This window comes from Streptomyces sp. WAC07094, from assembly GCF_036320405.1.
Taxonomy (GTDB): domain Bacteria; phylum Actinomycetota; class Actinomycetes; order Streptomycetales; family Streptomycetaceae; genus Streptomyces; species Streptomyces lannensis.
Genome location: NZ_JAVMJZ010000001.1, coordinates 3,950,363 through 4,411,735, shown reverse-complemented (window position 1 = coordinate 4,411,735; position 461,373 = coordinate 3,950,363). Strand labels below are relative to the sequence as shown.

The 461,373-nt window shown below is 70.5% G+C and carries 393 protein-coding genes, 14 tRNA genes, 1 other RNA gene, 3 pseudogenes and 1 riboswitch (2 of these 412 only partly in view); of the genes and pseudogenes, 221 read left to right on the top strand and 190 right to left on the bottom strand.

Annotated features, from left to right (window positions below; all coding sequences use genetic code 11):
• Window positions 1-152: the beginning of a tyrosine-type recombinase/integrase gene (locus RCR19_RS19450; RefSeq protein ID WP_331266301.1), read on the bottom strand. The gene continues 202 nt to the left of window position 1, outside the view; 152 of the gene's 354 nt are visible here — the first part of the coding sequence; it begins with the start codon at window positions 150-152; its stop codon lies beyond the left edge, outside the window.
• A gap of 212 nt (window positions 153-364) precedes the next feature.
• Between RCR19_RS19450 and RCR19_RS19445 the strand changes: the two genes are divergently transcribed.
• The 4 genes from RCR19_RS19445 (at window position 365) to RCR19_RS19430 (ending at window position 4,966) form a co-directional block, all read left to right on the top strand.
• On the top strand, window positions 365-2,401 hold the full coding sequence (locus RCR19_RS19445) for a PA14 domain-containing protein (RefSeq protein ID WP_331266300.1): 2,037 nt from the start codon (window positions 365-367) through the stop codon (window positions 2,399-2,401).
• Between the two features lie 790 nt (window positions 2,402-3,191).
• Window positions 3,192-3,779: a hypothetical protein gene (locus tag RCR19_RS19440; RefSeq protein WP_331266299.1), complete on the top strand. Its 588-nt coding sequence runs from the start codon at window positions 3,192-3,194 to the stop codon at window positions 3,777-3,779.
• Window positions 3,780-3,850: 71 nt separating this feature from the next.
• Window positions 3,851-4,369, top strand: coding sequence for a signal peptidase I (locus RCR19_RS19435; protein WP_331266298.1), 519 nt, complete (start codon window positions 3,851-3,853; stop codon window positions 4,367-4,369).
• A 348-nt stretch (window positions 4,370-4,717) separates the two neighbouring features.
• Entirely contained in the window at window positions 4,718-4,966 is a 249-nt protein-coding gene (locus RCR19_RS19430; protein WP_331266297.1) for a hypothetical protein, read from the top strand.
• 339 nt (window positions 4,967-5,305) lie between these two features.
• On the opposite strand, the gene RCR19_RS19425 is transcribed toward RCR19_RS19430, so the two are convergent.
• Entirely contained in the window at window positions 5,306-5,746 is a 441-nt protein-coding gene (locus RCR19_RS19425) for a hypothetical protein (protein ID WP_331266296.1), read from the bottom strand.
• A gap of 633 nt (window positions 5,747-6,379) precedes the next feature.
• Here RCR19_RS19425 and RCR19_RS19420 point away from each other — a divergent pair.
• A pseudogene (locus RCR19_RS19420) lies at window positions 6,380-6,601 on the top strand (chaplin); the annotation flags it as partial.
• A 436-nt stretch (window positions 6,602-7,037) separates the two neighbouring features.
• On the opposite strand, the gene RCR19_RS19415 reads toward RCR19_RS19420, so the two are convergent.
• The 3 genes from RCR19_RS19415 to RCR19_RS19405 form a co-directional block, all read right to left on the bottom strand.
• The gene (locus RCR19_RS19415; RefSeq protein WP_331266295.1) at window positions 7,038-7,697 is read right to left on the bottom strand and encodes an NAD(P)H-dependent oxidoreductase; all 660 of its coding nucleotides are present in this window, start codon (window positions 7,695-7,697) and stop codon (window positions 7,038-7,040) included.
• A 300-nt stretch (window positions 7,698-7,997) separates the two neighbouring features.
• The gene (locus RCR19_RS19410) at window positions 7,998-9,302 is read right to left on the bottom strand and encodes an MFS transporter (RefSeq protein WP_331266294.1); all 1,305 of its coding nucleotides are present in this window, start codon (window positions 9,300-9,302) and stop codon (window positions 7,998-8,000) included.
• On the bottom strand, window positions 9,303-10,076 hold the full coding sequence (locus RCR19_RS19405) for a FadR/GntR family transcriptional regulator (RefSeq protein WP_331266293.1): 774 nt from the start codon (window positions 10,074-10,076) through the stop codon (window positions 9,303-9,305).
• A 346-nt stretch (window positions 10,077-10,422) separates the two neighbouring features.
• Between RCR19_RS19405 and RCR19_RS19400 the strand changes: the two genes are divergently transcribed.
• The 5 genes from RCR19_RS19400 (at window position 10,423) to RCR19_RS19380 (ending at window position 16,635) form a co-directional block, all read left to right on the top strand.
• Complete coding sequence (locus tag RCR19_RS19400; protein ID WP_331266292.1) at window positions 10,423-11,031, top strand: DJ-1/PfpI family protein; 609 nt, start codon at window positions 10,423-10,425, stop codon at window positions 11,029-11,031.
• Window positions 11,032-11,371: 340 nt separating this feature from the next.
• A complete protein-coding gene (locus RCR19_RS19395) occupies window positions 11,372-11,683 on the top strand; it encodes a hypothetical protein (protein WP_331266291.1) in 312 nt (103 codons plus the stop codon).
• A gap of 145 nt (window positions 11,684-11,828) precedes the next feature.
• Complete coding sequence (hrpA, locus tag RCR19_RS19390) at window positions 11,829-15,806, top strand: ATP-dependent RNA helicase HrpA (protein WP_331266290.1); 3,978 nt, start codon at window positions 11,829-11,831, stop codon at window positions 15,804-15,806.
• Between the two features lie 119 nt (window positions 15,807-15,925).
• Window positions 15,926-16,000: transfer RNA gene (locus tag RCR19_RS19385), tRNA-Asp, on the top strand.
• 443 nt (window positions 16,001-16,443) lie between these two features.
• Entirely contained in the window at window positions 16,444-16,635 is a 192-nt protein-coding gene (locus tag RCR19_RS19380; protein WP_331266289.1) for a DUF6274 family protein, read from the top strand.
• 522 nt (window positions 16,636-17,157) lie between these two features.
• Here the strand turns inward: RCR19_RS19380 and bldC are convergent.
• Together bldC and RCR19_RS19370 are read right to left on the bottom strand one after the other, a co-directional pair.
• Window positions 17,158-17,364 carry a developmental transcriptional regulator BldC gene (bldC, locus tag RCR19_RS19375; RefSeq protein WP_003949541.1) on the bottom strand — a complete coding sequence of 69 codons (207 nt, stop codon included), beginning with the start codon at window positions 17,362-17,364 and terminating at the stop codon, window positions 17,158-17,160.
• 558 nt (window positions 17,365-17,922) lie between these two features.
• A complete protein-coding gene (locus tag RCR19_RS19370; RefSeq protein WP_331266288.1) occupies window positions 17,923-18,765 on the bottom strand; it encodes a hypothetical protein in 843 nt (280 codons plus the stop codon).
• A gap of 233 nt (window positions 18,766-18,998) precedes the next feature.
• On the opposite strand from RCR19_RS19370, the gene RCR19_RS19365 reads away from it, so the two are divergent.
• Entirely contained in the window at window positions 18,999-20,108 is a 1,110-nt protein-coding gene (locus RCR19_RS19365; RefSeq protein WP_331266287.1) for a Glu/Leu/Phe/Val dehydrogenase dimerization domain-containing protein, read from the top strand.
• A 274-nt stretch (window positions 20,109-20,382) separates the two neighbouring features.
• Window positions 20,383-20,631 (top strand): DUF3073 domain-containing protein, encoded by a 249-nt coding sequence (locus tag RCR19_RS19360; protein WP_059130121.1) that lies wholly within the window; start codon window positions 20,383-20,385, stop codon window positions 20,629-20,631.
• Window positions 20,632-20,700: 69 nt separating this feature from the next.
• Here RCR19_RS19360 and purM read toward each other — a convergent pair whose 3' ends face one another.
• From purM to RCR19_RS19335, 5 genes are all read right to left on the bottom strand, one after another.
• Window positions 20,701-21,801 carry a phosphoribosylformylglycinamidine cyclo-ligase gene (gene purM, locus RCR19_RS19355; RefSeq protein WP_331266286.1) on the bottom strand — a complete coding sequence of 367 codons (1,101 nt, stop codon included), beginning with the start codon at window positions 21,799-21,801 and terminating at the stop codon, window positions 20,701-20,703.
• Window positions 21,802-21,833: 32 nt separating this feature from the next.
• On the bottom strand, window positions 21,834-23,360 hold the full coding sequence (gene purF, locus RCR19_RS19350) for an amidophosphoribosyltransferase (protein WP_059130119.1): 1,527 nt from the start codon (window positions 23,358-23,360) through the stop codon (window positions 21,834-21,836).
• Window positions 23,361-23,445: 85 nt separating this feature from the next.
• The gene (locus RCR19_RS19345) at window positions 23,446-24,288 is read right to left on the bottom strand and encodes an META domain-containing protein (RefSeq protein ID WP_331266285.1); all 843 of its coding nucleotides are present in this window, start codon (window positions 24,286-24,288) and stop codon (window positions 23,446-23,448) included.
• A gap of 54 nt (window positions 24,289-24,342) precedes the next feature.
• A complete protein-coding gene (locus RCR19_RS19340; protein WP_331266284.1) occupies window positions 24,343-25,140 on the bottom strand; it encodes a sterol carrier family protein in 798 nt (265 codons plus the stop codon).
• Between the two features lie 10 nt (window positions 25,141-25,150).
• Complete coding sequence (locus tag RCR19_RS19335; RefSeq protein WP_331266283.1) at window positions 25,151-25,792, bottom strand: TetR/AcrR family transcriptional regulator; 642 nt, start codon at window positions 25,790-25,792, stop codon at window positions 25,151-25,153.
• A gap of 95 nt (window positions 25,793-25,887) precedes the next feature.
• Here RCR19_RS19335 and RCR19_RS19330 point away from each other — a divergent pair, with 95 nt between their 5' ends.
• The gene (locus tag RCR19_RS19330; protein WP_331266282.1) at window positions 25,888-27,348 is read left to right on the top strand and encodes an MFS transporter; all 1,461 of its coding nucleotides are present in this window, start codon (window positions 25,888-25,890) and stop codon (window positions 27,346-27,348) included.
• A gap of 62 nt (window positions 27,349-27,410) precedes the next feature.
• On the opposite strand, the gene purL is transcribed toward RCR19_RS19330, so the two are convergent.
• The 3 genes from purL to purS are packed head-to-tail and all read right to left on the bottom strand — an operon-like array spanning window position 27,411 to window position 30,606.
• Window positions 27,411-29,669 carry a phosphoribosylformylglycinamidine synthase subunit PurL gene (gene purL / locus RCR19_RS19325; protein WP_331266281.1) on the bottom strand — a complete coding sequence of 753 codons (2,259 nt, stop codon included), beginning with the start codon at window positions 29,667-29,669 and terminating at the stop codon, window positions 27,411-27,413.
• Window positions 29,666-30,346 carry a phosphoribosylformylglycinamidine synthase subunit PurQ gene (gene purQ / locus RCR19_RS19320; RefSeq protein WP_331266280.1) on the bottom strand — a complete coding sequence of 227 codons (681 nt, stop codon included), beginning with the start codon at window positions 30,344-30,346 and terminating at the stop codon, window positions 29,666-29,668. The genes purL and purQ overlap by 4 nt, the downstream gene beginning before the upstream one ends.
• Window positions 30,343-30,606: a phosphoribosylformylglycinamidine synthase subunit PurS gene (gene purS / locus RCR19_RS19315; RefSeq protein WP_059130114.1), complete on the bottom strand. Its 264-nt coding sequence runs from the start codon at window positions 30,604-30,606 to the stop codon at window positions 30,343-30,345. The genes purQ and purS overlap by 4 nt, the downstream gene beginning before the upstream one ends.
• 361 nt (window positions 30,607-30,967) lie before the next feature.
• Between purS and RCR19_RS19310 the strand changes: the two genes are divergently transcribed.
• The 4 genes from RCR19_RS19310 to RCR19_RS19295 all read left to right on the top strand — a co-directional run bounded on the left by RCR19_RS19310 (window position 30,968) and on the right by RCR19_RS19295 (window position 32,597).
• A complete protein-coding gene (locus RCR19_RS19310) occupies window positions 30,968-31,285 on the top strand; it encodes an Lsr2 family protein (RefSeq protein WP_059130113.1) in 318 nt (105 codons plus the stop codon).
• Between the two features lie 242 nt (window positions 31,286-31,527).
• Window positions 31,528-31,602, top strand: a tRNA-Gly gene (locus RCR19_RS19305).
• 114 nt (window positions 31,603-31,716) lie between these two features.
• Window positions 31,717-31,792, top strand: a tRNA-Gly gene (locus RCR19_RS19300).
• Between the two features lie 732 nt (window positions 31,793-32,524).
• Window positions 32,525-32,597, top strand: a tRNA-Gly gene (locus tag RCR19_RS19295).
• A 92-nt stretch (window positions 32,598-32,689) separates the two neighbouring features.
• Here RCR19_RS19295 and RCR19_RS19290 read toward each other — a convergent pair.
• From RCR19_RS19290 to ffs, 6 genes are all read right to left on the bottom strand, one after another.
• On the bottom strand, window positions 32,690-33,589 hold the full coding sequence (locus RCR19_RS19290) for a phosphoribosylaminoimidazolesuccinocarboxamide synthase (RefSeq protein ID WP_331266279.1): 900 nt from the start codon (window positions 33,587-33,589) through the stop codon (window positions 32,690-32,692).
• A gap of 85 nt (window positions 33,590-33,674) precedes the next feature.
• Complete coding sequence (locus RCR19_RS19285) at window positions 33,675-35,174, bottom strand: N,N-dimethylformamidase beta subunit family domain-containing protein (RefSeq protein WP_331266278.1); 1,500 nt, start codon at window positions 35,172-35,174, stop codon at window positions 33,675-33,677.
• 312 nt (window positions 35,175-35,486) lie between these two features.
• Window positions 35,487-37,484: a hypothetical protein gene (locus RCR19_RS19280; RefSeq protein WP_331266277.1), complete on the bottom strand. Its 1,998-nt coding sequence runs from the start codon at window positions 37,482-37,484 to the stop codon at window positions 35,487-35,489.
• A gap of 398 nt (window positions 37,485-37,882) precedes the next feature.
• Window positions 37,883-39,142, bottom strand: a complete 1,260-nt coding sequence (gene purD / locus RCR19_RS19275; protein ID WP_331266276.1) for a phosphoribosylamine--glycine ligase — start codon at window positions 39,140-39,142, stop codon at window positions 37,883-37,885.
• 120 nt (window positions 39,143-39,262) lie between these two features.
• Window positions 39,263-41,518 carry a DNA polymerase III subunit gamma and tau gene (locus tag RCR19_RS19270; protein WP_331266275.1) on the bottom strand — a complete coding sequence of 752 codons (2,256 nt, stop codon included), beginning with the start codon at window positions 41,516-41,518 and terminating at the stop codon, window positions 39,263-39,265.
• An 87-nt stretch (window positions 41,519-41,605) separates the two neighbouring features.
• Window positions 41,606-41,702, bottom strand: an RNA gene (gene ffs / locus RCR19_RS19265) — signal recognition particle sRNA small type.
• Window positions 41,703-41,775: 73 nt separating this feature from the next.
• Between ffs and RCR19_RS19260 the strand changes: the two genes are divergently transcribed.
• Window positions 41,776-41,863 (top strand) — tRNA-Ser (locus RCR19_RS19260).
• An 86-nt stretch (window positions 41,864-41,949) separates the two neighbouring features.
• On the opposite strand, the pseudogene RCR19_RS19255 reads toward RCR19_RS19260, so the two are convergent.
• A pseudogene (locus RCR19_RS19255) lies at window positions 41,950-42,084 on the bottom strand (site-specific integrase); the annotation flags it as partial.
• A gap of 83 nt (window positions 42,085-42,167) precedes the next feature.
• A complete protein-coding gene (locus RCR19_RS19250) occupies window positions 42,168-44,399 on the bottom strand; it encodes a VCBS repeat-containing protein (RefSeq protein WP_331266274.1) in 2,232 nt (743 codons plus the stop codon).
• A 281-nt stretch (window positions 44,400-44,680) separates the two neighbouring features.
• Here RCR19_RS19250 and RCR19_RS19245 point away from each other — a divergent pair, with 281 nt between their 5' ends.
• Window positions 44,681-45,298: a GNAT family N-acetyltransferase gene (locus RCR19_RS19245; RefSeq protein WP_331266273.1), complete on the top strand. Its 618-nt coding sequence runs from the start codon at window positions 44,681-44,683 to the stop codon at window positions 45,296-45,298.
• 156 nt (window positions 45,299-45,454) lie between these two features.
• Window positions 45,455-48,853, top strand: a complete 3,399-nt coding sequence (locus RCR19_RS19240; protein WP_331266272.1) for a BTAD domain-containing putative transcriptional regulator — start codon at window positions 45,455-45,457, stop codon at window positions 48,851-48,853.
• A gap of 112 nt (window positions 48,854-48,965) precedes the next feature.
• Here RCR19_RS19240 and RCR19_RS19235 read toward each other — a convergent pair whose 3' ends face one another.
• Window positions 48,966-49,625, bottom strand: coding sequence for a class I SAM-dependent methyltransferase (locus RCR19_RS19235; protein ID WP_331266271.1), 660 nt, complete (start codon window positions 49,623-49,625; stop codon window positions 48,966-48,968).
• A gap of 802 nt (window positions 49,626-50,427) precedes the next feature.
• Between RCR19_RS19235 and RCR19_RS19230 the strand changes: the two genes are divergently transcribed.
• Entirely contained in the window at window positions 50,428-53,877 is a 3,450-nt protein-coding gene (locus RCR19_RS19230) for a phosphodiester glycosidase family protein (RefSeq protein WP_331266270.1), read from the top strand.
• A 280-nt stretch (window positions 53,878-54,157) separates the two neighbouring features.
• Here the strand turns inward: RCR19_RS19230 and RCR19_RS19225 are convergent, their stop codons facing one another.
• The 8 genes from RCR19_RS19225 to RCR19_RS19190 all read right to left on the bottom strand — a co-directional run bounded on the left by RCR19_RS19225 (window position 54,158) and on the right by RCR19_RS19190 (window position 65,067).
• Complete coding sequence (locus tag RCR19_RS19225) at window positions 54,158-55,249, bottom strand: hypothetical protein (RefSeq protein ID WP_331266269.1); 1,092 nt, start codon at window positions 55,247-55,249, stop codon at window positions 54,158-54,160.
• Window positions 55,250-55,455: 206 nt separating this feature from the next.
• Complete coding sequence (locus RCR19_RS19220) at window positions 55,456-56,352, bottom strand: carbohydrate ABC transporter permease (RefSeq protein WP_331266268.1); 897 nt, start codon at window positions 56,350-56,352, stop codon at window positions 55,456-55,458.
• The gene (locus tag RCR19_RS19215; protein ID WP_331266267.1) at window positions 56,349-57,329 is read right to left on the bottom strand and encodes a sugar ABC transporter permease; all 981 of its coding nucleotides are present in this window, start codon (window positions 57,327-57,329) and stop codon (window positions 56,349-56,351) included. Before RCR19_RS19215 ends, RCR19_RS19220 begins: the two co-directional genes overlap by 4 nt.
• A complete protein-coding gene (locus RCR19_RS19210; RefSeq protein WP_331266266.1) occupies window positions 57,326-58,639 on the bottom strand; it encodes an ABC transporter substrate-binding protein in 1,314 nt (437 codons plus the stop codon). Before RCR19_RS19210 ends, RCR19_RS19215 begins: the two co-directional genes overlap by 4 nt.
• Before the next feature lie 413 nt (window positions 58,640-59,052).
• Window positions 59,053-60,936, bottom strand: a complete 1,884-nt coding sequence (locus RCR19_RS19205) for a copper resistance protein CopC (protein WP_331269489.1) — start codon at window positions 60,934-60,936, stop codon at window positions 59,053-59,055.
• Between the two features lie 192 nt (window positions 60,937-61,128).
• Window positions 61,129-61,893 carry a glucose 1-dehydrogenase gene (locus tag RCR19_RS19200; protein ID WP_331266265.1) on the bottom strand — a complete coding sequence of 255 codons (765 nt, stop codon included), beginning with the start codon at window positions 61,891-61,893 and terminating at the stop codon, window positions 61,129-61,131.
• Window positions 61,890-62,369: a cupin domain-containing protein gene (locus RCR19_RS19195; protein ID WP_331266264.1), complete on the bottom strand. Its 480-nt coding sequence runs from the start codon at window positions 62,367-62,369 to the stop codon at window positions 61,890-61,892. Before RCR19_RS19195 ends, RCR19_RS19200 begins: the two co-directional genes overlap by 4 nt.
• Window positions 62,370-62,379: 10 nt before the next feature.
• Window positions 62,380-65,067, bottom strand: coding sequence for a GNAT family N-acetyltransferase (locus RCR19_RS19190; RefSeq protein ID WP_331266263.1), 2,688 nt, complete (start codon window positions 65,065-65,067; stop codon window positions 62,380-62,382).
• 75 nt (window positions 65,068-65,142) lie between these two features.
• Between RCR19_RS19190 and RCR19_RS19185 the strand changes: the two genes are divergently transcribed.
• The 7 genes from RCR19_RS19185 to RCR19_RS19155 all read left to right on the top strand — a co-directional run bounded on the left by RCR19_RS19185 (window position 65,143) and on the right by RCR19_RS19155 (window position 69,336).
• Complete coding sequence (locus RCR19_RS19185) at window positions 65,143-65,871, top strand: siderophore-interacting protein (protein WP_331266262.1); 729 nt, start codon at window positions 65,143-65,145, stop codon at window positions 65,869-65,871.
• A 24-nt stretch (window positions 65,872-65,895) separates the two neighbouring features.
• Window positions 65,896-66,489, top strand: a complete 594-nt coding sequence (locus RCR19_RS19180) for an HhH-GPD-type base excision DNA repair protein (RefSeq protein ID WP_331266261.1) — start codon at window positions 65,896-65,898, stop codon at window positions 66,487-66,489.
• Window positions 66,490-66,548: 59 nt separating this feature from the next.
• Window positions 66,549-67,226 (top strand): HdeD family acid-resistance protein, encoded by a 678-nt coding sequence (locus RCR19_RS19175; RefSeq protein ID WP_331266260.1) that lies wholly within the window; start codon window positions 66,549-66,551, stop codon window positions 67,224-67,226.
• Between the two features lie 94 nt (window positions 67,227-67,320).
• Complete coding sequence (locus tag RCR19_RS19170) at window positions 67,321-67,662, top strand: hypothetical protein (protein ID WP_331266259.1); 342 nt, start codon at window positions 67,321-67,323, stop codon at window positions 67,660-67,662.
• A 53-nt stretch (window positions 67,663-67,715) separates the two neighbouring features.
• The gene (locus RCR19_RS19165; protein ID WP_199839210.1) at window positions 67,716-67,865 is read left to right on the top strand and encodes a hypothetical protein; all 150 of its coding nucleotides are present in this window, start codon (window positions 67,716-67,718) and stop codon (window positions 67,863-67,865) included.
• A 363-nt stretch (window positions 67,866-68,228) separates the two neighbouring features.
• Complete coding sequence (locus tag RCR19_RS19160; protein WP_004943146.1) at window positions 68,229-68,525, top strand: type II toxin-antitoxin system VapB family antitoxin; 297 nt, start codon at window positions 68,229-68,231, stop codon at window positions 68,523-68,525.
• A 169-nt stretch (window positions 68,526-68,694) separates the two neighbouring features.
• Entirely contained in the window at window positions 68,695-69,336 is a 642-nt protein-coding gene (locus RCR19_RS19155; RefSeq protein WP_331266258.1) for a LytR C-terminal domain-containing protein, read from the top strand.
• A 105-nt stretch (window positions 69,337-69,441) separates the two neighbouring features.
• Here the strand turns inward: RCR19_RS19155 and upp are convergent, their stop codons facing one another.
• Window positions 69,442-70,077 (bottom strand): uracil phosphoribosyltransferase, encoded by a 636-nt coding sequence (gene upp / locus RCR19_RS19150; protein WP_059130091.1) that lies wholly within the window; start codon window positions 70,075-70,077, stop codon window positions 69,442-69,444.
• A 156-nt stretch (window positions 70,078-70,233) separates the two neighbouring features.
• On the opposite strand from upp, the gene RCR19_RS19145 reads away from it, so the two are divergent.
• The 4 genes from RCR19_RS19145 (at window position 70,234) to RCR19_RS19130 (ending at window position 71,872) form a co-directional block, all read left to right on the top strand.
• Window positions 70,234-70,419 carry a hypothetical protein gene (locus RCR19_RS19145; protein WP_059130090.1) on the top strand — a complete coding sequence of 62 codons (186 nt, stop codon included), beginning with the start codon at window positions 70,234-70,236 and terminating at the stop codon, window positions 70,417-70,419.
• A gap of 273 nt (window positions 70,420-70,692) precedes the next feature.
• Window positions 70,693-71,226: a hypothetical protein gene (locus tag RCR19_RS19140; protein ID WP_331269488.1), complete on the top strand. Its 534-nt coding sequence runs from the start codon at window positions 70,693-70,695 to the stop codon at window positions 71,224-71,226.
• Between the two features lie 66 nt (window positions 71,227-71,292).
• The gene (gene tadA, locus RCR19_RS19135; RefSeq protein ID WP_331269487.1) at window positions 71,293-71,721 is read left to right on the top strand and encodes a tRNA adenosine(34) deaminase TadA; all 429 of its coding nucleotides are present in this window, start codon (window positions 71,293-71,295) and stop codon (window positions 71,719-71,721) included.
• 66 nt (window positions 71,722-71,787) lie between these two features.
• Window positions 71,788-71,872, top strand: a tRNA-Ser gene (locus RCR19_RS19130).
• A gap of 126 nt (window positions 71,873-71,998) precedes the next feature.
• Here the strand turns inward: RCR19_RS19130 and RCR19_RS19125 are convergent.
• Window positions 71,999-72,106, bottom strand: a pseudogene (locus RCR19_RS19125) (site-specific integrase); the annotation flags it as partial.
• Window positions 72,107-72,470: 364 nt separating this feature from the next.
• Between RCR19_RS19125 and RCR19_RS19120 the strand changes: the two are divergent.
• Window positions 72,471-73,280 carry a ferritin family protein gene (locus RCR19_RS19120; protein WP_331266257.1) on the top strand — a complete coding sequence of 270 codons (810 nt, stop codon included), beginning with the start codon at window positions 72,471-72,473 and terminating at the stop codon, window positions 73,278-73,280.
• A gap of 139 nt (window positions 73,281-73,419) precedes the next feature.
• Here the strand turns inward: RCR19_RS19120 and RCR19_RS19115 are convergent, their stop codons facing one another.
• Window positions 73,420-74,031, bottom strand: a complete 612-nt coding sequence (locus RCR19_RS19115) for a hypothetical protein (protein WP_331266256.1) — start codon at window positions 74,029-74,031, stop codon at window positions 73,420-73,422.
• A gap of 544 nt (window positions 74,032-74,575) precedes the next feature.
• Here RCR19_RS19115 and RCR19_RS19110 point away from each other — a divergent pair.
• From RCR19_RS19110 to RCR19_RS19085, 6 genes are all read left to right on the top strand, one after another.
• Complete coding sequence (locus tag RCR19_RS19110; RefSeq protein ID WP_331266255.1) at window positions 74,576-74,968, top strand: ANTAR domain-containing protein; 393 nt, start codon at window positions 74,576-74,578, stop codon at window positions 74,966-74,968.
• A 153-nt stretch (window positions 74,969-75,121) separates the two neighbouring features.
• The gene (locus tag RCR19_RS19105) at window positions 75,122-75,298 is read left to right on the top strand and encodes a hypothetical protein (RefSeq protein ID WP_331266254.1); all 177 of its coding nucleotides are present in this window, start codon (window positions 75,122-75,124) and stop codon (window positions 75,296-75,298) included.
• 46 nt (window positions 75,299-75,344) lie between these two features.
• Entirely contained in the window at window positions 75,345-75,638 is a 294-nt protein-coding gene (locus tag RCR19_RS19100) for a Dabb family protein (RefSeq protein ID WP_331266253.1), read from the top strand.
• Window positions 75,639-75,820: 182 nt separating this feature from the next.
• Window positions 75,821-76,735, top strand: a complete 915-nt coding sequence (locus tag RCR19_RS19095; protein ID WP_220293502.1) for an RNA polymerase sigma factor SigF — start codon at window positions 75,821-75,823, stop codon at window positions 76,733-76,735.
• A 247-nt stretch (window positions 76,736-76,982) separates the two neighbouring features.
• Window positions 76,983-77,897, top strand: a complete 915-nt coding sequence (locus tag RCR19_RS19090; protein ID WP_331266252.1) for an RNA polymerase sigma factor SigF — start codon at window positions 76,983-76,985, stop codon at window positions 77,895-77,897.
• Window positions 77,898-77,983: 86 nt separating this feature from the next.
• A complete protein-coding gene (locus tag RCR19_RS19085; RefSeq protein ID WP_331266251.1) occupies window positions 77,984-78,706 on the top strand; it encodes a hypothetical protein in 723 nt (240 codons plus the stop codon).
• A 35-nt stretch (window positions 78,707-78,741) separates the two neighbouring features.
• Here RCR19_RS19085 and RCR19_RS19080 read toward each other — a convergent pair whose 3' ends face one another.
• Window positions 78,742-78,936 (bottom strand): hypothetical protein, encoded by a 195-nt coding sequence (locus RCR19_RS19080; RefSeq protein ID WP_059130083.1) that lies wholly within the window; start codon window positions 78,934-78,936, stop codon window positions 78,742-78,744.
• Window positions 78,937-79,191: 255 nt separating this feature from the next.
• Here RCR19_RS19080 and RCR19_RS19075 point away from each other — a divergent pair, with 255 nt between their 5' ends.
• The 4 genes from RCR19_RS19075 to RCR19_RS19060 all read left to right on the top strand — a co-directional run bounded on the left by RCR19_RS19075 (window position 79,192) and on the right by RCR19_RS19060 (window position 83,693).
• Window positions 79,192-79,695, top strand: a complete 504-nt coding sequence (locus RCR19_RS19075; RefSeq protein WP_331266250.1) for a MarR family transcriptional regulator — start codon at window positions 79,192-79,194, stop codon at window positions 79,693-79,695.
• Window positions 79,696-79,717: 22 nt separating this feature from the next.
• Window positions 79,718-82,240 (top strand): MFS transporter, encoded by a 2,523-nt coding sequence (locus RCR19_RS19070; RefSeq protein WP_331266249.1) that lies wholly within the window; start codon window positions 79,718-79,720, stop codon window positions 82,238-82,240.
• Between the two features lie 108 nt (window positions 82,241-82,348).
• The gene (locus RCR19_RS19065; RefSeq protein WP_331266248.1) at window positions 82,349-83,170 is read left to right on the top strand and encodes a YceI family protein; all 822 of its coding nucleotides are present in this window, start codon (window positions 82,349-82,351) and stop codon (window positions 83,168-83,170) included.
• A 49-nt stretch (window positions 83,171-83,219) separates the two neighbouring features.
• Window positions 83,220-83,693, top strand: coding sequence for a PPOX class F420-dependent oxidoreductase (locus RCR19_RS19060; RefSeq protein ID WP_331266247.1), 474 nt, complete (start codon window positions 83,220-83,222; stop codon window positions 83,691-83,693).
• A 24-nt stretch (window positions 83,694-83,717) separates the two neighbouring features.
• Here RCR19_RS19060 and RCR19_RS19055 read toward each other — a convergent pair whose 3' ends face one another.
• From RCR19_RS19055 to RCR19_RS19020, 8 genes are all read right to left on the bottom strand, one after another.
• Window positions 83,718-84,488 carry a TetR/AcrR family transcriptional regulator gene (locus RCR19_RS19055; RefSeq protein ID WP_331266246.1) on the bottom strand — a complete coding sequence of 257 codons (771 nt, stop codon included), beginning with the start codon at window positions 84,486-84,488 and terminating at the stop codon, window positions 83,718-83,720.
• Between the two features lie 246 nt (window positions 84,489-84,734).
• Window positions 84,735-86,960: a glycosyltransferase family 39 protein gene (locus RCR19_RS19050; RefSeq protein WP_331266245.1), complete on the bottom strand. Its 2,226-nt coding sequence runs from the start codon at window positions 86,958-86,960 to the stop codon at window positions 84,735-84,737.
• On the bottom strand, window positions 86,957-88,453 hold the full coding sequence (locus RCR19_RS19045) for a bifunctional glycosyltransferase family 2/GtrA family protein (protein ID WP_331266244.1): 1,497 nt from the start codon (window positions 88,451-88,453) through the stop codon (window positions 86,957-86,959). The genes RCR19_RS19050 and RCR19_RS19045 overlap by 4 nt, the downstream gene beginning before the upstream one ends.
• A gap of 14 nt (window positions 88,454-88,467) precedes the next feature.
• A complete protein-coding gene (locus RCR19_RS19040) occupies window positions 88,468-90,123 on the bottom strand; it encodes a HAMP domain-containing sensor histidine kinase (RefSeq protein WP_331266243.1) in 1,656 nt (551 codons plus the stop codon).
• A complete protein-coding gene (locus RCR19_RS19035) occupies window positions 90,120-90,860 on the bottom strand; it encodes a response regulator transcription factor (protein ID WP_331266242.1) in 741 nt (246 codons plus the stop codon). The genes RCR19_RS19040 and RCR19_RS19035 overlap by 4 nt, the downstream gene beginning before the upstream one ends.
• A gap of 241 nt (window positions 90,861-91,101) precedes the next feature.
• The gene (locus RCR19_RS19030) at window positions 91,102-91,452 is read right to left on the bottom strand and encodes an antibiotic biosynthesis monooxygenase (RefSeq protein ID WP_331266241.1); all 351 of its coding nucleotides are present in this window, start codon (window positions 91,450-91,452) and stop codon (window positions 91,102-91,104) included.
• A gap of 109 nt (window positions 91,453-91,561) precedes the next feature.
• Window positions 91,562-92,428, bottom strand: a complete 867-nt coding sequence (locus RCR19_RS19025; RefSeq protein WP_331266240.1) for a DUF2797 domain-containing protein — start codon at window positions 92,426-92,428, stop codon at window positions 91,562-91,564.
• A 63-nt stretch (window positions 92,429-92,491) separates the two neighbouring features.
• The gene (locus RCR19_RS19020) at window positions 92,492-93,247 is read right to left on the bottom strand and encodes a hypothetical protein (RefSeq protein ID WP_331266239.1); all 756 of its coding nucleotides are present in this window, start codon (window positions 93,245-93,247) and stop codon (window positions 92,492-92,494) included.
• 183 nt (window positions 93,248-93,430) lie between these two features.
• Here RCR19_RS19020 and RCR19_RS19015 point away from each other — a divergent pair, with 183 nt between their 5' ends.
• Window positions 93,431-93,868 carry a hypothetical protein gene (locus tag RCR19_RS19015; protein ID WP_331266238.1) on the top strand — a complete coding sequence of 146 codons (438 nt, stop codon included), beginning with the start codon at window positions 93,431-93,433 and terminating at the stop codon, window positions 93,866-93,868.
• A gap of 1,067 nt (window positions 93,869-94,935) precedes the next feature.
• On the opposite strand, the gene RCR19_RS19010 is transcribed toward RCR19_RS19015, so the two are convergent.
• A tRNA-Arg gene (locus tag RCR19_RS19010) sits at window positions 94,936-95,008 on the bottom strand.
• A 219-nt stretch (window positions 95,009-95,227) separates the two neighbouring features.
• Window positions 95,228-95,318: transfer RNA gene (locus RCR19_RS19005), tRNA-Ser, on the bottom strand.
• Between the two features lie 300 nt (window positions 95,319-95,618).
• On the opposite strand from RCR19_RS19005, the gene RCR19_RS19000 reads away from it, so the two are divergent.
• Window positions 95,619-96,098 (top strand): SSI family serine proteinase inhibitor, encoded by a 480-nt coding sequence (locus RCR19_RS19000; protein WP_331266237.1) that lies wholly within the window; start codon window positions 95,619-95,621, stop codon window positions 96,096-96,098.
• Window positions 96,099-96,285: 187 nt separating this feature from the next.
• Window positions 96,286-100,296: a PAS domain-containing protein gene (locus RCR19_RS18995; RefSeq protein ID WP_331266236.1), complete on the top strand. Its 4,011-nt coding sequence runs from the start codon at window positions 96,286-96,288 to the stop codon at window positions 100,294-100,296.
• A gap of 87 nt (window positions 100,297-100,383) precedes the next feature.
• Here the strand turns inward: RCR19_RS18995 and RCR19_RS18990 are convergent, their stop codons facing one another.
• The 6 genes from RCR19_RS18990 to RCR19_RS18965 form a co-directional block, all read right to left on the bottom strand.
• A complete protein-coding gene (locus tag RCR19_RS18990) occupies window positions 100,384-102,027 on the bottom strand; it encodes a long-chain fatty acid--CoA ligase (protein ID WP_331269486.1) in 1,644 nt (547 codons plus the stop codon).
• 121 nt (window positions 102,028-102,148) lie between these two features.
• Complete coding sequence (locus RCR19_RS18985; RefSeq protein ID WP_059127318.1) at window positions 102,149-102,703, bottom strand: SigE family RNA polymerase sigma factor; 555 nt, start codon at window positions 102,701-102,703, stop codon at window positions 102,149-102,151.
• A 167-nt stretch (window positions 102,704-102,870) separates the two neighbouring features.
• On the bottom strand, window positions 102,871-104,037 hold the full coding sequence (locus RCR19_RS18980; RefSeq protein ID WP_331266235.1) for a lipid-transfer protein: 1,167 nt from the start codon (window positions 104,035-104,037) through the stop codon (window positions 102,871-102,873).
• Window positions 104,034-104,429 carry a MaoC family dehydratase gene (locus RCR19_RS18975; protein WP_331269485.1) on the bottom strand — a complete coding sequence of 132 codons (396 nt, stop codon included), beginning with the start codon at window positions 104,427-104,429 and terminating at the stop codon, window positions 104,034-104,036. Before RCR19_RS18975 ends, RCR19_RS18980 begins: the two co-directional genes overlap by 4 nt.
• A 26-nt stretch (window positions 104,430-104,455) precedes the next feature.
• The gene (locus RCR19_RS18970) at window positions 104,456-105,442 is read right to left on the bottom strand and encodes a bifunctional MaoC family dehydratase N-terminal/OB-fold nucleic acid binding domain-containing protein (protein ID WP_331266234.1); all 987 of its coding nucleotides are present in this window, start codon (window positions 105,440-105,442) and stop codon (window positions 104,456-104,458) included.
• A gap of 228 nt (window positions 105,443-105,670) precedes the next feature.
• Window positions 105,671-105,982, bottom strand: a complete 312-nt coding sequence (locus RCR19_RS18965; protein ID WP_059127321.1) for a hypothetical protein — start codon at window positions 105,980-105,982, stop codon at window positions 105,671-105,673.
• A 270-nt stretch (window positions 105,983-106,252) separates the two neighbouring features.
• Between RCR19_RS18965 and RCR19_RS18960 the strand changes: the two genes are divergently transcribed.
• Window positions 106,253-107,122, top strand: coding sequence for a bifunctional DNA primase/polymerase (locus RCR19_RS18960; RefSeq protein ID WP_331266233.1), 870 nt, complete (start codon window positions 106,253-106,255; stop codon window positions 107,120-107,122).
• A 96-nt stretch (window positions 107,123-107,218) separates the two neighbouring features.
• On the opposite strand, the gene RCR19_RS18955 is transcribed toward RCR19_RS18960, so the two are convergent.
• A complete protein-coding gene (locus tag RCR19_RS18955) occupies window positions 107,219-109,219 on the bottom strand; it encodes a SpoIIE family protein phosphatase (protein WP_331266232.1) in 2,001 nt (666 codons plus the stop codon).
• Window positions 109,220-109,816: 597 nt separating this feature from the next.
• On the opposite strand from RCR19_RS18955, the gene RCR19_RS18950 reads away from it, so the two are divergent.
• Window positions 109,817-110,806: a helix-turn-helix domain-containing protein gene (locus RCR19_RS18950; protein ID WP_331266231.1), complete on the top strand. Its 990-nt coding sequence runs from the start codon at window positions 109,817-109,819 to the stop codon at window positions 110,804-110,806.
• Window positions 110,807-110,929: 123 nt separating this feature from the next.
• Here RCR19_RS18950 and RCR19_RS18945 read toward each other — a convergent pair whose 3' ends face one another.
• Both RCR19_RS18945 and RCR19_RS18940 read right to left on the bottom strand, forming a co-directional pair.
• Entirely contained in the window at window positions 110,930-112,387 is a 1,458-nt protein-coding gene (locus RCR19_RS18945) for a multicopper oxidase family protein (protein ID WP_331266230.1), read from the bottom strand.
• 188 nt (window positions 112,388-112,575) lie between these two features.
• On the bottom strand, window positions 112,576-113,076 hold the full coding sequence (locus tag RCR19_RS18940; RefSeq protein ID WP_059127326.1) for a DNA starvation/stationary phase protection protein: 501 nt from the start codon (window positions 113,074-113,076) through the stop codon (window positions 112,576-112,578).
• A gap of 244 nt (window positions 113,077-113,320) precedes the next feature.
• On the opposite strand from RCR19_RS18940, the gene RCR19_RS18935 reads away from it, so the two are divergent.
• On the top strand, window positions 113,321-113,689 hold the full coding sequence (locus RCR19_RS18935) for a hypothetical protein (protein ID WP_331266229.1): 369 nt from the start codon (window positions 113,321-113,323) through the stop codon (window positions 113,687-113,689).
• 155 nt (window positions 113,690-113,844) lie between these two features.
• Here the strand turns inward: RCR19_RS18935 and RCR19_RS18930 are convergent, their stop codons facing one another.
• The 4 genes from RCR19_RS18930 to RCR19_RS18915 all read right to left on the bottom strand — a co-directional run bounded on the left by RCR19_RS18930 (window position 113,845) and on the right by RCR19_RS18915 (window position 117,147).
• Window positions 113,845-114,627: an ABC transporter permease gene (locus tag RCR19_RS18930; protein WP_331266228.1), complete on the bottom strand. Its 783-nt coding sequence runs from the start codon at window positions 114,625-114,627 to the stop codon at window positions 113,845-113,847.
• Window positions 114,624-115,628, bottom strand: a complete 1,005-nt coding sequence (locus RCR19_RS18925) for an ATP-binding cassette domain-containing protein (RefSeq protein WP_331269484.1) — start codon at window positions 115,626-115,628, stop codon at window positions 114,624-114,626. The genes RCR19_RS18930 and RCR19_RS18925 overlap by 4 nt, the downstream gene beginning before the upstream one ends.
• A gap of 77 nt (window positions 115,629-115,705) precedes the next feature.
• Complete coding sequence (locus RCR19_RS18920) at window positions 115,706-116,548, bottom strand: DUF4097 family beta strand repeat-containing protein (RefSeq protein ID WP_331266227.1); 843 nt, start codon at window positions 116,546-116,548, stop codon at window positions 115,706-115,708.
• An 80-nt stretch (window positions 116,549-116,628) separates the two neighbouring features.
• A complete protein-coding gene (locus RCR19_RS18915) occupies window positions 116,629-117,147 on the bottom strand; it encodes a toxin-antitoxin system HicB family antitoxin (RefSeq protein ID WP_331266226.1) in 519 nt (172 codons plus the stop codon).
• Window positions 117,148-117,564: 417 nt separating this feature from the next.
• On the opposite strand from RCR19_RS18915, the gene RCR19_RS18910 reads away from it, so the two are divergent.
• Window positions 117,565-118,185 (top strand): hypothetical protein, encoded by a 621-nt coding sequence (locus RCR19_RS18910; protein WP_331266225.1) that lies wholly within the window; start codon window positions 117,565-117,567, stop codon window positions 118,183-118,185.
• A 221-nt stretch (window positions 118,186-118,406) separates the two neighbouring features.
• Here RCR19_RS18910 and RCR19_RS18905 read toward each other — a convergent pair whose 3' ends face one another.
• Together RCR19_RS18905 and RCR19_RS18900 are read right to left on the bottom strand one after the other, a co-directional pair.
• Window positions 118,407-118,595, bottom strand: coding sequence for a hypothetical protein (locus RCR19_RS18905; RefSeq protein WP_331266224.1), 189 nt, complete (start codon window positions 118,593-118,595; stop codon window positions 118,407-118,409).
• An 86-nt stretch (window positions 118,596-118,681) separates the two neighbouring features.
• Complete coding sequence (locus tag RCR19_RS18900) at window positions 118,682-119,536, bottom strand: NAD(P)H-binding protein (RefSeq protein ID WP_331266223.1); 855 nt, start codon at window positions 119,534-119,536, stop codon at window positions 118,682-118,684.
• A 135-nt stretch (window positions 119,537-119,671) separates the two neighbouring features.
• Here RCR19_RS18900 and RCR19_RS18895 point away from each other — a divergent pair, with 135 nt between their 5' ends.
• The 4 genes from RCR19_RS18895 to RCR19_RS18880 all read left to right on the top strand — a co-directional run bounded on the left by RCR19_RS18895 (window position 119,672) and on the right by RCR19_RS18880 (window position 124,863).
• Window positions 119,672-120,520 carry a helix-turn-helix transcriptional regulator gene (locus RCR19_RS18895; protein WP_331266222.1) on the top strand — a complete coding sequence of 283 codons (849 nt, stop codon included), beginning with the start codon at window positions 119,672-119,674 and terminating at the stop codon, window positions 120,518-120,520.
• 597 nt (window positions 120,521-121,117) lie between these two features.
• Window positions 121,118-121,972 (top strand): hypothetical protein, encoded by an 855-nt coding sequence (locus RCR19_RS18890; protein ID WP_331266221.1) that lies wholly within the window; start codon window positions 121,118-121,120, stop codon window positions 121,970-121,972.
• Window positions 121,973-122,404: 432 nt separating this feature from the next.
• Window positions 122,405-123,754, top strand: coding sequence for a hypothetical protein (locus tag RCR19_RS18885; RefSeq protein ID WP_331266220.1), 1,350 nt, complete (start codon window positions 122,405-122,407; stop codon window positions 123,752-123,754).
• 896 nt (window positions 123,755-124,650) lie between these two features.
• The gene (locus RCR19_RS18880) at window positions 124,651-124,863 is read left to right on the top strand and encodes a hypothetical protein (protein WP_331266219.1); all 213 of its coding nucleotides are present in this window, start codon (window positions 124,651-124,653) and stop codon (window positions 124,861-124,863) included.
• 137 nt (window positions 124,864-125,000) lie between these two features.
• Here the strand turns inward: RCR19_RS18880 and RCR19_RS18875 are convergent.
• The 3 genes from RCR19_RS18875 to RCR19_RS18865 form a co-directional block, all read right to left on the bottom strand.
• Window positions 125,001-125,085, bottom strand: a tRNA-Ser gene (locus RCR19_RS18875).
• Between the two features lie 214 nt (window positions 125,086-125,299).
• Entirely contained in the window at window positions 125,300-126,592 is a 1,293-nt protein-coding gene (locus RCR19_RS18870; RefSeq protein ID WP_331266218.1) for an alkaline phosphatase, read from the bottom strand.
• A gap of 458 nt (window positions 126,593-127,050) precedes the next feature.
• Window positions 127,051-128,529 (bottom strand): trypsin-like peptidase domain-containing protein, encoded by a 1,479-nt coding sequence (locus tag RCR19_RS18865; protein WP_331266217.1) that lies wholly within the window; start codon window positions 128,527-128,529, stop codon window positions 127,051-127,053.
• Window positions 128,530-128,810: 281 nt separating this feature from the next.
• Here RCR19_RS18865 and RCR19_RS18860 point away from each other — a divergent pair, with 281 nt between their 5' ends.
• The 3 genes from RCR19_RS18860 to RCR19_RS18850 all read left to right on the top strand — a co-directional run bounded on the left by RCR19_RS18860 (window position 128,811) and on the right by RCR19_RS18850 (window position 131,703).
• Window positions 128,811-129,620, top strand: coding sequence for a glycerophosphodiester phosphodiesterase (locus RCR19_RS18860; protein ID WP_331266216.1), 810 nt, complete (start codon window positions 128,811-128,813; stop codon window positions 129,618-129,620).
• Between the two features lie 104 nt (window positions 129,621-129,724).
• Complete coding sequence (locus RCR19_RS18855; protein WP_059127339.1) at window positions 129,725-130,357, top strand: ATP-binding protein; 633 nt, start codon at window positions 129,725-129,727, stop codon at window positions 130,355-130,357.
• Between the two features lie 380 nt (window positions 130,358-130,737).
• On the top strand, window positions 130,738-131,703 hold the full coding sequence (locus RCR19_RS18850) for a DUF5926 family protein (protein ID WP_331266215.1): 966 nt from the start codon (window positions 130,738-130,740) through the stop codon (window positions 131,701-131,703).
• A gap of 254 nt (window positions 131,704-131,957) precedes the next feature.
• Here the strand turns inward: RCR19_RS18850 and RCR19_RS18845 are convergent, their stop codons facing one another.
• Entirely contained in the window at window positions 131,958-132,455 is a 498-nt protein-coding gene (locus tag RCR19_RS18845; RefSeq protein WP_331269483.1) for a hypothetical protein, read from the bottom strand.
• 154 nt (window positions 132,456-132,609) lie between these two features.
• Window positions 132,610-133,275, bottom strand: a complete 666-nt coding sequence (locus RCR19_RS18840; RefSeq protein ID WP_331266214.1) for a bifunctional DNA primase/polymerase — start codon at window positions 133,273-133,275, stop codon at window positions 132,610-132,612.
• Window positions 133,276-133,755: 480 nt separating this feature from the next.
• Here RCR19_RS18840 and RCR19_RS18835 point away from each other — a divergent pair, with 480 nt between their 5' ends.
• From RCR19_RS18835 to RCR19_RS18825, 3 genes are all read left to right on the top strand, one after another.
• On the top strand, window positions 133,756-135,273 hold the full coding sequence (locus RCR19_RS18835) for a PP2C family protein-serine/threonine phosphatase (protein WP_331266213.1): 1,518 nt from the start codon (window positions 133,756-133,758) through the stop codon (window positions 135,271-135,273).
• Window positions 135,274-135,373: 100 nt separating this feature from the next.
• Window positions 135,374-136,831 (top strand): aminopeptidase P family protein, encoded by a 1,458-nt coding sequence (locus RCR19_RS18830; protein WP_331266212.1) that lies wholly within the window; start codon window positions 135,374-135,376, stop codon window positions 136,829-136,831.
• 70 nt (window positions 136,832-136,901) lie between these two features.
• On the top strand, window positions 136,902-138,290 hold the full coding sequence (locus tag RCR19_RS18825; protein WP_331266211.1) for a PLP-dependent aminotransferase family protein: 1,389 nt from the start codon (window positions 136,902-136,904) through the stop codon (window positions 138,288-138,290).
• Window positions 138,291-138,420: 130 nt separating this feature from the next.
• Here RCR19_RS18825 and RCR19_RS18820 read toward each other — a convergent pair whose 3' ends face one another.
• Window positions 138,421-138,867 (bottom strand): ATP-binding protein, encoded by a 447-nt coding sequence (locus RCR19_RS18820; protein ID WP_331266210.1) that lies wholly within the window; start codon window positions 138,865-138,867, stop codon window positions 138,421-138,423.
• Between the two features lie 254 nt (window positions 138,868-139,121).
• Between RCR19_RS18820 and RCR19_RS18815 the strand changes: the two genes are divergently transcribed.
• The 9 genes from RCR19_RS18815 (at window position 139,122) to RCR19_RS18775 (ending at window position 149,141) form a co-directional block, all read left to right on the top strand.
• Window positions 139,122-139,943, top strand: a complete 822-nt coding sequence (locus tag RCR19_RS18815) for a hypothetical protein (RefSeq protein ID WP_331266209.1) — start codon at window positions 139,122-139,124, stop codon at window positions 139,941-139,943.
• Window positions 139,944-140,094: 151 nt separating this feature from the next.
• Window positions 140,095-140,844 (top strand): YcnI family protein, encoded by a 750-nt coding sequence (locus tag RCR19_RS18810; protein WP_331266208.1) that lies wholly within the window; start codon window positions 140,095-140,097, stop codon window positions 140,842-140,844.
• A gap of 105 nt (window positions 140,845-140,949) precedes the next feature.
• On the top strand, window positions 140,950-141,621 hold the full coding sequence (locus tag RCR19_RS18805; RefSeq protein ID WP_331266207.1) for an SCO family protein: 672 nt from the start codon (window positions 140,950-140,952) through the stop codon (window positions 141,619-141,621).
• Window positions 141,618-142,076, top strand: coding sequence for a copper chaperone PCu(A)C (locus RCR19_RS18800; protein ID WP_331266206.1), 459 nt, complete (start codon window positions 141,618-141,620; stop codon window positions 142,074-142,076). The genes RCR19_RS18805 and RCR19_RS18800 overlap by 4 nt, the downstream gene beginning before the upstream one ends.
• 106 nt (window positions 142,077-142,182) lie before the next feature.
• Window positions 142,183-144,129 (top strand): copper resistance protein CopC, encoded by a 1,947-nt coding sequence (locus RCR19_RS18795; protein ID WP_331269482.1) that lies wholly within the window; start codon window positions 142,183-142,185, stop codon window positions 144,127-144,129.
• 8 nt (window positions 144,130-144,137) lie between these two features.
• Window positions 144,138-145,508, top strand: a complete 1,371-nt coding sequence (gene efeB / locus RCR19_RS18790) for an iron uptake transporter deferrochelatase/peroxidase subunit (RefSeq protein ID WP_331266205.1) — start codon at window positions 144,138-144,140, stop codon at window positions 145,506-145,508.
• 73 nt (window positions 145,509-145,581) lie between these two features.
• On the top strand, window positions 145,582-146,514 hold the full coding sequence (gene pheA / locus RCR19_RS18785) for a prephenate dehydratase (RefSeq protein WP_331266204.1): 933 nt from the start codon (window positions 145,582-145,584) through the stop codon (window positions 146,512-146,514).
• Window positions 146,515-147,048: 534 nt separating this feature from the next.
• Window positions 147,049-148,326: a serine--tRNA ligase gene (gene serS / locus RCR19_RS18780; RefSeq protein WP_331266203.1), complete on the top strand. Its 1,278-nt coding sequence runs from the start codon at window positions 147,049-147,051 to the stop codon at window positions 148,324-148,326.
• Window positions 148,323-149,141, top strand: a complete 819-nt coding sequence (locus tag RCR19_RS18775) for a Cof-type HAD-IIB family hydrolase (protein WP_331266202.1) — start codon at window positions 148,323-148,325, stop codon at window positions 149,139-149,141. The genes serS and RCR19_RS18775 overlap by 4 nt, the downstream gene beginning before the upstream one ends.
• A 55-nt stretch (window positions 149,142-149,196) precedes the next feature.
• Here RCR19_RS18775 and RCR19_RS18770 read toward each other — a convergent pair.
• The 6 genes from RCR19_RS18770 to RCR19_RS18745 form a co-directional block, all read right to left on the bottom strand.
• Window positions 149,197-149,284, bottom strand: a tRNA-Ser gene (locus RCR19_RS18770).
• 297 nt (window positions 149,285-149,581) lie between these two features.
• Window positions 149,582-149,821 (bottom strand): hypothetical protein, encoded by a 240-nt coding sequence (locus RCR19_RS18765; RefSeq protein WP_331266201.1) that lies wholly within the window; start codon window positions 149,819-149,821, stop codon window positions 149,582-149,584.
• A 181-nt stretch (window positions 149,822-150,002) separates the two neighbouring features.
• Window positions 150,003-150,722 carry an ABC transporter permease gene (locus tag RCR19_RS18760; RefSeq protein WP_331266200.1) on the bottom strand — a complete coding sequence of 240 codons (720 nt, stop codon included), beginning with the start codon at window positions 150,720-150,722 and terminating at the stop codon, window positions 150,003-150,005.
• 10 nt (window positions 150,723-150,732) lie between these two features.
• Complete coding sequence (locus RCR19_RS18755) at window positions 150,733-151,644, bottom strand: ABC transporter ATP-binding protein (RefSeq protein WP_331266199.1); 912 nt, start codon at window positions 151,642-151,644, stop codon at window positions 150,733-150,735.
• Window positions 151,645-151,693: 49 nt separating this feature from the next.
• Window positions 151,694-152,602 (bottom strand): ABC transporter permease, encoded by a 909-nt coding sequence (locus RCR19_RS18750; RefSeq protein ID WP_059127356.1) that lies wholly within the window; start codon window positions 152,600-152,602, stop codon window positions 151,694-151,696.
• Window positions 152,592-153,554 (bottom strand): ABC transporter ATP-binding protein, encoded by a 963-nt coding sequence (locus RCR19_RS18745; protein ID WP_331269481.1) that lies wholly within the window; start codon window positions 153,552-153,554, stop codon window positions 152,592-152,594. Before RCR19_RS18745 ends, RCR19_RS18750 begins: the two co-directional genes overlap by 11 nt.
• A 371-nt stretch (window positions 153,555-153,925) precedes the next feature.
• On the opposite strand from RCR19_RS18745, the gene RCR19_RS18740 reads away from it, so the two are divergent.
• The 4 genes from RCR19_RS18740 (at window position 153,926) to RCR19_RS18725 (ending at window position 158,708) form a co-directional block, all read left to right on the top strand.
• Window positions 153,926-155,680 carry an SDR family oxidoreductase gene (locus RCR19_RS18740; RefSeq protein WP_331266198.1) on the top strand — a complete coding sequence of 585 codons (1,755 nt, stop codon included), beginning with the start codon at window positions 153,926-153,928 and terminating at the stop codon, window positions 155,678-155,680.
• Between the two features lie 526 nt (window positions 155,681-156,206).
• Entirely contained in the window at window positions 156,207-156,767 is a 561-nt protein-coding gene (locus tag RCR19_RS18735) for an RNA 2'-phosphotransferase (RefSeq protein WP_331266197.1), read from the top strand.
• Window positions 156,768-156,845: 78 nt separating this feature from the next.
• Window positions 156,846-157,748 carry an LLM class flavin-dependent oxidoreductase gene (locus RCR19_RS18730; RefSeq protein ID WP_331266196.1) on the top strand — a complete coding sequence of 301 codons (903 nt, stop codon included), beginning with the start codon at window positions 156,846-156,848 and terminating at the stop codon, window positions 157,746-157,748.
• 90 nt (window positions 157,749-157,838) lie between these two features.
• The gene (locus RCR19_RS18725) at window positions 157,839-158,708 is read left to right on the top strand and encodes a Cof-type HAD-IIB family hydrolase (protein WP_331266195.1); all 870 of its coding nucleotides are present in this window, start codon (window positions 157,839-157,841) and stop codon (window positions 158,706-158,708) included.
• Window positions 158,709-158,724: 16 nt separating this feature from the next.
• Here the strand turns inward: RCR19_RS18725 and RCR19_RS18720 are convergent, their stop codons facing one another.
• From RCR19_RS18720 to hisC, 5 genes are all read right to left on the bottom strand, one after another.
• Window positions 158,725-159,774 carry a M23 family metallopeptidase gene (locus tag RCR19_RS18720; protein ID WP_331266194.1) on the bottom strand — a complete coding sequence of 350 codons (1,050 nt, stop codon included), beginning with the start codon at window positions 159,772-159,774 and terminating at the stop codon, window positions 158,725-158,727.
• 132 nt (window positions 159,775-159,906) lie between these two features.
• The gene (cydD, locus tag RCR19_RS18715) at window positions 159,907-163,455 is read right to left on the bottom strand and encodes a thiol reductant ABC exporter subunit CydD (RefSeq protein WP_331266193.1); all 3,549 of its coding nucleotides are present in this window, start codon (window positions 163,453-163,455) and stop codon (window positions 159,907-159,909) included.
• Window positions 163,456-163,510: 55 nt separating this feature from the next.
• Window positions 163,511-164,524, bottom strand: coding sequence for a cytochrome d ubiquinol oxidase subunit II (gene cydB / locus RCR19_RS18710; protein ID WP_331266192.1), 1,014 nt, complete (start codon window positions 164,522-164,524; stop codon window positions 163,511-163,513).
• Window positions 164,525-164,544: 20 nt separating this feature from the next.
• Window positions 164,545-166,053: a cytochrome ubiquinol oxidase subunit I gene (locus RCR19_RS18705; protein WP_331266191.1), complete on the bottom strand. Its 1,509-nt coding sequence runs from the start codon at window positions 166,051-166,053 to the stop codon at window positions 164,545-164,547.
• Window positions 166,054-166,372: 319 nt separating this feature from the next.
• A complete protein-coding gene (gene hisC / locus RCR19_RS18700) occupies window positions 166,373-167,452 on the bottom strand; it encodes a histidinol-phosphate transaminase (protein WP_331266190.1) in 1,080 nt (359 codons plus the stop codon).
• 455 nt (window positions 167,453-167,907) lie between these two features.
• On the opposite strand from hisC, the gene RCR19_RS18695 reads away from it, so the two are divergent.
• The 3 genes from RCR19_RS18695 to RCR19_RS18685 all read left to right on the top strand — a co-directional run bounded on the left by RCR19_RS18695 (window position 167,908) and on the right by RCR19_RS18685 (window position 171,418).
• Window positions 167,908-169,020 (top strand): LacI family DNA-binding transcriptional regulator, encoded by a 1,113-nt coding sequence (locus tag RCR19_RS18695; protein WP_331266189.1) that lies wholly within the window; start codon window positions 167,908-167,910, stop codon window positions 169,018-169,020.
• 244 nt (window positions 169,021-169,264) lie between these two features.
• Window positions 169,265-170,359 (top strand): metallophosphoesterase, encoded by a 1,095-nt coding sequence (locus tag RCR19_RS18690; protein WP_331266188.1) that lies wholly within the window; start codon window positions 169,265-169,267, stop codon window positions 170,357-170,359.
• 192 nt (window positions 170,360-170,551) lie between these two features.
• Window positions 170,552-171,418 (top strand): hypothetical protein, encoded by an 867-nt coding sequence (locus RCR19_RS18685; RefSeq protein ID WP_331266187.1) that lies wholly within the window; start codon window positions 170,552-170,554, stop codon window positions 171,416-171,418.
• 277 nt (window positions 171,419-171,695) lie between these two features.
• On the opposite strand, the gene RCR19_RS18680 is transcribed toward RCR19_RS18685, so the two are convergent.
• Window positions 171,696-172,325 carry a pyridoxamine 5'-phosphate oxidase family protein gene (locus RCR19_RS18680; protein WP_331266186.1) on the bottom strand — a complete coding sequence of 210 codons (630 nt, stop codon included), beginning with the start codon at window positions 172,323-172,325 and terminating at the stop codon, window positions 171,696-171,698.
• Window positions 172,326-172,546: 221 nt separating this feature from the next.
• Entirely contained in the window at window positions 172,547-174,349 is a 1,803-nt protein-coding gene (gene thiC / locus RCR19_RS18675; RefSeq protein WP_331266185.1) for a phosphomethylpyrimidine synthase ThiC, read from the bottom strand.
• Window positions 174,342-174,498: riboswitch (TPP riboswitch) on the bottom strand. It overlaps the preceding gene by 8 nt.
• A gap of 71 nt (window positions 174,499-174,569) precedes the next feature.
• Between thiC and RCR19_RS18670 the strand changes: the two genes are divergently transcribed.
• Window positions 174,570-176,024 carry a YibE/F family protein gene (locus RCR19_RS18670; protein ID WP_331266184.1) on the top strand — a complete coding sequence of 485 codons (1,455 nt, stop codon included), beginning with the start codon at window positions 174,570-174,572 and terminating at the stop codon, window positions 176,022-176,024.
• Window positions 176,025-176,282: 258 nt separating this feature from the next.
• Here RCR19_RS18670 and RCR19_RS18665 read toward each other — a convergent pair whose 3' ends face one another.
• From RCR19_RS18665 to RCR19_RS18650, 4 genes are all read right to left on the bottom strand, one after another.
• On the bottom strand, window positions 176,283-176,720 hold the full coding sequence (locus RCR19_RS18665; RefSeq protein ID WP_059127372.1) for an SsgA family sporulation/cell division regulator: 438 nt from the start codon (window positions 176,718-176,720) through the stop codon (window positions 176,283-176,285).
• Between the two features lie 99 nt (window positions 176,721-176,819).
• On the bottom strand, window positions 176,820-177,662 hold the full coding sequence (locus RCR19_RS18660) for an IclR family transcriptional regulator C-terminal domain-containing protein (RefSeq protein WP_331266183.1): 843 nt from the start codon (window positions 177,660-177,662) through the stop codon (window positions 176,820-176,822).
• A 243-nt stretch (window positions 177,663-177,905) separates the two neighbouring features.
• A complete protein-coding gene (locus RCR19_RS18655) occupies window positions 177,906-178,118 on the bottom strand; it encodes a DUF5326 family protein (RefSeq protein ID WP_115975772.1) in 213 nt (70 codons plus the stop codon).
• Between the two features lie 164 nt (window positions 178,119-178,282).
• Window positions 178,283-178,600, bottom strand: a complete 318-nt coding sequence (locus RCR19_RS18650; RefSeq protein WP_059127375.1) for a cupin domain-containing protein — start codon at window positions 178,598-178,600, stop codon at window positions 178,283-178,285.
• Between the two features lie 59 nt (window positions 178,601-178,659).
• On the opposite strand from RCR19_RS18650, the gene RCR19_RS18645 reads away from it, so the two are divergent.
• From RCR19_RS18645 to RCR19_RS18625, 5 genes are all read left to right on the top strand, one after another.
• On the top strand, window positions 178,660-179,037 hold the full coding sequence (locus tag RCR19_RS18645; protein WP_059127376.1) for a phage holin family protein: 378 nt from the start codon (window positions 178,660-178,662) through the stop codon (window positions 179,035-179,037).
• Window positions 179,038-179,046: 9 nt separating this feature from the next.
• Entirely contained in the window at window positions 179,047-179,538 is a 492-nt protein-coding gene (locus RCR19_RS18640) for a low molecular weight protein-tyrosine-phosphatase (RefSeq protein ID WP_331266182.1), read from the top strand.
• Window positions 179,535-180,686 (top strand): cystathionine gamma-lyase, encoded by a 1,152-nt coding sequence (locus tag RCR19_RS18635; protein WP_331266181.1) that lies wholly within the window; start codon window positions 179,535-179,537, stop codon window positions 180,684-180,686. The genes RCR19_RS18640 and RCR19_RS18635 overlap by 4 nt, the downstream gene beginning before the upstream one ends.
• A 258-nt stretch (window positions 180,687-180,944) precedes the next feature.
• Entirely contained in the window at window positions 180,945-181,853 is a 909-nt protein-coding gene (locus RCR19_RS18630) for a LysR family transcriptional regulator (protein ID WP_331266180.1), read from the top strand.
• Window positions 181,854-182,005: 152 nt separating this feature from the next.
• Window positions 182,006-182,488 (top strand): NUDIX hydrolase, encoded by a 483-nt coding sequence (locus tag RCR19_RS18625; RefSeq protein ID WP_331266179.1) that lies wholly within the window; start codon window positions 182,006-182,008, stop codon window positions 182,486-182,488.
• A 22-nt stretch (window positions 182,489-182,510) separates the two neighbouring features.
• Here RCR19_RS18625 and RCR19_RS18620 read toward each other — a convergent pair whose 3' ends face one another.
• Both RCR19_RS18620 and RCR19_RS18615 read right to left on the bottom strand, forming a co-directional pair.
• A complete protein-coding gene (locus RCR19_RS18620) occupies window positions 182,511-183,935 on the bottom strand; it encodes a globin domain-containing protein (RefSeq protein WP_331266178.1) in 1,425 nt (474 codons plus the stop codon).
• A 416-nt stretch (window positions 183,936-184,351) separates the two neighbouring features.
• A complete protein-coding gene (locus tag RCR19_RS18615) occupies window positions 184,352-184,984 on the bottom strand; it encodes an HAD-IB family phosphatase (RefSeq protein ID WP_331266177.1) in 633 nt (210 codons plus the stop codon).
• Between the two features lie 230 nt (window positions 184,985-185,214).
• Here RCR19_RS18615 and RCR19_RS18610 point away from each other — a divergent pair, with 230 nt between their 5' ends.
• Window positions 185,215-186,087, top strand: a complete 873-nt coding sequence (locus RCR19_RS18610; RefSeq protein ID WP_331266176.1) for a GNAT family N-acetyltransferase — start codon at window positions 185,215-185,217, stop codon at window positions 186,085-186,087.
• Between the two features lie 68 nt (window positions 186,088-186,155).
• Here RCR19_RS18610 and RCR19_RS18605 read toward each other — a convergent pair whose 3' ends face one another.
• Complete coding sequence (locus RCR19_RS18605) at window positions 186,156-187,364, bottom strand: MFS transporter (protein WP_331266175.1); 1,209 nt, start codon at window positions 187,362-187,364, stop codon at window positions 186,156-186,158.
• 139 nt (window positions 187,365-187,503) lie between these two features.
• Here RCR19_RS18605 and RCR19_RS18600 point away from each other — a divergent pair, with 139 nt between their 5' ends.
• Complete coding sequence (locus RCR19_RS18600) at window positions 187,504-187,962, top strand: MarR family transcriptional regulator (RefSeq protein WP_331266174.1); 459 nt, start codon at window positions 187,504-187,506, stop codon at window positions 187,960-187,962.
• Window positions 187,963-188,015: 53 nt separating this feature from the next.
• A complete protein-coding gene (locus RCR19_RS18595) occupies window positions 188,016-188,468 on the top strand; it encodes a GNAT family N-acetyltransferase (RefSeq protein ID WP_331266173.1) in 453 nt (150 codons plus the stop codon).
• 76 nt (window positions 188,469-188,544) lie between these two features.
• Here RCR19_RS18595 and RCR19_RS18590 read toward each other — a convergent pair whose 3' ends face one another.
• The gene (locus tag RCR19_RS18590) at window positions 188,545-189,930 is read right to left on the bottom strand and encodes a serine hydrolase domain-containing protein (protein WP_331266172.1); all 1,386 of its coding nucleotides are present in this window, start codon (window positions 189,928-189,930) and stop codon (window positions 188,545-188,547) included.
• Between the two features lie 142 nt (window positions 189,931-190,072).
• Window positions 190,073-190,777 carry a TetR/AcrR family transcriptional regulator C-terminal domain-containing protein gene (locus RCR19_RS18585; protein ID WP_331266171.1) on the bottom strand — a complete coding sequence of 235 codons (705 nt, stop codon included), beginning with the start codon at window positions 190,775-190,777 and terminating at the stop codon, window positions 190,073-190,075.
• Window positions 190,778-190,847: 70 nt separating this feature from the next.
• On the opposite strand from RCR19_RS18585, the gene RCR19_RS18580 reads away from it, so the two are divergent.
• A complete protein-coding gene (locus RCR19_RS18580) occupies window positions 190,848-191,957 on the top strand; it encodes an FAD-dependent monooxygenase (protein WP_331269480.1) in 1,110 nt (369 codons plus the stop codon).
• Window positions 191,958-192,143: 186 nt separating this feature from the next.
• Here the strand turns inward: RCR19_RS18580 and dnaB are convergent, their stop codons facing one another.
• On the bottom strand, window positions 192,144-193,619 hold the full coding sequence (gene dnaB, locus RCR19_RS18575; protein WP_059127386.1) for a replicative DNA helicase: 1,476 nt from the start codon (window positions 193,617-193,619) through the stop codon (window positions 192,144-192,146).
• Window positions 193,620-194,079: 460 nt separating this feature from the next.
• Between dnaB and RCR19_RS18570 the strand changes: the two genes are divergently transcribed.
• On the top strand, window positions 194,080-195,417 hold the full coding sequence (locus RCR19_RS18570; protein WP_331266170.1) for an MATE family efflux transporter: 1,338 nt from the start codon (window positions 194,080-194,082) through the stop codon (window positions 195,415-195,417).
• 158 nt (window positions 195,418-195,575) lie between these two features.
• On the opposite strand, the gene rplI is transcribed toward RCR19_RS18570, so the two are convergent.
• The 4 genes from rplI to rpsF form a co-directional block, all read right to left on the bottom strand.
• The gene (rplI, locus tag RCR19_RS18565) at window positions 195,576-196,022 is read right to left on the bottom strand and encodes a 50S ribosomal protein L9 (RefSeq protein WP_331266169.1); all 447 of its coding nucleotides are present in this window, start codon (window positions 196,020-196,022) and stop codon (window positions 195,576-195,578) included.
• Between the two features lie 18 nt (window positions 196,023-196,040).
• Window positions 196,041-196,277, bottom strand: coding sequence for a 30S ribosomal protein S18 (rpsR, locus tag RCR19_RS18560; RefSeq protein WP_003949403.1), 237 nt, complete (start codon window positions 196,275-196,277; stop codon window positions 196,041-196,043).
• A gap of 81 nt (window positions 196,278-196,358) precedes the next feature.
• Entirely contained in the window at window positions 196,359-196,949 is a 591-nt protein-coding gene (locus RCR19_RS18555; protein ID WP_331266168.1) for a single-stranded DNA-binding protein, read from the bottom strand.
• Window positions 196,950-197,023: 74 nt separating this feature from the next.
• Complete coding sequence (gene rpsF / locus RCR19_RS18550) at window positions 197,024-197,314, bottom strand: 30S ribosomal protein S6 (RefSeq protein ID WP_059127390.1); 291 nt, start codon at window positions 197,312-197,314, stop codon at window positions 197,024-197,026.
• Window positions 197,315-197,578: 264 nt separating this feature from the next.
• Between rpsF and RCR19_RS18545 the strand changes: the two genes are divergently transcribed.
• The 3 genes from RCR19_RS18545 (at window position 197,579) to RCR19_RS18535 (ending at window position 200,347) form a co-directional block, all read left to right on the top strand.
• Window positions 197,579-197,896 (top strand): hypothetical protein, encoded by a 318-nt coding sequence (locus RCR19_RS18545; RefSeq protein ID WP_059127391.1) that lies wholly within the window; start codon window positions 197,579-197,581, stop codon window positions 197,894-197,896.
• 158 nt (window positions 197,897-198,054) lie between these two features.
• Window positions 198,055-199,173, top strand: coding sequence for a peptidoglycan bridge formation glycyltransferase FemX (gene femX / locus RCR19_RS18540; RefSeq protein WP_331266167.1), 1,119 nt, complete (start codon window positions 198,055-198,057; stop codon window positions 199,171-199,173).
• Window positions 199,174-199,315: 142 nt separating this feature from the next.
• Window positions 199,316-200,347, top strand: a complete 1,032-nt coding sequence (locus tag RCR19_RS18535) for an alanine racemase (RefSeq protein ID WP_115975775.1) — start codon at window positions 199,316-199,318, stop codon at window positions 200,345-200,347.
• Window positions 200,348-200,435: 88 nt separating this feature from the next.
• Here the strand turns inward: RCR19_RS18535 and RCR19_RS18530 are convergent, their stop codons facing one another.
• Together RCR19_RS18530 and RCR19_RS18525 are read right to left on the bottom strand one after the other, a co-directional pair.
• Window positions 200,436-201,944: a glycosyltransferase 87 family protein gene (locus RCR19_RS18530; protein ID WP_331266166.1), complete on the bottom strand. Its 1,509-nt coding sequence runs from the start codon at window positions 201,942-201,944 to the stop codon at window positions 200,436-200,438.
• Between the two features lie 129 nt (window positions 201,945-202,073).
• A complete protein-coding gene (locus RCR19_RS18525; protein ID WP_331266165.1) occupies window positions 202,074-204,764 on the bottom strand; it encodes a transglycosylase domain-containing protein in 2,691 nt (896 codons plus the stop codon).
• A gap of 373 nt (window positions 204,765-205,137) precedes the next feature.
• Between RCR19_RS18525 and RCR19_RS18520 the strand changes: the two genes are divergently transcribed.
• The 4 genes from RCR19_RS18520 (at window position 205,138) to RCR19_RS18505 (ending at window position 208,998) form a co-directional block, all read left to right on the top strand.
• Complete coding sequence (locus tag RCR19_RS18520) at window positions 205,138-205,818, top strand: PadR family transcriptional regulator (protein WP_331266164.1); 681 nt, start codon at window positions 205,138-205,140, stop codon at window positions 205,816-205,818.
• 44 nt (window positions 205,819-205,862) lie between these two features.
• Entirely contained in the window at window positions 205,863-206,945 is a 1,083-nt protein-coding gene (locus tag RCR19_RS18515) for an inositol-3-phosphate synthase (RefSeq protein WP_331266163.1), read from the top strand.
• 90 nt (window positions 206,946-207,035) lie between these two features.
• Entirely contained in the window at window positions 207,036-208,328 is a 1,293-nt protein-coding gene (locus tag RCR19_RS18510; RefSeq protein ID WP_331266162.1) for an MFS transporter, read from the top strand.
• 85 nt (window positions 208,329-208,413) lie between these two features.
• The gene (locus RCR19_RS18505) at window positions 208,414-208,998 is read left to right on the top strand and encodes a hypothetical protein (protein ID WP_331266161.1); all 585 of its coding nucleotides are present in this window, start codon (window positions 208,414-208,416) and stop codon (window positions 208,996-208,998) included.
• Between the two features lie 123 nt (window positions 208,999-209,121).
• Here the strand turns inward: RCR19_RS18505 and RCR19_RS18500 are convergent, their stop codons facing one another.
• A complete protein-coding gene (locus tag RCR19_RS18500; protein WP_331266160.1) occupies window positions 209,122-210,588 on the bottom strand; it encodes a CCA tRNA nucleotidyltransferase in 1,467 nt (488 codons plus the stop codon).
• Window positions 210,589-210,831: 243 nt separating this feature from the next.
• Here RCR19_RS18500 and RCR19_RS18495 point away from each other — a divergent pair, with 243 nt between their 5' ends.
• From RCR19_RS18495 to trxA, 7 genes are all read left to right on the top strand, one after another.
• A complete protein-coding gene (locus RCR19_RS18495; protein ID WP_331266159.1) occupies window positions 210,832-213,270 on the top strand; it encodes a DUF6049 family protein in 2,439 nt (812 codons plus the stop codon).
• A 46-nt stretch (window positions 213,271-213,316) separates the two neighbouring features.
• Window positions 213,317-215,638, top strand: a complete 2,322-nt coding sequence (gene murJ / locus RCR19_RS18490) for a murein biosynthesis integral membrane protein MurJ (protein ID WP_331266158.1) — start codon at window positions 213,317-213,319, stop codon at window positions 215,636-215,638.
• Window positions 215,639-215,756: 118 nt separating this feature from the next.
• Window positions 215,757-217,475, top strand: a complete 1,719-nt coding sequence (locus RCR19_RS18485) for a serine/threonine protein kinase (protein ID WP_331266157.1) — start codon at window positions 215,757-215,759, stop codon at window positions 217,473-217,475.
• A gap of 28 nt (window positions 217,476-217,503) precedes the next feature.
• Complete coding sequence (sigM, locus tag RCR19_RS18480; protein WP_331266156.1) at window positions 217,504-218,211, top strand: RNA polymerase sigma factor SigM; 708 nt, start codon at window positions 217,504-217,506, stop codon at window positions 218,209-218,211.
• Entirely contained in the window at window positions 218,208-219,134 is a 927-nt protein-coding gene (locus tag RCR19_RS18475; RefSeq protein WP_331266155.1) for a hypothetical protein, read from the top strand. Before sigM ends, RCR19_RS18475 begins: the two co-directional genes overlap by 4 nt.
• A gap of 180 nt (window positions 219,135-219,314) precedes the next feature.
• Window positions 219,315-220,286, top strand: a complete 972-nt coding sequence (gene trxB / locus RCR19_RS18470; protein ID WP_331266154.1) for a thioredoxin-disulfide reductase — start codon at window positions 219,315-219,317, stop codon at window positions 220,284-220,286.
• Window positions 220,287-220,326: 40 nt separating this feature from the next.
• Complete coding sequence (gene trxA, locus RCR19_RS18465; protein ID WP_331266153.1) at window positions 220,327-220,659, top strand: thioredoxin; 333 nt, start codon at window positions 220,327-220,329, stop codon at window positions 220,657-220,659.
• A 119-nt stretch (window positions 220,660-220,778) separates the two neighbouring features.
• Here trxA and RCR19_RS18460 read toward each other — a convergent pair whose 3' ends face one another.
• The 9 genes from RCR19_RS18460 to rpmH form a co-directional block, all read right to left on the bottom strand.
• Window positions 220,779-221,396, bottom strand: coding sequence for a GNAT family N-acetyltransferase (locus RCR19_RS18460; RefSeq protein WP_331266152.1), 618 nt, complete (start codon window positions 221,394-221,396; stop codon window positions 220,779-220,781).
• A gap of 327 nt (window positions 221,397-221,723) precedes the next feature.
• Entirely contained in the window at window positions 221,724-222,827 is a 1,104-nt protein-coding gene (locus tag RCR19_RS18455) for a ParB/RepB/Spo0J family partition protein (RefSeq protein WP_331266151.1), read from the bottom strand.
• A complete protein-coding gene (locus RCR19_RS18450; RefSeq protein ID WP_079050291.1) occupies window positions 222,824-223,897 on the bottom strand; it encodes a ParA family protein in 1,074 nt (357 codons plus the stop codon). The genes RCR19_RS18455 and RCR19_RS18450 overlap by 4 nt, the downstream gene beginning before the upstream one ends.
• Window positions 223,898-224,232: 335 nt before the next feature.
• Window positions 224,233-224,949 carry a 16S rRNA (guanine(527)-N(7))-methyltransferase RsmG gene (gene rsmG / locus RCR19_RS18445; RefSeq protein ID WP_331266150.1) on the bottom strand — a complete coding sequence of 239 codons (717 nt, stop codon included), beginning with the start codon at window positions 224,947-224,949 and terminating at the stop codon, window positions 224,233-224,235.
• A gap of 160 nt (window positions 224,950-225,109) precedes the next feature.
• Window positions 225,110-225,622 (bottom strand): R3H domain-containing nucleic acid-binding protein, encoded by a 513-nt coding sequence (locus RCR19_RS18440; protein WP_331266149.1) that lies wholly within the window; start codon window positions 225,620-225,622, stop codon window positions 225,110-225,112.
• Window positions 225,623-225,637: 15 nt separating this feature from the next.
• Window positions 225,638-226,933, bottom strand: a complete 1,296-nt coding sequence (gene yidC, locus RCR19_RS18435) for a membrane protein insertase YidC (protein ID WP_331266148.1) — start codon at window positions 226,931-226,933, stop codon at window positions 225,638-225,640.
• 3 nt (window positions 226,934-226,936) lie between these two features.
• Window positions 226,937-227,293 carry a membrane protein insertion efficiency factor YidD gene (gene yidD, locus RCR19_RS18430; protein ID WP_059127414.1) on the bottom strand — a complete coding sequence of 119 codons (357 nt, stop codon included), beginning with the start codon at window positions 227,291-227,293 and terminating at the stop codon, window positions 226,937-226,939.
• The gene (rnpA, locus tag RCR19_RS18425; protein WP_331266147.1) at window positions 227,290-227,664 is read right to left on the bottom strand and encodes a ribonuclease P protein component; all 375 of its coding nucleotides are present in this window, start codon (window positions 227,662-227,664) and stop codon (window positions 227,290-227,292) included. Before rnpA ends, yidD begins: the two co-directional genes overlap by 4 nt.
• A 21-nt stretch (window positions 227,665-227,685) precedes the next feature.
• On the bottom strand, window positions 227,686-227,823 hold the full coding sequence (rpmH, locus tag RCR19_RS18420) for a 50S ribosomal protein L34 (RefSeq protein ID WP_003956500.1): 138 nt from the start codon (window positions 227,821-227,823) through the stop codon (window positions 227,686-227,688).
• A 399-nt stretch (window positions 227,824-228,222) separates the two neighbouring features.
• Here rpmH and dnaA point away from each other — a divergent pair, with 399 nt between their 5' ends.
• The 11 genes from dnaA to RCR19_RS18365 all read left to right on the top strand — a co-directional run bounded on the left by dnaA (window position 228,223) and on the right by RCR19_RS18365 (window position 243,061).
• Window positions 228,223-230,073, top strand: coding sequence for a chromosomal replication initiator protein DnaA (dnaA, locus tag RCR19_RS18415; RefSeq protein ID WP_331266146.1), 1,851 nt, complete (start codon window positions 228,223-228,225; stop codon window positions 230,071-230,073).
• A 1,136-nt stretch (window positions 230,074-231,209) separates the two neighbouring features.
• Window positions 231,210-232,340: a DNA polymerase III subunit beta gene (gene dnaN, locus RCR19_RS18410; protein ID WP_059127416.1), complete on the top strand. Its 1,131-nt coding sequence runs from the start codon at window positions 231,210-231,212 to the stop codon at window positions 232,338-232,340.
• Window positions 232,341-232,532: 192 nt separating this feature from the next.
• The gene (gene gnd, locus RCR19_RS18405) at window positions 232,533-233,408 is read left to right on the top strand and encodes a phosphogluconate dehydrogenase (NAD(+)-dependent, decarboxylating) (protein WP_331266145.1); all 876 of its coding nucleotides are present in this window, start codon (window positions 232,533-232,535) and stop codon (window positions 233,406-233,408) included.
• Window positions 233,409-233,461: 53 nt separating this feature from the next.
• On the top strand, window positions 233,462-234,583 hold the full coding sequence (recF, locus tag RCR19_RS18400) for a DNA replication/repair protein RecF (protein ID WP_331266144.1): 1,122 nt from the start codon (window positions 233,462-233,464) through the stop codon (window positions 234,581-234,583).
• A complete protein-coding gene (locus RCR19_RS18395) occupies window positions 234,580-235,113 on the top strand; it encodes a DciA family protein (RefSeq protein ID WP_115975787.1) in 534 nt (177 codons plus the stop codon). Before recF ends, RCR19_RS18395 begins: the two co-directional genes overlap by 4 nt.
• 387 nt (window positions 235,114-235,500) lie before the next feature.
• A complete protein-coding gene (gene gyrB / locus RCR19_RS18390) occupies window positions 235,501-237,561 on the top strand; it encodes a DNA topoisomerase (ATP-hydrolyzing) subunit B (protein WP_331266143.1) in 2,061 nt (686 codons plus the stop codon).
• 42 nt (window positions 237,562-237,603) lie between these two features.
• The gene (gene gyrA / locus RCR19_RS18385; RefSeq protein ID WP_331266142.1) at window positions 237,604-240,195 is read left to right on the top strand and encodes a DNA gyrase subunit A; all 2,592 of its coding nucleotides are present in this window, start codon (window positions 237,604-237,606) and stop codon (window positions 240,193-240,195) included.
• Window positions 240,196-240,213: 18 nt separating this feature from the next.
• Window positions 240,214-240,963, top strand: coding sequence for a DUF3566 domain-containing protein (locus RCR19_RS18380; protein ID WP_331266141.1), 750 nt, complete (start codon window positions 240,214-240,216; stop codon window positions 240,961-240,963).
• Window positions 240,964-241,140: 177 nt separating this feature from the next.
• A tRNA-Ile gene (locus RCR19_RS18375) sits at window positions 241,141-241,214 on the top strand.
• A 449-nt stretch (window positions 241,215-241,663) separates the two neighbouring features.
• Entirely contained in the window at window positions 241,664-242,416 is a 753-nt protein-coding gene (locus RCR19_RS18370; RefSeq protein ID WP_331266140.1) for a hypothetical protein, read from the top strand.
• A 291-nt stretch (window positions 242,417-242,707) separates the two neighbouring features.
• Window positions 242,708-243,061, top strand: coding sequence for a VOC family protein (locus RCR19_RS18365; protein ID WP_331266139.1), 354 nt, complete (start codon window positions 242,708-242,710; stop codon window positions 243,059-243,061).
• Between the two features lie 242 nt (window positions 243,062-243,303).
• Here the strand turns inward: RCR19_RS18365 and RCR19_RS18360 are convergent, their stop codons facing one another.
• Window positions 243,304-243,723: a DUF6344 domain-containing protein gene (locus tag RCR19_RS18360; RefSeq protein WP_331266138.1), complete on the bottom strand. Its 420-nt coding sequence runs from the start codon at window positions 243,721-243,723 to the stop codon at window positions 243,304-243,306.
• A 338-nt stretch (window positions 243,724-244,061) separates the two neighbouring features.
• Here RCR19_RS18360 and RCR19_RS18355 point away from each other — a divergent pair, with 338 nt between their 5' ends.
• Window positions 244,062-244,190, top strand: a complete 129-nt coding sequence (locus RCR19_RS18355) for a DLW-39 family protein (RefSeq protein ID WP_003999697.1) — start codon at window positions 244,062-244,064, stop codon at window positions 244,188-244,190.
• 183 nt (window positions 244,191-244,373) lie between these two features.
• Entirely contained in the window at window positions 244,374-245,810 is a 1,437-nt protein-coding gene (locus RCR19_RS18350; protein ID WP_331266137.1) for a hypothetical protein, read from the top strand.
• A gap of 6 nt (window positions 245,811-245,816) precedes the next feature.
• On the opposite strand, the gene RCR19_RS18345 is transcribed toward RCR19_RS18350, so the two are convergent.
• Both RCR19_RS18345 and RCR19_RS18340 read right to left on the bottom strand, forming a co-directional pair.
• Window positions 245,817-247,430 (bottom strand): protein kinase, encoded by a 1,614-nt coding sequence (locus RCR19_RS18345; protein ID WP_331266136.1) that lies wholly within the window; start codon window positions 247,428-247,430, stop codon window positions 245,817-245,819.
• Between the two features lie 87 nt (window positions 247,431-247,517).
• Complete coding sequence (locus RCR19_RS18340; RefSeq protein ID WP_331266135.1) at window positions 247,518-248,069, bottom strand: DNA-binding protein; 552 nt, start codon at window positions 248,067-248,069, stop codon at window positions 247,518-247,520.
• Between the two features lie 180 nt (window positions 248,070-248,249).
• On the opposite strand from RCR19_RS18340, the gene RCR19_RS18335 reads away from it, so the two are divergent.
• A tRNA-Ala gene (locus tag RCR19_RS18335) sits at window positions 248,250-248,322 on the top strand.
• A gap of 531 nt (window positions 248,323-248,853) precedes the next feature.
• Here the strand turns inward: RCR19_RS18335 and RCR19_RS18330 are convergent.
• A complete protein-coding gene (locus tag RCR19_RS18330; protein WP_331266134.1) occupies window positions 248,854-249,558 on the bottom strand; it encodes a DUF5324 family protein in 705 nt (234 codons plus the stop codon).
• A gap of 448 nt (window positions 249,559-250,006) precedes the next feature.
• Here RCR19_RS18330 and RCR19_RS18325 point away from each other — a divergent pair, with 448 nt between their 5' ends.
• Both RCR19_RS18325 and RCR19_RS18320 read left to right on the top strand, forming a co-directional pair.
• Window positions 250,007-250,540, top strand: coding sequence for a peptidylprolyl isomerase (locus RCR19_RS18325; protein WP_059132308.1), 534 nt, complete (start codon window positions 250,007-250,009; stop codon window positions 250,538-250,540).
• 97 nt (window positions 250,541-250,637) lie between these two features.
• Complete coding sequence (locus tag RCR19_RS18320; RefSeq protein WP_331266133.1) at window positions 250,638-251,552, top strand: rhomboid family intramembrane serine protease; 915 nt, start codon at window positions 250,638-250,640, stop codon at window positions 251,550-251,552.
• 302 nt (window positions 251,553-251,854) lie between these two features.
• On the opposite strand, the gene crgA is transcribed toward RCR19_RS18320, so the two are convergent.
• Complete coding sequence (gene crgA, locus RCR19_RS18315) at window positions 251,855-252,109, bottom strand: cell division protein CrgA (RefSeq protein ID WP_059132294.1); 255 nt, start codon at window positions 252,107-252,109, stop codon at window positions 251,855-251,857.
• A gap of 142 nt (window positions 252,110-252,251) precedes the next feature.
• On the opposite strand from crgA, the gene RCR19_RS18310 reads away from it, so the two are divergent.
• Genes RCR19_RS18310 through RCR19_RS18285 form a run of 6 tightly spaced genes read left to right on the top strand, consistent with a single transcriptional unit; the run spans window position 252,252 to window position 256,697 of the window.
• Window positions 252,252-253,055 carry a DUF881 domain-containing protein gene (locus RCR19_RS18310; RefSeq protein ID WP_331266132.1) on the top strand — a complete coding sequence of 268 codons (804 nt, stop codon included), beginning with the start codon at window positions 252,252-252,254 and terminating at the stop codon, window positions 253,053-253,055.
• A gap of 36 nt (window positions 253,056-253,091) precedes the next feature.
• A complete protein-coding gene (locus RCR19_RS18305) occupies window positions 253,092-253,778 on the top strand; it encodes a class E sortase (RefSeq protein ID WP_331266131.1) in 687 nt (228 codons plus the stop codon).
• Window positions 253,779-253,830: 52 nt separating this feature from the next.
• On the top strand, window positions 253,831-253,992 hold the full coding sequence (locus RCR19_RS18300; RefSeq protein WP_181923105.1) for a hypothetical protein: 162 nt from the start codon (window positions 253,831-253,833) through the stop codon (window positions 253,990-253,992).
• Window positions 253,989-254,627, top strand: a complete 639-nt coding sequence (locus RCR19_RS18295; RefSeq protein WP_331266130.1) for an aminodeoxychorismate/anthranilate synthase component II — start codon at window positions 253,989-253,991, stop codon at window positions 254,625-254,627. Before RCR19_RS18300 ends, RCR19_RS18295 begins: the two co-directional genes overlap by 4 nt.
• Window positions 254,624-255,883, top strand: a complete 1,260-nt coding sequence (locus RCR19_RS18290; protein ID WP_331266129.1) for a class E sortase — start codon at window positions 254,624-254,626, stop codon at window positions 255,881-255,883. The genes RCR19_RS18295 and RCR19_RS18290 overlap by 4 nt, the downstream gene beginning before the upstream one ends.
• Before the next feature lie 52 nt (window positions 255,884-255,935).
• Window positions 255,936-256,697 carry a class E sortase gene (locus tag RCR19_RS18285; RefSeq protein ID WP_331266128.1) on the top strand — a complete coding sequence of 254 codons (762 nt, stop codon included), beginning with the start codon at window positions 255,936-255,938 and terminating at the stop codon, window positions 256,695-256,697.
• An 82-nt stretch (window positions 256,698-256,779) separates the two neighbouring features.
• Here the strand turns inward: RCR19_RS18285 and pknB are convergent, their stop codons facing one another.
• The 6 genes from pknB to RCR19_RS18255 all read right to left on the bottom strand — a co-directional run bounded on the left by pknB (window position 256,780) and on the right by RCR19_RS18255 (window position 264,896).
• Window positions 256,780-258,783 (bottom strand): Stk1 family PASTA domain-containing Ser/Thr kinase, encoded by a 2,004-nt coding sequence (gene pknB, locus RCR19_RS18280; protein ID WP_331266127.1) that lies wholly within the window; start codon window positions 258,781-258,783, stop codon window positions 256,780-256,782.
• A gap of 170 nt (window positions 258,784-258,953) precedes the next feature.
• Window positions 258,954-260,441: a penicillin-binding protein 2 gene (locus tag RCR19_RS18275; protein WP_331266126.1), complete on the bottom strand. Its 1,488-nt coding sequence runs from the start codon at window positions 260,439-260,441 to the stop codon at window positions 258,954-258,956.
• The gene (locus tag RCR19_RS18270; protein ID WP_331266125.1) at window positions 260,438-261,874 is read right to left on the bottom strand and encodes an FtsW/RodA/SpoVE family cell cycle protein; all 1,437 of its coding nucleotides are present in this window, start codon (window positions 261,872-261,874) and stop codon (window positions 260,438-260,440) included. The genes RCR19_RS18275 and RCR19_RS18270 overlap by 4 nt, the downstream gene beginning before the upstream one ends.
• A 27-nt stretch (window positions 261,875-261,901) precedes the next feature.
• A complete protein-coding gene (locus RCR19_RS18265; protein WP_331269479.1) occupies window positions 261,902-263,446 on the bottom strand; it encodes a Stp1/IreP family PP2C-type Ser/Thr phosphatase in 1,545 nt (514 codons plus the stop codon).
• Window positions 263,447-263,536: 90 nt separating this feature from the next.
• Window positions 263,537-264,049 (bottom strand): FHA domain-containing protein, encoded by a 513-nt coding sequence (locus tag RCR19_RS18260; protein ID WP_331266124.1) that lies wholly within the window; start codon window positions 264,047-264,049, stop codon window positions 263,537-263,539.
• A 10-nt stretch (window positions 264,050-264,059) separates the two neighbouring features.
• The gene (locus RCR19_RS18255) at window positions 264,060-264,896 is read right to left on the bottom strand and encodes a DUF3662 and FHA domain-containing protein (protein ID WP_059132304.1); all 837 of its coding nucleotides are present in this window, start codon (window positions 264,894-264,896) and stop codon (window positions 264,060-264,062) included.
• A gap of 678 nt (window positions 264,897-265,574) precedes the next feature.
• Between RCR19_RS18255 and RCR19_RS18250 the strand changes: the two genes are divergently transcribed.
• From RCR19_RS18250 to RCR19_RS18235, 4 genes are all read left to right on the top strand, one after another.
• Window positions 265,575-265,661 (top strand) — tRNA-Leu (locus RCR19_RS18250).
• A 706-nt stretch (window positions 265,662-266,367) separates the two neighbouring features.
• A complete protein-coding gene (locus tag RCR19_RS18245; RefSeq protein ID WP_331266123.1) occupies window positions 266,368-267,798 on the top strand; it encodes a DUF2252 domain-containing protein in 1,431 nt (476 codons plus the stop codon).
• A 138-nt stretch (window positions 267,799-267,936) separates the two neighbouring features.
• Window positions 267,937-268,830 (top strand): hypothetical protein, encoded by an 894-nt coding sequence (locus RCR19_RS18240; RefSeq protein WP_331266122.1) that lies wholly within the window; start codon window positions 267,937-267,939, stop codon window positions 268,828-268,830.
• 142 nt (window positions 268,831-268,972) lie between these two features.
• Window positions 268,973-269,302, top strand: coding sequence for a rhodanese-like domain-containing protein (locus tag RCR19_RS18235; RefSeq protein WP_331269478.1), 330 nt, complete (start codon window positions 268,973-268,975; stop codon window positions 269,300-269,302).
• A gap of 36 nt (window positions 269,303-269,338) precedes the next feature.
• On the opposite strand, the gene RCR19_RS18230 is transcribed toward RCR19_RS18235, so the two are convergent.
• The 6 genes from RCR19_RS18230 to paaA form a co-directional block, all read right to left on the bottom strand.
• The gene (locus RCR19_RS18230) at window positions 269,339-270,478 is read right to left on the bottom strand and encodes an acyl-CoA dehydrogenase family protein (protein WP_331266121.1); all 1,140 of its coding nucleotides are present in this window, start codon (window positions 270,476-270,478) and stop codon (window positions 269,339-269,341) included.
• Between the two features lie 136 nt (window positions 270,479-270,614).
• Window positions 270,615-271,679, bottom strand: a complete 1,065-nt coding sequence (locus tag RCR19_RS18225; protein ID WP_331266120.1) for a 2Fe-2S iron-sulfur cluster-binding protein — start codon at window positions 271,677-271,679, stop codon at window positions 270,615-270,617.
• Window positions 271,679-272,221 (bottom strand): 1,2-phenylacetyl-CoA epoxidase subunit PaaD, encoded by a 543-nt coding sequence (paaD, locus tag RCR19_RS18220; protein WP_331266119.1) that lies wholly within the window; start codon window positions 272,219-272,221, stop codon window positions 271,679-271,681. The genes RCR19_RS18225 and paaD overlap by 1 nt, the downstream gene beginning before the upstream one ends.
• Window positions 272,215-272,934 (bottom strand): 1,2-phenylacetyl-CoA epoxidase subunit PaaC, encoded by a 720-nt coding sequence (gene paaC / locus RCR19_RS18215; protein WP_331266118.1) that lies wholly within the window; start codon window positions 272,932-272,934, stop codon window positions 272,215-272,217. Before paaC ends, paaD begins: the two co-directional genes overlap by 7 nt.
• Entirely contained in the window at window positions 272,931-273,218 is a 288-nt protein-coding gene (paaB, locus tag RCR19_RS18210) for a 1,2-phenylacetyl-CoA epoxidase subunit PaaB (protein WP_331266117.1), read from the bottom strand. Before paaB ends, paaC begins: the two co-directional genes overlap by 4 nt.
• Entirely contained in the window at window positions 273,215-274,216 is a 1,002-nt protein-coding gene (gene paaA, locus RCR19_RS18205; protein WP_059130451.1) for a 1,2-phenylacetyl-CoA epoxidase subunit PaaA, read from the bottom strand. Before paaA ends, paaB begins: the two co-directional genes overlap by 4 nt.
• 291 nt (window positions 274,217-274,507) lie before the next feature.
• Between paaA and RCR19_RS18200 the strand changes: the two genes are divergently transcribed.
• From RCR19_RS18200 to RCR19_RS18190, 3 genes are all read left to right on the top strand, one after another.
• A complete protein-coding gene (locus RCR19_RS18200) occupies window positions 274,508-275,530 on the top strand; it encodes a DUF5819 family protein (RefSeq protein ID WP_331266116.1) in 1,023 nt (340 codons plus the stop codon).
• Window positions 275,530-276,759 (top strand): HTTM domain-containing protein, encoded by a 1,230-nt coding sequence (locus RCR19_RS18195; protein ID WP_331266115.1) that lies wholly within the window; start codon window positions 275,530-275,532, stop codon window positions 276,757-276,759. The genes RCR19_RS18200 and RCR19_RS18195 overlap by 1 nt, the downstream gene beginning before the upstream one ends.
• 313 nt (window positions 276,760-277,072) lie before the next feature.
• On the top strand, window positions 277,073-277,843 hold the full coding sequence (locus RCR19_RS18190; RefSeq protein ID WP_331266114.1) for a TrmH family RNA methyltransferase: 771 nt from the start codon (window positions 277,073-277,075) through the stop codon (window positions 277,841-277,843).
• Between the two features lie 6 nt (window positions 277,844-277,849).
• Here the strand turns inward: RCR19_RS18190 and paaN are convergent, their stop codons facing one another.
• Window positions 277,850-279,541, bottom strand: coding sequence for a phenylacetic acid degradation protein PaaN (paaN, locus tag RCR19_RS18185; protein ID WP_331266113.1), 1,692 nt, complete (start codon window positions 279,539-279,541; stop codon window positions 277,850-277,852).
• 148 nt (window positions 279,542-279,689) lie between these two features.
• Here paaN and RCR19_RS18180 point away from each other — a divergent pair, with 148 nt between their 5' ends.
• Window positions 279,690-281,204 (top strand): 3-hydroxyacyl-CoA dehydrogenase, encoded by a 1,515-nt coding sequence (locus RCR19_RS18180; protein ID WP_331266112.1) that lies wholly within the window; start codon window positions 279,690-279,692, stop codon window positions 281,202-281,204.
• A complete protein-coding gene (locus RCR19_RS18175) occupies window positions 281,201-281,791 on the top strand; it encodes a TetR/AcrR family transcriptional regulator (protein ID WP_331266111.1) in 591 nt (196 codons plus the stop codon). Before RCR19_RS18180 ends, RCR19_RS18175 begins: the two co-directional genes overlap by 4 nt.
• A 28-nt stretch (window positions 281,792-281,819) precedes the next feature.
• Here RCR19_RS18175 and RCR19_RS18170 read toward each other — a convergent pair whose 3' ends face one another.
• Entirely contained in the window at window positions 281,820-282,305 is a 486-nt protein-coding gene (locus tag RCR19_RS18170) for an Lrp/AsnC family transcriptional regulator (RefSeq protein WP_059130361.1), read from the bottom strand.
• A 187-nt stretch (window positions 282,306-282,492) separates the two neighbouring features.
• Here RCR19_RS18170 and pdhA (RCR19_RS18165) point away from each other — a divergent pair, with 187 nt between their 5' ends.
• The 6 genes from pdhA (RCR19_RS18165) to RCR19_RS18140 all read left to right on the top strand — a co-directional run bounded on the left by pdhA (RCR19_RS18165) (window position 282,493) and on the right by RCR19_RS18140 (window position 289,886).
• Complete coding sequence (gene pdhA, locus RCR19_RS18165) at window positions 282,493-283,638, top strand: pyruvate dehydrogenase (acetyl-transferring) E1 component subunit alpha (RefSeq protein WP_331266110.1); 1,146 nt, start codon at window positions 282,493-282,495, stop codon at window positions 283,636-283,638.
• Window positions 283,635-284,639, top strand: a complete 1,005-nt coding sequence (locus RCR19_RS18160) for an alpha-ketoacid dehydrogenase subunit beta (RefSeq protein WP_331266109.1) — start codon at window positions 283,635-283,637, stop codon at window positions 284,637-284,639. The genes pdhA (RCR19_RS18165) and RCR19_RS18160 overlap by 4 nt, the downstream gene beginning before the upstream one ends.
• Window positions 284,639-286,066, top strand: coding sequence for a dihydrolipoamide acetyltransferase family protein (locus RCR19_RS18155; RefSeq protein ID WP_331266108.1), 1,428 nt, complete (start codon window positions 284,639-284,641; stop codon window positions 286,064-286,066). Before RCR19_RS18160 ends, RCR19_RS18155 begins: the two co-directional genes overlap by 1 nt.
• Before the next feature lie 103 nt (window positions 286,067-286,169).
• Complete coding sequence (locus RCR19_RS18150) at window positions 286,170-287,057, top strand: NTP transferase domain-containing protein (RefSeq protein WP_331266107.1); 888 nt, start codon at window positions 286,170-286,172, stop codon at window positions 287,055-287,057.
• Between the two features lie 146 nt (window positions 287,058-287,203).
• The gene (locus RCR19_RS18145; RefSeq protein WP_331269477.1) at window positions 287,204-288,622 is read left to right on the top strand and encodes a molybdopterin molybdotransferase MoeA; all 1,419 of its coding nucleotides are present in this window, start codon (window positions 287,204-287,206) and stop codon (window positions 288,620-288,622) included.
• Between the two features lie 283 nt (window positions 288,623-288,905).
• Entirely contained in the window at window positions 288,906-289,886 is a 981-nt protein-coding gene (locus RCR19_RS18140; RefSeq protein WP_331266106.1) for an NAD(P)H-quinone oxidoreductase, read from the top strand.
• A gap of 13 nt (window positions 289,887-289,899) precedes the next feature.
• On the opposite strand, the gene RCR19_RS18135 is transcribed toward RCR19_RS18140, so the two are convergent.
• Entirely contained in the window at window positions 289,900-290,379 is a 480-nt protein-coding gene (locus tag RCR19_RS18135; RefSeq protein ID WP_331266105.1) for a hypothetical protein, read from the bottom strand.
• Window positions 290,380-291,355: 976 nt separating this feature from the next.
• Between RCR19_RS18135 and RCR19_RS18130 the strand changes: the two genes are divergently transcribed.
• Window positions 291,356-291,901, top strand: a complete 546-nt coding sequence (locus tag RCR19_RS18130; protein ID WP_331266104.1) for a bacterial proteasome activator family protein — start codon at window positions 291,356-291,358, stop codon at window positions 291,899-291,901.
• A gap of 87 nt (window positions 291,902-291,988) precedes the next feature.
• On the opposite strand, the gene RCR19_RS18125 is transcribed toward RCR19_RS18130, so the two are convergent.
• Entirely contained in the window at window positions 291,989-293,614 is a 1,626-nt protein-coding gene (locus RCR19_RS18125; RefSeq protein WP_331266103.1) for a protein kinase, read from the bottom strand.
• A 378-nt stretch (window positions 293,615-293,992) separates the two neighbouring features.
• Here RCR19_RS18125 and RCR19_RS18120 point away from each other — a divergent pair, with 378 nt between their 5' ends.
• The gene (locus RCR19_RS18120; RefSeq protein ID WP_331266102.1) at window positions 293,993-295,555 is read left to right on the top strand and encodes a protein kinase; all 1,563 of its coding nucleotides are present in this window, start codon (window positions 293,993-293,995) and stop codon (window positions 295,553-295,555) included.
• A gap of 65 nt (window positions 295,556-295,620) precedes the next feature.
• On the opposite strand, the gene RCR19_RS18115 is transcribed toward RCR19_RS18120, so the two are convergent.
• The gene (locus RCR19_RS18115) at window positions 295,621-296,616 is read right to left on the bottom strand and encodes a phosphotransferase (RefSeq protein WP_331266101.1); all 996 of its coding nucleotides are present in this window, start codon (window positions 296,614-296,616) and stop codon (window positions 295,621-295,623) included.
• Between the two features lie 513 nt (window positions 296,617-297,129).
• On the opposite strand from RCR19_RS18115, the gene pdhA (RCR19_RS18110) reads away from it, so the two are divergent.
• The 3 genes from pdhA (RCR19_RS18110) to RCR19_RS18100 are packed head-to-tail and all read left to right on the top strand — an operon-like array spanning window position 297,130 to window position 300,689.
• Window positions 297,130-298,320, top strand: coding sequence for a pyruvate dehydrogenase (acetyl-transferring) E1 component subunit alpha (pdhA, locus tag RCR19_RS18110; RefSeq protein WP_331266100.1), 1,191 nt, complete (start codon window positions 297,130-297,132; stop codon window positions 298,318-298,320).
• Between the two features lies 1 nt (window position 298,321).
• Window positions 298,322-299,299, top strand: coding sequence for an alpha-ketoacid dehydrogenase subunit beta (locus RCR19_RS18105; protein ID WP_331266099.1), 978 nt, complete (start codon window positions 298,322-298,324; stop codon window positions 299,297-299,299).
• A gap of 10 nt (window positions 299,300-299,309) precedes the next feature.
• Window positions 299,310-300,689, top strand: a complete 1,380-nt coding sequence (locus RCR19_RS18100) for a dihydrolipoamide acetyltransferase family protein (RefSeq protein ID WP_331266098.1) — start codon at window positions 299,310-299,312, stop codon at window positions 300,687-300,689.
• 156 nt (window positions 300,690-300,845) lie between these two features.
• On the opposite strand, the gene RCR19_RS18095 is transcribed toward RCR19_RS18100, so the two are convergent.
• Entirely contained in the window at window positions 300,846-301,739 is an 894-nt protein-coding gene (locus RCR19_RS18095) for a D-alanyl-D-alanine carboxypeptidase (RefSeq protein WP_331266097.1), read from the bottom strand.
• A 206-nt stretch (window positions 301,740-301,945) separates the two neighbouring features.
• On the opposite strand from RCR19_RS18095, the gene RCR19_RS18090 reads away from it, so the two are divergent.
• Window positions 301,946-302,629, top strand: coding sequence for a GntR family transcriptional regulator (locus RCR19_RS18090; protein ID WP_331266096.1), 684 nt, complete (start codon window positions 301,946-301,948; stop codon window positions 302,627-302,629).
• On the top strand, window positions 302,626-303,942 hold the full coding sequence (locus RCR19_RS18085; protein ID WP_331266095.1) for an MFS transporter: 1,317 nt from the start codon (window positions 302,626-302,628) through the stop codon (window positions 303,940-303,942). The genes RCR19_RS18090 and RCR19_RS18085 overlap by 4 nt, the downstream gene beginning before the upstream one ends.
• 55 nt (window positions 303,943-303,997) lie before the next feature.
• On the opposite strand, the gene RCR19_RS18080 is transcribed toward RCR19_RS18085, so the two are convergent.
• Window positions 303,998-304,810 carry a carbon-nitrogen family hydrolase gene (locus RCR19_RS18080; RefSeq protein WP_331266094.1) on the bottom strand — a complete coding sequence of 271 codons (813 nt, stop codon included), beginning with the start codon at window positions 304,808-304,810 and terminating at the stop codon, window positions 303,998-304,000.
• Window positions 304,811-304,989: 179 nt separating this feature from the next.
• Between RCR19_RS18080 and RCR19_RS18075 the strand changes: the two genes are divergently transcribed.
• Window positions 304,990-305,811, top strand: coding sequence for a maleylpyruvate isomerase family mycothiol-dependent enzyme (locus RCR19_RS18075; RefSeq protein WP_331266093.1), 822 nt, complete (start codon window positions 304,990-304,992; stop codon window positions 305,809-305,811).
• Window positions 305,812-305,912: 101 nt separating this feature from the next.
• Here RCR19_RS18075 and RCR19_RS18070 read toward each other — a convergent pair whose 3' ends face one another.
• Together RCR19_RS18070 and RCR19_RS18065 are read right to left on the bottom strand one after the other, a co-directional pair.
• Window positions 305,913-306,407, bottom strand: coding sequence for an LURP-one-related family protein (locus RCR19_RS18070; protein ID WP_059130378.1), 495 nt, complete (start codon window positions 306,405-306,407; stop codon window positions 305,913-305,915).
• Window positions 306,404-307,402 carry a helix-turn-helix domain-containing protein gene (locus RCR19_RS18065; RefSeq protein ID WP_331266092.1) on the bottom strand — a complete coding sequence of 333 codons (999 nt, stop codon included), beginning with the start codon at window positions 307,400-307,402 and terminating at the stop codon, window positions 306,404-306,406. The genes RCR19_RS18070 and RCR19_RS18065 overlap by 4 nt, the downstream gene beginning before the upstream one ends.
• Before the next feature lie 51 nt (window positions 307,403-307,453).
• Between RCR19_RS18065 and RCR19_RS18060 the strand changes: the two genes are divergently transcribed.
• Window positions 307,454-307,849 (top strand): cupin domain-containing protein, encoded by a 396-nt coding sequence (locus RCR19_RS18060; RefSeq protein ID WP_331266091.1) that lies wholly within the window; start codon window positions 307,454-307,456, stop codon window positions 307,847-307,849.
• A gap of 109 nt (window positions 307,850-307,958) precedes the next feature.
• Here RCR19_RS18060 and RCR19_RS18055 read toward each other — a convergent pair whose 3' ends face one another.
• Entirely contained in the window at window positions 307,959-308,168 is a 210-nt protein-coding gene (locus tag RCR19_RS18055) for a hypothetical protein (protein ID WP_331266090.1), read from the bottom strand.
• Between the two features lie 150 nt (window positions 308,169-308,318).
• Between RCR19_RS18055 and RCR19_RS18050 the strand changes: the two genes are divergently transcribed.
• The gene (locus RCR19_RS18050; RefSeq protein WP_331266089.1) at window positions 308,319-310,145 is read left to right on the top strand and encodes an NHL domain-containing thioredoxin family protein; all 1,827 of its coding nucleotides are present in this window, start codon (window positions 308,319-308,321) and stop codon (window positions 310,143-310,145) included.
• A 27-nt stretch (window positions 310,146-310,172) separates the two neighbouring features.
• Here RCR19_RS18050 and RCR19_RS18045 read toward each other — a convergent pair whose 3' ends face one another.
• From RCR19_RS18045 to RCR19_RS18035, 3 genes are all read right to left on the bottom strand, one after another.
• Window positions 310,173-310,403, bottom strand: coding sequence for a DUF6458 family protein (locus RCR19_RS18045; RefSeq protein WP_059130383.1), 231 nt, complete (start codon window positions 310,401-310,403; stop codon window positions 310,173-310,175).
• A 97-nt stretch (window positions 310,404-310,500) separates the two neighbouring features.
• Window positions 310,501-311,799 (bottom strand): M18 family aminopeptidase, encoded by a 1,299-nt coding sequence (locus RCR19_RS18040; RefSeq protein ID WP_331266088.1) that lies wholly within the window; start codon window positions 311,797-311,799, stop codon window positions 310,501-310,503.
• Window positions 311,800-311,949: 150 nt separating this feature from the next.
• Window positions 311,950-313,776 carry an acyl-CoA dehydrogenase gene (locus RCR19_RS18035; RefSeq protein WP_331269476.1) on the bottom strand — a complete coding sequence of 609 codons (1,827 nt, stop codon included), beginning with the start codon at window positions 313,774-313,776 and terminating at the stop codon, window positions 311,950-311,952.
• Window positions 313,777-313,919: 143 nt separating this feature from the next.
• On the opposite strand from RCR19_RS18035, the gene RCR19_RS18030 reads away from it, so the two are divergent.
• The 3 genes from RCR19_RS18030 to RCR19_RS18020 all read left to right on the top strand — a co-directional run bounded on the left by RCR19_RS18030 (window position 313,920) and on the right by RCR19_RS18020 (window position 317,328).
• Window positions 313,920-314,411, top strand: a complete 492-nt coding sequence (locus RCR19_RS18030; protein WP_059130386.1) for an SseB family protein — start codon at window positions 313,920-313,922, stop codon at window positions 314,409-314,411.
• Window positions 314,412-315,179: 768 nt separating this feature from the next.
• Window positions 315,180-316,160 (top strand): pirin family protein, encoded by a 981-nt coding sequence (locus tag RCR19_RS18025; protein WP_331266087.1) that lies wholly within the window; start codon window positions 315,180-315,182, stop codon window positions 316,158-316,160.
• Between the two features lie 94 nt (window positions 316,161-316,254).
• Window positions 316,255-317,328: an AI-2E family transporter gene (locus tag RCR19_RS18020; protein ID WP_331266086.1), complete on the top strand. Its 1,074-nt coding sequence runs from the start codon at window positions 316,255-316,257 to the stop codon at window positions 317,326-317,328.
• Window positions 317,329-317,362: 34 nt separating this feature from the next.
• Here the strand turns inward: RCR19_RS18020 and RCR19_RS18015 are convergent, their stop codons facing one another.
• On the bottom strand, window positions 317,363-319,528 hold the full coding sequence (locus tag RCR19_RS18015) for a SpoIIE family protein phosphatase (protein WP_331266085.1): 2,166 nt from the start codon (window positions 319,526-319,528) through the stop codon (window positions 317,363-317,365).
• A 254-nt stretch (window positions 319,529-319,782) separates the two neighbouring features.
• Here RCR19_RS18015 and aspS point away from each other — a divergent pair, with 254 nt between their 5' ends.
• A complete protein-coding gene (gene aspS, locus RCR19_RS18010; RefSeq protein WP_331266084.1) occupies window positions 319,783-321,546 on the top strand; it encodes an aspartate--tRNA ligase in 1,764 nt (587 codons plus the stop codon).
• Window positions 321,547-321,735: 189 nt separating this feature from the next.
• On the opposite strand, the gene metG is transcribed toward aspS, so the two are convergent.
• On the bottom strand, window positions 321,736-323,451 hold the full coding sequence (gene metG / locus RCR19_RS18005) for a methionine--tRNA ligase (protein WP_331266083.1): 1,716 nt from the start codon (window positions 323,449-323,451) through the stop codon (window positions 321,736-321,738).
• A gap of 167 nt (window positions 323,452-323,618) precedes the next feature.
• Entirely contained in the window at window positions 323,619-325,355 is a 1,737-nt protein-coding gene (locus tag RCR19_RS18000; protein ID WP_331266082.1) for a VWA domain-containing protein, read from the bottom strand.
• 323 nt (window positions 325,356-325,678) lie between these two features.
• Here RCR19_RS18000 and RCR19_RS17995 point away from each other — a divergent pair, with 323 nt between their 5' ends.
• Complete coding sequence (locus RCR19_RS17995) at window positions 325,679-327,745, top strand: PhoX family protein (RefSeq protein WP_331266081.1); 2,067 nt, start codon at window positions 325,679-325,681, stop codon at window positions 327,743-327,745.
• Between the two features lie 136 nt (window positions 327,746-327,881).
• Here RCR19_RS17995 and RCR19_RS17990 read toward each other — a convergent pair whose 3' ends face one another.
• The 3 genes from RCR19_RS17990 to RCR19_RS17980 all read right to left on the bottom strand — a co-directional run bounded on the left by RCR19_RS17990 (window position 327,882) and on the right by RCR19_RS17980 (window position 330,316).
• Window positions 327,882-328,892: an endonuclease/exonuclease/phosphatase family protein gene (locus tag RCR19_RS17990; RefSeq protein ID WP_331266080.1), complete on the bottom strand. Its 1,011-nt coding sequence runs from the start codon at window positions 328,890-328,892 to the stop codon at window positions 327,882-327,884.
• A 122-nt stretch (window positions 328,893-329,014) separates the two neighbouring features.
• On the bottom strand, window positions 329,015-329,434 hold the full coding sequence (locus RCR19_RS17985; RefSeq protein WP_331266079.1) for a hypothetical protein: 420 nt from the start codon (window positions 329,432-329,434) through the stop codon (window positions 329,015-329,017).
• Window positions 329,435-329,536: 102 nt separating this feature from the next.
• Window positions 329,537-330,316 carry an alpha/beta hydrolase gene (locus RCR19_RS17980; protein ID WP_331266078.1) on the bottom strand — a complete coding sequence of 260 codons (780 nt, stop codon included), beginning with the start codon at window positions 330,314-330,316 and terminating at the stop codon, window positions 329,537-329,539.
• Window positions 330,317-330,389: 73 nt separating this feature from the next.
• On the opposite strand from RCR19_RS17980, the gene RCR19_RS17975 reads away from it, so the two are divergent.
• Window positions 330,390-331,730, top strand: coding sequence for a PLP-dependent aminotransferase family protein (locus RCR19_RS17975; RefSeq protein WP_331266077.1), 1,341 nt, complete (start codon window positions 330,390-330,392; stop codon window positions 331,728-331,730).
• Here the strand turns inward: RCR19_RS17975 and RCR19_RS17970 are convergent.
• Window positions 331,645-332,544, bottom strand: a complete 900-nt coding sequence (locus tag RCR19_RS17970) for a hypothetical protein (protein WP_331266076.1) — start codon at window positions 332,542-332,544, stop codon at window positions 331,645-331,647. The genes RCR19_RS17975 and RCR19_RS17970 overlap by 86 nt on opposite strands.
• Window positions 332,545-332,856: 312 nt before the next feature.
• The gene (locus RCR19_RS17965; RefSeq protein WP_331266075.1) at window positions 332,857-333,333 is read right to left on the bottom strand and encodes a hypothetical protein; all 477 of its coding nucleotides are present in this window, start codon (window positions 333,331-333,333) and stop codon (window positions 332,857-332,859) included.
• Window positions 333,334-333,437: 104 nt separating this feature from the next.
• On the opposite strand from RCR19_RS17965, the gene RCR19_RS17960 reads away from it, so the two are divergent.
• From RCR19_RS17960 to RCR19_RS17950, 3 genes are all read left to right on the top strand, one after another.
• Window positions 333,438-334,073: an NAD(P)H-binding protein gene (locus RCR19_RS17960; protein WP_331266074.1), complete on the top strand. Its 636-nt coding sequence runs from the start codon at window positions 333,438-333,440 to the stop codon at window positions 334,071-334,073.
• Between the two features lie 302 nt (window positions 334,074-334,375).
• Entirely contained in the window at window positions 334,376-335,473 is a 1,098-nt protein-coding gene (locus tag RCR19_RS17955) for a PP2C family protein-serine/threonine phosphatase (RefSeq protein ID WP_331269475.1), read from the top strand.
• 143 nt (window positions 335,474-335,616) lie between these two features.
• Window positions 335,617-336,750 carry a hypothetical protein gene (locus RCR19_RS17950; RefSeq protein ID WP_331269474.1) on the top strand — a complete coding sequence of 378 codons (1,134 nt, stop codon included), beginning with the start codon at window positions 335,617-335,619 and terminating at the stop codon, window positions 336,748-336,750.
• Between the two features lie 51 nt (window positions 336,751-336,801).
• On the opposite strand, the gene RCR19_RS17945 is transcribed toward RCR19_RS17950, so the two are convergent.
• Window positions 336,802-338,043 carry an amidohydrolase gene (locus RCR19_RS17945; RefSeq protein ID WP_331266073.1) on the bottom strand — a complete coding sequence of 414 codons (1,242 nt, stop codon included), beginning with the start codon at window positions 338,041-338,043 and terminating at the stop codon, window positions 336,802-336,804.
• Between the two features lie 498 nt (window positions 338,044-338,541).
• Here RCR19_RS17945 and RCR19_RS17940 point away from each other — a divergent pair, with 498 nt between their 5' ends.
• Complete coding sequence (locus tag RCR19_RS17940) at window positions 338,542-339,885, top strand: helix-turn-helix domain-containing protein (RefSeq protein ID WP_331266072.1); 1,344 nt, start codon at window positions 338,542-338,544, stop codon at window positions 339,883-339,885.
• Between the two features lie 53 nt (window positions 339,886-339,938).
• Here the strand turns inward: RCR19_RS17940 and RCR19_RS17935 are convergent, their stop codons facing one another.
• Entirely contained in the window at window positions 339,939-341,783 is a 1,845-nt protein-coding gene (locus RCR19_RS17935; RefSeq protein WP_331266071.1) for an alkyl sulfatase dimerization domain-containing protein, read from the bottom strand.
• Window positions 341,784-342,064: 281 nt separating this feature from the next.
• On the opposite strand from RCR19_RS17935, the gene RCR19_RS17930 reads away from it, so the two are divergent.
• The gene (locus RCR19_RS17930) at window positions 342,065-342,568 is read left to right on the top strand and encodes a SigE family RNA polymerase sigma factor (RefSeq protein WP_331266070.1); all 504 of its coding nucleotides are present in this window, start codon (window positions 342,065-342,067) and stop codon (window positions 342,566-342,568) included.
• Window positions 342,558-343,298: a L,D-transpeptidase gene (locus RCR19_RS17925; RefSeq protein WP_331266069.1), complete on the top strand. Its 741-nt coding sequence runs from the start codon at window positions 342,558-342,560 to the stop codon at window positions 343,296-343,298. The genes RCR19_RS17930 and RCR19_RS17925 overlap by 11 nt, the downstream gene beginning before the upstream one ends.
• Window positions 343,299-343,449: 151 nt before the next feature.
• On the opposite strand, the gene RCR19_RS17920 is transcribed toward RCR19_RS17925, so the two are convergent.
• On the bottom strand, window positions 343,450-344,427 hold the full coding sequence (locus RCR19_RS17920) for a sporulation protein (RefSeq protein WP_331266068.1): 978 nt from the start codon (window positions 344,425-344,427) through the stop codon (window positions 343,450-343,452).
• A 302-nt stretch (window positions 344,428-344,729) separates the two neighbouring features.
• On the opposite strand from RCR19_RS17920, the gene RCR19_RS17915 reads away from it, so the two are divergent.
• Complete coding sequence (locus RCR19_RS17915) at window positions 344,730-345,734, top strand: FkbM family methyltransferase (protein WP_331266067.1); 1,005 nt, start codon at window positions 344,730-344,732, stop codon at window positions 345,732-345,734.
• 310 nt (window positions 345,735-346,044) lie between these two features.
• Window positions 346,045-346,983 (top strand): LAETG motif-containing sortase-dependent surface protein, encoded by a 939-nt coding sequence (locus tag RCR19_RS17910; protein WP_331266066.1) that lies wholly within the window; start codon window positions 346,045-346,047, stop codon window positions 346,981-346,983.
• A gap of 94 nt (window positions 346,984-347,077) precedes the next feature.
• Here RCR19_RS17910 and RCR19_RS17905 read toward each other — a convergent pair whose 3' ends face one another.
• Complete coding sequence (locus RCR19_RS17905; protein WP_331266065.1) at window positions 347,078-347,821, bottom strand: DUF4142 domain-containing protein; 744 nt, start codon at window positions 347,819-347,821, stop codon at window positions 347,078-347,080.
• Window positions 347,822-348,036: 215 nt separating this feature from the next.
• On the opposite strand from RCR19_RS17905, the gene RCR19_RS17900 reads away from it, so the two are divergent.
• Window positions 348,037-349,071, top strand: coding sequence for a permease (locus RCR19_RS17900; protein ID WP_331266064.1), 1,035 nt, complete (start codon window positions 348,037-348,039; stop codon window positions 349,069-349,071).
• Window positions 349,068-349,871, top strand: a complete 804-nt coding sequence (locus RCR19_RS17895) for a TIGR03943 family protein (RefSeq protein ID WP_331266063.1) — start codon at window positions 349,068-349,070, stop codon at window positions 349,869-349,871. The genes RCR19_RS17900 and RCR19_RS17895 overlap by 4 nt, the downstream gene beginning before the upstream one ends.
• Window positions 349,872-349,929: 58 nt before the next feature.
• On the opposite strand, the gene RCR19_RS17890 is transcribed toward RCR19_RS17895, so the two are convergent.
• The 3 genes from RCR19_RS17890 to RCR19_RS17880 form a co-directional block, all read right to left on the bottom strand.
• Window positions 349,930-350,610: a DUF6445 family protein gene (locus RCR19_RS17890; protein WP_331266062.1), complete on the bottom strand. Its 681-nt coding sequence runs from the start codon at window positions 350,608-350,610 to the stop codon at window positions 349,930-349,932.
• 127 nt (window positions 350,611-350,737) lie between these two features.
• A complete protein-coding gene (locus tag RCR19_RS17885) occupies window positions 350,738-352,015 on the bottom strand; it encodes a protein kinase (RefSeq protein WP_331269473.1) in 1,278 nt (425 codons plus the stop codon).
• Window positions 352,016-352,622: 607 nt separating this feature from the next.
• Window positions 352,623-353,468, bottom strand: coding sequence for a hypothetical protein (locus RCR19_RS17880; protein ID WP_331266061.1), 846 nt, complete (start codon window positions 353,466-353,468; stop codon window positions 352,623-352,625).
• 358 nt (window positions 353,469-353,826) lie between these two features.
• Here RCR19_RS17880 and RCR19_RS17875 point away from each other — a divergent pair, with 358 nt between their 5' ends.
• Entirely contained in the window at window positions 353,827-354,462 is a 636-nt protein-coding gene (locus RCR19_RS17875) for a hypothetical protein (RefSeq protein WP_331266060.1), read from the top strand.
• 680 nt (window positions 354,463-355,142) lie between these two features.
• Here the strand turns inward: RCR19_RS17875 and RCR19_RS17870 are convergent.
• Window positions 355,143-355,733 carry a helix-turn-helix domain-containing protein gene (locus RCR19_RS17870; protein WP_331266059.1) on the bottom strand — a complete coding sequence of 197 codons (591 nt, stop codon included), beginning with the start codon at window positions 355,731-355,733 and terminating at the stop codon, window positions 355,143-355,145.
• 173 nt (window positions 355,734-355,906) lie between these two features.
• Here RCR19_RS17870 and RCR19_RS17865 point away from each other — a divergent pair, with 173 nt between their 5' ends.
• Together RCR19_RS17865 and RCR19_RS17860 are read left to right on the top strand one after the other, a co-directional pair.
• Window positions 355,907-356,926 carry an aldo/keto reductase gene (locus RCR19_RS17865; protein WP_331266058.1) on the top strand — a complete coding sequence of 340 codons (1,020 nt, stop codon included), beginning with the start codon at window positions 355,907-355,909 and terminating at the stop codon, window positions 356,924-356,926.
• Window positions 356,927-356,957: 31 nt separating this feature from the next.
• Window positions 356,958-357,833, top strand: a complete 876-nt coding sequence (locus RCR19_RS17860) for an LLM class flavin-dependent oxidoreductase (protein WP_331266057.1) — start codon at window positions 356,958-356,960, stop codon at window positions 357,831-357,833.
• 93 nt (window positions 357,834-357,926) lie between these two features.
• On the opposite strand, the gene RCR19_RS17855 is transcribed toward RCR19_RS17860, so the two are convergent.
• From RCR19_RS17855 to RCR19_RS17840, 4 genes are all read right to left on the bottom strand, one after another.
• On the bottom strand, window positions 357,927-359,054 hold the full coding sequence (locus RCR19_RS17855; RefSeq protein WP_331266056.1) for a PP2C family protein-serine/threonine phosphatase: 1,128 nt from the start codon (window positions 359,052-359,054) through the stop codon (window positions 357,927-357,929).
• Window positions 359,055-359,425: 371 nt separating this feature from the next.
• A complete protein-coding gene (locus RCR19_RS17850) occupies window positions 359,426-359,692 on the bottom strand; it encodes a hypothetical protein (protein WP_331266055.1) in 267 nt (88 codons plus the stop codon).
• Window positions 359,693-359,854: 162 nt separating this feature from the next.
• Window positions 359,855-360,232, bottom strand: a complete 378-nt coding sequence (locus RCR19_RS17845; protein WP_331266054.1) for an STAS domain-containing protein — start codon at window positions 360,230-360,232, stop codon at window positions 359,855-359,857.
• A 175-nt stretch (window positions 360,233-360,407) separates the two neighbouring features.
• Window positions 360,408-360,752 (bottom strand): hypothetical protein, encoded by a 345-nt coding sequence (locus tag RCR19_RS17840; protein ID WP_331266053.1) that lies wholly within the window; start codon window positions 360,750-360,752, stop codon window positions 360,408-360,410.
• A gap of 399 nt (window positions 360,753-361,151) precedes the next feature.
• Between RCR19_RS17840 and RCR19_RS17835 the strand changes: the two genes are divergently transcribed.
• Window positions 361,152-361,355, top strand: a complete 204-nt coding sequence (locus tag RCR19_RS17835) for a DUF5994 family protein (protein WP_331266052.1) — start codon at window positions 361,152-361,154, stop codon at window positions 361,353-361,355.
• 357 nt (window positions 361,356-361,712) lie between these two features.
• On the opposite strand, the gene RCR19_RS17830 is transcribed toward RCR19_RS17835, so the two are convergent.
• From RCR19_RS17830 to RCR19_RS17805, 6 genes are all read right to left on the bottom strand, one after another.
• Window positions 361,713-362,000: an SCO5918 family protein gene (locus tag RCR19_RS17830; protein WP_331266051.1), complete on the bottom strand. Its 288-nt coding sequence runs from the start codon at window positions 361,998-362,000 to the stop codon at window positions 361,713-361,715.
• A 68-nt stretch (window positions 362,001-362,068) separates the two neighbouring features.
• Complete coding sequence (locus tag RCR19_RS17825) at window positions 362,069-362,404, bottom strand: CBS domain-containing protein (RefSeq protein ID WP_331269472.1); 336 nt, start codon at window positions 362,402-362,404, stop codon at window positions 362,069-362,071.
• 59 nt (window positions 362,405-362,463) lie between these two features.
• Window positions 362,464-364,074: a DEAD/DEAH box helicase gene (locus RCR19_RS17820; protein WP_331266050.1), complete on the bottom strand. Its 1,611-nt coding sequence runs from the start codon at window positions 364,072-364,074 to the stop codon at window positions 362,464-362,466.
• A 244-nt stretch (window positions 364,075-364,318) separates the two neighbouring features.
• Window positions 364,319-364,522 carry a cold-shock protein gene (locus tag RCR19_RS17815; RefSeq protein WP_331266049.1) on the bottom strand — a complete coding sequence of 68 codons (204 nt, stop codon included), beginning with the start codon at window positions 364,520-364,522 and terminating at the stop codon, window positions 364,319-364,321.
• A 228-nt stretch (window positions 364,523-364,750) separates the two neighbouring features.
• Window positions 364,751-365,089, bottom strand: coding sequence for a MerR family transcriptional regulator (locus tag RCR19_RS17810; RefSeq protein WP_331266048.1), 339 nt, complete (start codon window positions 365,087-365,089; stop codon window positions 364,751-364,753).
• A gap of 744 nt (window positions 365,090-365,833) precedes the next feature.
• Window positions 365,834-365,904, bottom strand: a tRNA-Gly gene (locus tag RCR19_RS17805).
• Between the two features lie 271 nt (window positions 365,905-366,175).
• Here RCR19_RS17805 and RCR19_RS17800 point away from each other — a divergent pair.
• The 4 genes from RCR19_RS17800 to RCR19_RS17785 all read left to right on the top strand — a co-directional run bounded on the left by RCR19_RS17800 (window position 366,176) and on the right by RCR19_RS17785 (window position 368,264).
• On the top strand, window positions 366,176-366,334 hold the full coding sequence (locus RCR19_RS17800) for a hypothetical protein (protein ID WP_181923112.1): 159 nt from the start codon (window positions 366,176-366,178) through the stop codon (window positions 366,332-366,334).
• 73 nt (window positions 366,335-366,407) lie between these two features.
• Window positions 366,408-366,983 carry a dCTP deaminase gene (dcd, locus tag RCR19_RS17795; protein WP_331266047.1) on the top strand — a complete coding sequence of 192 codons (576 nt, stop codon included), beginning with the start codon at window positions 366,408-366,410 and terminating at the stop codon, window positions 366,981-366,983.
• Between the two features lie 7 nt (window positions 366,984-366,990).
• Complete coding sequence (locus RCR19_RS17790) at window positions 366,991-367,500, top strand: phosphoribosyltransferase (protein WP_331266046.1); 510 nt, start codon at window positions 366,991-366,993, stop codon at window positions 367,498-367,500.
• Between the two features lie 224 nt (window positions 367,501-367,724).
• Window positions 367,725-368,264, top strand: coding sequence for an AAA family ATPase (locus tag RCR19_RS17785; protein ID WP_331266045.1), 540 nt, complete (start codon window positions 367,725-367,727; stop codon window positions 368,262-368,264).
• 199 nt (window positions 368,265-368,463) lie between these two features.
• On the opposite strand, the gene RCR19_RS17780 is transcribed toward RCR19_RS17785, so the two are convergent.
• Both RCR19_RS17780 and RCR19_RS17775 read right to left on the bottom strand, forming a co-directional pair.
• On the bottom strand, window positions 368,464-369,252 hold the full coding sequence (locus RCR19_RS17780; protein ID WP_331266044.1) for a hypothetical protein: 789 nt from the start codon (window positions 369,250-369,252) through the stop codon (window positions 368,464-368,466).
• A 299-nt stretch (window positions 369,253-369,551) separates the two neighbouring features.
• Window positions 369,552-370,523 carry a YIP1 family protein gene (locus RCR19_RS17775; RefSeq protein ID WP_331266043.1) on the bottom strand — a complete coding sequence of 324 codons (972 nt, stop codon included), beginning with the start codon at window positions 370,521-370,523 and terminating at the stop codon, window positions 369,552-369,554.
• Between the two features lie 564 nt (window positions 370,524-371,087).
• Here RCR19_RS17775 and RCR19_RS17770 point away from each other — a divergent pair.
• From RCR19_RS17770 to RCR19_RS17755, 4 genes are all read left to right on the top strand, one after another.
• On the top strand, window positions 371,088-372,947 hold the full coding sequence (locus RCR19_RS17770; RefSeq protein WP_331266042.1) for a DUF4012 domain-containing protein: 1,860 nt from the start codon (window positions 371,088-371,090) through the stop codon (window positions 372,945-372,947).
• A gap of 176 nt (window positions 372,948-373,123) precedes the next feature.
• Window positions 373,124-375,043 (top strand): asparagine synthase (glutamine-hydrolyzing), encoded by a 1,920-nt coding sequence (gene asnB, locus RCR19_RS17765; RefSeq protein WP_331266041.1) that lies wholly within the window; start codon window positions 373,124-373,126, stop codon window positions 375,041-375,043.
• Between the two features lie 158 nt (window positions 375,044-375,201).
• Window positions 375,202-376,449: an O-antigen ligase family protein gene (locus tag RCR19_RS17760; RefSeq protein ID WP_331266040.1), complete on the top strand. Its 1,248-nt coding sequence runs from the start codon at window positions 375,202-375,204 to the stop codon at window positions 376,447-376,449.
• Entirely contained in the window at window positions 376,449-377,273 is an 825-nt protein-coding gene (locus RCR19_RS17755; protein ID WP_331266039.1) for a class I SAM-dependent methyltransferase, read from the top strand. Before RCR19_RS17760 ends, RCR19_RS17755 begins: the two co-directional genes overlap by 1 nt.
• Window positions 377,274-377,320: 47 nt before the next feature.
• Here RCR19_RS17755 and RCR19_RS17750 read toward each other — a convergent pair whose 3' ends face one another.
• A complete protein-coding gene (locus tag RCR19_RS17750) occupies window positions 377,321-378,625 on the bottom strand; it encodes an oligosaccharide flippase family protein (RefSeq protein ID WP_331266038.1) in 1,305 nt (434 codons plus the stop codon).
• A gap of 102 nt (window positions 378,626-378,727) precedes the next feature.
• A complete protein-coding gene (locus RCR19_RS17745) occupies window positions 378,728-379,906 on the bottom strand; it encodes a glycosyltransferase (protein ID WP_331266037.1) in 1,179 nt (392 codons plus the stop codon).
• A gap of 170 nt (window positions 379,907-380,076) precedes the next feature.
• On the opposite strand from RCR19_RS17745, the gene RCR19_RS17740 reads away from it, so the two are divergent.
• Window positions 380,077-380,595 carry an acyltransferase gene (locus RCR19_RS17740; RefSeq protein WP_331266036.1) on the top strand — a complete coding sequence of 173 codons (519 nt, stop codon included), beginning with the start codon at window positions 380,077-380,079 and terminating at the stop codon, window positions 380,593-380,595.
• Window positions 380,596-381,032: 437 nt separating this feature from the next.
• On the opposite strand, the gene RCR19_RS17735 is transcribed toward RCR19_RS17740, so the two are convergent.
• On the bottom strand, window positions 381,033-382,217 hold the full coding sequence (locus RCR19_RS17735) for an MraY family glycosyltransferase (protein ID WP_331266035.1): 1,185 nt from the start codon (window positions 382,215-382,217) through the stop codon (window positions 381,033-381,035).
• Window positions 382,218-382,222: 5 nt separating this feature from the next.
• A complete protein-coding gene (locus RCR19_RS17730; protein ID WP_331266034.1) occupies window positions 382,223-383,290 on the bottom strand; it encodes an NAD-dependent epimerase/dehydratase family protein in 1,068 nt (355 codons plus the stop codon).
• 257 nt (window positions 383,291-383,547) lie between these two features.
• Here RCR19_RS17730 and RCR19_RS17725 point away from each other — a divergent pair, with 257 nt between their 5' ends.
• A complete protein-coding gene (locus RCR19_RS17725) occupies window positions 383,548-384,837 on the top strand; it encodes a nucleotide sugar dehydrogenase (protein WP_331266033.1) in 1,290 nt (429 codons plus the stop codon).
• A gap of 207 nt (window positions 384,838-385,044) precedes the next feature.
• On the opposite strand, the gene RCR19_RS17720 is transcribed toward RCR19_RS17725, so the two are convergent.
• From RCR19_RS17720 to RCR19_RS17700, 5 genes are all read right to left on the bottom strand, one after another.
• Window positions 385,045-385,983, bottom strand: a complete 939-nt coding sequence (locus RCR19_RS17720) for an NAD-dependent epimerase/dehydratase family protein (RefSeq protein ID WP_331266032.1) — start codon at window positions 385,981-385,983, stop codon at window positions 385,045-385,047.
• Window positions 385,980-387,188 carry a glycosyltransferase gene (locus tag RCR19_RS17715; RefSeq protein WP_331266031.1) on the bottom strand — a complete coding sequence of 403 codons (1,209 nt, stop codon included), beginning with the start codon at window positions 387,186-387,188 and terminating at the stop codon, window positions 385,980-385,982. The genes RCR19_RS17720 and RCR19_RS17715 overlap by 4 nt, the downstream gene beginning before the upstream one ends.
• Window positions 387,189-387,430: 242 nt before the next feature.
• Window positions 387,431-389,698 carry a (Fe-S)-binding protein gene (locus RCR19_RS17710; RefSeq protein ID WP_331266030.1) on the bottom strand — a complete coding sequence of 756 codons (2,268 nt, stop codon included), beginning with the start codon at window positions 389,696-389,698 and terminating at the stop codon, window positions 387,431-387,433.
• Window positions 389,699-389,862: 164 nt separating this feature from the next.
• Window positions 389,863-390,708 (bottom strand): glutaminyl-peptide cyclotransferase, encoded by an 846-nt coding sequence (locus RCR19_RS17705; protein WP_331266029.1) that lies wholly within the window; start codon window positions 390,706-390,708, stop codon window positions 389,863-389,865.
• A 164-nt stretch (window positions 390,709-390,872) separates the two neighbouring features.
• Window positions 390,873-391,460, bottom strand: a complete 588-nt coding sequence (locus RCR19_RS17700; RefSeq protein ID WP_331266028.1) for an LPXTG cell wall anchor domain-containing protein — start codon at window positions 391,458-391,460, stop codon at window positions 390,873-390,875.
• 337 nt (window positions 391,461-391,797) lie between these two features.
• On the opposite strand from RCR19_RS17700, the gene RCR19_RS17695 reads away from it, so the two are divergent.
• The 8 genes from RCR19_RS17695 (at window position 391,798) to RCR19_RS17660 (ending at window position 401,871) form a co-directional block, all read left to right on the top strand.
• On the top strand, window positions 391,798-393,249 hold the full coding sequence (locus RCR19_RS17695; protein ID WP_331266027.1) for a polysaccharide biosynthesis tyrosine autokinase: 1,452 nt from the start codon (window positions 391,798-391,800) through the stop codon (window positions 393,247-393,249).
• On the top strand, window positions 393,246-393,971 hold the full coding sequence (locus RCR19_RS17690) for a low molecular weight phosphatase family protein (RefSeq protein WP_331266026.1): 726 nt from the start codon (window positions 393,246-393,248) through the stop codon (window positions 393,969-393,971). Before RCR19_RS17695 ends, RCR19_RS17690 begins: the two co-directional genes overlap by 4 nt.
• Before the next feature lie 154 nt (window positions 393,972-394,125).
• The gene (gene dnaK, locus RCR19_RS17685) at window positions 394,126-395,973 is read left to right on the top strand and encodes a molecular chaperone DnaK (protein ID WP_331266025.1); all 1,848 of its coding nucleotides are present in this window, start codon (window positions 394,126-394,128) and stop codon (window positions 395,971-395,973) included.
• On the top strand, window positions 395,970-396,629 hold the full coding sequence (grpE, locus tag RCR19_RS17680) for a nucleotide exchange factor GrpE (RefSeq protein WP_331266024.1): 660 nt from the start codon (window positions 395,970-395,972) through the stop codon (window positions 396,627-396,629). The genes dnaK and grpE overlap by 4 nt, the downstream gene beginning before the upstream one ends.
• Window positions 396,630-396,701: 72 nt before the next feature.
• Window positions 396,702-397,871 carry a molecular chaperone DnaJ gene (gene dnaJ, locus RCR19_RS17675; protein ID WP_331266023.1) on the top strand — a complete coding sequence of 390 codons (1,170 nt, stop codon included), beginning with the start codon at window positions 396,702-396,704 and terminating at the stop codon, window positions 397,869-397,871.
• Window positions 397,872-397,875: 4 nt separating this feature from the next.
• Window positions 397,876-398,328: a helix-turn-helix domain-containing protein gene (locus RCR19_RS17670; protein WP_059133518.1), complete on the top strand. Its 453-nt coding sequence runs from the start codon at window positions 397,876-397,878 to the stop codon at window positions 398,326-398,328.
• A gap of 745 nt (window positions 398,329-399,073) precedes the next feature.
• Entirely contained in the window at window positions 399,074-400,186 is a 1,113-nt protein-coding gene (locus RCR19_RS17665; RefSeq protein ID WP_331266022.1) for a substrate-binding domain-containing protein, read from the top strand.
• A 647-nt stretch (window positions 400,187-400,833) separates the two neighbouring features.
• A complete protein-coding gene (locus RCR19_RS17660) occupies window positions 400,834-401,871 on the top strand; it encodes a helix-turn-helix transcriptional regulator (RefSeq protein WP_331266021.1) in 1,038 nt (345 codons plus the stop codon).
• A gap of 247 nt (window positions 401,872-402,118) precedes the next feature.
• On the opposite strand, the gene RCR19_RS17655 is transcribed toward RCR19_RS17660, so the two are convergent.
• Complete coding sequence (locus tag RCR19_RS17655; protein ID WP_331266020.1) at window positions 402,119-403,105, bottom strand: helix-turn-helix transcriptional regulator; 987 nt, start codon at window positions 403,103-403,105, stop codon at window positions 402,119-402,121.
• Between the two features lie 154 nt (window positions 403,106-403,259).
• On the opposite strand from RCR19_RS17655, the gene RCR19_RS17650 reads away from it, so the two are divergent.
• A complete protein-coding gene (locus tag RCR19_RS17650) occupies window positions 403,260-403,610 on the top strand; it encodes a hypothetical protein (RefSeq protein ID WP_331266019.1) in 351 nt (116 codons plus the stop codon).
• Window positions 403,607-403,939, top strand: a complete 333-nt coding sequence (locus tag RCR19_RS17645; RefSeq protein WP_331266018.1) for a hypothetical protein — start codon at window positions 403,607-403,609, stop codon at window positions 403,937-403,939. The genes RCR19_RS17650 and RCR19_RS17645 overlap by 4 nt, the downstream gene beginning before the upstream one ends.
• 134 nt (window positions 403,940-404,073) lie before the next feature.
• Here RCR19_RS17645 and RCR19_RS17640 read toward each other — a convergent pair whose 3' ends face one another.
• Window positions 404,074-404,487 carry a TIGR03618 family F420-dependent PPOX class oxidoreductase gene (locus tag RCR19_RS17640; RefSeq protein WP_331266017.1) on the bottom strand — a complete coding sequence of 138 codons (414 nt, stop codon included), beginning with the start codon at window positions 404,485-404,487 and terminating at the stop codon, window positions 404,074-404,076.
• A 133-nt stretch (window positions 404,488-404,620) separates the two neighbouring features.
• Here RCR19_RS17640 and clpB point away from each other — a divergent pair, with 133 nt between their 5' ends.
• Window positions 404,621-407,218, top strand: coding sequence for an ATP-dependent chaperone ClpB (gene clpB, locus RCR19_RS17635; RefSeq protein ID WP_331266016.1), 2,598 nt, complete (start codon window positions 404,621-404,623; stop codon window positions 407,216-407,218).
• 86 nt (window positions 407,219-407,304) lie between these two features.
• Here the strand turns inward: clpB and RCR19_RS17630 are convergent, their stop codons facing one another.
• Window positions 407,305-407,451, bottom strand: a complete 147-nt coding sequence (locus RCR19_RS17630; protein ID WP_331266015.1) for a hypothetical protein — start codon at window positions 407,449-407,451, stop codon at window positions 407,305-407,307.
• 508 nt (window positions 407,452-407,959) lie between these two features.
• Between RCR19_RS17630 and RCR19_RS17625 the strand changes: the two genes are divergently transcribed.
• The gene (locus RCR19_RS17625; RefSeq protein ID WP_331266014.1) at window positions 407,960-408,484 is read left to right on the top strand and encodes a YbjN domain-containing protein; all 525 of its coding nucleotides are present in this window, start codon (window positions 407,960-407,962) and stop codon (window positions 408,482-408,484) included.
• 6 nt (window positions 408,485-408,490) lie between these two features.
• On the opposite strand, the gene RCR19_RS17620 is transcribed toward RCR19_RS17625, so the two are convergent.
• Together RCR19_RS17620 and RCR19_RS17615 are read right to left on the bottom strand one after the other, a co-directional pair.
• A complete protein-coding gene (locus RCR19_RS17620) occupies window positions 408,491-409,639 on the bottom strand; it encodes a mannosyltransferase family protein (RefSeq protein WP_331269471.1) in 1,149 nt (382 codons plus the stop codon).
• A gap of 180 nt (window positions 409,640-409,819) precedes the next feature.
• The gene (locus RCR19_RS17615; protein ID WP_331266013.1) at window positions 409,820-411,019 is read right to left on the bottom strand and encodes a pyridoxal phosphate-dependent aminotransferase; all 1,200 of its coding nucleotides are present in this window, start codon (window positions 411,017-411,019) and stop codon (window positions 409,820-409,822) included.
• Window positions 411,020-411,354: 335 nt separating this feature from the next.
• On the opposite strand from RCR19_RS17615, the gene RCR19_RS17610 reads away from it, so the two are divergent.
• The 19 genes from RCR19_RS17610 to RCR19_RS17520 all read left to right on the top strand — a co-directional run bounded on the left by RCR19_RS17610 (window position 411,355) and on the right by RCR19_RS17520 (window position 432,164).
• Window positions 411,355-411,675 carry a hypothetical protein gene (locus RCR19_RS17610; RefSeq protein WP_331269470.1) on the top strand — a complete coding sequence of 107 codons (321 nt, stop codon included), beginning with the start codon at window positions 411,355-411,357 and terminating at the stop codon, window positions 411,673-411,675.
• Between the two features lie 966 nt (window positions 411,676-412,641).
• Window positions 412,642-413,181, top strand: coding sequence for a DUF2617 family protein (locus tag RCR19_RS17605; RefSeq protein WP_331266012.1), 540 nt, complete (start codon window positions 412,642-412,644; stop codon window positions 413,179-413,181).
• 145 nt (window positions 413,182-413,326) lie between these two features.
• Complete coding sequence (locus RCR19_RS17600; protein ID WP_331266011.1) at window positions 413,327-414,973, top strand: polyamine aminopropyltransferase; 1,647 nt, start codon at window positions 413,327-413,329, stop codon at window positions 414,971-414,973.
• Window positions 414,974-415,050: 77 nt separating this feature from the next.
• On the top strand, window positions 415,051-415,956 hold the full coding sequence (locus RCR19_RS17595; protein ID WP_331266010.1) for an SRPBCC family protein: 906 nt from the start codon (window positions 415,051-415,053) through the stop codon (window positions 415,954-415,956).
• Window positions 415,957-416,024: 68 nt separating this feature from the next.
• Window positions 416,025-416,813, top strand: coding sequence for an aldose 1-epimerase (locus tag RCR19_RS17590; RefSeq protein WP_331266009.1), 789 nt, complete (start codon window positions 416,025-416,027; stop codon window positions 416,811-416,813).
• A gap of 24 nt (window positions 416,814-416,837) precedes the next feature.
• On the top strand, window positions 416,838-417,386 hold the full coding sequence (pyrE, locus tag RCR19_RS17585; RefSeq protein WP_059133531.1) for an orotate phosphoribosyltransferase: 549 nt from the start codon (window positions 416,838-416,840) through the stop codon (window positions 417,384-417,386).
• Window positions 417,387-417,526: 140 nt separating this feature from the next.
• Entirely contained in the window at window positions 417,527-418,558 is a 1,032-nt protein-coding gene (gene fbaA / locus RCR19_RS17580; protein WP_331266008.1) for a class II fructose-bisphosphate aldolase, read from the top strand.
• Window positions 418,559-418,683: 125 nt separating this feature from the next.
• Window positions 418,684-420,213 (top strand): MFS transporter, encoded by a 1,530-nt coding sequence (locus tag RCR19_RS17575; protein WP_331269469.1) that lies wholly within the window; start codon window positions 418,684-418,686, stop codon window positions 420,211-420,213.
• Window positions 420,214-420,351: 138 nt separating this feature from the next.
• A complete protein-coding gene (locus tag RCR19_RS17570) occupies window positions 420,352-420,765 on the top strand; it encodes a DUF3151 domain-containing protein (protein ID WP_059133534.1) in 414 nt (137 codons plus the stop codon).
• A gap of 146 nt (window positions 420,766-420,911) precedes the next feature.
• Window positions 420,912-421,760: a tryptophan 2,3-dioxygenase family protein gene (locus RCR19_RS17565; protein WP_331266007.1), complete on the top strand. Its 849-nt coding sequence runs from the start codon at window positions 420,912-420,914 to the stop codon at window positions 421,758-421,760.
• Window positions 421,753-422,937: a kynureninase gene (gene kynU, locus RCR19_RS17560; protein WP_331266006.1), complete on the top strand. Its 1,185-nt coding sequence runs from the start codon at window positions 421,753-421,755 to the stop codon at window positions 422,935-422,937. Before RCR19_RS17565 ends, kynU begins: the two co-directional genes overlap by 8 nt.
• Window positions 422,938-423,236: 299 nt before the next feature.
• On the top strand, window positions 423,237-424,151 hold the full coding sequence (locus RCR19_RS17555) for an alpha/beta hydrolase (protein WP_059133537.1): 915 nt from the start codon (window positions 423,237-423,239) through the stop codon (window positions 424,149-424,151).
• Between the two features lie 195 nt (window positions 424,152-424,346).
• On the top strand, window positions 424,347-425,429 hold the full coding sequence (locus RCR19_RS17550; RefSeq protein WP_331266005.1) for an alpha/beta hydrolase: 1,083 nt from the start codon (window positions 424,347-424,349) through the stop codon (window positions 425,427-425,429).
• Window positions 425,422-426,636 carry an acyltransferase gene (locus RCR19_RS17545; RefSeq protein WP_331266004.1) on the top strand — a complete coding sequence of 405 codons (1,215 nt, stop codon included), beginning with the start codon at window positions 425,422-425,424 and terminating at the stop codon, window positions 426,634-426,636. The genes RCR19_RS17550 and RCR19_RS17545 overlap by 8 nt, the downstream gene beginning before the upstream one ends.
• A 118-nt stretch (window positions 426,637-426,754) precedes the next feature.
• On the top strand, window positions 426,755-428,101 hold the full coding sequence (locus RCR19_RS17540; protein WP_331269468.1) for a sensor histidine kinase: 1,347 nt from the start codon (window positions 426,755-426,757) through the stop codon (window positions 428,099-428,101).
• Window positions 428,098-428,772: a response regulator transcription factor gene (locus tag RCR19_RS17535; RefSeq protein ID WP_331266003.1), complete on the top strand. Its 675-nt coding sequence runs from the start codon at window positions 428,098-428,100 to the stop codon at window positions 428,770-428,772. The genes RCR19_RS17540 and RCR19_RS17535 overlap by 4 nt, the downstream gene beginning before the upstream one ends.
• A gap of 90 nt (window positions 428,773-428,862) precedes the next feature.
• Window positions 428,863-430,203, top strand: coding sequence for a histidine kinase (locus tag RCR19_RS17530; RefSeq protein ID WP_331266002.1), 1,341 nt, complete (start codon window positions 428,863-428,865; stop codon window positions 430,201-430,203).
• The gene (locus RCR19_RS17525) at window positions 430,200-430,871 is read left to right on the top strand and encodes a response regulator transcription factor (protein WP_331266001.1); all 672 of its coding nucleotides are present in this window, start codon (window positions 430,200-430,202) and stop codon (window positions 430,869-430,871) included. Before RCR19_RS17530 ends, RCR19_RS17525 begins: the two co-directional genes overlap by 4 nt.
• 72 nt (window positions 430,872-430,943) lie before the next feature.
• On the top strand, window positions 430,944-432,164 hold the full coding sequence (locus RCR19_RS17520; RefSeq protein ID WP_331266000.1) for a cytochrome P450: 1,221 nt from the start codon (window positions 430,944-430,946) through the stop codon (window positions 432,162-432,164).
• A gap of 143 nt (window positions 432,165-432,307) precedes the next feature.
• Here RCR19_RS17520 and RCR19_RS17515 read toward each other — a convergent pair whose 3' ends face one another.
• Window positions 432,308-433,918 carry an ABC transporter permease gene (locus tag RCR19_RS17515; protein WP_331265999.1) on the bottom strand — a complete coding sequence of 537 codons (1,611 nt, stop codon included), beginning with the start codon at window positions 433,916-433,918 and terminating at the stop codon, window positions 432,308-432,310.
• On the bottom strand, window positions 433,915-434,820 hold the full coding sequence (locus RCR19_RS17510; protein ID WP_331265998.1) for an ABC transporter ATP-binding protein: 906 nt from the start codon (window positions 434,818-434,820) through the stop codon (window positions 433,915-433,917). Before RCR19_RS17510 ends, RCR19_RS17515 begins: the two co-directional genes overlap by 4 nt.
• A 103-nt stretch (window positions 434,821-434,923) precedes the next feature.
• Here RCR19_RS17510 and RCR19_RS17505 point away from each other — a divergent pair, with 103 nt between their 5' ends.
• Window positions 434,924-435,439, top strand: a complete 516-nt coding sequence (locus tag RCR19_RS17505) for a MarR family transcriptional regulator (RefSeq protein WP_331265997.1) — start codon at window positions 434,924-434,926, stop codon at window positions 435,437-435,439.
• A 33-nt stretch (window positions 435,440-435,472) separates the two neighbouring features.
• Here the strand turns inward: RCR19_RS17505 and RCR19_RS17500 are convergent, their stop codons facing one another.
• Window positions 435,473-436,318: a diacylglycerol kinase family protein gene (locus RCR19_RS17500; RefSeq protein ID WP_331265996.1), complete on the bottom strand. Its 846-nt coding sequence runs from the start codon at window positions 436,316-436,318 to the stop codon at window positions 435,473-435,475.
• A 194-nt stretch (window positions 436,319-436,512) separates the two neighbouring features.
• On the opposite strand from RCR19_RS17500, the gene RCR19_RS17495 reads away from it, so the two are divergent.
• Complete coding sequence (locus RCR19_RS17495; protein WP_059133545.1) at window positions 436,513-437,796, top strand: adenylosuccinate synthase; 1,284 nt, start codon at window positions 436,513-436,515, stop codon at window positions 437,794-437,796.
• Window positions 437,797-437,903: 107 nt separating this feature from the next.
• Here the strand turns inward: RCR19_RS17495 and RCR19_RS17490 are convergent, their stop codons facing one another.
• The 4 genes from RCR19_RS17490 to RCR19_RS17475 all read right to left on the bottom strand — a co-directional run bounded on the left by RCR19_RS17490 (window position 437,904) and on the right by RCR19_RS17475 (window position 443,251).
• A complete protein-coding gene (locus RCR19_RS17490) occupies window positions 437,904-438,554 on the bottom strand; it encodes a hypothetical protein (protein ID WP_331265995.1) in 651 nt (216 codons plus the stop codon).
• Window positions 438,555-438,617: 63 nt separating this feature from the next.
• Window positions 438,618-441,074 (bottom strand): dolichyl-phosphate beta-glucosyltransferase, encoded by a 2,457-nt coding sequence (locus tag RCR19_RS17485; protein WP_331265994.1) that lies wholly within the window; start codon window positions 441,072-441,074, stop codon window positions 438,618-438,620.
• Window positions 441,071-441,760: a GntR family transcriptional regulator gene (locus RCR19_RS17480; protein WP_059133680.1), complete on the bottom strand. Its 690-nt coding sequence runs from the start codon at window positions 441,758-441,760 to the stop codon at window positions 441,071-441,073. Before RCR19_RS17480 ends, RCR19_RS17485 begins: the two co-directional genes overlap by 4 nt.
• Before the next feature lie 135 nt (window positions 441,761-441,895).
• A complete protein-coding gene (locus tag RCR19_RS17475; RefSeq protein WP_331265993.1) occupies window positions 441,896-443,251 on the bottom strand; it encodes an aspartate aminotransferase family protein in 1,356 nt (451 codons plus the stop codon).
• A gap of 191 nt (window positions 443,252-443,442) precedes the next feature.
• Here RCR19_RS17475 and RCR19_RS17470 point away from each other — a divergent pair, with 191 nt between their 5' ends.
• Both RCR19_RS17470 and RCR19_RS17465 read left to right on the top strand, forming a co-directional pair.
• Window positions 443,443-445,539 carry a protein kinase gene (locus RCR19_RS17470; RefSeq protein ID WP_331265992.1) on the top strand — a complete coding sequence of 699 codons (2,097 nt, stop codon included), beginning with the start codon at window positions 443,443-443,445 and terminating at the stop codon, window positions 445,537-445,539.
• A gap of 123 nt (window positions 445,540-445,662) precedes the next feature.
• The gene (locus tag RCR19_RS17465) at window positions 445,663-447,219 is read left to right on the top strand and encodes a substrate-binding domain-containing protein (protein ID WP_331265991.1); all 1,557 of its coding nucleotides are present in this window, start codon (window positions 445,663-445,665) and stop codon (window positions 447,217-447,219) included.
• A gap of 31 nt (window positions 447,220-447,250) precedes the next feature.
• On the opposite strand, the gene RCR19_RS17460 is transcribed toward RCR19_RS17465, so the two are convergent.
• Window positions 447,251-447,991 (bottom strand): SLATT domain-containing protein, encoded by a 741-nt coding sequence (locus RCR19_RS17460; protein WP_331265990.1) that lies wholly within the window; start codon window positions 447,989-447,991, stop codon window positions 447,251-447,253.
• 364 nt (window positions 447,992-448,355) lie between these two features.
• Here RCR19_RS17460 and RCR19_RS17455 point away from each other — a divergent pair, with 364 nt between their 5' ends.
• From RCR19_RS17455 to RCR19_RS17445, 3 genes are all read left to right on the top strand, one after another.
• Window positions 448,356-448,694 carry a YbaB/EbfC family nucleoid-associated protein gene (locus tag RCR19_RS17455; protein ID WP_059133552.1) on the top strand — a complete coding sequence of 113 codons (339 nt, stop codon included), beginning with the start codon at window positions 448,356-448,358 and terminating at the stop codon, window positions 448,692-448,694.
• A 108-nt stretch (window positions 448,695-448,802) separates the two neighbouring features.
• Complete coding sequence (gene recR, locus RCR19_RS17450; RefSeq protein WP_059133553.1) at window positions 448,803-449,402, top strand: recombination mediator RecR; 600 nt, start codon at window positions 448,803-448,805, stop codon at window positions 449,400-449,402.
• Window positions 449,395-450,054 (top strand): DUF5063 domain-containing protein, encoded by a 660-nt coding sequence (locus RCR19_RS17445; RefSeq protein ID WP_059133554.1) that lies wholly within the window; start codon window positions 449,395-449,397, stop codon window positions 450,052-450,054. The genes recR and RCR19_RS17445 overlap by 8 nt, the downstream gene beginning before the upstream one ends.
• On the opposite strand, the gene RCR19_RS17440 is transcribed toward RCR19_RS17445, so the two are convergent.
• A complete protein-coding gene (locus RCR19_RS17440; RefSeq protein ID WP_331265989.1) occupies window positions 450,047-450,781 on the bottom strand; it encodes a sulfite exporter TauE/SafE family protein in 735 nt (244 codons plus the stop codon). The genes RCR19_RS17445 and RCR19_RS17440 overlap by 8 nt on opposite strands.
• Window positions 450,782-451,161: 380 nt before the next feature.
• On the opposite strand from RCR19_RS17440, the gene RCR19_RS17435 reads away from it, so the two are divergent.
• The 4 genes from RCR19_RS17435 (at window position 451,162) to RCR19_RS17420 (ending at window position 456,298) form a co-directional block, all read left to right on the top strand.
• A complete protein-coding gene (locus tag RCR19_RS17435; protein WP_331265988.1) occupies window positions 451,162-452,439 on the top strand; it encodes an aspartate kinase in 1,278 nt (425 codons plus the stop codon).
• Between the two features lie 106 nt (window positions 452,440-452,545).
• Window positions 452,546-453,613 (top strand): aspartate-semialdehyde dehydrogenase, encoded by a 1,068-nt coding sequence (locus RCR19_RS17430; RefSeq protein WP_331265987.1) that lies wholly within the window; start codon window positions 452,546-452,548, stop codon window positions 453,611-453,613.
• A gap of 625 nt (window positions 453,614-454,238) precedes the next feature.
• Window positions 454,239-454,832, top strand: coding sequence for a SigE family RNA polymerase sigma factor (locus RCR19_RS17425; protein WP_107116865.1), 594 nt, complete (start codon window positions 454,239-454,241; stop codon window positions 454,830-454,832).
• Window positions 454,829-456,298, top strand: coding sequence for a hypothetical protein (locus RCR19_RS17420; protein ID WP_331265986.1), 1,470 nt, complete (start codon window positions 454,829-454,831; stop codon window positions 456,296-456,298). The genes RCR19_RS17425 and RCR19_RS17420 overlap by 4 nt, the downstream gene beginning before the upstream one ends.
• A gap of 355 nt (window positions 456,299-456,653) precedes the next feature.
• On the opposite strand, the gene RCR19_RS17415 is transcribed toward RCR19_RS17420, so the two are convergent.
• Together RCR19_RS17415 and RCR19_RS17410 are read right to left on the bottom strand one after the other, a co-directional pair.
• Entirely contained in the window at window positions 456,654-457,649 is a 996-nt protein-coding gene (locus RCR19_RS17415; RefSeq protein WP_331265985.1) for an SURF1 family protein, read from the bottom strand.
• A 223-nt stretch (window positions 457,650-457,872) separates the two neighbouring features.
• Window positions 457,873-459,732, bottom strand: coding sequence for a prolyl oligopeptidase family serine peptidase (locus RCR19_RS17410; RefSeq protein ID WP_331265984.1), 1,860 nt, complete (start codon window positions 459,730-459,732; stop codon window positions 457,873-457,875).
• Between the two features lie 509 nt (window positions 459,733-460,241).
• Between RCR19_RS17410 and RCR19_RS17405 the strand changes: the two genes are divergently transcribed.
• A complete protein-coding gene (locus RCR19_RS17405) occupies window positions 460,242-460,616 on the top strand; it encodes a nuclear transport factor 2 family protein (RefSeq protein ID WP_331269467.1) in 375 nt (124 codons plus the stop codon).
• A gap of 104 nt (window positions 460,617-460,720) precedes the next feature.
• On the opposite strand, the gene RCR19_RS17400 is transcribed toward RCR19_RS17405, so the two are convergent.
• Window positions 460,721-461,373, bottom strand: partial view of an NAD-binding protein gene (locus tag RCR19_RS17400; RefSeq protein ID WP_331269466.1) — the 3' portion only. The gene runs 1,300 nt beyond the window's last position; 653 of the gene's 1,953 nt are visible here — the last part of the coding sequence; the start codon falls outside the window, past its right edge; it ends in the stop codon at window positions 460,721-460,723.

Below are 461,373 nucleotides of genomic sequence, written 5' to 3'. Positions count from 1 at the left end.
CGGACGGGGCCCCAGCTCCGCCAGAGGTCGTCCGGCTCGTAGGGCGTGCCAAGGCGTGAGGTGAAGACCAGCCCGCTTTCCCTCCACTCCGTGCCGGCCGCCACGCGTTCCTGGGCCTGGCGTTCCTGGTGCTCCCGAAGGTCGGTTGCCACCGTGCGCGGACCCCTGATCCGACCCGTTGAATCCCTTCGAACCACCGCGAACGGCCACGCGAACGGTTGGAAAGCGGGTGGGGCAACCCCTCACGAGTTGGAAGGGCGCCCGATGGTGAGAGGCACCTCGGAACGCCTACATCAGCTGCCATGTGAAGCGGTTTCGCGGACTGCCGATCATGTGCGATCCTCCCCTCTCTGGGGAGGGGATCATGAAGGACACATTCACAGGAAGCCGCCGCATGCGGAGCCGCCGTGGCACCCGCAGAGCGGTCGGCACTGCCCTCGTGGGGGCAGTCGCATGCCTCGCGCTACCCGCCTCCGGCGCTCAGGCGGCAACCACCTGCGCCGCCGGAGTGTGGAAAGCGTCGTACTACGCGAACACCACGTTCGCCGGGACGCCGAAGCGGGCCGTGTGCGACACAGCGATCAGCGAGAGCTACGGCACCGGAGACCCTGCAGGCGTCACTCTCCCACGCGACAATTTCGGGGTCCGCTGGACGATGACGCGCAACTTCGGTTCCGGCGGGCCCTTCACCTTCAGCGTGGCCGTCCAGGACGCCATCCGTGTCTACCTCGACGGCACCCGCAAGATCAACCTGTGGTCCAACGTCTCGTCGACCCGCAGCAAGACGGTCAACGTCACCGTCCCCAGGGGCACGCACAACATTCGCGTCGACTTCGCCGCCTTCACCGGAAGCGCGAACGTCAAGTTCGGCTACGCGCCCAAAACCTCGGCCACAGTCGACAAGACCGCCCCGCTCGCCCCGACCGGCGCGAGGGTCTCGTACGACCAGGCCACCAGCAAGGCCACGTTCACCTGGTCCAAGAACAAGGAGATGGATCTCGCCGGGTACAAGGTGTACCTGCGCAGACCGGGCACCAGCACCCTGGTGGTGCGGACGACCGCCACGTCCTACACGACGACGCTGCCCGCCACGGGTGCGGTCTACCGATTCGGCGTCGACGCCGTGGACAGGGCGGGGAACACGTCGTCCTCCGGCATCGATCTGCCCGTCACGACCGCTGACCGGACGGCTCCGCGGGCACCCACCGGACTGACGGCGGCCGACAGCCAGTGGGACGTCACCCTGAGCTGGACGGCGAGCGAAGCGGGCTCCACCTTCAGGGTGTACCGGGCCAACTCGACCACCGGGCCGTACTCCCTCGTCGGTACGACGAAGTCGACGTGGCTGACCCTCACCGACGTCCCTTACAGCACGCCCCGCCACTACAAGGTGACTGCCACCGACGTCTCGGGCAACACGTCGGCGGCGTCCGCCGTGCTGTCCTACACCCGGCCCACGGCCGTCCCCTGGCTCTACCACGCCGAGAACAACGAGGCGGACACCGGTATCCGTCTGCTCTGGGAAGCGCGCCTGAACGCCGGCACGACGGGGTTCCGCGTCTACCGCGCCGAACCCGGCTCAGCCGACCCCTCCTGGCATGCCGTCACGTGCGAGGACTTCGGGCGGGGCGGCTCGACCCCATACGTACAGGTCCACTACTGCACCGACCGGACGGCGGTCGCCAGGACCGGGTACCAGTACGCGGTGACCTCCGTCGACGGCGAGGGGCGGGAGTCGGAGCGATCCGCCCCGTATTCGATCACGCGCGTGGACAGGACGCCCCCGCCCGCGGTCACCGGGGTGACGGTCAAGGCCACGCCTTACGGTGTGGTGCTGGACTGGGACCCCAGCACGGCGCCCGACATCGCCAAGTTCATCATTCGCAGGGAGCCGGAAGAGAAGCTTCCCTGCTGGTGCAATCTGGCCGAAGTCGACGCCGACACCACCCACTTCGTGGACGCGGAGCTGCCGGACGGCGAGACCCTGACCTACTCCGTGGATGCCGTGGACACCTCGGGGAACTCCCTCTACACCCTGTACCTGAACCCGGAAGGCGAGGGCATGACGTTCGCCGACGTGACGGAGCTGGATCTGACTCCGTCCGTCGACACGCCGGCGGGCGCGCCACTCGATCTCACTGCCACGGCCGCCGATTCGGGCCACGCGGTGGAGCTGCGCTGGGACGCGATCAGGGAAGCGACCGGTTACCGCGTCCACCGCTGGAACCCCGACGCCGCAGCGTACGAGCCGCTGACGGCGGAGCCGGTCACCGATCTCTCCTACACGGACACCACAGCCGCCACGGGCACCACCCACTTCTACTGGGTAACTGCCGTGTACGCCGACGGGACCGAGTCGGCCCCGGGGGCCGCCTGGACGATCCTGCAGCCCGGGAGCTGACGCCGCCACCGCCACCGGAGCCGCGAAAGGGCCGGACCACGAGATGGTCCGGCCCTTTCGCATGCGCGGTTGCAGCCTCGGTTGCACCAGCCGCCTGGACAGGCGAAACGACGGGGCCCCGCTGAGGACAGCGGGGGACAGCCATAGCTACAGGCCAGAGCCATGGCGGAGTACGCCGACGGCAGCGCACAAGCACGGTTGACGACGTCCCTTCCCACCTCCCGCGATCAGGCCCGGATCCGCCAGAACACGGCCCGAAAAGCGGAAGGTCGCCGGTTCGACCCCGGCCCCAGCCACCGCAGCTGAACAGCGAAAACGCCCCCGTCGAGATCATCGGCGGGGGCGTTGCGTTGTCGTACTGACAGCGGCACGACGGCAGTGCGGTTACTCGAACAGCTCGCTGAACTGGGCCAACGCCTTGCTCTTCCCCTCCGTGGAGGAGCGGGCGTACACCCCGAGGGTGATCTGAAGATCACCGTGCACGGCAATCTCCCGGACGATGTGCGGCCCTACTCCAAGATCCAGCGGTAGCGAGACGAACGAGTGCCGAAGATCATGGAACGGTACTCATGCAGGCCGACCCGTTTCCGCGTGGCATGCCAGTGGCGATTCAGGTTCCTCGGGCCGATCGGCGAGCCCGCAGCCGCCGTAAAGACATGGCCGGACTCCGGTCACTCGGCACCACAGGCACCCTGCCCCTCTGCCTGCCACGGTCACCGGAGCGGCACCGACATAGATGAGACAGAATGCACAAAGATGTCGCGAATGTCGCAATTGAATGGAGTGGTCGATGGGGCGTCCCTGGCTGCACGTGCTGGCACAGGTGGTCCCCGTTCCGCTCGGGTTGCTGCTCAGCGGTGCACTGGTCTGGGGTGCCACCAACGCCGACTGGAGTGGGACCACCAGCAACAGCGGCAACACGTGGGAGTCCGGTTCGCTGGGGCTGGCCAACAACAGCAAGGTGCCCATGTTCCGCGTCGACAACATGCGACCCGGCGACACAGGCTCCAACTGCATCAGAATCGAGTCGAACGCCGACTTCCCCACCGCGCTCAAGCTCTACAGCAGCTCACCGAACTGGCCCAGCAACTACCAATCCTTCATCGACCTCAAAATCGAGGTAGGCAGCGGCGGCACCTTCGGTAACTGCAAGGGCTTCACTCCGCAGAGGACCGCGTTCAACGGCACCCTGGACCAGTTCGTCGCCCTGTACACAGACTTCCGCAACGGCGTGGGCCCCTGGACCCTGCCCGGCAAGCCACCCAACTCGCTGAGCTTCCGCTTCGCGTGGAAGTTCAGCCGGAGCGCACCCAACAGCGCGCAAAGCGTGGTCACCAACGAGGTGACCTTCACCTGGGAAGCACGAGAACACAAGTGACTCCCTCAAGTGGCCCGGCCGCCACCGCGCCCTGCCAACCCACGGCCAGAGGTGCCCGGCACCCGATCCGCGTGGTCACCTCGGTCACCGCACGTACCGTGCTCGGCTCGCTGATTGGGCTGCTCGTGTGGGCGCAATTGCCCGTGGTGGCGCTGGGCTGGACGGCGTGCGTGGTGCAGTCCGGCTCCATGCGTCCCGCCCTCGTGCCGGGCGACGTGGTTCTCTATCAGCCACCACCGCGCGACCGCACACCGGCGGTTGGCCACATCGTGCTGGTGCAGGACCCCACCCGTCCCGGCCATCTGCTCACCCATCGGGTCTACCAGGTACTCCCCGACAACGACCTGGTCACCAAAGGCGACGCCAACTCCGCACCGGACTCCACCCCGATCCGATCCACGGCACTCGAAGGCGTAGCACGGTTACGCGTGCCCTCGATCGGACTGCCAGTCCAGCTCTGGCGCGCCAAGCAGCCCGTGCCCGAGGCGATCCTGCTGCTTGGACTTGCCACTCTGCTTGCGCTTGCCGCTCTGCCACTGCACAGACGCAACCGACCCGATCAGGGCCCGGGCAACGGCCCGTCACGGTGAGGGCGCGGGTGCGGGACCTGATCGCGAGACGCGGCCGTGCAGGTGGTGCGACGCACCGGTGCAGCAGCCGCGGAGTCGTTGGCGTCGACGGCGGTTCTGCGGCGGGGAACATCGCCGGCGGTAGGTGGTTCCTTCAGCGGTCGTGCGGTTCCTGGACGGCCTTTGGTCGGCCAGGTCATGCACCGGCCGGGGTCGCGGCCGCGGTCCCATGCGTCGAACGGGCGGGTGTCCACGCCGTCCCGGCTCAGGCGACGGGTGCGGGGCGGCGCCATGGTTGTTTCCTTCAAGGGGAGTTGTCGGGTGCGGGCGGGCGGAGCGGCGGTCTGGGGGACCGTTAAGGTCGCGCGCATGGGTGGGGAGATCCAGGCGCAGGGCGCCACCGAAGCCGGAAGCCGCACGTGCCTGAGATGCGACAACACTCTGCCGGCACGGCGAATACCGCGCTTGTTCTGCTCGCCGCGGCACGCAGCGCAGGCAGCGTTCGCGGCGTTGCTCTTCGTCTTCGCGGTCGAGCGGATCGGCTTGCGTTTCGCCTGGCGCCTCATGCACACAGTCCTGGGCATCACAAACGTGCTGTCGTGGTTCGGATGGGGCTGAGCCGTATTTCCCCCCGCTGCATCACCAAATGACCGGATTCGGAAAAGGCAAGGGCGGCGGTGCATACGACACACCGTCGCCCTTCCGCGGCCGCCCCTCGGCTTCGCCGGCCTTGACGACCGTGCCGTCCGGTCCGCCGGCCGCGGCCGTTCGCATTTCGTCACCACGGCCGCGCCGATTCTCCGGTCCCGTCCGTGACACGGAACCGGCACTCGGGTAAGCCGAGTTGGCGGGCGGCGCCCGCTCTCCGCCGTCGCCGTCGCAGCTCGGTCCTGGGGCCGGGTGCACGGTGCATTCGCCGACCAAGCCGCACGGCAGAATGCGCCGGTCGGTGACCTCTCAGGCGGCGACGGCGATGCGGGAGGCGAGGTCCCTGCCCGCGGCCTTGTACGCGGGAGGGAAGGTGAGCTTCAGACCCTGTTCCTGGCCCTGAACGGTGAGCACGGTCTGCAGTCCGAGACCGAGCAGCGCCTTCTTCACAGGTGCCGCGGACATCAGCTGGCGCGGCAGGGACATCAGCAGCTTGCCGGGGCGTCCCGACATCGTCGAGGCGTCGAAGAACATCAGCCGCCGGTCCGTGAGCGCCCAGTACATCGGACGCGGCTGGACGGTGGCGATCACCGTCCCGGCGGTGAGGGCGCCGACCAGCGCGGTGGTGAGCACCCGGCGCCTGGCGGAGACGGATCCGACCTTGGCGACGGAAGTGATTTCGACCTGCTCTCCCTCGGTGAGCAGGGGGGCGACGGACTGAAGCAGCTGCTGTCTGCGCCGGTTGTTCATGATTGTCCTTGCGGTGTTCCGAAGGCACGCGTGCGCGCCGTGCCGGTGCGCGTGGGGGGATGCAGGAGAGCGTACGGACGGGACTTCGGCATCCGATCAAGATCGGGCCATGAGTCCGCAAAGGCACCGGACGATCGGACAGCCGGAGGGGGCGCCCGCACGCACAGCGGGCGTGTGCCGGTCCGCCACCGGTGGCCCTTGCCCCGGCCGGCGGTGTGGAGTTGGGCCATCGGTGCCCTGCGCCCGGGCTCTCAGGGGCGACCCCGACCCGGGACGCGGCATCTGCTCGGCTCCGCCCGGATCGACGGCAGACCGTGGCTCACCCGAACAGCGCGTCTTGCCCCCGCCCCGATCCTCTTCGTCGAGCCGAGCCGAGCCGAGAGGGGACGAAAAGTAGGGACCGGCGCTCCGAATGGTCGACCCGGTCACCAGGATTTCGCCGCCCGTGATGCCCCGTCGGCGGCCCGGCGAATCCTCTCCGAATGAGCCATCCGAGTGCATATATCGAAAACTGCCCCGTGTGTAGTGGCCTTATTGGTGCTGTTGTCGTTTCCATGCTGTTGCTCGGGATCAAGAGTGCTCAGAAGCACTCAGTCTTGCGGCACGTCGACATGATTGCAGGGAGAGGAACGCATGAAGCTCAGGAAAATGGCGGCTGTGGCCGCAGGTATGGTCGTTGCTCTCGGGGCGGCTGCTCCGGCCATGGCTGACTCCGGTGCCCAGGGCAGCGCCACGGGCTCCCCGGGCATCCTGAGCGGCAACGTCATCCAGGTGCCCATCGACATCCCGGTGAACGTCTGCGGCAACACCGTGAACGTGATCGGGCTGCTGAACCCGGCGGCCGGCAACACCTGCGCCAACGGTGCCGACATCACGCCGACCGAGACCGCGGCCACCACCCCGGCCGCCACCGAAGACGACACCGTGGGCACCGTCGCCCCGGAGGACGACGCCAGCAGCATCGATGACAGCATCGCGGACTGCCTCTGCCGTGAGATGGCCACGAGCTGAATCCCGTCTTCTGACGGAACCTGCCTGATGCAGGAATGACGCGAGGAAGGCCGCCACTTCACAGGAAGTGGCGGCCTTCTCGTCTTTTCATATCCGATGGAAATGCCGCAGGGATCCTCGAGCCGCTGAAGCAGTTGTCGAAAGTGTGATGGCCGGGCGCAGCAGGATGGCGAGGAAAACCCGCCGCGCGCCGTTCCCCGAATCGCCGTACCGCCGGAGAGCGGGCGCGGCAGGGCCCGGACCGCCCTTCGGTACGAAGTCCGTACGTGTCACCCGGCTATCACGCCTCGGCCCGTTGGGTGATGGCCGCGTCGGTGCGGTCCCCCAGGAACTCGTACCACCGGCGTTCCAGGCAGACGTAACGCACGTCCGCCTCGACGAGGCTGAGGAAACCCGCCACGGTCTCGGTGAGACGCTGCTGCAGCCCCGAGTCGGCCAGCGCTCCGTCCTCGGCGAAGGCCTGGTAGCTGTCGGCCACGCTGAACATGTCCGGGTAGACCCGGGTGCCCAGGTGCTCCAGGGGCACCCTCAGGGCCCACAGTCCGCGGTTGCCGCCGACCAGTGACGGCGAGGCGGAGACGAGCATCGCGTGCTTGGTCTTGAACGGCTGCGGCCGGACACGGGAGACCCAGTCGATCGCGTTCTTCAGCACACCCGGAACGGAGGCGTTGTACTCCGGCGAGGCGATGACGAAGGCGTCACTCCGATCGAGTCGGTCCCGCAGGGCGAGGGCGCCGGGGGGCAGCCCCTCCGCGGCCTCCATGTCGCCGTCGTACAAGGGCATGTCGAAGTCGCGCATGGAGGCGAGGTCGACCGCCGCACCGGTGTCGGAGATGAGCCGGGCGACGAGGGCGGCCAGGCGGGCGTTGGCCGAATCGGCACGCAGTGCCCCGCCGAAGACCAGCACCCGAAGCGGGCCGGGAGATGTGTCCGTGGGCATGGCTCGGTCCTTCCGCCGTGAGCACGCGCCCCGGCCGGGGCGCCCCTGTGACCAGTGTGGTTCCGGGAGGGTCGCCGTGCGACAGGGCGGGCGACCGGCAGGGCGGCGCCGGCGGGGTCTCTCGTTGGGGCCCGCCTTGGGGCCGAAGATGCTCACGCCTTCGTGCCCACGGGCTCGGCGGCCCGTGGGCGTCGGGCCGTTCGGGTGGGGAGCCGGACCGTCGGGCTCTCGCCGGCGAACGGCCGGCCCGTCCGTACGGTGACGACGCCGCGACCTCGGCTGCGGCACCGGTCCCCTGGATCAGGAGACCACTCCGCGCCCCTCGTCCGTCGACCGGCGTGGTGCGGCGTGCCGGTCGACGGATGCGCCCAGGCCGAGTGCCGCCTGGGGGACGAGCAGCACGATCAGGATGATCAGGGGGACGGTCCAGCCGCCGGTCGACTGGTGGACAGCGCCCAGCGCCAGGGGCCCCGCCGCCGCCAGCAGATAGCCGACGAACTGCGCCATGCTCGACAGCTGTGCGGTGTGCCGGGCGTCGGGGGAGCGCAGCACGACGAAGAGCATGGCCAACGAGATCGCGGCGCCCTGCCCGAGGCCGAGAAGGACCATCCACAGATAGGGGAGGCCCGTGGGGGCCGCGGCCAGGCCCGCGAATCCGGCGCCCGTGACCACCGTGCCGGTGACGGCCAGCAGTCCGGGGCGGACGTGCCGGGCGAGCACAGGGGAGGCGAAGGCGCCGGCGACACCGACGAGGCTGCTGAAGGACAGCATCCAGCCGGCGGTTCCCGCGCTCATGCCGGCGTTGGTGAGCATGCTGGGCAGATAGGCGGCCGCCGCGTAGTACGACAGCGACTGCATGCCCATGTAGCCGGTGACCAGCCATGCGATCGGATGGCTCCACATCCCGCGAACGGGGTGTTGCGCGGCTGCGGCCTGTGCGGCGGAAGGGCGCGAGCGCCGACGGGACTGCGGGGCCCACAGCACCAGCGCCACCAGCGCCGGCAGTCCCCACATGGCCAGCTCGGGCCGCCAGTGCAGGCCCAGCGCCGTGCCGATCGGCACGGTCAGGCCGGCGGCCAGGGCCGCACCGGCGTAGAGGGACATCGAGTACAGGCCGGTCATCAGGCCGATGCGGTCGGGGAAGTCGCGTTTGATGACCCCGGGCAGCAGCACATTGGCCACGGCCACCCCCGCGCCGACCACGACCGTGCCGGCCATCAGCGCCACCGTCGACGGGGTCAGCCTCAGTGCGCTGCCGCAGCAGACGGCCGCCATCGTCCACAGCAGCGCCGGCTCCATCCCCAGCCGGCGGCCCAGCCCGGGCGCGAGCGGCGCGATGAGCCCGAAGCACAGCAGCGGCAGCGTCGTCAGGAGGCCGGCCGCCGTGGCGGTCATACCGGTGTCCTGCCGGATGGTGTCCAGGATCGGCGAGGCGGCGACGATCGCGGGGCGCAGGTTCAGCGCCAGGGCGATGACGCCCGCGCCCAGCAGGAACCCTGTCCGCAGTCCCGCTCTCCCTCGCACGGCCGGGGTCTCCTCCGGCCGGGTGCCGGCATCGACATCGTCCGAGCCGACGGCGCGGTCGGGGCGGAAGGCGGGACCCACCTACTCGTCTCCCGTCAGGGTGCCGGTCACGGGCGGTGGAGCCGCTGCCGACGGGGGCGCCGCCGAGGGGAGCGGGTCCGCGTCCTGCAGGAGGCGCAGCGCGCTGGTGCCGTCGTCGATGTACCGGGCCACCGCGCGGCCCGCCGCATAGGGATCGGAGGCCTCGATCGCGGCGAGGAGGTCGGCGTGCGATTCGAAGTGCGTGCGGTCGCGGTCCGGGAGCGAGGAGTCGGTCATGGAGGAGATGAGGGCGTACAGGCCGTCGGTGAGATGGCTGTAGATGTCGGAGAGCATGCCGTTGTACGCGGCGGCGACCACCGCACGGTGGAAGGCCACGTCCGCCTGCACGAACGCCTCTACGTCCCCCGCCTCCCACGCCGTCGTCCGGCCCGCCAGCGCCGAGCGCAGCACCTCGAGATCCGCGTCGGTGCGCCGCCGGGCGGCGAGCCGCGCCGCGTCGCGTTCGAGGGCGGATCTGACCTCCTGAGTCTCCATCAGCCCCGCCCGGTGCAGCCGTCGTCGAAGTGCCGCGCCGAGGGAGTCGGAGGCCCGGACGTAGGTCCCGTCACCCTGCCGCGTCTGGAGCATGCCGGTGTGCACAAGCGCGCGCACCGCCTCCCGCACGGTGTTCCGGCCCACCCCCAGCGTCTCGGTCAGGACCGGCTCGGCGGGGACCCTCGTCCCCAGGGGCCACTCGCCCGACTCGATCAGGTTCTGCAACTGCCCGATGACCTGCGCCACCAGGCTCGCCCGCTCCGTAGGCTGGATAGGCATCCCACACCTCCTAACATCCCATGTTTCGGCCAGGCTAACATCCCATGTTTCACGGCGCGCACCCGATGGGAGCCGTCGACATCACCCGTGGGCCGGAGGGCGGTGGCGTGACGGGCGGACGGCGGCAAGTGGCCCGCGGCCCACGGCAGTTCATCGGCTCCCCGGCGTACGGACGCGGGACCGGGCCGGACGACGGCAGCACGCGGGGCTTCGACGGACACGGCACTCGGGCGCCGAACCCCACGCGACCTGGGTGTGTGCATGCCACCAACCCCGGATTGGCTGTCGTCCCGGAACGGCGTGCCGGGTGATACTGCCCGTTCGACGCCGTACTGAAGGAGTTGTGATGCAGGTCGCCGTGGTCACCTTCGACGGGTTCAACGAGCTCGACAGCTTCATCGCCTCCGCCCTGATCAACCGGTGCCGCAAGGACGGCCTGGAGGCCTTCATCACGACGCCGACGCCGGTGGTCACGTCGATGAACGGCGTCGAGGTGACCGGACAGCGTCCGATGGAGTTCGTGACCGAGGCCGAGGTCGTGCTGATCGGCAGCGGTGTGAAGGCCCGCGACGTGGTCGAGGACGACCGGTTGATCGCCAGGCTCCGACTCGACCCTTCGCGCCAGCTGATCGGTGCCCAGTGCTCCGGTGCGCTGGTGCTCGCCCGGCTGGGCCTGCTGGCGGACATGCCCGCGTGCACGGACGTGAAGACGCGGCCCTTCGTCGAGGCCCGCGGTGTCACCGTGCTGGACACCCCGTTCCACGCCGAGGGGAACATCGCCACGGCGGGCGGTTGCCTGGCGTCCCAGTACCTGGCCACGTGGGTGATGACCCGCACACTCGGGGAGGACGCCGCGCGCGGCGTCCTCGACTACGTGGCTCCCGTCGGTGAGAACCGGGAGACGGTCGAGCGCGCCCTGAGCGCCGTGCGCTCGGGCGAGTCCGTACTGCGCTGACGCCCCGTATCCGTCCGACGTCCCCGCGCAGGGCCGACGGCGCACGTCGTCGGCCCTGCGCACGTCGTCGCGGAGTCCACCGGCTGCCACGACCCTCGACCCGGAGCGGATCCTCGAACGGCACGCGTGGCGGATCCGGCGGGAGGATCGCCGGGCCCGGCGCTCACGCCGAGCCCGCCGGTGCGCACGGGATCGCGGCGAGCGCGCCGACCGCCAGGCGGAAGGCCCCGCCGCAGACGGACGGGGCCTTTGTCCCCCACGGGGCCGACCCGGCTTGGCATGCCCTCGCGCGAACGCTAGGTTCTGGCGGGTCGAGGTCAATCGTGCGGGCGGGGCGATCATGGGCGTGGGCGGGGCGAAGGCCATGGGGGACGTCGAGCTGGAGCGGGACCGGGCCCGCTACGGACTCCTCGCGGTGATCATCAGCAATCTCGCGATCGCCGGTGTCGCGATCTTCGGAGTGTGGCGCCTGGACGGCGACCGGTCCGTGATGGTGGGCGTGCTCACCGCGGCCTTCACCTCCGTGAGCAGCATGACCACCGCGTACCTGGGCATCAAGGCCGTCTCCAACACGGCGAAGTCGATGGCCCGGGAGCGGGTCGCCGCCGCCAAGCCCGCCGCTTCGGTGCCCCCGCAGCCGACCGATCACTGAGCAGTGGTCACCGGGCGCTGATCAGCGATCGCCGGGCAGCGGCGCGGCCCGTAGCGCCCGCGTGGTCCACACGTGGCATCACGCCAACCCGCCGGAGACAAATCGTTAGCCACGAATTTCTCCGAGGTGAGATCCTGGACCGCGTATGTCTACGCATCCTGCCCCCGCCCTCGGCGCTCTCGCCCCCCGCCTGACCGAGCTGTCCCTGCGCGACGCCCACCGGCTCGGCCGCAGGCTCGAAGGCGCGCGCAAGATCCGCAAGCCCGAGGCCCGGGCCGCCGTACTCGCCGAGATCGAGGCGGAGGTCGCCAAGGCCGAGGCCAGGATCGCCGAGCGCGGCGCCCGCGTCCCCGCCGTCACGTATCCCGAAGAGCTGCCGGTCAGCCAGAAGAGGGACGCGATCGCCGACGCCATACGTGAGCACCAGGTCGTGATCGTGGCCGGCGAGACCGGCTCCGGCAAGACCACCCAGATCCCCAAGATCTGCCTCGAACTCGGCCGTGGGGTACGGGGCATGATCGGCCACACCCAGCCGCGCCGTATCGCCGCCCGGACCGTCGCGGAGCGGGTCGCCGACGAGCTCCGCACCCCGCTCGGCGAGGGCGTCGGCTGGAAGGTGCGGTTCACCGACCAGGTGAACCCGGACGGCACCTTCGTCAAGCTGATGACGGACGGCATCCTGCTCGCCGAGATCCAGACGGACCGCGAGCTGCGCGGCTACGACACGATCATCATCGACGAGGCCCACGAGCGGTCCCTCAACATCGACTTCCTGCTCGGCTACCTCGCCCAGCTCCTGCCGAGGCGGCCGGACCTCAAGGTCGTCATCACCTCCGCCACGATCGACCCCGAGCGGTTCTCACGGCACTTCGGCGACGCCCCGATCGTCGAGGTCAGCGGACGCACGTATCCCGTCGAGGTGCGCTACCGGCCGCTCCTCGAGGAGGACTCCGAGGACGCGGACCGCGACCAGATCACGGCGATCACGGACGCCGTCGAGGAGCTGATGACCGAGGGCCAGGGCGACATCCTGGTCTTCCTCTCCGGTGAACGCGAGATCCGTGACACCGCGGACGCGCTGACCAGGAAGCAGTACCGGTTCACCGAGATCCTGCCGCTGTACGCCCGGCTCTCGCACGCCGAGCAGCACCGCGTCTTCCAGCCGCACACGGGCCGCAGGATCGTCCTGGCCACCAACGTCGCCGAGACGTCCCTCACCGTCCCCGGCATCAAGTACGTCATCGATCCCGGCTTCGCGCGCATCTCGCGCTACAGCCACCGCACCAAGGTCCAGCGCCTGCCCATCGAGCCGGTCTCGCAGGCGAGCGCCAACCAGCGCAAGGGCCGCTGCGGCCGTACATCGGACGGCATCTGCATCCGTCTGTACAGCGAAGAGGACTTCCTTGCCCGGCCCGAGTTCACCGACGCCGAGATCCTGCGTACGAACCTCGCCTCCGTCATCCTCCAGATGACCGCCGCCGGCCTCGGTGACATCGAGAAGTTCCCCTTCATCGATCCGCCGGACCACCGCAACATCCGCGACGGCGTCCAGCTGCTGCAGGAACTGAGCGCGCTGGACCCCGCGCAGAAGGACCCGCGCAAGCGCCTGACCGAAACCGGCCGCAAGCTCGCCCAGCTCCCGGTCGACCCGCGGCTGGCGCGGATGGTCCTGGAGGCGGACAAGAACGGCTGCGTGCGCGAGGTCATGGTGATCGCCGCCGCCCTGTCCATCCAGGACCCGCGGGAGCGGCCCGCCGACAAGCAGACCCAGGCCGACCAGCAGCACGCCCGGTTCCGGGACGAGACGAGCGACTTCCTCGCCTACCTCAACCTCTGGCGGTACATCCGTGAGCAGCAGAAGGAACGGGGCTCGTCGTCGTTCCGCCGGATGTGCAAACAGGAGTACCTGAACTTCCTGCGCATCCGCGAATGGCAGGACATCTACACACAGCTGCGCACGGTCGCCAAGCAGATGGACATCCATCTCGACGAGCAGGACGCCCCGGCCGACCGCATTCACGTCTCGCTGCTCGCCGGCCTCCTCTCGCACATCGGGCTCAAGGACGTGAAGGAGTCCAAGGACTCCGGCCCCGGCGCCCGCCGGGACGGCGGGCGCAACGAGTACATCGGCGCCCGCAACGCCAAGTTCGCGATCTTCCCGGGCTCGTCCCTGTTCAAGAAGCCCCCGCGCTTCGTGATGTCCGCCGAGCTCGTGGAGACCTCCCGGCTCTGGGCGCGCGTCAACGCCAAGATCGAGCCGGAGTGGGTCGAGCCGCTCGCCGAGCACCTCCTGAAGCGGACGTACGGCGAACCGCACTGGGAGAAGGACCAGGCCGCGGTGATGGCCTACGAGACGGTCACGCTGTACGGCGTCCCGATCGTCGCCCAGCGGAAGGTGAACTACGGGCGGATCGACCCGGAGGCGAGCCGCGAGCTGTTCATCCGCAACGCCCTGGTCGAGGGCGACTGGCGCACCCACCACAAGTTCTTCGCCGACAACCGCAAGCTGCTCACCGAGGTCGAGGAGCTGGAGCACCGCGCCCGCCGCAGGGACATCCTGGTCGATGACGAGACGCTGTTCGACTTCTACGACCAGCGGGTGCCCGAACACGTGGTCTCGGGGGCCCACTTCGACTCCTGGTGGAAGCACAAGCGGCACGAGCAGCCCGACTTCCTCGACTTCGAGCGCGAGATGCTCATCAACGAGAAGGCGGGCGCGGTCACCAAGGACGACTACCCCGACTCCTGGCGCCAGGGCCCGCTGAAGTTCAGGGTCACCTACCAGTTCGAGCCGGGCGCGGACGCCGACGGTGTGACGGTGCACATCCCGCTCCAGGTCCTCAACCAGGTCACCGACGAGGGCTTCGACTGGCAGATCCCGGGGCTGCGGGAGGACGTGGTCACGGAGCTGATCCGGTCCCTGCCCAAGCCGATCCGCCGCAACTACGTGCCCGCACCGAATTACGCGACGGCGTTCCTCGACCGCGCGGTCCCGCTGCAGGAACCGCTGACCGTGACGATGGCGCGCGAGCTGAAACGCATGGTCGGGGTGCCCTTCGAGGCCGACGACTTCGACTGGGCCAAGGTTCCCGACCATCTCAAGATCACCTTCCGGATCGTCGACGAGCGGCGCCGCAAGCTCGCCGAGGACAAGGACCTCGAGACCCTGAAGCTCCGGCTGAAGCCGAAGGCCCGCAAGGCCCTCTCCCAGGCCGCGGCGGCCACCGCCGAGCGGGAGGGCGGGGAGTCCCTGGAGCGCTCCGGCCTCACGGACTGGACGATCGGCGCGCTCACCCGGGTCTTCGAGACCCGCCGCGCGGGCCAGCCGGTGAAGGCCTACCCGGCGCTGGTGGACGACGGCGACACGGTTTCGGTACGCCTCTTCGACACCGAGGAGGAGCAGGCCGAGGCCATGTGGAAGGGCACCCGCCGCCTGATCGTGCGGAACATCCCCGTGAGCCCGGCGAAGTTCGCGTCCGAGCAGCTGACGAACGCGCAGAAGCTCGGACTGTCCGCGAACCCGCACGGCTCCGTCCAGGCGCTGTTCGACGACTGCGCGACGGCGGCGGCGGACAAGCTGATCGGGGACTTCGGGGGACCGGCGTGGGACGAGGAGTCGTACCGGAAGCTGTTCGACAGGGTGCGCGCCGAGATCGTCGACACCACGGTCCGTACCGTCGGGCAGGTGCAGCAGGTACTCGCCGCCTGGCAGGCCTGCGAGCGCCGGCTGAAGGCGGTGCGCAGCCCCGCGCTGCTGCCGAACCTGACGGACGTCAGGACCCAGCTGGACGCCCTCGTGAAACCCGGCTTCGTCACGGAGGTGGGCATACGGCGGCTGCCTGACCTGATGCGCTACCTGGTCGCCGCCGACCGCCGGTTGCAGCAGATGCCGACCAACGTCCAGCGGGACACGACGCGCATGGCCAAGGTCCACGAGATGCGGGACGAGTACGCATGGCTGCTCGAGCAGCTGCCGCAGGGCCGCCCCGTCCCGTCCTCGGTACGCGACATCCGCTGGATGCTCGAGGAGCTGCGCGTGAGTTACTTCGCGCACGCGTTGGGCACCGCCTATCCGGTCTCGGACAAGCGCATCGTGAAGGCGATCGACGCCGCGGCGCCGTGACGGCCCCTTCACGGTGGGTGAGTTCGACCAAGGGCTCACCCTCCTGTACAGTCTCTTCTCGCAGCGCACCGCACACGGAGCCGGAGATCCGGTCCGGCCGAGCGAGTGCTGCGAAACCTGGTCCTGTGGAGCAGTTTGGAGTGCTCGCCACCCTGTCAAGGTGGAGGCCGCGGGTTCAAATCCCGTCAGGACCGCACCAGGAAGAGCCCCGTATCCCTCGAGATGCGGGGCTTCTTCGTGCCCCTGTGCGCTACGGCCGCCCTCCGCGGCGCGGTCCGTGCCACCGTCGCCCGGCCGGTCCGCGGCACCCGCCGGGAGCCCGGGGCTCACGCCGCACGGCCCTGTCCGACCGAGGCCCCCTCGACCGGCGGCGACGACCCTCACCGGACCGCAGACCGGGCACCGCCGCACCAACCGCGCAGGGGGCCCTCCGCGGCCTCCGCGACCGTGTGAGCCTCCGTCAGGAGCGCCGGCGGCCCGGCAGGCCGTCCGGCCTTCTCCGGACGCCTCTGCGCCCCGCGTCCGAAGTGGCGGGCCCACCTCCCATGCGTTCCGGTGCCTCTTGACGGCGTCACTTTCCACCGGTACCCCGGACAGCAGGGACCCCGACGATTCGGGCCCTCGGGGGAGGTGGCGTATGGCGGCGTCCGCTCGGCACGAGACCCGTGCGCTGCTTCGCGCCCATCTGTCGGCCGCTTCCGGGTATCGCCATCTGACGCACCACTGCCCGGTCTGCCATCGCCTCCTGCGCCTGGCCATGGAGCCGGCCCAGCAGGTCGAGGAGGGCCCGGAGACGGCAGCCGAGGACGACAGCCCCTCCAGGGCGTGAGCGAACCGGCGGGCGCGACGGACGTGCGGGCCCGCACCGCCCGCCGATCCGGAGGTTGGGACCCTCTCCGCGTGGGCACTTCTGGACGTGCGGTCCGCCCAACACCCGTCCCGCGCGGGCGTGTTCCTCTAGCAAGGACACCATGACCGCGACAAGGACTCTGGCATGTGACGGGAGTCACCGTATGAGTTTTGGGAGATGAGGAATTTACCCCTCTCCTACATAGGGTCAATTTAATATGTGCAATTGCACTACTCCCGGAGGTCCTGTCCGGCAGATCCGACACCCCTCCCCAGAGTCCGACAAGGTCGCTCACGGGCGGGCCCGGCAGACCACGGTCCGGACACAAAAAAGATCGCGCCGGACTCGGCGGAGTCCAGCGCGATCGACGACGCACCCTTGTCGTGCCTCTATGACCTTGGGACAGGGTCCTGTTGGGGCAGAACCCGCGTCGCTTGGAGCTGTCCGTCGGACACGGTGACAGATGGGGGAACCTGCCCGTATGTCCGGCTATATGCGGCGTCAGGCCTCGCTGCGCTGCTGCGGGATGCCCGCGAGCAGAGCGCGGACCTCGGCCTCGCGGTAGCGGCGGTGCCCGCCGAGCGTGCGGATGGATGTGAGCTTGCCGGCCTTGGCCCACCGCGTGACCGTCTTGGGGTCGACACGGAACATGGTGGCGACCTCAGCCGGGGTCAGCAGCGGCTCGGCATCAGGGGTGCGAGCGGTCATGAGCGGCCTCCTCGGGAGAACCGAACCTTCTCGGTTCTTTCCTCTAAATTCTGCACCTTGACCCGCGTTGCCCGAAATGGCGGACGCGAGTCGAGTCGGTTATAGGACGAACGGCTTGTCCTCGGCACTACAACTACACCATCTGTCCAGCCGCGTCGGCCAAACCGATGGAATTGCCCTCCCAGGTGTTCATCAGCGACGGAAGCCGATGGACCATGCCATAGCGGACAGTCACGCCACTGTGACGATCAGTCACAGGGCGATCAGGAGGCACCAGACCCCCCAAAGCGTGCAATGCAGAGCTTCCGCCCAAAATCGGGCAGATGGAGCCTCCCCCGGGCTCCTTGTCCTATTTTGGCATGAGGAGGGCCGTAAGATGCAAGGTCCGCGTAAGTGCGCTCCGTCACGCTTGACGCGATAAGCCCGGATCGGCGCCTACGTCCCGTGTGTCGAACTGCGGTACGTCAACCATGGGCCAATGGTTGCCACTTCACCATGTCTCGCGGGTCACAATTCGAGCATCGGTTCGCTGGAGCCCCGCGGGGGTCGGACGGACCCTCAGTTCGCCGAGCGCCGCTCCCGTACGCCACGCCACCGCTCCACCAGCCGCCCGTACGCCTCTCCGGCGGCGGCCCCGTCGCCCACACGCAGGGCCTCGATGCCCTCGGCGACGTCCGCGGCCGAGTGATCTCCGTCCAGCTCCGCGGCCGGCAGGACGTGGACGAGTCCGCCGTAGTCCAGTTCGACCAGGGACCGCGGGTGGAACTCCTCCAGCCATCGCCCCACGTCCACCAGGCCGTCGATGAGCGGTCCCTCGTCGATCGTCTCCTTGAGGGTCCGCAGCGCCCGCGCGGTGCGGCGCCTGGCCTGCACCATGGGGGTGCGGTAGCGCAGCATCGGAGGCACCTCGCCGGACCCCTTCTCGTACCTGCGCTCCTCGTCCGAGACCAGTACGAACCAGTTCAGCGGCACCTGCCAGGTCGCGGTGCGGATCCACGGCCGGGCGTCGGGGTTGCGCTCGCGCCAGCGCTCGTAGTCCCGGGCGGCCTGATCACGCACGACGCGCGGCAGCACCGCGTCCAGGACCGGGGCGGGCAGCTCCTCGGCCAGGTCCTCCAGCGCCTGCCAGCCGCGCAGCCGGGTGCGCCACGGGCAGACGCACAGTGCCTCGTCGACCAGGGTCACGAAGGCGTCGGCGCTCTCGTGCACCGGCACCGGGACGGGCGGGGTGGGCAGCAAGTCGGCCAGGGAGCGGCGCAGTTCGTCCTGGTACGAGGGGCGGCCGGAACGCCGGGCGTAGCGCTCCCAGTGGCTGCGCTCCGGCTCCGGGAAGGCGGCCAGCGGCTCGTACACACGCAAGTAGCACGCGTACGGGACGATCACCGAGGACACCTTGGGCACGCCTGCTCCCTCCCCATCGGTCATGACCCGAAACCCGGCCGGTCAATACCCGGCCGGGGTGGAAAACCATTGCAAATCGTCCCACGAACCCGTCCCGGAGTACTCCGGGGGAGGGTGATCCCGGGCACTGGGCGGTTCAGGGCCGCCCGGACGCTCTACGCTCATGCCCACGGGCCCCGCCACCCGCACGGGACCCTCCCTCAACCGGCGCTACTCAATCGGGAGTCACCACCGTGACCGACGTAACCGACGGCGTCCTGCACACCCTGTTCCGGTCGGATCAAGGGGGGCACGAGCAGGTCGTGCTCTGTCAGGACCGGGCCACGGGCCTCAAGGCCGTCATCGCGATCCACTCCACCGCCCTGGGCCCCGCCCTCGGCGGCACCCGCTTCTACCCGTACGCGAGCGAGGAGGCGGCCGTCGCCGACGCGCTGAACCTCGCACGCGGCATGTCGTACAAGAACGCCATGGCCGGCCTCGACCACGGCGGCGGCAAGGCCGTGATCATCGGTGACCCCGAGCGGATCAAGACCGAGGAGCTGCTGCTTGCGTACGGCCGCTTCGTGGCCTCGCTCGGCGGGCGTTACGTCACCGCCTGCGACGTCGGAACCTACGTCGCCGACATGGACGTCGTCGCCCGGGCGTGCCCCTGGACCACCGGGCGCTCCCCGGAGAACGGCGGCGCCGGCGACTCCTCGGTCCTGACCGCCTACGGCGTGTTCCAGGGCATGCGGGCCTCCGCCCAGCACCTGTGGGGCGACCCCACCCTGCGCGGCCGCAAGGTCGGCGTCGCGGGGGTCGGCAAGGTCGGGCACTACCTGGTCGGTCACCTGCTCGAAGACGGTGCCGACGTCGTGATCACCGATGTGCGGCCGGACGCCGTGCGCCGGGTCACCGACGAGCACCCCGAGGTCACCGTGGCCGCCGACACCGACGCCCTCATCCGCACCGAGGGTCTCGACATCTACGCACCCTGCGCCCTGGGCGGGGCGCTGAACGACCGGTCCGTGCCGGTACTGACGGCAACGGTGGTGTGCGGCGCCGCCAACAACCAGCTCGCGCACCCGGGTGTGGAGAAGGACCTCGCCGACCGCGGGATCCACTACGCGCCGGACTACGTCGTCAACGCCGGCGGTGTCATCCAGGTCGCCGACGAACTCCACGGCTTCGACTTCGACCGCTGCAAGGCGAAGGCGTCGAAGATCTTCGACACCACACTGGCGATATTCGCACGTGCGAAGGACGACGGCATTCCGCCCGCGGCCGCCGCCGACCGGATCGCCGAGCAGCGCATGGCGGAGGCCCGCACGCCGGCCCTCCCGGGGGAGGCCTCGCAGCTGTGAGCGGTACCCGCCGATGGGAGGTTGGAGAGAACTCTCACTCTTATCGGCGGGTCGTCCGCCAATAAGTGGTTAAAATCGGCCGTGACCAGCGAGGACAGGGCGCCTCGCAGGTCCTGGGCACACGCCCGTCCTGCGGGCGACGTACCGTATGGGCGTGGGCTCAGGTACCGTGGAAGCCCTACGGACCGGTCTCTCCACGGAGAGCCCGTTCCGGATCATGAACGCGTGTCAAGACTCTGGGGCCGTCGAGCCCCGTCGTTGAGGGGGTCGAGCCATGGGGCGCGGCCGGGCCAAGGCCAAGCAGACGAAGGTCGCCCGCCAGCTGAAGTACAACAGCGGTGGGACGGATCTCTCACGCCTGGCCGAGGAGCTGGGCGCATCGACGTCGAATACGTCGCCTAACGGCGACCGGTTCGAGGACGATGAGCAAGACGACGACGTGTACGCACGGTACGCCGATCTCTACTCGGAGGATGACGACGACGAGGACGGCGATTCCTCGCAGCATCGTCGCGGCGCTTGACCTTGCACTGAGCTCTCACCCGGTCCGTGGCACCAGCCACGGACCGGGTGCTGTGCTGTCCGCCGGGTTTCAGCCCGCGTAGTCGCCCACCAGGGCCGCGCCCGTCTCGTGGCCGGTCCGGTCGGTGATCTCGCCGGCGACCCATGCCTCCACACCGCGGTCGGCCAGGGCGGCGAGCGCGACGTCCACCGAGTGCTCGGGGACGATCGCGATCATGCCGACGCCCATGTTCAGGGTCTTCTCCAGCTCCAGGCGTTCGACGTCGCCGGTCTTCCCGACGAGATCGAACACCGGTGCAGGCGTCCAGGTGGAGCGGTCGACCACGGCGTGCAGACCGTCCGGGATCACACGGGCCAGGTTGGCCGCGAGTCCACCGCCGGTGACGTGGCTGAACGCGTGCACCTCGGCGGTGCGGATCAGCGCCAGGCAGTCCAGCGAGTAGATCTTGGTGGGCTCGAGCAGCTCCTCGCCGAGGGTGCGCCCGAGTTCGTCGATGTGCCGGTCGAGGCCGAGCTTCGCCCGGTCGAGGAGAACATGCCGGACAAGGGAGTACCCGTTGGAGTGAAGTCCGGAGGCGGCCAGGGCGATCACCGCGTCGCCCTCCTGGATGCGTTCGGCACCGAGCAGCCGGTCGGCCTCCACAACGCCCGTACCGGCGCCCGCGACATCGAAGTCGTCCGGACCGAGCAGACCCGGGTGTTCGGCCGTCTCGCCGCCCACCAGGGCGCAACCGGCCAGCACGCAGCCCTCGGCGATGCCCTTCACCATCGCGGCGACGCGCTCCGGGTGGACCTTGCCGACGCAGATGTAGTCGGTCATGAACAGCGGCTCGGCACCGCACACCACGATGTCGTCCATGACCATCGCCACGAGGTCGTGGCCGATGGTGTCGTAGACGCCCATCCGGCGCGCGATGTCGACCTTGGTGCCGACGCCGTCGGTGGCGGAGGCGAGCAGCGGACGCTCGTAGTGCTTGAGGGCGGAGGCGTCGAAGAGGCCGGCGAACCCGCCGAGGCCGCCGAGAACCTCGGGGCGCTGCGTCTTCTTCACCCACTTCTTCATGAGCTCGACGGCGCGGTCACCCGCCTCGATGTCGACGCCCGCGGCCGCGTAGGAAGCGCCCTCGGGATTGCCCGTCGACGAAGTCGACTGATCGAACACAGCAGACATTGCCTGGGATCTTTCGGGGTTGATGGTGCGGCTCAGGGACGACGGATGGCGTCGGCCGCGGCCGTGGCGGCGGGACCGGCCGCCAGCTCGGTCTCCAGCAGCTGCTTGCCCAGCAGCTCCGGGTCGGGCAGCTCCATCGGATACTCGCCGTCGAAGCAGGCGCGACACAGATTGGGCTTGGCGATGGTGGTCGCCTCGATCATGGCGTCGATGGAGATGTACGACAGGGAGTCCGCGCCGAGGGAGCGCCCGATCTCGTCCACCGACATGCCGTTGGCGATCAGCTCGGCGCGGGTGGCGAAGTCGATGCCGAAGAAACAGGGCCACTTCACCGGCGGCGAGGAGATGCGGATGTGCACCTCGGCGGCACCCGCCTCACGGAGCATCCGCACCAGCGCGCGCTGGGTGTTGCCGCGCACGATCGAGTCGTCGACGACGACCAGGCGCTTGCCCCTGATGACTTCCTTGAGGGGGTTCAGCTTCAGCCGGATGCCCAGCTGGCGGATCGTCTGCGACGGCTGGATGAAGGTGCGGCCCACATAGGCGTTCTTCACGAGACCCGCACCGAACGGGATGCCGGAGGCCTCCGCGTAACCGATCGCGGCGGGCGTGCCGGACTCCGGCGTCGCTATCACCAGATCGGCCTCGACGGGCGCCTCCTTGGCAAGGCGGCGGCCCATCTCGACCCGGGAGAGGTACACGTTCCGGCCGGCGATATCGGTGTCCGGACGGGCCAGGTACACATACTCGAAGACACAGCCGCGAGGCTTCGCTTCCGCGAATCGAGAGGTGCGCAGGCCGTTCTCGTCTATCGCGACGAACTCGCCCGGCTCGATCTCGCGGATGAAGGTGGCGCCGGTGATGTCGAGCGCTGCGGTCTCGGAGGCGACCACCCAGCCGCGCTCCAGACGGCCGAGGACCAGCGGGCGGATGCCCTGCGGGTCACGGGCCGCGTACAGGGTCTGCTCGTCCATGAAGACCAGCGAGAAGGCGCCCTTGACCCGGGGCAGGACCTTGGCGGCCGCGTCCTCGAGGGTCAGCGGCTTGCCGTCGTCGTCGACCTGTCCGGCCAGCAGGGCCGTGACCAGGTCGGTGTCGTTGGTCGCGGCCACCTGGGTGGCGCGGCCGTTCTCCTTGGGGAGCGCGGCGACCATCTCGGCCAGCTGAGCCGTGTTGACCAGGTTGCCGTTGTGGCCGAGGGCGATGGAGCCGTTGGCCGTGGCCCGGAACGTCGGCTGGGCGTTCTCCCAGACGGAGGCACCCGTGGTCGAGTAGCGGGCGTGTCCGACCGCGATGTGACCTTGGAGCGAACCGAGCGAGGTCTCGTCGAAGACCTGGGACACCAGGCCCATGTCCTTGAAGACGAGGATCTGGGAACCATTGCTGACCGCGATACCCGCGGATTCCTGGCCCCGATGCTGGAGGGCGTACAGCCCGAAGTACGTGAGCTTTGCGACCTCTTCCCCAGGAGCCCAGACACCGAAGACGCCACACGCGTCCTGAGGGCCCTTCTCACCGGGAAGCAGGTCGTGATTGAGTCGACCGTCACCACGTGGCACGGCTCCGAGTGTAGGCGAGATCGTGCACTGGTCCGAATCCGGGCATCCGCGCCGCCGGACGCGCCCCCTCCCGGGGCAAGGGGGGTCAGGGCTTGGCGGTCGCGGTGAGACCCTTGCCGTTCTCGCTGGTCAGCGTGATGTCGCGATGATCGATGCGGTAGCCGAGCGACCCGTCGAGGAGGGTGCTCAGCGCCCGTTCGGTCGTCATGAGTGAGCCGTCGCACATCATGCGCGTGGCCCTGGGAGCACCCAGGGTGACCCGGCCGTCGCTCACGGTCGCCTTGGCGGTGAACCGGTTGCAGCCGAGGCTTCCGGACACCGTGCCTGCCGTCCTGTCGAACGTGAACCAGGCTTTGCCGGTGGCCGCCTCGGGCAGCGAGGAGGCGACGTCGCCGTTCACCATGGACGTGACCTGCCACTTCGTGCCGTACAGGGACGCGTCGTCCTCCTTGGTGAGGTGGATGCGGTCGCCTTCCTCGCCGGTGAGCGTCAGCCGGTTCCGGTCGACGGCCGCGGTGAGCGGCCCGTGCGCGAGCATGCGGGAGAAGGACGCCTCGAACGCCATCGGGTCCTTCGCGCAGGCCATGTCGGTGGACCGGGCGGGTCCGAGGTCGACACGGTCGCCCCGGACGGTGGCGGACGCGCCGAAGCCGTTGCAGCCGTAGTTGCCCTCGGCCCGGCCGTCTTCGATCAGGAGGTAGGCACCGGCCGGGGCACTCCGTGTGGTGCCGTTCGTCGTGAGGCTGTCCACGCGCCAGTGCACACCCGTGACCTGCGAGCCGCCGCCGGTTCCGACGGAACTGCTGCCGCTGCCCGAACCTGTGTCGGTGCCGCACGCCACCGCGAGCGGGAGCAGGGTCAGGACGGTGAGGGTCAGTCGGTGCTTGTCCATGGAGGTGGGACGGGTGGGGCGGGGGGCCGGTTCCACGGCCGGCGTCCTTCGGTCACGCGGTTCCCGGACGGACCCGGAGCCCCCGCGGCCTCAGGCCATGAGGGGCAGCAGGCCGCCGAGGTCGGCTCGTTCGCCGCTGGCGCTCACCTTGGCGTCGGCGAGAGCGGCGGCCCACCGCACCCGGCCCGTCGCCAGCCGGATCCAGGTCAGCGGATCGGTCTCGACGACGTTCGGCGGGGTGCCCCGGGTGTGGCGGGGGCCCTCGACGCACTGCACCACGGCGAACGGCGGGATGCGCACCTCGGTCGAGGCGCCGGGCGCCTTCACCGCGAGCGCGTCGGCGAGCAGCCGGGTCGCGGCGGCGAGAGCCTGGCGGTCGTACGGGATGTCGAGCCCCGGAACGGCGGCGTTCAGATCGTCGCTGTGGACGACGAGTTCCACCGCGCGGGTGACGAGATAGTCGGCCAGCGGCAGCGGGCCGATGCCGGTGGCGAGCAGTCGTGTGCCGGGGTGGCGAGCCAGGTCTTCGGTGAAGCGGCGCTCGATGTCGCCGAGATGGGCGTCGAGGTCCGGATTCCGCTCGGCGAGCCGACGGCCCACGTCCGCGATCGTGTCCGCGTCGACGGCGGTCGCGAAGGGCCAGTCGAGGAGCGTGACGTCCTTCCCGGCGGGTTCCGGCAGGTCGACGAACCGGCTGACCGCGCCGAGCGCCGTCCCGGTGTGCGCCACGAGATCCCGCACCGTCCAGCCGCCGAGCCGCGTCGGCAGCGCCAGCTGCTCGGGGGTGAGGGTGCGCACGGCCTCCCGCACGTTCCCGAACTGCGCGTGCACCGCTGCACGGACTTTGGCGGAGTCGTACGTCCGTGCGCGTTTCCTGGCCGGGGGCATGGCGGTGAGCCTATGCCTTCACCGCGTACCCGTTCAGGCCGGCTGCGATCAGGTCGAAGGCGCGGTGGGCGCGCTCGGCCGCGTCGGCCGCGACCTCGTCGACGGCCTCGCCGCCGTCGAGGCGGCGGTGGTGCTCCTCGACGAGGGCGTTACGGGCGGCTGTCAGGGTGGCGGCGGCGATCAGGGCGAGCGTGGCGTCGCCGGTCTCCTGCGCGAGCTGGTCCGCCAGTTGGCGCGCGCCCTTCTCCGACTCGACGTAGGCGCGTTCCATCAGCTCCGGCGTCTTCATGATGACCTCCCGGATCCGGCGGGCGAACGGCTCGCCGTGCAGACCGACCGACGGGTCGCGCCCTTCGACCATCTCCAGGAACTGCCGGCGAACGGCGTCCACCGCCGACTCGCCGCAGGCGCGGTCGCGCACGGCACGCGCCGCGTCCGAGAAGTGCTCGACCATCGGCTTGAAGACCAAGTCCTCTTTGGAGCCGAAGTAGTTGAACACGGTCATCTTGGAGACCTCGGCGTCGTCGGCGATCTCCTGTACGGAGACGGCGTCGAAGCCCTTCTCGGCGAACAGGGCGATCGCGGTGCGATAGATCCGCAGCGCCGTCTGCCGCTTCTTGCGCTCACGCAGCCCCATCGCCTCAGCAGCCATGACGCCACTGTACCAAGATGAAATTTGATTCTGGCAGAAATTTACTCCGAGATAAAACATTGACTCAGTACATAAATGTCGGCATGGTGATGCCCATGACCGAGACCCAGCGCAAGATCGCCTTCCTCGTCTGCCTCGTCACGATCGTCCTGGCCGTCCTGGACATGCAGATCGTGTCCGCGGCCACCGTCCCGATCGTGCGCGACCTCGACCCGGATCACGGCATCGACAAGATCCCCTGGCTGGTCAGCGCCTTTTCGCTGGCGTCGGCCGCGGTGCTCCCGCTGTACGGGAAGCTGTGCGACGTCCTGGGCGCCAAGCGGGTGTTCCTGGGGGCGGTGGGCACGTTCCTCCTCGGCTCGGCGCTGTGCGGAGCGGCCCGGTCGATCGGGCAGCTCGTCGCAGCGCGGGCCGTTCAGGGCGTCGGGGCCGGCGGGCTGATGAGCGTCACGATGGTCGTGATCGCCCAGTTGAGGGGCCCCGGCGAACGGGACTCCAAGGGCGCGGGCATGGGCGGGATCGTCTCCGGCGGCGGCATGGCGCTCGGCCCCTGGATCGGCGGTCTCCTGTCCGACCATGCGAGCTGGCGCTGGATCTTCTACATCAATCTGCCGCTCGGCCTCGCGGTCCTGGTCCTCGCCGCCTGTGTCCTGAAGCTCCCCCGCCACACCGCCGACCGCTCGATCGACTTCCTCGGCGCCGGTCTCGCCGCCGCCTTCTCCACGGCACTGCTGCTGGTCACCGAGTGGGGCGGCAAGGAGTACGCCTGGTCCTCACCGCAGATCGTCTTTCTGGCTCTGGCCTCGGTGGCCGCCCTCGGTCTCTTCCTGTGGCGCCAGCTCACGGCCGCCGAACCGATTCTGCCGTTGTCCATGTTCCGTGTCCGGGAACTGCGATGGGGCTTCGCCATCCAGGGTCTGGTGGGCGCGGCCCTGGTGGGCGCGTTGTACTACGTCATGGTCTACCTGCAGGTCGCCCGTGGGGTGGCCAGTTCGTCGGCGGGGCTGTACCTCGTCTTCATGGCCGTCGGCATGACCGCCGCCGGGGTCGTCACCGGAAAACTCGCGGAACGCGGCCTGCCCGAGCGGGCGTTCGCCATCAGCGGGTCCGCGGTCACCGCGGTGGCCTTTCTGCTGCTTGCCACCACCGGCAGCGACACCTCCCTGTGGTGGCTCCGCGCCGAACTCCTTCTCGTCGGCGTCGGGTTCGGCCAGCTCATCGGTCAGCTGATCCAACTGGTCCAGGAGGCGGCCCCCCGCCATCAACTCGGGGTGGCGACGACCGGCATCCGCCTCTTCCAGACCCTGGGCACGGCCCTGGGCGCCGCCCTCTTCGGCACTCTCGTCTCCCGGTTGTACGACGGGCCCGGTCCCCTCGCCTCCGTGCCGGGCACGGCGCGCACGGCGGAGGTGCACGCCTACGTCGACGCGCTGGACGGCGTGTTCCTCTGCGGGGCCGCGCTGATGGCGGTTTGTCTGGTGGTGGCGACACGGCTGCCCGGGTCCCGTCCCGTGCAGAGCGCCGGGGAACCGGCGAGCGAGCCCGCCACGGTCTGACGCCGGCACACGAAGGCCCCGCCCGGCGAACCGGGCGGGGCCTTCGCCGTCATACGGACCGTTTACGCGAGCAGCGCCGGAATGGTCTCCTCGTGGGCCTTCCGCAGCTCCTCCAGGGACAGCGCGAACTCGCCCTGGAGCTCGATCGCGTCACCGTCCACGACACCGATGCGGGCGACGGGCAGACCGCGCGCCCCGCACATGTCGTTGAAGCGGACCTCCTCCGAGCGCGGCACGGCGACGAGCGCGCGCCCCGCCGACTCGGAGAAGAGGAAGGTGAACGCGTCGAACCCGTCCGGTACGACCAGCCGCGCGCCCTTTCCGCCCAGCAGGGAGGACTCCACGACCGCCTGGATCAGGCCGCCGTCGGACAGGTCGTGCGCGGAGTCGATCATGCCGTCGCGGGAGGCCGAGATGAGGATCTCGCCGAGCAGCCGCTCGCGCTCGAGGTCGACCTGCGGGGGCAGACCGCCGAGATGGTCGTGGACGACCTGCGACCAGGCCGAGCCGCCGAACTCCTCACGGGTGTCGCCGAGGAGGTAGAGCAGCTGGCCCTCCTCCTGGAAGGCGACGGGTGTGCGGCGGGCGACGTCGTCGATGACACCCAGCACCGCCACCACCGGGGTGGGGTGGATGGCCGCCTCACCCGTCTGGTTGTAGAGGGAGACGTTGCCACCGGTCACCGGGGTGCCCAGCTGCAGGCAGGCGTCCGCGAGTCCGCGGACGGCCTCCGCGAACTGCCACATGACGGCCGGGTCCTCGGGCGAGCCGAAGTTCAGGCAGTCGGAGACGGCCAGCGGCTTGGCGCCGGTGGTCGCCACGTTGCGGTACGCCTCGGCGAGGGCGAGCTGCGCGCCCGCGTACGGGTCGAGCTTCGCGTACCGGCCGTTGCCGTCGGTCGCGATGGCGACGCCGAGCCCGGACTCCTCGTCGACACGGATCATGCCGGAGTCCTCGGGCTGGGCGAGGACCGTGTTGCCCTGCACGAAGTGGTCGTACTGGGAGGTGATCCACTTCTTGGAGGCCTGGTTGGGCGAGGACACCAGCTTCAGGACCTGGTCCTTCAGCTCCTCGGAGGTCTCCGGCCGCGGCAGCTTGTTCGCGTCGTCCGCCTGCAGGGCGTCCTGCCACTCCGGACGGGCGTACGGGCGTTCGTACACCGGTCCCTCGTGTGCGACGGTCCGCGGGTCGACGTCGACGATCTTCCCGCCGTGCCAGTAGATCTCCAGGCGGTCGCCGTCGGTCACCTCACCGATGACGGTGGCGATGACGTCCCACTTCTCGCAGATCTCCAGGAAGCGGTCGACCTTCTCCGGCTCGACCACCGCGCACATGCGTTCCTGCGACTCGCTCATGAGGATCTCCTCGGGCGAGAGCGTCGAGTCGCGCAGCGGTACGTCGTCCAGCGTCACGCGCATGCCGCCGGAGCCGTTGGAGGCCAGCTCGGAGGTGGCGCAGGACAGACCGGCCGCACCGAGGTCCTGGATACCGACGACCAGCTTCTCCTTGAAGGCCTCCAGGGTGCACTCGATGAGGAGCTTCTCCTGGAAGGGGTCACCGACCTGGACGGCCGGGCGCTTCGACGGCTTGGCGTCGTCGAAGGTCTCGGAGGCGAGGATCGAGGCGCCGCCGATGCCGTCACCACCCGTACGGGCGCCGTACAGGACGACCTTGTTCCCCGCGCCGGACGCCTTCGCCAGATGGATGTCCTCGTGCCGCATGACGCCGATGGCACCGGCGTTGACCAGGGGGTTGCCCTGGTAACACGCGTCGAAGACGACCTCTCCGCCGATGTTGGGCAGTCCGAGGCAGTTGCCGTAGCCGCCGATGCCGGCCACGACACCGGGCAGCACTCGCTTGGTGTCCGGGTGGTCGGCCGCGCCGAATCGCAGCGGGTCCACGACGGCGACCGGCCGCGCGCCCATCGCGATGATGTCGCGCACGATGCCGCCGACGCCGGTCGCCGCGCCCTGGTACGGCTCGACGTACGAGGGGTGGTTGTGCGACTCGACCTTGAAGGTGACCGCGTAGCCCTGGCCGACGTCGACGACACCGGCGTTCTCACCGATGCCCACGAGCAGCGCGTCCGACCGGGGGGCCTTCTCGCCGAACTGGCGCAGGTGCACCTTGCTGCTCTTGTACGAGCAGTGCTCGGACCACATGACCGAGTACATGGCGAGCTCGGCGCCGGTGGGGCGACGGCCCAGGATCTCGACGATCCGCTCGTACTCGTCCTTCTTCAGGCCGAGTTCGGCCCAGGGCAGCTCGACGTCGGGGGTCGCGGTCGCATGTTCGACCGTGTCCAGAGGCGTCCGGCTCATGCGCCCACCAGCTTCTTGAGGATCGACGTGAAGAACGGGAGACCGTCGGTGCGACCGGAACCGATCAGCGGTTCGACGGCGTGCTCGGGGTGCGGCATCAGGCCCACCACGTTGCCCGCCTCATTGGTGATGCCGGCGATGTCGCGGAGCGAGCCGTTGGGGTTGAAGTCCACGTAGCGGAACGCCACGCGGCCTTCGGCCTCCAGCTTGTCGAGCGTGTACTCGTCGGCGACGTACCGGCCGTCCATGTTCTTCAGCGGGATGTGGATCTCCTGGCCCGCGGTGTAGTCACCGGTCCAGGAGGTCTCCGCGTTCTCCACCCGCAACTTCTGGTCGCGGCAGATGAAGTGGAGATGGTCGTTGCCCAGCATCGCGCCCGGAAGGAGATGGGCCTCGGTCAGGACCTGGAAACCGTTGCAGATGCCGAGGACCGGAAGACCGGACTTCGCCTGCTCGATGACCGTCCCCATCACCGGCGAGAAACGGGAGATGGCACCGGCGCGCAGATAGTCGCCGTACGAGAAACCGCCGGGGAGCACCACGGCGTCGACCTGCTTCAGGTCCTTGTCCTTGTGCCAGAGAGCGACCGGCTCGGCGCCCGCGAGGCGGATCGCGCGCTGCGTGTCCCGGTCGTCGAGGCTGCCCGGGAAAGTGACGACGCCGATACGAGCGGTCACTTCGCGGCCTCCGCGACTTCCTCGACCTTGACGGTGAAGTCCTCGATCACGGTGTTCGCGAGGAAGGATTCCGCAAGATCGTGGATGCGGGCGAGCGCGGCCTCGTCGACCGGACCGTCCACTTCGAGTTCGAATCGCTTTCCCTGACGTACATCGGAGATGCCCTCGAAACCGAGCCGCGGCAGTGCGCGATGGACCGCCTGGCCCTGGGGGTCGAGGATCTCCGGCTTGAGCATGACGTCGACTACGACGCGTGCCACTGGCACTCCCGGTGTGTGGTGCTGAGCAGGTTCCTTCAGACTACCCGCACAGAATTTCTACCCGCGTAGATTCGTAGCATCCTACGTGACGGCCGTCACGGCACACCGGTGGCGACGGCCCGTCCACGGAAAATCCTGGGAAAAATCACAGAAGAGCGATGGCAGGTCATTGCAGGCGGACACGCGGAGGTATTCAGTCGGTCTTCACAATGCAATGCCGGGCACTGTACAAAGGAAATGGCAATAGCCGATACTTTGCCCAATAACAGCCGGACAGTCGACATCTCCCCGACATCCGCCGGACGTCTGCGCACGTCATGGTGTCTGATCGCAGAGGTGCCGCACGAAGGGACCGATATTCGTGGCGCAGCGTGTCGTGGTCACTCTCTTTGACGACATCGACGGCTCAGAAGCGGCGGAAACGATCGCCTTCGGACTGGACGGCAAGTCGTACGAGATCGACCTCAATCAAGCCAATGCCAAGAAACTGCGTAAGGTGCTGGCACCCTACGTCGAGGCCGGCCGCAAGAAGGCGAAGTCGGGCAAGGCGTACACGCACACGGCGTTGACGCCGGACCCGGCTGCCGTACGGGCCTGGGCACGCTCCAACAAGATGGACGTACCGCCGCGGGGCCGCATCCCGAAGAAGGTGTACGAGGCGTTCGCCGAGGCGAACTGACACGACCCGCTCGCCGGGGCCGGCATCCGGCCCCGGCGAGCCCGGTTCCCCTCCACGCGTCGCCTCCCCCGTCCGGTGGACGCCGCGCGTTCCCCCGTTGCCGGGAGCCGGGTGGTCCGCCCGCCCTGTGGCGGCCCCATCGGACGCTGCGGGCAACCGACTTGCACTGCCCCCCTGGTGATCAGCTAAAGTCTGGAGCACGCCGAGGGGCGAGGGCGGAATGCCGAAACCCCGAGAGCCGTGCGGGTGTAGTTCAGTAGCAGAACACCCCCTTTCCAAGGGGGAGGCGCAGTGTGCAATCCCTGTCACCCGCTCCAAGGCATCGGTTCCGCCGATCCAGGAAGCACCTCTGCTCGAGCTTGTCGAGAGCAGGGGTGAGGATCAGGTAGGCTGGTGCCCGCACCGATCGGTGAGAGCCGGTCGGGAGCAATGCGGACGTAGCTCAGTTGGTAGAGCGCAACCTTGCCAAGGTTGAGGTCGCGAGTTCGAGCCTCGTCGTCCGCTCCAAAGAGGAAGGCCCCGGTCGATCGACCGGGGCCTTTGTCTTACCCGAAACCCGCGCGGACGGATTGCGTGCTTCGGCCGGGGCGTGGCTTCGATCAGGCGGACGCCTGCCCGATGGCTGGGATTCCCGTCTGCCCGGCATCCAATGGACCCGTGCAACCTCCGGTCGACCACCACCGGAGCCCTGGATTCGGACGGGACATGGTCGGTGTGGTGGAAGTGACCGGTGGTGCCGACGTGCCCGCCGTGATGGACGAGCCGCACATGCCCCGCCCGGTGGTCCCGGCAGGCACCGGGCCCGGGACACGCCGGTGTGAGGGTCGCCACATCTCCGAGCCTTCGAACTGCCGCGGCCCCGGGTGGCGATCGGGAACGGGCCTGATGCCGGGCATCCGAAGCGGGCGCCCACGGCGGGAGTGTGCGGATGCGCCGCCCCGGGCCGACGGCACGTCGCGGTCGTCCGGACCGTCCGTACGGAAAACCGGCACGTGGAGCACGAGTTGGGCGATGTCGTCGGCGCCACCGTGCACGCGCCGCCAGCGGCCCGGGAGACCGGGGTGGGAGGGCGCCCGCGTCGACGCCGGAAATCCCCGGGCGGGCCGCGCCGGAGAAGGAGAGGGTGCGGATCCCATTCCCGAGGGCCGCTCTCGAACTCATGGCCGTGCACCGTGATGGGGCGGTACGTCTCCCACACGAGCGACGTTGGGTATAGTTGCTCTCGCGCAACAGCGCAGTGCGGACGTAGCTCAGTTGGTAGAGCGCAACCTTGCCAAGGTTGAGGTCGCGAGTTCGAGCCTCGTCGTCCGCTCCGCGGAAAAGCCCCCCGGTCCAGGCCGGGGGGCTTTTTGCTGTGCGCGAGGTGGAAGCCGTGGCCCGACGGGATCGCCGGGCCCATGGCCGCTACGACCAGCGCACGCCGGTCAGTCGCTCGTACGCCTCCACATACTTCGCCCGGGTCGCCTCCACGATCTCCGGGGGCAGCGGAGGCGGAGGCTGCTCGCTCGCACGGTCCCAGCCGGAAGCGGGGGACACGAGCCAGTCCCGCACGAACTGCTTGTCGAAGGACTGCTGGGAGCGGCCCGGCTCCCACCGGTCGGCCGGCCAGAAGCGGGACGAGTCCGGGGTGAGCACCTCGTCGGCGAGGACGAGGGTGTCGCCCTCGTGGCCGAACTCGAACTTGGTGTCGGCCAGGATGATCCCGCGATCACGGGCGATGTCCCGGGCACGGCCGTAGACGGCGAGGGTCGCCTGACGCAGCTGGGCCGCGGTCTCCGCACCGACCTGGCGGGCGACCTCCTCGTACGAGACGTTCTCGTCGTGCTCGCCGACCGCGGCCTTGGTGGCGGGGGTGAAGATCGGCGCGGGCAGTTCCGAGCCGTCCACCAGGCCCTCGGGCAGTGCGAGGCCGCAGACGGTACGGGACTCGTTGTACTCGAGGAGGCCCGAGCCGGTGAGGTAACCGCGCGCCACGCACTCCACCGGAACCATCCGCAGGGACTTGCAGACGAGAGTGCGGCCGGCCCAGTCGGCCGGGGCCCCGGCCGGCAGCTCCGTGCTCAGGACGTGGCTCGGGACCAGATCGGCGAGCTGGTCGAACCACCAGAGCGACAACTGCGTGAGAATCCGGCCCTTGTCCGGGATCTCGGTCGGCAGCACCCAGTCGAACGCGGACGTGCGGTCGCTGGCGACCATCACGAGGTCGCCCGCCTCGTTCTGGTACAGCTCCCGCACCTTTCCGGTGTGCAGATGCACCAGACCCGGTACCTCGACGGGCTCGGGCTTTTCGACGAATCCGGACACGGTTCCTCCCCGTGGTTCTCTCCAATTGGCTCGATTCTCCCGTATGCCAGGAGCGGGCCGGTCCGCGGGGCGGGTCGGAACGGATTCAGTCCCGTTTGCAGATGCGGTCCAGGAGGTTCGCTGTCGCCTGCTGGATACGGGCGTCCACATGGCCGGGGCGGTCCAGCGCGGGCGACCATGCGAAGGTCCCGGACGCGAAGACCAGGGCGCCCGACGGGGCCCGGTACAGGGATGTCTCCTGGTGCCGCAGCACTCCCTCGCTGTCCCGGTAGGGAGAGTGAGCCAGGAGGATGCGGCCCTGATGCTCGGGCAGTGGCGCGCGCGGGAAGTAACGGTCCGCCTCGCCGGCGACCATCCCGGCCAGTTCGTCGCGCTCCTCGGCGCCGGTCGCCTCCCACAGCCAGTGGTCGGCGTTGCGGACGACGAGGGGGTGGGGTTCGGGCACCCGGCCCGCGTACTGGATGCCGATCGTCTCCTGCTCGGGACGGTCGATCTCCCGCCACAGCGTGGCCTTTCCCGGGCCGCGGCGCTTGCGGCAGGTGAGCAGGCGGTCGGGGACACCGGACGGGGACGGCCCCAACTCCACCTGCCAGTACATGGTGTTGGCGGAGAGGAAGACGAGCGAGGTGCCGTTCTCCCGGGCGAGTTCCACGGTGCGGCGCATCTGGGGCGACCAGTACTCGTCATGGCCCGGGAAGACCAGACCGCGGTAGCGGGTGGGGTCGATGCGGCCGGCGTGCAGATCGCGGGCATCGGCGTAGGCGAGGTCGTAGTGGTAGCGCTCGGCCCAGCGGATGAAGTCGTAGGCGTGGCCCACGTGCAGCGGGAGACCCGCGCCCGCGTACGGGCGGTCGAAGGAGACCGTGGTGGCGGCGTCCGCCTCGCCGAGCAGCCGGCCGTTCTCGTCCCAGGCGTGGTAGAGGCTGGCGCCGGTGTGGCCGTCCTCCGGATAGAGGTTGTACGCCTGCCACGTGATGTCCGGGAGCAGCAGGAGGAGGTCGGCCGGGCGGCTGTCGCGGACGGTGAAGGGGACATGGGAGCGGTAGCCGTCGGCGGTGGTGAGGACGGCCACATACGCGCCGATGCTCCAGTAGGACGGGATCTGCAGCCGCCAGGACAGCCACCAGTGATGGCAGGAGACCGTGCGGTCCGCCGTCAGCGGAGGCGGCTGCACGATGCCGGAGAGGCGGGGGCTCGTGGTGATCTTGGAAGCCCCGTCGCCGCCGTAGTGGCCGATCCGGTAGACGTCGACGGCGAATTCCTGCGGCGGGTCCACGGTGATCCGGAAGTCGATGGCCTCGCCCGGCGCGACCCCGCCGGTGGAGGTGAAGCCCTTGATCTGGCGGTGGACGTCGTCGGCGGAGCGCGGACCGCCGGTGCGGGGCGCCGGGATCCGCGCTCCCTTGTGGCCCTGGGACGGGACGTGGGCCGGGGCCGGATCCACGTACCAGGGGACCACTTGGCCCGTGTCGTCGAAGTAGGTCTCACTGCCCCGGAGCCAGGGAACCGGGCCCTGGCCGAAAGGATCCGTCACAGCGTGTGCGAGAGCGCCCGACTCCCAGCGGCGGATGTGCTCCGACCCCATGCGATGTCCCCTCCCTCGACCCCGTGAGCCGTCGTAGCCATTGCGTCGTACCCGAACGGTCCCAGCACATCACATTACGCACGCACTCCGTCACCGTTCGTCGTGAATTGACGTGGACGGAATGGGATTCTCCGGCCATGGGTCGCGGCCCCGACACCGGCCGAAGCGGCGTATCCGCAGATGGGACGGGGCGGGAGCACAACCGGGTGCGGTGGTCGCGATCCTCGGGGTGACGGCCGCCCCGTGGGGCGGGAGAGTCCCCCGTGAGGAGCGGGGAGGGGGTGACGGAACGGCTCGGCCGGCCGAAAGTCGTCAGACCAACCGGACCGGCTTCTCGGCGCGTATGCCGAGATGGAGGAGCCAGGCGCGGAGCGGTTCCGGATCGCCGTCCTCGACGAGCGTGAGCACCCGGGGGGTCAGATCGGTCGCACGTTCGTCCCGGACCAGCAGGGACGGACCGTCCAGCCAGTCGAGGCCGGGTACCGCTCCGGCCGTGTCCATCGCGGCGCAGCACACCATCGCGGCGACATGGTCGACGAGCAGTTCGCGACCGCTGCGGGGCGGCTGGAGCGGGAACAGTGGGAGCAACACGTCGTCCCACACCGTGCGGTCCGGCCCCGACGGCCGGCCGGCGCTCCCGCCCGGTACCGCCGCGAGGGCCGACTCCTCCCAGGCGACTTCGGCACTGAGTCCGGCGACCAGGGCGGCGGTCCGCACACCGGCGACCGCACCGTCCTCGTCGGAGGCAGGAACGGCACCGGCGGCAAGCATGTCGGCGGCGGATGGACCGACGGCCTCGGTGTGCGCCGTCCCCGCGCCGGGATCCCCTTCCGCGTCGGGGGCTTCGGGGACGGCGGCCCGGTCCGGTGCATGCGGCGCGCTCCCGCCGTCGCCCGTACCTTCGGCGCCGTGCTCGCGGAGGTGCGGGCCGGGCAGGCCGTCGTGCCGAGGGGTGGACGCGCCGGGGCGCTCGCTCCCGGCCACCGCGTCCCCCTCGTCGGTGTCCGCCCGGACCGTCAGGTATTTCAGGACCCGGTCCAGCGTCGGCCCACCCGCGTCGGACGTGCCCGTACGGGTGGTGTGGTGGACGCCCAGGGCGTCGAGGGCCCGGTGGAGCCGGGCGGCGTCCGACCGCCACTTACGGTCCACGACCTCGTCCGGATAGTCCTGCCAGTTGACCGGTGCCCAGTTCGGGCCGGGCGCCGCCGGACCGCCGTGGAAGAGACGCGCCGCCAGCAGCGACGCGGCCTCGTCCACCGCTCCGGGCTCCTCCAGCAGGTCGCAGGCCGGCCGCTCACCCAGACGGGAGGCGAATCCCTCGGCCAGACGGTCCCGGCGGGAGAGCTCCGTGAGGGCCGCGACCACTCCGGCGTCCAGGCGCGACGGCCAGCGACCCATCCGCCAGGCGGGCAGCGCGACCCGGGTCAGCAGCCGGTCCCAGCCGGCGTACGCCAGACCCACCTGTTCCTGCGCGACGATCCGCAGACCGTAGTCCACAGCCTGTGCACGCTCGGCCGCGGCGGCCGCCACCCCTCGTTCCATCTCTTCCGCATGAACCCGGCAGCTCCGCAGCAGCAGCCGCGCCACCCGGCCGACACCGCCCAGCACCGCACGGATCAGGACTCCGCGCCCGGGTGCCGCACTCACCGCCACGGCGGCGTCCAGTCCTCGGACGAAGCGTCGTGCCGCTGCTATGTCGGGGTGCGCGGACGGCCCCGTACCGGCGACGACCGGGGCGAGCACCGCACGCAGTTCGCCCACCCGCATCCACCACAGGAACGGGGAGCCGATCACGAGCACGGGCGCCGTCGGGGCCCGGTGCTGCCGGGAGGACTGCAGGCCGCGTATGCCCCGCGGGCCGGATATCTCGTCCAGCGACCGCAGCGGCGGGCCATGGGCGGGATGGGTGCGGTCCTCCAGCCAGCTGTCGCAGTCCGGGGTGAGCGCTATGGCGGACGGGGCGGGGACATCGAGGCGATCGGCCAGGTCCCGGACCATCCGGTACAGATCGGGGGCCGCGTCCTCCGCGATCGGGACCGTCGGGCTGACGGCCGGACGGGCGCCTGCGACCACGAGGGCGATACCGGCGGCGGCGAGCAGGACGGCCACGGCGACGCAGCTCACGACCCAGCGCGCGACCACTCCCCAGTGCCCACCACTGATATGACCGGTGGAGCGGCCGACGAGGAGCACGACCGCAACGGCGGCAGGCAGCAGAGCCACAGCCAGCGCCCTGCTGCGGATCCGCAGCACGGCAAGAGCCCGGGAACGCGCGGCCTGCGCGCCGACCTCCACACCGATTCCGGTCACGACCGGACGTCACCCCCTCTGATCCGCCTCTGTCCCACGCGACCTGTGTCGTGACGGTCCCCGTCACAGAGGTCGTCGTCGGACGTCCGTGCGTTGCTCACTCCCCCACTGTGGCAGCCGCCACCGACATCGCAATGCCGGTGGGCCAAGTGCCGGAACGCTTGCGCCGCACCCTAGTTGGGGCCCCCGCCCTCGTCAGCCGGATGGGTCACCGCTCACTCGATGGAATGGCTTTGGGGAAAGGTGGATGACGTAGGGCGACGGCCAGGCCCGGGATCGCCCACAGAAACGCGTTCGACGGAGACCCGGATTTTGGGCCCCTTCTCACGACGCGGGCCCCGGATCCTGAGACGGATCCGGGGCCCGAGGGGTTCATCGCCGGGCGGCGCCAAGGCTGCTCAGGCGCCGTCGACCCCGGCGGCCCGCGCAGCGATGTCCGTACGGTGCTGGGAGCCCTCGAGCCCGATACGGCCCACCGCCGTGTACGCCCGCCGGCGCGCCTCGGCGAGGTCGGCTCCGGTAGCCGTGACGGACAGCACACGGCCGCCCGCGCTCACCACGGCGTCGCCCTCCTGCCGGGTGCCCGCGTGCAGGACGTAGGCGTGCGGGGCGTCCTCGGCCGCGACCTCGGCGAGACCGGTGATCGGGTCGCCGGTGCGCGGGGTGCTCGGGTAGTTGTGCGAGGCCACGACCACCGTGACCGCCGCGTCCTCGCTCCAGCGCAGGGGCTCCAGATCGGCGAGGGTGCCGTTCGCCGCGGCCAGCAGGACGCCTCCGAGCGGTGTCCTCAACCGGGCGAGGACGACCTGCGTCTCGGGATCACCGAACCGGGCGTTGAACTCGATGACCCGGACACCGCGCGAGGTGATCGCCAGGCCCGCGTACAGCAGACCGGAGAAGGGGGTGCCGCGGCGGCGCATCTCGTCGACTGTCGGCTTGAGAACGCTCTCCAGGACGTCCTCGACCAGCTTCGGCCGGGCCCACGGTAGCGGCGAGTACGCCCCCATGCCGCCGGTGTTCGGCCCCTCGTCGCCGTCCAGCGCGCGCTTGAAGTCCTGTGCCGGCTGGAGCGGCAGGACCGTCTCGCCGTCGGTGACGGCGAACAGGGAGACCTCGGGTCCGTCGAGGTACTCCTCGATGACCACGCGCTCGCAGTCGGCGGCGTGCGCCTTCGCGGCCTCCAGGTCATCGGTGACGACGACGCCCTTGCCCGCGGCGAGACCGTCGTCCTTCACCACGTAGGGGGCACCGAAGGCGTCGAGCGCCTCCTCCACCTCGTCGGCGGTCGTACAGACGTACGAACGTGCGGTGGGAACGCCCGCGGCCGCCATCACATCCTTGGCGAAGGCCTTGGAACCCTCCAGCTGGGCGGCCTCCCCGGATGGTCCGAAGACGGGGATCCCCGCCTCGCGCACCACATCGGCGACGCCCGCGACGAGCGGCGCCTCCGGGCCCACGACGACCAGCCCGACGCCGAGCTCGGTGGCCAGCGCGGCCACGGCCTTTCCGTCGAGGGCGTCGATCCGGTGCAACTGGGCCACCTCTGCCACACCCGCGTTTCCGGGGGCGCAGTGCAGTTCGGTGACATCGGGGTCGAGGGAGAGGGAACGGCACAGGGCGTGTTCGCGGGCGCCGCTACCGATGACGAGGACCTTCACGGGGTCAGCCTAACCGCCGGGGCGGAACGGCCTTGTGGGGGCCGCCGAACGGGGCTGGGGCGGGCGTTTGTGGCTTCCTCCCAAAACAAGGGGTGCCGCCTGGTGACCCTGCGCGCCCGCCTACTCGTTCGTGAACTCCTCCACGACCGTGGCGCCGAGCTCCCGGACGATCAGGTCGTGGCCGGACAGGGCCGACTCGTCCAGGTCGGGGTCGTCGTCCTCCGGCATGTCGTCCTCGGGAGCGACCACGTGCCGTTCGGCGGGAGGCGCCGCCGGAGTAGGGGTTTGGGGCGCCGGAGCAGGGGACGCCGACGTGGCCGGACGCGCCGATGAGGCCGGCTGCTCGGCGGGGACGGGACGGGGCGCGGGCGAGGCACCACCGCCTCCTCCCGGCTGGAAGCCGCCACCGAATCCCGACCCCCCGGTGGCCGGCGGTGCCGAGCCACCCGACGGGTCGACGATGGCCTCCACCTTCCACTGCACATTGAACTGTTCGGCCAGCGCCTGCCGCAGCACGTCCTCGCTGCCGCTGCTGAGGAAGTTGTCGCGGGCGCCCGCGTTCACGAAGCCGATCTGCAGCGTGGTGCCGTCGAAGCCCACCACCTGCGCGTTCTGGCTCAGCAGGATCCAGGTGAAGCGGCGGCGGTTCTTCACCGCCTCGAGAACGTTCGGCCAGAGCGTGCGGGGGTCCAGACCGCCGGAGCCCGGCGTGGACGCCGCGGGTGCCGGAGTTGTCGGGGCGGCCGGAGAGGTCGGTGCGGTCGGCCGGCCCTGGGCGGCGGGTGCCCGGCCACCGCCGGCGGGCGCCGCGGTGGGCCAGCCGCCCGGACGGCGGCCGCCCCCCGCGGAGGCGGCGGCGGGCCATGCACCGGGCGCGCCGGCAGCCGGGGCCTGCGGTTGAGCCGGTGCGGGGGCGGTCGGTGGCGGGGTGGTCGGTGCGGGGGCGGCCGGGGCGGGGGCGGCCGGGGCGGCCTCCTGTGCAGGCGACGGTGCGGACACCGGGGGCGCGGCGATCTCGTGGGCAGCGGGGGCGGACGGGGCAGCGGGGGTCCCGGCCGGTCCGGCACCACCGTTGCGCACGGCGGCACGAGCGGCCGCCGCGCCTCCACCTGACGGCACGGGTGCCGCATCCTGCGGAGGCGGTCCCCCGGTCATACCGCCGTGCACCTCGGGACCCGGCACGTACCCCATCGCGGGAGCGCCGCCCCCGGAAAGGCTGACGCCCCGCTCCAGACGGTCCAGGCGGGCCATGACCGACCGCTCGTCCCCGTACGCCGCGGGCAACAGCACCCGGGCGCAGATCAACTCCAGCTGCAGCCGGGGCGAGGTGGCCCCGCGCATCTCGGTGAGCCCCTCGTTGACCAGGTCGGCGGCACGGCTGAGCTCGGCCGGGCCGAAGACGCCCGCCTGCGCCTGCATGCGCTCGAGTACGTCTGCCGGGGCGTCGATGAGCCCCTTCTCGACCGCGTCGGGCACGGCGGCGACGATCACCAGATCACGCAGCCGCTCCAGCAGATCGGCGACGAACCGCCGCGGGTCGTTGCCCCCTTCGATGACCCGGTCCACTACCCCGAAGGCGGCGGCCCCGTCCCCGGACGCGAAGGCCTCGACGACGGAGTCGAGGAGCGACCCGTCCGTGTAGCCGAGCAGCGAGGTGGCCATGGCGTACGTCACACCGTCAGCACCCGCGCCCGCCAGCAACTGGTCCATGACGGACATGGAGTCACGCACGGATCCGGCACCGGCGCGCACGACGAGCGGCAGGACCCCGTCCTCGACGGGGTTGTTCTCCTTTTGGCACACCTCGGCGAGGTAGTCCCGAAGGGTGCCCGGCGGCACGAGCCGGAAGGGGTAGTGATGGGTGCGCGACCGGATGGTCCCGATGACCTTCTCCGGTTCGGTGGTCGCGAAGATGAACTTGAGGTGCTCGGGCGGCTCCTCGACCACCTTCAGCAGCGCGTTGAATCCCGCCGACGTGACCATGTGGGCCTCGTCGATGATGTAGATCTTGTACCGGCTGCTCGCGGGCCCGAAGAAGGCCTTTTCCCGCAGGTCACGGGCATCGTCGACACCACCGTGCGACGCGGCGTCGATCTCGATGACGTCGATGGACCCCGGCCCGTTCCTGGCGAGGTCCCGGCAGGACTGGCACTCGCCGCACGGCGTCGGGGTCGGGCCCTTCTCGCAGTTCAGGCAACGGGCCAGGATGCGCGCGCTGGTCGTCTTGCCGCAGCCTCGGGGCCCGCTGAACAGGTACGCGTGATTGACCCGGTTGTTCCGCAGCGCCTGCTGCAGCGGGTCGGTGACATGCTCCTGCCCGATGACCTCGGCGAACGACTCCGGGCGATAGCGGCGGTACAGCGCGAGAGACGACACGCATACGAGGTTATAGGCGTCCACTGACAAAGCGACCGGCCCGAGGCCCACTCCCGGGCCCCTGCCCCCGCGACCCTCACCTGCGACGCAGAAGACCCCTCACGCACCCGCCAGAGCCAACCTACCCTTGCTGCCTTCCGGCCCTGGGGGAGTTCAGTCAGATAGCGCCGCGTGAGGGGCTGGACCCCAGCGTACCTGATCGCAGGGGGCCCGAACGAGTTCGCTAGCACTCCCCGGCGTCATGTAATGTTTCCGGCGGAGGATTCGCCTAGAGGCCTAGGGCGCACGCTTGGAAAGCGTGTTGGGGGCAACCCCTCACGAGTTCGAATCTCGTATCCTCCGCCATTGCTCTCACCGGGCAATACGTCGAAGGGCCCCACCTCGCGGTGGGGCCCTTCGACGTTGTCCTCGGACTTCGTTGTCCCGGCCGGGTTTTTGTCCACAGCGGGTGTTTCCGGGGTTTCCCAGATGGCGTCGGCGATCTTCCGGGCGACGTCCTCGAGCATGGCGTCGGGCACGTTGAGGTACCGCGCCCGCACGCTTGCGGAGGTGCCCGGCTCCCACCCCGTGGCTCCCGCATCACCACAAAGCGCTTCTGGCCCCGCCGCTCACGCGGCGGGGCCAGAAGCCCAGCATCATCAGGGGCCTTCTAGGCGATGCTGTTGAACTTGGTGCCTTCGCCCGCGTAGAGGGTGGTCGTCAGCCGGCTGAACGGAGCCGTCGTCGAACCGGTCGAGCGGTAGACGTACGTGCCGTTCCGGCCGTAGGCGATCAGGTCGGGGCGGCCGTCGGCGGTGACGTCACCGGCGCCGGCGAGGTGGGAGAAGGCGTTCCAGCCGGACCCGATCCTGACGCGGGTGCTGAAGTTGCCTTTGCCGTTGCCCTGGTAGAGCCAGAGGACGCCCGAGGTGTCGCGGGCGACGAGGTCGCCGGCCGTGCTGCCCGCGATGTTGCCGACGGCGGTGATCTGGTTGTAGATCTTCCAGCCGCTGCCGACCCGGGCGCGGCCGGCGAAGGGGGCGGACGAGCTGCCGGTGCCCTTGTACAGCCACAGGACGCCGGAGGCATCAGTGGCAAGGAGGTCGGGCCGGCCGTCTCCGGTGAGGTCGCTGCCGGCGGTGATCTTCTTGTAGATCTGCCAGCCGGTGCCGACCTTGACGCGGGGCGCGAAGGTGCCGTCGCCCTTGCCCAGGTACATCCAGAGGACGCCCGAGGCGTCGCGGGCGACGAGGTCGCCCGTCGAGGTGCCGGCGAGGTTCCCCGCGGCCACGATCTGGTTGTAGACCTGCCATCCGGTACCGATCCTCGTCCGCTTGGCCGTGGTCACCTTGCTGCCCGACGGCCAGTCGAAGAGGTCGTCCCGCCACAGCGCACCCGAGGCGTCCCGCGCGAGGACGTCCGTCGAGCCGTTGTTGCCGAAGTCGTGCGGGTTGGCCTGGCGCGAGACCTGGAAGCTCCCGTGGGCGGTCGCCGGGCCGCCGACGCCGTCGGTCGGCGTGGCGGTGATCTGCCAGGTGTAGGCGCCGTTCGGGGCGCTGATGCCCTCCAGGACGCCGTCCCAGACGAAGGCGAAGCGGCCGTCGGAGACCTGCTGGGGCAGACGCTTGGTGAGCTTCCTGCCGGTGGCCGTGTGCGTGAGCGTGAGGTCCACGGTGGCGTTCGGGCGGGACAGGGTCCACTCCATCGGGACCGTGGTGCCCGGCTTCTCCAGGCTCACGGTGGTGGGGGCCTTCGACCCGGTCACCTTGACGGCCAGGACCCGGCCCGTGTCCGCCACGAGCGTGGCGCTCGGCAGGCCGTCGTTCCCCTCCCAGATCCGGAACAGCCCGTCGGCTTCGGCCGTGGCGCCGCGCACGAGCAGGCCGCCGTCCGGCGCGTGGGCCACGCTGGAGAAGTGCTCCAGGAGTTTGTACGGCGCAGCCGTGGAGTTCTTGACACTCCGGGCGTACAGCGGGCTCAGCTTCTCGTCGGCCGCCTTGCCCGGGACCCCGTGGAGCAGCGTGTCCCTGGTGACGCCGGCGATGACGGCACCGCTCATGGAGCTGTCCATGGCGAACCTCTGGTGTACGCCCGTCCCGTCCACGACGAGTTCGGTGACGCCTCCCCGGTACTCGACCGACGCCTCGTAGTCGGCGGTGTAGGCGCCCGTCGAGGTCTGGGTCCAGGGGGCGGTGTTCCCTCCGCTGCCCCACTCGATCGGCGCGTCGCTGTTGACGGTCGTGCGCGTCTTCCAGTACTCGGTCCGGAAGGTCGCCGGGCTCGGGAAGACCCGGTTGCTGCTCAGGACGAGCATGACGTTGCTCGTGGCGGCGACGACCTTGAAGTCGATGCTGTAGGGGTTGGACGAGCGCTTCGTCTTCTTGGCGACCCCGTCCACCCGGGCGAGCTGCCACAGCTCGTGGTAGTCCCCGCTGCCTGTCGGAACCTTCACGAAAAGGTTGTCGCCGACCACGCCGACGAGCTTCGCGCCGGGCTTGAACTCGGACGCGAGGTCGTAGGACGCGGACCAGCCGGCGCCTTCCGTCATGTCCCGCAGGAAGACCGTGCTGCCGCCGTCGCTGGTCACGACGATGTCGGAGTTGCTGTCGTAGCCCGTCGTGCCCGTGATCGGCAGCACCGAGCCGTCTGCGTACCCGTGCCACTCCACGACCTTGCCACCGGAGTCGTCCGACCGGGATGTGAGGTATCCGGTGTCACCGGTGCTGACGATCTCGGCATCGAGGGGCAGCTTCGCCTCGCCGATGGTGGCGGAGGCGGCGGTCATGGCAGCGGGAGCGGCAACGGCCCCGGGCGAGACCAGCACGCCGGCACCGATCGTCACGGCGAGAACGGTGGCGACGGAGGCGCCGAGACGGCGTCGGGTGGTGCGTATGGAAGCCAAGGAAGTCCTTCCTGTTGAGCCGGGCTGTACGCACATCCGTGCGTGCCGACCGGTCGGACCTGCGAAGAGGGCGGGCGGTTGTACGAGCGGCTCTTGTTTTTCCGGGACGACGAGCGGACCGGGAGCGCGGGGCGAGCCTCATGGGCATGCGCAGGTCCATCGGCACCATGTCGACCGGTCCGGCGGCGGCCGTCATCACCTCGGCCCCGTCGGTCGCGAACGCGCCGACGCCCGGCCGCCGGCATTGTGGGAGCGCTCCCGCGCCAGGCAGCATGGCCCGCATGAAGACGTCTCGAGCGCTCATCCGGCCCTACCTCCCCACCGATCGCGACGCACTCTTCGACATCTGCGTGCGCACGGCGGAGAACGGCGGTGACTCCCGGCAGATCTATCCCGACCCGGAGCTGCTGCCCAACATATTCGCCGCCCCCTACGCGGAGCTGGAACCGGAGCTGGCGTTCGTCGTGGACGACGGCGACCGGGCGGTGGGATACATCGTCGGCACCGCGGACACCTCTGCCTTCGTGCGGCGCTTCCGGGAGGAGTGGCTGCCCGGGCTGGTCGACCGCTACCCCGCCCCCACCGGCGAGCCGAGCACCCCGACCGGCGTGATGCTGCACCTGATGCACACCCCCGAGCGGATGCTCGTGCCCGAGATCGCCGACCACCCGGCCCACCTGCACATCGACCTGCTCCCGAGCCACCAGCGGCTCGGCCACGGCCGCGCGTTGATGGACACCTTCCTGGGCGCGCTGACCGCGCAGGGGGTCGAGCGGGTCCACCTCGGCATGGTCACCGCCAACACCGCCGCCCGCGCCTTCTACGACCGCCTCGGATTCTCCGTCCTGCCGGTACGGTCCCCCGGGCCGCTCACCTACCTCGGGCGCACAACGCGCTGAGCCACGTCTCCCGCGGCGCGGGCACCCCGGCGACGGACGCGATGCGGACGGCCGTCCGGCGAAGCCGCAGGACCCCAGGTTGTGGGGGTTGTGCGATGTCGTCGTCCCCGCGGGGGCCGGGGGTGCTGCAATGCAGTCGATTTACCGGTGATGCACATGAACGGAGGCTTCGCGGTGGACGGGGGAGATCCTCAGCTGCTTCGGATCGAGGTGCTCGGGCCGTTACGGGCCTGGCGGGGCGGAACACCCTTGGATCCCGGGCCCGTCAAGCGGCAGGCCGTGCTGGCCGGGCTGCTGCTCCGACGGGGAATCGTGGTGAGCCACGAGCACCTTCTCGACGGGGTGTGGGGTGCGGAACCACCCCTCTCCGGAAGCAAGGTGCTGGCCAGTCACATCAATCCCCTGCGCAGGACGCTGGATCCAGCGGGCACCCCGCACACGGCGTCGGTGATTCGCAGCGGCAAGGGCTGGTACCGCTTCGTCGTCGACGGCGTGCGGCTCGATCTGTCGGATCTGTCCGAGCGCGGCGACAAGGCGCTGCGCACCAAGGCGTCCGGCGACCTGGCCACCGCCGCGGAAGAGTTGTCCGCAGCGCTCGCCCTGTTCCGGGGCGAGCCGCTGGCCAACCTGCCGGGGCCGTTCGCGCAGGCCGAGCGGGAACGGTTGCTGGAGCGGCGTCGGACGATCCGGCTGGAACGGCTCGACTGCCTGATTCTGCTCGGCCGGTTCGGCGACGCCCTGGACGACCTGGCGGTTCTGTCCACGTTCGAGCGCTACGACGAATCGCTGCTGGCGTTGCGCATGCGCGCCCTGTACGGCTGCGAGCGTCAGGCGGAGGCGCTGAACGCCTATCAGGACATGCGTGTGCGCCTGCGTGACGAGCTCGGGGTCGATCCCGGGGAGGACCTCCGCCGGGTGCACGAGGCGGTGCTGCGCCAGGACGACGCCTGCCTGCTCGCACCGGCGGCTTCCGCGACGCCACCGTCGTCGGCCCGGTCCGTCGTCCGCGCCGCCCCGCAGGCAGGGCCGCCGGAGCGGCCGGCTCGCCCACCGCGCGACAGCGCTGCACACGCACCCGCACCCGCACCCGCACCCGCCGAACTTCCGCACGACGCGGCGGGGTTCGCCGGCCGGGCCGAGGAACTCGCCAGGCTCCACGCGCTGCTTCCGACGGAGCGGGACCAGGGTTCGGCGAACACCGTGGTCATCTCCGCCATCGGGGGAGCCGCCGGCATCGGCAAGACCGCTCTGGCGGTGCACTGGGCGCACCAGGTGCGGGATCGTTTCCCCGACGGCCAGCTGTATGTGAACCTGCATGGATTCGACCGCGACCGCGAGCCGCTCGAGGCCGGCGAGGCCCTGGGGCTCCTGCTGCGCAGCCTGGGGCTGGCCGCGTCGGAGATCCCTGCGGACGAGGAGGAGCAGTCGCGCCTGTACCGGACGGTGCTCGCCGGCCGGCGCCTGCTGGTGCTGCTGGACAACGCGGCCTCGGCGGAGCAGGTCCGTCCGCTGCTTCCGGGCAGCCCGTCCTGCTGTGTCGTCGTCACCAGCCGCAATCGGCTCGGTGACCTGGTGGCCCGCGACGGCGCGCACGCCCTGCCGCTGGACCTCCTGCTGCCGGACGAGGCCCGCGCGCTGCTGGGCGAGGCACTCGGTGCGGAGCGGCTCCTCGCCGAACCGCAGGCCGTCGACGAGCTGATCCGGCTGTGCGGCAGCCTTCCGCTGGCACTGCGGGTGGCCGCCGCCCGGCTGGCGGGCGATCCGGGCCTGCGCCTGGCCGACCTGGTCGCCGAGATGTCCGAGGGCAATCGGCTGGAGGCCCTGGAGCCCGACGGCGACGAGAACTCCCCCTTGCGGGCGGCCTTTTCCGTCTCGTACCGGGTGCTCGTACCCGCGGCGCGCCGGCTGTTCCGATCGCTCAGCCTGTTTCCCGGGCCGGAGTTCACCGCCGAGGTCGCGGCCGCCCTCCTGGACGCGCCGCTGCCCCAGGCCCGGCGTCTGCTCGGCGCGTTGACCGCCGCCCATCTGGTCGAACCGGTGACGGCCGGTCGATACCGGTTCCACGATCTGCTTCGCGAGTACGGCCAGGAGCGTGCACGGGCGGAGGATCCGGCAGCTGATCGCGACACCGCGTTGCGACGCGTGGTGATCTGGTACCTGCACGCCGCACGCGAGGCCGCGGGGACCTGGCTGTTCCCGGAGCTGCCCGCCGACCTCGACCCCGGCGAGCAGCAGGGCCTGCCTACGGCTGCCGAAGCCGGACGCTGGCTGCACGCGGAGCGGGCGAATCTGCTCGCGGTGGTCCATCACACGGGCCGCCACGGTCCCCGGCCCGTCGCCTGGCATCTGAACTCCGTGCTGTTCGGTCATTTCTGGCTCCATCTGCCACGGACGACATGGCAGGCCGGCGCACAGACGGCGCTGCGTGCGGCGGAGGCCGAGGGAGACCGGTTCGGCCAGGCGGCCATGCACGTGAGCCTTGGAGTGATCGAGTGGGACTGGGGGCATCCCCGGGAGGCGACGCGTCATCACACGCGCGTACTGGACATCAGCCGGGAGCTCGGCTGGCCGCTGGGAGAGGCTGCGGCTCTCGGCGTCGGCGGTTGCGTGGAATGGAGTCTCGCGCGCCTCGACAGTGCGCTCGAGCGCCTCACCGCCGGCATGCGGATCGTCCAGGAAACCGGAAACCGGTATCTCGGGACGTTCGGGCTGCTCGGCCTCGGTATGACCTGCCGGGATCTGGGCCGGCTCCGGGAGGCTGCGGAGCATCTCGAACTGGTCATCGGCCGTAATGCGGACATGAGTTGGTGGGACGACAGCCTGGCACTGCAGATACTGGGCGGGGTCTACTGGGAGCTCGGACGTCTGACCGACGGCCTGGACGTCCTCGGTCCCAAGGTGGCCGCCGACGACAGGGGCGGATACCGCAACGGCCGCGCCATGATGCTCGACGCCGTCGCCAAGATCAATATCGAGCTGGGTCACCACCAGGAGGCCCTGACTCAGGCCGAGCGAGCATTCTCCATGGTCAGGGCCCCGGGACGCGCCTGGATACAGTCCGGCATCCTCAACACGCTCGCGGCCGCCGACCGGCATCTGGGCCGCTTCGAGCGATCCCTGCGGACCGACGCAGAAGCTCTCGCTCTGGCCCGGAAGGCCAGATTCAAACGACCGGAGGCGGACAGCATCCTGGGCCTCTCCCTCACCCACCAGCAGCTCGGCCGACACGATGGCGCCCGTCGCCATGCCGAGGAGGCGCTGCGCATGGCACGCGGGTACGGCTTCCGAGTGGTGGAGGGACAGGCGCTGACCGTTCTGTGCCGCGCCGCGGAGGCCGAGTCGGCGCACGCAGCGGCCGTCGCCCTGGGTCGCGAGGCGCTGGCCGTTCATCGCCGGACCGGTCATCGGCTGGGCGAGGCCCGCGCCCTCCTCGCACTGGCCCGTGCCCTTCGCGGGACGGACGGCGACGCCGCCGAACTCGCGCGCCGGCAGGCACTGGAGGTCTTCTCGGCGGTGGGGGTGCCGCCGGAGGGATTCGGAGATCTCGACCGGTGACGCGGTCCGGACGAGGGTGCCCTGCCGCCTGTGGAGGGACGAGTGACAGGGTGCCGGTTCGTATTGGACACCGCGGGTCGGACGGGTGCAGACGGGGCAACCGACGGTCAGCTCATGGGTGTTCGGGCTTTCGGGCCAGGAAGGTGGCGATCGATCTCCTCACTTCTCCGGCGGGTTCCTGCAACAGCCGTGCGGTGAGGACGAATCCTGCCTCGCCCAGCAACGAGGCGAGCCGGTCCGGCGGTTGCAGATGGGACTCGTAGGAGACGGGATGGCCTCCATAGGCCTGTGCCGGACGCAGACGCACGTCGTCTCCCACGTACCCGGCCATCATCAGGTGGCCGCCGGGTGCGAGCGTGCGATGGAACTCGGCGAACACGACGGGCAGCAGCTCGGGTGGCGTGTGATGGGTGGAGTAGTAGGCCAGGATGCCGCCGAGTTCGCCGTCCGGGAGCGCCAGCCCGGTCATGGAACCCACCGTGAACCGCAGCGCCGGATGGGCCTGCCTGGCCAGCTCGATCATCTTCGGGGACAGATCGACGCCGAAGGCGGACACCCCCAGCGCCGCCAGATGCGCCGTGACCTTGCCGGGCCCGCAGCCCAGGTCCGCGACCGGCCCGTGGTCGGCCGTCCGCACCACCTCGGCGAACGCGGCCAGCATCGCCCGGGACAGCGGGTCCAACTCCGCCGGCGACTTGACGCGCTCCGCATAGGCGGCGGCAACGGCGTCGTACGACTCCCGGACCGCGGCAAGGTAGTCGGGCTCGATCATGTCGGCGACTCTAGGGGAGAGCACTGACACAGGACGGGTCCCCGGACCGTGCCGGTCGCAACAGCACACCGAACGCCCTTTGCTCGAGCCGACGTTGAGTCGCGGCAGCCCCTGTGCCGGGTGTGGGGCTTCGGGGCCGGCCGCGACACGGCCGGGATCGATCCCGCCGCACGACCGGTTCACCTCCCGTTCCCGCCCGGGTGCACACCGACGCGGTGCGCACCCCGCACGACCGGATGGCCGTGACCGTGACCGGGCCGATCGCGGTGGCGGCATCTCCGTCCGAGCACACCCGGCCGAGCGGTGGTCCATGGGGATCGGCCGGGGCGCGCCGGGTCACGAAGAACCACCCCGGGGCGACGCCTTCCGGCACCGTCCGCACCACACCGCGTCCGCGCCGCGGCCGTGGGGCCCCTGGTCATCAAGGCCGCCCGGATTTTCCGCACAAGCGGCTTCCCAGCTCCCCGTACGAACGGAATATGCCCTCAGATCGGAACCTGCCCGATGTGACCGATCCGATCGGGGTTGGGCGGATGAGCCCACCCGGCACCGGAATTGAAGCGCCCAACGAAGGACACCGTGGCCACCGCGCCCCGGTCCGGGTCCGACGCCGCACCCGACAAGGGCGAGCGCGGACCCAATCAAGTCGGAGGTTAACTCCACTTGACTCAATGTAGTGAGCAAGTATTCCGGAAAGTCATCTGCGTCACCTCGCGCCGATACCTGTGATCCGCCGGGCCGGTGTGCGGTGGTCGGTGCGCCCCGGTGACCACCGGAGCGCACGTCCTGAAGGAAATACGCAATGACAATTCGCGCAAAGAGACCCGCGGGGGCCGGCACACGCCGTACCGCGGTCGCGGTCGCGGTGGCGCTGGCATTCGCCGGCTCTGTGACGGGAGCGGGAACCGCCTTCGGTTCCGCCGAAGCCACGGCCGCGGACAGCCAGGCCGTGAACGGGAACTGGCTCCCGGACACGCCCGAGAACTGGCCGCTGGTGGTGGACTACACCCGCACGCCGGCGGAGACCGTCACCCAGGGTCTGCAGCACTACAGCGAGACCTACGACACAGTCGGCGGCCGCCAGCACATCCAGGTGCTCTCGGCCGACCTCGACGACCCGAACCTCCAGGTGGGCATGGTCGAGGCCGGTGACACCATCACCAACCCGGCCGACGAGACGCCCTCTTCGATGGCCCACCGCACGCACGCGGTGGCCGGCGTCAACGCCGACTACTTCGAGATCCACGCCAGCGGACGCCCGCTCGGCGGCATCATGACCGACGGTCGGCTGCTGAAGAGCCCCGAGCCGGGCTTCGCCTCCCAGCTGGGCGTCAAGCCCGACGGCACCATGGTGATGGGTCCGGAGACCTTCTCCGGCACGATCACGGCCGGTTCCGCGAACCACGCGCTCACCTCGGTGAACACCGTGAACGACGTGGCTTCCGGCGGCATCACGGAGGTCACCCCCGACCTCGGCGAGACCCCGGGCCTGTCCAAGGCGTCCACCCTGGTGCTCGGCCACAGCACTGACGGCGGCTTCGTCGTCGACGAGGTGCAGTCCGGCGTCACCACCGTGCCGCGGCTCTCCGCCGGCCGGCTCGGTCTGCTCGGCGCCGGCGACGGCGGGCAGTGGCTGTCCGACAACCTGCACAGCGGCGACACGGTGGGCATCACGACCCGGTTGTCGCCCGACAACGATGTCACCCAGCTGATCAGCGGTGTCGACACACTGGTGAAGGACGGCAAGGTCTACAAGGACCCGACCGGCACCCCGCCGAGCGGCGCCAACCCGGAGACCGCCGTCGGCATCACCAAGGACGGCAAGCACGCCGTCGTCGTCGCCATCGACGGCCACGGCGGCGCCTCCACGGCCTTCGGTGTGACGGCCGACCAGGCCGCCGGCTACATGGTGGCCCACGGCGCCTACACCGCGATGCTGTTCGACGGCGGCGGCTCCACCGGCATGGTGAGCCGCGCGCCCGGAGCCGACCAGGCCGAGGTCGTCAACACGCCTTCCGACCTGCCCGGCAACACCGAGCGCCCGGTCGCCAACGGCATCTTCTTCTACTCCACCGCCAAGGAGGCCGGACCGGCCGTCAAGGTAGTGGTGAACGGCGGCAAGACGGTCACCACCGTCGCCGGCGGTTCCATCCCGCTCCCGGTGCACTCCGTCGACCGGTTCGCCAATCCGGCGGCCGGCCAGGACCACGTTCGGATCGTGCCGTCGAGCCTCGCCACGTACGAGGACGGCAAGCTCACCCCGCGCCGATCCGGTACCGGCCGCATCATCGCCTTCAACGGCAAGGCCTTCACCTCCGAGAAGCTCGAGGTCGTCAGCAAGCTCGAGTCCCTCACGGTCTCGCCCGACAAGTCCGACCTCGACAACGGCGCCACCCAGCAGCTCGCCCTCTCCGGCACCGTCAAGGGCGGCGGCGAGGTGCAGATCCCCGCTGAGGCGGCGGACTGGAAGGTCACCCCGGACAACCTGGGCACCGTCGACACCCACGGTCTGTTCACGGCGGACGCCGACAACGGCGGCCTCGCCGAGGTGAGCGCCGAGGTCGCGGGCGCCACCGGCACCACGTCCATCGCCGTGGGCAGCGTCAGCAAGGTCATCGACCCGATGACGAGCCTCGACGTCTGGCGGCTCAGCAACAACACCACCGGCAAGCCCGCCACCCTGGCCACCGACCCGGGTGTCGTCCCGCCGGGTTCCACCGAGTCCGGGTCGCTGCGGCTCGACTACTCGATGCCGGCCGGCGCCGGCGTCAAGCAGCTCGTGCTCTCGCCGCGCACCACCCTGAAGACCGACACCAACAACGGCCAGGTCCCCACGGGCATCGGCGTGTGGATCAAGGGCGACGGCAACGGCATCGAGCTCGCCGAGAAGTACATCGGCGTCAACGGCACCTCCACGACGCTCTACCCGACGTACGTGACGTGGAAGGACTGGCACCTGGCGGTCGCGCAGCTGCCGGCGGGCATGCAGTTCCCGCTGACCATCAGCTTCATCGACTTCCTGGCCATCAGCCCGAGCACCGCCTACAGCGGCTCGCTCAACGTCGCGGGCCTGCAGGCGCTGTACTCGCCGCGCCCGGTCACGGTCCCCGAGTACCACGCGATCCCGCAGAACCCCAAGTGGCTGTCCTTCGAGGAGGACTCGGCCGACTTCGCCAAGCGCGGCACCACGGTCCTCACCGGTGACGACGCGCACATGCTCGCGAGCGACCCGGGCTCCGTCAGCAGCAACGTGATGGACTCCATCGCCAAGCGGCTGCCCACCCTCACGCCGCAGGCACGGCCGGACTCCGCCCAGTTCCTCGGCGACATGTCCGACGACGGCAAACTGGCGGACCTGCAGTACGCCAAGTCCAAGATGGACGCCCTCGGCGTCCCCGAGCGCGACATCGTGGGCAACCACGAGATCACCCAGGGCGCGGACTCCGAGGACGGCAACTACAGCGACACCTTCGGCGACACCCACTACGCCTACAGCCAGGGCGCGGCGCGGATGATCGTCACCGACAACTCGCACGGCAGCCTGCAGTCCTCGGACCCGTTCCAGAACCCCGAGGGCGTGCAGTACCCGTGGCTGGTCCAGCAGCTGACGGACACCACCGCCAAGGACGTGCTGGTCATCACCCACATGCCCGCGTACGACCCGCACCCGGCCGCGAACAGCCAGTTCACGGACCGCTGGGAGGCGCGGATGTACCTGCGGCTGGTGCAGCGCTACCAGGAGACGCACCCGAAGCAGCACGTGATCATGATGTACGGTCACGCCCGCGGTTTCGCGGAGCAGATCCTCAACCCCGAGGGCCAGAGCGTCAGCACGGAGGACGGCGGCATCCCGCAGTTCACCTTCGCGGACCTCGGCATGCCGGCGTACGCGCCGGCCGACCAGGGTGGCATCTACCACTTCGGTCTGGTCCGCATCGGTGACGACGGCGACCTGCAGTACACCGTCGAGCCGGCGCTCGCCACGATCAAGGTCACGGGCCCCAAGGACCCGATCGCCCGCGGCGACCGCGTCACCCTGACCGCGACCGGCGACCAGATCGCCGGTGACAACATCGCACCGCTCACGATCCCGATCGCGGACCCCGCGTCCCACGTCTGGACCTCGAGCAACCCCAAGGTCGCCTCGGTGGACCCGTCCACCGGCGCCCTGACCGCCCATCGCTCCGGCACCGTCACCGTCTCGGTGACCTCCGGCGGCGTCACGGGCAGCGCCCAGGTCGTCGTCCAGTGATCTGACGCCTGATCCACGGCGGGGTGCCCGAGCGGTCTCGGGCACCCCGTCGGCGTTCACAGGCCCGGCGAGCGGGGTCACGTGCACAGGGCGACACCCGGTGGTCCGCCGTGGCCCCTCGCCCGCGGATTCCCGTCCTCGGGACGGTGGGGAGCGCCGAGGAGGGTCGTCGCCCTGCGGTCGCCCTTCCGTCCCGCCCGAAGGGGGGCTCCCCCGTCGGGCCGGGAATCGCGCTCTCACCCGGCCCCGGCGGCCCCTCCCCGCCGAGGCCGGCGACGGTTCAGTTCAGCACCACGACGACCAGCAGCAGCAGGAGCACGGCCACGGCGACCGCGGTCGAGGCGATCGCCGAGAAGCGGACGACGCGCTGCTTCGAGGGGCGTTCGACGACCTTGATGCCGGTGGAGGACGGGAAGGCGAAGTAGACGCGGTCCGGGTCGGCGTGGACCGTGACGCGCGCGAGGGGGAGATACCGGATGGTCACACGCCGGCCCACCTCGTTCTTCGCGAGGGCCAAGTGGCCCTCGATCAGCGTCCGGTGGACCGGCTCCAGGTCGTCCGGAAGCTTGTCCGTCACGCCTGTCAGCACCGACCTGCGCCAGGCGCCCGCGCCGTCCGTCGCCGAGCGGATGTGCAGCGGCGCCGCCTCCTCCACCTTCCGCTGGTCGGCAGTGCGACTGATCACCGCGCCGGTCCAGGTCGTGAACAGGCCCGTGCCCGCGCACTCCGTATGTTTCACCCGGCCCTCACCACGGCAGGCCGAGCACTCCACGAAACCGCTCGCCCGGCACGCCGGACAGTCCACGCGGCCCTTGCCGAGGCACTTCGGGCACGCGGCGTCCGGGCGGTGGCAGCGGGAGCAGCGGGCGCGTTGCGGGCCGTCGACGGGACGGGATCCGGTCAGGTTGCCGCGGCGCCGGGGACGGCCGGTGCCGTCACATTCCCAGCATGCGTCGATGCCGCCTCCGCATCCGTCGCACGACACGAACTTCTCGCAGGCGAGGCGGCCGTTGCCCGTGCAGCGCCCGCAGGTCCTGCGGCCCCCCTCACAGCCCTCGCACGAAACCTCCCCGAGCGAGCCCTCGCGCACCAGCTCCAGCCTCAGTGGGGTCACCGGGTCGGCGGGCGTCTCGACCGGATGGGAGGCCAGGTCGGTGTAGGCGGGGCGATCGGCGATGTCACGGCGCCGGCCCGTGGTCCTCATCTCGCGCTCGCTGCGCTCCTCGACGCTGCGGACGATCCGGCAGTCGAGCAACGACTGCCAGGACAGGTGCGCGGCGCCGGGAGAGGTGAGCAGCACGCTGATTCCGTGCCGGGCCACATGCTCCCCGACGGCCTGGAGCAGTTCCTCCGCGGACGGTTCCCTCGCCATCGCCGCCCCCTCGTCGACAGATGCCGGAAGGGTAAGAGCCGTCCTGCCGGTCATCAAGAGGGCCGACACGGCGAGCGGTGAACGGATCCCGCGACCGGGCACGGCCGGCCGTCCCTCGTGGACGCGCGCGGTGCGCAGGTCCACGAGGGAGAAGTCCGCCGTGCGGAACGGGTGGTGGCCGGGGTTCTCCGTCGAGCGGAGCCCGGTCAGCCCTTGTTGGAGCCGAGGGTCAGGCCGCTGACGAACTGGCGCTGGAGCACGAAGTACACGACCAGGGTGGGGATCGCCGTGAGCAGGGCGCCCGCGGCGACCAGGTTGGGGTCCGTGAAGTACTGGCCGGAGAGGTTGTTCAGTGCCGAGGTGATCGGCATGTTCTCGCCGGTCGAGATCAGTACGAGGGCCCAGAAGAAGTCGTTGTAGATCCAGATCGAGAGCAGGGTCGCCAGGGCCGCCATCGCCGGCTTGCACAGCGGCAGGGTGATCTGCCAGTACATGCGCCACACCGAGGCGCCGTCGACGAGCGCGGCCTCGGTCAGTTCGTGCGGCAGCGAGCGCATGTAGTTGCTCAGCACGAAGGCGCAGAAGCCGGACTGGAACGCCACGTGGATGAGGACCAGGCCGAGCGCGGAGTCGTACAGCTTGCCGCTCGCCGTGATCCCGGGCAGGTTCGTGAGCAGGTACAACCGGTAGAGCGGGGTGATGATGACCTGCTGCGGGAGCAGGTTGCCCGCCGTGAAGACCAGCAGCAACGCGAGGTTGACGCGGAAGTCGAAGCGGCTGACGTAGAAGGCGACCATCGACGACAGGAACAGCGTGAGCAGCACGGCCGGCACCGCGATCAGCAGCGTGTTGCCGAAGTAGTGCATCATGTCCGACTGCTCGAACGCGTTCGTGAAGTTGTCCAGGCTGAGCTTGTCCGGCCAGGAGACATACCCCTTGGTGCTGGTCTCGCTGTAGGGGCGCAGGGCGGAGAAGACCGCCCACAGCAGCGGCGCGAGCCACGCCAGTGCCGTCCCGGCGAGGAAGACATGCAGCAGGACGCGGGCGGGGCGGAGGGGCGCGCGTTTCTTGAGCGCGCCGGCCGCGAGGGTGGGGGCGCTCACGATCGCCGCTCCTTCCGGAAGGTGGCCACCAGGTAGGGGATGATCACGGCGAGTGAGATGACCAGCAGGACGACCGCGATGGCCGACCCGTAGCCGATGCGGCTGGACTCACCGATGATGTTGTTGGTCACCAGGATCGACAGCAGCTCGGTGCCCTGGGCCCCCTTGTTGAAGACGAACACCAGGTCGAAGGCGCGCAGGGCCTCGATGATGGTGACGACCAGCACGACCGTGTTGGTGGGCCGCAGCGTCGGGAAGATGACGCTCTTGAACGTCTGCCACTCGTTCGCGCCGTCCAGGGCCGAGGCCTCGCGCAGGGACGGGTCCACACTCTTCAGACCGGCCAGGTAGAGGATCATCATGTAGCCGGTGTGCCGCCAGGAGGCGGCCACGAGCACGGCCCAGAGGTTGAGCTTCGGGTCGCCGATCCAGTCGATGTAGTGGCCGGGCTTGTTGGCGCCGATCAGGCTGTTGATCAGGCCCGTGTCCGGGTTGTAGACGAGCTGCCAGACGAACCCGATGCACGCCATCGAGATCACGACCGGCAGGAAGAACGCCGTCTGGTAGACGCGGCTGAAGCGGATCCTCTTGTCCAGCTGGACGGCGAGGAAGAGACCGAGCGGCGTCGGAACGAGGATGAGCACCACGAACCAGATGACGTTGTGCTCGACGGCGGGCCAGAACTGCGGGTTGTCGGAGAAGAGCTGCTTGAAGTTCTCCAGGCCGACCCACTTGATCGAGTCGAAGCCGATGCCGTCCCAGGTGGTGAAGGCGAGTGCGATGGAGGCGAGGGCGGTGACCCAGACGAGGGCCACGTGCAGGATCGTCGGCACGCCCGCCATGACGGCGAGCGTGATCCGGTCACGGCGGGTCAGCAGGCGCCGATGGCCCTGCGTGACCCGCTTCTTCGCGGGTGCGGGGCCCGGAGGCGGCACGGAGGCCGCCTCCGGATTCTTCGTCGTCGTGTCCATGGTCATGCGGAGGCGAAGATCGTCTTCTTCTGGCGCTCGATCGAGGACAGCAGACTGTCGACGCCCTTGGGGTTCTGGACGAACTTCTGCAGCGAGGGCTGCATCACCGTGGAGGTGAAGTCGGGGCGGCTGTCACGGTCCATGAACTGGGTGAGGTTCTTGGCGCCGCTGATCATCGTGAACGCCTTCTTCTGCAGGGCGCTGTACGAGGACGTGTCCGCCTTGCTGGAGGCGGCCACCACGCTGGGGTCGGTCTTGAGGTAGGTCTCCTCCGCCCCCGGGCTGCCCAGGTACTCCAGCAGCTTCACGACGCCGTCGTGGTTCTTCGGGGCCTTGCTGACCATGAATCCGTCGGTCGGCGCCTCGACGGTGTCCTGGCCGTACGCGGAGTTGATCTCCGGGAAGGGGAAGAAGTCGAGGTCGTCCAGATCGGCCTTGTTGGTGAACTGCTGCGCCACGAAGCTGCCCAGGAGGTACATGCCGGCCTTCTTCGCCACCAGCGACTGCGCGGCGTCCTGCCAGGTGCGGCCCAGGGCTCCGTCCTGGTGGTAGGGCAGGAGCTCGGTCCAGTGGTCGAAGACCGCCTTGACCTTGGCGTCGGTCCAGGACGCCTTGCCCGCCATCAGCTCCACGTGGAAGTCATAGCCGTTGAGGCGGAAGTTGATCTGGTCGAAGGTGCCCATCGCCGGCCACTGGTCCTTGTCGCCGAACGCGATCGGGACCAGGCCGTCCTTCTTCATCTGCTTGCAGAGGGCGACGAGCTGGTCCCAGGTGGTGGGGACCTGGTAGCCGTGCTGCTGGAACACGCTCTTGCGGTAGAAGACCGCCCACGGGTACGTGGTCAGCGGGACGAAGTAGTACTTGCCGTCCTCGCCCTTGCTGAGCTTCTTCATCGCGTCGGGGAAGTTGTCCCCGATCTTCTGCCACACGTCGTCGATCGGGGACGCGAGCTTCTTGGCGGCGAAGAACTGCATCCGGAAGCCGGCGAACCAGTTGAAGACGTCGTCCGGTGTGCCCTGGAGGTAGGAGTTGATCTGCTCCTGGAAGGTGTTGTGGTCCTTCGTGTTCACATCGACCGCGATGCCGGACTGCTTCTTGAAGGCCGCGTAGACCTCTTCGAACGCCTTCTTCGGCACCGCGTCCGAGGCGTTGGAGCCGAGGCTCACGGTCTTCGGGTCGGATGCCGCGCCGCTGCCGCCGCAGGCGCTCAGCAGGGGTATGCCGGCACCGGCGAGAACGGCTGCGCCGCCGACGCCACGCAGCAGTGAACGACGGCTCGGGCCGGGGACGGTGAGGCCGGACGGGGTGTGATGCATGACGGCTCCTGGGGGCAGGGTCGGTCACGGGCGGATCTCTGAGGACTTGGGTCAGAATCCACCAGAAACCAACTCGACCGAACATCGTGGCCGTCATAAGACTCGCATGTCCGGTCATACGTCAAGAGCTGTCGTGGCCCGTTTTTGAAACGTAATCGACATCACCTTGATCGACTCCGTTGACGAACGAACAGTGGAGAGCGCTTCCCAAGACCGTTTGCACACAGCGTGTTTGACCGCCTCGGCGCGGGACGCCGGCGAGCGTGCGATCCCGAGGCGGTATACGGGCGCGGCGGCCACGACCGGCGGATCACCCGTCGGCCGCGTCTCCACCAGATGTGCACAACCGGAACCATGTCACCACCGCACCGTTCCGAAACCCGTTGCGAGCGGACGTGGTTCGCGCGTGCCGGCTAGCCGATCCGGACGGTCTTCGACACGGTCACCTGATCGATGTCGCTCGTACGGACCGTCACCTTCATCGTCCAGGTGCCGGGCAGCGGGAGGTTGAGCGCGTCGGCGGCCCAATAGCCGCCCCGGTTCTCGACCTTGGCGTCCAGCGGACCGATCTTCCGTCCGTCGAGCGTGAAACTCAGCCGCAGTTCGGGCACGGTCGCGATGCCGCCGTCGGGTCCGTAGATCACCATCTGGACCTGGTTCTCACCCACCCGACTCGGCGTCAGTTCGACCTGCACCTTGCCCCGCCCGCCCGGCGTCCCCACGTCGAAGGGGATCAACGTGGTGGAGCCGAGGGTCTGTTCGGACGCGGTCCGGGCCGCCTGCTCCTCGGACACCGCCCGGCCCGGCTGCGCGCCCGTCAGCAGGGTCGTGATCACGAGCACCACGACCCCGACGGTGATCTCCGCGAGCACCGAGCGGCGCAACGCACTCCGGTACGGAGACGGGTCCTCGCCGCTCGGCCCTCCCGGTCCGGGGTCCGCGCCGGCGTTCACGTTGCGGCCGTCGGGGCCCTCGACCGTGCGCGTCTCCTCGACGAGCCCGGCCCGCGCGGCGCTCTCCGCGCGCCCCGCCGCCCCCACCACCTCGGGCACCCGCAACGGCGCCGCCACCGCGGCCGGCATCGCGAGCCGTGCGGTCCAGCGGCGCGAGTACGCGGCCGCCGAGAGCAGCAGCACGACCGCCACCAGTTTCGCGGCCAGCAGCCTGCCGTACTGGGTGGAGGTGAGCGCGTCGAGGGAACCGAGGCCGCGCCAGGACTGGTAGACGCCGGTGGCCACCAGCACGGCGACGCTCGCGAGGGCCAGGCGCGAGAAGCGGGCCACCGCGGCCGCGGGAAGCTCGTCGGGCGTCCGGTACAGCGCCGTGAGCAGCGCGGCCAGGCCTCCGAGCCATACCGCCATCGCCAGCAGATGCAGCACCGCAGAGGTCATCGCCAGCGGGACCTGGATGCCCGCGGAGGCGTGCTCGGCCACCGCCCAGGTGAGCGCCAGCGCGAGCGACAGCAGGGTCACGACCGCGAACCGCAGCCGTGCGCCGACGGCCGGACCACCCACCGTCGCCACCGCGCCCGCGGCCCGCTCGCCGTCGCTGTCCGGCCCCCGGCCGTGCGCCCGCGGCAGCCCCGCGCGCCCCGCGAGCGCGGCCGCGACACCGAGGAGCACGAGCCGCACGAGCAGCGCGATCCCCGGCCGGCTCGTCGCCGTCTCGCGCAGCACCCGAAGTTCGAAGACCGTCGTGGGGCCGCTGCCGCGCTCGTACGGTCCCCGGAGCAGCAGCAGTGCCACCGTGGCCGCCAGCAGGGTCCACCAACCGCCCACGAGCAGACCCCGGGCCACTCCCGCACCGGTCGCCATCGCGAACACAAGGACGCCGAGCAGCAGGGCCAGGCCGCCGTAGGCGACGTAGCGGGCGATGTCGTAGAGCGTCGTGGTGGCGGCGTCCTGGGCCTCGTCGGACGGCAGCACCGCGGTCGTCGCGGAGGGCTTGCCGACGGAGAACGTGAGCGCCCCGGACACCGGATGGCTGTCCGCCGACACCACGCGCCAGGCCACGATGTAACTGCCCTGCGGCAGTCGGGGGAGCGTGACGCGCGCGGTGTCCGCGCGGCCGTCCGCGTGCTCCTGTTCGCCCGTGTGGACCCGGCGGTTGCCCGGGTCGAACACGCGTATGGAGTCATCCAACAGTCCGACGGATTCGGAGAAGGTGAGGGTGACCGCCTCGGGCGACGTCTTCAGCACACTGCCGTCCACCGGGTCGACGTCCTTCAGGACGGCGTGCGCGGAAGCGGAACCACCCCCCGCGAGGAGCAGCAGGGGAACGACGAGCAGCACGAACACGAGGTGCCACGGCCGTCGCCCGCCCGCCACCGCCACCGATCTCCCGTCGCCCACGCGTCCTGCGCCCACGTCTTGTCTCCCGTATCCGCCGTCCCGGGTCCCGGTTACGTACGGACGGTGCGTCCGCTGCGCTCAGCGCGGCGGCGATCCCCCACCCGTACATGCGTCAGGTCATCATGGCCGCAGGTCCCGTCACCACGTGGGCCGGGCCGACACACCGCCGTCCACCACCAGGTCGTGACCGGTGATCCAGGAGGCGAGCGGCGAGGCCAGGAACACACAGGCGTCCCCGACGTCCTCGGGGCGCCCCAGCCGGCCGGTGGGCACGGCACCGCGCCAGCGGCGCACCCCCTCGGGCCAGTCCTCCGCCAGCCCTTCGCGGTCGATGAGTCCGGGCGAGACCGTGTTGACGCGGATCCCGTGGGGGCCGTACTCGAGCGCGGCCGACCTCGCGTGCATGACCACGGCCGCCTTGGACGCGCAGTAATGGGCGTGCAGGGGCGCCGGATGCGTGGCCTCGACGGAGGCGATGTGCGTGACGCTCCCGCCGCCCGTCGCGCGCATCACCTCCACCGCCGCCTGCGTGCAGGCGAACACGCTCGAGAGGTTGGCGTCGACCACGGCCCGCCAGTCGGCGGCCGTCATCCCGGACAGGTCCTGCGTGGGCTGCACGCCCGCGTTGTTGACCAGTGCCGTCAGCCTTCCGCCGCCCCAGTCGGCCGCGTCGCGGACCAGCCACGCGCAGGCGTCCTCGACGGTGAGATCGGCCTGGAGGACGACGGCACGGGAGCCCATGTCACGGATGCGCCCGGCCACGTCGTGCGCCCCGGAAACCGATGTGCGGCAGTGGACCGCGACGGCGGCGCCCTCCTCGGCGAACCGCAGCGCGATCCCGCGTCCGACGCCTGCGCCCGCGCCGGTCACCAGGGCAACCTGTCCCCTCAGCAATCCGCTCATGACCGGCACAGTCCCGCGATCCGGGCCGCCGCGGCCGGATAGCGCGCCGTCAGCGCGGCCGCGTCACCGTGTTCGTAGCCCTCGTAGGTGAAGCCCGGCGCCATGGTGCACCCGAAGAGCGTCCACGACCCGCCCGCGGCGACCCGCCCGCCCATCCAGGTGCCCGCCGGCACGGTGAACTGGACCCTCTGGCCCCCGAGGACGTCCGGTCCGAGGACAACCGTCCGCACGCTCGCGTCGGCGCCGAGGAGCAGCAGCTCCAGTGGATCGCCGAGGTAGAAGTGCCAGACCTCGTCCGCCGGAAGGCGGTGCAGCGCCGAGTAGTCGTCCGGCTGGGCGGTCAGCAGGGCGACGATGGCGGTGCCCGCCGGGCGTCCGTCGGGCAGCGGGGGTCCCGCCCAGGTGCGCCGGAACCTCCCGCCCTCACGCGGGATCGGTTCCAGGCCGTAGTGGGCGACGAGGTCGTCAGGGGTCACGGCACGCAGGCTAGGGCCTCACCGGACGGGTGAGGAACGCGAGCCGCGCCCGCTTCTCGGGGAGGTACACGTCCGGCAGGTCGACCTCGGGCAGGACGACGGCCGGGCCGGGGACGAAGCCCTGACGCAGGAAGCGGGCTATCGCCTTCTCGTTGCGCTCGTCGGGGTCGACCACCACCCGCCGCCGGCCGAGGCCGTCCAGGATGTACGAGGTGAAGGCGGTCAGCAGGGCCGAAGTCCAGCCCGCCCGCGCGCCGGTGGAGCCGGGGGGCGCGAGGAGGAGGTGGGCACCGATGTCGCCCGGTTCGACCGCGTAGCACGCGCCGACCCGGTCGGCCTCCGGCTCGTAGGTCTGCAGGAGCGCGACCGGCGCGCCGTCCTTGACGGCGAGGAAGGCGTGATGGGTGTCCAGCGTGGCCATATGGCCGTAGATCTCGCCCACCTGCTCCTTCGTCAGCCCGTTCATGCCCCAGAAGGAGGCGCGTTCCTCGCTCACCCAGCCATGGACGAGGTCCAGGTCGGCCCGGGGGTCCAGAGGCACGATGCGGACCGCGCCGAAGCCCTCGACCAGCTCCTCGTGGACGGCCCCGCGGTGGGCGGCGTACGGCTCGGCGGCCGTCGGCGCCTCCTTCGTCAGACGGTCCCAGTCGGTGACGACCGGGACCAGCTCCCCCTCGAGCCACAGGGGCAGTTGGTCGCGGTGATGGGGCGAGCCCGGGACGCCCAGGGCGCCGAGGGGGACCACCCAGAGGCTGTCGTCGCGGCGGGCGAGGTCCCAGACATAGCGGGCGGCCGGGCCGCGTGCACTCAGATCGGTCAGGCCGGGCACGCAGGACGTGCACAGGACGCAGTCGTGGTCCCCGGACAGACCCGGTTCCTCGTACGGCGTCCCGGGCGTCGCCCGCCAGAGGGCGAGCCGGTGGGTGTCGCCCCAGGTTCCCCGCGGTGGGTTCGCGGCGACCTCCTCCAGTGCCTCGCGCACGATCGCGGCGCGGTCGACGCCGTAGAGGTCCTCGGCGGCCAGCAGGTGTTCGAGGGCGAAGCCGATCCGGGGCAGAAGGGCGAGCCAGGGCAGGAAGACCTCCGGATACGCGGACGGCGCGGCGGCCAGTCCGGCGAAGGCGGGGTGCGCGGCGAGCCGCCGTACGACCGCACCGCGCACCGCCGCGTACACCGCCGCGGCACCGCTGTCCGCGTCCATGTGCCGGTCCCAGGCCAGCAGGACGTCGCGCAGCGCACCCGCCCCGGGAGTGAGGCTGTCGAGGGTGCGGAGGCGGTCGAGCAGCGGAGCGGCGGACGCGAGACGGGTGTCCATGTGGACGGCCGGTATCTCCCCCGCGGACCACCGCGGCTTCCGCTCCAGCAGCTCGCGGATGCGGTCGGCCCGGTGATCGGGGGCGAACTCGACGCCGAGGGGGGCGGCCGGTCCACGCTGGTTGGCCATCACGGCGATGCCGTTCTCGACGTCCCCCCGCGGCATGTCGTGCCACCCCCGCCACTCGTGCCCGGGCTCCCAGGCGGGAACGAGCCGCGACCGGCCCTTCCCACCGCGCCAGGGCACCACTCCGGCCACCCGGTGGAGCACACCGCCGTCGACGTCCGCCGCCAGCACGACGTTGACGGGCTCGGCCCACAGATCGAGCGCGCGGTCCACATCGGCGACGCGCCGGGCGCGCAGCAGGGGGAGCAGGGCGCCGAAACCGAGGCGCTCGGTGACCCGGGGCGGATGGCGCAGGGAGACGGCGGCCTGCGGGCGCGTGCCGGTGCCCGCGGACTCCGGGCCGCCGACGACGACCGGGCCCCGCCCGGTCTCGATCACCTCGACCTCGACCGGATCGCCTCCGCCCACCTCGACCGTCTCCACCAGCCTGACCGCGGCACGCCATGTGCCGTCCGGGTCAAGCGCCTCCACTCCGCCGTCCGCCGTGCGCCGCAGACGCTCGCGGTAGAGGTCCTGGTAGTCGGCCATCGCGTTGGTGATCGCCCAGGCGACGGGGCCCGTGTGACCGAAGTGCGCGATGCCGGGGATGCCGGGGACGGCGAGGCCGACGACGTCGAACTCGGGGCAGGCGAGGTGGATCTGCTGGTAGACGCCGGGGTCCTCGATGAAGCGGTGGGGGTCTCCGGCGACGATGGCCCGCCCGGTGACCGTGCGCTCGCCGGTCACGAGCCAGCCGTTGCTGCCCGACGTGCCCGGCCCGTCGGTGGCGAAGAGGCCGATCGCCTCCTCGCCGAGGCACCGCGCGGCCTCCTCGCGCCAGAGCTTGGCCGGGAAACCGGCGAACAGGATGTGGGTGGCGAGCCACACGCCGAGGGGATGCCAGGGCTCCCACCGCCCGGGGACAAGTCCCGTCGTGCCGAACTCGGGGGTGCGACGCGCCCCTTCGGCCAGCCCCTCGTTCACTCCGTCGGTGTACGCGCGCACCCATCGCGCGGTCTCGGGGTCGTGCCGCTCCAGCGCGGCGAAGCAGCGTCTGGCCGTGTCGTCGAGCCGGGCGCGTCTGGCGAGCGTGTCCCAGGCCAGGGCGGATGTGCCGAGGAAGGAGGCGGAGGTGCCCTGCGCCCGGTGCCGCTCGACCTCCAGCTGCCAGGCCCGGTCCAGGGCCGTGACCCTGCCCTGGAGCCGGGCGAGGGCCGTTGTGTCGTCGGCGCGCAGATGCGGGATGCCCCAGGCATCGCGGTAGATCTCGGTGGGCACCTGTGACCCTCAATTCTTTAGGTTAGGCTTACCTAAGTTACTGGGACGGAATCGTAAACGACGAGTGGGGGCGCGATGGGTCAGGGGCAGGGGCGCGGTTGGGAGGGCACGGTCCTCAGGCTGCTGCGTGCGAAGGACTTCGTGTTCACCGTGACCGACACGGAGGACGTCACACCGCACTACCGGCGGCTGCGCCTGACCGACGGCGGAATGCTCGGGGCGACCGGCGTGCATCCCACGATGTGGGTGCGGCTGTGGTTCCCGGGCCCGGGCCGTCCGCACCAACGGGCCTACACCCTGGTCGACCCGGACCCGGCTTCCGGCACCCTGACCCTGGAGTTCGCCCTCCACGACGGGCGAGCCGCCGACTGGGCACGGGCCGCGAAGCCCGGCGACACCGTGGAGGCCACGGTCCAGGGCACCGCCTTCCACCGACCCGAACCGGAGCCCTCGCACGTCTTCGCGATGGCCGACCCTGCCTCGCTGCCCGCGCTCAACTCCCTCCTCTCGGCGCTGGCCCCCACCCCGGCGACGGTGTGGTTCGAGGGGGCGCCGGACGGTCTCCCGCTGCGCATCGATCCCGCTCGCCACGAGCTGCGCGCCGTCCCCCGCGGGGACGACGGCGCCCAACTGGTCGCCGAGGTGGGATCGGCCCTGCCGGGCCTGCTGGAGGCCGCCCCTCAGCCCTATGTGTGGATCGCCTGCGACACGGTGACGACACGCATGCTGAGCGCGTACGCGCGCAAGGAACTGGGCGTCCCGGCACGGCGGCTGCACGCTCTGGGGTACTGGCGCGCGACCTGAGCCGGCACGCGGGATCATCGGGGCATGGACGTCACCCTGCATCTCGCCCAGGATCCCGAAGCCGACGCGCTCCTCGGACGCAATCCGCTCGCCGCGCTGATCGGGATGCTGCTGGACCAGCAGGTTCCGATGGAGTGGGCGTTCAAGGGGCCGTGGACCATCGCACAGCGGCTCGGCACGGACGAACTCGACGCGCACGAGATCGCGGCACGGGACCCGGAGGCCTTCGCCGCCCTGTTGTCGCAGAAGCCGGCGGTGCACCGCTACCCCGGCTCCATGGCCAAGCGCGTCCAGCAGTTGTGCCAGTACCTCGTCGAGCACTACGACGGGGACCCCGAGGCCGTCTGGAAAGGCGTCGGCAGCGGACGGGAGTTGCTGAAACGACTCGAGGAGCTGCCCGGTTACGGAAAGCAGAAGGCGCAGATCTTCCTCGCCCTGCTCGGCAAGCAGCTGGGCGTGCGGCCGGAGGGGTGGCGGGAGGCCGCGGGGCCCTACGGCGAGGACAAGTCGTTCCGTTCCGTCGCCGACATCACCGGTCCCTCGTCACTGGCGAAGGTCCGCGCGTACAAACAGGAACTGAAGGCGGCGGCGAAGGCCGCCAGGACGGCGGGCCGCTAGCGTCAGCCGGTTGGCCCACCCGGCTGGCGGAGTGTTCGAGCCCGGTCCCAGCATGGACCATGACCGAGGCACCGAGCGGCTCCCCCCGGGAATCCGAATACGACGACCGCCGCGTCCACGCCACGCGTGACCCGCACACACCGAGGCCCGCGTCGCAGGATGTCGAACCCCCCTTCGAGGGAGTCCTGCACTACTTGTCCCGCACGGCCTGGCAGGTCGTCCTGGCCACCGGCGTCGCGTCCCTGATCCTGGGGATCCTGGTCCTGGTCTGGCCGGGACCGTCCCTGCTCGCCGCGGGAGTTCTCTTCGGCCTCTACCTGATCATCAGCGGTGTGCTCCAACTGGCGTCCGCCTTCGGCACGCACAAGGCCACCTCGCTGCGTGTCCTGGCCTTCATCAGCGGTGCGCTGTCGATCCTGCTGGGCCTGTTCTGCTTCCGCGGCCCCATGGAATCGGTTCTGCTGCTCGCGCTGTGGATCGGCATCAGCTGGCTGATCCGCGGGATCACGCAGACCATGGCGGCCGCACACGACCCCGCGGTGCCGGCGCGCGGCTGGCAGATCTTCCTCGGCGTCGTGACCTTCGTCGCCGGGATCGTTCTGATCGTCTCGCCGTTCGCCTCGATCGCCGTGCTCACTCTGGTGGCGGGCTGGTGGCTGCTCGTGGTCGGTGTCGTCGAGATCGTCACGGCGATCCGGATCCGGAGCCGCGCGAAGCAGATTCCTCGTACCGTCTGATTGGCGTCAACACCACGCCCGGAACGTACGCCGAGCGGGCGGTTTCGAGGACGACACGATGAACGATGCTCGCCAAGCGGGCAGATGACCTCTCGTGAGCCGCACCCCGTATGCCCCGCGCACCGCCCGCCGGTACGCCTGGCTGCGGGCGCTCGTGGTGCTGGTCGCGCTGCTGACGGCCGGCGCGCACACCGGGGCGGTGACGGCCGACTCACTCCCGACGTCCACGGCTCAGACCTGCGACGCGGAGTACGAGCAGCTCGCCGCGACCCCGACGCCGGCCAGCCCCCAGGGCCACCGCGCCCTCGCCTCCTCGCGGCCGGGTCCGCCGGGCGGCGCCAGGCCGTCCGGCCCCGAGGGCTCGGTGCCCCTCCTCCCCGGGGCGGCGCACTCACCCACGCTGCACGCCCTGCGCACGGTCGTCCTGCGCTGCTGACAGGTCCCGCCCTCCGGAACCGTCATACCTGCAAGCAACGCAAGGACACCGACATGCTCATCGACCCGTACGCGGTCCTGCACGCCCTGCTGCGTGCCGAGGCGGCGCGCAGCACGAAACCCCGGACCACGACCGAACCGGAAGCCGAGACCGGGGAGCAGCCGCCCCCGGCCACCACCCCGCCCGAGAAGGACCGCGAGTAGCACGCACGGCGGCCGCCCCAGGGCCGGGCGGCCGCTCCCCCTCCCCACCGGGCCCCGGCCGGCGGCCGGAGCTCGGGAGCCCGCTGTACATGAGGGCGATCACCACCGGCGGGAGCCGCGCGACGGATGCGGCCGAAGCCGCCCCGTGGCCCCCCACCAGCCGTGACCCCAGGACCGCACACGTCGCACCCGGGAGCCCGGAAGGACTCACCCGCCCCGTGGAAGCGGTGGCTCCCAGGCAGGCTCCGGCCATGGCTCCCCCTCACCTCACTCCCGTTTTGCCCCTGTTTACCGTGTCTTTTCCTGTGCCGTACTCCGTCGCCATGGCTGCGCCCGGAACGTCTCGACCGGTAGGCTTTCCGTGTGATCTTCAAGCGCATCGGAAACGGCCGGCCGTACCCCGACCACGGCCGGGAAAGCACCCGGCAGTGGGCGGACGTCGCGCCGCGCCCGGTCCGCCTCGATCAGCTCGTGACGACGAAGCAGCAGCTCGACCTGGAGACCCTCCTCGCCGAGGACTCGACGTTCTACGGCGACCTCTTCGCGCACGTCGTGAAGTGGCAGGGCGACCTGTACCTGGAGGACGGCCTGCACCGCGCGGTCCGCGCGGCGTTGCAGCAGCGCCAGGTCCTGCATGCGAGAGTGCTCGAACTCGACTGACGTCCCGTCGTCCTCGCCTCGTCCGTGCACCGCCGGCCGTTGTGAGACCCGCTCGTCTCCGCGGCGTCCGGCCGTCCGTGTGTTCCCTTTGACCCTTTCGGGTTGGAGTGCACGGCGTTGAATGATCATCTAGTAGGCATTGCCGCCCGGGCGCACTACGCTGCGCCTCATGAGCATGCTGACTCCCCCTGGCATGGGCGGCCAGTACCGGATCACGGGGGACAAGTACCCGCGGATGCGCCGTCCCCGGCGCCGCGGCAGGATCGTGTTCACCGTCGTCGCCTCCGTGGCCGCCGTCGGGCTGATCGGCTGGGGGACCCTGCAGCTCATCAACGTCTTCAGCGGCAACGGCGGCAATGCGTCGGCGTCCGGCGCGAGGGCGCACTGCGCGAAGGCGGATGCCACGCCCGCGGCCCTCAAGGCCCTCCCCGCGCCCGCCCAGATCACGGTGAACGTCCTCAACGCCACACCCCGCAGCGGCCTCGCCAAGCAGACCGCGGACGAGTTGAAGAAGCGCGGCTTCCACATCGGGGACGTGGGCAACGCCACCGAGGAGTTCGACAAGAAGGTCAAGGGCGTCGCGCTGCTGCTCGGCCCCAAGACGGCCGTCGACACCTCGCTGACCGTCCTCGGCGTGCAACTCCCGGCCGCCGAACGCCGCGCGGACGCGTCCCGCACCGGCCCCGCCGTCGATCTGATCCTGGGCGACGGGTTCAAGGCGCTGACGAGCAAGCCGGACGCGGACAAGGCGCTGACCGCGCTCACCAGTCCGACGGCGTCGCCCACGGGCGGCACCAAGAAGGGCTGCTGAAGCTTCCCGCACCCGCACGGCGGGGAACGCTCAGGCGGCCGTGCGGCCGCCGTACCGGGCCGTCGGCGGCTTCCGCACGGAAATCGCCACCGGCCCGAACGCCGTCTACTCGGCCGCCCCGTAGAGGCGGTCTCCCGCGTCGCCCAGCCCCGGCACGATGTAACCGAGCTCGTTGAGCCGCTCGTCGACCGCGGCCGTCACCACCGTCACCGGCGTGCCCGCCAGTTCGCGCTCCATGACGGCGACGCCCTCCGGGGCGGCGAGCAGCACCACGGCCGTCACGTCGTCCGCGCCGCGCTTGATCAGCTCCTGGATCGCCGCCACGAGCGTGCCACCGGTGGCCAGCATCGGGTCCAGGACGTACACCTGACGCCCCGACAGGTCCTCCGGCATGCGTGAGGCGTACGTGGAGGCCTGGAGCGTCTCCTCGTTCCGGATCATGCCCAGGAAGCCCACCTCGGCGGTCGGCAGCAGCCGCACCATGCCGTCGAGCATGCCGAGGCCGGCGCGCAGGATCGGCACGACAAGCGGGCGCGGACGGGCGAGCTTGACACCCGTGGTCCGGGCGACCGGGGTCTCGATGTCGACCTGTTCGGTACGCACGTCACGGGTCGCCTCGTAGGCGAGCAGGGTGACGAGCTCGTCGGCGAGCCGACGGAAGGTCGCGGAGTCGGTGCGCTGGTCGCGCAGCGTGGTGAGCTTGTGGGCGACCAAGGGGTGGTCGACGACGTGGAGACGCATGTCCCCAACAGTAACCGGGCCTCCCACCCCCACCGCGCCCCTGTCCGACGCCGTTGGCGGCGGACCGCTCACCTCGGATCCTTCCCCCCTTCCGCGCCGGCATCGAACCCGCCATCGGAGGGAAAGTGAGAGGGACACAACTGGGGTGGTGTGTTCATGTCCGACCGGAAGTCCGAAGAAGTGCGCGAAGCGCGGCGGACGGATGCCGAACGTATGCGGCGCCGCGCCCGGTTCCTGCGAGAACTCGCCGAGGCACGCGAGCTGCGCGACCGCGTCCAGCCCCGCCGCGCCAAGGTCGCGCGCCTGCGTCACGCCGTGCGTATGCGCACCTTCCGCTGGTAGTGACGCGGCCGCCACGGGGGTGGCCGTGCGACCACACGGCCCCGAGCCGCGTACGATCCGCAGGTGGCGGCAATGAGTGCGCTGGTGAGTGGACTGCTTGCAACAAGCGCTCCGCGATCAAAACGGCCAGACACAGGGAGCCGAAGACGTCCCCTGAGCGCCTTGTTTCTGCCACGATTCCGAGTGGGCGGGGCTCGGAGCAGCACTCCCCGCCCGCAACCTCCGCCGGGGGGAACCCCAACCGGCACGCCTATGACCAGTGGGAGAGTCACGGTGTACTTCGCCGCACTGCTCGCGCGCACCGAAGACGGGTGGGAAGCGAGCGACACAGAGCTCGACGATGTGGAAACCCTGTCGGATCTGACCGACCTGGCCCGCGAAGCCTCGGTCGACGAGGACACGGTGCTCGTACTCATCGAGCAGGAGGACGCGTGGTTCGGCGTAGTCCGCGTGGACGGCGAGGACGACCCTCGTATCTACGTTTCGGACGCCGCGGCCGCGGCCCGCAGCTCGTACGGCGAGATCCTGCTCACCGACGAGCTGCTCGGAAGGGAGCCCGGTGACGATGTCGCCGACCTGGACTCCCTCGATCTCGACGGTACGGAGGACGGTGAGCCCGAGGACGCCGACGACGAGGAACCGGCGGTCGCGGACCTCGCTGTGCCGCACGGTCCCGTGGGTGACAGCGCGATCCTCGACGACCTCGGCGTCGACGAGAAGGAGCTGCGCATCCTGGACGCCGAGGACGCGCTGAGCTCGATCGCCGACGCCCTGGGCGCCTCGGACGTCCTGGAGACCGTCCGCTAGGCGCACCGAGTGACCGAGGACGGGACGCCGGCCCCCGATCCGGTGCGCGACCGCTGGCGGGCCGCGATGCGGCTCGCCCTGGACGAGGCCGGCCTGGCCGTCGCGGGCGGTGACGTGCCGGTCGGCGCCGTCGTGCTGTCCGCGGACGGCTCGGTGATCGCCCGCGGCCACAACGAGCGCGAGGCGACGGGCGATCCGTCGGCTCACGCGGAGATACTCGCGCTCCGCCGGGCCGCCGCGGCGCTCGGCGAGTGGCGGCTGCCCGGCTGCACGCTGGTCGTGACGCTGGAGCCCTGCACGATGTGCGCGGGCGCGGTGCAGCAGTCCCGGGTGGACCGCCTGGTCTACGGCGCACGCGACGAGAAGGCGGGCGCCGCCGGGTCGCTGTGGGACCTGGTGCGCGACCGGCGTCTCAATCACCGCCCCGAGGTCATCGACGGCGTGCTCGCTGACGAGTGCGCCCGCATGCTCACGGACTTCTTCAGGAGCCGCTGAGTCCCGCGCCGGATGCCCCGGATATGGATTTCTGACCACAGCCCACCTTGGGGTAGGGTCTCCCTCGGTAGCGTGTCCGAGCGGCCGAAGGAGCTCGCCTCGAAAGCGAGTGTGGCGCAAGTCACCGAGGGTTCAAATCCCTCCGCTACCGCAGGTAGAACGGGCGTCCGATCTTATGGATCGGACGCCCGTTCGGCTTCCGTCTCAGTTGCCCAATCCGTCTTGGCCTGCTCATGGCGGATACGTTGGCCCACTACATCGGCCTGCGAGACCCCAGCGTTGCGGCCGTGTGCCGGGCGTCGTGCAACCGTCCGCCACGGACTTTCGCTTCATCAAGGAACTCCTTCCAGTCGTCGTAGTCGGTCCGGGGCGATGTGCCTCGCCCACGTCTCCCAGCGCGGGACGACTTTCTCTGCTCTATCAAGCGCCGGCTGCGCTCCGCTCAATCGGGCGCGCATCCAGGCTCCGCTGCGCGCTGTGATTACCGTTCGCATTCACCCAAAAGGGTCACCTGAAAGGGCAACGGTGTACGTATGCGGGTCGCATGGGACGGGGCGTCCGCGCAGAGGAGTGCCCCGGAAGGAGGCATCATGTTCCGCCACTCGATACGTACGCTTGTGGTCGGTCTGTGCACACTGACTGCCGCGTCCCAGGCTGCCACGGCTGTGGCACTTGCCGTGCCGGGTGATCACCACTAGGCCACGTACGCCACCACCCGGACTCTCCACTCACAGACCCTCGACGACCTGATGACCGCCATGAAAGGGGAGGCGTTCGCCCACGCCGTCTACAACCTCTTCAGCACTCAAGCCGACAGCCAGGCCTACCCGGCCGTCGGCGAGCTCTTCCGCAATACGGCGCAGACCGAGCTGAACGAGCATCTGCCCGAAGCGGCCACGCTGGCGGGTGCGGTCGGTTCGAACGCGGACAATCTGCGCGAGGCTATCAACGGCGAGACCTACGAGCACCAGGTGATGTACCGCGGTTTCGCCGACCAGGCCCGCAAGGACGGGGACATCGAGGCCGCCGATCTGTTCGCGGAAATCGCCACGGACGAGGGACGCCACCGTGACGCCTACCGCGCCGCACTGGCTGTCGTGACCACCGGCCAGGGCGCCATCCCGGCGCCGCCGAAAGCCGACATGGTGTCGGTGCCTGCCGGACTGCCGAAGGTGAAGGCCGCCCGCACAAAGGCCAACCTCGACACCGCCATGCACGGCGAGGCGCTTGCACACGCCAAGTACATGCTCTTCGCCGCCCGCGCCCAGCAGACCGGCAACCCTGCGCTGGCCCGGCTGTTCGAAGGGACCGGCAGGGTTGAGCTGCATGAACACTTCGCCGGCGAGGCGGTCCTGGCCGGCCTGGTCAGCACGACGAAGGACAACCTGAGCAAGGCCATCGCTGGGGAGCACAACGAAGCGACCATCTTGTACCCAGGGTTCGCCGAGCGAGCCGTCGCTGTCGGCGACACCGCCGCCGCGGGCTACTTCCGCGACACCGCCGCCGACGAGGCCAAACACGCAGCCGCCTTCGAGCAGGCCCTCAACCAGCTGCACTGATTCTTGGCCGAGCCGCGAGACCGGTCGGACGCCGGCAAGAACGTCCGGCCGGTCACGCATCGCATGGCCAGTCGGGGCCGCCGCTCATGGCGTATCCCCGCGACCGTCCAGTGTCTTTGTGTAGATCCGCGGCCCGGTGTCAGCGGAGCCAGGGATGGTTGCGGACCACCGGCAGGGACGCCCAGGCACGGCCCAGGCCCCAGGTGTTTCCGGCGCCCACCGCGGCGAGCACGATCAGGAGCACCGCCTCCACGACGTGATAGTCCACCCAAGGATTGGTGGACATGCTCGGAGATCCGTCGGAGAGGTGTTTTGCGGGCGGCCACTCCGCAGCCCACATCAAGGCAAGCATGATCGTGCCGCAAACCGCGGTGATCCTGAGCGCGATGCCCGCCAGCAGGGCGAGCCCGATCCCCAGCAGTCCCAGCATGAACAGCCAGTCGGCCCAGGCTGCCCCCGCCCAGCCGCGGAACGTCGACTCCAGGGGACCGACTTTGACGCCCTTGAGGAAGCCCATCGTGGGTGAGCCACCGTTGATCCATGCTCTGGCCGGCGGCGTGAGATAGCCGAAGCCGAAGGTCTTGTCCAAGAAGGCCCACAGGAACAAGAAGCTCATGATCAGCCGGGCCCCCGCCACCACCCTGGCCGCAGCAAGCGTGAGCCCGCCGCTCCGGGAGAGATCGCGGGGCTGGTCGGCCACAGGGGCAGCCTGGTTCCGGTACCGAAGCCAGTGCGCGTGATGAACAGCCATGACGTCCCCTCCTCCGATTTGCGGGGGTGGAAGCAGCTGTCATCACCCACCGTGTCGAAGAAGCTTGCAAGCCGGTACAGGTCGAAGGTCCCTCGGCGGGGGACGAACGACCCAACCTCTCCCCATGCTTCGGCTTCCTCCCGCTGACAGGCGCGGCGAACATCACCACGACGAGGAAGGCGTCAGCACACCTCGAAAGCGAGTGTGGCGCAAGTCACCGAGGGTTCAAATCCCTCCGCTACCGCAGATGGCCGAAGGGTCCGGCTCGACGAGCCGGACCCTTCGCGCATCCCCGGCCCCGGTATCCGTCCCGGCCGGCCGATCGAGCGCTCCATCATCACGGCAGCCCCGTGCTGCCCGCCCGGCCGACTCAGGTCTTCTTCGCCGCATCACCGCAGGGCCGCCCTCCTCATCGAGCCCGGCTGCCGGCCCCTTCCACATGAGCCCGCCGACGACCCCACAGTGAACGTTGTCTCATGACAACTATTTCCATGCGGGGCGGGTAGCAGTAGGAAGACCTTGCCCCCGTCGACCAGGTGATCCCATGGCGTTCTTCGCGGTCTCCAGGCACCGCCCTCTGGAGCTGCTGTCCGTCACCGACCTCGCCATGGAGCACGAACGGCTCCAGGCGGAGAACGAGCAGCTCCAGCGTGCCCTGTCCTCGCGTGCCGTCATCGACCAGGCCATCGGCGCCCTGGTGGTCCTGGGGCAGCTCCCTCCCGAGGAGGCGTGGCGCGCCCTGCGGGACGTCTCGCAGCGCACCAACACGAAACTGCGCGTCGTCGCGGAGGACGTGTTGAAGTTCGCCCAGGGCGGCACCCTGCCGGACGCCGAACTGAACGAGTTGCGGCGCGCACTGGCCCGCTACCAGTCCTGTTCGTCGGCGCACCGGACTCCCGGGATCACGGCGGCCGACGACGGACCGCCCGCCACCTGAGACCGGCGACCGCGCCGTGGAGCACCCGGCGGGGAGGAACCGCGTGAGGACCTGATGGATGCGTGATCTTTTGCGAGACCCGAACACCTGGCCGCGTTAGACTCGCCGCCGGCGAACGGGCCCCGCGGGGCGGAGGAGACGGGGGAGGCCTCGGTGGCGGTACCGGGAAAGAAGATCGGGTTGTACGCGGTCGTGGTCTTCGTGCTCTACGTGATCATCACCAATCCGGCCAGGGCCGCCGACTACGTCCAGATAGGGTTCGAGGGCATTTCGAATGCCGCCAAGGCCATCGGCCACTTCATGACATGGATCGCCAACGGGGCCCAGTGAGGCTTCCGGGGCCCGGGCGGCCACCGTCGTCACCCTGGGAGCACCCGTGATCCGGCATCTGGTCCTCTTCAAGCTCAACGAAGGCGTCCGGCGTGACGACCCGCGTGTCGTGGAGGGCGTACGCGCCTTCGAAAGGCTCGGCGACGTGATCGACGAGCTGCGCTTCTGGGAGTGCGCCTGGAACATCACCGACCGGCCCATCGCCTACGACTTCGCGATCAACTCGGCGGTCGACGACGCGGACGCGCTGCGCCGCTACCTGGAGCACCCCGCACACCAGGAGGGCGTCGCGCTCTGGCGCGAGTTCGCCACTTGGGTGATGGCCGACTACGAAATCTGAGCGATACCGCCCACTGATTCAGGGCGACACCACCGCAGAGCCCCCCACCGGAAACGGCGGGGGGCTTTTCTGCGTGATGTGCCCCAACTCTCCCTCAACACGGAGTTATGCGGTGCTTGCACACAGTGTCCATTTCTTGTGATGCTATGACCGCTTTTGACGGCGAATTGACGGATGCGTGGATGGATGAAGAGGTGGCGTTGACCGTGTCGGCCAGTACCGCGCCGCCCCAGGACGAGGCTCCGGCCCCCGCTGCCGGCCCGCCCCAGGAATCCACCACGACCGACGACACCACACCGGAGGAATCCACACCGCCCGCCACGGACCAGAAGCGCCGCGGGGCCGACACCCGGGCCCTCACCCAGATGCTCTTCGCCGAGCTCAAGGACCTGGAACCGGGCACGCCGGAACACCATCGTGTGCGTGGGGCGCTCATCGAGGCGAACCTCCCTCTCGTGCGCTACGCCGCCGCGCGCTTCCGCTCCCGCAACGAGCCGATGGAGGACGTGGTCCAGGTCGGCACCATCGGCCTGATCAACGCCATCGACCGCTTCGACCCCGAGCGGGGCGTGCAGTTCCCGACCTTCGCGATGCCCACCGTCGTGGGCGAGATCAAGCGCTACTTCCGCGACAACGTCCGCACGGTCCACGTCCCGCGCCGGCTGCACGAGCTGTGGGTGCAGGTCAACAGTGCGACCGAGGACCTGACGACGACGTTCGGACGCTCCCCCACCACCGCGGAGATCGCCGAGCGGCTGCGCATCACGGAGGAGGAGGTGACGTCCTGCATCGAGGCGGGACGCTCGTACCACGCGACCTCGCTGGAGGCCGCCCAGGAGGGTGACGGGCTGCCGGGGCTCCTCGACCGGCTCGGCTACGAGGACCCCGCTCTCGACGGGGTCGAGCATCGCGACCTCGTCCGGCATCTGCTCGTACAGCTGCCCGAGCGGGAGCAGCGGATCCTGCTGCTGCGCTACTACAGCAATCTGACCCAGTCACAGATCAGCGCGGAGCTGGGGGTCTCCCAGATGCATGTGTCAAGACTCCTCGCCAGGAGTTTTGCACGACTCAGATCCGCAAACAGGATCGATGCCTGACCCGCGAGAGCGAATCCGTCCGCAGGCCCCCTTCCCTGCCGATCCCCGCTGAAAAGCCATCAGAAGACCTTCAACCAGGGCGCTTTCGCAACTTGCATGTCGACATGTCACTACAGCGCGTTGCCGACATGTGACATTCTTCCCCAAGCGCGTTTGCCGCAGCCTCGTGGCCGGTATTCAGGTGGAGGCTGCGTTCCCGACGACGGGAGCGTCCGCCGCGACCGTCCCGCGACCCAAAGGGGGTGGCATGTCCGCAGACCAGGGCAGCTCGAAGGTGCTCACGCTCATGCAGAGCGACTCCGCGCCCGATGTGCTTCAGGACCTTCAGGCCCCTCAGGACCTCCCGAGCGCCGAGACCGTTCCGGTCCCCGAGGCCCAGGACGTCCCCTCCGCCCACGACGCCATCGACACCCGCACCCTGTCCCGCTCCCTCTTCCTGCGGCTCGCCACCCTCGGCGAGCACAGCCCGGAGCGCGCCTACGTCCGGGACACGCTCATCGAGCTGAACCTCCCGCTCGTGCGGTACGCGGCCGCCCGCTTCCGCAGCCGCAACGAGCCGATGGAGGACATCGTCCAGGTCGGCACGATCGGGCTGATCAAGGCGATCGACCGCTTCGACTGCGAGCGCGGCGTGGAGTTCCCGACCTTCGCGATGCCGACGGTCGTGGGCGAGATCAAGCGCTTCTTCCGGGACACGTCCTGGTCGGTGCGTGTGCCGCGCCGCCTCCAGGAGCTGCGCCTGGCCCTCACCAAGGCCAGCGACGAGCTCTCGCAGAAGCTGGACCGGTCCCCGACGGTCACCGAACTCGCCGCCGTGCTGGGCGTGTCGGAGGAGGACGTGGTCGACGGCCTCGCCGTGGGCAACGCCTACACGGCGTCCTCGCTGGACTCCCCGGCCCCCGAGGACGACGGCGGCGAGGGCTCCCTCGCGGACCGCCTCGGCTACGAGGACTCGGCCCTGGAGGGCGTGGAGTACCGCGAGTCCCTCAAGCCGCTGCTGGCCAAGCTTCCGCCCCGTGAACGGCGGATCATCATGCTGCGTTTCTTCGCGAACATGACGCAGTCGCAGATCGGCGAGGAGGTCGGGATCTCGCAGATGCACGTCTCGCGGCTGCTGACCCGCACGCTCGCGCAGCTGCGGGAGGGCCTCATCTCGGACTGAGCCGCCGGGAGCCCCGGGCCGGTGCCCGGGGACGGCCCGTCCGCCCGAGGGTTCCTAATTGACGGGCCGTCAGACACACTGGCGCGATGCTTCGAGCGACGTGGTGGCGGGGTCGCCGAGGGGCCCTGATCGGTGCCTCGGCGACCGCCGTGTGTCTGGTGGGCATTCCGGCCGCGTGCGCGGGCGGCCCGGGCGACGACGGATTCGTCGCGGTCGGGCCCGCGGGCGGTACCCCGGTCGTCTCCGGTGCCGCGGTGGCGCCGACGGGGGATGTCGCGCTGGTGCCGCTGAAGGCGGCGGAGAGCCGCCGGGAGAGGGGACGGCGGCAGCCGCCCGCCGAGGCCGGCGCCTCGGTCGCGCCACAACCGCCTCCCGCGGCCACCCGCGCTCCGGAGGGCACCTCCGACAGCACCGCACCTGCGTCCCGCACCCCCGACTCCCCACCCCCGCAGGCGGGTTCGCCGACACCGACGGCAACCGCCCCGCCCGCTGAGCCGGGTGGACCGGCGGCACTGAGCGTGGGCACACCCGTACGGGAGCCCACGGACCGTCGCTGGTGCGAGAAGGTCACCCTCTCGCTGCGCAACACCGGGGGCAGCGCGGTGCGTTCGGGCACGGTCGCCTTCGGCACGCACATCGTCGGCGCGCTCGGGATCGACTGGGCGACGGTGGAGTCCACGGGCACGCTGCCGTCGCCGATCGCCGCCGGTGCGTCGACGAAGAAGACCTGGACGGTGTGTGTCGACGCGTGGCGTGTGCCGCCGGGCATGCACATCGACACGCGGGACGTGTCCGTCCAGTGGAAGTGAAGGTGGGAGCGGAGCAGGGCTCCGCCCTGCTCGTGCTACTTCAGCGCCAGCCAGGCGACCGCGGCGACGATCACCACGACGGCGATGACGCCCACGATCAGACCGACGCGCGGCCCTGACGAGACGGCGGCCTGGTGCCGGTCCTGCGGGGCCTCGTCGACGAACGCACGGAACATCTGCGTGTTGCCGGAGGGGTCGTAGTTGCCCTGGGGGCCCTGGGTGTTAGCCATGGCCCGAGACCCTAGCGAAAACGCGGAGGCTGCCCAAGTGCGGGTGCCCTTCTGCCACCCGTCGGCCCGGTGAGGGGACTGTGACCTCACTGTGCGACCACTGTCAGGGCCGGCCGGGCCCACGCGGTCCACCTGGGGGTTTACGATCGCCAATACTTGCCTTTGCCAAGTTTTTAGCCCAGGACCCCCGATTTAGTTTGCCTGCGGCAACCAACCGATTTATGGTTGCCCTAAGCAACGATACTGGGAGGGGTGATGGCCGAGCGAGCGCAATACGAAGAGCTGGCGCGTCAGCTCGGCGCCATCGGTGCCGTGACGCGGGACATGGGGCGGATCCTGCCGCCCGACTGCCCGGGCGGCTCCGCCGCCGTACTGACCCTGCTCGGCCGCTACGGGGACATGCGCATGAGCAAGCTCGCGGAGTTGCTCGCCGTCGACATCTCCGTCACGAGCCGCCATGTCGCGCAGGTCGCGGACCGCGGCTGGATCGAGCGCTCCCCCGATCCCGCGGACAAACGCTCCCGCATCCTGCGCCTGACCGTTTCCGGCCGGATCCAGCTCGACGAGTTGTCCCGGCGGACCACCGAACTGCTCGCCGAACGGCTGAGCGACTGGTCGCAGGACGACGTCGACCTGCTCATCCAGCTGATGGCGCGGCTGCGGGCCAGCTTCGGCGACTGCCGCTCAGCCCCCCGGCTGGTGCAGCTCGCGCCGGCGACGCAATCGGTTGCAGACCAGACCACCCGTACACCCGCATAAAGAACGGAAGAAAAGGAAGCCCATGGCAACGACCACACCAGCCGGTGTGCGGGCTCACGCCAAGCACGGGGGAGGCCTCCCGGACGGCACTCCGATGACGCACCGGCAGATCATGGAGGCCCTGTCCGGGCTGCTGCTCGGCATGTTCGTGGCGATCCTGTCGTCCACGATCGTCTCCAACGCGCTGCCGCACATCATCGGCGACCTCGGCGGAGGCCAGTCGGCCTACACCTGGGTCATCACGGCCTCCCTGCTGGCCATGACCGCGACCACCCCGCTGTGGGGCAAGCTCGCGGACCTGTTCAGCAAGAAGGCGCTCGTCCAGATAGCCCTGATCATCTACGTACTCGGCTCGATGGCCGCGGGTCTGTCGCAGAACCCCGGCATGCTCATCGCCTGCCGAGTCGTCCAGGGCGTCGGCGTCGGCGGTCTGTCCGCACTGGCCCAGATCGTCATGGCCGCGATGATCTCCCCGCGCGAACGCGGTCGTTACTCCGGCTACCTCGGCGCGACCTTCGCCGTCGCGACCGTCGGCGGCCCGCTGATCGGCGGTGTCATCACCGACACCTCGTGGCTCGGCTGGCGCTGGTGCTTCTACGTCGGCGTCCCCTTCGCGGTCATCGCACTGATCGTGCTCCAGAAGACCCTTCATCTGCCCGTGGTCAAGCGGGACGTCAAGGTCGACTGGGCCGGCGCGTTCTTCATCTCCGCCGCCGTCTGCCTGCTGCTGGTCTGGGTCACCTTCGCCGGTGACAAGTACGACTGGGTGTCGTGGCAGACCTACACCATGGTGGCCGGCGCGATCGTCCTCGGACTGATCTTCATCCTCGTCGAGTCCCGGGCCGCGGAGCCGATCATTCCGCTGCGCCTGTTCCGCAACCGCACCATCACCCTGTCGTCGCTCGCCTCGCTCTTCGTCGGCGTCGCGATGTTCACCGGAACGGTGTTCTTCGCCCAGTACTTCCAGCTGGCACGGGACAAGTCCCCGACCATGTCCGGCGTGCTCACCATCCCGATGATCGGCGGCCTGTTCGTCTCCTCCACCGTCTCCGGCCAGGTCATCACCAAGACGGGCAAGTGGAAGGCCTGGCTGGTCAGCGGTGGTGTGCTCGTGACGGCCGGCCTCGGTCTGCTGGGCACCATCCGCTACGACACGGCGTACTGGAAGATGGCCGTGTTCATGGCGCTGATGGGCCTCGGCATCGGCATGATGATGCAGAACCTGGTGCTGTCCACCCAGAACCAGGTGGAGCCCCAGGACCTCGGTTCGGCCAGTTCCACGGTCACCTTCTTCCGCTCCCTCGGCGGTGCGATGGGCGTCTCCGCACTCGGCGCGATCATGGCCCACCGGATCACCGACTACGTCCGGGACGGCCTGGACGACCTGAGCCCCAAGTACGCACGACTCGCTGCCAAGGCGGGTTCCGACGGCGCCATCCCGGACCTGGGGAAGCTGCCCAAGCCGCTGCGCACGGTCATCGAGAGCGCGTACGGCCACGCCATCGCCGATGTCTTCCTGATCGCCGCCTGCCTGGCGTTCCTCGCCCTTGTGATCACCCTGTTCATCAAGGAGGTCCCGCTGCGGACCAGGGGCGGTCTGGCGCAGGCGGCGGCCGCCGAGGCCGAGGCCGAGGCGGAAGAGGCCCCCGCGGCCGCGGCTGCCGCGCCCGTCGAGGAGGCGGTCCCGAGCTGGGCGGTGTCGAGCACCGAGGCCGCTCCCGATGGCGCACAGAGGCTGTCCGCGGTCGCCACGCTGGCCCCGCCCACGTCCGCCGGCGAGGGCGGTGGCGTACCGGTCCGCGGCTTCGTCCGCGGAGCCGAGAGCGCCCCGGTCGCGCGGGCCGCCGTCACGCTGATCTCCCTCGGGGGCCGGCAGCTCGGCCGGTCGGTCGCAGGTGCCGACGGTTCCTACGCCGTGGACGCGCCGGGCTCCGGCAGCTACGTCCTGATCGCCTCCGCCGACGGCTTCCAGCCGCAGGCCTCGACGGTCGTCGTGCACGAGGAGCCGGTGTCGTTCGACATCCTGCTCAGCGGTACCAGCGGCCTGAGCGGTGTCGTGCGGGCCGCCGAGACCGGGCTCCCGGTCAAGGACGCGATGGTCATCGTCACGGACGTCCGCGGTGACCTGCTGGCCACCGCCGCCACCGGCGAACAGGGCGAGTTCTCCCTGGCCGAACTCGTGCCCGGCTCCGTGACCCTCGCGGTGAACGCCGCGGGGCACCGGCCGCGGGCACTGCCCGTGGAGGTCGGCGCGACCGGGGTCACCAGGATCGAGATCGACCTCGACTCCGGCGCCCAGGTGCAGGGTGTCGTACGGGCCCCGCACGGACCCCTCGCCGACGCCCGAGTGACGCTGGTGGACGCGGCGGGCAACGTGGTGGGCACGGCCATGACCGGCACGGACGGGGCGTACGCCTTCACCGACCTGAACAGCGGCGAGTACACCGTCATCGCGACGGGCTACCCGCCGCAGGCGACGGCGGTCACGGTGCAGGGCCGCGGCGTCGACGACCACGACATCGAACTGGCCCACCCGGGCGAGTAGTCGGCACCGGCTCGTGGGGCGCACCGTGAGCACGAGGTGCGCCCCCACGAGCCGGATTTTTTTGAGCGTTCTACGGGGATATTCAAGGATTTAGAGGGAGACCACACGATGGGACTGACCGCACGGATCCGTACGCGGGACGGATGGGCCGTCTCGCACGCGGTCGTCACCGTGACCGACATGACCGGTACCCAGGTCGTGCGCGCCGAGGCGGACCAGGACGGGGTCGTACGGGACGCGACCGCGCTGGCCCCCGGTGCCTACACGGTGATCGTCACCGCGGTCGGGTACGCGCCCGCGGCGTCCAGCGCGATCGTCACGGCCGGCGGCCGGGCCGCGGTCGGCACGGTGACGCTGGCCCGTCAGGGCGGCACCGAGCTGCCGCCGCCGGGACCGTGGACCATCGACCCGGCGCACTCCTCCGTGGCCGCGGTCGCCCAGCACCTGGGGATCTCCAGCGTGCACGGCCGCTTCACCGAGTTCGCCGGGCGCATCGAGATCGCCCCGGACGACGTGGCGAAGTCCCGGGTCGAGGCGGTCATCCGCGCCGCGTCCATCACCACCGGCAACGGCATGCGCGACGCCCACCTGCGGTCGGACGACTTCCTCGGCACCGATACGTACCCGGAGATCGTGTATCGCTCGACCGGCCTGACCGACGCGGGCTCCGACCGCTGGACGGTGCACGGCGAGCTGGCCCTGCGCGGCGTCGTACGCCCGGTCGACCTGGACCTGGTCTACCTCAGCACCGGCTCCGACCCGTGGGGCGGGACCCGAGCGGCCTTCCGCGCGACGACGGAACTGCGCCGGGAGGACTTCGCGATGAACTTCAACCAGGTGGTCCAGGCGGGCGTCGCCCTGGTCGGTACGACACTCAAGGTCGAACTGGACATCCAGGCGGTGCGGGGCGACTCGCTGCCGCAGGCGTAGGCACAGCAGGATCACCCTGATCCGGCAGGTCTGCCCCTAGGCTGCCCCCATGGCACCGAACATCGCGACGAACACCGGCGTGACCCTGGACGAGCTGCTGGACTTCGTACGGCCCCGCCACCGCGCCATCCTGCTGACGCGGCGCGCCGACGGCAGCCCCCAGGGCTCGCCGCTGACCTGCGGGGTCGACGACTCCGGGCGGATCGTGGTCTCCACGTACCCGGAGCGAGCCAAGACCCGCAACGCCAAGCGGGACGAGCGCGTCAGCCTCATCGTGCTCAGTGACGACTGGAACGGGCCGTGGGTCCAGATCGACGGCACGGCCGAGGTCATCGACACGCCGGACTCCGTCGAACCGCTCGTCGAGTACTACCGCAACATCGCGGGCGAGCACCCGAACTGGGACGAGTACCGCGAGGCCATGGTCAAGCAGGGCAAGTCGATCATCCGGGTCACCCCGGTGCGCTGGGGTCCGGTGGCGACGGGCGGCTTCCCGGCGCGCCTGGTGCCGTCGGAGGACTGACCGCTCCCGGGCGCCCGGCGGGGCTCAGCCTCGTACGATCATCGCCTCGATCCCCGCGATCAGCGTCTCCAGCGCGAACGTGAAGTCCCGTTCGCGCATCTCCTCCACCGTGTCGCCGCCGCGGGCCTCGATGAGGTCCGCGGCGTGGTGCACGACCTCGGTCAGGTCGGGGCTCTGCGTCACCGCGCTCATGGCGTGGCGGAAGTAGTCGTCCTGACTCAGCCCGGCCACCGCGCAGCGTTCGATGAAGCGGCCCTCGATCGTGCCGAAGCCGTACACGAACTGGAAGACGGCCGCGATCGCGCCCATCTGACCGTGTGCGGGCAGCCCGGTCAGCCGGATCACCCGCTGCACGGCCAGCGAGAAGGCGACCGCGTGCGGGCCGATGTTGAGGAAGGTGCCGGCCAGCGGCGACAGCCAGGGGTGGCGCACCAGCAGCGCCCGGTACTCGGCGGCGAGCGCCCGCAGTTGGTCGCGCCAGTCCTCGCCCGAGTCGCCCGCGGGCAGCCGCATCTCGCCGTAGGCCGCGTCCAGGGCCAGCTCCAGCAGGTCGTCCTTGGTGTCCACGTACCAGTAGACCGACATGGCCGTCACGTTCAGTTCGGCGGCCAGACGGCGCATGGAGAACTTCGGCAGCCCCTCGGCGTCCAGCAGGCGTACGGTCACCTCCGTGATCCGGTCGCGGTCCAGGCCCGAGGGCTGACCGCCGCGCGAGCCTCCGCCCCGCGGCGCCTTGCCCTCCAGCCAGACGCTGGTACGCGCCGGACGCTCCGCCCGCTGGGCTGCCTTCACCATGGCGTACCTTTCTCGACACTTCGACCTGCTCACGATGCTAGGCGCCCGGCGGCCGCGCGGGACCATGACACCTCGCCGCTGCCCGTCCCGGGGCCGGGATCCCGGGCAGCCACCGCAAGCCATCCCGTCGCGGCCCACGCGACAACTCCCGTGCCAGCGGCGCCCGATCGGCACGGGTGGTGTGCCCGCACACAGGAACGGTGGCCCGGGCACGCATGCCCGGGCCACCGCTCTGGGACGCCTCCGTCAGCCGGCGGACTTCCGGGTGAGGTCGTAGAAGGTTGACGAACCCACCGTCACCTTCTTGAAGTTCTTCTCCACCCATGAGCTGATCTGCGTGCCGGCGTCGGACCCGCCGGTCCGGTCACCGCCGCCGAAGCCGCCGCCGAACCCCCCGCCGGCGATGAAGTAGTGGATCCTGCCCTGGGCCACGTACTTCTGGAACTGGGCCAAAGTCGGAGCCGGGTCACTGCCGTTGAAGCCGCCGATCGCCATCACAGCATGACCGGTGGCGAGCTGGTAGCTCGCGGCGTTCTGGGAGCCGATGGACGCGGCCACCCAGGTGTAGTTCCCGGCATCCTTCTCCAGCAGCTTCTTCGCCTCGGAACCGACGTTCGCCCCGTCGAGCAGACCGCCGGGACCGCGCCCGCCGCGCATACCGCCCTCGCCCGTGCCACCGCCGGGGAAGCCGCCCTGCTGATTGCCCTGCGGGGTCGTGCCGTTCTGGCCGTTCCCGCCCGGCATGCCTCCGCCGGGGAACCCGCCGAAGCCGCCGCCCTGCCCGAAGCCGCGCCCGCCGTTCTCGCCCTGGGCCTCGCCGTTGCCGTTCTGCCGGCCCTGGCCGGGGAATCCGCCGAAGCCACCGCGCATACCGCCACCGCCCGGGCCGCCCATCATGCTCGCGCCGGCCGGACCGGCCGTGACGATCGAACCGCTGTGGCCCTGGTTCACCGTGCTGAGGGTGTACGCCGTCGGCCCCGCGATCGAGGTCACGAAGCTCAGGCCCACGGCCGCGAGGGCGAGTTGCCGCCCGAGCCGGGTCACGAAGATCAGACCGAGGGCGCCGGTCAGACCGCCGACGAGGACGAACCACTTCAGCCACGGCAGGTAGTCGGGTGTGCGGTCGAGGAGCACATACCCCCAGGCGGCGGTGGCGGTGGCGGCCGCGGCGAGTGTGAGCGACGCCCATGTCCTCGACCGCTCCTCCCACAGGACCGTGACGCCCATGCCCACGAGAGCGGCCACATAGGGAGCCAGTGCCACGGTGTAGTACTGGTGGAAGATGCCGGCCATGTAGCTGAAGACGACCACCGTCATGAGCAGCGAGCCGCCCCAGGCCAGGAACGAACCGCGGGCCGGGTCCGTCCGCCCCGCCTTCCTGGTGAGCACCAGGCCCGCGACGAAGAGGATCAGCGCGGCCGGCAGCAGCCAGGAGATCTGGCCGCCGATCTCGGAGTTGAACATCCTGTCCCAGCCCGTGGTCCCCCACTGCCCGCCACCGCCGCCACCCATGCCCCCGACACTGCCGGTCTCGTCCCCGTTGATGCGGCCGAACCCGTTGTAGCCGAAGGTCAGCTCCAGGAAGGAGTTGTTCTGCGAGCCGCCGATGTACGGGCGCGAGGCCGCCGGCCACAGCTCGACGATCGCGACCCACCAACCGCCCGAGACGACCAGCGCGACGGTCGCGAGAGCCAGCTGCACGAGTCGTTTCCTCAGCCGCACGGGTGCGCAGACGCCGTACACGAGGGCCAGCGCGGGCAGGATCAGGAAGGCCTGCAGGGTCTTCGTCAGGAAGGCGAAGCCGACCGCCACGCCCGCCCACACCAGCCACTTGGTGCGGCCGTCCTCCAGAGCGCGGAGGACGAAGTGGACCGTCAGCGCCATCAGCAGTGCGAGCAGCGCGTCCGGGTTGTTGAAGCGGAACATCAGCGCCGCGACGGGGGTGAGCGCGAGCACGGCGCCCGAGATCAGCCCGGCCGCAGGGCTGAACCTGCGCCGGACGGCCGCGTACACGACGGCCACGGTCAGGACGCCCATGACGACCTCGGGAGCGAGGATCGTCCACGAGTGGAGGCCGAAGATCCGCACCGACAGGGCCATCGGCCACAGCGCCGCCGGAGGCTTGTCGACGGTGATCGCGTTGCCCGCGTCCAACGAGCCGAAGAAGAACGCCTTCCAGGACGTGCTGCCTGCCTGGGCCGCCGCCGAGTAGAAGGAGTTGGCGTAGCCCGAGGCGCTCAGGTTGTACAGGTACAGCAGCGCGGTGGCGAGCAGCAGGCCGAGGAGCGCGGGGCGGGCCCAGCGCGGGTCCTCGGGCCGGCCGCGCCAGAGCCTGCGGACCAGGGGCCCCTTCGGCTCGCCGGCCCCGGAGCCGGGAGCGGGCGCGTCCGTCGGGCCGGGCGCGGCCGGCGGCCCCCACGCGACGGGCCCGGCGCTCCCCGGGTGACGGGGGCGGTCGTAGTCAGTGGTCATCGTGAGTTCCTCGGATCGGTGTGCTGCGGGGGCACGGTGGCGTCGCTCCAGGGGAGGTGGTCCGCGTCGGCGCGGGACCGGGTCGTGTCGTACGGCGCCGGCGGCTGGGGCCGCGGCGGCTGCTCATCCGGCCGGTGGCGGTGGTGCCGCTCGTACGGCTGCTGCTGCTCGTCGTGGGCGGTCCCCGTCGTGGAGGAGCCGGGCGAGGAGGGCCCGTGGGCGGCGACGGGCGGCGCGTTCCTGCGCGAATCGCCGTGCCGGTCCACGAACACCCAGGCCCGGAAGAGCAGAAAGCGCAGCATCGTCGCCGCGAGGTTGGCGGCGATCAGCACGGCGAGTTCCGTGGAGTGCGGGGGGCTGTCGGTCGCCGCGTTCAGCGCGGCGAGAGAACCGCTGGTGAGGCAGAGGCCGATGGCGAAGACGACCAGGCCCTGTGCCTGGTGCCGGACGGCGCCGCCTCGGCCGCGCACCCCGAAGGTGAGCCGGCGGTTGGCCGCCGTGTTGGCGATCGCCGAGACCAGCAGGGCGAGCGCATTGGCGGTCTGCGAGCCCGAGACCTGCCGGAAGAGGCTGTAGAGCACCAGGTAGAAGAGGGTGGACAGAGCACCGACCGCGCAGAAGCCGACGAGCTGGCGGGCCAGGCCCCGCGGCACGTCCGCGATCTCCCGGTCCCTCGGATCGTCGCCGAAGGGCCGCGCGAGCCGGTCGAGCGGAAGCGAACCGCCGGCCAGCGCCCTGCCGATCCGCCACACGCCCTTGAGGTCCTCGGTCGCGGTCCTCACGATGTGCACCGTGGAGTCGGGATCGTCGACCCAGTCGACCGGCACCTCGTGGATGCGCAGACCCGCGCGCTCGGCGAGCACCAGCATCTCGGTGTCGAAGAACCATCCGGTGTCCTCCACCAGCGGCAGCAGCGCCTGGGCCACGTCACGGCGGATCGCCTTGAAGCCGCACTGCGCGTCCGAGAAGCGAGCCTGAAGCGAACCGCGCAGGACGAGGTTGTAGGCGCGGCTGATGAACTCACGCTTGGGACCGCGCACGACGCGGGAGGTCCGGGCGAGCCGGGAACCGATCGCCAGATCGGAGTGGCCCGAGATCAGCGGAGCCACCAGCGGCAGCAGCGCGTTGAGGTCGGTGGACAGGTCCACGTCCATGTAGGCGAGGATCGGGGCGTCGGAGGCGGACCAGACGGTGCGCAGGGCAAGCCCGCGGCCCTTCTGCTCCAGCCGGAAGGACCCCACCTCCGCGATCTCCGCCGCCAGCCGCGCGGCCACCCGGGGGGTGCTGTCCGTGGACGCGTTGTCCGCGATCGTGATGCGGAACGCGTACGGGAACGTGCGCCGCAGGTGCTCGTACAGTCCGACCACGCACGGCCGGAGGTCCTTCTCCTCGTTGTAGACGGGGATCACTACATCCAGGACCGGCGTACCGGCGTCGCCGGCCGGGAGGTGTTCCCGCGTCGGCAGGGCGCCGGGAGAAAAGTCGGTTCGCATGACACCGACTCTTCTCAAGCGCCCTGTCGCACCCATGTGGTGGTGCTGTGGTGCGCCTGTGAGTGCTGTTGCGCCTTCGTTTCGTGATCGGGCGCCGGCCTGCGCGGGGTGAACGCCGGTACGTGCATGGTGAACACGGTTCGTCCCGGGACGCTGTCGACCGTGACGGCACCGCCGTGCGCGGTGGCGACGGCCTGCACGATGGCGAGGCCGAGCCCCGTCGAGCCGGTGGTCCGGGCGCGCGCCGAGTCGCCGCGGGCGAACCGCTCGAAGACGTGCGGCAGCAGCTCCGCGGGAATGCCCCGGCCGTCGTCGTGCACGTCCACGCACAGCCACGGCCCGCGCCGTTGCACACGTATGGTGACCGTCGTGCCGGGCGGGGTGTGCGTACGGGCGTTGGCGAGCAGATTGACGAGCACCTGCTGCAGCCGTGCGGCGTCGGCCGACACGAGCGCCGGCTCGTCGGGCAGTTCCAGCCGCCAGTTGTGATCGCGTCCGGCCGCGCGTGCGTCGCTGACGGTGTCCACGACGAGCGGCACCAGATCGGTCTGCTCGAACCGGAGGGGCCGTCCCGCGTCGAGCCGGGCGAGCAGCAGCAGGTCCTCGACGAGCAGGGTCATCCGATCGGCCTCGGACTCGATCCTGGCGAGCGCGCGCCGGGTGTCGGGGCCGGTCTGCTCCCGCCCGCGCCTGGTCAGCTCGGCGTACCCGCGGATGGAGGCGAGCGGGGTGCGCAGTTCGTGGCTGGCGTCCGCGACGAACTGCCGCACACGCATCTCGCTCTGCTGCCGCGCGTGCAGGGCGCCGTGGACATGGTCGAGCATGCGGTTGAGCGCGGCCCCCACCCGGCCGACCTCGGTGTGCGGATCGGTCTCCGACTCCGGTACCCGCTCGTCGAGGGTCACCTCGCCGCTGTGGAGCGGCAGTTCGGAGACCCGGGTGGCGGTGGCGGCGACCTTGCGCAGAGGACGGGTGGCGATGCCGACGAGGACGTATCCGGCGATACCGGCGGCCACGAGGCCGGCGGCCGTGACGCTCACCTCGACCACGATGAGGGTGTTGACGGTGCTGGTGACGTCGGCGGTGGACAACCCGATGTAGAAGTTGCCCCGGGTTCCCTCCACATAGGTGACCCGGTACTCGCCGAGGCCCGGGATGTCGACGGTGTGGATGCCGCTCTTCGGCACGGAGGAGAGCGCGGCGGCCTGGGACGCGTTCAGCCCCTTGGCGACCATGCCCTTGAAGCCGCCGCTGCTGTCGTTGCGCGACTCGGCCACGGCCGCCTTGACGATCCTGCCGCTCGGGTCGACGACGGCGGCGACGGACCCGGGCTGCGCCCCTCCCCGGGTCACTATGAAGTCCAGCTTGTCGTCCGTCGACTCGCCCGTTCCGGTGGAGTCGACCACGGGCGGGACGGCCGACCCAACGGGAGCGGGCGGCCCCCCGTCGTCGAGTGCGCCCCTGGGCAGCCCCGCGGCACGTCGACCGGCGTCGGTGACCTGGGCGTTCTTCTGCTGGTCGAGATGCCGGCCCAGCGCGATCGTGGTGACCGTGCCGATCACCGCGCACACCACGGCGATCAACGTCACCGCAGAGACGACGAGCCGTGTCCGCAGCGTGCGCGGCTGTCGTACCCGCCGCTGCGTCCGCGGCCGTCGCCGGGTGCTCATGACGCGGCGGGCTTGATCAGATAACCGGCACCGCGCCGCGTGTGGATCATCGGCTCACGCCCGGCGTCGATCTTCCGCCGCAGGTACGAGATGTAGAGCTCGACGACGTTGGCCTGCCCGCCGAAGTCGTACGACCACACCCGGTCCAGGATCTGCGCCTTGCTGAGCACCCGTCGCGGGTTGCGCATCAGGAAGCGGAGCAGTTCGAACTCGGTGGCGGTCAGGTGAATGCCCTGGCCGGCCCGCGACACCTCGTGGCTGTCCTCGTCGAGGGTGAGGTCACCGACGACGAGCACGGAGCCGGAGCGGCGGTCGGCGGCACCGGACCGCCGGATCAGACCACGCAGCCGGGCCACGACCTCTTCGAGGCTGAACGGCTTGGTGACGTAGTCGTCGCCGCCCGCGGTCAGCCCCGCGATCCGGTCCTCGACGGCGTCCTTGGCTGTGAGGAAGAGCACCGGCACGTCCGGCAGTTCGCGCCGCAGCCGGCCCAGGACGGTGAGCCCGTCCATGTCCGGGAGCATCATGTCCAGGACGACGGCGTCGGGCCGGAACTCACGGGCGCTCTGCAGGGCGCCCTGTCCGTCACCCGCGCTGCGGATCTGCCAGCCTTCGTAGCGAAGGGCCATGGACAGCAGTTCGGTGATGGACAGCTCGTCGTCCACCACCAGCACACGGACGGGGCTCCCGTCCGGCCTCAGCAGTTCGGTGCGCCCCTGGGGCGAGGTCATGGTCATGGTGGACACCTTGTCGAGGTGCTCTGAGAGAGCCCTTTCGTCAATCTGTAATTTCCCTGAGAAACGCACAGGTGCCTCTCAGACAACTCCTGGGAAGGTCCGTGGAACGACCTCGCCTCCGGGGCCGCAACCTCGCCGCGAGGGCGAACCCGGGCCGGGGCGCACGGGCCCGCCTGCCCGGGAACCTGTGCGTGGACCGGGAGATGACGGTGCCTCGGAGGAGGGCCCGCGGTGGACCGGCTCAGTCCCGCGGTCGCCGGAACGCATTGCTGCGCTCGACTCTGGCGACGTGCAGCGTGTACGCCTCGTACCACTGCGCGCGTCCCTGCTTCTGTGCCGTACGGTGCTCCGGATCGCTCCGCCACGCCTCGACGGCGGCCAGGTCCCGGAAGTACCCGACGGTGATCGAGAGCCCGCCCGGGGTGTGGGCGTGGTCCATGCCCAGATACCCGGGGACGTCCCTGACCAGTTCCTCCATCCGCTCGGCGGTCTCTGCGTATCCCTTGTCCTCCTCGGTGTACACGGAGGTGAACACAACGGCGTAGTACGGCGGTTCATGGGCGGCGACAGGCGCAACGGGGTGATCGCTCATGTCATCACGATCAGTCGTGTCCGTGCCGGCCGTCCAGCCTCTTGCCGTACGGGGTCCGAAAGGTGTCCGCCTTTTGACCGTCCCACGGCGGCCGGCCGGTCCGGGACGGTCAGAACAACCCGTCCTGCACGTCCGTCTCCACCGACCTGCGTACGGGTACGGTCACCTCGTGGCGTGCGGCGGCCGTGAGCTCCCACCCGGGCATCAACCGCGTGTCCAGGACCAGAAGCCCCCGCGCCGTCGCCAGATGGAGATCGGGCCCGGCGACGGCCCGCACCTCCCCGCTCACCGTGCCGCCGGCGGCGAGCTCGGTCACCACGCCGTCCATGCGGGGCAGCCCGTCGAGCCCGAACACACCGCTGTGGTCGACGGCGCGGAACGGCGCCCGTTCCAGCGACTCCGGCCACCCGTCGAGGGCCACGGCCCGTTTGTGCAGCTCGGCCAGTTCGGCGACCCGCTCCCCGAGGGGCGGCAACCCGGCCCGCACCGCACGCTTGTCGGCGTAGGGAATCCGGTCCGGTACCCGGAGTGCGGCCCGCAGCAGCTCCTCCGCACGCCTCGCCGCCATCAGCGGCCCGCACGCCAGCCGGCTGAAGCAGACGGCACCCTGTTCGAGGAGCCGCGCGGGGCCGCGCTCGGCCGCGGTGATCCCGACCTTGATCATGCCGGGCCCGAACCACGCGAGATACACGCGATACGGCCGCGGGTCGTCGGCGACGGTATCGGCGGCGACGGAGTGCGCGCGGTCGAGACGAGCGCACTCCTCGCATCGCGCACCGGTACTCCGCCCGGACACCTCGGCCAGGACGGGACAGGCGTTCCCACGAGCCCCCACACATGTGCGCACACCGGTCGGCAGAACGGCGAAGGCCACCCGCTTGCCCCGTTCGAGACCACTGCGGCGCCCGCCCTCCCACGCCAGCTCGGGCCCGCCTTCACCCCACCGCAGCCCCGTACATCTCCACGCCTGAGTCATCGCCCCCGAGCCTAGGCTCCGCCACCGACAGCGGCGGGTCCCGGCGGACGCGGGCGCCGCCGTTCAGCGAGCGGACCGGCCCTGATCCGCGAGCGCGGAGTCCGCCGCGGCAGTGCCGGGACGCGTCTCCCGCCGCTCCGCACGCAGACGCAGCCAGGCGAGCACACATCCGACCCCGGCCAGCAACGCGGGAACGGCCGACGCCATCAACAGCGACGCGACCCATTCGGGGTTCATCCTTCGCGTCAAGCCGCTCGTGTACTGGCAGGTGGCCTGCGGTGGGAAGAAGCTGTACGCCAGAGTCCGCGGCGCATTGGCCCCCCAGTCCGCTCCCGCGGAGCAGACCGACGCCGGACCCGTGAACAGCCTCCACCCGGCCAACGCGTAGAACATGAGGAAGACGGAGCCGGTGACGAAGAAGGCGGTCCCCGTGCGCCGCAGCTTCCGGCCCCTCGTCGTCGGCACCACCAGATCGCTGCCGAGACGCGGTTCGAACCACTCAGCGACCAGCGCCACGACCAGGCAGACGACAAGGGCCACCATGCCGAGCCAGAGCAATGCGCCGAGCACTCCCGTCCCCCCGGCGGAGGAGACGTCTCCACGCTCGAACTCGCAGACGGTGGCGGGGGGAAACGCCTGCTCCCGCACCCGCAGCAGCCGGCCCGGTCCCCGGATCAGCCCGTGATTGCACCGCTCGTCGAATTCGAGCATGCCGAGCAGGGCCACTCCGCAACCGACCACGAGGGCACCGAACGAGATCCCGGCCCCGGCCCACAGCCCGCCTGTCCGGTAGCTGCCATGCGTGCGTACGTTCGGCATTCGCGCACATTAACCGACCGCTTCGGTGGACGGCCCGAAAACAGGACCTGAGCGAGCCGGAGGACTCGCCCCCGTGCAGACGACGGCGACCGTACGGGTCGCCGCGGGCGCACTCGCCGAGGAGGTCCGCGGTCTCCAATTCTTCGTCATTTACACTCACGCCGTGACACAGCGTGAGGGGGCATGGTGAGAAGTGTAATCGAAGCGCTGCGCGGCCCGCGGCGCCACTTTGTGCTCGGCGCATCGCTGATCGTCGCGCTCGTCGCGCAGTCGGCCGCACTCGTGGCCCAGCATGTGCAGATCGACGACCTGCAGGCACAGCACATCGACCTCCAGGCGCATTCCGTCGAGTCCTGCCCCTCCGGTCCACCCGGCCCCACGGGCCCCACCGGTCCGATCGGCCCGCCGGGCAAGGACGGCAGGGACGGAAGGGACGGGAGGGAAGGACAGAACGGGCAGGACGGGCAGGACGGCCGGGACGGCCGGGACGGACACGACGGCAAGGACGGGAAGGACGGGGAGAACGCCGCCACCGGGGCGACCTCGAGCGAGACCGGGAGCGACAGCGAAGACGACGACGACGACCGGGCCCTCCCGGCCGGCCCGTCCGCAACGCCCTGAAACGTACTCAACCCGTGCGTGACCGCACGGGGATCACTCCGGTCGCGCACAGCAACCCCCGACGAAGCGCGACACCAGGAGGAGCATCACCCGAACCGGTGACCAGTGGGCCGTCCCACGTCGGGAACACGGCCCCGTGAACTCGCTACGGAGTGTAATGGGTTGGGTGAGTAGCGTAAAAGAAGCGCTGCGGAGGCCGCGGCGTGACCTTGTGCTCGGCGCATCACTGATCGTCGCGCTCGTCGCGCAGACAACTGCGATCGTCGCCCATCAAATGCAGATCGACGATCTGCGGGGACAGCACATCGACCTCCAGGGACATTATGTCGACTCCGTCTCTCCCGGTCCCCCCGGCCCCTCCGGCCCTCCTGGCCCGACCGGTCCCACCGGCCTGCCGGGCAAGGACGGCAAGCCCGGTCGGGACGGGAGACGTGGTCACGAGGGCGACAGGGGTCATACGGGAAGGAGGGGGAAGGACGGCGCGAGCGGGCAGAACGGCCTCACCGGGTCGCTGATCGAGACCCACCGGAAGAGGTCCGACCGTTGCAGGACCGGACGGGGACACCAGCAGTCGCCCACGGCACACCCGAAGAACTGCGGCCCCGGCGCGAGTGCCGGCCGATCCGGTGGCCAGTCGGCCTCGCCCCGTGCCGGGATCCGGGCCGAGGAGCCGAAGTCGACGCCGCGACCCGTTCCCGAGGCCGACGGAGGGACTTCGGGGCCCTGGCTTCACCGATCCCGGACTCCCCACGGCGATGAACCCGGCGGAACTCCCACAACGGGCTCGGCCACGGCATGGCAGCAACCGGCCCTCCCTCGGCCCGTGTACGGGTCGCTCGGTCCGCTCGCGCTGCCGCATACGTGACGGTGGCGGTACGGCGCTCGGCTCGCGGCCGGCCTCTTCGCCCGTCGACGTCCCCTGATCCGGACGCACTGAAGGTGCACGCCGCGATCGGCAGGCCGTCCGAAGCCATGGGCGGTACCGGCCAACGCCGTTGCCGTACTTCGCTGCCGCACGGCCCCGAAATGCCAGAAGCCCCGGATCACTCCGGGGCCTCTGATCTGTGTGCACTCGGCAGGATTCGAACCTGCAACCTTCTGATCCGTAGTCAGATGCTCTATCCGTTAAGCTACGAGTGCTTGTTCTTCTGTTTTTTTCTCCGCCACTCCCGGCCCTTGCGGCCCGCTCTCGGCGACAGGAAGAACATTACATGACTGCCGCCGCCATGTGAAATCCATTTGGCGAACCCCTTGTGACCTGCGAAAATGCCATATCTGGCGGATGCGCCCGACCCCTCTTGACAGCCCCGGGAACGCCGAAGCCCCGGCCGTACGGACCGGGGCTTCGGTGATCGAACGCGGAGGCGGAGGGATTTGAACCCTCGATGGGCTTTAAGGCCCAAACCGCATTAGCAGTGCGGCGCCATAGACCGGACTAGGCGACGCCTCCAGCACAACCGCTCCCGCGCGAGCGCGAGTGGTGCGTGCAGATGATGACACAGCCGAGCGGGGTGTCACCAATCGACCCCCACGGTACTAGGCGGAAAGGCCGCAGGGCAAAGCACTGGGCCGCGAACCGCACCGCGGATCCGCAGGCGGCGTCCCGGGGCCCGGCTCCCGACGCATCCGCCCGGCCGCCTCCCGCCCGGTGCCCCCGCCGGGACCCCTCGCCGGCCCCGCGAGTGGGCCGGGAGGACCACGGCCGGCGCAGGGAGCGCAACCGTCCTCCGCCACCGCCGTTAGTCCCGGCATGGTCCAGTTCATCTCACGCGGCATGGTCCTCGGTGCCGTCCTCCTTCTCTCCGCGGCCGCGGCACCCGTCACCGCGCATGCCCACGGCCGCGGACCCGCCCCCCGCGGCGACCGGCTCGTGGTCACCGTGCGCCACGCGGGACAGGCCGACGGGACGTACGTACTGCGCTGTCATCCCGACCTCGGCAGCCACCCGGACCCCGTCCGCGCCTGCCGCACGCTCGACAAGAGGACCGTCTGGGGCCGGGACCCCTTCGCTCCGGTACCGCCGCGCAGTCTGTGCACGATGCAGTACGGCGGCCCGGCGACCGCCCACGTCACCGGGGTCTGGGCCGGGCGGCCGGTCGACGCCCGCTACAGCCGCGGCGACGGCTGTCAGATGTCCCGCTGGGACGATCTGGTGCCCCTACTGCCGGACGTTCGTTCGCAGAATCCGCCCCGGCGGATCCTCGCCGGCCCGGGACGACGTCACGGGTGATACGCGGGTTCCGCCCGTCGACCTGCGCGGTCACAGGTTCTGCGAGACTTCCGCGTGCGACCTCCCTCTCATCCGGCGCCGCAGGCTGGGTCTCTGCCCGTAGAATCCCTCCCGTGACACGCTGCGGGCCGATTGGCAAGATGGCCTCCGCGGTCGGCAAGGTGCGGTAACAGGGAGGAAGCGTCTCGTGAGCAGCAGGCCATCCCGAGGCGCTGCTCGCCTCGCTGCCATACTGGATGCGCTTCCGGACGCACTGGTGCTGGTCAACGCCAACGGAACGGTCGTCAACGCCAACACCATCGCCCTCGAGGCCTTCGAGACGCCCGGGACCGCTCTGGTCGGGCGCGGACTGCTCGACCTGCTGCCCCACTTCGACTCGCGGCTGATCCCCGGGTCCATGCGGCAGCCCGATTCCCTCGATGCCAACGGCCGGACCAAGCCGACACGGATGATCGCTCGCCGCACGGACGGCAGCGAGTTCCCCGTCGAGGTCACCAGCGCCAACCTCGAGGACGGCCGGCAGGCGTACGACGGCCACGGCTACACCGGCGACGAGCTGCTGATGCTCGTGGTCCGCGATCTGTCCGGCACCGTCGACACCGAGGCCGAACTCGCCCGCTCGCAGCGGCAGACCGAGATGATCCTGCGCGCCGCGGCCGAGGGTGTGGTGGGCACGGACACCGACGGCCGGGTCGTGCTCGTCAACCCGGCCGCGGCCCAGATCCTCGGTTACCGCGCCAGTGATCTGGGCGGCAAGGAGCTGCACACCCTCGTACTGCACTCGCGCGAGGACGGCTCCCCCTTCCCGTACGGCGAGTCGCCGCTGCACGACACCCTGCGCTCCGGGCGCAAGCACCGGGTGCGCGGGCAGGTGCTGTGGTCCAAGAGCGGGGACAGGGTCCCGGTCGACCTGACGACCGCGCCCGTGCGCGACGGCGACCAGCTCGTCGGCGCCGTCATGACGTTCACCGACCGGCGCCCGTTCGACGCGCTCACGGCGGAGAAGGAGGAGTCCCTCAAGCAGCACGAGCAGGAGCTCGAGCGACTCGCCAAGGAGCACGAGGAAGAGCTGCGGCGGCTGCGCGAGGAGCACGCCGCCGAGCTCGCCGAGCTGCACGAACGGCACGCGGAGGAGATCGCGGCCGGCGACGAGCGCTACGCGGCGCTCGGCGAGCGTGAAAAGGACCGCTACGAGGCTCTGACCGTCCGGCACGATCAACTGCTGTCCCTGCTGGGGCAGTCGTTGCGCGGCCCCATCGACGAACTGCGCGGCGGCCTGTCCAAGCTCGCCGCGGACGACGCCGGCCAGCTGTGGCCCGAGGCCAACCAGGTGCTCCACCACCTCGCGGCCGGCTACTCGCGCATCACCACACTCGTCGACAACGTCCTCGGCTACCAGCGCCTGGACGCCGGCGAGGTCCCGCTCGTCCGCACCGCCGTCATGCTCGACGCGGTGGTCGCCGCCGGTGTCGACGGCGCCGTCGAGCTGATCGGGCCCGGCCGCGTGCAGTTCGCCGTCCATGCCCCGCCCATCGAGGCCGAGGTCGACCCGCAGCGGCTCGCACAGGCGCTCGCGCACCTCGTGGCGGACGTGGCGGGCGTCGACGCCACGGGCAACGCGCCCGTCTCGGCGGGCGGTTACATGGACAACACCGTCGTCGTCGCGGCCGCCCAGCGCGGCGAGGTCGTCCGCATCGAGGTGCGCGGCCCGTACGCCGGGGGAGACCCGGTCCACCAGCCGATCGTCAGCGGCATCGTGCGCGCGCACGGCGGTGTGCTGCAGACGCACGAGGTGCCGGGGATGAGCGGCAACGCGTTTGTGCTCGAGGTGCCGATCGGCGGCGGTGCCGGGGCGATGACGCCGCCCCCGGCCGTGACACCCGCGGAGGAGCCCGCGACCGGGCAGACGCCCGAGGAGCAGGCGGCACCGCAGGGCGGCGGACGGCGGCGGGCCCGCCGGTCGTCCGTGGACGCCTTCCTGGAGAGCGAGTCGGACACTCCCGTCGCCGCCGACCCGGCCGCCGCGCCCACCGGCCGACGCAGGCGGCGCGCGGCTGAGGAGAAGGCCGCCGGTACGCCGGCGCCGACCGCCGCGACGGACGAGAGCGGTGCCGAGACCTCGGCCTCCGGCGGTACGGGACGACGACGCGGACGCCCGAGCCCGGTCGACAAGGGTGCCGAGGGGGTGTCCGAGGGTTCGGTGACGACCGCCGCCGAACACGCCGCCGGCAGCCCCGCCTCGGCCAACGGGCTGGGGCAGGCCGTGTCGCCACGGGGCGTACCCGCGGGCCAGGGCTCCCGCGGCGAGCTCGCGCCGCAGGCGCTGCCCCCCGCACTGCCCGCGGTGGCCACCCCGGCGTCCGACGAGGCCGACCCGGCGCCGACCGGGCGCCGCCGACGCGCCCTGGCCGCCGCGAACGAGCGTGCCGCCGCGGCCGATTCCGCTCCCCGGACGGTGTTCGCGCTGCCGCCGGCGGAGGCGGACCGCACACCGGAGCGGGACGCTCCCGACCCCGGCCGGGCCGCGGACGGCCGCCACGACCAGGTGTCGCACGACCAGGCCCAGGACCACACGCCCCCTCAGCCCCATCCCGTGTCCGCGCCCACGGGCCGCCGCCGGGCCCGTCCGGCTTCCGGTCAGGCTCCCGCCGCGACGGTGCCCGCTCAAAGCGTGCCCGCGCAGCCGACGCCCGGCCAGGGTGTCCCCGCACAAGGTGCCCCCGCGCCCGCGGTCGCCAAAGCGGCCGTTCCCCCGCAGGGGACCGCGCCGCAGAGCCCGATGGACGGCCGGCAGGCGGCGGGGCGGTCCGCCCCCGCTCCATCGGCGCCTGCCGCGCTCGCACCGGCTCCGTCGGTGCCCGCGCAGACGGCCCCCGCGGGCGGTGTCCCCCAGAGGGGCACACGCACCCCCGCGACCGCGCAGTCCTGGCCGGCCTCCGGTGACACCACGGGCGCCGGAACGCCCGTGCCCGCGCAGCAGACGCCCGCGGCGGGCACCGCACCGGCCCCGGAGCGCACCGCCCGGCCGCGCACCGCCCAGCCCCTGCCCGCCGAGGCCGCCGCGCCCGTCGACCCCAACTCGACGCAGGGCCGGGCGATCAGTGTGCGCACGCTCGGGCAAGGTGTGCCCTTCGCCCGTCAGGGGGCACAGCCGCAGGCCCAGCCCCGGTCCCAGTCGCCGACACCTGCGCCGCATCAGCCCGCCGGCTCGGCACGACGCCGCAAGCTCGGCACGCCGCCCGACCCGGCGGGCGAGAGCCCGGAGACGGCGGCCCGCCAGCATCCGCAGGGCTCCTCGGCCCAGTCGTCGTCGGCCGGGCAGTCCCGTCTCGCAGGCGCCAGCGAGGGCGCCGGGCGGTCGTACGCCATAGGAGCCCCGGACAAGAACGCCGACGAAGGACCCGAGCCGCTCGACGGGCCCGGCGGTGCCGTCGAGGTCGCCGATCAGCCCCAGACGCGGCCGCTGGACGACGAGCTGCCCCCCGAGCCGCTGGACAACCCGCGCCGGCTGCTCGTGTGGCCCGCCCCGGACGTGACGACCCAGCAGGCCCTCAGCGACCGCGGCTACCGGCCCGTCATCGTCAACTCCCGTGAGGAGGTCGACGCGCAGATCGCCGCCTTCCCGGCCGCGCTCTTCGTCGACCCGCTCACCGGTCCGATCACCCGCAAGGCGCTCCAGTCGCTGCGCCAGGCGGCGGTCGCCGCCGAGGTGCCCGTACTGGTCACGGCGGGACTCGGCCAGGCGACACGCGAGGCCGCGTACGGCGCCGACCCGGCGGTGCTCCTGAAGGCCCTGGCGCCACGCGACTCCGAGCAGCACCCTCCGCGCGTCCTGCTCGTCGAGGAGCACGCGGAGATCGCACTGGCTCTCACGGCGACGCTGGAACGACGCGGAATGCAGGTCGCACGGGCCGCCTCGGACACGGACGCGGTCACGCTGGCCGCTCAGATGCGGCCGAACCTGGTGGTGATGGACCTGATGCAGGTCCACCGCCGGCAGGCCGGGGTCGTCGACTGGCTGCGGGCGAACAACCTGCTCAACCGCACCCCGCTCGTCGTCTACACCGCCGCCGTCGACCAGGCCGATCTGCCCCGGCTGGTCTCCGGCGAGACGGTGCTGTTCCTCGCGGAGCGTTCGACGACCCCCGAGGTGCAGGACCGGATCGTGGACCTGCTGGCCCGGGTCGGCACGAACTGACCTGGCCACGAAGCCCGTCGCGCACGCACGGGGGAGCCGGTGCGGCGTGCGTCGTGGAACACCGCCCCGGGTCCCCTGTCGTGCGGGTCAGATCTGCGTGATCTCCAGTTCACCCGCCGCGTACTGCCTGCGCAGCACCTTCTTGTCGAACTTGCCGACACTCGTCTTGGGCACCGCGGCGACGATCGTCCAGCGCTCGGGAAGCTGCCACCTGGCGATCTTGGCTTCTTCTGCGAGGAACAGCCGGAGTGCGCCGAAGTCCGCGGTGGCCCCCTCCTTCAGCACCACGGTGGCGAGCGGGCGCTCCCCCCACCTGTCGTCCGGGACGGCGACGACGGCGGCCTCGGCGACGTCCGGGTGGGACATCAGGGCGTTCTCCAGGTCTACGGACGAGATCCACTCGCCGCCGGACTTGATGACGTCCTTGGCACGGTCGGTGAGGGTCAGGAAGCCGTCCGGGCTTATCGTCCCGACGTCCCCGGTCTTGAGCCAGCCGTCCTCGCTGAACTTGTCGGCGGGGCGCAGCGGATCGGCGTCGGGACCGTTGTAGTAGGCCCCGGCGATCCACGGGCCGCGCACCTCCAGTTCGCCCGCCGACTCGCCGTCCCAGGGCAGCCGCTCGCCGCCGGGGCCGGTGAGCCGGGCCTCGACTCCGGCCGGGAAGCGCCCCTGGGTCAGCCGGTACGCGAACTCCTCGTCGGTGCCCACTGCATGGGCCGGCGGCCTAGCCACCGTGCCGAGCGGGGAGGTCTCGGTCATGCCCCAGGCGTGGCAGACCCGCATGCCGAGCTTGTCGAAGGCTTCCATGAGCGAGGGCGGGCAGGCCGAGCCGCCGATGGTGACCTGGGTGAGGGACGACACCTCACGCGGCCGGGCCGTCAGCTCGGCGAGCAGGCCCTGCCAGATGGTGGGGACCGCCGCGGCGTGCGTGGGCCGCTCGTTCTCGATCATCTCGGCGAGCGGCGCGGGCTGCAGGAAGCGGTCCGGCATGAGGAGGTTGACGCCCGTCATGAAGGTGGCGTGCGGCAGACCCCAGGCGTTGACATGGAACTGCGGAACCACGACGAGCGAGGTGTCCTCGTCGGTGAGACCCATGGACTGGGTCATGTTGACCTGCATCGAGTGCAGATAGACGGAACGGTGGGAGTAGACCACGCCCTTGGGGTCGCCGGTCGTGCCGGAGGTGTAGCACATGGCGGCGGCCTGGAGTTCGTCCAGCTCCGGCCAGTCGTAGTCGACCGGCTTCCCGGCGATCAGGTCCTCGTACTCGTGCACCTGGGCGCCTGCCTCGGAGAGCAGCGAACGGTCACCGGGGCCCGACACGACCACGTGCTCGACCGACTTGAGGTGCGGCAGGAGGGGAGCGATCAGCGGCAGGAGGGAGCCGTTGACGACGACCACCCGGTCGGCGGCGTGGTTGACGATCCAGGTCAACTGCTCCACCGGCAGTCGCAGGTTGAGCGTGTGCAGTACGGCGCCCATGCAGGGGATCGCGAAGTAGGCCTCGACGTGCTCGGCGTTGTTCCACATCAGGGTGGCGACGCGGTCGTCGGCCCGGACGCCGAGGTCCTCGTGCAGAGCGTGCGCCAACTGGGCCGCGCGGGCGCCGACCTGGGCGTACGAGCGGCGCTGCGGCTCGCCCTCACCGGTCCAGGTGGTCACCTGAGACGATCCGTGGACCGTGGATCCGTGGGTCAGGATCCTCGAGATCAGCAGCGGTACGTCCTGCATCGTGCTCTGCACGGCGTCCTCCCGGGGCGACGTTGCCTACGCGGTGGTAGGGGGGTAGCGCATTCTGCGCACATACCGTTCGGTATGTCACTAGCCCTCGGGATGATCGATCAGGGTTCGCTCAGGATGCCTGGCGCACGGGCTCCAGCTCGGGGTCCTCGCGGAGCTTGCCGAGCGCACGGGACACCGCCGACTTGACCGTGCCGATGGACACACCGAGCACCTCGGCCGTCTGGGCCTCGCTCAGGTCCTCGTAGTAGCGCAGGACCACCATCGCGCGCTGGCGTGCGGGCAGCTTCATGACGGCCCGCCACATGGCGTCGTGCAGCGCCTGCTCCTCGGCGGGATCCGCGCCCGGCGTCCCCTCCGGCTCGGGCAGCTCGTCGCAGACGAACTCGTCGACCTTGCGCTTGCGCCACTGCGAGGTCCGGGTGTTCAGCAGGGCCCTGCGGACGTACCCGTCGAGCGCACGGTGGTCCTCGATCCGCTCCCAGGCGACGTACGTCTTCGCCAGAGCGGTCTGCAGCAGGTCCTCGGCGTCGCTCGGATTGGCGGTCAGCGACCGGGCGGTGCGCAGCAGCACCGGCTGGCGGGCCTTCACGTACGACGAGAACGACGGGTACGGGAGGGTCCGCGTCATGGCGTTCGAAGCGCTGGTGCAGACGGGTGTGGTCATGGCTCAACGCTAGGTTCGCCCCGTGTTGCGGCGGATCGGCCGGAGGTCCCGAAGCGGTGTCCCCCTCAGGTTGTAGGCGGGGGGCCGGCCCCACCTCCTGAAGGTGGACGAGCCTGTACGCCCCCTGAGGGTTCATCCCTGAGAGCCGGGCACCGGGGCATCGGTCATCAGCCGTCCGCCGTCAGGATCAGACCCGAGGTGGGAACGCCGGTTCCCGCGGTGACCAGCGTGCGGGCGGCACCGGATATCCCGTTCACCGCCGTGCCGCGCAGTTGCCGTACGGCCTCGGCGATGCCGTTCATCCCGTGCAGATACGCCTCCCCGAGCTGCCCTCCGTGGGTGTTCAGCGGCAGGGTCCGCGAGGCCACGAAGCCGGCCGCCGCGCCGGGCTCGCAGAACCCGAACTCCTCCAGCTGCATCAGCACGAACGGCGTGAAGTGGTCGTAGAGGACGGCCACATCGATGTCCGCGGGCCCCATCCCCGACGTCCGCCACAGCTGGCGGGCCACCACGCCCATCTCGGGCAGTCCGCTCAGGTCGTCCCGGTAGAAGCTGGTCATCTGCTCCTGTGCGCGTCCTGCGCCCTGGGCGGCGGCCGCGACCACGGCCGGGACGTGCGGCAGGTCGCGCGCCCGCTCCACGGAGGTGACCACCAGGGCCTGGCCGCCGTCCGTCTCCTGGCAGCAGTCGAGCAGCCGCAGCGGCTCCACGATCCAGCGGGAGGCCGCGTGGTCGGCGAGCGTGATCGGCCGGCCGTGGAAGTACGCCGCGGGGTTCGTGGCCGCGTAGGCGCGGTCCACGACGGCCACCTGGCCGAACGCGTCCGGCGTCAGCCCATGGGTGTACAGATACCGCCGGGCGGCCATCGCCACCCAGGAGGCGGGGGTGAGCAGCCCGGACGGCAGGGACCAGCCGAGGGCCACGCCCTCGGCCGACGCCTCGCGGTGCTGTACGCCGGAGCCGAAGCGGCGGCCCGAGCGCTCGTTGAACGCGCGATAGCACACCACGACCTCGGCCACCCCCGCCGCCACGGCGAGCGCGGCCTGCTGGACCGTCGCACAGGCGGCGCCGCCGCCGTAGTGGATGCGGGAGAAGAAGGACAGCTCGCCGATGCCGGCCGCCTGGGCCACGGTGATCTCGGGACTGGTGTCCATCGTGAAGGTGACCATGCCGTCCACGTCCGCCGGGTACAGCCCGGCGTCGTCCAGCGCGGCACGCACCGCCTCCACCGCAAGCCTCAGCTCACTGCGCCCCGAGTCCTTGGAGAACTCGGTGGCCCCGATCCCCACGACCGCCGCCCGTCCGCCCAGCCTGTCCTTCGCCCGTACGCTCATCCTGCACCCCCGCCCGGAAGGGTGAGGGTGACCGTGCCCGTGACGTGCCGGCCGATGCCGTTCGAGCCGACCACGCCCACGGTGACCGTGTCCCCGTCGGCCTCCTCGACCGTCCCGGTCAGCACCATCGTGTCGCCGGGGCGGTTGGGCGCGCCGAGCCGGACGGCCACCTTGCGCAGGACCGCGTTCGGGCCGAAGTGGTCCGTGACGTACCGCCCGACCAGGCCGTTGGTCGTCAGGATGTTCATGAAGATGTCGGGGGACCCCTTCCGGCGGGCCGACTCCGGGTCGTGGTGCCCGTCCTGGTAGTCGCGGGAGGCGATCGCCCCGGCCACGATCAGCGTGCGCGTGATCTCGATCTCCAGCGGCGGCAGCCGCGTCCCCACCCGCACCGCACCGGCCCGTGGCCCACCGCCCCTCATCCCGGCTCCTCCCCGAGGCCCATCGGCTCCCCCGGTCGCCCGTCCCCGTCGAGGGGCCGGAAGACCGGGAGTTGCAGCTCCTCGTCGTACCGGTGGAACTCCAGGCGAACGGGCATGCCGATGCGCACCTTGTCGTACGGCACCCCGACCACGTCGGCGACGATCCGCACGCCCTCCGCCAGCGCGACCAGGCCGACCGCGTAGGGAGGGTCGAAGGCGGGGAAGGGCGGGTGGTGCACGACGACGTAGGAGTAGACCATCCCCTCGCCGCCGGCCTCGACCGTGTCCCAGTCCGGCGAGCCGCACGCACCGCACCCCGGCAGCCAGGGGAAGCGCGGTGTGCCGCAGCCGGAGCACCGCTGGATCAGCAGCCGGTGCCGCGCGACACCCTCCCAGAACCCGGCGTTGTCCCGGTTGATCACCGGCCGGGGCCTTCGGGCGCCGGTACCGACGGGGGCGGGGGCGTACTTGAGGATCCGGAACCGGTGGGTGCCCACCGGCGCACCCGCCACCCGTACGTCCATCCGCGTCGTGACGAAGTACCCGGTGCCGAGCTTCGTCCGCTTCCGGTCCGAGACCGACTCGATCACCGCGTCGAACGTGACCTCGTCCCCGGGCCGCAGCGGACGCAGGTACTCCTGTTCGCAGTCGGTGGCGACGACCGAGGTGCAGCCGGCCTCGTCGAGCAGTCCGAGCAGCTCGTCGAACGCCTCCGTGCGCCCCGCGTGGCCGGAGAGGCCGCCCATCGTCCACACCTGGAGCATGGTGGGCGGGGCGATCGCGTCCGGACCGGTGTAGGCGGGGTTGGTGTCGCCCAGCACCTCGCACCAGTGCCGGATCATCGGCGCGTTGACCGGGTCCCTGCCGACGCCCGCGACGGCGGCGGGGCGCCCCGCGTACGTCCTGAGACGCGCGGCCGGCCCCTGCTCCGCCGTGGTGGAGCGTGCCGAGACGTCCTCCTCGCCGCTGTTCGGCATGACCATCGGGCCTCCCGGACCTCGTTGCGGAGACGGGGTTGTTCCTCACGACGATACCTGACTGTCCGTCAGATACAGTGGCCTGTCAAGGTCGCGGTACCCCCTGGGGACACCCACGGACATGGGAAAACGTCCGCGCGACGACACCGAAGTGCCGCCGCGCGGACGTGTGATGACCCTGGAAAGCACACACCATGGGAGTTCAGGGCCGGCGGGCGCGCACCGGCCCCTTGCTCACCACAGCTTGGTGAAGTTGATGGCCACTGTCTCGTTCCTCTGGTCGATGGCCGTGAACGCCGAACCGTTCACCTGGGCGGTGTTGCTCCGGTTCGAGGCACCGAAGCCGACCGCCTGCTGCTGCGTGGTGGACGAGTTTCCCCTGTTGTCGCGTCCGACTCCACTGCCGGTGATGCTCGCGGCTGCCGCGTTCGATCCGTCGTCCGCGAACGCGCCGTTGTCCGCCGAGGCGACGCCCGCGAAGAGAGTGGCGGCGAGCGGCAGGGCAGCGACGACGGCGAGGACACGAGCGGTACGGATGATTGCCATGTGTTTCCTCCAGAACTCCGTACGATCCGGCCTGGTCACCGGGTTGTACGTGAAGTAGGGCTGCTTCCGGGGCAGTTGGCCGACCGCCTCGGACGAGGTACGACGTCGCGACTTCAGAGTTGCCCACCGATTCCCCGGCAAATCGCCCATTGCCCGGCGATCCCTCTCAAGCGTGAGAAAGTGTCGATAAACCCTTTTCGCCACATTCCCACATCGTGAACCCCGCCGGACCCTCTTCCTTTTTTCGAACGTACGTACGAACATGGAGGCATGGCCACCATCGATCGGAAGGCCACCACGCTGGCCCTGGCCCATGCCCTGTCCGCCGCGGAACGCGGACTGGCGGTGATCCCGCTGTCCCGGACGAAGCTGCCCGCCCTGCGCTCCCCCCATCGCGACGACCCCGATCCGACCGCCCCCACCTGTCACGGCGAGTGCGGCCGTTTCGGGCACGGGGTCTACGACGCCTCCACCGACCCCCGCCGCATCCGGGAGCTGTTCGCCGCCGCGCCCTGGGCCACCGGCTACGGCATCGCCTGCGGCCTGCGGCCCCACCATCTGATCGGCGTCGACCTCGACACCAAGTCCGGAACCGACTCCTCGGCCGCACTGCGCGAACTCGCACTGCGCCATCTGTTCACCATCCCGGAGACGGTGGTCGTACTGACACCGAGCGGCGGCCGCCATCTGTGGCTGAGCGGCCCGCCGGACGTCGTCGTACCGAACTCGGCGGGCCGACTCGCCCCCGGCATCGACATCCGCGGTGCCGGCGGCTATCTGGTCGGCCCCGGCTCGCGCACCGAGCGCGGGGTGTACGGCACGGCCCCGGGCACCGCCCAGCTGACACCCGCGCCCTGCCCTCCCGCCCTGCTGCGACTGCTCCTGCCTCCGCCACGCGTCGCCGGCCGCCATGCCCTGCCCCCGTCGGCCGACAGGCACGGGCAGGGCCTGGTCCAGTTCGTCCTCGCCGCGCACGAGGGCCAGCGCAACACCCGCCTCTTCTGGGCCGCCTGCCGGGCGTACGAGAACGGGATCGGCCCGGAACTCGCCCCCGCACTGGTCGACGCGGCGGTCCGCACCGGCCTCACCGAACGCGAGGCCCGCTCGACCGTCGCATCGGCGGCACGGATGACGGCGTGAGGGTGCCGGAACCCGGGGGCCCGGCGACACGGCGCCGGGCGGGGGCCGGGGTCCGCACGGCCGCCCGGCGGCCCGCGCCGTGCGGTACGCGAGGTCTCAGTTGGCCGGCAGCACCTGCTGGCACCAGATCGTCTTCCCCTTGGCGTTGTGCCGGGTTCCCCACTTCTGGCTGAGCTGGGCGACCAGGAGGAGGCCCCGGCCGCCCTCGTCGTAGGTGCGGGCACGACGCAGATGAGGAGCGGTGCCGCTGGCGTCGGAGACCTCGCAGATCAGCGCGCCGTCGCGGATCAGTCTGAGCTCGATCGGGGGCTCGCCGTAGCGGATGGCGTTGGTGACCAGCTCGCTGACGAGCAGCTCGGTGATGCAGGTCGCCTCGCACAGCCCCCAGGCGTCCAGTTGCTCGACGGCCTGCTTCCGTACCCTCGCCACCAGGGCCGGGACAGCGGGTATGTCCCAGCTGGCGACCCGGTCCGAGGTGAGCACACGGGTGCGGGCGAGCAGCAGCGTCACATCGTCCCCGGGGCGGTCGGTGACGAGGGTGTGGATGATGGAGTCGCACGTGGCCTCGAGCGAGGCCGCGGGCGCCGCCAGCAGTTCACGCAGTTCGCTCACGCCGTCGTCCAGGGCGCGCTCCCGGGTCTCGACCAGGCCGTCGGAGTAGAGGGCGAGCACGCTGCCCGCGGACAGGTCGAGCTCGGTGGTCTCGAAGGGCAGACCGCCCAGGCCGAGCGGCGGTCCCACGAATCCGGCGACAAGGTCCACGGCGCCGTCCGGGGTGAGCAGGACGGGCAGCGGATGGCCGGCCGAGGCCAGCGCACAACGGCACGAGACCGGGTCGTAGACGGCGTACAGACAGGTCGCCCCGACGTCGCCGGCCGCTCCCACATCGCAGGGCCCCGCCCCGTCGTTCCGGGCGGCGCCGGGGCGGTCGTCCTCGGCGAAGTGGAGGACGAGGTCGTCCAGGTGGGTGATGAGCTCGTCGGGCGGCAGGTCGAGGTCCGCGAGGGTGCGCACGGCGGTGCGCAGCCGTCCCATGGTGGCGGACGCGTTGATGCCGTGGCCGACGACGTCCCCCACGACGAACGCGACCCGGTGGCCGGAGAGCGGAATCACGTCGAACCAGTCGCCGCCCACCCCGGCCTGCGCACCCGCGGGCAGATAACGGAAGGCCACGTCCGCCGCCGTCTGTCCGGGCAGTTGCTGCGGCAGCAGACTGTGCTGCAGAGCCAGCGCGGTCGACCGTTCACGGGTGTACCGACGCGCGTTGTCGATGGCCACGGCGGCCTTCGCGGCCAGTTCCTCGGCGACCTCCGGATCGCCGGCGCCGAAGGGCCGACTGTCCCGCGTACGCCAGAAGTTGACCGTCCCCAGCAACATGCCCCGCGCCCGCAGCGGCGCCGTGACCAGCGAGCCGAGTCCGAAGTCCAGCACGGTCTCACCCCGCTCCGGGCTCGGTGACCGCCATGCGGTCGACGCGAGCAGATCGGGCTCGCTCCATGTGACCGCGCCCGGGAGCCCGCAGGCCGCGGGAGTCGGGGCGACGGGCCCGGTCGACATGTCCGAGGGATGGAACGGATGGTCCTCGCCGACGCCTCCGACGGCCACGCGCAGCAGTTCGGCGGAGCCGTTCTCGGGCTCCTCGCCGGCCAGGACCGACGCCGCCAGGTCGACGGTGACGAAGTCGGCGAACCCCGGCACGGCCACCTGCACCAGCTCCTCCGCGGTACGCTCCACGTCGAGACCGGTGCCGATGGACCTGCTGGCCCGGCAGAGCAGGTCGAGGTGACCATGAGCGGCCTGCGCCCGTCTGCGCTGGGCCCGGCCGCGAACCGCCAGCTCCGAGACGGCGACTCCGATGACCAGCAGCAGCAGAACCGTCCAGGCGTTCTCGGCACTTGCCAATGACAAGTCGTTCCACGGCGGGACCAGGAAGTAGTCGAACCAGACGGTGGCCGACACCGCCGCGAGGGCGCCCGCGAGTCGATGGCCCTGGGCGGCCACGGCCACCACCACCGCCACCAGGACGAGGGCGGCGTCCACGCCGGGGAACATGGTCCGGAACGGCACCAGCACCAGGCAGACGAGGAGTGGCGCCACCAGGGCACACACCATGGCCGCCGGGCCACCCCTGATAAACCGCACAAATTCACCATACCCACTGATAATCGTTCACCGGATCGGGAAGCCGCGGGGCGGTGTCACGGCCGCCGCCGTGACGGCCGGCGGGTTGCGTCCCCGGTGGATCCGCCGAAGCCGCAGAGCCCCGCACGCCGGAGCCGTCCTCCCCCGTACTGGACAGGCGGCCAGGCCTGCCGTTGATCACGGCACTGGCGGCGGGGGCCCTGCGACCCACCCGTCAGGGCCTTCAAGAGGCTCCGACGGGGGCTTTCGCGCCCCTCGGTTCGATGCGCACGGCGTTTTCGATGGGCACGGCGTCTTGGTGATCACGGTCGAGTTCTCGTGCCGTCCGGAATGCCCCTGCGCCGAGAAGGGGCCCGCGACGGGCAACCCGGCGGGGTCGGGCCGGCGATCGCCGCCCGTCCGTCGGGGTGCGGCATCAGCCTGCCGTCCGATCCCGGCCGCGTCATGAGCGGTCCGCGCACTCGACTTGGCTCACAACGCACTTCCGTTGTCCCGGACCCCCGAGGACGCTCGTACGCACTGCGCAGCGAACGGCACGTACGAGGGAAGGTCATGCTGACCACAGTGCTGGACACCACCCATCTGCCACCCACGGATCGGGCGGCAGCCTGGATGGAGACCACGGGGGAGGCCCTGATGGCCACCCGCATCAGGTTCGCCGTCGAGCCGGAACGGATCGAAGCCCTGATCAAGACCATGGACCTCGGACCGGCGCAGCTGTCGCTGATGTCCTACACCCCTCTGCTGTCCCAGCGCACTCCCCGGCTCATCCGCCGGTCCGATCCCGAGATGTTCCAGATCGCGCTGACCCTCTCGGGCCGGCAGAGCATCGAACAGGCCAGGTCCCAGGCCTCGGTCGGCCCCGGGGACCTGCTGCTGTACGACAGCTCCCGGCCGTTCACCGCCATCGCCGGCCCGGACCCGTCCGGGGCACGGGCGATGCTGTTGCAGTTCCCGCGGCGGCTCCTGCCCCTGCCGGAGCAGGTCGTGGCACCGCTGTGCGGAACGGCGCTTCCCGGGCGGGAGGGGGTCGGACGGCTCCTGCACGTGATGCTGACCTCCCTCGCCGACACGCACGCGGAACTGACCCCGGCCGACCGCGCCCGGGTGGGCACCACCGCCCTCGATCTCACGGCGGCCCTGCTCGCCCACCACTGCGACCGGGACACCCTGCTTCCCGCAGGGTCACGGCAGCGTGCGCTGTTCGAGCGGATCAGCGCCTACATCGGCGCGCACCTGCACGACCCCGCACTCACACCGGGCTCGCTGGCCGCGGCGCACTACATCTCCACGCGCTATCTGCACCGTGTCTTCCAGCTGCACGGCACCACGGTCGGCGACGTCGTCCGGCAGCAGCGCATCGCCCGCTGCCGACGTGACCTGGCCGACCCCTCCCAGCGCACCGTCCCCGTCAGCACGATCGCCCTGCGCTGGGGATATCCACGACCGTCCGACTTCACCCGCGCCTTCCGCGCGGCGGTCGGCATGACCCCCGGCGAGTTCCGCGCCTTCGCCCAGGACCCGGACGGCACGCGCGGCTAGCGACGCCGGTGCGTCGGGGATGCCCCGGTCTCGCTGCTCCGCCTTCCGCCGTTGCCGCAGCGGCGCGCCTCCACACCGCCGGGACCGCCGCACGCCGTACGGCCCGTGGCCGCCGTTCCCGTCCTATCTGCGGATGTCCAGGACGGACATCATGCCCATGTCCTCGTGGTTGAGGAGATGGCAGTGCAGCACGGTCCGTCCGGTGAAGTGGTCGAAGCGGATCCGCAGGACGAGCTTCTGGCCGCGCGGCACGTTGACCGTCTCGTGCCAGGCGCGGGCGGGGTCCACCGCCTTCCCGTTCAGGGACATCACCTGGAACTGGTTGGTGTGGACGTGGAAGGTGTGGTCCTCCTGCGTGTCGTTGCGCACCGTCCACTCCTCGACGGTGTTGAGCCGGGAGACGAAGTCGATGCGCTTCGGGTCGTAGTACTTGCCGTTGATGTAGAACCGCGTGCCCGCCTTGTTCTCGGTGTAGATCATCGCCTTGCGGCCGGCGATCCTGGCGCGGGTGAGATCGGCGAGAGGGCCGAAGAGGGACGGGATACGGGCCCGGACCATGGGGGGACCTCCGGTGACGACCGTCGCCAGGTTCGCCTGCGGGAAGCTGTTGCCCGCCGGTCCGGTGTAGAACGGCTGCGTCTCCAACTGGGCGGTGCCGGCCGGACCCCCCTGCACCAGCACGTCGTACCGGGCGGCGGCCGGGACGATCAGCGTGTCCACGGAGTAGATCCGGTGGACGGGCCTGCCGTCCTGGGCGACCACATGGAAGATGGCGCCCTTCAGACGCAGTTTGTAATAGATGTTGGCGCCGATGTTGGCGACCCGCCACAGCTGGGTCTCGCCCGGGCGGATGCGGATCAACGGATTCTGCTGGCCGTTGACCGTGCGGTTGGTCTTCGCCCCGATCGACAACGGATGGATCTTGATCTCGTTGCCCTTGATCTGGTTGTCCTTCAGGGCGATCACGCGCTCGGTGATGTTGCGCAGGTGCCTCGGCAGATAGGTGCGCAGGCCGTCGACGACGATGAGGCCCGACTCGCCACCGGCCACCTGGGCGGCCGAGTGCATGTCGATGTGCGAGTGGTACCAGTACGTGCCCGGTGTGATGCTCCGCGGCATCCGGTAGGTGTAGTCGTAGGTCGCGCCGGGCCTGATGGAGATGAAGATGTCGTCGGCGGGCCGGCGCGGTGAGACGTTCAGCCCGTGCGCGTGGAGATTGGTGTTCGCCGTGACACCCTGCCACTCGGCGCCGACGCGGTTCACCAGCGTCAACTCGATGCGGTCGCCCGGCCGTACGCGGAGTGTGGGCGGCATGTAGCGGCCGTTGTAGGTCAGCGCCCACAGCCGGCGGTCGCCCACCCATACCCTGCGCCGCTCCACCACGAGGGTGGTCCGCAGCACCCCGTGACGGCTCGCCACCTCCGGGGGGTCGAGAAGATCGGCACCTCTGAGCCGTGCCCCGGACGGCGTCGCACCCAGCGCCGCCGGCTTGGACGGCGGCGCCGCGTCACAGCCGGACAGCCAGGACAGGGCGAGCGCCAGGCAGGCGAGGGTCCCGGTCGTCTTGGACCATGAGCGCATGACAGTCTCTCCGGGGGTGGCGTGCCGTGCTCGGGTAGTCCGAAGCCGGATGAGCCGGACATGACGCGGGTCATGCGGGTTCATACGAGGTCGGGGCGGGACCGCCGCAGGTGCTTCGGACCGCCATCCGGGGAGAATAGTGGGAATGGTCCATTTTTGTGATGTGACGCGCCACGACAGAAACGGTGTCAGGCGGACCGGTTCTCCGCGCTGACCATCCAGGCGTACTTCTCCAGCGAGTCGATGATGCCGTGCAGCAGGTCGGCCGTGGAGGGGTCCTCGCTGTCGACCTGGTCGTGATGCGTGCGCACCGTGTCGACCGTGGCGCGCAGCCGCGCGGTGACGAGATCGACCACCGCACTCACGCTCCGCGCCCCCTCCGGGAACGCGGGCAGTGTCGTGCTCGCCGCCACGGTGTCGGAGCGGCCGTCCGGCCAGGCCTCGAGAGCGCGCATGCGTTCGGCGATCGTGTCGGCGAACTCCCGTGCCTCGTCGACGATTTCGTCGAGCTGCAGATGGAGGTCCCGGAAGTTGTGGCCGACGACGTTCCAATGGGCCTGCTTGCCCTGGAGGTGCAGTTCGACAAGATCCACGAGGATCTGCTGCAACGCTCGGGCGAACTGCGGCGAGGCGGTGAATCCGGCGACCTCGGCCTCCGGACGTCGGGAACCCCCGGGCGATGCGGTCATGGCGTGCCTCCTCGGAAAGGACCGAACAGCAGCCCCCGGAAGAGGAGGCCCGTTGACCTACACGATCAAGCCTAGGGAGGCTCCTCTCCGCCGCCACTGCGCCTGATCCGCTCGGGCGACACCGGGAACCCGGACGAGAGAGTCCGGAAGGCCGCAGGTCGGCGACGGACGGGCACCGCCGTCCGAGGGGTCCGTGGGCGGCCCGGCTGCGCGTATCCGTGGCGGCCGGCGAGCGTGCTCAGTGGTGACCGCGGCATCTCGTGCGCACAACCGCTGCGGGCCCGCGGGCGGCTCGTACGCGGACACCGAGGCCGAACTTCCTGCTCGGCGGGGCCTGCTGGGCCGTGGTCGGGGCAACAGTGGCTACGCTCTCGCCGTCGACAACGGGGAGGGGAAGATCGTCATGGCCATGGGAGCATCGCTGCCCGGCAGAGAGTGGATGATCAAGGACGCCAAGGGCCGGAAGTACAGCTACGACTCGGAGGAAGAAGCGTTCCGGGAGCTCTCCGACTTCGGGGAGGGCGCCACGGTGTGGACCCGTGATGTCTATCGGGTCCTTTTCTTCACCAGGTCGATGGAGGGCTGGAAGCAGGTCCCGCACCCGCGCGGATAGCGTGCCCTCGCCCGGCCGGGCGTCAGGACGCGCCCCGGGCCCGTGCCGGCCGGCCGACCGTGCTGACGACAAAGGGCCCTTGACCAGTGTGCCCGGTCAAGGGCCCGGTGTCCCGGGTCGGTGTGCGACGTCGGTGGCCGGTGACCCGTGGGAGCTCAGCGCTTGGTGGTGCCGTTGAACAGCGAGCGCGACCAGACATAACCGACCAGGGCGATGCCGGCGCACCAGGCGAGCGAGATCCAGCCGTTGTCGCCGATCTCCGAGCCGGAGAGCAGGCCGCGCAGTGTCTCGGTCATCGGCGTGAACGGCTGGTACTCGGCGAACCAGCGCAGGCCCGGCGACATCGAGTCTGCCGGTACGAACGCCGAGCCGAGGAACGGCAGGAACTGGATCAGCAGCGGCTTGTTGCTCGCGGACTCGACGGTCTTGGAGATCAGCCCGAGCGCCACCGACAGCCAGGTCACCGCGAAGGCGATCGCCGTGAGGAGGCCGGCCGCGGCCAGCCACTCGAGCGGGGTCGCCCCGGACCGGAACCCGACGGCGAGCGCGACGCCCACGACCGGGACCATGCACACCATGGTCTGGATGACGCTGCCGATGACATGCCCCGTCATGAACGACGAGCGCGTGATGTCCATCGTGCGGAAGCGGTTGATGATGCCCTCGGTCATGTCGGAGCAGACCGCGATGGAGGTCGACATCGAACCGGCGGCCACCCCCATGATGATGATGCCGGGCGTCAGGTAGTTCACGTACGTGCCCCGGCCGCCGCCCATGCCGGCGCCGATCGAGTCACCGAAGGCGTACACGAACAGCAGCAGCATCAGGATCGGTGTCAGGGCGCTGCCGAGCCCCACGGACGGATAGCGGATCGCGTGCTTGAGGTTGCGCCGCAGCATCGTCGTCGAGTCGTGCACGGCGTGGGTGAGGGTGCTCATTGCAGGGTCTCCTTGGCGTGGAGCGGGGTGCTGGTGCCGGTTTCGGCGGTGCCGCGGCCGGTCAGGGCGAGGAACACGTCGTCGAGGTCGGGGGTGTGCACGGAGAAGTCGGCCGCCGGGATCCCGGCGGCGTCGAGCCGGTCGATCAGTCCGCGCAACGCGTCGAGGCCGCCGTCGCCGGCCACGCGCAGGGCGAGGTTCTCGTCGTCCCGGGCCGCGCCGGGGAACACGGCCGCCGCGCGCTCGTACTCGTCGGAGTCGGTGAACCGCAGCCGCACATGACTGCCGGGGATCCGCGCCTTGAGCTCGTCGGCGCTGCCCTCGGCGACGATCCGGCCGCCGTCGAGCACGGCGATCCGGTCGGCCAACTGGTCCGCCTCGTCCAGGTATTGGGTGGTGAGGAGGACCGTGGTGCCGCCCGCGACCAGCGAGCGCACCGTGTCCCACATGGTGCGGCGGCTGCGCGGGTCGAGACCGGTCGTCGGCTCGTCCAGGAAGATCACCCGGGGGTCACCGACCAGCGTCATGGCGAGGTCGAGCCGGCGCCGCATACCGCCGGAGAAGGTGGCGGCCCGCTTGTGAGCGACGTCGGCGATACCGAACCGCTCCAGCAACTCCGCCGCCCGCAGGCGCCCTTCACGTTTGCCGAGGCGCAGCAGGTCGGCCATGAGGAGCAGGTTCTCCTCGGCGGTGAGCAGGTCGTCGAGCGCGGCGAACTGTCCGGTGACGCCGATCGCGGCGCGCACCCTGTCCGGTGCCGTGGCGACGTCGTGCCCGGCGACCTGGGCCTGTCCGCCGTCGGCGGCGATGAGCGTGGACAGAATCTGCACGGTGGTGGTCTTGCCGGCGCCGTTCGGCCCGAGCAGCGCGAACACGGATCCGGCCGGGATACGCAGATCGATTCCGTCGAGCACGGTCTTGTCGCCGTACGACTTGCGCAGACCGATGGTGGAGACGGCGGCGGGCGGCTGCGAACCGTCGCCCCGCCTGGACGTGGGCATGACAGATGAAGGCATGGAGCCCTCCCGTTCGAGGGTGAAGTGACCAGAAGGAGTGGGTGAGTTCGCGGTGCGGGCGCTCAGGCCCGGGCGCGGCGCACGTCGATGTTTCCCCAGCGGGTCCGGGCGCGGACCTCGACGGTGTCCTCGGTCTCCGCCGGGGCCTCGGAGGCGGCGAGCGTGTTGCGCACCTGCCCCCGCTCGGAGCTGACGTCGAGCCACGCGGCGGTGCCCTCGCGGACGCCGACCTCGATGGCGCCGTAGGACGTCTCCAACTGGACGACTCCGCGGGCGACCTCGTCCACGCGCAGGGTGCCGTGGGCGGTCGTGGCGGTGACCGAGCCCTCGGCGCGCGTGATGTCGATGTTGCCGTGGGCACCGCTCACCCGCAGGTCGCCGATCGCGGCCCCGACGGTCGTGGTGCCGTGCGAGTTCTTCAGGACGGCGGGGCCGTCGACGGTGCCGACGCGCAGGCTGCCGAAACTGGTGACGACCTCGGCCAGACCCTCGACCCGGTCGACGGTGATCGAGCCGTGGGAGACCGTCAGTTGGAGCGGCCCGGTCGAGTCCAGGCGGACGTCACCGCCCGAGGCCTTCACCCGGACCTCGCCGAGCCGGCCCTCGCCGAGCACCTGGGTCCAGGAGCCGTCCATGTCGACGCGCGAGCCCGTGGGCAGCTCCACCGTCACGTCGACCGCGCCGCTGGGCCCGATGAGTCGGCGCTCCTTCGTCCTGACGGTCAGGACGCCGCTCACGTATGCGACCTCGGTCTGCTCGGCGGCCCGCACGTCCTTGTCCCTCTTCGCGTTGAGGGGCCGGACCTCGACGACCGTGTCGGGGCGGTCGCTCGCGGTGAACCGGATGGAACCGGCGCCCACGTGGGCGGTGACAGAAATCGGTTCGGGAGTGTCGAAAGAAGGCATGGCTGTACCGTCCTATTGAGTCCTTGGGGCGTCCCCGCTGGTGGGACGTGGTGTGGGTGAAGTGGGGCGGGCGGGCGCGGCTAGCGCACCCAGCCCGTGAAGTTCTGTCCGATGCTGCGGGTCTTCTCCGGCGTACGCGGCCGTGTGCCGCCGTCGACCGCGGCCGACACCGCCCGCACCAGCCATGCGTTGACCGACAGGCCCTCGCGGCTCGCGGCCTCCTCGGCACGCGCCTTGAGGTGGGCCGGCAGACGCAGATTGACGCGGGCGGTGCCGCCCTCGTCGGCCTCTGCGGGCGCTTGCACGTTGAGTGGTTCGACGGGCGCCGCCGCCGCTTCCGTGGAGCCGCCGTAGGCGGGCGGCGGTGTCACCACGAAGTCGGGGTCGAGCCCGCGCAGCCGTACGTCGACCGAGCCGGGGGCGAGCTCGCGGGTGATCTCGTCCATCGCGGCGGAGAGCACATTGAGCATGGTCAGGCGGGTCGCCGACTCCAGAGGAGCGGTGAGCCGCTCGGCCAGTTCGCGGGCGTCTTCGCCGCCGGCTTCGGCGGCCACCGCAAGTTCGCGGCGGAGGGTGTCGACATACGGCGTGAGGTCCATGACGTCATCATGGCACCACTATGGCGCCACATGCAAGTCCAAGTGGCACCGCGCATGGGTCATGCTTGAAGAATGGCGATCTGACCTGCGAAACGGTCAGCCGTCCGAGCTGTGCCACAGTGGCGGAATGCGTGCCGATGCGCCACCAGGAGCGCCGATCTGGCACCGTCTGGCGCCACCTGGCACTACTGGACGCCACGCGGTGCCACTCGGTGCCACGCGGTGCCATGCGATGTCCAGGCAGGAATGCGCCGGGGCGAACCCGACACCGGCCGGGCGGGGCCTCGCCCCATGGCGACGGCGCCCGGCTCCGGGTCCCGGCCGATCGGGCGGGCCTACGGGCCGGTCCGGCATGGCGCCCTGCCGAGACGCACCGTGCCCGGATGCTGATGGCCTCCGACCCCAGCGGGAGGGATCATGGACGACCGACCCACACTCAGAGAAGCCCGGCGACCGACGTCCGCCGGTGCGAGCCATGACGCTTCCGGTCAGCCGGGGGTCATCGGCATTGCACTCGCCGCCGTGCTGACGGCCGCACTCGCGCAGGGTTCATGGCAGTGGTTCTCCAGCTACATCGGACTGACCCTCCTCGCGGTGGTCTTCTCCTTCTACCGGCTGCCGACCTGGACGCCCGGCCCCGGATCCGCGTACATGCGGAATCTGACCGCGTTCTCCCTGGTGGTCGGCCTGTGCGTGGCGATCACCCTGGCACCCGCTCTTCAGCGCTGGGCCTGGTTGTTTCCGATGCCGGGCACTCGACGCGTATGTCCTGAGACGGGCAGGTACGCGGGCCTCCAGACAGAAGCGGCACTCGCCGGCCTGGCCGGTCGCGACGGAGCCGCCTTGGCCCACGTACGGGAGACCAAGATCCATGAGGCGGTCGCCGACTGCCTGTCGGCCACCACTACGTTGTGGCTGCCGGTGTACGGGTTCGGTGCGGCCGCACTTGTGGCTCTGGGGGCTTGGTGCCTCGACCGGGCCCGGGCGAGGAGGAACCCGGCCGTGGCCGCCGGTGCGAATCCTCCCCGCGCGGACTGAGCGGATGCGGGCACGCGGCTTTCGATCGCAGGTTCTCCGTGCCGAAGGGACGAGGGGCGGGGCCCTGCGCGCCTGACCGAACAAAGGACCACGCGGGACACCGGGCGACCACGGTACGGGGACATGCCCAAGGCCCCCGACCGATCCACCGGGTCGGGGGCCGTTCGGCTGCGCGGTGGGGGTGGGGTTCGAACCCACGGTGACTCGCGCCGCGACGGCTTTCAGGTCTGCGAGTGGCACGCGGTACCGCGACGCGACCCCCACGCCCCGAATCGGCCGCTCACGAAGATGCCCACGCCGGTGGACAGCGCGATCAAGAGAATCGACGGCAGGCGTTCGAGGGTCACGTGGCGGCCTCCGGCTCCCAACGACACCAGGAAAACAATCGCCGTGAGGGTCACGCCGGCCACGCTCGGCCCACCACATCGCCCGCGTCGGCCGAGTCGTCATGGCGATGTTGTACATCAGAGGATGGACTCACCTCGCGCAGTGACCGTCACAGGGCTCCGGCGTCCCGGGCCGTCCAGACGCTCGGATAGATCGGCCGGAAGCCGAGCTCCCGGCGGATGCGCTGGTTGGACATGATCCCGAACCACGGGTCGGGGTCCGTGAGCTCGTGGAGCCCGGCGGGCACCTCGACGCCGTTGAGCTGGTACAGCTCGACCGTCGTGACAGGGGCGTCATCGGCGATGTTGTAGATGCGGCCGACGATGCTCGGCGCGTACAGCAGACGCATCAGACCCTGGGCGACGTCCGCGTGGTGGGCCATCTGCAGGCGCTGGTGCGGCGCCCAACCGGCGGCCCAATGCAAGGAGTTGGCGAGGTGCGGGTCGCCCTCGCCGTAGACGAAGGGGAGCCGCGCGATGCGCACGTCCAGGCTCTTGAGCGCGAGCAGTTCACGCTCGGCCTCGGCCTTGGACTCGGGGTAGGCGCCCCACATCTCGCCGCCCGGTCGGCTCTCGTCCTCCTCGGTCAGCGGGCGGCCCCGTCCGACGCCGTACACATTGCCTGTACTGACCTGCACGAACCGCGCCACGCCGGAGGCCTGCGCGGCGCGGCCCAGGGCCACCGCGGCGTCCCGGTTGACGGCCCACGCCTCCTCGTCCGGCACCCCGCGGAAGGAGGCGGCGACGTTCACGACGGCGTCCACGCCGACGAGCGCCTCGCCGAGTGTCTCCTCGTCGCGCATGTCTCCTACGGCGACCTGGGCGCCCAGCTCAGCGAAGCGCTCGCCGCGGGTTGCGTCCCGTACCAGGACCCGCACCTGCTCGCCCGGCTGCCGCTGGGCCAGCAGCCTCGGCACGAAGCGGCGTCCGACCTGTCCCGTCGTACCGGTCACCAAAGTCAGCATGATGTGCTCCTCACGCACTGTGTCGCCTGTCGTTGTGACCAGCCTCGGCGGATGCGGGAACGATCGGGAGAGACCTCTTCATCGGGGGACCGGGAGTCCCTGGATAAGCCGGCCGGCCTCCCGCACCCTGGAGAGGTGAACCGAAGCGAACTCGCCGACTTCCTGCGCCGCGCTCGCGCCCGTCTGGACCCCTCCGACGTGGGCCTCACGGCCGGCGCCCGCCGCCGTACGCCGGGGCTGCGCCGCGAGGAGGTGGCCCAGCTGGCCGGCATGTCCGTGGACTACTACACGCGGATGGAACAGTCCCGGGGCCCGAGCCCGTCCCGCCAGATGCTCACCGCGCTGGCCCGCGCCCTGCGCCTGACGGAGGACGAACGCGACCACCTCTTCCACCTCGCCGGCGAACAGCCGCCGCGCCGGGAGGCGACCGGCACGCACGTGCGCCCGGGCCTGCTCCTGGTGCTGGACCGGCTGCACGACACCCCGGCGATGGTGGTGACCGACTGCGGCGAGGTCCTGGCCCAGAACGCGCTGTCACGGGCGCTGAGCGGAGACGTCCTCGCCCGCCCGCCCCAAGGACGCAACATGATCCGCCGCTTCTTCCTGGACCCGGCGGCCCAGGAGCTGTTCCCGCCCGAGGACCGCCCCGAGCGCGCCCGCGAGCGGGTCGCCGGCCTGCGAGCAGTGGCCTCGGCCCGCCCCACGGACCCCGACCCCTCCTCCCTCGTCGCCGAACTGCGCGCCGCGAGCGAGGAGTTCGCCCGCCTCTGGGACGAACACGAGGTCGCCGTACGCCGCGCCGCCACGAAACGCTTTCGGCACCCCGCGATCGGCATCCTCGAACTCGACTGCGAGGTCCTCGTCAACTCCGACCACAACCAGCAGCTCGTCATCCACACGGCCCGCCCGGGCACGGAGTCGTACCTGCGCTTGCAGTTGCTGCGGGTGGTGGGCTTGCAGGACCTGACACCGACGAGCTCCTGAACGCCTGCGCGCCTTTCGAGTTCACTCCGTCCCAACTCGCCGGCAAGCGGACGGGACGGAGCATCGGGAGAAGTTCGCCACCAGGAATCTCGCGGACGCCCGCCGCGCGGAGCCGCTGACCGCGACGCGAAAGGGCGAGCCGTCCGATACCGAGACCGGACCTCCGGTGTCCGAGGTGCACGAGCGAAACCGAACTGGCTGGTACGCCCATGCCCGCGCGCACGCGGCGCGGAAGTGGCCCACTGCGGCGGCAAGGCACCGCGCGAGCATTGCGGAGAGACTCCGGCCCAGGCGGCACCGCCACCACGTGGTCCCTGGCCCCTTGTGTGCCCGACCGGTCGTGAGATCACGGACCGATGCCATGGATGTGGCGAACGGGACTTGTGAGGCCCCTGTGACGTTTGCCGAAGCTCCAGCGCTCCCCTAATGAGGCTTGACGGCCTCTCAAAAAAGCAAGTTTTCGCCCGACTTGAGCCTCAACGGCGCATGCGTTGCGCGCCTGATGGTCAAGATCGAAAACTCCCTCGAGGGGAAACCTTGACGAGAAGTACCACGCCGAGACGCATACCGGCCCGGGCAGTGGGCGTCGTCGCGGCAATGACCGTCGCGCTCACGGCTGCACCGCTGGTGGACACTGCGCAGGCCTACAGCGCGGAGTCAGGATCGCTGAGCTTCGGCGGCGAACCGGGCGAGCCCATTTCAGGCGGTCAGTCGTATGGGTACGAGGCTGGAGCGGTCCAGCTGTTCGACGTCCAGGGCAGCAGGGACGAGAACAGCCTTGCCGTCGCGATAGATGCGAACCAGGGCACGCTCTGGCGTCTCATCGTCGCCGCCCCCGATGGTCAGAAACTGACGGAAGGCACCACGTACACCGGGGCGAAGCAATGGCCCTACGCGCAGCCGGGGGATCCGGAGCTGACGTTCAGCGGGACCGACAAATGGTGCAATACCAACTCCGGCTCCTTCACCATCGAGCACATTGCCTTCGGCCCCTACGGCTACGTCCACGAACTTGACGCCACCTTCGAGCAGTACTGCAACGGATCGACCGTGCCTCTGCGCGGTGCGGTTCACGCGGTCATGCCCGAACCTCCGGTTGAACTCGCCATGGGGATGAACACCGACCCCAATGCCACGGTGAACGTCCCGGACGGTCGGATCACCGTCGGTGGCACCGTGACGTGCAACAAGCCTGCGAGCGTCACGGTCACCGGACAGGTCTTCCAGATCCAGAGGCACGAGACGCCGGGTGCCTCCTATGAGACATACGTGGCCTGTGCTCCGGGCGCGCCCGTCCCTTGGTCCGTCACGCTGACCAGCCAGGAACCCGGCACCTCGTTCCGGCCCGGCACCGCGACGATGCGCGGCAGGGCCCGGGCAGACGACCGGGACTACCCGGTGGCTGTCGACACAGGACAGCAGGAGTCGGAGGTCACGCTTTCCAAGGGCTGACCCCAGGTGGCCGCCCGCGCCACGACGGTTTTTTCAAGACCGCCGCGCCACCGCTCCTCCGACCATGGCTGGACTCCAGCGGAGCCTGCTGGACCGACTCGGATTGAAGTCCTATTGAGACCGCAGCTGAGACCCCTGGGAGAAGATCTTCTCCCAGATTTCTCCCAACAGTCGCAACGGCTGCCTCCCGTTCGGCCGACGTCGCCTACTGGTAGGGGGCCGCTCGGGTACCAGTGGGGGGCGGACGCGAGGCGTACGGGCGATACGTTGACCACACGCCTCGCCGCCCCCTACCCGACTGATCAAGAAGACGGTAAGAACCACGCACCACTTGCGCCCCTCCCTACAACTTTCCGTCTCGACAGGTCGTCCAATTCGCGCCTGGTGCTGATCACTGTGCCGGGGTCTCTTCTGTCCCATCTGGGGGATGTCATGAGTTCTGTCTCCGTCGGGCGTGTGCTGCGTCGCGGAGCCTGCGCCGGAGCCGTGGGGGCGTTGGTCGCAGCCGGTCTCGGGAGTGGGGTCGCCCTCGCCGACGACCAGCCGCAGAGCGATCAGCTGTGGATCCAGGCGCCGTACGAGCAGTCGGTCACCGTCGCTCCGGACGGCGGTGCGGCGCAGTTCCGGTCGCTGGCGCTCGGTCTGTACCACGACAACGACAACTTCACCGTGACCGACGGGCGGCTGACCGTCGACGTCTCCGGCCTCGCCGGCGTCGCGGACGTGTCCTGGCCCGACAACTGCACTCCGAACGACGCCGGCACCGTCGCGGTGTGCGACACCGGGGACGTTCCGACCCGCTGGAGCGCGCAGGTGCAGCTGAAGGTGCAGGCCGCGGCTGGCGCCGTCGTGGGAGCGCAGGGTTCGATCGAGTACTCCGCCGAAGCCACCGGCGGACCCGACGGCACGCTCGTCGCCCCGCAGGACTCCGCGGAGACCTTCGTCACCGTCGGCTCCGGCCCGGACCTCGGCATCAGCGCCCCGCAGGACACCACCGACGTCGCGCCCGGCACCAGCCTCACCGTGCCGTTCTCCGTCACCAACACCGGCAACGAGACCGCCCACGGCTTCAACGTGAAGATGTGGGCGACATACGGCCTCGACGTCGTCACCCGCTACCCGCAGTGCACCTACTCCGGGCCGGACAACGGCGGCGAGTACACGCCCATGACGTACGTGACCTGCTCCTTCGACACCGACATAGCGCCCGGCGCCAGCGTCGGCCTCCCGGAGCCGCTACACCTCGCCGTCACCGACCACGCCCTGTACGAACGGTTCGACTACGAGGTCCAGCCCGGCGGCGACGCCACCGACCTCGACGGCTCGGACAACGGCCGCTCCTGGCACATCACCGCCGACAACACCGCCGACTTCGCCGTGCGCGGCACCGAGGTGAGCGGCGCGGCCGGCGACACCGTCACCGCCGCCTTCCGCTTCGTCAACCGCGGCCCGGCCTGGGTCGGCAACGTCAGCTCCGGCGACCCGGTCGCCGTGATCGACTACTACCTCCCGGAGGGCACCACCGCCACGTCCGTGCCCGACACCTGCCGCAACGCCTGGACGTCCGGCGACGACCCGGCCATCGGCCACTACGCCTGCACCCTGCCGTTGTGGGCCAAGCCGGACCTGAAGGTCAGCTTTCCGTTCCAGCTGCGCATCGACCGCGTCGTCCCCGACGCGACGGGCCGCGTCGTCGTCCACCCCCACTCCGACACGTCCTCCACCTTCGACCCGAACAGCAAGAACAACTCGGCCAAGGTGGTCGTCAACCCGTCCGCCTGACAGCGGTGAGGGGGGCGAGCCCGCGGCTCGCCCACGTAACCGGTAGCTCTAGCTTGACGCTTGGTCAGTTAGCCCTGCGCAGCTTCTCCTGGAACGCCCCGGACAACAAATCAGGCCCGGTGCTGATCTCAGCACCGGGCCTGATTTGTCATCTCTCTGTCGGGGTGGCGGGTTTGAACCCACGACCTCTTCGTCCCGAATTAGGCCCTGGGGGATCGTCGACCTGCGGCTCACGTCAAAGGTGCAGATCAGGGCGTTGCTGTGCGTTGGCGTGCATCGGTACTTCGAGGCCTCAAGGGCGGGATCATCTCCAGGATTTCTCCGGAGGTGGCGAGAGTGAGGCTATGCCGTTGGCTTCCCGCGTGGAGGCGCTCTTCGTCTTTGATCCAGGCCCTGCGGTCACGTGGGATCGGCCCCAAACGTCTTCCGCAGCAGTGCGCGGTCGCACCGTAGTGTGTGCCGCCGGCCGCGGGCATTCGTGACGGCCGGTCTGATGGTCAGTCGATCGGGTCGTATGCGGTGTGCGCCCAACCGCTCAGCCTGGCACATCGGTTGCGGGGTGCTGGCCGCCCTGTCCACAACAAGCTACATAGAGTGACGCGCGGTCACATGCCTTGTGTGGCTGCGGTGCACTGTCGGCGCCCATGGTATGTCCGGTCGCTGCCGCCCTTCCTGACGAAGCGAGGCGTTCGTGATCCCATATGCGGGCAAGCAGTCCGGGCCGCGGGGCGGTCCGGTACCGGACCGGAGCAGGCCCGGGCCAGACCCGGGCATCTTGCGGCTGGTCATGGGGGCCCTGGCCATGCTGGTCGTGCTGGCGGGACTGTCCCTGCCGGCCGTGGCTGCGGCTCCGGCGCGGGTGGCCACCCCTACCCCGAACGCCTACGTCGTCAATCATGGCCGCCATCCCGTACGACCTGCGGCACGCCTGCGTGTCCTTCTGGCTCCGGTCCGGGGTCAGCCTCGCTGAGACGGCTCGCCGCGCGGGACAGAGCGTCGCGGTTCTCCAGCGCTACTGCGCCAAGGTGCCCGACGGGGAAGAGGCGAGGATGAACGCGCTGATCGAACAGGGGTTGGCAGAGCACGAGAGCGACGCCGAGGGGCCGTGAATCCTGGCCGCAGGTTGGCCGCACGTGCTGGTCAGAGGTGGGAAACCGGCGAATCAGGCTGAGACACGGTCACGCAGATGGGGTGCCGCTCCGGAAAGTGGCACCCCATCTGACCTGCAAGCTTCTGACCTGCAACGCGGTGGGTGTGGGATTTGAACCCACGGTGACTCGCGCCACGACGGTTTTCAAGACCGTTCCCTTAGGCCGCTCGGGCAACCCACCCCGCGCTCGCCCACCAGGGGCGGAGCAGGTACAGCCTAGCGCCTGACGACCTTGGGCACGGGGACCGGCCGAAGGACGGCCCCGGACGACGGCCGGGCACCGGGCGGACCGCCCGGTGCCCTACTCCCGCCGAGGCGGAGTCCGTTCTGCGTCCGCTCGTCTTCGTCCCGGAACAGCACGCCGCTCCGGGACGAAGACCTGCCGGTCGAGCAGATCAGTGGCGGGGAGCCAGGATCTGGGACAGGACGTCGTGGACGTAGGTGTTGGCGTGCTTGCCGGTGAACTGGTTCGCGAGCGGGCCCGCGGCCGTCACGGGGACGTCGACGCTGGTGTGGCCGGACGTCGTCCAGTCGATCGTGAAGGTGCGGTCGCTGCCGTGGATCGTGAACGGACCGTCCTCGACGGAGATGCCGCTGCCGGACTCGTCGGCCGCGTCGTTCTCCTCGACCGACAGACCGCCGGTCTCGTGGTCACCGGTGACGACGATGAGGGTGTCCGGGTGCGTCGCCTGGTAGGAGCGGGCGACGGCGACGGCCTTCTCCAGCTGCTGCATCGACTGCAGGACACGCGCGCCGTTGTTGCTGTGCGCGAACTCGTCGGTGCCCTCCTCCTCGACCATGAGGAAGAAGCCCTTCTTGTTCTTGTCCAGCGTGTTCAGCGCCTTGCTGGTCATCGTGGCGAGGTCGACGACCGGGCTGTACACGTCGCCCTGGCCCTCGGGGCGCTGCTGGAACATCTCCTCGTTGCTGAAGAGGCCGAGCAGCTTGCCGCCCTTGGCCTTGTCCAGCCCATTGGCGCTGTTGACGTACGTGTAGCCGGAGCGCTGGGCCTTGGCGATCAGGTTGCCCTTGGTGCCGCGGCTGCCCTCGCTGGTGTCCTCGGCCGGCTTGTCGGGGTAGGCGCCCGCGTTGTCGGCCGGCAGCCACCAGTCCTCGCCGCCGCCCAGGATCACGTCCGGCTTGCTGACCTCGAGGTACTGACGCGCGATCTCGTCCTGCTTGCCGCGGTCGGCGGTGTTGGAGAAGAAGGCCGCAGGCGACGCGTCGGTGACCTGAGCCGTGGTCACGAGGCCGGTGGCCTTGCCCGCGGCCTTGGCCTGCGCCCCGAGCGTGGGAAGCGGGTTGCCGTCGGGGTCGACGCTGATGGCGCCGTTGTAGGTCTTCTCGCCCGTGGCCCACGCGGTGGCGGCGGCCGCGGAGTCCGTGACGATGGCCTTGGGGTCGTCCGGCGTCGTCGTCAGCTGGCCGGAGACGGGAAGACGATCCATCGTCAGCTGGCCCTGCAGGCCGGCGAGGTGCAGTCGCGCCGCCTCACGGAAGGCCGCACCCATGCCGTCACCATTGATGAAAATGACGTTCTTCGCGGCGGGGGCCTTCGCCTTCGCCGTGCTCTGCGGAGCACTGGCGGACGCACCCAGCGTGGGGTTGAGCACCATGGTCACCACCACCGCGGCCGATGCCGCTGCGGCGGGCGCCCCCCAACGCATACCGCGCACGTTCTTGCTCACAAAACCCTCCCATGGACGTGGCAAAACACTCCTTTTGCAATCTAGGGAGCAACAATCGGTTTATGCCTAACCGCAAGTGACGCCTGGGCGAACAGTGCACGCGTGGGGTAATCGATCTCTCAGGGGAGACCCACGCCGAGGTCCGGTACGGCATTGCCGCAGGGGAGGGCTGTGGGCAGCGGCGCGCTCGCGTCCACAACGGCCCGTGCAATGAGGCGAATCGACGTCGGGTGATCGGGCGTCGGTACGTGCGGGGAGGATTCGCGCCCTTCCGCATGTCGTCCTGCGGGCATACGGAGGCGGGGCCGACGGCCGCCGCGGCGCCGGGCAGAGTTCGCCCGTCCAAGACGCCCGGACCAGCACAGAGGGGCCGCCGAACGCATCGGCGGCCCCTCTTGTCTGCTCTCTGTTCACACCCCGCGGGCCGTGCACGACCGGTCCCACGCGGCCCGTCGGGATCAGCTGTCGCCGGCCCGGGAGCCCAGGGTGAGTTCCACCGTGTGGGGCTTGCCGCCCCGCTGGTAGGTGATCGTGACCTTGTCCCCGGGCTTGTGGGTCCAGATCTCGCCGATCAGCGTGGGACCGCTGTCGATCACCCTGTCGTCGAGCTTCGTGATCACATCACCGGGCTGGAGGCCCGCCTTGGCCGCGGGACCGCCCGACTCGACCGCGGAGGAACCGCCCGCACCCTGGTCGGTGATCTTCGCCCCGCCCGTGGCCTCGTCCAGCGACACCGTGGCACCGATCTTCGCGTAGACCGGCTTGCCCGTCTTGATCAGCTGCTGGGCGACGTACTTCGCCTGGTTGATCGGGATCGCGAAGCCCAGACCGATCGAACCGGACTGCCCGCCGCTGCCGAGACCGCCACCGCTCGACGACTGGATCGCGGAGTTGATTCCGATGACCGCGCCCTGGGAGTCCAGGAGAGGGCCACCGGAGTTGCCGGGGTTGATCGAGGCGTCCGTCTGCAGGGCGCTCATGTACGACGACTTGCTGGAGGAGCTCCCGTCGCTGGAGGCCACCGGACGGTTCGTCGCGCTGATGATGCCCGTGGTCACGGTGTTCGAAAGACCGAACGGTGCACCGATCGCGATCGTCGAGTCCCCGACCGCCACCTTGTCCGAATCGCCGAGCGCGAGCGGCTTGAGGTCCGACGGGGCGTTCTTGAGCTTGATGACGGCGACGTCGTAGCCCTGTGCGTGCCCGATGATCTCCGCGTCGTACTTCTTGCCGTTCGGGAACGTCGCCGTGAGCTTGCCGCCGTCGACCGCGTCGGCGACGACGTGGTTGTTGGTGACGATGTGGCCCTGGGTGTCGAAGACGAAGCCCGTGCCCGTGCCGCCCTGGCCGTTGCTGCTCTCGGCCTCGATGGTCACCGTGCTCGGCAGTGCCTTGGCGGCCACGCTCGCGACCGAGCCGTTGTCGCGCTTGACGTCGCCGCCACTGGTGGCCGCGGAGACGGTGGTGGAGCCGCCGGAGTCGCCGTTCCTCGCGAGTTGGTAGCCGATGCCGCCGCCGACACCGCCCGCGACCAGCGCGGCCACGAGGACCGCGGCGATCAGACCGCCGCGGCCGTTCTTCGGCTTCGGGGCGGGCTGCTGGTACGAGGCGCCCCAGACGTCGCCCGCACCGCCGCCACCCGCGTACGCCGGGGTGACCGGCGGAGGCGGCGGCCATCCCGCCGCTGCGGCCGACGGCGCTCCGGGCTGCCCCGGAGGCACCGGCGGAAGCTGAGTGGTGGGCGCGCCCTCGTGCTGCGGCGGTCCGTATGCCGGGCCCCCGGCGGGCGGGATGCTCCCCGCGTCCGGTGCCGGGCCGCCCGCGATCGGCGGGTGTCCTTCGTGGGCCCCTCCCGACGCGGAAGCGGGAGCATCCACCGGCACAGGGGGTGCAGACGGGGCCGGGGGGACCGCAGTGCCCTCGTTCTCGGTGCTCACAGCTCTTCTCCTCGTTCCACGGCTGTCCTTCTCGGTCGCACTCGGCCACGCTCGCTCACCCTGCGCGGCGCCGGGCGCGTTTCAGCTGTGCCTGTCCTGTTGTACGCCGTCAAGCTTTTCCCACCGGGCGTCAGGGCACCATAAACCGTGGCTGTGGGTCCGCGACCTCTCTTTATACCGGGACCTGTCCGAACAAAAATCTGCATACCCGACACCTCGCCGACGCCGTCACGTCGCCTTCCGACCACACACGCTCCTCGCGACGGTGACACCATGACGCGGTGACCCACGCACGACAGCACCTGGTCCAGGTCGTCGCCCACCGAGGAGCCTCCGAAGAGGCCCCCGAGCACACCCTGGCCGCGTACAAGAAGGCGATCGAGGACGGCGCGGACGCCCTCGAGTGCGACGTCCGGATGACCGCCGACGGCCACCTGGTCTGCGTTCACGACCGCCGTGTCAACCGTACGTCCAACGGCCGCGGCGCGGTCTCCGCACTGGAGCTCTCCGACCTCGCCGCCCTGGACTTCGGCTCCTGGAAGAGCAGGGACGAAGAGCCCGACTGGGAGCGACGGCCGCAGGACCCGGGCGACACCTCCGTCCTCACCCTGGAGCGTCTGCTCGAGCTCGTCGCCGACGCCGGGCGCCCCATAGACCTGGCGATCGAGACGAAGCATCCGACGCGCTGGGCGGGCCAGGTCGAGGAGCGGCTGCTACAACTCCTGAAGCGGTTCGGTCTGGACGCCCCGCAGTCGCCGGCCGAGTCGAGGGTGCGGGTCATGAGCTTCTCCGCGCGCTCGCTGCACCGGGTGCGGTCCGCCTCCCCCACGCTGCCGACGGTCTACCTTCTGCAGTTCCTGTCCCTGCGGCTGCGCGACGGACGACTGCCGGTGGGTGTCCGGATCGCGGGCCCCTCGATGCGGATCGTGCGCAGCCACCCCGCGTACATCCAGCGTCTGAAGCAGGCCGGGCACCAGGTGCACGTGTGGACCGTGAACGAGCCCGAGGACGTCGATCTCTGCCTCGAGCTGGGCGTGGACGCCATCATCACCAACCGCCCGCGCGCCGTGCTGCAACAGCTGGGCCGCTGAGCGGCGCCTTTCAGGCCACGATCGACGGCACTTTCGCAAGGGGCGGGATCCAGCCACGCGCATACGGGGAGTGCACCGGCGCGTTCGGACTGTGTTCGACCGTTATGAGTGCGTCAGCACACATACACGGCCGGTTTCCGGTCCGGCCCGTCGGGGCATCCACTCGGTGGCGTGGGGCGAAGGAGGTCTCGGGGGTGGCGTTGGTGGTGGCACAGGAGGTGCCCACGTCGTCGAGCATGGCCGTACCCCATGGTCCTGCGGGCGTGGGGGAGGCGAGGCACCGTATGCGGGATCATCTGCGTACCGGCGGTGTCTCGGAAACGGTCATCGACGATGCCGTACTTATCCTTTCGGAATTGCTCAGCAATGCCTGTCGGCACGGCAGGCCGCTCGGCGGCAGCCTGGCAGGGGACGGGGACGTGCGCGTCGCATGGCGCGTCGACGCCTCGGGACGCCTCACCGTCGAGGTGACGGACGGCGGGGGTCCGACCCGTCCGGTTCCCGCGACTCCGTCGGTCACCGCGCACGGCGGCCGCGGACTGAACATCATCACTGCACTGGCCAAGGACTGGGGCGTCCGGGACGACGTCCGCGGCGAGGTCACGGTCTGGGTCGTGGTCCAGGACGACGTCTGCTCGGCCCGTCGGCGCGAGGACTTCGCTACGCGCGTCACCGCGCCCTCCGTGTCGCAGATACCCGGGCTGGACTTCGCGGACGCGTTCGACGAACTGGACTGAGACCCGGCCACCGGGACGAGGCGGCCGGCCGATCGGGGGCGCCGGGCCGCGACCGGAACGATCCGGGCCGCCCCGCACGCGACACGCGGACCGACGTCCGAGCGGAGATCCACCGCGGGACGCGCCGGACGCGGCGGCCGTCCCCCAACGCTCCCTTCCCGGACCAAGGCTCAACGCTCCCTTCCCGGACCAGGGCTCTTGGCGTCGCGCGGACCTCATGGGCCGACGCCGTGAGGGCGCGTTCGCACACTCCCCGTCCTGCCCGGCACACCCCCCTTCGGGGACGACTCGGTGCGTTGTCCACAGGATCCCGTCGCCCGTGGTCGGAGGGGCTAGGCTCGCGCCCGTACGAAACGAGCCGTAACCGGGAGACATCCACGATGGCCAAGAAGCGACCCCAGACCAAGGCCGAGCGCCCGGAGCTCACGGATGCCGAGATCGCGGTCGTCGGCGCCCGCGAGCCCTGTCCCTGCGGGAGCGGCCGCCGCTACAAGGCCTGCCACGGCCGGGCCGCCGCGCACGCGGTGACCGAGCTGGTGCACCGTCCGTTCGAGGGACTTGCCGGCGAGTGCGACTGGATCGCGCTGCGCGAGCTGGTGCCCGCGGCGACCGTCGAGCTCCATCTCAGGGAGGGTCTGCCCGAGGACGTCCCGTCCGTCGTGCTCGCCACGGTCCTTCCGATGGCCTGGCCGGCGCTGCGCCGGGACGACGGCACGGTCCTGCTCGGCCTGCAGAACGACACGGCGTCGGGCGACATCAGCCGGGACCTCGCGGACACCCTCGAGCGCGCCCTGGTGGCCGAGCCCGGCACCCCGGTGCAGGGGCGTCGCCCGTCGGCCGGCGGACCGCGGCTGCAGGACCTGCTGGACCCGGAGGGCCCCTTCGAGCCCGTCGTGCACAGCGGCTTCGAGTTCTGGGTCCCGGACGCGCAGAACACGACGCCCGAGGTGGCCGCCTCCCTGGAGCGGGCCAACGAGGCCGCCATCCCCACCGTGAAGCTCGCCGGCGTGGACGCCGCGTACTGGTGCGAGACCCCCGACAAGAACCACCTCCGGTGGGTCATGCCGCACGCCGAGGAGCAGCTTCTGGACGCTCTCGCGCGGCTGCACGCGGCCGGGCAGTCGAGCCTCGGCGAGGGCACGCGCCTGGTCGGCTCCTTCCGCGCGCACGGGCTCACGGTGCCGGTCTGGGACCTGCCGACCGCGATGGGCGCCGAGGACATCGAGAAGCCCGCCGCCGAGTTCGCCGAGCGACTCGCGGCCGCCCTCTCCTCCAAGGAACCGCTCACCGCCGACGAGCGCCGGGCACGCGGCGGGCTGACCAATCGACAGGTGACGCTCAGCTGAGGCGAGGCGTTCGCCACATCGAACGGTCGGCCCGTCCGGACCTCGCTGCGGGTGACCCCTGTCACAAGTCCCCACGGCGACAGGCAAATCCGTGTCCGAATAGCCGAGATCGAATTTGCGAACAGCCGATCTCTTGTTACCGTTCCAGTAGCCCGGTTGCTGGTGCATCCCCCGTCGCCAGCAACCGGGTCTTTCCATGTCCGGATCCGGGACGCCGCCGACATCGGCCTCAACTGCCGTACGGAACCGCCGAGTTACAGACCGTGCGCGCCGACGTCACTGCCGGAGCGCAGCAGCAGCGGTCCCTCTCCGTCGCCCGCGGCGAACTCCGCGACCGCCGAGTACGCCACCGCTTCGCCGGCCAGGGGCCGCCGCGGTGTCTCGCAGCTCTCCGGGTCGTCGCCCGCCGCCACCACGCAGTGCATCTGGACACTGCGGCCGTCCGGCCCCATGAAGCTGAGGACGGAACTCAGTTCCTCGCCCGTGGCATTGCGGTAGTACGTGCGCGCCCAGGCCTCCCGGCCCTGTGTCATGACACAGGTCTGCGCCTCGATCCCGTCCACGGAGGAGAGTTGGGGACCGCAGCGGGCGGCGGTGGTGAGACCGAGGCCCGGCTGCGGGGATTGGACGGACGCCGGACGCTTCTCCTCCTCGTGTCCGGGGATGCGGATCGCGCCGCGATCCCCCTCGCCGACCGACCCCGCTGACGCCACGGCGAGCGGAAGCGCGACCACGACCGCGACCGCGCCCATGAGGGCGAGCAACCGGACCCTGCCGGCGTCGGACCGCTCACGGACCCACGAGCCCGTCCCCCGTGCCCGCCTCCCGTGTCCACCAGGGCGAATCAGCATGGGCCGAAGATATCGACGGATCATGGGCGCCCGGTCCGCCGCGCGCCCGACACCCCTACAACTCGGGCGCGCTCACACCCGTACGAGTGAGGGCTTCCACAACGGTGTCCACGACCGCCTCCACGTCCGGGACCCAGGGCGAGGCGGAGCCGGGCAGCGGCGCCCGCTCCCAGCGGATCTCCCCGTGACCGGTCTCGGAGGGGGGCAGCGCCAGATAGCCGCCCTCACCGTGGAAGCGCAGCGATCCGGGGACGAAGTCCTGTGCGTAGAGCAGCTCGCCCAGCTGCTCCATGGAGTAGGGCGCCACCAGGATCGCCCAGCGGTGCGGCGCCGCGACGACCGGGCCGAGGCGGATGCCCTTCCGGTCGAGCGCGGCGAGGGCACGCGAGGCCGCGAGGGCGGGCAGGCTCACGGCGCAGGGCGCCCGGCCGCCGGTGGCCAGCACAATGGGTGCGGAGGGCCGGTTGCCCCACCACCAGCGCACCATGCGCTCGTCGGTGGTGGCCGCGAGCAGCCCGGGGTCGAAGGGGTGCGCTCCTGGCACTGTGCACTCGGGGTCCGGGCATCCGCAGCGGGCCCGCCCCTGCGGGTCCGGTGCCACACCCGGGAGAACCGGCCACTGCCATTCGGTCGCGAAGGTCAGGGCCGCGCTGATCGGCTCAGGCCTGCCGTCGTTCCGCCTGGACAGGAGCCTGCGTCGCCTTCCGAGGATCTCGCGCATGAGCGCTCGTTCCTTTCCGTTGCACGCCTGGCAACACCGAGGTCCACATCACACCATGTGTCGATCACTTCACTGTGCGTACCTACTGGCGCATCACTCCCTTGCCCTGGACAAGGGGAGCCCCTATGGGCCGAGCCCTGGCTGCGTCCGCGTCCCACCGTGCCCGTCACAAGGATGGGTATGGCGCGGGGTGGCGGCACCTGGCGATTTGCCGTCCCGCTCTTACTCGCCGCCTCCGCCAGGGGAGGATGGGGCTTGGTCGTCGGTGGCTAAGACGCCCGGGTCCGGCGCCAGGTTCCGGGCGGCCCCCAACCACCCCTGGCCTTCACCGAGTACGTACCCATCACGACCGCTGTGACGCTCTGTCGAACAAGGCCAGTCGACCGCAATAACGGGATACCCGAGGCAGTTTTGAGCCAACTTTATTGTTCCTCAACAGAGTAGGAAGGCCTCGCGGACACCAGGAATCCCAGCAGGACAATGCTGGACATCTACTCACAAGTGCGTGTACATGTGGAGACACCGCTAGCGGCGCAGATTGACATGGGGGTTTGCGATGCTATCGAGCAATTTGCACCGGTTCGAAAGCCGGTCACCATGAACGCACCTCACCCTGCGAAAGTGGCCGGAATCGATTCAACGGTTCCGGCCCCCGCACACACTGTCGCGCAGCCGTCGGCCACCGTGGGCGTCCCACCGGACACCCCGGACGTCCCCGTCGACACGGGTGCCGTCCTCCAGGACCGCCTCGCCGGCTGGGTGTCCGATCTCACGACGCTGCACGAACTCACCGAGCGCCTGGCCCGCACCAACACGCTCGCCGACGCGCTGCAGGAGCTGCTGCGGGCCGGAGCCGCGCTGGTGGGCGCCCGGCGCGGTCTCGTCGTGCTGGAGCCGCGCGACGGCCTGGGACCGGACACCACCATCGGCCTGGGCCTGGCCCGTGCCGACCTCGGGCACATCGAGACCGTGCCGCGCAGCTCCATGTCGTACGGCAGGATCCTGGACGGACTGCCGGGCGGCGAGCGTGAGATCGCGCAGCCGGACCTGTTCTCCGAGGACGGGCTCGACCCCCGTCATCGCGAGGTGGCCGCCCGGCTCGGGTACGCCGCCAGCTATGCGCTCCCCCTGTCCGGCGAGGCGGCCGGCCGGCTCGGCGCCGCGGTCTGGTTCTACGACGAGCCGGCCGAGCCGGTGGAGCGCCAGCGCCACCTCGTCGGCCTCTACGTCCGCTACGCCGCCGAACACCTGGCACGGATGGTCGAGATCGAGCGCACACGCGTGTGCACGGCGACGATCGTCGACGAACTGCTCCCCGCACGGCTGCCGCGGGTCGCCGGCGTCCAGCTCGCCGCCCGGCGCCACACCGGTCCGCGCGGGGGCGGCGACTGGTACGACGCGCTGGTGCTGCCCGAGGCGGCGCTCGGTCTCGCGGTCGGCTCGGTCACCGGTTCGGGACCGAGCGCGGTGGCCGCGTCGGGCCGGCTGCGCGCCTCACTGCGCGCGTACGCGGTGATGGAGGGCGAGGATCCGGTGGCGGTCCTGTCGGACCTCGAACTGCTGCTGAGACTCACCGAGCCCGCCCGCTCGGCCACCGCCCTGTTCGCGTACTGCGAACCCGCGCTGCGCAAGCTCACCCTCGCCGGGGCCGGGCACAGCCCGCCCCTGGTGGTCGGACCGCGCCGCACGGAGTTCGTGGAGACCTCGCTGTCGGCGCCCCTCGGGATGCTGGCCTGCTGGGAGGCGCCGAGCATCGAGGTGACGGCCGAGCCGGGCGAGACCGTGCTGCTCTACACCGACGGACTGCTGCACCGCACCGGCGACCCCATGGACCGTGCCTTCGCCCGGCTGCACGCGGCGGCCGCGAGCGTGCCGCGGCCGGTGCGGACGGACCCGGGGGCGATCGCCGACCACGTCCTGCGGTCGGTGCTCCCGGACGGCCTCGACCAGGCGGACAGCGCGGAGGACGTGGTGCTGCTGGCCGCGCGCTTCGAGTGAGAACACGGCTGCCTTCGGTAACAGGCCTTCCCGCCCGGTGCCCCCTTCAGTGCGACCGTACGATGGATGAGGCCCAGTGCCGTATCCAAGGAGGATGACCGTGGCGGACGAGCTCACCCCGGAGACCCCGGAAGAGACCGAAGAGCCGATCAAGCAGCGCAAGAACGGCCTGTACCCGGGCGTGTCCGACGAGCTCGCCGAGAGCATGAAGTCCGGCTGGGCCGACACCGAGCTGCACGACCTGCGGCCGATCGCCCAGGCCGCCGAGACGGCCGCCCGCCGTGCCGCGCTCTCCGCACGTTTCCCGGGCGAGCGCCTGGTGATCCCCGCGGGCAATCTGAAGACCCGCTCGAACGACACGGACTACGCCTTCCGCGCCTCCGTCGAGTACGCGTACCTCAGCGGCAACCAGACCGAGGACGGCGTCCTCGTCCTGGAGCCGACCGCCGACGGCCACACCGCGACGCTCTATCTGCTCCCCCGCTCCGACCGAGAGAACGGCGAGTTCTGGCTGTCCGGCCAGGGCGAGCTCTGGGTCGGCCGCCGCCACTCCCTCGCCGAGGCCGAGCAGCTCCACGGCATCCCGGCGTCGGACGTGCGGAAGCTGCCGGAGAAGCTGAAGGACGCGACCGGCCCGGTCCGGCTGGTCCGCGGCTTCGACGCCGGCATCGAGTCCGCGCTGCACGACAAGGTGACCGCCGAGCGCGACGAGGAGCTGCGCGTCTTCCTCTCGGAGATGCGGCTGGTCAAGGACGACTTCGAGATCGGCGAACTGCAGAAGGCCGTCGACTCGACCACGCGGGGCTTCGAGGACGTCGTGAAGGTCCTCGACAAGGCGGAGGCCACCTCCGAGCGCTACATCGAGGGCACGTTCTTCCTCCGCGCCAGGGTGGAGGGCAACGACATCGGCTACGGCTCCATCTGCGCGGCGGGCCCGCACGCCTGCACGCTGCACTGGGTGCGCAACGACGGCCCGGTCCGCTCCGGCGACCTGCTCCTGCTGGACGCGGGCGTGGAGACGCACACCTACTACACCGCCGACGTGACCCGCACGCTGCCGGTGAACGGCACGTACAGCGAGATCCAGAAGAAGATCTACGACGCCGTGTACGAGGCCCAGGAGGCCGGCATCGCGGCGGTGAAGCCGGGCGCCAAGTACCGCGACTTCCACGACGCCGCGCAGCGGGTGCTGACCGAGAAGCTGGTCGAGTGGGGTCTCGTCGAGGGCCCGGTGGAGCGTGTCCTGGAACTCGGTCTGCAGCGCCGCTGGACCCTGCACGGCACGGGCCACATGCTCGGCATGGACGTCCACGACTGCGCCGCCGCGCGTGTGGAGACGTATGTGGACGGCACGCTGGAGGCCGGCATGGTGCTCACGGTCGAGCCCGGCCTGTACTTCCAGGCGGACGACCTGACCGTCCCGCAGGAGTACCGGGGCATCGGAGTCCGCATCGAGGACGACATCCTCGTCACCCGGGACGGCAACCGGAACCTCTCGGCGGGCCTGCCCCGGCGCTCCGACGAGGTCGAGGCGTGGATGGCCGCGCTGAAGGGCTGATACGGCAGCCGATGGCCGGGTACCGAAGGGAGGTACCCGGCCATCCGCATGACGTACGAGGGGATTTCCGTTGGTCCGAGCACCTGCGTCCGCGGACGCGTTCTGGTCCGGCGTCGACCTGCACCTCGAACCGGACGCGGCGGACGGTCGCCGCGCCGGTCTGGAGCGGGCGCTTCGGGACGCCGTGCGGGACGGCCGGCTCGCACCCGGATCGCGGCTCCCGGCGACCCGGAAGCTCGCCGCCGAACTGGGTGTCTCCCGGGGCACCGCGAAGGCGGCGTACGACCAGCTGGTCGCCGAGGGGTACCTGACGGCGCAGCAGGGCTCGGGCACCCGGGTCGCCTCGCTTCCCGCGCAGGCGCCCGCGCGGGACGAGGGCGCCCCGCACACGCGTGCCCCGCGTTTCGACCTGCGGCCCGGCAGTCCGGACGTCGGAGCCTTCCCCGCAGCGGCCTGGTTGCGGGCACTGCGCCGCGCGATCGCGACCGCGCCGTCCCTCGCCTACGACTACGGCGATCCGCGCGGCCGTATCGAACTGCGCACGGCGCTCTCCGGCTATCTGGGCCGGGCGCGCGGGGTGCCGGCGCCTCCCGAGCGGATCGTGATCACCTCCGGCTATGTGCAGGGGCTCGCCCTCCTCACGCGTGTGCTGGACGGCGCGTCGATCGCCATGGAGGATCCCGGCCTGCCGTTCCACCGGGACGTGGTGCGGCACAACGGCGGCGGCGTGGTCCCGCTGCGGGTCGACGAACGGGGTGCTCGCACCGGGGACTTGACCGACGAGGCGGCCGTGGTGGTGACTCCCGCGCATCAGTACCCGACCGGGGTCACGCTGCACCCGGAGCGGCGCCGGGCGCTGACGGAGTGGGCACGCGCGCGGGGCGGACTGGTCGTCGAGGACGACTACGACGGGGAGTTCCGCTACGACCGGCAGCCCGTCGGCGCGCTCCAGGGGATGGCGCCCGACCATGTGGTCTATCTGGGCACCGCCTCCAAGACACTCGGTCCCGCACTGCGCCTGGGCTGGATGGTGCTGCCGCCGCACCTGGTGGACGCGGTGGCCGACGCCAAGCTGCACAGCGACCACCACACCGAGACCATCGGCCAGTTGGCCCTCGCGGAACTGGTCGAAAGTCATGCCTACGACCGGCACATCCGCGCCTGCCGGCTGCGCTACCGGCGCCGACGCGACCAGCTCGTCGACCGGCTGGGCACCCGTCGCCGCGTCCGGGGGATCGCGGCCGGTCTGCACGCACTGGTCGACGTCCCCGACGAGGAGGCGGCGGTGGCGCGGGCCGAGGCGGCGGGGCTTGCGGTGGGGCGGCTCGGCGACCACTGGCACTCGTCGGGCGGGGGACGGCCGCAGGGGCTGGTGGTCGGGTACGGAACGCCGCGGGAGCGGGCGTATCCCGAGGCACTGGACGTCCTGGGACGGGTACTGGACCACCTGGACGGCTGACGAGGGGCGTCCGGGGGCCGGACGGGGCCCGTCCGTCGAAGATCACGTCCCCGCCGTCGCCGAGCTGCGTGGCCGCTGCGATCGGCGGGGCAGGACGTCCTCCCGGCTGCGCACGCCACCGGGCGGCGCGCTAGACGGCCACCAGCGGCGCGTCCTTCTTCCACTTGAGGATCTTGTCGAAGCTGACCACCGCACCGCCACGGTCCGGCTTGTTGCCGATGTGGACGTGATCGGCGAGCTGCTCGATCAGGCAGAGCCCACGGCCGTGCTCGGCGTCGGTGCGGGCCGGCCGGATCGCCGGACGGACCCTGCCCGTGGGAAAGCCGGGGCCCGAGTCGGTGACCTCGATGCGGCACGTCTCCCCGTCGAGATACGCCGTGACCCGGTACGCCTCGCCGTGGGCGGCGCCGCCGCCGTGCTCGACCGCGTTGGCGCAGGCTTCACTGAGCGCGACGGAGAGGTCGTAGGAGATGTCGGGGTCGACGCCTGCGGTCTCCATGGTGCCCATGAGGAGCCGTCGGGCGAGCGGCACGCTCGCAGCCTCGCGCCGCAGATGGAGTGACCACCAGATGCTCATGCTCCAGCCTCCTGGCCGCGGCTCGACATACCGTTACGTATTGCCACGACTGCCCGCGTGCAATCGCCCGTTGGACGAGATCCCGCTCGATCGGCGGATGCGCCCGGGCCGTGCGCGGGTGTAAGGAGTGGGCGCGGACAGCAGGAACACGGCAGAAGGCGATCTTCCGGATCACTCTTCCGATAACCGCATGGATGCCACCTTGCGGACCTGCCGTACGGAGCCCACGGGGCCAGTGGGATGATGAGCCCGCCATGAGTGCCCCTCGTCAGCGCACGGCGCGCACCGGACACGATCTCCGGGTCCTGCGGGCCGCGGTGTTCGCCGCGGTCTGCGTCGTGCTGGCCGCGGCGGGGCATGCGCTCGCCTCCTGCGCCACGGTTCCGCTGTGGACGCTGGGCGCCGGATTCCTCGGCGTGTTCGCCGTCGCCGTCACGCTCGCCGGACGGGAGCGCTCGCTGCCCGGTATCGCCGCGGTCCTCGCGGTGGGCCAGGCCGTGCTGCACACCCTGTTCGGGCTGGGGCAGCACGCCGGTGTCATGTCGATGACCCCGAGCGCGATGTCCGCGCCCGACGCCACGCTCGTGGCGCGGGCCGCACACATCATGTGCGGCGCCACGGCGGCGACGATCTCCCCGGCACAGGCCCAGCGGATCCTCGCCGATGCGCGGCTCGGCACGGGGTCGGGCATGGCCGCCATGCACGACCCGGCGGACGCCCTGTCGACCACCGCCGGCTCGTGGTGGTCGATGCTGCCGTCCGTGCCGATGCTGCTCGGGCACGTACTCGCCGCGGTCGCCGCGGGCTGGGTTCTGCGCCACGGTGACATCGCACTGCTGCGGCTCATGCGGCTGTCCGCGCACGGAGTCGCGGAGGGGGCGCTCGTCCGGTCCCTGCGATCGGCGTTCGCGCTTGTGCGCGCCCTGCTGGCCGGGCTCCCCGAGGCGCCCGACGAGAGGACGCGCGCCCCACGCGCCTCCTTCCTCGTGCCGCCGAAGCAGCGGACGAGCGCACTGCAGCACACGGTGATCCGGCGCGGACCGCCGTCCTCCACTCCTCACGTCCTCGCTGCCTGAACACGACGCGCCTCTCCACTCGTTCCTCCGGGAGGGCTGCCGTCGTGCAGCACGCGTGCGCGCCCGCCCCGTGCCACACCCGTGGTCACGCCTGCACCCGCGCACCGTTCTTCCCAACGGACTCACACTCGAAGTGGAGTGCTCCAACGCCATGAAGGCCATCAAGGGTTCCCTGAAGGCTTCGCGCCTCGCCGTCGCAGGCACCGCCGCCGCCTCGGCCGTTCTCGTCCTGTCCTCGCCCGCCTTCGCGCACGTCACCGTGCAGCCCGAGGGCGAGGCCGCCAAGGGCGGCTACGCAGTCGTCGACTTCAAGGTCCCGAACGAGCGCGACGACGCCTCGACCACCAAGCTCGAGGTCAACCTCCCCGCCGACCATCCGCTGGCCTCCGTGATGCCGCAGCCGGTCGACGGCTGGACGGTGCAGGTCACCAGGTCCAAGCTCGACAAGCCGCTCACTCTGCACGGTGAGCAGATCGACGAGGCCGTCACCAAGGTCACCTGGACAGCCACCGGCAAGGGCATCGAACCGGGCTACTTCCAGAAGTTCCCGCTCTCGGTCGGCCGGCTGCCCGAGGACGCCGACCAGCTCGTCTTCAAGGCCCTGCAGACGTACTCCGACAAGGACGTCGTCCGCTGGATCGAGGTGCAGAAGGACGGCCAGGAGGAGCCCGACAACCCGGCCCCGGTGCTCGAGCTGGCCTCGGCCTCCGAGGGGGGCCACAACGGCAGCCGGGCCGAGGACGCCTCCGCCGCCTCGGCCTCCGGGGAAACCGCCGCGGTGAGCTCCACCGGCGGCAGTGACACCACCGCCCGCGTCCTCGGCGTCGTGGGCATCGTCGTCGGCGCGGCCGGTGTCGCGTACGGCGTCATGGCCGGCCGTCGGCGCAGCACCGAGGCCTGAGGTACCACTCGCCTCCGGGCACGCGCGGGGATCGTGCGCCATCGCCGTGGCGCGCGGCGCACGGTCCCCGTGCACACCGGAGCACTCACATCTGGGACGTTCTCCATGCGCAAGAAGACGCTCGCCGCGGCAGCCCTCCTGGCCGCCGCCGCGTTCACCCTCTCCGCCTGCGGCTCCGGCGACGGCGGGGACAAGCCGATCGCCGTGGTCTCCGCGGAATCCGGATCGGACAAGGCCGCGACCGTGCTCGACCAGCCGTTCGAAAAGCCGGATCTGGTCCTCACCGACACGCACGGCAAGAAGTACGACCTGCGTGCGCAGACCAAGGGCAGGCCGACCCTCATCTACTTCGGCTACACCCACTGCCCCGACGTCTGCCCGCTGACGATGAACAACCTCGCGGTCGCCAAGAAGCAGGTGGAACAGGACAAGCAGCTGACCCCGGCGCAGAAGGAGTCGCTGCGGATCGTGTTCGTCACCACCGACCCGGACCGCGACACACCGTCCGCGCTCGGCGCGTGGCTCAAGGGCATCGACCCCGATGTCGTCGGGCTGACCGGCGACTTCGCCACGGTCCAGGCAGGAGCCCGCACCGTCGGCATCAGCATCGAGCCACCGAAGAAGGAGAAGGACGGCAAGATCGTCTCCTTCCACGGCACCCAGGTCATCGCGTTCTCGCCGAAGACCGACGCGGGTTATGTGGTGTACGGCGAGGACGCCACCGTCGACGACTACACCAAGGACCTCCCCAAGATCATCAAGGGGGAGAACCCGTGAACCACCGCCCCGTCCACCTCGCCGTACTGACAGCGGCGGGACTGGTGCTCGCGGGCTGCGGCACGGGTTCCTCGGCGTCCTCCGAGCCCGAGCTGAAGGTCACCGGGGCCTACATGCCCGCCCCGCCCACCGGTGATCTCGCGGCCGGATTCTTCGTCGTCTCCAACTCCGGTGGCGCCGACACCCTCACCTCCGTCACCAGCCGGCTCGCCGGCGACGTCACGCTGCACTCCACCAAGGACGGCGTCATGGAGGAGGAGAAGTCCTTCACCGTGCCCCCGGACGGCCGGCTGGACTTCGAGACCGGTGGCAACCACCTCATGTTCGAGAAGCTCACCCACAAGCCCGAACAGGGCGAGAAGGTGTCCGTGCAGCTGCACTTCGCAAAGTCCGGAACGGTCACGGTCGAGATGCCGGTGAAGTCGCCGACGTACACCCCCGAGACCGGGCACTGAGAGAGGGATCACCGTGACGCAGGCCACCGCTCCCACCGGACACGTCCAGGGCGGCATCGGCGCAAAGTCCCCCCGCACACCGCGGATCCGGGGCGTCCTGGCGCTGATGGCGCTGCTGCTCGCCGTGGCGGGCACGCTGTTCGGCGGGGCCGCACCCGCCTCCGCGCACGCCGCGCTGCTCGGCAGCGACCCCGCGCAGGGATCGGTGGTCGACAAGGCGCCCACACAGATCACGCTCAACTTCTCCGAGAAGGTGGCCCTGTCGGACGGGTCGTTCAAGGTCCTCGACCCCAAGGGACAGCGGGTCGACACCGGCAAGCCGGCCGAGCTGACCGGGACGATGTACGGCGTGAAGGTGCAGCCGGGTCTGCCCCGCGGCACCTACACGGTCACCTACCAGGTGGTGTCCGCGGACAGCCATCCCGTCTCGGGCGCCTTCACCTTCTCCGTCGGGGCCCCGTCCGCGACCACGGTCTCCGCCTCGGGCCAGACCGTGGGCGGCGGGGTCGTCGGCGGACTCTACGGGTTCGCGCGCTACGTCTCGTACGCCGGCTTCATCGTCCTGATCGGCGGCGCCGCCTTCGTCCTGGCCTGCTGGCAGCGGGGGGCCGCGGAGCGGGCGGTGCAGCGGCTCGTGGTCTCCGGATGGGTGGCCCTCACCTCCGCCACGCTCGCGCTGCTGCTTCTGCGCGGCTCGTACACCGGCTCGGGGAAGTTCGCCGACGTCTTCGACCTCTCCCTGGTCGGGCAGGTGCTCCAGACCAAGGCCGGTGCCGCCCTCGTCTCCCGGCTGCTGCTGCTCGCGGCGGCGGCCTTGTTCGTCGCGGTGCTCTTCGGGGCGTACGCGAAACGGGACGCGGACGGCGAGGAGAGGGCCGGCGCGGCGAACGGGTCCGGGGCCCGGAAGGCCGCGTCGGGCGGCGACGGCCCCGATGCGGAGCGGGCGGCCACCAAGCAGGACCTCACCTTCGGACTCGCCGTCGGCGGCTTTGTCGTCGCGGCCGGTCTCGCGGCCACCTGGGCGATGGCCGAACACGCCTCGACCGGCATCCAGACCGGCCTCGCGATGCCCGTCGACATCCTCCATCTGCTGGCGGTCGCCGTCTGGCTCGGTGGTCTCACGACGATGCTGGTCGCCCTGTACCGCGTGCCGTCGATCGGGAAGCCGGCCGTCCAGCGCTTCTCGCGCGTGGCCTTCGCGAGCGTCGTGACCCTGGTCGCGACCGGTGTCTACCAGTCCTGGCGCCAGCTCGGCTCGTGGTCGGCGCTGACCGGTACGGCGTACGGACAGCTGCTCCTCGTCAAGGTCGCGCTGGTCGCCGTCCTGGTCGGTGTCGCCTGGATCTCACGGCGCTGGACGGCCCGGCTCACGGACGTGCCCGCGGCGAAGGCGCAGCGCACGGCGCAGAAGAAGCGGGTGACGGCGAAGGCGTCGGCCAAGGGCGGCGGCTCGAACGCCTCCCGGAAGGGGGCTTCGGACGCCTCCGAGCGCACCGCCCAGCTGGCCAGGCAGCGCGCCGCCATGGCCGCCGCGCGGGCCAAGCGGCTCCGTGACGCCGATCCCGCCCGTTCCGGGCTGCGCCGCTCGGTGCTCACGGAGACGGCCGTCGCCGTCGTCGTGCTGGCCGTCACCACCGCGCTGACGGCCACCGAGCCGGGGCGCACGGAAGAAGTGGCCAAGGCCGCCACCTCCACCGCGGCCCAGCGGTCCGGAACCCTGTCGCTGAAGATCCCCTTCGACACGGGCGGCCAGGACGGCAAGGGCACCGTCGAGGTCACCCTCGACCCGGCCCGTGTCGGCGCCAACGAGATGCACCTCTATGTGGTGCGCCCGAACGGCAGGGCCTTCGACGTCCCCGAGGTGAAGGTCGCCTTCACCCTCGAGGCCAAGAGCATCGGCCCGCTGCCCGTCGTGCCCGACCGCATCGCCACCGGGCACTGGTCGGCGAGCGGGGTGCAGATCCCCATGGCGGGCGACTGGAAGATCGCCATCACCGTGCGGACGTCCGACATCGACCAGACAAGCGTGAGCAAGAACGCGAAGATCGGCTGAACGACACCATGGCTGAGCAGTCCACACCCGAGGCGTCCCCCGAGGGCATCCCTTCCCAGAACACCAAGCGGGGCCCCGCCACGAAGGCCGCCCCCACGCGGCGCCCGTCCGGACGGAGCGCTCCGGACGGCACCGTCGCGGACGGCGCCGCCTCCACGGGGGCGATCTCCCGGCGCCGGCTGCTGGGCACCGCCGGTGCCACCGGGCTCGCGCTGGGCGCGGTGGGCGCCGCCGCCGGATACACCGCGGCGCCCGCGGAGCCGGAGAAAACCGCGCCCCTCACCTCGCTGGGAGCGGCCCGGGTGTCGTTCCGGGGGCGGCATCAGCCCGGCATCGTCGACGCGGCCCAGGCCCGGGGTCATCTCCTCGCCTTCGACCTGGCGCCGGGCGCGGGCCGCACGCAGGCCGCCGCCCTGCTGCGCCGCTGGTCGGCCACCGCCGAGCGGCTGATGGCGGGCGAGGCGGCCGGGCACGACGACACCGGCGTCGCCCGGGACGCGGGACCGTCCTCCCTGACGATCACCTTCGGCTTCGGCCACAGCTTCTTCTCCCGCACGGGGCTGGACGCCGGGCGGCCCGCCGCCCTGGACCCGCTGCCCGACTTCTCCTCCGACCGTCTCGACGCCTCGCGCAGCAACGGCGATCTGTGGGTGCAGATCGGCGCCAACGACGCGCTGGTCGCCTTCCACGCGCTACGGACGATCCAGCAGGACGCCGGTGGTGCGGCCCGGCTGCGCTGGCAGATGAACGGCTTCAACCGCTCGCCGGGCGCGACCGCCCGCCCGTCGACGGCCCGCAACCTGATGGGGCAGATCGACGGCACACGCAACCCCAAGCCGGCCGAGACCGACTTCGAGCAGCGCGTCTTCGTCCCCGGGTCCGGTGATCCGGACTGGATGGCGCACGGCTCCTACGCCGTCGTTCGCCGCATCCGCATGCTGCTCGACGACTGGGAGAAGCTCTCGCTCAAGGCCCAGGAGGATGTCATCGGCCGCCGCAAGTCGGACGGGGCGCCGCTCAGCGGCGGCACCGAGACCACCACGATGGACCTGGAGAAGACGACCGCCGACGGCTCGCTCGTGGTGCCCCTGACCGCGCACGCGCGCATCACCCGCCCCGACCAGAACGGCGGCGCGGCGATGTTGCGCCGCCCCTTCTCCTTCCACGACGGCTTCGACGCCGACGGAACGCCCGACGCGGGCCTGCTGTTCGTCTGCTGGCAGGCGGACCCGGTGCGCGGCTTCGTGCCGGTGCAGCGCAGGCTCGACCGGGGCGACGCGCTGTCGGAGTACATCCGCCACGAGGCGAGCGGACTGTTCGCCGTGCCGGGGGGCGCCGCGCCGGGCGAGTACGTGGGACAGCGGCTGCTGGAGGGCTGACCGCCGGCAACACCGCCCCGCACGCCCGGATGAGAACCGCGTCCGGGCGTGCGGCGCCCATTAGGGTGAGGACATGCTGGCGAGCTACACGTATCTCGGTCCCGAGGGCACCTTCACCGAGGTCGCCCTGCGCACGCTGCCCGAGACCGCGACCCGGGAACTTGTTCCCATGGTGTCGGTCCCCGCGGCGCTCGACGCCGTGCGCAACGGCGAGGCGGAGGCCGCGTTCGTACCGATCGAGAACTCGGTGGAGGGCGGCATCACCACCACGCTGGACGAGCTGGTGGCGGGCGAACCGCTGATGATCTACCGCGAGGTGCTTCTCTCGATCACCTTCGCGCTCCTGGTCAGGCCGGGCACCACGCTCTCCGGGATCAAGACGGTCACCGCGCACCCGGCCGCGCAGCCGCAGGTGCGCAACTGGCTCAAGGCCCATCTGCCGAACGCCGTCTGGGAGTCCGCCGCCTCGAACGCGGACGGCGCCCGACTGGTCCAGGAGGGCCGCTACGACGCCGCGTTCGCGGGTGAGTTCGCCGCCGCGCGCTACGGCCTGCAGGCACTGGAGACGGGCATCCACGACGCGGAGAACGCGCAGACGCGGTTCGTACTGGTCGGCAGGCCCGCCCGCCCGGCGGCGCCGTCGGGCGCGGACAAGACGTCCATCGTGCTGTGGCAGCGCGACGACCACCCCGGTGGGCTGCGCGATCTGCTGGGCGAGTTCGCCGCGCGGGGGGTGAACCTGATGCTGCTCCAGTCCCGCCCCACCGGCGCCGGTATCGGCAACTACTGCTTCTGCATCGACGCCGAGGGCCATATCTCGGACCGCCGGGTGGCCGAGGCGCTGATGGGGCTGAAGAGGATCTGCCTTCAGGTCCGTTTCCTCGGCTCCTATCCGCGCGCGGGGGGCGGGCCGGAGGACGTCCGTAGCCCGTTGCCGGGAACATCGGACGACGAGTTCATGTCTGCGGCCGACTGGGTGGCACGTTGCCAGGACGGCCGGTTCTAGACTGGCGGGGCCACGACATCCGGTCTTACCTGCAGATTTTCGCTGTCCACAGAAGTTATCCACAGGTTGGCTTCTCGACCTGGGGACAAGTCGACAACATGACATCAGAGGGTCGGCAAATCTCTCCAAAGGCTCCCATCCGTCCACCGCCGCGTCTGCAACAGTTGTCCACGTGTTTCTTTTGATCACCCCTTTCGAGTGACCCATTTACCCCCGAAGATGCAGCTAGTTCGGTTTTGTACAGGGAATTCGTCCCTGTGGGCGCGGCTTTCGAAACGATCATTGCCGGAGTTCACAGATCTTCCGCACAGGCTGTGGATAACTCCGGGACGGCTGTGGATACCTGTGGACAAGCGCATCCCAAATCCCGTTCCCCTCGGGGAAGTCGGGTCAATGGACAACTGCCGCAGTACACCCTTCCGAGGGGCGGTGACCGTTACCTTGGCACGCAGAGTAATTCCCCCATAACGGTCCAAGTGCCGCGAGTGCGAAACACAGTCGTGAGACGGATCTCGGCACCGGTAGCCTTGAGGGGTGATTGACCTTCGCCTGCTCCGTGAGGACCCCGACCGTGTTCGCGCCTCCCAGCGCGCCCGTGGTGAGGATGTCGCGCTCGTCGACGCCCTTCTCTCCGCCGACGAGCGGCGCAGGTCGTCCGGCGTCCGCTTCGACGAACTCCGTTCCGAGCAGAAGACGCTCGGCAAGCTGATCCCGAAGGCCTCCGGCGACGAGAAGGCCGGACTGCTCGAGAAGGCGGGCCGACTCGCCGCGGACGTCAAGACGGCGGATGCCGAGCAGCACGAGGCCGACGAGGAGACCAAGCGGCTCCTGCTCCAGCTTGGCAACCTGGTGCACCCCGACGTCCCGGTCGGCGGCGAGGAGGACTTCGTCGTCCTGGAGACGCACGGCACCGTCCGCGACTTCGGTGCCGAGGGCTTCGAGCCCAAGGACCACCTGGAGCTCGGCGAGGGGCTCGGCGCGATCGACGTCGAGCGCGGCGCGAAGGTGTCCGGCTCGCGCTTCTACTACCTGACGGGCGTCGGCGCCCTGCTGGAGCTGGCACTCGTCAACGCCGCGATGGCGAGGGCGACGGAGGCCGGGCTCACCCCGATGCTGACGCCGGCGCTGGTCCGGCCGCGTGCCATGGAGGGCACCGGCTTCCTCGGTCAGGCCGCCGAGAACGTGTACCACCTGGAGAAGGACGACTTCTATCTGGTCGGCACCTCCGAGGTCCCGCTCGCCGCGTACCACATGGACGAGATCATCGACGCGGAGAAGCTTCCGCTGCGCTACGCGGGCTTCTCCCCCTGCTTCCGCCGCGAGGCCGGTACGTACGGCAAGGACACCCGGGGCATCTTCCGTGTGCACCAGTTCGACAAGGTCGAGATGTTCTCGTTCGTCGACCCCGAGGACGCGGAGAACGAGCACAAGCGGCTCCTCGAGTGGGAGAAGGACTGGCTGAACGCCCTCGAGCTGCCGTTCCAGGTCATCGATGTGGCGTCGGGCGACCTGGGCGCGTCCGCCTCGCGCAAGTACGACTGCGAGGCCTGGATCCCCACCCAGGGCAAGTACCGCGAGCTGACCTCGGCCTCCAACTGCGACAGCTTCCAGGCCCGCCGCCTGTCGGTCCGCATGCGGGACGGCAAGAAGGTGCAGCCGCTGGCGACGCTGAACGGCACGCTGTGCGCCGTTCCGCGCACGATCGTGGCGATCCTGGAGAACCACCAGCTGGCCGACGGCTCGGTGCGGGTGCCGGAAGTCCTGCGCCCCTACCTGGGCGGCCGGGAACTGCTGGAGCCCGTCGCCAAGTGAGCGAGGCCGACCCCGCCGGAATCCCGTACAGGCTGATCGCGACCGACCTGGACGGGACGCTGCTGCGACCCGACGGAACGGTCTCGCATCGCACGCGCGAGGCGCTCGCCTCGGTCACCGCGGCGGGCGCGGCACACATCGTCGTCACCGGACGCGCCGTCCCCTGGACCCGCCACGTCCTCGACGATCTCGGCTACCGGGGTCTCGCGGTGTGCGGCCAGGGTGCGCAGGTGTACCACGCGGGGGAGCACCGGCTGCTGACGTCGCTGACGCTGGACCGGCAGATAGCCGGTCTCGCCCTGGCCAAGATCGAGGCCGAGGTGGGCCCGCTGCTGCTGGCCGCGAGCAGGGACGGACTCGACGGAGAGGTACTCGTCGGTCCCGGCTACCGGGCCCATGAGGGCCCGCTCCCTTACCAGCCGATACACGACGCGGCGGACCTGTGGTCCGCGCCCCTGAACAAGGTGTACATCCAGCACCCGACGTTGGGCGACGACGAGCTGGCCGAGGCGGCCGAGCAGGCGGCCGGCGGCCTGGTCGGCGTGACGATGGCGGGCGAGGGAATAGTCGAGATCCTTCCCCTGGGCCTGAACAAGGCGACGGGGCTGTCTCTGGCGGCGCGGCGGCTCGGGGTGAAGGGCGCCGACACGATCGCCTTCGGCGACATGCCGAACGACATCCCGATGTTCGCGTGGGCGGCGCACGGCGTCGCCATGGCCAACGCCCACGCGGACCTCAAGGCGGTCGCGGACGAGGTGACGCTGTCCAACGAGGAGGACGGCATCGCGGTCGTGCTGGAGCGACTGCTCGCCTAGGCGGTCGCATGTGTCGTTGCACCGGGTCGGTCGTGTCGCCGATGGTGTCCTCGTGCGGAGGATGCGCGGATCGAACGCGCGCGGGCCGTCAGGACCCGATCACGGCTTAGCAAGCCGGTGCCTTACCACTCGGCCAATCCTCCGGGTGGGCGGCCCGCGCGAATCCACTCGCGCGCTCGAAGCGGCCGCCCCGGGCAGCTCTGTACGCGGTCGGGGCTCGACGGAGGGCTAACTGCTCCGGAGTCCGCCGCGGCTGCCCTGCAGGGAGCAGGACGGACTGTCGTGCATGGACATCGCCCGGCTCCTCTCCCAGAACGTGGCGCCGGTCACCGGCGTCGTGGACACCACTACTGTGCCGGGCAACCTGATCGGGCGCCACCGAAATAAATCGCGCCCGCCGTATGCCTGATCGCGCCGGGCGTGCGGCGCGGGCGCAGTCGCTACCGGCGCCGCCACCTGCGGCGGCGCGCCTTGCTGAAGAACCAGCCGGCGGGCGGCTCGTCGGAGCGCCACGGCTGGGGGTCGGGCGCCTGGTTGCGCCAGCGGGCCGCCAGCATCCGGGCACGCGCGGACTGCTCCGTCGTGGGCGCGGACCGTATGAAGTCCTCGTCGAACACGACGCCGTCAAAGCCGTCCCCTGCCTCGCCCGCTCCATCTCCTTCAGGTGCCTGCGCGGCCATCCCCGTTCCTTTCCACTGCACATCCCCTTTGCCCAAGTGTGCATGGGTAGGGGTGAAGCCGCCGTCAAGAATGCGTTCGAAATGGCGGGACCGACGATACGGAGGCGGAACGCGTCGGGGGGCACGGCCGCAGTGCGGGCCGCACCCCCCTGGGGAGCCGGGCCCGGGCCCGGCGATCCGCCTACTCCTCGCCCGCCAGCGTCAGCGTCCGCAGCTTCCGTCCCGCGTACCAGGTGGCGGCCACGGTCACCACGACCAGCAGCACCGTCGCGGTGGGCAGCTTCACGTCGGAGGTGACGAGGGAGCTGTCGGAGACCTTGTGCGCGACGGCGAGCGCCCACTGCTGGACGCTGAGCGTGCGCGCCCCGGAGACCAGCGAGCCGAAGAGCGCCTCCCAGACCAGTGCGTACACCAGGCCGAAGACCACTGCGTGCCGGCTCACGGTGCCGAGCAGCAGGAACAGCGCCGCGTACGCGATCGAGGCGACCAGCGCGGCCACCGTGTACGCGACGGCGATCTGCTGGCCGTTGCCGTTGAGGATCATTCCCGCGACGAACGTCGGCAGCGCCGAGAACGCCATGGTGACCGCGATCGCGACGATCAGCTTGGTGAAGATGATCGTGGGCCGCTTCACGGGCTTGGCCAGCAGGTACACCACCGAACCGTCATCGATCTCCGGCCCGATGGCGCCGGTGCCGGCGATGACACCGATGATCGGCACCATCGTGGCCAGGGCGAAACCGCCGAGGACGTCGTGGGCCACCTGGTCGTCGGCACCGGTCAGCGCCCGGACGACGGCGGAGATCACGATCAGCAGCACGGGCAGTGCGCCGAGAACGAGGGCACGGCGGCGGCCGAGCAGGCCCCGGTAGGTGAGCCGGGCGACTGTGGGGTCGTACATCTTCGGCCTCCTACGCCGCGACGAGATACGAGAAGACGGACTCGAGGGACTCGTCGGACGGCGAGACCGTGAGCAGCCGGATGCCGTGCTCGCGCGCGACCTTGGGCAGCAGGGCCGTGAACCGGCCGAAGTCCACCGCCTGGATGCGCAGCGCACCCTCGGCGAGGTCGACCTCGATACCGGCCGTCGACGGGTCGGCGATCAGCGCGGCCGCGAGCGTCCGGTCGTCGCTGGAGCGCACGAGGTAACGGTGCGGGCGGTCGGTCATCAGACGGCGGATCCTGCGGAAGTCGCCGCTCGCCGCATGCCGTCCGGCCACGATCACCTCGATGTGCGAGGCGAGTTGCTCGACCTCCTCGAGGATGTGCGACGAGAAGAGCACGGTGCGCCCCTCGGCGCCCATCCGCCTCAGCAGGTCCATGAGCTGCATGCGCTGACGCGGGTCCATGCCGTTGAACGGCTCGTCGAGGAGCAGCAGGGACGGGTCGTGCACGAGCGCGGACGCCATTTTCACGCGCTGGCGCATGCCCTTGGAGTACGTGGAGATCTTCCGGTCCTGCGCGTACTCCATCTCGACCGTGGCGAGGGCGCGCGCGGCGGCCTTCGCGCCGAGACCGTGCAGTTCGGCGTTGGCGACGACGAATTCGCGTCCGGTCAGGAAGTCGTACATCGCCTCCCGCTCGGGGACGATGCCGATCTGCTTGTAGATCTGCTCGTTGCGCCACACCGGCTGCCCGTCCAGGGTGACGGTGCCGGTGGAGGGGGCGAGGAAGCCACCCATCATGTTGATGAGCGTGGACTTCCCGGCGCCGTTGGGGCCCAGCAGACCGGTGACGCCGGGGCCGATGGTCATGGTGACGTCGTTGACTGCGACCACATTGCCGAACCAGCGCGAGACGTGGTCGATGGAAAGAGTGCTCATGGGCGCAGCCCATTCCTCGGGAGGGTGGTGGTGGGCGACGGGCGGGAGATCACAGTCCGACCTTTCGGTAGCGGCGCATCAGCAGTCCGTAGCTGCCCGCGACCAGTCCCAGGACGACGAGGAGATGGACGATGCCCTGTGCGGCGGAGGGGCCGTGTCCTCCGGGATAGGAGGACGTCGCACCCAGGAAGGCCGTCTGCACACCGTCGATGAGCGTGACGGGCGAGAACAGCCCCATCCAGACGATGGCGTTGGAGTCGCCCGACTGCGCGTCGGCGATGGCCTGGATGGTGGAGACCGCTCCGTAGGAGATGGTCAGGACGGCGATGACCGCCGCGATCCCGAATCCGCGCCGAGGCGTCGCCGCCGCGATGACCAGGCTGATCCCGGCGAACAGCAGGGAGAGCAGGGCCACGGAGACCAGCGCCTGGGCGAATCCCTTGGTCTGGTGCTCGAAGTCCAGCTTCGCCAGCAGCGCGCCCACGTAGAGGACCAGCAGCGGTGCGGCCGTGAGGATGAACATCGCCGAGGCCAGCGCCGCGTACTTGGCGCGGACGTAGTCGGCGGTCTCGATGGGCCGCGAGAAGTACAGCGGGACGGTCTTGAAGCGCAGGTCGCGGGAGACCGACTGGGGCGCCTGCGAGGCGACGTACAGGCCGATGATGGCCTGCATGATGATCGCATACCGGGTGTACTCGACGGGCAGGTCCTTCGCCTTGGTGGCGACCGCGACCGCCACCATGATCAGCGCGGGCGCGCACATGACCACGAACAGCAGCATCGGCAGCACCTTGGACTTCACCGACCGTCCGAGGCCGTAGGCGCCGCGCAGGGACTGCGAGTACAGCGAGCGGCGCGCGTAGGCGCGGCCGAGTCGCGGGCCGTCGTAGTTGCGATAGCCGATGTTGTGGATCCGGGTCTGCTCGGCGCCACGGGCCGTGGACTGCTCAACCGCCATGGCCGATCGCCTCCTTCCGCTGCTCGTCGCTGTCCTTGAAGACCTCTGCGATCTGGTGCCTGCGCTGCTCCATGCGGACCAGGCCGAGGCCCAGCTCGGCGACGACGTCCCGGACGAGGTCGTACGTCTGCTCACGCTCCGCGGTCAGCAGCAGGATGTGGCCGGCGCCCGGCAGACCGCTGCTGTCGTGGGTGGTCACCCCGCGCGCCAGGAGCGCTTCGCGGACCGCGCCGGTGCCGTCCGGGTGCTCGTCGGTGTCGGTGACCTCGATCGCGAGGGTCGTGGTGGTCTGGGTGAAGTCCCGGGTGGAACTGGAGCGCAGGAGCTTGCCGCCGTCGATGACGACGACGTGGTCGCAGGTGCGTTCCAGCTCGCCGAGCAGATGGGAGGTCACCAGGACCGAGATGCCGAAGTCGGTGTGGACGCGGCGGATCAGGCCCAGCATCTCGTCGCGGCCGACCGGGTCGAGGCCGTTGGTCGGCTCGTCCAGGAAGACCAGTTGGGGATCGTGCACCAGGGCCTGGGCGAGCTTGACGCGCTGCTTCATGCCGGTCGAGTAACCGCCGATGGGGCGGTAGCGCTCCTCGTACAGGCCGACATGGCGCAGGGTGTCCGCGGTGCGCTCACGGGCGGCGGCCGGGGGCAGTCCGGACATGCGCGCCATGTGGACCACGAACTCGGTGGCCGACACGTCGGGCGGCAGGCAGTCGTGCTCCGGCATGTACCCGACGCGCTCACGGATGGCGCCGCCCTTGGTGGCGACGTCGAGTCCGAGCACTTCGGCTCGGCCCTCGGTGGCGGGGGACAGACCCAGCAGGATCTTGATCAATGTGGACTTGCCGGCTCCGTTGGCACCGACGAGTCCCGTCACACCGGGCCCGACGTCCACGGAGAGCCGGTCAAGCGCGGTCACCCTGGGGAACCGCTTGCTCAGGCTTTCGGTCGCGATCACAGTCACATCCCCGAAGGTAGTGACACAGCCCATGCCGGTCGTCAGACCCCAGAGCCGTCTTGACATCAGACTCCAGTCGTACGGGTCCTTAGGGGTCCCCCTCAGGTCGAACCCGCCGGCGGCCCCGCACCGGCGGAATGCCGCTATTGACGAAATCTCTAACAACTGCGAGATTCGCCGATGTCACGTTACGGGCACGTAGCGCAATCGCGGGGCGCCCGGAGCGTGGCGGGGGAACGGCGGTGCCGCGTGAACTCCCGGCGGGGTTCGAGGCGGAACCGCGGCGTGCGCGGAGGCGGCCGCAGCACACCACTCGATCGTGGCGGACCGCGGACACCGACTGCGGGCGCCGGACAGAGGACGGAGGACGGGTGACTCTCACAGGGGCGCGCGAGCGCCGGGTGCGGACAGGTGGAATCGAACTGTGCGTCGCCGAGATGGGAGACCCCGCGCGGCCCACGGTGGTGCTCGTGCACGGCTATCCCGACAGCAAGGAAGTGTGGTCGGAGGTGGCCGAACGTCTCGCCGGCCGTTTCCACGTGGTGCTGTACGACGTCCGCGGGCACGGCCGGTCGACCGCGCCGACGCCGCTGCGCGGCGGATTCACACTGGAGAAGCTGACGGACGACTTCCTCGCGGTCCTGGACGCGGTCAGCCCCGGCCGACCGGTGCACCTGGTGGGACACGACTGGGGATCGGTGCAGTCCTGGGAGTTCGTCACCGTCGAGCGCACCGAGGGCCGGATCGCGTCCTTCACCTCGATGTCCGGACCGTCCCTGGATCACTTCGGGCACTGGATCAAGCAGCGCGTACGGCGTCCGACCCCCCGCCGGGTGGGCCAACTGCTCGGCCAGGGTGCGAAGTCCTGGTACGTGTACCTGTTGCACACGCCCGCCCTGCCGGAGCTCGCCTGGCGAGGCCCGCTCGGCAGCCGGTGGCCCAAGGTCCTGCGACGGATCGAGAAGGTGCCCGACGGTGACTATCCGACCCCGTCCCTGCGCACGGACGCCGCTCACGGCGCATGGCTGTACCGCGACAATGTGCGGTCCCGGCTGAGCCGTCCACGCACCGACGCCCGCGCACATGCTCCCGTCCAGCTGATCACGCCGCTCGGAGACGCGTTCCTCTCCGAGCGGCTCTACGACGAACTGGAGCGGTGGGCACCGCGGTTGACCCGTCACACGCTCCCCGCCAAACACTGGATCCCGCGCACCCGGCCGGACCAGGTGGCCACCTGGATCTCGGAGTTCGTGACCGCTGTCGAGAGCGGAGATCCGGCACCGGCGGCGAACGGCCGGTACGCGCAGCGGTTCGCGGGACAGCTCGTGCTGGTCACCGGCGCCGGCAGCGGCATCGGGCGGGCCACGGCGCTCGCCTTCGCCGAGGCCGGAGCGCGTGTGGTGGTCGTCGACCGGGACGCGGAGGGGGCCGCCCGCACCGCGGAGCAGGCCCGGTCCGGCGGCGCCCGGTCGGCATGGGCCGAGACGGTCGACGTCTCCGACGAGCGGGCCATGGAGAAGCTCGCCGAGAAGGTCGCCGGCGAGTACGGCGTTGTGGACGTACTGGTGAACAACGCCGGTATCGGCCTGTCCGGTTCGTTCTTCGACACGACCACCGACGACTGGCGCAGGGTCCTCGACGTCAACTTGTGGGGGGTGATCCACGGTTGCCGTCTCTTCGGTAGGCGGATGGCCGAGCGGGGACAGGGCGGCCACATCGTCAACGTCGCCTCTGCGGCGGCGTATCAGCCCTCCAAGGCACTGCCTGCCTACAGCACCTCCAAGGCGGCGGTCCTGATGCTCAGCGAGTGCCTGCGTGCGGAGTTGGCCGGACGGGACATCGGAGTGTCGGCCGTCTGCCCCGGCTTCGTCCACACGAACATCACGTCGACCGCGCGGTTCACGGGCGTGGACGCGGCGGAGGAGAAGCGGCGGCAGGAGAGGACGGCGCGCTTGTACGGCCTGCGCGGATACCCGCCGGAGAAGGTCGCCGACGCGATCCTGCGGGCCGTCGTACGCAACCAGGCGGTCGTACCGGTCACCCCCGAGGCGCGGGGTGCGCACCTGATGTCCCGCTTGGCTCCGAAGGCGCTGCGGGCCATCGCCCGGCTCGATCCACCACTGTGACGGCCGAGTTGGGGATCGGTCACGACACCTCGCATCATCTCGTCCGGCTCCACGGGGATGTTCAGGCGTTCAGAGGCCACCGTGCTTTCCCCTGGCCGTAGTTCGCTCCGCGTCGGCGTCGGTCGACGTGCGCCGAATCCCGTCCCGTACGACGGGCGTCGAGGCACAACCGGCCGTGCTTCAACTCGTTTCCACACGCGGGACGTTCAGGTTGAGCCGAACCTGCAGTGGGCGATCACTCGTCGATCGAAGGAACGGACAACTCATCCTTCGCTACTGCGTGTTCCTACAGGAGTCTCACCATTCGCATCATGATGCGCGCGCAACTCGAGCCACAGGAAGCCCGTTTGACTCCGTTCGACACAGAAGACCTTCGAACAACCTCAGTTGGCGAACCAGCCCGCTCCGCTTACAAGTTGTCCACAGAACTGCCAAGTAGCCTGTGGATAACCGCACTTGGCTGTGGACCAAACATCGACGACGAAATCGGATGCGTGATCCACGTCTCGTCCCTCACGCTGTGCACATGAAGGACGAGAACGACGACAGACGCACCGTGAAGGTGTCGAAGTACCTCTCGAAGCATCTGCGGCACCAGCCGGAACGGATCGGGCTCACGCTCGACGAGGCCGGCTGGGTGGAGATCGACACGCTGCTCGCCGCAGCCGCCGCGCACGGCTTCCGGATCACACGTGCCGAACTGGACCACGTGGTCGCCGGCAATGACAAGAAGCGTTTCGCCGTCGAGGGCGGCCGCATCCGCGCCAGCCAGGGGCACAGCGTCGACGTCGACCTGGGGCTGCCTCCGGCCACCCCGCCCGCCTACCTCTACCACGGGACCGTCGCGCGCCATCTGGACGCGATCCAGGCCGAGGGCCTGCGGCCGATGAACCGCCACGACGTCCACCTCTCGCCGGACCGCGAGACCGCCACCCGCGTCGGCGCCCGCCGCGGCCGGCCGGTCGTCCTCGGCGTGGACGCCGAGGCCATGCACCGCGACGGCCATGTCTTCCATGTCAGCGCCAACGGTGTGTGGCTCACCCGGTCCGTGCCGCCGCGCTATCTGCGTTTCCCCGGCCCGCACTGACCCGTCGCCCGCACCGTGCGGGGCCCCCTGTTCAGGCCCGTGATCCGGCCGCCACCTGCGCCCCCGTAGGCTCGATGCATGAGTCTGCGTCTGAGCACCGTGATCCTGCCGTACCTCCGCTGGCACAAGGGCGGGCGTGCCGCCTGGCAGCGTGCGGAGCAGCTCGGTTTCCACACCGCGTTCACCTACGACCACCTCTCGTGGCGGTCCTTCCGCGACGGCCCCTGGTTCGGTGCGATCCCCACCCTGACGGCCGCTGCCTCGGTGACGCAGGGTATGCGCCTGGGCACGCTGGTGACCTCGCCGAACTTCCGGCACCCGGTCACCCTCGCCAAGGAACTGATCTCCCTCGACGACATCTCCGGTGGCCGGATCACGCTCGGCATCGGTGCGGGGGGTACCGGCTTCGACGCCACCGCGCTCGGCCAGGAACCCTGGACCCCGCGTGAGCGCGCCGACCGGTTCGGGGAGTTCCTCCCGCTGCTCGACCGCCTGCTCACCGAGGACTCCGTCTCGTACGAGGGCCGGCACTACTCGGCGGACGAGGCGCGCAACATCCCCGGCTGCGTCCAGCGGCCCCGGCTGCCGTTCGCGGTCGCCGCGACGGGACCGCGCGGTCTGCTGCTCGCCGCGCGACACGGTCAGGCCTGGGTGACCACCGGCGACCCGAACCTGTACGAGACCGGCACCCCCGAGCAGTCGGTCCAGGCGCTGCGCACGCAGACCGAGAGGCTGGCCGAGGCGTGTGGCACGATCGGCCGCGACGCCACGGAGCTCGACAAGGTCCTGCTCACCGGCTTCACCCCGGACCGAGGCCGTCCGCTGGAGTCCCTCGACGCGTTTGTCGACTTCGCCGGCCGGCACCAGGAGCTGGGCTTCACCGACCTCGTGGTCCACTGGCCCATCCCCGACTCCGACTTCGCGGCGGACGAGAAGGTCTTCGAACGGATCGCCCTGGAGGCACCCGCGCAGCTGGGCTGACCGTGACGGAGGGTGACACCGGGGAGTGGTATCACTCACCTGTGCGGACTTTCGCACGATCGTGCGGGCATATGCGCGAGAATGAGGCCCGTGACCTCAGCGACCCGACAGCCCGAGACCCCCGCCTCCATCGTTCCGCCCCGTCTGATCGCGACAGATCTCGACGGCACCCTTCTGCGCGACGACAAGTCGGTCTCCGGGCGCACGGTCGCCGCGCTGGCCGCCGCCGAGGAGGCCGGTATCGAGGTGTTCTTCGTCACGGGCCGCCCGGCCCGCTGGATGGACGTCGTCAGCGACCATGTGCACGGACATGGACTGGCGATCTGCGGCAACGGCGCCGCCGTGGTCGATCTGCACGGCGGCCCGGGCACCCACCGCTTCGTCAAGGTCCGGGAACTGCCCCGGGACAACGCGGTGGACGCCGTACGCCTGCTGCGGGACGCCGCACCCGGCACGGTCTATGCCATCGAGCAGACGTACGGCTTCTACCAGGAACCGGACTACCCCAAGCTGCACATGGAGAGCCCGGATCTCCGCGCACCCGCCGAGGAGCTGCTCGCACGGGACGCCCCGGGCACCCAGCAGCCGGTGCTCAAGATCCTCGCCTACCACCCGGACCTGGACCCGGACGCCTTCCTCACCCTCGCCCGCCTCGCCGTCGGCAACCGGGCGTCCATCACCCGGTCCAGCCCCAGCGCACTGCTGGAGATCAGCGGTCCCGGCGTCTCCAAGGCGAGCACGCTGGCGCTGTGCTGCGCCGAACGCGGCATCTCGCACGAGGAGGTCGTCGCCTTCGGTGACATGCCGAACGACGTGGAGATGCTGTCCTGGGCGGGGCAGTCGTACGCCATGGGCAATGCGCACCCGGACGTGATCGAGGCGGCGTCAGGGCGGACCGTGGCCAACAACGAGGACGGCGTGGCCGTCGTGATCGAACGGATCCTCGCGGAACGGCTGTAGTCGCCGGCGAGGCACATCACACCTTCACGCCCCGGGCCGCCAGCCAGGGCACGGGGTTGACGCCCGACCCGAACGCGGGTGTGGACCGGACCTCGAAGTGCAGATGGGGACCGGTCGAGTTGCCCGTCGTTCCCGACTGGGCGATCCACTGCCCGGCCTTCACCCGGTCACCCTGGTCGACGGTGACGGCGGCGAGATGGGCGTACTGGGTGCAGAAGCCGCCCGCATGCTTGATCACGACCTCCATGCCGAACGCGCCCCCGCACGTCACGCGCACCACCTGCCCGGCCCCCACGGCCCGCACCGGCGACCCGATGGGCACCGCGAAGTCCTGGCCGGTGTGCCCGCGCGCCCAGTGGCTGCCTCCGCTGCCGAAGCCCGCGGACAGCCGGTACCCCTCCACCGGTGTCACCCATGGGTGCCCGATTCTCCGGCGCGGCTGCTGGAGATGGACGGCGCCCCGGCAGGTCCTCGTGGCCGCGGCGGCGTCGGCCTGGCGCTGCAACACCGCGCGCGCCACGTCCAGCTTCGTCTGAACGGTCCGGTTCCGGGTGGCCAGGACCCCGTACTGCTTCTGGAGCGCCCTCCATCGTGCCGAGGCGCGTGTCCGTTCCCTGGTGAGGCGGGTCTCCGCCTGACGGCTTCTGGCCACCGCGTATGCGACCGCGAGGTCCACACGGGCGAGCACGTCATGAGTCTGCATCAGTTCGCGGGTGCTGTCCGGGAGCAGCGAGGTGTAGGACACCCCTCCGCTCTGGCGGTACTGCGCGCGGGCTATTCGTCCGAGGTCCTTGTGCAGGGCCGTCGTCACCGTGCGCGCACGGACGAGGAGCTTCTCGTCCCTACTGGCTATGGAACGCTGCGTCTCGGACTCGTGGCGCAGCTTCTCGTACTGCCGCGCCACCACGGCGGCGTCGTCGTTGAGCCGCGCCACCAGAACGCTGGCGCCGGCGGCCGCGTCGAGACCCGACGCCCCGTCGGCGGCCGCGGCGGGCCGTCCCGGGAACAGCGCGACGGTGCCCAGCAGCAGGGAAACAACCAGGGGACAACAGTGAGGTGATCGCATGTCAATGATCGTGGCCCGTGTCGCGGCCGCGGTCCTGTCGACGTCCTACGCACGGGGGACGGGACGACCACATATGGCCCAGTGGCTTCCCTCGTGGGAGGGTCGGCCACTGCTCCGTCCGCCGCATGCCGCCTACTGGACTTCGGCGAGTTCCCGAACCGCCGGCACGGCCCGCACCGCCCGGTCGCCCAAGAGGTCCCCGCGGGCCTCCCGTTCCAGCATCTCCCGCAACGGTCCGTCCGTCGCAACGAGTTCGGCGTAGGGACCGCGCTGGACCACATGGCCCTCCACGAGCACGATCACCTCGTCGACTGCCTCGAGTCCGGCCAGCCGATGAGTGATCAGCAGCGTCGTACGGCCCTCCGTGGCGGCCAGCAGATCCGCCGTGAGAGCGTCCGCCGTCGGCAGGTCGAGGTGTTCCGCGGGCTCGTCCAGGACCAGGACGGGGAAGTCGGCGAGCAGGGCCCGGGCCAGTGCGAGCCGCTGCCGCTGACCGCCGGAGAGGCGTGCGCCGTGCTCGCCGACCAAGGTGCCGAGGCCGTCGGGGAGTCCGTCCGCCCAGTCGAGCAGACGGGCACGCGCGAGCGCGTCGCGCAGCTCCGCCTCATCGGCGTTCCTCCGCGCGAGCAGCAGGTTCTCCCGCACGGAACTGTCGAAGAGATGCGCGTCCTGTGCGCACAGCCCGACCATGCGTCGCACATCGTCCCCGTCGAGGGCGTACGCATCGGTGCCACCCAGCGTGTAGGAGCCGCCGTCCGCATCGAGGAACCGCAGCAGAACCTGCGCGAGTGTCGTCTTGCCCGCGCCCGACGGGCCCACCACGGCGATCCTGCGGCCCTGTTCCAGGGTGAGGTCGAATCCGCCGAGGGCGTCCCGCTCCCGTCCGTCGTGACGGGCGGTCAGCCCCGCCAGAACGAGCGGGAAGGGTGACGGGGGCGCCTGCCGCGGCAGGTCCGGTTCACGCACCGGTTCCGGGGCGTCCAGCACCTCGTACACGCGCTCCGCGCTCCGGCGCACCCGCTGCCGATACTGCACGGCGAGCGGCAGCCCCGTCACCGCCTCGAACGCGGCCAGCGGGGTCAGCACCACGACGGCCATCGCCACCCCTCCGAGCCGGCCGTCGGCCACGGCGCGGGCCCCGACGAGGGCGGCGGCCGCAACTGTCAGCCCGGTGACGAGCGCGGTGAGCCCGTCACCGAGCGCTGTAGCGGTGGCGGTGCGGGAGGCGATGCGGGTGAGTACCCCGTCCGCCCGCCGTGTACCGGCCGTCCGTTCGGGCAGCGCACCCGCGACCGTCAATTCGGCGGTCCCGGTGAGCAGGTCCGTCACCCGGGTCGCCAACTCGCCGCGGGCGGGCGCCAGTCTCCGTTCCGCACGGTGTGCCACGGCGCCGGTCAGCAGGAGTACGCCGACACCGGCCGCCAGCAGCCCGACCGCCAGGACGGCACCGGCCTCGGGCAGCAGCCAGGCGGTGAAGCCGACGGAGCCGGCCGACACGACGAGTGCTGCACCCACGGGCAGCAGCCAGCGCAGCCAGTAGTCCGACAGTGTGTCCACATCGGCGACGAGGCGCGTCAGCAGATCGCCGCGCCGGGTCGTCCGCAGTCCGGCCGGGGCGAGTCGTTCCAGTCGGCGGTAGACGGCCACCCGGGTGTCGGCCAGCATCCGCAGCACTGCGTCGTGCGACACAAGCCGCTCCGCGTACCGGAACACCGCCCGTCCGATACCGAACGCCCGCGTCGCCGTCACGGCGACCATCAGATAGAGCACGGGGGGCTGCTGGGAGGCTCGCGAGATGAGCCAGCCGGACGTGGCCATCAGCCCGACGGCGCTCGCCGGTGCGAGGCTGCCGAACAGCAGCGCAAGGGTGAGCCGTCCGCGCCGAGGGCCCGCCATGGCCCGGACGCGGGCGAACAGGCCGGCTGGCCGCAACGGGGCGGTGACGGGCGCCCGCTCGTCGTGTGCCGCTGCTCCCGGCGGTGTCCCCTGGCGGGATGACGGTACGGATCCGGCCCGCGTGGGACCGCTCGTGCGGGCCTGCTCCTGTGCATCGAGCCGCACCACCCGGTCCGCCAACGCCAGCAGCGCCGGCCGGTGCACGACGAGCAGCACCGTACGGCCGGCTGCCAGCGTGCGCACCGCCTCCACGATGTCCGCCTCGGTCGCTCCGTCCAGCGACGCCGTCGGCTCGTCGAGCAGCAGCACCGGCCGGTCGGCGAGGAACGCCCGTGCCAGTGCGAGTCGTTGCCGCTGCCCCGCGGACAGTCCGGCACCGTCCTCGCCGAGCACCGTGTCGGCACCGGCGGGCAGGACGTCGACGAACTCCAGCGCCCCGGCATCGGCCAGCGCCCTCCGTACCGCGGCGTCGTCCGCGTCCGGCCGGGCCAGCCGTACGTTCTCGGTGACGGTGCCCGCGTACAGATGCGGTCGCTGCGGCACCCATGCGATCCGCGAGCGCCACTCGTCGAGGTCGGCCGTGGTGAGGTCGGCTCCTCCGACGCACACCCGCCCCTGGCCGGGCTCGACGAATCCGAGCAGTACGTTCAGCAGCGTGGTCTTGCCGGCGCCGCTCGGTCCGACAAGGGCGACCGTCTCACCTGCCCCGATTGACAAGGACACCGCCGACACGGCATCGGAAGACCGTCCGGGGTACCGCACGCTCACGCCCTCGAAGGTGATCTCCCCCTCCGGAAGCCTCCGGGTCCCGCGGGCGGGCACGGGGGTCTCCAGCACCGCGAAGATCTCCTCCGCCGCGGACAGGCCTTCCGCCGCCGCGTGGTACTGCGCGCCCACCTGCCGCAGCGGCAGATACGCCTCCGGCGCGAGGACGAGGATGACGAGCCCGATGTACAGATCCATGTCGCCGTGCACAAGCCGCATGCCGATGGTCACCGCGACGAGCGCGACCGAGATCGTGGCGAGCAGCTCCAGCGCGAAGGACGACAGGAACGCGATCCGCAGTGTCCGCATCGTCGCCCGCCGGTACTCACCGGTGATCCGCTTGATGGACTCCGCCTGTGCCTTGGCCCTGCCGAACACCTTGAGCGTCGGCAGCCCGGCGACCACGTCGAGGAAATGCCCGGACAGCCGGGACAGCAGCCGCCACTGGCGGTCCATCTGCGACTGGGTGGCCCAGCCGATCAGCATCATGAAGAGCGGGATGAGCGGCAGCGTCGCGACGATGATCGCCGCCGAAACCCAGTCCTCGGTGACGATCCGTGCGAGCACCGCCACCGGCACGACCACCGCCAGACCCAACTGCGGCAGATAGCGGGAGAAGTAGTCGTCGAGGGCGTCGACACCTCGGGTGGCCAGAGCGACCAGTGATCCCGTCCGCTGACCGGCGAGCCACCCGGGGCCGAGGGCCCCGGCCCGCTCCAGCAGCCGTCGGCGCAGCTCGGACTTCACGGCCGCGCTCGCCCGGTGGGCGGCGAGTTCGGTGAGCCAGGAGACCACGGCCCGGCCGGCCGCGACCGCAACCAGGAGCAGCAGGGGCGTGCGCAGTTCGGCGGCCGAGTGGTGGTGCTGGAAGGCGCCGACCACCACCTCGGAGATCAGCATGGCCTGGGCGATCACCAGTGCAGCTCCGACGGCGCCCAGCCCGACGACCGCCACAAGGAAGAGCCGGGTGGCCCGCGCGTAGCGGAGGAGCCGCGGATCGATCGGTTTCACGTGAAACATGCCTTTCCGGACAGGGGACGGGCGTTTCACGGGCAACGCCCGTCCCGACCAGAACTCAGTGCGTGGCTCCTGCGGCGTCGGCGATGTGCTGCGTGCCGATGCGCTTGCGGAACACCCAGTACGTCCATCCCTGGTAGAGCAGGACGAGCGGTGTGGCGATACCGGCGCACCACGTCATGATCTTCAGGGTGTAGGGGCTCGATGAGGCGTTGCTCACCGTCAGGCTCCAGTCCGCGTCGAGCGTGGACGGCATGACGTTCGGAAACAGCGTCAGGAAGAGCATCGCGACCGCGGCCACGACGGTGACGCCGGAGAGCGCGAACGCCCATCCCTCCCGCCCGGCCTGGTTCGCCACGAGGGCCACGACCAGTGCGGCCACCGCCACGATCAGCGCGATCAGGCTCTTGCCGTCGCCCTGGTCGATCTGTGCCCGGACGAGGAAGAGCAGGGCCAGGGCGGCCGTCAGCAGACCGACCCAGCGGGCCAGCCTCCGGGCCCGTTCCCGGATGTCCCCGACGGTCTTGAGCGCCGTGAACACCGTGCCGTGGAAGGTGAACAGAGTCAGCGTCACCAGGCCGCCGAGGAGCGCGAAGGGGTTCAGCAGATCCCCGACGCCGCCCACGTACTCGAGGTTCCGGTCGATCTTGACGCCCCGCACGATGTTGGCGAAGGCCACACCCCACAGGAATGCGGGGATCAGCGAGGTCCAGAAGATCGCGGTCTCCCAGTTGCGCTGCCACCTCTCCTCGGGTCGCTTGGCCCGGTACTCGAAGGCGACACCGCGCACGATCAGGCAGACCAGGATGACCAGCAACGGCAGATAGAACCCGGAGAAGAGCGTGGCGTACCACTCGGGGAACGCGGCGAAGGTAGCGCCGCCCGCGGTGAGCAGCCACACCTCGTTGCCGTCCCAGACGGGCCCGATCGTGTTGATCAGCACCCGCCGCTCCGGCCGGTTGCGGGCCAGCAGCTTGGTGAGGATGCCGACCCCGAAGTCGAAGCCCTCCAGGAAGAAGTAGCCGATCCAGAGAACCGCTATGAGGACGAACCAGACGTCGTGAAGTTGCATGATCTGAGCGCTCCCTCGGCCTAGTACGAGAAGGCCATCGGCTTGTCGGCGTCCGTGGAGTCGCCGCCGATCCTTGTGGGCGGATGGAGATCGGACTCGCTGAGCTCCGGCGGTCCCGCCTTGACGTACTTGACGAGCAGCTTGACCTCGATGACCGCGAGAATCGCGTACAGCAGGGTGAACACGGTCATGGACGTGAGGACCTCGCCCTGGGACACACTGGGGGAGACCGCGTCACGGGTGCGCAGCACGCCATAGACGACCCACGGCTGACGGCCCATCTCGGTGAATATCCAGCCCCAGGAGTTGGCGATGAGCGGGAAGCCCAGGGTCAGGACGGCTATGCGCCAGTACCAGGTGGTGAGCCTCGGGCCGAGCGGCTTCTTCCGGAGGAGGACCAGATGCGGCACCTCGTCCTCACCCACCCGCAGATGGGCGGGGAGCAGGAACTTCTTGCGGGTGAGCCAGAGCCCGGCGAGCCCGATGGTGAAGGACGCCATGCCGAAGCCGATCATCCAGCGGAATCCCCAGAAGGTGACGGGGATGATCGGACGGTAGTCACCGGGGCCGTACTTCTGCTGCTCCGCCTTGTTGGTGTCGTTGATGCCGGGGACGTAGGAGCTGAAGTCGTCGTTGGCCAGGAAGGACAGAAGGCCCGGGACGGACAGCTCGACGCTGTTGTGCCCCTTGCTGACGTCTCCGTAGGCGAAGATCGAGAAAGGTGCGGGGCTCTCGCCGTCCCACAGGGCCTCGGCGGCGGCCATTTTCATCGGCTGCTGCTTGAACATGACCTTGCCGAGGAGGTCACCGCTGACGGCAGTCAGCAGGCCGGCGATGACGACGGTGACCAGACCGAGCCGCAGCGAGCTCTTCATCACGGGGATGTGCTTCTTGCGCAGCAGGTGGTAGGAGGCGATGCCGACCATGAACGCGCCGCCCGTGAGGAAGGCCGCGGACAGGGTGTGGAAGACCTGGGTGAGCGTGGTGTTCTGGGTCAGGACCTGCCAGAAGTCGGTGAGTTCGGCGCGGCCCTTCTCCTTGTTGATCCGGTAGCCGACCGGGTGCTGCATCCAGGAGTTGGCCGCGAGGATGAAGTACGCCGACAGGATCGTGCCGATGGACACCATCCATATGCACGCGAGGTGGATCTTCTTCGGCAGCTTGTCCCAGCCGAAGATCCACAGACCGATGAAGGTGGACTCGAAGAAGAAGGCTATGAGTGCCTCGAAGGCGAGCGGGGCACCGAAGATGTCACCGACGAAGCGCGAGTAGGCGGACCAGTTCATGCCGAACTGGAACTCCTGGACGATGCCGGTGACGACACCCATCGCAATGTTGATCAAGAAGAGCTTGCCCCAGAACTTCGTGGCCCGGAGGTACTTCTCCTTCTCCGACCGCACCCAGGCTGTCTGCAGACCGGCCGTCAGCGCGGCCAGCGAGATCGTCAGCGGAACGAACAGGAAGTGGTAGACGGTGGTGATACCGAACTGCCATCGCGCCAGAGTCTCCGGTGCCAATGCCATGTCCACGTCGTGTTCTCCTTACGTCGCCGTGGTCACAAGCGGTGGCTCGCCCCTTTTGTCCCAGACATCACTGGATCAATCGGGACGCGTTTGTGAACGCGTTCACATTCACAAGCAATTATGGCGCATAGGGGTTCGAGTCCGGATGGGTGGGGGGTCCCTTAAGCCGACGGACCATCGGACCCGGGCCGGGACCGGCCGGCCCATGGCGCGACCCGGCCACTTCCGCCAGGCCGCCGAGACCCGCGGGCCCGAACGCACTCGGCGTGCCCCCACCGCCACGGGGACGGTGGGGGCACGCCGGTACACGCCTGCGCGAAGACCGCTAGCCCTCCTTGGGGTAGCCCTCCGCGACCTTCATGAAGATGTCGTTCCCCTCGACCTCGCCGATCGTCACGCGCACCCCTTCACCCGGGAAGGGCCGCACGACCACGCCCGCCTGCTCGCAGACGGCCGCGAAGTCCATGGTCCGCTCCCCCAGCCGCAGCCACACGAAGTTCGCCTGCGTCTCGGGCACCGTCCAGCCCTGGGCGCGCAGGGCGTCCATGACCCGGGAGCGCTCGCCCACCAACGAGCCGACGCGGCCCAGTAGTTCGTCCTCCGCCCGCAGCGAGGCGATCGCCGCCTCCTGTGCCAGCTGGCTCACACCGAACGGCACCGCCGTCTTGCGCAGCGCCGCGGCCACCGGCTCATGGGCGATCGCGAAGCCGACGCGCAGTCCCGCGAGGCCGTAGGCCTTGGAGAAGGTGCGCAGCACGCAGACGTTCGGCCGCCGGCGGTACAGCTCGACACCGTCCGGCACCCGGACATCGCGGATGAACTCCCGGTAGGCCTCGTCGAGCACCACCAGCACATCGTCGGGCACCCGGTCCAGGAAGCGCTCCAGCTCCTCCCTGTGCACCACCGTGCCGGTCGGGTTGTTGGGGTTGCAGACGAAGATCAGCCGGGTGCGGTCGGTGATCGCGTCCGCCATCGCGTCCAGGTCGTGGACGTCGCCCGGGGTGAGCGGCACCTGCACCGGGGTCGCACCGCTGATCCGCGTGATGATCGGGTACGCCTCGAAGGAGCGCCAGGCGTAGATCACCTCGTCACCCGGGCCGCTCGTCGCCTGCAGCAACTGCTGGGCGACCCCGACCGAGCCCGTCCCGGTCGCGAGGTGGTCCCGGGGCACCCCGAAGCGCTCCGACAACTCGTCCATCAGGCCCGTGCACGCCATGTCCGGGTAGCGGTTGAAGGAACAGGCCGCCGCGGTCACGCTCTCCAGCACGCCCGGAAGCGGGGGGTAGGGGTTCTCGTTCGAGGACAGCTTGTAGCCCGCCGGACCGCCCGTCCCGGCAGGCTTCCCGGGCTTGTAGGTGGGGATGTCCTCCAGCACGGCACGCAGCCTCGGGCTCGTCTCGCTCACCGCAGTCCTCCTCGCGCACACCACCGGCCGTGGCCCGCCACCGGCGTCCAATGCTTCTCACCTTATGAGGATTCGGCGCCGCTGCGAATGGGCTGTGGACAACCGTGTGCGCCTGCGTTCCCGTCCCGGCGAAAACGGCGGCGCATCAGCGTACGAACCGGGGCGCATCACCGTCCGAAGGCGTGTGGGTCCGGGGGGCGCGTCGCCGACTTTCGTGCGCGCCCGTGGCTCACGCCCTGGCGCGCATCCCTCGTGAAGGTGAGTTGAGACCTCTTCGAAATATGGCGACCTTGGCAGGCCCATACGTGCCGACAAGTCATGTACTGATGCTGGATCGTTCAAGTCTCTTGGGTTCCAAGGCATTTGACGGAAATTGACCATGCAGAAACGTGCCTGTCAACGGGTGCATATGCGTCCGCACTACCCCACCGCATGAGCCCTACTATCGGCTCGCCATGACAGCAGCAGGGAAGCACCAGGTGGGCCGGGCGGAGACCTCCCGCCGAGGAAGCCGACAGGGACGGGCGGGCATCAGAGACGTGGCCGCCGCCGCCGGGGTCTCCATCACGACCGTCTCCGACGCCCTCAACGGCAAGGGCCGGCTGCCGGACGCCACCCGACGCCACGTTCGCGAGGTCGCCGAACGGCTGGGGTATCGCCCCTCGGCCGCGGCCCGCACCCTCCGTACCGGCAAGTCGGGCCTCATCGGCCTGACCGTGACGACGTACGGGGATGAACCTTTCACCTTCACCGAATTCGCGTACTTCGCGGAGATGGCCAGAGCCGCCACCTCGGCCGCGCTCGCCCGGGGCTACGCACTGGTGATCCTGCCGGCGACCTCGCGCCACGACGTGTGGTCGAACGTCGCCCTGGACGGCACGGTCGTCATCGACCCGTCGGACCAGGACCCGGTGGTCAGCGAGCTGGTCCGGCAGGGCTTACCGGTCGTCTCCGACGGCCGCCCGGCCGGTTCGCTCCCGGTCACCGCCTGGGTCGACAACGACCACGAGGCGGCGGTCCTGGGCATCCTCGACCACCTGGCGGAGGCGGGTGCCCGCCGGATCGGACTGCTGACCGGCACCACCACGGACACCTACACCCACCTGTCCACGACCGCGTACCTGAACTGGTGCGAGCGCGTCGGGCAGGACCCCGTCTACGAGGCCTATCCGGCCCACGACCCGTGCGCGGGCGCCGTCGCCGCCGACCGTCTGCTGGCCCGTCCCGACCGTCCCGACGCGGTCTACGGGCTCTTCGACCCGAACGGCACCGACCTGCTGGCGGCCGCCCGCCGGTACGGACTGCGCGTACCCGACGATCTGCTGCTCGTGTGCTGCAGCGAGTCCGCCGTGTACGCCAACACCGAGCCTCCGGTCACGACGCTCTCGCTGAAGCCCCGCCGGATCGGCACGGCGGTGGTCCAGCTCCTCATCGACGCCATCGAGGGGGTGCAGTCGGAGCGGCCCGTCGAGCAGGTGATACCGACGGAACTGATCGTCCGTACGTCGTCCGAGCGACGCCCGCCGCGTACGACCGTCAGTCCGCCCCGGTCCCCCGAGCAGGGGTAGCCGCCGGTGACCCGCGGGCGACGCACGGATGGCCCGCGGGCGGCCGAAGGGCCGGCCGTCGACAGGGGAAAGCCCCGCCCATTTAGGGCGAAAGCCTCGGGGATCCGGGGCCCTTCCCCGATTCACCACCCCTGGGTCATCACATGGCGCGATCCGCATTCCTATGATGGGCCCACGACACCGCGGGCCGCTGCGACCAGGCAGTCCGAAGCGGTGCAGATGCGGCGCAATGGTGGAGGGGTCGATGACTCAGGGGGCCGGTCAGGGACCCGAGGCGGAACAGACGGGGCCGGTGCGTGACTTCAGGGTGCCCGGATACGTCCACGAGACCGGTCCGTACGCCCAGAACATGCCCCCCGGCGAGGTCGCCCCGACCGCCGCACCGCCGGCGGCCTACCCCGACGGGTACTCCGCCGACTACACGCCCACCGAGCGTGACCTCCCCGTCGTCAACCGCGGCGACACCCTCCAGACCACCGTCGACCCCGCGTCCGTCCCGGCCCAGCAGCCCGGCGAGGGACCGGGGCCGCTGTTCGTGGTCGGGGACGTCCACGGCTTCCTCGACCAGCTCGTGGCGGCCCTCCAGGACAAGGGCCTCATCGACGCCGCAGGCAACTGGTCCGCCGGCACGGCGCGGCTGTGGTTCCTGGGGGACTTCACCGACCGCGGTCCCGACGGCATCGGTGTCATCGATCTCGTGATGCGGCTGTCGGCCGAGGCCGCCGCGTCAGGTGGCTACTGCAAGGCGCTCATGGGCAACCACGAGCTGCTCCTCCTCGGCGCCAAGCGGTTCGGCGACACCCCCGTCAGCTCCGGCGCGGGAACGGCCACCTTCCAGGCGGCCTGGCTGCTCAACGGCGGCCAGAAGACGGACATGGACCGCCTGCAGGATCATCACCTCCAGTGGATGGCCCGTCTGGACGCGGTGGAGGAGGTCGACGGACATCTTCTGGTCCACTCGGACACGACCGCGTACCTCGACTACGGCGACTCGATCGAAGCGGTCAACGACACCATCCGCGAAACGCTCACCCGCAACGACGCGGACGAGGTGTGGGACCTGTTCCGGAAGTTCACCAAGCGCTTCTCCTTCCGCGACGAGGGCGGTGCCGACGCCGCGCGGTCCCTGCTGGAGATGTACGGCGGCAGGCGCGTCGTCCATGGCCACAGCCCCATTCCCTACCTGCTGGGCCAGGTCGGCTCGGAGGAGGGCGAGGACAGCACCGGACCGGTGGTCGAGGGTCCGCACGTGTACGCGGACGGGCTGGCGATCGCGATGGACGGCGGTGTGACCATGGCCGGGAAGCTGCTCGTCCAGCAACTCCCCTTGGAGCGCTAGAAGTTCACGAGGCACGTGACCCCGGCACAGTACCGCCGCTGACCCGGCGGTCGGGCGTGCAATTTCCTGAAACCCCCTGTCACCGGGTGCCGTCGCCGCTCTACCATCGGCTTATCCGTAGCAGGCTCCCCTCCGTTTCTGCCCGACGGCTCGTCAGCATGCCGAGCCACAAGCCCTACGGAGCATCGGGGGATGCACATGAACAGCGTTCCGCAGCACCTGCTGAGCGAGGACCGCCAGGATTACGAGCGGATCCTCGATGAGGCGCTGCGCTCCGCACCACACCGCCCGGAACTGGCCGCTGTGGGACAGCGGCTCAACCCCGAACAACTGCGCACCATGGCGCTGAACGCCACCGCTCTCATCACGGCGGCGGCAGCGGCCGAGTACCACCACTACGTGAAGGTCCGCGAGGAACTGCGCCGGCCGACGCAGTCCACCCCGCCCGTCCACGACAGCACCTCCCGCTCCCTGGAACAGGAGATGGACGGCCTGGGGCTCGCCGCCACCATGGGAGAGGCCGCCGCGAGTGCCGGAGCAGGTGCCGTCGTCGCGGTGCTCGCTCCCTTCCTCGCCGGTGCCGCCGCGGTGATCTTCCTGCTCGTCGGCTACATCCTCAAGATGGTCGATCCCGACCAGGCCTTCGCCCGTACCCTCCTGACCACCGGGTGGGTCTTCGGCGCGATGACGGCGGCGACGATCCTGATCGCCGCGATAGGGCTGCTGATCACCGCCCTGCGCAACAGCTCCGCCGAGGACGAACCAGGCCCCCAGGGCGAGTTGGCCCTGGAGGTGACCCGGGCCAGGGAATCCTGGCGAGAGGCCCTGCTGGAGCGCGGAATCCTGCCGTTCCTCCGCGAGGCGCTCGCCGACCCGGGTACGGCCGCGATGAGCCGGAAGACTCCGGAAACGACCCCCAGCCGCATCCCGCACCTCGGGTACGACCGGCCGGGGTTCAGCAGCCCCGACAGCGGCGCCTCCGCGGGATCGCGGCCCAGCTTCACCAGCCCGGACTTCACCAGTCCGGACTTCGGCGGGCCGGACCACCGACCGGAGTGAGGCGGTGCCGGCCGACCGTGCCGGTGCCACCGGCGCCGACGGCACCGAGGGTGCCGCCGGGTGCCGGTGTCCCGGGTCGAGGACCCCGGCACGACGTCCACGGGCTCACGCCGCTTCGACGGCCGGGGAGGAGCCATCGTCTCGCCGAGACCCGTGGAAACCTTTGGAGACCGCGCAGAGCACCGGAGAGTCCGCTGCCGACGAGCGCCGCCGGGAATCTGCTTCGGACGGCGCTCACCGGGTTCCGGCGGCCGTGTCACCGAACCGGTGACGGAGATCAGCCGTACAGGCGCTGGCCGTACTGCGGGCCGTAGTGCCGTTCGAGTTCCTCCAGGCTCTCCGGACGGCGCTCCAGGGTCTTGGCGATCAGAGAGCGCGGCGGGGCCGCGTCCGGGTTCCAGCTGTCCGCCTTCCAGAGCCCGGCCCGCAACACGGCCTTCGGGCAGTGGTAGAAGACCTCGTCGACCTCGATCAGCAGGGCCAGCTTCGGGCGATTCCCCTTCACGACCATCTGCTCGAAGAACGGGGCGTCCTGGAGGATGCGCGCCCGTCCGTTGATGCGCAGGGTGTCACTGCGGCCGGGGACCAGGTACAGCAACCCGACCTGCGGATTGGTCAGTATGTTGCGGAACCCGTCGCCGCGCCGGTTGCCGGGCCTGTCGGGTATGGCGATCGTCGTGTCGTCGACAACCAGGGTGAAACCGGCGGGATCGCCCTTCGGCGACGTGTCGCAACTGCCGTCGGCGGCGGAGGTCGACACCAGGCAGAACGGCGACGCCGCCAACCACTGCTTGTCGAGCTCGTGCAGACTGCTCCGCACCTTGTCCGCCGCCGCCGGCGTCGGTTCTCCGAGCAGCGCGCCCAACTGCTCGAGCGACGTCACCTCGACGAGATCCTTGGAGACCACGACCCACCCCCTCCGTCCGGCACGTGATCGCGTGGCAGAGAGTAGAGGAGTTCGCCTCGAACGGGCAGTTCCCGCTCACCCCGAACTCCTCGGACTTCTGCGGAATCCTCCCCGAGGCGTCGCGAGGTGCGAGACGCCCGGGTCGTAGGGGAATCGGGAGCAGCGGGCGCGACGGGCGGTGCCCGTGATCAACCGACGACCACGAGCACCGGCCGGGAACATCAGTCCGCGATCGGCAGATACACCCGGTTCCCGCTCTCCGCGAACTCCTTCGACTTCTGGAGCATCCCCTCGGCGATCTCCTCGGCGGAGGCCCCCTCGGACGCGGCGCCGCCGAACCGCTCCGTGATGCTCTGGCTGATCTTCATCGAGCAGAACTTCGGTCCGCACATCGAGCAGAAGTGGGCGGTCTTGGCCGGTTCCGCCGGGAGGGTCTCGTCGTGGAAGGCGCGGGCCGTGTCCGGATCGAGGGCCAGATTGAACTGGTCCTCCCAGCGGAACTCGAAGCGCGCGTCGGACAGCGCGTCGTCCCATGTCCGGGCGCCCGGATGTCCCTTGGCGAGATCGGCCGCATGAGCGGCGATCTTGTAGGTGATGACACCGGTCTTGACGTCGTCACGGTTGGGCAGACCCAGATGCTCCTTGGGCGTGACGTAGCAGAGCATGGCCGTGCCCCACCAGGCGATCATCGCCGCACCGATGCCGGAGGTGATGTGGTCGTACGCGGGCGCGATGTCCGTCGTCAGGGGCCCCAGCGTGTAGAACGGGGCCTCGTCGCAGACCTCCTGCTGCAGATCGATGTTCTCCTTGATCTTGTGCATCGGGACATGTCCCGGGCCCTCGATCATGGTCTGCACATGGAAGCGCCGGGCGATCCGGTTGAGTTCCCCGAGGGTGCGCAACTCCGCGAACTGCGCCTCGTCGTTGGCGTCGGCGATCGAACCCGGTCGCAGTCCGTCGCCCAACGAGTAGGTGACGTCGTGCGCCGCGAGGATCTCGCAGAGTTCCTCGAAGTTCTCGTAGAGAAACGACTCCTTGTGGTGCGCGAGGCACCATGCCGCCATGATCGAACCGCCTCGGGAGACGATTCCGGTCTTCCGGTTCGCGGTCAGCGGCACATACGGCAGTCGCACCCCCGCGTGTACCGTCATGTAGTCCACGCCTTGTTCGGCCTGCTCGATGACCGTGTCCTTGTAGATCTCCCAGGTCAGCTCCTCGGCCTTCCCGTCGACCTTCTCAAGGGCCTGGTACAGCGGCACCGTGCCGATCGGCACGGGGGAGTTGCGCAGCACCCACTCGCGTGTGGTGTGGATGTTGCGGCCGGTGGACAGATCCATGACCGTGTCGGCGCCCCAACGGGTCGCCCAGGTCATCTTCTCGACCTCCTCCTCGATGGAGGACGTCACCGCCGAGTTGCCGATGTTGGCGTTCACCTTCACCAGGAACCGCTTGCCGATGATCATCGGCTCGGTCTCCGGGTGATTGACGTTGGCGGGGAGAACCGCGCGACCCGCCGCGATCTCCTCCCGTACGACCTCGGGCGCCATGTTCTCCCGGATCGCCACGAACTCCATCTCGGGGGTGATCTCGCCCCGCTGCGCATAGGCGAGCTGTGTGACCGCCTGGCCGGTACGACCCCGGCGCGGTTGGCGCGGCCGGCCCGGGAAGACCGCGTCGAGGTTGCGCAGGCCCCCACGCGGCGATGTGTGCTTGATTCCGTCGTCCTCGGGACGGACGGGCCGCCCCGCGTACTCCTCCGTGTCCCCGCGAGCGACGATCCAGTTCTCTCGCAGCGGCGTCAGACCCCTGCGGACGTCCGTCTCCACAAGCGGATCGGTGTACGGGCCGGAGGTGTCGTACAGCGTGACCGACTGCCCGTTGGTGAGATGCACCTGACGGACCGGCACCCGCAGATCGGGGCGCGAACCCTCGACGAACGCCTTGTGCCATCCGATGGACGTTCCGGCCTCCGAGGACATGTGCTGCTGATCGGAGGCAGGCGTGTGCGCATCCTTGTTGGTCATGAGACCTACTCCCTACGCCGGCATTACCCGGTAACAGGTTCAGCGGTCGACGCAGCGGTTTCCGCTCGACGATGTTCCACGTGAAACATCGCGTCCACGGAGGTCAGCGCCCTCTCAGCCCGGTGCTCCGAGCTCCCGCGTGTGCAAAGGTCCTCTCACGCTAGCGTCTAATTCCGCGGCCTGCACAGTAGGCCTCGCGCCATCTTGCAATGATCGGTCGGTGACCTCGATGCAGCACCCGCCCCCCTATCCGCCCTCCGAGCCGCCTCGCGGTCGCGGTCCGGGCGACCGGCACGACCATGGCCATGGAGGCGGTCATGGGCCCGGGGACGGTCACGGAGGCGGCCATGGAGGCGGGCCTGGGGACGGCAACGGGTCCGGCGGCGGGCACGGCCACTCCCACAGCCATGGGCCGGCCGCCCCCGTCTCACGTCATCTGCGCAGAGTCATCGCGGCGATCCTCATTCCCTTCACCGCGGCGGTCGTGGTCGGTCTCGTGGTGCTGTGGCCCGGCGGCGTTCCGGACCACAAGCGGACCGGTGTCGGCTTCGACCGGCAGACCCAGCAGGCCACGGTCACCACGGTCGTAGCGGTGGACTGCAAGTCCGTGAACGCCTCGGGCGAGACCCCGACCGGCGACACCTCCACCGCCGAGGGTTCCTCGGCACAGCAAGAGGCGGGAGGTACCTGCAAGAAGGCGACGATCCGGGTCGACACCGGCAACGACAAGGGCCGTACGTTCACGGAGATCGTCCAGCCCGACCAGTCCCGGCAGTTGCACCAGGGCGAGAAGGTCGTGGTCGCCTATGAGCCCTCCGCGCCCAAGGACCTGCAGTACTCGGTCACCGATGTGAACCGCAAGTTCCCCATGGCCCTGCTCGCCGGCATCTTCGCGGTCGCCGTGGTGGTCGTGGGACGGTTGCGCGGCGTCATGGCGCTCGTCGCGCTGGCCGTGAGTTTCCTGGTGCTGAGTCTCTTCATCCTGCCGGCGATTCTGCAAGGCTCGAATCCGCTGCTCGTGGCGGTGGTCGGATCGAGCGCCATCATGCTGATCGCCCTCTACATGTGCCACGGTCTTTCGGCCCGCACCTCGGTGGCGGTGCTCGGCACCCTCATCTCGCTGTCGCTGATCGGTCTGCTGGGCTCGGAGTTCATCGACTGGGCCGCGCTGACCGGGAACACGGACGACAACACCGGTCTGATCCATGGCCTGTACCCGCACATCGACATGAGCGGTCTGCTGCTCGCCGGCGTCATCATCGGTTCGCTGGGCGTTCTCGACGATGTGACGGTGACCCAGACGTCGGCGGTCTGGGAGCTCCACGAGGCGAACCCCTCAGTGGGGTGGCGCGGCCTCTACCGCGCGGGCATTCGCATCGGACGCGACCACATCGCATCGGTCGTGAACACCCTCGTTCTGGCTTACGCGGGTGCCGCGTTGCCCCTGCTGCTGCTCTTCTCGATCGCGCAGAGCGGTGTGGTGACGGTCGCCAACAGCGAGTTGGTCGCCGAGGAGATCGTGCGGACGCTCGTGGGATCGATCGGGCTGGTGGCCTCGGTGCCGGTCACCACGGCCCTGGCCGCCCTCATGGTCTCGGCCGACCGTCCGCAGACGGCAATGGCCGCGGACGTGGCCCCGGCACGCGGGGGACGGGGACGCCGCAGGAGGCGGTGATCCACTGGAGCGGTCATCCGCCTGGAACCGCGGTCGGCCTGGAACGGCGGTCCGCCACAACGGTGATCCGCCCCGAACCGTGGAGGCAGCTGCACAGACGCGCCAAGTCCGTCTGCCGCCGCCGACTTCACTGTCCGGTCGACGCGCCCACTCATGGCCCTGTCACGCCTGAGGAACCGTTACAGCGCCCTCAAACGCCGCGGCGCCTCCAGGTACGCACAGCACCCGCGAGGAGCCGTTACAGCGCCGTAGAGAGCCTCAGCCGGCGCTCTGCTCCTCCGCCAGGATCCGGTCCAGCGCCTCGTCCAGATGCGCGTCGAAGTCGGCGAGCGAGCCCTCCTGCCCGAGCGGCACCAGCTTGTCCGTGCGGTCGAGAAACGCCACGAGCGGCACCGCACCCGATCGGAACAGTGCCCGATCGGCGCCCACCTGGAGCCGGATCAGCACATCGCCGAAGGTGTCCGGCTCGGCCGGCGCGATGTGCACGTCGCCGTCACCACACGGCCGCCCTACCCCGTCGACCAGCAGCTCGCGTCCGAAGGCCCAGGTCACGGGCGCATCACCGGGCAAGTGGAAGGTCAGCCGTACGGCATAGGGATCGCAGGTCTCGTAACACAGCTCCACCGGAATGCGGAACGAGAGCTCCTCCGAGACGAGAAAACTCATCATGACCTCTGCCTGTACCGACTCGCGCATCGCCTACCCCGTCAGTAGCCGTCGACTGGCCAGGAATGATCCCCCTGACACGTTCAGAAGTTTGCTGAACGTAGATGGCAGATCACAAGGAGTGAGTTTTCAGATGTTGATAGAGACGGCGAGTGTCCCTACTAGCCTTCCGACCTCCGCCTGCAACCGATATGCCGCGGACAGCAGCCGGTCGGCCTGGTGGGCGGGCAGTGAGATGGCCACCGTCGCAGCCGTCGCACCAGCGGTGATGGGCACCGCGGCACAGACGGTACCCAGTGCGTACTCCTGACGCTCGAGGACGGGTTCCATCCGTCCGATGCGGTCGAGCCGCCGCAGAAGAATGTGCTCGTCGCGCACCGTGTAGGGGGTGATCGATCGCACAGGATAGCGATCGATGTGGTCCCGCCGGGCCTCCTCGTCGAGCTGCGACAGGAGGCATTGACCGATCGCGTGTGCGTGCCCGGTCTCCCGGAAGTCGGCCCATTCCGCGACCGCCGGAGTGCCCGGGCTGTCGGCCACGCTGAGGACCTGGATCTCGCCCTCGCGATAGACCGCGTAGTAAACAGGGGCACCGATCGAATCACGCCATTGTGCGAGTGCGTCGTCCATGACGCTGCGACGTTTCTGCTGGACTGCACCGCTGCTCAGTCGCTCGGCGGCGTCACCGAGGAAGAACAGCCCCTTCTCCCGGCGCAGATAGCCTTCGTGGGTCAGGGTGCGCAGCAGGTGGTACGCCGTGGGCAGCGCGAGACCGACCTCGCGCGCCAGCTGCTTGGCCGGGGCGCCGTACTCACGGTCGGCGACGGCTTCGAGCAACCGCATCGCCCGCTGCACGGACCCGATGAGGGTGGATTGCGGTTGCCCGGGCGGAAGTCGCTCCTCCACCGGTGAGGCGCGCCGCTGGACGGGTGGGGCGGGTGAGTCTGCGCGTGCGGTGCCAACCGTGGCCAAGGATCACTCCCGGAGCGCGAGGAGGGCCTCCCGTGCGGGGACACGGAAGGGGATGCGCCACGCGCGAGGCCTGCCGCGCGTCGAGCTCCGGACTTTAACGGTCCGCCACCCCCTGCCGACGGCCTCACCGAGAAAACTTCCCCCGGCCGAGGGAACCTCAGCCCGCTGTTTCCGGCCGCTTGTTCCGGCCCACCCCGTCCGCCGGCGCTCCGCCGCGCCGTACGCCCCGCCCGGTCACGACCGTCACCAGTCTCCGCGCGACGTCGAGCTCGACATGAACTTCCGCACGACGTAGATCAGTCCGCCGACCAGAGCGACGAACACCAGCAGCTTGAACAGCAGCCCGATGACGAAGCCGATGACACTCGCGATCACACCCCCGAAGACGACCAGGGCGATGACCGGCACCGCGATCCACTTCACCCACCACGGCAAACCCGCGAAGATCTCTCGCATCGCCTTGTCCTTGTCTCTGTGCCCGTCGCCCCACGTCCAGTTCGGGGGCTCTGCTCACGGGTCCCTGTTCTGTCTTCGATGCTAGGGCCGCCGAGGGGCGGAGAGTACGCCTCGCATCCCTCGTCCTCCCCTGACCGTCCCCCTAGGGAACCCCGAAGCCGCCCTCAGCTCTCGGGCGGAGAGAACATCACCAGCACCCTCAGGTCCTCGGTGATGTGGTGGAACTTGTGGGCGACGCCGGCGGGCACGTAGACGACACTGCCGCGGGCGACCTGAGTGGTCTCCAGGCCCACGGTGATCGAAGCCCTGCCGCTGACCACGAAGTACACCTCGTCCTGCTGGTGCGGGGTCTGCGGGTCCCGCTCGCCCGCGTCGAGCGCATACAGCCCGACCGACATGTTCCGCTCCCGCAGGAACTGCAGATAGGCACCCTCGTTGACTGCGCGCTCCGCCTCCAGTTCGTCCAGCCGGAATGCCTTCATCGCAGTTGTCCGCCCTTGCTCGGTACTCGTCCGTGATCGCGTCTGCCACGATCAGACACATGAAGAATTTCGTAGTCAAGACGATCGCCAACGCGGGGGCCCTGGCCGTCGCCGTCTGGATCCTGGACAAGATCACCCTCACCGGGACGAGCACCGGCAAGAAGATAGGCACACTCATCGTCGTCGCCCTGCTCTTCGGCCTGGTGAACTTCCTGGTCAAGCCGGTCGTGAAGGTGCTGACCTTCCCGCTGTTCATCCTGACCCTCGGCCTGATCACCCTGGTCGTCAACGCGCTGATGCTGCTGCTCACCTCGTGGATTGCGGGCAAGCTGGATCTGAGCTTCCACGTCGAGGGCTTCTGGACCGCCGTCCTCGGCGGCCTGATCATTTCGATCGTCTCCTGGGCGCTGCACATGGTGCTGCCCGACGAGGACTGAGTGAGCCCCATGACCTACCGCGTCTGCTTCGTCTGCACCGGCAACATCTGCCGTTCGCCGATGGCCGAGTCCGTCTTCCGCGCACGCGTCGAGGAGGCCGGTCTCGACGAGCTGGTCGACGTCGACAGCGCGGGGACGGGCGACTGGCACGAGGGTGACGGCGCCGATCCGCGCACCGTCACCGTCCTGGAGGAGCACGGCTACGGCAGTGATCATGTCGCCCGCCAGTTCCGGGCCTCCTGGTTCTCCCGGCTCGATCTCGTGATCGCGCTCGACTCCGGCCACCTCAAGGCCCTGCGCCGGCTCGCACCCACCCCCGAGGACGCGGCGAAGGTCCGGCTCCTGCGCTCCTACGATCCGGCGGCCGGCGACGACCTCGACGTGCCCGATCCTTATTACGGGGGGACGGACGGGTTCGAGGCCTGTCTTGAGATGGTGGAGACGGCGAGCCACGGGCTGCTCGCCGAGGTGAGAGAGCATCTGGAGGGACGGGCGGCATGAAGCCAGGGGACAACGACACGCCGGGTACGGGGATCGGCGACGGGACGCGCGCCGTCCGGGCGGGACTGCCCGAGCCGGTCAAGTACGAGCCGACCCTCCCGGGCCCCGTCTTCGCCGCGCACTTCCATCTGCCCGGGGAGCCGACCGGTCCATACACCTACGGCCGTGACGAGAACCCCACCTGGACCCATCTGGAGCGGGCCGTCGGCGAGCTGGAGGCACCCGGCGAGGACGTCGAGACGCTCGCCTTCGCCTCCGGCATGGCCGCGATCTCGGCGGTTCTCTTCTCGCAGTTGCGCGCCGGTGACACCGTGGTACTGCCCACGGACGGCTACCAGGTGCTGCCCCTGGTACGTGAGCAGCTGACCGCCTACGGCATCGAGGTGCGCACCGCGCCCACCGGCGACGACGCCCAGCTCGGTGTGCTCGACGGCGCGAAGCTGCTGTGGATCGAGACACCCTCGAACCCGGGGCTCGACGTCTGCGACCTGCGCAGGATCGTCGAGGTGGCGCACGTCCAGGGCACCCTCGTCGCCGTCGACAACACCCTGGCGACCCCGCTCGGGCAACGGCCCCTGGAGCTGGGCGCCGACTTCTCCGTGGCCAGCGGCACCAAGATGCTCACCGGACACGGTGACCTGCTGCTCGGATACGTGGCGTCCCGTGATGCCGGCCTCATGTCCTCGGTGCGACGCTGGCGCAAGATCGTCGGGGCGATCCCCGGCCCCATGGAGGCATGGCTCGCACACCGCTCGCTGGCCACGCTCCATCTGCGCGCCGAGCGCCAGACGGCCAACGCGCTCGCACTCGCCGAGGCGCTGCGCGACCGCCCCGAGGTGACCGGGCTGCGGTATCCGGGCCTGTCCGACGACCCCTCCCACAAGATCGCCGCGCAGCAGATGCGGCGCTTCGGGTGCGTGGTGTCGTTCTCCTTGCCCACGCGTGCCCACGCCGAGCGCTTTCTCGAGGCCCTGCGGCTCGTCGACGACGCCACGAGTTTCGGTGGTGTGCGGTCCACGGCAGAGCGGCGTGGACGCTGGGGCGGCGACGCGGTGCCGGAGGGCTTCATCCGCTTCTCCGCCGGTGCGGAGGACCCCCAGGACCTGGTGGCCGATGTGCTCCGTGCGCTGGAAGAATCGGCACGCTGACCCACGTCGTGGCGGTGACACCCGCTCCGGCTACGCGGTTCCGGAGCGTCGAGGCACCGCCCCGGGGATACTTTCTACGTACAACGGACGGTCCGAGCCTCCCCCCTCGTGGCTCGGACCGTCCCGGTTCTGTGCGCGAAGAACCGCGCGACCAAGGCTAGTTGACTCTGTGTCAGTGTCCAATCACAGTAGCGACAGCGACCTATCGACTTATTTATAGTTGGGCGCCGTCGGGGTGCGAGGAGGGGAGAGAACACGATGGATCTGGCCCTGCTGCGGACCTTCGTGACCGTGCACCGGGCAGGTTCCTTCACCCGCGCCGCGGCGCTGCTCGGCCTCTCGCAACCGGCGGTCACCTCGCAGATCCGTACCTTGGAACGGCAGGTGGGCCGCCCCCTCTTCCTACGGCAGGCCCGTGGAGTGACCCCCACGACCATCGGGGACGAACTCGCGCACAAGGCGGCACCTCATCTCGACGCCCTGGTGGAGATCACCGAGACCGGACTCGACGAGCACTCCTCGCTGCGCACCCTCCACCTCGCGGGCCCTCCGGAGTTCACCGCCGAGCGGGCCCTTCCCGCCCTAGCGGAGCTGTCCGACGACGGCGGACAGGGGCTCGCGCTGCGCGCCTCCTTCGGGAACGCCGACGAGACCCTGGAAGGGCTTTCCGCCGGGCACCACGATCTGGCCATCACCACGACCCGTCCGCGTGGCGCCCTGCTCACCGCGACTCCGCTCTGCGACGAAGAGCATGTCCTGGTCGCCGCCCCCCGCTGGGCCGCACGCATCGGCGGCCCCGGCAAGCTGCGCCGCAAGGGGGCCCATGCGCTTGAGAACCTCCCGGTGGTCGAGGTGCACGAGTCCCTGCCCTTCGTCTCCCGCTACTGGGCCTCCGTCTTCGACTCCCTGCCTGCCGCCTCCGGCACCGTGATCGTCCCCGATCTGCGTGCGGTCCTCGCCTGCGCCGTCACCGGTGCCGGACTCGCCGTGCTGCCCCGTTATCTCTGCGGCTCCTCACTGGAGCGGGGCGATGTGGTGGCCCTCCATGAACCCGCGGTCCCTCCGCTGCGGACGTACTTCCTCGTGGTCCGTACGGGGACACTGGCCATGCCGCACATAGCCCGGGCACATGAGTGGCTGCTGCATACAGCAGCCGATTGGTGCTGATCGAGGACGAGACGCCATATCCGGCGCCACAACCGGGACGCCGGGCGCTCCCGGCGCACCGCCACTGGGCGCAACCGGGGGTTCACGCGGGATTCGACTCCGTGTGGAGTGAGCGATGTTTCACGTGGAACAGGTTGGGCCACATTCCACCCATGACCGTTCGCCCCGTGGTCAAGCGCACCGCCCGCGCCATCCTGCTCGATGGCGACGACCTGATTCTGATCAAGCGCACCAAGCCCGGCGTCGATCCCTACTGGGTCACACCAGGCGGAGGCGTCGAGCCGTCGGACGCGACCGTCATCGACGCCCTCCACCGCGAGGTGCACGAAGAACTCGGCGCCAAGATCACCGATGTGGTGCCCTGCTTCGTCGACACGGTCGAGCACATCGGTGAGGGGTGTGGCGCGACCGGTGTAAAGGTCCAGCACTTCTTCGTCTGCCGACTGGAGTCCATGGACGAGCGTCTGCGGCACGGTCCCGAGGTCGAGGAACCCGCCGGCGAGTACGAGATCGTTCGGGTGCCCTTCACACGGGTCGGCATCGCCTCCGTCCATCTTGTGCCGCTGTCCCTGCGGCACTATCTCGACGGGAACATCGAAGGCGTACGAGCCATGCACGCGCCCGATCTGGGCTGACGTCGTGCACAGCGGTCCGGAGTCAGGGCCCCGCGGCGACCAGTTCCTCCACCGAGTCATGGCGTATGCGCTCCACCGGTATTCCGATGTCCCGGAGCACGCCCACACCGCTGCGGATCATTCCGGGCGGTCCCGAGAGATAGGCGTCGTACTCGTTCCAGGGCCCGTACCCGCGTATGACGTCCGGCAACTGCTGGTGCGCCTGCTCGTCGACGACCGGCCGGACCGACAGCCAGGAATGGCTCTGCTGGAGTCGCAGCATGGTGTCGATGTCGTACAGGTCGTGGTCGGTGCGCGCCCCGTAGAAGACCTCGACCGGGCGTCGCTCGCCGTGTTCGGCGACATCCTCGACCAAGGCCTTGATGGGTGCGATACCGGTGCCGCCGCCGAGACAGAGCAGCCCGCTGTGCGTGGTGTGGTCGACGGTCATCGTGCCGGCGGGCGGGCCGAGGCGGATGACGTCGCCGGGGCGGGCCCGGTGGACGAGCGCGTTGGAGACCCAGCCCGCGGGGACCGCCTTCACATGGAACGAGAGCAGTCCGTCCGAACGCGGCGCCGAGGCGAAGGAGTAGTGCCGCCATACCCGTGGCCACCACGGGGTCTCCACGCTGGTGTACTGCCCGGCGAGGAACGGGTACGGCTGGTCGGGGCGCACGGTGATCACCGCGATGTCCGGTGTACGCAGATCGTGCGAGACCACCTCGGCATACCACCAGGCCGGAGCCCGCAACTCGTCCGCGGCCGCCGCGTCGATCATCACCTGGGAGATCGTCGTGTACGCCCGCACCCAGGCCGCCTCGGTCCGCTCGTCCCAGATCGCGGGGGCGTACTTGCTCAGCGCGCCGATCAGGCATTCGCCGACGGCCGGATAGTGCTCGGGCCGGGTGCCGTACTTGCGGTGGCCGCGACCGAGGTTCTGCAGATAGGCGACGAGGACCTCGGTGTTGTCCATGTGCTCGGCGGCGGTCAGCAGTGCCTTGAGCAGCCTGTCCCGCTGAGTGTCCATGGCAGCGGGGAACAACGGCCTCAGATCGGGGTGGCGCACGAACAGCAGCGCGTAGAAGTACGAGGTGACCTTGTCGGCGATGGGCCCGACCTCGGCCATGGTCCGCCGGATGAGCACGGCGTCGGGCGATGGCTCGGGCTCGGGTCGGCGAGGCGGCGGCTGGCGCTCCGGGGAGGCCGCCGCGTGGGCGGGTTCCGGCTCGGTGATGGGGCGACCCGACGGGGCTGCCACTCCCGACCGCGGATGTATTCGGGACTGCTCGGCGCCGCCGCCGGAGGTCGGGCGCCTGACGGGCCGCATCGCCGCCAGACGGCTGCCCTCGGGCGTCTCCTGCTCCCCTCCCGGGGGCGTCTCGGGCTGGCTGCGGGGCGTGAACCAGCCGCCCCCGCCGCTGCCGCCGGACGTGCCGTCGTCGGCCGACATGGTGGTCGGAGCGTTCATGGTGTGCCTCGCCTCGAACATCTTTCGGTCGGTCTGCGCACTTCCCCGGTCGGAGGGCGACTGCTTCACCCCACCGACGGCCCTGCTTCCCCCGTTCGGTCCCTCAAGTCCAATGCGGCACAGTCAACCTGCAAACCCGCGGTGTACGGACTGGTAAGCCAGGAGTGTGATGTTGGCCGCAGCACTCTCACCGCAGCATCCCACTCGGCCCCGGCTCTCGGCCGTGTAACAGAGAATGCGGGCCTTCGATCTCTCCGTCCCGTTAAGCTGCATGGGCATGCGTTCGCGCCCTGCGGAACGTGCGCACATCACACCGGACGCGAACCGGACTCGACCATACCGGTCGCCGTCTCACACACAAGTCCCCTTTGGGTCGGCCGTGAAGCGGCAACGGCGCTAACCAGCGATTCCCTCGATTACCGGGCGCGGCGAACCAATTCATAGGCATCCCACAGATCCCGCCCGGTGTAGGTGTGGGTCGCACGGCCTTCCAGATGCCGGTCCGCATTGACCGCGACGGACACCGGAACCACCTCGAACAGGTCCTTGTCCGACAGCGAGTCACCGTAGGCGACGCAGTCGGTGAGGCCTACTCCGAACTCCGTGCAGAGCCCGGCCGCGATCCGCACCTTGGCGGCCGAGCTCATGAGTCCCGCCGGATCCACCGGCTCCCTGAAGGGCAACGCGGGGAAGCGGGAGCCGAACGCCGCATGTGCTCCCCACTGCGTCAGCCGCTCCACGAAGAACGAGGGCGAGAGCGAGATCACGGCGCAGTAGTCGCCGGCCTCGCGGATCTCCGTCCACACCTCTTGGATGCCGGTCAGCCAGGGAGCCGCCGTGAACGCGGCCGCCACATGCTCCTCCGTGAGTTCCTTCCACAGCCCGTACACCTGCGCGGCATACTCCGGCGGCCCTATGCGCCCGCTCGCAATCGCCGTGTCCAGCGCCACGGTCTCGGCCTCCCGGCCGAGTTGCCGCGATATCTCCACTGGTGCCGTCGTCCCATGCAGCAACGTCCCGTCCAGATCGAAGAGATGCAGTCTCGCCATGGGCAAGGAGGCTAGCGTCCACCTGCTCCCTCATCCCGGGATGCCCCTCGGCCGTCCGGGGTCCGGCCCGGTCATTCGCCCACCGACGACCGGTCGTGATCGGATCATCACCGTTTCACGTGAAACATCTGACCCTGTCCTGCGCGGTCGGGCGCGGCATGGCGAAAAGGGTGTGCGTTCGACCTCAAACCGGTGGACGCCAGTGGCTCATGTCAGACAGCCTGACCTGCGTGTCGACACCTTCCCTCGCCGATCTGCCCATTCGCCGTCTGACGCCCCGCGATCTCATCGCCTGCGCCGACTTGTCCCAGGACCGGGGGTGGCCACGCGAGGAACACAAGTGGGGACTTCTCCTGGCCGCCGGAAAGGGCTACGGAATCGACGACCCGCACGGTGGCCTCGTCTCCGCCTGTGTCGTGACCCAGTACGGAACCGAGTACCGACCCGATCTGAGCGCCATCGGCATGGTGCTCGTCGCCGAACGGCATGCCCGTCAGGGCGTCGGTCGTCGTCTGATGCGGCATGTGGTGGCCGAGTCGGGCACCACCGCCACCCCGCTCACGCTCTACGCAACGCCCTATGGCCGACCCCTTTACGAAGAGCTCGGCTTCAAGGTCACGGGCAGCGCCGAGATGGTGCGCGGCCACTTCACGCCCGATGGGGCAGCATCGGGCGTCGCCACCCGCGCGGCCACCGGCGAGGACCTCGCCGCCCTTGTCCGGCTCGACGCAGAGGTGTTCGGTGCCGACCGCACCCATGTGATCACCCGCCTGCCCGCATTCGCCGACCAGTTGCGTGTCGCCGAGGAGGACGGACGGATCATCGGTTACGCGGCCGCCTGGCCCAACATGGACACCCATGTCGTGGGTCCGCTCATCGCCCGCGACACCGAGACGGCGAAGGCCCTGATCGTGTCGCTCGCCGCCCACACCTCCCGGCCGCTGCGCACCGACGTCGATGTGCGCCATGAGGAACTGCTGAGCTGGCTGAAGGAACGCGGCCTCGCCTCCGTCGGCTTCAACGCGGTCATGACCCATGGCATCCCGGACCTGCCCGGCGACTGGACGCGGCGTTTCGCCCCGGTGACGGTCGCCGCCGGCTGAGCCGGTCTCCGGACAGGACGCGTGCCCGGGAGGCCGGAGACACGCGTCTCGTCCATGGAGCAGCCCGGTCAGCGGTGCACCGCAGCGGACCGCTCGCTGGGCACACCACCTGTCACGACGGTGCCGGAGGTCGTCTCGCGGCGCTCCAGGGCCGCGGAGAGGAAGGCCAGCAGCAGAGCCGACACCGCGAGGAGTGCGCCGACCCAGTTGGGGGCGGTGTAGCCGAGCCCTGCGGCGATCACCATGCCACCGAGCCACGCTGACAACGCATTGCCGAGGTTGAAGGCGCCGATGTTGGCGGCCGAGGCGAGCGTCGGGGCACCGTGCGCGTGATCCAGCACCCGCTTCTGCAGCGGGGGCACGGTGGCGAACCCGAGGGCCCCGACCAGGACGATCGTGAGCGCGGCGAGCAGCTTGTTGTGCGCGGTCAGCGTGAACAGCGCGAGGACGAGCGCCAGACCGCCGAGCGACACATACAGCATGGGCATGAGCGCGCGGTCCGCGTACCGGCCGCCGATGAGGTTGCCGCCCACCATGCCCAGGCCGAACAGCACCAGCAGCAGGGTGACCGAGCTGTCGGCGAATCCTGTGACGTTGGTCATCATCGACGCGATGTAGGTGATGGCAGCGAACACGCCGCCGAAGCCGAGGACGGTCATCGCCATGGCGAGCAGGACCTGGACGTTCTTGAACGCGGCCAGCTCGTGGCGGAGGTGGACGCCTTCCGGCTTGGGCAGGTCGGGCACGAGCTTCGCGACACCGAGCAGCCCGATCACGCCGAGTGCGGCGACCAGTGCGAAGGTGACCCGCCAGCCGGCGGACTGCCCGACGAGAGTGCCGAGCGGAACACCCACGACGTTGGCGATGGTCAGGCCGCTGAACATCATGGAGATGGCGGCGGCCTTCCGCTGTGGAGCGACCAGCTCGGCAGCGACGACCGAGCCGATGCCGAAGAAGGCGCCATGGGCCAGGGATGCCACCACACGGCCCACCAGCATCAGACCGAAGGCCGGGGCTACGGCGGAGATCAGGTTGCCGAGGACGAAGAGGCCCATCAGGAGCATCAGCATCCGCTTGCGGGAGACCTTGGTACCGAGCGCGGTCATGATCGGGGCACCGAACATCACACCCAGGGCATAGCCGGTCACCAGCAGACCGGCCGTGGGGATGGAGACTCCGAAGTCGTCGGCGACCTCGGGCAGTACTCCCATGATCACGAATTCCGTGGTTCCGATCCCGAAGGCCCCGATCGCGAGGGCCAGAAGCGCGAGAGGCATGAAGTAGACCTTCCAAGCGATTGCATGTGCGCTTTGTAAGCGTACACATTAATTGCAGACGCGCCATATATGCAATCGCAGGCTATTGCGGCGGTGCCCTATCCTGGGAGTGAGCCGCTCCGGGACGGAGGACAACGCCATGACAGCGACGGACCCCTCGCTCACCGCCCTTGCCCAGGGTTGGTGTGCTCTCTCCCTGCTCCACGGGAGGATCGAGGCCCGTATCGAGCGAGCCCTGCAGGCCAGGCACGGACTCAGTGTCCGCGAGTACTCCCTGCTGGACGTGCTGAGCCGCCAGCACGACGGCGAGGGAGGACATCTCCAGATGAAGCAGGTCGCCGACGCGGTGGTTCTCAGCCAGAGCGCCACGACCCGGCTGGTCACACGGCTCGAGGACCGCGGTCTGCTCGCGCGCTACCTCTGCCCGACCGATCGCCGCGGGATCTACACCAACGTCTCCGAGGCCGGTCTCCGGCTCCTCGAAGAGGCCCGTCCCACCAATGACGCCGCACTGCGCGAGGCACTGGACGAAGCGACCAAGAACCCCGAGCTGGCGCCGCTGGTCCGCGTCGTCGAGTCGTTGAGCGTGCCCGCATAGCGGGCGCCCACCTCGGCATTTGGTGAGCTCGCCCCTCCACATAGGGTGCGGGCATGGGAGACCTCGAGATACGCCCTGTCGTCACGGACGACGTTTCCGCCGTCGTCGCCATGCTGGCCGACGACCAGCTCGGCGCCCGGCGTGAGTCGCCGGACGATCTGACGCCGTACCTGAACGCGTTGGAGCGAGTGAACGGAGATCCGAACCAGCACCTCATGGTCGCCGTACGCGACGGCCGTATCGTCGGGACCCTGCAGCTTTCGATCATCCCGGGGCTGTCCCGCCGGGGTGCGACGCGCTCGATCGTCGAGGCCGTGCGCATCCACGCCGATGAACGCGGCAGCGGCCTCGGCACACAGCTCCTCCAGTGGGCGATCGACGAATCCCGCCGCCAGGACTGCCAGTTGGTCCAGCTGACGTCCGATGTCAGCCGGACGGATGCCCACCGCTTCTACGAGCGTCTGGGATTCGAGTCATCGCACATGGGGTTCAAGCTCGCGCTCTGAGCGGACCCCGCCTTTCCGGTCCACTCGGCCGGCGCCGCGTTTCACGTGAAACGGGGCGCCGGCCGGGCAACGGTCGCTAGCCGATCCCTCGCCATCCGTCCGGGTCCACTCCGCCCGGCACTGAAGCGCTCTCGTCGTACGGCTGACGCGTGAACACGAACGACCCGACGTCCAGGTGGCTCACGACACCGTCGGGGCTCCGTACGGCCCGCAGCAGCTCTCCGGCGTAGTAGCCCTCCAGCCCCGTCCATGTGCCGTCACCGTTCGCACGGAACCGGGAGCGACGGCCGTTGCCGGAGAGCGGCTCCAACGCGATGAGCCCGTCCGCCGTGATGCGCAGAGCGAAACCGTACGTCCCCCAGTACCACTGTCCCGCCCACTCCAGCACGGACGGATCCACGTCCGACAACGGGCGCCATGGCTCGGGGATCCGCGGTTCGGCCTCGGCGACGATACGGACGAGATCGGCACCCACCGTGGACACCTGCGGGCCGGAGGTGCAGTTGGCCAGGACGACGGCCGCGACGTCGTCCTCCACACCGATGGTGAGACAGGCGAGAAAGCCCGGCAGAGACCCCGTGTGTCCCACCAGCAGCCGCTCTCCCGATCTCCTGGTCTCCAGGCCCAGACAGTAGGCGTAGCCGGCCATCACATCGGCGCTTTCGGGGGGAGCCGCCGGCGTGCGCATCTCCAGAAGCGACCGGGCGCTCAGCACCCGGTCATCGCCCTGGACCAGAAAGGCCGCGAATCTGGCCAGGTCACCGGTCGTGGACCACAGTTGCCCGGCCGGGGCCATCCGCCCGAGGTCCTCGGACGGTTCCGGAAGCATGACATCGGCCCAGGGATGCACCGCCCAGCCTCCTGCGTGGGGCGCTCGAGGACGCCCGCTCGTGCTACGCAGTTCCAGCGGCTCGAGCACCTCGCCGCGCAGGACCTCCTCCCACGGGGCTCCCCGCAGCTTCTCGACCAGCGCGCCCAGCAACGTGTAGCCGGGGTTCGAGTAGTGGAACCGCCTGCCGGCCGCATGCAGGAACGGCCGCTCACCCAGCACGTCCGCGAGCTCCGGACGCAGGGATCCAGGTGTGCGCTCCCACCACGGCGCAGGCGACTCGGCCGCCAGACCGCTTGTGTGGGAAAGCAGTTCGGCGATGGTCGCCTCCCCGGCCACGGTGCCCGGCAGATGCTTCTCCAGCGGGTCTCCGAGGTCCAGGAGCCCCTCGTCCCGCAGCCGCATCACCAGAACCGCGGTGAAGGTCTTGGTGATGGAACCGATCCGGTACTGCACGTTCTCGTCGGGCGCGTGACCGTCCACGGAGGTGCGCGAGCCGTGCCACACCGTCCGTCCGCTCCGCACGACGGCGGCCACCAGCGACGGCGCCCGCCCTTCGACCTGCGCAACGGCGATCCGATGCAACAGAGCCCGACGCGTCGCGGGAAGCAGATCCTCTTGAGGTGTCGTCATGACTACAGTCCACCCCGCCCGGCATTTCCACGTCGAGCGCAATATCCGGCCCCTGCCGACGGGGCACCGTTCAGCGGAGGTGATGCACGGCGGTGATGAGCTGCGGAACGAGGCGCTGCGACGGCCGCGTCCGAGCTTCGACTCACATGTCGCTTACACCACCGAGAACCCCTGAGATGCGGGCTTCGATGCCGTCGAGCAGGAAGTCGAGACCGATCCGGAAGGTGTGGTCGGCGTCCAGGTGGGCGGCATCGCGCACCACCGTGGCCAGCGTGGGGAAACTGCCGGTGGCGAAGGTCCGCTCCAGATAGGGCCCGAGTGCGGCCTGCCAACGCTTCTCGTCCATCCCGGTAGCCCGCTCGGCACGCCGCTCTGCGATCTCCCGACGCACGGCGCCGATCACATACGCGTTGACCGAGGCCACCACCGGCATGATGGCGTCCACATCGACATCGCCCAGTGCGGCCACCACGGTCTCCCCACTGGCCAGCGCGTGCGGCCCCAGCTGAGGTCGGCCACCCAGCAGATCGGCGAGCCATTCATGCTCGTGGGCGGCGCGCCGAGTGGTTTCGGCGAGAGACCGGAGCACCTCCCGCCAGCCGTCTCCGACCGGCCTGATCTCGGCGTAGGCGGCGTCGACCATCAGGTCGAGCAACTCATCCTTGCCGGCGATGTAGCTGTACAGCCGCATCGGACGAACGTCCAGCGCGGTGGCGACCTTGCGCAGCGACACCGCGTCCAGACCGTCCGCGTCGGCCAGTTGGATCGCCGCCCGCACGATCCGTTCTCGGCTCAACGGCGCCGGCACGGGTCGATCTGGTGGCTCCGGCCTCTCCCACACCAACATGCCGTCACAATACATCGCATCGATCGATACAGTGTATCGACCAGTGCGGCGTATCGGAGGGGAAGCAACCATGACCATTGCCATCGTCGGAGCCGGCCTCGGTGGCCTGACTCTGGCCCGGGTCCTGCACGTGAACGGCCTGGACTCCGTCGTGTACGAACGTGAGCCGTCACGCGGCGCGCGGGGTCAGGGCGGCATGCTCGACATCCACTCGGGGCAGCGGGCGCTGCGCGAGGCCGGTCTGATCGACCGGTTCTACGCGATTGCTCGCGGTGAAGGCCAGGACATGCGGCTTCTGGAGCCGGACGGCACCTTGCTGCTCCAGGAGGACACGCCCGACGACGCCCCACTTGAGCGACCCGAGGTCGACCGCGCCGATCTGCGCGACCTGCTGCTGGATTCCCTCCCCGAAGACGTGGTGCGCTGGGGACGCGCGTTCACATCGGCCGACAACGGCCTGCTGCATTTCGGCGACGGCAGCAGTGCGACATACGACCTGCTGGTCGGCGCGGACGGCGCTCAGTCCCGGGTCCGCACACTGGTCACCGAGGCCCGTCCGGCGCATACCGGCCATAACGTCGTCGAGATCGGCATTCCCGACATCGACCGCACGCATCCGGACCTCGCGGCGATGGTCGGGCGCGGCACCTACTGGGTTCTCGGCAACGGGGTGTCCCTGGCGGCGCAGCGCAACGGCGACGGCCGCGTTCGCATCGGCCTCAGCTTCTACAACACCGCCGAGGACTGGTTCGCGACCAGTGGGATCCCGTTCGACGACCCGGCCGCCGCCCGGGCGCGGCTGATCGAACTGCTCCCCGGCTGGGACTCACGGTTCACCGCGCTGATCGCGGCCTGCGACGACACGGTCGTGCCGCGGTCGGTCACCACTCTCCCGGTCGGTCTGACCTGGCCGTCGACTCCAGGCGTCACGCTGCTCGGCGATGCCGCGCACCTGATGCCGCCGGTGGGAGAGGGCGCCAACATGGCGCTGCTCGACGGCGCACTGCTGGGTCTCGCGCTGGCCGCGCACCCGGACGACTTTGCCGTCGCAGTCAAAGGCTACGAGCGCGAGATGTTCGAACGCACCGGCGCTGCCGCCCGAATGTCCACGGACATGCAGGAATTGCTGGCGCTGCCGGACGCCGCCCAGAAAATGCTCGCGTTCTTCCAACCTGGCTGAAGGTAACCGACTACGACCAGGAAACCGGTCGTCCAGCCGACGCGATCACGACCTCCGGTGCCGGTCTCCACCCATCGGTCATCTGCCCTGCCGATGGGCCGCGCTCGGCGCCTGCCCGCTGGACGAGGCCGGCCTCCCCGTGTCGGCGGAAGCCAGGGTGACGAAAGTGCCCTGCAACGCTGAAGATCACGTCTGCGCCATGTCCACGAATCGTGAGTAGTGGCCCTGGAAGGCGACCGTGATCGTCGCCGTCGGGCCATTACGGTGCTTGCCGACGATGATGTCCGCCTCGCCCGCGCGGGGGGACTCCTTCTCGTAGGCGTCCTCGCGGTGCAGCAGGATCACCATGTCGGCGTCCTGCTCGATCGAGCCGGACTCACGCAGGTCGGACACCATCGGCTTCTTGTCGGTGCGCTGTTCGGGGCCTCGGTTGAGCTGCGAGAGTGCGATCACCGGCAGCTCCAGCTCCTTGGCCAGGAGCTTGAGGTTCCGGGACATCTCGGAGACCTCCTGCTGCCGGCTCTCGGACCGCTTGGAGCCGGACTGCATCAGCTGCAGATAGTCGATGACGACCAGCTTGAGGTCGTTGCGCTGCTTCAGGCGCCGGCATTTGGCGCGGATCTCCATCATCGACAGGTTCGGCGAGTCGTCGATGTAGAGAGGGGCGGCCGAGACATCGGGCATCCTGCGGGCGAGGCGGGTCCAGTCCTCGTCGGTCATCGTGCCGGACCGCATGTGGTGCAGCGCCACCCGCGCCTCGGCGGACAGCAGTCGCATCGCGATCTCGTTGCGGCCCATCTCGAGCGAGAAGATCACACTCGGCAGGTTGTGCTTGATGGACGCCGTCCGCGCGAAGTCCAGTGCCAGGGTCGACTTACCCATGGCGGGACGGGCCGCGACGATGATCATCTGGCCCGGGTGCAGACCATTGGTGAGCTGGTCGAGATCGGTGAAACCGGTCGGCACACCGGTCATCTCCCCCGAGCGTGAACCGATCGCCTCGATCTCGTCGAGCGCGCCCTCCATGATCTCGCTGAGCGGCAGATAGTCCTCGGCGGTGCGCTGCTCGGTGACGGCGAAGATCTCGGCCTGGGCGCTGTTGACGATCTCGTCGATGTCGCCGTCGGCCGCGTATCCCATCTGTGTGATGCGGGTGCCGGCCTCGACCAGCCGGCGCAGGACCGCCCGCTCGTGCACGATCTGCGCGTAGTACTCGGCGTTGGCCGCGGTCGGAACCGTCTGGACCAGGGTGTGCAGATACGGGGCTCCGCCGACCTTGGTGATCTCACCGCGCTTGGTGAGCTCGGCTGCGACCGTGATGGGGTCGGCCGGTTCACCCTTCGCGTACAGGTCGAGGATCGCCTGGTAGATCGTCTCGTGCGCGGGCCGGTAGAAGTCGTGGCCCTTGAGGATCTCGACGACGTCGGCGATGGCGTCCTTGGACAGGAGCATGCCGCCGAGCACGGACTGCTCCGCGTCCAGGTCCTGCGGCGGGACACGCTCGAAGGAGGAGCCCGCGCCGTCCCATGCGCCACTGTCCTGACCGCGGTCGTGCTGCTCGTCGCGGCCTCGGCCACCGTCACGGCCCTGGCGGGAGGCAGGGACACGATCACCCGGAGCGCTGTCGGCCCACGGATCGTCCAAGGGCTCGGAAATGCTCACCGGGCCGCCTCCTCCCGTCCGCCGCGCGGACCTCGCCGTGCACCTCATTTCTAGGGCACGACACTGACAAAGCGAGAAGCCCTGCTCCGGTTCTAGCGCGTCGGTTTTGTGCGTTTTCCGAGGACGGAGGAGGGAGCGGGCGCCGCACCACGTTAGGCCCGTCGGCACCGTCAGCCAATCTGGTTATCCACAGGCCATGTGGACGAGCGCCCGGATGCTGTGGAGAACTCCTCAAAACCTGTGCACGGTGCGGTGGACAGTCCTGTGAACAAGCCCTCAGGCACCCCGTCAAAAACTCGTTGACCAGCATCTTTCCCATCCACCGGCTGTGCAGAAGAAAAACTTCCCCCGTTAGAGCAAGATCCCCGCGAAGGGGACACGACGCCGCGTCACACTTGGATCTTCGTAAGGGTCACAACTGCTTTGCGTCGCTTACCTGTGGACGGTTAGATTGGTGCCCATGACACAGGCCCCGGCGACACCGCGCGCCATCCGACACCGGCACGACCGGGAGATCGTCGCACTGGCGGTTCCGGCCTTCGGCGCACTCGTCGCAGAGCCCCTGTTCGTGATGGCCGACAGTGCGATCGTCGGCCATCTCGGCACTGCGCAACTGGCCGGCCTCGGAGTCGCCTCGGCGCTCCTCACCACCGCCGTGAGCGTCTTCGTCTTCCTCGCTTATGCCACGACAGCCGCGGTCGCCCGCCGGGTCGGCGCCGGCGAACTGGGAGCGGCCATCCGCCAGGGCATGGACGGCATCTGGCTCGCGATGCTCCTGGGAGCCGTCGTGATCGCCGTCGTCCTGCCCACCGCCCCCGGCATCGTCGAACTCTTCGGTGCCTCGCAGACAGCCGCCCCCTATGCGACGACGTATCTGCGGATCTCCGCCCTGGGCATCCCCGCGATGCTGGTGGTGCTTGCCGCGACCGGTGTCCTGCGGGGGCTGCAGGACACCCGGACACCGCTGTACGTCGCCATCGCCGGCTTTGTCGCCAACGCCGTCCTGAACGCGACCCTCGTCTACGGCGCCGGTCTGGGGATCGCGGGCTCCGCCTGGGGAACGGTCATTGCCCAGTGCGGTATGGCCACCGTGTATCTGGTCGTCGTCGTCCGTGGAGCCCGTCGACATGGTGCCTCGTTGCGGCCAGATACGGCCGGGATACGTGCCTCGGCACAGGCCGGAGTACCTCTGTTGGTCCGCACATTGTCCTTGCGGGCGATCTTGATGATCGCCACTGCCGTCGCCGCACGACTTGGGGACGTGGATATCGCCGCGCATCAGATCGTCCTGTCCCTGTGGAGCCTGCTCGCCTTCGCCCTGGACGCGATCGCCATCGCGGGACAGGCCATCATCGGACGCTATCTCGGAGCGAACGATCCACAAGGAGCCCGCGATGCGTGCCGCCGGATGGTGCAGTGGGGCATCGCCACCGGGGTCGGACTCGGTCTGCTCGTCCTCGCGACCCGTCCGCTCTTCCTGCCCCTGTTCACCGGTGATCCGCTTGTCCATCAGGCGGCCCTACCGGCCCTGATCCTCGTGGCCGTCTCACAGCCCATCTGCGGCGTCGTTTTTGTCCTCGATGGCGTACTGATGGGTGCGGGGGACGGACGCTATCTCGCTTGGGCCATGTCGCTCACCCTGGCGGTCTTCGCACCCGTAGCCCTGCTCGTCCCCGTTCTCGGTGGAGCGCTCACCGCGCTGTGGGCAGCCATGACCTTGATGATGACCGTGCGCATGGTCACCTTGTGGCTGCGCTCTCGCTCGGGCCACTGGATCGTGACCGGGGCGACGCGCTGAGCGGACCCGAGGTCCCGGGTTCACGCCGTTTCACGTGAAACGGCGTCCTGATTCGCGCTGTTTCACGTGAAACGACACCCGCCCTTGGTCGGACACGAAGAAGGGCCGTACCCGTCGGGTACGGCCCCTCCCTCAGCTGTTCAAGCCGAGCGCAGCGTTCACGCCGCGACAACCTCGATGCTGACCTTGGCGGCAACCTCGGGGTGCAGACGCACGGACGTCTCGTGGGCGCCCAGCGTCTTGATCGGGCTGCCCAGCTCGATGCGGCGCTTGTCCACCTCGGGGCCACCGGAGGCCTTGATCGCCGAGGCGATGTCGGCCGGGGTGACGGAACCGAACAGACGGCCGGCATCGCCGGAGCGAACAGCCAGACGGACCTTGACACCCTCGAGCTGGGCCTTGATCTGGTTGGCCTGCTCGATGGTCTGGATCTCATGGATCTTGCGAGCACGACGGATCTGCTCGACGTCCTTCTCGCCGCCCTTGGTCCAGCGGATCGCGAAGTTCCGCGGGATCAGGTAGTTGCGAGCGTAGCCGTCCTTGACGTCGACGACCTCGCCGGCGGCACCGAGGCCGGAGACCTCGTGGGTGAGGATGATCTTCATGTGTCGGTCACCCTTCCCTTAGCGTGCGGTGGACGTGTAGGGCAGCAGCGCCATCTCACGGCTGTTCTTCACGGCCGTGGCGACGTCACGCTGGTGCTGCGTGCAGTTGCCGGTCACGCGGCGGGCACGGATCTTGCCGCGGTCGGAAATGAACTTCCGCAGCATGTTCGTGTCCTTGTAGTCCACGTACGTGACCTTGTCCTTGCAGAAAGCGCAGACCTTCTTCTTCGGCTTGCGCACAGGCGGCTTCGCCATGGTGTTTCTCCTGTGTGATCAAGAAGTGTGGGGTACGGCCCACCTTCGCCCCGTCCGGGTCCGAGGACCCGGCCCAATGGCCTAGAAGGGGGGCTCGTCCGAGTAGCCGCCGCCGCCACCGCCGCCGCCGGAGCCGCCGCCCCAGCCACCGCCGCCCTGGCCGCCGGCCGGGGTGCCGGTCGCCCACGGGTCGGCGGCCGGAGCGCCGCCGCCCTGCTGGCCGCCACCGGGGCCGCCGCCCCAGCCGCCGCCACCCTGGCCGCCGCCACCGCCGCCGCCGTAACCACCCTGCTGCCCACCGCGTCCGGCCGCGGTCTTGGTGACCTTGGCCGTGGCGTTGCGCAGGCTCGCGCCGACCTCGTCGACGTCGAGCTCGTAGACCGTGCGCTTGACGCCCTCACGGTCTTCGTAGGACCGCTGCTTCAGCCGGCCCTGCACGATGACGCGCATGCCTCGCTGGAGCGACTCGGCGACGTTCTCCGCCGCCTGACGCCAGACCGAGCAGGTCAGGAACAGGCTCTCGCCGTCCTTCCACTCGTTCGTCTGCCGGTCGAAGGTGCGGGGGGTGGACGCGACACGGAACTTCGCGACCGCCGCACCGGACGGGGTGAAGCGCAGCTCGGGGTCATCGACAAGATTGCCGACGACCGTGATGACGGTCTCGCCTGCCATGGGGGAACCTCTCGGCGGGTTTGCTGCTGGCTGCTTGTGCTGCTACTCGGATCCCGGGATCACTGAGCGAAAGCTCAGTGGGTCTCGGGACGGAGGACCTTGGTCCGGAGGACCGACTCGTTCAGGTTCATCTGGCGGTCGAGCTCCTTGACGACCGCAGGCTCGGCCTGCAGGTCGATGACCGAGTAGATGCCCTCGGGCTTCTTCCTGATCTCGTACGAGAGACGACGACGACCCCAGGTGTCGACCTTCTCGACCTTTCCGCCGCCGTCACGGACGACCGAAAGGAAGTTGTCGATCAGCGGGGAGACAGCACGCTCCTCGAGATCGGGGTCGAGGATGACCATCACCTCGTAGTGACGCATGTGGAACCCACCTCCTCTGGACTCAGCGGCCACGGTCGTTCCGTGGCAGGAGGGTTGTGATGCGTACGCAACGGTATCGGCCGCCACTGACAATCGGATGTCGGTCGGCGGTTGACCCGGCACGGCCTGGGCAGACACCGGTGCAGACGGTACAGAGTACCCGCACACGTGCTTCCGGTTGAAATCCGGCCGGGTAGCCCGTCAATCTGTACACATCGGGTGTGTATGGCGCTACGATGCGCCGCCTTCCGCAGGAGGTGCCCTATGGCACAGGTATTGCGACCCAACACCACCGGTTCTCTCTTCGCCACGGACGGCAAGGCCCATCCCGTCCAGGACACCCTTCTCCTGGTGACCCTGGTGCTCGGGATCACGTCCTTCGTCACGGCGATGTTCCACAGCCTGCATCTGATCAGCTCCTGGACCGGCCTGGTGGGGATCTTCACCGGTGCCTTCGGCCAGTACATCTCCGTCACGACCCGTGAGCGCTTCGGCCTGATCCTGGGCCTCGGCGCCGCGGCCATCGGCTTCTTCCTCGGCATGGCCCACGGCGGTCTCTTCGGCGGCGTCGTCGGCAGCTGACGCCGAATCCCGCCGCGGCTCCACGGTCCGCGGCGGGATTCAATGGGCACAGAGGTTCCATACAGCCATTCGGGGCGCTCGTAGGGCGCAGTAGGCTTCGGCGCGAGAGCCGGAGCCCCTGTACCCATGGGGACACACCAGCCCGAGGAGCGCCCCGAATGAGCCTGACCCTGAGGACGATCAGCCGCGAGCAGCATCTGGCGTACATCCAGAGCCTGCCGTCGGCGAGCCACATGCAGGTCCCGGCCTGGGCAGACGTCAAGGCGGAGTGGCGCTCCGAGAGCCTCGGCTGGTTCGACAAGAGCGGTGAACTCGTGGGCGCGGGGCTCGTCCTGTACCGCCAACTGCCCAAGCTCAAGCGCTACCTCGCCTATCTGCCCGAGGGCCCGGTCATCAACTGGTTCGCGCCGAATCTGAACGACTGGATCCAGCCGATGCTCGCGCACCTCAAGCAGCAGGGCGCCTTCTCGGTGAAGATGGGCCCGCCGGTGATCATCCGGCGCTGGGAGGCGAGCTCCATCAAGCAGGGCATCCAGGACCCGGACGTGAAGCGTCTGCGCGACATCGAGGCGGACTTCATCGAGCCGCGGGCCTTCGAGGTCGCCGACAAGCTGCGCCGCATGGGGTGGCAGCAGGGCGAGGACGGCGGCGCCGGCTTCGGTGACGTGCAGCCCCGGTACGTCTTCCAGGTGCCGCTCGCCAACCGCTCCCTGGAAGAAGTCCACAAGAACTTCAACCAGCTGTGGCGCCGCAACATCAAGAAGGCCGAGAAGGCCGGTGTCGAGGTGGTCCAGGGCGGCTACCACGATCTCGAGGAATGGCAGCGGCTGTACGAGATCACGGCTGTGCGAGACCACTTCCGGCCCCGCCCGCTGTCGTACTTCCAGCGCATGTGGACGGCCCTCAACAGCGAGGACCCCAACCGCATGCGGCTGTACTTCGCACGGCACAACGGCGTGAACCTCTCGGCCGCGACGATGCTGATCGTCGGCGGACACGTGTGGTACTCCTACGGCGCCTCCGACAACGTCGGGCGCGAGGTCCGGCCCTCGAACGCGATGCAGTGGCGGATGCTGCGCGACGCCTACGCGCTCGGCGCCACCGTCTACGACCTGCGCGGCATCTCCGACTCCCTGGACGAGACCGACCACCTCTTCGGCCTGATCCAGTTCAAGGTGGGCACGGGCGGGCAGGCCGCCGAGTACCTCGGCGAATGGGACTTCCCCCTGAACAAGCTGCTCCACAAGGCGCTCGACCTCTACATGTCGCGCCGCTGACTTCGGCGCCGCAGCCGATGCCCCGGCCCACGGGCCGACGGCCCGAGCGCTCCGGCATCGCCCGCCGGCCCGGCGGATACGCCACAATTTCCTCTCAGACCTCTGACACACGGCAGCCACAAGAAAGGTTCCGGGACCGGCCATGGCGCTCACGCTCTACGTCGACACCGCGCGCTGGCGGGCACACCACAAGCACGTGCGGGAGCAGTTCCCGGGGCTCGTCCCCGTCTGCAAGGGCAACGGCTACGGCTTCGGCCACGAGCGGCTGGCGGAGGAGGCCACCCGGCTGGGAGCCGACGTCCTCGCCGTGGGCACGACGTACGAGGCGGCCCGGATCAAGGACTGGTTCGGCGGTGACCTGCTGGTGCTGACGCCCTTCCGGCGCGGCGAGGAGCCCGTTCCGCTGCCCGACCGGGTCATCCGCTCGGTGTCGTCCGTGGACGGCGTGTACGGGCTCGTGGGGGCCCGCGTGGTCATCGAGGTGATGTCCTCGATGAAGCGGCACGGCGTGAGCGAGCAGGAACTGTCCCTTCTGCACGCCGCCATCGAGAACGTCCGCCTCGAAGGCTTCGCCATTCATCTGCCCCTCGACCGCACGGACGGCTCCGACGCCGTCGAGGAGGTCATCGGCTGGATGGACCGGCTGCGTGCGGCCCGGCTGCCGCTGCACACGATGTTCGTGAGCCACCTCAAGGCCGAGGAACTGGTCCGGCTGCAGCAGCAGTTCCCGCAGACGCGCTTCCGTGCCCGTATCGGCACCCGGCTCTGGCTGGGGGACCACGAGGCCACGGAGTACCGCGGGGCCATCCTGGACGTCACGAGGATCTCCAAGGGCGAGCGCTTCGGCTACCGGCAGCAGAAGGCGGCCTCCGACGGCTTCCTGACCGTCGTGGCGGGCGGAACGTCGCACGGGGTGGGTCTGGAGGCCCCCAAGGCCCTGCACGGCGTCATGCCGCGCGCCAAGGGCGTCGCCCGGGCCGGTCTCGCGACGGTGAACCGGAATCTTTCGCCGTTCGTCTGGGCGGGCAAGCAGCGCTGGTTCGCCGAGCCCCCGCACATGCAGGTCTCGATCCTCTTCATCCCCGCGGATGCCACCGAGCCGAAGGTCGGCGACGAGTTGGTGGCCCACCTACGTCACACCACGACGCAGTTCGACCGGATCGTCGACCGCTGAGAGCGGGTCGCAACCGCCCCGAGCACGCAGAGGCCGTACACGGATTCCGTGTACGGCCTCTGTCATGGAGTCCTGTGGTTCTGTTCGCTCAAGGCGAACTCTTTCCCGTGGGCTCCGCGACGGGGCTGCCCCACTCCACGTGCGGCCCCTCGAAGTGCGCCGCGTGCCGGGGTGGATGAGCCGCGGCCCCCAGCGCGAACGCATCCGGCGCACCGTCCAGCACACCGCCCGCTGGATCGTCGTCACCGGCCCGGCGCACTGTGTCCCGTTCCGGCATGAAGATGTCGCGTACGACCATGGCGCACAGGAAGAGCGTGCCCAAGAGGTGTGCGGCGATGGCGACTTGGTATCCGTCCGTCGGCAGGCCCTTGTGAGCGTCTCCGCTCGTCGTGTAGGCGAGGTACATCCAGATCCCCAGGAAGTACGCCACTTCGCAGGCCTGCCAGATCAGGAAGTCCCGCCAGCGGGGCCTGGCCAGCGCCGCCAGGGGAACCAGCCACAGCACGTACTGCGGCGAGTAGACCTTGTTGGTGAGGATGAACGCCGCGACGATCAGGAACGCGAGCTGTGCGAAGCGCGGTCGGCGCGGAGCCGTCAGCGTCATCGCGGCGATACCCAGACAGGCGAACACCATCATGATCATCGCGCAGATGTTGGCCGTGTCCTTGGTGATCTCGATGTTGAACCAGCGCGAGATGAACAGGAAGACCGAGCCGAAGTCGACGCCGCGTTCACGGCTGAAGCTGTAGAACTTCGACCAGCCCTCGGGGGCGAGGAACATCACAGGCAGATTGACCAGGAGCCACGCGCCGACGGCCCCCAGGAGGGCGGTCCCGTACTCCCGCCATCTGCCCGCCCGCCAGCACAGCACGAGCAGCGGTCCGAGAACCAGGAACGGATAGAACTTGGCGGCCGTGGCGAGCCCGACGAGGACTCCGAAAGCGAGCACTCGGCCGCGCGACCACATCAGCATCGCGGCGGCCAGCAGGGCCACGGCAAGCAGGTCCCAGTTGATGGTGGCTGTCAGTGCGAAGGCGGGCGCCAGCGCGACCAGGAGGCCGTCCCAGGGGCGCCGGCGGTGCGTGCGTGCGGTGCATACGGCGATGACCACGGCGCACACCATGAGCATCCCGGCGTTGACCATCCAGTAGGTCTGTTCCCTGGACTGGAGGGCGCCGCTGCCCGGGGTCAGCCAGGAAGCGACCTCCATGAACACACCGGTGAGTACGGGGTACTCCAAGTAGCTCATGTCGCCGGGAAGTCTGTCGAAGTACGGCACGAGCCCGTCGGCGAAACCGCGCCCCTGGTAGAGGTGCGGGATGTCCGAGTAGCACGCGTGCGTGTACTGGGCGCTGGCCCCGAAGAACCAGCCGCTGTCGTAGCAGGGCAGTTTCTGGACCATCCCCAGGGCGAACATCCCGATCGCGACGAGCGCCACGACCCGTACGGGAGTCCACCAGGAGGTCCCGAGCAGCGCACGCCGTCCGATGGGGCCGCCGATCAGCTCACTGCCGGCCGCGGCGACCTCGTCTTCCCGGGTCGGCCGCACCGTGTCCGGCTCGTGGACGCTCGCGCGCGTCGTCTCTGCACTGGGCATGGGGCTCATACTGCCGCATCAGAGTAGGAACACGCCGAGGGCCGCCACACCTGGTCGATGTGACGGCCCTTGTCCGGTCGGTGTTTCACGTGAAACAGAGCGTTTCACGTGAAACACACTCGGTGACGGCTACCCGTTCGGCCCTCCGAAGAGTCCCCCGTTGTTCCCGTTACCCCGGGTGTTCCCGTTGCCCGCGCTCTCCGTCGGCGACGAGGTCACCCCCCCTGTACCGCCGGTGTCGGTACCGCCGGTGTCGGTACCGCCGTTGTTGTTGCCGCCGTTGTTCGCACAACCCCAACCGAAGTTGCCACAGGTGTCGCTCGGCGTGGGCGGAGCCGTGAGCTGGGACCGCGTCGGCGTCGGAGTCGGCGACGGGCTCTGTGTGAGGCTCGGCGTGGGCGACGGGGTCACACTCGGGCTCGGGGCGGCGTTGACGACCTCACCGATGGGCTCGGGCGTCGGGAACGACTCCGCCGGCTGCCCTTGAAGCGCCTGCGCCATGTAGTCGTGCCAGATCTCGGCCGGGAACGAGGCACCATGGATCTTGTCCTGGCCACCCGTTCCGTACATCTCCAAGAACGTGCGCGACTTGCTCTTCTCGTCGTCGTCCATGCGGTACATGCCGATCGCGGTCGACAACTGCGGGGTGTATCCGACGAACCAGGCGGACTTGTTGCCGTCCGTCGTACCGGTCTTGCCCGCCACCTCGCGGCCGGGGAGCCTGGCCGCGGTACCGGTGCCCTTGTCCACCACGGTCTTCAGGACGTCCGTCACATTGTCGGCGACGGCCGAGGTGTAGGGCTGCTTGGTCGCCTTGGTGTGCTGGTAGGTCGTTCCGTCCTTGCTGGTGACCTTGTCGACCGAGTACGGGTCGTTCTGCTTGCCGCTGGCCGCGAAGGTGGCGTACGCACCCGCCATGCGGATCGCGCTGGGGTCGGAGGTGCCGATGGAGAACGACGGGAAGGCGGAGCTGGCCAGGCTGCTGTCCAGGATACCCGCGTCCAGGACGCTCTGCTTGACCTTGTCCAGACCCACATCCATGCCGAGCTGGACGTAGACGGAGTTGACCGACTCCCGCATCGCCTCACGGAGGTCGATCTTGTAGTCGGGCGCACGTCCCACCGACTCACCGCCGTCGTTGGTCTGCAGCCATTCCTTGTCGTCCTTGTCGGTCCAGACGGTGCCGTCGTAATTCTTGATCTTGAGCTTGTTCTTGCCGCTGTACAGGCTCTTCGGGGAGACGACCGTGCGTTCGTCCTGCGCCTGCTCCGGTCCGAGGTCCTTGTTGCGGACGCCCCACTTCATCGCGGCCGCCAGCACGAAGGGCTTGAACGTCGAACCCACCTGGGCACCGGTCTGGTCGGCGTTGTCGGTGAAGTGCTTGGTCGCGTCCTCACCGCCGTAGATCGCCTCGATGGCGCCGGAGGTCGGGTTCACCGAAGCACCGCCGAACTGGACGAACTTGTCCGTCTTGGGGCGCTTCTCGGGTTTGATGTTCGCCTGCTGGACCTTCTTCACGGCGGACTCGAGCTGGTCCACCTTCTTCTTCTGGAAGGTCGTGTAGATCGAGAGGCCACCCCGCTGCAGCACGTCCTGGGAGACATGGGTCTTGTCGCTGTGGGTCACCAGATAGCTGTTGGCCAGGTCGACGAGGTAGCCGACTTGACCGCTCAGCCGGGTGTTGGACCGCGAATTCTTCCACTTGGGCAAGGTCGTGTACTTGGCCCGATCCGAGGCGCTCAGGTGGTTGTACAGGACCATCTTGTCCAAGGTGTCCTGCATCTGGCGAAGGGCACGCGCGCTGTTGGCCGTCGGGGTGGCGGACGTGTCGATCGAGGTCGCGCCCTCCGGGTCGTAGTACGTGGCGCCCTTGAGCATCGCCGCCAGGAAGGCGCACTCACCCGGGTTGAGCTTGACGGCGTCCTTGTCGAAGTACGCACGCGCGGCGGCCTGGATGCCGTAGGCGTTGCGGCCGTAGTACGCGGAGTTCAGGTAGCCGGCGAGGATGTCGTCCTTCTTGACGGTCGCCCCCACCTTGATCGAGATGAAGATCTCCTTGAACTTGCGGCTGACCGTCTGGGACTGGTCGTCAAGGCGCGCGTTCTTCACATACTGCTGGGTGATGGTGGAGCCACCCTGGGTCTGACCGCCCGTCGCCATGTTGAAGACGGCGCGCGCGATGCCCTTCGGGTCGATGCCGCTGTCGGTGTAGAAGGTCTTGTTCTCCTGGGAGATGACCGCGTACCGCATCGCCTGGGGAATCTGCGAGAGATTGACGATCTGGCGGTTCGTCTCACCGCCCGTCGCCACCATCTGGGTGCCGTCGGCCCAGTAATAGACGTTGTTCTGCGCCTGCGCGGTCTGTGCCACGTTCGGGACGCTCACCATGGCGTATCCGATGCCCGCGACTGCCACGAGGCTTCCTATGAAGCCGATGAACAGGCCGCTCACCAGCTTCCACGAGGGCACCCAGCGCGCGGCTCCATACTTGCCCGCCCGCGGGTAGTCGATGAGGCGCTTCTTACCGGGAGGCGTGGCACGCCCTCTGCCCCGCCCGGGCCCGTTCGGGCCGCCCGGCCCACGGCCCGGGCCGTCCGGGGTCCTGCGACGGCTGCCTCCACCTCTCTGGGCTGCCCGTCGGGCATCGGCTCGGCCACCGTACGGGCGCTCCTCACCTCCCACTCCATACTCATCGGAAGGAGACCCGGTGGCGCCTCGCGGTGCCGCGCGGCGGCCGGAGGACGACGCCGACTGGCCACGTCGGGCCGCGGCACGTCCGCCTCCTTGGGGCTGCGACGGTTTGCGACGGTGCTCGCTCATCGAACGATTACTCCTCGGGCAGGCGCATCCTGGCGCGCCTGGAAACGGCAGCAGGTTTCCGGTCCCCCCGAAGTACGGATGTGGTCGTTGTTGCATTCACCCGTACGGCACCGAGGACGAGGACGCCCTCGGGCGTCACTCGGTTCCCGGTGATGTGCATGCCGCACAGACTACGCACCGTCGAAACCCCCCGAGTCCCCAAGGTCACCCCAAATCAGGCAACTTGCCTCCACTAATCGGTGATGTGACCCCGTTCACCCTCGCCCCTCTTGTCGCACCCGGAGAGGCGTTCTATCGTGCTGATGTATCGAGTCGATACATCAGCACGAGATAAAGTCCGTGTGGACGAGTCAGCGACAGGAAGGAGGCGCACATGAGCCGGCGTTCCGGGATCCTCGAGTTCGCCATCCTCGGCCTGCTCCGCGAGTCCCCGATGCACGGCTACGAGCTGCGCAAGCGACTCAATACGTCACTGGGTGTGTTCCGTGCGTTCAGCTACGGGACGCTCTACCCATGCCTCAAGACGCTGGTCGCCAACGGCTGGTTGATCGAGGAATCGGCCGGCACACCCGACGACGTCCTCGCCGCACCGCTCGCGGGGCGGCGCGCCAAGATCGTCTATCGGCTGACGGCGCAGGGTAAGGAGCACTTCGAGGAGCTGCTCGCACAGACGGGTCCCGACGCGTACGAGGACGAGCACTTCGCCGCTCGTTTCGCCTTCTTCGGACAGACCTCCCGGGACGTGCGCATGCGCGTGCTGGAGGGCCGCCGCAGCCGCCTGGAGGAGCGCCTGGAGAAGATGCGTGCCTCCCTGGTACGCACCCGGGAGCGCCTCGACGACTACACCCTCGAGCTCCAGCGCCACGGAATGGAGTCCGTGGAGCGCGAAGTGCGCTGGCTGAACGAGCTCATCGAGAGCGAGCGGGCCGGACGGGATCTCAGAGGTTCCAACGCCGACGGTTCCGCTTCGAACAGCACATCTGGAGAGACGGGCGGCCTGCCCCGGAACCGGGACACGTCCCGGCCGGATCCGTCCGACGACACCACCACGTGAGGTCCAGTCGGGGCTTCACCTCGCACACACAGGGAGCAACCGGAATGGGTTCGGTTCGCGTAGCCATCGTCGGCGTGGGCAACTGCGCCGCATCGCTGGTACAGGGAGTCGAGTACTACAAGGACGCCGACCCGGCGTCCAAGGTCCCGGGTCTGATGCACGTCCAGTTCGGCGACTACCACGTCCGTGACGTGGAGTTCGTCGCCGCGTTCGACGTGGACGCCAAGAAGGTCGGCCTCGACCTCTCCGACGCCATCGGCGCCTCGGAGAACAACACCATCAAGATCTGCGACGTCCCGTCCACCGGCGTGACGGTTCAGCGCGGCCACACCCTCGACGGTCTCGGCAAGTACTACCGCGCCACCATCGAGGAGTCCGCCGAGGCCCCGGTCGACATCGTCCAGATCCTCAAGGACAAGCAGGTCGACGTCCTCGTCTGCTACCTGCCGGTCGGTTCCGAGGCCGCGGCGAAGTTCTACGCCCAGTGCGCCATCGACGCCAAGGTCGCCTTCGTCAACGCCCTTCCGGTCTTCATCGCCGGCACCAAGGAGTGGGCCGACAAGTTCACCGAGGCGGGCGTCCCGATCGTCGGCGACGACATCAAGTCCCAGGTCGGCGCCACCATCACGCACCGTGTCATGGCGAAGCTGTTCGAGGACCGGGGCGTCATCCTGGACCGGACCATGCAGCTGAACGTCGGCGGCAACATGGACTTCAAGAACATGCTCGAGCGCGAGCGTCTGGAGTCCAAGAAGATCTCCAAGACGCAGGCCGTCACCTCCCAGATCCCCGACCGGGACCTCGGCGAGAAGAACGTCCACATCGGCCCGTCCGACTATGTGGCCTGGCTCGACGACCGCAAGTGGGCTTACGTCCGCCTCGAGGGCCGCGCCTTCGGTGACGTCCCGCTGAACCTGGAGTACAAGCTCGAGGTCTGGGACTCCCCGAACTCCGCCGGTGTCATCATCGACGCCCTGCGTGCCGCGAAGATCGCCAAGGACCGCGGCATCGGTGGCCCGATCCTGTCCGCGTCCTCGTACTTCATGAAGTCCCCGCCGGTCCAGTACTTCGACGACGAGGCCCGCGAGAACGTCGAGAAGTTCATCAGGGGCGACGTCGAGCGCTGAGCAACCGCGCTCCGAGACCGGTCCGCCGGTTCTCATCGGGTCCCTGGGCCGCGCGCCCGGGGACCCGCGCAGTATGTGAGGCTGTGCCCCATGTCCGTCGTGCGCGACCTGCGTGTCCTTTTGCGCTTCCGGGACTTCCGGCGGCTGCTCACCGTGCGGCTGCTGTCCCAGGGAGCCGACGGCGTCTACCAGGTCGCGCTCGCCGCCTACGTCGTCTTCTCCCCGGAGAAGCAGACCTCGCCCGGGGCCATCGCCTCCGCCATGGCCGTACTGCTCCTTCCTTACTCTCTAGTCGGCCCGTTCGCGGGCGTTCTCCTGGACCGCTGGCGGCGCCGCCAGGTCTTCCTCTACGGCAACCTGTTGCGTGCCGTGCTCGCCTGCGCGACGGCCGTCCTGATGCTCGGCCATGTCCCGGACTGGCTCTTCTTCGCATCCGCGCTGTGCGTCACCGCGATCAATCGCTTCGTCCTGGCGGGCCTGTCCGCGGCACTGCCGCATGTCGTCGACGACGAACGTCTGGTCATCGCGAACTCGCTGTCCCCGACGGCCGGCACGCTCGCCGCCACCGCGGGCGGAGGGCTCGCCTTCGTCGTTCGCCTGGTGGCAGCGGACTCCGACGCGGCGGTGGTACTCCTCGGCGCCGCTCTGTATCTGGGTGCGGCACTCGCGTCGCTGAGTCTGGCCCCGGAACAGCTGGGCCCCGACAAGGAGTCGGCGCCGCCGAGGCTCGGCACCGCCCTCGCCGGCGCCACACGCGACCTGGCGGCGGGCGTACGGCATCTCGGGGACCCTCCACGCCGGGAGGCCGCCTGGGCTCTGGGGGCGATGACGCTGATGCGGTTCTGCTACGGCGCGCTGCTCGTCCTGGTTCTCATGCTGTGCCGATACGCCCTGTCCTCGGACTCCAGCCGTGGACTCGCCCTCCTGGGACTGGCCTTGGGGGTGTCCGGTGCCGGGTTCTTCGTTGCAGCGGTGGTGACGCCGTGGGCTGCGGGGCGCCTCGGCCCCGGCGGCTGGATCGTCATGTGCGCCGCCGTTGCAGCGGTCCTGGAGCCCGCGCTCGGTCTGCCGTTCGCCACGGGTCCCATGCTGGTGGCCGCCTTCGTGCTGGGGCTGATCACACAGGGCGCGAAGATCTCCACCGACACGATCGTGCAGCACGCTGTCGACGACGGCTTCCGGGGGCGGGTCTTCTCCGTCTACGACGTCCTGTTCAACGTCGCGTTCGTCGGCGCCGCGGGTGTCGCCGCCCTGATGCTGCCTCCTGACGGCCGTTCAGTCCCACTCGTGGTCGTGGTCGGGCTTGTCTACGCGGCCATCGCTGTGACTATGCACCGATTTGAACGCCTTAAGTGTCACATCAAGGCTACGGACCCTTGCTGAACTTCAGAGTTGTCAGTCCTCACCGGTAGCTTACGTGCGTCTTATTTCGCGCCACGCGCACCCACGTTCGAGGGGGACCCCCAAAGTGACCACTCCGCCGCCCCAGGGCTCGAATCCTTACGCCCAGCAGCCCACCGCGCCCATGGGGCAGCAGCCCGGCTACCCGGGGGTCCCGCCGCAGCAAGCCGGTTACCCCGGAGCTCCTCAGCAGGCCGGCCAGCCGGGGGTCCCGCCGCAGCAGGGCGGCTACCCCGGCGTTCCGCCGCAGGGTGCCCCCTACGCACCGTTCCCGAACCAGGGTGGTCCCGCTCCGCTCCCGCCGCAGGCCGGTCCTGCCAAGCGCGGCGGTAAGAAGGCTCTGCGCATCGTCGGCGTCATCGTTGTTGCGCTCATCGTCGCCGGCATCAAGTTCGGCATAGGTTGGTTCATGACCGAGACGGATGCGGAGACCACGTCGGTGGGCTCCTGCATGCACAACGCCGGGACGGACAGCAGTGCCGACCTCAAGGAAGTCGACTGCTCCTCCAGCGAGGCCCAGTACAAGGTCGTCCAGAAGTTTGACGGCAGCAGCGACGAGAACAAGTGCCAGAACGTCGAGGCGGCGACGATCTCCTACATCCAGTCCGGTGGAGGCCACGACGTGGTGCTCTGCCTGAAGGAGACCAAGTAACACCTCGGGCTGAGAACGACGATGGGGGCGATGTTTCACGTGAAACATCGCCCCCATCGGGTTGAGGGACTTCGTCGCATCACGGGGTCATGTTTCACGTGAAACATGACCCCGTTCCACATCTCAGCTCTGCTCGGCCCACCAGCGCTTGAGTGCCGCCACCGCGGCGTCGTGCCCCATCGGGCCGTTCTCCAGCCGGAGCTCCAGCAAGAACTTGTACGCCTGACCCACAACCGGCCCTGGGCCGACACCCAGGATCTCCATGATCTGGTTGCCGTCCAGGTCGGGGCGGATCGCGTCCAGCTCCTCCTGCTCCTGGAGCTGGGCAATACGCTTCTCCAAGCCGTCGTAGGCCCGGGAGAGCGCGGCCGCCTTGCGCTTGTTACGGGTCGTGCAGTCCGACCGGGTCAGCTTGTGGAGGCGGTCGAGGACCGGACCGGCGTCACGCACATAGCGGCGTACGGCGGAGTCGGTCCACTCGCCGGCGCCATAACCATGGAAGCGCAGATGCAGCTCGACCAGACGTGAGACGTCCCTCACCAGGTCGTTGGGGTACTTCAGTGCCGTCATCCGCTTCTTGGTCATCTTGGCGCCGACCACCTCGTGGTGGTGGAAGGAGACCCGGCCGTCGTCCTCGAAGCGTCGCGTCCTGGGCTTCCCGATGTCATGGAGCAGTGCGGCAATCCGCAAGGTCAGGTCGGGGCCGTTCTCCTCCAGCGCCATCGCCTGTTCCAGCACGATCAACGTGTGGTCGTAGACGTCCTTGTGGCGGTGGTGCTCATCACGCTCCAACCGCAATGCGGGAAGCTCCGGAATGACGCGGTCGGCGATCCCGGTCTCCACCAGCAGCCTCAGCCCCTTGCGGGGGTGGGCGGACAGGATGAGCTTGTTCAGCTCGTCTCGCACACGCTCGGCGGAGACGATCTCGATACGGCCGGCCATCTCCTTCATGGCCTCGACCACCTCGGGAGCGACCTCGAAGTCCAGCTGGGCGGCGAAGCGGGCGGCCCGCATCATGCGCAGCGGGTCGTCCGAGAACGAGTCCTCGGGGGTGCCGGGGGTACGGAGCACCCGGGCGGCGAGGTCACCGAGACCGCCGTACGGATCGACGAACTCTTTCTCGGGCAGCGAGACGGCCATCGCATTGACCGTGAAGTCCCTACGGACCAGATCCTGCTCGATGGAGTCGCCGTACGACACCTCGGGCTTGCGCGAGGTCCGGTCGTAGGCCTCGGACCGGTAGGTCGTCACCTCGATCTGGAAGCGCTGCACCACGTCTCCGACACGGGCGTCCTTCTGCGCGCCGACCGTACCGAAGGCGATGCCCACGTCCCACGTGGCATCCGCCCAAGGCCTCACGATCTTCAGAACGTCCTCGGGGCGGGCATCGGTCGTGAAATCGAGGTCATTGCCCAGACGCCCGAGCAGGGCATCCCGCACCGAGCCGCCGACCAGGGCGAGCGAGAACCCGGCGTCCTCAAAACGACGGGCGAGATCGTCGGCGACGGGGGACACCCGCAGTAGTTCGCTCACTGCACGGCGTTGCACCTGGTTCAGGGCACTGGGATTGTCTTCGTTGGCGTTCGGCACAGCAGAAAAGGGTACGTGGCCGGGACGCGGACGGGCGCCCCCATTAACGGGTACGAGCGCCTGGTGAACATGCACAAACATCCCCCCTGGATGTTTACTCGTATCTCAGTAGATAAAGGGCAGCCGAACGCCCGGTACGGATCTTGGGGCACGGACCGCGGCACTTCCCCTCCGCGCGCATCGTTACCATGCGTGGACGCACATTCCGACGACCACTGACGACGACGAGGGACGGGCGAGCGCGTGGCCGAGGCGGCAGACTTCCAGGGGATGAGTCCCTCACCTGCCCGTCGGTGGCTCCGGCGCACCGGAGCGCTGCTCGCGGGCGCGCCTCTGCTGGCCGGCCTGCTGCAGCTGCCCGCCGGCCAGGCCGCTCAGGCCGCCGAGAAGAGCTCTCCGGCACAGGCAACCGGTTCCCGCACGGTCAGCGTCTCCGTCGACTCTCTGACCCCCAGTACGCCGACCGACCACGACACCCTGACCGTCTCCGGCACGGTCACCAACAACGGCAAGCAGTCCGTCACGGACGCGCATGTGGGTCTGCGCGTCGCTCCGACGCCCCTGTACAGTCGCGCGGCCATCGCCGACGCGGCCGACCGGACCGGATACCGGCCGGGCACCGACGGCTCCGAGCTGGGTGGCAAGTACGTCACCGAGTTCGACAAGCTCGCCCCGGGTGTCTCGCAGCCCTTCAGCATCTCCGTTCCCGTCGAGGACCTGGATCTCGGTTCCGACGGGGTCTACCAGCTCGGTGTCTCGCTCTCCGGTGAGACCGCCTCACAGCCCTACGAGCAGGTGCTCGGCATCCAGCGGACCTTTCTGCCGTGGCAGCCCGACGGCGCCTCCACCAAGACCAGGACGACGTTCCTGTGGCCGTTGATCTCCGGCGTCCACATGACCGCGGAGACGCTTCCCAACCAGCAGCAGACACCCGTCTTCCAGAACGACGACCTCGCCCGGGAGCTCGCTCCGGGCGGCCGTCTCTCCCAGCTCCTGTCGCTCGGCAAGGACCTGGACGTCACATGGGTGATCGACCCGGACCTGCTCGCGTCGGTGGACGCCATGACGGGCAGCTACAGCATCAAGGGCGAGGGCGACAAGGTCACGGCGGGCAAGAACCAGAACATCGCCAAGCAGTGGCTCTCCGAGCTCGAGAAGGCCGTCCAGGACAAGGAGGTCGTCGCGCTCCCGTTCGCCGACCCCGACCTGGCCTCACTGGCGCACAACGGCAGAAACGTCACGGGCTCCCTGAGCCACCTCAAGGACGCCACGGATGTGGCGTCCAGCACGGTGGAGACCGTCCTCCATGTGAAAGCCGACACCGACTTCGCCTGGCCGGTGGACGGTGCGATCGATCCGTCGATCGTCAAGGTCGCCACCTCCGCGGGCGCCGACAAGGTGATCGCCCGCAGCGACAGCCTCCAGGACGATCAGCTGTCGTACACACCCACGGCCGCCCGCCCCATCGGCGGCGGAACGACGGCCGTGGTCGCGGACGCCGGCCTGTCGACGCTGTTCCGGGGTGACATGACCTCGGCCGCGGACTCCACCCTCGCCGTGCAGAAGTTCCTCGCCCAGAGCCTGATGATCAACCTGCAGAAGCCCGACAGGGCCCGCAGCATCGTCATCGCCCCGCAGCGGATGCCCTCCGCCGACCAGGCCCAGTCGATGGCGCAGGCGGTGAGGACCCTCCAGGGAGGCGGCTGGTCCCTGCCCTCCGATCTGTCGGATGCCGCCAAGGCCAAGCCTGATCCGGGCGCCACGACCAAGGTGCCGTCCGTGTCCCGCTACCCCTCGTCGCTGCGCAGGGCGGAGCTGCCCCAGTCGGCGTTCCAGCAGATCGAGGAGACCCAGGACAAGCTCGACAGCTTCCAGGTGATCCTCAGCGACCCCTCCCGGGTCGTGACCCCCTTCGGACGGGCGATAGATCGCTCCGTGTCCACGCAGTGGCGAGGGCACGCCACCAAGGCGTCGACGTTCCGCCAAGGCGTGTCGTCGTACCTCGAGCAGCTCACCAGCCAGGTCAGGCTGATCCAGAAGTCCGAGACGAAGCTCTCCGGTCGCAGCGCCACTATCCCGGTCACGGTCCAGAACAACCTGATGCAGGGTGTCGACCATCTGGTACTGCGACTGACCTCGCAGCAGCCGACCCGACTGAAGGTCGGCAACGGCCCCTACTACGAGCAGCCCATCACCGTCTCGGGCGGCCACAGCCAGTCCGTGAAGTTCACGACCACGGCCAACGCCAACGGCCGGGCCGCCGTCGTGGCCCAGCTCTTCACGGAGGACGGCCGTGCCTACGGCCCCGCCGTCACCTTCGATGTGAACGTCACCGAGATCACGCCCACGGTGATGCTGGTCATCGCCGGCGGAGTCCTGCTGCTGGTGCTCGCCGGATTCCGCATGTACACCCAACGCAAGAGGCTGGCCGCACAGCGGGCCGAGGAAGAGCAGACGGACGGCCCCGAGGGCACGGACGGCGCCTCGGAAGAGGGCGGTCTGAACGAGGCCGGGGACGGGACCGTAGACACTGGGGACGGCGAAACCTCGGCGGGGACACCGGGAGGGGAGTCGGACGCGGAGACCGGGGCAGACGACCGGAAGCAGCCGAGTGACCCGACACCGGACACCGCAACGGAAAGCGCCGACCCGTCCGGCGCGGGTGAGAGAGTGGACCGTTGAGCGATGTCGTGGCCGGTGGGCCTGCTGACAATGAGGTGGGGTAACCATGAACGCGCCGTACGACGGTGACCGCGGCCAGGGTGCTGCGGGCAGCCAGGGCTACCCCGAGAGCCCGCCGCCGCACGAGCCCGATCAGGTGCACGCGCAGCCCCCGGCGGACATGTACCTCCAGGACGCCTACGACCAGGACCCCTACCGCTCGCAGGACCCCTCCGCCCAGGACCCGGTGGCCGAGGCGCTCTACGACCGCGCCGCGCACCCGCCGCCGCCCCCGGGCGCGTACCAGGCGCAGCAGCCCCTGTACGGGCAGCCTCCGGCCGCGCAGTACGCACCTAACCCGCGCGTCTGGGCCCAGCCACCGGCGCCGGAGCCCGAAGGCCCCTCGCAGCACCTTCCGTACGGTGACGACCCCCGCACGACGCAGTTCGTGGGTGTCGACGACCTGGTGACGCCGACCGGCGAACAGCACCAGGAGCGGGACGCCTTCGCCCACCTCTTCCGGGACCAGCAGCAGGGCGGCAGCCGGCCGTACGCCGAGCCCCCGGCCGCTCCCGGAGCCCCCACTGCGCCCTACCCCGGTCAGAACGCGGCGGGGCAGTACCCGGGCCAGGCGTACGCCGCCCCCGCACCCCCGACGGCGGGGCCGTACGGATCCGGCCCCGCCCCGATGACACCGGGCATGCCGTCCGCCCCTGCGCCGGCTCCCGAGCCCGCGCCCGCACCTGCCGCGAAGAAGGGCGGGCGGGCCTCCGGCCTGCTGAAGTCCAGCGCGGTCATGGCGGCGGGCACGATGGTCTCCCGCCTCACCGGCTTCATCCGTTCCGCGCTGATCGTGTCGGCCCTGGGCCTCGGTCTCCTCGGCGACTCGTTCCAGGTCGCCTACCAGCTCCCGACGATGATCTACATCCTCACCGTCGGCGGAGGTCTCAACTCCGTCTTCGTGCCGCAGCTCGTCCGCGCGATGAAGGAGGACGAGGACGGAGGCGAGGCGTATGCCAACCGGCTGCTGACCCTCGTCATGGTGGCACTGGGTCTGCTCACCGCACTGGCGATGCTCGGCGCGCCCCTTCTGGTCCGCGTCCTGTCCGTCCCCGTGGCCAACGACCCCGCCGCCAACGAGGTCGCCGTCACCTTCACCCGCTACTTCCTGCCCTCGATCTTCTTCATGGGCATCCATGTGGTGATGGGGCAGATCCTGAACGCGCGCGGCAAGTTCGGCGCGATGATGTGGACTCCGGTCCTCAACAACATCGTGATCATCGTGACGCTCGGGGCCTTCATCTGGGTCTACGGCACCGCCGCGGACTCCGGGATGACCGTCCACACCATCCCGCCGGACGGCGAGCGGCTCCTCGGAGTCGGTGTGCTGCTGGGACTGGTCGTCCAGGCCCTGGCGATGATCCCCTACCTGCGGGAGACCGGCTTCCGCCTCCGGCTGCGCTTCGACTGGAAGGGACACGGCCTCGGCAAGGCCGCGATGCTGGCCAAGTGGACGGTCCTGTTCGTCCTCGCCAACCAGGCGGGCGCCATGGTCGTCACCCAGTTGTCCACCGCCTCGGGCAAGGCGTCCCCCCTCAAAGGCACCGGCTTCGCCGCCTACGCCAACGCCCAGCTGATCTGGGGCCTGCCGCAGGCGATCATCACCGTCTCCCTGATGGCGGCCCTGCTGCCGCGGATCTCGCGCTCGGCCGCCGAGGGCGACGGCGGAGCGGTCCGGGACGACATCTCCCAGGGTCTGCGCACCACCGCCGTCGCGATCGTGCCGATCGCCTTCGGGTTCCTCTCGCTCGGCATCCCGATGTGCACTCTGATCTTCGGCTCCTCCGGCACCGACGCGGCCACGAACATGGGCTTCATGCTGATGGCCTTCGGCCTCGGCCTGATCCCCTACTCCGTGCAGTACGTCGTGCTCCGCGCCTTCTACGCGTACGAGGACACCCGCACCCCCTTCTACAACACGGTCATCGTGGCCGTTGTGAACGCGAGCGCCTCGGCCGTCTGCTACCTCGTCCTCCCGGCCCGCTGGGCCGTGGTCGGTATGGCGGCCTCGTACGGTCTGGCGTACGCCATCGGTGTCGGCGTCGCCTGGGCCCGGTTGCGCAAGCGGCTGAACGGGGACCTGGACGGCGCGCGGGTGGTGCGGACGTACGCACGGCTGGGGATCGCCTCTGTGCCGGCCGCTCTGCTGAGCGGCGCGGCCTGCTACGGAATCGGCCACTCGCTGGGCCAGGGCGTCGGCGGCTCGTTCGCCGCCCTGCTCGGCGGTGGTGCACTGCTTCTCGGTGTCTTCTACGTCGCCGCACGGAAGATGCGCATCGAGGAACTCAACTCAATGGTCGGCATGGTCCGCGGGCGCCTGGGGCGCTGAGGCGGGGGTACGCGCACAACCATCGCCCGTCGCCGTGTGTCGTGCATAGCGACGGACTGTGGGCACAATTGGTTTCTGCGTCTGACAGCGCGCAACGGATGGGGAGGCAGGAACGACCGTGGCGGAACGGAGCACGGCTGCCGTCGACGTGGCAGACAACAGCGGTGACGAGCCGCTGACCGCCAAGGCGGGCCAGTCCACGTCCGACGGGCCGACCCAGGACCCGGAGCGGGACACGGACAGCGGCGAAGCGCAGGGGAACGGTGTGACCGACCGTCCCGCGAAGGCATCGCCGCCCGACTTGCACAGCGGTCATAAGCTCGCCGGACGCTATCGCCTCGAGGAGTGCGTCACCCGTCTGGACGGATTCAGCAGTTGGCGTGCGGTGGACGAGAAACTCCGCCGGGCCGTCGGCGTACACATCCTTCCCGCGGACCATGCACGGGCTCGTTCCGTGCTGGCCGCGGCGCGCTCCTCGGCCTTGCTCGGCGACCCTCGCTTCGTGCAGGTGCTGGACGCCGTCGAGGAGAACGACGTCGTCTATGTCGTGCACGAGTGGCTGCCCGATGCCACCGAGCTGACGACACTGCTCGCCGCGGGACCGCTGGAGGCGCACGACGCCTACCACATGGTCACCCAGGTCTCCCAGGCGATGGCGGCCGCTCATCGCGAAGGTCTGTCCCATCTGCGGCTGAACCCGGGCACCGTGCTGCGGACCTCCTCGGGTCAGTGGCGCATCCGGGGCCTCGCCGTGAACGCCGCACTGCGCGGCATCGGCTCGGACACCCCTCAGCGCACGGACACCGAGGCCATCGGCGCACTCCTCTACGCGGCGCTCACCCAGCGCTGGCCGTACGACGACGACGCCTACGGTCTGTCCGGGCTGCCCAAGGGCGTGGGCCTCATCGCGCCCGACCAGGTCCGTGCCGGGGTCCACCGAGGTCTGTCCGAACTCTCCATGCGGGCACTGGCCAACAACGGCGCCACGGCGTCCCGTCACGAGACCCCTTGCACCACGCCCGAGGAACTGGTGAAGGCGGTCGGGGAGATGCCCCGCGTCCGCCCGCCGGAGCCCACGTTCACGGCCCCACCCGAGTACCAGCGCACGACGTACCAGCAGGGAACCTACGGGCGCCCCTCGGCCCGTCCTGGTGTCTCCCAGCCCGTGGCCGCGCCGCCGCCCCCGCTGCAGACCCCGACCGGCAAGGCCCTCAAGTGGGTCGTCTCCGCCCTGCTGATCGTTGCGCTGGGGCTCGGCAGCTGGCAGCTGGCGGACGCGCTGATGGACCGGGGGAAGAAGTCCAACGACACGCACCAGACGCAGACGACCGACGGCAACGACAAGAACGGCGACAAGCCGAAGCCTGTCGCGCCCATAAAGATCCAGGGCGCAGAGGAGTATGTCGCCAAGGGTGACGCCCAGGCACCCGGAGATGTCGCAAAGACCTATGACGGCGACAGCTCCACCTACTGGCGGACCAAGCGCTACAACGAAGGGCCGCCGCTGGCGCCCTACAAGCCGGGCGTCGGCATCGTCTACGACCTCGGCTCGCCCAAGGAGCTCACCTCCGCGTCGATAGGTCTCCGATACACCGGCGACCACACGACGGTCCATCTCTACGCCACGGACTCGCTGACACCCTCGACCGGAGTCGACGGGATGAAGGAGATCGGAACCGCCACGACGAGCGGGGACTCTCTGACGGTGAAGACGAAGAAGACGGTGAAGAGTCAGTACGTGCTGCTCTGGATCACGGACGTGCCGCAGGCGCCGGGTGACGGTTACAGCAGTGCCGGCTACAAGCAGGCCATCACCGACGTGAAGTTCACGGGCTGAGCGTCACGCTGAGGGGGGAGGGGGTCCGATGGCTCATGAGGCCGGATACGGCGATACCAGCGATCAGGACCTCCTCGCCCGTCATGTCGAGGGCGATCCCGATGCCTTCGGCGAGCTTGTGCGGCGCCACCGCGATCGGCTCTGGGCCGTGGCGCTGAGAACGCTGGGAGACCGCGAAGAGGCCGCTGACGCCGTGCAGGACGCCCTCGTCTCCGCTTACCGAGCCGCCCACACCTTTCGGGGCCAGTCGGCCGTCACGACCTGGCTGCACCGAATCACGGTGAACGCCTGCCTGGACCGTGCCCGCAAGGCGGCCTCCAGGAAGACCTCACCGGTCGACGAAACGGAGCGGCTGGAGCAGTTGCTGGAGCCGCACGAGTCGGCCTCCGCACCGGCCGAGCGCAACGACCTCCACCGTCAGCTGGTGGAGGCCCTGGGCACCCTGCCGGCCGACCAGCGGGCCGCTCTCGTCCTGGTGGACATGCAGGGCTACCCGGTCGCGGAAGCCGCCCGCATTCTCGACGTGCCGACCGGGACGGTGAAGAGTCGCTGTGCCAGAGGCAGAGCCAGACTGCTGCCGCTCCTGACCCATCTGCGTCCAGAAGGCCGGGACGAGCGAAAGTCGGGCGACGGACGGAACCGGACGCAGGGGACGTCCGTCCCACCCGCAGCGGGACCACAGGATGCAGGGCCAAGCGATTCAGCTGCTGTGAAGGGCGGAGGTGGGCGAGCGTGACATCCACGACCGACGCAGCCGGGCACCCGGACGTCGAGGAGCTCTCCGACCTCAGCGAAGGCCTTCTTCGGCCTTCCCGTACCGGAGAGGTACGGCGGCACCTGGAAGGCTGCGCTCTCTGCTCCGACGTGTACGACTCCCTCGAGGAGATCAGGAGCATCCTGGGCGCGGCACCGGAGCCTTCGCCCATGCCGGACGATGTTGCGGAGCGGATCGACGCTGCCCTGGCCGCCCAGGCGCTGCTGGACGCAACAACACCTGCCGCCATGGACATCCCGTCCGACGGTCCTGCCGGCGCCGATGTTTCACGTGAAACATCGGTCTCTTCCGCGTCCGGCCGCCCCTCGGGCCACGCTGCCGCAGCCACCGGACCGGGGCGCTCGCCGCGAAAGCGCCGAACCAGTCGCCGGACCGTCGCCCTCACAGCCGTTCTCATGGTCGGGGCGCTGGGGCTGGGCACGTTCCTGGTCCAGACCCTGGGGAACGACTCGGGCAGGACTCCATCGACGGCCATCGGGGCGCAGACCGACGCCGCGCACACCTACTCCGAGCACACCCTGCAAAACCAGGTGACGACGTTGCTCAGCGGAGAGGGAAGCAGCGCCAGCCCCGAGAGCCCCAAGCCTTGGGGCATCGAGTCCGCGGACGGCAACACGGGGTCGTCGGGCATGGGCCACAACAAGACCTTCGGCGGTACCACCGTCACCGTGCCGAGCTGTATCGAGCAAGCCATCCGGAAGAACCAGACCGTGCTCGCCGCCGACGAGGGCGTGTACCAGGGGAAGGCCGTCTTCCTCGTCCTCACTCCCGATGCCTCCGACAGCACTCGGGTCACCGCCTACATCGTCGATGCGACGTGTGTGAAGCAGGCCTCGGCCACGCCCGGCAAGGTGCTGCTGAACCACTCCTACGCCCGCTCCTGAGACGTCCCCCGTACGAAGGTTGCCGCCTCGATACCCCCTTGGTATCCGTGTACGGTGACGGATCTCCGTGTGCCCGGACACGGTGGGAATGCGGGCCCCTTAGGATCCGTTGGGTGGGGTGAGAGTCAGAGAGAGCCTCCACCGAGTAGCAGCCAGACTCCAGAGACGAGGAATCAAGCCGTGAGCGACGTCCGTAACGTGATCATCATCGGCTCCGGCCCCGCCGGCTACACGGCGGCGCTCTACACCGCGCGCGCCTCGCTGAAGCCGCTGGTGTTCGAGGGTGCCGTCACCGCGGGCGGTGCGTTGATGAACACCACCGAGGTGGAGAACTTCCCCGGCTTCCAGGACGGCATCATGGGCCCTGAGCTCATGGACAACATGCGCGCCCAGGCCGAGCGCTTCGGTGCCGAGCTCCTCCCGGACGACATCGTCTCGGTCGACCTCACCGGTGACATCAAGACGGTCACGGACACCGCCGGCACGGTTCACAGGGCGAAGGCCGTCATCGTCGCCACCGGGTCGCAGCACCGCAAGCTGGGGCTGCCCAACGAGGACGCACTGTCCGGCCGCGGTGTCTCCTGGTGTGCCACCTGTGACGGGTTCTTCTTCAAGGACCAGGACATCGCCGTGATCGGCGGTGGAGACACCGCGATGGAGGAGGCCACCTTCCTCTCCCGGTTCGCCAAGTCCGTGACGATCGTGCACCGCCGTGACACCCTGCGTGCCTCCAAGGCGATGCAGGACCGCGCCTTCGCCGACCCGAAGATCAAGTTCGTCTGGGACAGCGAGGTCGCGGAGATCAAGGGCGACCCGAAGCTGGAGAGCCTGACGCTGCGCAACCTGAAGAGCGGGGAGCTCACCGAGCTGCCTGTGACCGGTCTGTTCATCGCGATCGGCCACGACCCCCGCACCGAGCTCTTCAAGGGCCAGCTGAACCTGGACGAGGAGGGCTACCTCAAGGTGGACGCCCCCGCGACCCGGACCAACCTCACCGGAGTCTTCGGCGCCGGCGACGTCGTCGACCACACATACCGCCAGGCGATCACCGCGGCCGGCACCGGTTGCTCCGCCGCCCTGGACGCCGAGCGCTTCCTCGCCGCTCTCGCAGACAGCGAGCAGCGGGCCGAGCCGGAGAAGACCACCGTCTGACCCCCTTCCCCCATCGCACCACCGAGTTAAGGAGCCCGCCGTGGCCGGCACCCTGAAGAATGTGACCGACGACTCCTTCGAGCAGGACGTCCTCAAGAGCGACAAGCCCGTCCTGGTGGACTTCTGGGCCGCCTGGTGCGGTCCGTGCCGCCAGATCGCGCCGTCCCTCGAGGCGATCGCCAGCGAGTACGGAGACAAGATCGAGATCGTCAAGCTCAACATCGACGAGAACCCGGCCACCGCAGCTAAGTACGGTGTCATGTCGATCCCGACCCTGAACGTGTACCAGGGTGGCGAGGTCGCCAAGACGATCGTCGGCGCCAAGCCGAAGGCAGCGATCGTCCGCGACCTCGAGGACTTCATCGTCGAGTAGGACCCACCCCGCCGCACCGAAGTGGCGATGTTTCACGTGAAACACGAATGGGCCAGCCCTTGAGGGCTGGCCCATTCGTATAAAGGGGAGAGGGGCTGCGTAGGCGCCCTCTCAGAAGCTCACAGTGGCCGCAGCGCGGGTTCCTTCTGTACGGCCCCCAGAAGGCGGTCCAGCGCCAGCTCGACGTCCTCCTTCCAGGAGAGCGTCGTGCGCAGGTCCAGCCTCAGCCGCGGGTACGTCGGGTGAGTGCGTACCGTCTTGAAGCCCACAGCCAGGAGATGCTCAGCGGGCAGAAGGCACGCAGGTTCCTTCCACCGGGCGTCGCCGAACGCCTCGATCGCCTTGAATCCCCGCCGCAACAGATCCTTGGCGACGGTCTGAACCATCACCCGGCCGAGCCCTTGGCCCTGATACCCGGGCATGATGTAGGCGGTCATCAACTGCACCGCATCCGGGGACAGCGGACTCGTGGGGAATGCCGTGGACCGAGGAACATACGCAGGGGGTGCGTACAGCACGAACCCCACCGGCACATCGTCCACATAGACCACCCGGCCGCAGGATCCCCAATCGAGCAGGACGGCCGAGATCCACGCTTCCTTCTCCAGCGAGGAGGTGCCGGACTTTACCGCTGCTTCGCCACTGACGGGGTCGAGCTCCCAGAAGACACACGCCCGACAACGATGGGGAAGGTCCGGAAGGTTGTCCAGCGTGAGCGGTACGAGCCGACGCCCCATGAAGGCAGTTCCTCGCTTCCTTCGCCCGCAGTTCCACGGGCGGCTGTCAGAGTGCTCCGCTCCCTGAGCATGCTGCCGACGAACCCGCCGACCGCTCCCAAGCCCAGGCCCGCAGTCACCAGTCCGGTACGGCTCATGGTTCGCAAGGCCTCCGCCTCCCCGATGAAGGTGCTCCCAGGTGGATGCGCCATACCCGAACGCATCGTATCCACGATGCGATTCCATCGATACCGCCTGAAAGCAAAGAGCGGGCCGTGTTCCGGTACACACCGGACACAGCCCACTCTGATGGTCGACGGCACAGAACCCGTTGTGCCATCGGTCGACTCAGTCTTCCGGCTCCTCCGAGTCCTCATCCACCAGGCTCCGCTCAAAGACGGGTCCCTCACCCGGTGCAAGGGTGCCCAGGATCCGCTCCAGGTCATCCATCGAGGCGAACTCGACGGTGATCTTGCCCTTCTTCTGCCCGAGGTCGACCTTGACCCGGGTCTCGAAGCGATCCGAAAGCCGTGTCGCCAGATCACTCAGCGCCGGGGAGACCCGGCCGCCGGCGCGGGGTCCCTTGGAACGCGGAGCGCTCTGCGGCCGCGACCCCATCAGCGTGACGATCTCTTCGACGGCTCGCACGGACAGACCCTCGGCCACAATCCGATGGGCCAGGCGGTCCTGCTCCTCCGAGTCCTCTACGGACAGCAGGGCTCGCGCATGTCCTGCCGAGAGCACCCCTGCGGCGACCCTGCGCTGGACCGCCGGCGACAGCTTCAGCAGGCGCAGGGTGTTGGAGACCTGCGGGCGCGAACGACCGATGCGGTCCGCCAGCTGATCGTGAGTGCAGTTGAAGTCCTTGAGGAGCTGGTCATAGGCGGCCGCCTCCTCCAGCGGGTTCAGCTGGGCCCGGTGCAGGTTCTCCAGAAGAGCGTCCAGGAGGAGCTTCTCGTCATCCGTGGCGCGGACGATCGCCGGGATGAACTCGAGACCGGCCTCACGGCAGGCCCGCCAACGGCGCTCACCCATGATGAGCTCATAGCGGGAGGGAGCGACCTGTCGCACCACGATCGGCTGGAGAAGGCCGACCTCCTTGATGGACGTGATCAGTTCCGCGAGGGCATCCTCGTCGAACACTTCTCGGGGCTGCCGCGGGTTCGGCGTAATGGTGTCGAGGGGCAGCTCCGCGAAATGAGCACCGAGCGGCGGCGTGGTCGTCTCCGCTGCGCTGCTCGCCGACGGCTCATCGGTTTCATGTGAAACCGGCGCGAGGGTGGTCACCTTCGCGGCCGCCACCCCCCGCTCCGTGGTCAACACGGGTGCCGCAGCGGGGGATCCGGACGTGCCGCTGCCCCCCGCACCCGAGGTCACCGTCTTTTCGCCCGTCGGGGCGGCAGGGATCAGCGCGCCTAGACCGCGACCCAACCCCCTCCGTCGCTCGCTCACTGGATCCCCTCCACCATGCTCTGTTCCGTCTGGGCGCCGAGGTGGGCCTGCTGCTCGTCGTAGTGGACGCCAACACCCTTCAGCGCGATTTCACGTGCCGCCTCAAGATACGAGAGAGCGCCACTCGACCCTGGATCGTAGGTCAGTACCGTCTGCCCATAACTCGGGGCCTCGGAGATTCGGACCGAGCGCGGAATGCTCGTCCTGAGCACCTCATCGCCGAAGTGGGTCCGCACCTCTTCCGCGACCTGGGATGCAAGTCGCGTCCGCCCGTCGTACATGGTGAGCAGGATGGTCGACACATGCAAGGCGGGATTGAGGTGCCCCCGCACCAGATCAACGTTCCGCAGCAGCTGCCCCAAGCCCTCCAGCGCGTAGTACTCGCACTGAATGGGGATGAGCACCTCCTGCCCCGCGACCAACGCATTGACCGTCAACAGACCCAGAGAGGGCGGGCAGTCGATGAGGACGTAGTCCAAGGGCTGCTCGTAGCTCTGGATGGCCCGCTCCAGTCGGCTCTCCCGCGCCACCAGGGACACCAACTCGATCTCCGCACCGGCGAGATCGATCGTGGCGGGGGCGCAGAAGAGACCTTCGACATCGGGGACAGGTTGGACGACCTCGGCGAGCGGTTTGCTCTCCACCAGCACGTCGTAAATGGAGGGGACTTCGGCGTGATGGTCGATCCCCAGCGCAGTGGAGGCATTGCCCTGAGGGTCAAGGTCGATCACCAGAACCCGGCCACCGTGCAGGGCGAGCGAGGCGGCAAGGTTGACGGTCGTCGTGGTCTTACCCACCCCACCCTTCTGGTTGGCGACCACGATGACACGGGTCTGCTCGGGTCGCGGCAGCCCCTCGCCGGCGCGCCCCAATGCCTCCACCGCAAGTTGGGCAGCACGACCGATGGGAGTGTCGTCCATCGGGGGCGGTGTTTCACGTGAAACATCGTCCCCCATCGACTCGGTACGGGGACCGGGGACCGGATCGGTCATCGGTCCCGCGATGTTGGCGTCGGACCGCAAGGATTCACTCTCCTCGACTTCAGGCTCGCTATGAACAGAGCCTCCCATGCCTTCGGGGTCGTGAACCAGTGAGGTCTGGCCTTCTGTGGAGAAATCCACCTCTGTGGACAACTCTGAGCCCTCCACGGGGGACAAAACGCCGTGGGTGGACGGTTCACGTAGGGATCCGAGGGGCTTGCGTTCGCGGGGTTCGGCCGCGGCCCGGCCGCGACTGATGATGCCGTGGAGCAGTGAGCGACGTTTCACGTGAAACACGATGCACATCAGCTCCGGCCAGGCCTTTGCGACACTCCGAGATGCATGGGTTTGGCAGCTTGTGTGGCGTACGACTGATCGTCGAGACGGGTCAGTCCGTCACTCCGACGACACGATCGCTCAGGTTCTCACCGACGTCGACGAGTTCGGCCCGTCCGGGCCGCTTTCGCTCGTTTGGCCGCAAAGCGCACCCCGCCCGGGCTCTCGCCGACCTCGACACGCACCACGGTCGAGAGCGGGTCCACGACTCCATCGCCCACATGCAGGATAGACGTCTGCACGGCACCCAACTTGGTCAGAGCGGTAGCGGCACTCTTCAGCTCCTCCTCCGCGGTGTCGCCCTTGAGAGCGAGCATCTCGCCGTAAGGGCGCAGCAGAGGAATTCCCCACGCTGCCAGGCGGTCCAGTGGTGCCACGGCGCGTGCGGTCACAACATGGACCGGAGGCAGCTTGCCCATGACCTCCTCGGCACGACCGCGGACGACCGTCACATGGTCGAGACCCAGCAGTTCGACAACCTCGGTGAGAAAGTTCGTCCGCCGCAGCAGGGGCTCGAGCAGCGTGATCTTCAGGTCCTCCCGCACGAGCGCAAGAGGGATACCCGGCAGTCCCGCGCCGGAGCCCACGTCGCACACGCTGACGCCCTCGGGCACGACCTCGGAGAGCACCGCACAGTTCAGCAGGTGCCTCTCCCACAGCCGGGGCACTTCCCGCGGGCCGATCAGACCGCGCTGCACACCTGCCTCGGCGAGCAGCTCCGCATAGCGAACCGCATCCGCGAAGCGATCGCCGAACACCTCGGGCGCCTGCTCGGGCGCAGGGGGAAGCTCTGCTGCCTCCGTCACGAGGACCGTCCTTCCGTACCGCATGAGCGCACTGAGCGCCGACCACCAGAACTATGAGGGACCACGAGCTGCCTTCGCCGCAGCTGTGAGGGACTACCAGGCTGACAAAGTTCGGCCCCGCCTGCTCAACAGACGGGGCCGAAGAAACGTCGAGATCGGATCAGGCGGGAAGCACGACGACGAAACGCTGCGGCTCTTCGCCCTCGGACTCGCTGCGCAGGCCCGCGGCCTTGACCGCGTCGTGCACCACCTTGCGCTCGAAGGGGGTCATCGGCTTGAGCTTCACCGGCTCACCGGTGTTCTTTACGTCGGCCGCGGCCTTGGCGCCGATCTCCGAGAGCTCGGCACGCTTCTGGGCGCGGTAGCCCGCGATGTCCAGCATCAGCCGGCTGCGATCGCCGGTCTCCCGGTGCACGGCCAGGCGTGTGAGCTCCTGGAGCGCCTCCAGCACCTCACCGTCACGGCCGACCAGCTTCTGCAGGTCACGGCCGTCCGTGTCGCTGATGATCGACACGGACGCCCGATCGGCCTCGACGTCCATGTCGATGTCGCCGTCGAGATCGGCGATGTCCAGCAGACCCTCGAGGTAGTCCGCCGCGATCTCGCCCTCCTGCTCCAGGTTGCTCAGGGTGTCTGCACCCTCGGCAGCGGCGGAGGTGGTGCCTTCCGTCACGGGATGGACTCCTTCTTACTTCTTGGACGGGGACTTGGGCCGCTGTGGACCCTTGCGCTGGCCGGACTGGGCCTTGCTGCGGCTGCCTCCGGTGCCGGACTTGGGCGTCGCCTTTCCGGTGCCACCCGTCTCCTGGGCGTCCTGCGGTGCATCGGACTTGCTCAGCGATGGTGCCGAGGACGACGACTCCTCGGAGTCACCCGGCGACTTGGCGGCGCCGGACTGTCGCTGCGACTTGGACTGCCGCTTGGGCTGCTGACGCCTGGGAGCGGCGGCGGTGGTGGTGGGCGTGCCGTCCTCGACGGTGGCGACGGCCACGGCCTCGCTCGTCGCCACGGTGCCGTCGGCCTGCGCCGCCAGGCCGGCCTTGGTCAGGCCGTTGATGAACTTCCGCTCGAACTCGTTGCGGTCACGGCCCTTGGCGACGATCGCCTTCACGATGGTCTTCTCCCGCCGGTTGCGGGTCTTGCCGTGGTGCGTCACGTGCTTGTGCAGACGCTCCAGGTACGCGGCCTGCGCCTTGGAACCGGGGGTCGGGTTGTTGCGGATCACGTACATCTGCTGGCCCATGGTCCACACGTTGGTGGTCAGCCAGTAGACGAGGACACCGACCGGGAAGTTGATACCGAAGACGGCGAACATGACCGGGAAGACATACATCAGCATCTTCTGCTGCTGCATGAACGGCGTCTTCACCGTGGTGTCGACGTTCTTCGTCATCAGCTGGCGCTGCGTGTAGAACTGCGACGCCGACATCAGCACGATCATGATCGCGGTGACCACACGCACATCGGTCAGCGAGGCACCGAGCGCCGCGACCTTGTCCGCGCCGTCGGTGAACTTCGCGGCCAGCGGAGCACCGACGATGTGCGCCTTACGGGCGCTGGCGAGCAGCTGATCGTCGATGACGCCGATCGTCTTGCCCGTCGCGATGCCGTTGAGCACGTGGTAGAGGGCGAAGAAGAACGGAGACTGCGCCAGGATGGGAAGGCACGAGGAGAGCGGGTTGGTACCCGACTCCTTGTACAGCTTCATCATCTCTTCGGACTGGCGCTGCTTGTCGTTCTTGTAGCGCTCCTGGATCTTCTTCATCTCGGGCTGCAGCGTCTGCATGGCCCGGGTCGCCTTGATCTGCTTCACGAACAGCGGGATCAGACAGATACGGATCAGGATCACGAGGGACACGATGGACAGGCCCCAGGCCCAGCCCGTGTCGGGTCCGAAGATCTTCCCGTACACCGAGTGGAACTGGACGATGACCCAGGAGACAGGTGTCGTGATGAAACTGAAGAGGCTGGCAATCGTGTCCACTAATCATGCTCCTTGGGCATGGGACGAGGTCTCTGCGGCCGGGCTCGAGGGGATCATGTCCCCCTCGATGGCCGGTTCGGCGGCGGAGGGCCCGCCCTTGCGTGCACGCCAGGCGTCGCGCAGCATTTCGTGCCACCTAGGGCGCTTGCGCGGTGGGACATGGTCCACACCACCCAGCGACCACGGATTGCACCGCAGGATGCGCCAGGCGGTGAGTGCGGTTCCCTTGATCGCACCGTGCCGGTCTATGGCCGTGTAGCCGTAGTGGGAACACGACGGGTAGTACTTGCACACCGGACCGAGCAGCGGACTGATCGTCCACTGATAGATCTTGATCAGAGCCAGCAGCGGGTACTTCACCGCGCGCTCCCTCCTCCCAGCAGCCGTTGAAGAGCGGCATCCAGGTCTCGGGCCAGCTGTGCTTGGTCGGCGTCACCCGAACCGGGTAGCGCTCGTACGACTACCAGGCTACCGGTGGGCAACAGTGCTACTCGATCGCGCATCAGATGACGAAGTCTGCGCTTGACCTTGTTGCGTACGACCGCTCCGCCCACGGCCTTGCTCACGACGAAACCCGCACGCGTCGGGGGAGCGCTCTCCCCAGGCGCATGCGGGTCCGTTGCACCGCTGCGAAGGTGGACGACGAGAAGCGGGCGTCCGGCCCGGCGTCCTCGGCGTACCGCGGTCGCGAAGTCCTCGCGCCGCCTCAGCCGATGCTCGGTAGGCAGCACGACGTCATGACCTGTACGCGATCAGGCGGACAGGCGGGCGCGACCCTTGCTACGGCGGGACGCCAGGATGGCGCGGCCGGCACGGGTGCGCATACGCAGCCGGAAGCCGTGGGTCTTCGCGCGACGACGGTTGTTCGGCTGGAAGGTGCGCTTGCTCACTCGGGGGCTCCAGTAATGATTCGGTGGTTCGCGGGGTGTCGCCTGGCTGTCACCGTGCGCCCACGAGTAGCTCGCATTACGCCCGAGTGCACCGCTTCCCGATCACCGAATGTGCCCTGGTGGGGACACCGCTACGTGATCTGTGCCCATCGGAGGCAGGCGGCAGCAGCCATCGACAACTCGACCTGGTTACGGTACGCGCGGCTACGCCATCCGGTCAAACCAACGACCCGTAGGAGACACTTGTCCACAGGCTGGGGACAACAACTTGAACCGCACGGGCCGCCCTGACTACCGTGGCTGGACTCCGATTCGTTCCCTTATCCCTGCCCCACCCGATTTACATCCCGACCCGTCCCGCAACCACACGTTCGTGGGACCTGTGAGAGAGCGTGCCCTGTGGCTGACGTACCTGCCGATCTTGCCGCAGTGTGGCCGCGCGTACTCGAGCAGCTCCTCGGTGAGGGGCACGGACCGGGTGTCGAGGCGAAGGACGAGCACTGGATCAAGCGCTGCCAGCCGCTGGCGCTGGTCGCGGACACCGCTCTGCTCGCCGTCCCCAACGAGTTCGCGAAGGGCGTCCTGGAAGGACGGCTCGCGCCCGTTGTCAGTGACACGCTGAGCCGGGAGTGCGGCCGCCCGATCCGCATCGCGATCACCGTCGACGACTCCGTCGGCGAGCCCCCGCCCGCGCAGTCGCGCTACGAGGAGCCCGAACTCATCACGCCCCAGCCGGGCGACCCGTACGAGGGCCAGGGCGGCTACGAGGGATACGGCCGGCACCGTGCCGACGACCACCGCGGGGGTCGTTCCGACCGTCTTCCGGCCGGACCCGGCGACCAGCTGCCCAGCGCCCGCCCGGCCTACCCGAGCGAGTACCAGCGCCCGGAGCCCGGCGCCTGGCCGCGCCCGCCGCAGGACGACTACAGCTGGCAACAGCAGCGTCTCGGCTTCCCCGACCGCGACCCGTACGCGACGCCGGCACCGGACTACCACGGGCAGTCACTGCCCCGTTCGCCCTACGAACAGCAGCGCCAGGACTACGACGGCGCCCGGTCCGACTTCGAGCAGCAGCGCTCCGGCCGGCACGAGCGCCCCGAGCGGCCCTCCGCCGACGGCCATGTGCACCGGGGCGGCCCCGTCGGCCCCGGTCCCGCCACCGGCGCTCCCGGTCCGCTGGCCGCGCAGCCCGCGCCGGCGGCCGGTCCCGGCGAGCCCACCGCGCGCCTCAACCCGAAGTACCTCTTCGACACCTTCGTCATCGGTGCCTCCAACCGTTTCGCGCACGCGGCGGCGGTCGCCGTCGCCGAGGCGCCCGCGAAGGCGTACAACCCCCTCTTCATCTACGGGGAGTCGGGGCTCGGCAAGACGCACCTTCTGCACGCGATCGGGCACTACGCACGCAGCCTCTACCCGGGCACACGCGTGCGTTACGTGAGCTCGGAGGAGTTCACCAACGAGTTCATCAACTCCATCCGCGACGGCAAGGCGGACGCGTTCCGCAAGCGCTACCGCGACATGGACATCCTGCTGGTCGACGACATCCAGTTCCTCGCGCAGAAGGAGTCGACGCAGGAGGAGTTCTTCCACACCTTCAACACGCTCCACAACGCCAACAAGCAGATCGTGCTCTCCTCGGACCGGCCGCCCAAGCAGCTGATCACCCTGGAGGACCGGCTGCGCAACCGCTTCGAGTGGGGCCTGATCACGGACGTCCAGCCGCCCGAGCTGGAGACGCGCATCGCGATCCTCCGCAAGAAGGCGGTGCAGGAACAGCTCAACGCCCCGCCGGAGGTACTGGAGTTCATCGCCTCCCGTATCTCCCGCAACATCAGGGAGCTGGAGGGCGCGCTGATCCGGGTGACGGCGTTCGCGTCGCTCAACCGTCAGCCTGTGGACCTCGGTCTGACGGAGATCGTCCTCAAGGATCTGATCCCCGGCGGCGAGGACACTGCCCCTGAGATCACCGCGACCGCGATCATGGCGGCCACCGCCGACTACTTCGGGCTGACGGTGGAGGACCTGTGCGGGACCTCGCGCGGCCGTGCGCTGGTCACCGCCCGGCAGATCGCGATGTACCTGTGCCGGGAGCTGACGGATCTCTCGCTGCCGAAGATCGGTGCGCAGTTCGGTGGCCGTGACCATACGACGGTCATGCACGCCGATCGCAAGATCCGCGCGCTGATGGCGGAGCGGCGCTCCATCTACAACCAGGTGACCGAGCTGACGAACCGAATCAAGAACGGCTGACGACCGCACACGTCGCGGAAGGCGCCCAGGGAGCCTCTCCCGCGGGCGCCTTCCGCTGTCCGGCCACCGCATGAGCGTGAGGCGCCGCGCTTCCCGGCACGGCACACCCGGGCGCCTCCCTGCCGCTTCACCCGATGCGTACGGGACGCCTCGCGCAGTCGCACGTCCGGGCACAGAGGGGCCTCCTGCGTCTGTACCGCCGGATCGGGCTCGGCGGCGTCGCTCCGCGTTCCCGTTCCCTACGCCGCTGAAGCCTCTCCGGCGTTCCCCGTCCGCGCGGCGAGGCCTCTCAGCCGTGTTCCGGCCCGCCGCCGCGAGCGCGACCGTCCGGTTCCGGGTCGTGCGCAGGACCCGCTCTGTTCGAATATCTGCCGGGTTACGGCCACTCTCCACAGATCGGGCGACTTTCTTCCGTCCACATCCTGGGGACTGCGAAGTTGTCCAGACGGTGTCCACAGGCTGCCTTGGGGAACAGAGATCAGCGCAGCTCAACTGCCTGTGGATTGGTGGACAGTCGATCTCCACAGACTGTGGAGAAGACTAAGATCCACAGCCTGTGGGTGGAGTTGTCCACTGCCCACCCACAGCTTGAGGCCCGTTGTCCCCAGTGAACTCGGTCTTCTCCACATCCCTGTCCACTGTTCGGCAACGCGACGCGGCCTCTCACCGGCACGAGTGAAAGCCGTCACACCATGGTGCTGGATTGGTCTGTGGGAAAGGTGGGTAAAGCTGGGGACGACACTGGGGAGAAGTGCCCTGAGGCTGTGCACGGGGTGTGCAGAACTTTCCGTTCTCCACAGAGACCCTGGGTTGTCCACCGGTCCCGCCCACAGGGCCCGTGGACAAAATTTCGCCTCTGACCTGGGAAAACGACGTTATCCACGGTTTCCACAGGCCCTACTACTACTCCCAACTAGAGAGACCGGGAATTTCGCTTCGAAGTGGGTCCTGTGCACAACTCGCTGTCCGGTCTCCGGCTGCCCCGCATCACGACTTGACCCCGACAGGCGCCTACTGTCGGTGCGGTGCGTCAGACTGTTCCCCGGTGTCTTCCCCTCCCAGGGGCCCCCGACACCGAGTCAGACGACGAAGGCCAGGCAGGGCGAGAACGCCGGCAACAGCAGGAGGCGGCTTAGGTGAAGATCCGGGTGGAACGCGACGTACTCGCGGAGGCAGTGGCCTGGGCGGCGCGCAGCCTTCCGGCCCGTCCGCCGGCGCCTGTCCTCGCCGGCCTGCTGCTGAAGGCCGAGGACGGCCAGCTGAGCCTGTCCAGCTTCGACTACGAGGTCTCGGCGCGCGTGTCCGTGGAGTCCGAGGTCGAGGAGGAGGGCACGGTCCTCGTCTCCGGCCGGCTCCTCGCCGACATCTCCCGGGCCCTTCCCAACCGTCCCGTGGAGATTTCCACAGACGGTGTACGGGCGACGGTCGTCTGCGGTTCCTCGCGATTCACACTCCACACACTGCCTGTGGAGGAGTACCCCGCACTGCCCCAGATGCCGAACGCGACGGGCACGGTCCCCGGCGAGGTCTTCGCATCGGCGGTCCAGCAGGTGGCCATCGCCGCAGGACGCGACGACACGCTTCCCGTCCTCACCGGTGTGCGCATCGAGATCGAGGGCGACACGGTCACGCTCGCCTCCACCGACCGCTACCGCTTCGCGGTCCGCGAGTTCCTGTGGAAGCCGGAGAACCCCGAGGCGTCCGCGGTCGCCCTGGTGCCCGCCAAGACCCTCCTGGACACCGCCAAGGCCCTGACCAGTGGCGACACCGTGACGCTCGCCCTGTCGGGCTCGGGTGCGGGCGAGGGTCTGATCGGTTTCGAGGGCGCCGGCCGCCGAACGACGACGCGCCTTCTCGAGGGCGACCTCCCGAAGTACCGGACGCTGTTCCCGACTGAGTTCAACTCCGTCGCCACCATCGAGACCGCCCCCTTCGTGGAGGCCGTCAAGCGCGTCGCCCTGGTCGCGGAGCGCAACACCCCGGTACGGCTCAGCTTCGAGCAGGGTGTGCTGATCCTGGAGGCCGGTTCGAGCGACGACGCACAGGCTGTGGAAAGGGTCGACGCCAACCTGGAGGGCGACGACATCTCGATCGCCTTCAACCCGACCTTCCTGCTGGACGGCCTGAGCGCGATCGACTCCCCGGTGGCCCAGCTCTCCTTCACGACGTCCACGAAGCCCGCGCTGCTGGGCGGCAAGCCCGCCATGGACGCCGAGGCGGACGACGCGTACAAGTACCTGATCATGCCGGTGCGGCTGAGCGGCTGAGCGCTGGCCGCCGTCCACAGGTTCAGGCGGTCCGGTGGATCGTCGGAACCTGTGGTCCATTGGACGAAGCCGCAGGTCGGGGCCCATGCGTGGGCATGGAGGGTCTGGAGATGTGCATGAGGCTCCGGGTTTAGGCTCGGACGCGGGTACGAAAGTGCCCCTCATGCCACATCGCTACCTAAGGAACAACTGATGGATCTCGGTCTCGTCGGCCTCGGCAAGATGGGCGGCAACATGCGCGAGCGGATCCGCCGCGCAGGCCACACCGTCCTCGGATACGACCGCAATCCGGACCTCGCCGACGTCCACAGCCTCGAGGAGCTTGTGAACAAGCTCGCGGGCCCGCGGGTGGTGTGGGTGATGGTCCCGGCCGGCGCCCCGACGCAGTCCACGATCGACGAGCTCGCCGAACTCCTCGAGCCCGGCGACGTCGTTGTGGACGGCGGCAACTCCCGCTGGACGGACGACGAGAAGCACGCCGCGCAGCTGGCGGCCAAGGGCATCGGTTTCGTGGACTGCGGCGTCTCCGGCGGCGTCTGGGGCCTGCAGAACGGCTATGCGCTGATGTACGGCGGTGACGCCGCGAACGTCGCCAAGGTCCAGCCGATATTCGACGCCCTCAAGCCCGAGGGCGAGTTCGGCTCGGTGCACGCGGGCAAGGTCGGTGCGGGCCACTTCGCGAAGATGGTCCACAACGGCATCGAGTACGCGATGATGCAGGCCTACGCCGAGGGCTGGGAACTGCTGGAGAAGGTCGACTCCGTGGAGAACGTCCGCGAGGTCTTCCGCTCCTGGCAGGAGGGCACCGTCATCCGCTCCTGGCTGCTCGACCTCGCGGTCAACGCCCTCGACCAGGACGAGCACCTCGACAAGCTGCGCGGCTGGGCGGCCGACTCCGGCGAGGGCCGGTGGACCGTGGAAGCGGCCATCGACAACGCCGTGCCGCTGCCGGCGATCACGGCGTCGCTGTTCGCCCGCTTCGGCTCGCGGCAGGACGACTCGCCGCAGATGAAGATGATCGCCGCGCTGCGCAACCAGTTCGGCGGCCACGCCGTAGAGAAGAAGTAGTCCACAGGGCCGCCCGGCGGTCCACAACCCTTGGGGGAGGTCGGCGAACGACCATGCACGTCGCGCACCTGTCGCTGGCCGACTTCCGCTCGTACGCCCGGGTCGAAGTCCCGCTCGACCCGGGCGTCACCGCCTTCGTCGGCCCGAACGGACAGGGCAAGACGAACCTGGTCGAAGCGGTCGGCTATCTGGCCACGCTCGGCAGCCACCGCGTCTCCTCCGATGCGCCGCTCGTCCGCATGGGCGCCGAGCGGGCGATCATCCGGGCGCAGGTCAGACAGGGCGACCGGCAGCAGCTGGTCGAGCTCGAGCTGAACCCCGGCAAGGCCAATCGCGCCCGCATCAACAGGTCCTCGCAGGTCAGGCCGCGTGACGTGCTGGGCATAGTGCGCAGCGTGCTGTTCGCGCCCGAGGACCTGGCGCTGGTCAAGGGCGACCCCGGCGAGCGCCGCCGTTTCCTCGACGAGCTGATCACCGCGCGCTCCCCGCGCATGGCGGGCGTCCGCTCCGACTACGAACGGGTCCTCAAGCAGCGCAACACCCTGTTGAAGACGGCCGCGCTGGCCCGCCGCCACGGTGGCCGGGGCGCGGATCTGTCCACACTCGACGTCTGGGACCAGCACCTGGCGCGCGCCGGGGCCGAGTTGCTCGCCCAGCGCCTGGACCTGATCGCCTCGATCCAGCCGCTCGCGGACAAGGCCTATGAGCAGCTGGCACCCGGCGGCGGCCCGGTCACCCTGGAGTACAGGCCGTCCGCGCCGGGCGACGCCCACACCCGCGAGGCGCTCTACGAGCAGCTGACCGGTGCGCTCATCGAGTTCCGCAAGCAGGAGATCGAACGCGGCGTCACCCTGGTGGGACCGCACCGGGACGATCTGCTGCTCAAGCTCGGGCAGCTGCCCGCCAAGGGATACGCGTCCCACGGCGAGTCCTGGTCCTACGCGCTGGCGCTGCGCCTGGCGTCCTACGACCTGCTGCGCGCGGAGGGCAACGAGCCGGTGCTCGTCCTCGACGACGTCTTCGCCGAGCTGGACACCCGTCGGCGCGAACGACTGGCCGAGCTGGTCGCACCCGGCGAGCAGGTCCTGGTGACCGCGGCGGTCGACGACGACGTACCGCACGTACTGACGGGGACGCGGTTCGCCGTGTCCGACGGCACCGTGGAGCGCGCATGAGCACCGACGAACCCGCACCGAAGAAGACCTCCGAACTCTCGGGCGTGGACCTCGCGCGCGTGGCGCTGCGGGCCGCGAAGGAACAGGCACGCGCGCGTGGGGACGCCGCGCAGCAGAAGAAGCAGGCGCGCCGGGGCGGACTGCGCTCCGGCGCCCGCGCCGACGGCCGCGACCCGATGGCGCTCGGTGCGGCGATCAACCGGCTGATCACCGAGCGCGGCTGGGAGACCCCGGCCGCGGTGGGAGGGGTGATGGGCCGCTGGCCGCAGATCGTCGGCGCGGACCTCGCCAGGCACTGCGTACCCCAGAGGTACGACGAGGACGAGCACGTGCTCACCGTCAGCTGCGACTCCACGGCCTGGGCCACGCAGCTGCGGCTGCTGGCCCCGCAGCTCGTGGCGCGCCTGAACGAGGACCTGGGGCACGGCACGGTCCGGTTGATCAAGGTGCACGGACCCGGTGCTCCGGCCCAGCGTTTCGGCCCGCTGCGCGCTCCCGGCAGCAAGGGCCCCGGTGACACGTACGGGTGACCGACATCACTCGGCACCGCCCGTGGCAGGCGCCCGGCGGCCGTTTCGTCGTACCCACATGCGATTGCGAAGCCGGGCCCGACTCCTCAGTAGCCAAGGGTTGACAGCCAGAAGCGCTGAGTGCCTCGTAGAGCCTCTTGGAGCCCCGCTCCGCATATGGGGAGTCGGGAGAGACCGGTTGAGGGCGGCACATGCGGACTCAGGTACCGGCAAACCCCCATCACTGTCGGCGCTACCGGTAGACTAGAAGCTAATCCCGCCCCGAACGTGGGGACCGTCCGGGAGTAGCTGAGCAACGCTGATCAAGGCTTACCAACGCAACATGCCGCAGCCGCTCCGGCAAGCCGCCGACGAGCCCGGCTCGTGCTGTGCCAGAAAGGGCGCTTCGTGGCCGATTCCGGCAACCCCAACGAGAACATCCCGTCCACCGACGCCGGCGAGAACGGTGCGGTGACTCCGTCGAACGGCGAGGTCACCGCCTCGTACGACGCCAGCGCCATCACCGTGCTCGAAGGGCTGGACGCGGTCCGCAAGCGACCCGGTATGTACATCGGCTCCACCGGCGAGCGCGGTCTGCACCACCTCGTGTACGAGGTCGTGGACAACTCCGTCGACGAGGCTCTGGCCGGCCACGCGGACACCATCGACGTGACGATCCTGGCCGACGGCGGCGTGCGCGTCGTCGACAACGGCCGCGGCATCCCCGTGGGCATCGTCCCCTCCGAGGGCAAGCCGGCCATCGAGGTCGTGCTGACCGTTCTGCACGCGGGCGGCAAGTTCGGCGGCGGCGGCTACGCGGTCTCCGGCGGTCTGCACGGCGTCGGCGTCTCCGTCGTGAACGCCCTGTCCAGCAAGGTGTCGGTCGAGGTCAGGACCGACGGCCACCGCTGGACGCAGGACTACAAGATGGGCGTCCCGACGGCCCCGCTCGCCCAGCACGAGGAGACCGGCGAGACCGGCACCTCGGTCACCTTCTGGGCCGACCCGGACATCTTCGAGACCACCGAGTACTCCTTCGAGACGCTTTCGCGGCGTTTCCAGGAGATGGCGTTCCTCAACAAGGGCCTGACGATCAGGCTCACCGACGAACGCGAGTCGGCGAAGGCCACCGCAGGGGCGGACGAGGCCGGTGCCGACGAGAAGGACGAGGTCAAGAGCGTCACGTACCACTACGAGGGCGGCATCGTCGACTTCGTGAAGTACCTCAACTCCCGCAAGGGAGAGGCGGTGCACCAGACGGTGATCGATCTCGAGGCCGAGGACAAGGACAAGAGCCTGTCCCTCGAGGTCGCGATGCAGTGGAACAGCGGATACAGCGAGGGTGTGTACTCCTTCGCCAACATCATCCACACCCACGAGGGCGGCACGCACGAGGAGGGCTTCCGTGCGGCGCTGACCTCGCTGATCAACAAGTACGCGCGCGACAAGAAGATGCTCCGCGAGAAGGACGACAACCTCACGGGCGACGACATCCGCGAGGGCCTGACGGCGATCATCTCGGTCAAGCTGAGCGAGCCGCAATTCGAGGGCCAGACCAAGACCAAGCTGGGCAACACCGAGGCGAAGACGTTCGTCCAGAAGGCGGTCTACGAGCACCTCAACGACTGGCTGGACCGCAACCCGAACGAGGCGGCGGACATCGTCCGCAAGGGCATCCAGGCGGCCACCGCGCGCGTGGCGGCCCGCAAGGCGCGTGACCTCACCCGCCGCAAGGGCCTGCTGGAGAGCGCGTCCCTGCCGGGCAAGCTCTCGGACTGCCAGTCCAACGACCCGACCAAGTGCGAGATCTTCATCGTCGAGGGTGACTCCGCCGGCGGCTCGGCCAAGTCCGGCCGCAACCCGCAGTACCAGGCGATCCTCCCGATCCGGGGCAAGATCCTCAACGTCGAGAAGGCCAGGATCGACAAGATCCTGCAGAACCAGGAGATCCAGGCGCTGATCTCCGCGTTCGGTACCGGCGTGCACGAGGACTTCGACATCGAGAAGCTCCGCTATCACAAGATCATCCTGATGGCGGACGCCGACGTCGACGGCCAGCACATCAACACCCTGCTGCTGACGTTCCTCTTCCGCTTCATGCGGCCGCTGGTCGAGGCCGGGCACGTGTTCCTCTCGCGTCCCCCGCTCTACAAGATCAAGTGGGGTCGGGACGAGGTCGAGTACGCGTACTCCGACCGTGAGCGCGACGCCCTGCTGGAGATGGGCCGCCAGCGCGGCAAGCGGGTCCGGGAGGACTCGATCCAGCGCTTCAAGGGCCTCGGCGAGATGAACGCCGAGGAGCTGCGGGTGACCACCATGGACATCGAGCACCGCGTCCTCGGCCAGGTCACGCTCGACGACGCCGCTCAGGCCGACGACCTGTTCTCGGTCCTCATGGGCGAGGACGTCGAGGCCCGCCGCGCGTTCATCCAGCGCAACGCCAAGGACGTCCGCTTCCTCGACATCTGAGTCGGTCTCAGCTGACCGCATCAGGAAGGATCTTCACCAGCAATGGCCGACGAGAACACTCCCGCCACGCCTGCAGAGGCAGCCGGCGACACCGTCCGCATCGAGCCCGTCGGGCTCGAGACGGAGATGCAGCGCTCGTACCTGGACTACGCGATGTCCGTCATCGTGTCCCGGGCGCTGCCGGACGTCCGGGACGGTCTCAAGCCCGTCCACCGTCGCGTCCTGTACGCGATGTACGACGGCGGATACCGTCCCGAGCGCGGCTTCTACAAGTGCGCCCGCGTGGTCGGCGACGTCATGGGCAACTACCACCCGCACGGCGACTCCTCGATCTACGACGCGCTGGTCCGCCTCGCGCAGCCGTGGTCGATGCGGATGCCGCTGGTGGACTCCAACGGCAACTTCGGCTCTCCGGGCAACGACCCGGCGGCCGCCATGCGCTACACCGAGTGCAAGATGGCGCCGCTGTCCATGGAGATGGTCCGCGACATCGACGAGGAGACCGTCGACTTCACGGACAACTACGACGGCCGCTCCCAGGAGCCGACGGTCCTCCCCTCCCGCTTCCCGAACCTGCTGATCAACGGATCCGCCGGTATCGCGGTCGGCATGGCGACCAACATCCCGTCGCACAACCTCCGCGAGGTCGCGGCGGGCGCCCAGTGGTACCTGGAGAACCCGGAGGCCTCGCACGAGGAGCTGCTCGAGGCCCTCATCGAGCGCATCAAGGGCCCCGACTTCCCCACGGGCGCCCTCGTGGTGGGCCGCAAGGGCATCGAGGAGGCCTACCGCACCGGGCGCGGTTCGATCACCATGCGCGCGGTCGTCGAGGTCGAGGAGATCCAGAACCGCCAGTGCCTGGTGGTCACCGAGCTGCCGTACCAGGTCAACCCGGACAATCTGGCACAGAAGATCGCCGACCTGGTCAAGGACGGCAAGATCGGCGGCATCGCGGACGTCCGTGACGAGACGTCGTCCCGTACCGGCCAGCGTCTGGTCATCGTGCTCAAGCGGGACGCGGTCGCCAAGGTCGTCCTGAACAACCTCTACAAGCACACCGACCTGCAGACGAACTTCGGCGCCAACATGCTGGCGCTCGTCGACGGTGTGCCGCGCACCCTGTCCCTGGACGCGTTCATCCGCCACTGGGTGACGCACCAGGTCGAGGTCGTCGTCCGCCGTACGCGCTTCAGGCTGCGCAAGGCCGAGGAGCGCGCACACATCCTGCGCGGCCTGCTGAAGGCCCTGGACGCCATCGACGAGGTCATCGCGCTGATCCGCAGCAGCGCCACCGTCGAGGTCGCGCGCGAGGGCCTGATGGGGCTCCTGGAGATCGACGAGATCCAGGCGAACGCGATCCTCGAGATGCAGCTGCGCCGTCTGGCCGCCCTGGAGCGCCAGAAGATCGTCCAGGAGCACGACGAACTCCAGGCGAAGATCAGCGAGTACAACCAGATCCTCGCCTCCCCGGTCCGTCAGCGCGGGATCGTCAGCGAGGAGCTGGCCGCGATCGTCGAGAAGTACGGCGACGACCGCCAGACCAAGCTGATCCCGTACGAGGGCGACATGTCCATCGAGGACCTGATCGCCGAAGAGGACATCGTCGTCACGGTCACCCGCGGCGGCTACATCAAGCGCACCAAGACGGACGACTACCGCGCCCAGAAGCGCGGCGGCAAGGGCGTGCGCGGCACGAAGCTCAAGGAAGACGACATCGTCGACCACTTCTTCGTGTCCACCACGCACCACTGGCTGCTGTTCTTCACCAACAAGGGCCGTGTCTACCGGGCGAAGGCCTACGAGCTGCCCGACGCCGGCCGGGACGCGCGCGGTCAGCACGTCGCGAATTTGCTCGCCTTCCAGCCGGACGAGGCGATCGCCGAGATCCTCGCCATCCGCGACTACGAGGCCGCGCCGTACCTGGTGCTCGCCACCAAGGGCGGTCTGGTCAAGAAGACGCCTCTGAAGGATTACGATTCGCCGCGTTCGGGCGGTGTGATCGCGATCAATCTTCGCGAGATGGACGACGGTTCCGATGACGAACTGATCGGGGCCGAACTCGTCTCGCCCGAGGACGATCTGCTTCTGATCAGCAAGAAGGCTCAGTCGATCAGGTTCACGGCGACCGACGAGTCCCTGCGCCCGATGGGCCGCGCCACCTCGGGCGTCAAGGGCATGAGTTTCCGTGAGGGTGACGAGCTGCTCTCGATGAATGTTGTTCGACCCGGTACGTTCGTGTTCACTGCAACAGACGGTGGGTACGCGAAGCGGACCGCTGTCGACGAGTACCGCGTCCAGGGGCGTGGCGGCCTCGGCATCAAGGCTGCCAAGATCGTCGAGGATCGCGGCTCGCTCGTCGGTGCGCTGGTGGTCGAGGAGACCGACGAGATCCTCGCCATCACGCTGTCGGGCGGTGTGATTCGTACGCGAGTCAATGAGGTCAGGGAGACGGGCCGTGACACCATGGGCGTCCAACTGATCAACCTGGGCAAGCGCGATGCCGTGGTCGGTATCGCTCGTAACGCCGAGGCGGGGCGCGAGGCGGAGGAGGTCGACGGCGATGTTGTCGTGGACGAGACCGCGGACGACGACGCCATCGGCACGGTCGAGGGCGATACGCCCCCGGCCGAGTAACACGAGGAGTGAGTCAGCGTGAGCGGAGCCACGGGTTCCGGACCGACCGGTACGGAAACGGACGGCGGAGGCCGTGGCTCCGCCACGAACTCGACGCACTCCCATGATTCTCATGGATCCCAGGGGGGAACTGTGACGGACACCCGAGGCCCGCAGACCCAGCAGCACCAGGCTGGAGCGGGCCCGGCCGCTCCCGGTGCCGCGCAGCCCGTGCCGGGGGTGCAGCCTGCCGCGGCACCCGTGGGCCCGGCGCCCACCGCGCCGCCCGCCTCCCCTCTCCCGGGGGAGCGGCAGACCCAGCAGCCCGGGGGGCCCTACCACCCGCCCCAGGCGTACCAGGCGCAGCCGCCGGCCGGTGCCGTACGCCGTCCCCGGACCGGGGCGCGCACCGTTCCGCGCACGCGCAAGGCGCGCCTCAGGGTGGCGAAGGCCGACCCGTGGTCGGTGATGAAGGTCAGCTTCCTGCTGTCCATCGCGCTCGGTGTCTGCACGATCGTGGCGTCCGCGGTGCTGTGGATGGTCATGGACGCCATGGGCGTCTTCTCGACGGTCGGCGGCACGCTGTCGGAGGCCACCGGCTCCACCGATTCGAACGGCTTCGACCTCCAGGCGTTCCTGTCCCTGCCGCACGTGCTGACCTTCACCGCGATCATCGCGGTCATCGACGTCGTGCTGGCGACCGCGCTCGCGACACTGGGCGCGTTCATCTACAACATCTCCGCGGGTTTCGTCGGCGGCGTCGAGCTGACGCTGGCGGAGGACGAGTAACCGTCCCTGCGGGTGTCTTCGGCACCGGCGGACCGATGCGTGTACGAGAGCGCGTCCCCCACGGGATGCGCTCTCTTCGCAGGGGTCCTGGGCCCTCGGGTATCGATTTTGGGACTTCCCACCTCGTGCGCTAATCTTCAGGGGTCAGCGCGCGGGACACACACCGCAAAGCGCGGCGGGGCTATAGCTCAGTTGGTTAGAGCGCATCCCTGATAAGGATGAGGCCACAGGTTCAAATCCTGTTAGCCCCACATGCGAAAGACCCCCAGTCCATACGGGCTGGGGGTCTTTTGACACCACCGGTTGAAACCCGCGGCCACGGTCAGCCGTGAACGGATCTTCCAGAAGCTCGGCCAGTAGCGCGACGGCTTCTCCTTCGTCGGCACGCTTCACGAGCCGATCAAAGAGGTCCGCGAAAAAGCCGACCGGGTCAATCATGCCGCCATGGGCCGACAAAAGGATCAGATCCTGATCAGGCCTCTGCGACCGGTGATCACCGGCGGGAGCGGGGGTGAGTGGTGGGCTGAGGAAGGGTGTTACCGACCGTGCCTCACCGCCTGGTTCAACCGGACTGTCGTGGCGTTCGGTATCGCCTGCTTGTGAGGGAGGCCACACGAAGCGCGGACCGTCGGGAGTCTGAAGTCCGTGTGTGCCAAGGGGACTTGGGGTGCGGGACGAGACCCGCGGGGAAGGGGGCCCGATGTCGCACGACGATGGAGAGAGTCTGGCGCCGGGATCCGGCGCGCTCACGTACGCGATGCTGACGGCCGAGGCGCGACGCCAGGCCGCGCTGCCCAGGCCGAAGGCACGCGGTCGTCGGGAGGCGGACGTCCGGAGGGTGCCGTGGTGGCGGGTGCGGACGTTGCGGGGGATCTCAGGGCTGTCCACTCTGGTCCCGGCGGTGATCTGTGCGGTCCTCGTCCTGGTGATCTACGCGCTGGTCGGGGATTCCTCGCTGGCCCCGCAGGCCTTGTTCGTACTCGTGGTCTCAGTCGGCTTGGCGCTCTACGGGGGCTACCGCCTTCGCAGAGGTGGGGGTGCCACGGCCGGCGCCCTGGCCCGCGCGGCCTGCGCGCCCGGCCCCGTGTCCAAGCGGTATGCCCTGCTGTACGACCCGCCCTGGGGCGGTACCGCCCTGCTGGTGCTGTTCCCGGCAGGCGGGGGCGACCACGTCCGGCCCGAGGCGGTACTGGAGCTCTGGCCTCTGCCGCTGGCTCAGCCCCGGTTCCCGGGGCAACGCGGGCTTCCGGCCGACCTGCCCGTGGAGCCCGCCGGCAACCTCGAAGTCCGTGGCCGTACGGACGAGGCTCCGATGGGCGTCCCGTGGATCGACGGGCGCGCGTACTGGCCGAAGCATTCCTACGGCCCCGACGACCTGAAGCGGGAGGAGGGCCGGGCCCTGATGGCCCGGCTGCTGGTCGACGCGGGGGACGGGGAATCGGTCGAGTCGTGAACTCCCCGCCCGGGTGCGAATGTGTGGGTGGGTGCCACTTATACGAAAAGACCCTCAGCCGATCACGGCTGGGGGTCTTCGGCATTCATGGCTGACATCGACTGACGATGTCCGTTCAGCGGGCGTGCAGAAGGCATCGCGCGTCAGCCGCGAGGCGCGGGTCTTCCTCCGGGCCGAGGGAACCGCCCTCCGCCGGTAGTTCGGAAGGCCGACCGGTCAGCCGCCGCGGACCTTCCCTCCGAGCGCTTCAATCGCCTGTTTTCGCAGCTCGGCTGCGCTTAGGCTCGGCGCATGACCTTGGGATGGGAACAGGTAATCGTTCACTCGGCGGATCCGGTCGCCTTGGGGCAGTGGTGGGCCAAGGCTCTCGGCTGGGTCGTCGTCCACTCCTCCGACGAGGAGTTCGAGATCCGCCCGGAGCCGGATCGCCTGCCAGGGCTGGACTTCGTCAGGATCGAGGAGAGCAAGAAGAGCAAGAGCCGGCTGCATCTCGACTTCAGGCCCGACGACCAGGACGCCGAGGTGGCTCGCCTCGAGGCTCATGGCGCGAAGCGTGTCGACATCGGCCAGGGTGAGCAGTCGTGGGTCGTCATGGCGGACCCCGAGGGCAACGAGTTCTGTGTCCTTGGCCAACGGCGTCAGTGACAACCCCCTGAGAGCGCGCGTGTCCAGCCTGAGGGACGTGCGGTTCGGAGGCTGCGACAAAGGCGCGACGAGCCGACATCCGCGGTCGGCGGCGACGGCTGACTTCGGTTCGGGGACATCAGCAGCCCGGCACCTGGGAGCAGGTGCCGGGCCGCTTGCTGTGGCGGTGTACGCAAGATCGCCTGTGATGGATCAGGGGCGCCCGTGGGGGCGGTGAAGGGACAGGAGAGGAAGGGTCTCGATCAGCACTGGAGCCGAGCCGTCGGTTCGTGCGAGGCGGTTGCCGGTGCGCAGCGGGGCTGGAGGGAGGAGCGTGCGACCGGGATGGCCGGGACGATGTCCGCGGGTGTTCGCCGTCGGCAGCTCGGGGAGGAACCGTGGGCCTCGGCCCTGATGCGTTGTTTCATCGTGGGGGGCAGGGACCGAGTGTGGGGCAGTTCGGACCGGGTCTGTCTCGGTAGCGTCACCGTCGGGGTCGTATGGACCGGGTCCACCCGGCGGGCCGGAAGGATCCGGCGGGCCTGGCGGTCGCAGTTGCGCTCCGGCTGGGGCTGGGGTACCGCGGCGGTGGCGGTCTTCTTGATCAGGCCGAGCGCGGTGCACAGTGCCAGGAGAGCCGTGACGACGGTGTTCCAGAGCTGAATGAGCTTGTTCCCGGTCATGTCCCCTCACTTTCGGGTCGGGCGATTTGCGTACTTTCCTCATGATGTGTATGTGCGCCGCGAAGTGGTGGACCGACGCCCGTGGCGCGTCGCTCTTCGGATGAACACCACTCGGATGGACGTAATAGGTCCGGAAAGTTGGAGAATGGCAGGGGACGGCGGTGAACGTCACATTCTGTGATGGGCGATCACCCGCGGGCGACGGTGGTGACGGTCGGCCGTACTGCGGTGCGCCGGGCCCGAGTTGAGGGCGGACTCGGGCACGCCGATCGATGTCGGTCGGTGTGTATAGTCGGGCGCCAGAGGTCCCCTACGTCAAGGAAAGACGAGGTCGCGCGGTGAAGAAGCTTCTCCTGGTCGCACTGGCCGCCATCGGCGGGCTCCTCGTGTACCGCCAGATCCAGGCGGATCGCGCCGAGCAGGATCTGTGGACGGAGGCGACCGACTCCGTGCCCACGGGTTCGTGAGGTCCTACGGACAACAGATTCGGAGCAAACCCCGACCGCCGTCGCGGTCGGGGTTTTGTGTTGTCCGGGAGACACGGCCTGCGGGAGGGAGTGTTTCGGACGCCCGGACGCAATGGCCGGGTGCCCCCGTGGCCCGCGGGGCAGGATGGGCGGTCCGGGTGGTGCGGGGCGAGGGGACGTGAGATGGGGCGGCGCACGGGCGCGGGACGGGGAGCGCGCGGACACGGGTGGACACCGGGCCGCGGGACGGTGACCCTGTGTGCCGCCGCGGCGCTCGCGACGATCGTGGCGCACCCGGTGTGGGCGGCTCCCGTCACCGAGGGCACGCCGACCCCGTACGCCTTCGCCGAGGACGACACGAGGGTCGAGGGCGCCACCGTCACCACGGACGCCGTGCGCCTGGACCCCGGGCACACCTACCGCAGCGCCCTGCCGGGCACCGACCGGCGCTACTACCGCCTCGAGCTGGACTCCTCGGCGAACGCCTATGTCTCCGCGACGGCCGTCCCCGGGGCGGGCGCACGGGTCTCCTCCGCCGACGGACTCAAGGTGTCCGTTCAGGACGCCGGTGGAACCACCTGTTCCACCGGGACCGCGCACTTCGGGCCCACCGGGAGCCCGCACCCCATCGCCGCCTGGGCCTCGCGCGAGACGGGCGCCGGTACCTACGGGTGCAAGGGCGCGGGGGTGTACTACGTCGTCGTGGAGCGGCGCGCTCCCGGGTCGTCCGGGTCCACGTCCGGAGACTGGGACCTCGAACTCGACTATGTGTCGGAGCCGGCTCTCGACCGGGACGATGCCACGACCCCGCCCGGGTCCTGGGACTCGGCGACGCCCGAGGCCGTCCTCGGCGACGCCACCCGGCGGGCGGGCGGGGCGGGCTTCGCCGGCGCGAGCGCCCTGGGGCAGGGCGTCTGGCAGGACACCGTCCGACCCGGGCAGACCCTCTTCTACAAGGTGCCCGTCGACTGGGGGCAACAGCTCTCCGCCACCGTGGAGATGGGCGGTTCCACCGGTGGCGACGGCTTTGTCGGCACCGCCCTGGCCATGTCGCTGTACAACCCCGTACGCGCCCACGTCGACGACGCCGACGCCGGGTACAACGGTGCGCAGACCTCGGCGGCGCTCGCGCCGCTGCCGGCCGTCGACCATGCCAACCGTCGTGCCCCCGGTGACCGCATCAGCGCGATGCGGTTCGCGGGCTGGTACTACCTCGCGGTGCACCTGGGCGCACCGGTGGCGGACAGGTTCGGGGAGGGGCCGTTCGGGCTGACGCTGCGGGTGCGGGTGAGCGGTACGCCGGTGTCCGCTCCGGCGTACTTGGGACGTGCCGTGCCCCGCGACGTCTTCGGCGTCACGGCCGGAGACCGCGAGGAGGCCGCGGCGGGCGCGACGGGGGACGCGGGCGCCTCCGGGGGCGAGCCCGGGGCCGGCGCGACGGCGCGCGAGGACGGTGGAGCGCGCGGCGACGGGAGCGGCCGCGGGGGAACGGAACAGGACACCGGCACGATGCGGCTGGTCGCCGCGGGCGGGATCGGCACCGGCAGCGTCCTGGTCCTGGGGCTGGTGTTGTGGACGGCGATCGCCCGGCGGCGGGCGCGCGACCGCTGGGCCGGATGACCGCGTTCAGAGCCGTGCCAGCGCCCAGAACCCCACGGCGAAGCAGGCCAGCGCGAGCAGCAGCACCGGTAGGGCGACCTTCGCCGGCGGTCCGGGGCGCCGGGGCGCCGCCCGGCCGCCGCGCCGTGTGATCTGCTGCGGCCGGGAGGGGGCGTGCAGGGTCCCGACGGGGTGTCCATGGCCGGGCCGCTGTGCCGAGAAGGCGCTGCGGGTGGGAGACGCTCCGGCCGGGGACGTGGGGGTGGGCATGGGCTCGTGACGCGGAATGCCGGCGGGAGCCGGGGCCAGTGGCGTGGACGGCTGCGAGGGCGGCCTGAGCGCCTCGCGGGGCAGCGGGGGCGGCAGATGGAAGCTTCCGGTGTCCGACATCGTGGCCGGTCGCCGGGTGGGCGTGGGATCGACCGGGGGCCTGGGCGGTACCACGAAGGGCGCGGGCCCGGGCCGTGCGGCAGGGGGAGGGGGCGTCGGCGCGACCGCGGGGGCTGCGGAGGCGGGGGTTACGGAGGCCGCGCCTCCGGTCGTGCCGGAGGGACCGGGAACTGCGGAGGGGCCGGGGGCTCCGGAGGGTGGGGCTGCGGTCGGCCGGGGCGGTATCGGACCGCTTGTGGGCCGCGCAGGGCCGCCTGCCGTCCCGGAGGTGCCGTGCGATCCCGGGGATCCCGTCGAGTGCACCGCGCCGGCTGGGGCGCCGTTCGTGTGCGGCCGGGCGGCCGCGGGGTCCGTCACCGCCGACGGCGTGCGCAGCGGTCCCTGGGGGGCGAACCCCCGTGGAAGCGGTCCGAGTTGGTCGAAGACCTCCACCTGCTCGTCGTCGGGGCCGGGTTCCGGCAGCAGTTCCCCGGCCGCGGCCAGGGCCTTGCGGGCGCCCGTGGCGGTGCGGAACCGTGCGGCCGGGTCCGGTTGCAGCAGTGTCGCCACGACCTCCCACAGGGGCCCGGGAACACCGCGTGGCGGCCCGGGTGTGCCGTTGGCCGCGAAGTGCTCGACGAGTGCCTTGGTGTCCGCCTTGGCGCCCTCCAGCAGGTACAGCGCGACAAGGCCGACGGCGAACAGATCGGCGGCGAAGTCCGGATCGGCGCCCATCAGTTGCTCGGGTGCGAGATAACCGGGCGTACCGACCACGTAGTCGGTCTCCGTCAACCGCGGTTCTCCCAGGCGCATGGCGATGCCGAAGTCGGACAGCCGCAGCCGGGGCCGGGCGGTGCCGGTGGCTTCGAGGAGCACATTGGCGGGTTTGATGTCGCGGTGCACCACGCCTTCCGCGTGCACGGCACCGAGCCCGGACAACAACTGGTCCAGCAGCACGCAGACGAAGGACGGGGGCAGCGGGCCGTAGTCCCCGACGAGGTGGACCAGCGAGCCGCCGGTGACCAGGTCCATGGTGAACAGGACCTTGTCGTCGTCCGCCGCCCAGCTGGCGGGAGCGAGCACATGCGGGTGGTCGATGCGGAGCGCCTGCTCGCGCACGAACCGCAGCAGCGCATGGGCGTCTCGCTGCTGCAGGACCTTGGCGGCGACGTAGCGGCGCCGCCGGTGGTCCCAGGCGCGCCAGACCGCACCGACTCCCCCGCGCCCGATGGGGTCGACGAGCTCGTACCGTCCGGCGAAGACCTCACCCATGGCCGTGCGTCGCGCCCCCTTCCGGACCGGCGATCAGGACTCCCGCGCACCCCCCGGCGCGAGAGTCCTGGCGGGTCGGGTGTCGGTTCAGCTCTGGTGCGACTGGTAGTGGGCGACCGCGTCGGAAGTGCGGCCGGCGCCGTACACCCGGAGGAACTCTGCCAGTTCCGGATGGCTCGGGGCGAGGGTGTCCGCCGCCTCGATGATGTCTCCCGCCGCCGCCACCGAGCGCAGCAGCGACTGGATCTCACGGACGACCCGCTTGACCGTGGGCACGCCCGAACTGTTCGTCGTGTGCGTGGTGTTGTTGTTGAGCACGGAGCCCCCCTGCGACTTCTTGATCTCGTCCATCCGCTCGGTGGCCTCGGCGGCGCTCACACTGCCGTCCGCGACCTGCCCCGCCAGGTCCTGCAGCAGCTGCACCCGCTGAACCACCGCCGGATTGCCGATCTTGGCGCGCTGACCGCTCATCAGCTGCGACAACATCGGAGCGGACAGTCCCAGTACACCGGCCAGACGAGCCTGGTTGAGCCCGAGATCCTCGATGAGCTTACGGAAGAGCGCCCCCAACGGCTCTCCGTACCAGTTCCGCTGCAGCTCCCGCGCTCTGGCGGTGGCTTCCTGCTGTGCGGCGTCCATTGCGTCTCCCCATCGCTTCCCCAAGTACGGCGGTTCGCTCTAGCGAACCACGAGGTGCATCTTACGGAGGGTGGTCTCCCACGGGGACCCCCAATCTTTTTGTGAGATGCAGGGGATGACCGGGTACGCTGGTGCGGAGCGCCCGCCGGTCCTGGTTCCCAGGCCGGACGTGGCTCCTTCGGGGCCTTAGCTCAGTTGGTAGAGCGCTGTCTTTGCATGGCAGATGTCAGGGGTTCGACTCCCCTAGGCTCCACACCTCGGACCGGTCGGTCGCCCTTGTGGCGGTCGGCCGGTCCTTCGTTCGTGGTGAGCGGTGCCATCCGGAACGATTTGCACCCGTTGCATTCCTTTGCGCAAACAGTCGAAACAGTCCATTGCCCGGGACGGCCCCGGCCGGGTGTCAGGTCCGTGCGTAGGGCAGTGTGGGGTGATATAGGCAGACTTGTAGGATCAAGTGCGCCCAAAGATGTGTAAGCAGGAGGGTGCATTCCGTAAACAAAGTCTCCACGGAACTCCCACACTCGGTGCGTTGCAAACGTCATCGAGCGGGGAAAGTGTGAACCCCTCCTGTTCCACGTGAAACATCACGCCGCGCCGGAACCCGTGGCTCCGCGTCGCCGCTGATGCCCTGATGTGGCCGGACGGCCGCCTTCCAGGCGGTGGCGGAGGGGGTCGTACGCCGCCCGTCCTGCTTCCCGGCCCGCGGTTCCCGGGCCGGTCAGCACTGTGGGGCGGGAGACTCGCAAGTCTCCTGCCCCACAGTGTGGTTGCCCGCCAGGCGGGTTCAGTGGCGGTCGTCGTCGTTCCCCGCGGAGTCCTCCTCGGCCTGCTTCGCCTGCACCTCGGGATCCAGTGCACTCGGGCCGCTGCCGTCCACCGAGGAGAGACGGTCGCCCTGCGGCATCTCCGTCGCGGCGGGCGGTTCGACCAGCCAGTCGGGGTTCGCCTGCTTGTCCCACCACTTCCAGGCAGCGAAGGCTCCGCCGGCCACGGCGGCCAGCACCGCCAGTCCCTTGGCGATGCGGCCCATCTTCGCCCGCCGCTGTTGGCGGCGCACCAGCTTCTCGATCTGCCGGGGCGTGACCTGACCGCGCAGCGCGGCCAGCGCTGCCGCGCCACGGGCCGCCGCCTCCTCCCGCGCGGGACCCGCCGCGGCAACCGCCTGGCCGATCCTGGGGCGGGAGTAGTCGGCTGCCTGCCGGGCAGCCTTGCGCGTGTAGAGGGCGGCATCCTGGGCGGCCTGGTCCACCTTGGGTGGCACATGGGTGCGCGCCTGTTCCAGGCGTGGGGCGAGGTGGGCGTCGTACTGGACGCGGGCCTGCTCGGCGGCCTGCGACACCCTGGGCGCGAGTCGGACGCGCGCCTCGTGTGCGTAGTGCGCTGCCTTGTCCTTGGCCGTGTCGGCGTAGGGCGCCACCACTTCCGCGGCATGCAGCACGCTGTCCTTCGCCGAACCGGTCGCGGCGCGCACGCTGTCGATGCGGGTCACGGGTTCCTCCTCCTCGGTGGCGTACGGTAATTCGACTTTCCCGCCTTTTACGGATCATGCCTCCCGAAGAGCCCCCGGGCATGCGAGGACGAGCAACCGGGTCATCCGGCCCACGGAGGCCGGTCCGGTCCGCCTCCGGGCGGGAAGTGATCGGGACGATTGTGTATTTCGGCCGATCACGCGTGATAGCGGATGAATACAGGGCAACGGGAGCTTGTCGACGACAATGCCACGGATCGGTGCGCTGCGCCCCCGCGACGGCAGTACTCCACCGGTTTTCTGCGCGCCCGGAGCACGGAAGGCGGCCGCCGACCCGCGCGGTCCGGCGTTCGGCCCCGGTCCGCCACGACACCGACCGGGGAATGTTCGCGTAGAGGTGAGGCCCGACGACGCCGGACGCGTACCGTGCGAGGATCAGGGGGTCACAAAGGACAACGGAAGGCAGATCGTGGCTGAGCAGCTTTACGCCACCTTGAAGACCAACCACGGCGACATCGAAGTCCGGCTTCTGCCGAACCACGCGCCGAAGACGGTCCGTAACTTCGTCGAGCTCGCCCAGGGCGAGCGTGAGTGGACCCACCCCGCGACCGGTGAGAAGTCCACGAAGAAGCTCTACGACGGCACGGTCTTCCACCGGGTGATCAGCGGGTTCATGATCCAGGGTGGTGACCCGCTGGGCAACGGCACCGGCGGCCCTGGCTACCAGTTCGAGGACGAGTTCCACCCGGACCTCGCCTTCGACAAGCCCTACCTGCTGGCCATGGCCAACGCCGGGCCGGGCACCAACGGCTCGCAGTTCTTCATCACCGTCTCCCCGACGGCCTGGCTGACCCGCAAGCACACCATCTTCGGCGAGGTCACCGACGCGGCCAGCCAGAAGGTCGTGGACACCATCGCCACCACCCAGACCAACCCGCGCACGGACCGGCCGGTCAACGACGTCGTCATCGAGTCGGTCGTCGTCCAGTCCCGCGAGGGCTGAGCCCTCCCGGGGCACACCGCACGAGGGAACAAAAGCGCCCCGCCCGTCCGTACAAGGAAGGGCGGGGCACCCCGTCGTACGGAGAGTGAGGGACCCGATGGACCAGGCGCCAGGCAGCCCGCCGCAGGGCCCGCCGAACCAGGAGCCGCACGGATCCGGGGAGCTGCCCGTCTGCTACCGGCACCCCGACCGCGAGACCGGTATCCGCTGCACCCGCTGTGAGCGCCCGATCTGCCCGGAGTGCATGGTCAACGCCTCGGTCGGCTTCCAGTGCCCGGAGTGTGTGCGCAGCAGTTCCGGCACGGGGCACGCACCCGCGGCCTCGACACCGCGCACGCTCGCGGGCGGCACCGTCACCGCCGACCCCCGGCTGCTCACCAAGGTGCTGATCGGCGTCAATCTGGCCCTGTTCCTGGTTCAGCTGTCGGTCGGTGATCGCTTCACGGACCGGTTCGATCTGCTCGGCCGGGCCTACGTGCCGCTGCTCGGCGGGATCGAAGGCATCGCGGAGGGCCAGTGGTACCGGCTGCTGACCTCGATGTTCCTGCACGTCAACTACATCCACATCCTGTTCAACATGCTCAGCCTGTGGTGGATCGGCGGCCCGCTGGAGGCGGCCCTCGGCCGCGCCCGCTATCTCGCCCTCTACTTCGTCTCCGGGCTGGCCGGCAGCGCGCTCACCTATCTGCTCGCCCACGCGAACCAGCCCTCACTCGGCGCCTCCGGCGCGATCTTCGGGCTCTTCGGCGCCACCGCCGTGCTGATGCGCCGGCTCCGCTACGACATGCGCCCCGTCATCGCGCTGCTGGTGATCAACCTGATCTTCACCTTCGGGTGGGGCAACATCGCCTGGCAGGCCCACATCGGCGGGCTCGTCGGGGGTGTCGTGGTCGGTTACGCGATGGTCCACGCCCCGCGTGAGCGGCGTGTCCTCGTGCAGTACGGGGTGTGCGCCGTGGTGCTGGCCGCTGTCGTCCTCATGACGGTGCTGAGAACCGCCCAGCTCACCTGAACGGCAGATGTGCACAGGCCGTAGCCCGAGGTTGTACCCAGCGTTGTCCACAGTCTGTGGTGGATCTTGTGCATCCAGCGGGACATGCATGCGCCCCCTGTCACCCACCGGAGTTTTCCCAGGTGGGGCAGGGGGCGAACATCTTTGCGGAGGCCAGTGATTCCGTCATACCGGTGTCAACGCTCGATGCGTTATCCACAGATCGTCGTTCTTTTTCCACTGGTTGCCGCCTCTGTGGACAAGGCTGTGGATAACTCAGTGCACAGCCATGGGCAGAGCCGGCGGCGAGCCGTACGGGGCCGCTACTTCCACTGCGTGGAGACGCCGAACCCCGCCGCGATGAAGCCGAAGCCCACCACGATGTTCCAGTTGCGCAACGCATGGATCGGCAGGGAGCCGTCGGTCACGTAGAAGACCACGATCCATGCGAGACCGATGATGAACATGGCCAGCATCACCGGCGCGACCCAGCCACGGCTGTTCATCTTGATGGCCGTGGCCTGCTTGGTCGGGGGCGGCGTGTAGTCGGCCTTCTTGCGGATACGTGACTTCGGCACGAGGGTCTCTCCTGTCGATGCGCTGCGTGGCCGCGCAGGGTACTGGGGTGGGCTCCGGAGCAGCGTACAAGGGGACACCGAGCGCTCCCCCGGGCGTCCGTTAGCGTAGTGCTTCCGCGGCGCCGAAGGAGATAAGGGTACGTTGAGCAATACTGCCGACTCCCATGAGGCGGGTCACGGAACCCCGGAAACGGGGACCACGCCGCCCCGCTCACGCCGGCTGAGACCCGCGCGGGTGCTCACCGTGGGCGTTTTCGCCCTCGCCGGGCTCCTTTTCATCACGAGCTTCAACACGGCCAAGGGCACCAACATCCGCACGGACTCCTCGCTGCTGAAGCTCTCCGACCTGATCCACGAGCGCAGCCACAAGAACGGTCTGCTCGACGAGTCCAACGCCACACTGCGCGACGGCAACGAGGTACTGGCCAAGCGCACCGGCGGTGGCAGCAGCAAGGCCGAGGAGGCCCGTCTCGGCGCGCTGGAGAAGAACGCCGGCACACAGAGGCTGACCGGCGAGTCGGTATCGGTCACCCTGAACGACGCCCCGCCCGACGCGACCGCCAAGCTCCCCGGCTACCCCGCGCCCCAGCCCGACTACCTGGTCATCCACCAGCAGGATCTGCAGGCCGTGGTGAATGCGCTGTGGCAGGGCGGTGCCCGGGGGATCAAGGTCATGGACCAGCGGCTGATCTCCACCAGCGCCGTGCGCTGCGTGGGCAACACCCTGATCCTCCAGGGCCGTGTCTACTCGCCCCCGTACAAGATCACCGCGATCGGGAACTCGGACAAGCTCCAGAAGGCGCTCGCCGACTCGGCCGCTATCCAGAACTACATGGTGTACGTCAACGTCTACGGACTCGGTTGGAAAGTCACCGAGGACGGGACGGTGACTCTTCCCGGCTACTCGGGCACAGTGGATCTGCACTACGCGAAGCCCGTGGAGTAGAAGCCCGGAACAGCGGCCGCTGGGGGACCCGTGTCGGTGCGCGCGCTCGTCAGGGCCGTCAGCGAACTGTGCATCACCGTCGGCACCCTCATCGTGCTCTTCGTCGGCTACATCCTGTTCTGGACCGGAGTGAAGGCCGACGGCGCGATGAACGACCAGATCGACCGGCTGCAGCGGCAGTGGTCGAAGGGGACCGTGGCGCCGACGGCCGCGCCCCACGGCTCCGCGAGCCCCGCCGGGCCGAAGCCGTACGTGCCGGGCCGGGCGTTCGCCGTCATGTACATCCCGCGGCTCGGTTTCACGTGGAACAAGCCGGTGCTCGAGAACACGGCCGTGGGCACCCTGAAGAAGGGCCTCGGCCACTACGCGGGCACCGCCCGGCTCGGCCAGCGGGGCAACTTCGCGGTCGCCGGTCACCGGCGCACCTACGGCGACCCGTTCAAGGACTTCCCCCGGCTGCGCCCCGGCGACGCGGTCGTCCTCACCGACGGATCAACCTGGTTCACGTATCGGATCGACAAAGGCCCTTACAAAACCGTCCCCACGGACGTTGAAGTCATCGACCCCGTGCCACGTAAGTCGGGGTATGCGCGTCCGGGCCGGTATCTGACGCTGACCACGTGCGATCCCGAATGGGGGCACAGTCACCGGCTGATCGTCTGGGCGCACCTGGATTCCACACAGCCTGTGGAGGCAGGAGAACCGAGGGCTCTGCGCCGTTAGTCTGGTGGCGTACGGCGTGAGTCTGGTGCCGTGGTGAGACGGAAGGGACGGCATGTACGGCTGGATCTGGCGGCATCTGCCGGGCAACGCATGGCTGAAGGCACTGATCTCCCTCGTGCTGGTCCTGGCCGTGGTCTACGTCCTCTTCCAGTACATCTTCCCGTGGGCCGAACCGCTCCTGCCCTTCAACGATGTGACGGTGGACAACCAGTGAGCGCGCGCATCCTCGTCGTCGACAACTACGACAGCTTCGTCTTCAACCTGGTGCAGTACCTGTACCAGCTGGGCGCCGAGTGCGAGGTCCTGCGCAACGACGAGGTCTCGGCCGCGCATGCGCAGGACGGCTTCGACGGTGTGCTGCTGTCTCCCGGCCCTGGCACCCCCGAGGAGGCGGGCGTCTGTGTCGAGATGGTGCGGCACTGCACCACGACCGGCGTCCCCGTCTTCGGTGTCTGTCTGGGCATGCAGTCGATGCAGGTGGCCTACGGAGGCGTCGTCGACCGGGCGCCGGAACTGCTGCACGGCAAGACCTCGCTGGTCGAGCACGAGGGCAAGGGCGTCTTCGCCGGACTGCCCTCTCCCTTCACGGCGACCCGCTACCACTCCCTGGCCGCCGAGCCGGCGACCGTGCCGGCCGAGCTGGAGGTCACGGCCCGCACACACGACGGGATCATCATGGGGCTCAGGCATCGCGAACTTCCGGTCGAGGGCGTCCAGTTCCACCCCGAGTCGGTGCTGACCGAACACGGCCACCGGATGCTGGCCAACTGGCTGGCCGAGTGCGGTGACCGCGGCGCCGTGGCGAGATCGGCGGGGCTGGCCCCGGTGGTGGGCAGGGCCACGGCGTGACCGCACTGCGCCCCGAGCGCGAGAGCGGCGCCCCGTACGAGGGCGCCGCCGAATCCGGACCCCCGTACGGGCAGCAGCCGTACGGGGGCACCGGTGCCCCGTACGGGCAGCAGCCGTACGGGGGCACCGGTGCATGGCACGAGGGGCAGGAGTGGTCCGGCTACCAGTACCCCGGTGACGGCAGCGGGGGGCAGACCGCGGAACAGTCGTACGGACAGACGCAGCAGGCGCAGCAGCAGCCGTACGACGCGACGGCGGTCCTGCCCTCGTACGACGACCCCGCGCCCGCCTCCTCGTACGGCCCGCCGGCCGCCAGGGACGGTTCCCGGCCCATGACGCCGCCCGTGGACGACGAGACCGTCGCGCTGCGCGCGGCCGATGTCGGGGCGGCACGGCGGGCCGCGGAGCGCGACAGCACGACGGCGTCCGCACCGGCGCCGGGAGGCCGTGCGGCGCGGCGCAAGGCGGCCAGAAGGCACGGGCGGCACGGAAACGGGCCCCAGACGGCCGAGAAGGCCGCTGAGACGGCCTCGGAGGCGCCCAGGTCCCGCATGGAGGCCCGGCGGGCCGCACGCGCCCAGAAGCCCAGCGGGACGGTCCTGGTGAGCCGCCTGGTCGGCGAGCTGTTCATCACGACCGGTGTGGTGATGCTGCTGTTCGTGACGTACCAGCTGTGGTGGTCGAACGTGCGGGCCCACCAGGAGGCGGGAAGCGCCGCGAAGCATCTCCAGCAGGACTGGGCGAACGGCAGGCGGGAGCCGGGCGAGTTCGCCCCCGGGCAGGGCTTCGCCATCCTGCACATCCCCAAGCTGGACGTGGTCGCTCCGATCGCCGAGGGCACCAGCAAGACGAAGGTGCTCGACAAGGGCATGGTCGGGCACTACGGAGAGGGCACCCTGAAGACGGCGATGCCGGACGCCAAGACGGGCAACTTCGGGCTCGCGGGCCACCGGAACACCCACGGCGAGCCGTTCCGGTACATCAACCGCCTCAAGCCCGGCGACCCGATCGTGGTGGAGACGCAGGACAAGTACTTCGTCTACAAGATGACCTCGATCCTGCCGACGACGTCTCCCTCCAACACGAGCGTGCTCGACGCGATACCCAAGGGCTCCGGCTTCACCGCGCCCGGCCGCTACATCACGCTGACCACCTGCACTCCGGAATTCACCAGCACATACCGGATGATCGTCTGGGGCAAGATGGTCGAGGAACGGCCGCGCAGCAAGGGCAAGCCGGACGCGCTCATCTCGTAGGGCGCACGGACACGCGAACTCGTAGGCACCTGGAACAGACGGGGCAGATGCAGTGGGAGTGACGACCGACCAGGACGAGCAGACCGGCGCGCCGTCGCCGGGCTCCGACTCCCCCTCCCGGGCGCGGCCCCGCGGGCGCGGACCTGTCGCGACGGTTGTCAGTGTCTTCGGCGAACTGCTCATCACGGCCGGCCTGGTGCTCGCTCTGTTCGTCGTCTACTCCCTGTGGTGGACGAACGTGATAGCGGACCGTAAGGCACACCACGAGGCCGACAAGGTGCGTGACCACTGGGCGGCCGAAAAGGACCCCGGGCCGGGCGCGCTGGACACCAAGGGCGGCATCGGCTTCCTGCACGTGCCGTCGATGAAGAACGGCGATGTGCTGGTCGAGAAGGGCACGTCGACGGACGTGCTCAACGACGGTGTGGCCGGCTACTACGTGGACCCCGTCAAGGCGACGCTGCCGATGTCGGGCAAGACGGGCAACTTCTCGCTGGCCGCGCACCGCGACGGGCACGGGGCGAAGTTCCACAACATCGACAAGGTGCGCGAGGGCGACCCGGTCGTCTTCGAGACGAAGGACGACTGGTACGTCTACAAGGTCTTCGCGATCCTCCCGCAGACGTCGAAGTACAACGTGAAGGTCCTCACCCAGGTCCCCAAGCAGGCGGGCGTCACCAAGCCCGGCCACTACATCACCCTGACGACGTGCACCCCCGTCTACACCTCGGAGTACCGCTACGTCGTGTGGGGTGAGCTGGAGCGGGTGCAGAAGGTGGACAGCGAGCGGACGCCGCCGAAGGAACTGGGCTGAGCGGTTCTCCCCGGACCCCGGATCACGACGGAGCCCCGGCACCCTCCAAGGGTGCCGGGGCTCCGTCGTGACAGCGGGCGGGTCAGTTCCTTCGGCCGGTGACCCCGCCGAAGAAGTTCGAGCCGCCGTCGTTACCGCCGTTGCCCGGACCGCCGCCGCCACCGGCGGTGAACAGGTTCACCGGGGTGTTCGGGGCGACCTGGGAGCCCGGCGTCGGGTTCGACCCGATGACGGTGGCGTTGTCGTCCTGGGAGCCGGTGATGTTGCCGACCTGGAGGCCCGCCTGCTGCAGCATCCCTCGGACGTCCTTGAGCTTCTGCCCCTGGATGTTGGGCGGGACGGTCGCCTGCTGGGCCTGCTTGCCGATCTGGATGGTGACCGTGGAGCCCTTCTTGACCGTCTCGTTCTTGCCGGGGGAGGTCTGGATGACCTTGCCGGCCTGGTTCGGGTCGTTGGTGTCCACCTCGGTGCAGTTGCCCGTCAGGCCGCTCGCCTGCATCTGCTGCTTGGCGGCGTCGCAGCCCTGGCCGGTCACGTCGGGCACCGTCACCGTCTCCACGGCCTTGGCGACCGTCAGCGTGATCGTGCTGCCCTTCTCGACCTTCTGCCCGAACTTCGGGTCGGTCTCCAGGACGGTGCCCGCCTCCTGGGCGGACTCCTTGTTCTTGGTCTCGACCTTGAACTGGTAGTCGTCGCCCTCGAGCTCCGTCGTGACGTCGTTGACGTTCTGGCCGACGACGTCCGGCACCGTCACCTTGGGCGCGCCCGTGGAGACCACCAGGTTGACCGTGGAGTCCTTCTTGACCTCCGTGTTCGCGGTCGGGTCCTGGCTGCAGATGTTGCCCTTCTTCTGGTCCTCGCAGGGCTGCTGCTTGAAGGTCAACTTCAGGGTGGCGTTGTCGCCGAGCTGCTGCGCGTCGGCCTTGGTCTGGCCGACGAAGTTGGGCACGGGGACCTTGTCGTTGCCCACGCCCCCGTTGCCGCTGAACATCCACTTGCCGATGAGGATCGCGCCGATCAGCACCAGCACACCCGCGACGACCAGCAGGATCGTCGAGGTGTTCGACTTCTTCTGGCGGCGGCGGTCCGGACGTTCGTCGTAGCCGAAGCCGCCGTCGTCGGGGTTCTGCGGCGGGAGCATCGTGGTGGCGCCGGCACCGGAGTCCGCACGCAGGGCCGTCGTGGCCTGGTCGTCGTGGTAGCCGCCGTAGCCGACGGAACCCATGGCCGCCGTGGCCGCGACCGGCTGGCCGTCGAGACAGGCCTCGATGTCGGCGCGCATCTCGTCGGCGCTCTGGTACCGGTAGTCCGGGTCCTTGACGAGCGCCCGGAGCACGATCGCGTCCATCGAGGGCGTGATCTCGGGGTCGAAGATGCTCGGCGGCTGCGGCTCCTCGCGGACGTGCTGGTAGGCGACCGCGACCGGCGAGTCGCCCACGAACGGGGGCCGCACCGTCAGAAGCTCGTACAGCAGACAACCGGTCGAATACAGGTCCGATCGCGCGTCGACCTGCTCGCCCTTCGCCTGCTCCGGCGAGAGGTACTGGGCCGTGCCGATCACCGCGGCCGTCTGCGTCATCGTCATACCGGAGTCGCCCATGGCGCGGGCGATACCGAAGTCCATGACCTTGACCTGGCCGTTGCGCGTCAGCATGACGTTCGCGGGCTTGATGTCGCGGTGGACGATGCCGCTGCGGTGGGCGTACTCGAGGCCCTGGAGGATGCCGATGGTCATCTCCATGGCCCGCTCCGGCAGCAGCTTGCGGCCGCTGTGAAGAAGCTCACGCAGAGTGGACCCGTCGACGTACTCCATCACGATGTACGGGATGGAGACCCCGTCGATGTAGTCCTCGCCCGTGTCGTACACCGCGACGATCGCGGGATGGTTGAGTGAGGCGGCCGACTGGGCCTCCCGGCGGAACCGGGCCTGGAACGACGGATCACGTGCGAGGTCCGCCCGCAGCGTCTTCACCGCCACGGTGCGACCCAGCCTGGTGTCGTGCGCGAGGTAGACCTCGGCCATGCCACCACGGCCGAGCACCTGGCCCAGCTCGTACCGGCCGCCGAGGCGACGCGGCTCTTCCATAGCTTCCTACCAGCCCTCTCCGTCGATCCCGACCACACCCGCGTGTGATCCGGCGGTGTGCTGTCCGGGCATACGGTACCCGGCTCGCTCTGCGTGACCTGGCCACATCCGCCACCCGATACAGGACCGGTATCGCAACGTGCACCGATGTGAAGGGAACGTGACGGGGGTCACTTCTTGCTCTTGACGACCGCCTCCATGACGTTCTTCGCGATGGGAGCGGCGAGGCCGCCACCGGAGATGTCGTCACGGTTGGCCTTGTCGTCCTCGACCACCACCGCGACCGCCACCGGTGAGCTGCCGTCGGGGAGCTTGGCGTACGAGATGAACCAGGCGTACGGCTTCTCGCTGTTGTTCAGACCGTGCTGCGCGGTACCGGTCTTGCCGCCCACGGTCACGCCCGGGAGCTGCGCGTTCGTACCCGTGCCCTTCTGGACGACCGTCTCCATCATCGACTGCAGGACCTGGGCGTTCTTCTCGGACAGCGGCCGGCTGAGCTCCTCCGGCTGAGTCTGGGTGAGGGTATCGAGGCTCGAGGCCTCCAGCTTGTCGACCATGTACGGCTTCATCAGCTTGCCGTCGTTGGCGACCGCCGAGGCGACCATCGCCATCTGCAGCGGGGTCGCGGCGGTCTCGAACTGGCCGATCGAGCTGAGCGCGGTCTGCGGCCGGTCCATCTTGTCGGGGAAGTTGGAGGCGTTGGCGCGCACCGGCGTGAACTGCTCGGAGTCGAAGCCGAACTTCTTCGCCTCCTCCAGCATCTTGTCCTTGCCGAGGTCGGCGCCGATCTTGCCGAAGACCGTGTTGCAGGAGAACTGCAGCGCGACGCGCATGGTCGCGTTCTTGCAGGGGATGTTCCCCTCGTTCTTCAGCTCGGTCTGGGTGTTCGGGAGGATGTACGGCAGCGGCGAGTCGGTGTTCTGGTCGGCGCTGTTGTACAGCCCGTTCTCCAGCGCGGCCGCCGCGGTGACCACCTTGAAGGTGGAGCCCGGCGGGTAGGTCTCGCGCAGCGCCCGGTTCAGCATCGGGTCGCTCGGGTTGTTCTTCTTCTGCAGTGCCGTCCAGGCCTTGGAGTCGATCGACGTGGAGTTGCCCGCGAAGGACGACGGGTCGTACGAGGGGTAGGACGCCAGCGCCAGGATCGCGCCGGTCTGCGGGTCGAGCGCCACCGCCGCGCCCTTGCCGCCGACATTCTTCAGACCGTCGTAGGCGGCCTTCTGCGCGGCGGCGTTCAGTGTGGTGACGACATTGCCGCCCTGCTTGGGCTTGCCCGTCAGCATGTCGAGGGTGTTGCGGAAGAAGAGCCGGTCGTCGTCGCCGGTGAGGATGCCGTCCTCGACGGACTCCAGTTGCGTGGCGCCGAACGCCTGGGAGGCGAACCCGGTGACCGGCGCCCACATCGCGCCGTCCTTGTACGTGCGCTTGTAGGCGAAGTCGTTCAGGCTGTCGGTGGGTGTCTTCTTGGACCCGGTGATCGGGTTTCCGTCGACGATGATGTCGCCGCGCGGCGTCGAGTACCGGGCGATCAGCACACGGCGGTTCTCCGTGTCGCTGCGCAGCGTGTCGGCCTGGACGTACTGGAGCCAGTTGTCGCGGACGAGCAGCGCGAGGACGAGGAGCCCGCAGAAGATCGCGATCCGGCGCAGGGGCTTGTTCACGGTCGGACCACCTGGGTCATCTCGGCGTCGGGGTTCGGAGCGGGGGACGGGGCCGGACGGCGCGCGGTGTCGCTGATACGGATCAGAATGCCGATCAACGCCCAGTTGGCGATGACGGACGAACCGCCGTACGCGAGGAACGGCATCGTCATACCGGTCAGCGGGATGAGGCCCATGACACCGCCCGCGACGACGAAGACCTGGAGCGCGAAGGCGCCCGACAGACCGACGGCGAGCAGCTTGCCGAACGGGTCGCGGGCGGCGAGGGCGGTGCGCACGCCGCGCTCCACGATCAGCCCGTAGATCAGCAGGATCGCCATGATGCCGGCCAGGCCCAGCTCCTCGCCGAACGTGGCGAGGATGAAGTCGGAGTTGGCGGCGAACCGGATCAGCTCGGAGTGGCCCTGGCCCAGGCCGGTGCCGAGAGTGCCGCCGGAGCCGAATGCCCACAGGGCCTGCATGGCCTGCTCGGAGTGACCGCCCACGCCCTTGCGGCTGAGCGCGTACTCCCCCATCGGGTTGAGCCAGGCCTGGACACGCATCTTCACGTGCGGTTCGAAGCTCGCCACACCCACGGCGCCGGCCGCGGACATCAGCAGACCGAAGACGATCCAGCTCGTCCGCTCGGTGGCGACGTACAGCATGATGACGAACATTCCGAAGAACAGCAGCGACGTACCGAGGTCGGTCTCGAAGACCAGGATCAGGATCGAGATCGCCCAGACCACGAGGATCGGGCCCAGGTCGCGGCCGCGCGGCAGGTACAGGCCCATGAAGCGGCGGCTGGCCAGGGCGAGCGCGTCCCGCTTGACCATCAGATAGCCGGCGAAGAACACCGCCAGCACGATCTTGGCGAACTCACCGGGCTGGATGGTGAAGCCACCGACCGAGATCCAGATCTTGGCGCCGTAGACGTTCAGGCCCAGACCCGGCACCAGCGGGAGCAGCAGCAGGAACAGCGCGGCGACCATGGAGATATAGGTGTAGCGCTGCAGAGTGCGGTGGTCCTTCAGGAAGACCAGCACCATCACGAACAGCGCGATGCCCATCGCCGTGTACAGCAGCTGGTTGGTCGCCTTGCCGCCCGCCACATGGATGGACTGCAGAAGCTTGGACTGGTCGAGCCGCCAGATGACGACCAGACCGAGCCCGTTCAGCAGCGTCGCCAGCGGCAGCAGCAACGGGTCCGCGTACGGCGCGAACTTGCGGACGACCAGATGGCCGACGCCCGCCAGCAGACCGAGGCCGAGGCCGTAACTGAGGAGTCCGGCCGGGACCGAACCGTTGATGGCCAGGCCCACGTTGGCGTAGGCGAACACCGGGATGGCGACGGCGAACACCAGCAGCGCCAGCTCGGTGTTGCGCCGGCTCGGTGCGCCGATCGAGCCGATCGTGGACGTGTGGTGCGTCGTCGTGTTCGTACTGCTGCTCATGGTGTGACAGGGCCCCTCACGGCTTGCTTACTGCTTTCCGCACAGTGAGACGACCTTCTGCTCTTCCTCCGAGAGGGTGGGGCCGGGTGTGGGGGTGGGTGCGGTTGGGGTCTTGGACGTCGAACCCGAGGGATTCGGGGTCGGCGAGGCCTTGGACGTCAACGAGGTCTGTGTGGTTCCCGTGGCGTCGCCGCCCGCCTTGGCCTGGTTCTCGGCCTCGGCCTTCTGGCGCTCGTTCTCCTTCTTGCACGCCGACGCCTGCACGGCCAGCTCGGAGACCTTCGACTGCGCCGCCGGGAGACCGCCCTCGGCGATGGTCGCCTTGACCTGCTTCTGCTGATACGAGGGCAGGTACTTGAGTTCGATCTCGGGGTGGTCCTTCTGCACCTTCGACAACGACACCCAGGCCAGGTCCTGGCTGATACCGCGGTACAGCGCGACATGCTCGCCGTTGGCGCCGACGTAGTACTGCGTCTGCGTCCACCGGTAGGCGCCGTAGCACCCGCCGCCGATGACGGCGAGCGCGAGCACGGTGAAGAAGGATCTCTTCAGCCACCTGCGTCCACGGCGCGGCTTGACGAAGTCCTCGTCGCTGTAGTCGTCGAAGCTGCCCGTCGGGACGTATCCGGTGGTGTCACCGCTCCCGGGCGGGCCGAACTGGCCCCCGCCGCCCTGGCCGGGCACCTGGCGGCCGAGGCCCGAGGCGCGTCCGGCGGGCGTCTGCATGATGCCGTTGTCGTGCAGGTGGTTCTGGTTCTCGGCGACGGCGCCCACCACGACCGGGGTGTCGGACAGCTGACCCGCGAGGGTGTCCCCGGTGTCCAGGTCGAGGACATCGGCCACGATGACCGTGATGTTGTCCGGGCCGCCGCCGCGCAGCGCGAGCTGGATCAGCTCCTGCACGGTCTCCTGCGGGCCCTGGTAGCTGGCGAGGGTCTCCTCCATGGTCTGGTGGGAGACGACCCCGGACAGCCCGTCGGAGCAGATCAGATACCGGTCGCCCGCCCGCACCTCACGGATGGACAGGTCGGGCTCCACGTGGTCGCCACTGCCCAGCGCGCGCATCAGAAGTGAGCGCTGCGGATGGGTGGTGGCCTCCTCCTCCGTGATACGGCCCTCGTCCACGAGCCGCTGCACCCAGGTGTGGTCCTGGGTGATCTGCGTCAGGACACCGTCCCGCAGCAGGTACGCGCGGGAGTCGCCGACATGGACGAGGCCCAGCCGCTGACCTGTCCACAGCAGGGCGGTCAGCGTGGTCCCCATGCCCTCGAGCTGGGGGTCCTCCTCGACCATCGCCCGCAACTGGTCGTTGGCGCGCTGTACCGCGGTGGCGAGCGAGGTGAGGATGTCGGAGCCGGGGATGTCGTCGTCGAGCGGGACGATGGTGGAGATCACCTCGGAGGAGGCGACCTCGCCGGCCGCCTGGCCGCCCATCCCGTCCGCGATCGCGAGCAGGCGCGGACCCGCGTAACCGGAGTCCTCGTTGCCCTCGCGGATCATGCCTTTGTGCGATCCGGCGGCGAAGCGCAGTGACAGACTCATGCGCACCTCGCCCGTCGGCTCCGGGTACATCCGCACGGTGCCCACCCTCCGGTCGGGAGCGCGCCGGGGCCCGGGATGTGGGCCACCGCTGCGTGCTCGCTCCGCTCGCTCATTGTCGTACTACTTCCGCAGCTCGATGACGGTCTTGCCGATGCGGATCGGCGCACCCGGCGGAATCGGTGTGGGGGTCGTCAGCCGGGTCCGGTCGAGGTAGGTGCCGTTCGTGGACCCGAGGTCCTCGACGATCCACTGCCCGTCCCGGTCGGGATAGATCCTGGCGTGCCGGCTCGAGGCGTAGTCGTCGTCCAGCACGATGGTGCTGTCATGGGCACGGCCGAGCGTGATGGTCTGGCCCTGCAGCGCGACCGTCGTACCCGTGAGGGAGCCCTCGGACACCACCAGTTTCGTGGGGGCACCACGGCGCTGGCGGCCGCCGCTCGGCTGCTGGCGCTGCGGCGGGGGCGCCGTCTGACGGGCGGCCTGCTGAGGCCGCCCGCTGTCCCGGCGCGAGCCGCGCTGTGTGACACGCGTGCCGAACAGGTCGCTGCGGATGACCTGCACGGCCACGATCACGAACAGCCACAGTACGGCCAGGAAACCCAGCCGCATGACCGTGAGGGTCAGCTCTGACATTGCCCCCGCTTCACCCTTCGGCTTGCCGGTAAATGATGGTGGTGCTGCCCACGACGATCCGCGAGCCGTCGCGGAGCGTAGCGCGGGTGGTGTGCTGCCCGTCCACCACGATGCCGTTGGTGGACCCGAGATCCTGGATCGTCGAGGGCGTTCCGGTCCGGATCTCACAGTGCCGGCGCGAGACGCCGGGGTCGTCGATCCGCACGTCGGCCTCGGTGCTGCGGCCCAGCACCAGCGTCGGGCGTGAGATCTGATGGCGGACGCCGTTGATCTCGATCCAGTAGCGGGTGCGCCCGCCCGCCGTGGGTGCGGCCGCCGGCCGCTGGCCGTACGGCGCGGCAGCGGGCCGGGCACCGGGCGGCGGCGCGGACGGCATCGGCGGGACGCCCTGGGAGCCGGCGGCCGGCGGATAGCCGTAGCCGCCGGGGGCCTGCCGGCCCGCAGGAGCGGCCGCCGGGCCCTGCTGGTCCGTGGAGGAGGCGAGCGTGCGGCTGCGCACCCGGTACAGACCGGTGTCGAGGTCGTCCGCCTTCTCCAGATGGACCTTGATGGGTCCCATGAACGTGTAGCGCTGCTGCTTGGCGTAGTCGCGCACCATGCCGGCCAGCTCGTCGCCGAGCTGCCCCGAGTAGGGGCTGAGCCGCTCGAAGTCCGGCGTGCTCAGCTCCACGATGAAGTCGTTGGGTACGACGGTCCGGTCGCGGTTCCAGATGGTCGCGTTGTTGTCGCACTCCCGCTGGAGCGCTCCGGCGATCTCCACAGGCTGGACCTCGGACTTGAACACCTTGGCGAAGGTGCCGTTGACCAGACCTTCGAGACGCTGCTCGAACTTCTTCAGGACTCCCACAGGGCACCTCCTCCGTTGCTGTCGTCCTGCGTTCTGCTTCGTACCTGGTACTGCTTACTGATCGTATCCACGCGCCGGAAAATCGGCTGGTTCCCCCTGTCGGCCCTGTCGACGGGTGTCGACGCCACGGGGGTTCCCTGCCGACGACCCCTTCGAACTCATCCCGGACGTACTCCTTGCACGTACTTCCCGCATGCATTCCTGGCATGGATCGTAGAGGGGGTCGCAGACCAGTGTCCCGCACCTGACCGCGGACCCTGTCCGTCTCCTGGGTAGATGCGCTGGACCGGTACGAGGTTGATACGTGAACAAGCACACGTCGAGACGTTGTGCGACGGGTTCCGGGCCGGGGGCGGAGGACGGCGATCCGCAACGGATCCGGACATCCGGCCCCAGATGCCGCGCGCCGTCCGTTCCGCCCGTCGACGACGTCGTACCGGGTGCGGCAGGGGCGCGGCCGGAGGGCCTCCGTCCCGGCCGGTCGGCCGGGGTCCCGCTCGCTCGGCCCCGGACCGCGGCCGGCCTCCCGGGGTCATCGCTGGTCGGGCCCGGGTTACCGGTGGTGGGCCCCCGGGGAGGCCGGGAAAGGGATGTGAACGCACCCTCTCCAGCGTGCTAATGTTCTGGATGTCAGAAGGCGCCGCGCCGCAAGGACAGAAGCCGGAAGACACACCCAATGCGCGGGTGGCGGAATAGGCAGACGCGCTGGATTCAGGTTCCAGTGCCCGCAAGGGCGTGGGGGTTCAACTCCCCCCTCGCGCACCAGATGAGACGGTCGTCATCGGATCCCGATGGCGGCCGTTTTGCCGTTCCTGGCCCCGAGGGTGCGGCCTGGTGCGATCCAGGATGTGAGGAAGCTCTCAGGTATTCGGACTTCGGCTCCGGGCGTGTGGCCGACGCCCTCGGGCGGTTCGGGCGAGGGCCGATGTACTAGGGGTCGGGTCCGGAGCGGGGACCGATGTCCTTGTGGTGCGTTCGTAGCGGGGGCTGATGTCCCCGTGGTCGGGTCCGGTGCGTGCGGCCGTCGTTTCTCCGACCCCGGGTCGGGCTGTGGTCGCGAGCACTTTCCGAGGACTTGATGCCGGACGGACGGGGCCTCCGGCCGCACGGCTTGGCCTTAGGGACTTCCGCTCGCGCGGTCCGGACGTCGGGAGACCGTCGGATGGCCGGACCGTCGGGAGACCGGTCGGATGGTCGCAGCGTCAGGGGACCGGGTTGCACGGTCGAAGCTCGGGGGCCGGGTTGCGCGGCCGGAACCGGGGGACGAGGCTGCGCGGCGAGGGCGTCGGGAGCCCGGTCGCACGGCCGGAGTGCCGTGGCGCGGTCGGCCGCCCGAACATGCCGAAGCGACCGGGGTTTTCCACAACAACCGACTTGTCCACAGGGCCTGACGCCTCCCCACCCCCCGGCTGTACGGTCGTCCGCAGTTGATGTTCAAACGGCAGCATGGCCAGCGGGGGAGGCGGTCGGAATGACCGAGGTCGGAACGGAGATCGGGGTGGCGGTGCCCCGGCAGCGGGCGAGGATCTCCCCGGTGCGCGGCTTCGCGCGGTGGCCGGTACAAGGCTCCCCCAAGGAAGAGGGCAAGGCTCTGCGCGCCCGCGTCCGCCGCCGCTCACACGCCGAACTGGCCGTGGACACCGACCGCCCCGACGCGCTCACCGCGGTCCAGGAGTCCAGCCGCGGCCGGATCCCCGAGCTCGCACCGATACGCGTCGGCAGGATGGCCGCCACACCCTTCGCCTTCCTGCGCGGCTCGGCGGGCCTCATGGCCTACGACCTGGCGCGCACCCCGATGACGGGCATCAACGCCCAGATCTGCGGCGACGCACACGCGGCCAACTTCGGCCTGTACGGAGACGCACGCGGCGGCCTGGTCATCGACCTGAACGACTTCGACGAGACGGTGCACGGCCCCTGGGAGTGGGACCTCAAGCGCCTCGCCACCTCACTCGTCCTCGCCGGCCGCGAGGCCGGGGCCGACGAGGACGCCTGCCGGGCGGCCGCACACGACGCCGTGGGCGCCTACCGCCGCACCATGCGCCTCCTGGCCCGGCTCCCGGTCCTCGACGCCTGGAACGCGATCGCCGACGAGGAACTGGTCTCCCACACCGACGCCCACGACCTCCTCGGCACCCTGGAACGGGTGTCGCAGAAGGCGCGGAACAACACGAGCGGACGGTTCGCGGCGAAGGCCACCGAACCCCTCGAGGACGGCGGCCGCCGCTTCGTCGACGCACCGCCGGTACTGCGCCGCATACCCGACTCCGAGGCGGCGGCAGTCGCGTCCTCGCTCGAGGGGTATCTGACGACACTGTCCGAGGACCGCCTCCCGCTCCTGGCCCGGTACGCAGTGCACGACGTGGCGTTCCGCGTGGTCGGCACGGGCAGCGTGGGCACCCGCTCGTACGTGGTGCTGCTCCTCGACCACCGGGGCGAGCCGCTCATCCTTCAGGTCAAGGAGGCCCGTCCGTCCGCCCTGCTCCCCCATCTGGCCACGGCCGGCCACCCGGTGCCGGAGGTGGAGCACGAAGGCCGCCGGGTCGTCCTCGGCCAGAAGCGGATGCAGGTCGTCAGCGACATCCTGCTCGGCTGGACAACGGTCGAGGGACGGCCTTACCAGGTGAGGCAGTTCCGCAACCGCAAGGGCAGCGTCGAACCGGCGGCACTGGCCGCCGACCAGGTCGACGACTACGCCCGTATGACCGGGGCGCTGCTGGCGCGCGCCCACGCACACAGCGCCGACCCGCGCCTGATCTCCGGTTACTGCGGCAAGAACGAGGAACTGGACGAGGCGATCGCCACGTTCGCCGTCGCCTATGCGGACCGCACGGAGGCGGACCACGACGAACTGGTGGCGGCGGTGCGTGATGGGCGGATCCAGGGGGAGATGGGGGTCTGAGTTCGAGGGGGGTGGGGAGGGAGGGGGGAGGGGGAGGCCCCCCAAGCGCCTCGGGGCACCCTCGGACGTCCCGATCCCCACGCCCAGGACTTCACCGGAGCGGGAAGCGCCCCCGCGGACGTGTCTTACGCTGGTTCGGTGACGACGCCCGAAGCCGAGCAGAGCCAGTCGCTGTCCGATGCCGAGGAGCCGGTTGCCGAGGGCGCCGGATCCGGGGAGGCCGCGGGCCCAGGTGAGGACGCTGCCGAGGGCGGTGCGCGGCCCGAGGAGCGGCTGGAGCGGGCCGTGCGGGCTGCCGAGCAGGCGTTGATCGAGTTCGAGATCGCCGTGGAGACGTTCCGGGTCGAGGTCGAGAACTTCTCGCGGCTGCACCACCAGAAGCTCGGCCCGATGTACACGCGCCTCGACGAGCTGGAGGCGGAGATCGCGGAGACGCGGGCGGCCCGTACCGGCGATCCCGAGGACATTCGCCGGGCCCAGGAGGCGCGCGCCCAGGTCATGCCGATGCCGGGCGTGGAGGAACTGTTCCACGGCTGGCTGGACTCCGAGGAGGGGCTGTTCCCGGAGGCGGAGGCCATGCTGACGGACCGGCCCGTGCGGCCCCCGCAGCGTGTGCGCCCCAGTGAGGAGGCCCGCAAGCTCTTCCGTGAGCTCGCCCGCAAGGCTCACCCCGATCTGGCCCAGGACGACGGCGAGCGCAAGCGGCGTGAGGAGTTCATCACCCGGGTCAACGCCGCCTACGCCCGCGGCGACGAGGCCGTGCTGCGGGAACTGTCCGCGGAGTGGGCGGCCGGCCCCGTCCCTCCGGAGCGCCGGCCGAGCCGCAGCGAGGAGCTCTATGCGCGCCTCGAGTGGCTTTCGCAGCGCAAGGAGATGCTCACGCTGGTGGCTCGGGAGCTGGAGGAGAGCGCGATCGGCTCGATGCTCCGGATCGCTTCCGACGATCCCGACCGTCTCCTCGACGACATCGCGGAACAGCTGCTGGCCCAGGTGGCGCAGAAGGAAGCCGAGCTGGAGTCGCTGCGCGGCTGAACCGGCCGCGCGAACAGCCTTGTGGCGGCGCCCGGGAGGTGATCGGCTGTGCACGGCCGGTCGCTCACGGTACCGGCGGTCGGGGCCGAGGCGGCCCTGGGCCGGCGTCGGGTAGCGTCGAAGCATGCATTTCGGAGCTGGTGTGCCCACGGTCGAGGTCACGGACCTCAAGGACGGCGACTTCCTGCTGGACGTCCGTGAGGACGACGAGTGGCAGGCGGGTCACGCCGAGGGGGCGCTGCACATCCCCCTCAGCGAGTTCGTCGCACGGTACGGAGAGTTCACGGAGGCGGCGCCTAAGGACGGCAGGGTCCATGTGATCTGCCGCTCCGGTGGCCGTTCGGCTCAGGTCGCGATGTACCTGGTCCAGCAGGGCGTCGACGCGGTGAACGTCGACGGCGGTATGCAGGTCTGGGCGGCCGCGGGCCGTCCCCTTGTGGACGCCGAGGGAGAGTCGGGCTTCGTGCTGTAGATCGGGCCTGCGGCCCGCGCCGGAGTGTGCCGCGGCTCATCCCAGCGGATGTGCCGCGAGCAGGTCGCCGAGTGCTTCCTCGTGGGCGGCCGCCGGGCCGAGCGAGAGTTCCAGGTGCTTGGCCCACGCGTGGTAGCGGTGCAGTGGGTAGTCGGTGTCGGCGCCGAAGCCTCCGTGCAGGTGCTGGGCGGTCTGCACCACCCGCCGTACGCCCTCGGATGCCCAGATCTTCGCGACCGCCACGTCCGCCGACGCCGGCAGCGCACCCGCCGCCCCGGAGCTGATCCGCCATGCCGCCTGCCACAGTGTGGCTTCCATGGCGCGCAGGTCGATGTACCGGTCGGCGGCCTGTACGGCGACAGCCTGGAATGTGGCGACCGGGCGGCCGAACTGCTCGCGCCTGCCCGTGTACGTGCTTGTCATCTCCAGCACGGTTTCGCCGAGGCCGAGCGCGAGCGCGCACGTCCCGGTGGTGAGCAGCAGTCGCAGCGACTCCCAGGCCTCTTCGGTGTCGATCATGTGGTGCGGTGCGAGCCGCGCGGATTCGAGCCGTAGTTCCGCGAGCCGTTCCCCCGTGGTGGAGAACTGTTCGGCCAGTACGACGCCTTCGTGCAGCCGTGGCACCAGGGCGAGGACCGCTCGGCCGGTGTCGTCGGTGTGTGCGGGCAGGAGGACGGCGTCGGCGTTGTACGCCCAGGGGACCGCTGTGTGGATTCCGTCCAGCACCCAGGTGCCGTCCGTGTCCTTGTGTGCGACCACGGCGAGTTCGGCCGGGTCGTGGCCGGTGCGGCCGTGTGCGGCGACGGTGAGGACCTGTTCTCCCCGACCTGCCCGGGCGAGCATGTCCGCCTTCAACTCCGGGCTGCCGTAGGCCTGGAGGGTCCTGGCAGCGGCCGTGCTCTCCAGCAGCGGTACGCGGGCCAGGACCTTCGCCGACTCTCGCAGTACCAGGCAGAGGGCGATCGGGTCGAGGCCCGCTCCGCCGTGCTCGGGGTCCAGTAGCAGGCTCAGCAGGTCGGCGTCCGCGAGCCGCTTCCACAGGGCGCGGTCGAAGTCGTCGGCGACGGCGCCCGTGGTGAGTGCGGGACTGGGTACGTCGTCCGGTGCGACCCGGGCGAACGCGGCCCGGGCCGCTTCGAGCGCCGCCTGCTGCTCCTCGCTGAAGGTGAAGTCCACGGCCTGTCCTTCCGGCGCATCCGGTTCCCTGACGGTGCGTCAAGATAGAACAGGTTCTAGAAGAAGGGAACGGCCGGGCACCGCACTGCCGTCGGGCACGGCTCCTTCGCTCATCCGTGCCGGGGCTCAGCGCCGTTCATCGGTCGAAGTCGAGCTCCACCTTCTCCGTGACCGGGTGGGACTGGCAGGCCAGTACATAGCCCGCCTCCGTCTCCTCCGGCTCCAGCGCGAAGTTGCGGTCCATGCGCACCTCGCCGGAGACCAGGAAGGCACGGCAGGTCCCGCACACCCCGCCCTTGCAGGCGTAGGGGGCGTCGGGGCGGTTGCGCAGCACCGTCTCCAGCAGCGATTCGCCGTCCTGCACCGGCCAGCTTCCGCCGCGTCCGTCGAGCCGGGCGGTCACCGTGCTGTGTGCGGGCGCGGGCACGGCCGGCGCGACCAGGGTTCCGGCGTCCACATGGAAGATCTCCTCGTGGATGCGCTTCCGCGCCACCCCGAGCCCGCGAAGAGCCCGCTCCGCGGACTGCACCAGCCCGAACGGCCCGCACAGGAACCAGCCGGCCACCTCCTCGATCGGCAGCAGTGCCGGCAGCAGCCCGGACAGCCGCTCCTGGTCCAGCCGCCCGGACGGCAGGCCCGCCTGCTGCTCCTCCCGGGAGAGCACCGTGACCAGCTGGAACCGCGCGGGGAAGCGGTCCTTGAGGTCGGCGACCTCCTCCAGGAACATCGTGGAGGCGGACGTCCGGTCGCTGCGTATGAGGCAGAACCGCGCCCCGGGCTCCCGTGCCAGCAGGGTTGTCGCGATCGACAGCACCGGTGTGATCCCGCTGCCGCCCACCACCGCCGCGTACAGCCCGGGTGCGGGATCCAGAGTGAACCTGCCCGCCGGGGTCATCACCTCGAGCTCGTCGCCGACGGCGATCTCCTTGAGCGCGTACGTGGAGAAGGCCCCGCCGTCGACCAGGCGTACTCCGACCCGCAGTGTGCTCGGGGCCGCACCGTCCGGTGCCGGGGCGGGGGAGCAGATCGAGTAGGTGCGGCGCACGTCCGTGCCGTCGACGGTCCGGCGCAGTGCCAGGTGCTGGCCGGGGGCGTGCCGGTACTCCTCGCGCAGGGCGGGCGGCACGGAGAACGTCAGTGCCACGGAGTCGTCGGTCAGCCGGTCGACCGCGGCCACCGGGAGCGGGTGGAACCGGGCCATCACAACTCCTTGAAGTGGTCGAACGGTTCGCGGCAGTCCAGGCAGCGGCGCAGTGCCTTGCACGCGGTGGAGGAGAAGCGGCTGAGCAGTTCGGTCGCGGAGGATCCGCAGTGCGGGCAGCGCACGGGCTCGTCCTCCGGGTGGGGCGCCTCGGCCGCCGTACGCGTCGGGCCCAGCCGGATGGCCACCGGGCCGGATGCCTCGTGGTGCCGCCGTGGGGGCGCTATCCCGAACTCCCGCAGCTTGCGGCGGCCTTCGTCGGTGATGTCGTCGGTGGACCAGGCGGGAGCGAGTACGGTGCGGACGACGACGTCCCGTACACCGTGGGCGTGCAGGACCCGCTCTATGTCCAGGGACATCGCCTCGATGGCGGGGCATCCGGTGTAGGTGGGGGTCAGCTCGACCTCCACCGTGTCCGTGCCGCGGGCGTGGACGGCCCGCAGGACGCCCAGTTCCTCGAGGGTGAGCACGGGCAGCTCCGGGTCGGGGACCGAACCGGCCAGCCGGCGCAGTTCCTCTTCGAGAGCCGTGGTCGTCACCATGTCGCACCCGGGTGGCTGCGGTGCAGATGCTGCATCTCGGCGAGCATCCGCCCGAAGGATTCGGTGTGCAGGCCCTGCCGCCCCGCGCCGGCGGTCCACGCGCCGGACTGCGGTCCCTGCGGGACCTCCAGGGTGGCCCGTCGCAGTACGTCGCTCACCGATTCCAGCCAGGCGTCCTTCATGCCCGTCCAGTCGACGTCCACGCCCTCGACCGGGAGGAACATCTCACCCGTGAACCGCCACAGCGACCGGCAGGCGCGTGACATCCGCTCATGGCTGAGGTCCGTGCCGTCGCCGAGCCGCAGCGTCCACTGCTCGGCGTGGTCCTGGTGGTAGGCGACCTCCTTGACCGCCTTGGCCGCGAGACCGGCGAACTCGCCCTGGCCCTCGGCCAGCCGACCGTAGAGGAGGCGCTGGTAGGTGGAGAAGTACAGCTGGCGGACGATGGTGTGCGCGAAGTCGCCGTTGGGCTGCTCCACCAGCTGCAGATTGCGGAAGGCACGCTCCTCGCGGAGGTAGGCGAGTTCGTCCTCGTCGCCCACCATCGACAGCAGTACCCGGGCCTGGCCGAGCAGGTCCAGGGCGATGTTGGCGAGGGCGACCTCTTCTTCGAGCACGGGTGCGAGCCCGGCCCACTCCCCCAGGCGGTGTGAGAGCACCAGGGCGTCGTCGCCGAGGACCAGCGCGGCCGATGTGTGCACGGTGGCGGTCACAGGTGCTTCACCCCTTCCGGGATGTCGTAGAACGTCGGGTGCCGGTACGGCTTGTTGGCGGCCGGCTCGAAGAAGGGGTCCTTCTCGTCCGGCGAGGACGCCGTGATGGCGGAGGACGGGACGACCCAGATCGAGACGCCCTCGCCCCGCCGGGTGTAGAGATCGCGTGCGTTGCGCAGGGCCAGTTCGGCGTCCGGGGCGTGCAGGCTGCCGGCGTGGGTGTGCGAGAGGCCGCGGCGCGAGCGCACGAAGACCTCCCACAGGGGCCAGTCGGTGTTCGTCATGCGTGCGTCGCTCCCGTCCCGGCGTTGCCGTGCTTCGCCGCGTGGGCCGCGGCCGCCTCTCGTACCCATGCGCCTTCGTCGTGTGCCTGCCTGCGCCGCGCTATCCGCTGGTCGTTGCAGGGGCCGTTGCCCTTGAGGACGTCGTGGAACTCCGTCCAGTCGATGGGGCCGAAGTCGTGGTGGCCCCGCTCCTCGTTCCAGACGAGAGCCGGGTCGGGGAGCGTGAGGCCGAGGGATTCGGCCTGGGGGACGCAGATGTCCACGAAGCGCTGGCGCAGCTCGTCGTTCGAGTGCCGCTTGATCTTCCACGCCATCGACTGCGCGGAGTGCGCCGACTCGTCGTCGGGCGGGCCGAACATCATCAGGGACGGCCACCACCAGCGGTCCACCGCGTCCTGGGCCATCGCGTGCTGCTCGGCGGTTCCCCGGCTGAGGGAGAGCAGCAGCTCGTAGCCCTGACGCTGGTGGAAGGACTCCTCCTTGCAGATGCGGACCATGGCGCGCGCGTACGGGCCGTAGGAGCAGCGGCACAGGGGCACCTGGTTGGTGATCGCGGCGCCGTCCACCAGCCAGCCGATGGCGCCGACGTCCGCCCAGGTCAGGGTGGGGTAGTTGAAGATCGAGGAGTACTTCTGCCGACCGGTGTGCAGCTTGTCCAGCAGCTCGTCCCGGCCGGTGCCGAGCGTCTCCGCCGCGCTGTACAGATACAGGCCGTGGCCCGCCTCGTCCTGGACCTTGGCCATCAGGATCGCCTTGCGGCGCAGGGAGGGGGCGCGGGTGATCCAGTTGGCCTCCGGCTGCATGCCGATGATCTCGGAGTGCGCGTGCTGGGCGATCTGCCGGACCAGGGTGGCCCGGTAGGCGTCGGGCATCCAGTCACGCGGCTCGATGCGCTCCTCGGCGGCCACGGCGGCGTCGAAGGCGGCTTGGAAGGCCGATGTGTCCTCCTGCGCCGCGCCGTCCGCGTGGGCCGTCCGGTGCGCTGCTGCTGTCGCCATGCGGTCCCCCTCGACCATTCCGTCTCCCGACCGATCGTTCGGTCCGTTGAATTCAATGGTGGGCCGCGGCGCCGTAGGGTGTCAACTGCTGTGGACAACCTCCGAGCCGTGGTGCGGCCGCTGTGTCCATTGGGGTGTGCGGTACGGGTGGGTCTGAGTACGGTTCCGGTGCACGTACGGCGCCGTGCTGCGAACGGGTGATGCGGTCCGTGGCGGTGACGGCAGCTGCCGGACGGTCCTGGTGCGCGCGGCAGGGCATCGAGGCAGGCGAGGCTCGAAAGACGGGGCGGGATGGACACGTACGACGAGAAGCCGGAGGACCGGCCGGGCGATTCCGACGCCCCGGTGTCCCGCCTGCCCGCGGGTGTCGCGCGGGACGAGCGGGAGAATCCGCCGGCGGACGACGTCGCACCTGCTCCGGGCCCGGACGGTGCGGCTCCGGGTGAGGCGGGCAGGACCGCGGATGCTGCGGGCGAGAGCGGTCCGGTCTCCGGTGGTGCGGGCGGCGACACAGGTGCTTCGGGCCCGGACGGTGCACGCCCGGACGAGACGGGCGAGGTCGCGCGGCTCATGGAAAGGGGCGGCCCCGTTCCGGGGGCCATGGACCCGCACGGACCGCCGCCCGCCCCTGTCGCGGATCCCGGCGGCGTGATTCCGGTCGCACCTCGCCGCGGCATGGCGGCCCTCTCCCTGCGGTACCAGATAGCCGCCGCTCTGGCGCTCGCGGTCGTCGCAGTCGCCGCCTGTGTGCACGTCGGGATGGTCTTCCTGCACGTCGCGCCGTCGAACACCCTTACAAAGAAGCACGGCAGGGCGATCGACGACTGGATCTATCCCGAGTTCGAGCAGAACTGGAAGCTGTTCGCCCCGAACCCGCTGCAGCAGAACATCGACGTCCAGGTCCGCGCCGAGGTGCTCACCGCGGACGGCGGTGTACGGACGACCGGCTGGTACGACCTGTCCGCACTCGACGGCGCCGCCATCCACGGCAATCCGCTGCCGAGCCACAGCCAGCAGAACGAACTGCGCCGCGCCTGGGACTTCTACCTCGGCGCGCACGACACCGCGAACCGGCCCTCGGGTCTGCGCGGCGCCCTGTCCGAGGACTACCTGCGCCGCCTGGTCGTGATGCGCCTCGGCCGTGAGCACGCGCTCGGCCGCGGGGACTCCTTCGCACGGGTCCAGGTCCGCTCCAGTACCACCAATGTGCCGCCTCCCCGATGGAGCGACGAGAAGGTGTCCAGGACGCCCGTCTACCGTGAGCTGCCCTGGTGGTCGGTGCCGGAGAGCGAGCGGTCGGGGGTGAACGCCTGATGAGCCGGTTCGCTCTGGCCGTCTCGCGCGGGATCGGCCGCGTCACTGAGGCCGCCCTCGGCCCCTACCAGACGGCGGTCGTCCGTATCGGGTTCGCGGGCACCTGGCTGCTCTTCCTGCTGCGGGAGTTCCCCCACCGGCAGGAGATGTACGGGCCGGACGCGCCGTGGAGCCTGGACATGGCCCGGCAGCTCGTCGCGGGCAACCACGCCTTCACCGTCCTGACGTGGTCCGGCAGCCAGGTGTGGTTCGGGACCGTCTACGTCTTCGCGCTGCTCTCGAGCGCCCTGCTGCTGGTCGGCTGGCGTACCCGCACGATGTCCGTGCTGTTCATGATCGGCGTGCTGTCGCTGCAGAACCGCAGCGTCTTCGTGGGTGACGGCGGCGACAACGTCATCCATCTGATGGCGATATACCTGGTGTTCACGCGCTGCGGGCAGGTGTGGTCCCTGGACGAGCGGCGCGCACGGCGGGCCCGGGCGGCACGCGCGCGCGGCGAGTTCCCGGCGCCCGACCGGGCGGGCCCCGTTCTGTGGTGTGCGGTCGGCCTCGCGCTGGCCGTGGTGACGGGCGCGGGCTTCCTCGGCGTCGGCTGGGTCGTCCTGTTCTGGGTGCTGTGGGCCGTGCACGGTCTGTGGTGGTACGTGGGCAGGCGCGCCCCGCACTCCCAGCCGCGCATCCTGCTGGACGTCGTCGCCAACGCCGTCCACAACGCGGCCCTGTTCGTGATCATGGCCGAGGCGTGTCTGATCTATTCGACCGCCGGCTGGTACAAGATCCAGGGTTCCCGCTGGCAGGACGGCACCGCGGTCTACTACCCGCTCCACCTCGACTACTTCACGCCGTGGCCCGCCCTGTCCGATCTGATGTCCTCGTACGGCGTGATCGTGCTGCTGGTGACGTACGGAACGGTCGCCGTGCAGGTCGCTTTCCCGTTCACCCTGCTCAACCGGCGGGCGAAGAACGTCCTGCTGGCGGCCATGATGACCGAGCACGCGGTGATCGCCGTGGTGCTCGGGCTGCCCTTCTTCTCGCTCGCGATGATCGCGGCCGATGCCGTGTTCCTGCCGACGTCCTTCCTGCGCCGGGTGGGCGCGGAGGCGGGTCGCGTGCGCGGACGGTTCGTCCGCGGAGGCCTTGCCCGTCTCGCTCTGCCCGGACCGCGGAAGGAGGCCCCGCCGACGGCCGAGGAGACTGCCGAGCACACGCCCGCCGGTGCGAGGGCGTGAGCCGCGCATCGACGCTCCTGGGCCGGGGTGCGCCTGTCCGGGCCGTGCTCCCGAGGCGCACGGCCCGGGCAGCACGATGGGGTCCTACGGCGCGGGCGCCACGAGAGGGCAGTGCGCATCGGGCAGCACGAGAGGGCCGTACGGCTCAGGCGCCGCGAACGGATCGTACGCAGCGGGCAGCACGAGGGGGCCGCAACGCTGGGGTGCCACAAACGGGTCCTGCGGCCCGGGCCGCACAGTGCACGCCCGCCGTCCGGCCGGGCGGCCGTGATCCGCGCGGGGTCCGGCCGGCGCCGCACGTAGGCTGCACGGCATGACGGATCCGGCCCGCGGCACCGCCGCCCCGCTGAGCACCTGGCACCGGCTTGCCGATGCCTCCGTGCTGCTCGACGGCTTCCACGCGCTCAAGCACGCGGTGCGGTTCCACGCGCACGTCCCGGTGGCCGTCACCACCGACCGGCGCGCGGCACTCGCCCTCGCCGACGAACTGGCCCCCGATGTCCGCGTCACCCTGGAGACGCTCCTGACGGAGATCCCCGAGGACGCGTACCGGAGCCTGGTGCCCCGTCCGCATCCCACCGGGGTCGCCGCCCTCGCCGAGCGTCCCTCGCGTGAGGCCAACCTGGAGACCCTCGCTCGCCCCGGCCGCAGCGCACCCGTGATCGTTCTCGATAATCCGCGCAACCTGGGCAACACGGGCGCGGTGATCCGGCTCGCGGCCGGCTTCGGCGCGACCGGGGTGGTCACGACGGGCACCCTCGACCCGTGGCATCCGACGGTGGTCCGCGGTGGGGCCGGGCTGCACTTCGCTACCGCGGTGGAGCGGCTGACCGTGGCCGAGCTGCCGCCGGGCCCGCTGTTCGCGCTGGACCCGGAGGGCGAGGACATCCGCGGACTGAAGCTCCCCGACGACGCCGTCCTCGCGTTCGGCTCCGAACGCACCGGTCTGTCCGCCGAGCTGCGCGCCCGCACGGACCACCTGGTGGCCCTGCCGATGCGCCCCCAGGTCTCCAGCTACAACCTCGCGACCAGTGTGGCCATGACGCTGTACCACTGGAGCGCCACCGGGGGCGCACCCGCCTGAGGCGGCCTACGCCTCCCTGCGCACCTCCACCACGCGGAAGCGGTTCGCCACGAACGCGCCGTCGCACAGGGCGGCGTTGGCCGCGGGGTTGCCGCCCGAGCCGTGGAAGTCGGAGAAGGCGGCCGTCTGGTTGACGTACACCCCGCCGGTCAGGTTCAGCGAGAGCTGCGCGCACTCCTCAAGACAGGTCTCCTCGACGGCCTGCTCGACCTCCTCGGAGGTGGTGTACGCGCCGACGGTCATGGCGCCCTTGTCCCGGATGGTGCGCCGCAGCAGATCCACCGCGTCGGCGGCCGAGTCGACGGCGACGGCGAAGGCGACCGGGCCGAAGCACTCGCTCATGTAGGCGGCCTCCGCGTCCGGCTTGGCGCCGTCCAGCTTCACGATCACCGGTGTGCGGACGACCGCGCCCGGGAACTCCGGGTTGACGATCTCCCGCGAGGCCAGCGCGACCTCGCCGAGTCCGGCCGCCGCCTCCAGGCGGGCCTTGACGTCGGGGTTCACGATCGCTCCGAGCAGGGCGTTCGCGCGGGCGTCGTCGCCGAGCAGGCCGTCCACCGACCGTGCGAGATCGGCGACCACCTCGTCGTACGACTTCGGGCCCTCGTCGGTGGCGATGCCGTCCCGGGGGATCAGCAGGTTCTGCGGGGTGGTGCACATCTGGCCGCTGTACAGCGACAGCGAGAACGCCAGGTTCGACAGCATCCCCTTGTAGTCGTCCGTCGACTCCACAAGCACCGTGTTGACGCCGGCCTTCTCCGTGTAGACCTGCGCCTGACGGGCGTTGGCCTCGAGCCAGTCGCCGAACGCCGTCGAGCCCGTGTAGTCGATGATCCGGATCTCCGGGCGCACCGCGAGCGTCTTGGCGATGCCCTCGCCGGGGCGCTCGGTGGCCAGGGCCACCAGGTTCGGGTCGAAGCCCGCCTCGCCGAGCACCTGCCGGGCCACCTGCACGGTGAGCGCGAGCGGCAGTACCGCCCGCGGGTGGGGCTTGACCAGGACCGCGTTGCCCGTGGCCAGGGAGGCGAACAGACCCGGGTAGCCGTTCCACGTCGGGAAGGTGTTGCAGCCGATGAGCAGTGCGATGCCGCGCGGGACCGGCTTGAACGTCTTGGTGAGGGCCAGTGGGTCACGCTTGCCCTGGGGCTTGGTCCACTCCGCGGTGTCCGGGGTGCGGATCTGCTCCACGTAGGCGTAGGCGACCGCTTCGAGGCCGCGGTCCTGCGCGTGGGGCCCGCCGGCCTGGAACGCCATCATGAAGGCCTGGCCGCTGGTGTGCGTGACCGCGTGCGCGAACTCGTGCGTCCGGTCGCTGATGCGCTTGAGGATCTCCAGGCACACCATCGCGCGCATCTCGGCGCCCGCGTCGCGCCAGGCCTTCTGGCCCGCGCGCATGGCGGGCAGCAGGGCGTCGATGTCGGCGTGGGGGTAGGTGATCCCCAACTCGATCCCGTACGGCGACACTTCGTCGCCCGCCCAGTCGTCCGTGCCGGGCTGGCCGAGGTCGAGGCGGGTGCCCAGGAGGGCGTCGAAGGCGGCCTTGCCGGCCGCCGCGTCCAGGCTGCCGCCCTCGCCGTAGGCCTTGGGGTGCTCGGGGTGCGGGGACCAGTACGCGCGCGTGCGGATCGCTTCCAGCGTCTGGTCGAGGGTGGGCCGGTGCTGGGCGATCAGCTGGTGCGCGGTGAGTTCGGCGGCCATGCGGGACCAACTCCTCGTCTCTCGAGCTCTTCCTTGAACTCATGACCTGGGCAGGAACAGGCGGACAGAGTTAGAGTAACCGAACGATCGGTCGGTACAAGGGGGACCGCCGCATCTGTGGAAAACCCCGTGCGGGAGGATCGCGCACATGACAGCACTGGACCTCAGTAGCCCCGTGGCCGTCGTGGGCACCGGCACCATGGGCCAGGGCATCGCCCAGGTCGCGCTGGTGGCCGGCCATCGCGTACGGCTGTACGACGCCGTCCCGGGCCGCGCCGGGGAGGCGGCGGCCGCGATCGGCGCCCGTCTAGACCGGCTCGTCGAGAAGGACCGGCTCAGCGGTGCCGAGCGGGACGCGGCCCGCGACCGGCTGCTGCCGGCCGAGACCCTGGCGGAACTGGCGGACTGCTCGCTCGTCGTCGAGGCGGTGCTGGAACGGCTGGACGTCAAACAGCAGCTGTTCCGGGAGCTGGAGGACGTCGTCGGCGACGACTGCCTGCTCGCCACCAACACCTCGTCCCTGTCCGTGACGGCCGTCGGCGGCGCCCTGCGCAACGCGGGCCGTTTCGTCGGCCTGCACTTCTTCAACCCCGCACCGCTGCTGCCGCTCGTGGAGGTCGTCTCCGGGTTCGCCACCGACGTCACCTCGGCGACGCGCGCGTACGAGACGGCCCGCGCCTGGGGCAAGACCCCGGTGGCCTGCGCGGACACCCCCGGCTTCATCGTCAACCGCATCGCCCGGCCCTTCTACGCGGAGGCGTTCGCGGTCCTCGAGGCGCAGGCCGCCGACCCCGCCACCATCGACGCGGTCCTGCGCGAGTCCGGCGGCTTCCGCATGGGCGCCTTCGAGCTGACCGACCTCATCGGGCAGGACGTCAACGAGTCCGTCACCCGCTCCGTGTGGGAGTCCTTCTTCCAGGACGTGCGGTTCACCCCGTCGCTGGCCCAGCGGCGGCTGGTCGAGTCGGGCCGGCTCGGCCGCAAGAGCGGACAGGGCTGGTACGACTACGCGGACGACGCGGAGCGTTCCGAGCCGCACACAGCGGAGAGGGCGCAGCCGCCCGCGTACGTCGTCGCGGAGGGCGACCTGGGGCCCGCATCCGAACTGCTCGCGCTGATACGCGAGGCGGGCATCGGTGTCCGGGAGGACGACGAGGACCACGGCACCCGTCTTGTGCTGCCGGGCGGGGGCCAGCTCGCCCTCGCCGACGGGCAGACCTCCGTGGAGTTCCGCGACGTCGTCTACTTCGACCTGGCACTCGACTACCGCAAGGCGACCCGGATCGCCCTGTCCGCCTCCCAGGACACCTCGCACGGCACCCTCGCCGAGGCCATCGGGCTCTTCCAGGCGCTCGGCAAGGACGTCAGCGTGATCGGGGACGTGCCCGGAATGATCATCGCCCGCACGGTCGCCCGGATCGTCGACCTGGCGCACGACGCGGTCGCCAAGGGCGTGGCCACCGAGGAGGACATCGACACCGCGATGCGTCTCGGCGTCAACTACCCCCTCGGCCCGTTCGAATGGAGCCGCAGGCTCGGCCGCAGCTGGGCCTACGACCTCCTGGACGACCTGCACATGCGGGACCCCTCCGGACGGTACGCCCCGTCCCTCGCGCTCTACCGCCACGCGTACGCCTCCGAGAAGCGGGAGGGCACCCCATGACCACCGCCAAACGCGACACGTACACCCCGGAGACCCTGCTCTCCGTCGCCGTGCAGGTCTTCAACGAGCGGGGCTACGACGGCACCTCCATGGAGCACCTCTCCAAGGCGGCCGGCATCTCCAAGTCGTCGATCTACCACCATGTCGCGGGCAAGGAGGAGCTGCTGCGCCGCGCCGTCAGCCGGGCGCTGGACGGCCTCTTCGGGATCCTGGACGAGGAGCACGCACGCGAGGGGCGTGCCGTGCGGCGGCTGGAGTACGTGGTGCGGCGCATGGTCGAGGTGCTCACCGCGGAACTTCCCTATGTGACGCTGCTGCTGCGGGTGCGCGGCAACACCGCTACCGAGCGGTGGGCGCTGGAGCGGCGTCGTGAGTTCGACCACCGGGTCGCCGAGCTGCTCAAGGCCGCGGCCGCCGACGGGGACGTCCGCGGCGATGTGGAGGTGCGGCTCGCCACGCGGCTCGTCTTCGGGATGATCAACTCGATCGTGGAGTGGTACCGGCCCGAGGGGCGCGGTATCGGCGAGCGGGAAGTCGCCGACGCCGTCGTGCAGTTGGTCTTCTCCGGGCTGCGCGGCGACGGCTGAGGCCGGCCGGCGCGCGCCCTGCGCCGGATCAGCGCTCCGGTTCCAGGTCTTCTTCCTCGAACACCAGCAGTGTGCGTGTGCTGAGCACTTCGGGGATCGCCTGGAGCCGGGTGAGGACCAGTTCGCGCAGCGCCCTGTTGTCGGGGGTGTGCACCAGCAGCAGTACGTCGAAGTCGCCGCCCACCAGGGCTATGTGGGAGGCGCCCGGCAGCATGCGCAGCTGCTCGCGGACCGTGCGCCAGGAGTTCTGGACGATCTTGAGGGTGATGTACGCGGAGGTGCTGTGGCCGGCGCGCTCGTGGTTCACCCGGGCGCCGAAACCGCGGATCACACCGTCGTCGATGAGCCGGTTGATCCGGGCGTAGGCGTTGGCCCGCGAGACGTGGACACGCTCGGCGACCGCCCGTATGGAGGCACGGCCGTCCGACTGGAGGATCTGCAGAATGTCGCGGTCGATGGCGTCGAGAGGGCGGGGAACCGACGGCGCGGAGCCGCGCTCCGGCGGCTCGGCCATTTGTTCAGGTGCCATGCGCCCCCGCCTCTCTACCATGGACGTACTGCGTACATCTCAGGTTGTGGAGAACCGTTTGTCCACAGCCTGGAGGCGCCTGTAGCCAAAATGTGCCGACGACCGAACAATCGGTAGGTGAGGCGCCACTCCCGTGGCGCGCCTGAAGCCGCTCCCACGAGGAGGTGCCGTCATGACGGTCATGGAGCAGCGGGGCGCCTACCGGCCCACACCGCCGCCCGCCTGGCAGCCCCGTACCGACCCCGCTCCGCTGCTGCCCGACGCACTGCCCTACCGCGTCCTCGGCACCGAGGCGGCCGCCAAGGCCGACCCGGAGCTGTTGCGACTGCTCCACGCGCAGCTGGTGCGCGGCCGCCGGTACAACACGCAGGCGACAGCGCTCACCAAGCAGGGCCGTCTGGCCGTCTACCCCTCCAGCACCGGTCAGGAGGCCTGCCAGGTCGCCGCCGCGCTCGTGCTCGAGGAGCGCGACTGGCTCTTCCCCAGCTATCGCGACACGCTGGCCGTCGTCGCCCGCGGCGTGGACCCGGTCGAGGCCCTGACGCTGCTGCGCGGCGACTGGCACACCGGCTACGACCCGTACGCGCACCGCGTGGCCCCCCTGTCCACCCCGCTCGCCACCCAGCTGCCGCACGCCGTGGGCCTCGCGCACGCGGCGCGCCTGAAGGGCGACGACGTGGTCGCGCTCGCCCTGGTCGGCGACGGCGGCACCAGCGAGGGCGACTTCCACGAGGCGATGAACTTCGCCGCCGTCTGGCAGGCGCCGGTCGTCTTCCTGGTCCAGAACAACGGCTTCGCGATCTCCGTCCCGCTGGACAAGCAGACCGCGGCGCCCTCCCTGGCCCACAAGGCCGTCGGGTACGGCATGCCGGGCCGCCTGGTCGACGGCAACGACGCGGCCGCCGTGCACGAGGTCCTCGGCGACGCCGTGCGCCATGCGCGCGCCGGCGGCGGTCCCTCGCTCATCGAGGCCGTGACCTACCGCATGGACGCCCACACGAACGCCGACGACGCGACCCGCTACCGCGGTGACGCCGAGGTCGAGGCATGGCGCGACCACGACCCGATCCTGCTGCTGGAGCGCGAGTTGACCGAGCGCGGACTGCTCGACGAGGACGGGATACGGGCCGCGCGCGACGACGCCGAGGCGATGGCGGCGGACCTGCGGGCACGGATGAACCAGGACGCGCCACTGGACCCGATGGACCTCTTCGCCCACGTGTACGCCCAGCCCACCACACAACTGCTCGAGCAGGAGACCCAGGTGCAGGCGGAGCTGGACGCGGAGGCCGCCGGACCGGAAGGAGCCGGGCGATGACGACCGTTGCCCTCAAGCCGGCCACCATGGCGCAGGCGCTGACCCGGGCGCTGCGCGACGCCATGGCGGCCGACCCGTCCGTGCACGTCATGGGTGAGGACGTGGGCACGCTCGGCGGTGTCTTCCGGGTCACCGACGGGCTCGCCAAGGAGTTCGGCGAGGACCGCTGCACGGACACCCCGCTGGCCGAGGCGGGCATCCTCGGCACGGCCGTCGGCATGGCGATGTACGGCCTGCGTCCGGTCGTGGAGATGCAGTTCGACGCGTTCGCCTATCCGGCGTTCGAGCAGCTCGTCAGCCATGTCTCGCGGATGCGCAACCGTACCCGCGGCGCGATGCCGCTGCCGATCACCATCCGTATCCCCTACGGGGGCGGTATCGGCGGTGTCGAGCACCACAGCGACTCCTCCGAGGCGTACTACATGGCGACTCCGGGGCTCCATGTCGTCACGCCCGCGACGGTCGCCGACGCCTACGGTCTGCTGCGCGCCTCGATCGCGTCCGACGACCCGGTCGTCTTCTTCGAGCCCAAGCGGCTGTACTGGTCCAAGGACTCCTGGAACCCCGAGGAGCCGCAGACGGTCGAGCCCATAGGCCGTGCGGTCGTCCGGCGCGCGGGCCGCAGCGCCACGCTGATCACCTACGGCCCGTCGGTGCCCGTCTGCCTGGAGGCCGCCGAGGCGGCCCGCGCCGAGGGCTGGGACCTCGAGGTCGTCGATCTGCGCTCCCTGGTCCCGTTCGACGACGAGACGGTGACCGCGTCCGTGCGCCGCACGGGCCGGGCCGTGGTGGTGCACGAGTCGACCGGTTTCGGCGGCCCCGGCGGCGAGATCGCCGCGCGGGTGACCGAGCGCTGCTTCCACTACCTGGAGGCGCCGGTGCTGCGCGTGGCCGGGTTCGACATCCCGTATCCGCCGCCCATGCTGGAGCGCCACCACCTGCCGGGTGTCGACCGGATCCTGGACGCCGTGGGGCGCCTGCAGTGGGAGGCGGGGAGCTGATGGCCCAGGTCCTGGAGTTCAGGCTGCCCGACCTCGGGGAGGGGCTCACCGAGGCGGAGATCGTCCGCTGGCTGGTCCAGGTGGGCGACGTCGTCGCGGTCGACCAGCCGGTCGTCGAGGTCGAGACGGCCAAGGCCATGGTCGAGGTGCCCTGCCCCTACGGGGGCGTGGTCACGGCCCGCTTCGGTGAGGAGGGCGCGGAACTGCCCGTGGGTGCGCCGTTGTTGACGGTCGCCGTCGGGGCCGCCGCCGAACCGGCCGAGGAGTCCTCCGGGAACGTGCTGGTCGGGTACGGGACGTCCGCCGCCCCGGCCCGCCGTCGCCGGGTGCGGACGTCCCGGCCCGTGGCGCCTACCGCGGACGGTGTGGCCCGCCCCGCCCCGGCCGTGGCCGAACGGCCCCCGGCTGCGGCGGCACCCGGCTCCGCTCCCGACGCGATGGTCCGAACTCCTCGCGGCGACGCCCCGGAGCGGCCCGAAGGGCCCGTCCCGGTGATCTCCCCGCTCGTCCGCAGACTCGCCCGTGAGAACGGCCTGGACCTGCGGCGGCTGGCGGGTTCCGGGCCGGACGGGCTGATCCTGCGGGCGGACGTGGAGGACGCCATCAGGGTCTCGGCGGTCAAGGTCCGTGCCGGCACGGTGGCCACCGCGACCGTGTCCGCGCCGAGTGCCCTCGGGACGGAAGCGTCCGCGACGATCGCCGCCGCGGCGGGCACCTCCGCGCGCCCGGCGGCCACCGCGGGCACCCGCATCCCCCTCAAGGGCCTGCGCGGTGCCGTCGCCGACAAGCTCTCCCGCAGCCGTCGCGAGATCCCGGACGCGACCTGCTGGGTGGACGCCGACGCGACGGAACTCATGCGTGCACGGACCGCCATGAACGCGGCCGGCGGATCGAAGATCTCCCTGCTCGCGCTGCTGGCCCGAATCTGCACCTCCGCGCTCGGCCGTTTCCCCGAGCTCAACTCCACCGTCGACACGGAAGCCCGCGAGATCGTCCTGCTCGACCAGGTGCATCTCGGGTTCGCCGCGCAGACCGACCGCGGACTCGTGGTCCCCGTCGTGCGGGACGCGCACACGAGGGACGCCGAGACGCTGACCGCGGAGTTCGTCCGGCTGACCGAGGCCGCACACGCCGGGACACTCACCCCCGGCGATCTGACCGGCGGGACCTTCACGCTGAACAACTACGGCGTGTTCGGTGTCGACGGCTCCACACCGATCGTCAACCACCCGGAGGCGGCCATGCTCGGTGTCGGCCGTATCGTCCCCAAGCCATGGGTGCACGAGGGGGAGTTGGCGGTGCGGCAGGTCGTGCAGCTCTCGCTCACCTTCGACCACCGGGTGTGCGACGGCGGTACGGCGGGCGGCTTCCTGCGGTATGTGGCGGACTGTGTGGAACAGCCGGCGGTGCTGCTGCGCACCCTCTGAGCAGCGTCGACGACCGGACGCCGCTGAAACTGTGAGCAAGCTCCCGCGCACGGCCGGTGTGCGCGGGGGTGGCAATGATCCACGCGGCGCCCATACTCGGGGCATGACCGCGAGCGATACCTCGGGCGCCCCGGGCGTCGACGGCTACGACGCCGTCGTGCTGGCCGGCGGTGCCGCACGACGGCTCGGCGGTGCCGACAAACCCGGTGTACGCATCGGCGGGCGGCCACTGCTCGACCGAGTGCTCGCGGCCTGTGCCGGCGCGGCCACCACGGTGGTCGTCGCCGAGCCCAGGCCGACCGCGCGGCCGGTGGTCTGGGCCCGTGAGGAGCCTCCCGGCGGCGGACCGGTGGCCGCGCTCGACGCGGGCCTGAGCCGGACCACGGCCGGGTACGTCGTTGTACTCTCCGCCGATCTGCCCTTCCTGGACCAGCAGACGCTGCGACGGCTGCTGGGCGGACTCGCGTCGAGCGACGCCGAGGGCGCCGTGCTCACCGACGGCGAAGGTCGTGACCAGACCCTCGTCGCCGCCTACCGCAGCGCGGCCCTGCGCCGCGAGCTGGCCCGGCTGTCCGACGAGCACGCCGGTCTGAACGGCCTTCCGCTGCGGCGCCTGGTCGCCCGGCTGGGCCTTGTACGCATCTGCGACCCCGTCGCGTCGTTCGACTGCGACACCTGGGACGACATCGCCACCGCCCGGACACGTATCAGGGAGCATGAGCACGTGTTGGATGAATGGATTTCCGCAGTCAAGGACGAACTGGGCATCGACCTCGACGTCGACACCGGTGTTCTCCTGGACCTCGCCCGCGACGCCGCACATGGTGTGGCCCGTCCCGCGGCTCCGTTGACGACGTTCCTCGTCGGCTATGCGGCCGCGCAGTCGGGCGGCGGGCCGGAGGCGGTCGCCGAGGCCGCCCGCAAGGCCGCCGCGCTGGCCCTGCGCTGGGCGGACGAGGACTCCGCCGAGGCCAAGCCGGACACGGAGTGACCGGGCCGGGCGCCCAGGGCAACCTGGACACCGAGGAACGCTATGTGGAGGAGGCCCTGGCCGTGGCCAACGAGAGCGGGGGTCGGGGCCGCCGTCCGCAGGAGACCCGCCCCGCCCGTCCGCCCGGGGAGCGGCAGGACCCGGATCTGGACGAGGCGCTCGCCCTGGTCCGGGAACGGGACCCGCACGGCCCGGGACCCGGCGTGCCCCTCGCGGCAGCCGGCGCGGATGCACCCGCATCCATGCGCCGTCCGGCCGGGCGCGAGGACACCCGTGCGCCGGCCCCGGACGGCACGGCGGAGAAACGTTCCCCGGCCGCCGGATCGTCGAAACACGGCGCACGGGACGAGGCCATGCCCTGGTCCGAGGCCCGGACCGTCGCCGAGCGCGCCGCCCGGTCCGTGTCACGCCGGGAACCGGTCGGCGTCCCCCTCGAGGCGGCGCTAGGCCTGGTTCTCGCGGCCCCCCTCACGGCGCTCACCGATCTGCCCTCCTTCGACACCTCGGCCATGGACGGCTGGGCGGTCGCGGGTCCCGGTCCCTGGGACGTGCGGGAGGAGGGGATCCTCGCCGGCCACGCCGAGCACGCCCCCCTAGGCGACGGCGAGGCCGTGCGGATCGCCACCGGGGCGCGTGTCCCGCCAGGCGCCACCGCCGTCCTGCGCAGCGAACACGGGCACACCGACGACAAGGGACGACTGCAGGCCGGCCCCCGGGCCGCGGGCTCCGCTCGTGCCGGGGGGACCGCCACGCTCGTGCACGGTCAGGACATCCGGCCGCGGGGGCAGGAGTGCCACAGCGGGGACCGACTGCTGCCGCTCGGTACCCAGGTCACCCCGGCCGTGCTCGGACTTGCCGCGGCCGCAGGCTACGACGATCTGACCGTGCTGCCGCGGCCGCGGGCCGAGGTCCTGGTCCTGGGCGACGAATTGCTGACCGGGGGCGCGCCGAGGGACGGTCTCATCCGGGATGCGCTCGGTCCGATGCTGCCGCCGTGGCTGCGTGCCCTCGGCGCCGACGTGGTGGCCGTCCGCAGGCTGGGGGACGACGCCGAGGCCCTGTACCGGGCGATCACGTCCTCGACGGCCGACCTGATCGTCACGACCGGGGGCACGGCCTCGGGCCCGGTGGACCACGTCCATCCCACCCTGCGCCGCGCCGGAGCCGAACTCCTGGTGGACGGGGTGAAGGTGCGCCCCGGCCACCCCATGCTCCTCGCCCGCCTGCGTGAGGACCAGCATCTGGTCGGTCTGCCCGGCAACCCCCTCGCGGCGGTGTCCGGACTGCTCACACTCGCCGAGCCGCTGCTGCGCATTCTCGGCGGCCGGACTGAAACGGAGCCGTGCACGCAGGTGTTGAGCGACTCCGTCCACGGCCATCCGCACGACACCCGGCTCATCCCCGTCTCGGTGCGCGGCGATCACGCCGTGCCGCTCCACTACAACGGCCCGGCGATGCTGCGCGGCATCGCCGCAGCGGACGCGCTCGCGGTTGTACCGCCCGGCGGCGCCCGGCCGGGTCAGGAACTGGAACTCCTCGATCTGCCCTGGCCATGGGTGGGGTGAGCTGCACCGGATCCGTGAGCCGCACCGTGTCCGGCCGGTAGCGGGAGGCCGGCGGCGGTCTGAGGAAATCGGCAGGGTGTGAGGACGCCGGCAGGGGTCTGAGGAAAGGGCCATGTTTCACGTGAAACGTCCGATCCGACCCTCCGCTCACGCGCCGACCGGACGAACGCCTCGTCGCATCGGGTGAAATTCCGCGGCGGGGGTGTCCGATGTCCGGTCCCCCAGCTCGGAAAACGGTTGCGCGGGTCCTGGGCGGCACACCTCGAGGAGTAGCGTCCCTTTCATGTACGCGATCACGATTCCTGAACCAGGTGGGCCCGAGGCGCTGGTGTGGACCGAGGTCCCCGATCCCGTCCCCGGTGAGGGTGAGGTGCTGGTCGAGGTGGTGGCCAGTGCCGTCAACCGCGCCGATGTCCTGCAGCGGCAGGGTTTCTACAACCCTCCGCCCGGTGCGTCCCCATACCCCGGCCTGGAATGCTCGGGCCGTGTCGCCGCGCTCGGCCCCGGGGTCTCGGGATGGGCCGTCGGTGACGAGGTCTGTGCGCTGCTCGCCGGCGGCGGGTACGCCGAGAAGGTCGTCGTCCCCGCGGGGCAGCTGCTGCCCGTGCCCGAGGGGCTCGATCTCCGCCAGGCGGCCGCGCTCCCCGAGGTGACCTGCACGGTCTGGTCGAACGTCTTCATGGTGGCCCATCTGCGCCCGGGCGAGACGCTGCTCGTGCACGGCGGATCCAGCGGCATCGGCACGATGGCGATCCAGCTGGCCAAGTCGGTGGGCGCCAAGGTCGCGGTCACCGCGGGCAGCAAGGAGAAGCTGGAGCGCTGCGCGGAACTGGGCGCGGACGTGCTGATCAACTACCGCGAGCAGGACTTCGTGGAGGAGATCCGGGAGTCCACGGCAGGGGAGGGCGCGGACGTCATCCTCGACAACATGGGCGCGAAGTACCTCGACCGCAATGTCCAGGCGCTCGCCCTGAACGGACGCCTGGCGATCATCGGCATGCAGGGCGGGGTCAAGGGCGAGCTGAACATCAACACGCTGCTGCGCAAGCAGGCGGCGATCACCGCGACCTCGCTGCGGGCGCGTCCGCTCGCCGAGAAGACGGCGATCGTTGCGGCGGTGCGTGAGCATGTCTGGCCGCTGATCGCCTCCGGTCACGTCCGCCCGGTCGTCGACCGGGAGATCCCGATGAACGACGCGGCCGCGGCCCACCAGGTGCTGGAGGACAGCGGCCACATCGGAAAGGTGCTGCTTGTGACGTCGTAGGCGGACGTGACGGTCATTCCCGGCGCAGGCGCAGAGCCAGAAGCGCGAGCGCCAGTCCGGCACCGACGAGGACCAGGCCGCTGCCGAGGGGCAGTATCTCCACCACGGGCTGCGAGGTGGCGGCCTCCCGGGCGAGGACGGCCGGCTTCTGCGAGGGAGCGGGGGAGGACGCGGCGGGGCCGACCGCCTCGGCCGTTGCGTCGACGGACGGCAGGACATCCGGTGCCGTCGAGTCCGGGTCCATCGGGCCGGTCGGCTCGTCCTGCGGTGCCGCGTCCGCCCGTCCGGGCCGCGCCCGTCCCTCGCCCGCCTCGCTGCCCGCACGGGAGGCGCCGGACGAGGGCTCGATGGCGGGCAGACGGGCGGCGGAGTGCCCGGAGGCGGGGGCACCGGCGGCGCCGGGCGGCGCCTTGCGCACGGGGGCCGGTACGAGGCCGAGCAGGGCGGACGTCCCGTTGGTGAGAGGGAACGCGCCGAGGGGCAAGGGGGGCATCGCGGGCCAGAGACGCGCGGGGCCCGAGTCCTGGTGCCCGGATGCAGACGCGGCGCCGACCGGGACGGAGTGCCCGCGCTCGGGGGCGTGCGGGAAGGTTGCGGCGGCAGCCGTCTGCCCCGTTGAGAGCGCGAGGGCGCGGGACGGTGCAACGGAGCCGCGGGCGAGGTGCGTGGACCGGGCGTCGTCCGCCTGTCGGGCGGCCGCGTCGGGGGATCCGGTACCGGGCGCGGACCGGACGGTGGACGAGGCGGCGGTCCGGTGGCCATGCGGAAGACCGGGTCCGTTCCCGGGTGGAACACCGTAGGCGGCGGATATCCACAGCAGACCGGTCGTCATGAGGACCGGCGGCGCAACGGCCACACGGAGTGCGCGGAGCGTGGACGGTGTACACAGCCTTGGAGTCACCAGCGTGACCCCCTCCCGTGGTCGGGCGGCAAGATCAACGGCTTCAGCGTCACACGGACTTCGGACTCCGGCATCTCGGCCGCGCGGCCCCGAGGGGCGGCACGGCGGCCGGGACTCCCCCGGCCCGCCCGCTGCGGATGGCTCGCCGGCGATGCCGGAACGCGGCCCGGGACGAATGCGGACCGAGTACCGAACATGGGGCGCGCACCGGGTCCGTACAGGCACCGGAGCCGGGTGGACGGGGGCCGAGCCGCCCGGACGGGGCGGGAGTCACCATCCGCCGGAGGCGGGGCGCGCAGGACAGCACGCCGCACCCGCTCGCCGGAGGAGGCGGGGCCGAACCGCTGGACCGAATGCACCCGTCCGGTGGAACGCACGAGTGGGCCGCACGAGGAAGGGCGGTCCGGCGACCAGGGCCCTCGGGGGTCGCCGCAGGGACCGGACCGTACGCGGCCGTCGTGACCGGAACCCCGGGACAACCGCGGTCCGGCAGCACCGGGAGAGGGTGGATCACTCGCCACGGGGGGCACATGGCCGATGAGATGTACGGGTGCGAGAGAATGGGCGCATGGAGATGCCGAGGAACGACAGGTCGTCGGAGAACGCCCAGAAGATCCTGGTCGTGGGCCAGGACGGATTGACTCTCGGCGGCACCGGGGACGACGAATCCCGCGAGGTCCCGGTGACGGAGATGGTGGAGCAGCCGGCGAAGGTCATGCGCATCGGCAGCATGATCAAGCAGCTGCTGGAGGAGGTGCGCGCCGCTCCTCTGGACGAGGCGAGCCGGCAGCGGCTGAAGGAGATCCACGCCAGTTCCGTCAAGGAGCTGGAGGACGGCCTCGCCCCCGAACTCGTCGAGGAACTCGAGCGGCTCTCACTGCCCTTCACGGACGAGGCGATCCCCAGCGACGCCGAGCTGCGTATCGCCCAGGCCCAGTTGGTCGGCTGGCTCGAGGGCCTCTTCCACGGGATCCAGACCACCCTGTTCGCCCAGCAGATGGCGGCGCGGGCCCAGCTCGAGCAGATGCGCCGCGCCCTCCCGCCGGGTGTCGGCTCCCCCGACGGTGAGGAGGACGCCCGCGCGGGCGGTCGCTCCGGAGGCCCGTACCTGTAGAAAGCCCAGTCGTGTAGAACGCCCAGTCGTGCAAGGGGCCCGGCACCGTGCAGGTGCCGGGCCCCTTCGCCGTGTGTCAGAAGCGGATCACGACGGGTCGCCCGTCGACACACTCAGTTCGATCTCCGGCATGTACTTCGGGTCGACGTCCGTACCCGCGGAGGGGAACTGGTCCATGACCGTGCCCTCGCCGTAGGTGTTCTCGTCGTAGTTCTTGATCTTCATCCGCCAGCCGGCGGCCTGGAAGCACGACTTCACGGTCTGGATGTTCTTGAACACGAAGTCCGGCACCCGGATCTTCTTGTCGTCGTTGTACGACTCCTCCGGCTCCGTGCACTTCGTCGTCTCGATCGTCTTGGTCAGGTCCGGGCCCTTGTGGCCGGCGACCGCGCTCGAGGACGATCCGGTGGTGCTGCTGCTGGGGCCGCCACCCGTGTCGTCCTTGTTGCCGTTGTTCAGCAACAGGGCCGTGATCAGGCCGGCTATGGCGACCACGGCGACCACTCCCGAACCGATGATCACGCCCCGGCCGCCCTTCTGCCCGCCCGAGCCGCCGCCGGGCGCTCCCGAGTGCGGCGAGAGGTTGTACGGCGGCGGGGTCGAGGCGGACTGCTGGGGCGCGTACGCGGCGGTCTGCGGCGGTGCCTGGTAGCCGCCCTGCTGCGGATAGCCGTACGCGGGCGACGGCGTGCCGTAGGGGCCGGGCTGATACGGCGTCTGCACCGGGCCCGGCGGGGGCGGCGTCGCCCGGTCGACCGGCGGGAAGACCGCGGAGCTCACGCCGGCGCCGTCGGACGTCCGGGCGCCCGGCACGATACTCGGCGCGGCGGCCGTGAGGGACGCGGCCACGCGCAGGCACTCGTCGCGCATCGCCTCGGCGCTCGGGAAGCGTTCGTTGGGGTTCTTCTTGAGGGACCGGGCGACCAGCGCGTCCACCGCGGGAGGCAGCGAGCGATTGATCGACGAAGGAGCGACCGGCTCCTCCTGCACATGCGCGTAGGCAATCGCCAGCGGCGAGTCCGCCTCGAACGGCAGCCGTCCGGTGACGAGCTGGAACAGCATGATGCCGACCGAGTACAGGTCGCTGCGCGCGTCGACGCCCCGGCCGAGGGCCTGCTCCGGGGACAGGTACTGGGGGGTGCCCACCACCATGCCCGTCTGCGTCATGGAGGTGACGCCGGACTGCATGGCGCGGGCGATGCCGAAGTCCATGACCTTGACGACGTTCCGCTTCGTCACCATGACGTTGCCCGGCTTGATGTCCCGGTGCACCAGGCCCATCTCGTGGCTGATCTCCAGGGCCGCCAGCACGTCGGCGGTGACCTTCAGGGCCTTGTCGGCCGGCATCGCGCCGTACTGGCGGACGTCCTCCTCGAGGACCGAGCCGAGCGGCTTGCCCTCGATGTACTCCATGACGATGTACGGGGTGGCCAGCCCTTCGAGCTCGTCCTCCCCGGTGTCGAACACCGACACGATGTTCGTGTGCGTGAGTTTCGCCACGGACTGCGCCTCGCGGCGGAACCGCTCACGGAAGGCCTGTTCGCGACCGAGTTCCGTGTGAAGCGTCTTGATCGCCACATGGCGGTCGAGCACGGTGTCGTATGCGAGATGCACCGAGGCCATGCCACCCTCGCCGAGCAAGTCGCGCAGCTGGTAGCGGCCCCCGGCGACCGATCGCCCCGCATAGCGGCCCTGCGCGCCGTCCTGGCTCATCTTCAGCGTCCCCCATCGGCGCGGCGGCAGCGGCTGAATGTGCTCCCGCGGTCCGTGATCCCTGTTCGTATGTGTGGCGATCGACGCGGTTGTTCCGTGATCGACAGGCTCATTCCCGGCCAAGTCTGCCCGAGGGCAGTGACACGTCAAGCTCGGTGCCCGTTCCGTGACCGTACGCGAAAGAAGCGTCGCGCAAGCGTTACAGGCGTTGTACGGGCGGTACACGGGATTTGCACGTGGGACCGCGTGCACGGTTCCATGGAGGGTCCGTCTCGACTTCGTCCCGGACCGGCGCCTTGCGTGGAGCCTGTAGCGTGGCCCGTCGGAGACCGTGACAACCACCGCGCAGACCGCGGGCAGAAACGACGGCGAGGACTGATGGCACAGACGCAGCGCGCCCAGGGCCCGTCCGACCCCGAGGCGACTGGCGGCGGGATGTCGGACACACCGGACATGTGGGGCAACGGCGGGCTTGTGGGGGACGGCCGGTACCGGCTCACCCGCAGACTCGGCCGGGGCGGCATGGCCGAGGTGTTCGCGGCCGAGGACGTGCGCCTCGGCAGGACCGTCGCGGTCAAGCTGCTCCGCTCGGATCTCGCCGAGGACCCGGTCGCCAAGGCCCGCTTCACCCGCGAGGCACAGTCGGTGGCCGGACTCAACCACCATGCGATCGTCGCCGTGTACGACTCCGGCGAGGACTTCGTCGGCGGGCAGCCGGTGCCGTACATCGTGATGGAGCTGGTCGAGGGCCGCACGATCCGCGATCTGCTGCTCAACGCAGAGGCACCCGGTTCCGAGCAGGCCCTGATCATCGTCTCGGGCGTCCTGGAGGCGCTCGCCTACTCGCACCAGCACGGCATCGTGCACCGAGACATCAAGCCCGCGAACGTGATCATCACTCACAACGGCGCCGTCAAGGTGATGGACTTCGGCATCGCCCGCGCGCTGCACGGGGCGTCCACGACGATGACGCAGACCGGCATGGTGATGGGCACGCCGCAGTACCTCTCGCCGGAGCAGGCGCTCGGCAAGGCCGTCGACCACCGGTCCGACCTGTACGCGACGGGCTGTCTCCTGTACGAACTGCTCGCGCTGCGTCCGCCGTTCATCGGTGAGACACCGCTGTCCGTGGTGTACCAGCACGTCCAGGACCTTCCGGTGCCGCCGTCCCGGATCTCGGACGGCGCCGCGCCGCCGGAGCTGGACGGGCTCGTCATGCGCTCCCTCGCCAAGGAGCCGGACGACCGGTTCCAGACCGCCGAGGAGATGCGCGGCCTGGTCCAGTACGCGCTGCAGATGCTGTACGACCCGGGCAGCCACACGGGCACCTGGAACACCGGCCCGGTGGACATGCACGACGGCCGGCACACCCCGGCGGCGGGCTTCGCGGGCACCACGGTGATGCCGCACCCCGGCGAGCCCGGAACCACGCAGATCCCCCAGTCGATCATGCCTTCGAGGTACGGCGGCGGGGACGACGGCGGTTTCGAGGGCCACGGCAACAAGGGCAGCGGCCGCGGCAAGCTGTGGATCCTCGCCGTCCTCGCGGTCGTCGCCGTCGTGGCGGGCGTCGCGCTGGCGCTGAACACCACGGGCGGCGGCGGTGGCGGGGGCGGCACGACGGAGTCCCCGTCCGTCACGCAGTCGCACGAGGAGAAGCAGCCCAGCGAGCAGCAGTCGGACGACTCGACCGACACGTCCACGAACGACGGCTCGGACACGGGCAGCGGCTCGGACTACACGCCCTCCGACCCGCCCACGCAGACCTACAGCCGGCCGCCGGCCCAGCCGTCCCAGACGCCGGACCAGCCGACGGACAAGCCCACGCAGACGACGCCCTCCGACGAGCCGACGGACACGCCCACGGACGGTGGCGGCGAGCCGACGGGCCCGTCCGCGACGGACGGGGGCGCGGACGGCGGGGTGTCGCCGGGGGCCTGACCGCGAGGCGTGCCGACGGATGCGCGGTCACACCCGTGTCCGCCGGTGCCCCTGCGCAGCGGCGGTCACTGTGTGAACGCGTCGCGCACAGCGTCGTACTCGCGCGTCCACCACACCGCGAGGGCCGATGCCGCCGGGAACTGCGCATCCGCACGGCTGTCGCCGCGTTCGTAGTGCCAGCGCAGCATCCAGAAGTCGTTGAGCCGCTCCCACCACACCCGGTGCACGGCGGCGGTGAGCTCCGCGGGGGGCGCTCCGGCCGTGCGGCGGTACGCGCGCGCGTAGGCCCGCACCTTCGCGAGGTCGAGCGTGCCGACGGGGCGGACGAAGAAGATCGCCGCGGCGCGCACCGCCTCCTCGGCGCGCGGCTGGACGCCGAGCCGGTCCCAGTCGACGATCGCGGCGGGTGCGTCGCCCTGATAGAGCACGTTGAACGGGTGGAAGTCGCCGTGCACCCAGCCCACCGCCCCGCCGGGCGGCGGACGCCGGTCCGTGTGCCGCTCCAGTATCGTCCGCCGTTCCACCAGCCGGTGCCGGGCGAGTTCGTCGAAGGCCGTCACGGGACGGTGCCGCGTCACCCGGCACAGCAGATCGTCGATGAGCGCGAAGGTGTCGGCGGGGTCGGCGCTCTCGAGGGGTGAACCGGGCGCGCGGGACATGACCCGCTCCAGGCTCGCGTGCACCACCCCCAGCAGCGCGCCCAGCCGCCCGCACTGCTCCGCGGTGAGCTGACCGCCGTGCCGATGCCGTCCGTCGATCCACGGGTGCAGGGCGTAGGCGCGGCCGCCGACGACCGCGACCGTACGGCCGTCGTGGCCGGTCAGCGGCGGTGCCACCGGGACCCCGAGGTCCGCCAGGCGCTGGGTGGCCCGGTGCTGGCGGGCGATCGCCGCGGGGTCCGCGGTCTCGGGGTCGGAGTGGTGCTTGAGGAAGTAGCGGCCGCGTGTTGTGCAGAGCCGGTACCCGCCGTTGAGCAGTCCCTGGTCGACGGGGTCGCAGGCGAGCACGGATCCGGCACCGTATCGGCGGAGCAGGGGGCCCAGAGGGGGCGCATGCGACACGGGGGGTGGTACAGATGAGCGCGGCACGCGCCAGATGGTAGGCCACGAGCCGGACCCGTGAGCTGGGCCTTGTCACAGGCAGTCGTACTCGGTCACATGGAGTCCGCAAGGTGATCACGACCGTGGTGACCGTATGAGCGGCCGTCCATCGGGTCGGTCGTCGGCGCCACCCCGATCGACCACTTCCCGTGTTCCAGGTGAGCGGGATAACGTGCCGTTGTTCCGGCCCCCTGCAACGCCCTGACCAGCACTGTTCCCGACTTCCTCGATTTACTTGGAAATCCAAGCAAAATCCCAGGTCAGGAGGGGTTTCACAGAATTGTGGGGCACTGGGTAACGTGCCCTTTGCAGGGCGCTCGCCGGGGCACCTGTCACGTCTGTTGTTTCGAACGAGTCGCACCCACCCTGTGCGTCCGTGAGCTGCAGGCGAGCCGCTTCCATCGGCCCGGAACGGGCTGATGGGACCCCCAGGCACCCGGCGAACCCGGGGGCCGGACCGACGGAGGAGCACACGTGACCGTGGAGAGCACTGCCGCGCGCAAGCCGCGACGCAGCGCCGGAAGCAAGGCCGGCACCACCGGCACCAAGCGCACCACCCGCACCACGCCCAAGAAGGGCGCCGACCCCGACCTCGTGCAGTTGCTGACACCCGAGGGCGAGCGCGTCGAGAACCCCGAGTACGACCGCTATGTGGAGGGCATCACGCCCGACGAGCTGCGCGGCCTGTACCGGGACATGGTGCTGACCCGCCGCTTCGACGCGGAGGCGACCTCCCTGCAGCGCCAGGGCGAGCTGGGCCTGTGGGCCTCGCTGCTCGGCCAGGAGGCCGCCCAGATCGGTTCGGGCCGGGCCCTGAACGACGACGACTACGTCTTCCCGACCTACCGGGAGCACGGCGTCGCCTGGTGCCGTGGCGTCGACCCCACCAATCTGCTCGGCATGTTCCGCGGCGTGAACAACGGCGGCTGGGACCCGAACAGCAACAACTTCCACCTGTACACGATCGTCATCGGCTCGCAGACGCTGCACGCCACCGGCTACGCCATGGGCGTCGCCAAGGACGGCGCCGACTCGGCGGTGATCGCGTACTTCGGCGACGGCGCCTCCAGCCAGGGCGACGTGGCCGAGTCCTTCACCTTCTCCGCGGTCTACAACGCGCCGGTCGTGTTCTTCTGCCAGAACAACCAGTGGGCGATCTCCGAGCCGACCGAGAAGCAGACCCGGGTGCCGCTCTACCAGCGCGCCCAGGGCTACGGCTTCCCGGGCGTGCGTGTCGACGGCAACGACGTCCTGGCCTGTCTCGCGGTCACCAAGTGGGCGCTGGAGCGGGCGCGCAACGGCGAGGGGCCGACCCTGGTCGAGGCGTTCACGTACCGCATGGGCGCGCACACGACCTCCGACGACCCGACCCGCTACCGCCACGACGACGAGCGGGCCGCCTGGGAGGCGAAGGACCCGATCGCCCGCCTGCGGACCTACCTCCTGGACTCCGATCACGCGGACGAGGGATTCTTCGCGGAACTCGAGGCCGAGAGCGAAGCGTTGGGAAGGCGAGTACGCGAGGCGGTCCGCGCCATGCCCGACCCGGACCACTTCGCCATCTTCGAGAACGTGTACGCGGACGGGCATGCGCTCGTCGACGAGGAGCGGGCCCAGTTCGCCGCCTACCAGGCGTCGTTCGCGGACGCAGAAGGGGGTCGGTGACATGGCGGAGAAGATGGCGCTGGCCAAGGCGATCAACGAATCGCTGCGCAAGGCCCTGGAGTCGGACCCGAAGGTCCTGGTGATGGGCGAGGACGTCGGCAAGCTCGGCGGTGTCTTCCGGGTCACCGACGGCCTGCAGAAGGACTTCGGCGAGGAGCGGGTCATCGACACCCCGCTCGCCGAGTCGGGCATCGTCGGCACGGCGATCGGCCTGGCCCTGCGCGGGTACCGGCCGGTGGTGGAGATCCAGTTCGACGGCTTCGTCTTCCCGGCGTACGACCAGATCGTCACGCAGCTGGCGAAGATGCACGCCCGTTCGCTGGGCAAGGTCAAGATGCCGGTCGTCGTGCGTATCCCCTACGGCGGCGGCATCGGAGCGGTCGAGCACCACAGCGAGTCCCCCGAATCGCTGTTCGCCCATGTCGCGGGCCTGAAGATCGTCTCCCCGTCGAACGCCTCGGACGCCTACTGGATGATGCAGCAGGCGATCCAGAGCGACGACCCGGTGATCTTCTTCGAGCCGAAGCGGCGCTACTGGGACAAGGGCGAGGTCAACGTCGAGGCCATCCCCGGCCCGCTGCACAAGGCCCGTGTGGTGCGTGAGGGCACGGACCTGACGCTCGTCGCCTACGGGCCGATGGTGAAGGTGTGCCAGGAGGTCGCGGCCGCGGCCGAGGAGGAGGGCAAGTCCCTCGAGGTCCTCGATCTGCGCTCGGTCTCCCCGCTCGACTTCGACTCCGTCCAGGCGTCGGTGGAGAAGACCCGCCGCCTGGTCGTGGTGCACGAGGCCCCGGTGTTCTTCGGTTCGGGTGGGGAGATCGCCGCCCGCATCACGGAGCGGTGCTTCTACCACCTCGAGGCGCCCGTCCTGCGGGTCGGCGGCTATCACGCCCCGTACCCGCCGGCGCGGCTGGAGGAGGAGTACCTGCCGGGTCTGGACCGGGTGCTCGACGCAGTCGACCGCGCCCTGGCGTACTGAGGAGAGGGTCGTGACGACGATGACTGACGCGTCCGTTCGCGAGTTCAAGATGCCCGACGTGGGCGAGGGGCTCACCGAGGCGGAGATCCTCAAGTGGTACGTGCAGCCGGGTGACACGGTCACCGACGGACAGGTCGTCTGCGAGGTGGAGACGGCGAAGGCGGCCGTGGAGCTGCCCATCCCGTACGACGGCGTCGTCCGCGAACTCCGCTTCGCCGAGGGCACCACGGTCGACGTCGGCACCGCGATCATCACGGTCGACGTGTCCGGGGGCGCCCCGGCCGAGGAGGCCCCGGCGCCCGCGGAGGAGACACCGGCCGAGGAGCCCGAGCGGCAGGGGCGCCAGCCGGTCCTCGTGGGGTACGGCGTTGCCGAGTCCTCCACCCGGCGCAGGCCCCGCAAGACCGCCGCGCCCGCCGAGGAGGCCGTCCAGGCGGCCACGGCGCTCCAGAGCGAGCTGAACGGGCACGGCACGCAGGCCGCCGCCCGCCCGCTCGCGAAGCCTCCGGTGCGCAAGCTCGCCAAGGACCTGGGCGTCGACCTGGCGTCGGTGCGGCCTTCGGGTCCGGACGGGATCATCACCCGCGAGGACGTGCACGCCGCCGTGGCGTCCGTACCGGCCCCCGCGGCGCCCGCGGCCGTCGAGGCACCGGCCGCCGTGCCGGCGCCGGCGGTGACGTACGACGGCGCCCGGGAGACCCGCATCCCGGTCAAGGGCGTCCGCAAGGCCACCGCACAGGCGATGGTCGGCTCGGCCTTCACCGCCCCGCACGTCACGGAGTTCGTGACGGTCGACGTGACGCGGACGATGAAGCTGGTCGAGGAGCTCAAGCAGGACAAGGACATGCAGGGGCTCCGGGTCAACCCGCTGCTCCTCATCGCCAAGGCCCTGCTCGTGGCGATCAGGCGGAACCCGGACGTCAACGCGTCCTGGGACGAGGCCAACCAGGAGATCGTGCGCAAGCACTACGTGAACCTGGGCATCGCGGCGGCGACCCCGCGCGGTCTGATCGTGCCGAACATCAAGGACGCGCACGACAAGACGCTCCCGCAGCTGGCCGAGGCGCTGGGCGAGCTGGTGGCGACGGCCCGCGAGGGCAGGACGTCCCCGGCGGCGATGCAGGGCGGCACGGTGACCATCACGAACGTGGGTGTGTTCGGCGTCGACACCGGCACGCCGATCCTCAACCCGGGCGAGTCGGCGATCCTCGCGGTCGGGGCGATCAAGCTCCAGCCGTGGGTCCACAAGGGCAAGGTCAAGCCCCGCCAGGTCACCACCCTGGCCCTCAGCTTCGACCACCGCCTGGTCGACGGCGAGCTGGGCTCGAAGGTCCTCGCGGATGTGGCGGCCGTCCTCGAGCAGCCCAAGCGCCTGATCACCTGGGGCTAGTCCCCGGGGCGCTTCCGCACGACGCGAAGGGCCGAGAGCCGCGCACCCGCTCGGGGCACGGCTCCGGCCCTTCGCACTCCATGGACGCGAAACACACGCGAAGGGGCCCGGCCGCGGGAGTGCGGCCGGGCCCCTTCGCGTCGTGTGCGGCGAAGGTCAGACGGCGAAGCCGTAGTTCAGGAGCTTCTTCGCGTCAGCGGTGCGGTTGGCGACCGAGGAGGACGCCAGGACCGTGCCGATGACCGTCTTGCCGTTGCGGGTCGCGGCGAAGACCAGGCAGTACTTCGCCTGCGGGCCGGAGCCGGTCTTGACGCCGATGGCGCCGCTGTAGGTGCCGAGCAGCGGGTTGGTGTTGGTCCAGGTGTAGTAGCGGTAGCCGCCGCTCTTGGTGGTCACCTTCTGCTTCGTGGACCTCGTCTTCACGACGGCGCGGAAGGTGGAGTTCTTCATGGCGCTGCTCGCGATCTTGGTCAGGTCGCGGGGGGTCGAGTAGTTGTTGCCCTTGCCGATGCCGTCGAACGAATCGAAGTGCGTGTTCTTCAGGCCGAGGCTCTTGGCGGAGCTGTTCATCTTGCCGAGGAACGACTTCACGCGCGCGGCTCGCGTCGAGCCGGTGCCGAACTTGTCCGCGAGCGCGTAGGCGGCGTCGCAGCCCGAGGGCAGCATCAGCCCGTACAGGAGCTGGCGGACGGTGACCTTGTCACCCACGATCAGGTGGGCGGACGAGGCGTTGTTGGCGACGATGTAGTCGCTGTACGCCTTCTGGATCGTGACCTTCGTGTCCAGGTTCAGGTGCGGCTGGGCCAGCACCACCTTCGCCGTCATGATCTTGGTGGTGGAACCGGTGGACAGCCGGGTGTCGGCCGCCTTGGTGAACAGCGTCTTGCCGCTGCCGTTGTTCATCACGAACCCGCCCTTGGCGGTGATCGAGGGCTTCGTGACGGCCTGCGCGGGCGCCGCGGTGAGAGCTCCGGTGGTGAGCACGGCACCGGTGGTGATCACTGCCGCTACGGCCCTGCGAACTCGCGTGCCCTTAATGCCGGTAATCAAGTCAAACGCTCCGATTGCGTCTTTGATGCCTCAGAAAACATCCAAATGCCCCTGGAGGACGGCCAGATGGCAAGGCCGCCTTCTCGTGAGACTCGCAAGTGGGGCAGATGGATGTGCGGTTGGCGGGGAGATTTTTCGGAGGGGGTGCGCCGTCCGCATGATGGACGGCCGTCGGCATGTGTACGCGTTGTATCTATGATGTGCGCATGCCTTCAGCCCCGTCCGCCGCGCCGGCGCCCGAGAAGCCGTCCGTGAAGCAGCCGCCCGCCGCCGACCGTGTGTACGCCCACGTCAAGAAGGGCGTTCTGGAGCGTCGTTACGAGGGCGGGACGCTGCTCACCGAGGGCGAGCTCGCCGAGGCCGTCGGCGTCTCCAGGACCCCGGTGCGGGAGGCGCTGCTGCGGCTGGAGGTCGAAGGACTGATCAGGCTCTACCCGAAGAAGGGGGCCCTCGTCCTGCCCGTCTCCGCCCAGGAGATCGCGGACGTGGTCGAGACGCGCCAGCTCGTCGAGGAGCATGCGGCCCGCAAGGCCGTGCCCGCCCCGGCGGGCCTGATCACCCGCCTGGAGGAGCTGCTCGCCCGTCAGAAGGAGCAGGCCGCCGCCGGCGACCTGGCCGCGGCAGCGGTCACGGACCGCACCTTCCACGCCGAGATCGTGCGCAGCGGCGGCAACGAGATCCTCTCCCGACTGTACGACCAACTGCGCGACCGGCAGCTGCGGATGGGGGTCGCGGTCATGCACTCGCACCCCGACCGGATCGCCAAGACGCTCACCGAGCACGAGGAGATCCTGGAAGCCCTGCGGTCCGGTGACGCCGCGGCGGCCGTCGACATCGTCCACCGCCACGTCAGCTGGTTCTCCCACCTCGCGCGGGGTGAGGTGCGATGAGTTCCCGCTCCGTGGGCGCCCGGTCCGCGTCACTGCCCGGCGATCCGCCGGGCGGTCGTCGTGCCGTGGCCGTGTGGGCCGTCGGTGTCTCGGTCTATTTCGTCGCCGTCATCTTCCGCACGTCCCTCGGGGTGGCCGGACTCGACGCCGCGGACCGTTTCCACGTGGGCGCTTCCGCCCTGTCGACCTTCTCCATCCTGCAACTCCTCGTCTACGCGGGCATGCAGATACCCGTCGGCCTGCTGGTGGACCGGCTGGGCACCAAGAAGGTGCTGGCCATCGGGGTCGTGCTGTTCACGGCAGGCCAGGTGGGGTTCGCCCTCTCCCCGTCGTACGGCATGGCGCTCGCCTCGCGTGCGCTGCTCGGCTGCGGTGACGCCATGACCTTCATCAGCGTCCTGCGGCTCGGCACCCGCTGGTTCCCGGCCCGGCGCGGGCCGCTGGTCGCCCAGCTCGCGGGGCTGGTGGGCATGGCGGGCAACCTGGTCTCGACCCTGGTGCTGGCCCGGCTGCTGCACGGGGTGGGCTGGACCGCGGCGTTCGGCGGCAGCGCGCTCGCCGGAGCGGTCGTCTTCGTGCTGCTTCTGGTGTTCCTCAGGGACCATCCCGAGGGGTACGAGCCGGAGCCGTTCCCGCACCACGGCTCGGCGTACGTGCGGCGGCAGATCGTCGCGTCCTGGAAGGAGCCGGGCACCCGCCTCGGCATGTGGGTCCACTTCACGACGCAGTTCCCGGCGATGGTGTTCCTGCTGCTGTGGGGCCTGCCGTTCCTGGTCGAGGCCCAGGGTCTGTCCAGGGCGACGGCCGGTGACCTGCTGACGCTCGTGGTGCTGTCGAACATGGTGGTCGGACTGGTCTACGGGCAGATCGTCGCGCGGCACCATGCGGCCCGGCTGCCGCTGGCGCTCGGGACGGTCGGGGCCACGGCGGCCGTCTGGGCGGCGACGCTCCTCCACCCGGGCCCGCATGCGCCGATGTGGCTGCTGATCGTGCTGTGCACGGTGCTCGGGGCCTGCGGCCCTGCCTCGATGCTCGGCTTCGACTTCGCCCGCCCGGCGAACCCGCCGGAGCGTCAGGGCACGGCCTCCGGCATCACCAACATGGGCGGTTTCGTGGCCTCCATGACGACGCTGCTGGCGATCGGTGTGCTCCTGGACGTCACGGGCGACAACTACACCGTGGCGTTCTGCACGGTGTTCGTCCTCCAGGCGCTGGGGCTCAGCCAGATCCTGCGGCTGCGCGAACAGGCGGCGCGCCGGGAGCGCGAGCGGCTGGTGGCGAGCCGGGTGGAGACGGTGCACGTGCCGGCCTAGGGCCTTCGCACGGGCTGCGGGCGGCGCGGACGCCGCCCTCTCGGGGAACGTCCCGTCAGCGGTGCGGGCGGTCCAGGCCCAGCACCCGGTCCTTCAGCGCCGGGAACCGGTCCCGGGTGGTCGCGACCTCCGCCGGGTCGAACTCCACCGTGAGGATCTCCTCGTCGGCGCCGGCCTCCCCGAGGATCTCGCCCCAGGGATCCACCACGATCGAGTGACCGGCCTGCGGAACCCCTGCGTGCGTGCCGGCCGTTCCGCAGGCGAGGACGTACGCCTGGTTCTCGACCGCCCGCGCCCGTGCCAGCAGCGTCCAGTGGGACCGGCGGCGCTCGGGCCAGCCCGCCGGGATCACGAGCGTCTCGGCCCCCGCGTCCACGAGCGAGCGGAACAGCTCGGGAAAGCGCAGGTCGTAGCAGGTGGCCACGCCGACGGTCGTCTCCGGCAGACGTACCGTCACCGTCTCGGTGCCCGCGCCCATCAGCACGGCCTCGCCCTTGTCGAAGCCGAAGCGGTGGATCTTGCGGTAGAAGGCGGCCAGCTCACCGGAGGGGGAGAAGACGAGCGAGGTGTTGTACAGGGGGCCTTCGTCCGCGCCGTCGGCGGCCGCGCCCCGCTCCGGGATCGACCCGGCGTGCAGCCACACGCCCGCGTCACTCGCCGCCTTGGCCATCACCTCGTACGTCGGCCCCTGGAGCGGCTCGGCCTCGGTTGCGAACCGCTCGTAGGCGAACGCCCCGGTCGTCCACAGCTCGGGCAGCACCACCAGATCGACTCCGGCTTGATCGCGTACCAGTGCCGCAGCGCGACGGCGACGCGAATCAACCGATTCGTCCTCTTCTACCCGGAATTGGATGAGGGAGGCGCGCACACTACCACCGTCCTGGCATTCGAGCCGTCTCTTCGGGCCTACGATCGTCACACGAAAGCACTGCCGGGGTGCCTCACAGCAGCGTAACTTAACGTTCCGAGACACCCGCCGACAGTCGCCGCCCGTCGACACTGCCGCAACAACCGCCCGTGCACCGACCGCCCGAGGGGTCCCGTTCCGTGAGTCTGCCTCCCACCCTCCAGCCCTACGCCGACGCTTGGACCCACTCCATCGAAGCGATATCCGAACTGGTTCAGCCGCTCGTCGAAGGCGAGTGGAACCGCAGGACCCCCTGCCCCGGCTGGTCGGTGCGCGACATCGCCTCCCATGTGATCGGCATGGACTGCGAGATGCTGGGCGACCCGCGGCCGATCCACACGCTCCCGCGCGACCTGTTCCACGTCACCAACGAGCACCAGCGCTACATGGAGATGCAGGTCGACGTCCGCCGCCATCACACGGCACCGGAGATGACCTCCGAGCTGGAGTACACGATCATCCGCCGCAACCGTCAGCTGCGCAACGAGTCGCGGGACCCGGGGGCAAAGGTGCGCGGCCCGCTCGGCACCGAGCAGACCCTCGAAGAGGCCATGCGGTACCGCGCGTTCGACGTGTGGGTGCACGAGCAGGACCTGCGGGCGGCCCTCGGACGGCCGGGGAACCTGGACTCGCCCGGCGCGTACATCACACGGGACGAGCTGCTTGCCGCACTGCCGAAGGTGGTCGAGGAGGCCGGCGCGCCCGCCGGTTCGGCGACCGTCTTCGACGTCCACGGCCCCGTCGAGTTCCTGCGGACGGTCCGGCTCGACGCGGAGGGCCGCGGCTCGATCGACAGCGCGCCCTCCCTCGGCCCCACGGTGTCGCTCACGCTCGACTGGGAGACCTACGTCCGCCTCGCCTGCGGGCGCGTCCCCGCGGACGTCGTGGCGGACCGCATCAAGGCCGAGGGGGACCCGGAGCTCACGGCGGCGATCTTCCTGGCGTTCGCGGTGACGAAGTGAAGCTGGGGAGCCGGCCCTGAAGGGGGCCGGTTCCCGGGCAGGCGGCAGGAGGGCACCGTACCGGTGCCGTCCGGCCCGCCGTCCCCCTGCGGCCGGGCCGCTCAGTCCTCCTCGCGTTCCTTCTCGGCCAGGTGGATGACGCAGACGGCCACCGCGATCAGCAGAGCCGGGTCCAGGTCCTCGCGCACGATGTCGACGCCGTACGTCTCCCGGACGTGCAGCCAGCGGCGGGAGATCTGCGCGAGCAGTTCCTCGTCGTAGTCGATGGCGAACTCACGGTCGAGGATCTTGCCGCTGACGTCGAGTTCCGAGCCGTCCGCCAGCGAGACGCGGTAGTGGTTGCGCAGGAGGGACAGCCGCTTGCGCTTGATCCTGGCCAGCGGTTCGCCGTCGCGTTCGATGATCATCGTGTCGCGCAGGGCGAACATCTTCTGGTGGATGTCGATCAGGACCCGCCCCTGCGTGTCCTTCAGTTCGAAGGTGTCCCGCAGCCGCATCGCCTTGCCGTCGACCAGGAAGACCTTGTTGCCGTGCTGGTCCTCGATCCAGTAGTCGTCACCGAAGCCGAGCAGCCGGTCTCGTACGAGGAATCTCATACGAGAAGGGCTTCCCCCGTGGCCGGTCCGAAACGCCGTCGGTAGGCCGACGGACTGAGTCCGGTCTCGCGCCTGAGCCGTGCCCGCAGGTTGGCGGCCGTGCCGAGACCGCTGCGCGCCGCGACCACGTCCAGCCGCTCCTCCCCGCGTTCGATCAGCCGGCAGGCGAGGGCGACCCGCTCCCCGGTCAGCCAGGCCAGCGGGGTGGTGCCCAGCTGGGCGCGGAAGCGGCGGTGCAGGGTGGCGGAGCTCACCGCGGCGCGCGCCGCGAGGCCGGCGACGGTGAGCGGTTCGGCGAGATGTTCCTGGGCCCAGGCCAGAAGCGGTGCCAGCGACTCGTCCGGCACCTCGGGCACCGGCCGCTCCACGAACTGCCGCTGTCCACCGTCGCGGTGCGCTGCGAAGACCAGCCGGCGGGAGACGGCGTTGGCGATCTCGGCGCCGTGGTCGCGGCGCACGACGTGCAGCGCGAGGTCGAGGGCCGAGGCGCTGCCCGAGGCGGTGAGGATGTCGCCGTCGTCCACGAAGAGCACGTCCGGCTCCAGCTCGACCTGTGGGAACCGAGCCCGGAACGACGCGCCCCACATCCAGTGGCAGGCCGCGCGGCGTCCGTCGAGCAGCCCGGCCTCGGCGAGGGTGAAGGCGCCGGAGCAGAAGCCGATCAGCCGTGCTCCCCGTGCGTGCGCCCTGCGCACGGCGTCCAGGACCTCCGGCGAGCGCGGGGTGTCGGTGTCGGGCCGGTTCGGCACGATCAGTGTGTCCGCGTCGTCGACGGCCTCGAGGCCAGCGACGCCGGTCAGCGAGAAGAAGCCGTCCCGCATCCGGGTCGTCGGCGCTGCCGCGCACAACCGGAAGTCGTAGAGCCTGCGGCCCAGCTCGGGCCGCTCGAGCCCGAAGACCTCGATGGCACAGCTCATCTCGAAGGGGTTGGAGTTCTCGTCCACGACGAGCACGACCCGGTGCACGGACGACGCCTGAGAGGATCCTTGCGGCATATGCGATTTCTAGCACTCGTGCGGTCCGGGCGACACCCGCACGATGGCGGCATGGAACCCAAGGAACCCGTCTCCCTCGCCACGGCCCTCGCCTCCTTCACCGAGCTGTGGAGCCCGCGCATCGTCACCGCCGTCAACGACTACGACGTCCGCGTCGCCAAGGTCGAGGGCGAGCACCTCTGGCACACGCACGACCACACCGACGAGTTCTTCCTCGTCCTGGACGGCGAACTGAACATCGCGCTGCGCGAGCCGGCCGGAGAGCGCACGGTCACGCTGCCCCGCGGGTCGGTCTTCACCGTCCCCCGGGGCACGGAGCACAAGCCGTCCGCCCCCGTCGGCGCCTCCATCCTCATGTTCGAACCCACCGGGACCGTGACGGTCGGCGACCGCCACGAGGCGATCCCGGACCATGTGGACGCGACCACGGGGCACCCGCTGGACTGAGGGGTCCAAGAGCCCTGGCCCCTGACGCGGACGAGTCCCCCGCCGGGGCGCGGGGGACTCGCTCGGACACCTCGGGGGCCACCGGCGGAGCGCGGGGCCGGGGCGGGGCCTACCGATAGCCCTGCTGCATGTCGTCATCGTCGTCGTCCCACGACGTGCGACCGTCACCGCGCTCACGGCGCAGATCGGGGTCCGAGGCATCGGACCCGCCAGGGTCCTGCTCGTGCCGGTCCCGGTCGCGCGACCGTTCGCCGGAGATCTCGCCGTGCTCGCGTGCGCGGTCCCGGCGGGGCATCTGGTCGTCGATGTCTCGTGGCATGGAACTGCTCCCTTGCAATGACCCCCCTGTCTGCGTCGAGCATCTCCCGGTGTCCGCACGGACGCATCCTGTGGACGGTCGTGTACGTACGGTCACCGAGGTTGTCCACAGGCTCCGCGGTGACTTCGCCCCGGATGGCACTCTTGACCCATGAACCACTCCGCACCGCGTCGCGTCCGTGTCCGTGCCCCCGAGCTGATCGGCAAGGGTGGCTGGCTGAACACGGGCGGTGAGCAGTACACCCTTGCCGACCTGCGAGGACGTATCGTCATTCTCGATTTCTGGACGTTCTGCTGCATCAACTGCCTGCACGTCCTGGACGAGCTGCGCGAGCTGGAGGAGAAGCACCGCGACACCGTGGTGATCATCGGTGTGCACTCCCCGAAGTTCGTCCACGAGGCGGAGCACCAGGCGGTGGTGGACGCCGTCGAGCGGTACGGCGTGGAGCACCCCGTCCTCGACGACCCCGAGCTCGTCACCTGGAAGCAGTACGCCGTCCGCGCCTGGCCGACGCTCGTGGTCATCGACCCCGAGGGCTATGTGGTCGCCCAGCACGCGGGGGAGGGGCATGCGCACGCGATAGCGCGGCTCGTCGCGGAGCTGGCGGAGGAACACGCGGCCAAGGGCACCCTGCGCCGCGGCGACGGCCCGTACGTGGCGCCGGAGCCCAGCCCCACGTCCCTGCGCTTCCCGGGCAAGGCGCTTCTGCTGCCGTCCGGGACGTTCCTCGTCAGCGACACCACCCGGCACCAGCTGGTGGAGCTGGCCGCGGACGGGGAGACGGTCGTGCGCCGGATCGGGTCGGGCGCACGGGGCTTCGCGGACGGTCCGGCGGACGCGGCGGCCTTCAGCGAGCCGCAGGGACTCGCGCTGCTGGACGAGAGTGCGGTGGTCGTCGCCGACACCGTGAACCACGCGCTGCGCCGACTGGACCTGGCGACCGGCGAGGTCACCACCCTGGCGGGCACCGGCAGGCAGTGGTGGCAGGGTTCGCCCACGTCCGGTCCCGCCCGGGAGGTGGACCTCTCCTCACCGTGGGACGTGGCGGTCTTCGGCGGCCGGGTCTGGATCGCGATGGCCGGTGTGCACCAACTGTGGACGTACGACCCGGAGTCGGACTCGGTCGAGGTGGCGGCCGGGACCACGAACGAGGGGCTGGTGGACGGACCGGGCGCCGAGGCCTGGTTCGCCCAGCCCTCCGGACTCGCGGTCTCCACCGAGGGGGAGCGCCTGTGGCTGGCGGACTCCGAGACGAGCGCCCTGCGCTGGGTGGACCGGGACGGCGCGGTGCACACGGCCGTCGGCACAGGGCTGTTCGACTTCGGGCACCGCGACGGCGCGGCGGAACAGGCGCTGCTCCAGCACCCGTTGGGCGTGACCGCGCTGCCGGACGGCTCGGTGGCGGTCAGCGACACCTACAACCACGCCCTGCGCCGTTACGATCCGGCCACCGGCGAGGTGAGCACGCTGGCGACGGATCTGCGGGAGCCCTCGGACGCGGTGCTCGTCGGCGAGGACATCGTGGTCGTGGAGTCGGCCCGCCACCGGCTGACCCGGCTGCGGCTGCCCGAGGAGGCGGTCCAGGTCGCCTCGGTCGCCCACCGCACCCAGCGGGCGGCGACCGAAGTGGCGCCGGGCGGACTGCGGCTGGATGTGATCTTCCAGGCTCCGGCCGGTCAGAAGCTCGACACCCGCTACGGCCCCTCGACCCGGCTGCTGGTCTCCTCGACCCCGCCCGAGCTGCTGCTCAAGGGCGAGGGAGCGGACACGGACCTCTCGCGTGAACTCGAGCTGAACCCTGCCGTGTCCGAGGGCGTCCTGCACGTCTCGGCGATGGCCGCGTCCTGCGACGACGATCCCGCCAACGAGTACCCGGCGTGCCACGTCCACCAGCAGGACTGGGGAGTCCCCGTCCGTCTGACCCAGGGCGGAGCGGATCGGCTTCCCCTGGTGCTGGCGGGCATGGACGCGGAGTAGTACCCGACGGGCCGGGTGGGTGCGGGGTCAGAGCCCGTACCCGTCCCGGGGGTGGTGCCGCTCCTCCTCGACGACCGGTGGCGGCACCACGACCCGCCTGCGGCGGTAGATGCTGCTGAACGTGGCCACCCCTATGAGACCGACGATCATGCAGATGACTCCGACCAGTTGAAGGTCGACGCCCTGCATGTGCCAGTCGGTCGCGAACGCGAGGATGGCGCCGACGGCGATCAGGATGATGCATCCGCCCAGGCCCATGAGTCCTGCCCTCCCTGCGGGGCCGGCCCTTCCGGCCCCGGACCCGGGTACCCGGGTCCGGGGTGGGCATGCGCGGCGGCGGTCGCGGCTCTGTTCCTCAGCCCTCCAGGAACGCCACCAGCGCGTTCGCCAGCATGTGGGGGTCGTCCGCGCCGCACAGCTCGCGGGTGCTGTGCATGGACAGGATCGCCGCGCCGATGTCGACGGTGCGGATGCCGTGGCGGGCCGCCGTGATGGGGCCGATGGTCGTGCCGCAGGGCATCGAGTTGTTCGACACGAAGGACTGGAAGGGCACGTTCGCCTTCTCACAGGCCGCGGCGAAGACGGCCCGGCCCGAACCGTCCGTGGCGTAGCGGTTGTTGACGTTCACCTTGAGGATGGGGCCGCCGTTGGCCCGGGGGTGGTGGGTCGGGTCGTGCCGCTCCGCGTAGTTGGGGTGGACGGCGTGCCCGGTGTCGGAGGACAGGCAGATCGAGCCGGCGAAGGCACGGGCCCGGTCCTCGTACGAACCGCCCCGGGCGAACACCGAGCGCTTCAGCACCGATCCGAGCAGCGGACCGTCGGCACCCGTGTCCGACTGGGAGCCGTTCTCCTCATGGTCGAAGGCCGCGAGCACGGGGATGTACGACAGGCCGGCGTCGGAGGCGGCCACGCCCGCCAGTGCCGCGGTGGCCGCGTGCACCGACAGCAGGTTGTCCATCCGCGGCCCCGCCACCAGGTCCTTGTCCCGGCCCAGGTAGGCCGGCGGTTCGACGGAATGGGTCATCAGGTCCCAGCCCGTCACCTCGCCCGTGGCGAGGCCGAGCTCCTCCTCCAGGAAGGCGATCAGGTCCCCGTCGCGCACGTCGTCGCCCAGGCCCCAGACAGGCTGGAGGTGGCGCTGCTTGTCGAGCTTCAGCCCCTCGGCGGAGACCGAGCGGTCCAGGTGGATGGCCAGCTGCGGCACGCGCAGCAGCGGTCTGTCGATGTTCATCAGGCGGGTGGTGCCGTCACGCAGGGACAGCCGGCCCGAAAGGCCGAGGTCCCGGTCCAGCCAGGAGTTGAGCAGGGGGCCGCCGTAGATCTCCACGGCGATCTGCCGCCAGCCGTGCGCACCGCTGTCCGGCCGCGGCTTCACCCGGAGGTTCGGGGAGTCGGTGTGCGCGCCCATGATCCGGAACGGCGTGTGGGCTTCGGCACCCTCGGGGACGTACCACGCGATGATCGCGCCTCCGCGCAGCACATACCTGCCGCCGCTCGTGCCGTCCCACGCATCCGTCTCGGCGACCTGGCGGAAGCCTGCCTTCTCCAGCCGCTCGGCGGCGTGCGCCACAGCGTGGTACGGCGACGGGCTCGCCGCCAGGAAGGACATGAGGTCGTCGGTGTGGCCGCGGTCGAAGCGGAGGCTTGTGCTCATGTGTTCACCTTAACGACGGACGAGGGCCCGCTCCCGGTGATCGGGAGCGGGCCCTCGTAAGGGGGATGTGGAGAGTCGGGGTTCCGGACGGCCGGAGCGCCTGCAGGCCCGTACGGACAGCGCGGGTGACGGGTCCGGGCCGGCGGCGTTCTAGAAGGCGGCCTCGTCCAGCTCCATGAGGTCCAGGTCCACGCCTTCGGCCACCTTGCGCGCCAGGGTCACGCCCGGCAGGACGTTGGCCGCGAAGAACTTCGCCGCCGCGATCTTGCCGGTGTAGAACGCCTTGTCCCTGGTGGAGGCCGTCTCGAGCTTCTCGGTGGCGATCGCGGCACCCCTCAGCAGGAGGTAGCCGACGATGACGTCGCCGGAGGCCATCAGCAGGCGGGTGGTGTTGAGCCCCACCTTGTAGATGTTCTTGACGTCCTTCTCGGTGGCGGCGAGGTCGGTCAGCATCAGGCCGACGATGGCCTCCAGCTCGACGGCCGCCTTGGCGAGGTGTTCGCGGGCACCCGCCAGATCCTCGCCGCCCGTGCCGAGCGCCAGGAACTTCTTGATGTCCTCGGCGAGGGAGTTCAGCGCCGCGCCCTGGTTGCGGACGATCTTCCGGAAGAAGAAGTCCTGGCCCTGGATCGCGGTGGTGCCCTCGTACAGGGTGTCGATCTTGGCGTCGCGGATGTACTGCTCGATCGGGTACTCCTGCAGGAAGCCGGAGCCGCCGAAGGTCTGCAGGGACTGGGCGAGCTGCTCGTAGCCCTTCTCGGAGCCGTAGCCCTTGACGATCGGCAGGAGCAGGTCGTTCAGGGCGTGCTCGGTGGAGGCGTCCTCGCCGTTCGCCTCCTTGACCGCGATCGCGTCCTGGACGGAGGCCGTGTGCAGTACGAGGGCGCGCATGCCCTCGGCGTAGGCCTTCTGCGTCATCAGCGAGCGGCGCACGTCGGGGTGGTGCGTGATGGTGACCTTGGGCGCGGCCTTGTCCATGAAGTCGGCCAGATCCGTGCCCTGCACGCGCTCCTTGGCGTACTCGAGCGCGTTCAGGTAGCCGGTGGACAGCGTGGAGATCGCCTTCGTGCCGACCATCATGCGGGCGAACTCGATGATGCGGAACATCTGGCGGATGCCGTCGTGCTTGTCGCCGATCAGCCAGCCCTTGGCCGGGTGGCGGTCGCCGAAGGTCATCTCGCAGGTGTTGGAGGCCTTCAGGCCCATCTTGTGCTCGACGTTGGTGGCGTACACGCCGTTGCGCTCGCCCAGCTCGCCGGTCTCGAAGTCGAAGAGGTACTTCGGCACGAGGAAGAGGGACAGGCCCTTGGTGCCGGGGCCGGCACCCTCGGGACGGGCGAGGACGTAGTGGAGGATGTTCTCCTCCATGTCGTGCTCACCGGAGGTGATGAACCGCTTCACGCCCTCGATGTGCCAGGAGCCGTCCTCCTGCCGGACGGCCTTCGTCCGCCCGGCGCCCACGTCCGAGCCGGCGTCCGGCTCGGTGAGCACCATGGTGGAGCCCCAGGTCTTGTCGACGGCGATCTTGGCGATCTTCTTCTGGACCTCGTTGCCCTCCTCGAAGAGGATGCGGGCGAACGCCGGGCCGGAGGAGTACATCCAGATCGCCGGGTTCGAGCCGAGGACCAGCTCCGCGTACGACCAGATCAGCGACGGAGGGGTGTTGGTGCCGCCGATCTCCTCCGGCAGTCCGAGACGCCAGTACTCGGAGTCCATGAAGGCCTTGTAGCTCTTCTTGAAGGACGCCGGGACGGGCGCGGTGTTGGTCTCGGGGTCGAAGACCGGCGGGTTGCGGTCGGCGTCGGCGAAGGACTCGGCCAGCTCGTTCTCGGACAGGCGGGTGAGCTCCTCGAGGACGCTCTTGGCGGTGTCCGTGTCCATCTCCGCGAACGGACCGGTGCCGTACAGCTTGTCGCGCCCGAGCACCTCGAAGAGGTTGAACTCGATGTCGCGGAGATTCGACTTGTAGTGCCCCATGGCGACGGCTCCGTAGCGGGATCGGCGAGGCACTGTCTCCTCGCATCTGGTTCACATACCAACTAGTAGCTCCGATGATGCTACCCGTCGGTAATAAGAATCAACCCCTCATGGCCCTGATGTGGCCCACTACTCTTTGGGGCATGTACGGCTACCAGAACACGGGCGCGCAGCAGCAGTACGCCTCGGCGCAGCAGCAGATGCCCGGGCAGCAGATGCCGGGCGGGCAGATGCCCGGCGGGTACGGCCAGCAGCCCCCGCTGTACCCCGAGCCGTCCCCGCCGTCGCTCGCGGACGCGGTCCGGGCGTTCACCACCGGGTCGATGTCGGCCGAGGACTTCCAGCAGATCCTCGCCACGTCCAAGGTGTACTGCCCGCGCGGCGACAATCCGGGATTCCTGGCGCTGCACAACACCCAGCAGCCCGTGATCCCCATGTTCACCTCCCTCAAGGAGCTGCGCCGCTACGCCGGCAAGGAGTCGAAGTACTTCGTGATCACCGGGGCCGAGGTGATCGATCTGCTGCCGACCGGGTACGGGTTCGTCCTCGACATGGAGGGCGAGCACCGGATGGTCTTCGACGCGAAGGCGGTCGAGCAGATGGTGGAGTTCGCGATGCGGCGGATGTACGGCTAGGGCCGGTCGTCTGGATCATGTCGGCGTCGCGGGGCGTGGCACGCCCGTCTTCCGCGTTGTCGTCGATTGCCGACGCTCCGCCTTTCAGCTGCACGCACCACGCCCCGCTCGGGTCGGCGGAAGGCGCGGTCTCCCCGGCCGGCCGGATCCGGACGGCAGACCCCGGACGCCGGCTCCTCGCCGACGGCCGTTCGCCCTTGCGCGGGCGGCCGGGTGGACGTGCCGTGCACGGCCGATGCCCTTGTCTCGCCGGGGGCCCTGCGCCTCGGCCTCGCGGACGGCCGATCTTCCGGGCCGGTACCCCCGGTGACGGCCGGGTGACTCCCGCCCGACTTGTCACGAACATGCCATAGAGTTTCACTCCGTTGGCCGCGCCCCGCATGCCGACCGCTGTACCGCGGTGGTGTCCGGGTGCCGCGCGGCACTCTCATCTCCCGGCGACCCCGGGTTCTCTTGTGGGGGTTCCAGCACTGTGCGCATGCGCAGCACCTCGGCCGCGACGGCGCTCGCGATCCTTACCGGTTCGGTCGCGCCGAGTGTGGCCGCTGTGGAGCCCGTCCCGGCCGAGCCGGCCGTACCCGTCCGGCTCCGAGGTCCGGCGACACCGTGAACTCCACGGCCTACGGCGCCCGGAAGTGCCTGTACTTCACCGAGTGACGCACCGAGCGGGCGGCGGGAGCCCGGAGGGAATGCCGTCCGGGCTTTCCGTGTTCCGGGTGGCAGAAAGTTCAACCATCAACTAAAGTAAGAGCACAAGGAGGTACCGACATGCCTGCAGTGACCGTCGAAAACCCGCTGACCCTGCCCCGCGTGGTCGCTTCGGCCGACGCGGTGGCCCGACCCGTGCTCGGTGTCACGACCGCACCCAGCGGTTTCGAGGGCGAGGGCTTCCCGGTCCGTCGCGCCTTCGCCGGGATCCACTACCGCCACCTCGACCCGTTCATCATGATGGACCAGATGGGCGAGGTGGAGTACGCGCCGGGCGAGCCCAAGGGCACCCCGTGGCACCCCCACCGTGGCTTCGAAACCGTCACGTACATCATCGACGGGATCTTCGACCACCAGGACTCCCAGGGCGGTGGTGGCACCATCACCAATGGCGACACCCAGTGGATGACCGCCGGTTCGGGCCTGCTGCACATCGAGGCCCCGCCGGAGTCGCTGGTCATGTCCGGCGGCCTGTTCCACGGCATCCAGCTCTGGGTCAACCTGCCCGCCAAGGACAAGATGATGGCCCCGCGCTACCAGGACATCCGCGGCGGCCAGGTGCAGCTTCTGACGACCCTCGACGGGGGCGCGCTGCTGCGCGTCATCGCCGGTGAGCTGGACGGCCACAAGGGCCCGGGCATCACGCACACCCCGATCAGCCTGGTCCACGCGACCGTGGCGCCGGGCGCGGAGGTCACCCTGCCCTGGCGCGAGGACTTCAACGGACTCGCGTACGTCCTGGCCGGACGGGGCACCGTGGGCGTGGAGCGGCGGCCGATCCACCTCGGCCAGACCGCCGTGTTCGGCGCGGGCTCCTCGCTGACCGTCCGCGCGGACGAGAAGCAGGACTCGAACACCCCCGACCTGGAGGTCATCCTGCTGGGCGGGCAGCCGATCCGTGAGCCGATGGCGCACTACGGTCCGTTCGTCATGAACACCCGCGAGGAACTGCAGCAGGCCTTCGAGGACTTCCAGAAGGGCCGGCTCGGCACCGTCCCCGCGGTGCACGGGATGACCGAGAGCGGTCCGCAGGGCTCCTGACCACGAGCCGCGCGGCCGAGCAGGTCTGACGCCGCGTCACCCGGGCGGGCCGTCCGCACAGGACAGCCCGCCCTCGGCATGCTGGTCTTGGAAGGTGCAGCTCCTTCCCGACCCCGTCCGCCGGCTCGCCGCGTGGTGCGCCGTCGTCCTGCTGGTCACGGGGGTCGGCTGGGTCGTGATCCGGCTGTGCGGAGTGTTCCGCACGGCCGTCGTGCCCGTGCTGCTGGCACTGCTCGGGACCGCGCTCCTCGGGCCCCTGTACCGGCGGCTTGTGCAGATCGGCATGCAGCGGTCGCTCGCCGCCGTGATCACCTGCGTCGCCGTGGTGGCCGTGGTGGGCGGGGCCGTGTACGTCGTCGTCACGGCGCTCATGGACAGCGGCGCACAGATCGTCGACTCGCTCAGACACGCCGCGAAGTCGCTCGCGCAGCACTTCGGGGCCGCCGGGACGTCACTGGACGACATGGTGTCCCATTCGCGGGAACTGCTGACCAAGTTCGGCGGGACCGCCGCCTCCAACGTCATCAGCGGGGTCAGCGTCGTCGGCGAGTCCATCGCCATGGCCGTTCTGGCCCTGTTCCTGGTCTTCTTCTTCCTGCGCGACTCCGACCGGGTCACCGGACTGCTGCGCTCGCTCGTCCCGCGCGGTGCCGCCGACAGCGTCGAGGTCATGGCGCGGCGGGCCTTCGAGGCGGTCGAGGGGTTCATGCGCGGGACCACGATCATCGCGCTCATCGATGCGATCTGCATCACCGTGGGGCTGCTGATCCTCGGTGTGCCGGGTGCGATCGGGCTCGGTGCGCTCGTCTTCGTCGGCGCCTACGTCCCCTACCTCGGGGCCTTCCTCTCCGGCGCGGTCGCGATCCTGGTCGCCCTCGCCGACCGCGGGTTCGTCATCGCTCTGTGGGCGCTCGGCGTGGTCGTCGCCGTGCAGCTGCTGGAGGGACATGTGCTCCAGCCCGTGATCCAGAGCCGGACCGTGCAGATGCATCCCGCGGCGGTACTGCTGGCGATCACCGCGGGCGCGTCGGTCGCCGGGATCCTGGGGATGCTGCTGGCCGTCCCGCTGACGGCGGCGGCGTTCGGCGTCGCCCACGAGCTCAAGGAGCGCTACGGCGACGGCGAGGCGGACCGGACCCCGCCGCCGGAACCCGAGGGCGGGCGGTGAGCACCGCCGGCGGTGTGCGGGACGCCCTCGCCTCTCAGAGAAGCGGGTCCTCAGCCTCCCCGTACTCCTTCTTCTGCTCCTCGTGCAGCTCGAACCAGGTGCTCTTGCCCTCGCCCCGCGGATCCACCCCCCAGGCGTCGGCGAGCAGTTCGATCAGGACCAGGCCGCGTCCGGAGGACGCGAGCTCCCCCGGGTCGCGCTTGTGCGGGAGGTCGTCGCCGCCGTCCGTGACCTCCACGCGCACCAGGCGCCCGCGCCTGCCGTCCACGCTGTCCAGGCCGTCGGGGTCGCTGAAGACCTCCGCGACGAGGAGCGCGTCGGTGTCGGTGTGCACGAGGACGTTCGTGAGCACCTCGGAGACCAGCAGGACGGCCGAGTTGACCTGGTCCTCGCAGGACCAGTCGTGCAGCAGCTCGCGCACCTGCTGCCGGGCGACGGCGACCCGCTCCGGCTCGGCCTGCTTGACCGTCAGCATCGTGCGGCGCACGACATGCCGGCCGCCCGGCACCGTGGTGCAGCGGTTCCCGTCGCCGGCCCGGCACAGCAGCAGCACGGCTATGTCGTCCTCGCGCCGGTCGGTCAGCGGCCCCGTGGCGTGGTGCGAGGAGGGCCCGTGCACGGCCTGGACCAGGGCCTCGGCCAACTCCTCCGTGTCGCCGTCGTGCTCCTCCAGGATCCGCCGTATCCGGCGCCAGCCGGTGTCCAGATCGTGTCCGCCGGTCTCGATCAGCCCGTCCGTGCAGATGAGCATGGTCTCGCCGGGCTCCAGGACGAGCCGGGTGGTGGGGTAGTCCGCGTCCGGGTCGATGCCGAGCGGCAGTCCGCCCGCGGTCGGGCGCATCAGCACCGTCCCGTCGGCGGTGCGGATGGCGGGGTCGGGATGTCCCGCGCGGGCGATCTCCAGCGTTCCGGTCGCCGGGTCCACCTCGACGTAGAGGCAGGTCGCGAAGCGCAGGTCGGCGCCGTCCTCGCCGTAGGTCATGCCGTACAGGAAACGTGAGGCGCGGGAGAGGACCGCGTCCGGGCGATGGCCCTCGGAGGCGTAGGCGTGCAGCGCTATCCGCAGCTGGCCCATGAGGCCCGCGGCACGCACGTCATGGCCCTGGACGTCGCCGATGGTGAGCGCGAACCGGCCTCCCGGCAGCTGGATCATGTCGTACCAGTCGCCGCCCACCTGGAGCCCGCCGCCGGTGGGTATGTAGCGCGCCGCCACGGCCATCCCCGGTATCTCCGGGCCCAGCGTGGGCAGCATCGAGCGCTGCAGTCCGTCCGTCAGCTCCCGCTCCGTCTCGGCGGCGCCCGCGCGGGAGAGGGCCTGGGCGAGCATCCGGGCGACCGTCGTGAGCACCGAGCGCTCGTCGGGCGTGAACGTGACCGGGTACTTGAAGGCCGCCATCCAGGCGCCCATCGTGCGGCCCGCCACGGTCAGCGGCAGATAGGCCCAGGACTGACGGCCGAAGGGCGCCGCGAGCGGCCAGGAGGCGGGATAGCGGGCCCGGTACTCCTCGGGCGAGGACAGATAGACCGCCCGGCCGGTGCGCACGACCTCGGCGGCCGGGTAGTCCGTGCCGAGCGACATCTCCGTGAAGGGCTCCTCGTCCCCCGGTTCGTGCCCGTGGTGCCCTACGACGGTCAGCCGGTCGCCCTCAGCCCCGAAGACCGCGAGCCCGTCGGGGGAGAAGCCGGGCATCGCCAGCCCGGCCGCCACCCGCAGTACCTCCTGTGTGGAGCGCGCCTCGGCCAGGGCCCGCCCCGCGTCCAGCAGGAACGCCTCGCGCGAGCGGCGCCAGTCGCCGGTGATGGGGGAGCGGGCGGCGTTCGGGGAGGGGTCGGTGACCTCCTGGAGGGTGCCGACCAGCTCGTACTTTCCCGTCCGCGGGTCGATCGACGGCTTGGAGCGGCTGCGGACGGTACGGACGACACGCCCGTGCCCGTCCATGATCCGCATCCGCACCTCGGCGATGGTGCCCTCGGCCAGGGCGAGCTGGACGACGCCGTCGACCTCGTTCCAGTCGACGGGGTGGAACCGGGCGCGGATCCCGGCCTGGGTGAGCGTCGTCGCCTGCGCGGGCAGCCCGACCAGCCGCGCGGCCTCGGCGTCCAGCGTCACGAGTCCTGCGGCGGCGTCGTAGCGCCACAGACCGGTCGCGAGGGCGGCCAGGACGTCCCCCACGGCGGGCAGGGGCTCACCAGTGCGCATTGCCCCACTGTAAGAAGAGGTGATCGAAGGGTGCCACCGATCGCCGGAAATCACGGACCTTGCACAGGCCCGGAGCGACCCGGTGCCCGCGCGGGCGACGCAGGGGCCGGGGACCCGGGCGCGCCCCGGGCGAAATGAGGGAGAGGCGATCTTGGGGCGGCCGGTACCCTTGGTAGGTCCGGGCCGTGACCGCCCGGAGGCTCCGGGGCGCGACCCCGGAAAAACCCCGATTCGCGAAGACTGGATGAACGACGATGCATCGGTACAGGTCCCACACCTGCGGCGAGCTCCGCGCCTCTGACGTCGGCAGCGACGTCCGGCTGAGCGGCTGGCTGCACAATCGGCGCGACCTGGGCGGCATCCTCTTCATCGATCTGCGCGACCACTACGGCATCACGCAGCTCGTCGCGCGTCCGGGCACGCCCGCCTACGAGACGCTCGACAAGCTCTCCAAGGAGACGGTCGTCCGTGTCGACGGCAAGGTCGTCTCCCGCGGCACGGAGAACGTGAACCCCGACCTGCCGACCGGTGAGGTCGAGATCGAGGTCGGCGAGGTGGAGGTGCTGGGCGAGGCCGCCCCCCTCCCCTTCACGATCAACGCCGAGGACGGGGTGAACGAGGAGCGGCGTCTGGAGCACCGCTTCCTGGACCTGCGCCGCGAGCGCATGCACCGCAACATCATGCTGCGCACGTCCGTGATCTCGTCCATCCGCCACAAGATGGCGGCGATGGGCTTCAACGAGATGGCGACGCCGATCCTCAGCGCGACCTCCCCGGAGGGCGCCCGCGACTTCGTCGTCCCCTCCCGTCTGCACGCGGGCCGGTTCTACGCGCTGCCGCAGGCCCCGCAGCAGTTCAAGCAGCTGCTGATGATCTCCGGCTTCGACCGCTACTTCCAGATCGCGCCCTGCTTCCGTGACGAGGACGCCCGCGCTGACCGTTCGCCGGGCGAGTTCTACCAGCTCGACGTCGAGATGAGCTTCGTCGAGCAGGAGGACGTCTTCCAGCCGATCGAGAAGCTGATGACGGAGATCTTCGAGGAGTTCGGCGGTGGCCGTCACGTCACCTCCCCCTTCCCGCGGATCCCGTTCCGCGAGGCGATGCTGAAGTACGGCTCCGACAAGCCGGACCTGCGCGCCAAGCTCGAGCTCGTGGACATCACGGACGTCTTCGAGGGCTCGGAGTTCAAGGCCTTCGCGGGCAAGCACGTGCGTGCGCTGCCGGTGCCGGCCGTGCAGGACCAGCCGCGCAAGTTCTTCGACCAGCTCGGCGACTACGCCGTCTCGCTGGGCGCCAAGGGACTGGCCTGGGTGCGCGTCGCCGAGGACGGCTCGCTGACGGGCCCGATCGCCAAGTTCCTCACCGAGGAGAACGTCAAGGTCCTCACCGAGCGCCTCGGACTCGAGGCCGGCCACGCCGTCTTCTTCGGCGCGGGCGAGTTCGACGAGGTCTCCAAGATCATGGGCGCCGTACGGGTGGAGGCCGCCAAGCGCGCGGGCCACTTCGAGGAAGGTGTCTTCCGCTTCTGCTGGATCGTCGACTTCCCGATGTACGAGAAGGACGAGGAGACCGGCGCGATCGACTTCTCGCACAACCCGTTCTCGATGCCGCAGGGCGGCCTGGAGGCGCTCGAGACCCAGGACCCGCTGGACATCCTGGGCTGGCAGTACGACATCGTCTGCAACGGTGTCGAGCTGTCCTCCGGCGCCATCCGGAACCACGAGCCGGAGATCATGCTCAAGGCCTTCGAGATCGCGGGCTACGACCGGGAGACGGTCGAGGAGAAGTTCTCGGGCATGCTGCGTGCCTTCCGCTTCGGCGCCCCGCCGCACGGCGGCATCGCGCCGGGCGTGGACCGGATCGTCATGCTGCTGGCCGACGAGCCCAACATCCGCGAGACGATCGCCTTCCCGCTGAACGGCAACGCCCTGGACCTGATGATGGGCGCCCCGACGGAGCTGGACGAGACGCGGCTGCGTGAGCTGCACCTGTCCATCCGCAAGCCGCAGCCGAAGTAGGCGCGCGCGACGAGAGCGGGCCCGGAACCCCGGCGGGGTTCCGGGCCCGTCCGTCTTTCCCGCGGACACGACGCAGGAGCGGTTCCGCCCGGGTCGCCGAACGCGACCGCCCCGGTGACCGCACGAAGAGGCCCGGGAAGCGTGCTGCTTCCCGGGCCCCGAGGTCCTGCCGACCCGCGTTCCGCGGTCCTATTCGGTCTCGCCGCCGAAGCGCTCCTTGTAGCTCTCCAGATCCTCTTCGGTGAGCTTGGCGAAGAGGACCGGCGGCACGGTGAACGGCGTGCCCGCGGCGACCGCGGTGAGGGACCTGGCCTCGTCCTGCGTCACCCACACCGCGGTGTCGTCCGCCAGGTCGAAGGCGCCGCGCATGGCCGCCGAGGAGGTCGGGATGAACGGCTCCGAGACGACGGCGTAGAGGTGGATCAGGTTCATCGCCGTGCGGAGGGTGAGGGCCGCGCCCTCCTTGTTCGTCTTGATCTCCAGCCAGGGGGCCTTCTCCTCGAGGTAGGAGTTGCCCGCCGACCACAGGGCGCGCAGCGAGGCCGCCGCCTTGCGGAACTGGATGGCCTCCATGTGCTCCTCGTACTCGGCGAGCAGCCGCGCGATCTCCGCGCCGAGCCGCGCCTCCGCCTCGCCCGGCTCGCCGCCCGCCGGGACCTCGTCGCCGAAGCGCTTGCGGGAGAAGGACAGCACGCGGTTGACGAAGTTGCCGAGCGTGTCCGCCAGGTCCTTGTTCACCGTGGCCGTGAAGTGCTCCCAGGTGAACGAGGAGTCGTCGGACTCCGGCGCGTTCGCCATCATGAAGTAGCGCCAGTAGTCCGCCGGCAGGATCTCCAGCGCGTCGTGCGTGAAGACGCCGCGCTTCTGGGACGTGGAGAACTTGCCGCCGTAGTAGTTCAGCCAGTTGAAGGCCTTGATGACGTCGACCTTCTTCCACGGCGAGCGGGTGCCCAGCAGGGTCGCCGGGAACATCACGCTGTGGAAGGGGACGTTGTCCTTGCCCATGAACTGCGTGTAGTGGACGTCCGCGTCCGACTTCCACCACCAGGAGCGCCAGTCACGGTTCTCCGGGTCGAGGTCCGACCACTCCTTCGTGGCGCCGATGTACTCGATCGGGGCGTCGAACCAGACGTAGAAGACCTTGCCCTCGGCCGCGAGCTCCGGCCAGGTGTCGGCGGGGACCGGGACACCCCAGTCCAGGTCACGGGTGATCGCGCGGTCGTGCAGACCCTCGGTGAGCCACTTGCGGGCGATCGAGGAGGCCAGCACCGGCCAGTCGTCGGCGCGCTCGTCGACCCACGCCTCGACCTCGCCGGCCAGCGTGGACTGGAGCAGGAACAGGTGCTTGGTCTCGCGGACCTCGAGGTCGCTGCTGCCGCTGATCGCCGAGCGCGGCTCGATCAGGTCCGTGGGGTCCAGGACACGGGTGCAGTTCTCGCACTGGTCGCCGCGCGCCTTGTCGTAACCGCAGTGCGGACAGGTGCCGATGATGTACCGGTCGGGCAGGAAGCGGCCGTCGGCGTTCGAGTACACCTGGCGGATGGCCCGCTCCTCGATGAACCCGTTCGCCTTGAGTTCGCGGGCGATCTCCTGCGTGATGTCCCGGTTCTGCGGGGAGGAGCTGCGCCCGAAGTAGTCGAAGGCCAGGTTGAAGCCGTCGTACACGGCCTTCTGCGCGTCATGGGCCTGGGCGCAGAACTCGGCGACCGGGAGCCCCAGCTCCTTGGCCGCGAGCTCGGCGGGGGTGCCGTGCTCGTCCGTCGCGCAGATGTACAGGACGTCGTGGCCACGCTGGCGGAGGTACCGGGAGTACACGTCCGCAGGGAGCATGGACCCCACCATGTTGCCCAGGTGCTTGATCCCGTTGATGTACGGAAGGGCGCTGGTGATGAGGTGTCGAGCCATCGCGGGCTGCTCCCAGGTCGCTACGTGGGGTGACGGCGCGTCCGATTTCAGGTCGTCTGCATCGTCTACGAACCTTGAAATCGTAGCCGACATGGGCGGGCCGCCCGCTTCCCGTTTTGCAGGGTGGGAAGGGGCGGCCGCGGTGTGGCCTGCCGGACGGACCCGGATTACGGGCGCCAGGCCGCCAGGATGCCCTCGTAGACCTCCGCGTCGGTCAGCTCGAGCGGGGTCTCTCCGGCCAGGAATGCGGAGGTGTTGTCCGACTTGAGCTTGCGCAGGTAGTCGAAGGCCTTGTTCTCCGGGTCACCGAAGGCGACGAAGGAGAAGAAGACGGCGGGGTGGTTCTTCGCGGCCTCCGTGAGGGACTGGGTGGCCGGCGTCTTCGCGTCGGGGGCGCCGTCCGTCTGGAAGATCACCAGAGCGGGTACGGCCGGGTCGGACTTCTCGTGGTGGGCGAGCACCGCCTCCACGGCGACGTGGTAGCTGGTGCGGCCCATGCGGCCGAGGCCGGCGTGCAGCTCGTCGATCTTGTTCTCGTGGTCGGTGAGGGTCAGTTCGCCCGTGCCGTCCAGCTCGGTGGAGAAGAAGACGACGTGGACGCTGGCCTCGGGGTCGAGGTGCGCGGCGAGCGCGAGGGCCTGCTCGCCGAGGGCCTGGGCGGAGCCGTCCTTGTAGTACGGGCGCATGGAGGCGGAGCGGTCCAGGACGAGGTAGACCCCGGCCCGGGTGCCGGTGAGCCCGTGCTTCTCGAGGGCGGCGGCCGCGGCCTCGTAGGCGGAGGTCAGGCCCGGTGCGCGCGACGTGAGACCGGCCAGGGTGAGGGCGGGCTCGGCGGACACCGAAGCACCGGCCTGCGCGGCGACGGGCTCGGGCTCGGTGGCTTCCGGCTCGGAGGTTTCCGCGTCGGCGGTGACTTCGGCGGTGGCCTCGGGTTCAGGTTCGGGCTCGGGCGTCTCCGCGGCCTTCGGCTCGGGCGCCTCGGCGGCGGCTTCGGGCTCGGGAGTGGCCTCCGGCTCGACTGCTTCCGGCTCGGGGGACACCTCGGATTCCGCGGCGGCCTCGGGCTCCGCGACGACCTCGGCCTCGGCCTCGGGCTCCGTGGTGGCCTCAGCGTCGGTCTCGGGCGCCGTGGTCTCCGCGACCTCCGGCTCCGGGGCGGCGTCGGCCTCGGCGACAGTCTCGGCCTCGGGCTCGACGGTGGCCTCGGGCTCCGCGGTGGCCTCAGCGTCGGTCTCGGGCTCCGTGGTGGCCTCAGCGTCGGCCTCGGGCTCGACGGTGGCCTCGGGCTCCGCGACGACCTCGGCCTCGGCCTCGGGCTCCGTGGTGGCCTCAGCGTCGGTCTCGGGTGCCGTGGTCTCCGCGACCTCCGGCTCCCGGGCGGCGTCGGCCTCGGCGACAGTCTCGGCCTCGGGCTCGACGGTGGCCTCGGGCTCCGCGACGATCTCGGCCTCGGGCTCGACGGTGGCCTCGGCCTCCGTGGTGGCCTCAGCGTCGGTCTCGGGTGCCGTGGTCTCCGCGACCTCCGGCTCCGGGGCGGCGTCGGCCTCGGCGACGGTCTCGGACTCCGCCTCCGCCTCCGCCTCCGCCTCCGCGGCAGCCTTCGGGGCCGGCGTGACCTCAGGCGACGGCTCCTCCATCGGGGTCGCCTGCCGGGGCACCGTCACGTTGTCGAACGCCGCCGACACCAGCTCGTGCTCGTCCCCCGGGCCCGACGACTGCTGCGCCGGGATCTCGGGGGTCACGGCCGGCCGGGAGGACTTCGCGGCCTTCGGCCGAGGCGCCGTCGCGGCCTCCGAAACCGTCGGCTCCGAGGCCGCCTGCGTCTCCCGCGAGGGCTCCCCCTCGGCGGAGCGACCCTTGCGTGAGCGGCCGAACGCGTTCCGCAGGAGAGTGAGAATGCCCATGTGCGCAACCCTTCGCATGAGTTGATGCCCGTCAATCCCTGGCCAGGACGGACACGTAAGGTTAGCGGTCACAGACGGCGATCTTGGGTAGGGTCCGACCATCGGGAGGGCCCGATGTCAACACCGCGATCCCGCCGTCACCGAGCGTGCGGCCCGCCCCGGCGGCACCGCGCCCGGCTCCGCCGGCCGTACGCCGAGATCTTGCGCGTCAACCCCCGTACGGATCCCCCCGGTTCACCGGTCGTTCATGTGGCGGCCCCGCTCCCGCACATCCACCCCCTTAACGTCACGGCCACACCAAGAGATCGTAAGGGGAGAGTAAAGTGCGCAAGCTGCTGCCACTGATCGGAACGACGTCCGGCTCGCATCCCGGCGGACGGTCCGCCCTGACCTGCCGCTACCGCTGTGGCGACGCCTGTTTTCACGAGGTGCCCAACACCAGCGACAACGAATACGTCGGCGACGTCATCGCGGGCGCCCTCAGCCGCCGATCCGCACTGCGTGCCGCAGCCGTCGTCACGGTCGCGACCGCCACCGGCGCGGCGACCGCCGTCACGGTCCCGCAGGCAGCCGCGGCCACCGCCGGCCGGCACGGCGGGGCACACACCACCGCCGCCCGGGGCCTCCGCTTCGCCCCGGTCGCCCCCAACACCGCCGACGCCGTCACGGTGCCCGACGGCTACCGGCAGAACGTGGTCATCCGCTGGGGCGAGCCCATCCTCCGCGGCGCCCCCGCCTTCGACCCCGAGAACCAGACCGCCGCGGCCCAGGCAGGCCAGTTCGGGTACAACAACGACTTCCTCGCCCTGCTGCCGGTCCCCGGCGAGCGCGGCCGCCGGCTCCTCGTCGCCAACCACGAGTACACCGACGAGGTGCTCATGTTCCGGGGATACGACCCCCGGAACCCGACCCGCCGGCAGGTGGAGGTGGCCTGGGCCGCCCACGGTCTCAGCGCCGTCGTCGTCGAGGAGGACAGCAGGAGCGGGCGTCTCACCGCGGTCCCCCGCCACCCCCTCAACCGCCGTGTCACGGCGACCGGCGCATTCCGTCTCACCGGCCCGGCCGCGGGCTCGGACCTTCTGAAGACGTCGGCCGACCCGAGCGGCCGCAAGGTCCTCGGCACCCTCAACAACTGCTCCGGCGGTACGACCCCCTGGGGCACCACCCTCCACGGCGAGGAGAACTTCAACCAGTACTTCGCCAACGGCTCAAGCGCCACCGACCTGCGGTACGGCATCGGCACCTCCGCGACCGAGCGCAAGTGGGAGCGGTTCGACCGCCGCTTCGACCTGGCCCAGGAGCCCAACGAGGTGCACCGCTTCGGGTACGTCGTCGAGTTCGATCCGTACGACCCCGGCTCCACCCCGCGCAAGCACACCGCGCTCGGCCGCTTCAAGCACGAGGCCGCCACCGTGCGGCTCACCGACGACGGCCGGCCCGTCGTCTACTCCGGTGACGACGAGCGGTTCGACTACTTCTACAAGTTCGTCGGCAGCAAGCGGATGCGGCACGGGAACTCCCGGTCCGCACGCGAGCACAACCTCTCGCTCCTCGAGGAGGGAACGCTCTACGTCGCGAAGCTCACCGGCGACTCCCCTGCCACCGACATCGACGGCAGCGGCAAGCTTCCGGGCGACGGCGAGTTCGACGGCTCCGGCACCTGGATCCCGCTCGCCACCGCGACCGCCCACGGGGCCGTGTCCCACGTCGAGGGCATGAGCGCCGACGAGGTCTTCGTGTTCACCCGGCTCGCGGGCGACAAGGTCGGCGCCACCAAGATGGACCGGCCCGAGGACATCCAGCCCTCCCCGCACACCGGGAAGGTCTACGTAGTCCTCACCAACAACACCAACCGCGGCAAGGCCGGCTCGCCGGCCGCCGACGAGGCCAACCCGCGGAGCGGCAACAAGCACGGACACATCCTTGAGCTCACCGAGCGCCACAACCGCGCGGAGAGCACGTCGTTCGCCTGGTCGCTCTTCCTTGTCGCCGGGGACCCCTCCGACCCCTCGACGTACTTCGCCGGATTCCCCAAGGGCCGGGTCAGCCCGATCTCCTGCCCGGACAACGTGGCGTTCGACCCGCACGGGAACCTCTGGATGTCCACCGACGGCAACCAGCTGGGATCCCACGACGGCCTCTTCGGTGTCGCCACGCGCGGTGAGCGGCGTGGTGAGCTCAAGCAGTTCCTCACCGTGCCGAAGGGTGCCGAGACCTGCGGTCCCGTCATCGAGGACCGGCGGGTGCTCGTGGCCGTGCAGCACCCGGGCGAGCTCGACGGTGCGACCGTCGAGAAGCCGGCCAGCGCCTGGCCCGACGGGCCAGGGAGGATCGTCCGTCCTGCCGTCGTCGCCGTGTGGCGCGCGGACGGCTGCGACATAGGGGTCTGATCCTCGGGACGGATCCGCCACGGGACGAAGGAAGCGGGGGCGGTGGCGGCCGGGCACCGCCCCTCTCCCGTGTCCGCGGCCGTGTCCGGACCGTCCGCATGCCGGGGCGCCCGTCGTCCCCGGTCGGCGGCCGGTGCTAGGCGGTGTGCCGGTGGAGGGTGATGTCGACGAGCAGGGCGCGGTGGTCGCTGTCCGCGATGTCGAGGAAGCGGGCCGAGTTCGCCGAGAAGTCCCGGGAGACGAGGACGTGGTCGATCTGGGCGCCGAGCGGCGGGGCGGTCCTGGCGGGCCAGGAGGGAGTGCGGGGGGCCTCGGCGAGGCGGGCGCCGTCGCGCAGGCCGGTGTCGAGGATACGGCGGAAGGCGGCGTGGTCCTGGGAGGCGTTGAAGTCCCCGGCGACGATCGTGGGGGTGCCAGCGGCGGCCGCCGCGTAGGTGCGCAGCTCCCCCAGCTCGTGGTGCCAGAGCGAGAGCTGGCCGGGGAGCGGGGGCATGGGGTGCGCGAGCTGGAGACGTACGGTGTGGCCGCGGACGTCGGCGACGGCCCCGGGCATGCCCATGGTGCCGGGCACACCGGGCGCGGCCTTCAGCGGGAACCGGCTGAGGATGACCGACCCGTCGGAACCGGCGCCCTCGACGGCCCGGCGGTAGGGGTAGGCGCCGGCCGCTCCGCCGAAGGCGCGCTCCAGCGCGGCCGAGCAGTGGTACTCGCACTCCTCCACGAACACGATGTCCGGGCGCTCGCGGCGGATCGCGGGCAGGAGGGAGTCCGTTCCGCGGCCGAACTCCACGTTGGAGGTCAGCACCCGGAACTCGGCGAGCGGGGTGCCGGTGGGCTCGGCGGGCCTGCCGTAGGGCTCGATGAACCAGGCGAGCGCGGCCAGCACGACGACGCTCCAGACCATGCCCGTGCGCCAGCGTGCGAGCAGGGCGAGCACGAGTGCGAGGGCGGCCGGGGCGAGCAGCCACGGCAGGAAGGCCAGCAGCTGGGGGACCGGCGTGAACGCGTCGGTGTCGGCGGCACGGCAGCCCACGACGACGCTCACACCGGCGAGCACCAGCCCGGCGAGCCAGGCCGCGGCGCTCCGCCCCCGGGGCCGGCGCTGGGTGTCGGCCGGCCCGGTCCGTTCCGCGGTCGCTGTCCGCACGTGGCGCCGCCCTTCCCTCGTAGGACCCGATGTCCGAATCCTCCCCCGAAGACGGGGTGGGAGGGAAAAAGGTTGCCGGGCGGCGAAGCCCGGGGACCACGGTCCGTGGTCCCCGGGAGCGGTTACATCGTCGTTCTGGTGTGGTCCGCCGTCACCAGGGACCAGATCACGAAGCCCCCGATCGCGATGGCGATGATGGACCAGATCGGGGCGTACGGCAGGAACATGAAGTAGAGGACCATGTACAGGGCCGCCAGCCCCACACCCACCGCGCGCGCCCACCCCATGCCCTGGAGCACGCCCCAGCCGGTGATCGCGACCAGCGCGCCGACGACCAGGTGGATCCAGCCCCAGGTGGTCAGGCTGAACTCGTACACGTAGTGCCCGACGCTGACGTAGACGTTGTTCGCGGCGATGCCCGCGATGCCGTTCAGCACGCCCACGATCCCGCCGACGATCATCAGTACCCCGGCGAACGTCGTGCCGCCGGTCGACCACGCCTCGCGTTTCGGGTGCGTGGCGCGTGCGGTGTTCTGGACCATGGGGTCGCCTCCTCTGGACGGGACGTTCATCCGCAGATTCGCCCCGAAGGAGCAGCGACGCAGGGGGAGGTAGGCCGATCGGGTGATCGTCGGGGTGGCGTGTCAGGCGTCCACGCGCTTCAGGAACGCCTCCAGCGCCGCGTCGAACTCCTCCGGGCGCTCGAGGTTCGGCAGGTGCGCGGCGTCCGCCACCACCCTGAGCGTGGAGTCGGGGAGGGCGGCGTGCATGGCCTCCGCGTCCGCGACGGGTGTGTAGGTGTCGTCCGCGCCGACCACGACGAGCGCCGGGACCGTGACACGGGTGAGGAGGTCGCGGTAGTCGGGGCGCTCCGCCCTGCCGCGCAGGGCCGCCGCCGCGCCCTGCGGGGGAGCGGCCGCCATCATGCGGTGCACATGCGCCGCCACCGCGGGGTCGGCGTGCGGCGCGACCATCCGGTAAAGCACCTCGTCGGCGTACGGGCGCATGCCCTCGCGCAGCAGCCGGTCCGCCATGGCGTACCGGGCCCGCCCACCCTCCTCGGTCTCCGCGGCGGGGAAGGTGTCCGCGAGCACCAGCCCGGCGATACGCCCGGGAAACCGGGACCAGCACTCCATGGCGATCTGACCGCCCATGGAGAGCCCCGCGAGGACGCAGCGGCCCACGTGCAGGTCGTCGAGGAGCGAGGCGATGTCGTCCGCGAACACCGACAGCGGGGTGACGCCGGCGACGACCGGGGAGGCGCCGTAGCCGCGCAGATCCGGGGCGATCACGCGGCGTGTGCGGGCGAAGGCGGCGAGCTGCGGGGTCCACATCGTGCGGTCGAAGGGATGGCCGTGGACAAGGACGAGGGGCAGTCGCGATGTATGCGCGCCTTTGTCCTCGTATGCGAGGAAGGGTGCCATGGCCTCGACCCTAGAGTCGCCAACTCCTCGGTGCAATAAGATCTTTGCTCTCGGTGCAATCCAAGGGGGACCAGTGGAGGACTACCGGCGCATCGCCGACCGGATCGCCGCCGACATAGCCGCGGGACGGCTGCGTCCCGGTCAACGGCTGCCGCCGCAGCGGGCGTTCGCGCGCCGGCACGGTCTGGCGGCATCCACGGCGGGCCGGGTGTACGGCGAACTCGTGCGGCGCGGCCTTGTCGTGGGCGAGGTCGGACGGGGCACCTTCGTGCGGGCCGCCCCGGTGCCGACGGGTCGCGCGCTCACCGAGCCCGCGACCACGGCGCCCGTCAACCTGGAGCTCAACTACCCCTCCGCCCCCGGCCAGTCGGAGCTGCTTGCGGCCGGACTCGCGCCGCTGCTGCGGCCCGACGTCCTCGCCGGGGCGACCCGCACGGCGCCCGCCACGGGAACCCGGGCCGCGCGCGAGGCCGCGGCCGGCCTGCTGGCGACCGGTGGCTGGCGTCCGGACCCGGAGCGGCTGCTGTTCGCGGGCAACGCACGGCAGGCGATCGCGGGCGCCCTCGCCGCCGTCGTACCGCCCGGCGGCCGCGTCGGTGTCGAACGGCTGACGTATCCGCTGGTCAAGGAGATCGCGTCGCGCCTGGGCATCCTCCTCGTCCCGCTCGCCATGGACGACCAGGGGCTGTGCCCGGACGCGCTCGTCGCCGCGCACCGCTCCACGCCGCTGTCCGCGCTCTATGTGCAGCCGACGCTGCACAATCCGACGTCCGTGACGACGGGGGAGGAACGGATGCGCCGACTCGCGGACACGGTGCGGCTCTTGGGGCTGCCGGTCGTCGAGGACCGCATCTGGGCGTTCCTGTGCGGGCGGGAGAGCGGACGGCCCCTCGCCGCCCACGCGCCGGAGCGCACCTACGTCGTCGACGGGCTGTCCAAACGGGTCGCGCCGGGCCTCACCGTCGGATTCCTCGTCGTGCCCGAGGGACGCGGCGAGGAGGCCGCGGGGGCACTGCGGTCGGGGGGCTGGACGGCGGGACGGTTCGCGCTGGAGGCGGCGGTGCGGTGGATCGGGGACGGGACCGTGGAGCGGCTCGTCACGGTCAAGCAGGCGGACGCCCGGGAACGCGGGCGGCTGGTCGCGCGGTATCTGGACGGCTTCGCCGTACGGGCCGATCCGCGGGCGTACTTCGCCTGGTGGGAACTGCCGCGGCCGTGGCGCGCCGACACGTTCGTGGCCGCCGCGGCCGAGCGGGGGATCGCGGTGACACCGGGACCCGCCTTCGCCGCGGGTGGCAGTGGGGCGGAGGGCTCCGCTGCGGACTGCGTCAGGCTCGGACTTGCGTCGGCTCCTCCGAGGGAGCTTGCGGGGGCCCTGCGGACGCTCGCCGACGTCGCGCGTACATCCCCGTGAGCCAGGCGACCAGGGCGACCGTGAGGCCGAGCGCCATCATCACCCAGGCTGCCGTGCGCAATGTCTCGGTGAGTGCGTCGTAGACCGCGGCGGCCGCGGGGTGGGAGACGTCCGGGGGCAGGTCCCGCAGCGTCATCCGGCGACCCACGGCGATCGCGACGGCGAGCAGTGCCGCGCCCAGCGCCGTGCCGAGACCGGTCGCCAGCACCGCCCGGCGGCGGCACACCGACACCAGCATCCCGCTGACGGCGAAGACGACCGCGGCGACGGGCAGCCAGAAGCCGGTCACTTCGAGCACGCGGAACCCCTTCCGGAACTTCGTCAGGTCCTTCGACTGCAGCAGGGTGATCTCCGTGTGCGCGATCGGGATACGGCCCGCGAACGGCACGTGTTCGTCGACGAGTTGTCTCTTCATGCGCTCGGTGGCGGGGGCGAGGTCGATGGTCACGGGGGTGTCGCCGTCGTTCCGCAGGGCACGCATCACGGCGTCGTGTGCGCTGAGGTTCGCGGTGTCCCAGGCGGTGCGGAAGGCCTCGGTGGCGGTGAACGAGCGGACCGCGTCGTGGACGAAGGCCTGCACCGAGCCCTCCAGGGGCGTGCCGACGTGCACCTCGCGCATGATGCCGTCCGTGACGGCGGCGGCGATGGCGTCCCTGACCTGGGCGTCGGAGGCCAGCGGCGCGGTCGTGGCGGCGTACCGGGCGCTGTCCTCGATGCCGTACTTCGCCCACACCGCGAGCAGGCCGGGCGGCGCGAGCAGGCACGCGAGGCCGACCAGCACGGCGGAGAGCAGGCTCCGGGCACGTCGAGACACGTCACCAGAGAACCGCGTCCGCGGGCGATCGGCGAGCTGTTTGACTGCAAATGGGTGCATATGACGATCCGATGGGCGGGTGATGCCGTGGCGTCCACCGGACCGGGACCGTTCGCCGGGTATGCCCTCCGGTGGAGGGTTCATCCGAACGGGTGTTACCTGGTGATGGGGAAAAGGACGGCTCGGGCTCCTCGACCGCTCCCGGGACGCAACTCCGGGAGAGGGGTGAGTGAGGGAGACGCACGAGGCCCCGGCGTCGACGTGGGCCGACGGCCGGGGCTTCGTGCGCCGGAAGGCGGGCCGACCGGAAGGTCAGCGCTTCGCCCAGTGCTCGCCCAGCGGCTCCTGGTGCACGTAGTAGCGGTAGTAGTCGAACACCAGCGTGGCCACGGCGACCGCGAGCGAGATGCCGATGCTGCGCAGCACGCTGTGGCCGGTCTGGCTGTACAGGAAGCCGAACGCGATACCCACGAACACCGCCCACGCCAGCGCGTGTGGTCCGCGGGACAGGCGCGGCGCCACCCGCAGCAGGCCGATGCACAGCGCGGCGAACACGATCACGCACACGAAGCCGAACAGCACGTTCCAGCCGGTGATCGGACCTCCTGCGCGCCGGATCGCCGCGGCCCAGTACCCGTACACGAGTCCGAGGGCGATGGGCCCCACGATCCGCGCCATCGCGTGTGTGCGCGGCTCGAAGACCTCGGGCGGGCGGTGGGTCGTGACGGTTCCACGGGGCCTTGTGGCGGGTGTGCGCGATGTCCCCGGCACGGGTGCCGCATGAGCCATGGGAACGCTCCTCTCTCCTCGCCCCCGCCTTCCAGCGCACACCTGGTGGGGGCACCCGGCAAGTCGGGATGCGTCGTCAGCGGGGCCGTGTTTCGCTGGGGCTCATGAAGATCGTGCTGTTCGGGGCGACGGGAATGGTCGGCAGCCGGATCGCCGCGGAGGCAGCGCGGCGCGGGCATCGCGTCACGGCCGTCAGCCGCTCCGGCGGGTCCCCCGTGCCCGGGGTGACCGCCGCCGCCGCGGACGCCTCGGACGTGGCCAAGGCCTCCGCGCTGATGTCTGGGGCCGACGCGGTGGCGAACGCGTGTGCGCCGCCGCGGGACGGTTCGGACCCCAAGGGGCCGTTCCTCACCTTGAACAACTCTCTTGTGCAGGGTGCGCGCGATGCCGGGGTGCGGCGGTTCGTCGTGGTCGGCGGCGCGGGCAGCCTGGAGGTCGCGCCCGGGCAGGAGCTGTGCGACCAGCCGGGATTCCCGAAGGAGCTGCTCCCCGAGGCGCTCGCCCACCGTGCCGTCCTGGAGTACTACCGCACGGTCGACGATCTGGAATGGACATACGTCTCCCCCGCCGCCGAGATCGCCCCGGGCGAGCGCACGGGCCGCTTCCGGTCGGACGACGACGGCCTGCTCACCGACGTGTACGGCAACAGCCGGATCAGTGCCGAGGACTTCGCGGTCGCGTTCGTCGACGAACTGGAGCAGGAGACGCATCCGCGCGCCCGTATGTCCGTGGCCTACTGAGGGACGGCGGCGCCGTGCCCACGAGACGGCCGTCCCTGGGCCGGCCGGAGAAGAGCCGGAAGGAGCAGAACGCTGCCGACCCCCGCCGGCGGCGCGCGCTCCCGCACTTCGGCGGCTCCCGCGGTGCCCCCGGGGCGGCGGTTCTCGGGACCGCCCCCGCGGACGCCTCGGCGGTTCAAGGGGGGCCGCCCCGGGGCCCGGAGGACGAACACGCGACGGCGGTGCGCGGCGCGTCGGCGGGAGCACACCGCCGGCTCCCCGACCTTCCCGGCTCCGGCGGCGGGCCCGCTGAACACCAGTTCCTGCGGGTCGGCGGGTACAGCGTCGCCTGGGTGCCACCGCTCGTGCTCCTCGCGGCCATCGCCGTGGTCGACTGGAAGACCTCCGGCGAGTTCCGCACCATCTCGTGGGTGGTGCTGGTCCCCGGCATCGCGGCCGCGATCTGCGGACTGTGGACCACGATCGGCGTCGCCGTTCTGGCCGTTCTCACCTACGAGCTGGAGGACAACGCCTGGCCCCACCAGTTCCGGACCGGGGTGCCCGACTTCATCCTCGTCGTCGTGGGCAGCGGCCTCGCCGTGCTGGCCTGTGCGGTCCGCCTGCGCGGCGAGCGGCGCATGCTCCACATGCAGGACATCGCCGACACCACCCGGCGCACGGTGCTGCGGCCGATGCCGGCGGGCTGGGGCGGAATCGAGCACGCGGCGGCCTACCTCGCCGCGGACAGCGTCGCCCGCGTCGGCGGCGACTTCTACGACATCCAGCCGGGCCCTCGGGGCACCCGCGTGCTGCTCGGGGACGTCCAGGGCAAGGGGCTCGACGCGGTCGCGGCGGCGTCGGCACTGCTCGGCACGTTCCGCGAGGCCGGCTACCACGAGCCCCTCCTCGCCACGGTCGCCGAACGGCTGGAGACCCGGATGCGGCGGCATGTGCGCTACGGCGCCGAGATCGGCCGCGACGACGACGACCGCTTCGCCACCGCCGTGCTGGTCGGCTTCCCGCAGACCAGGGCCGGGTGCGTCGAGGTGATCAACTTCGGGCACGAGCCACCGTTGGTGGTGACACCCGACGGCGTGCGGTCGCTGCCGATCGGCGAGAGGCTCCCGCTCGGGCTGGCCGGGCTGACGGGAGGACCGGCACCGGCGCTGCGCCTGCCGCTCGCGGACGAGGAGACGCTGCTGCTGTTCACGGACGGGGTGTCCGAGGCACGGGACGCCGCGGGGGAGTTCTTCCCGCTGCGCGACACCCTGGCCCACGCGCTCGCAAGGGATCCGCGCATCGCCGAGCCCGGGCGTCTGGTGCGCTTCGTCCGTGACAGCACGCTGCGCCACTGCGGCGGCCATCTCGGCGACGACACGACGATCTTCGCGCTGCGCCGCCGTGCGGCCGACGGCGGGTGAGGCCGTGTCCCGTGGGGGTGTTTCATGCCCGGCACCCCACCTCGCCGGCCGTCCATACGCGTGCGTTTGCTCTTCCTCCGTCGCAGCTTTGCAGGCGCAGCGGTTACGGTGCTGCCGTGGCTGATCGATCGGGGGAGGGAACGATGCCCGGAACCGTGCTGCTGCTCGCGGCCTCACCGGCGGGCAAGGGGTGCCTGGTGGACGCGGCGTCCGTGCTTCCGGTGCTCGCGGCCGTGGCCCCGCCGGTGCTCTCCGGCACGGACACGGCGAACGTGGTCGAACTCGCCGACCCGCTCGAGCCGCAGGCCGTCCTCACCCGGCTGCGGGCCGCCGCCACCGCCCCCGGCCCGCTGACGGTGTTCCTCAGCGGACAGCTCCAGCTGGACCGCCGCCAGCACCTGCCGCATCTGGCGCTGGCGCGCACCACCCCGGCCACGGTCCGCTACACCGGCTTCCCCTGGCACTGGATCCGCGAGGAGCTGCGGCTGCGTGTGCCCGGGACCACGACGGTGTTCGCGGATCTGCACGCGGACCCGGAGACCTGGCGCCATCTGCACACCGCGCCTCTCGACTGCGGTCCGGCCGTCCCCCTGTACGGCCGGGTGGCCCCGCCGCCACCGCGCCGCGGGCTGGCGGTCCCCGGGTACATGAAGGCCGTGGCGACCATTCTGCGCAGCGGCCACCGCCCGGACCCGGCGACCCTGCACCACCAGGCGATGACCCGGGCACACGCGGAGACGGGCGGGCAGGGGGACATCGTGCTGGCACCCGGGGTGCCGGTCCCGGTACGCGGCCCGCTCATGCCGCCGCCCTTCGTGCCCGTGCCGCCCGCGGCCACACCCCCGGACCCGCACGCCGCGCTCACCGCCGCCGTCCAGGACGGCCGGCACGCGGAGGCGGACCTGCTCGCCGCGCAGTGGGAGCAGATCGCGCTGCGGGCGCACGGACCGGGGTCCGAGGAAGCGCTGCACTGGATGGAGGTCCGCGCGGACCTCGCGATGCTCGCGGGCGACCCCGGCCGCAGCTGCGAGACCTGGCTCGCGGTGGCCGCCGCCCGGCTCACGGCCGGTCGGAGCCCGGCCGACCCGGCGGTGGAGGCCGCCGTGGACCGGGCCCACCACCAGTGGGGCCGCATGAGCGATCCGGAGCGGGCCCGGGCACTGGGTCCCGCGCTCGTCGCACTGCGGGAACGGGTACCGGGACGGCGCGAGGGCGCCCTGCACCACGTACAGGAGCACCTTCGCCGGCTGCGGAGCCGGCTCCAGACGCAGCCGTGACGCCGTACGGCCCTGCTCGGGCGCGCCCGCCGGGGACGGATGACGGCGCGGTCAGGCCGGCGACAGGTGCGCCAGCGCGCCCGACACCATGGCGCGCACGCCGGGTGCGACCGTGGACAGGTCGGGCGCGAAGCGGGGGCTGTGGTTGCTCGGCACCGCCGCGAACTTCTCCATGAGGTCCGCGCCGGGCGCCGCCTCCCAGACCGCGGACGGAGTGCTGGTCACGAACCAGTACGCGTACGGGACGCCGTCCGGGGCCAGTTCGGAGAAGTCCTCGCTGCCCATCGCCGGGCCGGGGTCGAAGACGGTGCCCGGGCCGAACACCTCACCGTGCACGGCGGTGACGCGGCGGTCGGTGTCGGCGTCGTTGACCGTGACCGGGAAGTCGGCACCGATGGTCACCTCGGGCTCGCGCGGACAGCCCGCGGCCAGGCACTCGCCCGCCGCGATGCGCCGGATCGCGGCGACCATCCGGTCGCGGACCCCGGCCGACTGGGTGCGCAGGTTCAGCGCGATGCGCGCGTGCGACGGGATGATGTTGTTGCCGGTGCCCGCCTCGATCCGGCCCACGGTCAGCACCGCCGCGTCACGCGGCGCGACCTCGCGGCTGACGACGGTCTGCAGCCGGGTGACGAGGTAGGCGGCCGTCACCACGGGGTCCACCGTCGACTCCGGGCGCGAGCCGTGACCGCCCCGGCCGTGCACGACGATGTCCACGTCCGTGGACGCGGACAGGATCAGCCCCGGGGAGTGCGCGTAGAGGCCGGCCGGGCCCGGGGCCGCATGCTGGGCGAGCAGGACGTCGGGGCGCGGGACGCGGTCGTACAGACCGTCCGCGACCATCGCGCGGGCCCCCTGACCGCTCTCCTCGGCGGGCTGGCCCACCACCAGCAGCGTGCCCGACCAGGCGTCGCGCCCGGCGGCCAGCGCCCCGGCCGCCCCCGCCAGCCAGGTGACGTGCAGGTCGTGCCCGCAGGCGTGCATCACGCCCGGTACCTGCGAGGCATACGGCAGACCCGTCTCCTCGGCGACCGGAAGCGCGTCCATGTCGGCGCGCAGCAGGACGGTGGGCCCGTCGCCGTTGCGCAGTACTCCGACGATCCCGGTGCCGCCGACGCCCTCGGCGGTGTCGTAGCCGGCCGCGCGCAGAAGCCCGGCGAGCTTCCCGGCGGTCCGGTGCTCACGCAGTGACAGTTCGGGATGGCGGTGCAGATCCCGGTAGCACTCCTCCAGGGCGGCGGTCGGGAGGTCGGCGGTGAGGTCCAGCGCGGTACGTGCGGCGGGAGAGGTCACGGGGCCAGGGTATGCGCCGGGCCGTTCACCGGCATCGAGGCTTTCGAAGCCCACCGCGGCACTTGAAGAAGGCGGCCGCCGGCGGGAGGGGGGCCTCCACCGGCGGGCCGCCTGCCCTGTTCGGCCCGTCGCCGCCCGCCTCGTCCGGCCGGTTCAGCGCGAGTCCTGTGCGACGTGCTGGGCGGGCAGCGGTCCTGTCGCCCTGGCCGGGCCCGTGTTGGCCGCCGTGATCAGGGCGGCCACGGCCACGACGGCTGCGGCGAGTCCTCTGGCGTAGCGGGGCGAAATACGTCCGCGGTGAACGGAAAGGCGTCCGAGCACGGCAACCGACCTCGCAATGACAGCGATGGATTAAGCATGCTTAAAGCGTTTCTAACGTAGGGGGTGGGAGGCTCGAACCGGAAGAGCGCCAAGGCAAGTTGGGCCCTTCGAACGCAAGATTGACCTCCGGTCAAGAAACTGGGCTCGATAACTGTGCTTACTGGCATGATTAATCGCATGGCGGAGCGAGACGACCCGGAGATCATCGGGCGCAGGGTGCAGCAACTGCGGCGCGAACGAGGCATGACGCAGAGGCAGTTGGCCGAGCCCGCGTACACACCCGCCTACATCTCCACCCTGGAGGCCGGACGCGTCCGGCCCTCCGACGAGGCGCTCAGGCACCTGTCCGAGCGGCTCGGTGTCGAGTTCGACGAGCTGGCCACCGGGCGCCCCGCCCATCTCGCCACCACCCTGCGGCTCGGGCTCACCGACGCGCAGCGCACCCTGGCCACCGGGGAGGCCGAGGCGGCGGCCGAGCAGTACGCCGCGCTGCTGGCCGAGGCCGAGCGGCACGGGCTCGACGCCGAGCAGGCCGCCGCGCAGCTCGGACTGGGCGAGTGCGCCCTGGACGTCGGCGATCTGGCGGTGGCGCGGCGGCATTTCGAGCGTGCGGAGAAGAGCCTGGCCGACGCGCCGCTGCCCAGCCGGGTCCCGGCCCTGCGCGGCCGCGCCGTCTCGCACTACCTCGCCGGCGAACTCCGCTACGCCTGCTACCTGCTGGAGTCGACGCTCGACGAGCTCAACCGCTCCGGACTGCACGACCCGGACGCCCTCCTGCTGCTCTACGCGAGCGCCATAGGCCCGTACATGGACATGGGGGCGCACGCGCGGGCCGCCCAGGCGGCCGAGTTCGCCCTCGCCCTCGCGCCCCAGGTCGGCGACCCGGCACTCGTCGCACGCATGCACCGATCCGTGGCGCGCACGCTCCTCGCGGAGGGCCGGGTCGCCGAGGCGGACGCCTCCCTCGCCAAGGCGGCCGAGCTGTACCGGCAGCTGCAGATCCGCACCGAGCTGGCCAACTGCCACTGGATGCGTGGATATCTGTACGTCCAGAACGGCGAACTCGAGCGCGCGGAGAAGGAGTTGCGCGAGGCTCTCGGCATGCTGGCCGAGAAGCGGGCCGCCCTCTACAGCAGTCAGGTCGCGGTGGAGCTGGCGGACGTGCTGCACCGCCGCGGCAGGTCGGAGGAGGCCGCGGAACTGCTGCACGGCGTCCTCGGCGACATCGGCCCCGAGCGCGGCGCGGTCCACTCCGCCGCCGCGCACCGCCTCCTCGGCATCATCGCGGAGGACGCCCGGGACACGGAGGCCGCCGAGGAGCACTATGTGCGTGCGCTCAGCCTGCTGGAGAGGGCGGGCGCGGCGGGCGACCTCGCGGACCTGTGCCGGCTGCTCGGCGATCTGCTGCGCCGCACCGGCCGGGTGGAGGCCGCCCTCGACGCGTACCGCACGGGCCTCGGCCACCGCACCGCTCCCGGCACGACGACCCTCGGTCCGGCCCCAGCGCAGCCACCGCTCTGACGACGGCCTGCGACCGGCACCGGGCGGCGCGGACCGGGGAGCGGCGGGACACGCTAGGGCGTGACGATCGGGAACCCCCGGTCCGGTCGGGACACATGGGAGAACAGCCGCTTCAGCAGCTCCCGGTCCCCTTCCGTTCCGATGCCCGCAAGGCCCTTGCCCGCGAGCAGACCCAGCAGTTCCGGACGGGTCAGGGTGAGTGTCAGTCCGGCCTGCGGCCTGGGGGCGCGGTGCAGCGGCAGGCTGCGGTGCGTGAGGGCGCCGTGCTCCAGATTGATCCGGTGCCGGCGCTGCTCGTCGATCACCACCAGATCGATGATCAGTCGCGGCTCGCGCGCCGCCCGGGGGCCGTCGATGCGCACCGCGAGGGAATCCAGCAGCATGCCGACGGAGAGCGCCGAGGTCAGCTCGGCCGAGTCGGTGGTGACGGCGGGACCCCCCGCCTCCGACAGCAACTCCTGCGCTCCGGTCAGATAGATGTTCCGCCAGGGCCCGTTCTCGGACCCGTGCCCGAGCCGTTCGTACACGCCCGCCAGCGTCCGCCTCGCCTCCTCGTCGCCCGGCTCGGCGAAGACGAGGTGGTTGAGGAGGGTGGCCGCGAAGCGCAGGTCCCCGGCGTCGGCGTACCGGCGTGCTGCGGCGAGCATCGCGGCGGGGCCGCCCGCCATCTCCACGTACCGCTCGGCGAGCGGGACCGGCGGATGTTCCCACAGATGCGCGGGGTTGCCGTCGTACCAGCCCAGGTAACGCTGGTAGACGGCCTTGACGTTGTGGTTGAGGGAGCCGTAGTAGCCCCGGGCGTGCCAGGCGGCCTCCAGCGCGGGCGGCAGCCGCAGCTCCTCCGCGATCTCCGGTCCCGTCAGTCCGCTGTTCAGCAGCCGCAGCGTCTGGTCGTGCAGATAGGCGTACAGGTCCCGCTGCTCCGCGAGCAGCCGGACGACGTTCTCGTGTCCCCAGGTCGGCCAGTGGTGGGAGGCGAAGGCCACGTCGTAGGCGTCGCCGAAGAAGTCGATGGCCTCGTCGAGGTAGCGGGACCAGATCCGGGCGTCGCGGACGAGGGCGCCGCGCAGGGTCAGGATGTTGTGCAGGGTGTGGGTGACGTTCTCGGCGAGGCACAGGGCGCGCTGCCCGGTGAAGAGGAAGTTCATCTCGGCCGGGGCCTCGGTGCCCGGGGTCAGCTGGAACAGGATCCGCACCCCGTCGACGACCTCGGTCTGCCCGCTGTGCGTGATGTCGACGGTGGGCGGAACGAGGGTGACCGTACCGGTCGACACGGTCGCGCCGAGCCCCGTGCCGATCTGCCCGTCGGGTGCCTTCGGCAGCGATGCCCCGTACATGAAGTCGGCCCGCCGGGCGATCGCGGGTCCGGCGAACACGTTCTCGCTGACGGCGTGCTCCAGGAATCCGACGGGTGCGAGGACCGGCACGCCCGACTCCTCGTCGGACGGCAGCACACCGCGGGCACCGCCGAAGTGGTCCACATGGGAGTGGGTGTAGATCAGCCCGGTGACGGGCCGCTCCCCGCGGTGCCGCCGGTAGAGGGCGAGGGCGGCCGCCGCGCACTCGCTGGAGACGAGCGGGTCGACGACGAGGACGCCGTCGTGCCCCTCCACCAGGGTCATGTTGGCCAGGTCCAGCCCGCGCACCTGGTAGACCCCTTCGGTCACCTCGTAAAGCCCCTGCCGCGCGCACAGTTGCGACTGCCGCCACAGACCGGGGTGCGCGGTGGCGGGGCAGTCGCCGTCGAGGAATCCGTAAGCGTCCGCGTCCCACACCACCCGCCCGTCGTCGGCCGTCACCACCCCGGGCACGAGGGCGGAGACGAACCCGCGGTCGGCGTTCTCGAAGTCGGTGCGGTCCTCGAAGGGCGGCAGACCGTCACGGGGCGCGGCGTCCATGGGCCCAGCTTCCGGGCCGGGGATGCGGGAGGCCAGTGGTGGAGGCCCGTTCGAGGTCTCCGCGGACCGGCCCGCCCGCCCGGACGGGGCCCCGGCGCCCGCCCCCGGCTCCGCGGCTCGTCGGGGCGCCCCCGTGGTGTGTTTCCATGTGCGACGTACGGGACCTATACGCACGGGCGAGACGACCGGTCTGCACCAAGAAGTCCGGAATGTCGCGGGAACGTGAGGCGGGGCCATGGGCGAGCACGTGGCGGGGGCATGACCGAGAGCGTGGCGGGGGCATGAACGAAGACGAGTTCGACACGTTCTATGCCACCGCGTTCCCACGGCTGACCGGTCAGCTCTACGCGTTCACGGGGGATCACAGCGAGGCGCAGGACGTCGTGCAGGAGGCCTTCGTACGGGCCTGGCACCGGCGTCGGGAGTTCCTGGCCGACGGGGCGCCCGAGGCGTGGATACGGACCGTGGCGATGCGGCTCGCGGTCAGCCGCTGGCGGCGGGCACGGCGCTGGCTCGAATTGGTCCGCAGTACTCCGCCGCTGGAGCACACTCCGGGGCCCGGCCCCGAACGGACCGCGCTCGTCACCGCGTTGCGCAAACTGCCCGAGCCGCAGCGGATGGCCCTGGTTCTGCACCATCTGTGCGACCTCAGTGTGGAGCAGGTAGCCTCCGAGACCGGTGCCCCGGTGGGGACGGTCAAGGCCAGGCTGTCCCGGGGCCGGGCGGCGCTGGCGCGAGAGCTGGCCGTCGGCGAGGAGGAGAGGGAGGACGACCGTGTCCGATGACCTCACCGCCGGGCTGCGCGCACTGGCCGAGTCGGGCCAGGCCCCGCCTCCCGTCCCCGGTTCGGAGATCCGGCGCCGCGCTGGTGTGCGCCGTCACCGCCGCCGTACGGCCGCGGCGATCGCGGGTGCCTCCGCCGCGGCGGCCTTGGGCGTAGTGGCCCTGCTGGGCTTCACCGGAGCGGACACACCTCCCTCGCGGACCTCCCCGGCCTCGATGCCCACGAGCCCCCAGGTGGGTCCCAGCGCCCAGGCGGGACCCGCGGCGACGGTGGACCTGAGCCGGCGGACGCTCACCATCGGCAGGCGCGAACTTCCCGTCTCCGCGGGCACGGTGCGCGCCCGGACCCCGACCGGACGGATGACGGTCACCGCTCTGGCGAACCTGAAGACGGTGCCCGGCAAGGACGTCGGACTCAAGGGCGCCTACCGCGCGAAGGTTCGCTGGGTCGTCGAACTCCGCGCGGCGGACGGCACCACGACCTATCTCGGCGGCCTGGTGTACAACGCCAAGGCTCCCGGCCACTACGACGTGACGAGTGGCTGGATCGGTCTGGACCTCGTCAATGCGAAGTGGCTGCACGGGCACCTGCGTGTGGGGGACGTGGTCGAGATCGAGGTCGGCGGGTCATCGCCCGACCCGCTCCGTGGGGCCACCGGGTTCCGCGGCGCGCCCGCGACGCCGACGCCGACCGGCACGGTCTCCTTCTTCGGCGGCACCGGCACCCCCTGACCCTGTGAGGGACCGGTCGGGCGGCGCGTCCTTTTCGGACCGAGCGGCCACAGGCCCGTTGCGCGCCGATCGACGGTGAGCGGCCGCACGCGCACCACCGGGCGCGTGCGGCCGGCGCCCATCAGGACCGGAGAACCTTGGTGCGGACGGGTCAGTCCTCGTCCCCCTCGAAGAAGTCCCCGATCTCGTCCACCACTTCGGCCGCCACCAGCCCACCCACCACGCCGACGGCCAGCCCCGCCGCGCCCGCGGCGACCGCCGTGCCGATACCGGGGCCGGAGTGATGCCCGTCGTGGTGGCCGTGGTGATCACCGTGGTGGCCGTGACCCGCGTACGGGTCGTGCGCCCCGTGGGCCGATCGGTGCTCGACCAGCTGCCGGACCCGGCCGTCGAGGTCCGCGACCCAGTCACGGGTGTGGACGTCCTGGTGACCGACCGTGAAGCGGACGAGTGCGTCATGGCCCGAGGAGAAGAGACCGCCCCGCTTGTCCGCCTCCAGGACGATCTCCACGCCCTCCGGTGCGGCGAGGAAGGTCAACTCGATCTCGTCGACCGCGTGCGCGTACTGCGGCGCCGGGGTCAGCTCGATCTCCTGGTAGAAGGGCAGCCGCTGTCCCGTGCCGCCGATGTGCCCGTACTCCAGGTCCGCCGAGTGGAAGCCGAAGCCGAGCCGGCCGAAGGCCTCCAGCACCGCCTCCTGGACCGGCAGCGGGCGCACCGCCAGCGGATCCAGGTCGCCCTTGTCCCTGGCGCCGGCGACCGCCAGCTCCGTACGCACCCCGAGGACGACGCCGAGCTGCTGCCCGTACAGCTCGGTGATCGGCGTCTCCCACGGCAGCGTCACGCCGAACGGCACACTGAGCTGCTCGCCCTCGCCCAGACTGAAGCCGCCCCCGACCGTGAACCGGGCGAAGGCGACCGTGCCCTCGCTCTCGCCCTGCTCGTGCTCGGCCTCCACGCGCGCGACCAGCTCGAGCCCGATGTGATCGATCTCCACGGTCGCGTCGCCGCCACGCAGATGCACCTGCCCGGACAGCGGACCGCCGGGCAGCGCCACGCCGGTGTCGAGCACCGTGTCCACCGCGGGACCGCCCACCCCGATCGCCCCGAGCAGCCGTTTGAACACCATTCCGGTGTCGCTCCTTCACTGGTCGCACTGTCGTCCTTCGACGCCGGCCGGAGTCCGGGAGTGCCGTACACCGAGCCGTCGCCCCTTTGAACCGACGGTGAAGGCGGCGAAGTTCCCGGGCCGCGAGGCGAGGGACGTAAGTCATCCGTAAGTGAGACGACTTCGGCCAAGCGGGCCACGCCGCAGGGTCGTCGCCGGACCGCGGCGGCGCCCGTTCCCGGGTCCGCGGCGTTCGTGACCACTGTGAGGAATTTAACTTCACTCGGTGGAGTGTTCGAGCCTGCCTCTGACAGGGTGGCTTGATGCGGACCCTTTACCGAAGCCTGCTCAAGCTGCTCCCCCGACTCGGGGTGCAGGTGGTCGACCTCGGCCCCGGCGAGGCGGTCGTCTCGCGTCGCGGGGCCCGTGCCCGGCTTCCCGTGGGGCCGGGCGCGGATCTGGTGGCCCGGACCGGCCGCCGCCCGTACGCGGTGTCGCAGGTGGGTTCGGATCAGTGGCTGGTGACCCGGGGGTCCGCCGGGGAGCCACAGGCGCCGGACGGCGCATGGCAGAGCGTGCGGCTCGGGAGCAGCGGGGGGCACCTGGTGCTCGACCCGCGGGCGGCTGCCGACGAACGCGGGCTCCAGCTGGCGGCGGCCGAGTATCTGTGCGCCCACCACGTGGCCGCGCTGCTCGCGCGGTACGAGGTGAACTGCGTGTTCGACGTGGGTGCCAACACCGGTCAGTACGCACGCCGGCTGCGCCGGCACGGTTACGCCGGACGCATCGTTTCGTTCGAACCCACGGCCGCGGCCTTCGCCAAGCTGGAGAAGGCGGCGGAAGGGGACCCGGACTGGACGGTGTACCCCTTCGGGCTGGGCCGCGAGGACGAGACCATGTCCATCCACACGGCCTGGAACACCATGAACTCCGTGCTGCCGCCGAGCGACTACGGCCGCGACCGCTACCACCGCTTCGCGAAGTCGCAGACGGAGGAGATCGAGATCCGCCGGCTCGACGGGGTGATGGACAAGGCGATGGCCGGCATCGACCACCCGCGTCCCTATCTGAAGATGGACACCCAGGGCTACGACCTGCAGGTTTTCGCGGGGGCCGGTGAGCGGGCCGGTGAGTTCGTCGGACTGCAGTCGGAGGTGGCGCTGCTGCGGTTGTACGAGGGCAGCCCGCGGATGCAGGAGTCCGTCGCCGAGTACGAGAGCCGGGGCTTCGAGATCACCGGGATGTACCCCGTCACTCGGGAGGCGTCCACGGGACGGGTGGTGGAGTTCGACTGCGTGATGGTGCGGGCCGCCGCCGTGCCGGAGTGATCTGAAGGTCGCCGGGCCCGGGGCGCGAGGACGGAGTCCGGGCCCGGGGAGGTGGCGCCACTCGCCGTGCGCCGCCTGCCGGAGTAACCGATTCCTTGTGCGGCCCCCTATGTGATGGGCCGTCAAGTAGTAGTGGTTTCAACGAGGTTGACAGTGCATTCCGGTTGATCGATTATGTGCTCGAACTGTGGCTCATGTGACCAGTGAGCCCGGTGTTTCTCTTCGACCACTTCTTCCCGGCCATGGTGCCGGCGGCTTCGTGCTGCCCGCTGCCCCTGCCCGGGTCCCGGTTCATGAATGTGGGGGACGCATGTCCATTGCCAGACGTGCCACCGTACGCCGACTGCTGATGACGGGCGCCGCGGCGCTCACGCTGACCGCCGTCACCGGCGGCGCCGCGTGGGCCGGGGGCACACCCGGCGGCGACGGCTGGAACAAGGGCGGCCGCGGCTACGCGTCCGGCAAGGGCCCGGGCACGGTGACCCAGGCCGACCACTGCCAGTTCTCGCTCGACGGCAGCGCCTTCACCGACTCGGTCCGCGTCGACGACCAGAACCTCAGGCCCACCGAGGACGGCAAGATCCACATCAAGGTGCGTGCCGCGGGCGACGCGACCACCTGTACGGCCTCGCTCGCCTCGTACCGGGCGCACGGTGCCACCTTCAACACCTCCGGTCTGCAGGTCTTCCACGACTTCGACTCCGTGACGGTGGAGCGGGGTGCGACCGACTCGCTGGACATCTCGGTGCCGGACGCGGGCTGCTTCGCGCAGATCGACCTGTACCGGGGCAAGGTGAAGTACGACGGCAACCTCGGCGCGAACGACGGCTTCGAGCACGGTGAGCTGCCCAAGGGCCCGGACCGCCCGGTGATCAAGGACAAGCTGATCGCCTCCTGGAACGGCGGCACGAAGGACTGCACCGCCCAGCCGCCGAGCACCCCGGCGACCACGCCGCCCGCCTCGGTGCCGCCGGCCTCGACGCCGCCCGCCTCCGTGCCGGCCACCACCCCGCCCGCGTCGAGCCCGGCGACCCCGGCCTCGCCGTCCGCCTCCACCCCGCCCGCCGACGAGTCCAGCTCGCCCGCGGCGCCGTCGCCGAACGGCGGCTCCTCCACCCCGCCCGGCGATCTCGCCGAGACGGGTGGCGGCAACGCGCTGCCGATCGCCGCCGGCGCGGCGGTCCTCGTCGTGGCCGGCGCGGGCATCGCGCTCGCCACACGGCGCCGTACGTCCCGAACCCGGGCGTGACGTCCGCGGCGTCCCAGTGACCATCCTCCACGGGCCCGGCGCTCTGTTCCCCCGGAGAGCGCCGGGCCCACCTTCTCGCGTACGGTGAGCGCGCTCAGCCCGTGGTGGGGGCCGGCGAAGGAGTCGTCGAGGGCGGCGGGGTGAATCCCGCGGGCGGCGAGAGGATCACCGTCGGCTCGCCGGGTGCCGGGGCCGGCGGCGTCATGCTGCTCTTCGGGAGCTTCGGCGGGGTCGTCTCCTGGAACAGGACCGAGTCGAAGTTCACCAGACCCGTCTGCTCCATGACCGTGATGTGGTCGAGGACCGTGTCGTTGGCCTGGTCGGCCAGCTGTCGGACCAGGGTGTTCTGGGTCGTGGCGCGGATGTTGGCGATGACCGGGAAGATCTGGCCGTGTGTCACGCGCAGGATGTTCGCCAGGTCCTGGTCGAACTTCTTCCCCTGGTCCGCGGTCAGCGTCGCGACGAACCCCTGCTGCTGGGGACTCGCCTGGTTCGGCAGCGTGATGCCCAGCTGCGTGGCCACCTTCCGGCAGGTCGCGTCGAGGTTGGCGTGTCCGTTGATCAGGTGCTGACCGGCGGTGCGCACGGCGGGGGTCGTGCCCTTCTTCAGGGCGAGTTCTCCGGAGGGGAACTCCCACAGGCCGGCCGCCCGCACCTTGACGACGAAGTCGCGGTCCGCCTCGGTGAGCGGTCCCGACGGGGTGGTGGCGATCACGCGCGCCGGGGAGCCGGACACGGTCTGTACGCCCAGCATCGAGGGATAGACGAGAGCCGTCAGTGTCAGCGTCAGGGCGCCGACCACAAAAAGGGTTCCGGCCGCGCTCCGCGACATGCGCATGGCACCTCCTGGTTGTTCCGACGCCGGGAGGTACGGGTACAGCGGGGACCAAGAACCTTTCCCCGAGGCAAAATCGGCGGCCCTCGCTGTGGGGGTCGTCACATCGCGAGCCGTCCGGCCGCCGGGGATTCCCCTGCGCGGGCGCGTGGCGGTGACGGGGTGCACGGAGGGGCGCCCGTTATGTTCGATCCGAACATCCGACATTCGGAGCCGGCATGCAGAAGACGGAAGAACTGGCCGAGGAGGCGTCCTCGGCGGCCGCGGTGCCGGCGGCGTCCGGTGAGGCCTCCGAACGGGGCCGGCCCCTGCCCTGGCCGCTGCTGTTCGTGGCGGCCGCCCTCGCCGGTCCGGTCCTCCTGGTCCTCGCCCGCGGGCTGGACGAACCGGCCGTGCAGGCCTGGCGGACGGTGTGCCTCGCCATCACCGTGCAGGCGCTGCCCTTCCTGCTGCTGGGCACGGCGCTGTCCGGAGCGATCAACGCGTTCGTGCCGGCCCGGGTGTTCAGCCGTGTGCTGCCCGGGCGGCCCGTGCTCGCCGTCCCCGTCGCGGGGGTCGCCGGAGTCGTGCTGCCCGGATGCGAATGCGCCTCGGTACCGGTGGCGAACAGCCTGATCCGCCGGGGCGTCACCCCGGCCGCCGCCTTCACGTTCCTGCTGTCGGCACCCGCCGTCAACCCGGTCGTCCTGACGGCCACGGCCATCGCCTTCCCCGGCAGCCCCGCCATGGTCCTGGCCCGGTTGCTCGCCTCGCTCGCCACCGCCGCCGCGATGGGCTGGCTGTGGCTCTGGCTGGGACGTGACGAATGGCTCAAGCCGGCCGTACGGCACACCGGGCACCGGCCGGGGCACAGCCGCCTGCGGGAGTTCCGGCTCGGCTTCCAGCACGACTTCCTGCATGCCGGTGGCTTTCTGGTGCTCGGGGCCATGGCGGCGGCCACCTTCAACGTGGCGGTCCCGCGGTCCGTGCTGGACGTGTTCTCCGGCTCGCCCTGGCTGTCGGTGCTGTTCATGGCCGGGCTGGCCGTCCTCCTCGCGGTGTGCTCCGAGGCGGACGCCTTCGTCGCTGCCTCGCTCACCGGCTTCTCGCCCCTCGCGCGGCTGGTGTTCATGGTGGTCGGGCCGATGGTCGATCTGAAGCTGATCGCCCTTCAGGCGGGCACCTTCGGCCGGGCCTTCGCGGTCCGGTTCTCCGCCGCCACGATGGTCGTCGCGGTGCTGTGCAGCGCTCTGATCGGCGGGGCGCTGCTGTGAAACGGCCCGTCCAGGTTGTCCTGCTCGTGCTCGGCGGTCTCGGCCTGCTGCGCGCCTCGCTCCTCACCGATCTGTACCTGAGATACGTCAAGCAGGACCTGCGCCCGGTGCTGATCGCCTCGGGTGTCCTGCTGCTTCTGCTCGGAGTGGCGGACGCGGTGTCGCAGTGGCGGCACCGCGGAGAACACCACGGGCACCGTGGCCACCACGTCGACACCCCCGGCAGGGAGAGCCAGGAGGCAGAGGGCCAGGGTGGCGAGGACGGCGGGCACGGTCACGACCACTCCGGCATGCCCCGCGCCGCGTGGCTGCTGTTCCTGCCCGTGCTGAGTCTGCTCCTGTACGCCCCGCCGGCCCTCGGCGCATACACCGCCGCCCGGGAGACCCCCGCGGCCGTCGACGAGCGGCAGCACTTCGGACCACTGCCCTTGGCATCGCCCGTCCCGATGACCCTCTCCGACTTCACCGGCCGTGTGCGCCAGGACCGCGCCCGGGCCGTCAAGGGACGCGACATCGAGATGACCGGGTTCGTCACACCCCGGGGGCAGGGAGGCGGCTGGTACCTGACCCGGATCATCTTCTCGTGCTGTGCGGCGGACGCCCGGACCGTGAAGGTACGGATGTACGGGTCCGCGGCCCCGCCCGCCGACACCTGGGTGGCCGTCACGGGGACCTGGCACCCGGGCGGGACCCTGGGGACGCCGTCGGCGCCGGTCGCGCTCGACACCCGCAGCGTCGAACGGATCACCCGGCCGGTGAACGCCTACACCGACGACCTTCCGCTCGCCACGTCCCGCTGACGGCCGGGTGCCCGCGATTGCCTGGCACGCCCCGCGGAGCGAACCGCCGGGAGGCCGGTCAGGCCATCCAGAAGAAGACGGCGGTCATGCGCCTCTCGTCCAGGGCGCCGCCGCCCCAGTAGCCGGTCGCGCTGTGCATGATGTTGGCCTTGTAAAGGAGCAGCCGGTTGTAGCGCTGCGGTACACGGATGTCCTCGGTGAACGCGTCCGGGGAGACGTACCGTGTGCCGAGGGCCTCGACCAGATTCGTGTGCGGCGCCTGCACCATGTTGCCGCCGAGGACCCCACCGGGCAGGCTCTGCCGGTAGAAGCTCGTGCCGCAGTCCTTCGGGACGTTCGGGCTGAGGTAGAGCACCGCGGCATAGCGGCACAGGGCGCGCGAGTCGGTGTGCGGACGGGGCTCACCCTCGTCCTTGCCGACGACCTGGACGCAGTTGTGGTTGAGGGTGCCGCCGCCGGGCGCCGTCTCCTGCCACAGTTTCCGCGCCCCGGTCTCCTTGCGCACCACTCCCTCGACGCGGGCGAGTTCGTCCGGATCGAGGCCCGGCATGGTGCGCAGCCCCGGCCAGCTCTCCTGCGTGTACGGGAACCCCTTGGCCCAGTCCTCCTCGTCCTTGGCGAGACAGCGGGCCCGCACCTCGTCCACGTTCGGCAGGATGTTGTCGAGGACCCAGTAGTCGCGACCGCGCGTGGGCTTGCGGTACGGGAGCACCGGCAGACGTGGGGGCTGTGGGGGCATGCCGGTGAACCTACAGTCGGCGACCACCACCGTTCTCTTTTCGATCGGTCAACCTTGCGTCAACTCAACTCAACGGCGGAGAAGCAAAGTTGGGTGATGGCGGATGGAGGCCGGTACGCCCCGGTGGTCAGGGTGTCGGCATGGCCGGACCGGACCGGGTCTCCTCGGGTGTCTGAGCCGAGCTGCTGTCCGGCGAGAACATCGCCATGCTCACCAGCATCGCGGTCAGGAACAGCGCCGCCGCGGCGATCAACCCCACCGTGCGCGGTGAGCGGGCGGCCAACGCGCGGATCGACGGTCGCTCCCGGCGGCCCGCCGTCGCCGCCCGGTCGCGGTGCGCCGCCGTGGGCGTCCGGTCCCGGCGGGCGCTCACCGGCGTCCGCTCGCGGTGTCCTCCGCTCGAAGGACGTTCGCGGTGCGCCGGCGTCGACACCCGCTGCCAGTGGGCCGCGCGACGGTTCGGCGCCCCGGGCGCGGACGGGAGCTTGTACGTCGTCGCCGGGCCCGCCGCCCCGCGCGGGAGCGCCGGCGGTTCCGCCGCCGGTACCGGTGCGTGACGCGGCTCGGGGACGGTGGCCGGCAGCGGTTCGGGACGGCCCCGCCAGGCGCCCGCGGCGAACCAGTCGGCGGCCTGCCGTGCGGTGGGCCGGTCCTCGGGCCGCTTGGCGAGCAGTCCGAGGAGGTAGTTCTCGAACGCAGGCGGCAGTGCGACGCCCAGCTCGCGCGGCGGCACCGGGGCGGCGTCCAAGTGCTGGTGGAGGATCGCGATCGGGGTGTCGGCGCGGAACGGCGGGTGCCCGGTGAGGAGTTGATAGAGCACACAGCCGAGCGAGTACACGTCGCTGGCCGGTCCCGCCGTCTTCCCCAGGGCGCGTTCGGGCGCGATGTACAGGCTGGTACCGACGATCTGCCCGGTCGCGGTGAGCGCTCCCGACGGGTCGTCCATGAAGCGGGCGATGCCGAAGTCGCCGATCTTCAGGGTGCCGTCCGCGTCCAGGAGCAGATTGCCCGGCTTGATGTCCCGGTGGACGATGCCCTGTTCGTGCGCGACGGCGAGCCCGGCCGCGGCCTGCGCGGCGATGTCCGCGACCCGCTCGGCGGCCAGGCGCCCGACGTCGGCGAGCGCCCCGGCGAGGCTGTCGCCCTCCACCAGTTCCATCACCAGGAACAGCCGGTCCGCGTGCTCCCCGAAGTCGAGGACGCCGACCACATGGGGGTGGTGCAGGCGTCCCGCGGTCTGGGCCTCCAGGCGGAAACGGGAGTCCGCGGTGGGATCGGCGTTCTGGGCGAGCAGGATCTTGACGGCGACGGGCCGGCCGAGCATCTGGTCGTACGCCCGCCAGACCTCTCCCATCGCGCCACGTCCGATGGTCGTGTCCAGCTGGTACCGGCCCGCGATCAGCACCTGTTGATTCATCCTCATGCCGTGAGACGAAATGCCGTGCGACGACCGGAACGCCGCCGGCCACGACTCCGCCAGGGCGAGTGATGGTGCGGTGCCGCAGCGGGTCCACCCTACTGGCACACCCACGCGATTCGATCACCGTCTCCCCCTTCTCGTGGGTGAGGCGTGACGATCCGGCCGCACGATCCCCGCGAGTCCGGCACCTGTGTCCGGATATCCGCCGACTTCATCGACTCGGACGCCGCGGGACGGGGCGCGGCGCACGCGCCTCGGCCACCGTGGGCACGGTCCGCTCCCCGGATCCGCAGGGTGCAACGGGGCACGTGCTGGAGCCCGTTGTTCCGGGACGTCCGTCCCCGCGGAGCAAGTCCCTTTGCCGTGCCTCGCGTCGGCGGCGCGGGGTGACGCGGGACGCCCTCGCCGGTCGCGGCGAGGGCGGCGGATCGCGAACCGGCTGCCGCCCGCCGGACCTGTGCAACTCCGCCGGGGTGCAAGGACGGTGGAACGCGCGATGCCGGGCGCGGGTTCTTCCCCGGCCCGGCGTCGCGGTGGGTCCGATCGGTGGTGTGCGCCCCCGCTCGGTGCCGGGCCGGGGCGGTGGTGCGGGTCAGCCCAGGCAGAGCACGAGCAGGCAGATGTGCGAGGGCGAGGTGGCCGTCGGCGCGGGGGCCGGCTGCGCCGTCCCCGAGTCCGTGCCCCCGGAGGGGGCGGGCGCGGCGGTCTGGGTCGGTGCCGGGGCGGCCTGGCTGGGAGCGGTGACCGGCGCGGCGGAGGACGGGGTGGTCACCGGCAGTTGCTGCGCCGCGGTCTGCGCCGTCCGCGTGGTCAGGGCCGTACGGGCGACGGACACCGAGTCCGGGCGGGTGTCCGGCGACGTGGTGGGTGCGCCGGGCGTGGCGGACCCGTGCCGCGGCAGCCCGGTGGCGGGCGACTGCGAGGGGTGCGCGGACCGCTGTGTGCCGGGCAGGATCGGGACCGCCGGCGGCTCCGGCGCCTGTCCGTCCGAGCCGCCCATGCTCGCGACGTCGGGTGCCGCGGCCGCCTGGGCGCGCTCCGCGGAGTGCCGGTCCATCGAGGCGAAGGTCAGGCCGCCGCCGACGAGCGCGACCGCGGTCGCGACCACGGCCCGCCGCTGGCTCTTCTTCCAGCGGGCCCGCTGGCGTCGCCGTGCCGCCCGCCCGTCGGGGGCGCCGGACGCCTCACCTCGCGGGTGGTCGACGGCGCCGTCCTCGAACGCCGCCCCGTCGGCGACCTCTTCGTCGTACCGCATGTCGGGGATGTTCGGGTTCGCGAACTCCCCTCCCGTCGCGGAGCCCCTTGCCGCTGTGGCGGCCCGGGCCGGGACGGGGTGGCCGCCGGAGGTGAGCGGAGCGATGTCCGGGGCGTAGGCGCCGCATCCGGGGCACACCAGGGCGCCGTTGAGATGCCGACGGCACGAGGAGCAGTAGTCCATTGCGGTCTTCCTGAGTTGACGTGCCGTCGCCACGCCGGGCCTCGGCTGGTCTCGTTCGCACGTGGGATCGAGCGGCCTGCAACGCTAACGGGGCATTCCCAAAACTGTGTGCAGTCTGTGTGACACTCCTGCGCGGATTCCTCGCGGGCTTCGCGCGTCCCGTGCGGTGCCGCTCCGGCGCCGGTGGTCCGGGAGGCCGCACGTGTATACGGAATCGAGACCGGCCCGAGTGTCGTCCCCTGCAACCCCCAAGCCGTCAGCGCTGTCCTAAGGGCGAACCGCGGCCCCGGAACGGCGGCCGCACACCTGGTCACGCGGGTGGCGTGCGTGACCCAGTCGGTCGAGGAGGGGACTCGCCATGCGCGGTCTCAGAGGCGTGACGGTGACAGCACTGATGGGCGGAATCCTGATGCTGACGGGGTGCGACGGTTCGCCGAGTACCGACGCCGCCTCGGGCGCTCCCTCGCCGGCCTCCCCGTCGGCCACGTCGTCGGCGTCGTCTCCCGATGCCCCCGCCGCGGCGGCCACTGCTTCGGGCGCCGCTTCCTCGGCCGCGCCGCGCCCGTCGTCCACCTCCACCCCGGCCCGGGCCACGCCCTCCACCGGCGCCGCCCGGATTCCCGCGAGCGTCCCCGGATGCCGCAACCTGTCGGTCGGCGACGACGTCAAGGCCGCCGTGACGTCGGCGTACCGGCGCGCCTTTCCCCGACTCGTCCACATCCGGCCGGAGCCGCACCGGTTCTTCTACGGTCAGTGCGGCGCCGTCCGCTACGCCGCCACCCGTTTTCAGGCGACGCCGGGTGTCACGGACGAGGAACTCGTGAACATGCAGGACGAGGGCAGCACCACCAAGTACTTCCGCGGCACCTCGGGGGGCGGCTGGGCGTATCTCGCCGGCGACGGTCTGCCGGCCGGGCCGCACGGCTGCGGCGACATCCCCGAGATCCCCGCCGCGCTGGCGAAGGCATGGGGGAACTGCTCGGCCGGACGGTGAACTTCGCGGTCCCCCGGGTGCACGTACCTCCGGGCCGGTACCGGCAACAGGGGCGCGGGCCCGATCCGGGCCCGCGGTCGTGGAGCGGGCCGGCAGTGTTGGACCGGCCGGTGGCCGTGGAGCGGTCCGGCAGCTATGACGGGCCTGTAGTCGTGGACGGCCCTGTAGTCGTGGACGGCCCTGTGGTCATGGGGCGGGCCTGATGCATCCGGGCCGCGGCTGTGTACCGGGCCCGCAACCGTGTACCGGGCCCGTCGTCGTGGACCGGCCCCGTGTTCGGGGAGCGGGCCGGTAGCCATGGACCGGGCCTGTGGTCGTGGACCGGCCCGCAACCGTGGACCGGCCCCGTGGTCGCGGACCGGCCTGTAACCGTGGACCGGCCCGTGCCCGTGGACTGACCTGTAGTCCCCGTGGACTGACCTGCAGTCATGGACCCGGTCCGGTGGCCGTGGACGGGGCCGGTGGCGATGGACCGGCCCCGCGGTCATGGACCCGCCCCGTAACCGTGGGCCGGGCCGGCCGCCGCGGTCGGCTGGTACGACGCAGGCGCGGCCTCAAGGCCCGCCGGGCCGGACGGCTCACGGGCGCCTTCGCGCACCCGGCCTTTCACCACGCCGAGGCCGCGCCCGGGCGGGAGCGACGGGCCGGGGGCGCACGGCCCGCGTCGGCCCCCGGCCGATTCAGTCGGGCCGGCGCAGTCCGGCGACGAGGACCTCGACCAGCCGTCGTGCGTCGTAGCGGGAATCGTTCTCCGCGCCGATGCAGAGGTTGCCGACGCCGCGCATCAATTCGTAGGCCTGCAGATCGGAACGGATCTCGCCCGAACCGGCCGCGGCGTCGAGCAGGTGCGTGCACACCGGCACGAGCCGGTCGAGGAAGTAGGCGTGCAGGGCGTCGAAGCCGGCGTCGTCGGACCGCAGAACGGCGGCGAGACCGTGCTTGGTGACCAGGAAGTCGACGAAGAGGCTGATCCATTTCCCCAGTGCGGCGTAGGGGGTCGGTCCGGTCGCGAGCAGGTCCGGACCGGCCTGCGCACACGCTTCGACCTGGTGCCGGTAGACGGCGATGATGAGATCCGCCCGCGTCGGGAAATGGCGGTAGATCGTGGCCGTCCCGACACCGGCCCTGGCCGCGATGTCGCGCACCGGCGCCTCCACGCCCGACTCCACGAAGACCGCGGCGGCCGCCTCCAGCAGGGCCTCCTCGTTGCGCCGGGCGTCCGCCCGTCTGGGCCGGCCCGCGGGCCCCGCGGCCTGATCGGCGTCCTTCATCGCTCCGCTCCCTCCACAGCCTCCCTTGCTAAACGGGACGCTGTTCCGTATCGTCAAAACGGGACGTGGTTCCGTTTGCTGATGATGCCAGAGCAGGGAACCGACCACCAAGCCATGCGCCGCCGTGCCATGCGCTGCCGTCCCGCTTCATCCCTGATCGAGGAGGCACGACCATGCAGTACCGCACCTTGGGCCGCACCGGAGTGCAGGTGAGTTCCCTCGCGCTCGGCGCGATGAACTTCGGCGCCATCGGGCGCACCACCCAGGACGAGGCCACCGCCGTCGTCGACGCCGCCCTGGAGGGCGGGATCAACCTCATCGACACCGCCGACATGTACGGCCGCGGCGAGTCCGAGGAGATGGTCGGCAAGGCCATCGCGGGCCGCCGCGACGACATCGTGCTGGCCACGAAGGCGGGCATGCCGATGAGCGACGAGCCCAACCATCGGGGCGCTTCGCGCCGCTGGCTGGTCGCCGAGCTGGACAGCAGCCTGCGCCGCCTCGGTGTGGACCACGTCGACCTCTACCAGATCCACCGGTGGGACCCGACCACCGGCGACGAGGAGACGCTGTCGGCGCTGACCGACCTGCAACGCGCCGGAAAGATCCGCTACTTCGGCTCCTCCACCTTCCCCGCCCACCGCATCGTGGAGGCGCAGTGGGCCGCCCGCGAGCACCGTCTGGGCCGGTACGTCACCGAACAGCCCAGCTACTCGATCCTGCAGCGCGGCATCGAGACCCATGTGCTGCCCGTGACCGAGCAGTACGGGCTCGGCGTGCTGGCGTGGAGCCCGTTGGCCTCGGGATGGCTGACCGGCGCGATCCGCGAGGGCCGGGACATCACCACCAGCCGCTCGACGTTCATGCCGGAACGCTTCGACACCTCCCTCCCCGCCAACCGGGCCAGGCTCGACGCAGTCGAACAACTGGCCGCGATCGCCGACGAGGCCGGACTGAGCATGATCCAGCTCGCTCTCGGGTTCGTGACCGCGCATCCCGCCGTGACCTGCGCACTCGTCGGTCCCCGCACGCTGGACCACCTGCACACGCAACTCGCCGCCGCCGACACCGTGCTCGGCCCCGACGTGCTCGACGCGATCGACGCCGTCGTCGCCCCCGGCACCGACCTGGCCGCGCACGAGAAGTACGACACTCCGCCCGCGCTGCTCGACCCGTCACTGCGGCGTCGCTGACCGTCCCGGCGACGGAAGGGACCGATGTTCCATGCCCCGCACACCCCGACCCGGTTTCGGGATCATGACCGCCCCCTCGCAGGTCGACTACCACGACGTCCTGCGGGTCTGGCGCGAGGCGGACGGGATCCCCGAGATCGAGCACGCGTGGCTGTTCGACCACCTCATGCCGATCGGCGGCGATCCGTCCGGGCCGGCCTACGAGGGCTGGACACTGCTGTCGGCCCTTGCCGCCCGGACCCGGCGGCTGCGGCTCGGCGTACTGGTGACCAGCAACCGGTTCCGGCCGCCGGCGATGCTCGCCAAGATCGCCACGACCGTGGACATCGTCTCCGGCGGCCGGCTCGACTTCGGTATCGGCGTCGGTTCACGGCCCGGCCATCCGCTGGCCCGGCGCGAGTACGAGGCCCACGGTCTGCCCTTCCACGACTCCGCGCGGGCCGTGGCGAGCCTCGCCGAGGCGTGCACGGTGATCCGGCGGCTGTGGACCGAGACCGAACCGTTCGACTTCCACGGCACCCACGTCCGGCTCACCGGAGCGTTCGGCAACCCCAAGCCCGTCCAGCGTCCCCATCCGCCGATCCTGATCGGCGGCCGCTCGTCCTCGACCCTGCGGGTGGCCGCCGAGCACGCCGATCTGTGGAACATCCCGGGCGGCGACCTGGACGACTGCCTCCGCCGCAGCGCCCTGCTGGACCGCTACTGCGCCGAGATCGGCCGCGATCCGGCCTCCATCACCCGCTCGATCCATCTGCCCGTCTCCTACGACCGGCCCGGCGGCACCCGGGACGCGATCGGCGACGCGGTCGGCGCCGGCTTCCGGCACATCGTCCTCGGGCTGCCGGCGCCGTACCCCGCCGACGTGGCGCGGTGGGTCACCGACGAGCTCATCACCCCTACGGCCTGACTCCGGCAGCGGTGGCCGACGGCGCTCCCGGCATCCACCGGGACCATCCCCGCTTCCCCGGGCGCCCGGCGTTCGTTCCGCGGGGGTGAGCGGTCACCGGGACTCGGGGCGCCACCGGCGCGCGCTCGGCTCGTACGCGTCGTCGGGCGCACGGGTGACGGCCAGGAGCGCCATGTCATCGGTTCTCCGGCCGCCGGTGTGCCGGCACACATCGGCGAGGAGGGCGTCCAGGAGAGCGTCGGGACCGGAGTGCCGCCGTCCCGTGAACCTGCCGACGGGGTCGTAGAAGGCGCCCGACGCGTTCCGGGCCTCGGTCAGCCCGTCGGTGTAGAGCAGCAGCCCGGCGCCCTGGGGGAACGCGACCGGGTCGACGCGCGCGGTGTCGACGCTCAGGGCGCCCAGGCCCAGGGGCAGGGCGGGCCGGCAGGGCTCGACGTACCGCACCGTGTCCCCGAGGAACAGCAGGGGCGCCGGATGCCCCCGGTTGACCAACCGGACCTCGTTCCCCCGCGGGGGGAATTCCGCCAGCAGGGCCGTGACGAACCATTCGGCGGGGAGCGGGCTCCCCGACTGCGCGGCCTCCCGGACCAGGGCCTGCTCCAGCCGGTCCGAGAGCCCGGTCAGGGCGGGCTCCCGCAGGGCGGCCTCCCGGAACGTCCCGAGAGCGACCGTGACCGCCCTGACCGCGTCCATCCCCTTGCCGCACACATCGCCGATCAGACAGCGCACGCCATAGGGGGTGTCGAGCACCGCGTAGAGGTCCCCGCCGATCTGGGCATCCGTCTGGGCGGCCTCGTAACGGGCGGCGAAGCGCAGCGGACCGATGCGCGCCGGCGGGCCCGGCAGTACGGCGCGCTGAACGGCGGTGGCGATACCGCTCACCGACTGCAGCTTCACCTCGCGGTGGTACAGCAGGCGGTTGAGGAAGACCGCCACCCCGGCCACGGTCGCCACCATGGCCAGCTCGCTGAACATCGCACTTCCGCGATGGCCGAAATACCAGAACATGGCCCAGTCGAGGACGAGCGCACACACCCCGACGAGGACGGTCCCGCACAGGGACAGCAGCGGGGCGGCCACCAGGACCGCGGCCGCGTAGAGGGCCGAGGCGCTGACGGTGGGCGGTGTGGTGCAGTCGATCGCCCCGGCCACGAGCAGCAGGAGGGCCGGCAGCCAGTGGCTCCGCCTGCCCAGCCGCTTCCACACTCCCAGCCCTGCCACCTGCAGCTCCCGACGCCGACCGGCTCCTGGCCCGGCCAGGCTTACCACCGGGACCGTCGCCTCCCGGCGCGCGGCTCGCCCACACCGCCTCCCGCCACGCGGTGGCGGTCGGCCAACCGGGGTAGCGCTTCTCCCGGGGCGTCCTTCCGGGCCGTGCTCGCCGCGGACGGCACGAAGGCGGGGGCTCACGACGGGGGTCTTCGCGTGGAGGTGGGGCCGACGAGGGCCTCGACTCAGGGTGAAGAAGGAGCGGCGGGGCGCCGGTGCTGGAACGGGCCGTTGCGTGGATATGCCGGAGTGCTGTCCGCGGGTGCCGGTGTACGAAGTGTCCCGGTGACCTGACGCTACTCCCGGAGAGGCAGGACGGCCCGCTACCCGGTCGCCGTCTCGTCTCTGCCCGCGGCCTCGTGCCCGGACCTGCTGGTCTCCAGCCAGGACCGTGCGGGTTCTGCCGCGCGGGTGGTGTCCACGGTGAGGTCGAGGCGGGTTCCTCCGTCGGGGCCCGCGGGATAGCTGCGTTGCTCGGTGGCCGCGAAGCAGCGACGGAGTACCTCCGCCACCCTGCGGGCGACCTCGGGCGACGCGGCGACGATGTGGACCTCGGCGTTCCCGTCCGAGGATGTTTGCGTGGACCGCACGGCGACCTCGGAGTTCGGTATCCCGAAAGGGGACGGACTGGACTTATCAGTCTACTCCGTCCCAAACGGGCGGATCCGATTTCCAAAGGCCATGCGCTCGCCCTCAAGGAGAGGCGGGCGCCCTCCGGCCTCGGCGCCGTGCCCGTCTCCCGTCTGTCTTGCTCACCCCGCTGTCGCAGGCGTTCCGCGCCAGGCTTCCTGGGCGGTGGCATAGGCGGGGAAGCGGCCCAGCATGCCGCCGCCCAGCAGGACAAGGTCGATACCGAGGCTGCTGTGGACGACGCGGACCCAGCCCTGCCGGGCCCGGCAGTCTTCCCACGCCTCGCACAGCGGTCCCAGGATGCTTCCGTCCGCGAAGGTCACCGCACGGAAATCGACGATGAGGAAGACGCGCCCACGTCCCGTGCGGGCGTCCTCCAGAGACTGCACCAGGGGTGCCACGGTGGTCGGGTCCAACTCGCCGCGGGCCTGCACCATCCGGCATTCATCGAACAGTTCGGGCGTACGGAAAGGCTCGCGTGGGTCGGGATGAGCGCACATGCGCGCCATCTCCTCTGTCCGGGTCGGAGCTTCAAAAAGAGGGCGCGGCGCGCGGGGGCCGGGGCGGCCACCGTCGAGGTCCGGGCGACCCGCGGCGCCGTCGGCAGCCGCGGTGCCGGGCCCGGGCTTGTGGTGGGAGGTCTCCCGGCGTTCTCCGTCGGAAGCCTGCCGAAATCTATGTACGCAGCAGTCGTTGGGTGAGCTCCCGGTACTGCCTCAGAGCGCTCCGGAGTTCGGCGGATTCCGTTTCGGGGTCCCGGTCCTGCCAGCCCTCGCGGACGACTCGCCGCGCCTCCGAAAGGGCGTTCATGAGCTGGGAGGCAGCTTCGTCGAAGGCGCCCTCGGCCTCCTCCAGTGCCTCGCGCGGGGTGTCCGCGAAGGTGTTGACGGCATGTCCGAGGCGGCGCACGATCTCGTCCCGTTCTTGCGGAGGGAGCAACGGATCCGGGCCCGTGGTGCGGCGTCCGCCCGGGCCCGGGGACCGGTCCGCGGGCTGCTGGGCGCGTGTCTGGTCGTACATCGTGGTGTGTACCGCTTCCGCTTGTGATGGAGGGTCACCGCCTCAAGGCGCCCTTCGCCTTCTCGACGGCCTGCTTCAGACTTCCGGAGACCCGGTCGACGCTGCCCTTCATGGCCCTCAGCCGTCCTGCCAGTCAACGTCCGGCGACGATGCGTGTCAATGCGACGCCGGCTCGAGCGCAACCCGCTGTCCGACAGGCCGTCACCAGCACACCACGCATCCTCCAGGGGCAGTCCGTGACCCCGGCCCCACCGGCGTCGGACGCGGCCGGACGGACCTCTCGGCCGCCGCCATCCGTCTCCTGGACCGCCTCGGCGGGCGCGCGAGGCGCGCCCGCCGACGCCGAACCGAGTCGCCGCGCATCACGCCTGACGGCAACCACGCGTTGCCATCAGCCAGTTGCCAGGAGCCCCAAGACCACCGGGCTCCAGCCCCCGCTTCCCTCCACCCCGTCCTCCGCCTGCGGCCGACGCCCCGCACACCGTCGTCCTGCTGTCCGCCGGCCGAGGGCGCTGGGACCTTGTGGTCGTGCCTCGGTACACCACCGGGGACGCCGCAAAGCCACTCATGGCGGCCGCGGCGGGCGACCTCGGGGCAGGCTGACCCGGCCGCGGCACGCTGTGGGCACGGGGTCGTCGATGGGAGGCGCCCGAGATGTCCGCGGCCTTCGGCGGGCCCGGTCGGCGAAGCCGGCCGTACGTACTCCATGGGCGGCTGCCATCGCAGGTGCCGAGCGCCGAGGGTGCGGCAGGGACGGGTCACGCCGGTTGTCGCCGGACAGCCCTTCGGTGACAACCGGCGGAGCGGTTCGTACCGGTCTCGTGCGGTATGCGCCTCATGGCCGAAGCGCCGCCCCTGCGGGACGCGGATTCGGGTGTTCGGCCGCTCACAGGCCGGGTGCCACGTCCTCGGCTCGCCAACCGGGAAAAGTCACATAGCCTGCCGTTGCCGTGGAAAGCGTCACCAACCGGTTGTGTCCTCGTCGCTCCAGGCCTGTCGGGCCGGCTTGACCGGGCGCGCGTCGTGGCAGGTGAAGCCGAGGCGGGTCAGCGCCCGGCGCATTTCATCCGACGTGAAGTCCCGGCGGTTCTGCCTGGTGATCACCTCCCCGACCTGCATCACGGGGAAGACGCGGCCGTCGATGGTCACGGACACGCCGGTGACAGGTTCGGGTGCGATGCCACTCATCGACTGCTCGACCTCGCTCTTGACCAGGTCGAAGGGGAAACGGGCGATCACACAGCGCATGGATGCCTCCACAGGGACGGGTCGGATCACCGGAGAGGCCGACCGCGCGGCGGGCGGCCGGACGGCGGTCAGGATGTGAGAGCCAGGACGCCCAGGGCGTAGCCGTGCTCATCGATCACGGGGGAAACGTGCAGGGCCCGGACCCGCATGGCGGCTTCCGCCTCGCCGAGTGCGGCCGTGGACGAGGTGAACGGCCCGCGATCGAGCGGGAGGTCCCGCAGCCGCGTCCGGTCGCTGTACCACGAGCCGCCCCGGTGTGCGGCGAGCTGGGACCGGGTGACCAGTCCCGTGCAACGGCCGTCCTCGTCCTGGAGGAGCAGGTGCGGGACGCGGGCGCCGATGAGGACGGAGAGAGCCACGTCGACGTCCATGTGGTCGTCGACCTGTGGTCCGGGAGCGTGCATGGCATCGCGGGCGGTCGGACCGGTGCCGTAGGCATGCCGTGTGAGGGTCGGAATCGGCGTCAAGAGCTTCTCCTCTTCGTCGGAACGTGCGGGACGGGCGACGTCCGGTCCCGACCGCTGCGAGTGCTTACCCGTGCCGCGGTCGTCGGGGGTTCCGCCGCGGGCCGACCGACTCCCTTGGCGGCCCGGCCGCTTTTGCCACGGCCGGCAGCCCGGCCCAGACGACCACGGCCTGTGGATCCCCTGCCCTCGCGGGGTTCGGCGGGCTGCGGGGGGAGGGTGACGGGCACGCCGGAGGGCGTGCGTGCGCCGGTGATGCGGTGCAGTTCGGCCGCGCCGGGGCGGATCCGGGCGGTGCGCGCGGTGATGCCGGCGTCGGCCATCAGACGGTCCACCGCGCGGCGCTGGTGAGGCAGGACGAGGGTGACGACGGTGCCGGACTCGCCGGCGCGGGCGGTACGGCCGCCGCGGTGGAGGTAGTCCTTGTGGTCGCCGGGCGGGTCGACGTTCACGACGAGGTCGAGGTGGTCGACGTGAATACCGCGGGCCGCGACGTTGGTGGCCACCAGGACCGTGATCTGACCGTCCTTGAACCGGGCGAGGGTCCGGTTGCGCTGTGCCTGGGACCTGCCACCGTGCAGGGCCGAGGCGTGCACACCCACGGACAGCAGGTGCGTGGTCAGCCGGTCCACGGCGTGCTTGGTGTCCAGGAACATGATCACGCGTCCGTCGCGGGCGGCGATCTCGGTCGCGGTGGTGTCCTTGTCGCCGTCACGCACGTGGAGCAGATGGTGCTCCATGGTGGTGACGCTGCCCGCCGGCGGGTCGACCGAGTGCACCACGGGGTCGTGCAGGTAGCGGCGCACCAGGAGGTCGATGTCACCGTCCAGGGTGGCCGAGAACAGCAACCGCTGCCCGGCGGAGGGGACTTGGTCCAGCAGCGTGGTCACCTGCGGCAGGAAGCCCATGTCCGCCATCTGGTCGGCTTCGTCGAGGACGGTGACGGTGACCCGGTCCAGTCGGCAGTCGCCCCGCTCGATGAGGTCCTTGATGCGTCCGGGCGTCGCGACGACCACCTCGGCGCCGCCGCGCAGGGCACTCGCCTGCCGGCCGATCGACATGCCGCCCACCAGGGTGGCGAGCCGCAGTCTCAATGCGCGGGCGTAGGGGGCGAGCGCCTCGGTGACCTGCTGGGCCAGTTCCCGGGTGGGGACGAGGACGAGGGCGAGCGGCTGCCGTGGCTCGGCTCGCTGCCCGTCGAGGCGGGCCAGCACCGGCAGGCCGAAGGCGAGCGTCTTGCCCGAGCCCGTACGGCCCCGGCCCAGGACGTCCCGGCCCGCGAGCGCGTTGGGCAGCGTGGCCGCCTGGATCGGGAAGGGCACGGTCACGCCGTCGGCGCTGAGCGCTGCCAGCAGTCGTGCGGGCATGTCCAGTTCGGCGAACGTCTCGACCGCGGGCAGTGGCTCGGTCAGGGTGACCGGCGCGGTGAACTCCTGTCGGCGTGGGGCGGAGCCCTGGCCGCTCTTGCGCCCGGTGCCCGGACGAGGGCCCGGCCGGCCCGACTCCTCCGTACGGAAACGGCTGCCGCGAGCGGAGCCTGCCGAGCGCGTGGCACCGCGGTCCGCGCGGTGGTGACCGGACTTGCTGTCGGTGCGGCGGGTACGGTTCATGGCGGAACCTTCCTCGATGCGGCGTATCGAGGAATTCCGTCCAACGGCTTACCGCCGTAAGGAATCACAAGACTGAGCCGAATAAAAAAGCAAAAGGTCGGGCCGCTTGATGCCGAAGCCCGGACTGTCAGCGATCCGGAGATCCAGGAAACCCGGAAACGCAATGGGTCAGGCCCGCACCCCAAGAGTGCGGGCCCCGGCCATACGATGCGCGAGCCTGTGGCCCGCGACGTTCACGTCTGCGTCAGGCGGGAATGATGTTCTCTGCCTGCAGGCCCCTCTGGCCCTGCGTGACGTCGAAGGTAACCTTCTGGCCCTCCTGAAGTTCGCGGAAGCCATTGGTGGCGATGTTCGAGTAGTGGGCGAACACGTCAGCGCCGCCGCCGTCCTGCTCGATGAAGCCGAAACCCTTTTCCGCGTTGAACCACTTCACGGTGCCAGATGCCATATTGGATCTCCCTCGGGGGCAGTGTCGGCTCCGCACTGCGCGGCGCCGAGTCGCCGCGATGATCACCCCTCCGGAAAAATCCGAAAGCTCTGCGAAGAAAAAATCTCTGGCAATCAAAACTGCAACTGCCGTCACGTTAACACAGGTCGGGTCCGGAGCGTCCCTGCACATTCGGAATCCTCCGGTAATCCTCATCCGACTGGATTCCGGATTTCTGTGTCGGCGGTACTAGATATTTGTGCCCTGCTCGTCCAGCTTCCGGCGCATTTCCCGGTTCAGGCGCAGGGCGTCGGCGAGCTGATTTTCCAGAGAGATGATGCGGCAGGCGGCCTCGACGGGGGTTCCCTGATCGACCAACTCACGGGCGCGGGCGGCGATGCGCAACTGGCGGCGGGAGTACCGGCGATGGCCGCCTTCCGACCGTAGGGGAGTGATCAGCTCGGCTGCACCGACCGACCGGAGGAAGGCGGGGGTGGTACCGAGGACATCGGCGGCGCGCCCCATGGTGTAGGCGGGGTAGTCGTCGTCGTCGAGGTTGCCGGTGACAGGATCTTTCTCAGCGGGCATGGCACCTTCGTTTCGGGGACACGGAGAGGGACCGGACGTGCGCGGCACCCGCACTCGGAAGGAATCAGCGCCACCTGCACCGTGCAAGAAGCGTATCTCCGGCGAGCCCGGACATGCGGTCTCGCCTGGGCAACGCCCGAGGAGCCGCCGCCCGGCCGCGGCGGTCCTCGTCGGCCAGGATCGAGTCGGCGAGTAGCGCCGGTTCGCCGGCCTCGGGAGGCTCCTTTCCGGACCTCAAGCCCTCGATCGCGTCGCCGCCGTCCTTCCGGCACAGACCGCACCGCGGCCCCGGGCCGCCCGGTCGCAGAGACCTCGAAGCCTCGCGGAGTACCCGGCCGACACCACAGCGTTTCCACGACACCCCGACACGGTCACTCCGGCCGGGCCGGTCACCCTCTGTGCGGATCGCACCGGCCGTCGCGGTGCGCGCCGTGCCACAGCCATGTCCACCACGGCTTTCCCACGGCGGGGGGCCAGATGCGGCCGACGCGACGTCCGGGCCGTACGACCATGGGCACGCTGTGAGGCGTTCCGCTCCTGCCCGATGACGCGCCACGCCGATGCGGCCTTGCGCCGACGAAGTCCCGGCTGTCAGAAGGGATTTCGGCGGACCGAGGGCCTCCCTGCCCGAATCGCCCTATGCCCGGGTTGAAACTGCAGGTCAGCGATACTCCGCCGGATAGGGAGCAGGAAGCATGTTGTAAATGCACAAGCCCCAGGCCGCTGACCTGGGGCTTCAATAAGAGCGGGTGACGAGAATCGAACTCGCGCTCTCAGCTTGGGAAGCTGATGTTCTACCATTAAACTACACCCGCGTAAGACACCCGTTGATCCGGTGCCGTTATGCCCGATCACTGTACCTCATCTCGGACCCCCGGTGCTCAGGCCGCGGGGTCCGACGTCGTTCCGGGGTGTGGATGCGGCTGCGGCGGGCCGGAGTTGGGGCGTACGGTGGGGGTGGTGGAGAGGGGCCGTGTGCGGCCGGAGTGCCGCCTGGAGGGCCGTCCCTTTCATCCCGTAATGTGCTTTCGTCGTCCGTCACGGCAGTGAGACGAAGACTCTTGGGGAAGGGACTCAGAGGACTTGATGGAGCGCACCGTCGTCCGTTGTGCCGAGGGGCACGTGTTCAGCACCGCTTCGTTCCCGATGCAGCAGGCCGAGCGCCTCGGCCCCGGCCGGCTCGTCCGGTGTCCACGCTGCGCCCGGCTGCGCAGTGTGGTGCCGGTGGCCCTGGAAAAGCGGTAGGGACCACAGCGGTACAGGCGCGCGGGGAGGGCACGATTGTGGCGGCCCCGCGCGCCTTGCGTATTCTCGGGACGTGCTTCTCTCAGACAGGGACATCCGGACCGAGATCGACAAGGGCCGGGTCGTGATCGACCCGTTCGACCCGACCATGGTGCAGCCCTCGAGCATCGATGTGCGGCTCGACCGCTACTTCCGGGTGTTCGAGAACCACAAGTACCCCCATATCGACCCCTCCGTGGAGCAGGTCGACCTGACCCGGCTCGTCGAGCCCGAGGGCGACGAGCCGTTCATCCTCCACCCCGGCGAGTTCGTCCTCGCCAGTACGTACGAGATCATCAGCCTGCCCGACGACCTCGCCTCGAGGCTCGAGGGCAAGAGCTCGCTCGGGCGGCTCGGGCTCGTCACCCACTCCACCGCCGGGTTCATCGACCCGGGCTTCTCCGGGCATGTGACGCTCGAGCTGTCCAACCTCGCCACCCTCCCGATCAAGCTCTGGCCGGGCATGAAGATCGGGCAGCTGTGCATGTTCCGGCTGAGCTCGCCGGCCGAGTTCCCCTACGGCAGCGAGCGGTACGGCTCGCGCTACCAGGGGCAGCGCGGGCCCACGGCCTCCCGCTCCTTCGTCAACTTCCACCGGACCCAGGTGTGAGCGGGGCATGACCGACGTACGGGAGAACCTGACCTACGACGACTTCGGGCACGCCGTCCGCGAACTCGCGCAGGCGATCGCCGACGACGGCTACCGTCCCGACATCGTGCTGAGCATCGCGCGGGGCGGCGTCTTCGTGGCCGGCGGCCTCGCCTACGCCCTGGACTGCAAGAACATCCACCTGGTCAACGTGGAGTTCTACACCGGCGTGGGCACGACGCTCGAGATGCCGGTGATGCTCGCCCCCGTCCCGAACGCGATCGACTTCACCGACAAGAAGGTCCTGATCGCCGACGACGTGGCCGACACCGGCAGGACGCTGAAGCTGGTGTACGACTTCTGCCGCGAGGCCGTGGCCGAGGTCCGCACGGCGGTGATCTATGAGAAGTCCCACTCGCTCGTGAAGTGCGAGTACGTGTGGAAGCGCACGGACGCCTGGATCAACTTCCCGTGGAGTGTTCTGCCTCCCGTAAGCAAGTCGGGGGAGCCGGTGACCCCGTCGAAGGAAGCGCTCTAGTTCCGTTCTTATGTCCGGCGCTGACACCGAGCGGCCGCACGGGGTCAGCGCCGACCGACATCTCCCACCCTCGAAGTCGTTGTCCGGCCGTCGTGCCGTGATGCAGCGGTCGCTCGGGTCCCTGCCCATCCGCGCTCGTCCCTCGTTGTTGGTGTCGGCCGCCGGTGTCAGCGGTCGCATAGCGTGTGAAGCAGGTGACGGTGCTTCAAGGCAGGGGGACACGCGTGATCGTCTGGGTGAACGGCGCCTTCGGGAGCGGGAAGACCACTCTGGTCGACGAGTTGCAACGGCGCCGGCCTGCGGCTTTGGTGTACGACCCCGAGCAGATCGGTTACGTGTTGCGTGACATCGTCGAGGTGCCGACCGGGAACTTTCAGGACTTGCGCCTGTGGCGCCGGCAGGTGATCAGCATGGCCGTGGGGCTGCTGGAAGAGTACGAACGCCCGATCCTGGTTCCGATGACGCTGGTCGACCCACAGTACGTGGCCGAGATCTTCGGCGCGTTGGAGGAAGCGGAGGTGGCTGTCCACCACTTCTTCCTCAAGGTCCCGTCTGAAGCACTGGCTCGGCGGATCGACGCCCGGACTGTGGCGCCGAACGATCCTGAACGTGACGAGGCTGCCCGCCAGTGGTGCAAGGCGCAGATCGAACAGTGTGTGGCGGCAGTCGACACCTTGCCGACTGACACGATCTTCTTGGACGGTGAGCGTCCTTGCCGGGAACTGGCCGACGAGGTCTTGAGCCGTGTGACCGTGAGCCGGTGACCACGGTTACCGTCCAGTAGGCAGCGCCGGATCCGCAAACCCCGTCGAAGGAAGCGCTCTGCCCCCCGGGCGGGCGTCGGCTCGCAGGCCGTGGTCCTCGTGTCGGCGCCCCCCTCGTCGCAGGTCGTTGTCTGAACGAGGGGGGTGCGCGCCGGGGTCGCAGGGTCCGTCATCGGGACGTACTGCCCGGTCGTGGCGCTCAGCCGCGGTGGACCCTGACGCCGTCGGCCTCGAAGTCGTAGACGTTCTGGTTGATCCGCAGACCGTCGACGGCGCCGACCCACATGCTGTCGCGGCCGTAGCCCACGGCGACGGTGAGGATGACGGGTGCGGCGCCCCCGTCGTTCAGGCGGGTCTTCACCTCGGTGAAGGAGCACGGCGAGAGTGAGGTGCAGCCCGTGGCCGTGCCCTCGGCGCCGGTCAGGTACCAGGTGCCGCTGGTGGCGGCGTTGATGTAACCGCTCCACCGGTCGGTCACCGGGGCCGCCGGCGGCAGCCAGACCAGCGAGGTGTAGTTGTCGGTGACCGGTACGGTGCTCAGGTTCGCATCGATCTCGAACCTGATGTTCGGCATGTTCCTGAGGCCGCCGTACGTCACGTTCTCGCCGGACTGGAACACATGGAACCCGACCCGGTTGAGACCCAGCACGGGATCGCCGTGGAAGTCGACCTCGTTGCCGAAGTCGACCTTCTCCCGTGCGTCGCCGGCCGCGACGGAGCTGTCCGCCACCTGGATCCCGAGGCTTCCCACTCCATAGGGCGGTCTGGCGGACGGCCCCTGTACGTCGTACTTGCCGAACGGACCGTCCCTCAGGGCCGCCACGGGAGAGCCGACCGTGTTGCGGGTGATCACACCCCAGTGCTCCGAGCGCCCAGGGGCCGGGTCCGCGGCGGCGGAGGCCGGTGCCAGGGCCGAGGCGGCCGCGATCGTGGTCAGGGCGGTGACGATCAGCGTCTTCGTTTTGGGCATGCCAAAGCGAGCGTTCACACTCACTCCTTCGAGATGGATGAAGGTCAGGTGCGCGCCGGTAGCCGCCCGACGCGACGCTGGTCACCGTATATAACTATCAGTGACCATAACGTTCGCGACATACTGCGCATCTGTGGGAATCCGGGCCACAAAACAAAAGGCCCGGATGTGAACGTCACTCCGTGTAATGAGGCGCCTGCGTCGCGGAACGCGCCGCGAGCTCACCGGGCGCCTGATTCCGCCGCCCGTCGCCGCCGGGGCGCTCGGGAGCCATGCTCCGGCGCAGCACCCCGAGGGCACCCTCGGCGCCCGCGCGACTAGAACGTGCCCAATTTGATGATCGAAAGGATCGCGATCAGCTGGATCGCCGACGCGCCCAGGGCCTTCGGCCACGGCAGGTCGTGGGACTTCGACACCATGAGCGTCAGCAGCGCGCCCGCCCCGATCCAGGTGGCCCAGCCGAGGATCTGGACGAAGGATTCGTCACCGCCGAGGAACATCGCGACGACCAGGCGCGGTGCGTCCGTGATGGACATGATCAGCATGGAGAGGCCGACCGTCGGCTGCCAGGCGCCGTCGCCGCCGAGCTGGCGGGCGAGGGTGTGGGTGACCACGCTCAGCACGAAGGAGCTGACCACCATGGCCACGGCGGTCGTCAGCACGATCGGGATCGCGTTGTCCAGTGTGGCGGTGATGGCGTCCTCGCGCGCGCCGTCGAAGCCGAAGACCGCGAGCAGGCCGTAGAGGAAGGTCACGATCAGGGCCGGGCCCCACATCGTGTAGTCCCGCATCTGCAGGAAGGTCCGGGTCGGGGAGAACACGATGCCCCGCAGCAGGTCCTTCCAGTGCAGACGGGGACCGACCGGCGGTGCCGAGGCCTGGCCCGCGCGGTACGTCTCGCCCGCGCTGTAGGGGTCCTCGCCGACCGAGAACGCCTGCGTATGGCCCGGATTGTTCGCCGCGTACGGGTCGGGTGCGTGGAAGTGGCCCTGGCCGTCGTCACCGAAGTACTCCGGCTCACCCTGGCCCTGGGCCCCCCGCCACTGCTGCCGGCCGCCGTGGGGCTGCGGGCCCCCGTGCCGCTGCTGCGGCGCGGAGGGGTAGCCGTACGTCGGGCCCTGCGGCACCTGCTGTCCGTACGGGGGTTGCTGCGGTCGCGCGTGAGGAGCGCGGTCCGCCCGGTCGCGTCCGATCCTGAATCCAGCCACATCTTCGAACGTACCCGGTACCGGAGGGCGGCGTGCCGGGCCCGGGGGGAAGGGGAGGGCATTGGGGCCGAGCTGTGACATCCCGTAAGGGCCCGGGGGACGGGAATCGGGGACATATCGGTGGCGGTGGCGTTTGCACGCGCATCCTGTGTGTGCATCCCGGCCCGAAGGGCGGGACACCCGGCCCCGGTCGGCACTCCGCCGCAGCTCCGAGGCGGCCGAACGAGTGCCACCGCTCCGCCGTCTGTGGCGTACCGGAGCGCGTCTGTTTCTGTTCGAAACGATTGATGGCGTTGGATTTTCCTGCCTGATCCCTCTGCATGCCGACTCCGTTCGCCGGTCCGTGGTGCGCGGACGGCTCGACGCGAACGAGCGCGGCACGGCGCATCGGGGTAGGGACGACGGACGCGACTGCGGAGAGGTGATAGCGACGGTGGAACAGCCCACGCGCCCCACGAAACGCCCTTCGCACGGTCCGGCACTGTCCGGCCGGCACCGACGTGGCCGCCGGCCGGACGCCTGCCGCCCCTGTCCGCCGCCTTCGTCGCCCGTCGTACGGCCAGCTGTCGAACGTATGCGCGATATCCATGGCCGCGAGTCCTTCCGGGAGCTCCGCCCCCGCTGCCGGTGGGAGTTGAGGGCCGCATGACACGGACCGTCCAGACCCTCCCCGACACGGCCGCCCCGCCCACCCCCGAACCCCAGGCCCGGCGGAACCGCCGGCGTGTCCGGCTGCTGCTGTGGGCGCTCGTGGTCGTTCTCCTCGCGGGCCTCGGGTGGATCCTCGTCACCGGCCTGCTGGCGCGTGCCGAGCTCGTCGGCAGCCGGAACGATCTGAGCAGCCTGCGCACGAGGATGACGACGCCCTCGGACCCGGCCGCCAGTGCGGGGCACGGCACGGACCGCGGTGAACTCGCCCTGCAAGCCGCCCGTTCCGCGGCGGAACACGCCGAACGCGCCCACCGGCTCACCGCCGGTCCGGCCTGGTACGTGGCGGCGCATCTGCCGTTCGTCGGCGGTCCCTTCGAGACCGTGCGCGGCGCGGCCGAGGTGCTCGACCGCCTGGGCGGACGGGTACTGCCCGCCGCATTGCGCACCGTTGACCGAGTCACCGCGGACGCGGGCGGCAGCCATATCAACCTCGCCGAACTGCGCAGAGCCGTACCGGATCTCGAGGAGGCCTCGCAGCAGGCGGCCTTGGCCCGAGTGGAGGCGGACAGGCTGCCGCGGCGGACCTGGCTGCATTCCGTCGATCGTGCCCGCGGTCAACTCCTCGCCGGGCTCAAGCGGGTGGCGCCCGTGATGGAGAACGCCGCCGTGGGCGCCCGCCTGTTGCCGCCCATGCTGGGGGAGGGCGGTCCGCGCCGTTACCTCCTGGTGTTCCAGAACCCCGCCGAGGCGCGCGGGACGGGGGGTATGCCCGGCGCCTACGCCGTGCTGACCGCCGACAAGGGCCGACTGGCACTGCCGCAGTTCGGGCGGGACACCGATATGGCGACCGCCCGGCCCACGATCGACATGGGGGCGGAGTTCGCCGCCATGTACGCGCAGTACGACTCGGTGAAGACCTGGCCGAATTCCAACATGAGCCCGCACTTCCCCTACGCCGCGCGCATCTGGTCCGCCGCGTGGCACGCCAAGAGCCGGCAGCGCGTGGACGGCGTGCTCTCACTGGATCCGGGCGCGCTGTCCGCACTGCTGGCCGCGGTCGGGCCGGCGCGGATGGCCGACGGCACCTCCGTCACCGCGGCCAACGTGGTGGACCTCACCGAGCGCACCAATTACGCGATGTATCCGGACCCGGTCAGGCGCAAGGCCTTTCTGCTCGACGTGGCGCGCGCGGCCGCCGGACGGCTGCTGACCGCCGCCGGGGACGCCCAGCGGCGGCCCGCCCTGCTCCGGGGCCTGTACGAGGTGCTGCACAGCGGGCAGATGACCGTGTGGAGCGCGCACGCGGACGAGCAGCAGGAGCTGAACGCGCGCCCCGTCGGAGGCTCCGTTCCGCAGGGGCCGGGGGCCTATGCCGGGCTTGTGGTCAACAACGCCGCCGGCACGAAGCTGGACTACTACCTCGATCGCTCGCTGGAGTGGTCGCCCGGGCGCTGCACCGCCGACGGCCGCGAGGTGACCGTCAAGGCGGTCCTCACCAACCGCGCGCCCGTCACCGGGCTCCCCCTCTATGTCACCGACCGGCTGGACAAGCCCGCTCATGGAGCCCGCCGGGGCGACAACCGGCTGCTCGTCTCGTACTTCGCGACCGCCGGGGCGGGGCTGGTGGAGGCGCGCCTCGACGGGAAGGCCGCCCTCTCGGCGCAGGGGACGGAACGAGGACATCCGGTGTACACGTTCGATGTCGAGGTGCCCCGGGGGACGAGCCGCACGCTGACGCTGCATCTGCTGGAGCCGCTGTCCGACCGTGCGCCCACCGTGCTGCGGCAACAGCTGACCCGCCCACTGCATGTGACGGTGCGTCGGGGTCCGCGCTGTGCGGGAGCCGGATCGTAGTGCCCCGTGCATCGGCGTGCGGTGCGGCGAGGAGCCCTTCCGGCGCCGTCCGGGCCGTCACCCGATGGCACCACCCCTTTGCGGGTTGACTGTTTTGTACTGAATGCGCCGGTATGGTGCCAGTCGGGATCTCTTCGGTAGTTGCTCCATTTCTTGCACCACATGAGGGAGGGCCGATGTGCGGCGTAGCGGGCATGGTGTCGACGGCGTCCCCCGATCCGGCGGCCGTGCGGACGATGTGCGACGTCCTCGCCCATCGCGGCCCGGACGGTGCGGGGTTCCACACCGACGACCATGTCGCCCTCGGCATGCGGCGACTGGCCGTCATCGACGTCGGCGGAGGGGACCAGCCCGTCTTCAACGAGGACCGCAGTGTGATCGCGGTCTTCAACGGGGAGATCTACAACTTCCCCGAGCTGCGCCGGGATCTGCAGAGCCGTGGTCACACCTTCCGCACGAACGGCGACTCCGAATGCCTTGTGCACCTCTACGAGGAGCACGGCGAGGACTGCGTCCGCCATCTGCGCGGCATGTTCGCGTTCGCGGTGTGGGACGTGCGCCAGGGACGTCTGCTGCTCGCCCGCGACCGTGTCGGCAAGAAGCCGCTGTACTACCGGGAGACCGCCGGTGAGCTCGCCTTCGCCTCGGAACTCAAGGCGCTGAGCACGGTCGCCGGCACCGGGGGCGAGGTCGATCCGGTCGCGCTCCACCACTATCTGACCTATCAGTACGTCCCGGCGCCCTGGTCGATCCTCCGCGGTGTACGCAAACTGCCGCCCGGTTGCCTGCTCACCTGGCGGGGCGGCCGGGTGCAGGTGAAGCGCTACTGGTCGCTCGACTTCTCACCGGTTCCCGCACCGGACGAGGAGGAGGCGGCCGAGCGGGCCCGGGAGCTTCTGCTCGAGGCCACACGTATCCGCATGGTGTCGGAGCGCCCGCTCGGGGCCTTTCTGTCGGGGGGCGTCGACTCCTCCGCCGTCGTCGCAGCCATGGCGCGGGTCTCCACGGAGCCCGTGAAGACCTTCTCCATCGGGTTCGAGGACACCCGGTTCGATGAGCGGGCGCACGCCCGCGCGGTGGCGCGGCAGTACGGAACCGATCACCACGAATTCGTCGTGGAGGCCTCGGCGCTCGACATCCTGCCCACACTCGCGTGGTACTTCGACGAGCCGTTCGCGGATTCGTCCGCGATCCCCTCCTTCTACGTGGCCCAGTTGAGCCGCCGGCATGTGACCGTCGCCCTGAACGGCGACGGTGGCGACGAGTCGTTCGGCGGATACACCCGGTATGCCCGCATGGCCGGGCTGGAGCGCTTCCGGGTCCACGGGGCCCTGCGCCCGGTCGTCGGTCACATGGGGCGGTCTCTGCTGGCCGCCGCTCCGGCCTGCTCGATGCGGCGCAGGGCAGGCCGCGCGCTGACCCTGCTCGGCGAGACGTCGCAGCGGCGCTATGCCCGGATGATGTCCTACTTCATGCCGGAGCAGAAGCAGGTGCTGTACACGGAACGGCTGCTCGAGGCCACGGCCGGGGTCGACAGCTACGACCTTGTGGACCAGGCCTTCCGCGGGTCCCGCGCCATCAGCCGGGTGAACCAGTTGATGGATGTGGACGTGAACACGTATCTGCCCGGAGACCTGCTGGTCAAGGTGGACATCAGCACGATGGCCAACTCGCTGGAGGCCCGGTCGCCGTTCCTGGACCACCGCCTGATGGAGTGGGCGGCCGGACTGCCCGCGCAGCTGAAGGTGCGCGGCGGCACCACCAAGTACCTGCTCAAGAAGGCTTTGCGGGACTGGCTTCCGCATGAGGTGCTGCACCGGCCGAAGCAGGGGTTCGGGGTGCCGATGGCCCACTGGCTGCGTACGGATCTGAGGGACGTGGCATGGGACGTGCTCACCGACCGGACAGCGACGGACCGGGAACTGTTCCGGCCGGAGGCGGTGAGAACCCTGCTCCGCGAACACGAGGCCGGGGAGGACCACGCCCGCCGGATCTGGGCGCTGATGCAGTTCGAACTCTGGCACCGCAGGTTCGTCGACCGGCCGCAGCCCGTGCCGCCGGCGGTCGCCGGTCAGCCGCTGCGGCACACCGGCTGATCGGCACCGCGTTCCCGCGCGCTGGGTTCGATTCCCATGGCAGTGCCCGTTCGTAGTGGCGATCCGATGGGTCTCCCCACCGATGGTCTCGTGGAGGACCAGTTTTGCTCACCGGTAGGACGAACTTGAGACCGCTCTCCGCCGCCGTGGCTGGCCGGGTGGGGACCCTGGCCGCCGGGCCGGTGGCCGCGTATCTGGCCCTCTTCCATGGCTTTGCGGCCGCGGCTGCGGCGGCGTTGATTTGCTTCGCTCTCGTGGCGTGGAAGTGGCCGGACGTGGCCCTGTTGATGGTGCTCGGGTTGGTCCCGGTGATCGCCGCCATCAATCCTGGCGGCACGGTGCTGAAGGCGGTCCTGGGTGCCGTGGGAGTGTTGCTGTTCCGGATGGTGCTGAGCGGATTTCGCTTGCGCCCGGACCTGGTTCTGGTATTGCTCATGGCCCTGGCTGTCACTGTGAGTTGTCTGATGCCTGCGGCTTCCACCCTCCCTGCACAACGGTCGTGGACATCGTGGGCTCTGTTACTGGTGGGATTCGGTCTGCTCACCGCCTCGATCCTGGCGCCTCCCGATCCTCGCCGCATCGCGAAGGTCGTGGCCGGTTCGGGGACGGGTGCCGCCGGATACCTCCTCGTCCGGGGGGAGTACGCCTCCGACCGCCTGATCGGGCTGGGCCTGAACCCCAATTACCTGGGAGTCGTCCTCGCGCTCTCCCTGGTCGCCGCCGTGGGTCTGGCACGATTCAGCCGGTCCTGGTCGTGGCTCGTCCCGGCTGTCGTCTGCGCCCATGCACTGCTGCTGACCCGGTCCCGAGGGGCGCTGGCGACGGCTGCGATGGGGTTGGCCTGCGTTCTTCTCGCCAGCCGTCCATTGCGGCACAAGGTGCTGATCGCGCTGGTGATCGCGGCCGCGGCGGTTGTACTGCCGGGCACCTTGGACTCGGTCGAGGGCCACCTGATGGGCGACAGGACGCCCAGCGAGCTCACCGTCAACACCGAGGTGCGCAAGCAGGCCGCCCTTCTGGCAGTGCGCGTCGCACTCGATCATCCACTGCGCGGCATCGGGTACGCGGTGTTCCCCGAATACGCCAGAACCTCGTCCGCCCTGGGCATCTTCATCAATACCCACAACGACTACCTGAGGCTTGCAGCCGAGTCCGGAATGGTGACCGTCGCCCTCCTGGTCGCTCTTCTGTGGATCGGTCTCGCACGCCGCTACAGCGCGGAACGCGTCATCCTCCAGGCGCTGTGCCTTGCCTACGCGGTAGGGCTGCTCTTCGCCAACGCCCTCACAGACCTGGTCATTTCCACGCCCTTCTGGATCTCCCTGGGCTGCTTGCTGGCCCAAGCCAGACGCCGGAAGGCTGATCCCCAAACCCTCATCCGCACGACGTTAAGGAAAGCCGAATGATGGACTGCGAGACTGAGATCAGCCAGGGCCGGCGCTTCGCCTTCGGCCGGAACTGGCTCCGATTCGGGACACTGATCGACGAAGAGCGCATCGCCGGTGCCACGAGATCGCTGGAGGCTGCCCTCGGCACCGCCGATCTGACCGGACGCACCTTCCTGGATGTCGGCTGCGGAAGCGGGCTCTTCTCCCTGGCGGCACTGCGTATGGGCGCACGTGTACGGTCGTTCGACTACGACCCCGACTCGGTGAGAGCAGCCGGAAAGCTCCGCCTGGAATTCGCCCCGGACAGTGACTGGAGCATCCAGCACGCCTCCATCCTCGACGCGGAGTTCGTGCAGCGACTGGACCAGGCCGACATCGTCTACTCGTGGGGCGTGCTGCACCATACCGGCGATCTCTGGGCGGCGATGGAGGCCGTCTGCGGCCTCGTCGCTCCCGAGGGAACGCTGTACGTGTCGATCTACAACGATCAGGGACCGGAAAGCCGGATGTGGACGGCCGTGAAACGGCGTTACAACGCCTCCGGCGTGCTGGGGCGGCAACTGCTGCTGACCGGCAGCCTGCTCTATCTCGGCAGGCACGCCCCGCTGCGCGCCGCCCAGAGGCTGACCAAGCGGGTCCAGGGCAACCCGCAGGGGACTGTCCCCCGGCCGCGTGGCATGTCACGCAAGCACGACCTCGTCGACTGGGTGGGAGGTTATCCCTTCCAGGTCGCCACGCCTGAGGAGGTCTTCTCCTTCTGCCATGAGCGTGGCTTCGAACTGTCTCACCTGAAGACCTGCAAGGGAGGGATCGGCTGCAACGAGTTCGTGTTCACCCGTTAATGAGACCTCCGAGGCCGGGTTCCGAGGCACATCAGGGCGATACCCGGTTATGGCACCCCGCCGATGCGCAGTGCTTTGAACCGGTGCTTCACCTCCATCGTGAAGCGTGCCGTCTCGGCGCTCGTAGGGAGCAGACACGTCCAGCCGAGTCCGCTCACCCGGCTGAAATACGCCACCTGGAAGGCGACGAGCGTCCCGTACGCCACAGTGGAAGCGAGCGCACACCCGATTGCGCCCCAGACGGGAATCGCCACTGCGTTCAATCCGACGTTCACCACCAGTGCGATCAGCGAGGGGAACACGACGAGGCGCGATGACCGCTGACGCAGCAGGAAATTGGACAGCGGCCGGGCTGCCGACAGCAGCAGGACCCCAGGGACCAGCCAACCGACGAGTGTGGCCGCGGCCGCGTACGCATGCCCGTACAGCGGGACGATCAGTATCGATACCGCGGTCACGGTCGTCACCGCGGACGCGACGCCCAGCAGCACGGTGAACCGGACGATCCGCGCCGTGACCATCGCTGACCCGCTCACGTCGCCGTCGAACTGGAGGGAGAGAGTGACCTGTGAGAACACGTCGACGGCTACTCGGCTCAGGTCCGCCAGGGTCACCGCGAGCGTGTAGATCCCGACCTCCCGCGGCCCGGCGAGGGCGTTCAGCAGAAAGACGTCCGACCGCAGCAGCAGGTATGCGGCTGCCGAACCGGCGTGAAGCCGTAGTCCCTTGGCACATGTCGCGGCGGCGAGACCCAGGTCGGGCAGCCCGAGGGTGACTCCTCCTGCGGCGATCAGCACGGCCAGGGGAGCGGCCATCGAGACCACCCATGCGACCACCACCATCTGGACGGTCAAGTGTCCGGTCAATCCGAGGACAACCAGGCAGAGGCACTGGGCTAGCGCACTCGCCAGCATTGCGCGTCCCGCCACACCGGTACGGGAGCGCAGAACCATGATGTTGGTTCCGTAGAACACGCTCATCCCCAAGGGCACGCCCGCACAGGCCGTCGCCAGGAGAGAGACGTCCGGAACGTTGGCGCTCCCCTGGAACACCAGGCCGAGCCCGATCGCCAGGGCAGCCGCGGCGGAACCGATGACCAGGCCGAGCGGCAAGCTGTTCGCATCGAGGGAAGGCCGTTGTCCTTCTCGCGCCCACATGGCTGTCTGTGCCTGATCGACGGACAGATGGCCCAGCGTCATGGCGGCCGTGGCGACAGTGACGGCCATGTAGTAGGTTCCGCGTCCCTCGGGTGGCAGAGCTCTCGCCACGACGACGCTGGCGAGAATGCCCATGGCGAGGGTGCCGGCACGGGCCAGCAGTATCCAGGCGAACTGCGGTCGGCGGTCATCCACTGTGCCGGAACACCTCCCCGACGACGAACAGCCGGGGCTGTTCGGAAAGCGTGCGGTGCGACGATTCGGACCGGGCCGGTTCCGTGGGCTCGGGCCGCCCCACTAGGACCGGCGCGCGAGCAGTTGCCGGTAGAGCGCGACATACCGGTCCACCATGACGTCGGCCGTGAGGTTGGCCATGGCCCACTCGCGTGCAGCCCGTCCCAGGGCGGCGGCAGCGTCCGGGTCGCTCAGCAACTGGTGGATTCCCTCGGCGAGGGCCGCCGGGTCCACAGGGGGCACCAGCACCCCGCGCCCCTCCACAAGCTCCGGGGTGCCGCCGACGGAGGTGGCCACCACCGGCCGGCCGGCCGCCATGGCCTCCATGACGGCATTGCTGGACCCTTCGTACAGGGATGGCAGCACGACCACGTCGGCCCGGGTCAGAAAACCGGACACATCGGCACGGGCCCCCAGGAAGCGGCAGTCGATCTCCAGGCGGTCGGCCAACTCCTGTAGCCCGGCGCGTTCGGGCCCGTCACCGATGAGGAGGAGGGTGCAGGGGCTTCCCCGGCGACTCAACGTCGCACAGGCTTCCAGGAGATAGCGGTGCCCCTTGTGGGCGGTGAGATTGGCGATGCACAGCACCACTGGCAGGGGGCTGACGACATCGGCGGGTTCGGCGGGTTCGAATTCGGTCGGTTGCATCCCGTTGGGGATCACGGCGATCTTGGCCGCCGGTACGCCTTCCTCGCGCCGGACTTCGTCGGCGATCGCCGACGCGTTGGCGACCAGGAAGTCCGTCCATCGTGTGGCGACCCGTTCCAGGGCGAGTACCACTCGGTTGTCCTTCTTGAAGAAGCCGAGACTCCGCCGCCCCGCCACGAACACCGGCACGCGTGCCAGCCGTGCGGCGGGGGCGGCCGTCATGTAGGCGTGCATCAGGAAGGCCTGGAGAATCTGTGGTCTTTCTTCGCGAAGGAAGACCACCAGGCGGATGCACGCACGTAGGTTGGCGATGATCTGCCTCCGTCCGAAAGGGCGCCGGCGGAATCCAAGTTCTACCACGCGTACGCCGGATTTCCGGAGTCCTTCCGCCCGCGGCCCCAGGTGGAACATGACGAGCATATGGGTCCGGATTCCGCGAGCGCTCAGCCCCTGTGCGAGTAGGACGAGCTGTTTCTCCGCGCCGCCGAGACCGAGTTGCCCGATCAGCAGGCATACTTTCTCGAGTGACTGGCCCTGCCTTGTCTGCTGGGTGCCGGGAACCTGGGGTACTGATGTTTTGTCAGTCAACGGCATGTGCGGCACACCTGTTATTTCCATGGATCGTGCACATGCTGTCGTAGCGTAGGCGGCATATCGATCGAAGCCGTGGTTTCGGTGTCCGCGTGTCACAGCGGATTCGGACCTCTCTCGAACGAGTACCCAACGTCCGCTAAACCCTGCTGGTCCACGGAAGGAACGCCCGTATGAAAAATCGACCACTCGTCTGGGGCGTCCGCTGTTTCTACAAGCTGATCGCACAGCGACTGGACCGGCGCATCCCGGGCGCGCGCGTCCTGCGCTGCTGGTGCGCCGAGAAGATCTGCGCGGAGGTGCGAGGGCCGGTCATGATCCATTCCCACGTCAGCCTGCCACCGACACTGAGGATGGGAAGAGGCGCCGCGATCGGGCAGGGAACCCGGATCCTCGGCTTGGGCCGCGTATCCCTAGGCGCTTATGTAAACATGGGACCGGAGTGCCTTTTCATCACGGGTGACCACCCGGTGCCCAAAGTCGGGGAAAGTTTCCGTGATCACGCCCCGATTCATGCCGACATCGTCGTGGAGGAGGACGTTTTCCTTGGTGCCCGGGTGACCGTTCTGCCGGGTGTGACGATTGGGCGTGGTGCCGCCGTCGGGGCCGGAAGCGTGGTGACGAAAGACGTTCCCTCAGACATGGTTGTGGCGGGAAATCCGGCAAGGGTGATCCGCGCTCGTGAGAGGTGAGAACAACATGAGGAAGAATCAACTCGGGTCAGCCTTGAGCTGAATGAGACACGGATTCTCCGGGTGAGGGCGACTTCGGCACTTCGTGACCACTTGATGTCCTTTCCCTCGGCGGGACCCATCGCCCTCGTGACTACGCAGGAATCCTGCACGGTGCTCTCACGAATCCTGTTCGTCCCCATGCGGGGCGGCCGAATCGGCGATGTCGTGGTCGAGCCGTTCGCGCGTGTGACCATGCGCTTGAAGCGAGCCAGCGCAGCAGCTCCTCCCATCGCGGCTTGCCGTGATGCAGCGCGCTTCGGCGTCCGCCGTACCCGTTCCCCCGGGCGCCTCGGCACCGCCCGCCCGCGCGGGCGGGCGGTGCCGAGGCGCGGCCGGGTCGGCCCCGCGTCGAGCGCGGGACCGGCCCTGACCGCGCCGGCGCGGCGGCTACGACGTCACTGCGGTGCGGCGGGAGTCCCCGCGGTGCGGGGCAGCGTGGCGGGCTTCCGGGCCTCCCGCGAATGCGGCACGGTCGTCGGCCGGAGCGACCGGTGACGGCGTCCGAATCCGCCGCCGCCAGGCCTGGACTGCGAGGCCGTGCGGTGGACCCCGCTCGCGGAGAAGGCCGGTGAAGCATCCGCGGTGGCCGGGATGACGAGCAGGAGCCGTACCGCGCCGACGCCCACCGCACAGGCGGCGACGAGGGCCACGCCCGGTGCGAGCACACCATGGGCCACCAGCACCGACGCGAGGCACCCCGCCATCGCGAACGCACCCATGACACGCACGACTTGGGGAACGGTCAGGCCCAGTCGGCGCAACCGGTGGGAGATGTGGTCCGTGCCGCCCTGAAGCAGCGGTCGTGCCTCCATGTAGCGGGACAGCATCACCAACGTGGTGTCCAGCGCCGGGACGAGGGTGGGGAGAAGAAGCACCGCGGGTCCGGAGAGGCCGTCGACGTCGTGGTGCACCACCGTCATCACGGAGGCCAGCATGAAGCCGAGGAAGAGCGAGCCAGCGTCGCCGAGAAAGATCCGCGCCGGATGCCGGTTGTGGAAGAGGAAACCGAGACAGGCCCCGACGAGAGCCGCCGTCAGCACGGCGAGGCCGATCCGCCCGTCGGCAAGGGCAGTCGCACAGAGGAACGCGCCGATGACGACGCACAGGGACGAGGCCGCGCCGTCCATGTTGTCGAGCAGGTTGAACGCGTTCGTCACGAAGACGATCCACACGATGGCGAACACCGCGTCGAAGGGGCCGCCGAGGATGGTCGGACACCCCCCGGCCAGCACGACCACCGCGGCCGCCGAGGTCTCGACGCACAGCCGGAACCGCACGCTGAGCTGCCGCAGATCGTCGATGAGTCCGAGGACGCACATGAGCGCGGAGCAGCCGAGCACAACGCCGAGCACCGGGTCGAAGACCCCTCGGGGAAGGACGGCGACGGCCGCGGCGGCGAGAGTGGCGGCCCCGACGGCGACACCGCCGAGATAGGGCGTCGGGCAGGTGTGCGCCTTACGAGGGCCGGGACGGTCGGTGATCCCATGGCGCAGGGCGAAGCGTCTGAGCGGCTCCGTCAGCAGCAGTCCGAGCAGCAGGGCCGCGCAGCCCGCGCTCGTCGTCACGACCGCTGCGCCCATGCCGGTCACCGTCCCGCCAGAGCGGTCCCGGCAACGGGTCCGCAGGTCGGAAGGCGCTGCTCCGGGGTGCTGGGCACCTGGGCGCACCGGTCGCCCCGCAACTCGGCCCGGGCGTCCGCGATCGCGTCCGCGAGGACGTCGGCCAGGGTGTGCCGTGGCTGCCAGCCCGTCAGGGCGCGCAGCTTGGCGGTGTCGGGCACGCGCCGCTCCATGTCCTCGAAGCCCGGCCCGTAGGCCTCGTCGTACGACAGGTGCTCCAGCGCTGAGACGCTGCCGGCCCGAGCGATGACCCGCTCGGCGAGTTCGCGGATGCTGATCTCGTCGGCCGCACCGATGTTGAAGATCTCTCCGACGGCGTCCGGGTGCTCGAGCAGGAGCAGCAGCGCCGCGACGGCGTCCGAGACGTGCAGGAAGCAGCGGCTCTGCCGGCCGTCCGCGTGGACGGTGAGGGGCTCCCCGCGCACCGCCTGCCGGGCGAACCGCGGGATGACCATGCCGTACGCGGAGCTCTGGCGGGGGCCCACGGTGTTGAAGAACCGCACGACGGTCGACCGCAGCCCCCGCTCCCGGTGGTAGAGCACGGCCATGATCTCGTCCACCGCCTTGGCCGTGCTGTACGACCACCGGGCGACGGACGGACTGCCGAGAACGCGGTCGGAGTTCTCGTTGAGCGGTCCGGATGAATTCTTTCCGTAGATTTCCGACGTGCTCGTGACGAGAATCCTGCGTTCATGCCGCTGTGCTGCCTCGATGACGTTCTCGGTGCCCTTTGTGTTCGTGATGAACGACTTCAGCGGCTGCTCGACGATGAGTTTGACCCCTACGGCGGCGGCCAAATGGACGACGACGTCGCATTCCCGGACCAGTTCGTCGACGAGGGGTGCATCGAGGACCGAGCCGCGGCGGAAACGAAGACGCGGGTTCTGCTGCGCCTTGGCGAGGTTCTCCGTCCGCCCGGTGGTGAGGTCGTCGAGGACCACCACGCTGTGTCCATGGGCCAGCAAGGCGTCCACGAGATGGGAGCCGATGAAGCCGGCTCCTCCGGTGACCAGGTAATTCGAACTACGATCCATGAGCGGCTTCACTCCGGTTTCGGAAGATGGCGACGGGGTTCCGGCACAGCTCGATCGATGGCCGAGCCAAGGTTCACCTATGCAATGAGTAGCCGAATCTGAAACCTCGTCAGCTCAATGCGGTCCCTTCGGCGCGTCCGCTGGTTACGGAATCAGAGTGACGCCGCGTGGACACATTCCACAGGGCTCCGGGGGAGCCGTCACTCGTGCATGAATGGGGGGGTGGAATATGCGGATTCCCCAAAACTATCGGAGTGGTGAGTGTGCGTCAGAAGGACGATGCCGGTGACAAGGGAAAGTTGATCGTCGTAGGGCTGGGCTATGTGGGCCTGCCCATGGCCGTGCGGGCCGTCGAGGCGGGGTACTCGGTCGTCGGCGTGGACACGGACGATTTGCGGGTGAAACGCCTGGGGGCCTGTGACTCCTACATCGAGGGCATCGGCGACGCACGTCTCGCCGCCGCCGCGGACAGTGGCCGCTTCCGCGCCACCACCGAGTACGAGGACATCGACGGCCTCGACGTGTGTGTCATCACGGTGCCGACGCCGCTGCGCGAGGGTGTGCCGGATCTGAGCTTCGTGGAATGTGCCGGACGGAGCGTCGCCCCGCACCTCACCCCCGGCTCCACCGTGATCCTGGAGTCCACGACGTATCCGGGCACGACCGAGAGCCTGCTGCTCCCACTGCTGGAGCAGGGCAGCGGCCTGAGCGCGGGGGCCGACTTCCACCTCGGCTACAGCCCCGAGCGCATCGACCCCGGGAACCCCGACTGGCACCTGGAGAACACACCCAAGGTGATCTCCGGGATCGACGCCGCGTCACTGCGCAGGATCGAGGGCTTCTACGGCGACATCGTGGAGCGCACCGTGCCCGTGAGCTCCTGCCGTACGGCCGAGCTGACCAAGCTGCTCGAGAACACCTACCGTCATGTCAACATCGCCCTGGTCAACGAAATGGCCATGGTGTCACGGCAGTTGGGCGCCGACATCTGGGAGGCCGTCGAGGCCGCCGCCACCAAGCCGTTCGGATTCATGCCGTTCAGGCCTGGCCCGGGGGTGGGCGGGCACTGCCTGCCGGTGGACCCCTCCTATCTGTCCTGGCAGGTCAAGAGGCTGCTGAAGCGGGACCTCCGGTTCATCGCACTGGCCAACGAGATCAACGACAACATGCCGGACCATGTCGTCCGGCGGGTCACCCGCGGACTGAACGAGCGCGGCAAGTCGGTCAAGGACGCGCGCGTGCTCCAACTGGGCCTGGCCTACAAGAAGAACACCGGTGACATCCGGGAGTCGCCCGCCCTCGTCCTCGCCAGGTCGCTGCTCGCTCTCGGAGCCCGGCTGGTCGTGGCCGAGCCGCACACCGACGCGTACCTCGTGCCCCTGGACATCACGCGCGTCGAGCTCACCGAGGCGGAGATCCGCTCCGCCGACGTGATCGTGGTCGCGACCGACCACGACGCCTTCGACTACGCGCTCGTCGAACGGGCCGGTGCGTACGTGCTCGACACCCGCAACCGCTGCCGGGGCGAGAGGGTCGAGATTCTCTGATCGGCCCCGCCGGGTCCGAGCAGGCCGGCGGCCGCCCCTGAACCGGTCTCACGGCAGCGGCGGGCACCGGCCCCCCGATCGCCCACAGCTGTCTGCGCGCCGGGGAGAGGAGGCGGGCCACCACGGTGGCCCGCCTCCTCTCCCCGGCGTCCTGTGCGTCCGGTCCCCGGTGGGTGAGGCCGTGAGAGCCCCGTGCCACGTCCGCCGCTACGCGTACTCGGGCAGGGAGCGGAACCACCGCACGGTCTCGGCCAGCCCCTGTTCCAGGGGAACGGCCTCGACGCCCGCGAAGAGACCGCGGAGCAGCCCGTCGTCGGCCTGGGAGTCCCGTACGTCACCGCGGCGCGATGGCTCATGGTGGAACTCGACCGCCGTCTCCAGCGCCTTGGCCAGGTGATGGCCGAGTTCCAGCACGCTGACCCGGGTGCCGAAGGCCAGGTTCACCGGGTCGGCACAGGTCACCTTGCGCAGGACGGCGTCGGCGAGCACCCGGGCGACCGTTCCGACATAGGTGAAGTCGCGGGTCTGGTGACCGTCCCCGAACACCGTCAGCGGCCTGCCGCGCAGCGCCGCGTCGACGAAGGACGGGACGACCGCCGCGTACGCGTGTCCGGCGGGCTGCAGCGGGCCGTAGACGTTGAAGAAGCGGAACGCGAGGGCCGGAAGACCGAAGGCGTGACCGTAGGAGAGCACGTAGGACTCGGTCGCGAGCTTGCTGGCGGCGTAGGGGCTGAGCGGACGGGTCGGCAGGCCCTCGTGTTTGGGCAGGGCGGTGACCGAGCCGTACACCGAGGACGACGACGCGGCGACCAACTGGGTGTGGTGACGGCGGCACGCTTCGAGCACCCGCACGGTGCCGGTGGCGTTGACCTCGTGGGTGGCGAACGGATCCGCGAGGGAGCGCGGCACGGACGGCCGGGCGGCCAGATGCACCACCGCGTCCGCCCCGTCCACCACGTCCTCGAGCAGGTCCCGGTCGAGGATGCTCCCCTCGACCAGCTCCGCGCCCGTGCCCGCCAGATTCGCCGCCGCCCCGGTGCTCAGATCGTCCAGGGCGACGACCCTCCCGACGGATCGCCGGGAGATCAGCTCTCGGCAGAGGTTGGCTCCGATGAACCCGGCACCGCCGGTCACTACGACCTTCATCGGTTCGCACCTTTCGTCAGGGGTGTCGGCCACCAGCCGCGTGCGACCGCGATGGAGGCATAGAGGTCATGGGTGTCCTGGACCAGACGCTCGGCCCCGAAGCGCTGCGCCGTCCAGGTGCGGGCCTGCTGCCCCATGAGCAGGCGCAGCCGGTCGTCGCGCAGCAGCCGGACGGCGTGGCGGGTGAGCTCCGCGGCGTCGGGAGGAGCGAGCAGGCCGGTGTGCCCGTCCCGCACCACCTCCGACACACTGCCCACATTGGTCGCCACCGCCGGAAGGCCCGCGAGGCCCGCCTCGATCAGGCTGACCGGCATGCCCTCGTTGTCCGACGTCAGCAGCACCAGGTCCGCGGCCGCGTACACGGTCTCCACGTCGGCGCGCCAGCCCAGCAGGTGCAGCGACTCGCTCAGGTCGGCCGCCGTCTCCAGCTCACCGTGCAGATCTCCGCCCCCGCACACCAGGAACCGGGCGCCCGGCACGGCGCGCCGCACCTCCCGGGCCACCGACAGGAACCGATCGGGCCGTTTGACCCCGGTGACCCGCCCGACGTACGCCACGACGGGACCGTCCTCCGGCAGGCCGAGGCTCCTGCGCGCCTCGGCGCGCGGTGCGGGCACGGCCGCGGTGGTGCCGGGCGGTACCACCGCGTACTGCCCGGGGTGCCCGATACCCGCGGCCAGGAGGTCGTCGCGGACGGTGCAACCCACCGCCACCAGCCGGTCGGTGACGGCGGCCAGCCTGCGCTCGGCCCGGACCACCAGCCGGGTCTTCGCCGGTGAGAAATAGCCGTGCAGAAGGTGTCCGTGGTACGTGTGCACCCGCGCCGGCACCCGTGCGAGCACCGCCGCCAGGCGGCCGAGGGTTCCGGCCTTGGCGGTGTGCGTGTGCACGATGTGCGGGCGGAAGCGGCGCATGGCCGCGGTCAGTGCGGCCAGCGCACGCAGGTCGTCGGTGGGACGCACGGCCCGTCCCAGGGTGGGCACCCGGCAGACCTGCACATCGGGGGCGCGCTGCTCCACGTAGTCGGCCTCGTCCGGGCCCACGAACCCGGCGTACAGCCGGTGGTCGAACAACTCGTCGTCGAGCCCGCGCATCAGGGTGGAGACCTGGAGGGCCGGACCACCGACGTTCATTCTGGCGATGACCCTCATCACCCGGATACGGGAGTCGTCGGGGCCGGCTGTGCCGCTCCGGGCCATCACCATTCAGCCTCACCGCGTTCTCGGCCGACCGCCGAGGCGGGCGGCGATTCATGATCACGACAGGCAGTCATGCTGGCAGCGGGGGCATGGGAGGCGACGCAGACGTACCGCCCACCGGCGGAAGAGCACACCTACGGCCTACAGGTCCCGGCCGTCGCCCGTCCCCGGCACGGCGAACGGCCGAGGGGCCCACATCGCCTGCTGCGACGTGGGCCCCTCGGCCGCGGATTCCTGTGCGGCGCCTGCTACTTCACCGGCTCGGGCTCCGGCGCGCTCTCGGTCTCCGCCTCGCCCGCCGGGTCCACCGGCGTCCTGACGGAGTCGAGCAGCAGCTGGGCGACGTCCACGACCTGGACGGACTCCTTCGCCGTGCCGTCGTTCTTCTTGCCGTTGACCGAGTCGGTCAGCATGACCAGGCAGAACGGGCAGGCGGTGGAGACGATGTCCGGGTTGAGGGAGAGGGCCTCGTCGACGCGCTCGTTGTTGATGCGCTTGCCGATCCGCTCCTCCATCCACATCCGGGCACCGCCGGCGCCGCAGCAGAAGCCGCGCTCCTTGTGGCGGTGCATCTCCTCGTTGCGCAGACCGGGGACCTTGCCGATGATCTCGCGCGGGGGCGTGTAGATCTTGTTGTGGCGGCCCAGGTAGCACGGGTCGTGGTAGGTGATGATGCCCTCGACCGGGGTGACCGGGACCAGCTTGCCCTCGTCCACCAGGTGCTGCAGCAGCTGGGTGTGGTGGATGACCTCGTAGTCGCCGCCGAGCTGCGGGTACTCGTTGCCGATGGTGTTGAGGCAGTGCGGGCAGGTCGCGACGATCTTCTTCGCGGACCTCGGCTTCTTCGTCGCCGGGTCCTCGTCGTCCTCGCCGAAGGCCATGTTCAGCGCGGCCACGTTCTCCATGCCGAGCTCCTGGAACAGGGGCTCGTTGCCCAGGCGGCGGGCGGAGTCACCGGTGCACTTCTCGTCGCCGCCCATGATCGCGAACTTGACGCCCGCGATGTGCAGGAGTTCGGCGAACGCCTTCGTGGTCTTCTTGGCGCGGTCCTCCAGGGCACCGGCGCAGCCGACCCAGTAGAGGTACTCGACCTCCGTGAGGTCCTCGATGTCCTGACCGACGACCGGCACCTCGAAGTCGACCTCCTTGGTCCACTCCAGACGCTGCTTTTTGGCCAGGCCCCAGGGGTTGCCCTTCTTCTCCAGGTTCTTGAGCATCGTGCCCGCCTCGGACGGGAACGAGGACTCGATCATGACCTGGTAGCGGCGCATGTCGACGATGTGGTCGACGTGCTCGATGTCCACCGGGCACTGCTCGACACAGGCGCCGCAGGTGGTGCAGGACCACAGGACGTCCGGGTCGATGACGCCGTTCTCCTCCAGGGTGCCGATCAGCGGGCGCTCGGCCTCGGCGAGGGCCGCCGCGGGGACGTCCTTGAGCTGCTCGGCGGACGCCTTCTCCTCGCCCTCCATCGTCTTGCCGCCGCCGGCCAGCAGATACGGGGCCTTGGCGTGCGCGTGGTCCCGGAGGGACATGATCAGCAGCTTGGGGGAGAGGGGCTTGCCGGTGTTCCAGGCCGGGCACTGCGACTGGCAGCGGCCGCACTCGGTGCAGGTGGAGAAGTCGAGCAGGCCCTTCCAGGAGAACTGCTCGACCTGGGAGACGCCGAAGACGTCGTCCTCGCCCGGGTCGGTGAAGTCGATCGGCTTGCCGCCGCTCGTCATCGGCTGCAGCGCGCCGAGCGCCGTACCGCCGTCGGACTCGCGCTTGAACCAGATGTTCGGGAAGGCGAGGAAGCGGTGCCAGGCCACGCCCATGTCCGTCTTCAGGGAGACCGTGATCATCCAGATGAAGGACGTCGCGATCTTGATCATCGCGACCAGGTAGACCACGTTCTGCAGCGTGCCGACGCTCAGGCCCTTGAAGGCCGCGACCAGCGGGTACGAGATCAGGTACGACGCCTCGTAGCCCGACACGTGGTGCAGGGCGCCCTCCAGGCCGCGCAGCGTGAGGATCGCGAGGCCGATGATGAGGATGACGGCCTCGACGAAGTAGGCCTGGCCGATGTTGGACCCCGCGAAGCGGGACTTGCGGCCCGGGCGGCCCGGCCGCGACAGCTGGCGGATCACGATGAGCGTGAGGATGCCCAGCGTCGTGAGCACGCCGACGAGCTCGGTGAAGACCTCGTACGGCGCCCAGTCGCCGATGACGGGGATGAACCAGTCGGCCCGGAAGAGCTGGCCGAAGGCGTTGACCAGGGTCAGGACCAGGGTGAAGAAGCCCACCGCCACGAACCAGTGCGCGACGCCGACGATGCCCCAGCGGTTCATACGGGTGTGGCCGAGGAACTCCTTGACCACGGTGACGGTGCGCTGTCGGGGATCGTCGGTGCGGGTGCCGGCGGGTACGTTCTGTCCGAGCCGCACGAAGCGGTAGATCTGGGCGATGGCTCGGGCGAACAACGCCACGCCGACCACGGCCAGGACCAGCGACACGATGATCGCGGCGAGTTGCATTTGGGGGCTCCTCGGGCCTGCGAGGGGGTCTCCTCGGCGTACGTCCTCTGTACTCCGGCGGAGAGATTACTAAGCGGTAACTTATGCAGTCCGTTCGAGAGTACCCACTTCTTCCATCGCACTGTAGTGGCGCAGGCGGTGATCTGCGTCGCTGTGCTGCCCGCTCAGGCGGGCACGAACGCCACACGGAACATTCTGGGCCAGAACTTCCCCGTGACGAGGAACTGGTCCGTCCCGGGGACGGCGGCGATGCCGTTCAGCACCGACCCCTCGACGATCTCGTCGTCGTGCAGCAGCCCTGAGGCGTCGATGCTCGCCGTCACCGCTCCGGTGGCGGGGTCGATGCGCAGGATCCGGTCGGTGGGGAGCACGTTCGCGTAGACGGCGGTGCCCACGCACTCCAGCTCGTTCAGTCCCGTCACCGGCCGGCCCTCCTCCGTCACGGTGACCTCACCTCTGCTCGCCAGTGTGCCGGGGTCGCGGAAGGCCAGCCGCGCCGAGCCGTCGCTGGTCACCAGCCGGTGCCGGTCCCGCTGGAGGCACGCCCCCCAGCCCTCGTCCGGGTAGGGGACGCGGCGCAGCTCGGCGAGGGTCCGGGCGTCGCGCTCGATGGCGATCCCGTTCCGCCAGGTGAGCTGCCACAGGGTGCGGCCGACCACGGAGATGCCCTCGCCGAACAAGGGTGCCGGGAGTGCCGTGCGGACCCCGGGCTTCCGGCCGGGAGGCCCGGCCCGCATGGAGGACCGGCCGGCGAGTCCCGTGCTCTCGTAGAGCGTGCCGGCCACGATCTCCAGGCCCTCGGTGAAGGCCTCGGGGTCGTGCGGAAGGGCCTCGAGGACCTTGACCTTCAGTTGCTCGATCCGCTGAGCGGCCGGGCGCCGGTCGCCCGTGGACTCGGCGGCTCCGCCGACCCGGTCGTCCGTCGAGCGGTCCGCCCCGGAGCACGCCGCGAGCAGCAGGCCGCACGCGAGGACTCCGGCCGCCGCAGTGCGGCGCGCGCGCTCAGACACGGTCCCGGTCCGCGGCCGACGGTCCGATGGATCGGGACGGTGCGACGACGGAAGGCGCTCCTTCGCCGGGCTCGTCCGCCTCGGGCGCACGGACGGCGTCCCGGCCGGGGCCGGGACGCCGGGATACCGCCGTGCGATTGTCACTGTGCGTCATGGACCCGCCGTCAGGAGTTGCGGCGACGGCGCATGACCAGCAGCGTGCCACCGCCGACGGCGATCATCCCGGCCGCGGCGCCGCCCAGGCCCAGCGCCTTCTCGTCACCGGTCTTCGCGAGGCTCTGCGCGCTGCCGGCGGGGCCCATCCTGTTGCCCCGCCCACCGCGGCCGTCGTCGTGCCAGCCGTGACGCCCTCCTCCCGGCCGCCCGAGGGGCGGCATCACCCGGAGGTTGACGGCGACATGGCGGTAGGGGTGGAGTGCGGTCAGCCGGAAGACGTGCATGCCCGACCCGATCCTCGGGACGCGCACCCTCCCCTGTACCGCTCCGAACCGGTCGGCCCGGTAGCGGCCGAGGACGATCGTGCGCGACAGCAGTTCCACGGTGACGAGCTGCCGGCGGGTGAATCCCCTGGCGGTGAAGGACACTGTCTGCCCTGATCGCACCGTGTAGCTGCTGAGTGACAGTGTCGGTCCCGTGGGCGGGTACGGCGGCTGCGCATGGGCGGCCGGCGCCCCGGTCAGCGGTGTGGCGACCAGCACGGCAGCCGATGCTGCCGATGCCAGCGCGACCCGCCATTTCGGCGATGTCGTCATCTTCGTTCGCTCTCCTCGACTTCTTGTGGCTTCCCTTTGGGTCAGGCTGCGTCGTGTCAGCCGGATCAAGATCTAGATACATGAATTAATGGGACATATCGCCGCCGACTGGCATGATCAGAGCAGAAGGCACCGGATGATGTAGCAGTTGCACCTCGATGACCCGCCCGTGTCGGTCCGACCGGGCGACGTAATCGCGTGCGGGGTCAGGTCCGTTCGACGGGACCCCGGGGCTGCCTCCCCCGGATGACGTGGGCGATTGCCTATGTTCGGCTGCGCGCATAGGGAACAGAACGCACCAATTCGGGTAGTTCCATCGGTCTATGAGGGGTGCAGCTTGGATCTCCACGGATTCCTGAAGGCTTTTGCCAGACGCTGGCCGACCGTTGTGGTCTGCCTGCTCCTAGCGATCGGGGCGGCGTTCGCCGCGACCACCCTGAGCACCCCCGTCTACGAGGCCAGGACCCAGCTCTTCGTCGCCACCCGCACCGGCGAGGACACCACGCAGCTGAATCAGGGTCAGAGCTTCTCCCAGGCACGTGTGCAGTCGTACGCCGAGATCGTGACGACACGTCAGGTCACCGCGCCCGTGGTGGAGGAGCTCGGGCTGCACACCACGCCCGAGGAACTGGCGTCCCGGATCACCGCCCGGGCTCCGCTCAACACCGTGCTCATCGACATCACCGTCCGGGACACCGTGCCGCTGCGGGCGGCGCGCATCGCCAACGCCGTGGCCGACCGGTTCACTTCGGTGGTCGAGAGGCTGGAGACGCCCAAACGCCTGTCGGGCTCGGGCAAGTCCTCGAGGAGCCGCACCTCGCCCGTCTCCCTGGGCGTCACCCAGGAGGCCGTCGCACCCACCGCTCCCGTCTCGCCCCGCCCCGTGCTGAACCTGGCAGCGGGCGTGCTCGCCGGCCTGCTGCTCGGGGCCGGTCTCGTCGCCCTGCGCGAGACGCTCGACACCACGCTCAAGACCGGTGAGATGCTCACCCAGTTCACCGCGCTGCCCGTCCTCGGCGCCATCCCCTACGACCGCAACGCACCCAAGAAGCCGCTCGTCACCTCCGACGTGCACTCCAAGCGTGCCGAGGCCTTCCGCAAGCTGCGCACCAACCTTCAGTTCTCGCAGGTCGACGACCCGCCCCGGCTCATCGTGGTGACGAGTTCGGTGCCCGGTGAGGGCAAGACCAACACCGCCGTGAACCTCGCCCTGTCGCTCGCCGAGGCGGGTGTGTCCACCTGCCTGGTCGACGCCGACCTGCGCCGTCCGTGTGTGGCCCCGACGTTCGGGCTCGTCCAGGACGCCGGTCTGACCACGGTGCTCATCGGCCAGGCCCGTATCGAGGACGTGATGCAGCAGTCCGGCGGCGGGCTCTCGGTGCTCACCAGCGGGGCCGTACCGCCGAACCCCACCGAACTGCTCGCGTCGGCGCGGATGGAGGAGGTGCTGCGCGAACTGGCGGACACCTACGAGATCGTGATCGTCGACTCCGCGCCGCTGCTGCCGGTCGCCGACACGTTGGGACTCGCCTCGCTCGCCCAGGGCGCACTGCTCGTCGTCCGCGCCGCGAAGACCAGCCGGGACCAGGTCCGCACCGCTGCGGAGTCACTGGACCGCGTGGGCGTCCATGTCCTCGGCACCGTCTTCAGCATGGCTCCGATCCCCAAGGGCGGTCGCTACGGCGCCGGGGCCTACGGGCGGTACGGCGAACTGCCCGCGCCGCGTGCCGAGGCCGCGCGGGGCGCGGCCGTCACGCCTTCGGGACCGCATCACACGAGCGAGACATGACCCGGGTCCTGTTCGTGTGCACGGGCAATGTGCACCGCTCGGTGCTCGCCGAGCGGCTGCTGGCCGCGAGGCTCCCGTCCGGCTCGGCCGTTCGCCCGGAGAGCGCCGGCACCGAGGCGCGCCCCCGGCCCGGCATGGAGAGGTCGACCAGGGCGGTGCTGGAGAAGCTGGGCGGGGACGGCTCCGGCTTCGCGGCCCGCAGGCTCACCGCACCGCTCGTCGCCGGGGCGGGCCTGGTGCTCGGGCTCGCACGCGAGCACCGGGAGGCGGCCGTGCGCCTCGCGCCCTCGGCTATGCGGCGCTGCTTCACCCTGAAGGAGTTCGTGCGCCTTGCCGCAGGGGGAGTGGACGGGGTGCGGGGCTGGACGGACGGGGAGACGCCGCGCGCGCAGCGGCGGCCCGTTGACGAAGGGGTGCCGGGCGTGACCCGGGAGCGGTGCGGGCCGGCCGGCCCGCACGGCGCGGTTCCGTACCCGGCGGCCCCCCGCTCCTCGGCCCCGGGCACCCTCCACGGCGCGGCGGCCCCGGTACTCGCCTTCGACGTCGTGGTGGCCGCCGCGGCCACCCGCCGGGGCTCGACCGGTCCGGTCCCGGCCGCCGACGACGACGTCCTCGACCCCTGGGCGCAGCCCTACGAGGTGCTGTACGAGTGCGCCCGGGAGATCGACCGGGCGGTGAGCAGGCTGGCGTTGCTTCTGGGGGGCGGTGGCGCAAGCGTCTGAGGAGCCAGGGTCAGCGCCTTGACCTGCGATGTTTCCCTGGTTGCCGTGCCGCGTCGGACAAAAGTTGAGCCTGCCTGACTCAGGTCTGTTGACGCCGCCGGTTCCCTCATGCATCCTTGAGCCTGTTCCACTCAAGTCAGCTGGAGGAATCGAAATGGCACGTGCGGTCGGCATCGACCTGGGCACGACTAACTCCGTCGTCAGCGTTCTGGAGGGCGGCGAGCCCACCGTCATCACCAACGCCGAGGGTGCCAGGACCACGCCGTCCGTCGTCGCCTTCGCCAAGAACGGTGAGGTGCTCGTCGGCGAGGTGGCCAAGCGGCAGGCGGTCACCAACGTGGACCGGACCATCCGTTCCGTGAAGCGTCACATGGGCACCGACTGGAAGATCCAGCTGGACGGCAAGGACTTCAACCCGCAGCAGATCTCCGCGTTCATCCTGCAGAAGCTGAAGCGGGACGCCGAGGCGTACCTCGGCGAGAAGGTGACCGACGCGGTCATCACCGTCCCCGCCTACTTCAACGACTCCGAGCGGCAGGCCACGAAGGAGGCCGGCGAGATCGCCGGTCTGAACGTGCTCCGTATCGTCAACGAGCCGACCGCGGCCGCCCTCGCCTACGGTCTCGACAAGGACGACCAGACCATTCTCGTCTTCGACCTCGGCGGCGGCACCTTCGACGTGTCCCTGCTGGAGATCGGCGACGGCGTCGTCGAGGTGAAGGCCACCAACGGTGACAACCACCTCGGTGGTGACGACTGGGACCAGCGCGTCGTCGACTACCTGGTCAAGCAGTTCCAGTCCGGTCACGGCGTGGACCTGTCCAGGGACAAGATGGCCCTGCAGCGTCTGCGCGAGGCCGCCGAGAAGGCGAAGATCGAGCTGTCCTCGTCCACCGAGACGTCGATCAACCTGCCCTACATCACCGCGTCCGCCGAGGGCCCGCTGCACCTGGACGAGAAGCTCACCCGGGCGCAGTTCCAGCAGCTCACGATCGACCTGCTCGAGCGCTGCAAGACGCCGTTCCACAACGTCATCAAGGACGCCGGCATCTCGATCAACGAGATCGACCACGTCGTCCTGGTGGGTGGCTCGACCCGTATGCCCGCCGTCGCCGAGCTCGTCAAGGAGCTGACCGGCGGCAAGGAGGCCAACAAGGGCGTGAACCCGGACGAGGTCGTCGCCATCGGCGCCTCGCTCCAGGCCGGTGTCCTCAAGGGTGAGGTCAAGGACGTCCTGCTCCTCGACGTGACCCCGCTGTCCCTCGGTATCGAGACCAAGGGCGGCATCATGACCAAGCTGATCGAGCGCAACACCACGATCCCGACCAAGCGGTCCGAGATCTTCACCACGGCCGAGGACAACCAGCCGTCCGTGCAGATCCAGGTCTACCAGGGCGAGCGTGAGATCGCGGCGTACAACAAGAAGCTCGGCATGTTCGAGCTGACCGGTCTGCCGCCGGCGCCGCGCGGTGTCCCGCAGATCGAGGTGTCCTTCGACATCGACGCCAACGGCATCATGCACGTCACGGCGAAGGACCTCGGCACCGGCAAGGAGCAGAAGATGACCGTCACCGGCGGCTCCTCGCTCCCGAAGGACGAGGTCGACCGGATGCGCCAGGAGGCCGAGCAGTACGCGGAGGAGGACCACCGCCGCCGCGAGGCCGCCGAGACCCGCAACCAGGGCGAGCAGCTCGTCTACCAGACCGAAAAGTTCCTCAAGGACAACGAGGACAAGGTCCCCGGCGAGATCAAGACCGAGGTCGAGGCCGCCGTCGCCGAGCTGAAGGAGACGCTCAAGGGCGAGGACACCGCCGAGATCCGTACCGCCACGGAGAAGGTCGCGGCCGTCTCGCAGAAGCTCGGCCAGGCCATGTACGCCGACGCCCAGGCCGCTCAGGCCGCGGGCGGTGCCGGTGACGCCGGTGCCGGCCAGGCGAAGGCCGACGACGACGTCGTCGACGCCGAGATCGTCGACGAGGACCGTAAGGACGGTGCCGCGTGACGGAGGAGACTCCGGGCTTCGAGGAGAAGCCCGACGTCCCCTCCGGCGCCACCCCAGACGACGCCGAGCCGCAGGCCGCCTCCCCCTCTTCGGAGGAGGCGGCGGCCCCGGCAGGGGACGCAACCGCACAGACCGCAGGTCTGGTGGCCCAGCTGGACCAGGTGCGCACAGCGCTCCACGAGCGCACCCTGGACCTCCAGCGCCTCCAGGCCGAGTACCAGAACTACCGCCGCCGCGTGGAGCGCGACCGGATCACGGTCAAGGAGATCGCCATCGCGAACCTCCTGACCGAGCTTCTGCCGGTGCTCGACGACATCGGCCGCGCGCGTGACCACGGCGAGCTCGTCGGCGGGTTCAAGTCCGTCGCCGAGTCCCTGGAGACGGTCGCGGCGAAGATGGGTCTGCAGCAGTTCGGCAAGGAGGGCGAGCCCTTCGACCCGACGATCCACGAGGCCCTGATGCACTCGTACGCGCCGGACGTCACCGAGACGACGTGCGTGGCGATTCTGCAGCCCGGGTATCGCTTCGGCGAGCGCACCATCCGCCCCGCGCGGGTGGCCGTGGCCGAGCCGCAGCCGGGGGCGCAGACGGTCAAGGCCGAGGAGACGAGCGAGGCGGGCGACGACAAGGAGAGCGGTGGCCCGGACGAGGGCTGACGTGATCGACAGGGGTGTCCGCACCGGGCTCCCCTCGGAAAACAACGCCGAACGGAAGGAGGGGCGTCGGGGATGAGTACCAAGGACTTCATCGAGAAGGACTACTACAAGGTCCTCGGCGTCCCCAAGGACGCCACCGAGGCCGAGATCAAGAAGGCGTACCGGAAGCTCGCCCGCGAGTTCCACCCGGACGCCAACAAGGGCAACGTCAAGGCGGAGGAACGTTTCAAGGAGATCTCCGAGGCGAACGACATCCTCGGCGACCCCAAGAAGCGCAAGGAGTACGACGAGGCGCGCGCCCTCTTCGGCAACGGTGGCTTCCGTCCCGGTCCCGGGGCGGGAGGATCGTTCAACTTCGACCTGGGCGACCTCTTCGGCGGTCAGGGCGGCAGTGCCGGGGGGAACTTCGGCGGCGGCATCGGTGACGTCTTCGGGGGCCTGTTCAACCGCGGCGGCGGCGCGGGTACGCGCACGCAGCCGAGGCGCGGCCAGGACATCGAGTCCGAGGTCACGCTCAGCTTCATGGAGGCGGTGGACGGCGCGACCGTTCCACTGCGCATGTCCTCGCAGGCGCCGTGCAAGGCCTGCTCGGGCACCGGCGACAAGAACGGCACGCCGCGGGTGTGCCCGACCTGCGTCGGCACCGGCCAGGTGGCGCGGGGCTCCGGCGGCGGATTCTCGCTGACGGATCCCTGCCCGGACTGCAAGGGCCGCGGACTCATCGCCGAGCACCCCTGCATGGAGTGCAAGGGCAGCGGCCGGGCCAAGTCGTCCCGGACGATGCAGGTACGCATCCCGGCGGGCGTCACGGACGGGCAGCGCATCCGGCTGCGCGGCAAGGGCGGCCCCGGCGAGCGGGGCGGCCCGGCCGGCGATCTGTATGTCGTCGTGCACGTGGACGCGCATCCCGTCTTCGGCCGCAAGGACGACAACCTGACGGTGACCGTGCCCGTGACGTTCACGGAGGCGGCGCTCGGCGGCGACATCCGGGTTCCCACCCTCGGCGGGCCCGCGGTCACGCTGAAGCTGCCCCCGGGCACGCCCAACGGACGCACCATGCGCGCCCGTGGCAAGGGCGCGGTCCGCAAGGACGGCACTCGTGGGGACCTGCTGGTCACCGTCGAGGTGAGTGTTCCGAAGGACCTGTCGGGGAAGGCTCGTGACGCCCTGGAGGCGTATCGCGAGGCGACCGCGGGCGAGGACCCGCGGGCGGAGCTGTTCCAGGCGGCGAAGGGAGCATGAGGAGATGGACGGCCGTCGACGCAACCCGTACGAACTGACCGAGGAGACCCCGGTCTACGTCATCTCGGTGGCGGCCCAGCTCTCCGGCCTGCACCCGCAGACGCTGCGCCAGTACGACCGTCTGGGGCTCGTCTCCCCGGACCGCACGGCCGGCCGGGGCAGGCGCTACTCGGCTCGCGACATCGAACTGCTCCGTCAGGTGCAGCAGTTGTCGCAGGACGAGGGCATCAACCTCGCCGGCATCAAGCGGATCATCGAGCTGGAGAACCAGGTCGCCGCGCTCCAGTCCCGGGTCGCGGAGCTTCAGGCCGCGCTCGACGGCGCAGCGGCGACGATGCGGCAGCGCGAGGCCGCGGTGCACGCCTCGTACCGCCGTGACCTGGTGCCGTACCAGGAAGTGCAGCAGACCAGCGCGCTGGTCGTGTGGCGGCCCAAGCGGCAGCAGCAGTCCGACTGACATCACGCCGAAGGGGCGGCACCGGAGACGTCTCCGGTGCCGCCCCTTCGCGCGTTGCCGGAGCCAGGAGTCGGTAGGGCCGGTCGTCGACGGCGCGGTCGCAGTCGGTCCTTCTCGGTGTGCCGGACAGGCTCGTGTGCGCGAAGAACCGCCGTTTGAGGACCGGGGAAGCATCGGAGGTCGCGGCGGCGGTGCTTTGCGTCCGGTGCCCGTCTCGTCGTTCCCGAGGACTCGAAACGGATTCCCCGGTGCCCCAGTTGTGCTCGATCGCCGATGGTGCGGCGTCTCTACCGATGTGCCCGGTAATGGAGAGTTCGTGGAGAACTCCCGCTCGACGAGGGAAGATGTGCGGGTCATCGTGCGGAACCGGCTCGTCGGCGGTGCGGTTCGCGGTGGCCGGCTCTCCGGAGAAGAAGCGATCGCCCGGTGGCACGTGACGTAGATCACGTTTTGGTCGATCGATGAACGTCTTTAACTTTTAAGGAAGTTGATGGGCCGTCGGTTTCCCGATCCACGCAGGTCGGAGCTCAAAACTCCACCCCGCGAAGGTTCGGCAACGGCTCGCGCACTACACTTTCTTTGGTTTCACGTGACTTCCACACGAGGGCTGTTGCCATCTCGTTAACCGGTACTCCTTGACGCTGCATACCGTCGCCGCGTTGGCTTTCAGCCACCTGGGTCGCAATGCTGCTCCCTCGCCCGGAAGGCACCTGATGTGAACGCTCGTACCACCCGTAGGACCGCTGTGCGTCGTACCGCCATGGCCCTGGCCGCCTCGGTGTCGGCCGTCTCGCTCGCCGCCTGCGGCGTCATCGACGGAGTCGGCGGCGGCAGCAGCTCCTCGACCCCGAAGAAGGGCAACGACATCACGGTGGGTCTCCTTCTGCCCGAGACCGACAATCCGCGGTACGAACAGTTCGACCGTCCCATCATCGAGCGGCAGGTGAAGTCCCTCACCCACGACCAGGGCAAGGTCGTCTCCGCGAACGCCGGCGCCGACGCGGCCAAGCAGAGCCAGCAGCTCGAGCAGATGATCGCCGACAAGGTGGACGTGCTCCTGGTGGACGCCGTGGACGCCAAGGCCATCGAGCCCGGTGTGCAGAAGGCGAAGGACGCGGGTATCCCGGTCATCGCCTACGACCGACTCGCGCAGGGCCCGATCGACGCGTACATCTCCTTCGACAACGAACTGGTCGGCCAGGTGCAGGGCCGCGCGCTCGTCGAGAAGCTCGGCTCCAAGGCCTCCAGCAGCACGATCGTCATGATGAACGGTTCGCCCACCGACCCGAACGCCGCGCAGTTCAAGACGGGTGCGCTGAGCGAGCTCCAGGACAAGGTGAAGATCCCTAAGGCGGGGGAGTTCGACACCAAGGACTGGAAGCCGGAGAACGCCAAGGCCAACATGGACAAGGCGATCCAGGCCATCGGGCTCGGCAACATCGCCGGTGTCTACTCCGCGAACGACGGCATGGCAGGCGCCGTCATCGAAGCGCTGAAGGACGCCGGCGTCACCAAGATGCCGCCGGTGACCGGGCAGGACGCGGCGCTGGACGCGGTGCAGCGGATCATCTCGGGCGAGCAGTACATGAGTGTGTACAAGTCCTACCCTGAAGAGGCGAACAACGCCGCGGAGATGGCGGTCGCCAAGGTCCAGGGGCGCTCCATCGAGTTCGACGCGCTGACCCGCGACAAGGTCGACAGCCCGACGACGAAGAACATCCCGTCGATGCTGGTGCCGGTGGTCGCGCTCACCACGGACAACATCAAGGACACGGTGATCCAGGACGGCATCTACACCGTGAAGCAGATCTGCACCGACAAGTACAAGGCGGCCTGCGCGGCGGTCGGTCTGCACTGACCCTCCGGGCGGGCGGGTGTCACCGCCCGCCCGTCCGAGGCGTTCCCACACCTGAACTCCACCGCCGCACACGGCGGTCCCCCCGGCACCCTGCCCTCCACCTCCCCCGTGCGGTGGCCTCGTGGAGTTCGCGGCCGTCCGCCGCGCACTTCCCCTCCCGCCCTTGGGCGCGCCGGTCGTGACCCGGATCGGGTCATCCGGGGGAGCGCGCACCGAGGTTCGTCCGGTCGATCGGCCCCGGCGGCGGCGCAGCGGCGCCGCGCCCGCGCCCCCGGACGAACCCGTATCCGTACGGCCGCCGTTGCGCGACGGATCGGACATGTCCGCCATCACCCGAGGTCAAGTGCCCTACGTCGTGGACCGGTCGCTCCGGCGTGCCCGGAAGCGGCCACCGCAGTGCGAGACGGGCCGACCTGTCGACCGTCAGCTTGGTGCAGCGGAAGTTCCGGAGGTGGGGAGGATATGGCGGATTCCGGGGCATTCACGGGCGTTGAGGCGCAGGAACTTGTTGCGGAGGCGGGCGGTGCCGCGCATAGTTGCGCTGCGAAGGCGTGCGGGACGCGGCACGGACGGTGAGCGCCGGGACGTCGCTGGTGAGCCGCATCGCTCAGGACGCTGGGGCCAGGAGTCGGAGCCAGGGGTGGAAGATGGCCGGGCACGGGACGGACGCGCATCCACACGGCGCTGACCGACTCTGCGAAGCGGGGAACCGCGTGTACTCCCGGGCCGTTCGCCGGGGCCGGGTGTCGCGCGCCGACGCCGGGCCGGTGCCGTGCCTGCTGGAACTCGCGCTGCTGCATCCCGACCCCGACGACATGGACTGGCTGGTGCCGACCTCCCCGCAGGAGGTCATGACCCGGCTGCTGCGCAGCGTGCACGAGGAGGTCAGCGCGAGCCAGGCGCGGGTCGGGACGGCGGTGGCCGCGGTCGAGTGGTACGCCGGGCTCGGCGGCCGCGAGCAGGGGTCCGGGGAGGGCGTTGCCATCCGCGTGCTGGACGGGCTGCCGCGGATCAGGGCGGCCATGGACGAGGCGACGGAGCAGTGCACGGCCGAGGTGCTGACTGTCCAGCCGGGCGGCATCCGGCGGGAGGACGAGCTCTCCGAGGGACTGCACCGGGCCCTGGAGATGCGCCGCCGGGGTGTGCGCATGCGCGACCTGTACACGCATGTCGCCCGGCACGGACAGGGCCTGCGCAACTACATGGAGATGATGGGCGACGCGGCCGAGGCGCGCACCCTCGACGAGGTGCCCGAGCGGTTGATCCTCTTCGACCGCACGGTCGCCTTCATCCCCGCGAACACGGACCGCACGATCGCCCTGGAGCTGCGGCACCCGGCGGTGATCGACTATCTGGTGACCGCCTTCGAGCGCTTCTGGCGGCTGGCGATCCCGCTGACCTCGCCGCTCCCGGACACGGGTATCGACGGCATCACCCACCGGGAACGGTCGATCGCCGCACTGCTCGCGGAGGGACACCAGGACGCGGTGGTCGCCGAGCGCCTCGGCATCAGTGTCCGCACGTGCCGTGCGCACATCGCCCGGCTCTCGGAGACCCTGGGCGCGGCCAGCCGTACACAGCTCGGGGTCCGCATCGCCCAGGTGGGCCTGGACGGCCCCACTCTCGCGGCCGAACTGCTGCCGGTCACGGCACCCGGCGCCCGGGAGCCCTCGGGCGACCTGTGAGCCGTCCGGGCCGCGCCCGGCTTCCCCTGCCGGTGGTGTCCTCGGCGGTGGGGGGTTCCGCGCTCAGGGCGGAACCCGTGTCCCCGTACCCCCGGCAGAGGTGCTGGACGGCCGTGGAAGCGGCTCAGGGCGGCCCAGGACGGCCCAGGACGGGCTGTGGGGGGTCCTGGGCCGGGGACGGGCCGGTCCGCCGCCACAGCCGCTCTGCGGCGCGCTCAGCGGGCCGGCTCCCCCGCGCCCGGAGGTTTCAGTCGCCCTGCTCCAGGATCCCCGACTGCGCTATCAGGTAGCCGAGCTGGGCCCGGCTGCCGCTGCCCAGGGTGGCCGCGATCTTCGCTATGTGCGCCCGGCAGGTGCGCACGTTCATGCCCAGGCGGCGGGCGATCGCCTCGTCCACATGGCCCTCGATGAGGAGTTTGGCGATCGAGCGCTGCACTCCGGTGATGCCGTTGGGGTCAACGGCGTTGGGCACTTCCTCGGTCAGCGGGACCGCCCGTTCCCACAGCCGTTCGAAGACCATGGCGAGGTACCGCACAAGGCCGGGGTGGCGCAGTTCCAGCGCCACGCTCCGGTCCTCGCTCGCCGGGATGAAGGCGACGGTCCGGTCGAAGATGATGAGCCGCTCGATCAGCTCCTGGAGCGTACGGACCTGGATCTTGCCGTCGGAGATCCGGTCCACGTAGGCGAGGGTGCTCTGGCTGTGCCGCGCCGTGTGCTGGTAGAGCGTGCGGATGCTGACCCCGCGGTCGGCGAGGGGCCGGTCGCGCTCCAGGGCCTCCATGAGGGTGTCGGCGGGACGGCCGCCTCCCGGCTGTACGGTCATCATCTCGCTGCGGCACTCCGCAGTGGCCGAGTTGAGTGCCCCGTTGATCCGGTCGAATCCCTCGAGCACCGTGATCGAATGGAGGCTCGCCTGCGGGCTCTGCGTGCTGATCGTGATGAACGGGTCGAAGGACTCGGTCAGCTCGATCGTCTGGCGCCGCCGGTCCTGTATCTCGCGTTCCAGCGGGTGCAACCGTTGGGCGAGCGCGACGGACGGGGGAACCGGCCGCAGCCAGTTGGCGTCGTCCGGATCGGGGTGGAGCAGGGCGAACTCCAGGAGACACGGAGCCGGCTCCACCTCGGAACGTGTGATCCTTCCGGACCGGAGCGCGTTGGCATAAAGCCGTGCTCCGTCGTCGCACAACTCGGTGACGCCGTGGGGATGTGTCGGCTTTGAGTTGTTCGTGGTCATTTCTCCACCCCCCAGGGTCATGAACGTGCAGGAACATGATGCATCGCCCCTGTGGCATTGACGTGCCTGAATGAGCCATCGTCTTGTGCTGCGGGGGAGAGGATTCCATCAAGTGAGGACGAAGCCGACTATGCGACCGAGATTGCTTGGTTCAGTGCTTGCAGCCGTCTTCTCCGCCGCAGCGGTTCTCGGTGTTCAGAGCGGCTCGGTTCCTGATCCCGGGCAGACCTCGTCGGTGGTCCGGTCGGACAGTGGCTGGAACGCCGTCCAGGCCGACAGTGGCTGGAACGCCATCCGGGCGGACAGCGGCTGGAACGTCGCCCCCTTCGACAGTGGCTGGAACGCGATTCAGGCGGACAGCGGCTGGAACGCCGTACAGGCCGACAGCGGCTGGAATGTACTCCCCGCCGACAGTGGCTGGAACGCGATCCAGGCGGACAGCGGCTGGAACGTCGCCCCGGCCGACAGCGGCTGGAACGATCTCCCCGCGGACGCAGACGCATGACGATCCCTCCCGACGACCGCTCGTTCCGGCGCGAGATGGCCACCGCCTATCGCTCGGGATGGCACTTCATCGACCTGGCGACCGCCATTCCCCACAGTGGCGACTCGCTGATGGTGACCGTCTTCGGGCAGCCGGTCGTCGTGACGCGGGACGAGGACGAGGACGTGCGGGCCTACCGGCTTCTGCGGCGGCCTCGGGGGGCGCCGCAGCCCGTGCGGTGCGCCATACGGTACGGAATGATCTTTGTGAATCTCGACCGGCGTGACCACCGGCTGACCGAACCGGGCAGTCCGGAAGTACAGACCATTGCCACCCCCCGCAGTGCCTGACGCGATTCCCCCGTCGTAACAGATCGCTCAGGTACTTCCCCCCGCAGCGGCGTCACCGTGACCTGAACACGGTGACGCCGCTGCAGTTTGTGGGGACATCTCCGGCTATCGCCCGGAGCGCACAGTGGCTGGAATCAGCCCCGTCCCATCGCCCGGGTGAGGGCGATCTCGATCACCACCCGTGACGGGTTGGGTGCCGGCACCCGCCCGTAGCGCTCGGCGTAGCGCCGCTCGGCCTCCGCGACCCGCTCCGGGTCGGCCGACACCCGTGCGCGGCCCTCCAGCGTCGCCCAGCGCCGGCCGTCCACCTGGCAGACCGCGACCCGGGCGCCGTCCGGGCCCGCGTTCGCCACGTGCCCGACCTTCGCCCCGGACTTGTTCGCGATCACCCGGGCCAGCCGCGCCTCGGGGTCGTATGTCACGCCTACCGGGACGACGTGCGGGCTGCCGTCCGGACGCAGGGTGGTCAGCGTGCACAGGTGCCGCTCCCGCCAGAACCTGAGGTACGGGTCGTCGGGCGAGCCCGGGTCTACGGAATAGGTGGCCATGGGTGCGGAACTTAGCCGGTGTCTCTCCCGAACGACGCCTTGAGTGGAATAGACTCAACTTTGTGCACGTTGCTCGGGTCAGAATGGAAGGGCAACGTCTGAGCGCGGCCGACGCAAGGAGGAGAAGGCGAACGTGGACGCCGAGCTGACCAACAGGAGCCGGGACGCGATCAACGCGGCCAGCAACAGGGCCGTGTCGGAGGGTCACCCGGACCTCACCCCCGCCCACCTGCTCCTCGCGCTGCTCGAGGGGCAGGAGAACGAGAACATCATCGACCTGCTGGCCGCCGTCGACGCGGACCAGGCCTCGGTGCGGGCCGGTGTCGAACGTGTGCTCGCCGGTCTGCCCAGCGTGACCGGGTCGACCGTCGCGCCGCCCCAGCCCAACCGGGAGCTGCTCGCGGTGATCGCCGAAGCGACCCGGCGAGCCAAGGATCTCGGGGACGAGTACCTGTCGACCGAGCATCTGCTCATGGGTATCGCCGCGAAGGGCGGCGCCGCCGGCGAGGTGCTCTCCCGCCAGGGGGCGGACGCCGGGAAGCTGCTGGACGCGTTCCAGAAGACCAGGGGAGGACGCCGGGTGACGACCCCGGATCCCGAGGGCCAGTACAAGGCGCTCGAGAAGTTCGGTACCGACTTCACCGCCGCCGCGCGCGACGGCAAGCTGGACCCGGTGATCGGCCGGGACCAGGAGATCCGGCGCGTGGTGCAGGTGCTGTCCCGCCGTACGAAGAACAACCCGGTGCTCATCGGCGAGCCCGGCGTCGGTAAGACCGCAGTCGTGGAGGGGCTCGCCCAGCGCATCGTGAAGGGCGACGTGCCCGAGTCGCTGAAGGACAAGCGGCTGGTCGCGCTCGACCTGGGTGCCATGGTCGCGGGCGCGAAGTACCGCGGTGAGTTCGAGGAGCGCCTGAAGACGGTGCTCGCGGAGATCAAGAACTCCGACGGGCAGATCATCACCTTCATCGACGAGCTGCACACCGTCGTGGGCGCGGGCGCCGGCGGCGACTCCGCCATGGACGCGGGCAACATGCTCAAGCCGATGCTGGCCCGTGGCGAACTGCGCATGGTGGGCGCCACCACGCTCGACGAGTACCGCGAGCGGATCGAGAAGGACCCGGCGCTGGAGCGGCGCTTCCAGCAGGTGCTGGTCGCCGAGCCGACCGTCGAGGACACCATCGCGATCCTGCGCGGACTCAAGGGCCGTTACGAGGCCCATCACAAGGTGCAGATCGCGGACAGCGCGCTGGTCGCCGCCGCGACCCTCTCCGACCGGTACATCACCTCCCGTTTCCTGCCGGACAAGGCGATCGACCTGGTCGACGAGTCGGCCTCGCGACTGCGTATGGAGATCGACTCCTCCCCGGTCGAGATCGACGAGCTCCAGCGCGCCGTGGACCGGCTGCGCATGGAGGAACTCGCGCTGAGCAAGGAGACCGACCAGGCATCCAAGGAGCGGCTGGACAAGCTGCGCCGCGACCTCGCCGACAAGGAGGAGGAGCTGCGGGGCCTGACCGCCCGCTGGGAGAAGGAGAAGCAGTCCCTCAACCGGGTCGGCGAGCTGAAGGAGAAGCTCGACGAGCTGCGCGGGCTGGCCGAACGCGCCCAGCGCGACGGCGACTTCGACTCCGCTTCGAAGCTGCTGTACGGCGAGATCCCGGCCGTCGAGAAGGAGATGGAGGCCGCCTCCGAGGCCGAGGAGGAGGCCGCCAAGGGCACGATGGTCAAGGACGAGGTCGGCCCCGACGACATCGCGGACGTGGTCGGCTCCTGGACCGGAATCCCCGCCGGCCGCCTCCTGGAGGGCGAGACGCAGAAGCTGCTGCGTATGGAGGACGAGATCGGCAGGCGGCTCATCGGCCAGGGCGAGGCCGTGCGCGCTGTGTCGGACGCCGTGCGCCGCAGCCGGGCCGGCATCGCCGACCCGGACCGCCCGACCGGCTCGTTCCTCTTCCTCGGCCCCACCGGTGTCGGCAAGACCGAACTGGCCAAGGCGCTCGCCGACTTCCTCTTCGACGACGAGCGGGCGATGGTCCGCATCGACATGTCGGAGTACGGCGAGAAGCACAGCGTCGCCCGGCTGGTCGGCGCCCCGCCCGGCTATATCGGCTACGAGGAGGGCGGCCAGCTGACGGAGGCGGTCCGCCGCCGCCCGTACAGCGTCGTGCTGCTCGACGAGGTGGAGAAGGCCCACCCCGAGGTGTTCGACATCCTCCTGCAGGTGCTGGACGACGGACGGCTCACGGACGGGCAGGGCCGCACGGTCGACTTCCGCAACACGATCCTCGTGCTGACCTCGAACCTGGGCAGCCAGTTCCTGGTCGACCCGATGACGAGTGAGGAGGAGAAGCGGGAGCAGGTGCTGGAGGTGGTCCGCGCCTCCTTCAAGCCGGAGTTCCTCAACCGGCTCGACGACCTGGTGGTCTTCTCGGCGCTGTCGAAGGACGAGCTGAGCCGTATCGCCCAGCTCCAGATCGACCGCCTCGCCAAGCGGCTGGCCGAGCGGCGACTGACCCTTCGGATCACGCCCGAGGCGCTGGCCTGGCTCGCGGACGAGGGCAACGACCCGGCCTACGGTGCCCGCCCGCTGCGGCGCCTCATCCAGACCGCCATCGGCGACCGCCTGGCCAAGGAGATCCTGTCCGGCGAGGTCAAGGACGGGGACACGGTCCGGGTGGACCGCTTCGGCGACGGGCTGATCGTCGGGCCCGCGACGGGCAAGACGCTGTAGTCCCGGACCCCCGCCGCCGTACGGCCCCCTCCTCACCGGGGGAGGGGGCCGATTCCGTTTCGGTCACGTCCGGTGCCGGAGGCCGCTCAGTACGTGAACGCGGAGAACCGCACTCGCGCGGTGCCCGCGTGTTCGTGCACCACCTCCACGCTCACCGCGTCGGCGCCGGTCGGCCCGCCGTCCCGGGGGCCGACCTGGAGATCGATCGAGACAGAGATCCGCGCTCTGTGCACAGCCCGTCGCGTGCGGCGGTGGAGCCTGCGGACAGGCCGGCCAGTCGCGGACATCGGCCCCCGGCATCCGGAAAGCCGCGTGGTACTCGAGGGTCTGCCGGCTCTGCCGCTCCGTGCACGGCCCCGCGAACTCACCCGTCTCCGGCAGCGCCGCCCGGCCGAGCCGCAGGACCCCGGCGCAGGGGACCTCGTGTGTCTTCTCCCCGGATCCGCCACCGGGCCGGAACCGGTCCACGGCCATGGCGGCGGAGCCGGCCGGAGCCAGTACCGGCAGGGCCACGACGGCCGCGACCAGCCGCCACCCGGTGCCTCCCGGCGGTTGCTGCGGCCCGTCCAGCGGTGCCCTCTTCCCCGGCGGCGTGACCGTCAGGAAACCCCACCCCCGTGCCGTGCTTCCCATGAACGGGCCGGATCATGTCAGCCACGGGCGGACACACCCCGTCCGGGGTTGCCACCCCCCTCCCCGCATGGGGGAGGATGGCGGAATCCGTACGAAGGGAAGAACACGGTGAGCATCGACCCGTCCTCGATTCCGAACTTCGGGGGCCAGCCCGAGCCGCAGCCGCCGGCGGGCCCCGTGGTTCCGGATCAGGACCTCGTGAAGCAGCTCCTGGACCAGATGGAGCTCAAGCACCTCGTCGACGAAGAGGGAGACCTCGTCGCGCCGTGGGAGCAGTTCCGTACGTACTTCATGTTCCGCGGCGAAGGCGACCAGGAGGTCTTCTCGGTGCGGACGTTCTACGACCGGCCGCACAAGATCGACGAGAAGCCGCAGCTGCTGGAGTCCATCGACGACTGGAACCGGCGGACGCTGTGGCCCAAGGTGTACAGCCACACGCACGACGACGGCACCGTCCGCCTCATCGGTGAGGCGCAGATGCTGATCGGCACGGGCGTCAGCCTGGAGCACTTCGTCTCGTCGACCGTCAGCTGGGTGCGGGCCGCCATCGAGTTCGACCGGTGGCTCGTCGAGCAGCTCGGCCTCGCGGAGGACGTCGACGACTCGGAGAAGCCCGAGGAAGACGGAGAGTAGACCCGGCTAGAGGGGCGACCGGGCCAGCACCACGAGATACGCCCCATAGACGAACGAGAACCCGGCCAGGGCGCTCGCCACCACGGCGGCGTGCCAGGGCCGGGCTCTCGCGGTTCGTGCCAGCGCCTGCGCCACCACGATCAGCAGGGGGAACGCCGGCAGCAGGAAGCGCGGCTTGGACTCGAAGAACCCCGAGCCGCCGAGCGCGACCGCGAGCAGAAGGCCGCTGTAGACGACGAGCGGCAGTGGGGCGCGGTCGGCCAGGAGCAGGGCGAAGAGCACCGTGCCGACCGCCACGATCACCAGGGCCATCGGAAAGTGCAGCCGGGTGCCGTGCAGCATCATCCGCTCGGCGAACTGCAGCGAGCCCACCCCGAAGTCGAAGCGCGACCCCCACAGCCGCTGCACGGTGAAATAGCCGCCGAGCGGGTCCCCCCTGCGCCGGCCCACCCACAGCACATATCCTCCCCAGCCGAGCGGGGCCAGTGCCGCACCCGTCCACAGCCTGTGGGGAACCCCTCGCCCGCGCATCCGCCAGACCTCCTGCACGGCCGCCGCCAGGACCGCCGCGGCCACCGCGAAGCCGTTGGGCCGCGACAGGCCCGCGAGCGCGGCCAGAGTGCCGGCCCACACCCAGCGACGGGTCAGGACCGCGTACAGCGACCAGGCGGCGAACGCGGTCAGCACGGGCTCCGTGTATCCCATCGACAGCACGATGGAGTGCGGGAGCAGCCCCCACAGGACGACGAGCACGGTGGCCACGGACGGCCCGTGCAGCAGGCGGCCGACCTGGTGGATGCCCAGCGCGGCGACCGCCGCGGCCGTCCAGGACACGAGCAGGCCCGCCGCCATGCCGTCCAGCGGGGTGAGCATGCCGATGCCGCGGATCAGGGCCGGGTACAGCGGGAAGAACGCCAGATCGTTGTGGATGCCGGTGCCGCTGCGGCTGTGCAGCGTGTGTCCGTAGCCGTGCGAGGCGATCCGCAGATACCAGACGGAGTCCCAGGACCGTCCGAGCAGGAACAGGGGCCGGCGGTCCGAGGGGCGGGCGACCACGGCGAGCACAAGACAGCCGCACAGACGGGCGGCGACGAAGAGCCCCAGGGCGGCGGCGGCCGAGGTCGGCAGCCGCCGCCCACGCCCGACCGGACGGATACGGACGCGGTCGGCGGGGACCGCTTCGGCGGCGGCCGGGGCGGTGCTGGCTTGGGTCACACCCGCACCATGCTGTGATCACGGCTGATTTGCGAACCTTGCGCGCGTGAGAGGCGGGGAATTCCCACGCCTAGGCGTGCGCCGCCGGACACCCGGCCGCCATGGGGCCGGCCTGCGACCTCAGCCCGCCAGTGCCTTGAGTCGTTGGACGGCCTCCTCCAGGACCTCCGCGCGCTTGCAGAAGGCGAAGCGGACGAACGGGGCGCCGGCCTCGCGGTGGTCGTAGAAGACCGCGTTGGGGATGGCGACGACGCCCGCACGCTCGGGCAGGGCGCGGCAGAAGGCGAAGCCGTCGGTCTCGCCGAGGGGCCGGATGTCGGTGGTGACGAAGTACGTGCCGGCGGGCCGGAACACCTCGAAGCCCGCCTGCGCCAGGCCGGAGGCGAGCAGATCCCGCTTGGCCTGCATGTCCGCCCGGAATGCGGCGAAGTACGTGTCCGGGAGGGCGAGCGCCTCGGCGACGGCGTACTGGAACGGCCCGGACGCCACATAGGTCAGGAACTGCTTGGCCGAGCGCACCGCCGTGACGAGGCCGGGCGCCGCCGTCACCCAGCCGACCTTCCACCCGGTGAACGAGAAGGTCTTCCCCGCCGAGCCGATGGTGACCGTGCGCTCGCGCATGCCCGGGAAGGACGCCAGGGGCAGGTGCTCGGCGTCGTCGAAGACCAGGTGCTCGTACACCTCGTCCGTGACCACGAGCAGGTCGCGCTCGACGGCGAGGTCGGCGATCGCCCGCAGCTCCTCGCGGGTGAGCACGGTTCCGGTGGGGTTGTGCGGGGTGTTGACGAGCAGCAGCCGGGTGCGGTCGGTGACGGCGTCGCGCAACTCGTCCAGGTCCAGCCGGAAGCGGGCGGTGTCCTCGTGGTGCGGCCGCAGCGTGACGGGTACGCGTCGGCCGCCCGCCATCGCGATGCAGGCGGCGTACGAGTCGTAGTAGGGCTCGAGCGCGATCACCTCGTCGCCGGGTTCGAGGAGGGCCAGCAGGCTCGCGGCGATCGCCTCGGTGGCGCCCGCGGTGACCAGCACCTCGGTGTCGGGGTCGTACGACAGGCCGTACCGCCGCCGGTGGTGCGCGGCGACCGCGGTGCGCAGCTCGGGGATGCCGGGGCCCGGCGGGTACTGGTTGCCGCGACCCTCACGCAGCGCCCGCACCGCGGCCTCGCGGATCTCCTCGGGCCCGTCCGTGTCGGGGAAACCCTGCCCGAGGTTGATGGACCCCGTGCTCATCGCGAGGGCGGACATCTCGGCGAAGATCGTCGTCCCGAACTCGGCGAGCCGGCGGTTGAGGAGAGGGCGTGCGCTGGAGGTCATGGCCGCCATCCTGCGCCGAAGCTCCGGGACTCCTCAAGCTGCCCGCAAGGACGTTCAGCCGTGCCGGCGCCCGGAGCACCGCCTGCGAGCAGCGGAGGAGGCGTCCGCACCCGTCGGCGTCCGTGTTGTGGGGCGCCCTCGGACGGCCCACCGCCGGCCGGCCGGGCACGAGCGGCGGCGGGGGCGTACGCCGAGCGGGACGGCACACGGCGTGACGGGCATGGCCGACCGCGGACGGCGGCGCCCGGCGCTGCCGGGATATCCGCTTGTCGGGGTCGAGAGCACCGCTCTATGGTCCCGGCATGTCACTCCGTGCTCGTATGCGTCAGGCACTCCCCGAAGCGATGCGCGCCCGCGACAAGGCCGCGGTGAGCGCCCTGCGCGCGACGCTCGCCGCGCTGGACAACGCGGAGGCGGTGCCCGTCGGCGAAGCCGACCTGCGCGGCCTGGCCCTGGAGCAGTCGCCGGTCGGTGCCGGCGCCACCGAGGCGGTGCGACGCGAGCTGGGCGAGGGCGGCGTGGCGGAGATCGTGCGCGCCGAGGCCGCCGAACGGCTCGACGTCGCGGAGCAGTTGACCGCCCCGGCGCACGCCGACCGGGCCACGCGGCTGCGTGCGGAGGCCGCTGTGCTGCTGCGCCTCCTGGACGGGCCCGACGCGTCGTAGCACCCGGCGGAGGACCACGGCCCAGCGTCGGCCACGGCGCGACCCACAAGGCCGACGAACTGTGCATCCATGCAGGTCAGGGGCTTTTTCCGGGTCGTGACCCTCAGAACTTCCTCAACTCTGCTTTGGCGGGGGGAGCGTGGGGGCATCCCCCGTGCACCCGGGAACACGGAGGGGCCCACGGGGGGCCGGTCCCGGGGAGGAAAGGGGGACGACGCCATGCTTTTCGGCATCATCCTGGCGATCATCTGTGTCGGTATCGTCGTACGCCTCGTCATGGGCGGGCGCAGGCGCGGCAAGCGCCGCGGGCTGCGGGCAGGAACCGGTGGGAGCGCCGGCAGCTGGTGGGCTGCGGGGAGCGACGGCGGTTCGTCGTCGGGCGGCCATCACTCGGGCGGCCATCACTCGTGCGGTGGTGGTCACTCCTCCTGCGGCGGCCACTCCTCGTGCGGCGGCGGTGGCGGGTGCGGCGGTGGCGGGGGCGGGTGCGGCGGCGGAGGCAGCTGACACGGTCGGCCGGGCTCGGCAGGGGGACGCGTGTCCGCCTTGACGACCGCGGTCCGCAAGTGTCCCGACGGGCGTGCGGCAGTACACCCGAGTGAGGGGCGCGAGGGCGCACGTCATCGGCGCATTGCGTCGAGCGTGCGCTCGCGGCCCCGCCGCCGGAACCCGTCCGACCTGCGCATCGACGCTCCCGGCGTAGGTGCTGGTTGAACAGTTGAGCTGCGGGGCCCCCGGTGGGATGGAAACCCTACGAACTTGGGTAAAAACGCTGTGGCGCCGCAGCAGTTCATGATTCGCTCTCAACCACCGACGCAGCCCTCGGACGCCCGTCCTGCAGGCGTTTCGCCCGGCCCGGCCGACCCGGACGGCGTGCCCGACCGGCTGTGCTGAACCGGCCGGACCCCGGTGCCGACCCGGAAGTGCCGGGACCACTCCCATTTTGTGTGCTAGCGGAGCCGATCCATGCTCACGACCCTGAACACCTCCTACACCGACACACGCGCGGCCGACCTCGCCTGGACCCTGGGCCGTGAGCCGTTGCCCGCACTGGCCACCCTCGATCTGGAACTCGCCGGGGCGCGGCTTCAGTTGAGACTGCTCGGCGCGTCCCACCAGGTGCTCCTGGAGGAGGAGCGGGGCACCTGTTCGGAGACGGTGGCGTGCATCGCGGGCTCCAGCGCCCCGCTGCCGCTCGGTGTCGCCAAGCGCGTGGGTGACTGGGAGTACGAGTTCGCGGCCCGTGTCGAGGTCCTGTCGCCGGGCTCCTTCGCGGGGCGGGCCCAGGAGTTGCTGGCCCTGGTGTCCGATCACCCCCACGGCCTGGCCGGGGTCTTTCCCGGCAGCCCGCACGCCTTCACGGCGATGCTGGCCCAGCACCACGAGGGCCAGGTCCACTGGCGCACCTGGCACGCGTATCCGCAGGACGGACAGTTGGTGGCGACGCGGACGCGGGTGGGGGCGAAGGTGCCGGCGGCACGGGAGGCGATGAGCGGGCGGGTGTGAGGACGGTGCCGTACGGTACGCGGCGAAGGTCAGGGGAGGCGGCGCCCATGTGCGGGACGCCGTGCCTCGCGGGCGTTCCCGGAGCGGCCAGTTCCACACGTGTGGGTGACAGGGCCCAGCGCGACCGTGACGTAGCGTTCCGACCGTGATCGAACCGCACGCGCCAGCGCCGCCCGGCGCGCCACGCTCCTGGAGCGGCGAGGGCGGCCAGAGCCGGACGGCACTTCCCGTGCGTCCGGGCACGGGCCGGTTCCTCGTCCTCTCCGGGGTGTTCGTGTGCGCGGCCTGCGGTCTCGTGTACGAACTCGAACTCGTCGCCCTGGCCTCGTACTTGATCGGTGACTCGGTCACCCAGACCTCCGTCGTGCTGTCGGTGATGGTCTTCGCGATGGGCATCGGCTCGCTCGCCGCGAAGCGGCTCCGCTGTCGCGCCGCCGCCGGATTCGGCGCGGTGGAGGCGGCACTCGCCCTGGTCGGCGGTTGCAGCGCGATGGCGCTGTATGCGGTCTTCGCCTGGACCGGGGGCTGGGGCGGAGTGTGGTCGGGGGGCCCGCGCTGTCTGCTGGTGGCCTTCTCCCTCGCGATCGGCCTGCTCATCGGCGCCGAGGTCCCGCTGTTGATGGAGCTCATCCAGCGCATCCGCCGCCAGGACGCGGGCGGCGCGGTCGCCGACCTGTTCGCGGCGGACTACGTGGGCGCGCTCGTGGGCGGGCTCGCCTTCCCCTTCCTGCTGCTCCCGCAACTCGGCCAGCTGACCGGCACCCTGCTCACCGGCGCGATCAACGCGGTGGCGGGCGGTGCCCTCGTCCTCGGGCTGTTCCGGCGGGACCTCTCCCGCCGCGGCCGGCTGCTGCTCGTGGTCGCCAACGTCGCGGTGCTGGGCGTGCTGGCCGCCGCGGCCCTCCTGGTCGACGACTTCGAACGGGCCGCGCGTCAGGCGGTGTACGGGGGCGACGTCCGGGTCGCGGTGCACACCGGTGCCCAGGAGCTGGTGCTCACCGGCGGGACCCACGGCCGTCCGCTCGCGCTGTTCCTCGACGGCCGGCTGCGGGTGAGCGGCCGCGACGAGCGCCTCTACCACGAGGCGCTCGTGCGTCCCGCGATGAGTGACGGCCCGCACGCGCGTGTGCTCGTCCTCGGCGGCGGCGACGGCCTCGCGGCACGCGAGGTGCTGCGACACCCGGGCGTCGAGCGGGTCGACGTGGTCGACCCCGACCCGGCGGTGGTGCGGCTCGCCCGCCGCGACCCGGCGCTGTCCGCGCTGAACGGCCATGCCTTCGGCGACCCGCGGGTGCATGTGTGCACGGCGGACGCGTTCCGCCGGCTCAGGGACACCCGGCGCAGCTACGACGTGGTGATCGCCGACCTTCCCGACCCCCGCGTCACGGCGAGCACGAAGCTGTACTCGCAGGAGTTCTACGGTCTGGCCCGCCGGGTCCTGGCGCGGGGCGGCCGGCTGGTGGTGCACGCGGGCCCGGTGACCTCGCGCCCCCGGGTCTTCTGGACCGTCGAGGCGACGATCCGGGCGGCCGGTCTGAGGACCGCCCCGTACCGCGTCGGCGAGCGCGCCCCCGCGCCCTGGGCGGGACCGCACCGCCCGGCGGGCGCGCCACGCGACTGGGGCTTCGTGCTCGCCGCCCGCACCCGTCCCGCCCTGACCCTGGACCGGGACGCCCCCCGCCCGGACACGCTGACCCCGGAGGTGCTGCGGGCGGACGCCCGGGCGGCGGCGCGCACCCGGGTGCCGGGACTGCCGCCGTCGACGCTGGTGCGGCCGAGATACGCGAACTGAGCCGCCCGGCCTGCCGGAGCCGAGAATCCCGTGATGCACGGGTGCGGTTCGGGCGCTGCTGGGTAGGCTCGGCTGGTATGGAGCATGAGGCGTTCGTTCCGGTACCCGCCGAGCAGCTGGGGGAGGCGCTGGCCGATCCCGTCCGGGTCGCCCGCGCGATCCCGGGGCTCCAGCAGGACGTGGAGGCGGAGCCCGTCTCCGGCAGGCTGAAGGTGCGCGTCGCCGGCCACACGATCACCTATCGCGGCGTGCTGCGGGTCGCCGCGCGGCCCGACGGCTCGTACGCGGCGCACGGCGAGGCGACGGAGGTCCGCGGTACCGGCGCGGTGAAGCTGTCCCTGTCCGTACGCCTGCTCCCGGCCGACGGCGGTACGACCGTCGTCTTCACGGGAACGGCCACGGGCGACGGCCGGATCGCGGAACTGCCCGCGGACGCGGTGGCGTCGGCGGGGGCCCGGCTGCTCGGACGGTTCGCGGAAGGCCTCGGGGCGGGCGGCACGGGCGGGGCCGCGGCGTCCGGGGAAGCCGCCGGTGACCGGACCTCCGGGGAGCCGTCAGGACAGGCACCGACCGAGGAAGCGGAGGCCGCGGCCGGGCAGGTGCCGGACGGGCCCCCGGAGAAGATCTCCGGGAAGTCGTCCGCGGACGCTCCCGCGACGCCCTCGATCCACGACACCGAAGTCCCGCCGCCGTCCCTCGACCCCCTCGCCGACGAGGACGGGTTCGACGGCGAGGAGGAGCCCGAGGACGACTTCGACGGCGAGGGAGAGCCGCCGCCCGCCGAGGCGGCACACGCCCGGCGCACGATGATCGGCCGCAGCGCCGAGGAGGTCGACCACGCGCCCCCGCGCGGCCGCTACGCCCCCGTACCCGTCCCCGAGTCCGTGGCGGCCGGTGCGACGTTGCGCTGGGCGGCCCCGGCGGCGGCTCTGCTCCTGGCCTCCGCGATCGTGGCGGGCCGCCTGCTGCGGCGCCGTCGCTGATCCCGCCGGCTCCACCGCACAGCGGCGTCCCGGCACGCCCTCTTGATCGGCCAAGTAGGGTCGGCTCCGTGAGTAACGACGAGATCACGTTGACCGCGGGAGACGCGGAGGTCGTGCTGGCGCCGGCGAACGGCGGGCGCGTGCGGAGTCTGCGCGTCGGCGGCACGGAGCTGCTGCGGCAGGGCGAACGGTTCGGGTGCTTCCCCATGGTCCCCTGGTGCGGCCGCATCAGGGACGGCCGGTTCCGCGACGGGGGCACGGTCCACCAGATGCCCCTCAACTCCCCGCCGCATGCCATCCACGGCACGGCGCGGGACGGCGCGTGGCGGGTGGCCCGCGCGGACCGCGCCGAGGCGGTGCTCACCTACGACCTGGTCGAGCCCTGGCCCTACGTCGGTCGCGTCACCCATCTCGCCACGCTCACCGAGGACTCCCTGACGCTCACCATGTCCGTGGAGACCTACGAGTCCTCGTTCCCGGCCCAGATCGGCTGGCACCCCTGGTTCAACCGCACCCTCGACGGTGTGGACGCGCGCATCGACTTCAGCCCTGCCTGGCAGGAGGAGCGCGGGGACGACCACCTGCCCACGGGGAACCGCATCGACCCCCGGCCCGGCCCCTGGGACGACTGCTTCGGGATGCCCGGCGGCGTCGACGTCGCGGTGCTCTGGCCGGACCGGCTGGAGCTGCGGGTGACCAGCCGGGAGGAGTGGGTGGTGGTCTACGACGAGCAGCAGGAGGCCGTGTGCGTGGAGCCGCAGACGGGTCCGCCCAACGGCCTCAACACCCTTCCCCGCCTGGTCACGCCCATCGAGCCGCTGGAGGCGTCGACGACGTGGAGCTGGCGCCGTCCGTGAGCACCCCCCTTTAAGCTGACTCGTATGAGTGACGTACGCGGCGACCTGCTGCAGCAGATCAAGGACAAGGCCGTGGTGCACGGCAAGGTGACCCTGTCGTCCGGCCTGGAGGGCGACTACTACGTCGACCTGCGCCGCATCACCCTCGACGGCGAGGCCGCGCCGCTGGTCGGTCAGGTGCTGCTGGACCTGACCGCCGACCTGGACTTCGACGCCGTCGGCGGTCTGACCATGGGCGCGGACCCGGTCGCGGCCGCCATGCTGCACGCCGCCGCCGCGCGCGGGAAGAAGCTGGACGCCTTCGTCGTCCGCAAGGCGGCGAAGGCGCACGGTCTGCAGCGGCGCGTGGAGGGTCCGGAGATCAGGGGCCGCCGGGTCCTGGTCGTCGAGGACACCTCCACCACGGGCGGTTCTCCGCTCACCGCGGTGGAGGCGGTGCGCGAGGCCGGGGCCGAGGTCGTGGCGGTCGCGACGATCGTCGACCGGGCCACGGGCGCGGCCGAGAAGATCGAGGACGGCGCCGGGGTCCCCTACCGTTTCGCGTACTCGAAGGACGAGCTGGGACTGGACTGACCCGCACGGTCATCCGAAGGCTGGACGGGGTGTCCGAAGCATCCGGTCAAGTCTGGAAAGATGGGGCCGACGATGACGTCGCACCCTAGGTCAGGGCCGTACGTACGCAGAACGCACCCGCACATACAAGGAGCGGACAGATGCCCATCGCAACCCCCGAGGTCTACAACGAGATGCTCGACCGGGCGAAGGCAGGCAAGTTCGCCTACCCGGCCATCAACGTGACCTCGTCCCAGACCCTGCACGCTGCCCTGCGCGGCTTCGCGGAGGCCGAGAGCGACGGCATCGTCCAGATCTCGACGGGCGGCGCCGAGTTCCTGGGCGGGCAGTACGACAAGGACATGGTCACCGGTTCCGCGGCCCTGGCCGAGTTCGCGCACATCGTCGCGAAGAAGTACCCGGTCAACATCGCGCTGCACACGGACCACTGCCCGAAGGACAAGCTCGACGGGTACGTGCGCCCGCTGCTCGCGATCTCCGAGGAGCGTGTGGCCCGCGGCGAGAACCCGCTGTTCCAGTCCCACATGTGGGACGGTTCGGCGGAGACCCTCTCCGACAACCTGAAGATCGCGCAGGAGCTGCTGGAGCGCACCCGCGCCGCCAGGATCATCCTCGAGGTGGAGATCACCCCCACCGGCGGTGAGGAGGACGGCGTCTCCCACGAGATCAACGACTCCCTCTACACCACGGTCGACGACGCGATCCGTACGGCCGAGGCGCTGGGCCTGGGCGACAAGGGCCGTTACCTGCTGGCCGCCTCGTTCGGCAATGTGCACGGCGTGTACAAGCCGGGCAACGTCGTCCTGCGCCCCGACCTGCTCAAGAACCTGAGCGAGGGTGTGGCCGCCAAGTTCGGCCTGCCGGCCGACAGCAAGCCGTTCAACTTCGTCTTCCACGGCGGCTCCGGCTCCACCGAGGAGGAGATCCTGACGGCGCTGGAGAACGGCGTGGTCAAGATGAACATCGACACCGACACCCAGTACGCCTTCACGCGTCCGGTCGCCGACCACATGTTCAGGAACTACGACGGCGTCCTGAAGGTCGACGGCGAGGTCGGCTCCAAGAAGACCTACGACCCGCGGACCTGGGGCAAGCTGGCGGAGGCGTCGATGTCCAAGCGCGTCTTCGAGGCCTGCGGCCACCTCCGGTCCACCGGTACGCGCATGAAGTGACACGGGTCGGCGGGGTGCCGTACAGCGGCGGCACCCCGCCACCACCGGCCGCCCGGGCCGTTCGGTACAGCACCGGCACGGCCCCGGTCTGGCCCGGCGCCGACGGACGCGGGATGATCCCCTACATGGCCGTCACCGCACAGCAGGGGCCCGTCGTCAGGATCGGCACCGCGCAGGGGAAGTGGATCCTCCTCACGACCGTGCTCGGCTCCAGCATGGCCCTGCTGGATTCCACCGTCGTCAACGTCGCCCTTCCCCGCATCGGCAAGGACCTCGATGCGAGCCTCGCCGCCCTGCAGTGGACCGTCAACGCCTACCTGATCACGCTCGCCGGCCTGATCCTTCTCGGCGGCTCCCTCGGCGACCACTACGGCCGCCGCAAGGTCTTCGTCATCGGCGTGGTCTGGTTCGCGGCCGCCTCCCTGCTCTGCGGACTGGCCCCCACCTCGGGCTTCCTCATCGCCGCCCGCGCCTTGCAGGGCATCGGCGGTGCCCTCCTGACGCCCGGTTCACTCGCGCTCATCCAGGCGTCGTTCCACCCGGACGACCGCTCACGGGCGGTCGGTCTGTGGTCCGGCTTCGGCGGCATCGGCGCCGCGATCGGCCCGTTCCTCGGCGGCTGGCTGGTGGACGGCCCGGGCTGGCGCTGGGTCTTCTTCCTCAACGTCCCGCTGGCCCTGCTCTGCGCGCCCGTCGCCGTCCGGCACGTACCGGAATCGGTCGGGAGCTCGGCCCGGGAGGTGAGCGGGGCAGAGCGTTCGCGCCGACGCTTCGACGCCCTCGGGGCCGCGCTCGGTGCCGTGTCCCTCGCGCTGGTCACCTACGCCCTCATCGAGGCCGGCAGCGGTTCCCCGGTCGTGGTCGTCATGGCGGTCGCGGGCCTGGCCGCGGGCGTCGCCTTCGTGTACGTGGAGAAGCGCCACCAGGACCCGATGATGCCGCTCGACATCTTCGGCTCCCGCCAGTTCAGCTCGGTCAACCTGGTGACCCTCTGCGTCTACGCGGCCTTCGGCGGTTTCTTCTTCCTCACCGCGCTCCAGCTCCAGGTGGTGGCGGGCTACTCGCCGCTGCGGGCCGGCACGGCCCTGCTGCCCACGACCGTGCTGATGCTCCTCTTCTCGTCCCGCTCGGGCGCCCTGGCCGAGCGCATCGGACCGCGCATCCCGCTCACCGTAGGACCTCTGCTGTGCGCGGTCGGCATGCTGATGATGCTGCGCGTCGGCAATGACGCCTCCTACCTCGCCGACGTCCTGCCTGCCGTGCTGGTCATGGGAGCGGGGATGGTCACCCTGGTCGCCCCGCTGACCTCGACCGTGCTCGCCTCGGTGGACACCGACCGGGCGGGCCTGGCCAGTGGCATCAACAACGCGGCGGCTCGCGCGGCCGGGCTGATCGCAGTGGCGGCGCTGCCGGTGCTCACCGGCATGGGCCCGGAGGCGTACCGCTCGCCGGACGCCTTCGACGCGGCCTTCGACCGGGCAATGCCCCTGTGCGCAGCGGTACTGGCGGTCGGTGCGGTGCTCGCCTTCGCGACCGTCCGGAGTCCGGCTCCGGACTGCCGTCGGCCCCAGTGCCGTACGTACAGCTGTGTGGCCGCGCCGCCGCTGGAGCCGCCGCGCGGGACCGCGGTCGCCAAGCCCGATCCGGCCACCTGACCGGCTTCTCGCCGGTGCGGACACCCGGCGTCCGCCGGGCAGCGGGACCGGTCGGCCCGGCCGCCTCCGGAACCGATCCTTCCGGGGGGAGCCCGTGCGACCGGCGGTGATCGAGGGCGATGCCTCACACTGGATCTCATGACCCTTCACGAGAATCTGCTCGGGGGCCCGCCCCCGACCCACCTCCCGGACGACCCGGGGCCGCGTGAGCTCCTCGCGAGCGGCACGGCGTCCGCCGACGTCGCCGCCAAGTACCCCGCCTCCTCGCTCGCCTGGGCGCAGCTGGCCGACGAGGCGTTCGAGCGGGGCTCGGTCGTCGAGTCGTACGCCTACGCGCGTACCGGCTACCACCGGGGTCTGGACGCCCTGCGCCGCAACGGCTGGAAGGGCCACGGACCCGTCCCCTGGGAGCACGAGCCGAACCGGGGCTTCCTGCGCGCCCTGCACGCCCTCGCGCGCGCCGCACAGGGGATCGGCGAGCAGGAGGAGTACGAACGCTGCTCGCAGTTCCTGAAGGACTCCTCCCCGACTGCGGCCCAGACGCTCGGCTAGCCCCCGGGAGTGGCGGGGCCCGCCTGTGACCGGGCGGGCCTTGCGAGGACCTCGTGTTTTACGCAGGATGCCGGTGGGGACCGGGGCCCCCGTGCCGGCATCGGCAGGGGCGGACCGCTACCCGAAGCACACATCAGGAGACAGCGATGTCCCAACAGGCTCATCAGTCGCACGAGACTCAGGAGCCCGAGACCCCGCATCTCGACTTCCAGGGCACGACGCCGTACGAGGACTACGTCAAGGCGGATGTGCTCACCCACCTCCAGCACACCCTCTCCGACGACCCCGGTGAGATGGTCTTCCTGGTCACGACCCAGGTGATGGAGCTGTGGTTCACCGTGATCGTCCACGAGTGGGAGACCGCCGCCCGGGCCCTGCGTGAGGACCGGGTGCCGGTGGCGATCGACGCGCTGAAGAGGTCCGTACGGGAACTGGACGCGCTGAACGCGTCCTGGCGCCCCCTCGCCCAGCTGACACCCGCCCAGTTCAACTCCTACCGCTCCGCCCTCGGTGAGGGCTCCGGTTTCCAGTCGGCGATGTACCGGCGCATGGAGTTCCTGCTCGGCGAGAAGTCCGCCTCCATGCTGGTGCCGCACCGCGGTGCGCCACGGGTCCATGCCGAGCTGGAGAAGGCGCTGCACGAGCCGAGCCTGTACGACGAGGTGCTCCGGCTGCTCGCGCGCCGCGGACACGCGGTCCCGGACGCGGTGCTGCGGCGTGACGTGTCCCGTCGCCACGAGCCCTCGGCCGAGGTCGAGGCGGTGTGGACCGCCGTCTACTCCGGGGATCCGATGGACGAGCTCGCACGGCTGGGCGAGACGCTGACCGATGTGGCCGAGCTGGTCTGGCGCTGGCGCAACGACCACCTGGTGGCCACCCGCCGCGCGATGGGTGCCAAGTCCGGCACGGGCGGTTCGGCCGGCGTGGCCTGGCTGGAGAAGCGGACGCAGAAGAACGTGTTCCCCGAACTGTGGACGGCGCGGTCGTATGTCTGAACCCATCCTGAGAGCGCAGAAGCTGGACGCGGCCGACGAACTGGCCGGACTGCGGGCGAAGTTCGTGCTCGACGAGGTCGTCTACCTGGACGGGAACTCGCTGGGCGCGCTGCCGGCCGCCGTACCGGCCCGGATGGAGGACGTCGTCCGCAGGCAGTGGGGATCGCTGCGGATCCGGTCCTGGGACGAGAGCGGCTGGTGGACGGCGCCGGAGCGGATCGGCGACCGGATCGCGCCGCTGGTCGGGGCGGCGCCCGGGCAGATCGTGGTGGGGGACTCCACCAGCGTCAACGTCTTCAAGGCACTCGTGGCGGCCGTGCGGCTGGCCGGTGAGGGCCGGGACGAGATCGTCGTCGACGCGACGACGTTCCCGACGGACGGCTACATCGCCGAGTCGGCCGCCCGGATGACGGGCTGCACACTGCGACCGGCGACGCCTGCGGAGGTGCCCGACGTCGTCACGGGCCGTACGGCGGCGGTGCTGCTGAACCATGTCGACTACCGCACGGGACGACTGCACGAACTGCCGGGGCTGACCGCGGCCGTGCACGAGGCGGGTGCCGTGGTGGTCTGGGACCTGTGCCACAGCGCGGGCGCACTGCCGGTGGGCCTGGACGAGCACGGTGTCGATCTGGCGGTCGGCTGCACCTACAAGTACCTCAACGGAGGTCCCGGCTCTCCCGCCTTCCTGTACGTACGGCGCGAACTGCAGGACCGCTTCGACTCCCCGCTGCCGGGCTGGAACTCGCACACCGAACCCTTCGGGATGCGCCCGGCCTACGAACCGGCGGCGGGCGCGGTGCGCGGTCGCGTCGGCACCCCGGACATCCTGTCCATGCTCGCCCTGGAGGCGGCGCTGGAGGTGTGGGACGGCGTCCCGATCGACGCCGTGCGCGCCAAGTCCCTCGCACTCACCGACTTCTTCCTGGAGTGCGTGGCGGCCTATCTCCCCGAAGGCGCCGTCGAGTCCCTGACGCCCGTCGCGCACGCCGAGCGGGGCAGCCAGGTGGCGCTGCACTGCCCCGGCGCCGGTGACGTGATGAAGCGGTTGATCGAGAACGGCGTGGTCGGCGACTTCCGGCCGCCGGACGTGCTGCGTTTCGGTTTCACGCCGCTGTACGTGGGCTTCGCCGACGTGGAGCGGGCGGCCCGGATCCTGGCGGGCACGCTGTCCTGACGGACCGGTCCCCTCCCGGCCCGCGAGGGTACGGGAGGGGACCCGGCGGCGGTGGGCACCACGCTGCGACACCGCCGCCCGGCCGTCGTTGTGCAGCTCGGGCGGCGGTGCCGGCCGGCGGGCGTGTCACCGCGCGAGCAGGTGCGAGGTGGCCGTGGGAGACGGCAGAACCCCTTGCCCTTCACCGAGCGTGACATCCCCGTGGGGACCCCCCTCGCCCGCCTGATACCGTCCCCGCCAACGGCCGATTTCCTTCCGGCCCGCGTACGTATTCCGTTTCGCCGCTGAGAGGTTGGAGCATGTCGGACGACGCCGCCCGGGACGCCGCGGCCCGTGACGCCGCCGAGGAGGCCTCCGCCTTCTCGCATCCGCCGGTCGAGCCCGACTCCACCGCCGCGTACGGCGACCACCCCGACCAGGTGATCGACTTCTACGCCCCGCGGGAGCCCGCCGACTCCGCGGAGAAGGCCCAGGTCCCCCTGGTCGTCGTCCTGCACGGGGGAGCATGGCGCTCGCCCTACGACCGCAGGCACCTCACTCCGTTCGCGGACTATCTGGCCCGCCGGGGTTTCGCCGTCGCCAACGTCGAGTACCGCCGGGGAGCGCTCATCCCGGCCCAGGCCGACGGTGCGGACGGCGGCACGGGACCGGTGTCGGGCCGCTGGCCCGACACGTTCGACGACGTCGCCGCCGCGTTCGACGCGCTCCCGGCGCTCGTCCACGATGTACTGCCCCAGGCCGATCCGCGCCGCACGGTGATCACCGGCCACTCGGCGGGCGGTCATCTCGCGCTGTGGGCGGCGGCCCGCCATGTCCTCCCGCCCGACTCCCCGTGGCGCACGGACCGTCCGGCCCCGCTGCGCGGTGTCGTCGCGCTCGCGCCGATCGCCGACTTCCACATCGCCCGGAAACTGGAGGTGTGCGGCGGGGCGGTGTCCCAACTCATGGGCGGGGACGACATGTTCGCGGAGCGTCAGCCGTACGCCGATCCGGCTCTGCTGCTGCCCACCGGCATCGCCACGACCCTTGTCCAGGGGCGCACGGACATCGTGGTCCCGCAGGCGGTCGCCGAGGCCTACGCGGAGGCTGCGGCCAAGGCGGGCGAGGTCGTGGGCCTCACCCTGCTCGAGGACGTCGGACACTTCCCCCTGATCGACCCGGCGGCGGACGCGTGCGCCGTGGTGGCCGAGGAGATCGCGCAGTTGGCCTGGTGACCGGCCAACCCCCTTGAGTGCAGGGCGAGTCGAGGAGGACGTTCGCGCCCTCCCCGCGCCGTCCCGGTCATACCCGTCATACCTGAGAGCTACCTCCCAGGTGAGTTCCACGGTGTGACGCCGGCGACGTGCCACGCTTCGTAACGTCCCCTCCAGGACGGCCCGATGAGCGGGCTGGCGGGAGGGAGGGACGCCATGTGCCTGCGGGGGTGGAGCCCGGCCGCCGTCATCGGCGCGGCCGGGTGGGTGCGGAACGGCGGCCGGGCCGAGGTCCCCGGCGGCGCGGACCCTCGCGGGAGCGAGGAGGGCGATCGGACCGGGGAAGCGGAACGGCGCCGGTCGCGCCGCGGACGCCTGCGCCGTACGCTGCTGGCCGCCCTGGTGACGGGGGCGGTGGTGGTCCCCCTCTCGGCCGCCGTGCGGCCCCGGATCCCGGCGCCCGCGCCGGCGGCGCTCGCCCCGCTCTCGGTGGCCACCCTCAACGCGACGTACCGGGCCAACCGCGCCGACGCCGCCGAGGCGTCCCGCACGGCCGCGGCGCACGGTGACCGCGGGCGCGCCGCGAAGGACCGCGCCCTGGCCTCCCCCGCCCGTGACCTCCTGGCCTTCGACGGCCGGGGCACGGGCCGGGCGACGGAGGTCTTCGGCGACCTGGCCACGGCGCGGCGGATAGCCGTCCTGGTCCCGGGTTCGGACACCACGCTGGACACCTACGACCGCCTCCGCTCGGGCGCACAGAACCTGCATCGCGCGGTGGACGGCAGCACCGCGGTCATCGCCTGGCTCGGATACGACACGCCCCGCATGCTCAGCACCGGCGCCCTGACCACGACCGGGGCCGAGCGTGCGGCGCCGCTCCTCGAGCGGTTCGTGGGCGAACTGCGCGGCGCGCTGGGGCCCGCACCCCGTATCTCCCTGCTCTGCCACTCCTACGGCACGGCGGTGTGCGCCCGCGCCGCCTGGGCCGACGTGCAGGACGTCGTCCTCCTCGGCAGCCCCGGCACGGGCCTGGACTCCGTCGCCGATCTGCACACCCGCGCCCGTGTGTGGGCCGCACGCGGCACCGGCGACTGGATCGCGGACCTGCCCCACCTGCGTGCCGATCTGTTCGGCACCACCGTCGGCTTCGGCACGGACCCGGTGTCCCCGGCCTTCGGCGCCCGTGTGTTCGCCGCGGGCGACGGCGGCCACAGCGACTACTTCGCACCGGCCTCGGTCTGTCTGGCCGGCCTCGCCCGGATCGTCCTGGGCAGGACGCCGGAGGTGCCCCGTGCGTGACCGGAGCACCCGCGTGCCGGTCCGCGACGCCCTGCGCATCGCGGCGCACCGCATCGATGCGGCCACCCCCGCCGGACGGGACCGCGCGGTCGACGCCCTGCGGGCCCTCGCGATCCTCGGCGTCGTCCTGGGCCACTGGCTGGTGACCGCCCTGGTGGCCGACGGCGGCGCCCTGCGCACGGCCAGTCCGCTGCAGTTCATGCCCCGGCTCGCCCCGATCTCCTGGGTCTTCCAGACACTCGCCGTGTTCTTCCTGGTGGGCGGTCGTACGGCGACCGGGAGCCTCGCCTCGGCCCGGGCACGCGGGATCACCTACGGCCGTTGGCTGCGCTCCCGAGTGGCCCGGCTCTTCGGGCCCGTCGCGGCCGTCGTGGTGCTGTGGACGGTGGCGGCGTGCTGTCTGCTTCTCGGCGGCGCGGACGCCGGCACGGTGCACACCCTCGTGAAGCTGGCCCTGTCGCCGCTGTGGTTCCTGCTCGTCTTCGTGGTCCTCACGGCGGCGACCCCGCTGCTGACCCGTCTCAACCCGCTGTGGCCGCTGGCCGTCGTTCTCCATGTGGACCTCATCCGTTTCGGGCTCGGCGGCCCGTCCTGGCTCGGCTGGACGAATCTGGCCGCGGGCTGGCTCGTGCCGTACACCCTGGGCGCGGCCTGGACGCGCGGTGAGCTGGAGGGCCGACGAGCCGGCTGGGTGCTGCTCGCCGGTGGCGCCGCGGCGACGGCGGGACTGGTGGTGTGGGCGGGTTACCCGGCGTCGATGGTGGGCGTCCCGGGCGCCGCGGTCTCCAACCTCGACCCGCCGACCCTGGCCGCTGTCACCTTCGGTCTCGCGCAGTGCGGACTGGCGCTGGTGCTGCGCGAACCGCTGCGCCGCGCCCTGCGCCGCCCCCTGGCCTGGGCGGCCGTGGCCGTGGTGAACCTCTCCGCGATGACGATCTTCCTCTGGCACCAGACGGCCCTGATGGCGACCACGGCGACGGGTCTCCTCGCAGGGCGGCTGCCGGGGCTGCACACCGTCCCGGACGGGCCCTCCTGGGTCGCGGCCCGGCTGGTGTGGCTCCCGGTGTTCGCCCTCGCCCTCGCCGTGTGCCGGTCCGCCTTCCGGATCCACGAACAGGGGCCGCGCCGGCCGCGGGGCCGCCGTTCCCGTGTGGTGGCCGTCCACCGGTCCGGGCGGGCGCGCGTCGAGGCGGCCGACCGTGCCTAGGGCGGATCCGGCGGACGACGGGCGGTACGCGGAAGGCGGCGACCGGCCGCCGGGAGCGCGCCCCCCGGCCGCCGCGCCGCCGTCCCTCTCCGGCGCCGCCGGTTCGGGCACCTCGTGGGTGCGCGGGCGCCTGCGTGGGCTGCTCGGCCTTCTCCGGGACGACCTGTGGACGTTCTCCTCGGACCCGCTGCCGCCGCTGTCGCGGCCGCGGCTGCTCCGCCGGGCGCCGCATGTCCTGTTCTGCGCGATCGCGCTCGTCCTGTCGGCGGGCGCCGTGGGCGAGTTGCACAGCTCGTATGCCCTGATTCTCCCGCTCGCCGTGCTGATCGGCGGCGCGCAGGGCGGGGCCGTCGCGCTCGCCCTGTGGCGTCCGCTGCCCGCCTGGTGGCTGTCGCTGGCGGCGCTCGTGACGGCCGCCCAGGCGAGCCGGGTCGCCCCGGGCGGTGTCGAGCACCCGTCGCCGGACCCCCCGCCGTGGCCCTGGACCGGTTCGGGTGTCGTGGCGTGCACGCTCGTGCTGTTCCTGCTGGCCCTGCGGGTCCCCACCCGGGTGAGCGCCGGAGCGCTGGCACTGACCGCGTTCGGCACGTACCTGCTGCAAGGCGTCGAAGGTGCCTCCTCGTACTCGCCGACCGGCGTGCCCGCGATGGTCGTCCTCACTGTCGTCGTCCTCATCGGCACGGCGCTGCGCGGCCGCCGGGTGGCCCGCAGCCAACTCGTCGAACTCGCCGGTGTCACCGCCGAGGAACGCGCCCGGCGCACGGTCCTGGAGGAGCGCAGCCGCATCGCCCGTGAACTGCACGACGTGGTCGCCCACCACATGTCGGTCATCTCCATCCAGGCCCAGGTCGCCCCGCATCTCGTGGAGAACCCCTCCGAGGAGCTGAGGGAGAACCTGGACGGCATCCGCAAGAACGCCCTGGAGGCACTGACCGAACTGCGCCGCGTCCTCGGTGTCCTGCGGTCGGAGAACCCCGCGGACCCCTACGGCATCGGCAGCGGCACCGGTCCCGCCCCCGACGCCCCGCAGCCCACCCTCGACCGGCTCGACGCCCTGGTGGAGAACACCCGCACGGCCGGCCTCGAGGTGCGGACGGAGATCACCGGCGAGGTGCGCCGGCTGTCGCCCGGCGTGGAGCTGTCCGCGTACCGGATCGTGCAGGAGGCGCTCAGCAACGCGCTGCGGCACGCTCCCGGATCCACCGTGCGCGTCCAACTCGCCCATTTCCCGAGGGGGCTGCACATCCGGGTCGCCAACTCCGCTCCCACCCGCACCGCGCCGCCGTCCCCGGGGGCCGGCCACGGGCTGCTCGGCATGCGGGAACGCGCCATGATGCTCGGCGGCACGCTCGTCACCTCCGCGACTCCGGACGGCGGTTACGTCGTGGCGTGCTTCCTGCCCGGCACCGAGGACCTTGCGCCCGACGACCCCACCACCGGCACGACAGGAGAAGAGGACCGATGACCAGCAGTACCGTCCGTGTACTGATAGCCGACGACCAGATGATGGTGCGGCAGGGCTTCACGGTGCTGCTCAACGCCCGGCCCGGCATCGAGGTCGTGGGCCAGGCCGTGGACGGCGAGGAGGCCGTCGCCATGGTCGCCGAACTCGCCCCGGACGTGGTGCTGATGGACATCCGCATGCCCGGTCTCGGCGGCATCGAGGCGACGCGCCGCATCACCGCGGACGCCCCGCATCCGAGGGTCCTGGTGCTCACCACCTTCGACCTGGACGAGTACGTCTACGACGCCCTGCGCGCCGGGGCGTCGGGCTTCCTGCTGAAGGACGCCTCGGCCGACCAGCTCGCGGAGGCGGTGCGGGTGGTGGCCGCGGGTGACGCACTGCTCGCGCCGGGGATAACCCGCCGTCTGATCGCCGAGTTCTCGCGGCTCACCGATGCTCCTCGGGCTCCGCTCAAGCAGCGCGTCGGCGATCTGACCGAGCGGGAGACGGAGGTCCTCGCCCTCATCGCCCAGGGACTGTCGAACGCGGAGATCGCCGGCAGCCTGGTCGTCGCCGAGCAGACCGTGAAGACCCATGTCGGCCGGATCCTGGTGAAGCTGGGGCTGCGGGACCGGACGCAGGCGGCGGTGTTCGCCTACGAGTCGGGGCTGGTCCGGCCGTCGGGACGATGACCCGGGCCACCCGTAGTACTTGAGGAGGACCCTCGAGGACCCCCCTCACTGGTGACGACCGCGCCCCCGTCCCCGGCCTACCTTTTCACCGTGACCGAGACGACCCAGACGCACGAGACGCCGGACGGCGCGCACAGCCCTCACACGCCGCGCAGCCCGGAGTACCGGGCGGCCGTGAACGCCCTGCACGGCCTGCGGCAGGACCTGTTCCACGACGCCTTCGCCTACCGCCCGCTGCCCCGGCCGACCGTCGACGGGCCCCTGACAAGGCGGCTGTCCGGGCGTATGAGGCAGTACGCGGCCTGGACACCGCGGGCCGCGGTGGCGGCGGCCGGGCTGCTGGCGATGCTCGTCGCCTGGACGGGCGACGACGGCCCGGCGGCCCTGGTGGCCGGTCTGCTGGCCCTGGCCCCGGTGCTGCTGACCCTGGCCCGTCCGGTCGGTGCGTTCTGGCTGTCCCTCCTTGCGACCTCCGTCTCGGGGGTGGTGGCCGGCGGCTCGGGGGACTGGCCCTGGACGCCCGGGAGCTTCGTCTCGCATCTGACGGTGCTCACCGTGGTGGCGGTGCGGACCCGGCCGCGCACGGCGGCCTGGATGTGGCTGCTCACCGCGACCTACGCCTCCTTCGCCGAGGGGGTCTTCGGCTATCACTTCGGCAACGACTCGGCGCCCATGCTGGTCCTGTCGGCCTTCGCGCTGCTGGCCGTCACCGTCTGGCACATCCGCCGGAACGCCGCGCAGGAGGTGACCGCCCAGCAGACGGAGACCGCGCACGAGCGCTCCCGCCGCACCCTGCTGGAGGAGCGCACCACGATCGCCCGTGAACTGCACGATGTGGTGGCCCACCACATGTCGGTGGTCGCCATCCAGGCCGAGGCGGCGCCCTACCGGGTGGACAACCCGCCGCCGGAGCTGGAGAAGGCCTTCGCCACCATCCGGGAGAACGCGGTGGCGGCCCTGACCGAGCTCCGCCGTGTCCTGGGTGTCGTACGGGCGGAGGACTACGAGGCCCCGGACGCCCCGCAGCCCACCCTCGCCGACCTGGACGCCCTGCTGGCGAACGTGCGCGAGGCGGGCCTGACCGTCGACAAGGTGGTCACGGGCGCGGTGCGGGAACTGCCGCAGGGCGTGGAGCTGTCGGCGTACCGGATCGTCCAGGAGGCGCTCAGCAACACCTTGCGGCACGCCCCGGGCGCTTCGGCCCGGGTGGAGATCGGCTATGTGCTCGGCGGTCTGGGCCTGCGCATAGTCAACGGGCCGCCACCGCAGGCCGATCCGGGGAGGTCCACGCACGGCGCGGGGCACGGGATCACGGGCATGCGCGAGCGCGTCTCGATGCTGAACGGCGAGATGACGGCGGGGGACGGCGACGACGGAGGGTACGAGGTGACGGTGTTCCTGCCGGTGGCCGCGGCGGAGGAGGCCGCGTGAGCGGCGCCGTACGGGTACTGATCGCCGACGACCAGATGATGGTGCGGGAGGGGTTCTCGGTGCTCCTCGGGGCGATGCCCGACATCGAGGTCGTCGGGGAGGCGGTCAACGGCAGGGAGGCGGTCGAACGGGTCCGCGAGCTGTCCCCGGACGTCGTGCTCATGGACATCCGCATGCCGGAGCTGAACGGGATCGAGGCGACCCGGGAGATCGTCGCCGCGGACGGGTCGGCGAAGGTGCTGGTACTGACTACGTTCGATCTCGACGAGTACGTCTACCAGGCGCTGCGGGCCGGCGCCTCCGGCTTCCTGCTCAAGGACGCCTCGGCACGGCAGCTGGCCGAGGGGGTGCGGGTGGTGGCGGCCGGCGAGGCGCTGCTGGCCCCGTCGGTGACGAAGCGGCTGATCACCGAGTTCTCCAAACTGTCCGAGGGACCGCGCCTCGCCCCCTCGGCCCAGGCCGCGTACGGGGACCTGACCGAGCGGGAGACGGAGGTGCTGGTGCTCATCGCGCAGGGTCTGTCGAACGCGGAGATCGCCGCGCGACTGGTCGTCGCCGAATCGACGATCAAGACCCACGTCAGCCGGATCCTGGTGAAGCTGGGGCTGCGGGACCGGACGCAGGCGGCGGTGTTCGCGTACGAGGCGAGACTGGTGACGCCGGGCTGAGGCGCCCCGCCCGGTCCGTCCTGCGTGGGACGCCTCTGGTCAGGGGAGGGGAGGCCGGGTTAGCGTCCGGGCATGGCAGCCCGTTCCGACCTCGCGTTCGATCCCTGGGACCCGGCGTTCCTCGCGGACCCCTACCCCGCCTACGCCGAACTGCGTGAGCGGGGCCGTGTGCACTACTACGAGCCCACCGACCAGTGGCTGGTCGCGCACCACGCGGATGTGTCGGCGCTGCTGCGCGACCGGCGGCTGGGCCGCACGTACCGGCACCGTTTCACGCACGAGGAATTCGGCCGGACCGCCCCGCCCCCCGAGCACGAGCCGTTCCACACGCTCAACGACCACGGCATGCTCGACCTGGAGCCGCCGGACCACACCCGCATCCGGCGCCTGGTGTCGAAGGCGTTCACACCGCGGACGGTGGAGCGGCTGGCGCCCTATGTGCGGGGGCTCGCGGGGGAGCTGGTGTCCCGGCTCGTGGCGCGCGGCGGCGGCGACCTGCTGAAGGACGTCGCCGAGCCGCTCCCGGTCGCGGTGATCGCCGAGATGCTCGGCATCCCCGAGGCGGACCGGGCCCGACTGCGGCCCTGGTCGGCGGACATCTGCGGGATGTACGAGCTGCATCCGTCCGGGGAGTCCGCGCAGCGGGCGGTACGGGCGTCGGTGGAGTTCTCCGCCTATCTGCGGGAGTTGATCGAGCAGCGCCGCAAGGAGCCCGGCGAGGACCTGATCTCGGGTCTGATCGCCGCGCACGACGAGGGCGACCGGCTCACCGAGCAGGAGATGATCTCGACCTGCGTGCTGCTGCTGAACGCCGGACACGAGGCGACGGTGAACTCCACGGTGAACGGCTGGTGGGCGCTGTTCCGCCACCCGGACCAGCTGGCGGCCCTCCGCGCCGACCACTCGCTCGTCCCGACCGCCGTGGAGGAGCTGATGCGCTACGACACCCCGCTCCAGCTCTTCGAGCGCTGGGTGCTGGACGAGATCGAGATCGACGGCACCGTCATTCCCCGGGGCGCCGAGATCGCGATGCTGTTCGGCTCGGCGAACCACGACCCCGCGGTGTTCGGCGCCCCGGAGCGACTGGACCTGACCCGTCGGGACAACCCGCACATCTCCTTCAGCGCGGGCATCCACTACTGCATCGGCGCGCCGCTGGCCCGCATCGAGCTGGCGGCGTCCATGACGGCCCTGCTGGAGACGGCGCCCACGCTGCGTCTGGCGGCGGAGCCGCGGCGCAAGCCGAACTTCGTGATCCGGGGGCTGGAAGGACTGGGCGTGGAGATCGGCTGATCTCCCCTTCGGACGACCTGCGTGTGAGCCGGGTCGGCGGTCCCGGGGCGCCCTTGCGCCGGGCCGCGCCGACCCGGACGGCGGACGAGGGTGATGCACCCGGAGAAGGCCGGCGGGAACGCCGGCCTTTCCCGTAGGCACCCTCAGGTCGACAGGTCGCGCCTGCGCAACCCCGTCAGCCCCGCGGCCACCAGCACGGCGGCCAGTGCGGTCAGCAGGAGCACCGGCGGCCAGTCCATCTCCCCGCCCGGCAGCTTCGGCAGATGACCGAAGGGCGAGATGTCCAGCACGGCCTGCGGAAGGTCCAGTGCCGGGCCCACCCAGCCGATCAGCAGCGCCGCACCCGCCACGCCCCACGCCGCCGCCGCACCCTGCGGGAGCACGCCGTAGAGCAGGACCGCCAGTCCGCCGATCACCCAGATCGCCGGGAGCTGGACCAGGCACGCGCCCAGGATCGGGCCGATCTCCTTGCCGTAGCCCACCGCGAAACCCAGCCCCGAGAGGATCATGATCAGTGCGGCGCCGCCGAAGGCGATCACCAGATGGCCGCCGGCCCACCGCAGCCGTCCCACCGCGTTCGCCAGCACCGGTTCGGCCCGGCCCGACGTCTCCTCGCCGTTCAGGCGCAGCACGGACGCCACGATGTAGAGCGCGGCGACCAGGCCCATGATGCCGACCATGGCGGCGAGGAACGTGTCCGTCAGCCCGGACTGCCCGCCCATCCGCTGGAAGATCTCGCGGGCCTTGTCGTTGTCGCCGACGAGGTCCGTCGCGCCGTCGGTCATACCGCCGTAGACGACCCCGGCGAGGAAGAAGCCCACGCTCCAGCCCAGCACACCGCCGCGCTGCAGCCGCCAGGCCAGGGCCCCCGCCGAGCCGAGGCGCCCGGTGGCGGGCCCCGGCCGGGTGGGCAGGAAGCTCATACCGATGTCACGCCGCCCGGCGAGCGTGTAGGCCAGCACACCCTGGACCAGCACCGCCGCCGCGAACAGCAGCAGCACCCACCAGCGCTCGCCGGCGTAGGGGCGCTCGTTCTCCAGCCAGCCGATGGGGGAGAGCCAGGTCAGCACCGACGAGCCGTCGCTCGATCCGGCGTCGCCCGCCGCCCGCAGCACGAAGGCGGCGCCCAGCACTGCACTGGTCAGACCGCGGGCCAGCCGTGCGCTCTCGGTCAGCTGTGCGGCGATCGCCGCCATGGTGGCGAAGACCATGCCGACTCCGGCGATCCCCAGCCCCAGCGCCAGCGCGCCCGTGGCGCCCTGCCCGGCGAGACCGCCCGTGATCACCAGCGCCAGGACGGCGTTCGCGACGGCGGCCGTGAGCAGGGCCGCCGTCAGCGGGGCACGTCGCCCCACCATCGCCGAGGAGATCAGTTCCTGCCGTCCGCTCTCCTCCTCGTCACGGGTGTGCCGTACGACGACGAGCAGGGACATCACCGCGGCGAGCAGCGCGGCGTAGACGCCGATGCGCCAGGCGGTGAGGGCACCGAGCGACTCGCCGAAGACCGGTCCGACCATCGCGCGCAGCGAGCTGTTGGTGGCCATCTGGTCGGCCAGGTCGGCGCGTTGGGCCGCCGTGCCGTACAGGCCCTTAAGCGTGCCCGGCATCGACAGCACCATCAGGGCGTTGATCGCGACCCAGAGCGGGATCATCGACCGGTCCCGGCGCAGGGCGAACCTCAACAGCGTTCCCGTTCCGGCGAGTTGCCGGGATCCTCCGGTCCGCACGGCGAAGGCCGGCGCGACGGCGGTCATCGGGCCCCTTCTTCCTGGAGTTCGTCCTGGTAGTGGCGCAGGAAGAGCTCCTCGAGCGTCGGTGGTGTCGACGTCAGCGACCGCACGCCCGACTCGCCGAGCGACCTCAGCACCGCGTCCAGCTTGTCCGTTTCCACCTGGAGCCTGACCCGGCGGCCCTGGATGTCGAGATCGTGGACGCCGGGCAGTCCGGCCAGTCCGTTGGGCGTCCCGGCGAGTTCGGCGGTGACGCTGGTGCGGGTCAGATGCCGCAGTTCGAAGAGTGAGCCGCTCTCGACCGTCCGGCCGTTGCGGATGATGCTCACCCGGTCGCAGAGCTCCTCCACCTCGCTGAGGATGTGCGAGGACAGCAGGATGGTCCGGCCGCGGCCGCGCTCCTCCTCGACGCACCGCTGGAAGACCTCCTCCATCAGCGGGTCGAGGCCGGAGGTCGGTTCGTCGAGGATCAGCAGGTCGACGTCCGAGGCGAACGCGGCGACAAGGGCGACCTTCTGCCGGTTGCCCTTGGAGTACGTCCGCCCCTTTTTGGTGGGATCCAGTTCGAAGCGCTCGATCAGCTCCGCCCTGCGCGCCTGGTCGAGGCCCCCGCGCAGACGGCCGTACAGGTCGATGACCTCGCCGCCCGAGAGGTTGCGCCACAGGGTGACGTCCCCGGGGACGTACGCGACCCGCCGGTGCAGCTCCACCGCGTCCGCCCATGGGTCGCGGCCGAGCACCTGGGCGGCTCCGGAGTCCGCGCGCAGCAGACCGAGCAGAACCCTGATGGTGGTGGACTTCCCCGCGCCGTTCGGGCCCAGGAAACCGTGGACCTCGCCGGCCTCGACCTCCAGGTCGAGGCCCGCGAGCGCGTGCGTCCTGCCGAACGACTTGTGCAGTCCGGAGACGGTGATGGCCTTGGTCATGCTTTGGAAGCTACGCTATCTTCAGAAATTTGTGAAGTTAAGGAAACGTATAAACCCCGGATAGACTGGCGAGGGGCCGACGAGCAGGGGAGATGATCGCGGGATGACGGAGCCGAACAGGGAGGGGCGCGACCCCGAGGTGGTCTCCAAGTTCGTGGAGGGCTTCGCGGCGCAACTCGTCGAGGCCGGTATGCAGCGGATGCCCGCCCGGGTCTTCACGGCGCTGCTGTCCTCCGACCCCGGTTCCCTGACCTCCGCCGAACTCGGTGAGCAGCTCCAGGTCAGCCCCGCCGCCGTCTCCGGCGCGGTGCGCTACCTCGCCCAGCAGCACATGGTCGCGCGGGAGCGCGAGCCGGGATCGCGGCGCGAGCGGTACCGCGTCAGCAGCAACCAGTGGTACGAGGCGCTGACCAACCGGGACGCGGTGCTCAAGCGCTGGGAACACGCCCTGCGTGAGGGTGTCGACAGCCTGGGCGCGCAGACCCCGGCCGGCCGGCGGCTGTCGGAGACGCTGGCCTTCTTCGAGTTCATCGACGGCGAGATCGCCAGGATGATGGAGCGCTGGCGTGTCCATCGGGACCAGCAGTACGGCGCGGACGGGGCGGGCCACGGGGGCTGACCGGGGAACCGATCGGGACGCGGGCAGCAGTCCTCAGCCGGGCAGCGTCAGTCCCCAGGCCGCCTCGCGCACCACCCACGTCCGCGTCCGCACGGGCCCGCCGACCACGGAGTCCGCCCGGTAGCGGAAGTCGGCGCCGGACACCGTCACCCGGCGCCCGACCGCGTTGAGGGGTGCGGCCTCGGCCCCGACCGACACCGGTCGCACCTGGACCTCGGCCACCCCCGGATCGCCCGGCACCACGGACACCCCCGCCACGGGCTGGTCGAGGTCCACGAGCATCAGACCGTCGACCTCCACCCGCAGCCGGGAGGGCCGGGCGGGAGGGAACGCGGGCCTCGGGGGACGCGGCGCCAGCGTGCGGACCAGGGACTGCCGCATCCGCAGCCACGGGCGTCCCTGCGCGGCCTCCTCGCCGACCGGTGCGCCGTCGTATCCGGGGGGCGCGGCCGGTACGGACGGAATCCGCAGATCCCCGAGGACCACTCCGTCGCTGTCGTCCACCAGCAGATCCAGTCGACGTACCGCCCCGTCCAGCACGGCCCGGGCCGCCGCCACCGCCCCGGTGGGCACCCCCAGGGACCGCGCGAGCGTCAGCACGGCCCCCACCGGCACGAACGACAGGCTCGTCGTGCCGAGCTCGCGTCTGCGGTGCAGCTGGGTCACCGCGCGCAGCAGAGCCCGGTCGTCACCCACGACGACCGGCCGCCGGGACCCCCGGCGATCCAGCGCCCGGGCGAATTCCTCCGGGCCGTCCGGGAGGCACACCTTGGCCGCCGCACCCGCGCTGAGCACGTCTTTCGCGATCCGTACCGACTCACCGTCACTGTGACGGGCGACCGGGTCGATGACCACGAGGAGCTGGTCGGAAGTCGCCACCTCGGTCCTGCCTCGCTTCCTCGGGTAGCATCTTTGTGCAAGAGCCCCTTGCGCTATTGCGCCAGGGGCTTCGTCTATTCCGGGGCATCCGGTCCGACGGTTGCGACCGATGACGGTCGCGGTGCACGCGGCGGTGGACCCTCCGCGTACGCCCCTGGCCTTGGACATGCCCCGCCCGGAAGGGGTGTACGCGCGTGCCCGCACTTGTGCTGCTCGGTGCTCAGTGGGGTGACGAGGGCAAGGGAAAGGCCACCGATCTGCTCGGCGGCTCGGTGGACTATGTAGTGCGCTATCAGGGCGGCAACAACGCCGGCCACACGGTGGTCGTAGGCGACCAGAAGTATGCGCTCCACCTCCTCCCTTCCGGAATCCTGTCGCCCGGATGTACACCCGTCATCGGCAACGGCGTCGTCGTCGATCCGTCGGTCCTGCTCTCCGAGCTGAGCGGTCTGAACGAGCGAGGCGTCGACACCTCGAAGCTTCTGATCAGCGGCAACGCTCACGTCATCACGCCGTACAACGTCACGGTCGACAAGGTGACGGAGCGTTTCCTGGGCAAGCGCAAGATCGGCACCACCGGTCGCGGCATCGGCCCGACCTACGCCGACAAGATCAACCGCGTGGGCATCCGGGTCCAGGACCTGTACGACGAGTCGATCCTCACCCAGAAGGTGGAGGCGGCCCTCGACGTCAAGAACCAGGTCCTCACCAAGCTGTACAACCGGCGCGCGATCGCCGTCGACCAGGTCGTCGAGGAACTGCTGGGCTACGCCGAGAAGATCAGGCCGTACGTCGCCGACACGGTGCTCGTCCTCAACCAGGCGCTCGACGACGGCAAGGTCGTCCTGTTCGAGGGCGGCCAGGGCACCCTGCTGGACATCGACCACGGGACCTACCCCTTCGTGACCTCGTCGAACCCGACCGCGGGCGGCGCGTGCACGGGCTCCGGCGTCGGCCCGACGAAGATCAGCCGGGTCATCGGCATCCTGAAGGCGTACACGACCCGCGTCGGTTCGGGCCCCTTCCCGACCGAGCTGTTCGACGACGACGGCGAGGCCCTGCGCCGCATCGGCGGCGAGCGGGGCGTCACCACCGGCCGGGACCGCCGCTGCGGCTGGTTCGACGCGGTGATCGCCCGCTACGCGACCCGGGTGAACGGACTGACCGACTTCTTCCTCACCAAGCTCGACGTGCTCACCGGCTGGGAGCAGATCCCGGTCTGCGTCGCGTACGAGATCGACGGCAAGCGGGTCGAGGAACTCCCCTACTCCCAGACGGACTTCCACCACGCGAAGCCGGTCTACGAGTACCTGCCGGGCTGGCAGGAGGACATCACGAAGGCCAAGACCTTCGCGGATCTGCCGAAGAACGCCCAGGGTTACGTCAAGGCGCTGGAGGAGATGTCCGGCGCCCCGATCTCCGCGATCGGTGTGGGCCCGGGCCGTGACGAGACGATCGAGGTCAACTCGTTCCTGTAGACCGCGGATCCGCCGTCCGCCCCTGCCCTCGGTGTGGCTCCGGCCACTTCCGGGGGCAGGGCGTTCCACGGCCCGTCCTGAAGCCCGTGCGCGGCCGCCGGACCGCCTCAGCTGAAGACGATCATCGAGCCCTGGGCGAGGCTCCGGGTCACCGCCGTGTGCAGGCCCAGCCACACGTGCCGTTCACGCGCGAAGGGGCTCGGGTCGTATGGAGCGGGAAGCGCCGGTTCCTCCAGCTCCGTGGGAGCGGCGGGGGGTTCCGGCGCGGCGGGCGGGTTCGCCGGGTCGATGCCGATGGCCGGGGCCACCAGCTTCAGCTCCCGCAGCAGCCCGTGGGAGGAACCCAGGGGACCGCCGCCCGTGAGGAGTTCGTCGTTCGACAGCGGGTGCGGGAAGTCGACCGGGACGTACGCACCGGCGTGGTCGTAGTGCCAGACCAGATGGGACTGCTGGGCCGTCGACTCGAACATCTCCAGCAGCTGCTCGTAGTCGCCGCCGAGTTCGTCGACCGGGGTCAGGGCGAGACCGCACACCTGGAGCAGGTACGCGCGGCGCAGGAAGTGCAGCGCGTCGTAGTCGAACCCCGCGATCGGGGCCACCTCACCGGTCAGTCCCGGCATGTACTGGTACACCGGCACCGGCGGCAGTCCTGCCTCGCCCAGCACCTTGTCGTAGAGGGCGAGTTCTTCCGCGAACGGATTGTCGGGTGTGTGGCACAACACGTCGACGAGCGGGACCAGCCACAGGTCACAGGCCAACAGTCAGCTCCTCCGGTTATCGGTGTGGTCCAGGCAGAGTAGTGGTCGCGAGGGCGGTTCGCCTCAACCGTGCAGGTCCCATACCCATACTCCGCCGACCCACCTACCCGGCCGCCCCACCAGCTTGTCCACGGCCTGGCGCAGCTGGTCCTGGTACTGCTGCGGGGGCAGCACCAGCACCCCCGCCTTCCAGTAGGCGAAGTCGGCGCGGGCCTGCGCCTGCCAGTTCCTGCCGATCACGGGGACCCGGCCGGTGAAACTGACGTCACGCAGCATGTTGGACGTGTAGCGGGGGGACGCGGTGTAGATGCCGATGCGCTCACTGCCGTAGGGGCCGTTGAAGTAACCGCCGGGCAGCCTGAACCCCAGGCCCGCCGCGGTCTGCCAGTGCAGTGCCTCCGCGTTGCCCGAGTCCGGCAGCGGGATCGGCACGAGCGTCTCGTCCTTGCCGAGGTACGACCTCCAGGTCCCGTCCGCGATGAAGGCGGGCACCTCGGCGCGGTCGACCGACTTCAGCGGGGCCGGGACGATCGGGATGAGGGCCGCGGCGATCGCGGTGAGGCCGATGAACTGGTTGCCGATGTTCGGGGTGCGCACCAGCCGCTCGATCGCCACCGCCAGCAGCATGCCGAGCGCGGGTGCGCAGATCATCGCGACCCTGCCCTCGATGACCGACTCGAACAGGGGCTTGTCCGCGAGCAGGGCCCAGGGGCCGGGGAGCGTGGAGTCGCTGAGCGGGATCCGGAAGCGCGGGCCCAGCGAGAGCAACGCGGCCGCCGCCGCCGTGAACGCCAGCGCCTTGACCAGGACGTGCTCCCACAGCCGCACCACGATGGCGAAGGCCAGGGCCACGAGCGGCCAGCCGTAGAAGGCGTTCTGCTCGGTGGGGTTCAGGGAGAGCGCGCTCGCCCTCGCGTCGTTGCCCGCGACCAGCGAGCGCCCGGCGAAGGAGAGCAGGGCGAGCGGACTGTTGCCCGCGTTGTCCCCGTGCAGCACGCTCTTGTAGCTCTGCGGGCCGAAGAACTGCCAGTACAGGGGCAGCGCGACCAGAGGGAGGCACACCGCCGCACCGATCGCGAGGCCCTTCAGCAGCGGCCGCCAGGCCGCCTTCGCCACATCCGGTCGCAGGACCGCGTATGCGCCCGCGAAGAGCACCATGCCGATGCAGGCGAGCAGCAGCGGCTCCTCCCCGAGGAAGATCTGGTACGCCAGCATCAGCCCGAGGACCACGCCGTTGCGGACGACCCGATCGCCCCCGCACAACCGCAGCGCGCGCTCGATGATCAGCGGGATCATGAACAGCACGATGAAGTTCGGGTGGGCGTTGGCGTGGCTGACCATCGGGGGCGCGAAGGCGGCGAGCGCCGCGCCGACGAAGGCCGCGCCCCGGTGCCGGACGACCCGTTTCACGGCCAGCCGGTACCAGGCGGTGGCCGTGGCGGCCAGCCCGACCGTCATGACGAGGGCGAGGGTGATCGCGGGGCCGAGTAGCAGGGTGACCGGGGTCAGGGGAACGGTCAGGCCCAGCATGACCGTGTTGGCCATGAGGTTCACGCCGTCGGGATAGCCCTGCAGGGCGGTGAAGAGGGGGTTGCGGAGATGGGCCACGTTGTCGGCCGTCACCGCGAAGAACCACTCCCACTGGTTCTGGTCCTGGAGCGATTCCGGGAGGTAGCGGTGGTTCGGGTCGGCCCAGCGGCCGGCGTACAGGCAGACCGCCATCGCCAGGAAAGCGGCCACCGCGAGGAGGTCGGCGGGCCGGACGGAACGGACCTTCAGGGCGGTCAGCTCGGCCAGGACGCGGGCGTAGTCCCACGGGCGGACCTTGGAGCCCGGCTGGTGCGCCCAGCGCACCGGGACCTCGGCGACCGGCCAGCCCGAGCGCCGGAAGTGCTGGAGTATCTCCACGTCGATGCCCCAGCCGCGGAGCCGGGACTCGCCGAAGGCCTCGCGGGCCCGCTCGCCGTCGAAGAGCTTGAAGCCGCACTGCGTGTCACGTATGCCGGGCACGGCTATCCGGCGTATCAGGAAGTTCCCGGCCCGCCCGAGCACTTCGCGAGCGCGGCTCTGGTGCCGCTCTATGGTCGCGCCCGGAGCCGAGCGTGAGCCGATCGCCGCCGAGGGCCCGTCGGCCAGCGCCTTGTCCAGCGCCTCCAACTCCTCGATCGGGGTGGCCAGATCGGCGTCCGTGACCAGCACCCGGCGGCCGCGGGAGGCGAGTACGCCCAGGCGCAGCGCATGGCCCTTGCCCTGGTTCTCGGCACTGGTGACGAGCCGGACGCGCCGCTCGCGGGCCGCGACGGCGGTGACCACGTCGCGGGTGCCGTCGGTCGATCCGTCGTCGACGACGAGGACCTCCCACGGGCCGAAACGGCTTTCGCTGTCGCCCAGATAGCCGACGATCGCCTCGAGGGTGGGGCCGAGCCGCTGTTCCTCGTTGTGGGCGGGGACGACGACGGACAGGTCGACGGAGGCGGCCGGAACGTTCTTCCTGACGTTCGTGGCCTGGGGCGCGCTCATCCGGCCGCCAGTCGCTCGAGGAGGTCGAGGGAGTGCGTGTTGTACGCCTCGATCAGAGCACGTGCCGCAGCGGCGTCGCGGCGGGCGAGCGCGTCGACGAGTTCGGTGTGGCCGGCCCAGAGCCGGCCCTTGAGGTCGGTCACCCTGCGCAGATGCTGAACCGCGCAGACCCACGACTGCACCCGCAGCCGGTGCAGGAAGTCGGCGAGGTAGGGGTTGCCGAACACGGCGCTCAACTCGCGCCAGAATCGCAGGTCGTACCCGATGAGGATGTTCAGCTCGCCCGCGGCGGCCGCGCGCTGGGCCTCCTCGCCGCGGCGGCGCACCGCCGTGAGGGCGGCGGCATGGCGGGGCTCGGTCAGTACCGCCGCGCCGTCCCCGGTGGCGAGGCGGTGGAAGATCCCCTCGGTGACGAGGCTCCGGGCCTCGATCATGTCGCGGTAGTCGTCGAGGGAGAAGGCGCGGACCGCGAAGCCGCGGTGCTGGACGGCGTCCAGGAGGCCCTGGGCCGACAGGTCGACCAGAGCCTCGCGGACGGGGGTCGCGGAGACGCCGTACTGCTCGGCGATCTCCTTCACCGTGAACTCCTGCCCCGGCTGCAAACGGCCGGCCAGCACCTCGTCGCGGAGCGCGTCCGCGATCTGCTGCCGCAGGGTGCTACGGGTAACGGTGCCATTGCCGGGCATCGTGCTCTGGATCCCCCATCCGCGTACGGTCTCGTGTTCCTTATCGAGCACGTCACCTTACGCGGTGGGGGTTCCCTGAGTGCCGCATCCCGTGCGCTCCTGTGCGGCGTGATCCGCCTGCGCGGCGGAGGGCGATCACTCCGTGTACTCGTCCGCCACCGACAGTGCCGCGTCGAGGGCCGCGAGGCCCTCCTTCGCCTCCGTCTCCGTGATGGTGCAGGGCGGGACCACGTGTGTGCGGTTCATGTTGACGAAGGGCCACAGGCCGTGGGCCTTCGCGGCGGCCGCGAAGGCGGCCATCGGCGCGTTCGCCTCACCGGCCGCGTTGTACGGCACGAGCGGCTCCCGGCTCTCCCGGTTCTTCACCAGCTCCAGGGCCCAGAACATGCCCACCCCGCGCACCTCGCCCACCGACGGGTGCCGCTCGGCCAGTTCGCGCAGCCCCGGCTCGATGACCTGGGCGCCGACCACCGCCGCGTTGGCGACGACGCCCTCCTGCGCCATCACGTTGATCGTGGCGACGGCCGCGGCACAGGCCAGCGGGTGCCCGGAGTACGTCAGACCGCCCGGATAGGGCCGCTTGCCGAAGGTCTCCGCGATCCTCCCGGAGACGGCGACGCCGCCGAGCGGCACATAGCCGGAGTTCACGCCCTTCGCGAAGGTCATCAGGTCGGGGGTCACCTCGAAGAGGTCCGCCGCGAACCATTCGCCGGTCCGTCCGAACCCGGCCATCACCTCGTCGAGCACGAAGACGATCCCGTACTTGTCGCACAGGTCGCGGACGCCCGCCAGATAGCCGCGCGGCGGGACCATGATCCCGGCGGTCCCGGGGATGGTCTCCAGGACGACGGCGGCGATCGTCCCGGGCCCCTCGAAGGCGATGGTCGTCTCCAGGTGCTCCAGCGCCCGCTCGCACTCCTGCTGCTCGGTCTCGGCGTAGAACCGCGAGCGGTACAGGAACGGGGCCCAGAAGTGCACCACGCCCGCCGCGGCGCCGTCGGAGGCCCAGCGGCGCGGGTCTCCGGTGATGTTCACGGCCTGCTGGGTACCGCCGTGGTACGAGCGGTAGGCGGACAGCACCTTGGGGCGGCCGGTGTGGATGCGCGCCATGCGCACGGCGTGCTCCACCGCGTCGGCGCCGCCGTTGGTGAAGAAGATCTTGTCGAGGTCACCGGGAGTGCGCTCGGCGATCAGCCGCGCCGCCTCCGACCGGGCCTCCACGGCGAAGGCGGGCGCGAACGTGGTCAGGGTGGCGGCCTGCTCCTGTATCGCGGCGACGACCTTCGGGTGCTGGTAGCCGATGTTGGTGAAGACGAGTCCGCTGGTGAAGTCGAGGTAGCGGTTGCCGTCGTAGTCCCAGAAGTACGACCCCTCCGCACCGGCTACGGCGAGCGGGTCGATGAGGTCCTGCGCTGACCAGGAGTGGAAGACGTGCGCACGGTCCGCGGCCTTGACGGCGGCGCCGGCCCGGGGGTCGATCTGAGGGGTCATGCGGCGAAGCGTAGGTGTCCGGGATACGGACGCGACATCGGCGTCCTGTCTGCGGTCGGGACGTGAACGCGACAGTGTGTCGACGTGGAGGGGCGTTCATGGAACCGCGGGTACCGGGTCGGCCGACTAGGTGTACGGCGGCACTATTCTCTGGCTGTCGCACACGCAGGGGCGGGGCAGGTGACGCGGTGATGGACAGGCTGGGGGCGGGGGACCCGCAACGGATCGGGGCGTATCGGCTGCTCGCGCGGCTCGGGGCCGGCGGCATGGGGAGGGTGTATCTGGCCCGGTCGGACCGGGGCCGGACCGTCGCCGTGAAACTCGTCCGGCGGGAGCTGGCCGAGCAGGAGGAGTTCAGGGCGCGCTTCCGGCAGGAGGTGCAGGCCGCGCGGCAGGTCGGCGGGTACTGGACCGCACCCGTCCTCGACGCCGACACCGAGGCCGACATCCCCTGGGTCGCCACCGGGTACGTAGCCGGACCGCCCCTCCAGGCCGTGGTCTCGCACGATCACGGTGCCCTGCCGGAACGCTCCGTGGGCATCCTGGCCGCCGGACTCGCCCACGCCCTGCAGGACATCCACGCCGCCGGTCTGATCCACCGCGACCTCAAGCCCTCCAACGTCCTGGTGACGATCGACGGGCCGCGGGTCATCGACTTCGGCATCGCCCGCGCCCTGGAGACCCTGGCCGGCGTGGGGCTCACCCGCACCGGCGCGCTCGTCGGATCGCCCGGGTTCATGGCGCCCGAGCAGGTGCGCGGCGACCGCATCACGCCCGCGTGCGACGTCTTCTGCCTCGGGTCCGTGCTCGCCTACGCCGCCACGGGCACCCTCCCCTTCGGTGACGCGAACAGCGCGGCGCATGCGCTGATGTTCCGCATTGCGCAGGAGGACCCCGACCTCGAGGGGCTGCCCGAGGGGCTCGACGACCTCGTGCGGGACTGCCTGCGCAAGGACCCGGCGGCCCGGCCCACGCTCGCCGAGATCCTGGAGCGGTCCGGTGCCGAGGACACGGTCTCCGGCGGCCGGAGCAAGGACCCCTGGCTGCCCGGCGTGCTGGTCGCGCAACTCGGCCGCCACGCGGTACGGCTGCTGGACACGGAGGACCCGGAGGAGGGGACGCGGGCCACCGCCACGGTGCCGGTGACGGCTCCCGGAGGCACCATGGGGCAGGCCGTGGACCCGGGGCACTTCGGCCCCGCAGTGCCCCCCGCCGCCGGTGCCGCCGTGCCGGAGGGCGCGATGGCCGGCGACGGCGCGGAGGGCCCCCGGGTGCCCGGAGCCGAGGTCGGCGGGCAGCGGGTGGACGCGGTGGGCGGTGACGGGGCCACCGGACGCGGGGGTCCCACGGTCTTCGTCGAGGCCGGACCCCAGGATCCCGCGGACCTCATCGAGCGGGTGCCGGCGCCCCGGGGGGCCGGGGCGCCGCTCGGGCACGCTTCCGCGGCCGGCCCGGCGGACGGCACCGACGGCCCGGACACGCCCCCGCCGGTCGGGTCCCGCGAGCTCGAACGGCGGCCCACCGAGGTGGTCCGCGCCGATCACACCTCCGTGCCCGCCCCGCACCCCGCCCACGGTCATCCCCAGCCTCCCGCGTACGGCTACCCGCAGCACGCCGGTGGCCGGGGCGGCGCCACGGACCAGGCCTACGGCCCGACCCCGCCGTACGGGCCGTCCCCCTACGGTGATCCGGGGCAGCCGGAACCCGCGCGCAGAAGCGGCCGCTCCACCGCCGTGCTGATCGTCGTGGCCCTGGTGGTGGCGCTCGGCGCGGGCGGCTCGGTGTTCGCGCTGATGCGGGGCGGGGGGATCGGGACGAGTGGCGGCGCAGCGCCCTCGCACACCTCCGCCGCGCCCACGACCCACGATCCGACCACGCCCGCGCCCTCCAGTCCGGCGAGCGCGAGCCCCACCTCGCCGTCGCCGGCTGCCGGCGCCGTGCCGGACGCCTACCTCGGCACCTGGAACGGCAGCATCGACAACTCGGGCGGCCACAGCACCCGCAGCCTGGTCATCGAGCAGGGCGACGTGGGCGACCCGGTGCTCTCCCTGACCGCGGAGGGCCCGGCGGGCAGCGGCACGTACCACTGCGTCTTCCGGGCGAAGCTCGCCGAAGAGCCCGCCCCCGGCGGCCCGTTGAGGATCGGCCCGTCCACGGTCACGGTCGGCAGCCCCGCCTCGTCCTGCACCCCGGGCGCCGCGACGGAGCTGACGATCCTCCCGGACGGCCGGCTCGAGCGTCTGAACACCAGCACCGGCGAGTCCCTGACATACACGAAAGCGAACTGAACTCCCGTCATCCGCTTGTCCGTTGAACGTCATTCGAACTTCGGCGGGCGACCCCGGCCCGTTTCCGCCCGCAGTCGTACCGTGACCCCACGATCGGCTCCGGGAAGTGGCGGGGGACCCACGATGGAGTGGTTGAGCGCAGAGAACGTCGTGGCCGTGGGGACGGCCTTCCTCGGCATCGTCGCGTCCGGTGTCATGGTCTGGTACGAGCGCCGGGTACCGCGCCGCAAGCGCATCGGCTACCGCGTCCAGATGGACAACCCGATAGGCGACGACGTCCGTTCGGGCCGCGCCAACAGACGTCTCGGCCTCTTCGACGAGACCCCGGGCATGGTGGACGCGACGCTCGTGCTCCTCCGCATCGAGAACGACGGCTCGCAGGGCATCGACCGCGACGACTACACCGGCCCCGAACGCCACGGGCTGACCGCGGTGTTCACCGATCGCACCATCCGCGGTGTCTCGGTCACGCAGCCGACCGACACCGACCACCTCATGGACCACTTCACTCCGGAGCGCGGGTTCGGCTACGAGGGCAGCCGGCTGCGCATCCCGCGGGTACCGCTCAACCACGGCGACCACTTCAAGCTGCTCGTGCTGCTGTCGGGCGGCGACGTGGGCCGTGCGATACGGCTCACGGGCGGCATCCGGGACGGCGAGGTGCACCCCAACCGCAGCGCCACGCCGGACGACAAGCCGCCGCTGTTCAGCCGGGCCGCCCGGCTGATCAGCATCACGCTCACCCTGAGCGTCGTCACGCTCGCCGGCATCGTCATCGCCCGCGACGACAGCCCGCCCAAACCGCCGCCGATGGACTGCGCCCGCGGCTCCCTGAGGATCACCGGGTCCACGGCCTTCGCTCCCGTGGCGCGGGAGGTGGCGAAGGAGTACGAGAAGAAGTGCGCGGGCGCCCGCATCACCGTGGATGCGCGCGGCAGCGAGGCGGGCGTGGGCGAACTCGTCGGACGGGGCGCCAAGTCCGGGGGCTCGCCCTCCGTGATCGCGTTCTCCGACGGCCTCACCGCCGACGGGTCCCGTGAACTCGTCGCGAACCGGGTCGCGGTACTGGCCTTCACCCTGGTCGTGAACAAGGGCATCGACCTGCCCCACGGGTTGTCCCTGAGCGACGTACGGCGCATCTACCGCGGACAGGTCACACGCTGGAAGCAGATCGACCGCCGGCTGCCCGATCTTCCCGTGGTCCTCGTCAGTCGCAACGCCGACTCCGGCACGCGGCAGATCTTCCAGCGTCAGGTGCTGGGCAGTTGGGAGCGCGCCCCCAGCACCTCGCTGGACTGCGTCCACAAGGACGACCGGTCCGCCCCCGTCATGCGCTGCGAACTCGACTCCACGCAGCAGGTGCTGGACAAGGTGGCCGAACTTCCCGGTGCCATCGGTTACAGCGAGCTGAACCTCGCTCTCGGCAACAAGGGTGTGCGCCGGGTGTCCTTGGACGGCGCGGCGGCCTCGGTCGAGGACATCGAGCTCGGCAGGAGCCATTACCCCTATCGCGGGGTCGAGTACGCCTACACCTATCGCAGCCCGGCGGCCGGCTCCCTCGCGGCAGGCTTCCTCGCCTATCTCGGCCAGGGCGTCGGCGGGACCGTGATCCGGGCGCACGGCCATCTGCCGTGCTCCGCGCCCGCGGTGCTTCCGCTGTGCGCGGACGACGAGGGCTGAAGCCGCCGGCGCCGGGTCGCCGCCTGCCCTCTCAGCGCGGTTCCGGCGGGCGCTGCCGGGGCATGTTCGGCCGGGTTCCGTTCGCCGGCGGGAACCTTCCCGGCGCCGTCCCCTCCGCCCGTGGCGCGGTCACCCCCGCCGACTGCATCCCCAGCGGCCCGGACCTCGTACGGAACTCCACCATCCAGTCCGCCGTCTCCGCCCGCACCAGCTCCGTGATGTCCTCGGAGAACCGCCGCAGCACCGAAAGGCACCGCTCCGCCGCCTCCCCCGCGGTCCCCTCCGTCGGCCCCAGCACCTCCCGCACGCTCTCCGACGCCCAGTCGAACTGCAGCGCCTGGAGCCGGCGCTGCACGGCCTGTGCGGTCGCCACGTCCCGCATCCATCCCGACGTCACCCCGAAGAACCGGTCCGCCGCCACGCACGCCGCCCCGAGCAGCAGGGACAGATACGCCCAGGGCGCGACCCCGCCGACCGCGCCGGTCAGATCGAGCAGCGGCAGCGCCGCCCCGCAGACGGCCCCGGTCGCGGCGCCGGCCCGCAGTGCGAGCGCTCCCCGCCGCTTCCACGCGCGGTTCGTGAGGTACCAGGTCGCCGTCTCCAGCGCGCGGCGCTCCACCCACCGGTACAGCTCGTCGAGCTGCTGCGCGGGCTCCGTCCAGTCGCCGTGCGGGAAGGGGCGCCCGGTGAGGTCGTCCGGCCGCAACCCGGTCGCGTCGTCGCCCCGGCCGTCCTGGAGCGGACCCTCGGGCTGCATCTCCGGCTGGCTCACCCGGCACTCCCTCCGTACGGCTGTCACGTTCCGTGATGTACAGCCCGCGGTGCGCGTCGGTTCGTGCACGCTCCGCGATCCGTACGTGACGCGTGGTACTGAAGCGCCTGACCCTTCCTACCGCCCAATGGGTGGCGAGGGCCCGGGTTTCATTGCTTTTCCGCCCGGAAGTGGGCCTTGGTCAGGTATAGACCGGCAGGCGAAGTCACTCGAAAGAGTGCTGACCCGGTTCCTTCCGGGGTCCGGACGGACTACCGGAGCGAGCGTCACGGTGACCACGTAGGCTCGTGCCAGGCGGTAAAAACCCGCCGAGGCAGCGGTACGAAACCGCAACCGCCGTACCGTACGAGACCAGGAGCTGATCGTGATCCCCGGTGGTGGCCAGCCCAACATGCAGCAGTTGCTCCAGCAGGCCCAGAAGATGCAGCAGGACCTCGCCAAGGCGCAGGAGGAGCTGGCGCGTACCGAGGTCGACGGCCAGGCGGGCGGTGGTCTGGTGAAGGCCACGGTCACCGGCTCCGGCGAGCTGCGGGCCCTGGCCATCGATCCCAAGGCGGTCGACCCGGAGGACACGGAGACGCTCGCCGACCTGATCGTCGCGGCCGTGCAGGCGGCCAACGAGAACGCGCAGGCACTCCAGCAGCAGAAGCTCGGCCCGCTGGCCCAGGGGCTGGGTGGCGGCATCCCCGGCCTGCCGTTCTGAGTCCACCCGCCCGTCTCTTCTAAGCGAGGCGAGGGCCAACTACCGTACGTACCAAGAAACCCAGCCCGGCTACGGTACGTACCGACGCTCTCCAGGAAAGGCAGTCCGTTGTACGAAGGCGTGGTCCAGGACCTCATCGACGAACTGGGGCGGCTGCCCGGCGTCGGTCCCAAGAGCGCGCAGCGGATCGCCTTCCACATCCTGCAGGCCGAGCCGACGGACGTCCGCCGGCTCGCGCAGGCGCTGCTCGAGGTGAAGGCGAAGGTCCGCTTCTGCGCGATCTGCGGCAACGTCGCACAGGAGGAACTGTGCGGCATCTGCCGTGACACGCGTCGCGACGCCTCGGTGATCTGTGTGGTGGAGGAGCCGAAGGACGTCGTCGCGATCGAGCGGACCCGTGAGTTCCGAGGCCGCTACCACGTCCTGGGCGGCGCAATCAGCCCGATCGAGGGTGTGGGCCCCGACGATCTGCGGATCCGGGAGCTGCTCGCCCGGCTGGCCGACGGCACTGTCACCGAGCTGATCCTGGCGACGGACCCGAACCTGGAGGGCGAGGCCACGGCCACGTATCTCGCCCGGATGATCAAACCCATGGGCCTCAAGGTCACCCGCCTGGCCAGCGGCCTCCCGGTGGGTGGCGACCTGGAATACGCGGACGAGGTCACCCTCGGCCGCGCCTTCGAGGGGAGACGACTCCTAGATGTCTGACGCCACGCTGCACTCCACGACGATGGACCCCGACGACTTCGCGGTGCAGATCGCGGACCAGATCGAGAGTTTCCTGGTCGCCGTGACGGAGGTCGCCAAGGGTGACGAGCCGGACTCGGCCATCCCGTTCCTCCTGCTGGAGGTCTCCCAGCTGCTCCTCGCGGGCGGCCGTCTCGGCGCGCACGAGGACATCGTGCCCGACGAGCGCTACGAACCGGACTCGGGCCCGGACGCGGACGCGGACGACCTGCGCGAACGCCTCGCCGCCATGCTGGACCCGGTCGACGTCTACTCGGAGGTCTTCGACCCCTACGAGCCGCGCAAGGCACCGGTTCCGGCCCGTATCTCGGACGACCTGGCGGACGTCATCACCGACCTGCGCCACGGCATGGCCCACTACCGTGCGGGCCGTACCACCGAGGCCCTGTGGTGGTGGCAGTTCTCGTACTTCTCCAACTGGGGTTCCACGGCGTCCGCGACGCTGCGCGCACTGCAGTCCCTGGTGGCGCATGTGCGGCTGAACCAGCCGCTGGAGGAGCTCGACGGCCTCGACACCGACCAGGGCCTCGGGGACGACACCCTCGCCGAGGAGGCGGGCCGGGTCATGGCGCAGGAGATCGCGGGACCGCTGGGGCTGCGTCCGGTCAAGTAAGCCCGGCGAACCCCTTCGCGAGCGCGCTCAGGCCTCCGGCGAGCGCGAGGAGCAGGACGAGGGCGCGTGCCCGGTTCTCGGGCACGCGCCCCGTGAGCGCACGGCCGGCCAGCGCACCCGCCGCCAGGGCGGTGACGGCCACGGCCCAGACCGGAGCGGTGAGCCGGGGCAGCCCGTTGGACGTCACCGACACCAGGTTGACGACGACACCGTAGAACTGCGCGTTCGGTACGAACTCGCGCACCGTCCAGCCCGCGTTGAGCGCGTACAGGGAGACGGGCGGTCCGCCGACACCCGCGGCCGAGTTCATGAACCCGCCCAGACCACCGGCGACGACGGCGCCCCGGCCGCCGCGCAGGGCGGGCACCCGCAGGCCGCGCATGACCAGTGCCACCGCCCCGGTGACGAGCGCGCCCAGGCAGGCCAGCAGCGCGGGTTCCGGCAGCTGCCGGGCCACCCAGGTGCCGGCCGGAACGGTGATCACCGCGGCGAGGCACAGGGGAGCCATCACGGGCAGCCGCACGGCGCGCCGGCCGTCCACGAGCCCGAAGGCGCTGATGGCGCCGGCGGCGCAGTTGGCGAGCACCACACCCTGGGCGGGCCCGAGCAGGAGCACGAGCCCGGGGACGGCGACCAGGGCGAAGCCCATCCCGGTGAGCCACTGCACGCACCCGCCGAGCAGCACCACCCCGGCCAGCAGCAGTTCCGGCGCCCATCCATCCGTCACGGGCCGGTATCCTCCCGCCGCCGATCCGGCCGGATCAATGGCCGTGCACGGATCCGTCGCGGCCGTTGTGCGGCGGGCGGTACCCCTCGCCGGAGAGGTGGTGCACACGGCACGCCTGTGACACGCGGCACTTTCCGAGTACGGGGGCCCTGCCGGGGCAGATGCGCTGCTGGAGCGGCCGGAGCCGCGCGGTGGACCCTGCGGTGAAAACCGTCGCGGGCCCGCCGTACGTCCGGAGAAAAACCGGGATGATCCCGGGGTGAGCGAGACATCTCACCATGCGGTATCCCGGAAGGGAAATTCGGTCGCTCGATAGACTGAGCCGACCGCACCCGCACATGCGCAGGTGCGGAAAGAGACGGATTGAGCGAGGAGCGCACGTGGGCCTTGTCGTGCAGAAGTACGGAGGCTCCTCCGTAGCCGATGCCGAGGGCATCAAGCGCGTCGCCAAGCGGATCGTGGAAGCCAAGAAGAACGGCAACGATGTGGTTGTCGTGGTTTCCGCGATGGGCGACACGACGGACGAGCTGATCGATCTCGCCGAGCAGGTTTCCCCGATGCCTGCCGGGCGTGAGCTCGACATGCTGCTGACCGCCGGAGAGCGGATCGCCATGGCGCTCCTGGCCATGGCGATCAAGAACCTGGGCAACAAGGCCCAGTCGTTCACCGGTAGCCAGGCGGGTGTCATCACCGACTCGGTCCACAACAAAGCCCGGATCATCGACGTCACGCCGGGCCGCATCCGTACCGCGCTGGACGAGGGCAACATCGCCATCGTCGCCGGTTTCCAGGGCGTCAGCCAGGACAAGAAGGACATCACGACCCTGGGTCGCGGTGGTTCCGACACGACCGCGGTTGCGCTGGCCGCGGCCCTCGACGCCGAGGTGTGCGAGATCTACACCGACGTCGACGGCGTGTTCACCGCCGATCCGCGTGTGGTGAAGAAGGCCCGGAAGATCGACTGGATCTCCTTCGAGGACATGCTGGAGCTGGCCGCGTCCGGGTCCAAGGTGCTGCTCCACCGCTGTGTGGAGTACGCACGCCGTTACAACATCCCGATCCACGTCCGCTCGTCCTTCAGCGGGCTGCAGGGCACGTGGGTCAGCAGCGAGCCGATTCAGCAAGGGGACGTGAAGGTGGAGCAGGCCATCATCTCCGGTGTCGCGCACGACACCTCCGAGGCCAAGATCACGGTCGTCGGCGTGCCGGACAAGCCGGGCGAGGCCGCCTCGATCTTCCGTGCCATCGCCGACGCCGAGATCAACATCGACATGGTCGTGCAGAACGTGTCCGCCGCGGCGACCGGTCTCACGGACATCTCCTTCACCCTTCCGAAGACCGAGGGGCGCAAGGCGATCGACGCCCTGGAGAAGGGCAGGACCGCGATCGGCTTCGACTCGCTGCGCTACGACGACCAGATCGGCAAGATCTCGCTGGTCGGCGCCGGCATGAAGACGAACCCCGGCGTCACGGCCTCCTTCTTCGAGGCGCTCAGCGACGCGGGCGTGAACATCGAGCTGATCTCGACCTCCGAGATCCGTATCTCGGTCGTCACGCGCGCCGACGACGTCGCGGAGGCCGTGCGCGCCGTGCACACCGCGTTCGGTCTTGACTCCGAGAGCGACGAGGCCGTCGTCTACGGAGGCACCGGGCGATGACCGGCCTCCCCTTCGGGGGCACGGGACGTAGGGAGTCGTCGGCCCCGGTGTGCGGCGGGCCGTCGGCAGGCCTCCTGCGCGGGGGCCCGGGCCGTACGGAGCGCCGATGACGGCGCGGACCGGGAAGCCGACGCTCGCGGTCGTGGGAGCGACCGGGGCCGTCGGCATGGTCATGCTCCAGATCCTGTCCCAGCACGCGGACATCTGGGGCGAGATCCGCCTGATCGCCTCACCGCGCTCGGCCGGCCGCAAGCTGACCGTGCGCGGGGAAGAGGTCGAGGTGGTGGCGCTCAGCGAGGAGGCGCTGTCCGGCGTCGACGTGGCGATGTTCGACGTGCCGGACGAGGTCGCCGAGCGGTGGGCGCCGATCGCGGCGTCGCAGGGCGCGGTCGTGGTGGACAACTCGGGCGCTTTCCGGATGGACCCCGAGGTTCCCCTGGTGGTGCCGGAGGTCAATCCGTATGCCGCCCGGGTGCGCCCGCGCGGCATCATCGCCAACCCCAACTGCACGACCCTCTCGATGATCGTGGCCCTCGGTGCGCTGCACGCCGAGTTCGGGCTGCGCGAGCTGGTCGTCTCCTCGTACCAGGCCGTGAGCGGGGCGGGGCGCGCGGGCATCGACACACTGCGGCAGCAGTTGTCGCTGGTCGCGGGCACCGAACTGGGCACCAGCCCCGGTGACCTGCGGCGCGCGGTGGGCGACAACACGGGACCCTTCCCGGAGCCGGTGGCACTGAACGTGGTGCCGTGGGCCGGGTCGCTGCGCGAGGACGGGTGGTCCTCGGAGGAGATGAAGGTCCGCGACGAGTCCCGCAAGATCCTCGGGCTGCCGGAGCTGCGCGTCGCGGTCACCTGCGTGCGTGTACCGGTCGTCACGGTCCACTCGTTGACGGTCCACGCCCGTTTCGAGGGTGAGGTCACGGTCGACCGGGCTCGCGAGATCCTCGACACCGCGCCCGGCGTGGTCCTCTGCGACAACCCCTCGGCGGGCGAGTTCCCCACGCCCGCGGACGTGGTGGGTACGGACCCGACCTGGGTGGGCCGGGTGCGCCGAGCCCTGGACGATCCGACCGCCCTGGAACTGTTCGTGTGCGGCGACAACCTGCGCAAGGGCGCGGCCCTGAACACGGCTCAGATCGCCGAGCTGGTGGCCGCGGAGCTCGGAGCGGCGTAGGACGTTCGGGACGCCGCGCCCCGCCTCCGAGTGAGGACGTGGGGCGCGGCGTCCCGTTCGTGACGGCCGGCGCGGGCCCCGGACACGCGTCATCGACGCGTTCTCCAGGTGACCCCTTTGTGTGGTTCGCCCGATGAGCGGCACCTGCCGACGGGTGTCATGTGACGCACGTGATACGGACGTTCTGCGGTAACGCATGTCCACGGGCCGGAAACCCCGTGGTCATTGGCCGAATTATTTGTAGGATCTGTGTCGGATCTGTGGTCCAGTCCTATTGGTTCAGACCACTTGATCGACGTCTCCCGGCGTTCGAAGATTTTTCTCCCCGCCCCCGCAACCGCGCACAGGCCGGAGAGCGTCTTTGCGGTCGCCCTTCGGGGGCCGAGCACCACCACACATGGGGCATAGGGGAAGAGCTGGTACGCATGGCACTTGACGCACGGTCCGGTGCGCTGGGGGGCAGACGCGAGGACGCGCGGCCGGGCGGGACGCCCGAGGCAAAAGCGCTGTCTCCCGCGTACAACCCTGGCGGGGGGAGACGTGTCCAACAAGCGTGGCAGAGGTACTCGAATTCACCGCGGTACGGGCGAGGGGCACAACCCTGCGTCCTCCCCACCGCCCCCGCATGCCCGGCGCGCCCGGCGGCATGCCGGTGATCGCCCCCATGCCCGCAGCGCGGCCCACCCGCATACCGAATCAGCGTGAGGGCGCCGACGAGACGGCCGCCGGCACCACGGTCGACCATCTCACCGAGACGTACCGCGCCCACTACCGCTCCCTCCTGGGCCTCGCGGCGCTCCTCCTCGACGACACCGCGTCCTGCGAGGACGTCGTCCAGGAGGCGTTCATCCGGGTCCACTCCGCGCGCAAACGCGTCCGCGACCCGGAGAAGACGCTCGCGTACCTCCGCCAGACCGTTGTGAATCTCTCGCGCTCGGCGTTGCGGCGCCGCATCCTCGGTCTCAAGCTGCTGTCGAAGCCCATGCCCGACATGGCGAGCGCCGAGGAAGGCGCGTACGACCAGCTGGAGCGCGATTCGCTGATCAAGGCGATGAAGGGACTTCAGCGCAGGCAGCGCGAGGTCCTGGTGCTGCGCTACTTCGCGGACATGACCGAGGCCCAGGTCGCGCAGACGCTGGGCATCTCGCTCGGGTCGGTGAAGGCGTACGGTTCACGTGGCATCGCCGCGCTCCGTACCGCCATGGGGGCGCCGGCATGAGCAAGCACGACGAGCGGCGCGGGGCGTCCTGGGGGAGCGACGCCCAGCACCGCCATGAGCCCTATGAGTGGCATCAGCCGACCGACCGGACCGAGCCCCATGAGGACGACCAAGACCAGCATGCTGGGAACGGAACTGTGAACCACCGCCCCAAGGACCAGGACCGGCGCGAGCCCGGACCGGACCACGCCGCTGCCGACGCGACCGCGGGCGACCACTCCGTGCCCGGGCCCGGCGGCGTCGACGGCGGGGACGACACGGACGCCGATCGCCCCGGTGCCGAGCGCGAGACCTCCGGCGCGGACGACGAAGGCCCCCGTACCGACCGCCACGGTCCCGGCCGGGACCGGCTCATGGCGGCGCTCGAGGGCCTCGGCCGGGACGATCTCGGATCAGGCGTCTCAGGAACCGACCGGACCGCTTCGAACGGCGGGGGAGCCGCGACCGGTCCCGAGCCGGAGGCGGCTCCGGAAGGACTCGCCGAGGACGAGCTGGCGCTGCGGCGGATGCTGCAGCAGGCGGTGAGCGAGATCGAGCCGCGCGACGGCTCGCTGACGCGTCTGCGGCGTGCCGTGCCCGCCCGGCGGGCCCGGAAGCGGCAGGCCGTGGTCGGTATGGCCGCCGCCGCCCTGTTCATCGGCACGGCGATCCCCGCACTCGTCCACGTCTCGAACGCCACCGGCTCCAACGCCGACCCCTCCATCGCCGGCCAGGCCTCGCAGGCCCAGGGCGGCACCTCCCAGGGCAAGGGCCCCGACGGCGGCTCCAGCGGCGCCGCCGGGACCGCGGGCACCGCCAAGGACAAGGGCGGGGACGGCCAGAAGGACAAGGGGGACAAGGGCAAGGGCGTGGGCGCCGGGGCGACCGGCGAGGTCGACCCGTCGGTCTCCGCGGGGAGCGCACCCGCGTGCACGGTGGACCAGTTGGGGGACGCGACCGCCACCGCGGGCGCCCCGGACTCCACCGGCGCGATCTACGGCACGTTCCGTGTCGCCAACACCTCCACCGCGAGCTGCACCGTCGCCGGCGCGGGCAATGTGACCACCGTCGCCCAGGGCGCCGCCGACCCGTCCAAGGTCAGCGTGGTGAACCACGTCGTCGGCGACCCGGCGACGGCTCTGCCGGACCCGACCCAGGAAGTCACCTCGGTGGTGCTCAAGCCCGGGACGGCATACGACGTGAAGTTCGCCTGGGTCCCCTCGCAGACCTGCCCCACCCAGGGCGGCAACCCCGGCAACCCGTCCCCCAACCCGAGCCCGTCGGACACCGCGACCACGGGCAGCGGTTCCACCACCGACGGCACCCTCGGCACGGCACCCCAGCTGATGACGGAGGACGGCGTCGCCGACGGCAGCGTTGCGGTCACGAACACACCGGTGACCGGCTCCGCCGCGTCCACGGCGACCATCCCGAACGCCTGCGCCGGCACGGTCTACCGCACGGGAATCCTGCTGCCGACGTCCTGACCCGGCACACCGGACCTCCGAAGGCCCTGGTTCCGCCCGCCCGCCGCACCGGCGGCCGGGCGTCCGGCCTGTCGGGTCGGTGCTTCGGCGGTCCGTGGCGCGGTCGGCTGTGACGGCGGTTCGGGGCGGTCGGCCGTGCGGACGTCCGGCCGTTGTGCAGCCCGTGGGAGGCCGTTCCGAATGTCCGGTACGCCCTGCTCGCTGTGAAGCAGATCGGCCGTGAAGCGAACCGTCAGAGAAATTCGACGAGGCGGGGCTTTCGCGGAGACCGGGGGCGTTCGTGAAGGGCGGAGACGTCCGCGGGCGAACGTCCGGTTCAGCGGGCGCGCGGTCCTGCTACGACCCGCGGTGAGCCTCAGGCCTTGGTGGCGCGGGCACGGCTCTCGCCACCGGATTCCCCGCTCACGACCCCCTCGATGAGGGACTCCTCTTCCAGGGCCTCGACTGACGAACCGTCTGCCGGGTCCTCGCCGGTCAGACCTTCTCCCGGGGCCTCACCCGTGGGGCGTTCTGCCGGGGCCCCGTTCGTCGGGCCCTCCGCCGAGCCGTCGGCTCCGGAGGCAGCCGCCCCGGAATCCGTGGCTGCCGTTGTCTCCGTCACGAGCCCCAGTTCCGCGTCCCGGGCGTATTCGGCCTCGCGTCGCAGCAGCCGGAACCACATGAACACCGTGAATCCCGCGAAGACGAACCACTCACCGGTATAGCCCAGGTTCTGGAACGCCTTCAGATCCAGCCCGCTCCCCGCCGGTGCCGTCGCCGGTACGGCCTTCATTCCGGCATCTGCCTTGTCGAGGGTGACCCATGCGTCGTACACGTCGTACGGCACCAGGTTCACCAGCGACGCCGCGCTGATCGCGGCGGTCTGACCGGTGGGCAGCCCACCGCCCGCGCCCACGCCGTTCGCCCCGGGGCTCTCCGATGCCTGCAGTGCTCCCGTGACCGTGACCTCGCCGGACGGTGCGGCCGGCGCCTTCGCGGCGTCCGCGTTGCCCGGCAGCCAGCCCCGCACCACCGGCAGCGCCTTGCCGGAATCGGTGCGCAGCATGGTGAGAACGTAGAAGCCCTGCCTGCCGTCCAGCTCCCGGTCCGGCACCAGCAACTGCTTCCCGTACCGGCCGGTGACCGTGGCCCGCATCCCGGACGTCTTCTTGTCCACCGGCAGCAGCTGCTCCAGAGGCCGGGGGGCCTCCTTCGCGCCGGCTTCGGCCTGCTCGGTCTGCGTGCGATGGTCCTGGACCCGGGACTCGAACCGGCTCAACTGCCACGACCCCATGAAGATGCAGAAGGGGATGGCCAACAGCACGAAGACGTTGATCCCCCACCAGCGGGGCGTCAGCAGAAACCGGTACACGCCCTCAACGGTACGGTGCCGCCCCGGCGGACCCGCCCGTGGGGCCCTGGGGATCCACCCGCCGTTCCCCGGGGATCGGCCGTCGGCCTCCGGTGTACGGGGCACACGCGCATGCCCCGTACATCCGGCCCTGCCTCACACCTGCGGATACGCCGCTCGCCCTGCGCACCGCGCACGTCACCGCCCGGGGCCACGCCCGGTCCGGCGCCCGCTCCCCCTCCCCCTATGCCGTCCCGAGGTGCCGCGCGGCGAAGTCGAGCTCCAGCCGCACCTGCTTGATGCGCTCGTCGACCACCAGCGAGCCGTGTCCCGCGTCGTACCGGTACACCTCGTGCATGGCCTTCCGCGCGGTGAGCCGGTCGACGTAGTTCTCGACCTGGCGGATCGGGCACCGGGGGTCGTTCACCCCCGCCGAGATGTACACCGGAGCCTTCACCGCGTCGACGTACGTGAGCGGCGAGGACGCCTCGAAGCGCTCCGGGACCTCCTCGGGTGTGCCCCCGAGCAGCGTCCGGTCCATGGCTTTCAGCGCCTCCATCTCGTCGTGGTAGGCCGTCACATAGTCCGCGACGGGGACCGCCGCGATGCCGATGGTCCAGGCGTCCGGCTGTGTGCCGAGCCCGAGCAGCGTCAGATAACCGCCCCATGAGCCGCCCGTCAGAACGAGCCGCTCGGGATCGGCGAGCCCGGACGACACCGCCCACTCACGGACCGCCGCGATGTCCTCCAGCTCGATCAGCCCGACCCGGTGCTTGAGCGCGTCCGTCCAGTCCCGTCCGTATCCCGTCGAGCCCCGGTAGTTGACCCGCACCACCGCGTACCCGTGGTCCACCCAGGCCGCCGGCCCCGCCGCGAACGAGTCGCTGTCGTGCCAGGTGGGGCCGCCGTGGATGTCGAACACCGTCGGCAGCGGCCCGCTCGCCCCCGCGGGCTTCTGGACCAGGGCGTGGATACGGCCGCCGGGCCCGTCCACCCAGACGTCCTCCACCGGCACCGTCTCCGGGGACTTCATGCCGGGCGGGTCCAGCACGACCGCGCCGGAGGTCGAGCGCACCACGGGCGGCTCGGCGGCCGACGACCACAGGTACTCCACGGTGCCGTCGGGCCGGGCCGTGGCCCCGGACACGGTGCCGGGCGGTGTCGGCACGCGTGTCAGCTTCCGCGCCGCGAGGTCGTAGCGGAACAGCTCGCTGCGTGCCTCGAAGCCGTGCACGATCAGCAGCGCCGAACCGTCGGGGTACCACTCCGCGGCCACGTCACCCGGCAGGTCCAGACCCAGGTCCGTCTCCTCGCCGGAGGCGACGTCCCACACCATCGGCTCCCACCGACCGCGCCGCTGGTGCCCGATCAGCAGGCGCGTGTCCCCGTCGACCGGCGCGAAGCCCAGTACCTCGAGGCCGAGCTCGATCGTGCCGCCCTTGGTGTCGTCCAACTCCGCGAGCGTCGAACCGTCCGGCCGCAGCACACGCAGTGCGGAGTGCATGGCGTCGCCGTGCTCGGTGTGCTCGATGGCGATCAGCGAGCCGTCCCGCGAGAGGTCCCCCACTCCGGCGGATTCACGGTGCCGGTAGATCTCCACCGGGTCCTGACCGGCCCGGGCGAGATGGATCGTCGACCCGTCCTGGTCGGTGGAGCGGCCCACGACCGCGGTCCGCCCGTCCCGCCCGATCACGAGCCCGGCCGGGTACGAGGGCTCGAGTCCGGGAGCGGCCGGCGCGTCGGGTTCCGAGCTCCGGGCTGCCCCGGAGTCCTCACCGGAGGCGCCGTGCGCGAACCGCTGGCGTCTCCAGATCCCGAACTCGTCCCCGTCCGTGTCGTCGAACCACCAGATCCACTCGCCGTCCGGCGAGAGCACGCCGTCCGTCGTGCCGTTGGCCCGGTCGGTGACCTGGCGCTGCTCGCCCGTGGTCCGGTCCCACGCGTACAGCTCGTACGTCCCCGTCGCATTGGAGACGAACAGGGAACGCTGCGGTGCGTCCTCCGCCCAGTCGGGCAGTGACACCCGCGGCGCGCGGAAGCGCTTCTCCCAGTCCGGCATGTCCTCGCCGTGCTCCGGCGAGCTGGACCCGTTGCTCTCAGTCATGGCCCCATAGTGCCTGGCCCGGCGGACTTTCCGCGGGCGAGGTGCCCAGCCTGTGGAAAACTCACCCCGGAAAGCACGTGACCAGGCATGATCCCCTGCCGCCGGTGCGAGCCGTGCAGTGGGCCCACCGCCGTGCGGGCTTTGGCCCCGGCTGCGGAGTCCGAGGCGCGTGCGCGGGGGACCCGGGGGGGTGCGACGTGGGCACGGCGGAGGACGACGGCTCGGCGCGGACGACCTGACATGGCGGGTGACGGGCCCGGCGGTGGACGACTCCGACGGTGGTGGCCGGGCCTGACGGTGGACGGCCGGACGGCGGTGGACGACGGGCCCGGCGGAGTGCGAGGGGTGCGGCGCTGGACGACCCGGTGGCGGATGACGACGGGTGCGGCTGTGGACGACGGGTGGGACGGTGGCCCCCACTGACCCGCGCTCTGATCACCCGCCCCTGCACCGTGCGCAACCACGGTCCGACTGTCAGTGGCGGGATGCACACTCTCGACATGACCTCGATGACCGATCTGCGCAAGACCGTGGAGAGTTTCTGGGCCGCTGCGGAGGCCCGCGACTGGGACACGTTCGCGGCCACTCTGGCCGAAAACGTCGTCTACACCCTGCCGCAGACGCGCGAGCGCATCCGTGGGCGGGAGCAGTACGTCCGGTTCAACCGCGAGTACCCGGGCGACTGGCACCTGCGTGTCGAGCGCATCGTCGCCGAGCCCGAACAGGCCGTCACCTGGCTCCACTTCACGGTGGGCCTGGAAGAGATGCACGGCATCACCTTCTTCTCCGCCGACCGGGAGGGACACATAGCCACGGTGACGGACTTCTGGCCCGAGCCCTACGAGCCGCCGGCGGGCCGCGAACACCTTGTCGAGCGCTTCTGACGGCTCTGCGCAGGGGCGCGGCCCCGTCCGCCGCGCGCACTCGGGGACGTCCTGCCCACCTGACCGCGAGCCGCCCCCGCAGTTTTCGCAGCTCCCGGCTCTCTCTATCCTCCGGTCGTCTCGCGGCGCCTGCGGCCGAGGAGTTCGGCCAGCCCGCGTCGTGTCGCCGCCAGGACCACCCGGTCCTCCGGGCGCAGGACGTAATCGGGCGACAGGTCCCAGACCAGCCCCGGGGCGCGGGCCGGGGTGTCCGACTCCGGGTCGGGCGACCGGCCGCGCTCGCCGGGCGCCGAGGTGTCCCGGGCCAGCACACGCCACGCCCCCGGACGGAACGCCCCGGCGACCGTCCGTCCTTCCAACTGCGGATGCCCGGCGACATCCACAGCCGCGAGCAGCAGCACTCGTCGCTCGACCGGGATCGCACCCAGGATCTGCCGTCCCAGCATGGCCCCGGCGAACGCGGGAGCAGCCAGGTGCGACACGCTGCGGCTGCGGGTCAGGGCGTGCGGGTGGGCGGCTCGCAGTGTCCGGTAGACGGCCGTCGCGAAGTCGTCGTCGTAAAGACGCAGTACCACCCGCAGGTCGGGCCGTACGGAGCGGGCGTACAGCACCGCCTCGAGGTTCGTGGTGTCGGCGCTGGTCAGCGCGAGCAACGCGTGCGCCCGCTGGATCTTGGCCGCTTCCAGGACGCCTTCCTGTGTCACGTCGCCGAGCACGACGGGCACCCGCAGCCTGCGCGCCGTCGCCAGCCCACGCG

Bases quoted from the DNA above. Each gene is read 5' to 3' on its own strand.
- RCR19_RS18910 (WP_331266225.1), top strand. From the start codon at position 117,565: ATGGACGACCGACCCACACTCAGAGAAGCCCGGCGACCGACGTCCGCC.
- RCR19_RS18655 (WP_115975772.1), bottom strand. From the start codon at position 178,118: ATGCGAGAGATCTTCGCGGGTTTGCCGTGGTGGGTGAAGTGGATCGCG.
- RCR19_RS17840 (WP_331266053.1), bottom strand. From the start codon at position 360,752: ATGTACGACCAGACACGCGCCCAGCAGCCCGCGGACCGGTCCCCGGGC.
- RCR19_RS17470 (WP_331265992.1), top strand. From the start codon at position 443,443: ATGGACAGGCTGGGGGCGGGGGACCCGCAACGGATCGGGGCGTATCGG.
- RCR19_RS19400 (WP_331266292.1), top strand. From the start codon at position 10,423: ATGCAGGTCGCCGTGGTCACCTTCGACGGGTTCAACGAGCTCGACAGC.
- RCR19_RS17445 (WP_059133554.1), top strand. From the start codon at position 449,395: ATGTCTGACGCCACGCTGCACTCCACGACGATGGACCCCGACGACTTC.
- RCR19_RS18245 (WP_331266123.1), top strand. From the start codon at position 266,368: ATGACCGAGGTCGGAACGGAGATCGGGGTGGCGGTGCCCCGGCAGCGG.
- RCR19_RS19175 (WP_331266260.1), top strand. From the start codon at position 66,549: ATGACCGAGGCACCGAGCGGCTCCCCCCGGGAATCCGAATACGACGAC.
- murJ (WP_331266158.1), top strand. From the start codon at position 213,317: ATGAACGCGCCGTACGACGGTGACCGCGGCCAGGGTGCTGCGGGCAGC.
- RCR19_RS17420 (WP_331265986.1), top strand. From the start codon at position 454,829: ATGAGCAAGCACGACGAGCGGCGCGGGGCGTCCTGGGGGAGCGACGCC.
- RCR19_RS17935 (WP_331266071.1), bottom strand. From the start codon at position 341,783: ATGGACGCCGCGCCCCGTGACGGTCTGCCGCCCTTCGAGGACCGCACC.
- RCR19_RS18520 (WP_331266164.1), top strand. From the start codon at position 205,138: ATGAGCCGGCGTTCCGGGATCCTCGAGTTCGCCATCCTCGGCCTGCTC.
- RCR19_RS17940 (WP_331266072.1), top strand. From the start codon at position 338,542: ATGGCGGAGCGAGACGACCCGGAGATCATCGGGCGCAGGGTGCAGCAA.
- RCR19_RS18730 (WP_331266196.1), top strand. From the start codon at position 156,846: ATGAGTCTGCGTCTGAGCACCGTGATCCTGCCGTACCTCCGCTGGCAC.
- RCR19_RS18270 (WP_331266125.1), bottom strand. From the start codon at position 261,874: ATGAGCAGCAGTACGAACACGACGACGCACCACACGTCCACGATCGGC.
- RCR19_RS19440 (WP_331266299.1), top strand. From the start codon at position 3,192: ATGGGGCGTCCCTGGCTGCACGTGCTGGCACAGGTGGTCCCCGTTCCG.
- RCR19_RS18200 (WP_331266116.1), top strand. From the start codon at position 274,508: ATGGACACGTACGACGAGAAGCCGGAGGACCGGCCGGGCGATTCCGAC.
- RCR19_RS18690 (WP_331266188.1), top strand. From the start codon at position 169,265: ATGACTCAGGGGGCCGGTCAGGGACCCGAGGCGGAACAGACGGGGCCG.
- RCR19_RS19030 (WP_331266241.1), bottom strand. From the start codon at position 91,452: ATGAGCGATCACCCCGTTGCGCCTGTCGCCGCCCATGAACCGCCGTAC.
- RCR19_RS18395 (WP_115975787.1), top strand. From the start codon at position 234,580: ATGAGCACCGACGAACCCGCACCGAAGAAGACCTCCGAACTCTCGGGC.
- RCR19_RS17915 (WP_331266067.1), top strand. From the start codon at position 344,730: ATGCGGACCCTTTACCGAAGCCTGCTCAAGCTGCTCCCCCGACTCGGG.
- RCR19_RS17690 (WP_331266026.1), top strand. From the start codon at position 393,246: ATGACCCGGGTCCTGTTCGTGTGCACGGGCAATGTGCACCGCTCGGTG.
- RCR19_RS18650 (WP_059127375.1), bottom strand. From the start codon at position 178,600: ATGAAGGCATTCCGGCTGGACGAACTGGAGGCGGAGCGCGCAGTCAAC.
- RCR19_RS19055 (WP_331266246.1), bottom strand. From the start codon at position 84,488: ATGGTGAAGGCAGCCCAGCGGGCGGAGCGTCCGGCGCGTACCAGCGTC.
- RCR19_RS18170 (WP_059130361.1), bottom strand. From the start codon at position 282,305: ATGGCCGAGCCGCCGGAGCGCGGCTCCGCGCCGTCGGTTCCCCGCCCT.
- RCR19_RS19110 (WP_331266255.1), top strand. From the start codon at position 74,576: ATGGCGTTCTTCGCGGTCTCCAGGCACCGCCCTCTGGAGCTGCTGTCC.
- RCR19_RS17465 (WP_331265991.1), top strand. From the start codon at position 445,663: ATGGAGTGGTTGAGCGCAGAGAACGTCGTGGCCGTGGGGACGGCCTTC.
- RCR19_RS18050 (WP_331266089.1), top strand. From the start codon at position 308,319: ATGAACCACTCCGCACCGCGTCGCGTCCGTGTCCGTGCCCCCGAGCTG.
- RCR19_RS19015 (WP_331266238.1), top strand. From the start codon at position 93,431: ATGGTGAGAAGTGTAATCGAAGCGCTGCGCGGCCCGCGGCGCCACTTT.
- RCR19_RS19380 (WP_331266289.1), top strand. From the start codon at position 16,444: ATGGCGGCGTCCGCTCGGCACGAGACCCGTGCGCTGCTTCGCGCCCAT.
- RCR19_RS17715 (WP_331266031.1), bottom strand. From the start codon at position 387,188: ATGGTGATGGCCCGGAGCGGCACAGCCGGCCCCGACGACTCCCGTATC.
- rpsR (WP_003949403.1), bottom strand. From the start codon at position 196,277: ATGGCGAAGCCGCCTGTGCGCAAGCCGAAGAAGAAGGTCTGCGCTTTC.
- RCR19_RS17555 (WP_059133537.1), top strand. From the start codon at position 423,237: ATGTCGGACGACGCCGCCCGGGACGCCGCGGCCCGTGACGCCGCCGAG.
- RCR19_RS18345 (WP_331266136.1), bottom strand. From the start codon at position 247,430: ATGGGTGAGGTCTTCGCCGGACGGTACGAGCTCGTCGACCCCATCGGG.
- RCR19_RS19245 (WP_331266273.1), top strand. From the start codon at position 44,681: ATGAAGACGTCTCGAGCGCTCATCCGGCCCTACCTCCCCACCGATCGC.
- RCR19_RS17820 (WP_331266050.1), bottom strand. From the start codon at position 364,074: ATGAACCGTACCCGCCGCACCGACAGCAAGTCCGGTCACCACCGCGCG.
- RCR19_RS19120 (WP_331266257.1), top strand. From the start codon at position 72,471: ATGACCGCCATGAAAGGGGAGGCGTTCGCCCACGCCGTCTACAACCTC.
- RCR19_RS19415 (WP_331266295.1), bottom strand. From the start codon at position 7,697: ATGCCCACGGACACATCTCCCGGCCCGCTTCGGGTGCTGGTCTTCGGC.
- RCR19_RS17920 (WP_331266068.1), bottom strand. From the start codon at position 344,427: ATGGTGTTCAAACGGCTGCTCGGGGCGATCGGGGTGGGCGGTCCCGCG.
- RCR19_RS18625 (WP_331266179.1), top strand. From the start codon at position 182,006: ATGACCGTTCGCCCCGTGGTCAAGCGCACCGCCCGCGCCATCCTGCTC.
- RCR19_RS18985 (WP_059127318.1), bottom strand. From the start codon at position 102,703: ATGACCACACCCGTCTGCACCAGCGCTTCGAACGCCATGACGCGGACC.
- RCR19_RS17565 (WP_331266007.1), top strand. From the start codon at position 420,912: ATGTCCCAACAGGCTCATCAGTCGCACGAGACTCAGGAGCCCGAGACC.
- RCR19_RS19405 (WP_331266293.1), bottom strand. From the start codon at position 10,076: ATGCCTATCCAGCCTACGGAGCGGGCGAGCCTGGTGGCGCAGGTCATC.
- RCR19_RS18765 (WP_331266201.1), bottom strand. From the start codon at position 149,821: ATGGCCGCGCAGGCACCTGAAGGAGATGGAGCGGGCGAGGCAGGGGAC.
- RCR19_RS19335 (WP_331266283.1), bottom strand. From the start codon at position 25,792: ATGGCTGCTGAGGCGATGGGGCTGCGTGAGCGCAAGAAGCGGCAGACG.
- RCR19_RS17480 (WP_059133680.1), bottom strand. From the start codon at position 441,760: ATGCCCGGCAATGGCACCGTTACCCGTAGCACCCTGCGGCAGCAGATC.
- RCR19_RS18665 (WP_059127372.1), bottom strand. From the start codon at position 176,720: ATGCGCGAGTCGGTACAGGCAGAGGTCATGATGAGTTTTCTCGTCTCG.
- cydB (WP_331266192.1), bottom strand. From the start codon at position 164,524: ATGCAACTTCACGACGTCTGGTTCGTCCTCATAGCGGTTCTCTGGATC.
- RCR19_RS18350 (WP_331266137.1), top strand. From the start codon at position 244,374: ATGGGGCGGCGCACGGGCGCGGGACGGGGAGCGCGCGGACACGGGTGG.
- RCR19_RS17770 (WP_331266042.1), top strand. From the start codon at position 371,088: ATGACACGGACCGTCCAGACCCTCCCCGACACGGCCGCCCCGCCCACC.
- RCR19_RS18130 (WP_331266104.1), top strand. From the start codon at position 291,356: ATGGAGATGCCGAGGAACGACAGGTCGTCGGAGAACGCCCAGAAGATC.
- RCR19_RS18265 (WP_331269479.1), bottom strand. From the start codon at position 263,446: ATGTACCCGGAGCCGACGGGCGAGGTGCGCATGAGTCTGTCACTGCGC.
- RCR19_RS19045 (WP_331266244.1), bottom strand. From the start codon at position 88,453: ATGCGAACCGACTTTTCTCCCGGCGCCCTGCCGACGCGGGAACACCTC.
- RCR19_RS19430 (WP_331266297.1), top strand. From the start codon at position 4,718: ATGGGTGGGGAGATCCAGGCGCAGGGCGCCACCGAAGCCGGAAGCCGC.
- cydD (WP_331266193.1), bottom strand. From the start codon at position 163,455: ATGTTTCACGTGAAACCGATCGATCCGCGGCTCCTCCGCTACGCGCGG.
- RCR19_RS17615 (WP_331266013.1), bottom strand. From the start codon at position 411,019: ATGGCGGCCATGACCTCCAGCGCACGCCCTCTCCTCAACCGCCGGCTC.
- RCR19_RS18970 (WP_331266234.1), bottom strand. From the start codon at position 105,442: ATGGTCATGCCGAACAGCGGCGAGGAGGACGTCTCGGCACGCTCCACC.
- RCR19_RS19145 (WP_059130090.1), top strand. From the start codon at position 70,234: ATGTCCGACCGGAAGTCCGAAGAAGTGCGCGAAGCGCGGCGGACGGAT.
- RCR19_RS17905 (WP_331266065.1), bottom strand. From the start codon at position 347,821: ATGCGCATGTCGCGGAGCGCGGCCGGAACCCTTTTTGTGGTCGGCGCC.
- RCR19_RS17960 (WP_331266074.1), top strand. From the start codon at position 333,438: ATGAAGATCGTGCTGTTCGGGGCGACGGGAATGGTCGGCAGCCGGATC.
- thiC (WP_331266185.1), bottom strand. From the start codon at position 174,349: ATGACCAACAAGGATGCGCACACGCCTGCCTCCGATCAGCAGCACATG.
- RCR19_RS18815 (WP_331266209.1), top strand. From the start codon at position 139,122: ATGAGTGCCCCTCGTCAGCGCACGGCGCGCACCGGACACGATCTCCGG.
- pknB (WP_331266127.1), bottom strand. From the start codon at position 258,783: ATGGAAGAGCCGCGTCGCCTCGGCGGCCGGTACGAGCTGGGCCAGGTG.
- RCR19_RS18735 (WP_331266197.1), top strand. From the start codon at position 156,207: ATGAAGGACGAGAACGACGACAGACGCACCGTGAAGGTGTCGAAGTAC.
- RCR19_RS18965 (WP_059127321.1), bottom strand. From the start codon at position 105,982: ATGGCAATCATCCGTACCGCTCGTGTCCTCGCCGTCGTCGCTGCCCTG.
- RCR19_RS19040 (WP_331266243.1), bottom strand. From the start codon at position 90,123: ATGAGCACCCGGCGACGGCCGCGGACGCAGCGGCGGGTACGACAGCCG.
- RCR19_RS17510 (WP_331265998.1), bottom strand. From the start codon at position 434,820: ATGACCAAGGCCATCACCGTCTCCGGACTGCACAAGTCGTTCGGCAGG.
- RCR19_RS18060 (WP_331266091.1), top strand. From the start codon at position 307,454: ATGGAACCCAAGGAACCCGTCTCCCTCGCCACGGCCCTCGCCTCCTTC.
- RCR19_RS18070 (WP_059130378.1), bottom strand. From the start codon at position 306,407: ATGAGATTCCTCGTACGAGACCGGCTGCTCGGCTTCGGTGACGACTAC.
- fbaA (WP_331266008.1), top strand. From the start codon at position 417,527: ATGCCCATCGCAACCCCCGAGGTCTACAACGAGATGCTCGACCGGGCG.
- RCR19_RS18940 (WP_059127326.1), bottom strand. From the start codon at position 113,076: ATGACCGCATCGCCCGGGGGTTCCCGACGTCCGGAGGCCGAGGTCGCC.
- RCR19_RS18890 (WP_331266221.1), top strand. From the start codon at position 121,118: ATGACCGTCGCGCTCACGGCTGCACCGCTGGTGGACACTGCGCAGGCC.
- RCR19_RS19065 (WP_331266248.1), top strand. From the start codon at position 82,349: ATGGGACTGACCGCACGGATCCGTACGCGGGACGGATGGGCCGTCTCG.
- RCR19_RS18155 (WP_331266108.1), top strand. From the start codon at position 284,639: ATGGCCCAGGTCCTGGAGTTCAGGCTGCCCGACCTCGGGGAGGGGCTC.
- RCR19_RS17670 (WP_059133518.1), top strand. From the start codon at position 397,876: ATGGACGGCCGTCGACGCAACCCGTACGAACTGACCGAGGAGACCCCG.
- tadA (WP_331269487.1), top strand. From the start codon at position 71,293: ATGCGGCTCGCCCTGGACGAGGCCGGCCTGGCCGTCGCGGGCGGTGAC.
- RCR19_RS18950 (WP_331266231.1), top strand. From the start codon at position 109,817: ATGCTGACCACAGTGCTGGACACCACCCATCTGCCACCCACGGATCGG.
- RCR19_RS17640 (WP_331266017.1), bottom strand. From the start codon at position 404,487: ATGGCCACCTATTCCGTAGACCCGGGCTCGCCCGACGACCCGTACCTC.
- RCR19_RS18635 (WP_331266181.1), top strand. From the start codon at position 179,535: ATGAAGCCAGGGGACAACGACACGCCGGGTACGGGGATCGGCGACGGG.
- paaN (WP_331266113.1), bottom strand. From the start codon at position 279,541: ATGGCCGCCGAACTCACCGCGCACCAGCTGATCGCCCAGCACCGGCCC.
- RCR19_RS18755 (WP_331266199.1), bottom strand. From the start codon at position 151,644: ATGAGCACTCTTTCCATCGACCACGTCTCGCGCTGGTTCGGCAATGTG.
- RCR19_RS18555 (WP_331266168.1), bottom strand. From the start codon at position 196,949: ATGGCAGGCGAGACCGTCATCACGGTCGTCGGCAATCTTGTCGATGAC.
- pheA (WP_331266204.1), top strand. From the start codon at position 145,582: ATGCTGGCGAGCTACACGTATCTCGGTCCCGAGGGCACCTTCACCGAG.
- sigM (WP_331266156.1), top strand. From the start codon at position 217,504: ATGGCTCATGAGGCCGGATACGGCGATACCAGCGATCAGGACCTCCTC.
- RCR19_RS18030 (WP_059130386.1), top strand. From the start codon at position 313,920: ATGTACGGCTACCAGAACACGGGCGCGCAGCAGCAGTACGCCTCGGCG.
- asnB (WP_331266041.1), top strand. From the start codon at position 373,124: ATGTGCGGCGTAGCGGGCATGGTGTCGACGGCGTCCCCCGATCCGGCG.
- RCR19_RS17790 (WP_331266046.1), top strand. From the start codon at position 366,991: ATGACCGACGTACGGGAGAACCTGACCTACGACGACTTCGGGCACGCC.
- RCR19_RS19425 (WP_331266296.1), bottom strand. From the start codon at position 5,746: ATGAACAACCGGCGCAGACAGCAGCTGCTTCAGTCCGTCGCCCCCCTG.
- RCR19_RS19215 (WP_331266267.1), bottom strand. From the start codon at position 57,329: ATGACCATGGACACGACGACGAAGAATCCGGAGGCGGCCTCCGTGCCG.
- RCR19_RS18090 (WP_331266096.1), top strand. From the start codon at position 301,946: ATGCCTTCAGCCCCGTCCGCCGCGCCGGCGCCCGAGAAGCCGTCCGTG.
- RCR19_RS17405 (WP_331269467.1), top strand. From the start codon at position 460,242: ATGACCGATCTGCGCAAGACCGTGGAGAGTTTCTGGGCCGCTGCGGAG.
- RCR19_RS17815 (WP_331266049.1), bottom strand. From the start codon at position 364,522: ATGGCATCTGGCACCGTGAAGTGGTTCAACGCGGAAAAGGGTTTCGGC.
- pdhA (WP_331266110.1), top strand. From the start codon at position 282,493: ATGACGGTCATGGAGCAGCGGGGCGCCTACCGGCCCACACCGCCGCCC.
- RCR19_RS17710 (WP_331266030.1), bottom strand. From the start codon at position 389,698: ATGCAACTCGCCGCGATCATCGTGTCGCTGGTCCTGGCCGTGGTCGGC.
- RCR19_RS18810 (WP_331266208.1), top strand. From the start codon at position 140,095: ATGAAGGCCATCAAGGGTTCCCTGAAGGCTTCGCGCCTCGCCGTCGCA.
- RCR19_RS17410 (WP_331265984.1), bottom strand. From the start codon at position 459,732: ATGACTGAGAGCAACGGGTCCAGCTCGCCGGAGCACGGCGAGGACATG.
- RCR19_RS18640 (WP_331266182.1), top strand. From the start codon at position 179,047: ATGACCTACCGCGTCTGCTTCGTCTGCACCGGCAACATCTGCCGTTCG.
- RCR19_RS18015 (WP_331266085.1), bottom strand. From the start codon at position 319,528: ATGCGCACTGGTGAGCCCCTGCCCGCCGTGGGGGACGTCCTGGCCGCC.
- RCR19_RS19000 (WP_331266237.1), top strand. From the start codon at position 95,619: ATGGTCCAGTTCATCTCACGCGGCATGGTCCTCGGTGCCGTCCTCCTT.
- RCR19_RS18530 (WP_331266166.1), bottom strand. From the start codon at position 201,944: ATGCCCAGTGCAGAGACGACGCGCGCGAGCGTCCACGAGCCGGACACG.
- RCR19_RS18225 (WP_331266120.1), bottom strand. From the start codon at position 271,679: ATGGCCCGGTTCCACCCGCTCCCGGTGGCCGCGGTCGACCGGCTGACC.
- RCR19_RS19070 (WP_331266249.1), top strand. From the start codon at position 79,718: ATGGCAACGACCACACCAGCCGGTGTGCGGGCTCACGCCAAGCACGGG.
- RCR19_RS18025 (WP_331266087.1), top strand. From the start codon at position 315,180: ATGCCTGCAGTGACCGTCGAAAACCCGCTGACCCTGCCCCGCGTGGTC.
- RCR19_RS19090 (WP_331266252.1), top strand. From the start codon at position 76,983: ATGTCCGCAGACCAGGGCAGCTCGAAGGTGCTCACGCTCATGCAGAGC.
- RCR19_RS17830 (WP_331266051.1), bottom strand. From the start codon at position 362,000: ATGCGCTGTGTGATCGCCCGTTTCCCCTTCGACCTGGTCAAGAGCGAG.
- RCR19_RS17505 (WP_331265997.1), top strand. From the start codon at position 434,924: ATGACGGAGCCGAACAGGGAGGGGCGCGACCCCGAGGTGGTCTCCAAG.
- RCR19_RS17965 (WP_331266075.1), bottom strand. From the start codon at position 333,333: ATGGCTCATGCGGCACCCGTGCCGGGGACATCGCGCACACCCGCCACA.
- RCR19_RS18105 (WP_331266099.1), top strand. From the start codon at position 298,322: ATGGCGGAGAAGATGGCGCTGGCCAAGGCGATCAACGAATCGCTGCGC.
- RCR19_RS17810 (WP_331266048.1), bottom strand. From the start codon at position 365,089: ATGCCCGCTGAGAAAGATCCTGTCACCGGCAACCTCGACGACGACGAC.
- RCR19_RS17550 (WP_331266005.1), top strand. From the start codon at position 424,347: ATGTGCCTGCGGGGGTGGAGCCCGGCCGCCGTCATCGGCGCGGCCGGG.
- RCR19_RS18630 (WP_331266180.1), top strand. From the start codon at position 180,945: ATGGATCTGGCCCTGCTGCGGACCTTCGTGACCGTGCACCGGGCAGGT.
- RCR19_RS17425 (WP_107116865.1), top strand. From the start codon at position 454,239: ATGCCCGGCGCGCCCGGCGGCATGCCGGTGATCGCCCCCATGCCCGCA.
- RCR19_RS18035 (WP_331269476.1), bottom strand. From the start codon at position 313,776: ATGGGGCACTACAAGTCGAATCTCCGCGACATCGAGTTCAACCTCTTC.
- RCR19_RS17900 (WP_331266064.1), top strand. From the start codon at position 348,037: ATGCAGAAGACGGAAGAACTGGCCGAGGAGGCGTCCTCGGCGGCCGCG.
- RCR19_RS17655 (WP_331266020.1), bottom strand. From the start codon at position 403,105: ATGACCACGAACAACTCAAAGCCGACACATCCCCACGGCGTCACCGAG.
- RCR19_RS19330 (WP_331266282.1), top strand. From the start codon at position 25,888: ATGACCGAGACCCAGCGCAAGATCGCCTTCCTCGTCTGCCTCGTCACG.
- RCR19_RS18120 (WP_331266102.1), top strand. From the start codon at position 293,993: ATGGCACAGACGCAGCGCGCCCAGGGCCCGTCCGACCCCGAGGCGACT.
- RCR19_RS18300 (WP_181923105.1), top strand. From the start codon at position 253,831: ATGTACGGCTGGATCTGGCGGCATCTGCCGGGCAACGCATGGCTGAAG.
- RCR19_RS18320 (WP_331266133.1), top strand. From the start codon at position 250,638: ATGGACCAGGCGCCAGGCAGCCCGCCGCAGGGCCCGCCGAACCAGGAG.
- RCR19_RS18000 (WP_331266082.1), bottom strand. From the start codon at position 325,355: ATGGGCATTCTCACTCTCCTGCGGAACGCGTTCGGCCGCTCACGCAAG.
- RCR19_RS19225 (WP_331266269.1), bottom strand. From the start codon at position 55,249: ATGGCGAGGGAACCGTCCGCGGAGGAACTGCTCCAGGCCGTCGGGGAG.
- RCR19_RS18570 (WP_331266170.1), top strand. From the start codon at position 194,080: ATGACACAGGCCCCGGCGACACCGCGCGCCATCCGACACCGGCACGAC.
- rpsF (WP_059127390.1), bottom strand. From the start codon at position 197,314: ATGCGTCACTACGAGGTGATGGTCATCCTCGACCCCGATCTCGAGGAG.
- RCR19_RS18885 (WP_331266220.1), top strand. From the start codon at position 122,405: ATGAGTTCTGTCTCCGTCGGGCGTGTGCTGCGTCGCGGAGCCTGCGCC.
- RCR19_RS17860 (WP_331266057.1), top strand. From the start codon at position 356,958: ATGCCCCGCACACCCCGACCCGGTTTCGGGATCATGACCGCCCCCTCG.
- RCR19_RS18695 (WP_331266189.1), top strand. From the start codon at position 167,908: ATGACAGCAGCAGGGAAGCACCAGGTGGGCCGGGCGGAGACCTCCCGC.
- RCR19_RS17475 (WP_331265993.1), bottom strand. From the start codon at position 443,251: ATGACCCCTCAGATCGACCCCCGGGCCGGCGCCGCCGTCAAGGCCGCG.
- rplI (WP_331266169.1), bottom strand. From the start codon at position 196,022: ATGAAGATCATCCTCACCCACGAGGTCTCCGGCCTCGGTGCCGCCGGC.
- recF (WP_331266144.1), top strand. From the start codon at position 233,462: ATGCACGTCGCGCACCTGTCGCTGGCCGACTTCCGCTCGTACGCCCGG.
- RCR19_RS18590 (WP_331266172.1), bottom strand. From the start codon at position 189,930: ATGACGACACCTCAAGAGGATCTGCTTCCCGCGACGCGTCGGGCTCTG.
- RCR19_RS19050 (WP_331266245.1), bottom strand. From the start codon at position 86,960: ATGACCACTGACTACGACCGCCCCCGTCACCCGGGGAGCGCCGGGCCC.
- RCR19_RS18605 (WP_331266175.1), bottom strand. From the start codon at position 187,364: ATGCCTCTCGCGCTTCTGGCCCTCGCGATCGGGGCCTTCGGGATCGGA.
- RCR19_RS18195 (WP_331266115.1), top strand. From the start codon at position 275,530: ATGAGCCGGTTCGCTCTGGCCGTCTCGCGCGGGATCGGCCGCGTCACT.
- RCR19_RS19035 (WP_331266242.1), bottom strand. From the start codon at position 90,860: ATGACCATGACCTCGCCCCAGGGGCGCACCGAACTGCTGAGGCCGGAC.
- RCR19_RS18900 (WP_331266223.1), bottom strand. From the start codon at position 119,536: ATGCTGACTTTGGTGACCGGTACGACGGGACAGGTCGGACGCCGCTTC.
- RCR19_RS17880 (WP_331266061.1), bottom strand. From the start codon at position 353,468: ATGGACTACTGCTCCTCGTGCCGTCGGCATCTCAACGGCGCCCTGGTG.
- gnd (WP_331266145.1), top strand. From the start codon at position 232,533: ATGGATCTCGGTCTCGTCGGCCTCGGCAAGATGGGCGGCAACATGCGC.
- RCR19_RS18720 (WP_331266194.1), bottom strand. From the start codon at position 159,774: ATGCGATCACCTCACTGTTGTCCCCTGGTTGTTTCCCTGCTGCTGGGC.
- RCR19_RS18180 (WP_331266112.1), top strand. From the start codon at position 279,690: ATGACAGCACTGGACCTCAGTAGCCCCGTGGCCGTCGTGGGCACCGGC.
- RCR19_RS17775 (WP_331266043.1), bottom strand. From the start codon at position 370,523: ATGTCACAGCTCGGCCCCAATGCCCTCCCCTTCCCCCCGGGCCCGGCA.
- RCR19_RS18340 (WP_331266135.1), bottom strand. From the start codon at position 248,069: ATGGACGCCGCACAGCAGGAAGCCACCGCCAGAGCGCGGGAGCTGCAG.
- RCR19_RS18620 (WP_331266178.1), bottom strand. From the start codon at position 183,935: ATGAACGCTCCGACCACCATGTCGGCCGACGACGGCACGTCCGGCGGC.
- RCR19_RS19080 (WP_059130083.1), bottom strand. From the start codon at position 78,936: ATGGCTAACACCCAGGGCCCCCAGGGCAACTACGACCCCTCCGGCAAC.
- RCR19_RS17720 (WP_331266032.1), bottom strand. From the start codon at position 385,983: ATGAAGGTCGTAGTGACCGGCGGTGCCGGGTTCATCGGAGCCAACCTC.
- RCR19_RS18855 (WP_059127339.1), top strand. From the start codon at position 129,725: ATGAGTGCGTCAGCACACATACACGGCCGGTTTCCGGTCCGGCCCGTC.
- RCR19_RS19060 (WP_331266247.1), top strand. From the start codon at position 83,220: ATGGCACCGAACATCGCGACGAACACCGGCGTGACCCTGGACGAGCTG.
- RCR19_RS18360 (WP_331266138.1), bottom strand. From the start codon at position 243,723: ATGACCGGGAACAAGCTCATTCAGCTCTGGAACACCGTCGTCACGGCT.
- RCR19_RS18190 (WP_331266114.1), top strand. From the start codon at position 277,073: ATGACGGATCCGGCCCGCGGCACCGCCGCCCCGCTGAGCACCTGGCAC.
- kynU (WP_331266006.1), top strand. From the start codon at position 421,753: ATGTCTGAACCCATCCTGAGAGCGCAGAAGCTGGACGCGGCCGACGAA.
- RCR19_RS17570 (WP_059133534.1), top strand. From the start codon at position 420,352: ATGACCCTTCACGAGAATCTGCTCGGGGGCCCGCCCCCGACCCACCTC.
- RCR19_RS17875 (WP_331266060.1), top strand. From the start codon at position 353,827: ATGCGCGGTCTCAGAGGCGTGACGGTGACAGCACTGATGGGCGGAATC.
- purL (WP_331266281.1), bottom strand. From the start codon at position 29,669: ATGAGCCGGACGCCTCTGGACACGGTCGAACATGCGACCGCGACCCCC.
- RCR19_RS18260 (WP_331266124.1), bottom strand. From the start codon at position 264,049: ATGTCAGAGCTGACCCTCACGGTCATGCGGCTGGGTTTCCTGGCCGTA.
- RCR19_RS18160 (WP_331266109.1), top strand. From the start codon at position 283,635: ATGACGACCGTTGCCCTCAAGCCGGCCACCATGGCGCAGGCGCTGACC.
- RCR19_RS18750 (WP_059127356.1), bottom strand. From the start codon at position 152,602: ATGGCGGTTGAGCAGTCCACGGCCCGTGGCGCCGAGCAGACCCGGATC.
- RCR19_RS17605 (WP_331266012.1), top strand. From the start codon at position 412,642: ATGCTCACGACCCTGAACACCTCCTACACCGACACACGCGCGGCCGAC.
- RCR19_RS18125 (WP_331266103.1), bottom strand. From the start codon at position 293,614: ATGAGCCAGGACGGCGCGCAGGGCCGCTATGCGGGGCGATCGGTCGCC.
- RCR19_RS18835 (WP_331266213.1), top strand. From the start codon at position 133,756: ATGCTGGACATCTACTCACAAGTGCGTGTACATGTGGAGACACCGCTA.
- RCR19_RS17745 (WP_331266037.1), bottom strand. From the start codon at position 379,906: ATGCCGTTGACTGACAAAACATCAGTACCCCAGGTTCCCGGCACCCAG.
- RCR19_RS17845 (WP_331266054.1), bottom strand. From the start codon at position 360,232: ATGTGCGCTCATCCCGACCCACGCGAGCCTTTCCGTACGCCCGAACTG.
- RCR19_RS18960 (WP_331266233.1), top strand. From the start codon at position 106,253: ATGGCCACCATCGATCGGAAGGCCACCACGCTGGCCCTGGCCCATGCC.
- RCR19_RS18510 (WP_331266162.1), top strand. From the start codon at position 207,036: ATGTCCGTCGTGCGCGACCTGCGTGTCCTTTTGCGCTTCCGGGACTTC.
- RCR19_RS18925 (WP_331269484.1), bottom strand. From the start codon at position 115,628: ATGCCCACGTCCAGGCGGGGCGACGGTTCGCAGCCGCCCGCCGCCGTC.
- RCR19_RS18920 (WP_331266227.1), bottom strand. From the start codon at position 116,548: ATGCCTTCTTTCGACACTCCCGAACCGATTTCTGTCACCGCCCACGTG.
- RCR19_RS17800 (WP_181923112.1), top strand. From the start codon at position 366,176: ATGGAGCGCACCGTCGTCCGTTGTGCCGAGGGGCACGTGTTCAGCACC.
- RCR19_RS17985 (WP_331266079.1), bottom strand. From the start codon at position 329,434: ATGGTCCAGAACACCGCACGCGCCACGCACCCGAAACGCGAGGCGTGG.
- RCR19_RS19445 (WP_331266300.1), top strand. From the start codon at position 365: ATGAAGGACACATTCACAGGAAGCCGCCGCATGCGGAGCCGCCGTGGC.
- RCR19_RS19095 (WP_220293502.1), top strand. From the start codon at position 75,821: ATGGATGAAGAGGTGGCGTTGACCGTGTCGGCCAGTACCGCGCCGCCC.
- RCR19_RS18545 (WP_059127391.1), top strand. From the start codon at position 197,579: ATGGCACAGGTATTGCGACCCAACACCACCGGTTCTCTCTTCGCCACG.
- RCR19_RS17980 (WP_331266078.1), bottom strand. From the start codon at position 330,316: ATGGCACCCTTCCTCGCATACGAGGACAAAGGCGCGCATACATCGCGA.
- RCR19_RS19395 (WP_331266291.1), top strand. From the start codon at position 11,372: ATGGGCGTGGGCGGGGCGAAGGCCATGGGGGACGTCGAGCTGGAGCGG.
- RCR19_RS19165 (WP_199839210.1), top strand. From the start codon at position 67,716: ATGCTCATCGACCCGTACGCGGTCCTGCACGCCCTGCTGCGTGCCGAG.
- RCR19_RS18450 (WP_079050291.1), bottom strand. From the start codon at position 223,897: ATGGGAGGCTCTGTTCATAGCGAGCCTGAAGTCGAGGAGAGTGAATCC.
- RCR19_RS18840 (WP_331266214.1), bottom strand. From the start codon at position 133,275: ATGCGCGAGATCCTCGGAAGGCGACGCAGGCTCCTGTCCAGGCGGAAC.
- RCR19_RS19020 (WP_331266239.1), bottom strand. From the start codon at position 93,247: ATGCCGAACGTACGCACGCATGGCAGCTACCGGACAGGCGGGCTGTGG.
- RCR19_RS18175 (WP_331266111.1), top strand. From the start codon at position 281,201: ATGACCACCGCCAAACGCGACACGTACACCCCGGAGACCCTGCTCTCC.
- RCR19_RS18600 (WP_331266174.1), top strand. From the start codon at position 187,504: ATGACAGCGACGGACCCCTCGCTCACCGCCCTTGCCCAGGGTTGGTGT.
- RCR19_RS18845 (WP_331269483.1), bottom strand. From the start codon at position 132,455: ATGGGCGCGGTCGCGGTCGTGGTCGCGCTTCCGCTCGCCGTGGCGTCA.
- paaB (WP_331266117.1), bottom strand. From the start codon at position 273,218: ATGACGAACACCGACTGGCCCCTGTGGGAGGTCTTCGTGCGCTCGCGC.
- RCR19_RS17535 (WP_331266003.1), top strand. From the start codon at position 428,098: ATGACCAGCAGTACCGTCCGTGTACTGATAGCCGACGACCAGATGATG.
- RCR19_RS19340 (WP_331266284.1), bottom strand. From the start codon at position 25,140: ATGCCCCCGGCCAGGAAACGCGCACGGACGTACGACTCCGCCAAAGTC.
- RCR19_RS18805 (WP_331266207.1), top strand. From the start codon at position 140,950: ATGCGCAAGAAGACGCTCGCCGCGGCAGCCCTCCTGGCCGCCGCCGCG.
- RCR19_RS18065 (WP_331266092.1), bottom strand. From the start codon at position 307,402: ATGCCGCAAGGATCCTCTCAGGCGTCGTCCGTGCACCGGGTCGTGCTC.
- paaA (WP_059130451.1), bottom strand. From the start codon at position 274,216: ATGGCGACAGCAGCAGCGCACCGGACGGCCCACGCGGACGGCGCGGCG.
- upp (WP_059130091.1), bottom strand. From the start codon at position 70,077: ATGCGTCTCCACGTCGTCGACCACCCCTTGGTCGCCCACAAGCTCACC.
- RCR19_RS17575 (WP_331269469.1), top strand. From the start codon at position 418,684: ATGGCCGTCACCGCACAGCAGGGGCCCGTCGTCAGGATCGGCACCGCG.
- RCR19_RS18850 (WP_331266215.1), top strand. From the start codon at position 130,738: ATGGCCAAGAAGCGACCCCAGACCAAGGCCGAGCGCCCGGAGCTCACG.
- RCR19_RS19180 (WP_331266261.1), top strand. From the start codon at position 65,896: ATGGACGTCACCCTGCATCTCGCCCAGGATCCCGAAGCCGACGCGCTC.
- RCR19_RS18045 (WP_059130383.1), bottom strand. From the start codon at position 310,403: ATGGGCCTGGGCGGATGCATCATCCTGATCGCCGTCGGCGCCATCCTC.
- RCR19_RS17870 (WP_331266059.1), bottom strand. From the start codon at position 355,733: ATGAAGGACGCCGATCAGGCCGCGGGGCCCGCGGGCCGGCCCAGACGG.
- RCR19_RS17515 (WP_331265999.1), bottom strand. From the start codon at position 433,918: ATGACCGCCGTCGCGCCGGCCTTCGCCGTGCGGACCGGAGGATCCCGG.
- RCR19_RS18795 (WP_331269482.1), top strand. From the start codon at position 142,183: ATGGCGCTGCTGCTCGCCGTGGCGGGCACGCTGTTCGGCGGGGCCGCA.
- RCR19_RS19075 (WP_331266250.1), top strand. From the start codon at position 79,192: ATGGCCGAGCGAGCGCAATACGAAGAGCTGGCGCGTCAGCTCGGCGCC.
- dnaJ (WP_331266023.1), top strand. From the start codon at position 396,702: ATGAGTACCAAGGACTTCATCGAGAAGGACTACTACAAGGTCCTCGGC.
- RCR19_RS18945 (WP_331266230.1), bottom strand. From the start codon at position 112,387: ATGCGCTCATGGTCCAAGACGACCGGGACCCTCGCCTGCCTGGCGCTC.
- RCR19_RS18140 (WP_331266106.1), top strand. From the start codon at position 288,906: ATGTACGCGATCACGATTCCTGAACCAGGTGGGCCCGAGGCGCTGGTG.
- RCR19_RS17825 (WP_331269472.1), bottom strand. From the start codon at position 362,404: ATGCACGCTCCCGGACCACAGGTCGACGACCACATGGACGTCGACGTG.
- RCR19_RS18585 (WP_331266171.1), bottom strand. From the start codon at position 190,777: ATGTTGGTGTGGGAGAGGCCGGAGCCACCAGATCGACCCGTGCCGGCG.
- hrpA (WP_331266290.1), top strand. From the start codon at position 11,829: ATGTCTACGCATCCTGCCCCCGCCCTCGGCGCTCTCGCCCCCCGCCTG.
- RCR19_RS17950 (WP_331269474.1), top strand. From the start codon at position 335,617: ATGCCCGGAACCGTGCTGCTGCTCGCGGCCTCACCGGCGGGCAAGGGG.
- RCR19_RS17485 (WP_331265994.1), bottom strand. From the start codon at position 441,074: ATGAGCGCGCCCCAGGCCACGAACGTCAGGAAGAACGTTCCGGCCGCC.
- RCR19_RS17595 (WP_331266010.1), top strand. From the start codon at position 415,051: ATGGAGCATGAGGCGTTCGTTCCGGTACCCGCCGAGCAGCTGGGGGAG.
- RCR19_RS18595 (WP_331266173.1), top strand. From the start codon at position 188,016: ATGGGAGACCTCGAGATACGCCCTGTCGTCACGGACGACGTTTCCGCC.
- RCR19_RS18930 (WP_331266228.1), bottom strand. From the start codon at position 114,627: ATGAGCACCCTCACCCACGCCGTGCACGACTCGACGACGATGCTGCGG.
- RCR19_RS17700 (WP_331266028.1), bottom strand. From the start codon at position 391,460: ATGACGACATCGCCGAAATGGCGGGTCGCGCTGGCATCGGCAGCATCG.
- RCR19_RS19230 (WP_331266270.1), top strand. From the start codon at position 50,428: ATGACAATTCGCGCAAAGAGACCCGCGGGGGCCGGCACACGCCGTACC.
- metG (WP_331266083.1), bottom strand. From the start codon at position 323,451: ATGGCTCGACACCTCATCACCAGCGCCCTTCCGTACATCAACGGGATC.
- RCR19_RS19240 (WP_331266272.1), top strand. From the start codon at position 45,455: ATGAACGGAGGCTTCGCGGTGGACGGGGGAGATCCTCAGCTGCTTCGG.
- RCR19_RS18580 (WP_331269480.1), top strand. From the start codon at position 190,848: ATGACCATTGCCATCGTCGGAGCCGGCCTCGGTGGCCTGACTCTGGCC.
- RCR19_RS18365 (WP_331266139.1), top strand. From the start codon at position 242,708: ATGACCTTGGGATGGGAACAGGTAATCGTTCACTCGGCGGATCCGGTC.
- RCR19_RS18880 (WP_331266219.1), top strand. From the start codon at position 124,651: ATGGCCGCCATCCCGTACGACCTGCGGCACGCCTGCGTGTCCTTCTGG.
- RCR19_RS18085 (WP_331266095.1), top strand. From the start codon at position 302,626: ATGAGTTCCCGCTCCGTGGGCGCCCGGTCCGCGTCACTGCCCGGCGAT.
- RCR19_RS19155 (WP_331266258.1), top strand. From the start codon at position 68,695: ATGAGCATGCTGACTCCCCCTGGCATGGGCGGCCAGTACCGGATCACG.
- aspS (WP_331266084.1), top strand. From the start codon at position 319,783: ATGCATCGGTACAGGTCCCACACCTGCGGCGAGCTCCGCGCCTCTGAC.
- RCR19_RS17520 (WP_331266000.1), top strand. From the start codon at position 430,944: ATGGCAGCCCGTTCCGACCTCGCGTTCGATCCCTGGGACCCGGCGTTC.
- RCR19_RS17610 (WP_331269470.1), top strand. From the start codon at position 411,355: ATGCGCGCCCGCGACAAGGCCGCGGTGAGCGCCCTGCGCGCGACGCTC.
- RCR19_RS18525 (WP_331266165.1), bottom strand. From the start codon at position 204,764: ATGAGCGAGCACCGTCGCAAACCGTCGCAGCCCCAAGGAGGCGGACGT.
- RCR19_RS19285 (WP_331266278.1), bottom strand. From the start codon at position 35,174: ATGGGGTCGGAGCACATCCGCCGCTGGGAGTCGGGCGCTCTCGCACAC.
- RCR19_RS18460 (WP_331266152.1), bottom strand. From the start codon at position 221,396: ATGGGGCGTCGGCTCGTACCGCTCACGCTGGACAACCTTCCGGACCTT.
- RCR19_RS18645 (WP_059127376.1), top strand. From the start codon at position 178,660: ATGAAGAATTTCGTAGTCAAGACGATCGCCAACGCGGGGGCCCTGGCC.
- femX (WP_331266167.1), top strand. From the start codon at position 198,055: ATGAGCCTGACCCTGAGGACGATCAGCCGCGAGCAGCATCTGGCGTAC.
- RCR19_RS17910 (WP_331266066.1), top strand. From the start codon at position 346,045: ATGTCCATTGCCAGACGTGCCACCGTACGCCGACTGCTGATGACGGGC.
- paaD (WP_331266119.1), bottom strand. From the start codon at position 272,221: ATGGTGACGACCACGGCTCTCGAAGAGGAACTGCGCCGGCTGGCCGGT.
- RCR19_RS19200 (WP_331266265.1), bottom strand. From the start codon at position 61,893: ATGAGCGGATTGCTGAGGGGACAGGTTGCCCTGGTGACCGGCGCGGGC.
- RCR19_RS19235 (WP_331266271.1), bottom strand. From the start codon at position 49,625: ATGATCGAGCCCGACTACCTTGCCGCGGTCCGGGAGTCGTACGACGCC.
- RCR19_RS17730 (WP_331266034.1), bottom strand. From the start codon at position 383,290: ATGGATCGTAGTTCGAATTACCTGGTCACCGGAGGAGCCGGCTTCATC.
- RCR19_RS17930 (WP_331266070.1), top strand. From the start codon at position 342,065: ATGAACGAAGACGAGTTCGACACGTTCTATGCCACCGCGTTCCCACGG.
- RCR19_RS18040 (WP_331266088.1), bottom strand. From the start codon at position 311,799: ATGAGCACAAGCCTCCGCTTCGACCGCGGCCACACCGACGACCTCATG.
- efeB (WP_331266205.1), top strand. From the start codon at position 144,138: ATGGCTGAGCAGTCCACACCCGAGGCGTCCCCCGAGGGCATCCCTTCC.
- bldC (WP_003949541.1), bottom strand. From the start codon at position 17,364: ATGACCGCTCGCACCCCTGATGCCGAGCCGCTGCTGACCCCGGCTGAG.
- RCR19_RS19085 (WP_331266251.1), top strand. From the start codon at position 77,984: ATGCTTCGAGCGACGTGGTGGCGGGGTCGCCGAGGGGCCCTGATCGGT.
- RCR19_RS18135 (WP_331266105.1), bottom strand. From the start codon at position 290,379: ATGCCCCCCTTGCCCCTCGGCGCGTTCCCTCTCACCAACGGGACGTCC.
- RCR19_RS18980 (WP_331266235.1), bottom strand. From the start codon at position 104,037: ATGAGCGTACGGGCGAAGGACAGGCTGGGCGGACGGGCGGCGGTCGTG.
- RCR19_RS18685 (WP_331266187.1), top strand. From the start codon at position 170,552: ATGCACATGAACAGCGTTCCGCAGCACCTGCTGAGCGAGGACCGCCAG.
- RCR19_RS17865 (WP_331266058.1), top strand. From the start codon at position 355,907: ATGCAGTACCGCACCTTGGGCCGCACCGGAGTGCAGGTGAGTTCCCTC.
- RCR19_RS18370 (WP_331266140.1), top strand. From the start codon at position 241,664: ATGTCGCACGACGATGGAGAGAGTCTGGCGCCGGGATCCGGCGCGCTC.
- RCR19_RS18615 (WP_331266177.1), bottom strand. From the start codon at position 184,984: ATGGCGAGACTGCATCTCTTCGATCTGGACGGGACGTTGCTGCATGGG.
- RCR19_RS18535 (WP_115975775.1), top strand. From the start codon at position 199,316: ATGGCGCTCACGCTCTACGTCGACACCGCGCGCTGGCGGGCACACCAC.
- RCR19_RS17740 (WP_331266036.1), top strand. From the start codon at position 380,077: ATGAAAAATCGACCACTCGTCTGGGGCGTCCGCTGTTTCTACAAGCTG.
- RCR19_RS18820 (WP_331266210.1), bottom strand. From the start codon at position 138,867: ATGAGCATCTGGTGGTCACTCCATCTGCGGCGCGAGGCTGCGAGCGTG.
- RCR19_RS19210 (WP_331266266.1), bottom strand. From the start codon at position 58,639: ATGCATCACACCCCGTCCGGCCTCACCGTCCCCGGCCCGAGCCGTCGT.
- RCR19_RS19360 (WP_059130121.1), top strand. From the start codon at position 20,383: ATGGGGCGCGGCCGGGCCAAGGCCAAGCAGACGAAGGTCGCCCGCCAG.
- RCR19_RS19025 (WP_331266240.1), bottom strand. From the start codon at position 92,428: ATGACTCAGGCGTGGAGATGTACGGGGCTGCGGTGGGGTGAAGGCGGG.
- RCR19_RS17890 (WP_331266062.1), bottom strand. From the start codon at position 350,610: ATGCCCCCACAGCCCCCACGTCTGCCGGTGCTCCCGTACCGCAAGCCC.
- RCR19_RS17660 (WP_331266021.1), top strand. From the start codon at position 400,834: ATGGCCGGGCACGGGACGGACGCGCATCCACACGGCGCTGACCGACTC.
- RCR19_RS18515 (WP_331266163.1), top strand. From the start codon at position 205,863: ATGGGTTCGGTTCGCGTAGCCATCGTCGGCGTGGGCAACTGCGCCGCA.
- RCR19_RS17755 (WP_331266039.1), top strand. From the start codon at position 376,449: ATGGACTGCGAGACTGAGATCAGCCAGGGCCGGCGCTTCGCCTTCGGC.
- RCR19_RS19185 (WP_331266262.1), top strand. From the start codon at position 65,143: ATGGGTCAGGGGCAGGGGCGCGGTTGGGAGGGCACGGTCCTCAGGCTG.
- RCR19_RS17430 (WP_331265987.1), top strand. From the start codon at position 452,546: ATGACGGCGCGGACCGGGAAGCCGACGCTCGCGGTCGTGGGAGCGACC.
- RCR19_RS19115 (WP_331266256.1), bottom strand. From the start codon at position 74,031: ATGGCTGTTCATCACGCGCACTGGCTTCGGTACCGGAACCAGGCTGCC.
- RCR19_RS18150 (WP_331266107.1), top strand. From the start codon at position 286,170: ATGACCGCGAGCGATACCTCGGGCGCCCCGGGCGTCGACGGCTACGAC.
- RCR19_RS18055 (WP_331266090.1), bottom strand. From the start codon at position 308,168: ATGCCACGAGACATCGACGACCAGATGCCCCGCCGGGACCGCGCACGC.
- RCR19_RS18915 (WP_331266226.1), bottom strand. From the start codon at position 117,147: ATGGACCTCACGCCGTATGTCGACACCCTCCGCCGCGAACTTGCGGTG.
- RCR19_RS18990 (WP_331269486.1), bottom strand. From the start codon at position 102,027: ATGCAGGACGTACCGCTGCTGATCTCGAGGATCCTGACCCACGGATCC.
- purM (WP_331266286.1), bottom strand. From the start codon at position 21,801: ATGTCTGCTGTGTTCGATCAGTCGACTTCGTCGACGGGCAATCCCGAG.
- RCR19_RS17645 (WP_331266018.1), top strand. From the start codon at position 403,607: ATGACGATCCCTCCCGACGACCGCTCGTTCCGGCGCGAGATGGCCACC.
- dnaK (WP_331266025.1), top strand. From the start codon at position 394,126: ATGGCACGTGCGGTCGGCATCGACCTGGGCACGACTAACTCCGTCGTC.
- gyrA (WP_331266142.1), top strand. From the start codon at position 237,604: ATGGCCGACGAGAACACTCCCGCCACGCCTGCAGAGGCAGCCGGCGAC.
- pyrE (WP_059133531.1), top strand. From the start codon at position 416,838: ATGAGTGACGTACGCGGCGACCTGCTGCAGCAGATCAAGGACAAGGCC.
- RCR19_RS17735 (WP_331266035.1), bottom strand. From the start codon at position 382,217: ATGGGCGCAGCGGTCGTGACGACGAGCGCGGGCTGCGCGGCCCTGCTG.
- RCR19_RS18760 (WP_331266200.1), bottom strand. From the start codon at position 150,722: ATGTACGACCCCACAGTCGCCCGGCTCACCTACCGGGGCCTGCTCGGC.